Here is a 455,212-nt window from a genome sequence, read left to right as displayed (position 1 = left end):
ACCACCTGTGGTGGCCGCCATGTCTGCCTGGATGCATGGGCCGAGTCGGCCAGAATCGGCCTGCCCTGACCACCGCCTGGATCCGGAAGGATGAGAGCACAGATGAGCCTCCGTAGAACAACCTGCAACCTGATCGCCACGACCCTCATGGTCGGAGCCCTGGCCCTGATGGCCGCCTGTGGAGGCGGGGGAGGAGGCGCCGCCGCCGGGGGTGGAACGGGCATGCCCGTGGTCCAGGCGGCCACGCCTGTGATCGTTTCCCAGCCCACCGCGCAGACGGCACTGGAAGGGACGAGGGCCAGCTTCAGCGTCACGGCCACGGGGAACGGCACGCTCACCTACCAGTGGAAGAAGAACGGAGGGGACCTCGCCGGCCAGACGGCCAGCAGCCTGGTTCTCGACCCGGTGACCCTGGCGGATGCCGGCAGCTACGCGGTGATGGTGACCAACACCCTGAACGGCACCGCGGCGACCGCCACCAGTGCCGCCGCCAGCCTCACCGTGAATCCGGTGGCCACTCAGCCGGTCATCACAGGCCAGCCCGCCGCGCAGACCGTGCTGGAAGGGGCCAAGGCGGTCTTCAGCGTCACGGCCACGGGGAACGGCGCGCTCAGCTACCAGTGGAGGAAGAACGGAGGGGATCTCGCGGGCCAGACGGCCAGCAGCCTGATTCTCGATCCGGTGGCCCTGGCGGATGCCGGCAGCTTCGCGGTATTGGTGACCAACACCCTGAACGGCACCGCGGCGACCGCCACCAGTGCCGCCGCGGCCCTCACCGTGAATCCGGTGGCCACGCAGCCGGTCATCACCGGTCAGCCCGCCGCGCAGACCGTGCTGGAAGGAACCAGGGCGACCTTCAGCGTCACGGCCACGGGGAACGGCACGCTCACCTACCAGTGGAAGAAGAACGGAGGGGACCTCGCGGGCCAGATGGCCAGCAGCCTGATTCTCGACCCGGTGGCCCTGGCGGATGCCGGCGGCTACGCGGTGGTGGTGACCAACACCCTGAACGGCACCGCGGCGACCGCCACCAGTGCCGCCGCCAACCTCACCGTGAATCCGGTGGCCACGCAGCCGGTCATCACCGGTCAGCCCGCCGCGCAGACCGTGCTGGAGGGAGGCAGGGCGACCTTCAGCGTTACGGCTACGGGGAACGGAACGCTCAGCTACCAGTGGAAGAAGAACGGAGCGGATCTCGCGGGCCAGACGGCCAGCACCCTGGTCTTCGACCCGGTGGCTCTGACGGACGCCGGCAGCTACGCCGTGGTGGTGACCAACGCCCTGAACGGCACCAGCGCCAGCACGACGAGCGCCGCAGCGGCACTCACGGTGAATCCGGCCGACAGCAATGTCCCGGTGATCACCACCCAGCCGCAGAGCCTCACCGCCATCGCGCCCGATGGAGGCACCTTCACCGTCTCGGCCACCGGAACAGGCACCCTCCGCTATCAGTGGCGGAAGAACGGTGTGGACATCTCCGGAGCCACCCAGGCGAGCTACGTGGTCACCGGCACGGACCTCCAGGAGATCAGTGCCCAGTTCAGCGTGGTGGTCACGGATGACGTCGGCAGCACGACCAGCCAGAACGCCACCCTCACGGTCATGGCGCCGGAGCCCACCTACGCCGGGGACCCTATGACCGTTCCCGCCCGGCCGCTCACGGTTCTTCCTTCCTACAACGTGGGCACTGCCTTCCCCCATGGGGCTTTCCGCCTGGGTTATGACGAAACCTTGAAGAATCCCGCCTGGACGGCCTACGCCAACTTCAAGTTCATGACCGCCTTTGCGAATGGGACCCGCACCTTCCTGGCCGATGACCGCTTGGCCGCGCCCCAGGTGACGGATGCGGACTACTCCGGCAGCGGGTGGACCCGAGGCCACCAGGTGATGATGTCCGACCTGGCCTACCGTTACGGGTCCCAGGCCGGCACGGATTCCTGCCGCCTGTCCAACGTGGCGCCCCAGGATACCGACCACAACAACAACTTCTGGAACAACCTCGAGCAGGTCGTGGGCGGCAGCTTCACTGGCAGTGGCGGCGCCTGGGTGCCGGGTTTGGCCGATGCCAGCGGGCGCATCTGGATCTACACCGGGCCTGTCTTCGACGCGAGTCCGGCCTTGCTGCCGGGCGCCGTGGCTCCCGTCCGCATCCCCAGTGGATTCTGGAAAGTCGTCGTCCGGGAAACGGCTCCAGGCCAGCCCAAGGTCGTGGCTGTCCTCACGCCCAACCGATCAGGGCTGGCCGCCTCGGATGCGGGGATCCAGCAGTACACCACGTCCGTCGCCCGCATTGAGGCGCTCACAGGACTCGACCTCTTCCCGAGCCCTGCCACGCCCCTGCCGGCGACCTTCAAGACGGACGTGGATGTGCGTGGCTGGGGCAGCCACTTCGAGGTCACCGGGGCCCCGAATGTCCACATGGTCGAACCCAGCTGGGACGGCACCGCCACCGTCGGCACGAGCTACACCTTCCAGGGGCAGGCGACCAGTTCCAACAGCACCGTGGCCTCGGTGCGCTGGGACTTCGGGGACAGCACCACCGCCACCACACCCAACGCCACGCACACCTACACGGCGAACGGCACCTACAACGTGACCTTCTCGGCCACCGACGCTCTGGGCGCCAGCCGGTCGATCATCCGCGTGCTCACAGTGACTGGGGGTAACCAGGCGCCGACCGTCTCGGGCGTTCCAACGTCCGCCTCCATGGCCGTAGACACCGTCCTGGACCTTCCCTTCACGGTGAGCGACGACGTCAGCCCGCTGAATGTCACCTTCTCGGCCACGTCCAGCGATGAAGCCGTGGTGCCCAACAGCGGCCTGACCTTCACGGGGACGATGGCCGACCAGATCCTGCACATTGTTCCTGCCGCCGGGGCCACCGGCACGGTCACCCTCACCCTCAAGGTCACCGACGGCGATTCGGCGAGCGTGACCAAGACGCTGACGCTCTATGTGGGGACGACGCCGCCCCCGGCGGGCATGGCCGAGCATTTCACCTGGCCTGGAACGAGCACTGTGTACGCCACGGGAGACTACACTCTCTCCACCGGCTCCTGGCATTTCGTCACGACCATGAGCTATGCCGGAGATGCCAATGATGCCAAGAACGATGGCCAGGGCCTGCGCATGAAGGCCGTGGCCGGGAGCGCCGTCTGGATGAACTTCGATTACGGCGACGCCGCCACGCCCGTCTCTTCGGTCAGCGTGGCCTACGGCGTCTACAAGACCGACGCCACGAACGCCAAGACCGCCACCTTCTCGCTCTACGCATCGAACGACCAGGGCGCCACCTGGACGAAGATCGGGAACTCCGTGACCGCCAGCTCCAACACGCTCAGCACCGCGACTTTCAGCGGCCTGACCCTCACGGGGCCGGTCCGCTTCAAGCTGGCGGTGGAGGGGACGCCTGCGGCGCGGCTGAACCTGGATGATTTTGTCGTCCAGTAATCCATCCCACGCCTCCTTCGGCCGGCCCGTGAGTTCCCACGGGCCGGTCGGGGAGTGGTTTCGTCAGGCAATCTAAGCGAGAGGATCGATGGCCAGCGGCTTCGGCCGCGTGGGCCACGGCTGGCCCAGGATGAAGCCCTGGCCCCAGGGCACGTCCGCGTCCATGACGGCTTCCAACTCCTCCATCGTCTCGATGCCTTCGGCGATGAAGCCGATGCACATGTGCCGGGCGAAGTGGGAGAGCGCGTTGAGGAGGGCGGCCTGGTAGGGGCGGCGGTGGACCTGCTCCACGAGGCTCCGGTCGGCCTTGATGTAATCCGGCGCCAGCCGCGCCATCTGCGTGAGGCTCGCCACGCCGGCCCCGAGGTCATCCACGGCCACGCGCAGACCGACGTCGCGCAGCCGCTTGGCGTAGGTCTGGAGCGCCTCGAGGTCGTGCATGCCCTGGGATTCGGTGAACTCCATCACCACGCATTCCACGGGAAAGGACAGAGCTTCCAGCCAGCGGGGCAGGCGCGCCCAGAACCCCGGCGCTTCCAGGCTCACGGGCTCGAGGTTCACGAAGTGGAGGTGGCTGCCGGTTCCGCGCTGAGCCAGGGCCGCGAACGTGGCGTCGAGAAAGCGCAGGTCCAGGGTCAGCCGATCCTCCGGCGGGAGGGTGGGGTTCTGCAGGATCGGGCCGACGGGATGGGTGATGCCTGCCTTGTCCAGGTGGCGGGCCAGGTACTCCTGGGCCACCATGCGATTGTCCTGCAGCCGGTACATGGGCTGGACGTGAGGCACGATCGTGCCCTCTCCACTCAACAGACTTTCCAGGATGCCCTTGGGCATGGCCGCTCCGCATTCGTGCAAGGGTCCTGCGTCCAGTGTAGCGCTCTATGTGTCCGCATGCAGGAAGGTCCGTCGCGGGTTACGCTGGAACCGGGGGGCGACATGCGCACCGTGGTCATGGGAGCGGGACGTTCGGGCTTGGCGGCGGCCCGTTTCCTCGCGTCGCAAGGGCGGTCCGTGGTGCTGACGGACAGCCGGCCCGGGCCAGATCCCGCCTTGGAGCTTGAGCTGGCACGAGCGGGCATCCCCGGAGTGTGGGGCAGCCATCCTGAATCGCTCCTGGAGCATTGCGGTGAACTTGTCATCAGCCCCGGCATTCCTCCCAGCGCGCCCTTTGTCGCAGCTGCCATTTCCAGGGGAATCCCTGTCATCGGCGAAGTGGAGTTGGCCCACCGCGCCCTCCGAGACCGGCACGACGGGAGCCGCGTGCTGGCCGTGACCGGCACCAACGGCAAGAGCACCACCACGGATCTGGTGGCCCACTTGCTCAAGGCGGCAGACCTGCCTGCGGTGGCCTGCGGCAACCTGGGCACTCCCGTCATCGAGGCCGTGACCGCGGGCGTCCGAGGGGCGGTCTACGTGGTGGAGCTGAGCAGCTATCAACTCGAGACAGTGGCGGCCTTCCATGCCGAGGGCGCGGCATTCCTGAACCTGACGCCAGACCATCTGGCTCGCCACGGCAACCTGGAGGCCTACCGCCGGGCCAAATTGCGGATTTTCGAACGGCAGACCTCCGATGATCTCCGGGTCGTCCCCGTGGCTCATCCCGAGTGGTGGCAGGATGCGCCGGGCGGCGGGCGGACCGCGCGCTTTGGCTGGACCGAGTGCGAGGCCTGGTGCGATGCGGGTGGCCACCTGCGCCTGCATGGCGAGGTGCTCCTCCACCGCGATGGCCTGCGCATTCCCGGCGACCACAACGTGGAGAACGCCCTGGCGGCGGCCCTCCTGGCCCGCCACGGCGGCGCGGATGTCGAGGCCATCCGCCAAGGGCTGCGGACCTATCCGGGGCTGGCCCATCGCATCGCCTTCTGCGGCGAGAAGGCCGGCGTGCGCGCCTACAACGATTCCAAGGGCACGAATGTCGATGCCACCGTCACGGCCATCCGGGCCCTGCCGGGCCCGCTGGTGCTGCTGCTGGGGGGCACGGACAAGGGCGCCAGCTACGAGCCGCTGCGCCAGGCCCTGGATGGCAAGCTGCGGCGTCTGGTGTTCCTGGGTGACGCGATCCCACAGCTCACCCGCGACCTCGGCGATCTGCCCCATGACGTGGTGCCGGTCTTCGACGAAGCTGTGCGGACAGCCCTGGCCCTCGCGCGGCCCGGCGACCAGGTGCTCCTCAGCCCGGCCTGCGCCAGCTTCGATCAGTTCGACAACTTCGAGCAGCGCGGGGAGCGCTTCGAGAGCCTGGTGAAGGCCTGGCTCCAGTAGAATCGGTTATGCACGATGCCGTCCGAGCCGCCGCCGATCTCCGCGCCATACTGGGCGCCGATGCCATCTTGACAGAGGCCAACGACCTGGCCCGCTATGAGGACGGCTGGCGCTACGGGAAGGGCAGGGCCCTGCTGGCGGTGCGCCCCGGGACCACGGAGCAGGTGTCCGAAGTCATGGCCTACTGCCACGAGCGCGGCATCCGGGTGATGCCCCAGGGCGCCAACACGGGCCTGGTGGGCGCCTCGAACCCGGACGCCAGCGGCGAGATGCTCGTGCTCAGCCTGGAGCGCCTGAACAAGCGCTTGGAGATCGACCCCGTCAACCGCACCGCGGTGGTGGATGGCGGGGTGCTGCTCAGCGCGCTGAACGCGGCGCTGGCGGAGCACGGCCTCATGTTTCCCATCGATTTGGGGGCGGATCCCAGCCTCGGCGGGATGATCGCCACCAACACCGGCGGGACCCGGCTCCTGAAGTACGGCGACGTGCGCCACAACCTCCAGGGTCTCGAGGCGGTGCTGGCGGACGGCACGGTGGTGGAGGTCATGAACCACCTCCGGAAGAACAACACGGGTTTGGACTTCAAGCAGCTCTTCGTGGGCACCAGCGGCGTGTACGGCGTGGTCACCGGGGCGGTGCTCCAGGTGGTGCCCGTGCCCCGGCAGCACGCCACGGCCCTGGTGGGCTGCGCCTCCGGCGAGGCGGTGCTGGCTCTCCTGCAGGCGCTGGAGCGGGAGATGGCCGATGTGTTCACGGCCTATGAGGTCATCAGCGCCAACGCCCTGGGCCCCGTGTTCAAGCACCACGAGGACATCCGCAACCCCTACGGCGCCGCCAGGCCCCCTGCGTACACCGCCCTGGTGGAGCTGTCCTCCACGCTTCCGGAAGCGGCGCTGAACCTGGCCGAGGTGCTGGAAGAACGTCTCGGAGCGTTCCTGGAAGGCGAGCGCGGTGAGGGCATCACGGACGTCTTCATGGGCAAGCCCGAGGACTTCTGGGCCATCCGCCACCACATCAGCGAGAGCCTGCGGAACGAGGGCAAGGTGCTGGCCTTCGACATCAGCGTGCCACGGAGCCGCATGGCGAGCTTCACGGACGACGCGGTGGCGTTGCTGGCTCAGGATTATCCCTTTGTCCGCTGCTGCGACTTCGGCCACTGGGGCGACGGCGGGACCCACCTCAACCTCGTGTGGAACGAGGCGGAGGCCCCGAAGCCCACGGCCCAGATCGTCGAGGAGCTTCAGTCACGGATCTACGAACTGGCGGTTCGAGGCTTCGATGGTTCCTACAGCGCCGAGCATGGGGTCGGCCCGCACAACCAGCGCTTCTACGACGCCTACACCCCGGAGCCCGTGAAGGCCGCGAACCAAGCCCTCAAGCGGCACCTGGACCCCAAGGGCCTCCTGGGCACCACCAGGCTGGGCTGAACCGGGTCCGTCCAGCGATGGCCGCCGGCCGCCTCCGAGGGTAGATTCGAAGGATCCCCGGAGGCTCCATGCGCCCATCCATCCTCGCCCTGTCCCTGGCGGCGCCCCTGCTGGCGCAGGCGCCCGCGCCCAAGGCGGATCTCTTCGAGCCCGCGCGGTTCCTCGCCGGGGATTGGGTGGGGGAATCGGATGGGAAGCCCGGTTCCCCCAGCGGCGCGGCCTCCTTCCGGTTCGAGTTGGAGGGGAGGGCCCTGGTGCGGCGCAGCCATGCCGACTACCCCGCCGCCAATGGCCGTCCGGCCGCCCATCACGAGGACCAGATGACGATCTTCGTCGAGGGCGGCCAGCTCAAGGCCTTCTACGTCGACAACGAGGGCCACGTCATCCGCTACGTGGCCACCGCCATTCCCCAGGGCGTGGCCTTCACCAGCGAACCGGCGCCGGGCCCGCGCTTCCGCCTGACCTACCTCCGCGGGGCCGCCGACACCGTCACCGTCCGCTTCGAGATCGCCCCGCCCAACGCTCCCGAGGCCTTCAAAACTTACGTTGAAGGCGTCACCCGCAGGGTGAAGTGACCTCTCCTTAGCCGTTCCCCGCTGCAAAACGGGCTCCCGATCGGGAGCCCGTTTTGCAGAGATGAAAATGACTTCAAGCCTTGTGGTGGGGCTTCTGCTCCCAGAAGCGCGGCGGCGCGTAGCAGATGGCCATGAAGACCAGCTGGCTCAGGCCGAAGCCCATGAGGGCGTAGAAGGCCTGGTCCATGAAACCGTAGGAGTGCAGGCCGACGCCGAGCATGTTCACGCCGAACCAGGAGCAGGCGGTGATGATGTTGCCGAAGATGGCCATCACCATGGTGCCGCGTTCGCGGACATAGCCGGCCCAGCGGGCGTGGAGGATGATGGCGTTCCACAGCACGATCAGCAGGGCGCCGTTCTCCTTGGGATCCCAGCCCCAGAAGCGGCCCCAGGACTGGTCGGCCCAGATGCCGCCCAGCACGGTGCCCACGAAGCTGAAGAAGAGCGCGAAGCAGATGATGCCGTAGGCCATGTCCACCAGGGCCTTGTCCGTCTCCACGTCCACCTTGCTGACGATGTGCTTCCGGATGGCGTAGGCGATGGCGATGGCGCCGGCCAGGAATGTGCCGGAGTAGCCGATGGTGATGGTCACCACGTGGGTGGCCAGCCAGAAGTTGGAGTCCAGCACGGCCCGCATCATCTCCATGGTGTCGCCCTCGGTGCCCAGGTTCTGGGCGACGATCAGGGAGGCGAACCCGGCCACAGCGGCCACGGCGGTGCCGAAGCCCTTGCGGTACATCCGCTCCACGATGAGGCCCAGGATCACGGCGCCCCAGCCCACGAAGATGGCCGAGGAGTAGAGGTTCGTCACCGGCGGGCGGCCCTGGAGGATGATGCGCGCGGCCAGGCCCAGGGTGTGGACGATGGCGCCCGCGAAGAGCAGCGAGTAGGCGGTGGGGCGCAGCAGCTCCGGCTTCCAGATCCAGGAGATGCACAGGACGATGAACGCCACGAAGTAGATCGACAGGCCCACGAAGAAGGGCTGGGCGCGGTTGAAGACGACCTCGTTGCTCGCGTGGCTGAGGGCCCCGGGCTTGAGGGTGGAGACCACCCCGTTCATGTCGGCCAGGGCCTGGTTGAAGCTGGCCGGGTCGTTGGCGACGTAGGCGGCATTGAGCCGCGCGAGGGGGACCAGGGCCGGGTGGACGCCCTGGCCGGCGGCCATGGCGCGGAGGCCCTCGCCCACGTTCTTCCAGGCATCGGGACTGCCGCCGGGGAGGGGCGGCAGGATGCGGAACTGGGACAGCTGCATCAGGTCCTGGTGGCGGGCGGAAGCCTCGGCATCGCTGATGGACTGGAGCTCCCAGCCGAGACCGGGCGAGCCGGCCAGCTGCAGGGTGTTCCGCAGCTTGTAGTAGAGGTAGACGCGATCGAACAGGTTGACGATGGCGCTCTGGAAGCGGGTCCGCTTCTGGGGCGCGATGGGTTGCGCCGTCTGGGCCTGCTTCTGGATCTCTTCCAGGTGGGAGGACAGGTCGACGAAGCTGAAGTAGTTCCGGTTCTTCGTCTGCTTGGCGCCGATGAGGCCGATGACGTCGGGATCATCGATGACGAAGATGGGCTGCTGATCCGCCACCTGGGGGCGGAACATCACATCCAGGATCCACTCGTCGGGCCCGATCGTGCGGCCGTCATAGCGGAAGCCCTGGCGGCTGTGGATGACCAGCAGGGAATTGCGGGCCACGGAATCCAGCGGCTTGACGCGCCCGCCTTCGAGGATGGGGATGTTGCCGAAGCCTGCCACGTCGAAGCCGCGGACCTTGCCGCCAGGGAGGGCGAAGACCAGGGCGATCAGGAGGGCGAGGGCCCCGGCGGCCCAGGAGAGGTATTTCTGCACGAAGGTCATGTCAGCCCTCCTTCTTGTCCTGGCGCCGCTTCAGGGAGCGCCGCAGGACGATGGCGAAGTGCACGAGCAGGCCCAGGGAGACCAGCACGCAGGACACATAGGGGAGAAGCCAGCCGGGATTTTCGACCACGGAAAGGACGGACAGGGTGTCGTTCTTGCCAAAGCTCGCCTGGTAGAAGGTCTTGCCCTCGTACCGCAGCGGCTGGTTCATGTAGATGAGCACCTCGCGGGATTCCTTCTGGGAGGGGTTCACCACCTGGACCAGGCTGGAGAAGTTCTTGGGGATTTCGGTGCCGGGGTAGACGTCGTGCCGGAACTGCTTCAGCGTGAAGGCGTAGGGCAGATACTGGCGGCGCAGGCGCATGGTGAGCAGGTAGGTGTGTCCTTCGTGGGTGAAGGACTGGGGCGCCCCGAGGGCCATGGAAGCCAGCCAGACGCCGTAGCTGCGGCCGCCGGCCACGGGCTCCACGAACACGGACCCCGTGTTCAGCTCGTTGTCGTTGGTGACTGTGGGACGCTCCACGACGGAGATGCCGGGGCCGATGCCCGCGGTCGCCAGGGACGGCGGCGCGCCAGGAGGCAGGTTGGACAGCTCCGAATTGGGGTAGTAGCGCTTCACGTTCAGGGTGAGGGGCGTGTCGGGGATGGCGATGGACCCGCCCTTGGCCAGCAGGGTGTCGGGCACCGAGTAGACCTCGTCCCAGGCGGGATCGGTGGTATCGATGACGGCCAGCTCCATGTTCTTGTAGCTCTGGACGTAGTTGACGGTCTGGCCCACCTCGATGGACATGTTGGTGTCCACCTGCATCATGCCGGCCACGAACTCGCCCGCGAACAGGATGACCAGGCCCGCGTGGACCAGCCACATGCCAGCCTTGGTCCAGCTGCGCTGGATGTCGAGCGTCTTGGCGATGAGGTTGAGGGTGAGGAGGAGGCCCACCAGGCCGCCGCCCGGGAACACGGGCAGGGGGAAGGGCAGGAAGCTGACCTGCCGCTTCACGAAGAAGCTGCGCATGTAGGCGTTCACGGCGCCCTGGGTGCCCATCTCCACCTGGGCCAGGGTGCAGAGCACCACGAGCGCCATCAGGCAGGCGAGCAGGACGATGGTGAGTTGGAAGGACTTGAAGAACTTCCAGATGCGGGAGGCGAGTGTCTTAATCAAGGCGGAGGCTCTCCAGGATGCGCATGAAATCAGGCTTGGCCTTGGCCACGGGATCGGCGTCCCCCGTCAGCTTCAGGAACCAGGTGTTGCCGTCCGGGGTGGAGATCAGGCCGGCCACCATGCGGCTCTTGGTCTGACCCTCGCTGGTGAAGTCGTAGACGTTGAGCGCCCCGGCCTTGGTCTTCACTACCTTCCGCGCGGCCGCCAGGGCCGCCTCGTCGATGGGGCCCAGGCCGATCTGCCCGCGCCAGCGGTTCACGTTGGCCAGCTCGCCGCCTGCGGCTCCGGGCAGCACCACCACCGTGGCTTCGTTCTTGCCCGCCACCGGCGATTTGAAGGTGGCGAAGCGCATTCCCTCGCCAGGAACCTCGCTCCAGCCCTGGGGCAGGGACCACTTGAGGGAACCCTGGCCCGAAGGTCGGGGGGGCGCGGGCATCCCCCCGTCGGCGGGTGGCATCCCCATCGGCCCGGAGGGGGCCTCCTGGCCCGTGCCGTCCAGCCGCCCGGCGGCGGACTCCTTGGGCACCCGGTAGTGACTCACCTGGTCCCGGTTGCATCCGAGGGCGGCCAGGGTCAGGAGCCCGGCGCCGGCCAGCAGAGAAGCCTTCGAAATGAAGGACATGGGTCGGTGGGGGAGCGTCAATGTTTTCAACAAAGGGTTCCTCTGGGACATTTCAGAATACCGGACCTTCCAGGGGGAAGACAGGCAAGGATGGGGGCGGGCTTACAGGTCGAGCCGCAGGACGGCTTCATCGATGAGTCGGGCCAATTGGTGGTCCTTTTCCGTGATGCCTCCTGCGTCGTGGGTGGTCAGGGTGATCCGCACACGGCCCCAACCAAAGAGGATATCTGGGTGATGATTCATCTCCTCGGCAGGTTCCACGACGCTGGTCACAATCCGGAAAGCGGTCATGAAATCCGGGGTCCGGAACTCCCGCACCAGGCATCCGTCCTGTTCGATCCAGCTCACGACCGCGCCTCCTGGGCCAGGGTGGCCTCCAGTTCTCTCAATTCCGTCTGCAGTAACCATTCCTCCGGATAGGCCCGGGCCCGTTCCAGCAGGGCCCGGAGTCGTCCGGCATCTCCGGCCTCCCGCAGGACCCGGGCTTCCTGGTATAGGCCGGCGAGGTCAGGGGAAAGAGAGGAGGCCTTGCGGGCCCGGGCCTGGGCTTCGGCTTCGCCCTCCGCGAAGGTCCCCTGGGCGCCGTACCAGCGGTCCCAGGCGCCCGGATCCGCGGGGCCCCCAGCGACGGAGGGCAGGCTGGAGCTCAGGAAGAGCAGGGCCCAGCTGGGCAGGTCCAGGGGGCGGCCGTCCTGATGGCCCCGCAGGTTGATGACCTCGTGCTCGCCCACCCGGAAACCCGTCAGGAAGAGCCCCGAGGGCAGGTCCAGGCTGAAGGGGCCGCGGGGGGGCAGGATTCCGCGCCCGAAGGCCACCAGGGCCGTGCCGGGCCAGGGCGCGCCCTCCGCCAGGCCGCCCCGGGACAGCATCACGGGACCCTCCACCCGCGCCAGGGCCGTGGCCAGGCCCGGGGCCAGCTCGCCGCGGGCGGGGATCCGGGCCACCACCTTGCCGGTGAGTTCCAGGCCGCCCTCCAGGCCCAGGTGGTTCACCGTGCGGGCCCGCAGGGCCTCCTCCAGGCCGTGGTCGCCGCCGCGCCGCCAGCCCAGGGTGGCCTCGAAGGCCTCCAGCACCTCGAACAGGTGGTCGAAGTCCCGGGCCACGAAGAGCTGGGGCTGCATGCGGGTGATGTCGTATTCGGTGTCCGCGCAGGCGAGGCTGAGGGGCACCTTGGCCACGGCGGCCGTGAGGCAGTGGGCGGCCTCGCCCAGGCTGCTGAGGAGGCCGGCGCCATAGAGCTTGGGATCCGCCAGGTCGCCCACCAGGCCGTACTCGGCGGTCCACCAGTAGAGGCGGCTGGCCTTGGTGCTCTCGCTCACGTAGCGGCGGCTGGCGGTGGCGGCCCGCAGGCGCTCTTCGGCCAGGTGGACTTCGGCCTCCGAGGCCTCGGGATCCTCCTTGACCACGCTGAGGTTGCGGATGGCCTCGTAGACGGCCTGGTCCTCCACGGAGGCGATGGCCCGGAAGCCCGCCTCGCCGCAGCGCTTCAGGTAGTCCGCGTAGCGGCCGTCCGCCAGGATGGGCGCGTGCCCGGCGCTCTCATGGACGATGTCGGGCGCCGGGGTGTACTCGATGTGCTCGTGGCTGCGGATGTCGGCGGCGATGGCCAGCACGCCCAGGGACTGCAGCTCCGTGAACACCGCCGGCGGGATGAAGCCCCGCACGCCCACGGCGGACCAGCCCAGGCCCTCGAGCTTGAGGTTCATCTCGTCCAGGCTGGGGATGCGCTCCAGACCGATGCCCGTGGCCGCCAGGCCTGACAGGTAGCTGGCGTGGGCCGTGTCTTTCAGGCGTCCCGCGAGGCGATGCATGATGTGCCGCCAGACCGCGTGGTCCCGGGGGGTATAGGCCCCGTAGTCCTGGCCCGCCACGTAGCGCCGCAGGTGGGCCGGAAGCCGGTCGATGGCGCGCTGGGTGGGGCTGGAAGATGTGGAAGTGGAGGCCATCATTGAATTCTAATCCGAAATCAATGGCCCGTCCCAGGTTCCCGGCGGTCTGCCGGCCCTATGCTGATCCCATGGCCTTCGACCCCTGGGAACCCTATCGCGACCTGCGCTTCGCCGGCACCCGGGAGCACCCGGTGCATGGTCCCTGCTTCATCGCGGAGGGCCGGATCCTCGTGGAGGATCTGCTCGCGGCGGGCCGGGCGGGACGCCTGCAGGTCGTGTCCGTCGCCGCGACCACCACTGCCGCCGAAGCCACGCGGGCCCTGCTCCCGGAGGGGACGGAGCTGCTGGTGGCCGAGCCGGAGGCTCTGTCGGAGCTGGCAGGCTTCTCCTTCCATCGCGGCCTCATGGCCCTGGCGAAGGTGCCGCCGCCCCCCCCCGTGTCGGCACTGCTCTCGGCCCGGCGCCTGCTGGTGCTGCCGAGGCTCTACGACGGCGAGAACCTGGGCCTGCTGCTGCGCAGCGCGGCCGCGCTGGGGCTGGACGGCGTGCTGGCGGGTCCGGGGCCGGGCCTCTGGAGCCGCCGCACCGTGCGGGTCTCCATGGGCGCCGTCTGGCGCATCCCCGTGTGGCGGGTGGAGGATCCCTGGAGCCTTCTGGCGGATTGGAGGCTGGCGGAAGCGGGCTCGGAGGTCGTGGCGGCGGCGCTCACGCCCACAGCAGAAGACGCCCGCCGCTGGCAGCCCCCCTCGCGCAGCGCCCTGGTGATGGGACCGGAGGACACGGGACTGGACCCGGACCAGTTGGCCCGCTGCAACCGCGCCGTGGCCATCCCCATGGCCTCCGGCATGGACAGCCTCAACGTGGCCGCGGCCGGAGCCATCCTGATGTTCCGGATGGTGGAGGGAGGCTAGGGCTTGCGGCTGCTGGCGATGTCCACCAGACGCATCAGCTCTGCCACGACCTCGTGGCGGGCGGTGTCCTGCTCATAGAGAGCCGACACCTTCCTCCGCGCGGCGGCCACGTCGCCGCAGGCCTTGCCCCGGGCGATGAGTTCTTTGCATCGCTCGGGCATGGGGCCCCAGTTCCCGCACTCCACGAAGCGGTCGCTGAGGAAGATGAACTTGGGAATGGCCTCGCCCCCGTTGGTGAGAAAGCGGGCGAACACCTCCGGGTGCTGCATTCGGCTGATGTAGCGAACCTCCAGCTTCGGACCCGCCTCGGCCATGCGCTGGAGCACGGGCGCGTGGCGCACCACGTCGCCACACCAGTCCTCTGCGATGGCCACTACGTGGACAGGCCGGGGCAGGGTGGCCAGGATGCCCACCGTCGGTGGGTCCAGGGTCAGGGCGCGATGCTGGGTCTCGATCTTGTCCCGCTGCTCGGGGGATTCCGCCGCCGCCAGCCACGCGAGGTAGGTGAGGCCGGAATCGAAAACCGCCTGCCAGTCCACGGTCGGCAAGATGGCGGGACGGGGCATGAAACCTCCAGCGAACCTCTGATGCTGCCATGCCCGGACCCGTGACCGGACGTACCTTTGGAGTGGCGCGGACCGCAGCCCGCGGGAAAGGGGGGCGCCATGAGAGCCATGTGGAATGCCACCAAGCCACCCCTCGAATGGGTGGATCCCATGGTGAGGGTGCCGAAGTACGAGCTCCATGCCGGCGACGAGGTGCTGGCGCGCCTGTCCCTGGAGCCGCTCTGCCGGACCTTCGCCACGGTGGAGACGGCGGAGGGGCATTGGACCTTCAAGCAGACGGGCATCCTCGCCACGCTCGTCCACATCCGCGAAGCCGGCGCCGACCAGGATCTGGCTGTCTTCCATCCGGGCTTCCTGGGGCGGGGACTGCTCCGGTTCGGCGACGGCGAGACTTTCCAGTGGCGGCGGGCCCATCACAACGGGGGCTGGTCGTTCCGGGACAAGGACGGCCGCGTGGTGCTCACCCTCCGGCTGGAGCCCTCGCCACCTGGAGAGCCCTGGCCCCGGAGGACCCGAGCTGAAGTCGACATCACGGCGGAGGGGCGTCCCAACCCGCGGACGCCCCTGCTGACGGCCGTCGGCTGGTTCCTGATGCTGCTCCATCCGCTGTAGCCGAACGGCATCCCGGACCTCGTGGTCCAGAGGCCACGCACCGGGAAGTGCCTTCTTCACCTCGAGGCTCCGTGGTCTAGAGTGGAGGTCCGGTCTTTCCAGGAGTTCCCATGGCCACCGCCAAAGCCTATGCCGCTGCCTCTGCCACGTCTGCCCTCGCACCCTTCCAGATCGAGCGCCGGGCCGTGGGGCCGCACGATGTGCAGATTGAGATCGCCTACTGCGGCATCTGCCACTCCGACCTGCACCAGGTGCGCGACGAGTGGGGCGGCTCCAAGTACCCGATGGTCCCCGGCCACGAGATCGTCGGGAAGATCACGGCCGTGGGCGCCCATGTGAAGGCCTTCAAGGTCGGCGACCTGGCCGGCGTGGGCTGCATGGTGGACAGCTGCCGCACCTGCCCCAGCTGCCAGCGGAAGCTCGAGCAGTTCTGCGAGAAGGGCGTGGCCTGGAGCTACAACAGCACCGAAATGGACCGCGTGACGCCCACCTACGGCGGCTATTCCTCCAGCATCGTGGTGGACGAGGCCTTCACGCTGAAGGTCTCGCCCAAGCTAGACCTCGCCGCCGCGGCGCCGCTGCTCTGCGCGGGCATCACCACCTACTCGCCCCTGCGCCACTGGAACACCAAGAAGGGCGACAAGGTGGGCGTGGTGGGCCTGGGCGGCCTGGGCCACATGGCCGTGAAGATCGCCGCGGCCATGGGTGCCGAGGTGACCATGCTCAGCACCTCGAAGTCCAAGGAGGCCGACGCCCGCAAGCTCGGCGCGCACCACTTCGGCCTCACGTCAGAGGACGCCACCTTCAAGCGGCTGGCGGGCCAGTTCGATCTCATCATCGACACCATCTCCGCGCCCCACGACTACAACAAGTACCTGGGTCTGCTCCGGATCGAGGGGGCTATGGTGCTTCTCGGTGTCCCGCCCGAGCCCACGCCCGTGGCGGCCCACGCCCTCATCGGCGGCAGGAAGATCCTCACGGGCTCGCTCATCGGCGGCATCCAGGAGACCCAGGAGATGCTCGACTTCTGCGCCGAGCATGGCATCGTCTCCGAGATCGAACTCATCCCGGTGCAGCAAGTCAACGAGGCCTACGAACGGATGCTGAAGAACGACGTCCGCTACCGGTTCGTCCTGGACATGAAGACGTTGTGATTGAATCCAGATAAACACAGGCTGCCACAAGGAAAAAAGCGGTTGGCAGTGTAAATCTGAAGATGTAACCTTCCGGGGCTCCCCCCTCTCCTCCAGCAGGCGGAGGCCCCATGCCATCCCTTGTCTCCGGCTCTCCCCTCGGTGCCTACGAGATCGTGGGCACCCTCGGGGCCGGTGGCATGGGAGAGGTCTTCCGGGCCCGGGACACGAAGCTGGGCCGGGACGTGGCGATCAAAGTCCTGGCGGAATCCTTCGCTTCGGATCCGGCCGGATTGCGGCGGTTCCAGCAGGAAACGCGGGCGATGGCAGCCCTGTCGCATCCCAACGTCGTGCAGGTCTTCGACGCCGGCGAGCACCGCGGGCTCCCCTATCTCGTGATGGAGCTGGTGGAGGGCGAGACCCTCCGGAAACGGATGGCCGCCGGGCCCATGCCCTGGCGCCAGGCGGCGGAACTTGCGGCGGCGGTGGCGGACGGTCTCGCCGCAGCCCACGCCAAGGGCATCATCCATCGGGATCTCAAGCCCGAGAACCTGATGCTGACCCCGGATGGCCATGTGAAGATCCTCGATTTCGGGCTGGCCAAGCTGCGGAAGGAACAGTCCAGTCCGCATGCGCCCAGGCCGACGCCGGGGACGCTCCAGCTGGCCGGGAGGCTCACGGAGACAGGCCTGGTCATGGGAACCGCCGACTACATGAGCCCCGAACAGGTTCGCGGCCGGGCCCTGGAGGCCCAGAGCGACCTCTTCAGTCTGGGAGTGATCCTGTGGGAGCTGGTGACGGGCGGCCACCCCTTCCGGCGGAGCACGCCCGGGGAGACCATGCGGGCCATCCTGATGAACCGGCCGGAACTCCCCGGCACGAAGGAACGCCTGCCCTCGCCCTTGGGAGGCATCCTGCGGGTCTGCCTGGCGAAGGACCCCGCCGAGCGGTTCAAGACGGCCCGGGCCATGGCGGAGGCCCTGCGTTTCTCCGCCCGTTCGGATCTGGAACCGCGTCCGATCCTGGGGCGCTCAGGCTATCCCTCGCCGGCGCGCGGCCTCCAGTTCCTGGGCGCCGGGCTGGCCCTGGCCCTCCTGGGCTCTGGCGCGGGCATCTACGCCTGGCTGCGGAGCCATCAAGCCGCCCCTGCGCCGGCGACCAAGGCGAGGGACCTGCCCAGCGTCCTGGCCCTACCCGCGCGGGTGTACGGCGCCGAGGATTCGGCCTTCCTCACGGACGCCGTTCCCAACACGCTGTCCACCCTGCTCTCGAAGGTGGAAGGCCTGGACACGAAGGCACCGCCCTCCAGCTTCCAGATGGAGAAGTGGAAGGGAGACCTGGCCCGGGTCACGGAGGCCTACCACGCGGACCACCTGGTGGTCACGACCATCACGAAGAACGCCAAGCACCTGATCCTCAACGTGCAGCTGGTCGATACGCGGACCTGGAAGGTGCGGTGGGGACATCAGTACGAAGGCACCCAGGCGGACTACAACACCCTGGTTCGCGACGCGGCGGAGGCCGTGGCCCGGACCCTGACCCGGGAGGAAGGGCTCGGCCCGGTCATCGCCCGGCCCACCACCGGCTCCGAGGGGGAGCTCGCCTTTGGCGAAGGGCGGCACTTCCAGTACCGGTACCGGACGCTGGGACGGCGCCAGGACTTCGATCAAGCCGTGGCCGCCTTCGAGAAGGCCTTCCGCCTGGATCCGCGCAACAGCGAAGCCGCGGTGCAGCTGGCCTGCCTGCACGGATGGCGCGCCTACCAGGCGGGCACGGCCCAAGCGGGCGAAGCCGAGCGGCAGCTCGAGGCCACGTGGGCGCGGCGGGCCCTGGAGATCGATTCCCGTTGCGGGCTGGCCTGGAGCCTCCTGGGGGCCGTGGAGGTGCAGGGACGGCGGGGGAATCCGGATCTGGCCGTGGAATACGCGGTGAAGGGCGTGTGCCTGGCCCCGAACCAGGCCCAGGTCCACATCACCATGGCCACCATCCTGTCCGGCCCAGGGTCGGTGGGGCTCTTCATCGCGGGCGGCCGGCGGTCCATGGAACTGGACCCCATGGATCTCACGGGACCCGCCTTCGTGGCGTTGGGCCTGGCCTGGATGGGCCGGGCAGAGGAGGCCCTGGTCATCGCGGATCGGGCCCTCCTGCGGGAACCGGAGCATGTGCTGCTCAACCACACGGTCCGGCCCTACGCCCTGGCCCGGCTGGGCCGGCTGGACGAGGTGGAGGCGCACGTCACGCGTCTCGGAAAGCCCGTTGGCGCGACGATCCGGTTCTGGTGCGCGACGGACCGCGGGCAGGAGGCGGAGGCCCGGACCCTCGCGAAGGGCCTGCTGGCGCACTGGCTGGGCCCGGAGGAGCGGGCCATCGACCTCGGGAACGCAGCGATGTTCAACGCGCCCTACCTCGTCAAGGTGGGGCTGAACGACGACGCCCTCCGGCTTCTCCTGCGCAGCGTGGAGGTGGGCAGTCCCCCCTGTCTGGATTGGCTCCTGACCAACCCGGAGATGCAGCGACTGCGCCCTGATCCCCGGTTCGCGAGGATTCTCCAGGCCTCCCGGAACGGTGCGGCGATGGTGGCGAGGCAGCTCGGCCGGGCCCAGATCCGGGGGGACCTCCCGGAGTACCTGTATGGCCCCCTTGAGGACCTGCACCGTCACGTGGCGATGGCTTCATCGCCGGGGCCATGAGACGCGCCCCGCGAGGCGGGGCGCTTCAAGGCCGGGACCGGCGCCTACCGGTACTGGAACACCAGGTCCAGGGTGGCGGGGCCGCCCTTGGTGCCGTTCTGCCAGGGAGTGATCGTGATGTCCTCGATGACGCCCTTCTGCAGATCGAGGTTCAGCAGCTTGGGATTGAACAGCAGCTCCCAGTTGGTGGCCTGGCCCATGGCCATGACGCACCCATTCTTCAGCGCCTCAGGACGGGTGCCGAAGGCGGGGATGGTGCCGTTGACCTGATGCACCAGCGCCGTAGCCCAGGGCGACCCATCGCGGATCAGGGGATCGTTGGGCAGGAGCGCCAGCAGCTGGACGCCACGCTGGACGATCGTCGACCCGGCGGGTCCCACCTGCATGGGATGCCGCGCGTCGACCACCGTGAGGGTGGTTCCTTCGGGCAGGGCCCTCTGGAGGTCGGCCAGCTGGTCTCGGCTGCGGCCATAGTCGCAGACGACGCCGAAGTGGGTTTTCCCCTGGTAGATGATGCCCGCCGCCTTCACCACGGGGCCGAAGTCCTCGGCGGCGAGTGAGGCAGTGAGGGCAGCCAGGGCGAGCACTGTGGTGGGTCGGAACATGGAACACCTCCATGAATGGAACCCGGACCGATCCGGGTGGCGCCGAGCCATCGCTGCGGCGGAAGAAAATCTGGGAAAGACCACCTCTCCCCGCCATAACCGATGGCTTACGATGTAATTGCACGAAAATATAGAATTGTTGTGATCGATTCAATGCGGGGCAGACTTGATCTCTTCTGGGATTGGGGTCGGTTAGATCCGGGTGAGATCGGCTGTTGATGAGGGGCCGACCGGTCCCATACTTGCCACGCCTCCCAGGAGCGTCGGATGACCCGGCTGGCCTTTGGCGGATTCGAGCTGGACCCCCACACTGGCGAACTATGGAAGGGCGAGGATTGCGTCCGGATCCAGGACCAGCCCCTCAAGCTGCTGCTCTGCCTGCTCGAGAGGCCCGGCCAGATCGTGGGGCGCGAGGAGCTCCAGAAGCGGGTCTGGTCCGGGGACATCCACGTGGGCTTCGAGGATGGTCTCAATGCGGCCGCCTGGCGCCTCCGCCAGGTGCTCGGGGACTCCGCGGAAGCGCCCGCCTTCATCGAGACGATCCCCCGCAAGGGCTACCGCTTCGTAGGGAAGGTGGTCCCCCTCCCGGGCAAGTCCCCTCCGCCCTCCGGATCCTTCCCGATGCCGGTCTTCAGGCCTCCCTCGAGCTCCGGGATGGACGCGTTCACCCCCACTCGAGTCCGTCGGCCGTGGCGGTCGTGGCGCCCCTGGGCACTGTGGTTCGGAGCCATCCTCGGGCTGGTCCTCTTGGGCGCTGGCGTGATGCTCTGGGGGTTCATGAGGGTCCGCCCCGTGACCCTGGCCGTTACCCCGATGTCCAACGTGACGGGCGACCCTGCTGTGGACTACTTCGCCTCCGCCCTGTCCCGACAGGTCATCCAGGACCTTTTGAACACTCCGAACCTCGAGGTCCAGTCCGCTGAAACAACCGTTTCAGACAGGTCTCTGCCGAAGGCCGCGCTGACCCTCACCTGGGCTCTGGATCGGGAGGCCCGGGGCTACCGCATCCACGTGAGCCTGAGAGATGCCCAGGGGCGAAGCCATGGGGATCGCACCTTCCCCGTTCCGCCGGAGGAATTGCACCGGGTCCACCGGACCATCGCCGATTACATCGCCCAGCAGGTGGCAGGACAGGCGACGGGAGACGGTGTGGCGGCTGCGGCGGCGCCACACATGGGTGTGGGGGCCGAGGTCAGGCTGGCGGGATGGGCAGGCCGTGCTGGCGGAGGAAGCTGAGCTTGTCCCAGTAGCCGCGCTGGAAGGCGATCCTCCCGTCCACCACGCGGAAGAAGCCGCAGCCGCGCAAGCCCAGGGGATCGCGCCACTCGAGGATCGCCCACTCGCCATCCTCGAAGAGGTTCTCCACCAGGCACACCATCTCCGCCGCCGCGAACTCCCGCGCGAACATGGCCCGGATCGCCTCCCGGCCGGCCACCGGAGCCTCGGCCACCTGATGGTTCACCGCGTCCTCGTGGTACATCGCGGCCAGCACCTCGGCATCGCCGCGGTTGAAGGCCTCGACCCAGGCTGAGACCAGGTTTCCAGGGGTGAGTGGCACGGGAACTCCGGGGCGTGGGCGTCATGCCTGGGATTGGTCCTTCATCTTGGCCGAGTTGTAGGCCACGCTTCCACCCCTGGCGACGCTGAGCGACTGCCATGAGCCGAGCGCTAGGTGCTTCGCGAGGAAGACCATCTGGCCCGCATGGTAGGGGTAGTGGGCGAGCTGGCGGTTGATGGCCTCGAGCACGGTGTGGGGCTCGTGCCGGATGGTCACGGTCCGGTCGAGGTCAGTGGCGGTGAGGCTTTCCAGGGCATCGAAGAGGCAGGCCCATCCCCGTTCCCAGCGGTCGCGCAGGGCCTCGGGGTCGAAAGTCTCGGGATCCTCGAACTCGGTGTCGCGGTGGCGGTCCGGCTTCTCGCCATCGGTGGTCAGGAAGTCGGTCCAGCGGGAGAGCATGTTGCCCGAGAGGTGCAGCATCAGCGTGGCCAGGCTGTTGGATTCCGGGTCCAGCCGGTGGGTCCAGCGTTCCACGGGCACCTGCGCGAGGGCGCGGTCGCACTGGGCGCGCGCCTCGCGGAAGCGCTTGAGGGCATCGGCCAGATAGAGGTCGCCGTTCAATGGAGGCTCCTGGGAAGGGATGGCAAATGGGGTCGAGGCCGGGGGCCTCAGGACAGGGCGCCCGTGGGAAGTGCATAGGCCTTCGACATCCGCCGGAACTCGATCCGGATGTCCTCGAAGTCATGGAATTCCACACCTGTTTCCGCGTAGCCCAGGCCCCGGTAGAAGCGGATGGCGCGGTCGTTGCCTTTGTAGACCACCAGCCACGCGGATGGGGCGTTCCGGGCCCTCATCGCGGCCTCGCCCGCCTGCATGAGCCGCTGCCCGATCCCGCTCTGGATCAGGTCCGGGTCCACGTAGAGCTTCTGGACCTGCCAGGCCTCCGGGCCCCCCGCCTTCAGTTTCAGGAAGCCCTGGAGGCGGCCCTCCGCCTCGGCCACGAAGTAGAGGTTGGCCGCCTTGGCCAGGCTGCCGGCGATCTTTTCGGCGGAGTAGGTCCCGTCCAGATAGCGGGCCAGCACATCTTCCCGGAACAGCGCCCCGAAGGCCCAGGAGAAGCTCTCCCGGCCCAGGGCGGCGATGGCTTCGGCATCTCCCGCGATCGCACCGCGCACCGTCGTGTTCATCTCGGGCACCTCGAACAGGGGGCCGCAGGGATTGAGAACGATTCTCGATCACCTGGACCTTGGTTCGAGGATGCCGCTCTGCCCGGGCTTGGGCCACCCGACTCTTGCGGCGTTTGACGATCAGACAACTTTCGCGCTGGCGGGCCGGGCGAGTCCCGATCGGATCCGCCGCACCAGCATCGGCACGACCAGCATGGCGCCGAGGACGATCCACATGGTGGTGTCCGGATTCTTGATGACCGTGTTCAAGCGCAGGGTCGTGAGGGCGATGACGCCGTAGTAGAGCATGTCGCCCGCGATGGCGAAGGCCCAGCCCGCCAGGAAGCCGTGGCCCGCGGCCAGGGCCGCGCTCCGGCCGGTCATGGGGTCCACGCCGAAGGCGATCATGACGAGGGAGATGGGCCCGGCGCCGGGGCCGCCGACATGCGCGGCGCTGCGGGCCATGGCCTCACGCATCGCCGCGCCGAACCTGGCGAGGAAGGCCACCCGCCGTCCCAGCGCCACGAACAGCCGCAGCACGGGCTCGAAAGCGAGGGCCAGCAGCACGTCCGACACGAAATACAGCCCCGCCGTCAGCGGCCAGTGCAGGCCTTTCGATTGGGCCAGCAGCACCCCGGCCGGGATCCCGCCCCCGACGGGGATCAGGAAGAGGAGGAGGACCGCAAGCATGGATCCATCCTACCCGGGCCGGAGTGCGCGCCCGGGGGCCGCTCGGGTGATCAGGCTTCAACCCTTGATGCGCCGGGGATCCATGGACCTCGGATAGGTCCGCTCCTCTTGGATCTGGCCGTCCTCCTTGTGGATCTTCACGGAACCTTCATGGCCGTGCATGTAGGCCCGCATCTGCCCCATGGCCTCCGCCTTGGTCGCCGCGTGGATCACGGGCCGGCTGCCCCCTTCAGGCTTGAGGTTCCAGGCGTTTCCTTCCTTGGCGAGGTGATAGTTTTTCATATCGCCCTCCTCGTGTGGCTGTCGCCGGTGCCGAACATAGGCCTTTTCCAGGGCCCGGCCAATCAAGTCGCGGAAGGCGGGATGGCCCGGCCCACCTCGATCGGTGTGCTTGGATATGCCTCCAGGCCGCGGGACCTGGACGGGGTGCCGGGAAGGACCGGCTAGCCCCAGACCCGCTTCCCGCCCACCCAGGTGCCGACCACCTTCCCCGGCAGGCTCCAGCCCTTGAAGGGGGTGTTGTAGGACTTGGACTGGATGAAGGCGCGGTCCACTTGGACCTGGGCGCTGGGATCGAAGAGGACGAAGTCGGCGGGGGCGCCGGGCTGGAGGCTGCCGAGGCCGCGGCGGTCCAGATGGAAGGCCTGGGCGGGCTTCCAGGAGAGCAGGGCGATGGCCTTCGCCAGGCTGAGGATCTTGCGGTTCACCAGCAGCTCCAGCGTGAGGGGTAGGGCGGTCTCCAGGCCGATGACGCCAAAGGCGGCGATGGGCAGCTCCACTTCCTTGTCGTCCCAGCCGTGGGGCGCGTGATCCGTGGCGATGGCGTCCACCGTGCCGTCCGCGAGAGCCTCCAGCACCGCTTGGATGTCGGCCTCGGTGCGGAGGGGCGGGTTCATCTTGTAGTCGCTGTCGAACTTCATCAGTTCCTTGTCCGACAGCGCGAAGTGGTGGGGCGTCACCTCGCAGGTGACATTCAGTCCGCGGGCCTTGGCCTCGCGCACCATGCGCAGGGAGCCCTTCGTGCTGAGGTGGGCCAGGTGCAGGTGCCCGCCGGTGTGTTCGGCCAAGACGATGTCCCGGGCCACCATGGCCTCCTCCGCCGCCGCGGGGATGCCCAGGCAGCCGAGCGAGGCGCTCACGGCGCCCTCGTGCATGTAGCCCTTGCCGGCCAGGTCGCGATCCTCCTCGTGGGCCACCACGGGGACCTCCAGCCAGCGCGTGTACTCCAGCGCCCGGCGCATCAAGGCCGAGTTGCTGATGGGAAGGCCATCATCGGAGAAGGCCACGCAGCCCGCGGCCTTCAAGGTGCCCATGTCCGCCAGCTCCTCGCCCTTCATCTCGCGGCTGACGGTCCCGATGGGGAAGTAGCGGCACAAGTCGGCCTTCGCGGCGCGGGTCAGCATCATTTCCGTGATGGCCACGCTGTCGTTCACGGGCTTGGTGTTGGCCATGGCGCACACGGAAGTGAACCCGCCCGCCACCGCGGCACGGCTGCCCGTCTCGATGCTCTCCTTGCGGGTCTGTCCCGGCTCGCGGAAATGAACATGCAGGTCCACGAAGCCCGGGGCCAGCACCAGGCCCCCGCCGTCCAGCACCTCGGCCCCGGCCGCGAGGAGGTCGTGCTCGGCCTCCGCCCCGATGGCCGCCACCGCGCCCTCCACCACCAGCAGTGACCCCAGCCCGTCCAGGTTCTGCGCGGGATCCACAAGGCGGACGTTCTTCACGAGGAGGGACATGGGGGCTCCGAGGCTGGCTTCCGGTCTAGTTTGGGCTGTCAGCTGCCGGCTGTCAGCTATCAGTGGCCGACAGCTGATAGCCGGCAGCTGATAGCGTCCCTACTCCATCCGGTAGTTCGGGGCTTCCTTGGTGATCATGACGTCGTGGGCGTGGCTCTCGCGGAGGCCGGCGCCGCTGATCTCGACGAGGGTGGCCTTCTGCTGGAAGTCGGCGACGGAGGCGCCGCCGCTGAGGCCCATGCCGGCGCGGAGGCCGCCCATGAGCTGGGTGACCAGGTCGGCCATGCGCCCCTTGTAGGGCACCTGGCCTTCGATGCCCTCGGGCACGAGCTTGGTGTCGTCCTTGCCTTCCTGGAAGTAGCGGTCCTTGCTGCCCTGCTTCATGGCGCCCAGGCTACCCATGCCGCGGTAGGACTTGAAGGTCCGGCCGGCGTAGAAGATGGTTTCGCCGGGGGCTTCGTCGGTCCCCGCGAAGAGGCTGCCGATCATGACCGCATCGGCGCCCGCCGCGATGGCCTTGGCCACGTCGCCGCTGAACTTGATGCCGCCGTCGGCGATGCAGCTGACGCCGGCCTCGCGGCAGGCCCGGCTGGCTTCCGCCACGGCCGTGATCTGGGGCATGCCCGCGCCGGTGACGATGCGGGTGGTGCAGATGGAGCCGGGCCCGATGCCGACCTTCACCGCATCGGCGCCGGCGGCGGCCAGGTCCTTCGCGCCCTGGTAGGTGGCCACGTTGCCGGCGATGAGGGCCACGCCGGGATGCGCCTTCTTGAGGGCCTTCACGGCGTCGATGATGCCCTTGCTGTGGCCGTGGGAGCTGTCCAGGCAGAGTACGTCCACCTTGGCTTCCACTAGGGCCGCAGCGCGGTCCAGCAGCTCCTTGCCCACGCCCACGGCGGCGCCCACGCGCAGGCGCCCGTGGGTGTCCTTGCAGGCGTTGGGGTACTCGATGGACTTCTCGATGTCCTTGACGGTGATGAGGCCCTTGAGCTGGCCCTGGCCGTCCACCACCAGCAGCTTCTCGATCCGGTGCTTCTGCAGGATGCCCTTGGCCTCCTGCAGGGTGGTGCCCACCGGCACGGTGATGAGATTCTCCTTGGTCATGGCTTCGCGCACCGGGAGCTCCCAGCGGGTCTCGAAGCGCAGATCGCGGTTGGTGAGAATGCCCACCAGCCGGTGGCCCTCCACCACGGGCACGCCGCTGATGCGGAACTTGGCCATGAGGGCCTCGGCGTCCCGGATGGGCGCGTCAGGCCCGATGGTGATGGGGTCCGTGATCATGCCCGATTCGGACCGCTTCACCTTGTCCACCTCCTCTGCCTGGCGCTCGGGGCTGAGGTTCTTGTGGATGATGCCGATGCCGCCCAGCTGCGCGAGGGCGATGGCCATGCGGCTTTCCGTCACCGTGTCCATGGCGGCGGACAGGAGGGGGATGCGCAGCCCGATGTCCTTCGTGAGCCGGGTGCCCAGGTCCACCTGGTTCGGGTGGATCTCCGAGTAGCCGGGGACGAGCAGGACGTCGTCGAAGGTGAGGGCGCGCATCAGGGGCAAGGTCAGCATGGGGAGCCTTTTTCCGGACCCGCAGCCTGCGGGACCTTGCATCCCATGGTCTCACGGCTGGGGCGCGGCTTCCAGCGGACGCTCGCAACGCAGGCCGTCCCGGGAACTTCCGCGCCAGGGGCCCCAGGTGCCGCAAGTCCTGGCAGGGTCGGGGCATCGGGGCTGGAAGGGGCAGCCCGGCGGGCGGTCCTGGGGCGCCGGGAGGAAGCCGGCATCCCGGGAGGGCTGTCTCCGGGCGCCCGCCAGAAGGCGCACAGTGTAGGGATGACGCGGGGTTTCAAGGAGGCGGGCGGCGGGTCCGGTCTCCACGGGCTCGCCGCCATACAGCACCAGAAGGCGGTCGCAGGCCCGCGCCGCGAGGCCCAGGTCGTGGGTGATCCACAGGAAGCCCAGGTTCTGCTCCCGCTGGAGGTCGAGCACAACCTCCAGGAAGGCCTGTTGCGCCGCTGGATCCAGGGCCGTGGTGGGCTCGTCGAGCACCAGCAGCTCCGGATCGCAGGAAAGGGCGATGGCCAGCGCCAGCCGCTGCCTCTGGCCGCCGCTGACCTGATGGGGGAAGCGGGCCAGGAAGGCCGGAGTGGTGGGCAGGCGCAGCCGCTTGAGCAGCGGGGCGAGGCGGACCAGGGCCGCGCCAGGCGATTCCCTCCGATGGACACCCGGCAGCAGGGTCAGGTGCTGGGCCAGGGTCAGCAGGGGGTTCATGACCTGCCGGGGGTCCTGGGGCACCCAGGCCATCCGGACGCCCCGGATGCGGTCCCGTTCCCGCCCCGGGTGGAGCATGGGGACGCCGAAAGCCGTGAACCTTCCCCCCGCCGCCCGCACTCCAGGAGGCAGGACACCGAACAGGGCCTGCGCCAGCAGGCTCTTGCCCGACCCGCTCTCTCCTACCAGACCCAGGCGGTCGCCGGGGGCCAGGTGGAGGTCCAGCGGCCCGAGCAGGCGGACCCCGTCCACCCGTTCCAGGAGCAGCGCGTCGATGGCCAGGGACATGGCCCGAGAATGGCATGGAAGTGATGGAAGTCAACGGGTTCCATAGAGCCCCCGATTGCCCCTTGACGCCTTCCAGGGGGGTCCTACCCTTGGGCCACCTGATCACCCTGCGGGCCCGGCAGAGGCCCGCCCAGGCAAGGAGGATTCATGGATTTCCTGCGCCCAGATCTCCAGGAGCGCCTGATGAAGGAGCACTTCGAATTCCGCAAGCTCATGGAAGAACACAGAGCCGCCGACACGCGCCTCTGTGACCTCCAGAGGAAACCCACCCTCTCCGCCAAGGAATCCCTCGAAGAGGTGGAGCTCAAGAAGACCAAACTCCGCGCCAAGGAACGCATCTACTCCATCGTGCAGGAGGCCTCAAGGCACGCCGAACAGTAGGCCTTCCGCACTCGCAGGAGAAGCCCCGGGAATCGGCCCGGGGCTTCGTTTTTGTGGCTGGGGCATGGAGAAAGAACAAGGATTTCCACGAAGGACACGAATAAAAGCCTCAAGGACACGAATGGATTTCTTTCGTGCTCTTGCCTTTCCCTTCGTGTCCTTCGTGGAGATCTTTCTGCGTCAGGCTGGAAGGAACCTCGGCCGGTAGGGCTCTCCGACCCAGTAGATCAGCTCCAGCATGTCGTCCACGTCCCAGAGAAGCACCTCAGCCCGGGCGCCGGGGTGGAGGTGGCCGAGGTCGCCGCGGCGCAGGCTGCGGGCGGGGTGCAGGGTGAGGGCGGTGAAGGCCTCTTCGAAGGTCATGCGGAGCTGGAGGCAGCCCAGGCGCATGATGGTGAGCGGATCCAGGCAGGGGCAGGAGCCGGGGTTGAAGTCCGTGGCCAGGGCCACGCGGCAGCCGGCTTCGATCATCTTCCGGGCCGGGGCCCAGTCGCGCATGCCGAGAAACAGCGTGGTGCCCGGGAGCAGCACGGGGGTGACGTCGGCGGCGGCCATGGCCTTCATGCCCGCCTCGCTGCAGAACATGAGGTGGTCGGCGCTGGCGGCCCCCAGCTCCGCCGCCAGCTCGGCGCCGCCGGTCCAGGAGAGTTCATCGGCATGGACGCGGGGGATGAGCCCCAGGCGCTTCCCGGCCTCGAGGATGCGGCGGCCCTGGTCGGCGGTGTACACGCCCGTCTCCACGAACACATCGCAGAAGCGCGCCACGCCGGGGTGGCGGCGCACCAGCTCCGGCAGCCACTCGTCCGCCACAGCGCGGGCATTGGCCTCGGCATCGCCGTTGAACTCCGGCGCCAGGTCGTGGGCCGGGAGCAGGGTCACGTCCAGGCTCCATCCGCACGCCTTGAGCTGGGCGTAGGCGGCCGTGAGGCGGGATTCCGTTTCCAGCTCCAGGCCGTAGCCGGTCTTGCATTCGAGGTGGACGACGCCGCGCTCGCGGAAGGCCTTCAGTCGCGCCTCACCGGAGGCCACCAGCTCATCGACCGTGGCGCCCCGTGTGGCGCGGACAGTCTCCCGGATGCCGCCGCCCTCCGCCGCGATCTGCTGGTAGCTGACGCCGTGGAGGCGCCGGTTGAACTCGCCGGAGCGGTTGCCACCGAAGAGCAGGTGGGTGTGCGGGTCCACGAAGCCCGGCGTGGCCCAGGCGCCGCCGCCATCCACCTCGGGCGCGCCCTGCCATTCCGCCGGGAGATCCGCCGCCCGGCCCAGCCAGGCCACCCGGCCGCCGTCCAAGGCCAGCGCCGCGTCAGGAATGCGATCCACCGCCCAGGCCCGGGCGGGATCGGGGGTCAGCAGGCCCCGGAGGTTCACAAGCACGCGGCGGTCCGACATGGGTCCAGTCTGCCAGCAAAAAATTCCCAAGAGGTCCCTTGCGCCGGGTCCCCGGCTTGATAGCATCGCTCGACACCGGAGGTTCCAGTGCGGGGCAGGGGGCGTGGCATGAGGCGACTCGCGCAGAGTCTGTGTGTGCTTGGAGCGGTCCTGGCTCCCGTGGCGGCCCAGGAAAGCGTGCCGGCCTGGGCCAGGGAGTACGCCGCGCACTGGTCCACCTACCGCGCGGATGCCCGTGGCCAGCGGAACTGGCAGGCCGTTCCCTTCGCCCAGATGACCCAGGGCGAGCAGTGGGAGCAGTTCATGGAGCACCTCAAGCAGGGCGGGAGGGCCCAGCGCGCGGCGCTGGCCTTCCTCAGCCAGCGGACGCCCTCGGTCTGGGCCTCGGAGGGGCTGAAGACCGGGGATCCGGAGGTCACCCTCGCCCTGCATCGCCTCGGCTTCCGTCAATCCGGGGCCGATCCCTTCGCCTACCTCGGGGCGCCGGATCGGGTGGACCGCCCTTGGACCCATGGGCTGGGCCTGCACCTTGACAAGGCAGGATGGCGGTTCCAGTGGATCCCCAGCCCGGCGCTCTTCACCCAGGGCGGGAGCGCGGCGCTGCCGAAGGGACTGGGCCAGGCCGCCCAGCCCGGTGTGCTCATCCACCTGAAGGCGTTGCGCCCCGGGCTCGAGAAGCTGGTGGCCCTGAGCGGCGGAGCGGGCCCAGACGCGCAGGGCATCCTGCCAGCGCTCGGTCAGGGCAGCCGGCTGGGCTTCACAGCGCGCCACCTGGAGCCCTGGCTGAAGAAGGCCTCGCCGGCCCTGGAACCTCTGGCGAACCGCGAGGCCTGGGTGCTGCACTACGGTACCGCGCGCCCCGGTGCGGACGAGATCCAGGGCACGCTGGTGTTCATCCCCGGGGACCTGCCGGCGCGCACCCAGCTGACGATGGCCCTGCTGCGCCTGAATCCCTCCAGCTCCGGCGCGCGATCCCGCGTGGTGACATGGACAGGCCCTGGCGCGTCCACGGAAGTCCAGCAGCTGCGCGGTTCCGGCGGCGTCTTCCACCTGATCCAGATGGCCGAGGGTACCTGGATCAGCGACCGCGAGGCTCCCCTCCGCGCCCTGCTGTTCCCCGGCCCCGTGCCCACCCTGGGGGAACGCCCGGAATGGGCCCGCGTGGCCCTGTCGGCCATGACGCCGGACACGGAGCTCTCCTTCTGGCTGGCGCCGCGCATCGGCGCGGATGCGGCCTTCGAGGTCCAGGCCCTCCGTCGCCGGCAGGCGAACGCCCAGCAGGGCACCTGGCCCAACCCCTTCATTGCCAAGGCCGCGCCCCGCACCGGCGCCCTGGCGGTCTCCCTGGGCGCCGGGCCCACCGAGAAGCTGGTGGAGGCGATCCTCCGCGTGGACGATGCCACGGAATTCCGGATGCCGCAGATGCCCGCGTTCGCGGACGGCGGCCGGGCTCTGAGCCCGGAACAGATGAAGGCCTACCAGGAGGCGCTCGCGGCCGCGCAGGAGCGCCAGCGCCAGCGGACGGCCCTGCGCCAGGACGCCCAGGCCCTCCAGGCCTGCCTCGATCTCCGGGGCGCGGCGTTCTTCTGGAACGGCTGGGTGACGGCGCCGTCGCTGACAGGCACGGAAAAGGCGGCCCTGACCGAGCTGGCCAAGCTGCGGCGCGAGGACCCCTGGCGGGCCATGCGGCTCCAGCAGGAGGGGAAGGTGACCGCCTTCGGGGGCTTCGGCGAGCCCGGCATGGCCCCGAGCGTGGCCCTGGCCCTCCCCGTGCAGCCCGCCCGGCGGACGCAGGCCGAGAACCTCCTCAAGAAGGTGCTGCCGCGGCTCTTCAAGGGTCAGAACCAGAAACAGGCCCTCGGTTCGGCGGAGTTGCACCGCATCCTCACGGCCCAGGCCTTCCGGCCCGCCTGGACCCTGGTGGCCGACACGCTGGTGCTGGGCACGGACGAGGGCGCGGTGAAGGCCGTCGCCGCTGGCCTCCAGGGCCAGGCGCCCACCCTGGCGGACCGCGACTCTCGGGCCTGGGCTCGCATGGAAGTGGATGGCGCCCGAGCCTCCTCCGAGCTGGAGAATCTGCTGCTGGCCTTCCTCCGCAGTCGTAGCGGCGGGGGGTGGTGGATCGGCGAAGCGTCGAGCCAGGACGATGCGACGGCAGAGCTGGCGGCCAGCCTCGGCCCTTTCCTTGGCGCCCTGAAGGCCCTGGGGCCGGTGCGCATCGAGTGGGACTGGACCGCGGCGGGCCTGGAGGGGCGCCCGCGATGACGTCGATCCGTCTCCTGTCCGCGGCCATGGCCGCGGGGGCCGCGGCCTTCCTGGCCCTGGTCCCGGTGCGCCATCGGGCGTTCCTGGAGATGGATCCGTCCAACCCCGTCGCGAGGATCCGCCTGGACAGCCGCTCCCTGCTGGGCCTGCGCCGACCGGCCTGGGGCGCGCGGGTGGACGGGGCGGCGGCCTGGGGCGATAGCCGGGGCGGCTTCTTCCTCCGCGCGACGGCTCCTGCCCAGGCCGTCATCCACGCCTGGCCGGGATTCCGACAGTCTCTGTCCATTCCAAGGGCCGATGACGGTTCCATCGCTCTCCTGGATGAAGGTGATCTTGAAGCCTTCCGGGACTGGTTCGTGGCGCTCCTGGAACAGCAGGTGGAGGCGCCCAGCCCCGCCTGGGAGCCGGCCCAGCGGGACTGCGCCGGCCTGCTGCGGTTCGCCTTCCGGGAGGCCCTGACTCCCCACACCGCGGAATGGCGGGCGCGGGTGGCCTTCACGGACGGCGCCCCGGGGCAGGATCCCTCGCCGGCCTTCGCGGGGGCCTGGCGCCAGGGGTTCCCCACGCCGGGAGGGCCCCGTCCCTTCGCCAAGGGCGCCTTCCTCCGGCAGCTGTCCTGCGTGCCGCTGGGTCGCGACCTGGCCCAAGCGAAGCCGGGGGACCTGCTCTTCTTCGCCCGGGGCGGGGCCCACGCCCAGCCCGACCACGCCATGGCCTTCGTGCGGCCCGATGTGGATGGCACGCCCATGCTGCTCTACCACACGGGCCCCGAAGGCAGCGGCGCCTCCCGGCAGCCCGGCGAGGTCCGCCGGGCGCGCCTCGACGACCTGATGCACCATCCCGATCCCGACTTCCGTCCCCTGCCCGAGAACCCCGCGTTCCTGGGCCTCTTCCGCTGGCGGGTGCTGGCGGAGGCGGCCTCCGAACCTCTCCCTCCCAGGTCCTGACATGCGCTGGTTCCGTCCGCTCCTCACCCTGCTGCTGCCCGCGATTCTGCTGCTGCCCACCACGGGCACGGCCCAGAAGCGCGGCGCCGAGGCCCCCTGGCGGGAGGCCGGGTGGACCGGCGCCTTCGCGAACCTGAGGCCCACGCTGCCTGGGAAGCCGGGCCAGCTGGAGGCGGCCGGGCCCATCCCGGCCGAGGCGCGCATCCGCATCTACCGCGTGGAGGATCCCGAATCCCTGCTGAAGAAGGTGCTGGCGGATCGGGGCCGCGCCGTGGCCGAAGGCGGCCGGGGCGTCCAGGATCCCCTCGATCTGCTGCGCGAGGCTGTCCTGTGGGGCGGGCGGCGCGCCTTCGTCACCGTCCACCGGACGGCCACCCAGGCCCTGCGGGACGCCGCCAAGCAGACGGATCGCCTGCGCTCGGCCCGCACCTCGCCGGATCGGATCCGCGAAGGCGCCGCTCTGCCCATCGAAGGCCAGCCCGGGATCACCTTCGTCACCGAGCTCGTGCCCCGCATCAGCGAGGACGTCGCCGGGAAGAAGGGGCACCCGGACGACGAATCCGGGGACGACGGCTTCCTCAGCCGGGTGGATCTGCCGGCCCAAGCCGCCGGCCTGTATCTGGTGGAAGTGCTGCGCGGCAGCGACGCGGCCTACGTGCCGTGGCTCGTCACGGACCTGGCTCTGCTGTCGGAGCAGGACGGCTCCCGAATCCGCGTGCAGGCGGTGGACGCGCGGGACGGCTCGGGCAAGGCCGGCGTGTCGGGCCAGATCCTCGAGGGTCCCAAGGCCCAGCCCCTGGCCTTCGATGGCTCGGGAACGGCCGAGGCCGCGGCCACGCCCGGCGTGCGCCGGGTGGTGGTGGCCCGCAGCGGCGCGAGCTTCGCCCTGCTGGCCAGCGAGGGGCAGGGCTCCGCGGCCGTGCGCCAGCGCCTCTACGCCTTCACCGAGCGGCCCCTCTACCGGCCGGGTCAGGAGGTCTACGCCAAGGCCATCCTCCGCCGGGTGGAGGACGGCGAGAACCGCGTGGCGGGCGGCGCCGCGGACCTCCCCTTCACGGTGCTCGATCCCGAGGACACCAAGGTGACGGAGGGCCGCGCCAGGTTGCTGAGCGCGGAGACCGGCACCTATGCCGCCCAGTTCACCTTGCCGGGCGCCGGCCGCCTGGGCCTCTACCGCCTCGTCTTCCAGGGGCCGCAGGGGCCGGGCCAGGCCGAGTTCAAGGTGGAGCAGTTCGTGAAGCCCGCCTTCGAGGTCAAGGTCACGGCCGAGAAGGCGAAGGTGGGCCTGGGCGACACGCTGGCGTTCCACGCCAACGCCCGCTATTTCTACGGCGCCGCCGTGCGCGGGGCCAAGGCGGACTGGTTCCTCTACAAGGTGGTGCCGCCGAAGTCCAGCTGGATCTGGGACGACGAGGACGCCGGCCCGGCCCCCGAGCTCATGGAGAGCGGACAGCTGGAGCTGGACGAGGAGGGCCAGGCGGACCTGCCCGCCTTCAAGGCCGAGAGCGACGGCCTCTGGCGCATGGTGGTGAAAGTGGCCGACGCCTCGGGCCAGCGGAACAGTGGGCAGGCCCAGGTGCGGGCCGCCGCCGGCGACCTGGTGCTGATGATCGCCTCGGACCGCCAGGTGGCCCTGCCCGGCAAGCCCTTCCAGGTCACGGCCCGGGCGCTGGACATGGATGGCAAGGAGGTGCCGGGCGTGGCCATCTCCCTGCGCGCCACCCGCATCGTGGCGCAGAAGGACACCGCGTACTGGTGGTCCCGTCCCAATGCCCTGAAGCCTGGCGAGACCGTGGCCTCCGCGCAGGGCCCCCAGGCCATGCTGAGCATCCCGGAAGGCGGCGCCTTTCTGCTGGTGGCCGAGGCCCGCGATTCGAAGGGCCGCCCCGTCACCGCCCAGCGCCAGATCACCGTGGCGGCCGAGGGCACGCCGCTGCCCGCGGTGCCGGATCTCCGCGCGGCGGCGGACAAGCCCGAGTACCAGCCCGGCGACACGGCCCGGGTCCTCGTGCAGCTGCCGAGGCCCCGACTGACCCTGCACTGGGCGCTGGAGCACGAGGATCTCGGCCGGCACCAGAGCCGGATCGTCCAGGGCACCACCGCCCTGATCGAGATCCCCGTCACCGCCGCCATGCAGCCCAACGTCTGGGCCGTCTTCGAGATCGTGAGCGAGGGCCGCCGCCAGATGGTGGAAGTGCCGCTCCGCGTGCCGAAGCGGGATCGCCGCCTCCAGGTGGCCGTCACCACCGACAGGGAGCGCTACCAGCCCGGCCAGCCCATGAAGGTGTCCGTGGAAGTGAAAGACTTCGCCGGGAAGCCCTCCGCCGCGGACCTCAGCGTCGGCGTGGTGGACGAGGCCATCTACGCCCTGAGCCAGGAGCTGAATCCCGATCCGGTGCGCTTCTTCCATCCCACGCGCCGCCACGGCGTGCTGCGGTCGGGCTCCACCGATTGGAGCTTCCATGACCTCCTGCGCCGGCAGCGGCCTGTGTGGAGCCTCAAGCAGACGAAGCGCGGCGACTTCAAGGCCGATGACGACGAGAAGGTGCGCCAGAACTTCAAGGACACCGCCCACTGGGCGCCCTTCGTGGCTGCCGGGCGGGACGGGAAGGCCAGCGTGGACCTGGTGCTGCCGGACAACCTCACGGCCTGGCGGGCTACGGCCACGGCCATCACCGCCGACACCAAGGTCGGCGTGGGCCGGGCCTCCAAGCCCGCCTCCAAGCCCCTGCAGGTGGCCCTCACGCTGCCGCGGACGCTGAGCGTGGGCGAGGAGGCTCGGGCCATCGCCTTGGTGCGGAACCTCTCGGGTCAGCCCATCCAGGGCCGGATCCGCATGGAGGTGCAGAACGGCCGCTTCTCGGGAACGCCCGAAGGCACCTTCACCCTCCAGGACCAGGGCGAGTACCGCTTCGCCCTGCCGCTGTTCTCGGACAAGACCGGCTCGCTGACGGTCACGGCCCGCGTGGAGGGCGGCGGCCTGAAGGACGCTGAGCGGCAGAAGGTCACGGTGCTGGACCAGCTGGTGCCGGCCTCCCTCTCAGGTTCCATCCTGCTGGATGGCAGCAGCCAGACGGTCACCATCCCCGCCCCCCCCTCCGCGAAGGGGGAAGCCGCCCTGGTGCTCACGCCCGTGGGCAACCTGGAGCATCTGGCGGCGCCCTCGCTGCCCTACCTCATCGGCTACCCCTACGGCTGCGTGGAGCAGACGCTGTCCAGCTTCGTGCCCAACCTGCTGGTGGCCGACCTGGTGAAGCAGGGCGCCATGCCGGACCTGGACTGGAAGCAGCTCACGAACCTGGACCGCAACATCCGGGACGGCGTGTTCAAGGTGTACGGCTACCAGCAGCCCAACGGCGGCTGGGGCTGGTACGCGCCCAACGACTTCGGCCTGGATGCCAACCCCCACACCACCGGCTACGCCATCCAGAGCTTCGCCACCATGAAGCGCCTCGGCTATGCCGTGGACGAGGGCGTCTACCGCCGGGGCCGCATGGCCGCCATGGCCCTCTTCCAGCAGGTGGCACGGCAGGCGGATCAGGCCACGGCTGCCCAGCGCCAGCGGAACAGCCACGGACAGACCGCCGATCCCCAGGCCGATGCGGCCTTCCTGCTGGCCTCCCTGGCCCAGACGGGCGAGCCCATCGCCGGGCTCGTGGACAGCGCGGCCGACAAGGTGCTCCAAGGCCGATGGTCCGGCGATCACGTGCTGGCCCTGGTGGCGCTGGCCGCCGCGCAGGCGAAGCATCCCAAGGCGGGGCCTCTGGCCGAGCGCCTGGAGCAGCGCGCGGTGGTGAAGGGCGGCCTGGCCCGCTGGGAGGGCCGGCGCGACGTCTGGTGGGGCTACGCCTCCGGTGACGTGGTGCCCACGGTGATGGCGCTGAAGGCCCTCTGCCTGGTGCGTCCGCAATCGCCGCTGATCCGCCAGGGTGAGACGTTCCTGGCCTCGGAGTACCGCGGCTACGGCTGGTATTCCACCTGGAGCACGGGTCAGATCGTGGACCTGCTGCCCTACCTGCTGAAGACCCGCAAGCTGGACTGGGGAGCGCTCGCGATCCAGGCCTCGGTGCAGGGGGGCCCCACCTGGGACTTCAAGGAGCGGCCGCAGGCCCGTCGCTGGAATGCCCGGGAAGCCCGGGCCGGCACCTTCGCCATGGCCGAGCCGAAGCCCGTCACGGTCAGCGCCAGCGGCCGGGGGCTGCTCGTGTGGACCTACGCCTACCAAGTCCCCGGGAGCGCCGCGGGGGTGCCCAAGGGCGACGCGTCCACGGCGCTGCGCATGTCCGTGACCCGCGACCTCTGGCGCCTGAGGACGCCCCAGGAGACCGGCAACGCCAGCCAGGGCTGGATCCGCCAGCCCTGGACCGGGACGATGAAGGCCGGCGAGGAGGCCTGGATGCAGGTGTCCTTCCGCACGGACCGCGACGCGGACTACGTGATGCTGGAGGTGCCCACCCCCGGCGGCCTCAACCCCACCGTGAAGCTCGAGGGCTTCGTGCTCGAAGGGAAGCCCTTCACGGAGGAAGGGGCCTCGGACCGCTGGGTGAAGCCGCGGATCGAGGTGCATTCCGACAAGGTGACCTTCCTGTTCCCCCACATCTGGAGCTGGGATACGCAGACCGTCCGGATCCTTCTGCGGGCAGGCATGGCGGGCCACTACCGGCTCAGGCCCGCCAAGCTGAGCCTCATGTCGAACGAAGGGCAGTGGGTCACCAGCGACGGGCTGGACCTGAAGGTGGTGGATGGAGGTGCGCGATGAAGGCCGGGCTGATCCTCTTCCTGCTGCTGTCGACCGCCTTCCTCGGGGCGCAGAAACCACGCCCGGCCAAGGCTCCCGCCGCGGCCTACGTGCCGGATCTGAAGCTCTGGCGCATGGACGTGTCGCCCGCTCTGGGCGGCTGGTCCGGCGACCGCACCGTGGCGCTGAAGGTGAAGCTGGTGGACCCCAAGGATCCGAACCCGCCCAAGGACGAGCCCCAGCCGCGCTTCTTCGAGGAAGAGGACGAGGGCGGCTACGAGCCGCCGGCCGAGGACACGCGCACCGCCGATCAGCTGCGCAAAGAGCGGCTGGCGCGGGAGGCGGAAGCCGCCCGCAACGCCTGGCGGTCGCGCACCCTGCTGGTGTGGTTCAATGGCGCCTCGATGCGCTGGCAGGCCAGCGTGGGCGCCACTCTGAACATGGAACTCACCGCCCAGAACGGCGAGAATCGGCTGGAGATCCTGGAGCCGGATTCGGGCCTGAAGGTGGTCCGGAGCTGGTGGGTGTCCACCACCCGCACGCGGCTCCGCGTGGTGAGCCTCCAGGTCAACGACGAGTACGCCAGCGGCAGCCTCCAGGTGCAGGAACCGGACGGGGCCCTGGCGCAGGGCGGGCGCCGTACGCCCTCGGGTGGCATGCTGCGCTGGTCCGGCGAGTACACCCACGACACGCCACCGCCGGGCACCTACGCGCTGAAGTGGACCGGGGGCTGGCGGGGCGGCAAGCCCGCCCGCATCCACGTGGAGGCGGTGCTCGATGGCGGCACGGACCAGGAGCGCCGCTGGACCTGGGAACGCCTGATCCTGCCGGGTTCCGGCCCGGTCATGCTGGGGACCTTCGATGTGGAACCTTAGGTTCATCGCGCTCCTTCTGACCTCCATCCTGTTGGCCGCTCAGCCGGCGCCGGAGGCCGGTCCCACGCCCGCGGTGGTGGCCGCGGCCCGGGCACCCATCCTCCGGCCCGGCGAAGGCTTTGCCATCACCCTGGGGGATGGCGAGGTGCATGCCTATGGCGAGGCGCGCAGGGAAGCGCCCATGGGCAGCCTGGCCAAGCTGATCTGGATGAAGCTGGAAGGGAGCGAGTGGTCCGCGTCCGGCGTCCAGTACCGCTGCAAGGGTGCCGATGGGCCCTTCGTCTGCTGGAACCGCGAGGGCCATGGCCGCGTGGACCTGGCCCGCGCCCTCCAGGAGAGCTGCAACCTCGCCTTCCTGGCCTGGATCGCGGGTTCCCGCGAACGCTGGGTGGAGGACTATGGCCCGGATGCCGCCCGGGCCCGGCTCGAGGAGGCCTTCGAGCCCTTCCTCGGGCGTCGGATGCCCCCGGGCGAGGGGCTCCCGCCGCTGACGGCGGCCTGGGTGGGTGACGGTGACCTGCTGCGCACCAGCCCCGAGGCCTTCCTGCGCTGGCTCATGGATCCAAGCCAGGCGGAGGTCGTCACCTTCGGCAAGCGCTACCTGGCGGGCTTCTGGGTGGAGGTGAAGGACCTGTTCGGCAAAGAGGACTGGTGGTTCAAGACCGGCACGGGCCCGGTGCCCGGCGATCCGTCCGCCACCAGCGCCTGGGTGGCGGGTGGCCGGCGATCGGTCCTGGTGGTGCTCCACCTGCCGCGGGGACGCGGCAAGCAGGAGGGCATGACGCGCATCCGGGAGATCCTGGGGCTGAAGCCTTGATTCTGCTGGTCGCCCCGGCGCCCGAGCCGCCGTTCACACCACCGGCGATCGAAGGGGATGATGTCAATCAGGGCGCGCTGGAGGACTCGCTGCGGACGGCCTTCGCGTCCACGGTGGGGTTCGGCCCCTGGCCACTTGGACCCTGGCGGGTCCGCCTCCACCCGGATGCGGCCGCCTTCGAGAAGGCCACGGGCGCGCCTCCGGGGCGCAGTGGTCAGTGGCTGGGAGACACCCTTCACCTGCGCCCCTGGGAGCAGCTGCGGCGCCGGGACCTCGGGGCCATCCTGCGCCACGAGCTGACCCACCGGCGCCTTCGGGACGCGCGCCTCCGGGCCTGGGCGGAAGAGGCGAGATGCCTGTGGGCGGAGGGCCACGCCAAGCCGCCGCAGACCTGGCCCGCCGGGCCGCCGGCGGGTGTCCAGGGGCGCCTGGACCGGGCTCTGGCGGGAGGTGCCACCCGCGAGCAGGCCTGGGCCTACCGATGGCTGCGGGCCTGGCTGCGCGGCGGCCCCCTGCCGCCCCCGCCAGGCCGGACCGGTGCGGCCGCGGAACGCTGGGTCAAGGAAGCCCCCATCCTGGCCGAGACCGTCACGGTGGTTTGGCCCGCGGAGCGCCTGCGGGGGCCCATGGTCGTGAATGGACATCGTCTGTCGCATCGCCTGGGGAGGACTTGGCGCTTCCAGGGGACCGTTCGCTTCCAGGCGGGTTTCCCGGTGGGACCGCTCCGGGGCACGGTGCAGGTCCGGGCCGAGCGCCACGGCTGGCGCCTGGCGTGGACAGCCCCCCGGGCCGCCTGGATCGCCGCAGCCACCGAGGGGGAACTCGGCGCCGACTCGCCCTTCGAGGCCCGGCGCGCCCTGGCGGCGGTGCTGAGCCGCTGGCTGGACGGCCATCCCCGGCAGCACCAGGGCGGCGTCCTCTGCCCGCTGACCCATTGCGCGGTGGTGCGGGGCGCAGCCGTGCCGGCCACGATGCAGGCCGTAGAGTCGGCTCCGGTCCTGGACCTGGATTTCCGCTGGGCCTTCTTCACGGGGTCCGCCGGCGGGCATCCGCTGAGCCCCCGGGAAGTATGGGGTGATGGACCGGCCAAGGCCGGTGTCGCCACGGAAGTGCCGGGGGATCGCTGGCTGGCCTGGGAGCGCAGGCTGGATGCCACGCAGGTCGCGGCCCTGAAGCGGGATGTGGCCGTCGGCCTGAGGCCGGGGCAGCTCGGGATGAAGCTGGGCGCCTCCGGTCCCTACGCGGTGGAGGCGCTGCGCCTCGCCGCGGGACGGCGGTACGGCTGGACTGCGTGGCCCAGCAATGCCTGCGAGGCGGAGCTGCTGGCCGACGGCTCCCTCCGCCTGAAGGGGCGGGGCTGGGGCCACAATGTGGGCCTCTGCCTCAGTGCCGCGCGGTTCCGGGCGACTCAGGGCGCCACGGCGGAACAGATCCTCGCCGAGGCCTTTCCGCCTTCGTGGCGGACGCCATGACCTGGTGGGTGTACCTGCTCCGGTGTGGCGACGGCACCCTCTACTGCGGCATCGCCCTCGATGTGGCGGCGCGGCTGAAGCAGCACCAGGAGGGCCGCGGGGCCAAGTACACCCGCGGCCGGGGGCCCCTGGAGCTGGCCTACCGTGAGGCTAGCGCCTCGAAGGCCGAAGCGCTCAGGCGGGAGCGTGCTCTCAAACGACTGAAGCGCTCGGCCAAGGAGGCGCTGATCGCTAGAGGAAGACCGTGATCGCGAGGCGGATTCCCGGATAGCGGGGATTGACCAGGTAGTAGCCGTCGCCGTAGTAGTCGATGTACACCCGGTCGGCCATGTACCAGTCGTCCACCCAGAACTCCGGCCAGGGATCCACGATGAGGAACCAGTAGCCCCCGCAGCGGAACCGGGGATAGCCCTGGTAGATCACCGGCCGGCTGCCGATGAAGAAGGGATGGTTCCCCCCGAACCGGGAGACGAACTGCGGCTCGGGGATGCGATAGCCGCCATAGCCCCCGCGCTGGGCCCAGGTTCGATGATCACGGTCCCAGTGCTGGGCGCGATGCTCACGCCACCTGGACCGGGCCGGCCAGGCGTCGCGGCGCCAGGTGTCCCGGGACTGCCAGGCGCGGGCGGTCTCGGCGGCGCGCGGAGAGGGGCGCACGTCCCGGCCCTGGGGGCGGGAGGGCTCCCGGCGGTCGGTGGGGGGCCTCATGGCACCGGGGGCCTCACGCCGGTCCATACGTCCTTCGGGGCGTCCTTCTGAGCGCCCCTCGGGCCGGGAGAAGCGTTCCGGCCGCTCCTGCCGCTCGGGCCGGGCCTGGCGTTCGGGCCCAGGCATGGGGCGGGCCCGCTCCATGTCTCGTGAGGGGCGGGGCGCCTGGGGCGCGGCCCGCATGGGGGAGGGCTGCTCCCGACCTCGATCGGGGCCTCGCTCAGGGCCTCGTTCGGGGGCGCGGCCCTCGCGCGGGCGATCAGGCCGCGGGCCTTCCTCCCGGCGGTCGTGTTGGGCCGAGGCCGGCATGGCCAGGACTGCCAGAAGCGATAGAACCAAGGTGCTGGACGTTCGATGGCGCGTCATGGGCTCCTCCTTTCCACGTCCTCGATGGAGGCACTGGATAAGATGCTGGAAAAGCAGGATCAGTGCCAGCCCATGCTGCCCCAACCTCCGACCGGGGGTGTTCCGGTCCTTTGGAGAGCGGTTTTCGCAGGATCGGAATCAGTGCTGCAGCAGGTTCCGCAGCTCGTCCATCTGGGCTTTCGACGCCAGCGGACGGGCGGGCTGAGAACCATCGATGGGCACCGCGAGCACCTCCGCCGATTCGGCCTTCCGCGCATCACTCCGGGTCTCTACCACCAGGTAGACCGTTCGGCGGAGGCTGTCGTACTGCCAATTGGCGCACGTGGTTCCCGCGGCGGTGACCGCGCGCAGATTCCGGCCGGACGCGTCGCAGAGCCAGATCCGAGCCTCGTCGCCTTCGTCGAGGCGGCCATTCCCGTTCGTGTCCGAATCGACGATGCTCACCAGAAGGCCGTCCACTCGGGCGCTCCTGGCCTCTTCACCGTCCTCGAGGGTGTCGTAACGGAGGATGAGGCTCTTCCGGGCGAGCAGGGGCCGGGAGGCCAGCGTCTTCGCATCCACGAAGAGGAGGTTGAAGAGCGGGACGTTGGGGGCGCCCTTGCTGTAGCTCCCGATGCCCCGGGGCTCCTCGGATTCCTGCGGGAGTCCCTCCACGGGAACGAGCAGGGTGTCCGTGCCCTTCAGGGGCTTCGGGAGGCCCAGACGCAGGATGGCGGCCCGGGAGGGAGCGTCCGCGGTGGTCGCCGGGACGCCGGCCGGAAGGCTCTGCCCCCGGTCGCGGGAGGGCCAGAGCGCAGTGAGGCCCGTGACCAGCAGAACGATCAGGCCCGCCAGCAGGAGCGTTCCGTTCACGGCCCAGAGGAGGCGGTTGTAGCGCTGGAGGTCGAGCCTCATGCCAGCCGCCCGGTGGCCATTTCGCGCAGCAGACCCGCCACGGCGGCCTTCGGATCCTCAGCCTTGAACACGGCGTTGCCGGCCACCAGGCAATCGGCTCCGGCGCGGATGAGGCCCGCGGCGTTCTTCAGGCCCACGCCCCCATCCACCTGGATGAAGAAGGGGACGCCGCGCTCGGTCCGGAGGGCATCCAGGCGCCTCACTTTGTCGAGCACGCGGGGGATGAAGCTCTGGCCGCCGAAGCCTGGGTTCACGCTCATGAGCAGCACGAAGTCGAAGTCGCCCACCAGGTCGACGAGCGTCTCCACGGGCGTACCTGGATTCAGCACCACGCCGGCCTGGCCGCCCGCCTGCCGGATGGCGGCCAGGGTGCGGTGCAGGTGGGGATCGGCCTCCTGGTGGATGCTCACCCAGCCGGCGCCCGCCTTCACGAAATCGGGGGCGTAGCGCAGGGGCTCCACGATCATCAGGTGGCAGTCCAGGGGCAGGGCCGTGGCCTTCCTCAGGCTCTCCACCACGGGCAAGCCGATGGTGATGTTGGGCACGAAGCGGCCGTCCATGACGTCCACATGCACCACCTGGGCGCCCGCGGCGGCGATCATCCCCAGCTCCTCGCCCAGCCGCGTGAAGTCCGCGGAGAGCAGGGACGGGGCCAGCAGGGGGGACGCGGGGCGGAGGCTCATGGTTCCAGTATTCCAGAGGCGGTCTTCATCGAGGTTAAAGACCTCCACGAAGGACACAAAGGGAAAAACAAGAGCACGAAGAACCATCCATTCGTGCCCTTCGTGCCTTGCTTCGTGTCCTTCGTGGAGATCCTTGTTTCAGTGCCCGAGCGGCACTTCCACCCCGTTCACCCACAGCCGCGCGGGCTTCACTTTGCGGAGCGCCTCGGGCGTGAGGGAGCCCAGGGGCACCTGGACCCACAGCAGGTCGGCCACGGCGCCCTTCTGGAGCGTGCCCAGGTCCTTGGCATGGCCCAGGGCGGCGGCATTGCCGCTGGTGTAGGCGCGAAGTGCTTCGGCGCGCGTGAGGCGCTGCGCGGGCAGGAAACCACCAGGCGGATCGCCGGCCGGGTCCTGGCGCGTCTCCGCAGCCGCGAGACTCACGAAGGGGTTGGGGTCCTCCACCGGGGCATCGCTGCCGAAAGCCAGCAGGGCCCCGCCGTTCGCAAGGGTCCGCCAGGGGAAGGCCTCGCTCACGCGGTCGGGGCCCAGACGGGCAGGAGTCCAGCTGTGGTCCGAGGTGCAGTGGACGGGCTGGACGCTGGCCACGACGCCGAGCTTCCCGAAGCGGGCCGCGTCCTCGGTGGTGACGATCTGGGCATGCTCGATGCGCGGAGGCAGAGCGCCTCTTCCCTTCTTCATGGCCTGGGCGATCAGGTCCAGGGCGGCCCGGTTCGCGGCGTCGCCGATGGCGTGGATGGCCGGCTGGAACCCGGCGCGCAGGGTGATCGAGACGTCCAGCGCGACCTTGGCGGGATCCGTGACCCAGAGCCCGCGGGTCGTGGGCTCGTCCGCGTAGGGCGCCAGCAGGCGCGCCCCGCGGCTGCCCAGGGCGCCGTCCAGGTAGAACTTCACGCCCTGGACCTGGAAGAAGGACAGGCTCTTGGCCCGGCCCTGCCGGAGTTCCCGCAGCATCAGGGCGTGGTCGTGGTTCATGTACGCGAACACACGGATGGGCAGGGCCCCCGCGGCGGCCAGGCGCCGGTAGGCGGCCAGCTCGCGAGCCCCCACGCCCATGTCGGCCACGGCCGTGAAGCCGTCGGCGCGCAGGGCGGTGAGGCCCGCCTTGAGCCGCGCCTCCAGCTCGGCGGGGCCGGGCTCGGGAATGAGCTTCTCCACGAGCTGCACGGCCCCGTCCAGGAGAATGCCCGTGGGCTGTCCGCTGGCGTCCTTCAGGATGCGCCCACCCTCGGGGTCCGGCGTCTTGGGGCCGATGCCCGCCAGGGCCAGCGCGGCGCTGTTCACCCAGGCGGCGTGGCCATCCACCCGCTGGAGGAAGGCTGGCCGGGAACCCGCGATGGCGTCCAGGTCGGCGGCCCTGGGGAAGGCCTTGCCCGGCCACCGGTTCTGATCCCAGCCCCGTCCCAGCAGCCAGCCCTTGGGATGGGCAGCGGCCCAGGTCCGGATGCGCTCCAGCGTTCCTGGCAGGTCCGCCGGCCCCGTGAGGTCCGCCTTCCGGCTCAAGGCACCCAGCCCGCCCACGTGGGCATGGCCTTCGATGAACCCGGGCAGGAGGGTGCCACCCGGGAGTTCGACCCGCTGCGCCTGGGGATGGGCCTTGGCAAGCACCTCCACGGGACCGACCGCCAGGATCCTCCCCTTCCGGATGACCACGGCCTGGCCGTGCTGCTGGCCCTGGTCGGTCCACAGATCGGCGCCCTGGATCAGGCGGTAGGAAACGGGGGGGGTGGAGGGTGGCATCGGCATGGGTGGGTCCCTCGGGGTTTCTGGAAGCATAGCTTCGCGACGATTCGCCCCGGAAGGGCGCGGAGGAAGGCGTGCCGGAAGGGGGGCGGGAGGGGCGGGTGGCCCAGGCGTGAATTGGTATAAAAATGCGATAATTGACGTATAAAAATTTATATTACACGTATTTAGGTGTATTGGCCGGGTGACGGCCATCACTGACGGTCTCTCCGGGATCGTAGACAGTTGACCATTGGGTAATGAATAAGGAGGCCCGTGCCCCCCTGGACTGAAACCGCAGATTGGCTGAAGACCGACTCGGGCGCCTTCCTGGCGGCGGGGCGGATGCCCCTCGGGACCACCCCATGGACCGACCAGGAAGCCCGCGCGAGGCTGGTGGCCACGGCCCGCTGGATCCTGCTGGCCATCATCGGCGCCTATGGGCTTTTTGCAGGCGGCGTCTTCTCCGTCAGCGCCTACGGGTTCTTCCTCACCCGCGCCCAGCTGGCTTTCCTGACGGGCGCGGTGGCTTCCGTGGCCGCCTACAGCCTGATCCTCCAACAAGGCTGGTTCGGTGTGAGAGCCTTCCGGTACTCGGATCATGCCCAGATCCTGCTGGACCTCCTCTTCATCACGGTCCTGATCCACTTCAGCGGGGGGCCTTCCAGCTGGTTCTGGCCGGCTTACCTGATCGCCACCATGGAGGCGGCCTTCCTGCTGCCCCGTCCGCGGGAGGTCTGGGCTGTCGGCGCCATCGGCGGGGCCATGCACGGCCTCATGCTGGCGGGGCACTATTTCCGCCTGCTGCCACCGGTGGCCATGCCTTTCGCCCCGGAAGGCCTCGGCGCCAATCCGCTCTACTTGTGCTTGGCCTGGTCCTGGGCTGCGATCCTGAATGCGTCGGTGGCCTTCATCACGGCCCGCCTCATGGGGGTCATCCGGTGGGAGCACCGGGCCCTGAAGGCCCGGGAGGCCCAGCTGCAGCAGTTCGTGGACACGGCGAACGACCTGATCGTCTGCCTCACCCCCGAAGGCCGGTTCCTGTACGCAAACCCCCTCTGGACGAGGACCCTCGGGTACGGCCTCCAGGATCTGGAGACCACCACCTTCTTCGATCTCATCGACCTGGACCACCGGGCCCGCCTGCTGAAGGAATTCGGACGGGCCATGAAGGAGGCGCGGGGGACCATCATGGAAGCCGACGTCCTGGCCAGGAGCGGGGCCCGCATCTCCGTCGAGGGGAACCTCGCCCCGACCCTCAAGGACGGGCGCCCGAGAATGGTCTGGTGCATCTGTCGCGACGTGACCGCGCGGCGGCAGGCCGAGCAGCAGCTCTTCCGGATGGCCCACTTCGACGGCCTGACGGGCCTGCCGAACCGGGCCTCCCTGCTGGAGAAGCTGAACGGGGCCCAGGAGGCGGCCCGGAGATCTGGCCGGAGCCTGGCGGTGCTGTTCGTGGATCTGGACCGCTTCAAGCTGATCAACGACACCCTGGGCCACGCGGTGGGCGACGAGCTCCTGCGCCAGGCCGCGCAACGGATGAAGGCCGCGATCCGCGAAAGCGACACGGTCAGCCGCATCGGCGGCGACGAGTTCATCGTGACCCTGAACGATGTGGAGGGTTCCAAGGAGGCCTCGGCCCTGGCCGGAAGGCTCCTCAGGCCGCTGGCGCGGCCTTTCCACATCAGCGGCCAGGAGATCTTCGTGACGGCCAGCGTCGGCATCAGCCTCTTCCCGGAGGATGGCGAGGGCGGCGAAGCCCTGGTGAAGAAGGCCGACAGCGCGATGTATCACGCCAAGAGCCGGGGCAGGAACAACTACCAGTTCTACCACCCCGGGATGGACCAGGACGTCGAGCGGAGGCTCGTGCTGTCCACCGGGCTCCGCCACGCCCTGGAGGCCGGCGAGTTCCGCGTGCTCTACCAGCCGAAGGTCGAGGTGGACACGGGCCGGATGACCGCCATCGAGGCCTTGGTTCGCTGGGAGCATCCCGACCTGGGTCTTCTCTCCCCCTCCGAGTTCATTCCGCTGGCCGAGGAGACCGGGCTCATCCTCCCCATCGGCGAGTGGGTGCTGCGCGAGGTGTGCAGCCAGGGCGCCCGGTGGCAGGCGCAGGGCCTGCGCCCCATGCGCATCGGCGTGAACCTCTCCGGCTACCAGCTCCAACAGGCCGGCATGGCGGCGGCGGTGAGGCGGATCCTGGAGGAGACGGAGCTGGATCCCCAGTGGCTGGAACTGGAGATCACGGAGACGGTGGTCATGCAGAATCCGGCGCTGGCCGTGGCCGTGCTGGACGAGGTGAAGGCCCTGGGCATCCACGTCTCCATCGACGATTTCGGGACCGGCTACTCTTCCCTCGCACAGCTCAAGCGCTTCTCCGTCAGCACCCTCAAGATCGACAAGTCGTTCATCCGCGATCTGGAGCACGACCCCACCGACGCCGCCATCGCCACGGCCATCATCGCCATGGGTGCGAGCCTGAACCTGCAGGTGGTCGCCGAGGGCGTGGAGACCGAGGGGCAGCTCGCCTTCCTCCGGGAGCGCCAGTGCCACGGCGCCCAGGGGTTCCTGTTCGGCCAGGCGGTGCCGGCGGAGGAGATCGCGAGCCTGCTGGAAGGGGATCCGGCCCCCGAGCTTGTCATGGTGACCTAGCGGAGATCCGCCGGGGCGCGCATTCCGGGTGCTATCGTGGATTCCACGGAGGCCCCATGTATCAGAAGGATTTCCTGGACCAGGTGCGCGCGCAGCTCACGGTGGTGGAAGATCCCGCGAAGCTCCGCGAACGGGCCTTCGAGACCAGCTCGGGCATCCCGCTGAAGAACAGCTACACGCCGGCGGACCTCGCGGGCCATGATCCATTGCGCGACCTGGGCGCGCCCGGGAAGTTCCCCTTCACGCGGCATGTGCAGCCCACGGGGTACCGGGGCCGCCTCTGGACGATGCGCCAGTACGCCGGCTTCGCCACCGCCGAGGAGAGCAACGCCCGCTACCGCTACCTGCTGGAGCAGGGCACCACGGGGCTTTCCGTGGCCTTCGACCTGCCCACGCAGATCGGCATGGACCCCGACCATCCCATGGCCCTGGGCGAGGTGGGCAAGGTGGGCGTGAGCATCAGCTCCATCCACGACATGCGGACGCTGTTCCGGGACATCCCGCTGGACAAGGTCAGCACGAGCATGACCATCAACGCCCCGGCCTCGGTGCTGCTGGCCCTCTACCTGGCCGTGGCGGACGAGCAGGGGGTTCCCTGGGACAAGGTGAGCGGCACCATCCAGAACGACATTCTCAAGGAGTACATGGCCCGCGGCACCTACATCTTCCCGCCGCGCCACAGCCTGCGCCTCATCACGGACATCTTCGCCTTCTGCGCGGACCAGGTCCCCAACTGGAACACCATCTCCATTTCCGGCTACCACATCCGCGAGGCGGGCTGCACCGCGGCCCAGGAAATCGCGTTCACGCTGGGTGACGGCATCGCCTATGTGCAGGCGGCCCTGGACGCTGGCCTGAAGCTGGAAGCCTTCGCGCCGCGCCTCAGCTTCTTCTTCAACGCCCACAACCAGTTCTTCGAGGAGGTGGCCAAGTTCCGCGCCGCCCGCCGACTCTGGGCGCGGATCATGAAGGAACGTTTCAAGACGACCGATGCAAAAAGCCAGATGTTGCGTTTTCACACGCAGACGGCGGGCAGCACGCTGACGGCCCAGCAGCCGGACAACAACATCGTGCGCACCACCGTGCAGGCCATGGCCGCGGTCTGCGGCGGCACCCAGAGCCTGCACACCAACAGCCGGGACGAGGCCCTGGCCCTGCCCACGGAGCAGAGCGCCATGATCGCCCTGCGCACGCAGCAGATCCTGGCCCATGAGTCCCGCGTGGCGGACGTGGTGGACCCCTTCGCGGGCAGCTATCTCATCGAATCCCTGACGGATGAGCTGGAAGCCCGGGCCTCGGCGCTGCTGGCCAAGGTGGACGAGCTGGGCGGCATGGTCGCCGCCATCGAGAAGGGCCTGCCCCAGCGGGAGATCCAGAACGCCGCCTATGCCTACCAGAAGGCCGTGGAGAAGGGCGCCCAGGTCGTGGTCGGCGTGAACCGCTTCGCCATCAGCGGCGAGGCCGCTCCGGACCTCCTGCGGGTGGACGAGGCCCTGGGCGAGACCCGGCGCCGCCAGGTGGCGGCGGTACGGGGGCGCCGGGACCAGGCCGCCGCGTCGGCCCGGCTGGCGGAGCTGTCCGCCGCGGCCAAAGGCACGGAGAATCTCATGCCGCGCATCCTGGCCGCCGTGAAGGCCGAGGCGACGGTGGGAGAAATCTGCGACGCGCTCCGGGCCGTCTTCGGGGAGCACCAGGAGCATCTGGTGCTCTAGATCACATCAGAAGGCCGGAATGTCGCTTGAAAGGGTGGTCCAGGCATCCGAATTGCAATATCGTGACCAACCCGTCCCGCTCCTGCGGGACCCCATCCCGGAGGCATCATGCGTATCGCCATCCTCACCGCCGCTGCGGCGCTGCTCCTCGCCCTTCCCGCCCAGGCCAAGATGCCCTTCGTCAAGAAGGCCCAGGAGCTGGGTTTCACCGACGTCAAGGACTGCAAGGCCTGCCACGTGGGCGCCCCCAAGAAGGGTGGCGAGATGACCGCGCGCGGCAAGTTCCTCGAAGAGACCAAGGCCAAGAAGAAGGCCGCCGAGGTCGACCTGAACTGGCTCAAGGACTACAAGGGCAAGTGAGCCGCTGACGCGGGCTCGCGATCTCGCCGGGCGGGTCTCCCGCCCGGTTTTTTCTGTACTCCGGAGGTGTCCTGTCAATGAATTCCGACATCTGTAGCGACATGTAACTCGGAACATACAAGAACTTCGGACCTGGACCGGTCCGTGATCTAAATCACCATCAGGTATCTTATTGGGAGGTAACCGCGCTAGGGTGATAGCCGACATGTGAGGTAGCTATGCGTCTGCTGCTCGCTGGATTGCTCTCCGCCTTCCTCGCCGCCGCTCCCCCTTCAGCCAATGACTGTGTCGCCTGCCATGACATCGATCTGGCGAAATTCGCGACCACCAAGCACGGAAGCATGGGCTGCACGGATTGCCACAGCAGCATCACCAGGCTACCCCACGCCGACAAGCCCGCGCCGGTGAACTGCGCGGACTGCCACGCGGACCAGGTCAAGGCCTACAAGAAGAGCGTCCACGGCGTCGCCAAGCAGAACGGGATGACCGACGCGGCCACGTGCGCTTCCTGCCACGGCCCGGCCCACGCCATTCTCGGCGCGAGCGATCCCGCCTCGAAGGTGGCCAAGAAGAACCTCGCCGACACCTGCGGCAGCTGCCACTCCAACCCGGATTTCCTCTCCAAGCACCAGATTCCCTTCGTCAAGCCGGTGGAGGCCTACCGCCTCAGCGTGCACGGGCGCGAGGTGGCCAAGGGGAATGCCGCCGCGGCTTCCTGCTCCGACTGCCACGGCAGCCACGACATCCTGGCCTCGCGGGATCCCCAGGCGAAGGTGAACCGGGCCAACGTCGCCGACACCTGCGGCGTCTGCCACAGCGACATCCAGGCCATCTACGCCGACAGCGTCCACGGGCTGGCCCTGAAGCGCGGCTCCAAGGACTCCCCCACCTGCACGGGATGCCACGGTGAGCATGAGATCCTGGCGCCTTCGGAGCCCGGCTCTCTGGTGAACTCTGCGCGCGTGTCCACCAGCACCTGCGGCCGTTGCCACGGCGACGAGCGGCTGAACACCCGCTACGGGTTCGGCGACAAGGTGCCCGCCTACCAGGACAGCTTCCATGGCCTTTCCGTCCGCGGCGGCGGGAAGTCCGCCGCCAACTGCGCGTCCTGCCACGGGGTGCACAACATCCTGCCTTCGGCGGATTCCAGGTCCACCGTGAATCCGGCCAACCTGGCCCAGACCTGCGGGAAGTGCCATCCGGGCGCCGGGGCGAAGCTTGCCGCGGCCCCCATCCACGTGCGCACAGCCACCATGACGGAGCATGTCTCCGTGCGCTGGATCCGGCTGGCCTACCTGGCCCTCATCCCCCTGACCATCGGATTCATGCTGCTGCACAACTTCCTCGACTGGCTGGCCAAGCTGCGGCGCGGACCGCACCACGGCGCCACCCACGAGGGCTTCCCGCGCATGAACCTGACGTTCCGGATCACCCACGGCATGGTGATCGTGAGCTTCATCTCCCTCGTCGTCACGGGCTTTGCCCTGAAGTTCCCGGAATCGGCCTGGGTGAAGCTCTTCCAGTCCTTCGATCCGACTTCCAGCCTCCGCGGCGTGGTCCATCGCATCGCGGCCGTGGTGATGATGGCGGGAACAGTGTTCCACTTTGTCCACCTCGCCCTGTCGAAGCGGGACCGCATCATCCTCGTGGAGCTGCTCCCCTCCTGGCAGGACGCCAAGGACATCTTCAACATGCTCCGGTTCAACCTGGGCCTGATCAAGGAGCGTCCCACCTTCGGCATGTTCGGTTACCCGGAGAAGATGGAGTACTGGGCCTTCATGTGGGGCACCGTGGTGATGGCCGTGACGGGCATCCTGCTGTGGGCCGAGAACTGGAGCCTGCGCCACTTCCCGAAGTGGGTCCTGGACGCGGCCACGGCGGCCCATTGGTACGAGGCCATCCTGGCCACCCTCTCCATCCTCGTCTGGCACTGGTACCTGGTGATCTTCGATCCCGATGTCTACCCCATGGACCTGGCTTGGCTGAACGGCAAGGCCTCCGCGGACCACATGCGCGAGACCCGGCCTGAGTACTACCGGAGGACGATCGAGAAGCACGGAACCGAACACCACGACGCTTGATGCCACCCCCTTTAGCGCATCACTGACCCCTCCCCACCCCATAGGAACCAACCCCATGACCTGGACTTCTACCGATACTCAGGCTCCCGCCGCCGCCAGGCGGCGCGGCGGAAGCCTGCTGCTGGCCCTGATCACCGGCCTCCTCCTCGCCTCGGCGCCCCTGCAGGGCGCCCCTGCCAAGGCGGCCGCCAAGGAAAGCTGCTTCGACTGCCACAGCGACAAGGACCTCACCAAGGAAGGACCGAACGGCACCACCGTGCCGCTCTTCGTGGATGCGGCACGGTTCGGCGGGTCGGTGCACGCCTCGCTCTCCTGTAAGACCTGCCATGCCGAGCTCCACAAGGACCACCCGGGCGATGGCAACCCGGTGCCGAAGGTGAAGTGCGGTACCTGCCACACCGAGGAGGACAAGGTCTACCAGGGCAGCATCCATGGCATGAGCAAGGCCATGGGCGCCTCGGCGGCGGCCAGCTGCGTGGACTGCCACGGGAACCACTACATCGTTCCCGTGAAGCAGACGGACTCGCCGGTCTACAAGATGAACCTGTCGACAACCTGCGCGAAGTGCCACGCCAACAAGAACCTCACCGATGAATACAAGATGAAGTATCCGGCGGTGGCCTCCCAGTACCAGGAGAGCATCCACGGGAAGGCGCTGCTGGTGAAGGGGCTCATCGTGGCGCCCAGCTGCAACGACTGCCACGGCGTCCACGACATAAAGCGGAGCGTGGACCGCAGCTCGCCCATCAACCATGCCAACGTCGCCAAGACCTGCGGCAAGTGCCACGTCACCGTGGAGGAGATCTACAACAAGAGCGTCCATGGCCAGCTGCTGGCGAAGGGCGATCCCCGCGGGCCGGTCTGCATCCAGTGCCACTCCGCCCACCAGATCGAGACGCCGGTGAGCGGCCACTTCAAGGCTGGCAGCGACATGGTCTGCGGCAAGTGCCACGCCGACCGGCTCGAGCACTACCGCGACACCTACCACGGCAAGGCCATGGCCCTGGGCAAGGCCAACACCGCCAGCGCGGTGGCCGCCTGCTATGACTGCCACGGCCACCATGATGTCCTGCGGGCCGCGGATCCCAACTCCCGCCTCTCGCCCGCGAACATCGTCAACACCTGTAAGCAGTGCCATGCCAACGCCTCGGTCAGCTTCGCGAAGTACGCGCCCCATGCGAACCCCATGGACCGCAAAAACTACCCAGTTCTGCACTACGTCTTCCTGATCATGACGACGCTGCTGGTGTGCACCTTCTCCCTGTTCGGCGCGCACACCCTCCTCTGGCTGTTCCGCTCCATCTGGCTCTACCGCCACGACTCCAAGCAGTTCCGCGAGGCCAAGATCAAGATCCAGGAGGACGACGAGCAGTTCACCCGCTTCCAGCCCTTCGAGCGGTTCCTCCACATTCTGGTGGTGACGAGCTTCCTGCTGCTGACGGTCACCGGCATGCCGCTGAAGTTCTACTACACCGACTGGGCGAAGGCCATCTTCCGCTTCTTCGGCGGGGCCGACGTCGCCCGCACGCTCCACCACTTCGGCGCGGTGATCACCTTCGTCTACTTCGCCCTCCACGTGAGCACCACCCTGGCCCACCTCTGGCAGAGGCGCGGCTTCCTGAAGGACCCCGAGACGGGCTCCATCCGGCTGAGCCGCATCTTCACGGCCATGGCCCTTCCTGATTCCATGATCCCCACCAAGCAGGACCTGAAGGACTTCGTGGCCCACAACCGCTGGTTCTTCGGGAAGGGGGCCCGCCCCGAGTTCGATCGCTGGACCTACTTCGAGAAGTTCGACTACCTGGCCGTGTTCTGGGGCGTCTTCGCCATCGGCGTCTCGGGCCTGATCATGTGGTTCCCCGAGTTCTTCAGCAAGTTCATGCCCGGCTGGATGATCAACGTCTCGCTGATCGTGCACTCCGACGAGGCCCTGCTGGCGGCCGGCTTCATCTTCACGGTCCACTTCTTCAACACGCACTTCCGCCTGGAGAAGTTCCCCATGGATACGGTCATCTTCTCGGGCCGCATCTCGAAGTCCGAAATGCTCCATGAGCGGAAGCGCTGGTATGACCGGCTGGTGGCCGAGGGCCGCCTGGACAGCTTCCGCGTCAAGGACGAGTGGGAAGCCTGGAAGGGCATCGCCCGCAGCGCCGGCTACATCTTCTTCGGCGTGGGCCTCGTGCTGCTCTTCCTGATCATCTACGCCATGACTTCGCGCCTTGCGCACTGAGCCCGCTCAGCGCCGAACCCATACGCTCTTTGGCACACCATCACGCAGATCCGCGCCCCACCCACCCGGGTGGGGCCGGGTGGTGGCGGCCGGGACTCCGGTCGTCCATCTGCCCTCCCCTCACTCCGATCCCACGCGGATCGGATCTTCACCCCTATGAAGGAGCCGAAATGCGCCGCATCACCCTCCTCACCACCGCCCTCATCCTTGCCGCCGCCCCCGCGGCCATGGCCAAGATGACCACCGTGAAAGGCGCGAAGTGCACCGCCTGCCACGAGGGCGCGCCCAAGGACAAGAAGTTCAACGCCGCGACCACCAAGATGCTCGCCAAGTACAAAGAAGCCCAGTGCAAGGACTGCCACGGCTGGGCCGAGGGCAAGCTGACCACCTTCAAGAAGAAGTAGTTCTCCTGCTCCAGAAAAAGGGCGGCGCCGAACCCGGCGCCGCCCTTTTTCTGGAGGTGATCAAAGGCCGAGCAGGGAGCGGGCCTCCGCTTCCAGGCGGTCCAGCTGGGCGGCCTCGCCGCGTCCCTGGAGATAGACCTTGAGCTTCGGCTCGGTGCCGCTGGGACGGAAGGCGGCGAAAGCGCCGCTCTCCAGGCGGAACTTGAGGACGTTGCTGCGCGGGATGGCCAGGGCACGGTCGCGCTGGTCAGGACGGTCGAGGATGGGCTCCGTGCGCCCGTCGCCGTGCCAGAGGCAGCTCTGGAAATCCTCCCAGCTGACGACCTTCTCGCCGCCGAGCGAAGCCAGCCCCGCGGCGCGGATGCGTCCCATGGCCTCGGCGAACCGCTTGGCGCCGCCGGGCCGGGGGTCTTCGAGGTTCACCAGGCGGTTGTGGAAGGTGCCCACCCGGGCCATGAGGGCTTCCACGGCCTCGAACAGGGTCTGTCCCTTGGCCTTGTAGTGCCCGGCCATCTCGGCCACCACGAGGGCCGCGGTGACGCCGTCCTTGTCCCGGAGATCCGGCGGCAGCAGCATGCCGTAGCTTTCCTCCGCGCCGAAGGCGTAGGGCTCGCCAAGCTCCAGCAGGCGGTCCATGCACACGGCGATGTTCTTGAAGCCTGTGAGGGTCCACACGACGGGCAGCCCGTGATGGCGCGCCACCTCGGCCATGAAGTCGGAGGTGACCACCGTGCTCACCACGGCGCCCTTCCGGCCCTTCTGGGTGCAGAGGTAGTCCAGCGTGAGGGCCGCCAGGTCATTGCCGGACATGAGCTCCCAGGCGCCGTCGCGCTTGGCCACCACGCCGATGCGGTCCGCGTCGGGGTCGTTGGCGAGGACCACCTCGGCGCCCATGGCCCCGGCCTCCTTCAGGGGCGCGGCGTAGGCGGCGAGCTCCTCGGGGTTGGGGCGCGGGGCGGTGGGGAAGGTGCCGTCCTGGATGCCCTGGCTGGGGCTGAGGGTGAGCGGCAGGCCGGCCCGTTCGAAGAGGGCGGGCACGAAGGCCACCCCGGTGCCGTGGAAGGGCGTGTAGAGGATGCGGGCGGGCTCGAAGGCCTGAGGATGTTGGAGCAGATCCTGGCCCATGGCGAGGTAGGCCTCCTCGACCTCGGCGGGAATGGGCTGGATGCGGCCAGCCGGCGCGACCGGTGGTTCGGGCACCAGAGGCAAGGTGGCCATGTGGGCCTCCACCTCCGTGTCCCAGGGCTCCACCACCTGGCCGCCCAGGTCGTTGTAGGCCTTGAAGCCGTTGTACTCCTTGGGATTGTGGCTGGCGGTGAGGATCACGCCGCAGGCCGAGCCCAGGCGGCGCATGGCGAAGCAGAGGAAGGGCGTGGGCAGGGGGCGGGTGCCGAGGAACACCTGGTAGCCCGCAGCCGCCAGCACGGCGGCGCTCTCAGCGGCGAAGACATCGGAGTTGATCCGAGTGTCGTAGCCCACCACGGCCACCTTCTTCCCGGGGGCCCGTCGCTGGGTCACGGCGGCCAGGGCCAGGGTGGCCCGGCGCACGTTGGGACGGTTCATGCGCCGCAGGCCCGCGGCCATGAAGCCCCGCAGGCCGCCGGTGCCGAAGGCGAGGGGCTCGGAGAACCGGTCCTCCAGCTCCGCGACGGCCTTGGCATCCCCGGCCTCGGCGGCCTTGAGCATGGGCTCCAGCTCCGCCCGGAGCTCCGGCTCCAGGTGGGGGAAGGCAAGGTAGGCGCGGGCGGAATCCAGGCTCATGGAAGGTCCTTAGGCAACATTTCAGGATTGCAGATCAGATCCGGAAGGTCACGCGGCGGTCTTGCGGGCCACCACCTGCACCACGGCTCCGAGGCCCTGATGATGGGCGCCTTCGCGGATGTCCCGCAGCAGCTCCCGGCCCACTTCCAGCTCCAGGCCGGACAGGAGACTCCGCAGCTCGTCGAGGGTTCCGAGCAGATCCGGTTCCTTCGGTCCGCCGGTGTCGTATTCCAGCTGGCGGGGTGTGTAGCCTTCCAGGATGAAGACTCCGCCGGGGGCGAGGGCCCCGGCGCAGCGTGGATACAGATCGCGCCGCAGGGCGGAGGGCAGGTGGCAGAAGATGGAGATGATGCCGCTCCAGGGGCCTTTCCAGGGGGCGGCCCCGAAGTCGAAGTCCGCGAGGTCGGCGACCACGGTGGAGAGGGTCACGCCCCGGCGCGCGGCCAGTTCCCGAGCCCGGGCCAGGCCGACCTCCGACTGGTCCACAGCCGTGACCGCATGGCCCAGCGTGGCCAGATGCACGGCGTTGCGGCCCTGGCCCTCGCCCAGCCCCAGCACGGGGCCTGGCGGGATGCGCGGCGCCATCTCCCTCAGGAAATCGTTGGGTTCGGCGCCGTAGGTCAGCTCGGCTTCCGAATAGCGCGTGTCCCAGAACTCGCGGCCCATCAGGCGCCTCCCAGGGCGATGTCCTCCAGCAGGAGGCTCAGTCCCGCGCTGCCGCCGTACCAGCGGAGGTCGCTGCCCAGGGCCACGATGCGGGTGAGGAAATCGCGGAGGTTGCCGGCGAAGGTGAGCTTGTCCACGGGCTCGGCGAGCACGCCGTCGCGGATGCGGAGGCCCGAGGCGCCCACGCTGAGGTCTCCGCTGACCGGGTCCACCGTGTGCAGGCCCATGATCTCGGTGATGAGCACGCCGTTGCCGGCCATGCGGTACAGGGCCTCGGGGGTCGTGTCCCCGGCCAAGGGGAAGAGGTTGAAGGTGGTGGCGCCGGGCTGGCTGCCGAAGCCGCGCCCGGCGCTGGCCGTGGGCGCCTGACCCAGCTCGGCGGCGGTCTTGAGCGTGTGGAGGTAGGTCCTCAGGGTGCCGCTCTCGATGAGGATGTTGCGCCGCGTGGGCAGCCCTTCGGCGTCCCAGGGTTCCGTGCCGAGGGCAGGGCGGCCAGGAGCTTCGGCCAGCCTGCCGTCGTCCACCAGGGTGAGGAGAGGCGAGGCGATGGGTTCGCCCAGCTTGCCGGCGAAGAGGCTGCGGCCCTTGATCACGGACTCGGCGTCGAGCATGCCCGCGACGATGCCGAGCAGGTCCACGGCCACCTCCGGGTGGAGCACCACGGGGTACTTCCCGGCGGGCAGCCGCTGGGGATGGAGCTTCCGTTCGCCCTTGAGGGCCGCTTCGGCGCCGATGGCGGAGAGGTCAAGGCCCGGCCGGCGGGCCACATCCCAGTGCCAGGCCGCCTGCCGCTCGTCGCCATCGGCCACGGCCAGCTCGATGGCCGCGGAGCAGCTGGACCAGGCATCCGGTGTCCGCACGCCCTTCTGCGTGAGCAGCAGGCTGGCGCCGGAGCCGTCGCTCCAGGCCGATTCGCGCACGGCGGCCACCTTCGATGAGGCCTTCCGGGCTTCGGCCTCCAGCTCCATCGCCCAGGCGATGCGCTGCTCGGGCGTGAGGGCTTCCACGGTGCCATCGAAGCGGCTGGGGAGATCATCGGTGCCTTCGGGATTGGCCTGCCGCAGCCAGGGATCCTCGTCGCCCAGGGCGCTCAGCTCCCAGGCCTGGGCGAAGAGCTGCCGGAAGTCCGCCGCGGCGAGGTCGGTGGTGGTGGCCAGGCCGGTGCGGAAGCCCTGGCCGCCGGCCCGGATCACGCGCACGCCCAGGCCCCCGCGCTTGCTGGTGGTGAGGTCCTCGAGCGCGCCATTCTGCACCTTGGCCTTGCGGCCGCGGGACACGGAGACGAAGGCCTCGGCCCCCTCGGCGCCCAGCTTCAGGGCGTGCCGGATGCCGTCCTGGAGGCGCGCTTCGAGGGACTCGGGAATGAAGGTGCGGAACGGATCGGTCATGTCAGGCTTCCTTCTCGAGGGCGGACTGCAGGATCGCCAGCGCTGGGCCATCGAAGGCCACGAGGGTGATGGTCTGTGGGAGGTCATGGGCCGCCAGCCAGGCCCGGCAGGTGGCCACGGCGATGCCAGCGGCGCGGCCGGCGGGGAAGCCATAGATGCCGGTGCTGATGGCGGGGAAGGCCACGGTGCGGCAGGCGTGGGCCTCGGCCAGGCGGAGGCTCTCGCGGTAGCAGGAAGCGAGCAGGTCGTCCTCGCCGGAGTCCCCGTCTTGCCAGACGGGTCCTACCGTGTGGATCACGAACTTCGCGGGCAGACGGTGACCGGCTGTGATGACGGCCCGTCCCGTCTTGCACCCACCCTGGCGATTCCGGATGGCCTGGCACTCCTCCAGCAGCCCCGGTCCCGCGGCGCGGTGGATGGCCCCGTCCACGCCGCCGCCGCCCAGGAGGCTGCTGTTCGCGGCGTTCACGATGGCGTCCGCGGCGAGGGTGGTGATGTCGGCCTGCACCACCCGCAGGCGCGCTTCCGTCAAATCACGCTCGGGAGAGGCTCGGCGGTGCCGCCGACCACGAGAGAGGGGCAGAGGATGGTGGGCAGCGCGTCGCTCACGGGCACGCCCTGGCCGTCCTTGCCGCAGGTGCCGATGTCGAAGTGGTGGAGGTCGCTGCCGATGCGCGTGAGCTGCTTCAGCACCTCGGGGCCGCAGCCGCTGAGGGTGGCGTTCTTCACGGGATACTTCGGCTCGCCGTTCTCCACCCAGTAGCCTTCGGTCACCTGGAACACGAAGTTGCCGGTCACGGTATCCACCTGGCCGCCGCCCATGTGCTTCACCAGCAGGCCGCGGTCCAGGTCGCGCAGGATGGCTTCGGGCGCCTCGCTTCCGGCGGCCAGGAAGGTGTTGCGCATGCGGGGGATGGGCAGGTGGCGGTAGCTCTCCCGGCGGCCGTTGCCCGTGGGCTCCGTGGTCATCTTCCGCGAGGTCTTGCGGGACTGGAGGTAGGCCTTCAGCACGCCGTTCTCGATGAGGACCACGCGGCTGACGGGGTTGCCCTCGTCGTCGATGGCCTGGCTGCCGCGCTTGTGGGGCAGGGTGCCGTCGTCGATGATCGTCACGCCGTCGGCGGCCACCTTCTGGCCCAGCTTTCCGGCGAAGGCCGACATGCCCGCCAGCGCGAGATCCGCCTCCAGGCCGTGCCCGCAGGCTTCGTGGATCATGGTGCCCCCGGCGCTGCTGCTGAGCACCACGGGGAAGGTGCCGGCGGGCGCGGGCTGGGCGTACAGGGCCTGGATGGCCAGGCGCACGGCCTCCTTCACGGTGCGGGCCACGGCCTCGTCCGTGAACAGCTCGAAGCCGCGTGTCTCGCCGAGGGCCTGGTAGCCGGTCTGGAGCTGGCTGCCGTCGCCGGCGGTGACATTGGTCCGCAGGACGCCCTGGGTGCGGTGGTCTTCGGTGAGACGGCCGGTCCAGACGCCGTCATTGCGCTCTGCCGCGGCGATCCACACCCGCTGGGTGTTGTCGCCGTAGCCCACGGAGACCTGCTTGAGGGCGCCGGGGCGCAAGGCCTCGGCCTCCTTGCGCGCCAGGGCCTCGGCGCGGCGCACCAAGGCCACTTTCTCGTCGAGGGGCACCGTGTCGGGATCCCGCTCCACGGGGCTGGGGGTGGGATGGATCTGCACCGCCAGGGCGGGGACGTCCGCGGACGAGCCGGTGCCCGGTGCCGCCAAGGTCCGGGCGGCCTCCACCAGCTCCTCGAAGGCCGGGGCGATGAGGTCCGCGAAGCGGGTGGTCTCGCCATCCATCAGGCGCAGGCTGGCGCCGAAGGTCTCGGAGGAGAGCACGTCCTCCATGCGGCCGTCGTCCATGCCCAAGGCATGGGCCCGGCGCCGTTCCACGAAGACCTCAGCGTAGTCGCCGCCCTTGTGGAGCAGAGCGGAGAGGACCTCGCGGAGCTGGTCGGCGGTGAAGGGTGCGGGCATCGGCGATCTCCAGGTCCGCGCGCGGCGGATCTTCCAGTTTGACAGAAGGGAGGCCTCGGCTCCTGTGAGGATCTCCGCGAGATCCCTGCCGTCGTTGGGGATCACCAGGTCCGCATGGAGGGCACGCTCCGGGGCCGAGGCCTGGGCCCGAAGCCGGGCCAGGGCGGCCTCCCGGGGCATGCCATCCCGGGCCAGGAGGCGCGCCAGCCGCAGGTCCTCTGGAGCGTCCACGGTCCAGAAGGCGTCGAAGTGGTGGGCCCGGCCCCGCTCCACCCACAGCGCCGCGTCCAGCACCGCGCCGCGGGTGCCGGGAGAGAGCGCCAGGAGGCGTTCCGCCAGGAGGGCCTCGATGCGGGGATGGAGGATGGCGTTCAGCCGGGCCCGCGCCCCGCCGTCCGCGAACACATGGACGGCCATCCAGGCCCGGTCCAGTGTGCCGTCCGCCTGAAGGCAGCCGGGCCCGAAGGCCGCCACGACGGCCGCCAGCCCGTCGCTTCCGGGCCGCACCGCCTCCCGGGCGAGCGCGTCCGCATCGATCACGGCCCAGCCCCGATCCGCCATTTGCCTTGCCACGAAGCTCTTGCCCGCCGCGATGCCGCCGGTGAGGCCAAGGAGGGGAAAGGGTGAAGTCAGCATGGCGGCTCCCCCCTGATTCTGCGCTCAACCGCCCCGGAACGGCACGGAGCCTGAATCCGGAGTCTCGGCTACACTGGTTCGTTCCTCTTCTTGACCCGAGGTCACATGAAAGACGCGACACCCGAACAGGCCATGGATCTCTCGCAGCTGGAAAAGCCGGTGCTCGAGCTGGAGGCCCAGATTCGGGCCATGGAGATGGACCCCTCCCAGTCGAAAGAACGGGAAAAGCTGCAGAAGAAGCTGGACAAGCTGAAGGCCGAGCTGTTCACGAACCTCACGGACTGGCAGCGGGCCCAGCTCGCCCGCCACCCAAAGCGCCCCTACACGCTCGACTACCTGGAGCGCATCTGCGAGCGCTTCGAAGAATTGCACGGCGACCGGCGCTTCGGCGACGACGCCGCCATCGTGGGTGGCATGGGCTGGATCGAGGGCAATCCCGTCATGATCATCGGCCAGCAGAAGGGCCGGGACACCAAGCAGAAGATCCTTCGCAACTTCGGCATGCCCAAGCCCGAGGGCTACCGCAAGGCCCTTCGCCTCATGAAGCTGGCCGAGAAGTTCCAGCGGCCGGTCCTCTGCCTCATCGACACGCCGGGCGCCTATCCGGGCGTCGACGCAGAGGAGCGCGGCCAGGCCGAGGCCATCGCGCGGAACCTGCTGGAGATGGCCAAGCTCGAAGTGCCCGTGGTGGCCGTCGTCCTGGGCGAAGGCGGTAGCGGCGGGGCTCTGGCCCTGGGCGTGGCGGACCGCGTGCTCATGATGGAGAACGCCATCTATTCGGTGATCTCGCCCGAGGGCTGCGCTTCCATCCTGTGGAAGGATGCGAGCCAGGCTTTCAAGGCTGCCGAGGCCCTCAAGCTCACGGCCCCGCATCTGCTGGAGCTGGGCGTCATCGACGGCATCGTGAAGGAGCCCCTGGGCGGCGCGCACTCGGATTTCGACGCCGCGGCCGCTGCCCTCAAGGAGGCGGTCATCGAGGCCTTCTCCGAGCTGTCCGAGCTGTCCGCCGAGCAGCTGGTGGAGGAGCGGTACCAGAAGTTCGCCCGCATGGGCAGCGTGGGCTGAGATGGATGCCAAGATCTGGGCTCTCCGGCGGGAGATCCCGGCGGGGCCGTCGCCCTGGAAGGCCCTGGCCGCGGCCTGGAACCTGGAGCCGCGCCTGGCGCGGCTGGCCTGGCTGCGGGGCGTGGACCGGCCCGAGGATCTGGGCTGGCGGCTGGATCCTTCCTGGTCCCGGAGCACGGACCCGCACCTGCTGCCGGGCGTGGATGCGGCCGTGGCGCGCATCCGTCGCGCCGTGGAAGCCCGTGAGCGCATCGTGGTCTACGGCGACTACGACGTGGACGGCGTCACGGCCACGGCCCTGCTGGTGCGGGCCCTGGAGCGGATCGGGGCCGAGGTCTCCTTCTTCATCCCCAACCGGTTCTCGGATGGCTACGGCCTGCACCTGGACTGCATCCGGGAGCTGAAGGAGGCCCGGGACCCCGGGCTCATCGTCTCCGTGGATTGCGGCGTGCGCAGCGTGGCGGAGGTGGCCGCCAGCACGGAGCTGGGCCTGGACTGGGTGATCACGGACCACCATGCGCTGGGCCCGGAGCTGCCGCCGGCCTGCGCCGTGGTGCATCCCCACCTCGACGGCTATGCCAACCCCTTCCTGGCGGGCGTGGGCGTGGCCTTCAAGTTGGCCCAGGCCCTGCTCGGCGCCGTGCCCCATCCCACGGGCGCCGACGCGGCCTTCCTGGACGGGATGCTCAAGCTGGTGGCCACCGGCACCGTGGCGGATGTGATGCCGCTGCGGGACGAGAACGCCCTGCTGGTCCGTCGGGGACTCGATTCCCTGGGCGGGAAGAACGGCCCCGGCCTGGCGGCCCTGCTGCGGGCCGCGAAGAAGGAAGGTGCCCTGGGCGGGCAGGACATCGCTTTCGGTTTGGCGCCGCGGCTGAATGCCGTGGGTCGCATGGGCGGGGCCGAAGATGCCGTGCGCCTCCTGCTCACGCGGGACGCTGCCGAGGCCGAGGTGCTGATGGCCCGGGTGGAGGCCCTCAACCAGGAGCGCCGCGCCATCCAGGAGGAGCTGGCGGCCCGCCTGCCGCGCCCGGGCGGCGCGGCCTTCGACCTGGCGCTGGATCCCACCGCCCACAAGGGCGTCATCGGCATCGTGGCGGGCCACCGCATGCGCGCCACGGGCCGGCCCGCGGGCGTCTGCACGGTGATCGACGGCGTGGCGCACTGCAGCCTGCGGGCTCCGGAAGGCTATGACCTCGGCGAGTTGCTGGCCCTGGCCCAGCCCTTCATCTTGGGCGGCGGCGGCCATCGCGCGGCCGCAGGCCTCAGCTTCGAGGCCTCGCGGCTGGCCTTCGTCCGCCAGGCCCTGGAGCGGGGCGCCCAGGCCCAGGCCACGCAGGCCCAGGCCGGGGGACGAGCGATCCCGCCGCTCCTGGTGGATGGCGCGCCCGGGGACCTCCCGGACGATGCGGATCTGGCCCGCCTGGAGCCCTTCGGCCAGGGGTTCGCACCGCCCCTGGTGAGGCTGGAGGGTCCGGTGGCCTCCTCGTCCTCGTTCGGGGCCGATCACTGGAAGCTGCGCCTGGCGGGCCTGGCGGATCCCGTCACCTGGTTCGCCGGCCACGCGCGCCCTGCGCAGCCGCGAGTGGGAGATCGGCTCTGCGTGTCCGCCACGCCCCAGGGCAGCGCCCGCTGGGGCCGCTCCTGGCTGGTGGACGCCCCGCTCGGGGAGATGGCGCCATGAAGGTCCGGGCTCTGCTCCAGGATCTCCCCCCTGCGCGGCACCCCCTCTGGCGGGGCCTCGGCTGGGCCCTGGCGGCGGGAACCCTGGGCTTCACCCTGCGTTTCCTGGTGGTGGGCAACGAAGGCATGCCCGGACGGACCGCGAGCGGCGATCCCCTCTTCGGCGCGGGCACCAAGGGCACCCTGGGGACGCTCACGGAGCAGCTGGGGCCCAACCGCATGGTGCTGACCTACCGGACCATCGAAGGCTCGGAAGAGGACCTGCACCTGGAGACGGTGACCGGCCGCCTGGATGAGCAGACCGGACAGTGGCGCATGTTGTCGCCTAAGGCTCACCGCCAGGCGGGAGTGTGGACGCTCGAGGGTCCACTGGACCTGGAAGTGGCCGACCCGGGCACCAAAGCGCTCCTGGGCAAGGGCCGCGTAGAGAACGCCGGCCCCGCCCTGCGCTGGGTCGGGGGGGAATGGGAGGGCCTGGCGCCCCTGCGCTGGGAGGCCCTGGAGGGCTCCGCCCGGGGCGTCTGGAACCTGCCCGCCGGGTGGCGGCGCGAGGCGGACGGCCGCTTCCGCGTAGACCAGGGCCCCGTGCGCTGGCAGGCCCCTCCGGCCGGGGCCGGGCCGGCCACCCTCCAGGCCATGGAGGCCGAGCGGCTCTGGGCCATGCCCGGCTTCCAGACGGGCCATCTGGAGGGCGTGAAGGCCCGCCTGACCGAAGGATCGCTCCAGGCCTCGGTGGCGGACCTGACCCCGGACATGGTCACCTGGCCGGGTCCCCTGTCCTTCGAACGCTCCGATGGCTGGCACGGCGACGCCAAGGGCGGCGTGGCACCGCGGCCCGCGCCGGGGGCGACCTTCCAGCAGGTGGAGTTCCGCGCCTTCCGGGCCCGACGCGCGGGGCCCGAGGGCGAGGAACTCCTCTCCACCGAGGGCGCCCGGTGGACACCCGCCGGGCTGCGTCTGGAAGGCAACGTGGTGTGGGACCAGCCCATGGATGGCCAGCGCCTCGTGCTGCGGGCCCCGCGGGTGCTCATGCGGGAAAAGCCGGGCGGCGACCTCCCCGAGTCCCTGCCCGTGGGTCATGCCGTGGCGGAGGGGCATCCGATCCTCACCTGGGGGCGGCGGAACCTGTCCTCCCCCCGCATCTCCGTGGAGCGGGCCACTAGGCGCTGGAAGCTCCAGGCGCCGGTGCTGGGCCGCGGCGAGGACGGGACCTTCAGTGGCGGGGCGGGGCAGGGCGATCCCCGCTCCTGGACCATCGAAGGGCCGGTGCAGGTGAACCTGTTCTCCGGAGGCAATCTGCGGGGGGCCCGGCTTGTCTGGGAAGACACGCTCTGGACGCTCACGGGCAGGCCCGCGGGCTGGAGCCGCCTGCGGGAGCGCCTGTCCGGCCCGCGCATCCTCAGGAAGGGCGAGACGGTGACCTTCCCGGAAGGCCTGAACGGCACCCTGGCCGCGGCGGACGGGGACCTGTACCTGCGGGCTGAACAGGGACAGAGCGAAGGCCAGAAGATCCTGCTCAGCGGCGGCGTGGAGTGCCAGGGTCAGGGTTGGCGTCTGGCGGCGGACAGGGTGACGGTCATCGTGGGGCCGGACCGCACGGCGAAGCTGATCCAGGCCCAGGGCGCCGTCACGCTCAAGGGCCGCCTCGGCGAAGGGCAGGGCGAGGCCCTCGATCTCGAGCCCGGAACCCAGACGGCCAAATGGCAGGGCCGCGTGCGCGGCAAGGGCGCGGGACCCGGGTGGTGAATCCCCGGCCGGTCTCGGGCATGATGGATTAGACATCGTATTAGGAGGCACCATGAACCGGTTCCGGTCCCTGCCATCCCTGGCCCTTCTTCTGGCGGTCGTGCCGGTGCTGGCTGCCCCGCCGTCCAAGGCCGCGCAGGCCCGGAAGGACTCGCCCCTGGTGGACATGCCCCTCCGGAATCTGGGGCCGGCGGTCACGTCGGGACGGGTGTCGGACATCGCCGTCGATCCCCACAGGCCGGACACCTGGTACGTGGCCGTGGCCTCCGGCGGGGTCTGGAAGACCGTGAACGCCGGCGCCACCTGGACGCCCCTCTTCGACAAAGAAGGTTCTTTCTCCATCGGGTGCGTGACCGTGGACCCCCATGACCCGAACACGGTGTGGGTGGGCACCGGCGAGAACAACTCCCAGCGCTCGGTGGCCTATGGCGACGGCGTGTACCGCAGCCTTGACGGCGGGAAGCACTGGGAGAACATGGGGCTCAAGACCAGCGAGCACATCGCGAAGATCCTCGTGGATCCGCGCAACAGCCAGGTGGTCTTCGTGGCTGCGCAGGGGCCCCTCTGGAACGACGGCGGGGAGCGCGGGCTCTACAAGACCACCGACGGCGGCAAGACCTGGAAGGTTGTGCTGACGGTCGACGCGCACACGGGCGTCACCGACGTGGTGATGGATCCGCGGCATCCCGACGTCCTCTACGCGGCCACCTACCAGCGTCGGCGCCACGTCTGGGGCATGATCGACGGCGGCCCGGGCAGCGGCATCCACAAGAGCCTGGATGGCGGCCAGACCTGGACCCGGCTCAAGGATGGCCTGCCTAAGGAGGACATGGGCCGCATCGGCCTGGCGGTTCCCGAAGGCGAGCCGGACACGGTCTACGCCACCATCGAGGCCGCCAACAAGGCCGGCGGCTTCTTCCGGAGCAAGGATGGAGGCCGCACCTGGGAGCGCCGCAACGAGCAGGTCTCCGGCAGCGCGCAGTACTACCAGGAACTCTTCTGCGACCCGAAGGATCCCCAGCGCGTGTATTCCATGGACACCTGGATGCAGGTGACCGAGGACGGCGGCAAGACCTGGCGCCGCGTGGGGGAGAAGCACAAGCATGTGGACAACCACGCGCTGTGGATCGACCCCGCGAACAGCGAGCACCTGCTCTCCGGATGCGACGGAGGCCTGTACGAGAGCCGGGACCGGGGCGCCACCTGGATCTTCACCGCCAACCTGCCGGTCATCCAGTACTACCGGGTGGCCGTCGACAACGCGAAGCCCTTCTACACCATCTACGGCGGCACCCAGGACAACTTCTCCATGGGCGGTCCCAGCCGCACGCGGAACCTGCACGGCTCCACCAACCAGGACTGGTTCGTGACCCAGGGCGGGGACGGGTTCTACAGCCAGGTGGATCCGGACGATCCGAACACCGTGTACTCCGAAAGCCAGTACGGCGGCCTGGCCCGCTTCGATCGCCGCACGGGCGAGCGGGTGGAACTCCAACCCCAGCCCGCGCCCGGCGAGGAGCCCTTCCGCTGGAACTGGGACGCGCCGCTGCTGATCAGTCCCCACAGCGGGAAGCGCCTCTACTTTGCCGCCCAGAAGCTCTTCCGCAGCGATGACCGCGGCGACAATTGGGCCGCCGTGAGCCCGGACCTGACGCGGAAGATCGACCGCAGCCGCCTGAAGATCATGGACAAGGTGTGGGGCGTGGATGCCGTGGCCCGCAACACCTCCACCAGCTTCTTCGGCAACATCGTTTCGCTGGCGGAGAGTCCCAAAGCGGAGGGCCTGCTCTATGTGGGCACGGACGATGGCCTGCTCCAGGTCAGCGAAGACGGCGGCAAGGCCTGGCTCAAGACGGACCGCTTCCCCGGCGTGCCCGACCTGACCTACGTCTCCTGCCTGTCGGCGAGCCCCCACCAGGCCGGCACCGTGTACGCGGCCTTCGACAACCACAAGACGGGCGACTTCCGGCCCTACCTGCTGCGCTCCCGGGACCGTGGGCGCACTTGGGAATCCATCGCCGCCGGGCTCCCCGAGCGGGGCAGTGTCTACACTGTGCGCGAGGACCCGGCCCGGGAGGGCCTGCTCTACTGCGGCACGGAGTTCGGCCTCTTCTTCAGCCTCGACGCCGGCAAGTCCTGGTCGAAGTTCTCCAAGCTGCCGAACATCGCCGTGAAGGACCTGGCCATCCAAGAGCGGGAGGGCGATCTGGTGGTGGCCACGTTCGGGCGCGGCTTCTTCATCCTCGACGACCTGACCGCCCTGCGCGAGGCCAAGCCGGAGGACTTTGCGACCGAAGCGCACCTCTACGGCTTGAGGCCCGCCCAGGCCTACATCCCCGCCGTCCCGTTCGGCGGGCCCGGGAAATCCTTCCAGGGCGACTCGCTATTCCTCTCGCCCAATCCGCCCTTCGGCGCGGTCTTCACCTACCACGTGAAGGAGGAACTGAAGACGCTGAAGGGCCAGCGCCACGAGAAGGAGAAGGAAGCCACCAAGGCCGGCCAGGATCCCGCCATTCCAGCCTGGGACGCGCTCCGCGCCGAGGACCGGGAGATCCCGCCCGCGGTGGTGCTGACCATCGCCGCGGGAGACGGGCAGGTCGTCCGGCGCCTCGCCGCGAAGCCCGAGAAGGGGCTTCACCGCCTGGCGTGGGACCTCCGCCTCCAGGACCCGTCTCCCATCCGCCTGAAGGCCGCGGGCGACCGGGATCCCTGGGACTACGGCGATCATGGCGCCCTGGCGGCGCCGGGGCGCTACCAGGCCACCCTCTCCTTCCAGGTGGATGGCGTGCTGAAGCCCGTGGCGGGTCCCGTCGCGTTCGACGTGAAACCCCTCGACGCCGACCGCCTCACCGCAGCCCAGTGGACTGAGTACAGTGCCTTTTGCGCCCGCATGGGCGAGGCCCAGCGCCGAGCCATGGGCGCTTCCGAGCGGCTGAGCGAGGCCCAGACCCGCCTCGATTTCGTTCGCAAGGCGCTGCTGGAGACGCCTGCCGCCGATGCGACGCGGCTGGAGCAGGCGAGGAAGCTCCATCGGGAGCTGAAGGACCTGCGCACCCTCCTGAGCGGAGACGCCACCGTGGCCAGGTACCAGGAGCCCACGGCCCCGGGCATCGTGGGTCGCATCCGAGAGGTGACCGGCAGTGTGTGGGCCACCACGCAGCTTCCCACCGGCACCCAGCGCCAGAACCTGGCCTGGGCCGAGGAGGGCCTTAAGGCCTTCCAGGGACGGTTCGAGACGGCTTCGGGAGCCCTCAAGGCCCTGGAGGACGCCCTGGATGCCGCCAAGGCCCCATACACCCCGGGCCGCGCCCTCCCCTGAAGCTTTCTCCTTCCGCGCGCTGGCCACGGCGCGCGCCCTCGGCGCCATCAGGCGGGCCAGTATGTTCTGATAGAACCATGACAGAGCCCACCCCCTGCCTCGAGGCCGTGAACCTCCAGAAGCGATATGGTGACCGCACCGTGGTGCGGGACGTGAGCCTCTGTGTGGGCATGGGCGAAGTGGTGGGGCTGCTGGGGCCGAACGGCGCGGGCAAGACGACGACCTTCTACATGGTGGTGGGCGTGGAGGCGCCGGACCGCGGCGGCATCCGCTGGCTGGGCCAGGATGTGACGGCCCTGCCCATGCACCGGCGGGCGCGGCTGGGCATCGGCTACCTGGCTCAGGAATCCAGCGTGTTCAGGGGTTTGACGGTGTGGGAAAATCTCATGGCGCTGGCGGAATTGCAGCCCATCCCGAAGGCGGAGCAGAAGGACCGCTGTGAACGGCTTCTGGCCGATTTTCACCTGGGCAAGGTGCGCGACACGCTGGGCATGAGCCTCTCCGGCGGCGAGCGGCGGCGTTGCGAGCTGGCGCGCGCCCTCGTGACCGAACCTCGGATCATGCTCCTGGACGAGCCCTTCGCCGGCGTGGATCCCAAGTCCGTGCTGGAGATCCAGGGCCTCATCGATGACCTCAAGGCGCGAGGCATTGGCGTTCTCATCACGGATCACAATGTCCGCGAGACCTTGCAGATCGCCGACAGGGCCTATATCTTGGCGGACGGGATGATCATGAAACACGGCTTGCCCAGCGAGATCGCAGAGGATCCGGACATCCGCCGGGTCTACCTGGGCGACCGGTTCAGGTTGGACTGATGGCGGCGGGCCCCTACCTCTCCCAGCGGCTGGCCCAGAGCCAGACCCTTGCGCTGACACCCGCCATGCAGCTGAAGCTCAAGCTGTGGCAGATGAACCTGCAGGAGCTGTCGCAGACCATCGAGCGCGAGCTCGAGGACAACCCGCTGCTGGAGTTGGCCGACGACAGCGACGAGGTGCCGACCCTCGAGGCCATCGAGGAAGGGCGCGATTCGGATGTGACGGAAGCCACCTCCGACCAGGCCGCCGAGGGCGTGGAACTGCCCGAAGGGGTGGACACCATGGATCTGGGACCGATCCTGGATGCGGCGGGTGAGATGAACCCCGAGAGCGACCTGGAGAAGTTCACTGAAGAGGGCGTGGCCCAGGTCCAGGAGACCGAGCTGGGCGCGGAGAACAGCTGGGACCAGGACCTCCCCCGCACCAGCAACCTGCCGGAGGAGGATCGCCTCTCCTGGGAGGACCGCCTCAGCGCCAATGAATCGCTCCAGGACCACCTGGTGGGTCAGCTCTACGAAACTCTGGAGCATGAGGATCCCCGCGCTGCCCTGGTGGAGCGCCTGATCGACCGTCTGGACCCCAAAGGTTTCCTGCGCCTGGATCCGGATCAGCCCTCCGTGGAGACCACGCCCGCCGCGCTGGCGGCGGACATGGGCGTCACGGAAGAGGCCCTGCGCGGAGCCCTCGACGTGCTCCAGGAGTTCGATCCCTCGGGCATTGGCTGTTTTACCGTGCAGGAGAGCCTGCTGCTCCAGCTCCGTCACGCCGGCGCTGAGCCCGACGACCTGGCGGTGCGCATCATCCACGACCACTCCGCCCTGCTGGCCCAGCGGGACAGCGCCAAGCTGCGCCGCGCCCTGGGTTGCACGGACGCGGAGTTGTGCGTGGCCATGGATCAGCTCAAGCACCTCAACCCTTCGCCGGGACGGGCCTTCGACCCCGAGGGCGAGCGGGTGGTGAAGCCCGACGTGGTGGTGCTCAAGGGTGAGGACGGGAACTGGAAGATCTACCTCAACGACGAGGGCCTCCCCCGCCTGCGTGTGAACGGCGACTACCAGCGGTTCCTGGCCTCCAGCGAGGCCAAGTCCGACAAGGATTTCATCCGTGAGCGCTTCCGCAGCGCGCGGGACTTCATCCGGGGTGTGGAGGACCGCAACCGCACCGTGCTGCGGGTCTCCGCGCAGATCGTGGAACTCCAGAAGGAATTCCTCGAGCACGGCATCGAGAGCCTGCGCCCCATGGTGCTGCGCGACGTGGCCGAGGCCACGGGCTTCCACGAGAGCACCATCAGCCGGGTGGTGAAGGCGAAGACCATCCACACGCCCCAGGGCCTCTACGACCTGAACTACTTCTTCTCGGCGCGCCCGAAGGATTCGGACATCTCCGCCACCGTGGTCAAACATCGCATCAAGGCGTTCGTGCAGGCCGAGGACCCTGCCAAGCCGCTGTCCGACGAGGCCATCGCCGGCCTGCTCGAGCGGGACGGCATCAAGGTGGCCCGCCGCACGGTGAACAAGTACCGCGAGGAACTCAAGATTCCTCCGGCCTCCCAGCGTCGACGCCGGTAGCGGGCCGAGGCCCCTCCTGCGCCGGTTCCATGATTCCCGGGCCGCCCGGCCCCTTTCAGGAGTGTCCCATGAAGGTCCACTACACCGGCCGTCACGTGGAGCTCACCGAGCCCCTCAAGCAGTTCACCAAAGAGCGGCTGGACAAGATGGCCACCTATCTGGACGACATCATCGACGTCCATGTGATCCTGGGTGTGGAGAAGCACCGTCATGAGGCGGAGATCACGCTGAAGACCCGCGCCAACGCCTTCGTGGCCTCGGCCACCACCGCGGACATGTATGCCAGCATCACCCAGGCCATCGAGAAGCTGGATGTGCAGGCCCACAAGCACCAGGGCAAGCGCAACGACCGGCCCCACGAAAGCGCCAAGGCCGGCGCCATCGAAGAGTAGCCATTCCCGTGTTTCCGAATCAAAGGCGGTCCTCCGGGACCGCCTTTGATATCCTGGAGGTTCCGGAGTCCGCCATGCCCGATCCCACCCATCTCTACGCCCCGAAGACCACCACCGAGCCCACCCAGATCTGCGAGAAGTGCCGCAATCCCTACACGCTGGAGCACTTCCAGCACGGCATCCCGGGTCAGGAGTGCGTCTGCCGCCGGTGCCTCCAGGTCATGGGGTACCAGGTCTAGGCATGCTGAAGGCCCTCGATACCCCCGAGGCGATCCTGGAGGGCGTCCTCCAGGGCCGTCGCGTGTCCGCTGCGGAAGCCCTGGTGCTCATGGAGCGGGCGGAACTGCCCGACCTGGCCGTGGCCGCCACCGCCGCCCGGGATCGCCACAATGATCCTCGTCGCGTGAGCTATGTCATCGACCGCAACGTGAACTACACGGACGTCTGCAACGTCTACTGCACGTTCTGCGCGTTCTACCACAAGCCCGGGGACAGCCGCGGCTACGTGCTCACGAAGGAACAGCTAATGCAGAAGGCCGAGGAGACCCAGGCCATCGGCGGCACCGGCTTCCTGCTGCAGGGCGGCGTGAACCCCGACCTGCCCTGGGACTACTACCTGGATCTGGTGCGCTACCTCCACCACGACCTGGGCATCTGGGTCCACGGCTTCTCGCCGGTGGAGATTCAGATGATGGCCAAGCTCAGCGGCCAGACCCTGGGCAAGACCATCGCGGATCTGCGCGAGGCGGGCCTCGGCTCCATCCCCGGTGGCGGCGCGGAGATCCTGGTGGACCGCATCCGCAAGAAGATCGCGCCCCTCAAGGGCGGCCGCGAGAAGTGGCTGGAAGTGATGGAGGCGGCCCACGAGGAGGGCGTGAAGACCACGGGCACCATGATGTTCGGCATCACGGAGACGATGGCTGAGCGCATCGAGCACCTGGAGGCCCTGCGGGACCAGCAGGATCGCGCCCTGGCGCGGAACAACGGCGGCGGCTACACGGCCTTCGCCGCCTGGCCCTTCCAGAGCGGCCACACGCCCTGGGAAGGCAAGGTGCCCAAGCCCACGGACGTGGAGTACCTCCGCACCATCGCCGTGGCGCGGATCTTCCTCGACAACTTCGCGCACATCCAGAGCAGCTGGGTCACCATGGGCCGCAAGACCGGCCAGGTGGCCCTGCACTATGGCTGCGACGACATGGGCAGCCTCATGCTCGAGGAGAACGTCGTCAGCGCGGCGGGCACCTGCTACAGCGTGAACAAGGACGAGATGACCCGCATGATCCGCGCCGCCGGCTACGAGCCCTGGCAGCGGGACAACATCTACGGCGAAGTCCGGGGCTGAGCCCGCCCCCGTGATCAGCTCCGGGGGGCGGGAGCCAGGTCCTCCACGGCGTCCAGGCGTTCCACGTCCATCTCGGTCATGCCGTCCGGCCCGATGAAGGCCATGGGCTTGAACCGGGCCCCCCAGCGGACTTCGCCGGCCGTGTAGGACGTCCGGGCGTAGATGGTCTGCGAGAAGGTGTCGTCGAAGGCCTTGATGAGGACGATGAATTCCGCCTTCGCATGGCGGAGGTCCGCTTCCGTCAGGCCGAACAGGGGGCTGGTCTCATCGATGGGGTGCACGACCGTCCAGCTGGAGGGGAACAGGTGGATTTTCGGACGCTCCAGGGGCAGCAGCATGAAGCGCCGGGTGGTCGAGGCCGGATCCTGGAGGGACAGGCTCACCGTGGCCTCCACCTCGATGAGCTCGTTGCTGCGCATGTTCACGAGGCGGAACATGAAGCCGGCGAAGTCCTGGTAGGGAGCCATCACGGCCAGGCTGCTGAACCGCAGGCACGCTTGGGGCCGGGAGAACCGCCCGTAGAGAAGGCCGGTGGCCAGGGCGAAGCTTAGGAGGCCCAGGAGGGATTCCAGCGCGGCGGCCGCGTTGGCGAGGAACCCGTGGGGGCTGATGTGGCCGTAACCCACCGTGGTGAGGGTCTGGGCGCTGAAGAAGAACGCGTCCTGCAGCCGCTCCCGGAATGCCGGGCCTCCTTGGCGGGTGAACTGTTCCATGCCGATGCCCAGGTAGATCAAGGCGAAGATGGCATTGGTGACGAGGAAGGCCAGGAACAGCAGCCCCAGGAAACGCCCCCAGCCCATGGTGATGAGGTGGTGGTAGAGGTCGTAGGGGCGGAAGCGTGGCAGGCCCATGCGGCGGACGTTGAAGGAACCGTCCTTGTTGACCCCGCGTTCGCGGCCGGCCTGGAGACCCAGGCCCAGGTCGTCATCGATGGGCGTTCGGCGGAGGTGGGAGTCCATGGTGTCCTGAATGGGAAATCCCTGAGTGTAGCCTCCAGGATCGGTTCTGGGCCTCCGGGGCTTGATCTGGTCCGGCCGCAGGACTCACCATGGGCTGCGGCCTTCCAGGGACGCACCCCTGGATGCCACCCAACTGATTTCAGAGCGACACGGTGAATCGAGCCTTCATCAAGGATCCGGATGACACGGGGCGCCCCGAGGTCCTGCCCGACCGGCCCCAGAGCCCCCACACGAACTACGTGACGCCCGCCGGGCTGCGGCAGTTGCAGGACCTGAAGGAAGACCTGGAGGCCCGCCAGAGCCGGCTGCTGGCGGAGGGCAAGCTGGCCAACCCCCAGGAGCTGGCCATCGTCCAGCGCGACCTGCGCTACTACCAGGAGCGCCTGAACCGTGCCGTCCTGGTGGCCTCCGACGGGAAGCCGAAGGATCGCGTGCATTTCGGGGCCGCCGTGGAGGTCTGCGACGAAGCCGGCGTCGTCACGACGTACACCCTCGTCGGCGAGGACGAAGCCGATCCCTCCCGGGGCAAGGTCAGCTGGGTCTCGCCGCTGGGCGAGGCTCTGCTGAACGCGGAATCCGGCGATGAGGTCGTGTGGCGGCGACCTGCCGGGACGATGCGCCTGGAGATCCTCAGCGTCCGCCCGGGCCCATCCGGGTGATCCGGACCCAAGACAAAGCGGGGACAGGATTAACAGGATTGAAGGCAGGATGAACAGGATTAAGGACGGGAAGAACTGCAGAAATGCTTTTGCATCCTGTTAATCCATCTTTTCATCCTGTTAACCCTGTCTAAGCCTTTGCTTTTAACGCTCCGAGCAGGGTTTCCGCCAGGGGACGGATGCGGCCGGGCTCGCTGAGATAGGCGCCGCGGGCGGCCACGAGGCGGGCGGAGGAGCGGCCGAGGATGGCGGTCTCCACCAGGCCGTGGGCCTTGAGGGTGCCGCCGGTCTGCACCAGGTCCACGATGGCGTCCGCCAGGCCCAGCAGGGGCGCCAGTTCCGCGCTGCTGCTCAGGGGCACCAACTCGGCTGTGAGGTCCTCGCGGGCCAGCCAGGCCTCGGTGGCCTTCGGGAACTTGGTGGCTAGGCGCAAGTGCGGCTTGGCCCGCAGGTCCTCCAGGCTGACGCCCGCCTTGGCGCAGAGCGACAGGCGGCAGGCGCCGAAGCCGAGATCAGCCAACTCCAGCAGGTCCATGTCCATCTCGTCCAGGGTGTCCGAGCCCACGATGCCCAGCGAAGCGACGCCAGCGGCCACGTAGCGCGGCAGGTCCGCGCCCTTGAGCAGCAGGGCCGCCACGCCGGGGGTGGCGGTGGGGATGCGCAGGACGCGGGATTTAAGGGCCGCCGCGTCGAGGGCCAGGGGCGTGCCCGCCAGCAGGGGCACCAGCTCGTCGCCGAGCCGGCCCTTGGGGAAGGCGATGAGCAGGGTCTGGTTCATCGGGGTTCCTCGAAGAGGTCGGGGCGGGTGGCGGCCAGGTCGAGCAGGCGCGACAGACGAACACAGAAGCCCGCGGCCTGCCAGGGGCGGCCCAGGCCCGGGAAGAGGCGGTCGTAGCGGCCGCCCGCGGCCAGCTCCTGCTGGGCGCCGGGGGCCCACAGGCGCAGGGTGGGGCCCGTGTAGAAGCCGAGTCCGGCCACGTCCGCCAAGTCCACGCGCAGCTCCAGGTTGGGCGGAAGGATGGGCAGCAGGGCCTGGAGGGCCCGATCCATGTGGCTCCGCTCCTCCTCAAGCAGGGCCGCATAGGGGCTGGCGGCCAGGGCGCCCAGGGTGCCGGGGCCGTCGAACTCGGAGAGCAGCGCCTCGGCGTGGGTCGTGAGCCGCGCGGCGGAGGGATGCCCGTCCAGGGCCTCGCGCACGCGGTGGGGCGCCCGGCGCGAGAGGGCCGCCACCACGGCGTCCGCCAGCTCGCCGAACAGGCCCTCGGCCTCCAGGGGGCGGCGCACCAGGGCTGCGTTGCCCAGGTGGAGGATGGCGCTCTTCAGACCCAGGAGGCCGGGCACGGCCATCAGCAGTCGGGCCAGCTCCACATCCGCCTCCGCGGCGGGCTCGCCCTCGGGCTGGATGCGCTCGCAGCCCACCTCGAAACGCTCCACCGCTTCCCAAGGTTGCACGGGCCGCCGGAACACGGCGCCGGCATAAGCCACGCGGTCCGGCGGCGCGGGGAAAGTGCGGGTGAGGAGGCCCGCCAGGGCCACGGTGAAGTCCCAGCGCAGGGCCACCAGCTCGTCGCCGTCGAAGAATCGCAGCGCGCCTTCCGGCGGGGGTTCCCGCAGGACGAGCGAGGGATGCAACTCGCGGTAGCCATGATCCGCCAGCAGGCCCATAAGGGCGCCCTCCCAGCGGCGCAGCCGGGCGGCTGAGTTGAAGAGCAGATCGGGGAAGTGGGGCGTGCGGACGGCCATCAGGCGGGCCCTCCCGTGCGGTCGGCGTGGCGGCGATGGAGCACATCCACCACGTCCAGCAGGCTGGCGCCACGCTCCAGCAGCAGCATGTCGAGGTGGAACAGCAGGTCCGCGGCCTCTCCGAGGAACTCTTCGCGGTTGTCGTTCTTGGCGGCGATGACCACCTCGCCCGCCTCCTCCACCACCTTCTTGGCGATGCGGTCCACGCCCTGGGCGAAGAGCTTCTGGGTGTAGCTGCCTTCCACATCCGCCAGCGCCTTTCGGGATTTCAGGAGGGTCTCCAGACGGCCTAGCCAGGGCAGGGTGGCGGGCCAGGGGGCGGTCGCCTGGTCTTCTCCGGGGGCGGCGTCGAAACAGCTTTCCGTGCCGCGATGGCAGCTCGGGCCTTCGGGCTCCGCGAGGATGAGCAGGGCGTCCGAATCGCAGTCCGGGCGGATCTGGATCACCTGGAGCCGGTTCCCGCTGCTCTCGCCCTTCACCCAGAGGGCCTGGCGCGAGCGGCTCCAGAAGGTGACGAAGCCCGTGTCGAGGGTGAGCTGGAGGGATTCCCGGTTGAGCCAGGCCACCATGCGCACCGCGCCGGCGCGGTCCTGCACGATGCCGGGGATGAGGCCGGCGGAATCGAAGGTGAGGGTGTCGAGGTCCATGTCAGATCCGTACGGAGAGGTCGTTCTGGGCAAGGTAGGCCTTGAGACGGGGGATGGGCAGGATGCCCTCGTGGAAGAGGGTGGCGGCGAGCACGGCATCGGCGCCGTGCTGGAGGGCCTCCAGGAAGTGGACCTCCCGGCCCGCGCCGCCGGAGGCGATGAGGGGGATGGGCAGCTCCGAGGCCAGGTCCAGCAGGGGCAGGTCGAAGCCATCGCCGGTGCCGTCGCGATCCATGGAGGTGAGCAGGATCTCGCCCGCGCCCAGGTCGTTGAGCTCCCAGAGCCAGTCCACGGCGGACCGCTCCGTGGGCGCGGTGCCGCCCTTGAGGTAGACACGCCAGCCCAGGTCGGGATCGCGCTTCACGTCCACGGCCGCCACGACGCACTGGCTCCCGAAGGCGTCCGCCAGATCGCAGACCAGGTCCGGCCGCAGGGATGCGGCGGTGTTCACGGCCACCTTGTCGGCCCCGGCGCGCAGCAGGCTGCGGGCGTCCTCGATGCTGGAGACGCCTCCGCCCACGGTGAAGGGGATGGTGAGCTCCCGGGCCACGTCGCGGACCCAGGCCTCTCGCGTGCCGCGGTTCTCCTGGGAAGCGGCGATGTCGAGGAAGACCAGTTCGTCCGCGCCCTCCTGGTCGTAGCGGCGGGCCAGCTCCGCGGGGTGGCCCAGGTCGCGGAGCTGCTTGAACTGGATGCCCTTCACGACGCGGCCGTTCTTCACGTCGAGGCAGGGGATGACGCGTTTGGCGGGCATCAGGCGCCTCCTTGGAGGGCCGCGCGGGTGCGGGGATCCTCCAGGGGGATGTGGCCCTCCATGAGGGCCTTGCCGCTGATGGCGCCAACGACGCCGGGCAGCGCGGCCAACGTGGGCAGATCCGAGAGGCCCTTCACGCCGCCGGAGGCCTGCACGCGGAAGCCCTCCCGGGCCACCCAGGCCGCGGCTTCGAGGCCCGGCCCCTCCAGCGTGCCGTCGCGGCTCACGTCCGTGACCAGGGCCCGATCGAAGCCCAGGGTGAGCAGGGCCTCGAAGACATCCGTGGACTCGCAGGCACTGTCGGCCTGCCAGCCGCGGGTGACGATGCGCTGGCCCTTGAGGTCCAGGGCGGCCACGATGCGCTCGCCGGGGAGGCCCCGCAGGGCGGAGGGCTGCTCCACGGCCAGCGTGCCCACCACGGCGTCGAAGCCAAGGGCCAGCACCTCCTCGATGGCGGCGCGGTCGCGCAGGCCGCCCCCCAGCTGGAAGCGAACCTGGGGGTAGCGGGCGGGGAAGGCGGTGAAGGCGCCCTGGCGCGGCTCGCCGAAGGCTCCGTCCAGGTCCACCAGGTGGATGCGGCGGGCGCCGGCGGCGATCAGCCGCTCCACCCACGCTTCCGGCGTGAAGTCATAGAAGGTGGCCTGCTTCCGGTCTCCATGCCGCAGCCGCACCAGGCGGCCCTGCATCAGGTCCATGCTCGGGATCAGTTGCATGGCGCCTCCTGAGCGGCTGCGCCCATCCAGGCGAGCGCAGCGCGGAGCAGCCGCAGGCCGTCGGGCCCGGACTTCTCGGGGTGGGGCTGGAAGCCCATCACCCTGCCCCGGGCCTCGGCCGCCGTGAAGGGGCGGCCGTGCTCGGCGACGAGCAGGGTGTCGTCCGTGGGTTCCAAGGCGTAGCTGTGCACGAAGTAGAGCCAAGCCCCATCGGGATCCGGGAGGGCCGGGTGAGGGCGAGCCTGATGCACCTGGCTCCAGCCCATGTGGGGGACCTTCACGCCGGGACCCAGCCGCCGGACGAGGCCGGGGATGAGGCCCAGTCCGGGGATGCCGGGGGCTTCTTCGCTGCCTTCGGCCAACAGCTGGAGCCCCAGGCAGATGCCCAGCAGGGGCCGGCCGTCGGCCACCAGTCCCGGTAGCGCGGACCACCAGCCCCGATCCCGGAGGGAGCGTTGGGCGGCCTCGAAGTGCCCCACGCCAGGCAGGACGATGGGACCTGCCTCTGCGGCCTGGTCCGGCGACGCGGCGCGGACGAAGGGAAAGCCCAGGCGCTCCAACGCGCCCTCCAGGGACGCGAGGTTTCCCGCCTCATAGTCGATGAGGGTGATGGTGCCGGCGCTCATGCGGACAGAGTCCCCTTGGTGGAGGGCACGCCGCCGCCCTCGGCGCGGGTGGCCTGGGACAGGGCCTTGGCCAGGGCCTTGAAGAGGGCCTCGACCTTGTGGTGGGTGTTCACGCCGCGGATGAGGTCCGCGTGGATGGCCAGGCCACCGCGCATGGCCAGGGCGATGAAGAACTCCCGGACCATCTCAACCTGGAAGCCGTCGCCGAGGATGACCGGCGGCAGCTCCGCGTGGAACTCGCACCAGGGACGACCGGAGAGGTCCACCACCACCCGGGCAAGGGCCTCGTCAAGGGGTACGTAGGCGTGGGCGAAGCGGGCGATGCCGGCCCGGTTGCCCAGGGCCGTCTTCAGGGCGTCGCCCAGGCAGAGGCCCACGTCCTCCACCAGATGGTGGCTGTCCACGGGCAGGTCGCCGGAGGCCTCCACCTCGAGGCCGAAGCCCCCGTGCTTCGCGAGCTGCATCAGCATGTGGTCGAAGTAGCCCAGGCCCGTGCGGATGCGGGCTTCGCCTCCATCCAGAGAGAGGCTGAGCTTCACCTGGGTCTCGGCGGTGGCGCGGGTCAGGGTCGCGGTTCTCATGGCTGCTCCTGGGTCAGCGTGGGCAGAAGGCCGCGCAGGGTCTCGGACTCGGCATCCCCGGCCGCGGCGAAGCGGGAGCGGTCGGGGCCCAGGGCCGCGAAGCGCCAGGCCACCTCGGGTTTCAGCTCGGCGGCGGCTCGCAGGCAGCGCGCGTCATCGACGGTATCCCCGGCGAAGACGACCTCCTCGGCCCGGTAGGCGTCCGCCAGCTGCAACAGGCCCGCGGGCTCGGGCTTCCGCAGGTGGGGCGCGGCGTCGCAGACCGCGGGCAGCGAGAAGCCCAACACCTTCCAGGCCAGGTCCAGTTCTTCGGGCGGCCGCCCGGTGAGCACCGCCAGCTCCCAGCCCGTGGCCTTCAGCTCGGCCAAGTCCACCAGGGGGCGCTCCAGGCGGATGGTGTCCGCGTAGTGCTTCTGCACGACGACCTGCGCCGCGGGCTCCAGGGCCTCCATCCGCACGTCGAGCTCCGGGAAGCCGCGGCTGTCTGCCGCTTCGATCACGGGCTGGAGGTCCACGTCACCGTGCACCTCGGCCAGGGCCAAGGCGCCGGCGGCGAGGCGGAAGTCGTTGTTGTAGCCGCCCAGGCGCTTGAAGGCGCGGTAGGCGCCATCGGACCAGGGCAGGGCAGGCCGCAGCTCAGCCAGGGCCCGGGCCACGGCCTCCAGGAAGCTGCGGTCGGCATCAATGAGCACGCCGTCGATGTCCAGGACCAGCAGGCGGCGACGCGGCTGTGGCGCGGGCTCCGGCAGCGGCGTGCCCAGGATCGCGGCCACGCGGGCCGTGTCCGGTTCCGTGCCGATGGTGAGCCGCGCGGCACCGGTGCCGGGCAGGCGGCGCACCTTGATGCCCTCAGCTTCCAGAATGTCTGAGGGGTCCGGTGTCACGTGGATGAAGTTGCCGGCGCTGGGGGCGACGCGGTGCGCGGGCAGGGTGGTCGCCAGGGACGTCGCCAGGCGATCGCGCCGCTCCGGCAGGGCGCGCACGGCGGGCTCGAAGGTCGGCGCGAAGTCCAGGGCCACGTCCAGGGCCTCCAGGCTGGCGGCGGGGATGGAGTAGGGCAGCTGCAGCGTGGCCAGCTTGGACACCAGGGCAGGGTCGCCCAGGAGGTAGCCCAGGCGCCAGGAGGCGGAGGCCAGCGCCTTGCTGAAGGTGCGCAACAGCACCACGTTCGGATAGCGGTCCACCGCCAGGCGGTGGGTGGCCGGCGCGAACTCCGCGTAGGCCTCGTCCATCACCACCAGGGGCGGCTTGGGGCGGGCAGCCGCCGCGGCCAGGAGAGGCTCCAGTTCCGCCGGGGATACCCAGGCGCCCGTGGGGTTGTTGGGCAGGGTCAGCCAGATCTGGCGGCAGTCGAGCGCTTCGAACCAGGGCTCCAGTGGAAAGCCCGTGCCCTGGGGCACCTTGCGCACCTGGCCACCGTTCCGGCGCACCAGCATGGGATAGAGGCTGAAACCCGGATCCGGGATGGCCACCGTGTCCCCGAAGCTCAGGCCTGCCATGGCTACGTGGTCGAGCAGGGCGCCGCTGGAGGGGCCCAGCAGCAGGCCACCTTCGGGCGCGCCCACGCGCTTCCGCAGGCGCTCGGTGAGTTCCTCCTGGCGCTCGGGGTAGAGGTTGAAGGGCAGGGTGCGAAGCCGCGCCAGCAGCGCCTCGCGGGCCTCGGCCGGCCAATCGGACCCGGCCTCGTTCATGTGCAGGCGGAGGCCCGTGGGCGGCTCGGGAGGCCGCCGGTAGGCGGGCAGGTCGGCGAGATCAGGTCGGAGGAAGGACATGGGTGACTCGGGATGAGGGTAGGAGGAAACCAGGCTTCCAGGTGAGAAGAAGCAGAACGGAGCGCTCGGCGAGGAGGCGCTCCCTAGGGGTGGTGATGGCCGCGCAGGCCGGCGCTGCGGCCGTGGTGGGTGAGGCCCTCGGCCTCGGCGAGCTTCTCGACCCAAGGGGCCATGGCGGCCGCGTCGGTTGCGGAGAGCCGCAGCAGGCTCTGGCGCTTGAGGAAGGTGGCCACGCCCAGGGGGCTGGTGTAGCGGGCGCTGCGGTCCGTGGGCAGCACGTGGTTGGGGCCTGCGCCGTAGTCGCCGAAGGCCTCGGCGCTGGCGCTGCCGATGAAGACGGCTCCTGCGGTGGTCAGCGAGGGCAGCCACGCTTCCGGATCGCGGACGCAGAGCTCGAGGTGCTCGGGCGCCCAGGCCTGGGCCAGGGCGATGGCCAGGTCGCGCTCGGCGCAGACCAGCCGTCCATGGGCGCCCAGGCTCTGCTCGAGGATGGCGCGGCGGGGCGAGGCGGCCACGCGGGTCTGAAGCTCGGCCTCCACGGCTTTGAGCAGGGCGCGGTCGGCGCTCACCAGCACGGCGGCGGCGTCGGGATCGTGCTCGGCCTGGGCCATGAGGTCCTCGGCCAGCCAGGCGGGATCAGCGCTGCCATCGGCCAGCACCAGCAGCTCCGTGGGGCCCGCCAGGGCGTCGATGCCGCAGGTGCCGATGAGCTGGCGCTTGGCCTCGGCCACGAACCGATTGCCCGGACCGGCGACGAGATCAACCGCCGGCTCCCCGAAGGCCAGCCAGGCCAGGGCCTGGGCGCCGCCGAAGGGGTAGAGCTCGGTGAGGCCCAGTTCGGCCGCGCAGGCCAGCACCAGGGAATCCACGCCCCAGGCGCCCGGGAGGGTCGGCTGTGGCTTCGGGGGTGTCACGCCCACGATGCGGCCCACGCCGGCCACCTGGGCGGGGATGACGGTCATGGCGAGGGTGGACGGATAGAAGGCCCGCCCGCCGGGGATGTAGACGCCCGCGGTCTTCAAAGGGCACCAGCGCTCGCCCACGGTGCCGCCCCCGGGCAGGGGCAGCTCCAGGTCGCGCAGGCAGCCGCGCTGGCCCTCCGCGAACCGGCGGACATTGGCGATCATTTCCCGCAGGGCGGCCATAAGGTCCGGCTGGCGGCGGTCCAGGTCCGCGCGGGCGGTCTGGAGGGCCGCTTCGGGAATGCGCAGAGCCGCGGGATCGAGGGCCACGCCATCCAGGCGCAAGGTCCAGTCGAGTAAGGCCTTCAGGCCATCCCGGCGCACGTCCGCCAGGATGGCCTTGACGGCCTCCCGCGTGTCCTCTTCCATCTCCCCGTTCCGCGCCAGCGCGGCCACCCAGTCGCTCACCTGCCCGGGCGCGTCTGCCCGGTTCGTCAGGTCACTGAAGGAGATGAAGTAACACCTATGCACCTCTCGGGTGAAGGGAACAGGCTGACAGGTCCCTGTCGTGGGCCGCAACCGGAAATCGGTTCAGGCAGGCTGCGCCGCGGCGGTGAGTCCTGCGGGTTGGAAGAAGAAGCGCACGTTGGCGGGTTCGGCTTCCTCGGTCCACTCCCAGGAGCCGGGTGCCGCGAGGATGGCCTGGGCCAGGGCGACATGCAGGGCGTGGCCGGCGGCATGGGCTTCCACCAAGCCCAGCAGGGGCGCGCCGAGCAGCGCCAGGTCGCCCACGAGATCGAGCATCTTGTGGCGGACGGCTTCGTCCTCGTAGCGCAGGGACTCGTTCAGGGGCCCGTCGGCGCCGAAGACCACGGCGTTGTCCAGGCTGCCGCCCAGGGCCAGGCCGCGGGCGCGCATCATGTCGATCTCCTGGGCCAAGCAGAAGGTGCGGGCGGCGCCCAGCTCCCGGCGGTACTTGTCGGGGGTGAGGCTCAGCTCGCGGCTCTGGCGGCCCAGGGCGGGGATGGGGAAGTCGATGACGTAGCGAAGCCGGAGCCCATCGTAGGGGAGAGCCCGGATCCAGCGGTCGCCGTTTCGGACTTCGATGGGCTGGGTGATCTTCATGAACCGCCGGCGGCCTGCCAGGCCCTTCACGCCCACCTGCAGGATGGCCTCCACCCAGGGGGCGGCGCTGCCATCGAGAATGGGAAGTTCCTCGGCGTCCACCTCGATGCGGATGTGCTCCACTTCCAGGCCCATGAGCGCCGACAGCAGGTGCTCGATGGTCTGGAGGCGCACGCCATCCTTCACCAGGGTGGTGGCCAGCACCAGATCGCCGGCCAGATCCGCCTTGGCGGGGATCACGGTGCCGGTGGGCGTGTGGACGAACACGATGCCCGTGGGTTCGGCCACGGGGACCAGGCGCACGGAACAGGGGCGGTTGCCATGCAGGCCATGGCCCGAGATGGTGATCTCGCGGCTCAGGGTCTGGGGCGTGGTGCTGCGGGGCATGGTTCGTCCTCGCAGACTGATAAGCCATTTCTGTGCCGTTATGCTAGCCAAATCATTTCACGATTTGCCTGGTGATGAAAAGGGAGTGGATGTGGGTTCATCCACTACACACCGTGGTTTGGTCAGCCTGGCCGGGTGCGCTCCCAGTCTTCGGGGGTGGTGAGCTTCAGGTTGGAGCTGGGGCTGGGGATCAGCTTCACCGCCAGGCCCAGGCGCTCCAGCAGGGCGACGTCATCCGTGGCGTTGAAGCCCGAGGCGTCGGCGGCGCGGAAGGCGTTGAGCCAGGTGCCCAGGCGCGCGATCTGGGGGGTCTGGGCCCGGAAGAAGGCCTCCCGGGGTTCCGTGCCGAGCACCCGGCCGTTCTCGTCCACCCGCTTGAGGGTGTCGGTGGAAGGTTCGCCGAGCAGGACGCCGTCGAACTGGTTCAGGGCGTCCAGGGCTTCCCACAGGGGGGCCACTGGAGGGAAGGGCCGGACGGCGTCGTGGATCATCACCGGAGCCAGCGGCTGGTCCGGCAGGGCCCGGAGGGCGGCCCACACAGAGGCCTGCCGGGTGTCGCCGCCCGGCACCACCCAGCAGGGCGCGCTGAAGGACCAGGAGCGGGTTTCCTCCAGGTGGCTTTCAGGCACAGCCAGGGCGATACCTGCAAGGTGAGGCATGCCGGGGGCCAGGAACGCCTCCACCGTGGCCTGGAGCAGGGGGCGGCCGCCCCAATCGCGGAACTGCTTGGGCAGGCCACCGCCCATGCGCAGACCCCGCCCTCCGGCAGGAATGACCAAGTAGGGGCGCAGGGGATCAGACGTGGTGAGCGGGCTTGGCTCGGGTACCACGTGGAGGGTCCCGGGGGGGACATCGCGAGCGGAGCGAGCAGGCGGTCCCCCCAGGACCATGTCAGCGCTGACGGGTGATGAAGGGTTCGACACCGCGGTCCTTCATGAGCTTGGCGAGTCGCTCGGCCGCCTGCTCGGCGTCCTGGCGGCTGGTGTAGCTGCCCACCCGGACCCGCTTCACGGCCACGCCGCCGCGGGTGGTGGCGCTCTGGAGCGTCACGACGCCGAAGGTGTTTTCAAGTTCGCGTGTAAGTGATTCGATGTTCTTGGGATCCGAAAGAGCAGCCACCTGCACCACAAAGGGGTCCGCATGGTCGACGGCCGGATCCAGCGCGGTGGGAAGGCCCATGGCATCCACGGAGCGCAGGCGGATGCGGGCGGTCCCATGGCCCAGGAATCCCAGGTCCTTGGCTCCCTGCTTGGAGAGGTCCAGCACCCTTCCCTTGACGAAGGGGCCACGATCATTCACCCGGAAGACCGCGCGCTTCCGGTTCTCGAGGTTCTCGACTTCCACGAAGCTGCCCAGGGGAAGGGTCCGGTGGGCGCAGGTGTACTGCTCCGGATCGAATATTTCCCCGCTGGCCGTCTGCCGGCCTGCGAATCCATCGTCATCTCCGCCATACCAGCTGGCCACACCCTCCTCCACGTAGGCCTGGCCATCCGCGGGCTGGGCGCCATTGCGGGAGCCGGCGGAGGGGGAGGCATAGGTCGCCGGGGGACGGGTGCAGTGGAGGGTGAAGCTGAGGGCGACCAGGGTGGCCACCCGAGGGGTGCTCCAGCGCATGACTCTGAGAAACCCGCCTTTGCCTGGGTCCACCGGCGTCGGAGGGTCGAAGGCGACGTGGATCTCGTGGATCCAGAGCGCACAGGCCTTGCTCCAATTGGTGGGATGGAAGGGTGACAGCATCGGGCTCCACAAACAAAGATCAACGGGTCACGTTTAATGGACCAGTTCGTATACATATAAAGTATGGCGAAGCCTAGCCCTTTTGTAAAGGACTGCAAATTGGAATAGGAATATGTGCAGCGAAACCGCTGCTTATGCCTATTGCCGACTGGGGATCTGGTCCACCTTGAAGGGCTTTGGACGGTTCCCCTCGGTCAGGAAGGGGGGCGGAAGGCGACGGGCAGCCGCCAGAGCCGCGGCCTCTGATTCGTAGGTACCGAGGAAGATCTGGTGGCAGATGCGTCCGTTCCGCATGGTCATGGGCAGGAGGAAGAGGTCCGGAGTCTGACCTTTCAGGAGGCTGGCCGCGCGCTGGACCGTATCGCCCTGGCACGCGATCTCCAGACGCAGGGACCACTTGCCCTGGCTGGCGGCGCACAGGGCCAAGCCCTGGCTGTGGGCCAGCTTCCAGTTGCCCGCCTGGATGGCCTTCAGGCGCTCGGCCTGGGAGGAAACCGAGGATCTGGGAGCGGGCTTCGGCTGGGCCGGAGGAACCACCTTGGGCGCCCGGGCCGGTTCGGAGACCGGTTTCGCGTCGGGTTTGGGGGCGGCTTGGGCCTCAGGCTTGGGCTCTGATTTCGCCTCGGGCTCGGAGCTGGCCTCGGGGAGGGGTTGCTCCGGCTTTGTTGCCGGCGCGGAAGGGTTCAGCGGAGAAGGCTGGGCAAGTTTCGGAAGAATGATGGGGTTCCGTTGGTACCACCGCAGACCGCCCCACAGGCCCGCGACCACCAGGAGGATCCCAAGCAGGACGAGGGGCCGGCGGGAGGTGCCTTTGGGCTCAAGGGATTGGAAATCAGGAGGTTCCGTGCTTCCGGCGGCGGTCTGGTGGATGGGGAGGGGCCGTTCCGGCGAGAGCGGAGGCTGGAGGCCACCCTGGCCGGGTTCCTCCCATTCGTCCTCGGCGCCCAGCTGGTCCAGGGCTTCGGAAAGGTGCTCCAGGTTCGTGGTGGGGACCTGGCTGGCTTCGATGGCCTGGATCAGGGAGGGGACGGCCGGAGAAGGCGGCGGAACCGGCAACGTCACAGGGGACGTCACGGGCGTCACGGGCGGCGCGATCAGGATCGGCTCCGGTTCCGGGGGCCGGGGAGCTTCCGGGGACGACGGCGCCATCTGGAGGCGAGCCCAGCCCATCTCCCGCAGATACAGCACGAAGGCGCCCAGGCGGAAGGGCTCGACCCCGGCCTCGCGGCCCAAGTCCAGGAGGGTCCGCTGGCCGCCCAGGAGGCCGGGGAGGCGGACCAGGTCGGGGGGGAGGTTGAGCTCGGGAAGGCGCGGAACCTCCAGGGCCACCACCTGGTCCAGGGGACCCAGCTCCGCCAGCAGGGGCTCGCGGTCCTGGAGGTTCAGTACGCCCGCCAGCAGCATGCCTGGGGTATCGAAGGGGAGACGGACCGTGGAGGCATCGAGGGCCTTGGCCTCGAAGGCCGGACGTTCCATGGTTTCCGCCATGGCCGCCCAGACCACCCGCTCCACCTGGGCCCGGGCCACGTCCAGCAGGTCCCGCTGGGTGATGAACCCCATTTCAATGAGGTTCCGCCCGATGGACATGGTCGGATTGAGGTTCGCCATGGCGTAGTCGAGCTGGACCTGGGTGAGCTTGCCGCGTTCCACCAGCAGGTGGGTCAGACGGTCCTGGGGATGGCTGCTGGCGGCGAACACCACGTTCCCGCCTTCGAAGTAGACGACCCGGTTGGGTTCCTGGCCCAGTCGCCACAGGCCGGTGGCTCCTGTCCGATGCCGGGCGAAGAGGTCCTTGAGGGCCGGAAGGCTCATGAGATCATCCAGCGCTCGAGCTTGAGCTTGCCCACCTTGACCAGGAGGGACTGGCCGGAACTCAGCGCCAGCCGCAGGGCTGGATCCCCGGCCTTCTGGCCATCCAGGCTGACGGCGCCCTGGCCAATGAGGCGCTCAGCTTCCTTACGGCTGGCGGCCAGACCGCGGTCCACCAGCAGGCGGCTGAGGGGGACCTCGCCATCCGTGGGGGCCATGGCGACCTCGGGAGCCTCTTCCTGGCTGCGCTCCGAGAACCGGCGCACCCAGCGCTCCTCGGCCTCGCGGCCGGCGGCGGCGCCGTGGAAGTCCGACACGATCTGCCGGGCCAGGGCCTTCTTGGCATCCATCGGGTGGCCCTGCCTGAGGAGCTCGATTTCCGCGGGGAGCTTGTCCGTCAGCAGCAGGTACCAGTCCCACATGAGGGCGTCGCTGGCGCTCATGGCCTTGCCGAACTGGGTGTCCGGGTCCTCCATGAAGCCGATGTAGTTGCCAAGGGACTTCGACATCTTCTCCACGCCGTCCAGGCCCAGCAGAAGGGGGACCGTGAGCACTACCTGGGGCTTCTGGCCGGACGCCTCCTGGAGGATGCGGCCTTGCATGAGGTTGAAGAGCTGATCGTTGCCGCCCAGCTCCACATCCGCCTGGAGGGCCACGGAATCGTAGGCCTGGGTGAGGGGGTAGAGCAGCTCGTGCAGGGAGATGGGCTCGCGAGCCTCCATGCGCTTGGCGAAATCGTTGCGCTCCAACATCTGCGCCACGGTGAAGCGCGAGGCCAGGCGGATCCACTGCTCGCCGTGCAGGGGGCCAAGCCACTCGCTGTTGAAGCGCACCTTGGTCTTTTCGGGATCGAGGATCTTGAAGACCTGGGCCTTGTAGGTCTCCGCGTTAGCCAGCACCTCCTCGCGGGACAGAGGCGGGCGCGTGGCCTTCTTGCCCGTGGGATCGCCGATGAGGCCGGTGAAGTCCCCGATGAGGAATGTCACTTCGTGGCCCAGCTTCTGGAACTGGGCCATCTTGCGGATGAGCACGCCGTGGCCCAGATGCAGGTCAGGCGCCGTGGGATCGAAGCCCGCCTTGATCCGCAGGGGCCGCCCTTCCTTCAGCTTGGCCTCAAGCTGTTCCACCTTGTGGCAGGTCACGGTGCCCTTCATGAGCAGGGCGAGGGCGTCAGATACGGATCCGAAAGCGGCGGTCATGCTTGAATCTTGGCGGAAAACCTGCTGATCCTCAATCCGGAACGGTCAGAGGGTTTCCGCGGATCCGATCAGCGGACATCCACTTCGAGCACGCGCCGAGGCCCCTTGTCCCCGGGATTCCTCGCGCTTTCAAAGGTGATGTAGACGGCCCGCCCGGATTTCGGGCTCCAACCCACTTCCACCTTGCCGCCCAGATCCCGGTGGATGCGGAGGCCCTGGTGCTCCATCAGGTCCGGCGTGAGGTCCGGGACCGGGGCAAGATCCTTCTGCCACTTGGCCGCGGATTGGAGAAAGTCGGATTCGGTGGGCCAGGTCTTCGCCAGGCTGGGGCTGGCCGCATAGAGGGCCCGGCAGCCCTCGGGCGTGCGGAGCTGATCCACCACGACACGGAAGTCCTCCCAATCAGGGCGGATCTTGTCGAGCGCGAAGCCCATGACCTTGTTCTTGAAGCCTTCGGGATCCTTCTTGGCCTTGTTGGCCACATAGGCCACGCCGCCCACGCAGGTCACGAGGGCCACCAGGAAGGCGATGCCGCAGCCCATGGCGACCTTCGCCCAGAGGGGCAGGCCGGGTTTGAGGGGGACGCCGTGTCCGCCGTTGTCCCAGGAGGAATCTGCCATATGGGGCTCCTAGAGCAGGTTGCTCGCCAATTCTGCCAGCTTGCTGCGCTCACCCTTCATCAGGGTGACGTGGCCGGATACATCGAGGTGCTTGAAATGGTCCGCGAGGAAGCTGAGGCCGTTGGTGCTGGAATCCACGTAGGGATTGTCGATCTGATACGGATCGCCCGTGAAGATCACCTTGGTGCCTTCCCCCGCGCGCGTGAGGATGGTCTTCACTTCGTGCGGCGTGAGGTTCTGGGCCTCGTCGACCACGAGGTACTGCTTGGGAATGCTGCGGCCCCGGATGTAGGTGAGGGGTTCCACGCTGAGGTAGCCCGCCTCCTCCAGCTGGCCGGCGGTCATGGTGCTGCGGCGCCGGGCCTCGGTGTTGGCGGCCACGATGAACTCGAGGTTGTCGTAGATGGGCTGCATGTAGGGCCGCAGCTTCTCGCCCACGTCCCCGGGCAGGTAGCCCAGGTCGCGTCCCATGGGCATGACGGGCCGGCTGACCAGGATCTTGTCGTAGGCCTCGTCATCCACCACCTGCTGCAGGCCCGCGGCGATGGCCAGCAGGGTCTTGCCGGTGCCGGCCTTGCCCACCAGGGTGACCACCTGGACCGTGGGATCCAGCAGGAGCTCCATGGCGAACTGCTGCTCGCGGTTTCGGGGCTTGATCCCCCAGGGATAGGCCTCGACGCGGCGCATGGGCCGGAGAAGGGCTTCGCCGGCCATGAAGCGGGCCAGCGCGGTGTGGCTGGGGTTGGAGTGGTCCACCAGGGTGACGAACTGGTTGGGCTGGAGGTGCAACTCCGGGTCAGGCGGGAGGCCGCCGTCGTAGAGGAGATCCACCTGGGCCGGATCCACCTCCCAGCTCTTGTGGCCTGAGTAGAGCTCATCCATCTCCACCCGGTCCGTGGTGTAGTCCTCGGCCAGGATGCCGATGGCATCGGCCTTGATGCGGAGGTTGGTGTCCTTGGTGACGAGGACCACCTTCTCCTTGGACGTGCCGAGGAGCTGCTTGGCGCAGGCCAGGATCTGGTTGTCGGCCTTGTGCTTGTCCTCGCGGAGGATGCCGAGGTCCAGGGGGTGGCTCTCCACATCCACCTTCAGGGAGCCACCGTCGCCCAGGGGCACGCCGCGGCTGAGGCTGCCGCTGGCCCTGAGCTTGTCCAGCATGCGGGAGATCGTCCGGGCATTCCGGCCGATCTCGGTCTGGTCCTTCTTGAAGTGGTCGATCTCCTCAATGACGACGATGGGCAGCACCACATCGTGTTCCTGGAAGTGGAGGATCGAGTTCGGATCGTGCAGGAGGACGTTCGTATCCAGGACGAAGACTTTCTTGCTGGATGGTGGGACCAAAGAGACCTCCAGGGCTGGCCGGAGCCTACCACCAAGCGGCCGGCCATGCACGGCTGGGAATGGGCCTTTCGTTGGTGGGAGAATGTCAGCCCGTTTGGAGACCACCGCATGAGGATCCTTCCCATGGCCCTCGCCATCACCACCGCCCTATCCGCCCAGACTCCCCTGACTTATCCGCTCACCCGGAAAGGCGACGTGGTGGATGATTTCTTCGGCACCAAGGTGGCCGATCCCTACCGCTGGCTGGAGGACGACAGTAGCGCCGAGACCAAGGCCTGGGTGGAAGCCCAGAACAAGGTCACCTTCGCCTACCTCGCCCAGATTCCCCAGCGGGCGACGATCCGGGAGCGCATGACCCGTCTCTGGGACTTCGAGAAGTTCACTGCGCCCTTCAAGCGGGGCGGTCGCTATTTCTACTCCTACAACACCGGCCTCCAGAACCAGTCGGTCCTGTACGTGACGGAAGACCCCAAGGCGAAGGGAAGGGTGCTCCTCGATCCCAATACCCTGAGCAAGGACGGTACCGTGGCCCTCAGCGGCGCGAGCTTCACCGAGGATGGGGGCCTCATGGCCTATTCCGTCTCCGTGGCCGGCTCGGATTGGCAGACCTGGAAGGTGCGGGACGTGGCCACCGGGAAGGACCTCTCCGACGAGATCCGCTGGTCCAAGGCCAGCGGCGCCTCCTGGCTGAAGGATGGCAGCGGCTTCTTCTACAGCCGATACGAGGCCCCGAAGGAAGGCGGAGCGCTCACGGGCGTGAACAACAACCACCTGCTGTACTTTCACAAGCTGGGCACGCCCCAGTCCGAGGACGCGCTCATCTATCAGCGCCCGGACCAGCCCGAGTGGTACCTCGGTGGCACGGTCACGGATGACGGCCGCTGGCTCGTCATCACCGGGAACAAGGGCACCAACCCCGAGACCAGCCTGTTCCTCAAGGACCTCACGAAGCCCGGCAGCCCCGTGGAGCCCTTCCTGGACCGCATGGATGCCACCTATAGCGTGGTCGACAACGAAGGAGACCGCTTCTTCGTCGTCACCAACCAGGGCGCGCCCCGCAACCGCCTGGTGGCCATCCGGAAGGGCCAGACCGAACCCGCCAACTGGACCGAGATCATCCCCCAGGCTAAGGGCCGGGATGTGCTGGAATCCGTCTCCCTCGTGGGGAACCGCTTCGTGGCCACCTGGATGCGCGATGCCCATTCCGCCGTGGAGTTCTATGATATGAAGGGGAAGAAAGCCGGCGCGCTGACCCTGCCCACCCTGGGAACGGTCACCGGCTTCGGCGGGCGGCGCGAGGACACCGAGACCTTCTACACCTTCGGCAGCTTCGCCTACCCCGGAACCATCTACCGCCTGGACCTGAAGACCACCAAGAGCACTGTCTTCCGCGCGCCGAAGGTGGCCTTCAAGCCCGCGGATTACGAGGTGGAGCAGGTCTTCTACCCCAGCAAGGACGGCACGAAGATCCCCATGTTCCTGGTGCACAAGAAGGGGATCAAGCTCGACGGCCAGAACCCGACCCTGCTGTACGGCTACGGCGGCTTCAACGTGTCACTGACACCCGCCTTCTCCGTCTCGCGGATGGTCTGGCTGGAAATGGGTGGCGTCTACGCCATGCCGAACCTCCGCGGCGGCGGGGAGTACGGCCTCGAGTGGTACGACGCGGGCCGCAAGGACAAGAAGCAGAACGTCTTCGACGACTTTATCGCCGCCGCCGAGTGGCTCATCGCCCACAAGGTCACCTCCACGCCGAAGCTCGCCATCAACGGCGGCAGCAACGGCGGCCTGCTGGTGGGCGCCTGCCTCACGCAGCGGCCTGACCTCTTCGGCGCCGCGGTGCCGGAGGTGGGCGTCATGGACATGCTGCGCTTCCACAAGTTCACCCTGGGCTGGGGCTGGAAGAGCGACTACGGCAGCAGCGAGACGAAGGAGGGCTTCGAGACCCTCATGAAGTACTCGCCCCTGCACACCATCAAGCCCGGCGTGAAATACCCGCCCACGCTCATCACCACCGGTGATCACGACGACCGCGTGGTGCCTGCCCACAGCCACAAGTTCACGGCCACGCTCCAGGTGGCCCAGGCGGGTCCCGCGCCCATCCTCACGCGCATCGAGACCAGCGCGGGTCATGGCGCAGGCAAGCCCACGGCCAAGGTCATCGAAGAGCGGGCCGATGTGCTGGCCTTCCTCGTGAAGAACCTGCGCATGAAGACCCCCTGATCCGCCCTTCCCGATGCGTTTTCCAGTTCAAACATAGTGATGCGAGGTATGCTGGGGACCTCCCCATGTTCCCGGAGGTTCCCAGATGACCTGCATCCGATCCCGCGCGTGCGCGCTGGCCCTGGCGGCGACCGCCCTCATGGCCCAGGCGCCGCTGCAATACCCCGCCACCCGCAAGGCGGACGTGGTGGACGACTACTTCGGCACCAAGGTGACCGACCCCTACCGCTGGCTGGAGGATGACCACTCGGCCGAGACCGCGGCCTGGGTGGAGGCCGAGAACAAGGTCACGCGGGCCTACCTGGCGCAGATCCCCGAGCGCAAGGCCATCGAGGCCCGGATGACCCGCCTCTGGAACTACGAGAAGTACGGCGCACCCAGCAAGCACGGGAAGTACTACGTCTACTCCTACAACTCCGGCCTCCAGAACCAGGCGGTGGTCTACCTCACGGAGCGCCTGGAGGAGAAGGGCCGCGTGCTCTTCGATCCCAACGCCCTGAGCCAGGATGGCACCGTGGCCCTGGGTGGCCTGCGCTTCAGCGAGGACGGGACCTTCGTGGCCTACAGCTTGTCCAAGGGCGGCTCCGACGTGAGCACCTGGAAGGTTCGTAACGTGGCCACCGGCGCGGATCTTCCTGACGCCTTCCCGGCCGGGCGCATGGCCGTCAACGACTGGGCGAAGGATGGCAGCGGGTTCTACTACACGGACTATCCCAAGGTGGCAGCCGGCAAGGCCCTGACCGCCGTCTACAAGAACCAGAAGCTGTTCTTCCACAAGCTGGGCGATCCCGTCGAGAAGGACGCGGTGGTCTATGAGCGTCCCGATCAGCCGGACTGGGGCTTCGGCGCCCAGGTTACCGACGACGGCCACTGGCTGGTCATCTCCCAGCGCCAGGGCACCGAGCGGAAGAATCGCGTCTTCCTGAAGGACCTCCGCAAGGCCGGCAGTCCCGTGGCGCCGCTCTTCGACAAGTACGACGGATCCTATTCCATCCTCGGCAATGACGGCGACACCTTCTATGTGCACACCGACGCCGGTGCGCCGCGCCATCGCATCGTGGCCGTGGAGCTGAAGGACCCGGGCCCGAAGGCCTGGCGGGACATCGTGCCCGAAGGGAAGGGGCGGGACGTCCTGGCGGGAGCTGATCTGTTCGGCGACACCCTGGCCATCACCTGGAAGGTGGATGCCCTCAATGTCGTGAAGCTCTATGATCTGAAGGGCCGCTTCCTCAAGGAGATCAAGCCCGAGGGCCTGGGCAACCTCAGCGGCTTCAACGGCCGCCGCCAGGACACCGAAACCTTTTACACATTCACCTCCTACAACCAGCCGCCCACCCTCTACCGCTACGACCTGAAGACCGGCAAGAGCACCGTGTTCCGCCAGCCGAAGGTGGACATCAAGCCCGCCGAGTACGAGGTGAAGGAGGTCTTCTATCCCAGCAAGGACGGGACGAAGGTGCCGATGTTCCTCGCCTACAAGAAGGGGCTGAAGCTGGACGGCACCAACCCCACGCTCCTCTATGCCTACGGCGGCTTCAACATCGCCCAGTCCCCCGGCTACTCGCCCATTTCCCAGGTCTGGATGGAGATGGGAGGCGTCTACGCCGTGGCCTGCCTGCGGGGAGGCAGCGAGTACGGCAAGGAGTGGTGGGAGGCCGGCAAGCGGGAGAAGAAGCAGAACGTCTTCGACGACTTCATCGCCGCCGCCGAGTGGCTCATCAAGGAGAAGTACACCAGCACCCCCCGGCTGGCCATCCAGGGCGGCTCCAACGGCGGCCTGCTGGTGGGCGCCTGCATGACCCAGCGCCCGGACCTCTTCGGCGCCGCCCTGCCCGCCGTGGGCGTCATGGACATGCTGCGCTACCACACGTTCACCATCGGATGGATGTGGAAGAGCGACTACATGTCCAGCGACACGTCGGAAGGCTTCGCCAATCTCATCAAGTACTCGCCGCTTCACAACCTGAAGCCCGGCGTGAAGTACCCCCCGACGCTGGTGACCACCGGGGACCACGACGACCGCGTGGTGCCCGCCCACAGCCACAAGTTCATCGCCACCCTCCAGGCCGACCAGGCCGGCTCCGCCCCCGTCCTCACCCGCATCGAGACCAACGCGGGCCACGGCGCCGGCAAGCCCACCGCCAAGCTCATCGCCGAACGCGCCGATCTTTGGGCCTTCCTCGTCAGGAACCTCCACATGAAGCTGCCCGTCAGCTTCGCCCAGTAGTTGATTCCAACGGCCTCCCAGGGCAAACTGGGAGGCCAGCGCCAACTTAGCTCAGCTGGTAGAGCAGCTGATTCGTAATCAGCAGGTCGCAGGTTCGAATCCTGTAGTTGGCTCCAACGAAAAGGCCCCTGCGCGCAGGGGCCTTTTCGTTGGAGTGAATCCCTGCGGGATTCGAACCTGCGAGTGGACTTCGAGGCGCGACTAGATGTCGCGCCGCAGAAGGCCGGCACCCGGCGAAGCCGGGTGCGGTTCGAATCCCGCGAGAGTGGGTTCGTCGCCTCTTCTCAAACCCGAAGCGAGACTAACGTCTGGCAAAGCCGGGCGCAGTTCGAATCCCGCCCGAGTGGGTCGGCGCCCTCTCGAGCCCGGCCTGGCCGACGACCCGGCAAATCCGGCGTGATGGAACCGATTTAAGGCGGCCCCTGTCGTCTTGCCCTATATTTCTACCCAGGAGGGGACCCGAAGATGAATCGACGGACCAGTCAGAGCCCCTTGAATTACGATCGCGAAGCCGGGACCGAGCGGCGCGCCTTGCGTTCTCGAGGCGACCGCCGTCGATACAGCCCCGCGCTTCGGATCTTCTTCATCCCCCTGGGCATGCTGGTGCACAAGCTGCGCACTCGCACCCTGGTTGTCTTCTGAACGGCGGGTCCTAGGACTTCACGACCCCGTCGACGTACACCCAGCGGCCGTTCTCCCGGGCGAAGGTGCTGGTCTCGATGTGGAGGGTGCGGCGGCCGTTGGCTTGGAGGCTGGCGTGGAAGGTGACCACGCCGGTGTCATCGCCCTTGGCACCCTTCTCCCTGCTGATGATCTTGAGTCCCACGCAGCTCACGGACTTGCAGTACTGCGCCAGCTCGTCGCGGTTCTCTTCGGCCCGCTTGGCCTCGGGCCGGGTCGCGATGAGGTAGTCCACCTTGCCCAGGGCGTAGGCGGAAAAGCGGGAGCGCATCAGGGCCTCCGCCGTCTCCGGCGCGGACGTCCCCGCATGGAAGGGGCCGCAGCAGCGGTCATAGGGCTTCTTGGAGGTGCAGGGGCAGGGACGGGACATGGTCAGCCCTTCATGGGGATGTGCAGGCCGATGGCATCGGCATGGTCGCGGGCGCTCTCGTAGCCGGCGTCGGCATGGCGAAAGACGCCCAGGGCGGGATCGTTCCAGAGGACGCGGCTGATGCAGCGGTCGGCGCGCTCGGTGCCGTCGGCCACGATGACCACGCCGCTGTGCTGGCTGTAGCCCATGCCCACGCCGCCGCCGTGGTGGAAGCTCACCCAGGAGGCGCCGCCGCCCACGGCCGTCATGGCGTTCAGCAGCGGCCAGTCGCTGACGGCATCGGAGCCGTCCTTCATGGCTTCGGTCTCGCGGTTGGGGCTGGCCACGGAGCCGCTGTCCAGGTGATCGCGGCCGATGACGATGGGCGCCTTCACCTTGCCGGTGCGGACCAGCTCGTTGAACTTGAGGCCCGCCAGGTGGCGCTCGCCGGCGCCGATCCAGCAGATGCGCGCGGGCAGGCCCTGGAAGGCGATCTTCTCCTTGGCGGCCTTGAGCCAGCGGATCATGCCCTCGTTCTGGGGGAACAACTCCATCATGGCGGCGTCGGTGACCGCGATGTCCTCGGGATCGCCCGAGAGCGCCGCCCAGCGGAAGGGGCCGATGCCCTTGCAGAAGAGGGGACGGATGAAGGCCGGCACGAAGCCAGGGAAGGCGAAGGCGTTCTCGCAGCCCGCACGCTGGGCCTGGGCGCGGATGTTGTTGCCGTAGTCGAAGGTTACCGAACCGCGGCGCTGGAACTCGATCATGGCTTCGACGTGGGTGCGCATGGACTGGAGCGCCCGCTGGACGTAGGCCTCCGGCTGGTCCTTCCGCATCGCGGTGGCCTGATCGAGGCTGAGACCTGCGGGGATGTAGCCGTTGTACTCGTCGTGGGCGCTGGTCTGGTCCGTGACGAGGTCTGGCTGGAAGCCGCGCTTGAGGATCTCGGGCAGCACTTCGGCGGCGTTGCCCAGCAGGCCGATGCTGCGGGCCTCGTGGACGTCCACGTACTGCTGGACCAGGGCCAGCGCGGTGTCGAGGTTGTCCGTCCATTCGTCCAGGTAGCGGGTGTCCAGGCGCTTCTGGATGCGCGTCTGGTCCACTTCGACGCAGAGGGCCACGCCGCCGTTCATGGTGACGGCCAGGGGCTGGGCGCCGCCCATCCCGCCCAGGCCGGCGGTCAGCGTCCAGGTGCCGGCGAGGGTGCCGTTGAAGTGCTGGCGGGCGGCCTCGGCGAAGGTCTCGTAGGTGCCCTGGACGATGCCCTGGCTGCCGATGTAGATCCAGCTGCCGGCGGTCATCTGGCCGTACATCATCAGGCCCTTCTGATCCAGCTCGCGGAAGTGCTCCCAGGTGGCCCACTTGGGCACCAGGTTGGAATTCGCGATGAGCACGCGGGGCGCGTCGGGGTGGGTCTTCACCACGCCCACGGGCTTGCCGCTCTGCACCAGCAGCGTCTCGTCGTCGTTCAGGTGCTTCAGTTCCTTCACGATGGCGTGGAAGCAATCCCAGTTGCGGGCCGCCTTGCCCAGGCCGCCGTAGACCACCAGGTCCTCGGGGCGCTCGGCCACCTCCGGATCCAGGTTGTTCATGAGCATGCGCAGGGCCGCCTCCTGCACCCAGCCCTTGCAGTGGAGGTGGGAGCCGCGGGGCGCGGAGAGGACGGGGGCATCGGATGCGGTGGTCATGGGAGACTCCGGCGGAGGGCCCCTAGTGTCCCACGGCGCGCCCGGGACGGCGATCAAGAGCGTCGGAGGAGACCCAGGGCCCGTCGCAGGTCCGCCCTCATGGCCGCGGGGGAATCCGCGTGGTGGATGCTTCCGTGTCCCGGCAGCACCCAGGCGAAATCGAAGGCGAGCAGCCTTTCCAAACTGTCAAGCTGCCGCGCCCAGCTGTGCCAGTTGTAGGTGCGGGAGGCGGAGAGGCGCCCCTGGACCGGATTCCACCACAGGTGGTCGCCGGTGAAGAGGACGTCCCGGTACAGCAGGCAGACGCTCCCGGCCGTGTGGCCCGGCGTGGGGATGAGGAGCAGGTCCTCCGCCAGCGGGATGGGCTCGTCGCCTTCCACCGGGCGCTCCAGCCCGGTGAAGCCGTCCGCCACGTGCATGATCCGTTCGCACTGGAACCGGGCGTGGTAGGCCGCATGGTCGGCCACATCGTCCTTGTGGCTGAGGACCATCGTTGCGACGCCACCCAGGGTCTCCAGGTTCTTCATGAGCGGCTCGGAGGCCCGGGGGGAGTCCACCAGCACATTGCCCCCGGGCCGCCGGATCAGGTAGCTCCAGGCGCCGAAGCTCTTCTCGCTGGTGTAGCCGCAGAAATAGACATCTTCCGCCACGGGATGCGGGAAGGCCTTCGTCGCGGCGGGAACGTCGGTCCGGTCGTCGGTCCCGATGGATCCCACCGGGCAGGCCACCAGGGCCATGGCGGCCCGCAGGCGCGCCTGCGCATCGCCGGGCTGTGCATGCACCCGCGCGCGGTCCTCGCCGCCCTCGAAGGTCTCTGGGGCGAACTGGTAGCAGGTGCCGCAGTCGATGCAGGTGCGGTCCACGAAAAAGGGGCCTGGGACATTGTCAGCTGGGACATCCGTACGGCGGGCCATGGCGCCTCCCGTGTCCTTGGATGCTAGCGGCCCACCAGACGCATCATCGATTCGGGGTAGCGGGCTCCTGCGGCGGCGCCTGGCGGGAAGAGGCCGCCGAGTTCCACGAGCTCGCCGGGGCAGAGCACGTGGTCCAGGGCTCCCAGGTTCTCGTCCAGGCGATCCCGTCGCTTGGTGCCGGGGATGGGCACGACATCGCCCCCCTGGCCCAGCACCCAGGCCAGCGCCAGCTGAGAGGCAGTGCAGCCCCGGGCGGCGGCCATGTCCTGGAGGCGGGCCACCAGGTCCAGGTTCTTCTGGAAGTTCTCGCCCTGGAAGCGGGGCGAGTTCCGGCGGTAATCGTCCGGCTCGAAGTCCTCGAAGCGCTTGATCTGGCCCGTGAGAAAGCCGCGGCCCAAGGGGCTGTAGGGCACGAGACCCACGCCCAGCTCCCGGCAAGCCTGGAGCAGCCCGCCTTCGGGATCGCGGGTCCACAGGGAATACTCGGATTGCACGGCGCTGATGGGGTGCACCGCGTGCGCCCGCCGCAGGGTGGCGGGGCTCACCTCGGACAGGCCCAGGAAGCGGACCTTCCCGGCCGTCACGAGCTCCGCCATGGCGCCGATGGTGTCCTCAACGGGAACCTCGGGATCCTGCCGGTGCTGGTAGTAGAGGTCGATGACCTCCACGCCCAGGCGCTTCAGGCTGGCGTCGCAGGAGCTGCGGACGTAGTCGGGGCGCCCGCAGACGCCCCGCTTGGCTGGGTCGGCCGGATCGCGCACGATGCCGAACTTGGTGGCGATGACCACCTTGTCCCGCACCGGAGCCAGGGCCTTCCCCACCAGGACCTCGTTGGTGTGGGGGCCGTATACGTCGGCCGTATCGAAGAGGGTGATACCCCGGTCGACGGCGTGGCGGAGGGTGGCCGTGGATTCGGCATCATCGCGGTGGCCGTAGAAGTCCGACATGCCCATGCAGCCGAGGCCGAGGGCCGACACCGTGAGTCCCTGGGTTCCGAGAGTGCGGGTCAGCATGAGGACCTCCTTCACGCTTGAGGTGCAGGGGGAAGGCATACCACCAAGACACCAAGGCACCAAGAACTGCACAAGCAGGCGTGCCTGCTTTTCTTGGTGTCTTTGCGCCTTGGTGGTGAAAGGTATTCCGCCGGGAAATACTGGATGGATCGATTCAGCGGTGCTCGATGACGTCCTTGGCTTCGAACCGCACCTTGGGGATGGCGGCGTACTTGTCGTCCGCCGCGCGGTAGCCCAGGGGGCAGGCGCTGATGGTGGTGTAGCCGGTGCCCTTGAGGCCCAGGATCTCGTCGTACTTGGCGGGCTCGATGCCCTCGAAGGGGCAGGCGTCCACGCCCAGCAGGGCGGCGGAGGTCAGCAGGTTGCCCATGGCGATGTAGGTCTGGCGGGCGGCCCATTCCTGGATGACGGCGTGGCGGGGGCCCTTCACCAGGTCGCCCACCATGTAGCCCTTGTAGCCGGCCAGGCTCTCGGTGGAAACGCCACGCACCTCGGCGATGCGAGCCACGAAGCGGTCCACATCAGCTTCGGTGATGTCCTGCTTCGCGGTGAGCACCACCAGATGGCTGCAATCCTCGACCTGGGACTGGTTCCAGGAGGCGGGGCGCAGCTTGGCCTTGAGGGCTGGGTCGGTGACCACGATGAACTTCCAGGGCTGGAGGCCGTAGCTGGAAGGCGTGAGGATCAATGCTTCCTCGAGGCTCGCCCAGTCTGCGGGAGAGATCTTCCTGGCAGGGTCGAACTTCTTGGTGGCGTACCGCCAGTTCAGCTGTTGGAGCAGGCTGTCGCCTGGAATGATGCTCACGGTTACCTCGGATTCAGATGTGGGAATGAGCTTCAGATGGACCGCTGGATGCGGGTCCGCAGCTGGTCGATGGGCATGGAGCCTACGATCCGGTCGATCGGTTCGCCATCCTTGAAGATCACCAGGGTCGGCATGCTGAGGACGTCGTACTGCTCGGAGAGGGGGGTGAAATCGTCCACGTTCAGTTTGGCGAAACGGACCTTGCCCGCGAGCTCCGCGGCCAGAGTCTCGGTGAGGGGAGCCAGCTCGCGGCAGGGCGCGCACCAGGGGGCCCAGAAGTCCACCACCGTGTAGCCATGGGCGACGCCCTCGGTGAAGGTCTGGTCGGTCAGGTGCTGGATGAGATCGGACATTCGGAGGCTCCTGCGGGACCCCTCCAGGTTAACGGATCTGGAGGGGTTCCCGGTCATGACAATCGCTTCGGCCTCGCCGTGGCCTTCGTCAGGCGCCCTTGGCCCAGCGCACGGAGGCTTCGGCCAGGCGCTGACCCAGGCGCATCGCGCTCCTGCGGTCCGCCTCGTTGGGCTCGACCTCAGGGGCCACCTGGCCGGCCTGGGCCATCAGGCCGCTGAAGCTGCCCAGGCGGTTGATGCCCTCCTCGCTGCCGGGCAGGTCCGCCGTGCCGATCCACACCATGCCGTGTTGCATGGCGAAGATCATCAGCGACTGGAGGGTGTTCAGCTTGTCGCCGCTGGGGCTGCCGCTGATGGTGAATCCGGCCGCCAGCTTGTCCTTCCACTTGCGCTCGTACCAGGGCTTGGAGCTGGCGTCCATGAAGGTCTTGAAAGGGCCGCTCACGTTGCCCATGTAGGTGGGGCTGCCGAAGACGATGGCATCCGCCGCCTCCAGGTCCCCCCAGTGCGCCTCGATTTCCTCGACGGGGATGAGCGTGGCCTTGGCGCCAGGCACGGTCTCGGCGCCGGCCTTGACCTGCTCGGCCAGCACCTTGGTGTGGCCGTAGCCGCTGTGGAACACGATGGAGATCTGGGTCATCTTTGGCTCCTATCTGGACGATTGCATTCAATCCGCCCGTGACCCAAACTTAGGAAGCTTACATTCCAAAAGAAAGTAGGCACTATTTCGGAAGGTAGGAACCCCATGGTTCGTAAAGCCTGCTCCCTCGAACCCAATGTCCTCAGCGCCCAGTGCCCCACGCGTCAGGCTCTGGACCTCATCGCGGACAAGTGGACCACTCTGCTCATCTACCTGCTCGCGAAGGGGAAGCAGCGCTACGGTGACCTGCACCGCCAGGTGGGCGGCATCAGCCAGAAGATGCTGACGCAGACCTTGCGAAAGCTCGAGCGGGACGGACTCGTGTCGCGGCATGTCTATCCGGAGGTTCCGCCTCGCACGGAGTACGAGCTGACGAAGCTGGGCCACACGCTGATCGGACCCCTGGGCGCCCTGTGCGAGTGGGCCGGCACACACCTGTCCGAGCTGGAGCAGGCCCGCAAGCGCTACGACCACCTGCAGAAGAAGCCCTCGCTCAGCGCCTGACGCTGTCCGGGGGAAGGTCCTCCGGGGAGTCCAGGTCGCGGGCGCCTTCGGAGAAGGGGAGGCCCTGCGTGGCTTCGCGCAGGAGGATGGCCTTGGCGCCGCGATCTCCGCGCAGAGCCAGCAATTCCGGGAAGCAGCGCCGGGGCAGTACCGCCGGGATGCCGAGGGTGCCCGCGTAGGCGCAGGCCGCGGGGCGGTCAGGACCGGTGGCGGCCAGGGCCAGGAGGCGGCGCAGATGGGAGGCGTCCACGGCGGGCTGGTCCACCGTGAGGAGAAGGACGGCCGGAGCCTCCGGCGGCAGGACGGCGATGCCCGCCCGGATGGAGCTGGCCATGCCTTCCGCGGCCTCGGGGTTGATGACGGGCAGCACGGCGAGGCCCTCGAGTCTCGGATCCCAGTCCCCCACCACGGCGATCACCGGGCTGCATCCGGCTTCCAGGGCCGTCCGCGCGGCGCGACGCAGGAGGGTCTCGCCCTCGAAGGGCAACAGGGCCTTGGGGCCGCCCATGCGACGGCCCGCGCCCGCGGCGAGGATGATGGCGGCGGTCACTGGGCCGACACGGTGGTGCGCGTCGCGCGCAAGGAGCCGCCGGTGCGGCCCTGGAAGGAGGCCTGGATCTCTGCCAGCACCGCCAGGGCGATGGTTTCTGGATCCTCCGCACCCAGGTCCAGGCCCACGGGACTGTGCAGGCGCTCGCCGGGGAAGATGCCTTCCGCGGCGAGCTCCTCGCGGATCTTCGCGCTGCGGGCGCGGCTGCCCATGAGGCCGAGGTAGCCGGCTCCGGAGGCCGCCAGCGCGCGCAGGGCCTCCAGATCTTTCAGGTAGTTGTGGGTCATGAGGACCACGGCGCTGCGCACGTCCAGCCCCAGCCCAGGGATCCGCTGAGCCGGGTGTCCCGACAGGACCGCGTCCGCCTCGGGGAAGCGCTCGGGCCGGGCGAAGGCTGGGCGGTGGTCCAGAAGGCTCACGCTCCAACCCAGCTCCTTGGCCATCCGAACCAGGGGCCGGCTGTCGTCGCTGGCGCCCAGGATCCAGAGGGAGATAACCGGGTTGAAGGTCTCGGCGAAGCCGGACGCTGGCGCGTCCGGCTGGGGGGGGATGCTGCGCATCCCCAAGCGATCAGGGGTCAGATCGGTGTGGAGCGTGAGGGAGGTTCGCGAACGTTGAGCTTGCTCGACCCAGGTCAGCCACTCGGGCGGTGCGGCGGGATCGAGGCGCTCCACCAGGATGTCCAGCAGGCCTTCGCAGCCGCTGCCGCTGCCCCAGACGAGGTCGGTGTCGCCCCGCAGATCGTAGCGGAGTAGGCGGGGCTGGCCGTCGGCGAGGGCCTCCCGGGCCCGGGCCATGACTTCGCCTTCCAGGCAGCCGCCGCTGAGGGAGCCGCGCAGCACCTCCTGCCCGTCCGTCAGCAGCCGGGAGCCGGGGCGGCGGTAGCTGGAGCCTTCGACGCGGACCAGCGTGGCCAGGGCCACGGGAGTTCCGCGGCCCCGGACAATGACCAGGATGTCCTGGAGTTCTTTGTGCATGGATGGATTATGCCCCGCGATCAGGCCTTGCGCAGCGCCGGGGGGAGGAGCGGCAGGCTGCGCAGGCGCTTGCCGGTGGCCGCGAACACCGCATTGACCACGGCGGGCGCCAGGGGCGGCAGGCCCGGCTCGCCCACGCCGCCGGGCGGCAACTCGCTGGGCACGATATGGACCTCCACCTTGGGCATGGACGGGAGCAGCAGGATGGGGTGCTCCGCGAAGCTGGAGGCGGTCACCCGGCCATCCTTGAGGGTGATCTCGTCGTGGAGGGCCGCGCTGAGACCAAAGGCGATGCCGCCCTCCATCTGGGCCTTCACGTTCCCGGGGTTCAGCGCCATGCCGCAGTCCACGGCGCAGACCATGCGGTGGACGCGGATGCCGCCGCCCGCCTTGGCTTCCACCTCTGCGACCTGGGCCACGTAGGTGCCGCACTCCAGGTAGGCGTGAGCCGCGATGCCGTGGCCCCAGCCCTTGGGCAGCTTGCGGGTGTGCCACCCGGCCTTGGCCGCGGCCAGCTCCAGCACGGCGCGGTAGCGAGCGGGATCGAAGGTGTGCTGGCCCAGCTTCTGGGGCGCCTTCGGGAGGTGCGCCAGCCGGAAGGCCAGGGGATCCTTGCCGGCGGCATGGGCCAGCTCGTCCAGGAAGGATTCGGTGACGAAGGGATTGAAGCTCGCGGGCACGGCCCGCCAGAACCAGATGGGCACCGGCGTGTCGCTCTGGCCCCATTCCACATGCAGGTTCGGGATGTCGTAGGGCAGATCCGCGGCGCCCGACAGCTCCACGGCTTCAGGGGGCCAGGGGAAGTGGTTGGAGGCGGCGATGGAGGGACCCACGAACCGGTGCGCCCAGGCCACGGGGCGGCCCTGGGTGTCCAGACCCGCCTCCAGTTCGTGCAGGGTGGCGGGACGGTAGCCGTCGTGCTGGAAATCGTCGGGGCGCGTCCACTGAGCCTTCACGGGGGCGCCGACGGCCTTGGAGCAGGCCACGGCGTCGAGGATGAAGTCGGCCATGGCCCGGCGCCCGAAGCCGCCGCCCGCCAGGGTGACCTGGACCTCGATGTGGTCCGCTTTCAGGCCCGTGAGTTTTTCCACGAGGGGAAGGATCCAGCCTGGGGCCTGGGTGGGGGCCCAGATCATGCAGCGGTCAGGCTTCACATCCGCCACGGCCACCATGGGCTCCATGGTCGCGTGGGCCAGGAACGGCGCGTCGTAGGTGGCCTTGATGCGCTTGGCGGCCTTCGGCAGGGCTTGGGCGGCATCGCCAACCTGACGCACCACCTTGCCGGGCGTCTTCAGCCGCTCCTCGTACTGCTTCCGGATGGAGGCGCTGTCCATCTTGGCGGCCGGCCCCTCGTCCCACTGGACCTTCAGCGCCTCACGGCCCGAGAAGGCGGCCCAGGTGTCCTCGCCGAAGACCGCCACACCGCTGGGCACCTCCAGCACCTGCTTCACGCCGGGCACCTTCAGGGTGGCGGAGGCGTCGAAGGACTTCACCTTCCCGCCGAACACCGGGCAGCGCTCGATGCTGGCCACGAGCATGCCCGGAATGTGTATGTCCGTGGCGAACTGGGCCCTGCCGGTCACGATGTCAGGGCCATCCAGGCGCCGCGCGTCCTTGCCGAGGATCCGGAAGTCCTTGGGCGCCTTCAGCGGCGGCTCCGGCGGCGGCGAGAGCTTGCCAGCCCGGGCCACCAGGTCGCCATAGGCCAGGCTCCGCTTCGTGGACGGGTGCTGGATTCGGCCGTCCCGGGCGAGGCACTCGGAGGTGGCTACGCCCCAGGTGTCTGCGGCGGCCTGGAGGAGCATCTCCCGGGCCTGGGCGCCCACCTTCCGCAGGGCCATCGTCGTGGACAGGGTGGTCTGGCTGCCGCCGGTGACGCCGAGATCGCCGAATCTCGGCGCGGTGGAGGCCTGGAGGATCTTCACGCGGGACCAGTCCGCCTCGAGTTCTTCGGCGATGGCCATGGCCATGCTGGTGCGGACGCCCTGGCCCATTTCCGTGCGCGTGGCCCAGATGGTGACGGAGCCGTCCGGGTCGATGCGGAGCATGCCACTGGGCTGGAAGGCGGATTCCGGGGCCTGGGCCGTCGCGCCCTTCAGCCGCACCGGCAGGGCGAAGGCCAGGGTCAGGGCGCCGGTGGTCTTGAGGAAGTCACGGCGGGTGGTGCTCATGGGGCCACCTCCTTTCGCTGGCCCGCGGCCCGGTGGATGGCCTCGCGGATGCGCAGGTAGGTGCCGCAGCGGCAGACGTTCTCGCCCATGGCCTGGTCGATGTCGCGGTCCGTGGGCTTGGGATGCTTGGCCAGCAGGGCCGCGGCGGTCATGATCTGGCCCGTCTGGCAGTAGCCGCACTGGGCGACGTCCACCTCGATCCAGGCCTTCTGCAGTGGATGGGTGCCATGGGGGTCCAGGCCTTCGATGGTGGTGATGCGCTTCGTGCCGACGTCGCTCACCGGCGTCACGCAGGACCGCACGGCCTCCCCGCCCAGGTGGACGGTGCAGGCGCCGCAGAGGCCCTGCCCGCATCCGAACTTGGTGCCTGTGAGCTTGATGCGGTCGCGGAGCACCCACAGCAGGGGCATGTCCGGGGATGCTTCGACCGTATAGGACTGGCCGTTGACCGAGAGCGTGTACTCCGCCATGGGCACCTCCATCTGGGATGGCGGCCCCCATGCTACGCCTTTTCTCTGGCGAGGGTGCGATATGAAAAATTAGATCAATCCATCCTCAATGGGAACTTTCCGGATCCGCTTCTCCGTGGCCGCGAAGACCGCGTTCAGCACCGCCGGAATGGCCACCGGCACCGGGGGCTCGCCCATGCCGGAGGGGGCCTCGGCGCTGGGGATCACATGGGTCTCGACCACAGGCATGTCCGCCAGGCGGAGCACGGGGAAGTCGTGGTAGCCCGTCTGGACCGTGCGGCCCTTCTCCCATGTGATCTGGGAGAACAAGGCGGAGAGGCCGAAGGCGATGCCGCCCTCCACCTGGGCCTCCAGCCCCGCGGGGTTCACCGCCAGGCCGCAGTCCACGGCGCAGGTCACCTTGTGGACCTTGAGCCGACCCTTCACCACGGAAACCTCAGCCACCTCGGCGGCGTAGGTGCGGCCGTCGTAGGCGTGGCAGGCGAGGCCCAGGCCGTGGCCCGCAGGCAGCTTGCGGCCCCAGCCGGCCTTGGTGGCAGCCACCTCCAGCACCTTCTTCAGGCGCCGGATGTCGGCCTCGTCCCGGCCGAACTTGACGATGCCGCGGTCACCCAGCAGGTCCAGGCGGAAGCGGAGCGGGTCCTTGCCGAGCGCGTGGGCCACTTCGTCCAGGAAGCACTCCCGGGCGAAGACGTTCGGCACGATCTGGATGCCGCGCCACCATCCCAGGGGCGTGGGCGCCTCCACCTCCGCGAAATCCACCGCGACGGCGGGGATGGCGTAGGGGATGTCGTAGGCACCGTTGGTCTCCGTGGCGGCCTGCGAGGGCGCCTTCTGGCCCCCGGTCCAGGAGCGCAGCACGGCGGGACCGGCGATGCGATGGGTCCAGGCCGCGAGGGCACCCGCACCGTCGATCCCAGCCTTGAGGCGATGGAGCGTCGCGGGGTGGTGGAGGTCGTGGCGCAGATCGTCCTCCCGGTCCCACACCACTTGGATGGGCCCGCCCCCGGCGGCCTGCGCCACCTGGGCGGCCTCGGTGCTGAAGTCCGTGCCGAGCCGGCGCCCGAAGCCGCCGCCGATGAGGGCGACGTTCAACTTCAGCTGCTCCGGCTTGAGGCCCAGGGCGGTGGCGGCCCGCTCCTGGGCCCGGTTCGGTGACTGGCTGCCCATCCACATCTCTGCCGCGCCCTCGCTCAGGGCGGTCGTGGCGTTCATGGGCTCCACAGTGGCGTGGGCCTGGTAGGGGAAGCTGTACTCCGCCTCCAGCACCTTGGCCGCGGCGGCCAGGGCCTTGGCGGGATCGCCTTCACGGCGGGCGTCGTCGGCGGGCCCCGTGAGGGCCGCTCGCATCTTGGCCTCGAGCGCAGGGGAACTGAAGTCCCGCGCGGCGCCCTCTTCCCAGGTGGTCGTGGCGGCCAGCGCGTCCCGGCCCTTGAAGGCGGCCCAGGTGCTGTCCGCGATGACGGCGAGGCCCGTGGGCACCTTCACCACGGCCTTCACGCCCTGCACAGCCTTGGCCTTGGCTTCATCCCAGGCCTTCGGTTGCCCTCCGATCACGGCGCAGCGCAGCACGGCGGCGAATCGCTGGCCCGGGCGGCGCACGTCGAGGCCGAAGATCGCCTTGCCGGTGACGATGGCGGGGCCGTCGAAACGGGGCGTGCGCTTGCCGACCAGGCGGTAGTCCGCGGCCTTCTTCAAGGGGGCGTCCTTCGGCACAGGCAGCTTCGCCGCGGCTTCGGCGAGGTCGCCATAGCCGAGCTTCTTCCCGTCAGGTCCCAGTACGAACCCTTTCTCTGTACGGCACTGGGCGGCTTCCACCTTCCACCGGGCGGCAGCGGCAGCCTTGAGCATCTCGCGGGCGGCCGCTCCGGCTTTGCGCAGGGGCGTCCAGGTGGTGCTCACGCTGGTGCTCCCGCCAGTCTGCATGGACTTGAAATCCGGGCCGGGCTGGCCGGTGACGACCTCGACCTTGGACCAGTCGAGGTCCAGTTCCTCGGCCACGGCCAGGGGCAGGGCCGTGCGCACGCCTTGGCCCATCTCCGTCTTGGGCACGGTGACCTGCGCCGTGCCATCGGGGCGGATGGCCAGGAAGGCGTTGGGATGGAAGACGGTCTTGGCGGTCTCTCCGGGCCGGGGCTTGGCTTCGAGGTGGAATCCGAGCACGAGCCCCGCGCCGGCGCCGGCCACCTTCAGGAAGTCGCGGCGGCTGGTCATTTCACACCTCCGGCGGCGCGCTTGACGGCTTTCCGGATGCGGGGATAGGTGCCGCAGCGGCAGACGTGGTCGGCGAAGGCCTCGTCGATGTCGTGGTCCGAGGGATGGGCCTTGCGCTTGAGCAGGGCAGCCGCGCTCATGATCATGCCTGGCTGGCAGTAGCCGCACTGGGCCACGTCCTCGGCGATCCAGGCCTTCTGCACGGGATGGGAGCCATCCTTCGACAGGCCCTCCACGGTGACGACCGCGTGTCCGGTGGCCTCCTTCAGGCTCGTCTGGCAGGACTTCACGGCCTTGCCGTCCAGGTGGACGGTGCAGGCGCCGCAGACGCCCTGGCCGCACCCGAACTTGGTGCCGGTGAGGCCGAGGGTGTCCCGGAGGACCCAGAGAAGCGGCGTGTCAGCGTCGGCGTCCACGGTGCGGGCGCGGCCGTTCACGGTGAGCTGGTAGGCGGGCATGGCAGCTCCCTCAAATATCGTGTGGCGAGGCTTCCACCCTACGCCGCCGGAGACCTGGCTGCAACGGTGGGCCTGTCACCTGGCGCACCAGGGGTGGGGTGACGCTATGCTGGGGAACCCCCCCTGGAGACCCTCCGATGCGACCCTTGATCGCCGCCCTCCTGTCCTTCGCCGCCTTGGCCCTGAGCGCGGGCCCCAAGCCCCAGGTGAAGCTCACCACGTCCATGGGCGTGATCGTCATGGAGCTGGAGCCGGAGGCCGCGCCCCGGACCGTGGAGAACTTCCTGAAGTACGTGAAGAAGGGCCAGTACAACGGCACCATCTTCCACCGCGTCATTCCCGGGTTCATGATCCAGGGCGGCGGCTACGTGGACTACCTCGGGAAGAAGCGCACCGATGCCTCCATTCCCAACGAGGCTGACCGTGCCCTGGCGGCGGGGCTCAAGAACAAGCGGGGCACCGTGGCCATGGCGCGGACCCCGGATCCCCACAGCGCCGCCGCGGAGTTCTTCATCAACGTGGTGGACAATCCTTCCCTGGACTTCAAGGGCAAGGCCAACGACAAGACATGGGGCTACTGCGTCTTCGGAAGGGTCGTGAAGGGCATGGACGTGGTGGACCGCATCAAGGCCGTGAAGACCAGCAACAAGCGCAGCGACTTCCTGAACCTGCCGGTGAAGCCGGTGCTCATCAAGGAAGCGGTGCAGATCCAATGACGGCCAGGGCTTCCGCAGGAGCGGCCAGCTTCCGCAGGCTGCGTTCGAGCCGTCGGCGGTAGCGGGGCCGCAGGTCGGTGCCCGAGGGCTCGAACTGGGCCCGATCCCAATCGAGAACCAGGGCACCGCCGCCGGGAGGCAGGAGGATGTTGGTGGCGTTCAGATCAGGTGACCACAGGCCCCACTCGCCAAGCGCGGCGATGGCGCGCCGGATGTCCCCGGCCCGCTCGAGGCTCAGGTCCCACCGACGCGGCCAGGCTTCGCCTTCGGCCAGCCGCGTGAAGAGCACGCCTTCCACTCCGAGCCCGCTGGGGCGCCACGCATAGCCGAGCGGCTCCACGGTGGGGAAGCCGGCCTCCCAGAGACCGCGATGGACCGCGTGCTCCGCGGCGAACCGGAGGTGGGTGCGGTAGGTCCGTTCGTTCAGGTGGCGCAGGAGGCCGCCGCGGCGGTAGGGGCGCATCACCAGGTTGCCGACGCGCAGGATCCCCCCTCGGCCGAAGGCGCCTTCCAGGGGGACGGCCTCGCCGGTGATGAGCTGTCCACCCGGCGTACAGATGCGCCAGCCGCCGCCCAGACCGGGCAGGTCGAGGTTGATGCGGCAGCCCAGCGGCTTGAGCGGCTTGCCGGGTTCGTACGGCCAGGAGGCCGGCAGGGGAGGGACGATGTAAGGGTCATGGATCATGTGGATTCCAGCTTGGCGGGTCCGCAGGTGGAAGGCAAAGGATGTGTCTTGATGACAGTGGGAACGAGCCCGGCGACAGCTGTCAACTGCCGCTGCATACGGGAACCTGCCACCAAAAATCAGCACGGACCCAAGTGGCTTGAGATGGAAGGAATTCTCCTGGATTGCAGTCGCGCTTCCCACAAAGGATGTGGAAATCCCATCACCTCTTCCCGGTAACCCGGTGAATTCTTTCTCGATTTCTGCACGCCCATCCAGATGGGGTTTCATCGGCGCATCCGGGTCGGCGTCACTATTCTGGAGTCGTGGACGCGCGCACTCACCATCCCTCCATCCCCGCCGAGGCCCTGGCCCGGCAGGCCCGGCTCTCGGCGCTTCTGGCCGCCATGGAGCAGGGATCGGCAAGCCGCGAGCCATCCGCTCTCCGGGCCCTTCAGGATGCCTTGCGTGGAGCGCACGCCGATCCGGCAGCCCTCGTCCAATCTCTGGTGGAAGACGATCTGATCGAAGAAGGGGCGTGCCTGGTTCGCGCCGATCGGCAGCGTTCAAACCCGCAACACCTCCAGCAGATCTCCGCGCTCCTGACGCCCCTGGCGGCCAGGGCCCAGAAGCGCCGCGAAGCGACATGGCAACTCGACACCCGGCGTGCCTGCGTGCGCGTGGGCTATGCGAAAGAGGGTGAGGCCATCGACTTCGATGAGGGCGAGGTGCATGCGATCCTCCTCCAGGCCTTCCGCCTGGAGGGAATCCGGCTGGCGCTGGACCTCGGCAAGCGACCCCGCCCCGCGCTGCATCTCGAATTGCCGGTTCCATCCGGCGCGGGCGGCCTCTGCGAGTGGGCCGAGGTGGTCTTCCGGGTGGAACCCGCGGAGCCACCCGAGGCTCTGATGTCAGCCCTGAACGACCGCCTTCCGGAAGGCCTGCGGATCCACCGCTGGGAGTCCCATCCCCCGTACGCCTCGTCGCTGGCCGATCTCGCCGAGGCTTCCCATTGGCGTTGGACCTGCCCGGCGGACCGGGCGGACGACGCCAGGAAGCGGACCGGGGCCTTCCTGTCCGCGACGGAATGGCTCTGGGAGAAAGAGGGGCGGATCGAGGGGCGCAAGCAGGTCAAGCCGTTGGATCTGCGGCCGCTGGTGATGGAACTGCGGTGGGAGGGGGACGTCCTCATCAGCACGACTCGCACCAGGAGTTCCGAACCAGGCAACCCCCTGAAGATCCATGCGGCCATTCTGGGGCTCGAACCCGCGGCCCTTCGGGGTCTCATGCGTCAGGTCCTGGACCTGAAGCCCGACCCGCGCCTGGCCCAGGCAGACCGTTTCGAGCCCAAGCTCAAGAACATGTACGAGGACGCGGTGCTGCTCGGCGGCGGCTCCAACATCACCCTGGTGGACGAGGATGATGACGAGCCGATCCAGCTAGGCTGAACCGGCCTCCTTGCTGATGGCCAGCAGCAGCCCCAGGCAGACCAGGCTGGCGATGAGGCTGTTGGGGCCGAAGGAGATGAAGGGGAGGGGGATGCCCTTGTTGGGGGCGAGGGACAGCACCACGCTCATGTTCATCAGGGCCTGCACCACCAGCAGCAGCACGAAGCCCATGGCGCACAACTTCAGGAACGGGTCGTTCACGCGCCGGGCGATGCGATGGCCACGCCAAAGGATCGCGAGGAAGAGCGTGAGGATCGCCACGGTGCCGATCAGGCCGGCCTCCTCGGCGATCACTGCGTAGATGAAGTCCGTGTGCGCCTCGGGCAGGAAGAAGAGCTTCTGCTTGCCGCCGCCGAGCCCCACACCCATGAAGCCGCCGTTGCCGACAGCCACGAGGCTCTGGAGCGCCTGGTGCCCCTTGCCGAGAGGATCCGCCGATGGATTGAGGAAGCTCGTCACCCGGGCGAGACGGTAGGGCGACAGCACCACGAAGGCGGTCCCCAGCGCGCCCAGGATGGGGATGGCCACGGCGAAGATCCACTTGGGGGCACCACCGAGGAACACCACCATCAACGTCACGAAGACGATGAGGAACGATGTCCCGAAGTCAGGCTCGCGCAGGATGAGGGCCAAGGGGACCAGCATGATGCCGGCCAGGCCCAGGAGCTTGGGCAGGGCGTCGCGATGGTTCGACCAGGCCTCGCGGTGGCGCACCATCCATCCGGCGGCGAGAAGCACGGACAGTGGCTTGAACAGCTCCGAGGGCTGGAGGCTCATGGCCCCCAGCCGGATCCAGCGGTGGGCGCCGTTGACCTTGGGGCCGAAGAAGAGCACCGCCACCAGCAGGAGCACCAGGATTCCATAGACGATCTGGAGCGGGCGGGAATGGTCCTGGAGCGGCGCCAGGTCCACCTGGGAGAGCGCCAGCATGAAGGCGATGCCGATGACGCCGCCCATGAGCTGCCGGGTCAGGAAGGCGGTGGCCGCCGCGTGGTTCTGGGAAGCCTTGATGGCGGAGGCGGAGTAGATCCACACCATGCCGACCGCCACCAGCGCGAGCGCGAACAGCACCAGCCAGCGGTCGACGGGGCGGCGGACATCCGGGGCCATGTCCGGTCCTAGGCCAGAGCCAGGTCGCGGCGGGCGGCGGTCTCGAGTTCGTGGAGGGCCTGATCCACCCAGGCGGCCTCCTGGGCTTCCACCATGAGGCGAAGCTTGGGCTCCGTCCCGGACCAGCGCACCACCTGGCGCACGCCCTCGCCCCAGCGGGCATCGATGGCGGCCATGGCGGCGACCAGGTCCGTGCAGGCCGCCACATCGCGACGGTCTCTGGCGACCACATTCACCAGGCGCTGGGGCCAGGGGCGGAAGGCCCAGGCCCAGCGGCGATCCGCGGGCCGATGCAGGAGCGCCCGGAGGATGCCGAGGGCGGCGGCCATGCCGTCACCGCTGGGGCCCACGCGCTTCTGGATGAGGTGCCCCGAAGCTTCCGCGGCCAGATCCCAGCCGCGCCGGGCCATCTCCCTCAGCAGGAATTTGTCACCCACCGGCGTGCGGACGAAGGGGATGTCCGCGCCGGCCAGGGCCTGGGCCAGCCCGCCATTGGTCATCACGGTGCCCACGACGCCTGGCGGCGCGTCCCCGCTGGCCTTGCGGTCCTGGGCGAGCAGCCAGACCATCTGGTCGCCGTCCACCAGGTCGCCCCGGCCATCCACCAGCAGGCAGCGGTCTCCGTCCCCGTCGAAGGCGATGCCCAACTGGGCGCCCCGGGCCACCACGGCCGCGGACAGGGCATTGAGATGCGTGGACCCTACGCCCACGTTGATGGAGGGGCCATCGGCGGGCACGCCGATCCAGTGGATGGCAGGGCCGCGGAAGAGCTCCTGGGCCGCCTCCGCCGTGGCTCCATGGGCGCAGTCGATGACCACGCCGAAATTCCGGGGCAGGTCGATGCCGCCCAGGTGCCTCAGGTAGGGGCCGAGGTCCAGATGTTCCGGGGGGATCGAAATGGTGGTTGGCTCGGGGATGGCCTCGAAGGCGGCCTCGATGGCCTGTTCCTGATCCTCCTCCAGCTTCTCGCCCAGTTCGTTGAAGCCCTTGAGGCCATTGTCCTCGGGGGGGTTGTGGCTGGCGGAGATCATGAGACCCCAGGTCTTGGGGCCCTCCGCGCTCAGCTGGGCCACGGTCCAGGCCACAGCCGGCGTCGGAACCATGCCGAGGACCAGAACTTTCAGACCCATCCCGAGGCCCAGGATGAAAGCCTCGGACATCGGGCCGGAGCTGGACCTGGGATCCCAGCCGATCGCCATCCGTTTCACGCCGGCTTCCCGGGCCACCTGGGCCCAGGCGGCGCCCCAGCGGGAGACCTCTTCCAGGGTGAGGGGGGAGCGCAGGGCGACCCCGCGGATGCCGTCGGTTCCGAAGTAGCAGAGACTCATGCCGGAAGTTTACCTGATGGCGTGCGTCCTGAAGACCCTGTATCCCCACCCGGTGGCCTCGGCATGGGCGGCGGCCGTGAGACCGTCCCGCTGGTCCGGGGCGAGGGACATGCCGGCGCGGGCCGCCAGGAACCGCTTGCGGGAGATGCCGATGCAGATCCGCTCGGCGGGCCAGGCCAGCGCCTCCGGCAACCGGGACAGGGCGTTCCAGATGGCTAGGTCCTCGGCGAAGGTGGTGCCGAAGCCGAAGCCCGGATCCAGCAGCACGCGCTGATCCGCGATGCCGGCCGCCCGCAGGCGGTCGCGCACCTCGATCAATTCCGTGATGGCCACGGATGCGTCCCTCGGGGCGGGATCGTCGTAGGGGGGCATGAGGAACCCCTCGCCCTCGCGCCGGCTGCGCATGGCGATGAGGCCGCAGGCGGAGCCGGCGGCCAGCTCCAGCATGGCCGGATCGGCCAGGCCGGACACGTCGTTGATGATGGCGATTCCCGCGTCCAGGCCTTTCGCGGCCACGGTGGCGTGCCGGGTGTCCAGGCTGAGGGGGATGCCTGGCAGCGCCTCCTGCAGCGCCGCCAGCGCAGGTTCCAGGCGGCCCCATTCCGTGGCGGCATCCACCACCGCCGATCCGGGGCGGGTGCTTTCGGCGCCCAGGTCCAGCATGCGGGCCCCGGCGGCCACGAGGTGCTTGGCCTGGGCCAGGGCCGCCGAGGGATTCAGGTAGCGTCCCCCGTCGCTGAAGGAGTCCGGCGTTAAATTGAGGATGCCAAGGAAAAGGGGACCACCCTCCAGGAGTGGTCCCCATTGAAACGGTTCGGGCCTCACGCGGGCTTAAGGGCGGGGTTCAGGCCGGGATCGGTCTTGGGCCCTTCCACGGTGGCCGGCGCAGACGGCGTGCCGCCGCTCTTGGGCGGGGGCAGCGTGCCGCCCTTCATGAGGATGTCGATGTCGTCGCCGTCGAGAGTCTCGCGCACCAGAAGGGCCTCGGCGATGGCCACCAGCTGGTCGCGGTGGGCCTCGATGGCGGCCTTGGCGCGGCGGTAGTTGCGCAGCACGAACTCCTGCACCTCTACGTCGATGAGGCGGGCGGTGTCTTCGGAGATCTCCCGGTGCTGGGCGAAATCGCGGCCCAGGAAGACCTCGTGCTGGCCGCCGCCGAAGTTCAGCGGGCCCAGCTTGTCGCTCATGCCGTACTCCGTGACCATCGACCGGGCCATCTCGGTGGCCTGCTGGATGTCATTGGCGGCGCCGGTGCTCAGTTGGTTGAAGAAGATCTCCTCGGCGATGCGGCCGCCCATGGCGATGGCGATGCGGCTCTCCATGTAGTCCCGCGTGGTGTTGTACCGGTCCGTCACGGGCAGCTGCCAGGTGACGCCCAGGGCCCGGCCGCGGGGGATGATGGTGACCTTGTGGAGCGGGTCACTGTCGGGCACCACATGGGCCACGACCGTGTGGCCAGCCTCGTGGTAGGCGGTGATGCGCTTGTCGGCCTCCGTCATCACGAGGCTGCGTCGCTCGGCGCCCATATAGACCTTGTCCTTGGCGTTCTCGAAGTCGGCCATCTCGACCCACTTCTTGCTGCCGCGGGCGGCGGTGAGGGCGGCCTCGTTGCAGAGGTTGGCCAGGTCGGCGCCGGCGAAGCCGGGCGTGCCGCGGGCGATGACTTCCAGATCCACGTCGGGGCTGAGGGGGATCTTGTCGGTGGTGTGCACCTTCAGGATCTCGTGGCGGCCCTTCACGTCGGGGCGGTCCACCACCACGCGGCGGTCGAAGCGGCCGGGGCGGAGCAGAGCGGGATCCAGCACGTCGGGGCGGTTGGTGGCGGCGATGAGGATGACGCCCTCATTGCCCTCGAATCCGTCCATCTCGACCAGCAGCTGGTTCAGGGTCTGCTCCCGCTCATCGTGGCCGCCGCCCAGGCCGGCGCCGCGATGGCGGCCCACGGCGTCGATCTCATCGATGAACACGATGCAGGGGGCGCTCTTCTTGGCCTGCTCGAAGAGGTCGCGCACGCGGCTGGCGCCCACGCCCACGAACATCTCCACGAAGTCGGAGCCGGAGATGGAGAAGAACTGCACTTTGGCCTCGCCGGCGATGGCGCGGGCCAGCAGGGTCTTGCCAGTCCCCGGAGGGCCCATGAGCAGCACGCCCTTGGGGATCTTGCCGCCCAGCTTCACGAACTTGGCGGGATCCTTCAGGAATTCGACGATCTCCTTCAGCTCCTCCTTGGCCTCGTCGCAGCCGGCCACGTCGGCGAAGGTGACGCGCTTGGCGCTGCTGGACAGGCCCTTGGCCCGGGCCTTGCCGAAGCTAAGAGCCTTGTTGCCGCCCATCTGGGCCTGGCGCATGAAGACGAACCAGAGGACCACGAAGACAAGCAGGGGCGCCCAGAACATCAGCACATAGGCGAAGTTGTTCTCGCTGGGCTTGGCGGCCTTGAACTCATCGAGCTGACCCTCGGTCTTCCAGCTGAGGATGACCTTGCCCAGATCCTGCATGGGCGGGGCCACGGTGCGGAACTTCTCGATGACTTCGCCGGTCTTGGGATTCTTGTCGGGTTGCTTGTAGGTGCCTTCGACATCGAAGCCGGAGAGGGTCACCGACTTGTACTTGCCGCCGACACCCTCGGTGTAGAAGGTCGAGAAGGGGATCTCGATCTGGCGGCTGTTCTGGGGGATCTGGCGGAAGGCCAGCACCAAGAGGGCGATGATGCCCAACCAGACCAGCACGCTTTTCATCATGGAATTCAAAGGGTCACTCCTTCGGGCCTTCGCCCAAGTGTCCTTCCAGTGTACTAGGCCCCGGAAGGCGGCTGAACCTAAGATGCACGTACTCGCCCTCTGGTTCGGGATCCAGATGGAAATTCCCCCAGGAGGAAGGCTTGCGGCCCTTCTCGAGGCGCGCGGCAAGCCAGGGCGCGAGGCCCCTCAGCAGGGCCGCCTCCCTCGGCCAGTCGAGACGGCGGAAGGCGCTTTCCAGCGTCCAGCGCAGTTCCGGTTCGGCCCACGCGCCTCGCCGGAAGGTGATTCCTTGATCGGCAATGGACCAGCGGGTGCCCTCCCAGCCGGCGATGAGCAGACCCACCAGGTGCCTGGCCTCCTCGGCCTGGAGATGGGTCTCGAACAGGTGGCGGTCCAGGTCGGGTGCCTCCCGCCGCACGGCCTCGAGGAGGGGCCGCCAGCGGTTTCGCGCCGTGAAGGGCTCGGCGTTGCTGGCGTCTTCCCGCCAGGGGATGCCCCGGGTCGCCAGGTAGGACCTCAGATCGGCGCGGCGGATCTCCGCCAGGGGCGACCAGCGGAGGCCCTGGCGTGGCGCCAGAGGCTGCAGGCAGCCCAGGCCGCCGCCCCGGGCCAGGCGCAGGAAGACAGTCTCCGTGTGGTCGTCCAGGGTGTGGCCCGTGGCCACGGCTGTCGCGCCGCCTTGCCTGGCCTCCTGGCGGAACCAATCCCACCGGAGGGCCCGGGCGGCCATCTCGAGGCCGAGCCGGTGGGCATCCGCGTGAGCCCTGACGCCGAGGGTGGCCTCCGCGAGATCCAGGTTGAGGGCGCGGCAGAGCTGGCGCACGAAGTCCGCATCCTCCCCCGACTCGGCCCGCAGGCCGTGGTCCGCGTGGAGCACGGCCAGATCCAGATCCAGGCTCTTCCGGAGCGTCCACAGGAGCACGAGGAGCGCGGTCGAATCCCCGCCGCCCGAGCAGGCCACCAGCACGCGGCCATTGACGCCATCCCCCCGGCGCTGGATCTGGGCGAGCAGGTCGGATTCGAACCGGTTCATGCCTCCAGGCTATCGCAGGAAACGGGGCCGCAGTGCCTTGACGGAACGGGCCCTGGACCTCCAGGCTGGGGCCAAGAGGTCTGACATGGCGTGCTCGACGCGGATCATCCAGGGGGCGGTCTGTCTGGCCTGGATGCTCTTCCCTGGTGGGATGTCGGCGCAGACAAGTGCCTGGGCCAGCTTCGTGGAGGAATGGCGGCGGACGCCCCGACCCCCCTTGAGCCTGCTGGCTTCGAAGGGGCTCGTCACTGCGACCTACCGGGCCTCCGACGAACAGCTCGTCCGACTGGTCGCCACGTACGACTTGGCCGCCGCGGACCTGGAGGGTCCCTCACTGGACCGCGTCCGGGCTGCGCGGAACTGGGACCTGGGGCCCCATTGGATCCTGCTGGACCGGGAGGGGAAGGTCCTCGACGAAGGGAGCGTCCTTCCCTCCGGCACGAAACTTCGTGACCATCTCGTGGCCGCGGGTGGGACACCGTCCTGGGAGGCCCTGAACCGTTTCCTGGAACAGCATCCGGACCACGGCGAGGCGCTCCAGCAGCGCATGGCATTCGCCTGCGCCATGACGAGGTATCGGTTCCGCGCCCTCCGGGAACGAGGACAGGCCGACGGCGTCCAGATCTCTGATGACTTCCGGTGGCCTGTCCTCATCCCGGCCAGGGCCAAAGATCCGACTGCCACCGCAGGGCTGGCCCGGGAAGTGGGGGAGACCCTGCGAGGCCTGAACCAGCTTCCGGATGCCTGGCGGGGGAATTGGGTGTGGCTTACGTCGTGGTTGGATCTCCTGGGCTCCCTTGATCCCGACAGCATCCGATCAGAACTCGGTGCCTTCCAGGATGGGATCTTCGAAGCCTGGCGCAGCAATCCCCACTCCGGGAGCTCCTTCCAACTCAGCGACGAGACGGGAACGCTGGGCCTGGCCGATGTCTGGATGGCTTGCGACGACCTGGGGAATGCCCGCTCCCACCTCGCCGACGCCTGCAGCCTTTCCCCAACGCCAGGGCGAGTATGGCCCTCATCCGATCTGCTCCATCGAATCTCCGCACGTGCACTGCAGAGGGGGCAAGCCCGGGATCTCCTGGCCGTGCTGGGAGGGTTGGAGGCCGATCCCTCGCAGGGGGTCAATCAACGGGAATGGACGGTCTTTCGTGGGGCGGCCCTCTACTGGCGCACGGTGGCCCTGGCGCAGTTGGGTCGCTGGCCCGAGGCTTCGTCATCCGTGCAGGAGTGCCGCCAGGAGATGGGAACCTTCTGGGGTGCCGTGACTGGAAACCTCAGCCACCATTTCGGACCTCCTGCCGGTGACCGGAGCGCCGAACCCATCAAGCCCGGCCAGGCGCCCCAGTCCTTCCTGGACCTGCTGACCCTGCCGCCCCTGGACCCGCCGCCGGTGCCTGCATCGAAGCCGCTCCGATTCCTGGTGTGGGGCTCTCCGGCCTGGAAGGAACGCTGGAGGGAACTCCGGCAGGCTCAACCCCTCGGCGACTGGGGCCCGGACGAGCTGAGAGAGGAAGCGCCGACCGAGGCGGATACGGCCTATCTCCAGAGGCTGGGATTCCCGGCGGTGGGATGGGCGGTGTTCCGTGGGACGGCGGAGCTCGTCAGCCGGGGGGACGGGCTGCCGGATCCGCCTGCCCTCGCCCTCCACCTCGCATCGGTGGCGCCATCCCGCCTCCAGGTGCTGGACACCTTCCTCCGTTGGCACCCGGAACACCTCGACGCCCGGCGGGAGCGGTTCGACCTGCTGCGGCCCCGGACGCCCAGCGTGGCGTTCGAGGAACGACTGATCGAGGATGCGGCGCTGGCAGGAGTCCCCCTGGACTTCGGGCCGGAGGCGCCCTGGATCCGGAACGTGGCGGGTTGGCAGCGTCGTGCGCGACGCCTACTACCGGAACTCGAAGCAGCGCTCCATCGCTGGCCGGGGAATGCCGCTCTCTGGCGCCAGTGGGTGGACTGGGCCGCCTTCCTCCCTGCACCTCCTTCGACGATTGCCTTGGCGGAAAGCCTTCCCGTTTTCGGAAGCCACTCCGCCTGGAAGGCCGGCCTTCCGGCAGCAGCGCATAAGGCCATCGCCACGGAATTCCTGCGGGGACGACGCTACGAGGAGATGGCTGACTGGTTCCTGGAAGCCTGGAGAGGCGTCCTGGAGCGGACCCTCGAATCCAGGACCAGCCCGCCGCCCAAGGCTCAATCCCAGGACGCGGCCATCTATGAGTCCCTGTGCGCCGCCCTGAAACCCCTGGGCCGCGCAGGGGACCTGAAAGCTGTCGATCAAGCTTGGATCAAGGTCCGGAGGAAGGCGGGAGAGAAGAGTCCCTAATGGGCCTCCAGCTTCATCAGAACCTCCAGCAGCGCCTTCGGCACGGGCATGTCGCACCAGAGCGCCTCGGCCCATTCGCACATCCGCAGGGAGCCCCAGTGCATGGCCCGGCCCACCACGCCACGGCGGAATGCGGGGTGGGCGATCCGCGTGACGGGCTGGGAGGGGTCCTGGTTGAACTGGCTCCCGAAGGCATCGAAGGCGGCCATACGGCGGTCCCACACGGCGCTCACGTCCACCAGCAGGTTCGGCTGGGCCGGGTTCTCGCCACCGGCCCAGGCCACCGCCTCCGGCCGCCAGGGCGCCCCGGGGCAGGGATAGTTCTTCAGGCCCGCGTAGTAGGCGGCTTCCCGGGCCAGGCGATGAGCCCGGCGGTGATCGGGGTGGCGATCGTCCGGGGCGGGGAGGAGCAGCACCCGGGGCCGCATCCGGCGGATCTCCGCCATGAGGCGGATCCGGAAGACCTCCTCCTCCGTGAACCGCCCGTCGGGGAAATCGAGGACCGTGCGGGTCACGCCGAGGATCCGTGCCGCTTCCTGCGCCTCGGCGCGGCGGGTCTCCGCGGTGCCGCGGGTGCCGAGGTCGCCGCTGGTGAGATCCAGGATGCCCGCCTTCATCCCCCGATCCGAGGCCAGGGCCAGGATTCCGCCCACGTGGACTTCCACGTCGTCGGGATGGGCGCCCAGGGCAAGCAGATCCAGATCATGGCTCATGGTTCCTCCACCAAGATCACGGGGGCGCCGTCCATGCGCGCCAGGACGGCTTCCAGCAGGGCTTCGTTCCTCAGCCAGGTGAGGCCGGGGATGACCCGCTCCTGAGGGGCGCCATAGGGGAAGAGGGCCTGGCGCAGCCGCTCGGGGTCACCGCCCAACATGGTCGCAGCCGCTTCTCGGTGCAGGCGCCGGTCCAGCTTCGCCAGTCGCTGTCGCGTCCGCTCCTGCTCCAGCCGGAACCGGGCCTGGAGGGAGGCCGGCCAGCTTTCGTCCGCCTCCGTGGTCCGGAACCGGGAACTCGGGAGCTCGCCCGGCCAGGCGGCGAGGCGGTCCCAGGCGCCCAGCCGCAGGGCCTCCAGGTGGCCCGGTGTGCCATGGAACCCCTTCGGCACCACGTAGACGCTGGGGCGCGGAAGGATCTTCGGCGCCGGGAGATCCACGCGTTCCCAGAGAGGCTCGCAGAGCCGCCAGTAGGCACGCTCGGAAGGCCCCAGGACCACGGCGGTCACGGGCATCAGCAGGGACTGCATCAGGGGACGGATGGCCGCCCCGGGGCTGAGCCAGCGGCCCGGGGGCAGGGGCTGGCCGGGGTCCAAGCGCTCGCGGAGTCCCGTGCGGGGATCCAGCGAGAACCAGGCGGCCTGCACCCGGGGATCCAGCGGCAGGGGCGCGCCCTCCGCCTCCAGGCGCCCTGCCTGCCGGATCAGGTCGGCTTCCAAGCCCAAGGCCCGCCAGCGCTCCAGTTCCACCTGGATGGGCTGGCGCACGGCGGGGTCCGTGGGGGAGAAGGGACGGAGGCCGCGATTCCAGAGGGCCCGGCCCAGGGCCAGGACGTGGCCGCGGAGGGTGGGCTCATCGGGCTCCGGCACGGGGCCCCAGAGGGCCTCCGCCTCGGCCTGGTGGACGGGGGTCCAGGGCAGCCAGCCGGTGGCGGTGCCGAGCCTCGCGTTGAAGCGGAAGCGGTGGCGCGCGAGGCGGCCCCCGGACACGCCGACGACGGACGCCACCTCGGCCCGGTCGTGGTCTTCGTCGGCCAGCCAGTAGACCGCCTCGGCCCCGGTCCGGCGGGCTTCGGCCAGGGCGGCGAGGGCCTTGGCCACAGACAGGGCGGGGCTCCAGCCGGCCCCGATCTGCTGGCCGGTGGCGATGACGGGCCTGGGATTCACGACCTTCCCCCTCTGTTCATCTCGGGTCTTCTCAATCGGCGCGTCGTACCCATGGGCCCAGCCTAACCGATCTGCCATGCTCGACGGCATGTGGAGCGTGGAACCCTGGATCCCCCCCGCCTCGCCGGATCTCGGGGCACTCGCCATGGAGGCGGCGGACGCGGCCGGCGTGGCTTCCTTGAGGGCCTGGCCGGAGATCCGGAAAGGTGGCATCGGGTTCGGCGATCTTCCTCCCTTTCTGTGCTGGCACGGGGAAGCGGAGGGCCGGTGGCACCTGGTGCTGGTCCAGGCCCGGGAGGTCGGCGCACGGGTGCCGGGCGCCCGCATCGAGCCGCTGCCGGAGGACTGGCTGGAGGAGTTGGATCTAGAATCCCTGGCCCGCCCTCTCAGCCTGCATCCGGATTTCCCGGGTGGTGCCGCGGTCCATGTGGTCCACCTCCCCGGCGCCGACCAGTTCCGGGTCCGAAGCCTCGGTCCGGGCGCTCCCGGCCTGGTCTCCGAAGTCCTGAAACGCATCAGTTATATCCAAACCTGGCATCCCGCCGATTAGAGACCATCGGGAGTGCACCATGCTGACCCTCGACTTCTCCACCCTGAAGGAAGCCATCATGGCCGCCGCCCTGGGGCTGATGATGGGGCTGGAGCGGGAGAGCAGCGGCTTCGAGCGGAGCCGTGAGAGCCACGAGGCGCTGAACCGCCGCGAGACCGACCGCATCGAGGGCCTTCAGGGCGCCCTGGGGGCGCGCACCTTCGCCCTGCTGACCCTTCTGGGCTGGATTTCGGTGAAGGTGGGGGGCGGAAGCCTGGCCATGCCCATCGCCGTCCAGGCCTTCGCGGCGGTGCTGATCGGCCTCTTCTATTTCCGGACCAGTTCGCCGGACCGCGGGCTGACCACGGAGGTCGCCGCCCTGGCCGCGCCGCTGCTGGGCATGCTCCTCACCCGGGACGCGCTGCTGGCGGTGGCGCTGGCCGTGATCATGACCCTGCTCCTGCTGTCCAAGCCCTGGATCCGCGCCTGGATCCCCCGGCTCCATCGCGAAGACCTGATCGCGGCGATGCAGCTGCTCCTCGTCTTCGCCATCCTTCTGCCTCTGCTGCCCTCCCGGGTGCTGGATCCGTGGGGCGTGCTCTCGCCGCAGAAGGTGGGGTGGATGGTGGCTCTGGTGGCGTCCGTGGATTTCCTCGGGTACGCCCTCAGCCGCGTGCTGGGATCCAGACGGGGAGCCGCGCTGACGGGCCTGGTGGGCGGGATGGTCAGTTCGACGGTAGTCGCCGTCACGATGTCCAGGCAGGCCCGGGAGCACCCCTCGATGCGGAGTGCCGGCCAGGTGGCCGTGATGCTGGCATGCGCCACCATGGCGGTTCGTGTGGCCTTTCTCGCGGGAGTCGTCGGCGGGGGGAGCCTCCTCCGTCCGCTCCTGTTGCCCATGGCCGCCATGGTGGTGACCCTGCTGGCTGCGACCTGGTGGATGTACCGGTCCGGCGAGGGCCTCGGCGTCGGTACGGATGACATGCCCCTGCGCAACCCTTTCCACCTGAAGCGCGCCCTGGGTTGGGGTCTGGCCCTGGCTACGGTCCTGCTGATATCGGCCGCGGCCCGCGCATGGTTCGGGGATCGGGGATTGCTGGTGACGGCCGGGATTTCAGGGCTGGCGGACGTGACGCCCATCACCCTGGCCGTGAGCAGCCAGGTCCACTCGATCGGCCTGGATTCCCGGACAGCCGTCCTGGCCATCGTGTTGGCCATCGGCGCGAACACCCTCGCCAAGGCTGGATTCGCGTGGATCTCCGGCGGCCGTGCCTTCGGCATGCGCCTGACGGCCATGCTGGCCGCCTCGCTGGTGGCGGCTCTGGCGATGGTGGTGCTCTGAAGCCTGCGCCCGCCGGCGCTATTTCCCGCGGTTGCTCATGCGCGTGTGGGCGACGCTGCTCTTGCCCTGGGGGCGGGCGGAGGCTTTGGCCACGGGCTTGGGGTGGGCATCGGCCTTCGGCTTTCCGGCGCTGGCCACCTGAACCGGCTTGTCCGCGGCCTGGACCTGCTTGAGGAGATCGGCGGGGACGAGTGGCTTGGTCATGGGAGTGCTCCTGTCCCGATTCTAGCGCAGCCTGCCAAGGCCCCGCTGGCACGGATGTGACCGCCCTCAAATCGCCGGGCCCCCGGCCGGGGGTAATCTGGAGCGCGACGGGGCGCGGCTTGGGCCTTTCCTGGAGGATCGACCATGGTGACAGCGGCGGGGGATCGCTTGGTGGAAGCTGCCCTGGGTTCCTTCGAGGCGTGGCGGGAAACCACGCGCCTGGAGCGGAGGCGGCTCATCGACGCCTGGCTCGACGAGCTGAGTCGCAGGCGGGAGGACCTCGCGCGTCTCCTCACGCAGGAGACCGGCAAGCCCATCACCCTGGCGCGGGGCGAGGTGGGTCGGGCCGAGGCGACCCTGCGGGCCACCGCCGAGGCGGTCGGAACCTTCGGGGAGGAGACGGTGCCCTACGACCTGATGGCTGGCGCCGACGGCTGCCGGGCGGTCCTCCGCCGCTTTCCTTTGGGCCCCGTCCTGGCGATCACGCCCTTCAACTTCCCCGTGAACCTGGCGATCCACAAGCTCGGACCGGCCCTGGCCGCGGGCTGCAGTGCCATCTGGAAGCCGTGCCCCCAGGCGCCTCTCACCTCGAAGCTGCTCTGGGACACGTTCGAGGCGGCCCGCCGGGATATCGGAGCGCCCGACGATCTGCTTCAGTTGGCGCCCCCGGATCCGGCCGCGGCCGAGGCCCTGGCGAAGGACCCGCGCATCGCGGCGGTGAGCTTCACCGGCTCCGAGCGGGTGGGGCGGCACCTGGAGCAGATGCTGGCCGGCAAGCGGCTGCTGCTGGAACTGGGCGGCAACGGCGCCGTGGTGGTAGATGAAGGCGTGGACGCGGCGGCCGTGGCCCGTGCGCTGGCGCCCGCCGCCGTGGCCGGGGCAGGGCAGAGCTGTTCCAAGGCCCAGCGGATCTATGTGCACCGGAATCTCTGGGAGGCTTTCGCTCCGGCCTTCGTGGCGGCCGTGACGGCCCTGCCCGTGGGCGATCCCATGGATCCCGCCACGGTGGTCGGCCCCCTCATCGACGAGGCCACGGCCCGTCGCATGGACGAGGGCCTCGACCGGGCGGTGGCCGCGGGCGCCGAGGTGCTTCTGCGCGGATCCCGGCAGGGGGCGCTGTTACCGCCCGCCATCCTCGCGGGCCTGCCCGAGGACGACCCCTTCCAATGCGAGGAGGCTTTCTCCCCCATCACGGTGCTCACGCCCGTGGACAGCTTCGAGGAGGGCCTCGATCGGGCAGCCGCCACGCGCTATGGTCTGCGGGCCAGCGCCTACAGCCGGGACCAGCGGCACCTCCGCCTGGCGGAGGCGAGGCTGCGGGCCGGCGGCGTCCTGCTGAACCTGCCGCCCACCTTCCGCCTGGACGCGGCCCCGTTCGGCGGGGTGCGGGCCAGCGGCAACGGATTCGAAGGTCCCCGGTGGGCGATGGAGGGCTTCACCGAAGGCCGCCTCATCGTCGAAGGTCCGGCCCTGTAAGAATCGACCTGGAGCCGACCCATGCCTCTGTCCATGCCCTTCCGTTCTGGCGATCTCGTGGTGGTGGTGCTGCATTCCCCGCGGGAGCGGGTGTGGGGCAGGCTCCTGGGGCTCGAGGCCGCGGGCATCGCCATCCGGGGCGTCGACCTCGCGCCCTGGGCGGAGGTCCTCACCCTGGTCCGCACGGGCCAGACCGACCAGGTGGCCCTCAGCACCCGCTTCCTGCCCATGCACCGCGTCGAAACCGTGTACCTCGACGAGCCAAGCTCTGGCGCACCCAGCCTGGCGGACACGTTTTGCGACCGGACGGGCCAGGACCCGCATCTCTTCCTGGCGGACCCGCCCTCACCCAAACCCTCCACCCGACACCGGAGACTCCCATGAGCCACGCCAATCACGCCCGCTGGATGGCGCGCTTCCGCGATCGCGCCAAGGTCCTCAAGCGCCACATCGTCCTGCCCGAGGGCCGGGATGACCGGACCCTCCAGGCCGCCCAGCTGCTGCTCGATCAGGGGCTCTGCCGCATCACCCTGCTGGGGGATCCAGCCGACATGGCGAAGCGGGGCGGAGCCCAGGGGCTCTCACTGAAGGGGGCGACGATGGTGGATCCCCTCGCCAGCCCCCTGCTGCCCGAGCTGGCCGGGGCCTACTTCGAGCGCCGGAAGTCCAAGGGCATCACGGAGGCCCAGGCGCTGGAGGCCGTGAAGAACCCGCTCTGGTTCGGCGCCATGATGGTGCAGGCGGGCTCCTGCAACGGCATGGTGGCGGGCGCGCTGAACACCACCGCGGAAACGGTGCGGGCCTGCCTCCAAGCCATCGGCGCCGCGCCCGGCATCAAGACCGTCTCCAGCTTCTTCCTGATGATCCATCCCGATACCGCCTTCGGTGAGCAGGGCGCCATGATCTTCGCGGATTGCGCCGTGGTGCCGGATCCGACGCCCGAGCAGCTGGCGGACATCGCCCTGGCTTCCGCGGAGAATGCCCGCCGGGTGCTGGACGTGGAGCCCCGCGTGGCCCTGCTGAGCTTCTCCACCCGCGGCTCCGCCGAGCATGCCCGGGTGGACAAGGTACGCGCCGCCCTGGCCCTCATCAAGGAGCGGGCGCCGAACCTGGCCGTGGATGGCGAGCTGCAGGCAGACGCCGCGCTCCTGGCCTCCGTGGGCCAGCGGAAGGCGCCGGGCTCCCCGGTGGCGGGCCGGGCCAACGTCCTGGTGTTCCCCGATCTGGACGCCGGGAACATCTCCTACAAGCTCACCGAGCGCCTGGGCGGCGCCGTGGCCCTGGGCCCGCTGCTCCAGGGGCTGGCCCGCCCGGCCAACGACCTCAGCCGCGGCTGCAGCCCCCAGGACATCGCGGACGTGGCCGTGCTGACGGCCCTCCAGTGAAGCGGATCGCGCTCTTCATCTCCGGCACCGGCGGCAACGCCCTGAACCTGCTCAGGGCCTGCCAGGAGGGCCGTGTGCCTGCCGTTCCAGTCCTGGGCCTCGCCTCCACCGCCAAGGCCGGGGGCATCCCCCGGCTCGAGGCGGAGGGGTTGCCCACGGTCTCAGTCGTCCGGAAGGACTTCGACTCGGACGAGGCCTTCTCGGAGGCCTGCTACCGGGAGGCGGAAAGGGCCGGCGCGGAGGTCATCTGCCTCTGCGGCTGGCTGAAGAAGCTGATGGTGCCCCGGCGCTGGGAGGGGCGGATCCTCAACATCCACCCGGGCCTGCTGCCCCGGTTCGGCGGGCCCGGCATGTACGGCATGCATGTCCACCGGGCCGTCCTGGAAGCCGGCGAAGCCGAGTCCGGAGCTACCGTGCACCTGGTGGATGCCGAGTACGACCACGGCCGGATTCTGGACCAGATGCGGGTCCCCGTCCTTTCTGGCGACACCCCCGAGGATCTCCAGAGGCGGGTCTATGCGGCGGAGATGGAACTCTATCCGAAGGCACTCCGGGCATATCTGGCTGAAGAGCCTTAGACTGCTCCCATGATCCCCCTCCTCACCGCCGACGACATGCGGGCCGCGGAGCGCCAGGCCATCGAAGGCTGGGGCATCCCGTCCCTGGTGCTCCAGGAACATGCCGCCCTCGGGGCCCTGGCCCTGATCCCCGCAGGCGAATCCGTGCATGTGCTGGCGGGCCCGGGCAACAACGGCGGCGACGCCCTGGCCCTGGCCCGCCTCGCGCGCCTGGAGGGCCGGGAGGTGTCCGTGTGGTCCCCCTCGGCGCAGCCGGGGTGGCGCGGCGACGCGGCCCACCAGGCTCGCCTCTGGAAGGGGCTCGGGGGCGAGATCCGCACCTCGGCGGCTCCCATGGAAGCCATGCAGCTCTGGCGGGGATGGGTGGTGGATGGGCTCTTTGGCCTGGGCACCACACGGCCCCTGGAAGGGGCGGCCCTGGCCTGGGCGCGCGCCCTGAACGCTTCCGGCCTCCCGGTGCTCGCCCTGGACCTGCCCTCCGGCCTGGACCCAAGCTCTGCGGAGATCCCGGGCGAAGCCATTCGCGCGACACGGACGGCCTGCTTCGGGCACCGCAAGGTCTGCCATGGCCTGATGCCCGCGCGGGAGGCCTGCGGCCACATCACCGTGGTGCCCATCCCCCTCGGCCGGACGCCCAAGACCGCCCTGCACCTTCTGGAACGCCCCGCGCTCCCCCCGCGCGCCTGGGACGCCCACAAGGGTAGCTTCGGGCACGTGGCCATCCGTGCGGGCAGCCTGGGCATGAGCGGCGCCGCGGTGCTCTCGGCCCTGGGAGCCCTGCGCGTAGGCGCGGGCCTCGTGACCGTGTTGACGGACCCTGAGGTTCGCGCCGAGGTGGCCGCTCAGGTGCCCGAGGCCATGGTGCGACCCTGGCAGGGGAGCGTGCCGCCCGAGGCCGATGTCCTCCTCGCCGGTCCGGGCGGCATCTCCCAGGTGCCCGACTGGGACGGGCCCCTGGTGCTGGACGCGTCCGCCCTGAAAGAAGGTGAAGGAGGGCGCTGGATGGAACGGCCGGGGACCGCCATCACGCCCCACCCCGGCGAGTTCGCGCGCCTGTTCCGGCTGCCCCGGCCGTTGCTGATGGATGAGCGCCTGGCCCAGGCCCGGCAGGTGGCCGCCGGCAAGCCCGGCGTCCTGCTGCTCAAGGGCGCCCAGAGCGTGCTGGCCGGTGGCGCCAGCGAGGATCTGTGGATCAATCCCACGGGCCATCCGGGTCTGGCCACCGGGGGCAGCGGCGACCTGCTGGCAGGCATGGTGGCGGGCTTCCGCGCCCAGGGGCTGCCCATGCGGGAGGCCGTGGCCGCCGCGGCCTGGTTCCATGGCGCCGCCGCCGATCTCCTTCCGGGGGCGGGCCTGCTGCCGCGGGATCTGGCGGACCAGTTGCCGGAGCTGCTGCGTGGCTGAGCGGTACCTCGCCGACGATGCCGCCACCGAGGCCCTGGGCGAGGCCTTGGCCCAGGTGACGCCGCCGGGCGGAACCTGGCTGCTGCGGGGTGAGCTTGGCGCGGGCAAGACCACCTGGACCCGGGGCTTCCTGCGGGGGTTGGGCGGCGATCCGGACGAGGTGGCCTCGCCCACCTACGCCGTGCTCCACCGCTACGGCCTGCCGGCAGGACGCCTCTTCCACCTGGATCTCTACCGGCCGGGCCCCGAAGGCGCCTGGTCCCTGGGGCTCGAGGAGACCATCGGGCCCGAGGATCGGCTGGTGGTCGAGTGGGCGGGTCAGGGCGGCCCCTGGCCCACGGATTGGGTGGCCGAGCTGTTGCTGGTCCCCGAAGGTGAAGGCCGCCGGGCCGAATGGACACTCCCTGGCGGATCCATCGGACGATGATGGGGCATGAGCCTTCCCCTCGCCCTCTCCCTCCTCGCGTGTCTGGCTGCCCTCTTCGCCGCGTGGTCGGCCATGCGCCGGGCACCCGCGGATCCTGCCCCCTTCGAAGCCCTGCGGCGCCACGCCGAGGAGCTGGCTTCCAGGGACCGGGCCGAATCGCACCAGGCGCTCGCGGCCCAGATCCGGCCCCTCCTGGCGGAGCTCGGAGAACTCCGGGCGGCTCAGGCCGAAAAGTTGGCGGAAGGGTTCCGTCAGCTTTCGGCCACGATCCAGGAGGCCCTGCGGTCCTCCCGCGCTGAACAGGGGGCCCAGCTTGGGCAGGTCCAGCAGCAGGTCCAAGAGCGCCTCGACGCCATCCAGGCGGCCAATGAGGCGAAGCTCGAGCAGATGCGCCGCACCGTGGACGAGAAGCTCCACGAGGCCCTGGAGAAGCGCCTGGGCGAGAGCTTCAACCTGGTGGCCCAGCGGCTGGAGCAGGTGCAGCGCGGCTTGGGCGAGATGCAAGGACTGGCCCAGGACGTGGGCGGGCTCAAGCGGGCCCTGACCAATGTGAAGGCCAGAGGCGTCCTGGGCGAGGCGCAGCTGGGGGCCCTGCTCGAACAGTTCCTCTCCCCGGGGCAGTACCAGGCCAACGTCCACATCCGGCCAAGGTCACCGGAGGTGGTCGAGTTCGCGGTGAAGCTGCCCGGACCTGACGAAAACGGCCCGGTCTGGCTACCCATCGATGCCAAGTTTCCCCTGGAGGACTACCAGCGCCTCATGGAGGCCTACGAGGCGGGCGACCTGGTGTCGGTGGAAGCCGCCGGGAGGGCCCTGGAGACCCGGCTGCTCTCCCAGGCCCGCGACATCCGCGACAAGTACATCGCGCCGCCGAGCAGCACGGACTTCGGGCTGCTCTTCCTTCCCTTCGAGGGGCTCTACGCCGAGGTGCTCCGCCGTCCGGGCCTCTTCGAGCGGTTGCAGCGCGAATGCAAGGTCATCCTGGTGGGTCCCACGACCCTCACGGCCTTCCTCAACAGCCTCCAAGTGGGCTTCAAGACCCTGGCCATCAGCCGGCAGACCAGCGAGATCTGGAAGGTGCTCGGCCAGGTGAAGGCGGAGTTCGGGCGGTTCGGCGCGGCGCTGGCGGCGGTCCAGAGGAAGCTGGAGGAGGCCAGCGGCAAGCTGGGGGATGTTGCGGCCCGGCGGGACCAGATGGAAAAGAAGCTTGCCAGCGTGGAGGCGGTCCCGGAGGTCGGTCCTGCGGGCCTGTCCCTGAATCTCCAGGGCTCATCCATGCCTGATTTATCCAACCAATCAGAATAATTCACTTCACAAATCGGAGGAATGCCTTAGGATACGGCCCAATCCGGGGGTGTGATGCTGAAGGGCCGGGAACGTCACGGGGCAGGTGAGGTGATTGCCGTCGACCGGAACTATGTCCCGATGCAGGAAGTGAGCCGGAGGCGCGCCCTCTGCGCCGTGGTGGCGGGCCGCGCCCACGTGCTCAACCCAGCCACCTTCGAGCGACACCGGAGCCTGGAGGGGAGTCTCGAACTCATCATCTTTCCGAACGTGCAGGCCTGCAGCGATTCCAAGCTCCTCATCGGGCGGCTGGAGCGGCGCGTCCTGCGCCGGGATCACTACCTCTGTCAGTACGAAGGTTGCCAGCGGAAAGCCACGACCGTGGATCACGTCGTCCCCCTGTGCCAGGGCGGTTCCACCACTTGGCAGAACCTGGTGGGGTGCTGTCTCATCTGCAACCAGAACAAGGGGGGACGCACCCCGGATCAGGCGGGCATGGTCCTCAAGCGCCAGCCCAAGGGCCCCCGGGCCCACCTCTTCGAGCGCTTCGAAGAGCTGCTGAAGCGGGCCAGCGCCGCCTGAGGCGAGTTTTCCCTTCGTCCTGAAAAGCCTCCACGAAGGGCACGAAGAGCCCTGCGGGCATTCGAAGGACACGAATGGGATGGGAATCCCCGGGTCACCGGCCGGGTTTCTGCATGGCGAGCCGGCATGAACTCCATTCGTGCCCTTGAGTCCTTTTCTTCGTGTCCTTCGTGGAGGTCTTTCCCCTTTTCGGAGCTGGCACCCCGCTCACCCCGTCAGCGCCCGCGTCTTGAGGAACAGCTCCGCCCACTCGCGGGCCGGATCACTGCGCCGGGTGATGCCTCCTCCAGCCCAGTAGGTGAGGGCGTCGCCGCGGATCTGGGCGGTCCGGATGGGCAGGGCGAGGTCGAGGTCGCCGATGGAGGCGATCCACCCGAGGGCCCCGCAGTAGAACCCCCGGGGCCCCGCCTCGGCCTGGGCCAGATGCGCACAGACGGCCCGCTTGGGAGCCCCCGTAACGCTGCCGCCCGGGAGGACCGACCGGAGCAGGTCGGCCAGGCCCAACCCTGGACGGGCTTCGGCCTCCACCGTGCTCACCAGGTGCTGGACGGTGGGGTAGCGCTCCACGTGCATGGCCCGGCTCACGGTGACGGTGCCGGTCCGCGCCACGCGGCCCAGGTCGTTGCGCACCAGGTCCACGATCATCGTGTGCTCGGCCCGCTCCTTGGGATCCGCCGCCAGGGCCTCCGCGGCGAGCTGGTCCTGCGCCGCATCGCCTGTCAGGGGAACGCTGCCTTTGATGGGCTGGGACCAGATCCGCTCCCCACGGCGGGACAGAAGCCCCTCCATGCTCAGGGAGAGGAGCCGGAGGCCGTCCAGGTCCAGCAGGGCGCCGAAGGGCGGGAGGGCCCGCCTGAAGGTCCCCAGGGCCAGGTCCACCGGGTCTCCCGGATAGATGGAATCGAAGGGAACACAGAGGTTGGCCACATAGAAACCACCTTCGAGAATGCGCTCTCGGATCGTTTCCACGGCGGCCCGGTGCTCGGCCTCGGTCCAGCGGGCCTGGAGAGTCAGGGACGGGGCCTGGGGAGGGGCTCCCGGGCGGAGAAGGGACGTCCAGGTCTCCGGATCCGGGGGCACCTCACCCCAGGACCACAGCTCGGCCTCGCCGTCCTGGACGTGCAGCGCCTGTTGGATGCCCCGCCAATGCTGACCCAGGGTGCCGGGGGCGCAACCCTGGCGGGGCAGCGAAGCCTCGTCGCAGGCCAGCTCGAAGGAAGCCGCGCCGATCCATGGCCCGGGGTGCTCCGGAAGCGCTGCTTCCATGGCCTCCCATGGGGATCCCGGCCAGGGCCTGCCCTCCAGGTGGCTGATCCAGGCGGCGCCCGACCACCGGGAGGCCAGGATTGGCCCCCCCGGCAGGCCGAGGAGTCCGTCACCGGTGCTGCCGGTATGGAGCCAGGCGGCTCCGCGCTCCAGCAGGCCCCGCACGCAGTCGGGCCAGGGCCCGGGGAGAGGGAAGGGCCGGCGGTGCCAGGGGGTGAGGTCCATGGAGGACATCATCCCACTTGAAGCTGGAATTGCTTCTAATGGCTAGTGTTGAAAAAGTTGCAGCTAATAAATCGGAAGCTCGAGACAAATAATGATGAAAAACAGGCTTTTCTTTTTTTCGGTCAGGACCTAGGCTCTTGGGCCAGGAGGAACCTCCATGCCTTCAGTGGATATCAGCTCTCAGACGGGTAAGGACTTTGCGGGAGACGCGTTGATCGTCCCCGTGTTCTCCGGACGCGAACGCCATCGCCTGCCACTTGCCATCAGCAAGGTCGCGCGTCAGGTGATGGACGAAGAGGATTTCAAGGCGGACTATCTCGAAGTTGTGCCGCTTCATCATCCCAATGGCGTCAAGGAGAGCCGCTGGATGGTGCTTGTCGGCCTCGGCGATGAAGAGAAGGTCACGCTCAACAAGATCCGCAAGGCGGTGGGAACCGCGGGCCGCTTCTGCCTCAAGAAGAAGTGGAAGAAGATCGGCGTGCTCTCGCCATCCACCTCCACGCTGGACCACGACGCCGTGCAGGCTGCGGTGGCCGAAGGCACGCTGCTCGCGAACTACGACCTCGTGACTTTCAAGGGCGGGAAACAGGACCCGAAGCAGTTCTCGTCCATCGAGATCTTCACCAACGGGGACGATACCCGGAAGGCCCGCCGCAAGCTCCCCGCCATCGAAGCCGGCGTGGCCGCCTGCCATCGCGTCCGGGACCTGGCCAACACCCCCGCAGGCGATCTCTATCCTGAAGTGTTCGCCGAAATGGCTGTGAAATTGGCCAAGCAGCACAAGCTCCATTGCGAGGTGCTGGATGTCCCCGCCCTGGAAAAGGGTGGCTTCCGTTCGGTGCTGGCGGTCGGACAGGGGAGCCCGCGCGCCCCGCGAGTGGTGAAACTCGAGTACAAGCCCAAGGAGAAGCCCAAGAAGCACGTGGTGCTGGTGGGCAAGGGCGTCTGCTTCGATTCCGGCGGCCTGTCCCTCAAGGACGCCTCGGGCATGGAGACCATGAAGGACGACATGACCGGCGCGGCCATCGTGCTCGCGACCATGGCCGCCTGCGCCCAGCTGGAGATCCCCGTCCAGGTGACTGGGCTCATGGGCCTGGTGGAGAACATGCCCTCGGGTACCAGCTACAAGCCCGGCGATGTTCTCCGCAGCCGCAGCGGCAAGACCATCGAGGTTCTCAACACAGATGCTGAGGGCCGGCTCGTCCTGGCGGACCTGCTCCATTACGCCGGAGAACTGGGCGCGGACCACGTGGTGGATCTGGCCACCCTCACCGGGGCGGCCCTGGTGGCCATGGGCGATGGCGTCTCCGCGGTCATGGGCACGGACCAGAAGCTGGTGGACCGCCTGCTGGATGCCGGCAGCGCCGCGGGTGAGCATCTCTGGCAGCTGCCGCTGGTGGAGGAGTACGCCGAGCTGCTGAAGAGCCCGCTGGCCGACCTGAAGAACATCACCGGCATCCGGTGGGGCGGCACCATCACCGCTGGTCTCTTCCTCCGGGAATTCGTGGGCGACGCCTCCTGGGCCCACGTGGATCTCGCCGGCAGCTGGTCGGGCAAGGAACGGGACTACCGGACCCACGGCGCCAGCGGCGAGGGCCCCCGGTTCCTCCTCGAATGGCTCATGGACTGATCGGCCGGATGCCTTGGCCAAAGGGGGGCATCGCCCCCCTTTTTTTCAAATGGGTGAAGATATCCCTCTTGACCGGAAGGCATGGATGGGGATTTATTGAGGACTGCCTTCAAGCCACCTGAGCCCTCACCCCCTTTGGAGTTCCCATGGAAGCGATGGAGACCCTCACCAAAGCTGACCTCTCCCGGCACCTGATGGAGCGGCTCGAACTGGGAAAGAAGGATGCGGATCTCCTGGTGAACACGTTCCTGGAGAGCATCATCGAGTCCCTCCGGACCGGCGAAGGGGTGGAACTCCGCGGGTTCGGCAGCTTCCGCCTGAGGGACCGGCGGGCCCGGCAGGGCCGGAACCCCCGTAGCGGCGAGAGCATCCAGGTGCCGCCCAAGCGCGTGGTCTATTTCAAGCTCGGCAAGGAGCTTCGCAGCAAGCTGATCGACGAGTAGCCAACTACCCCCCACCCTCGGAGTCCCCATGCGTTTCCGCAAGCTGCTCCTGGCCTTGTTGGCCACCCTGGCTGTCGCCACGCCGGCCCTCGCCCAGAAGAAACTCTCCAAGGAGGAGAAGGCCAAGCTGCCCCGCATCGCCATTCTCGAGTTCAAGGCCGCGCCGGATGCCTGGCACGGCTGGCGTTTCGGCGGCTGGGGCAACCAGATGGGTACCATCTCCAATCAGCTCCGCGACCTCTTCACCACGGAGATCATGGAGAAGGGCCGGGGCAAGATCCGCGTCATCGAGCGCGAGCGGCTCTCCGAGATCCGCGAGGAGCTGAACTTCCAGCAGAGCGGCGAGGTGGACACGAGCACGGTCCAGAAGATCGGCAAGCTGCTGGGCGTGAAGTACGTGATGACCGGCAAGGTCACCCGCTTCGCCTACAAGGAGGGCGGCTTCGGAACCGGCTGGGGCGTGGGAGCCCTGGTGGGCAAGCTCACGGGCGACAGCACTGCCGGCGCGGTGGCCGGCAGCGTGAACGTGAAGAAGGCCTCGTTCTCGGGCCGTCTGGACATCCGCCTTATCGAAGTGGAGACCGGTGAGATCCTGGGCGCCTGGAAGGACGAGGACAAGGTCAACGACACCAGCGTGAAGGTGGCGGGGACCGGTGCCGAGGTCCAGTACGACGAGGAGCTGGTGAACAAGGTCTTCGAGCCCATCGTCCAGCGCATCACGCCCAAGCTGCTGCGGGCCACGGTCGCGGCCCACGAGGAAGACTAGCCCGTCCATCCGCGACGATCTGGAAGGGGGCCCTCAGCGGCCCCCTTCCTCGTTCCGGAACCAGACGTCCGTGGCCTCGCGGATGGCTCCGGCATACCGGGGGCCCAGCACCTCGGAGCAGTGGAGGTGCCAGGTGGGGACCTCGATCACCTGGCTGGTGATGAAGCGGGCGGCCATGGCCCGCTGCACCTCGGGAGGGGCCAGGCGGTCCTGGGTGGCGAGAAAGCAGAGGCTGGGCGTGGCGAAGCGGAGGCCCGCGGTCCGGCGCAACAGGTCCGTGTCGGCAGGATCGTAGCCGCCCATGCGGCCAGCGGCTCGGCTGGCCATGGCCCCGATGGGGGGAGCCAGGAGGTGCCACCACCGGTCCGCGGGCCCACGCACCAGGCGCTCCGCGAAGCTGCGGCTGCTGGCGGGGGCGCCTTCCCACACCAGTCCGGCGAGGGGCCCGCGGCCCTCCCGCTCCAGGTCCGCCAAGGCCAGCAGGCCCACGGAAGCGCCCAGGCTCCGGCCCATGAGGAGGATTCTCCGGCGGGGGATGCCTGAGGCCTCCAGGTGGTGGACCATGCGGACCACGTCCTGCGATTCCGTCACGCCGAAGGTCACGGCGGGGGCTGCACTGCCGCTCCGCAGGGCATCGTCCCGCCGCCGGTAGGTGAAGATCGCCGCATCGAGTTCCGGGAACCACTTCAGGGCCGGGCTCGTGCCCCAGCGGTCATCGCCGAATCCGTGGAGGAGCAGCACGGTGCCGGGGGTGGGCGCATGCCGATGGAGGCGCCAGAGCTGGAGGCCATCCACCTCCTCGGAGGACCACACGCCACCGGGGTCTCCATCGCCGGCCGCGGCGAGTTCCTGGTAGGTGGCCTCCACCCGCGACAGGGGCTGGGGATGATAGAAGGGCGGGTCCACCAGCTCCCTGGCGACGGCCCTTGATTTCCACGCCATGAATCCCCCCACGGCCAGGAGGGGCAGGACGCCCAGGGAGAACCAGGCCCCGCGCTTCACCAGTAGCCCGTCGTGGCCAGGACATCGGCGGCCGGATCCGTGACCTGGCATTGGCAGCTGAGCCGCTGGTCTGGTCCGGCTTCGTTGCGCGCCAGCGTCTGGGATTCATGGGGGCGGGGCGGCGTCAGGTGGGCGGCACCGGCCAGGATCGTGACCACGCACCGGGCGCAGGCCCCCCGGCCTGAGCAGGCCGAAGCCACGGGCAGGCCCGCGGCCAGGAATCGGCCCATCAGGGTTCCCCGCCCTCCGATGATGAGGTCTGTGGTGAGGTTCGCCCGACGGGTGCGGGCCACCAGCGCCATCGCTACTTGGCGAGGGCTGCGGTCACGCCGGGGAGCCCTTCGGCGGTGGGCAGGGGGTCCGGCTTGCCGTAGAGGACGGCATCCAGCTTCTGGACCAGTGTGATCTGGTAGAGGCCCTTGTCTCCGGCCATGTCCAGCTCGCCGAGATCGGGGCTGAAGGTCTCGCGCTGGCTGGTGAGGAAGAACCGGTGCTTGCCGGCGGCGAGGCCCTTCACGATGAGGCTGGTGGCTCCCTTGGGCAGCTGCTGGATCGGAATGCGCGCTCCGTCGAGGCTCAGCTCCACCGGACCCTGCACCTTCCGGGTGAAGCGGAACACGACCGTTCCCGCGGGGATGGGCGTCTTGGGCGTCAGGGGCATCTTGCGGCACCCGAGGAAGGAGACGGATCCCAGCAGCACGAGGGCGGGAACGAGGGGATGGAGCTTCATGAAACCTCCGGAACCTTTGATGATATGCGATCAACGGTCCCGAGGTCTCAGGGCAGCTCGGCCCAGAGGGAGCCGCGCCAGGTGGCATTCCTGGGCTTCCGGCCGATGACGCCGGTGAGAGGACCCGAGCAGGCCAGCTCCAGCCGCCCCCCACTGCGGTCTTCCAGCCGCGTGAACCGCACCCGGGTCTTTCCCGTGGCGGCCCAGGAATCGGGGTAACCGCCGGACTTCTGACGCACCACGCGCAGCATGTAGAGGGTGCCGTTCTTGAGGACGCTCAGCTCCAGGTCGAAGGCACGGGCGGCTTCCTCGGGGACCAGGCGGCCTGTCAGGCGGACCAGGGGCGGCAGGCCCGACCGGGCCGGGATGGAGGCCACGGAGGCCAGCTCCAGGCGATAGGGGATCCCATCGAGGGTGAGATCCCCGCCGCCACGGACCACGGCCTCGAGCCCCGGGGCCTGGGCCTGGAGGCCGAAGGCCAGGAAGAGGCAGGGCAGGGCGCGCAGGAAGTTCATGCTGACTCCGGGGGATCCGCCTTCTATTCTGATGGTTTGACGCAGAGAGGTGAACCATGACCCGTGTGCTGTTCCAGACCGACAAGGGCGACATCAACCTTGAGCTCTTCCCCAAGGAGGCCCCCGGCACCGTGGCCAACTTCGTGAAGCTCATCGAGTCGGGCTTCTACGATGGCCTGGCCTTCCATCGCGTCATCCCTGACTTCGTCATCCAGGGCGGCTGCCCCAACACCCGCGCCGGCGCCACGGGCATGCCCGGCACCGGCGGGCCCGGCTGGAAGATCAAGTGCGAGACCGCCGGCAACCCCCACCAGCACAAGCTGGGTGCCCTCTCCATGGCCCACGCCGGCAAGGACACCGGTGGCAGCCAGTTCTTCGTGGTGAACGGCGACCGTCGCAATGTCCAGCACCTCGATGGCGTGCACACGGTCTTCGGCCAGTGCGCCTCCGACGCCGACATCAAGGTCGTGCAGGCCATCCGCGCCAATGACCGCATCATCAAGGCGACGGTGGTGGAGGCTTAAGCTTTCTTGTGTTCATGCGAAAAACAGGGCGGCGCTGCCGCCCTGTTTTTCGTCGAGGAGGGACAGACACATGGACGGGAAGATTCGCTGCGGCTGGTGCGGGACGGATCCGCTCTACGTGTCCTACCACGACGAGGAGTGGGGCGTCCCCCAGCACGATGACCGGCGTTTCTTCGAGAAGCTGGTGCTGGAGGGGGCCCAGGCGGGGCTGAGCTGGATCACGGTCCTCCGCAAGCGGGAGGCCTACCGGAGGTTGTTCCATGGCTTCGATCCGGTGAAAGTCGCGGCCATGACCGATGCCGAGCTGGAGGCCGTCCTCCAGGACCCGGGCATCGTCCGGAACCGCCTCAAGGTCTTCTCGGCCCGGAAGAACGCCCGGGCCTTCCTGGCGGTGCAGGCGGAATTCGGCAGTTTCGACGCCTTCCTGTGGGCCTTCGTGGGCGGGAAGACGAAGGTGAACCACCCGAAGACCCTGGCAGAGGTGCCCGCCGTGAGCCCCGAGGCCGAGGCTCTGTCCAAGGCCCTCAAGAAGCGGGGCTTCACGTTCGTGGGGCCCACGATCATGTACGCCTATCTGCAGTCCATGGGCCTGGTGGACGACCACCTCACCATCTGCTGGCGCAAGCCAGCCTAACTCTTTTCGCGAACGCGAAAAGAGCCGGAAAACGATAGACTGAAGGATCCGGAGCCCCCGTGTCCAAGCCCTTTTACATCACCACGCCCATCTACTACGTGAATGACCGGCCCCACATCGGCCACACCTACACCACGGTGCTGGCGGACGTGATCGCGCGGTTCCACCGCATGCGTGGCGAGGAGGTGTACTTCCTCACGGGCACGGACGAGCACGGCCAGAAGGTGGAGAAGGCCGCCGCCGCCCGGGGCATCACGCCCAAGCAGCTGGCGGACGAGGTGGTGGCCAACTACACGGACCTCTGGCAGCGCATGGGCATGACTCACTTCCGCTTCATCCGCACCACGGATGAGGACCACAAGGCCCAGGTGCAGCGCCTCTTCAAGCGCCTGCTGGACAAGGGCGACATCTACAAGGCCACCTACAAGGGGCTCTATTCGGTCAGCGACGAGGCCTACGTCACCGAGACCCAGGCCAAGGAACTGCAGGCCCAGGGCCTCGCCCACCAGCTGGTGGAGCTGGAGGAGGAGACCTACTTCTTCCGCCTCAGCGCCTACCAGGACCGTCTCCTGAAGCTGTACGAGGAGCGCCCGGATTTCGTGCAGCCGGACTTCCGTTTCAACGAGGTGAAGCGATTCGTGGAGGGCGGCCTGCAGGACCTCTCCATCAGCCGCACAAGCATCACCTGGGGCATCCCCGTGCCCGGCGACGAGAAGCATGTCATCTACGTGTGGTTCGACGCGCTGCTCAACTACCTCACGGGCTGCCCGGCCAACACCTGGCCGCCAGACCTCCAACTCGTGGGCAAGGACATCCTCCGCTTCCACGCCGTGTACTGGCCCGCCTTCCTCATGGCCGCGGGCATGTTCCAGCCCACCACCATCCTGGCCCACGGTTGGTGGCTCATGGGCGAGGACAAGATGTCCAAGAGCAAGGGCAACGTCGTCCGGCCCGACACCCTCCTGCGCTTCGGCAACGACGCCCTGCGCTTCTACTTCATGCGCGACATGCAGGTGGGCCACGACCGGGGCTTCAGCTACGAGGGCTTCATGGACCGCCTCAACGCGGACCTGGCCAACGGTCTGGGCAACCTGGCCTCCCGCACCCTCAGCATGATCCAGCGCTACCGGGGCGGCGTGGTGCCCATGCCCACCGCGATGGACGACCTTGACCGGGACGTGGCCCAGCAGCTCCTCGCGGTCTTCCCTGAGTATCTGGAGCAGGCGCGGGCGAACAACTTCCACGGCGCCCTGGACGCGCTATGGACCTACCTCCGGGCCCTGGACGGCTACATCGTGAAGGCCGAACCCTGGAAGCTGGCCAAGGATCCCGCCAACGATCCCAAGTTGGACGCAGTGCTGGCGAACCTCTACCGGGCCCTGCGCGCCACGGCCCTGCTGGTGGCGCCGGTCATGCCCGACATGGCCCAGAGCCTCTGGGAATCCCTGGGCCACGCGGACCAGGTGGGCCAGCGTACCTTCCACGGCTTCGCCCTGGACGGGCCGGCCATCGGCCCCATCGGCGAGCCCAAGCCCCTGTTCCAGCGCATCGATAAGGAGAAGGAAATGAGCGACCTCGAGGTCTCCACGGCCCCCGCCGAAACCAAGCCTACCCTGGACGTGCCGGAGATCCGCGAGACGGTGGACGCCGACACCTTCTTCAAGGTGGACCTCCGCGTGGGGAAGGTCCTCGAGGCCGAGCGGGTGCCCAAGAGCGACAAGCTCATCAAGATGAAGGTGGACATCGGCCTGGAGCAGCGCACCATCGTGGGCGGCATCGGTAAGGCCTACGAGCCCACGGACCTGCTCAACCGGCTGGTGGTGGTGGTGGCGAACCTGGCCCCCCGCAAGCTCATGGGCATCGAGAGCCACGGGATGCTGCTGGCCGCCAGCGACAGCGCCAGCAAGCCCTACCTGGTGGCGCCGCCCGCGGACGCTCTGCCCGGATTCCTGGTGAAGTGAAGCATCCCGTCTTCCGCTTCGAGGCGGAGCTCCTCACGGACGCGCCCTTCGACCTGGTGGCCGGGAGGCTCCGGGATCCGGGGCCCGCGGCCTTCCGGAGCCTCCGGTCTCTGCGCCATTGGCAGGCTCCTTCGGTCGAGGCGGACCGTCTGGTACTGCGCTGGTCCCGGATCCTGGCGGGCAGCGAGGAATCCGGCGCCCTGATCCTCTCTCCGGATCCGAAAGGGGCCCACCTCCGCTTGGAAGGCCGCCTGAGGGGCTGGTCCGGCTTCGTGCTGCTGGGCTGGCTGCGCTGGCGGACGGACCGGCTGCTGGACCGCTTCGTGGGGGAACTGTGAAGACTGGAGTTTCCGTGAAGCCGGTCCTCTGGATGAAGTCGAGCTGCACCACCTGCCGGAACGCCAAGGCGAAGCTGGCGGAGCTGGGCATCGAGGTGGAGATCCGCGACTATTTCAAGAAACCCCTGGAGGCTGCGGAATTGGAAGGCCTGCTTCCGGCGGACCCCGCGCCCATGCTTGGCACGAAGAGCCCGAAGTACAAGGAGCTTGGATTGAAAGACTGGAAGCTTTCCAAGGCAGAGGCCATCGAGCTGATGGTGCAGGACAACAACCTGCTCAAGCGGCCCATCCTGGTGCACCCCAAGGCCACGGTCATTGGTTTCGATCCGGAAGCTTATGCCAGACTGGTCCCCTGAGGGAGGACCCATGCGCTTCTACAGCTGGAACGTGAACGGCTTTCGGTCGGTCCTGAAGAAGGGATTCATGGACTGGCTGGAGGAGGCGGAACCGGATGTCCTCTCCCTCCAGGAGATCCGCTGCGAGTGGGAGGAGGCGGACCTGGGCGTGCGCCGCCAGATCGAGAGCGCCTACGACGTCTGCTGGTTCCCCGCCACGAGCAAGAAGGGTTATGCCGGCTCGGCGACCTTTTCGAAGAAGGACCTGGGATTCACCCACGCCAAGGGGTTGGGCATCGACGGGTACGATGCGGAAGGGCGCATGATCGTCTCCCGGAAGGACAAGCTCGTCTTCATCGGCGGCTACTTCCCCAACGCCTCCCAGGGCCTGGTGCGCCTCCCCTTCAAGCGCCAGTTCGCTCGGGACCTCGCCGCCATCGTGGCAAAGCACCACCAGGCCGGGGACCAGATCATCCTCACCGGCGACATGAACGTGGCGCCCGAAGAGATCGACCTCGCCCGGCCCAAAGACAACGTCAAGAATCCCGGGTTCACCCCCGAGGAACGGGAGGACTTCAAGCTCTACCTGGGCGCGGGGCTGGCGGATGTGTTGCGCGAGCGGAACCCGGCCACGCCGGGACTCTACACCTGGTGGACCGCCCGGGGCGGGGCGCGGGAGCGGAACGTGGGCTGGAGGATCGACCTCTTCCTTGCCAGCCGCACCCTGCTGGATCGCGTGAAGGACGCCCGCATCCACGCCGACGTGATGGGTTCCGACCACTGCCCCATCAGCCTGGAATTGCTTTGATTTTTCCCGGTCTCCAAAAAGCGGGGGCCCCGGTCGGGGCCCCCGCTTTTTGGAGCACGATGACTACTTGATCTTCTTCAGCGAGGGATCCTTGAGCATCTCCCGGGCCGTGGCGGCGTTCTTGCCGGCGGGAGCGAGCTCGATGTACTTCTCGAGGTGCGTCTTGGTGCCACGCAGGTTGTTCTCGCCGAATTCGACCATGGCCAACAGGTAGTGGGCTTCGGCGTACTTGGGGTCCACTTCCAGGGCCTTCAGCAGGTGGGCCTTCGCCTCCTTGGTCTTGCCCGCGTTGAAGGCTTCGACGCCCTTGTTGTAGATCACGTCCGGATTGGGCCCCTGGATGGCTTCCAGCATGGCCGTGTACTTCTGCTCGGCAGCCTTGTCGGACTTGGCCTTGCTGGTCTCGATGAGGCCGGCGATCACACGCTCGTCCTTCGGGTTCCGCTCCAGGGCCTTCAGGAGGTAAGGTTCGGCCGCCTCCTTCTTCTCGCCCGCCTGGGCCATGCAGATGCCCAGCACACGCTCGATCTTCAGGATCTCGGGCGCCAGTTCGGTCTTGGCCGTCTCGTCCTTCAGCTTGCCCATGGCATCGGTCAGGGTCTTGTAAGCCTTGTCCACATGGGGCAGGGCTTCGGCGTAGTTGCCTTCGTTGTAGAGCGGGATGGCGGCGTTGAACGCATCCCGGCCCTCAGCGTCCAGGGCGGCTCCGGGATCCTCCGGAGCGGCCTGAGTGCCGCCCGCGGCGGGGGCCATGGTGCGGGATTCGGTCGGCGTGTACAGCGTGATGTCCTTGACCAGCACATCGGCCAGGGGAATCCGGATCATCTCCTTGTGCTCGACATAGCCTTCAGCCTTGACGGTGAACTCGAACTCCTTCGGGTCCAGGCCCACCTGGAGGAAGCTGCCCTTCTTGTCGGACGTCAGTTCCTTGGTCCAGGCACGGTCGAGGCGCTTCAGGATGATCTTGGCTCCGGCGACGGGCTTGCCGTCCTTGGTCACCACCTTGCCGCTGATGCGACCGGTGGTCTCGGCGTACAGGGACAGGCAGGCGGCCGGGATGAGGAGCGCTGAGATGAGGCGTCGCATGGGGTTTCCTCCAAACCCATCCATCGTTCCACAGCGCTGCTCCCGCGCCGAGTGCTTTTCGTCAAAAAAGCGCTTCCCCGGTCTCCCGTGCCGCTCGACCCGGGGCATTTCGCGTCAGATGCGGGAAAAGGAGGGCTGTGGTAGGCTTCCCGGCAGACAAGTCCTGAAAGTGTTTGAGGTAGCCCATGAATCCTGCGGTGCCGGAAGCGTCCTTGACCGCCCTGATGCATCTCCTGGCGGAGCAGGCACTTCTGGCCCTCGGCGTGCCCCATCCGATGATGAAGGACGTCCCTCCCGCGAACCCGGCGGTGGCCCGCTTCTACGTGGACCTGCTCGGTGTGCTCAAGGACAAGACCGAAGCCTCCCGGGATGATGCGGAAACGCGCCAGCTCGAGGACCTCCTGTACGGACTGCGCATGCGGCTGATGGACCTGAAGCCGGCGGCCGGCGTCCCCGGGGATCCCAAGCCATGAACCTCGAAAGGAAGACCATGGGACTCGCCCGAATCTTCCGCGCGCTGGTTCTCGCGGCTTGCGCGGGCGTTGGCGTCCTGCAGGCCGCTACTGCGCCCGCGTCCACCGGTCCGACCGCGGCGCCTGCGACGACGGCCACTGAATCGGCCATCGCCCTCAGCCATCGCGCGAACCATCTGTTCGAGGCCCTGTCGAAGGGGGATCCGGAAGCGGTGAGGGCCGCCCAGCTCGAAGTCGAGATGCTCCGTCGCACCTATTCCACGATGGATGTCACCCCGCTGGTGGAAGCCGCAGCCTTCTGGGCCCGCCAGAAGGGCCTGGCCGGTCGGCCGGAGCTCGGGCTGGAGGCGCTCCAGGCCGTGGAGCGGTGGGCGCCCGACCATCCCACCCTGCTCGGGACCAGGATCGCGCTGATGCGCCAGCAGGGTCCGCGGGGATGGCTCTGGAGCTTCCCGGATCTCCTCCGCCTCACCCGCCAGCGCCTCGAGCAGCCTGCCCACCGCTGGCTTTGGCTGCTGCAGCACCTGGGGATCCTTCGCCTGAGCGCCACGCTGCTGCTCTGGGGCTGGGCCCTCACCATGGGATTGCGCTATCGCCACGTGCTCCGGCACATCTGGGAGGAGCCGCTCCAGCACAAGGGGATCAGCCCGGCCCTGGCCGCATTGATCGGAGCCATCATCCTCGCGGGGCCAGTGCTTCTGGGCCTGGATCCCCTCGTGGCCGCCCTGGTCTGGCTCTTCCTGCTGGCCCCCTTCCTGCTGCCCATCGAGGTGAAGGTCACCGTCTTCATCATGCTGTTCCAGCTGGTCCATCCCGTACTAGCCGTCATGGAACCTCTCGCGGCCCGCGATCCGGCGCCCAGCATCGAGACCCTCCAGCTGCAGCCCCATGTCCAGCCAATCCCGGCGGAGTCCTTGAAGCTGCTGCCTCCCACCGACCAGGTATTCCTCAGTGGGTGGGAACAGCTCCAGAACCAGCAATGGAAGGAAGCCGAAGGAACCTTCCAGGACCTGGTGGGCCGCCATCCGGACCAGGCGGAAGTGCTGAACAACCTCGGCGTCGCCCGGTACCAGCTGGGGGACACCGCGGGCGCGGAGAAGACCTTCCAGGAGGCGCAGCGCGCCGGCACCCGGATGGAGATCCTCCTCAACCAGAGCGTCCTCGCCTTCAACCGGCTCGATACCGCGCTGGGAGCTTCCAAGCAGGATGAGGCCAGGGCGGCGGACCCCGAGGCCTATGCCAGTCTCATCGCCCTGAATGACGCCCGGAAGGATGTGCGCGCGTACCCCATCCCCATGCCCGACACGGCCGCCCGGTCCGAGGCGCTCGCGGAAGCCGCCGGGACCCACAGCAAGGCGGGTCGGTTGCCCCTCTCCGAGCCGGCCTTCCTGGCGGCCTTCCTGCTGCCCCTCCTCGGCATCTCGGCCTTCCTCCTGCGGGTCCGGAGGAGCGTCCGGCTGGCCCATCCGGGGCAGTGCATCCGCTGCGGGGAGCCCTACCACACCACGGACAGCCCCGATCCCGACGTCTGCTCGAAGTGCCACCACCTCTTCGTCCTGCGGGACGGCCTCCACACGGAAAGCCGGCGGAAGAAGCTCGACGAGGTGGCGGAGCACCAGCGGAACACGCGATGGATCCACAAGACCCTGATCGTCCTGCTGCCGGGTTGCGATCTGGCCTTCCTGGGGGAGACGCGGGAGGCCCTGATGGAGTTCATCCCCCTGTGTCTCGCCGCGGGCATGGTCCTCGCCACCGGGCGTTCTGTGCGGTATCCGGGAGAGGCCATCCCCGACCCCACCTCCACGTGGATGGCCGTCGGAGCGGTCCTCGTCGCCGTGTTCTACCTCCGCTCCTGGCTGAAACTGTTCCTGAGGAGGGCCTGAAATGGCGCTGGAAGGATCCCTCCGGGACTTCGACCTCTTCTCCTTGTTCAACATGATCAAGATCCAGGGGAAGAACGGCACCCTGGTGCTGTCCCAGGGGCAGGAGTTCGTCAAAGTCTTCTTCGAGAACGGCGAGATCGTCGGTTGTGACTCGAACCAGGTCCGCATGGAGGACCGCCTGGGCACCATGCTCGTGCGCCTGGGCCGGCTCACCGGCGAGGAGCTCCTGGCCATGGTCCAGGTCCAGCGGCAGACGCTCAAGCGCATGGGCACCCTGCTGCTGGAGAGCGGCAAGGTCACCCCCACGGACCTGCAGGACGCGCTCTTCAACCAGGCCACCGCCATCCTCCACCGCACCTTCCGCTGGGTGGAGGGCGACTACCGCTTCGATTCCTTCCTGCCGACGGACCTGGATCGGGAGCACTTCGTGCCGATCCCCGTGGACACCGTATTGATGGAGGCTGCCCGCATCCAGGACGAGTGGCCCGAGGTGGAGCGCCGCCTGCCGGGGCTCGACACGCCTCTCGGGAAATCCCCCAGGGCCCAGGCCCTCCACCTCGACATCGACCGCGAAGTCTCGTCGGTGCTGGATGGGAAGGGGCAGGTGCACGGATCCTCGGGGCTCACCCATGAGCAGGAGATGGTCCTCTCCTATTTCGACCACCCCCAGAGCGCCCGGGAGATCACCCAGATCAGCCGCTACGAGGAGCTGGATACCTGCAAGGCCGTCGCGGACCTCCTGGAGGCGGGCCTCCTGGAGACCAAGTCGGGCGACGCCGCGGTCAAGGTGATCCGCCCGTGGGTGGAAGGCCACCCCGACCTGGCGCCCGAGGCCTGGGAGCCCAGCCCGCTCTTGTGGCCCCTGGTCGTGCTGGGATTCGCCGTTCCCCTGGCGATGTACGTGCCCAACCAGCGTGGCTCCGTGAACCTGGGGCTGGCCAGCCTCCAGCCGGTGGATGTCCGGGTCGTGCCGGAAGGGCCCACCCGCCTCCGGCATGAATGGGCGCTCCGCATGGCCGCTCCGAAGGATGGCGGCTCGGCGCTGGCGAAGCTGCTGGGGAGCTCCGTGGACGGGAAGAATCCCGTTCCCGACCTGACCAGCCTCCCCGACCCCATGGCCCCGGCCAAGGATCCCGACCCCGCCCCACGGCCCAAGCGATAAGGATTTCCGATGTTCGTGCACCAGCGCCAGGGTTGCCTGGAGGTGATCTGCGGCCCCATGTTCTCGGGCAAGTCCGAGGAGCTGATCCGGCGCATCAAACGGGCCATCATCGCCCGGCAGAAGGTCCAGGTCTTCAAGCCGGCCCTGGATGACCGCTACGACGTCTCAGCCATCGCCAGCCACAGCCAGCGCAAGCACGACGCCATCCCGGTGAAGGACAGCGTGGAGCTGGCGCGCCACCTGGATCCGGAAGCCGAGGTGGTGGCCCTGGACGAGGTGCAGTTCATGGACGAGGGCCTCATCCCCATCATCGAGGATCTCGCTGACCGCGGCGTGCGTGTCATCGTCGGGGGACTGGACCAGGACTCCAACGGCGAGCCCTTCGGCATCATGCCCATCCTGCTGGCCAAGGCCGAATACGTCACCAAGCTCCAGGCCATCTGCATGGTGTGCGGCGCGCTGGCCGGCCGCACCCAGCGCATGGTGCAGACCGGCGGCCAGGTGCTGGTGGGCGCCGCCGAAGCCTACGAGGCCCGCTGCCGCCACTGCCACGAGACCCCGCACGCCACCGGCGAACGGATGCTCGAAGGGGAATGACTGTCCCTGGAGTATTGACAATCCGTCAAAGCGATTCCTGCCGCGACAGGAAGCTGGGGTGTGGGGGCCTGTGCTCTGCTGCCTGGGTTTCAGGGGAGCGCTAGACTGGCCCCGGCGCGCTGCTGCAGCGTCGTTTTCCCACTCCCCGCCCGAGGCTTCAGGGCAATCCAGGAGGTTTCCATGGCCGGCGCCTACGCCACGTTCACCCACATCACTGACTACATGGGCTTCGAGGGCCTGCTCACCGAGGAAGAGCGGATGATCCGCGAGACCGCGCGGAAATTCGTCAACGCCGAAGTGCTGCCCATCATCGAGAAGCACGCCCAGGAGCAGACCTTCCCCAAGCACCTCATTCCCAAGATGGGCGAGCTGGGCTTCTTCGGACCCGCGCTGCCCGAGGAATACGGCTGCATGGGCGTGTCCAACGTGGCCTACGGCATTCTCATGTACGAGCTGGAGCGGGGCGATTCGGGCCTGCGCTCCTTCGCCTCCGTGCAGGGCAGCCTCGTCATGTGGCCCATCTACGCCTATGGCAGTGAGGAGCAGAAGCGGTACTGGCTGCCCAAGCTGGCCACGGGCGAGAAGATCGGCTGCTTCGGCCTCACCGAGCCCGATTTCGGCTCCAACCCCGGCGGCATGCTCACGAAGGCCGTGCGCGAGCCCGGGGGCAAGTGGCGCATCAACGGCACCAAGATGTGGATCACCAACGGCACCGTGGCCGACGTGGCCGTGGTGTGGGCCCAAACCGAGGACGGCATCCGCGGCTTTCTGGTGGAGAAGGGCACCCCCGGCTTCAGCGCCCCCGAGATGAAGGGCAAGTGGAGCCTGCGCGCCTCCACCACCTCCGAGCTGGTGCTGGAGGACGTGATCGTGGACGAGGCCAAGTCGCTGCTCCCCAACGTGAAGGGCCTGAAGGGTCCCCTGGGCTGCCTCACCCAGGCCCGCTACGGCATCGCCTGGGGCGCCCTCGGCGCCGCGGACGCCTGCTACCAGTGCGCCTTGGACTACGCCAAGACCCGCATCCAGTTCGACAAGCCCATCGCCAGCTACCAGCTCCAGCAGGAGAAGCTGGCCTGGATGGTCACCGAGATCACCAAGGGCCAGCTGCTGGTGCATCAGCTCGGCCGCCTGAAGGACGCCAAGACGTTCACGCCCGCCCAGGTCTCCATGGCCAAGATGAACAACGTGAACATCGCCCTGGAAGTTTGCCGCAAGGCCCGCACCATCCTCGGCGCCAACGGCATCCTCGACGAGTACCCCGTCATGCGGCACATGGCGAACCTCGAGAGCGTCTACACCTACGAGGGCACGCACGATATGCACACGCTGATCATCGGCCAGGAAGTGACTGGGATTCCCGCTTACCGCTGAAAGCCATTCCCACCACAGAAAAACGGGCCGCATGGCCCGTTTTTCTGTGCATAAAATGCCGGATGCCCAAACCTTTCCGCGTCCTCTCCATCGACGGCGGCGGCATCCGCGGCCTCATCCCCGCCCTGGTGCTGGCGGAGCTGGAGCGACGGACCGGTCGGGCGGTGGCCGACTGCTTCGACCTTATCGCCGGCACCAGCACGGGCGGCATCCTGGCCCTGGGGTTCGCGGTGCCTGGGCAGGATGGGCGTCCCCGCTACTCGGCCCAGGACCTGGCCGGCCTCTACCTGAAGGAGGGTGCCCGGATCTTCGACGAGAGCCTCTGGCGGCGCCTCACGAACCCCATGGGCTTGCGGGCGGCGAAGTACCCGTCGGACGGCCTGGAGGGCGTGCTGGCGCAGTACTTCGGGGAGACCCGCCTCAAGGACGCCTTGGTGGAGGTCCTGGTGACGGCCTACGACCTCGAGAAGCGGGATGCCTTCTTCTACCGCCGCCGACGGGCCCGCGCGGACGCTCGCTACGACGTGCCCATGCGTGTGGCGGCCCGCGGCACCAGCGCAGCGCCCACCTACTTCGAGCCGCTGCTGGTGTCCTGGCCCAGGGATCGGGACGTGCTGGTGGACGGCGGCGTCTTCGCCAACAACCCGGCCATGTGCGCCTATGCGGAGGCCCGGCAGGGACTGGGCGGGAGCGCCGAGGACATCCTGCTGGTATCCCTGGGCACGGGCATCCACGCCACGCCCTACCGCTACGAGGAGGCGAAGGGCTGGGGCGTGGCGGGCTGGGCCCGGCCCATCCTGGACGTCATCTTCGATGGCGTGGCGGACACCGTGGACTACCAGCTGCGCCAGCTCATGCCTGCCGGTGCGGACGGCAGGCCGCGCTACCTCCGCTTCCAGACGGATCTCGACGCGGGTCTGAGCGAGATGGATGACGCCAGCCCCGGGCATCTCGAAGGCCTGCAACGCGCGGCGGACGCCATTCTCCACCGCCAGGCCCCGGCCTTCGAGGCGCTGATGGCGTCGCTCTGAGCTACCGCGCCTTCTCGGTGCGCACCACCAGCACGTCGCAGGGCGCCAGCCTCACCACCCGGGCCGCGGTGCTGCCGAACAGCAGCCGCTCCAGGGTGGAGTGGCCCACCTGAGCCACCACCAGCAGGGTCGTCGGGTCTGCCGCGGACACCAGTTCCTCCGCGGGTCCGCCCCACTTCACGATGACCTCGGTGCCGCCAAAGGGCTTGACCCAGGATTCAAGCTGCTCCCGGGCATGGTCTTCCATGCTCTTCAGCCAGGCGGGGTCGGGAAGGGCGATCTGGGCTTCGGGCAGCATGGGGGCGGGAGGCTGGAGCACGTGCATGGCCACCAGGGGCACGCCGCAACGGGATGCCCAGTTCCCGGCACGCTCCAGCGCCTGCTTCGAGGCTTCGGAGAAGTCCACACCCACCAGCACCCGCGTGATCACGGCGGCCTCCGTCGGATGCCCCAAAGATACGTCCAGGTCATCCATCGGTGCCGATTTTTTTCAGGAGGGGGTTGAAATACGAGTTTAAACACGTAACATGGATCCAGGAGGCGCCATGATCACGCTGCGACCTGCCGGAGCCAGGGGCCACTTCGATTTCGGATGGCTCGACACCCGCCATACCTTCTCCTTCGGGGAATACTTCGATCCCGAGCACACCCAGTTCCACGCCCTGCGCGTGCTGAACGAGGACCGCGTCCAGCCCGGCAAGGGGTTCGGCACCCATGGCCACCGGGACATGGAGATCCTCACCTGGGTGCTCTCCGGGGCCCTGGAGCACCGCGACAGCCTGGGGACGCACGGCGTCATCCGGCCGGGCGAAGCCCAGGTCATGAGCGCCGGCACCGGCATCCGCCACAGCGAGTTCAACGCTTCGGCCTCAGAGGCGGTGCACTTTCTCCAGATTTGGATCGTGCCCGAGCGCCAGGGCCTTGCCCCCCGCTACGACCAGGTGGCCTTCCCCGGCCCCGAGTTGGAGAACCGCCTTCGGCTCATCGCCAGCCCGGACGGGGCGGAGGGGTCCGTGAAGCTCTTCCAGGATGTGAAGGTCTTCGCGGCGCGTCTCGATCCCGGCCGCGAGGTCAAGGCCGCGGTGCCAGCCGGACGCGCCGGCTTCCTCCATGTGGCCAAGGGGACCGTGACGCTCAACGGCACGGCCATGAACGCCGGAGACGCGGCCCGCATCGAAGGGGAACCCTCCCTCACCGTGGCGGCCGGATCGCCCGCCGAAGTCCTGTTCTTCGATCTCGCCTGAGGTATCGCCATGACCATCAAACCTGTCGCCACGCTCGTGCCCGGTCTCCCCACGGAGGACGGCAACCGTGTTCCCTTGACCCGTCTGGTGCCCGGTCAGGGACACCGGGGGGCCGACGCCTTCCGCGCCATGGATCCCTTCCTGCTCATGGACCACTTCGGTCCCATGGTGCTGCCTCCGGGCACGGATGCGGGCTTCCCGCCCCATCCCCACAAGGGCTTCCAGACCCTCACCTACCTCATCCAGGGCGCCTTCCGGCACCGGGACAGCACGGGTGGGTCCGGTCTGCTGCGGCCCGGCGGGGCCCAGCTCATGAACGCGGGCTCGGGCATCGTCCACGAGGAGATGCCGGTGCCGGAGCACCTCGAGACCGGAGGCCCCATCGAAGGCGTGCAGCTCTGGATCAACCTGCCCAAGGCGGCCAAGGGATCCGCGCCCGGCTACACGGACCTCCAGCCGGAAGCCATGCCCTGGCAGGCCCTTCCCGGAGGCCGCCTCCGCGTGCTGGCGGGCACCTGGGCCGGCGTGACGGGCCCCGCGCAGACCCCGGCGCGGATCGGCTACGCCCATCTGGAGCTGGAGGCCGGCGCCCGTTTCCAGCAGGCGATTCCCGAGGGATGGATCGCCGCCGTGGTGCCCCTGAGCGGAAAGGTCCGCGTGGAGGGCACGGACGTGCCCGCCGACACGGTGGCGCTGCTGGGTGAGGGGGACACGCTGGCCCTGGAAGTTGTGACGTCCGCCAGTCTCATGCTGCTGGCGGGGGAACCCCTCCGGGAGCCCATCGCCCACTACGGTCCCTTCGTGATGAACACCTACGATGAGATCGAGCAGGCCATCCGGGACTACCAGGAGGGGCGCCTGGGGCACCTCGACTGATCAGATCGGCTTCGCTTCCAGCTTCCGGCCCAGGGTGAACCTGCCCTGGGCCAGTTTGTGGATGGCCCGGGCCAGGCCTTCGCGGCTGCAGGCCAGCTCGGTGCTCCAGGTGTCCAGGGGCAGCTCGCCGCCTTCGGGATGGGCCTCCACCCAGGCTTCCCAGAGGGTCGAGAGGGCCGCTGCATCGGGCTCCTGGCGGTCGCGCCAGCTGCGTTCCTGGGGGCGTTTCGGTTCGTAAAACGATTGGCCGCGCAGCTTGTCGGGCAGAAAGATCTGCTCCCGGTCGTAGTCGTCGTGGGAGTAGTGGTAGCCCGCGCCGCGGCCGGCCTTCCGGGCCGTGGCGGTATGGGCGTCGCGGATGGCCTCCGGGATGGGCGCGTCGTCGGCGGCCAGGGCCGTGTCGATGGCCATCACCGTGGCGTTGCTCTTGGCGGCGTTGGCCACGTAGATCACCGCCTGCGCCAGGGGGATGCGAGCCTCGGGCCAGCCGATCTGCTCCACGGCCCGGCTGGCGGCCTCGCAGAGGATGAAGGCCTGGGGATCGGCGTTGCCCACGTCCTCGGCGGCGCAGACCATGAGGCGCCGGGCGATGAAGCGGGGATCCTCGCCGCCGCGGATCATGCGGCTCAGGTAGTAGAGGGCGGCGTCGGCATCGGAACCCCGCAGGCTTTTCTGGAAGGCGCTGGCCAGGTCGTAGTGGCCGTCGGCGCGGTCGAACATCATGCGGCCGCCCAAGGCGCCCTGGAGGGACTCCAGATCGGGATCCGGCATCTCCATCCACGTCTCCAGCCCCGAGAGGGCCGAGCGCAGATCGCCGCCGGCCCAGTGGGAGAGCCACTCGAAGACTTCGGCTGGCTCCGGCTGTCCGGGCCGTTCCTTGGCCCAGGCCCGCTTCAGCACTTGCTGGATGTGGACGGGCTCCAGGGCCTTGAGGGCGATGAGCTGACAGCGGCTGCGGAGCGCCGGGTTCAGGTAGAAAGCCGGATTCTCCGTGGTGGCGCCGATGAGGATGGCCTCGCCGCGCTCCAGGAAGGGCAGGAGGATGTCCTGCTGGGCCCGGTTGAAGCGGTGGATCTCATCGAGGAACACCACGGGCGGCACCGTGCGGAACAGGGGCATCTCCCGGCTCTCCTGGAGGAACTTCTTCAGCTCCGCGGCGCTGCCGCTCACGCCTGAGAACTCCATGAAGCCATGCCCCGTGGCCTCCGCCAGGATGCGGGCCAGGGTGGTCTTGCCCGTGCCCGGCGGCCCCCACATCACCATGGAGGGCAGCCGGCCCCCAGCCGTGAGCCGCAGCAGCGCGCCCTTGGGTCCCAGCAGGTGCGCCTGGCCCACCACCTCGTCCAGCGTCGAAGGTCGCATGCGTTCGGGAAGCGGGGTGGTATGGCTCACAGTCCTTCCAGCCTAGCGCGTCCTGCCTGCGCGTAGGATTAGGGGCGGCCCGGCCCGAGTCACTCCGGGGTAGGCTGGTCCCATGGACACGATCCCCGCCTACGAACGCGATCCCTACGCCACCACCCTGGAGACCCGCGTGCTCCGAACGGGGGAGGAGCAGGGCCGTCCCTTCGCGATCCTCGAAGACACGATCCTCTACCCCGAGGGAGGCGGTCAGCCCGCGGACCGGGGAATGCTGGGCGGCGTGGCGGTCGTGGATGTCCAAAAACGGGAGGGCGAGATCCGCCACTACCTGGCTTCGCCTTTGGCGGAAGGCCCGGCCTCGCTGGAACTGGACTGGGCCCGCCGCTTCGACCATATGCAGCAGCACACGGGCCAGCACCTGCTCACGGCGGTGGCCCAGGACCGCTTCGGTTGGGGCACCACGGCCTTCCACCTGGGAGCAACAGTCTGCGACATCGAGGTGACTGCGACCGCCATGTCGCTGCGCGACATGGCGGTATTGGAAGAGACCGTAGCGTCCGAGATCCGGGCGCACCGCGAGATCTCGGCCCGGCGGGTGAGCCCGGAGACCTACAAGCTGGAAGCAGTGAGATCCCGGGGCCTGCCGGAGGGCCACACGGGTGACATCCGCCTGGTTCAGATCGCTGGCGTGGATCTGAACACCTGCGGGGGCACGCACCTGCGCCACACGGGCGAGATCGAGGCCCTCAAGCTGCTGGGAACCGAGGCCATCCGGGGAGGTACACGCCTCTTCTATGTGGCCGGAAGACGCGCCAGGCTGCGCCTGGACGCGCATGAAACACGCAACGCGGCCCTGCGGGCCCTGCTGGGCGCGCCGGATGAGGACCTGGTGCCCGCCCTCCAAACCAAGCTGGACCAGCTCCAGGCCTCCGACCGCCGCGTCCGCAAGCTGGAGGAGGACCTGGCCGAGATCCAGGCGGCGGCTCTGGCCGCACGGCCGGAGGGGCTGGTGGAGGCCCACGCCGAGGGTCGCGACATGGCCTTCCTTCAGAAACTGGCGCGCCAGGTGCTCGCGGCGGATCCCGCCAAGGCTGTGTTCCTCACGGCCGAGTCGGGTGGACAGGGGCTCTTCCTGCTGAGCGCGGGGGAGGTCTCCGCCTTGGACGTGCCCACCCTCGGCAAGGCCGTGGCGGCACTCCTCGGCGCCAAGGGGGGCGGCTCGGGAAAGAGCTTCCAGGGCAAAGCGCCGGACCTGGCGGCACGGGCCGAGGCCCTGGCCCACCTCCGGGCGAGCGGGGGCTGAGCCTTGGTCCGATCCTGGCCCCTCTGGATCGTCAGCTTCCTCAAGCTGGTGGGTTGGGGTCTCGGGCTCTATGCGGTCCTCTGCCTCCTGGCCTTCCTGACCCAGCGGCGGATGATGTACTTCCCCGATCGCGAGCCGGAGCCGGAGGCCGTTCAGCGGGCCGTGGGCGCGCGTTTGGTGCCCTGGCGGGACGCGAAGGGGGGCGTGCTTGGCTGGCGGCGGGCCGCGAGGTCGGGAGCCCCCCGGATTCTCGTGCTGCACGGGAACGCGGGGGATGCCCTGGGCCGCTTGGACTACCTTCCGGTGTTCGAGGCCGCGGGCTTTGAGGGCGTGCTGCTGGAATACCCGGGCTACGGTCCCCGGGAGGGCGAGCGGTCGGAGGCCTCCCTGGTGGCCGATGCCCGGGCGGCACTGCAGCAGCTGAAGGCGGAATCCAGCGCGCCGGTGATCCTGCTGGGGGAGAGCCTCGGGTCCGGCGTGGCGGCGCAGGTGGCCGCCGCCGAGCCCAAGCTGGTGGCGGGGCTCCTCCTGGCCACGCCCTTCGCCCGGATGACCGAGGTGGCCGCTCACCACTATCCGTACCTGCCCATGAAGCTGATCATGCGGGACCGCTGGGACAGCCTTGGGGCCATCCGCGGCTACCGCGGACCCGTGGCCATGGTGATCGCCGGCCAGGACGAGGTGGTGGGCGCAGAGCAGGGGCGGCGTCTGGCCCAGGGGTGCCCCGGGGCCGTCCGGATCTGGGAGGTCCCCCGGGCCACCCACAACGATCTGCCCCTGGCCCCCGGCCGTCCGCCCTGGTCTGAGGCCCTGGTCTTTCTCCAGGGGCGCGCCGGGATGAAACAATAGGGCCCATGGACTTGATCTACCTCGACCACAACGCCACCACCGCCCTCGACCCCGAGGCCTTCGAGGCCATGCGGCCCTGGTTCATGGAGCGCTTCGGCAATGCCAGCGCGGCCTATGCCCTCGGGCACCTGTCGGATGGCGCCGTGGTGGCCGCTCGGGAGCAGGCGGCGGCCCTGGTGGGCTGCGCGCCCGCGGAGATCGCCTTCACCAGCGGCGGCACGGAGAGCCTGAACCACGCCTTCCGCGGCGTGTGGGAGGCCTTTCCGACGAAGCGGCACCTGGTCGCGACCGCCGTGGAGCACCCCGCCGTGCGGGCCCTGGTGGCCTGGTGGAAAGCCCAGGGCGGCGAAACCAGGGACGTGGGCGTGGACGGGGAGGGCCGGCTCGACCTGGCGGCTCTGGAAGCCGCCGTGCGCCCGGACACGGCCCTGGTGGCCGTCATGGCCGCCAACAACGAATCTGGCGTGCTGTTCCCGGTGGCCGAGGCGGGGCAAGTCGCGAAGGCGAAGGGGGCCCTCTTCCTGGTGGACGCCACCCAGGCCATGGGCAAGATCCCGGTGGATGCCACAGCCTGGGGCGCGGATCTGCTCTGTCTCAGCGGCCACAAGTTCCACGGGCCCAAGGGCACCGGCCTGCTCATGATTCGCCGGGGCGTGCGGCTGAAGCCCCTCATGCTGGGCGGCTCCCAGGAGCGGGGCCGCCGTGGGGGCACGGAGAACGTCCCCGGTATCGTGGGCCTGGGCAAAGCCGCGGAACGGGCCCTGGCGCGGCTGCCGGAGATGGACCGGGTGCGGGGGCTCCGCGACGCCCTGGAGGCCCGCATCCTCGCGGAGATCCCGGAGGTTCGCATCCACGGTGCGGGAACGGATCGCCTGCCCAACACGAGCCTGGTGGGTTTCGCGGGTCTTGAGGGCGAAGCGCTGCAGTTGAAACTGGCAGAACAGGGCATCTGCGTGTCCACCGGCAGCGCCTGCAGCACGGGCATGCGGGAGCCCAGCCATGTGTTGCGCGCCATGCGCGTGCCCGAGGCCCACGCGCGAGGCACCGTCCGGTTCAGCTTGGGGCTGGGCACCACCGACGCGCAAATCCAGGTGGTGGCTGACCTGCTTCCGGACCTCGTGGAGGCATTGCGGCAGGGAGGGCAAGGAATTGGATCTCATCGATAAATTCCATGCCAAAACTTTGTGACATAAGCCTCTGTTGACACGGCCATCGTGACATGGTGAGGTGGGCGGAACCCACAATCCCCTCCCGCCTTGCATGGGAGCGCCCCATGTCCCTGGACCTTCTCAAGCGCCTGACTCAGGGATTCCGCCCCGCCCCGGAAGCATTGCGCACCCAGAAATGGTCGACGCCGGCTCCCCTGGACCGGGGGGATCTGGGCGATGCCAGGTTGGCCGTGGATCACCGTGGGCAGGGGATCGCCCTCTGGGAGAACCATGGGACCTTGTGGACCCTGCCCGTGGGGGCTGCCGCGGCGCCGGCGTTCATGCGCGCCCCCTTCAGCGCCGGAACCACGCCCCGTCTGGCGATCAATCCTGAGGGCCGGGGTCTGGCCGTCTGGTTGTGCGACCTCGGAGAGGAACGGCAGATCCTCGGGAAGGTCCTTGGAACCTGTGAGGGCTCGGAACAAGTGGTATTCCGGACGCCTGGGGGGATCCGCAAGCTCCAGATCGCGGTGGACCGCAGGGGCAACGCACTGGTGGTCTGGCTCCACGAGAAGGTGGGAAGGATCGAGGTGATGGCCCACTCCTTCGATACGCGGGGCGAGGCCTGGGAGAAAGGGCCGACGATCCTCGGACTGGCTTCGGATCCTGTGGCCTCGCCGCAGCTCGCGGCCAACCACAGCGAGCACGCCATGGTGCTCTGGGAGGCTCAGGACAGCCTCTTCGATGGGCTGCTGGCCAGCCATCACTGGCCCACGGACCGGATCTGGTCCGATCGTCCGGTGCCCGTGGTGGCGCATGCCGCCCGCCACCACCAGGTGGCCATGGACGATCACGGGAATGCGGTGGCGCTCTGGGTTCATGCGCCCTATGGCCAGCGGAGCACCCTCGAAGCCTGTTTCTTCGATGTCGTGGCGGGAGAGTGGCGGGAGCCCACTACGCTGGCGAGGGCCCAGGAGATCTCCCTGCCACGCTTGGTCATGAACGGATCCGGAGAGGCCCTGGCCGCCTGGTGCCAGCGCGAGAGTGGGGAAGGCTCGCACTTGCTGGCCCGGGCCTTCCAGGATGGGGGTTGGGAGCCGGGCGCGGAATGTCTCGACCGCAGCCGGGGCCGGAGCCATGACTACGCCATCGCCCTGGGTGGCGATAGCCATGCAGGGGCCCTGGTGGTCAAGCATGGGGAGGATGGGGACCAGGTCGTGCTCCGCACCCGCCTCGGAGTCTGGTCCAAGCCGAAGGTGGTGGCTGAATGCCGGGAAGGCGCCTGCGCCTCGCCTCGGATCGCCGTCTCCCCCCAGGGCATGTCCCTCCTCTGGATGCAGGGGACGGGATCCGAGAAGACGCTGATGGCGGCGAGCTCCCATTGATCCGGAGCGGAGCCTTCAGGCCTGGAGCAATGCCTTGGCGTAGTGCTCCACCGCGTAGGGCAGCCAGCGGTGGCCAGGAAGGTCACGGCTGAGGTAGCCCATGTGGCCGCCGTGCGGCTCCAGGTGGAGATGGACGGCAGGTGAGGGTTTGGCTTCGGCCGCGTGCTGCCAGGGGATGAAGGGGTCGTCCTTGGCCAGGAGGACCACCGTCGGCACGGTGATCTTGGACAGGTGGTGCCGTGCGGAGCACCGGGCGTAGTAGTCCTCGGCGTCCTTGAAGCCCGCCGCCTTCGTGGTGTAGGCATCGTCGAACTCGCGCAGGCTCATGAAGGGGCCTGTCCGGTAGATGTCCGGGATGAGTCCGTCCTCCACCCGCTGGCGGATGGCCTTGCGGCAGCGCTTGATGAAGCGCAGCTCGTAGAGTCGGCTGAGCCCCGTATGGATGGCCAGTGAGCAGGCGCCCAGATCGACCGGTGGGTTCACGGCGATCGCGCAATCGGGTCGGGCCGCTGGCCTCGGCAGGCCGTCGCCCAGGTTCAGCAGGAGGGCGTTCGCGGAGAGGGAGTAGCCGATGGCCAGCTGGCGGAGGCCCGGATGCCGTTCCCGCGCGGCAGTGAAGGCTGCGCCCAGGTCGTCGCCGGAACCGCTGTGGTACGGATGTTTCGCCAGGCCCCGGCCCTCGCCGCAACCCCTGTGGTTCACGGTCCAGACGTGGTGGCCCAGCTTGCGCGCGAGGGCGACCGTGCGGCGCACGTAGTGGGCCTGATCGTCGCCTCCCAGGCCATGGAAGACCAGCACCAGCGCGTCCGTCTCGCCGGGGTAGTGGCGGCCGGTGAGCTGGTCGCCATCGGGCAGCAGGATGCGGAAGGGCTCGGAGGGATGGCGGGAGGGTTCCCCGGGCAGGTAATTACCGAGGATGGTCTGCAGGTGGCCCGAGGGGGCCCACCACGGGGGCCGGCAGGGCAGGGGCGGCGGGGCGAGCTTGCGCATCCGCCTAGTGTGCCCGAGCGGGCTCAGTCGTTCCGCTTGAAGACCAGCTTGTACGAGAAGGGATTGTCCAGCTTGGGGTGGGTGTAGGTCACCTGGAGGGCCAGCGAGCTGCCGTCCTTCCGCATGGAGTAGACGTACTTCAGCGTGTAGCCGTCGCCGGCGATGGTCTGGACCATGGTGGGGCCGTCCTTGGTGAGGGTGGCCTTGAACACCTTGTCGTCGCTGCGCTTCCAGTCGCTCTCGGTACCGTCCGCCGGAGTGTCGATGGAGCGTTCCTTCCCCATGGTCACCGAGAAGGTCTCGCCGGCCAGGATGTCGAGCTTGTTGAACTCCCGGCACGCCCCCTGCAGCTTCTTCTTCCAGAGGAGCTTCATGGCGAAGTTCAGGTCCTTGACGTGCTCGTCGATGCGCTCCTCGACCTTGTCACTTTGTGAAGCGGAGAGGGTCCACTCCCCGTCCCAATCCACCTTGTCTTCCTTGGCTGGCAAGGCGGTTTTGGCCGGCGTCTTGGCCTTCTGAGCAGCCATGGGAAGAACCAGCAGGCAGGGCAGGAGGAAGGGCAGCACGCGCATGGGGACTCCGGGTGGGGATCGTCGGATCGTACTCCGGCGGGGCGCATCGCGAAAGCATCTCTTGTGATCCGTGCAACAAAGGCGTGGATTGATGACCTTGCAGGCAGGATCGCGCAACACGAGGTGTAAGCTTGGTGGCATTCAGCCCAACATGAGGGCACTCAATTCAAGGAGTGTGGCCATGAAACGCAAGCAGGAAGCCCTCGATTACCATTCGCAGGGACGGAAAGGCAAGATCGAGGTCATCGCCACGAAACCCTGCTCCACCGCGCGGGATCTGGCCAATGCCTATTCCCCTGGCGTGGCGGAGCCCTGCCTGGAAATCGAGAAGAATCCCGAGGATGCCTACAAGTACACCGCCAAGGGGAACCTGGTGGCTGTGATCTCCAACGGCACCGCCGTGCTGGGTCTGGGCAATATCGGCGCCCTCGCCGGCAAGCCCGTGATGGAAGGCAAGGGCGTGCTGTTCAAGCGGTTCGCGGACATCGACGTGTTCGACATCGAAGTGAATGAGCTGGACATCGACCGCTTCTGCCAGGTGGTGAGGGCCCTGGAGCCCACCTTCGGCGGCGTGAACCTCGAGGACATCAAGGCCCCCGAGTGCTTCGAGATCGAGACCCGGCTGAAGAAGGAGATGAACATCCCCGTCTTCCACGACGACCAGCACGGCACGGCCATCATCAGCACCGCGGCGCTGATGAACGCCTCCGAGATCGTCAGGAAGAAGCTCGGGGACATGAAGGTGGTGTTCAGCGGCGCCGGCGCCTCCGCCATTGCCTGCGCCAACATGATGATCCGCGCCGGCGTCAAGCTCGAGAACCTGTGGCTCTGCGACACCAAGGGACTGGTCTACACCGGGCGCAAGGACGGCATGAACCAGTACAAGGACAAGTTCGCCAAGCCGAGCGACTGGCGCACTCTGGCGGACACCATCAAGGACGCCGATGTGTTCGTGGGCTGCTCCAGCAAGGGCGCCCTGACGCCTGAGATGCTCCTGAGCATGGCCAAGAACCCCATCGTCTTCGCCCTGGCCAACCCCGACCCCGAGATCGACTACCCCACCGCCAAGGCCACCCGCGACGACATCATCCTGGCCACGGGCCGCAGCGACTACCCCAACCAGGTGAACAACGTCCTGGGCTTCCCCTTCATCTTCCGCGGCGCCCTGGACGTGCGCGCATCTGAGATCAACGAGGAGATGAAGCTGGCCGCCGCCAAGGCCCTGGCCGCGCTGGCCAAGGAGGAGGTGCCTGATTCCGTGGTGAAGGCCTACTCCGGCCAGAAGTTCACCTTCGGCCCCGAGTACATCATCCCCAAGCCCTTCGATCCCCGCGTGCTCCTGTGGGTGGCTCCGGCCGTCGCCAAGGCAGCCATGGAGACCGGCGTGGCCAAGCAGCCCATCGCGGACATGCGGGCCTACAAGGAGCGCCTCGAGGGCCTCCAGGGCCGCAGCAAGGACGTGATCCGCAGCGTCATCCACCGCGCCAAGGCCAATCCCAAGCGCGTGGTCTTCCCTGAAGGCACGCATCCCCTGATCCTCCAGGCCGTGTCCCAGATGGTGGACGAGGGCATCTGCGTGCCGATCCTGGTGGGCGATCCCGCCAAGGTGAAGGCCGTGGCCGCCGATCACGGCATTTCGCTAGACGGCATCGAGATCCAGGATCCGGGCACCGTGGCCTGGCGTAAAGAGGCCGAGGACGCCTACCTGGAGCTGCGGAAGCGGCGCGGCGTCACCCGCGACGAGGCGAGCCGCAAGGTGATGGAGCCGATCTACTTCGGCGCCCTGATGTGTCGCCTGGGCAAGGCGGATGGCCTCATCGCGGGCCTGACGATGTACTATCCCGACACCATCCGGCCCTGCCTGGAGGTAATCGGCACCCGCAAGGGCGTCAAGCGCGTGTGCGGCGTCTACACCATGGTGCTCAAGAACCGCGTGCTGTTCTTCTCCGACACCACCATGAACATCGAGCCCAGCAGCGAGGAGCTGGCGGAGATCGCCCTGCTCACCGCCGACCTGGCCAAGGACCGGTTCAACATGGAGCCCAAGGTGGCCATGCTGTCCTTCTCCGACTTCGGCAGCGTGGACCACCCCCTGGTCCGCAAGGTCCAGAAGGCGGTGGAGATCGTGAAGTTCCAGCGCCCCGACCTCAAGTGCGACGGCGAGATGCAGGCGGACACGGCCCTCGGCGAGGGCATCCTGGCCGAGAGCTACCCCTGGGTGGACCTCCCGGGCGGCCCGAACGTGCTGATCTTCCCCGACCTCACCAGCGGCAACATCGGCTACAAGCTGGTTCAGCGGCTGGCGGGCGCCGAGGTCATCGGCCCCATCACCTGCGGCATGGCCGCCCCGGTCCACGTGCTCCAGCGGCACAGCGATATGAACGACATCATCCACCTCACGGCGCTCACCGTCGTGGAGGCGCAGCAGAAGTAGCTGTCAGCGGTCAGCTGTCAGCTTTCAGTGTTAAATGCGGGGGCCGGTCGGCCCCCGCATTCTGTATGATGGCGTGCACGTGATCGACAGGAGGCGGAGATGTACTACATCGTCGAATCCGACAAACCCTTCGAGGAGGCCTCGGCCGACCTGGAGGCTGCGGTGCAGGCGGGCGGCTTCGGTGTGCTCCACATCCATGACCTGGGGAACACGCTACGCAGCAAGGGCTTTCCATTCACGGAGGCCTGCCGGGTCTTCGAGGTGTGCAACCCGGGCCAGGCGTCCAAGGTCCTTGGCCTCGACCTGCGCCTGAACATGGCGCTGCCCTGCCGCATCTCCGTCTACACGGACCAGGGGCGAACCCGGATCGGCCTCATTCCACCCTCGGATCTGCTCGAGGGCCTGTCGAAGGATCCCGCGCTGCTTCCCATCGCCCGTGAAGTGGAGACGGCCTTGATCCAGATGGTGGATAAGGCCCGGTGACCCATGTCATCGATCGCGGGTGGCGAGAGGCGCGGCGCGGGCCGGCCTGCGGTCCGCCCTGATCGACATTCCATGAGCCGGGGTTGCGATGGGTGATGTGCTGTGCGCGTGGTGCGGAGCCTTGATCGGTCAGAGCGGGGTCGACCATTCCCATGGCATCTGCCGCTCCTGCTACCGGGAACTGCTTCGCATTCCGGATCTGTCCGAGGAGGCGTTGGACGGCTTGCCGTTCGGCGTGATCGTCCTGGCCAGGGATGGGACCATCCTCGCCTATAACCCGGCGGAAGGCGCGCTCGCGGGCCGTGAGCCCAGCGCTGTGATCGGTCGCCATTTCTTCACCGAGATCGCTCCCTGCACCTCGGTCCAGGAGTTCCAGGGTGTCTTCCGCGAGTTCTGCGAGCGGGATGATGCTTCCAGGACGTTCCAGTTCACCTTTCATTTTCCGGGTGGTCCGGTCCAGGTGCAGATCGTCTTCCTCCACCGAGGCGCGGACGTAGCCGTCGCCATCCGCAAACGGGTCGATCCGGTCGCCTGAGGGCGATCTAGCTGGAGGACTCCAGCTGCTGGAGCCAGGCCCGGATCTCGGGATCGGGGTCCGGGCTGAGGCGCAGGGCCTCGCGGAGGTCGGCGAGGGCGGGGGCGGGCTCGTCCCGCTGGAGGTGCACGAAAGCGCGCTCCTTGTGGGTCCGGGCGTCCCCCGGGTCCAGCAGGATCAGGTGGGTGGCCGTCCACAGGGCCTCCTCCCAGTCCTCGGCGTGCATGAACCGCAGGTGCAGGTTGCGCACGAGGCGGATGAGGATCTGCCGATCCGTCGCGGGCTTCAGCATGTCAGGGTGGAAGGCGATCCGGCCGGCGCTGGCGGCCTTCACCAGGGCGGCGCCCCCCTCCTCGCCCACGGCGCGTCCGCGGTTGAAGGGATCGAAGCACAGCAGGCCCGACGGCGAGCGCAGGGCGGCGATGAAGTGGCCAGGCAGGCCCACGCCCACGGCATCGAAGCCCATGCGGCGGGCCAGGTCGATCCACAGGATGGAGAGGGAGATGGGCAGCCCCTTTCGCCGGGCCACCACGGCGGGCAGCAGGGCGTTCAGGGGATCGTCGTAGGTCTCGCGATCCCCATCGAAGCCGAGTTCCTCGAAGAGCAGGTGGTTGAGCGCCTCAAGGGCCCGGTCGGTGTCCCAGGGCAGGGGCATGCGCCCCGCGAGGGTGAAGGCCCATTCGTTGAGCTGCATCACCACTGAGGCGGGATCGGGGTCTTCCAGGGCCGGCGCCACGGCTTGGACGGCCCCTTCGGCCAGGTTCCGGCATTCCGGATCCAGGCGGAGGTATTCGAGCAGGGACATCAGCCTCTCCGGCGAATCACCGCGCGGACCACGAGGGCCGCCGCGACCAGGCCCATGGCGCCCCAGGCCCAGTTCATCCAGGAGCTGGTGGCGGCCTGGACCTTCTTGGCCTCTTCGGCCTTCCTGGCGTTCTCTTCGATGGAGATCTTGGACTGCGCCTCGCGGGCGTCCTTCACGGCCTTCTGGCCGGATTCACGGGAGGCCTGGAGTTCCTTGGCCGCCGCTTCCTGTTCCTCCTGGATGCCCAGCACCGCGACATGCCTCTGGGGCTGGACCTTGGGTCCGGTGCTGGCGGGAACCACATCGGTCTCGTCGCTGTCGGAAACGGGGCCCTGGCTGGAATCCAGGGATTCGGTGAGGGCCTGGATGTCCTCCCGCAGGCCCTGGAGCACCTGATTCTGGCGGTGGAGCTGAGCGCCCTGCAGCCAGAGCATGAGCAGCTGGAGCACCAGGAGGGCAGGGATGGTCCATTGGAGTGGGCGGCGGGTCATGAATGCTCCCTTCCCAGGATAAACAGAGTCCGGTCATCCCGGTTCTGAGTATCGAATGACGCTACATCCCGGAAGATCGCCTCGCAGGCCGCCCGGGGGCTGCCCGTGCCCCAGAGGCGGCGGAGCTGGCCGCAGAGGCGGGCCACGCCGTAGAGCTCGCCTTCCCGGTTCATCGCCTCGGACAGGCCGTCGCTGTACAGCACCACCCAGCCCTTGGGGGGAAGGACGCCTTCGACCACCTCCCAGTTCCCCGGCGCCGCCGGGCGGAGGCCGAGGCCACGGCCCTGGGGCGTCATTTCGGTCGAACAGTCCTCCACGACCCCCTGGAGCAGGAGGGCGCCCGGGTGGCCGGCACGGGCCAGCCGGTAGTTCCCGTGCTGATCCCACTCCAGCAGCACGAGGGTGAGGAAACCCCTCTGGCCCAGCAGCTGGCGGAGGGTGTGATCCATGGACTGCAGCATCTCCTCCAGTCCCTGGTCCTCTCGCTGGGCCGCCTGCTCGAGCAGGGCGGTCGCCTGGGCCATGTAGAGGGCCGCCGCGAGGCCCTTGCCGCAGACATCGCCCACCGCCGCCAGCCACTTCCCGCTGGGCCTCCGCTTCACGAAGAGCAGGTCGCCACCGGTCTCCAGTGCGGGTTCCAGGCGCAGGGCCACCTGGAACCCGGGGATGGGCGGCAGGTGGGAGGTGATGAGGCCCTCCTGGATGCGCCTGGCGGTCTCCAGCTCCTGGCTCAGGCGTTCCTGGGCCAGCAGACGCTGGTGCATCACTGCCGTCTCCAGCACCTGGCCGGCCGCCAGGGCCACCTCGCGCAGCAGCTCGCGGTCCTCGCGGCCGTAGTTCAGCTCCGCGTACTTGCCCCCCAGGAGCACGGCGCTGTGCGGGTGGTCTCCGGCCAGGATCAGCAGCAGAAGCTGGGCTTCCAGGGCGTCCACATGGGCCCGGAGGCCCTCGCCCTGCTCGCGGATCCAGTCGGCCTCCTCGCTGCCCAGTCCCAGCACCAGCTCGCGGTTCTCCCGGGCCAGCCGGAGGAGCCCGGGCGGGATCCGGAGGGGCTGAGGCGGGAAGTGCCTGCGCCGATCCTCCCGATCCATGGATTCGGCTGCGGGCAGGAGGATATGCCGCGACTCGATGGGCAGCACCTCGAGGAACTGCGGCCGGAAGGCCTCGTCGAGGGCCTTCCGCAGGGACTTCAGCAGGGCCTCTTCGCTGAAGCGTTTCCGGGGCTCGCGCACGGCGCTGAGGGCGATCTCGCGGGTGCTGGCGAAGTCCCGCCGGAAGCGGCGGCGGATGCCCTTCAGCAGGCGACGCAGGGCCCAGCCCAGGGGCAGGGCCAGCAGGCCGATGAGGGCGCCGGCCCAGCCCGGCGGGATGGAGGAGAGGTGGGAGAAGGCCCAGGCGAGCCCGCCCAGGTAGCCTGCCACCGTGAGCGCCAGGATGGCCATGTAGCTCACCCACCGCAGCAGCACCTTCCGCACTTCGAAGAGGCCGTGCCGGAAGATGGCGAAGGCGAAGCTCAGCGGAAGCAGGGGCACCGGCAGCATGAAGATGAAGACCTGGCGGCGGAAGAGGAGGCTGTTGCCGTACCGCGCCCGGAGCACGGTCCAGGCCAGGAGATCCAGGCAGAGCACCGCCGCCACGATGAGGGAGGGCAGCAGGGCTCGGCGCAGCCGCTCGTGGGTCCGGAACGTGCCCACCAGGAAGAATCCCAGGCCAGCCAGCGCCGCGCCGGCGTAGAGCGGGATGGGGTAGCCCGTCAGGAGGTTCTTGAGGGAGCCTCCCAGGGGGGCGCCTGCGGGGGTGTGCAGCGTGCCGTCGCTGAGGATGGCCCAGAGGTTCACCAGGAACTGCACCAGGGCCATGAGGGCGTAGGTGCCGTAGATGGCCTGGAGGAAGCGGCGGTTCTTCCTCAGATGGAAGGGGTGGGGGAAACGCAGGAAGAAGTGGATCCACAGGGGAGGAAGCAGGGCCGCCGTGACGGAGGCCATGAGACTCACTGCGATCCGCAGGGGGGCCGGCGCGTTGAGTCCCACCGTGGCGCCCGACATCAGCAGGGCCGTGGCCGCCAGGTAGAAGAAGTGCCGCGCCGTTTTGCGTTCGGGCGCGGACAGGACCACCAGGAGGGAGATGGCCCAGGCGAGGATGCCGTTCAGGAGCAGGGCCACCTGCTCCAGATCCAGCGGCTTCACCAGCCGGATGGGGAGCAGGATCGCCCGCCCCTGGCGCTTCACGGTGTAGATCAGGATGGTGCCCTGGGATTTGGCGTTGATGAACCGCTGGGCCTTGAGGGTCCCCTCGACCGTGGGTTCGAAGGCGCGTCCCTGGATCTTCAGGAGCTCATCGCCCTCGAGCAGGCCCGCCTCCTCCGCCACCCCGTCCGGGAGGATCTCGCGGATGACGATCTTGCCGTTCTCCACGATCCAGGAACACTGGTCGTCCGAGGGGGCGTACACCCACTGGTTCAGGCCGAACGACCCCAGAGCCAGCACGAGGCAGGCGAAGCTGATCCACAGCAGGCGCCAACGGATGCGTTTGAGGTAGGGGTTCATGGGACCTTTGTGGAAGAATGCCCCGATGGAGCGGATCTCGCGGAACGGCAGGCCCTGCTGGGTGCTGGTGGGAGGACGGCGGCGCCTGGGGCGGGCCCTGGCTGAGGATCTGGCCGGGGACCATGATCTGGTGCTGACCAGCTCGGAACCCTGGGATGGGGAAACGTGGGTGGAGGACCTTTCGAAGCGGGCAGGGATCCGGACGATTGTATGGAATGCCGAGAACCCGGATGTGAGCTCCAGAATGATGGCAGATCTCCAGTCCTTGAAGGCGGCTGGTGGACTGATTTCGGGCGCCGTGCTGCTGGCTGGGACCTTCCCTGAGCAGCCGCTCGGAACCTGGACGCCCGAGCGGCTCGACGCCACCTGGCGCGTGAACCTCAGCTTCCCCTTCCTCTGCGCCCAGGCCCTGGCGCCGCACCTGTGCGAGGGCGCCTGCCTCCAGATCCTCCTGGACACGTCCATCCACCACCCTTGGCTGAAGCGCCTGCCCTACAGCGCGGCCAAGGCTGGGCTCGCGGCCCTGGTGCCCGGGCTCGCGCAGCTCCTGGGGCCCAGGGTGCGCGTGGTGGGCCACGCCCTGGGGGCGATCCTGCCCGCGGAAGGCAGCGATGAGGCGTTCCTGGCCGACCGGACCTTGGTGAAGCGCCTGGGCGACCCTGCGGACCTCGCCCGAGCGGTGCGCTACGCCGCCGACAGCCCCTTCCTCACGGGGGACATCCTCACCCTGGACGGGGGGCGGCGCTGGGTGGATCGGTAGGGCGAAGTTCTTCCCGGCATCGAGGCTGGCGCGCTCGCGGCGCGAGCGCGGACGGGCGCGCCAAGCGCGCCCGGGAGGAGAACGGGCACAATAAGAAGTCAGGTGGCAGATGAAGTTCAAGGTCAACGAGGTGTTCCACAGCATCCAGGGGGAGGGCGCCCGCATTGGCCGGCCCTGCCTGTTCATCCGCCTGACGGGGTGCCCGCTGCGCTGCACCTACTGCGACACCGAGTACGCCTTCTACGACGGCACCATGCGAAGTCTGGAAGAGCTCCTCACCGAGACCCGGCAGCGCCTCGGCCCCCCGCGGAAGGGTCCCAGCGCCCCCTTCGTGGAGCTCACGGGCGGCGAGCCCCTGGCCCATCCCCACGCCCCCGACCTGCTGCGGGCCCTGCTGGGCCTGGGCTACGAAGTGGCCCTGGAGACCGCCGGCAGCCACGATCTGGCGCCGGTGCCTCGGGAGGTCATCAAGATCGTGGATCGCAAGACCCCCGGCAGCGGGGAAGTCCACCGCTGGCTGGAAACGAACCTCGACCACATGGTGCCCGGGCAGGACGAGCTGAAGTTCGTGCTCTGCGACCAGGCGGACTACGAATGGGCCCGAGCCTGGTGCGCCGAACGGCGGGTCTGGGATCGCCTGGAGGTGCTCTTCAGCCCCGTCTGGGGCAGCCTCGACCCCGCCTGGCTCGCCGAGCAGGTCGTCGCTGATGGCCTTCCCGTGCGGGTCCAGATGCAGCTGCACAAGGTCATCTGGGGAGCGGAGAAGAAGGGGGTCTGAGCCCTACTTTCTCTGGGTGAAGTAATGACCCGCCTCGGGAATGAACCAGCAGAAAACCAAGGGCTCTGGCTGTGAGCCAAAACCCTAGGCTATTTCTTAACTGATGGCAAACATCCACTAGGGGAGCGTTCCAGAGGCTGCAACGCGGAACGCGCCGATTCTGGGATCGTTGCACGTGAAATGGAACCAGCCCTCGTGGGGACCCGAGAGCGGGTTGAACCCGTAGGTCATGGAATGTAGATCAATCCGGAGGGTCTTGGCCTCGCCAGGGGCGATCCTGATCGTGGCGGCCATACCGTATTGATCCACCTGATGCATCATGTCCACGCCGCCCATTGCGGAGTTCCATCGTCCGCCGTTCCCCCGGTCGAGAAGGGACGTGGTGGAGAAGTCAGGGAGAAGGTTGCCGTGGAGGATGAGGTCCGCATTCCCGGTATTGGCCACCACTACCTCTCCGTAGAGACCCATACCGCTGTTCTTGTCCAGGACCAAGGGAAGGGTAAATTCCTGCCCATATGCCCTACCGGCGATGACCATGCGGGGTTGGGGTGCCGATAGGTCGGGGTGGCGCATGGCGATGGTGGGATCGCCGCAGAAATGCTCCCATTCAAGTACATTTGTATACGGGAATAAGAAAGCGTACCTCCTCCCCACCCCCATTGCGAATTCGAAGCTATTCGCCTCGAGAATGTCCCTGTAGATGGCGGTGGCAGCGATGTAGGGTGCCGCGCGTACCAACAAGGTGTCACCACTCAAAGCGGTTCGCATACCGGTGTTGCCCCAGTAGGAAAAATCTCCTGCATAGCAGTCGTGGTAGGACACAAACCGGGAATGAATGGAGTCGTCGATGAACTCGGCGGTATCGGCCACATTGATGACATCGGTGGGATCTGCCCCTTCGAACCTCATCGATGTTTGAAGGGTGTGCGCCAGAACCTTCACATACTCGATGCTACGGAGGGCATCAATCAGGGCCTGCTTGGCGTTCACTGCGGGCTGCCCGTGGATGAACGTGAAGACTCCAGGTTCCACAAGGGGATGGCCAGCGGTGGCAGCAGCGATTTCAGGCAGGTTGTAGGGGTATGGAACGCCGTTGGCCAGGAATGCCTCCACAGAGGTGATACCGGGCGTATAGGCGAAGTCCATGTTGCGCAATCGGAGGTTCTTCTCCAGGTATTTCCGAATGTCCGCGAGTTGGGTTGCTTCCGAGAGTCCCATAATTCGCGATACCGCCAGGGTTGGCGCGAAGTTGATGGATTGAGTGAGGAACCAGTAATCCCCGATGACGCCGGGGATGATGTATCTCCCATCTCCGCCAGGAATGGGGGTTTGGAAGTCGTAGTTTAGGGCGCGGTAGTAATGGTCAGACACATCGTAGGCCCCCTGCGCCGCTTCATCGTCGGTGGCTCGGCGCACGACCGGGACTTGGCCAATCAAGAAGGCGAACTTGAGGTCGCTTCCCTGGGCCTTCAAGAAAGTTCGGATCGAAAGCGGGTCGGTAAACGTCGTGAAAAGTACGCTTGTGCAACCGGTGTCCAGGGCAACAGCATCCATGAATTGTTGGAGGAGAGGCTGCATATCAGCCTGGACGGTGGGGTCGACGATGAAGGCGATCCTGCCGGTGACCACCGGTATTTCCTGGGGCGGCTTTGCCACAGAACTGGATGTAAATGTGACGTCGCTCCCCAATGGTCCGACCGTGCAGAGTCCATCGGTGTAGGTCACTGGTGTGACGCCGTCTGAGGCTATGACCCGAGTTGTGAGCGGGTCATAGCCCTCCAGGGTGGTCAACGCCACAGTAACCGTCTGGCCTCCATTCACCCATAGGCTCGTCGAAGCGAAAGAGGTCCCTGGACCACTAGTGAAAGTGGCCATATGCCCCATCGGGGGGATCGCAGAGGCGTAGATCGTGACATCGGACGTGACGGGTCCAGTTGTATAAGTCGTGCCGTTCAGCGTCCCGCCCCCGCCCGAGACCGTCAGGCTCGTGTATCCGGTCAGCATGCCAACGGTGAAGGAGGCCGTCTGACCGGACTCCACCGTGATCGAAGTGGGCGTGATGGTCGTGCCCGGCCAGGCCACTGCCGTCACCGTGTAGGTGGCGGGATTGGGCGTGGCCGAGGTCGTCACGGTCGTATTCGAGGTGATGGGACCAGTAGTGTAGGTGGAGCCGTTGAGCGTGCCGCCGCCGCCCGTGACCACGAGGTTCGAATAGCCCGAGAGCAGGCCCACGGTGAAGCTGGCCGTCTGGCCGGACTGGACGGTGATCGTGGCTGGGCTGAGGGTGGTGCCGACCCCCGCCACGGCGGTCACCGTGTAGGTGGCGGGATTGGGTGTGGCCGAGGCGGTCACCGTTGTGTTCGCGGTGATGGGTCCGGTGGTGTAGGTGGAACCGCTGAGGGTGCCGCCGCCGCCCGTGACCACGAGGTTCGAATAGCCCGAGAGCAGGCCCACCGTGAAGCTGGCCGTCTGCCCGGACTGGACGGTGATGGTGGCTGGGGAGATAGTGGTGCCGGCTCCCGCCACGGCGGTGACGGTGTAGGTGGCGGGAGTGGGTGTGGCAGAGGCCGTCACCGTCGTATTCGAGGTGATGGGGCCAGTGGTGTAGGTGGAGCCGCTGAGTGTGCCGCCGCCGCCCGTGACCACGAGGTTCGAATAGCCCGAAAGCAGGCCCACGGTGAAGCTGGCTGTCTGGCCGGACTGAACCGTGATCGTGGCTGGGGAGATGGTGGTGCCCGTGCCCGCCGCGGCGGTGACGGTGCAGGTGGCGGGAATGGGCGTGGCGGAGGCCGTCACCGTCGTGTTTGCGGTGATGGGGCCGGTCGTGTAGGTGGAACCGTTTAGCGTGCCGCCCCCGCCCGTGACCACGAGGTTCGAATAACCTGAGAGCAGGCCCACGGTGAAGCTGGCTGTCTGGCCGGACTGAACCGTGATCGTGGCTGGGGAGATGGTGGTGCCGGCTCCCGCCACGGCGGTAATGGTGTAGGTGGCGGGAATGGGCGTGGCGGAGGCCGTCACCGTTGTGTTCGCGGTGATGGGGCCGGTGGTGTAGGTGTAACCGTTGGGGGTGACACTAAGTGTGCCGCCGCCCGTGACGACGAGGTTCGAATAGCCCGAGAGCAGGCCGACGGTGAAGCTGGCTGACTGGCCGGACTGAACCGTGATCGTGGCTGGGGTGATGGTCGTGCCGGTCCCCGCCACGGCGGTGACGGTGTAGGTGGCGGGAATGGGCGTGGCGGAGGCCGTCACCGTCGTATTCGCAGTGATGGGGCCGGTGGTGTAGGTGGAGCCGCTGAGGGTGCCGCCGCCGCCCGTGACCACGAGGTTCGAATAGCCCGAAAGCAGGCCCACGGTGAAGCTGGCCGTCTGGCCGGACTGGACGGTGATGGTGGCTGGGGAGATGGTGGTGCCGGCTCCCGCCACGGCGGTGACGGTGTAGGTGGCGGGAGTGGGTGTGGCAGAGGCCGTCACCGTCGTATTCGAGGTGATGGGGCCAGTGGTGTAGGTGGAGCCGCTGAGGGTGCCGCCGCCGCCCGTGACGACGAGGTTCGAATAGCCCGAGAGCAGGCCCACGGTGAAGCTGGCCGTCTGGCCAGACTGAACGGTGATGGTGGCTGGGGTGATGGTGGTGCCGGCGCTCGCCACGGCGGTCACGGTGTAGGTGGTCGGGTTCGACGGCGGGGTCGAGCTGGATCCGCCTCCTCCGCCGCCACCACCACAGGCCGCCAGTCCTACGACCAGGCCCAATGTGGCCAAACGAGTAAAAAACCGGAGCAGGAAACGGCTATTCATGACTTGGTTCACCATGAAGGGTGGATATGGAACGACTTGAAAAGGGTTCGACTCACCCTAGCCAAATTCCAAACACACACCAACCGGTGACTTAGAGATAAAAGTCACAAATAAGTCCGACGATTGAATTTCACTTATGAAGTCAGGGCAGGGCCAATGAATGGCGGAGATCCTCGCCTCGGCTGAGTATGGGGGCTACTTCCCGGCCTTCCAGGCCGCCAGATCCTTCTCCAGGTTTTCTGTGTATTCCTTCGGGGCCTTGCCCTTGGAGAGGTCGATGGCCTTCTGGAGCTGGGCGAGGGCGTCGGGCATGCGCTTGGCGTCCTTGTAGATCCGGGCGGCCGTCTCGTGATTCCAGAAGCTGTCGCCGGCCTTGAGGCTCTTCTCGATCCAGGCCTGGGCCTTCTGGGGCTCGATGCCCTGGGCCTGGCAGTAGGCGGCGGCCTGGTACCAGGGCACCCAGTCCGTGTCCGGCGCCTTCTTCAGTGTGTCCTCCAGGTGGGCCCAGTAGATGGCCTTGGTGTCGAACACCACGGGGAAGCTCACGCGGAGGTTCTCCCAGCCCAGTTCCACCGTGGCGCTGCCGGTGCCCGTGGGGACCACCCGGTAGTCCAGGTACTCGAGGAAGGGGCCCGCCTGGGGAACGGCCTCCCAGCGCAGCAGGTCTTCCGCCTGTTTGTACTCGTAGGCGCCCCACTGCTTGGCCTTCTTGTTGAGGATGAGCGTCCAGGCCTTCTCGCCGGGGATGGCGAAGAACCCGTAGGTGCCTGCGGGCACGGTCTTCCCGGCCACCTGCGCCGCGTGGCTGAGGGTGATCGTGGTGGCGTTGTTGGCACCGGTCCGCCACACCTGACCGTAGGGCACCAGGCCGCCCCAGATCTGCCGGCCCTTCACGGCGGGCCGCGCGAAGGCGAGCTCGATCCTACTGATGCCGATGTCCTGGGACACGGTGCAGGCGGGACTCACGCGCAAGGGCGTCAGGCGCACGGGGGCGGGCTTGTCCTGGGCGGCGGACGGGAGGGCGGTGGAAGCGAGTAGCAGGACGGGGAGGAGGAAGCTACGCATGGGAATCTCCGGGGAGGCGGCTGTCGAGGGTAGCATCCCGGCGCGGCGGGAGGAGGAATCGTCCCGGATTCCGGTTGAAGGCCCTGAGGATGTCCCACCAGAGGCGACGGCTCGCCCGGCCGCTGAGGTCGCGGGCGCGCAAGGCCGTCCACAGCGCGAGGGCGAAGGACACGGCGAAGTTCATCACCCCGATGAGGCCGATGCCCAGCAGGCTCCAGAGAACATCCGTCCAGGCCAGGGATCCATGGAGCCAGAGCATGGCGGAGCCCAGGGCCAGCGAGGCCGCCTGCAGCGTGACGTGGCGGACCTCGACATGGATCCCGGCGAAGGCGAAGGCCATGGGCACGAAGACCAGCAGGGCGCCGAGCGCGGTGTAGCCCGCGAATCCCGCCAGGTGCTTCTGGATGAACTGGCCAAGGGCGTCGGCCCTTTCATCCCCCAGCCAGGAGCGGATGCGGTGATTCTGGGCCAGGGCTTCGGGAAGGCAGCGGTAGGCGCTCCAGTTGGCGGTCCACCCGGCCGCGAGGCTGGAGAGCCAGAGCAGCACGCCCGTGAGGGCCGCATAGACCAGGGTCCAGCCGTGGAAGGGGTGGGTGCCACGCAGGCCGTGGAGGGCTGATTCCTGGTCCAGGGGCGGGTGGCCCGTCAGCCAGACCCACGCCGCCACGAGTCCCACGGCCACAGGCATGGTGGTCAGCACGTTGCCCAGGGTGGCGATGGCCTGAGTGCGGGTGATGGAAGCCACCAGCTCGATCTCCCGCGCCTGGCCGTCGTCGATCTCCAGGGCCCGGGCCAGGGCCGAGGCCGTCATGGCCGGCTGCTTCGACGCCAGGCTGAAGCCCAGGAGCTGCATGGCGCAGAAGCTCACCGCGTAGTTGGCGGTCAAAGTGAGGCCGGAGAGCAGGGGCGCCATGGCCAGGGCGGAAAGGCCGATCTTGAACAGGGCGGTGCCCGCGGTGAGGAGGCCACCGCCGGCCGCCGATCGCCCCATGGCCCACCACTCGGACCGGTTCCGGGCGATGTAGTGCTCCCCGGTCTCGCCCGTGTGCTCCACGACCTTGCGGGCCAGGCGCTTGACGGTGGTGCGCAGGAGGGACAGCAGCCCATGCTGCGCGGCGCTGCCCCGCACCAGCTCGGCCGCGAAAGCCGCGCCATCCCCTCGGCCCGCCGCGAAATCGAGGATCTGGCCGATCCGCGTCAGCTGGGCCTCCAGCAGCTCCAGCCGGAACACCAGGTCCGTGGAGACGCCGCGCTCGTCGAGCTGGGCATGGGCCTCGGCCAGGGTGGCGAGGCAGGCGCTCCAGCAGGCCTCCCAGGCGGCCCTGGCGGCGGGATCACGGGGCTGCTCCCCGGCATCGTGGACCACCCGCGTGAGGCGGAAGAAGGGGGAATCGGCGTCGCTGCCCTCGGGGTCCAGGGCCAGCAGATCGCGGGAGAGGCCCACGGCCGCCGCCCGGTGGGCCAGCAGGCGGGCCGCATGGGCCCAGATGTCTGGTGGGGGCGTCAGCAAGGGCGCCCACAGGCTCTTGAGATCCGCGGGCAGGCTCTCCACCCAGGCGGCGTCCTCTTCATCCAGGTCCAGGCGGTCCATCAGCGCGTAGAGGTCGCCCTCGGGATCGAGGCGGGGGATGATCCGGTCCACGATCCGCAGGAAGCCCTCGCCCATGAGGGTGGTGCGATCCGGCAGGCCCGTCTCGGCGAGGAGACGGATGGCCGACGCGTGATTCCAGGCGTCGGAAAGCGGGCCCGTGAGCCCCCGGAAGACCAGGCCCCCGTGGAGCCGCCGCAGCCGCGTCGTGCGCCGGGGCTCCCCGTCCACCGAGCTCACCGGCGAAGCTTCCAACAGCCACCGCAGCAGCTGCTCCAGGTTCGGTGCGCCGCCGGTCAGGAGTTGGTCCAGCCTGGGGTCGGACAGGGGCATCAGGACTCCGAGGAGCCCCCAGGGTGGCACACCCCTAGAATCCGGGCTTCGTCCGATTGGATGAGGCGCGACTAGTCTGGTTCAGGAACTGCTGCACTGCTTTGGGATCCACCGTCGCGGGCGTGCCGGACCAGGGCTGGGATGGGTGCAGCATGAGCAGCATGTCCTCGGGGCAGCCCACCTGTTCGTAGATGCGCTCCACCTTGGCCGCCAGCTGCGAGGCGGTGCATTCCCCCGCCAGGGCCTCGCGCAGGAGGGCCTCCCGCCAGCGATCCTGGGCGTGGGACCAGCCCGTGCTCCCGGGCCGGGGCGTCCTGCCCACCGCCTCGACACAGGCCGCCCAGAGGTGGGCCTCGAACGTCCGGAGGGCTTCCCCTCCCAGCAGACGCAGGCGACTGGCCGCGGGGCCATCGCCGGCCACCCAGGCCTGGATCTCCGCGGCTTCGAGGAGTCCGAAGTCGTGGCCGCTGACGATGTCATCCCAGCCGGGCTCGCCGTGGCAGGTGCGGAAGGCGTCGAAGGCGCTCATGGGAACCTCAGGCGAGCAGGTGAAGGGCGAGGTGGGCGGCGATCCGGGCGCTGGCCTCGGCGCCGTCCAGCATGGGGGCCAGTTCCATAAGGTCCGCGCCCACCCACGGCTCGCCCCAAAGGCGGCTGGCCTGGATGAGACGCACGGTCTCCTCGAAGCTGAGGCCGCCGGGGACTGGCTCTGCCACCGCGGGCGCGAGGACGGGATCAAGGGCGTCCAGGTCCAGGCTCAGGTAGGCGGGGCCCCTGCCCACGGCGGCGATATCGGCGGCCAGGCGCGAGGCTAGGCGCGGATCCCGCAGGTCCGCGGGCGTCCACATCCGTACCCCGGCAGCCTGGAGATAGGCCAGCTCGCCGTCGTCGAACCGGGGCGCGCGCAGGCCTGCCTGCACCACCCGCCCTGGATCGAGCAGGCCTTCCTCGAGGGCCTGCCGGACCCAGGTGCCGTGATGGAGGTCCGTGCCCCAGGCGGCGCCATCCGCAGCGTCCGGGTGGGCGTCCAGGTGCAGGAGGCCCAGGGGACCGTGCTGGAGCGTCAGGGCCCGCAGGGCGCCGAGCGTGAGGCTGTGGTCGCCGCCCAACATCAACGTGCGGCAGCCGGTCATGGCCCAGGCGCCCACGGTGGCCTGGACGGTCCGGATGGCCTCGGCCAGGGAGAAGGGCAGGGTGGGGATGTTGCCGCCATCCAGCCACCCGTGGGCGGCGCCGGAGCCCAGAAGGGGCCGCCCCTCGCGGAGATGGTCGGGCATGGGGTGGGTCCCGAGGCCCATGGAGGCTGCCCGCAGGGCCCAGGGGCCCAGGCGGGCGCCCGGGCGGTTGATCACGCCGGCGTCGCAGGGAACCCCCAGCACTACGCCTGTGGCTGGCCGCGGGTCGAGGACGAGGGGCAGGCCCAGGAAGGGCGTGAGCCCCGTGCGGAGGCCCTGCATGAGGACGTCAGTGGACATGGCGGCTCCGAGGTTCGAGGGCCGTGCGGAAGGCGTCGATCCACTGGTCCGGATCCTTGAACCCGGCCGGATGCAGGGGCGGCTCTGCCACCACGGTGAGGGACGTGCGCGTGGTGAAGAGGGTGCGGAGGTGCGGCAGGAGGGTCTCGTCGCCAGTCCATGGGTAATGGGGGGCCGGGCTGCTGAGGCGGAAGGGCTGGGCGGGCAGGCCCAGTTCAAAAACCGCCCGCAGGCCACCCTCGTAAAAGGGCGCCAGACGCTCGCCCCGGGTCGTGGTGCCCTCCGGGAAGAGCAGCATGTCCCGGCCTTCCCGCAGGGAGGCGGCGAAGCGGGTCAGGGCTGCCGCCCGGCTGGTGGCGTCGTCGCGATCCACGAAGTGGATGCCGGATTGTCGCGCCCAGCGGCCGATGACGGGGTAGCCGGTGACCTCGCCCTTGGCGATGGTGCCCATGGGGCGCAGGCTCATGAGGGCCACGGGGTCCACCCAGCTGAGGTGGTTGGCCACCCAGAGGGGGATGTCCTTCCTGGGATATCCCGCCACCTCGAGGTCTACGCCCAGGGCCGGAAGGAGGCGGCGCGCCCAGCGATGCATGCTGGGCTGCGGCTCCGCCCCGGCCGCCAGCCGGGGCAGCAGGGCGAAAGTCGGCCAGAGGACGCCGGCCCAGCTCACTAGCTCACCAGCTTCAGGCGGGTGTAGCGGGCCCGCACGCGCTCCAGGTCGTCCCGGGTGATGGCGGACCAGAGCCGGGTGTCGCCGGGGCCGTAGTAGTCGTGGACTTCCGCCACCACGCGGGCGCCCAGGGCATGGTGCACACTGCGGGCATCATCGTTGCCGGGTTCCACCAGGAACCGGCACTCCTCCACGTTCTCCTGGAGCAGCTTGGCCACCATGGCGCGGATGAGCAGGTAGTTCACCCGGCCCTTCTGGAAGTCGGGATGCACGGCCAGCGTGGCGCAGTAGACCGTGGTCCCCTTCACGAAGTTGAGAACGTAGCCCACGGGCCGGCCGCCGTCCATGGCCAGGAAGCACCAGTCGCCGTAGAGCTCGGTGCAGAGTCGCAGGTAGTGTGGGCACAGCTGGCCGGCCCCGTCCCCGGACCAGATTTCGGACTCGAGGCGCTGGAGGTGGGCGAAGTCGGCGCTGCCGAGCGGCCGGACGGTGTAGCGGGCGCCTTCAGGATGAGGGCTGAGGGTCGCGATGGTCATGGCGGGCCTCCCTGGTGTTTGGACCAGGATCGGAGGCGGCCATGACGGGCCTGCGAAGGCGCGGCGATTTTGCCGCGACATTCCTGCGGATCAGAAGAACGGCGCCAGCAGCTTGAGGAAGCCCGCGGCGAGCAGGGCGCTGATGGGGATGGTGAGCACCCAGGCCACGACGATGTTCCCGGCCACGCCCCAGCGCACGGCGGAGACGTTCATGCTGGCGCCCACGCCCATGATGGCGCCGCTGATCACGTGGGTGGTGCTGACCGGAATGCCCATGTGGGCCGTGGCGAAGAGGACGATGGCCGAGGCCGTCTCCGCAGCGAACCCATGGATGGGCCTCAGCTTGACGATCTTGGCGCCCATGGTGCGGATGATCTTCCACCCGCCGGACATGGTGCCGAGGCCCATGGCCGTGGCGCAGGCCAGCTTGACCCAGATGGGGACGTCGACCTTCACGCCATGGGTGTGGAGTTTCCCGTAGGTGATGAGGGCCAGGGCGATGATGCCCATGGCCTTCTGCGCGTCGTTGGTGCCGTGGGTGAAGGCCATGGCGCCGGCGGAGACCAGCTGGAGCTTCCGGAACGCCAGGTTGACGCGGTGCCCGGCCGTATGACGCACGATCCACAGGATGACGATGATGAGGAGCATGGCGATGAAGAAGCCGACCACGGGGCTCACGATGAGGAAGGTCCCGACTTCTTCGAGCTTGGCGGTGTGGAGGGCGCCGCGTCCCGCTTGGGCGACCACGGCGCCGGCGAGACCGCCGACGAGCGCATGGCTGGAACTGGAAGGGATGCCGAAATACCAGGTGATGAGGTTCCAGACGATGGCGGACAGCAGGGCCGCCACGATGACGGCGGGTACCACGAACTGGCTGTCCGCGATGCCCTTGGCGATGGTGGTGGCCACCTGGGTGCCCAGGAGGGCGCCGCCGAAGTTCAGGATGCCCGCCATGAGGATGGCGTTCCGGGCGCTGAGCACGCCGGTGGAAACGACCGTTGCGATGGCGTTCGCGGTGTCGTGGAAGCCGTTGATGTAATCAAATACGAGCGCGAGGCCGACGATCAGCACCAGGGCCGGGATGATGCCTTCGAGCATGAGTGGCTCCGGCCTACGCGTTCTTCATGACGGTGGAGCCGATGACCTTGGCCACCAGCTCGATCTTGTCGGTGGCGTCCTCGATCTTTTCGAGCATCTCCTTCCACTTCACGAGCTCGATGGGATCCTTGGGATCCTGGAAGATCTGGGCCAGGCCCGCGTGGTAGATGGAGTCGGCCTTGTTCTCCAGGGCGTGGACCCGGCGGATGCGATCCCCGATCTCCTTCTGGTTGGACATGTTGCGCAGGGACCGGGTGAGGTGGAGGATCTCGCCGGCGCCTTCCACGATGATGGAGCTGATCTCCGTGACGGCGGGCATCACGTGGCTGATGCGGTAGAGGATCAGGCGCTCGCAGACCGAATGGATGCGGTCGATCACGTCGTCGATGGAGTGCGCCAGGGCCAGGATGTCCTCCCGGTCGATGGGCGTGACGAAGGTGTGGTTCAGGCGGTCGATGATCTCGTGGGTGATGTCGTCGCCGGCGTGCTCCAGGTCCTTCATCTGCCGGCGCAGCTCCGCGAACCGGTCCGGGTCGCCGCTGCGGATCTCCCGATCGAAGAGCTGCGCTGCTTGGTAGACGTTGCCCGAAGCGGATTCCAGGAGATCGAAGAAAACCATCTCCCGGGGCTTGAGCCAGCGCATCACGGCATTCAAGGACATGACCACTCCCACAGATCCGTCCTCCACTGTACCGGTTCCGGGAGTGTAAACGGAGCGTAAATTGGCCGCTGGCCGGTGGGTTGTGACCCCGTAGACGGTGTATGGTCAGAAGGCATGGCGGAACACAGCTCACATCGCGAGGCGGGGCCCGGCGTGAGGGCCTTCCTCGAGCGCGCCCTCGTCTGCCTGGGAGCCGTGCTGTTCCTGGGCCTGGGACTGGGCATGACGGTCCAGAAGGGAGTGTCCGCGCCCTGGATCCTGGGGCTCGTGGCCACGGTGGTCCTGGTGGTCATCCTCATGGCCCGCTGGCAGGTGCGCCTGGTGGCGGAACCTCTGGGGCGCCTCCTGGGCGGGTCGCGACCCAGCGCCATCGCGGATCTTCCCCAGGCCTGGTCGGCGCTGGAGCAGGAGAACCTGGACCTGCGGGAGCGCGCGGCCCGCGAAGATCGCCTGCTCCCCGGCATCATGGCCCGGCTCGAGGAGGGCGTGCTGCTCTTCGGACCCACGGGCGGCCTGGAGCAGTTCAACCCGGCGGCCCAGCGGCACCTTGGCTTGGGGGCGCCGCTGGACAAGGGGATGGCCGTGGCCGAGGTGTTCCGGGATCCCGACAGCCCTTCGGCGGTGCAGCGGGCCTACCAGGGCGTCCCTTCCGAATGGCGGCTGGCGCGGGCGGGCCGCACGCTCCGGGTGCGGGCCATCCCCTTCGCGCCGGTGGGCAGCATCTCCGGCGTGCTGCTGACCGTCGACGATGTGACGAGCCAGGAGGCCCTGGAGACGACCCGGCAGAAGTTCATCTCCAACGTGAGCCACGAGCTGAAGACGCCGGTGACGGCCATCCGGATCGCGGCGGAAAACCTGCAGGAGGAGGAGCTGCCGGAGGCGGCCCTGGGCGGGACGCGCTCCATCCTCCGTTCCGTGGACCGGCTGGCCATGCTGCTGGGAGATCTGTCGGAACTGAGCCGCATCGAAAGTGGGGCCATGCATCTGGAGCCGGTCCGGCTCGACCTTGCCGCCTTCATCGCCACGGTGGTGAAGGATCAGCAGGCCCGGCTGGCGGAAGCCTCTGTCCAGTTGGACGTGGATGTCGAGGCCCCGGACGGTGCCACCCTCCTGGCGGACCCCCTCCGCCTGAGCCAGGTGCTTGAGAACCTTCTTTCGAACGCCATCAAGTTCAGTCCGCCCGGAGGTCGCGTGCGGCTCGGCGTCCGCCTCTCGGCCCAGGGGCAGATCTGGGAAGTGAGCGACGAGGGGCCAGGTGTCCCGGAGGCGGAGCAAGGGCGCATCTTCGAGCGGTTCTACCGGGCCCAGGCCGCGAAGGCCAAGCCCGGCACGGGCCTGGGGCTGGCCATCGTGAAGCACCTCTGCCGTCTGATGGGAGGCGAGGTCGCCCTCGAGAGCCGGCCGGGGGAAGGGGCCACCTTCCGGGTGATCCTGCCGCCCCAGCCCGGGGAGCGCGACCAGGTCTAGCGGACCGGACGGATCCCAGGTGCGCCGCCGTCACACCCTTCCTGGGGTCCTCAAGCCTCGCTAGGCCCGCCCAGGCGGTAGCCGACTCCCACCACTGTTTCGATCTGCTCCGCCGCCACGGGGCCGATCTTGGCACGGACCCGGCGGACGTGGGCGTCGATGGTGCGGCTCTCGCCAAGGTATTCCAGTCCCCAGACCTGCTGCAGGATCTTCTCGCGGGTGAGGACCCGGCGGGGGTTGGCGAGGAAGTACACCAGGAGCTCGAACTCACGGCGCGTGAGGTCTACGAGCTGGCCGTCCACTCGGGCCGTGTGCATGTCCAGATCCACCGTGATGGGGCCGAAGGTGAGCAGGCGGGGGCGTTCGGAGGGTTCCGCCGGCGTGGACCGGCGGAGGATGGCCCGGAGCCTGGCCGCCAGTTCCCGGGTGGAGAAGGGCTTGGAAATGTAGTCGTCCGCACCCAGCTCCAGGCCGAGGACCCGGTCGATCTCCTCGCTCCGCGCCGTCACGAGGAGGACGGGAAGGCTCCGGTGCGCGCTGTGGCCACGGATGGCCCGGAGCACATCGAGTCCGTCCATGTCTGGCAGGCTCAGGTCGAGGAGGGCCGCGTCCAGACGGGATCCGGAGGCGCCGAGCGCCTGGAGGGCCTCGCGGCCGGTGCCCACGCTGGTCAGGCTGAAGCCCTCGCGGCGCAGATGCTGTTCCAGGCCGAGACGGATCTCGGTGTCGTCTTCCAGGAGGAGGATGTGGGGCATGGGATCCTTCTTCCCTATTCTACGGAGTCGCCGCGGAGGTAGGGGTGCTTGGCGCTGCGGCCCTCGAGGATGAAAAGCACTTCCTCCGCGATGTTGGTGGCCTGGTCCGCGATGCGCTCCCAGTTCTTGATGACGAGGATCAGGTGGCTGGCCCGTTCGATGCAGAGGGGATCCGCCAGCATGCTGCGCAGCAAGTCGCGATAGAGCTTTCCGTAGAGGGCGTCCACGCTGTCGTCGCTCAGGATGACGGCATGGGCCAGAGCGGCGTCGTTGCCCACGAAGGCGTCCACGGCCCGGCGGACCATGCTCCGGGTCTCCGTGCCCAGGCGCTCCAGGTCGTTCCCGGCCAGGATGGGCGGATGGACCATGCCCACGCGGCGGGCGATGTTGCAGCAGTGGTCGCCGATGCGCTCCAACTCGGGGATGATCTTCAGGCTCGAGGCGATGCGGCGCAGGTCCGAGGCCGCGGGATTCCGGAGGGCTAGGAGGTCGATGCACTGCTGATCGAGCTTCAGCTCCCACTCGTCCATGCGGCGGTCCAGGTGGTTCACCTGGTCGGCCTTGGCCTGGGATGGCTCCGCCAGGGCCTGGATGGTGAGCTCGAGCATCTCCTCCGCCACCCCGGCCATGGCCATGATGCCTTCCCGGAGTTCCTTCAGTTCCGTGTCGAACTGCCGCATCAGCCGAACCTCCCCGTGATGTAGTCTTCCGTCATTTGCACCTTCGGCGTGGTGAAGATCCGCTCCGTCAGGTCCATCTCCACCAGCCTGCCCAGCCAGAAGAAGGCCGTGTAGTCGCTGACCCGGGCCGCCTGCTGCATGTTGTGGGTGACGATGACGATGGTGAGGCTCTCCTTCAGCTCGCTGATGAGGTCCTCGATCTTCGAGGTGGCGATGGGATCCAGGGCTGAGCAGGGTTCATCCATCAGGAGCACTTCAGGATTCACCGCCAGGGCCCGGGCGATGCAGAGCCGCTGCTGCTGGCCGCCGCTCATGCCGCTGGCGCTCTCCTTGAGCCGGTCCTTCACCTCATCCCAGAGGGCGGCCTTGCGCAGCGCGTCCTCCACGATGCCGTCCAGGGTCTCGCGATCCTTGACTCCGAAGAGGCGCGGCCCGAAGGCGACGTTCTCGTAGATGGATTTGGGGAAGGGGTTCGGCTTCTGGAAGACCATGCCCACGCGGCGCCGGAGGTCCACCACGTCGATGCCGCCGCGGTAGATGTCCACGCCGTCGATCTGGATGTCGCCGCTGACGTCGACGTCCGCGGCGACCTCGTGGATGCGGTTGAAGCACTTGAGGAAGGTGCTCTTGCCGCACCCGCTGGGGCCGATGATGGCCGTGACGCGCTCGGCGTGGATGTCCATGGAGAGGCCATCGAGGATCTTCTTCGGGCCGTAGCTGAAGGCCATGTCGCGGACAGACAGCTTGATGGGCTTGGTTTCGGGGAGAGTGGGGGTGAGCATCAACGGGTCCGTCGACGGATGGCGCGGTCCACCAGGCGGACCAGCAGGTTCAGGGTGAGGAGGACCAGGATCATCACGGCCGCGGTGCCCGCCGCGATTTCCCGGGCGTCGGGCAGGGTGCCGTCCGACGTGACGTACCAGAGGTGCACGGAGAGGGTCTCACCGGGCACCGTGAGGCGGAAGTCCGGGAAATGGGCGCTGGCGTTGGTGCCCGCGGTGAAGACCAGGATGGCGCTCTCGCCGAAGGCCCGGCCCGCCGTGAGCACCAGGCCCGTGAGGATGCCCGTGGCGGCGTAGGGCAGGGCCACCTTGAGGATGGTCTGCAGCTTGGTGGCCCCCAGGCCGTAGCTGGCTTCCTTCAGCTCCCGGGGGACGGCCAGCAGGCTCACTTCGGTGACGCGGGTGATCACGGGGATGTTCAGCAGAGCCAGGGTGAGGGCGCCGGAGCGGATGGAGAAGCTCCAGCCCATGGCCTGCACGAAGACGATCATGCCGAAGAGGGCCAGCACGATGGAGGGCGTGGCGGCGAGGGTCTCGATGCAGAGCCGGAGGAAGCGCAGGGCCCGGCCCTGGCCCGCATAGGCCGCCATGTAGATGCCGGCGCCCAGGCCCACGGGCAGGGAGATGCCCAGGGAGAGGATCACCAGGTAGATCGAGTTGAAGATCTGCGGCTTGATGCCGCCTCCGGCGTCGAGGGTCTCGGGCATCTTGGTGAGGAAGCCCAGGTTCAGGACCGGCCAGCCCTGCTTGAGGATGGCCCCCACGAAGAGGATCAGCACGGCCACGAAGGTCAGCGCGATGGCCCAGAGGACGCCGCGCATGAGGCGGTCCACGATCTTGGAGGTCCGGGAGCGGCGGAAGACGGGGGCGGCGGCGTTCATCAGGCCTCCTTCCCGCGACCCAGGCGCCGGGTGGCCAGGATCAGGACCATGGTCAGCAGGTAGAGCAGCAGGCCCATGGCGAAGAGCACGTTGTTCCAGGTGGAGCCGGCCGCCGTGTTGGGGAGTTCCTGCACCAGCTCGGTGGTGAGGGTCGCGGCAGGCGTGAAGAGGGCCCGCAGGAAGGGCGCCCGGTCCGTGGATTCCCGCATGAGGGCCATCCATTGGGGATTGTTGCCGATGACCATCTGCACGGCCATGGCCTCGCCGATGGCCCGGCCCAGGCCCAGCACCGTGGCGGTGAGCAGGCGGGGGCGGGCGGCGGGGATGAGCACGCGCCAGATGGCCTGCCAGCGGCTGGAGCCCAGGGCCTGGGCGCCCTCGTCCAGGGCGGCGGGCAGGGACTCGAAGGCGTCCGTGGACAGGCTGACGATGGTGGGCACGATCATGACCGCCAGGATCAGGGCGGACACGGCGAAGCCCGAGGCCGGGGCGTCCGCGAGCCAGGTCCGGCTCACCAGGGGCAGCACCACGGTGAGGCCGAAGATGCCGTACACCACCGACGGGATGCCCACGAGCAGATCCATGACCTGGCGCATGAGGTTGCGCATCCAGGCCGGGGCCATCTTGGCGATGAACACGCCCGTGAGGACGCCGGCCGGGGCGGCGATGAGGAGGGCCAGCCCGGTGACGCCCAGGGAGCCCGCGATGAAGGGCAGGATGCCGAAGCGATCCGAGGAGGGGGCCCAATCCGCGGACAGGAAGACTTCGGAGAAGCTCAGGGCCCTTCCGGTGTTGCCGGCCAGGGGCAGGAAGGCGGCCAGCCCGCGGGTGGCCAGGAAGTAGAGGATGCCTCCGATGAGGACCACCACGAGGAGGCTGCAGATTAGGAAGCCGAGGTGGGCCCAGCGGTCCGCCAGTCGCTGGAGCCGGCTGTGCTTGAAGGTGGGCGCGCTGGCGGCAGCAGGGCGGAGCCCCTCCTCGAGCACGGGATAGCCGCCTTCAGGGGCGGCCGCGATGGAGACTTCAGGTGCCTGGGGCATGGGCTCGGCTTTCCGCAAACCACCCGGCGGCAGGGCCGCCGGGTGGGCAAGGGTGGTTCCGATGGATCTCAAAGCTTGGTCTTGAGGGACTTCACGTAGTCCACCGGCAGGTAGCCGGCCTTGAGGACGTTCTGCTGGAATGCCGGGCTCAGGATGTAGGCCAGGAAATCCTCCACGGCCTGCTTCACCTTGGGATCGCCCAGCTTGGCGGGGTTCGTGTAGGCATGGCCGAAGGAGAAGACGGGGTACTTGCCGGACTTCACGGACTCGTTGGAGCAGGCCACGCCGTTGTAGGCGATGCCGGCGATCCGGTTCTTGTTCTTCTCGAGGTGCTCCAGCTCCACGAAGGAGACGGCTCCGGGCGTGGTGGCCACGGCCGTGACCACGGCGCCGGTGGAGTCCTGGATCAGCACGTCCTTGGCGAACTCCTGGTCGTGCAGGATGGTCTTCTTCTGGACGGCGCGGGTGCCGGATGACTCGGGACGGATCACGCGGACGATCTTCCGGTTCTGCCCGCCGACTTCCTGCCAGTTGCCGACCTTGCCGGTGAAGATCTGCTCAGCCTGCTGGGCCGAGAGGTTCTTCACGCCGACGCCCGGATGGGCGATGAGGGTGAAGGGCTGGACCACGATGTTGTGGTTCTTGATGCCCGCCTTCTCCTGGTCGGGAGTTGCGAACACGTCGGAGATGCCGATATGGCAGCCGCCGCTGGTCACTTGGTTCAGGCCGGTCATGGAGCCGCCGCCGCTCACGGCGATCTGGACGCCGGGGTGGGACTTCATGTAGTCCTCGGCCGCCTTCTTGACGATCGGACCCAGGGCGGTGGAGCCCATGACGGTCACGGTCTGGGCTTGGGCGGCCCCGGCCACGAACAGGCCGGCCAGGATGGCCTGGGCCATGAATCGGATCTTCATCGTTGCCTCCTTCAATGACCTCGACTCTGAGGGGCATGGGTGAAGGCCTGTGACCATGGGTGTGACATCCCTGTAACTTCCGCCAGGCCGCTCGCAGACTTCCGTGGGGTTCTAGGCTTGCCCCCGCGGGAATAAGTGGATTTAATGATTGAAGATCCAGCGGGCAGATCGAGGCCACGCCCTTTGCCCCCGGGGATCGCGACCATCCCTTTTTTCCATTCCGGGTGGCCGAAGCCAGGGCAGGGCCCCCTTCGGTTTCCCGACCTCCCATCCCGATATCCAGCCCCAAGGAAGGCCGCCGCGCTTGCCATGCGCCAGCCGTAGCCTGGGAACCCACAGGAGAATCCTTGAACCCCAAGAAAACCATGATGATCAATGCCACCGATCCGGAAGAGATCCGGGTGGCCAGCCTGATCGACGGCGTGCTGTTCGACTACGACGTCGAGTTCCTCCACAACGAGAAGATCAAAGGCAACCTCTACAAGGCCAAGGTCGTCCGGGTGGACACCAGCCTCCAGGCCGCGTTCGTGCACTTCGGCGGCCAGAAGAACGGCTTCCTGCCCCTCGGGGAGCTGCCCCGGGACATGAGCGAAGGCCGCCGGGGGCGGATCCAGGAGATCCTCCAGCGGGACCAGGAGATCCTCGTCCAGGCCGTCCGCGAGGAGCTGGGCACCAAGGGCGCCATGATGACCGGCCAGATCAGCCTCGCGGGCCGGTACCTGGTGATCACGCCCGGAAACCCCGTCAACGGCATCAGCCGCAAGATCGAGGGCACCGAGGAGCGGCGCCACTTCAAGCAGCTGGTCGACACCCTGGATATCCCCGAGGATATTGGCGTGATCGTCCGCACCGCCAGCCTGGGCGTCACGAAGGAGGACTTCCAGCGCGATCTGGAGTACCTGCTGGACACCTACAAGGAAGTCCTGAACCGCTACAAGCACCGCCACGGTCCCGGCCTGGTCTGGCAGGAGGATGACGTCGTCACCCGCACCCTGCGCGACACCTTCAGCGCCGACGTGGAGGAAGTCCAGATCGACGATCTGGACACGTTCCATGCGGCCCAGTCCTTCTTCAAGCGCACCATGCCCCAGCACCTGGACGTGCTGAAGCACTACACGGGCAAGAAGCCCCTCTTCTCCCGCTTCCAGCTGGAGGAGCAGATCGATCGCATCTACGGCCGGAAGGTGCCCTTGCCCAGCGGCGGCGCCCTGGCCCTGGATCAGACCGAAGCCATGGTGGCCATCGACGTGAACAGCGGCAAGACCTCCGGCGACGGCGTGGAGGACATGGCATTCAAGACGAACATGGAGGCCGCCGAGGAGGTGGCCCGGCAGCTGCGCCTGCGCGACCTGGCGGGCCTGGTCGCCATCGATTTCATCGACATGAAGCGTGATTCCCACATCCGCGCCGTGCAGGACCGCCTGGTGGAGTGCCTCAAGGCCGACAAGGCACGCATGGAGGTGGGGAAGATCAACCGCTTCGGCGTGCTCGTCATGACCCGCCAGCGCATCCGGCCCAGCCTCCAGCACGTGAACCACGAAGCCTGCCCCACCTGCGCCGGCACGGGCAAGGTGAAGACCCTGGAAGCCCTGGTGCTGTCCGTGGTGCGCCGCCTGCAGGGCATCCTGGCCAAGGGTGGCATCGGCGAGATCCGCGTGAAGCTGGCCCCGGCCATCGCCGCGGCGGTCCAGAACCAGAAGCGCCGGGACCTGGCCCAGCTGGAGGAGCAGAGCGACGCCAGGATCCTCATCCAGGCGGATTGGTCCATGTCCTACGGCGAGATGGCCGCCGAGATCGAGCGGGCGGAGGAAGCCCCGGTCGAGAAGGCCGCACCCAAGCCGCACCGTGAAAAGGGCGCTCCGGAGGACGAGACCGTGGTCCTGGGCGGCGACAGCCCGATCTCCTTCGAGAAGGCCCTGGGCACTCCGGGTGAGCCCGCCAAGGAGCCCAAGAAGGAAGCCTTCAAGTACGACCGGCGCGACCTCCAGCGGGCCGCCCTGGATGAGCGGGAGCGGCTGCGCGCCCTCTTCGAGAGCGCCAAGCCCGAGGACGAGGAAGAAGAGGAAGGGACCGACGCCGAAGGCGGGGAACCCAAGGGCGAAGGCGCCAAGCGCAAGCGCCGCCGCCGTCGCCGGAAGGGTGGCGCCGAGCGGAATGGCGAGGGGGCGGTGATGCCCGCCGCCGATTCCACCGAGCCGGCTTCCCGCCCTGAGCCTTCGTATGAGGCCCAGCCCGAGCCGCCGAAAGCCACGGCGGACCTCGTGGCCAGCCTCCTGACTCCCAGCCCGCGGCCGAAGATCGGCGGCGCCGCGCCCGCGGCCCACGAGCCCGAGGCGGCCCCGGTCAAGCCCAAGCGCACGCCCCGGGCCAAGGTGGCCGCCCTGGCGGAACCCGCGGCGGCCGCGGCGCCAGCGCCCGAGCCGGTCCAGGCCGCTGAACCCGTGGCTGAAGCCCCGGCCAAGAAGAAAGCCGCGCCGAAGGCCAAGGCGGCTGCCAAGACAGCTACCAAGGCCGCCCCGAAAGCCGCGGCCAAGGCCGAGGAGACCACCGCCAAGACCGAGGAAGCCCCCGCCAAGGCCAAGGTCACGCGCGCCAAGAAACCCAAGGCCGAGTAGTCGTCCATGTCGATCTACTGGCTGGCCCCTCTCGCGTCCCTGGCCACCCTTCTGGGCGGCTGGGGCGTGGTGCGGTTCCTCCAGGGACGGGCGCAGTTCATGCGCCTGCTCTCCGGGGTGGCGGCGGGTTACCTGCTGTCCGTCACCGTGGTCCGCATCATCCCGGAATGCATGGAGGCCAAGGGCGGCGAGGGCAATGCCTTCTGGGTCCTGGCCGGCTACCTCCTGGTCCACATCATGGAGCACGGCATCACGCTCCACTTCCACTACGGCGAGGAGACCCACAAGGACGGGACGCCCCTGAGCGGCGTCCTCGCCCTGGTGGGGCTCTCCCTGCACAGCCTCATGGACGGCGTGGCCATCGCCGCCGCGCTAGCCACCCACAGCAACCTGGGTCCCCTGGTGGTGCTGGGCATCCTCTTCCACCGCATCCCCGAGGGCGGCACCATCGCGTCGATCTTCCTGGTGCGGGGCTTCGGGAACCGGGGCGCCATCCTGGCCGCGGCGACCCTGGCCCTGGCGGCCCTGGTGGGGGCGGCGGGACAGTCCATGCTGGGCCTTCCCACGGGCCCGGTGCTGGGGCTCACGGCTGGATTGGCGCTCTACGTGTCCAGCTCTGACCTCCTGCCGGAAGTGCAGAAGGTCTCCGGCTTCCGCAGCACAGTGGCGCTCCTGGCCGGGGTGGGCATCTTCCTCGTCAGCTCGCGGCTGCTGCCGCACCATCACTGATCGCCCATGGCCATCCCCGGGAGGACCCGAGGCCTGCTGCTGGGTGCCGTGCCGGCCCTGCTGGCTGCCCAGGGCCTGCCCGACCTTCCGCAGCCCCTTCCGCTGGATGCGCCCACGCCCGCGGAGCTGCTGCCCCTCCGCCCCTTCCGCGTGGACCGGGGGCCGGGCCTGGCCAGGGTGCCCTTCGATTACCGCGGAGAAGGGGTCTTCGAGGAGGCCGATGTCTGGACGCTGGAGCAGGGCGCCATCCAATCCGAGGGATTGCTGCTGCTGGCGGACCGCATCCGGTACCACATCCCGGACGGCCGCCTGGTGGCGGAAGGACACATCCGACTGGAAGGCCCGGGCCTGCGGCTCCGGGGCGAGCGCCTGGAGATGGACTGGGAGCGACGATCGGGCCAGGCCTGGGCGCTGCAGATGGACCTGCCTCCAAGCTGGACCCTGCGCTCCAGCCACGTGGCCTTCACCACGCTGCGCACCTGGGCCTTCGATGCCGTGGAACTGAGCCCCTGCCCGGAGGAGAAGCCCGGCTGGAAGGCCCGTCTCTCCTCCCTGAAGATCGACCTGGATGGCTTCGCCAGCATGTGGAACGCCCGGGTGCTCCTGGGGGCCGTCCCGATCTACTACGTCCCCTACGCCCTGTATCCGGCGCAGGCGGAGCGGACCTCGGGCCTGCTCCCCCCGAAGATCGGGATGTCCAGCGTCTTCGGCACCACCCTGGGGCTTTCCTACTACCAGGTCATGGGGGATTCGGTGGACGCCACCCTGTCGCCGGAGTACTTCACGAAGGAGGGTGTCCTCTGGGGCGGAGAAGCGCGCTGGCGGCCCGACCTGACCCACCAGGGCAGCTTCTCCGGCCAGACCATCCACCAGAAGAGCCTCGATGAGCGCCGCTACCGCTACTCGCTGAAGGAGGTGTGGCAGCGTGAGGATGGCTGGCAGCTCACGGCGGACGTGAACCAGGCTTCGGACAACCTCGTTGATGCGGATTTCGGGAAGGGCCTCGGCTACCTCGGGGCCACCACCTTCGATTCGGCGATCTACCTGGGGCGCACCTACACCTTCGGAAACCTCAACCTCTCGGCCGCCGAGCAACGCAGCTTCTTCTACACCAAGGACCAGGGGGATCCCTTCTACAGCCCGGATTTTCCGGCCTCCCTGCGGCGGCAGACGCTGCCCCAGGCGGAATTCCGCTTCTTCCCTGTCTCCCTGCTCGGCCCCCTGTACCTCGATGGCGGCGTGCGGGTGGGTCGCTTCGCCTACCGCATCGAAGGCAGCGCCACGGCCCCCGCGGATACCTACGCCTGGGACCGCCAGGATGCGAACGCCCGCATCCACGGCCGCCTGGGGCAGTGGGGACCCTTCCGCGCGGACTTCGAGGCCATGGGGCGCGCGACCCACTACAGCGCCAGCCTGGGCTCTTCCGTCTTCGATCCGGAAGGCGGGGCCACCGACACCGTGGTGAATCCCGCCACCAGCCCCTTCCAGGTGGATGGGGCGGCGGCGACGCGGTTCCTGGGCTCGGGGCATCTGCGGCTGTCGGGACCGCAGGTGGGGCGGACCTTCAAGGATGTCTCGATCCTCGGCTACAAAGGCGAACTCAAGCACGTCGCCGAGCCCTACTTCGGCTGGACGCAGACGAGCCTGTACGGCGAAGCGGGCAGGCTGCCCCGGTTCGATTCGGTGGACGCCTTCCCGGGCGTCAACGAAAGTGCCTCCGGCGAGCGGAGCTTCGAAGTGGGGCTCAAGCAGCACATCTTCGGCCGCTCCGGGCCTGGCACCGGGTTCGCGGATCTGGCGCGTCTCCGCATCGCCACCCGCTACCATGCCTCACCCATCATCCTCAGCGACGGCCGCTACAAGAAGGGCTGGTCCAGCGTGGACACGGACTTGGACGTGGAACCTCACGAGCGCTTGCGGATCAGCCTCCGCCGTTCCTCGGATCTGGGCGCCGGCGGCTCGGACAATGCCCTGAGCATGGACTTCAAGGTCAAGGACGGCAGCCAGTTCAACCTGGCCTACTTCTCCACGGGCATCAACCGCTTCCTGGTGCGCCAGAAGGGCCTGCAGGCGGGCGGCGTCCAACGTTTCTGGGACGACCGGCTCCGCCTGGAATTCAGCGCCAACTACGATTTCCACATGAGCGCCTTCGCCTCAAGCCAGGTGGCCCTGGCCTACGTGGAGCCCTGCGTGGCCTACGTGCTGAAGTACACCCACGTGGCCCTGAACACCAACCTCGTGTCCGGCGGGCGGGAGGATCGCATCGACCTGACCCTCACCCTCCGCGGGCTGGGGGACCTCTTCAGCTTCCGGCGTTGAGGGCCGTTCCTACGGCAGGAAACGGCGGGTGATCCTGCGGTGGAGCGCGCAGCTCAGTTCGTAGGGGATGGTGCCGAGGAGCTGGGCCAGGCGTTCGAGGCTGTGCGCCGCCGCGGGATCCCCGCTGTACAGGGTCATGGGGTCCCCAGGCGTCACGGGCACGTCCAGGGGCAGGGCCACCGTGAGGTAGTCCATGGAGATCCGGCCCACCACGGGGAAGGTCCGGCCGCGGAAGCCCACGACGGCCCGGTTCCCCAGGTCGCGGCGGTAGCCGTCCGCATAGCCGCAGGCCAGGGTGGCGATCTGCAGGGGATGGGGTGCGACGAAGGTGCGGCCATAGCCCACCGTCGTGCCCGCGGGCATGGCCTTCACCCGGGCCACTTCGGCCACCAGCTCCAGGGCCGGCTCCAGGCCTAGCGCACGGCCTTCGGCGACCATGGCCAGGCCGTACAAGGCCAGGCCTGGGCGCACGTGGGTGTCCTGGTCCAGCAGGCCCCGGAGGCAGGCGTCGCTGTTCCCGTGATGGCGCTGGGCTGGATGGACGCCTCCGTCCGCCAGTTGCGACAGGCAGGCGTCGAAGACCCGCCGCTGGCGCTGGGCGAAACCAGGATCCGGATCGTCCGCCGTGGCGAAGTGCCCCATGGCGCCTTCGATCCATGGGGAGAGCCGGCGCAGGGCCGGAAGGCAGTCCCCCAGCTCCGAGGGCAGGAGGCCGAAGCGCCCCATGCCCGTGTCCAGCTTCAGGTGGAGCCGCACGGGGTGCTGGGGCAGCAGGCGGGCATAGTCCTCCAGATATTCCGGCCCCACCACCGAGATGGTGAGGTTCTCCGCGCTGGCGGCTGGCAGGGCCTCGGGGCGGAGGCCTCCCAGGACGAGGATCGGGCACCTGATGCTTCCCCGGCGCAGCTCAAGGCCTTCCTCCAGGCTGGAGATAGCGAGCCCGTAGGCCCCGGCGGACTCCAGGGCCCGGCCCACGGGCACGGCCCCATGCCCGTAAGCGTTGGCTTTCACCACGCCCCAGATCTGCCGCCCGCCCACAAGGGTGCGGACGCGGTCGAGGTTGCGCGCGATGCGGCCCAGGTCCACTTCCGCCCGGAGGGCCCGGCCCTCCGGATGCGGCTTCAGGGGTTCGAGGTGCTGCTCATTCACGCCCGGCGACCTTCATTCCGCCAGGCCCTGGTCCACCAGCCAGCGCTCCGCATCGATGGCGGCCATGCAGCCGCTGCCGGCGGCGGTGATGGCCTGCCGGTACACGTGGTCCTGCACGTCGCCGCAGGCGAAGACGCCGGAAATGGCCGTGCGCGTGGAGCCCTTCTCCACCTGGAGGTAGCCGGTCTCGTCCATGGGCAGCTGACCCTTGAACAGGCCCGTATTGGGCTGGTGGCCGATGGCCACGAAGAGCCCCTCGACAGGCAGCTCGGACTCGGAGCCGTCCACGGTGTCCTTGAGCTTGAGGGCGCGGATCTTCTCCACCTTCTCGCCCATGGGCGTCTCGTGGGTGGCGGTCAGCACGTCGAGCACGACCTTGTTCCACACGGGCTGGATCTTCTCGTTCTTGAGGGCCCGATCCTGCATGGCCTTGGAGGCGCGGAGCTTGTCCCGGCGGTGGATGAGGTGGACCTTGGTGGCGAACTTCGTGAGGAAGGTGGCCTCCTCGATGGCCGTGTCGCCGCCGCCCACCACGGCGATCTCCTTGCCGCGGAAGAAGAAGCCGTCGCAGGTGGCGCAGGCGCTCACGCCCCCGCCGGTGCGGGAGAGCTGCTCGTCCTTGTGGATGCCCAGCCACTTGGCGGAGGCGCCCGTGGCGATGATCACGGCGTCCGCGGTGTACTCGCCCTTGTCGGTGGTGAGCTTGAAGGGGCGGGCCTGGAGGTCGGCCTTGAGGACGGTCTCGGACTTGATGGTGGTGCCGAAGCGGAGCACCTGCTCCCGCATCTCGTCCATGAGGGCCGGGCCCGCGACGCCCTGGCGGAAGCCGGGGAAGTTCTCCACTTCCGTGGTGATGGTGAGCTGCCCGCCGGGCTGGGCGCCTTCGAACACCAGGGGCGCCAGGTTGGCCCGGGAGGCATACAGGGCCGCGGTATAGCCCGCGGGGCCGGTGCCGATGACGACGACTTTGTGGTGGCTCACAAGATTCTCCTGGCAAGGAACAGGCTTCAGCCGTCCTTCGAGTCTAGCGCGCCTGGACCGGCGGCGCCTAGCGGGCCAGCCCCCGCTCCCGCAGCAGGGCTTCGGCGGCGGGCACGTCCGCGGGCACGTCCACGCCCAGGCTCAGGAAGGGCGTGTCCGCCACGCCGATGGGTATGCCCGCCGCCAGGGCGCGGAGTTGTTCCAGCATCTCCAGCTGCTCCAGGGGGTGGGGCGCCAGCCGGGTGAAGGCTTTGAGGGTATCCGGCCGGTAGGCGTAGAGCCCCAGGTGGCGCTTGAAGTGAGAGAGCTGCTCCGGCTTCATCCAGGGCCGGAAGTCCGGCTCGAAGATGGCGCTGTTGCGCAGGTAGGGGATGGGGCTGCGGCTGAAGTAGAGGGCCCGCCGGTGGTCGTCCACCACCACCTTCACGGCGTTGGGGTTGAACAGCTCATCGGCATGGGCGAAGGGGCAGGCGGCCGTGCCCATGGGCAGGTCCGGCTGGTCGCGCATGAGGGCCACCACCGCGGCCACGGTGTCGGGGTGCATGGCGGGCTCATCCCCCTGGATGTTGAGCACGCAGTCGAAGGATTCGCCCAGTGCTTCCAGAGCGGCCGCCGTGCGGTCCGTGCCGGAGGGCAGGGCAGGGTCCGTCATCACGGCTTCGCCTCCGAAGCCCTTCACGGTGTCGGCGATGCGGCCATCATCCGTGGCCACCACCACCCGGTCCACGCCCTGGGCCCGCTTGGCCGCATCGAAGACCCACTGGATCATGGGTTTCCCGGCGATGAGGGCCAGGGGCTTGCCCGGAAAGCGGGAGGCCTGGAAGCGGGAGGGGAGAACGGCGAGGGTGCGCATGGGAGCAGTTTAGACGGGATGAGGCCTGAGGACTGAACCCTCCGGACTCCAGTCTCTGGACGCTCCTGCCGATGCCACCTCATCGGGAGTTCCATGGATCCCTCCTTTGACGATGTCTGGGCTGAATGCGAGGACCTGTTCGTGCAGGCCCGGCAGAGGCTGGCGGCGCTGAAATCGCCTCAGCCGCCGCACGTGGTGCAAGCCTCCGTGAACGCCCTGTTCCGCACGACCCATACGCTGAAGGGCATGGCGGGGATGCTCGGCTTCCCCCGGTTCAGCCAGGCCGCCCACCGCATGGAGGACATCTTCGACCTGATGCGCCAGGGGCGGCTCCGGTCCACGGATTCATTGATCGAAACGCTCGAAGCCGGCATCCAGGCCCTGGAGTCCGGACTGACCGAGCTCCGGCGGGGGCGGCCGGAGCCGGAGGACTACCTGCACGCCATCCGGCGCCAGCTTGGTGAGCTGGAGGCGCTGGCCAGGCCGTCCGAAGGCGCGGTCCTTGACCTCACCGCGCTCCTGGACCTCCCGCCGGACATGCTGAAGGCTCTGTCCGAGTACGAGCGGACGCGGGTGACCGCGGTGCTCCTGGCGGGCATTCCCATCCAAGGCGTCAGCGTCCGGCTGGACCTGGCGACCTTCGACGACCGCCTCCGAAGCATCAGCGAGGCGGCGGGCGCCCAGGGCGAGCTGATCTCCACCCTGCCGCTCGAGATGCACGACGACCGCGACGGCCTGTTTTTCCTCCTGCTGGTGGCCGCGCCGGCTCTGGAGACCGACGGCCTGGACGTCCTTCCGGAGGAGAATCTGGAAATCATGGAACTGGCTGACCCGGACCGGGTGCCGGCCAGCTTGAAGGCGGATCCCGGCCCCCTGGTCGCGCCGCCAGCGCCGGGACCCGCACCAGTGGCCTCCCATTCCCCGGCGGCCTTGCCTCTGGATGCCGAGGTTCTGAGGTTGCCGGCCCAGCGGGTGGATGCCCTGGAGGCCAGGCTCATGACCGTCGCGCAGGTGCGGGACTCTGCGAGCCTGGCCCTCCGGGAGACCCAGGATCCCGGCCTGGCCCGGCCCATGGCCATGATGGGGGAGATCGAGGCCGGCCTGCTGGAGGTCCAGAAGGCCCTCCTTCAGATGCGCATGGTGAAGGTCGAGAGCCTGTTCCAGAGGATCGAGCCCATGGTGAGGGCCCTCAGCCGGGACATGGGGAAGCCGGTCCGGCTCACCTTCCAGGGCGGGGATCTGGAGCTCGAAAGAAGCCTGCTCGGGCGGCTCACGGAGCCGTTCCTCCACCTTGTGAGGAACGCCCTCGACCACGGGCTCGAGAGCCCCGAGGAACGCTCGGCCCAGGGCAAGGCGGAAACGGGTTCCCTGAAGATCTCGGCCTCCCAGCGGGGCCGGAACCTCCGCTTCGACCTCCGGGACGACGGGCGCGGCTTCGACCTGGCCCGCATCGAGGCGCGCGGCCTCGCCATGGGGCTGCTCAAGGATGGGCAGATCCACTCCGTCGAAGACCTCCATCGGCTGGCCCTGGAGCCCGGCTTCTCCACCAAGGAGCGGGCCTCGCAGATTTCGGGCCGGGGCGTGGGCATGGACGTGGTGCGGGCCGAGGTGGAAGGGATGGGTGGCGACATCCAGATCTCCAGTGAACCCCGCCGGGGCAGCCTGGTCCGGCTGAGCCTGCCCCTGTCCAGGGCCGTGATCGCCTGTCTGAAGGTCCGCTGCGGTCAGCAGACCTTCGGGGTGCCGCTGAACCACGTGCTCCGGGTCCAGTCGAGCCTCGCTCCCGTTCACGGGGGTGGGCGCATCGAGGTCCTGGGCCGCGACCTGCCCATGGAATCGCTCCAGGCCTGCCTGGGATTGTCCGAGCCATCCGGAGGCCAGCAGTTCTTCGTGGTGCTCCGCCAGCAGGGCGCTGCCGCTGAGTCTGGGCTGGATCTCGCGTTGGGGGTGGACGAAGTCGCGGGCCGTGTCGAGCTCCTGCTCCGGAGCCTGCCCGAGCTGGCCCACGCCCCGGGCATCATGGGTGGCAGCCTCCAGGAGGACGGCGTCCTCTGGGTGCTGGATCCGGAAGCGGTCATGGGTTTGGCCATGGATTCCCTCATGAAGCGGGTGGCCGATGTCTGAATCACGCCTCCTCCTCCACGCCAGGGCTGCCGGGCGGGCGTTCCTGCTGCCGGTGTCCGAACTCCGGGAGGTGGTGCCGGGCTCCCCGGTGACGCCCATTCCCAGCGGACCCCCGGGCATCCAGGGGGTGGTGCTTCATCACGGGGAATTCCTTCCGGTGCTGGACTGGGGCGTGGTCGTGGGAGATCCGGACCACGCGGCGCCCCCCGCCGTGCTGGCGGTCCTCCGACCCCGGCTGGGCCTGCCCCTGGAAGGGCTGGCCGGCACCGTGGAGGCTCCGGAGGGGGGCTTGAACGACCCTCCGGCCGAGGATGCCTGGGGGCCCATCCTGGCGGGGCTGTGCCGGCTGGGGAACCAGGATCTGCCGGTGCTGGATCCCGATCGGCTCCTGGCGCTCCTGCACCGCCTCCGCAAGGCCCGCTGACTGCCTGGGCCGTCCATGCGATGATGGGGGTTTCGTGCCCGGAGGCCCCCTTGAACCGTCGCCTTGCCGCCCCCGTCGGAATCACCGCAACTGGGCAATGTTTTCCTCCCAACGTGGTCACCAATGACGATCTCTCCAAGATCATGGAGACCAACGACGAGTGGATCCGCACCCGCACCGGCATCCGCGAGCGCCGCTGGGTCGAGCCCGGCACCGGCGCCTCCCAGCTGGGCGCCCCGGCCCTTCAGATGGCGCTGGATAACCGTGGCATCAAGGCTTCCGAGCTGGATCTGATCCTGGTCACCACCGTAACCCCCGACACCCTGTTCCCGGCCACGGCCTGCCGCATCCAGGACATGGTGGGCGCTACCAACGCCTTCGGGTTCGACTTGAATGCCGCCTGCTCGGGCTTCCTCTATGCCCTGACCACGGCTTCCAGCCTGGTGGCCGCCGGCGGCGTGCGTCGGGTCGCCGTGGTGGGCGTGGACATCATGTCCACCATCATCAACAAGGAGGACCGCGCCACCGCCGTCCTGTTCGGGGATGGCGCCGGCGCCGTGATCGTGGAACGGGTGGACGATGGTCTCGGCATCCTCGACTTCGAGCACAAGGTGGACGGCTCCGGCGGCTGCTTCCTGTTCATGCCCGCGGGCGGTTCGTTGAAGCCCGCCACCGCGGAGACCGTGGCGGCCAAGGAGCACTACATCCACCAGGCCGGCAGCGAGGTGTTCAAGAACGCCGTGCGCGAGATGGCCGACAACAGCAAGCTGCTTCTGGACCGCAACGGCTTCCGGGGCAGCGACTTGAAGCTGTTCGTGCCCCATCAGGCCAACATCCGCATCATGGATGCCGCCGCCAAGCGGCTGGAGCTCGATCCTTCCCGCATGATGGTGAACATCGACCGCTACGCCAACACCACCACGGCCACCATCCCCACCGCCCTGCATCAAGCCGTGGAGGCGAAGCGCATGGCCAAGGGCGACCTGGTGGTGCTGTCCGCCTTCGGCGCGGGCTTCACCTGGGGCTCCACGCTCCTGCGCTGGGCCTACTGAGATTCCGGCACCATGCGGATCATCGCCGGGAGCCTGAAGGGGCGCCGCCTGACGGCCCCCCCGGCCGGCGATCTGCGGGTCAGGCCAACCTCCGACCGGGCCCGCGAGGCGCTTTTCTCCATCCTCCAGCGATGGCCTTCGGGCCCTTTCCTCGACCTGTGCGCCGGAACGGGCGCGGTGGGGCTCGAGGCGCATTCCCGGGGGTACGGGCCGGTCACGTGCGTGGAAGTCGCCGAGCCCGGGTGGTCCTGCCTGCTCAGGAACGCCCACGCGACTGAGGTCAGAACGATGCGCGCGGATTTCCGTCGCCTGCCCGAAGATGCCTTCCGCGACCAGGCGGTGGTGTTCCTGGACCCCCCCTACGACCAGGCCGAGACCCTCTGGGGCCGGATGGCCGCCCGGCTGAGGCCCTGGATGGCGGAGGGCGGCGTCCTCGTGTTCGAGACGGACCGGGGCATCCGGCTGGAATTACAGGACGGCTGGGCTCTGGCCGAAATACGCGAGTATGGTGCAGCCCGATTCCATTTCTGGACCCCAGCTTGATTTCAAGGCTGAGGCTCCCGCCAGGGTGGATCCGTCCGTCCTGGCCATGGTGCTCGCCCGGCTGAAGCGGAGCACTGGGCTCGTCTGGCTCTCGGCCTTCCTGGTGGGTTTCCTGCTGTTCGTGCTCACGGCGCCTCCGGAATTCCGGCTGACCCTCCCGGGGCTGGCTGCCATGGCGTGCCTGCTGGCGCTTGCGGTGGGGGCCTCGATGCTCCAGATCCGCCGCCTGGACGGGCTCCTGGCGGAAGGAGTCCTCAAGGCGGACCTCTACCGCTCCCTGACCCGGTTCCCGCAGACTTCTTCGCTGCTGTTCCTCTACCTTGGGGCCTGCCTGAGCGCCGGGACCTACCTGTGGGTGAAGCTGCGCCTGGGCCAGAGCATCCTGGTGAGCTCGGTCATGGCGGCCATATTCCTGGTTGTGGTGGCGCTGGCGGCCATCAGCCAGTACTTCCTGACCAAGCAGAACCTGATGAAGATCTACCGGCTCCTGGCCGGACAACCAGGGTTCACCGAGTCTGAAGCGCGTTTCGCCACCAGCCTGCGAGCCAAGTTCGGCTTCGGCATCCTGGCCATGACTGGGGGCGTGCTCATGCTCTCCCTCCTGGTGTCGGGGCTCACGCTCCAGTCCTCCATCCGCACCAAAGTCACGAGCTACGCCAGGAACGAACTGGCCAACCTCGAGGACTCCGTGGCCTTCGTGCAGGAGATGAACACCACTCCGGAAGACCTGGATGCCTTCATGGGCACGCTGAGGCTCGGCACTGGCGGCGGCATTTCGCTCCAGCTCCCCGCTAGCAAGGGGGGAAACCTGCTCGGCTCCCGCCTCCAGCCTGGGGGAGGCGGGGATATCGTCGTGATCCAGCCCCTCCCGGACGGCTCGAAGCTCCGGGCGGTGATCCCCGAGTCCGAATACGCGGACGCCATCTGGAAGGCGTTCCGGCCCAGCCTGGCCATCCTGCTTCTGGCCGGGATCTTCCTGATCTACTTCATCCAGCTGATCCTCCGCGATGTGCAGCAGCCGCTGCTGCTGCTCAGCCGCAATGCCAAGCGGGTGGGGGAGGGGCGCATCGATACCCTCGAGGCCGTCTACAGCGATGACGAAGTGGCCACCCTCGCCGAAGGCTTCGGCCGCATGGTGGGGAGCCTGCGGGGCATGGTGGTCCAGATCCGTTCGGCCAGCCGCGACCTGGCCAGGGCCTCCAGCGCGATCCGGGAGTCCGCGGACGGGGTCCGCCAGTCCAGTCACGGCCAGCGCGAACTCATCGAATCGTTCCACGAGGAGATCAACGAGCTGACGGACACCTCCATCAGCATCAGCGCCAGCTCCATGGAGCTGAGCCTGGCCTCCGAGAACACCAACTCGACCATCGTCCAGATGGCCGCCAGCGTGCAGCAGATCAACCGGAGCATGGATGAGCTGCTGCTGGTGGTCGAGGGGATCACCTCCGCCATCCGCGACTTCGACATCTCCATCAAGAACGTGGGCAAGAACGTCGACCACCTCGCCGGCCACGCCGAGCACACGCGGGAGTTCGCGGAGAATCTCGAGCAGAGCGCCTCCGCCATCGACGACAACGTGAAGATCGCCCGGCGCTACGCCAAGAACGTGATCCACACCGTGGCCCGCGGCATGGAGCTGGTGGCCAGGAACCGGGACAAGATCCATGTGATCGACCGGGTCGTCCAGGACTTCCAGAGCACCACGCGCACCCTCCTGCAGCAGGGAACCGACATCGCGAAGATCCTGGACTACATCGGGAGCCACGCGCAGCAGACCAACCTGCTCGCCCTGAACGCCGCCATCATCGCCTCCCAGAGCGGCGTGGCGGGGGAGGGGCAGGCCAAGGGGTTCTCCGTGGTGGCTGACGAGATCAAGGAGCTCGCCGAGCAGACCGGACGTTCCACCCAGGAGATCCAGCAGATCATCGGCACCCTGCAGGCGGAGATCCGGAAGGCCTACCAGCAGGTGGAGCTGGGGATCGATGCCGTCCGGGACGGGGCCGAATCCGTGGTCCAGAGCGAAGAGGCCCTCCAGGCCATCCTCGAATCCGTCGGGGGCATGGACCGGGTGGTGGAGAGCATCCTCAGCGAGACCCTCCAGCAGGGCGGCCAGGCGAGCCTCATCCACGAGGCCAACCGGAACATCCACCACCAGGTGGAGACGATCCGCTCGGTCATGGAAGAGCAGCAGCAGACCAGCAACCACATCCTGTCCCTGGCCATGAACGTCCAGCAGGCCACGAGCGTGGTGCGGGACTCGACCCGGGAGCAGAGCGCGGGCAGCGATGAAATCGCGAAGGCCACGGAGCAGGTCCGGACCCTGGCCAGCAGCCTCCACGAGATCCTGGCCCGCCAGGAGAACCATGTGCTGTCCCTGAAGGAGACCATGAACCGGGTGCTGGGCAAGGCCCTGGAGAGCGAACGGGCCATCGAGGACTCCAGCGGAGCCGTGGAACAGCTGGGGGTCCAGGTCCACATGCTCAACCGAGAGGTGAACCTCTTCAAGTTGTAGCGCTACTGTTAGGCTGGAAGCCGCTTCCCCGGGCCCCCTGCATGTACCGCCTGTCCATCAAGACCAAGCTGAGCGCTGTCATCAGCATCCTGGTCCTCTCGTTCATCGCCTTCAACCTGCTCTACTACCCGCGGTGGGTGGAACAGCAGATCCGCGCCCAGGCTGAACTGAGCGCCCGACAGGTGGCCGAGACGGCCAGCTATGCCCTGGGCCCGGCGGTGAGCAAGGGGAACACCCGGGACATCGCCAAGGTCCTTCAGGGCGTACAGAACATCCCCTCCTTCCGGTTCAGCGCCGTCTACGGCTCGGACGGCGAAGCCCTGGACAGCACGCCGACCACGCCCGAGTGGGCCACAGGCCAGGTGCTGCGGGACGGCATCTCCCACACGTACACCCGCCGGGAGAGCAACATGCTGGTGGCCGTGGCGCCGGTCTTCTACGAGGAGCCAAGGGCCGACCAGGTGGGTACCCTCGTGCTCGGCTTCACCACGGAGGGGACCCAGCGGGCCGTCCGCGAGAACATCCGCGCGAGCCTGGCGGTGGGCCTGGTGACCTTGGTGCTGGGCATCGGGGCGGCGATCTTCCTCTCGAACCGCTACCTCCGGCCGGTGATCCAGCTGACCGAGGCCGCCCAGAAAGTGGCCCAGGGCCACCTGGAGACGGTCTCCGTGAAGGTCTCCACACGGGACGAAATCCAGGATCTGAGCCAGTCCTTCGAGGTGATGACCGACAAGCTGCGCGTCTCCCGGGACGAGATCGAGCGCCAGAACCGCCTGCTGGAATACCGCGTCCAGGAACGCACCCGTCAGCTTATGGAAACCATCTGGGAACTGGAGGAGATCCGCGCCAACCTCGAGCAGCTCGTCCAGGAGCGCACCCGCGGACTGGAGCAGAGCCGGATGGAGCTCAAGGCCTGGGCCAGCACCCTGGAGGAGAAGGTCCAGGAGAAGACCCGGGAGCTACGGGATCTCAATGACAGCCTGCTCACCAGCTACCAGAAGCTGAAGGAGGTGGACCGGCTGAAGGACGAATTCCTGGCGAACGTGAGCCACGAACTGCGGACTCCCCTGAACTCCATCATCGGATTCTCGGGCATGCTCATGCAGGACCCTGGCGGGCGGCTGGGAGAGGAGGTAAAAGAGGATCTTCAGATCATCTACCAGAACGGGCGGTCCCTTCTGGGTTTGATCGACTCGATTCTCGACCTCTCCAAGATCGAAGCGGGCAAGATGGCCCTGGACCTCGAGGAGGTGGATCCCGTGGCATTGCTGGACGAAGTGAAAGCCATGGCGGCGGGTCTGGTCCAGGATCGCCCCATCACCCTGGAGTACCAGCGTCCCGACGGCCCATTCCGCGTCATGGGGGATCGGGACCGCCTCCGGCAGGTCTTCACGAATCTCGTGGGCAACGCGGTCAAGTTCACGGAGAGCGGGTCCGTGCGGATCACGGCCGAGGCCGTTGGAGATCGCTTCTTCGTCCGCATCGAGGACACGGGCATCGGCATGACGGAAGAGGACCTGGGCCGCCTGTTCAAACCGTTCCAGCAGGTGGATGGGAGCATCTCGCGGCGCTTCGGCGGGACGGGCCTCGGCCTGGCCATCAGCCAGCGGTTCATGGGACTCATGAACGGCCGCATCCGGGCCTCCAGCCGCAAGGGCGAGGGCAGCGTCTTCGAAGTGGAGATGCCCCTGGTCACCGGGGTGGCGGCATGAGCAGCAACCTCCGGAAGATCCTCTGCATCGAGGACAACGCCATGAACTGGCGGCTGGTCCACCGCCTGCTCTCCCAGGCGGGGTTCGAGCCGCACTGGGCGGACGATGGCCTGAAGGGATACGAGATGGCCGTGCAGCTCAAGCCGGCCCTGATCCTGCTGGACATCAACCTGCCCGGCCTTTCGGGGTTCGAGGTGGCCACCAAGCTGCGTCAGAACCCGTCCATGAATGGTGTCCTGATCGTCGCCCTCACCGCCAAGACCATGCGCAGCGACCGGGAGACCGCGCTGGTGACAGGCTGCGATGGGTTCATCTCCAAGCCCATCGATCCCTTCCTGTTCGTGGGGCAGGTCGAGGCCTACCTCGGCGGGCAGCGGGACCGCCTCGAGCAGGGGCGGGAAGGCGCGGCCCTCCGGCAGTTCACCCACCAGGTGGTCGAGCATCTGGAGGCCCAGCTCCGCGAGGCGCAGGAGGGCAACCGGAAGCTCCTGGAGGTCCAGGCCGCGCTGGAGCAGCGCAGCCACCACCTCTCCAGACTGCTGGCCCTCGGCAGGGAGACCATTCCCCTCAGGGACGTGGATGAGATCTGCTCTCGGATCCTGGGCCAGATGCGGGAAGAACTGGGCCTTGAGCACCTGACCACCTACCACCTGCACTCGAGTGGGGCCTATTTCCAAGGCTGGACCTGGGGTTCCAACGGGATGGTGGAGACGCCCGTGCTGCCCAGGGAGCAGCCCCTGGCCAATGGCGTGGAGGCGCTTCCGGCCGGCCTGGTCCTCATGAACACGGAGCTCCGCCAGACAGCGGCCTGGGAGCAGGGGATCGACCTGGGATTGTGGGATCCGCGGGCCCAGGCGATGCTGCTGCCCCTGCGCAGCCGCTCCGGCGAGGACCGCCTCTGGGGGTTCCTCGCGGCGGATCGCTCTGGCGCGGCTTTCCAGGCCTTCGAGATGGAGCTGGCCGCCCTCTATGCCGGCAGCCTCCAGGTCACGGTGGAGAACGCCGAGCTCATCGGCCACCTGGACGAGACCAGCCAGGCCCTCAGCACCAGCTACGAAGGGCTCGAATCCACCTATGTGGCGCTCAAGAACGCCCAGCGCGCCCTGGTGGCCCAGGACCGGAAGACTGCTCTCGGCGCCCTTTTCCTTCAGATGGCCCAGCGCCTCCAGACGCCGGTGCGGACCCTGAAGGAGGAGAGCCACATCCTGTCCGTCCACATGGAGCGGGCCGATATCCCGCCCCCCGAGGAGCGGGAGGCCTGCCAGCGTTCCATGGAATCGATCCGCCGCGCCATCGCCCAGGTGGACGACCTGGTCCGGGTCCTGCTCCGCCGGACGGGTCAGGTCGAAGCCAGCGCCCCGGAGTGGATCCACCTGCACGACCTGATCCACCAGGAACTGGAGATCCTGCACGTGGACGGGACGCTCCCACCGGAATTCCCGCTGGAGCTCAACCTGCAGGCCCCCAGGGACCTGATCTTCGGGGTCTCCACCGATTTCTCGGACCTGCTGGGGCACCTCGTGGCCCATGCGCTGGGGGGCGCCGCGAGCCGGATCCAGTTGCGCTCCTGGGGAGGGAAGCGGCACTTCCGCCTGGAACTGGAGGACGACGGTGGCCCCATCGCTCCGGAACTCCTGGAGCGGGCCTTCGAACCCTTGTCCGGGCTGCGGCCTGAGGCTCCGGCCCCAGAGCCGGGGCGGCGCCCCGGGGCTGGATTGCCGTCCTGCGCCCAGCTCATGACCGCCTACGGGGGCACCGTCGAACTTCTGGCCGCCCCTCGTGGAACCATCGTCCGGCTCAGCCTCCGGATGGACTGACGCGCGTCACCACCTTCTCGATCCGCTTCTCGTAGGCCGTTCCCAGCACGAGCTGGTGGACGAAGATGCCGGGGGTGTGGATGGCGTCGGGATCCAGCTCGCCCACCTCGACGATCTCCTCCACTTCCGCGATGCAGACCTTGCCGCAGGTGGCGGCCATGGGGTTGAAGTTGCGGGCGGTCTTTCGGTAGACGAGGTTGCCCAGCCGGTCCGCCTTCCAGGCCTTCACCAGGGCGAAGTCCGCGAAGATGCCCTGCTCGAGCACGCATTCGCGACCGTTAAACCGCCGTGTCTCCTTGCCCTCGGCCACCTTGGTGCCGGCGCCCGTGGGGGTGAAGAAGGCCGGAATGCCGGCGCCGCCGGCCCGCATGCGCTCCGCCAGGGTGCCCTGGGGCACCAGTTCCACCTCCAGCTCGCCGCTGAGGAACTGGCGGGCGAACTCGGCGTTCTCGCCCACATAGCTGCTGACCATCTTGTGGATCTGGCGGTTCCGCAGGAGGATGCCCAGGCCGAAATCGTCCACGCCGGCGTTGTTGGAATAGCAGGTCAGGCCCTTGATGCCGGTCTGGGCCAGGGCCGCGATGAGGTGCTCGGGAATGCCGCAGAGGCCGAAGCCGCCCACGGCGAGGTGGGCCCCGTCGGGGATGTCCTTCACGGCTTCCAGGGCGGTGCTGATGCGCTTGTCGATCATGGGGTGAACCTCGGAACGGCCCAACAGTGTGCCATCTCTGGCATCCTGCTCCAGTCCCTGTTTGAACCGGGAGGAGGCCCCGTGAAGCCCGCAGTGTTCCTGGATCGTGATGGCACCCTCAACGAGGAGGTGGATTACCTCAGCGAACCGGACCGCCTGGCGATGATTCCGGGCTCTGCGGCGGCCGTGGCCCGCCTCAATGCCAGGGGCATCCCGGTAGTGGTGGTCACGAACCAGAGCGGGATCGGGCGAGGGAAATACGGGTGGCAGGATTTCGCCGCCGTCATGAGCCGCATGGGGACGCTGTTGGCCCTGGAGAACGCCTGGATCGACGCCGTGTACGCCGCCCCCCACCACGAGAAGGGGCAGGGGGAGTATGCCGTGGCGGATCACCCGGACCGCAAGCCGAACCCGGGCATGCTGCTGAAAGCGGCGGAAGAGCATGATCTCGACCTGGCAGGGTCCTGGATGGTCGGAGACAAGGCCATCGACCTGGAGGCCGGCCGCCGGGCGGGGTGCCGGGTGGCCCTGGTCCGCACGGGTTATGGGGTGGAGGTGGACGGGTCCATGGCAGATTTGGTGGCCGCGGATCTGTCGGAAGCCGTGGAACGCATCCTGGCCCAGTGGCCATGATCCTGATCGAGAAGACCGGCCTCGTGCCGGGCACACTGATCACGCGCTACAAGCGGTTCCTGGTGGATGTGAGGCTGGGGGACGGCTCCATCGTCACCGGTCACACCACCAACACGGGTTCCATGAAGACATGCTGGGAGGCCGGGGATCGGGTGCTGCTGGAACCCGCGACCAACCCCAATCGCAAGCTGAAGTTCACCTGGCTGGCGGTGGAGCGGGCCGGCGGCTGGGTGGGCGTGGAAACCGGCATGCCGAACCGGGTGGTGGCCGAGGCCGCCCGGCGGGATGCGCTGCCCGGACTGCCTGGCTTGCGCGGCGTGCGCACGGAGGTGAAATACGGCGCCGAGAACAGCCGCATCGATGTGCTGGCCGAGGATGGGGAGGGCCGTCAGGTGTTCATCGAGGTGAAGAACGCCACCTTGAAGGATGGGCCCTGGGCCTTGTTCCCGGATGCCGTGACCGAACGTGGAACCAAGCACCTGCGTGAGCTCCAGGCCATGGTCCGCCAAGGTCACCGCGCCGCCATCGCCCTGTTCGTGCACCGCACGGACGTGGACCGGTTCGATGCGGCCCGCGAGATCGATCCGGCCTATGCGGCGGAGCTTGATCGCGCGGCGGATACCGGAGTGGTGGTCCTGCCGCTGGCTGTGCGCCTGGTCACAAGGCAGGAGGAGAGCGGTCTGTGGAGGCTCGGATGGGAATTACCGGGCCTTCTGCCTTGGGTGCCCCGGCGATAGACTGGGGCTTCCCAACCGGAGTTCCCCATGTCCACTTCTGTGTCCGAACTGATGAAGACGCCTCTGAACGCCGCCCACCGCGCCCTGAGCGCCAAGATGGTGGACTTCGGCGGATGGGACATGCCCGTGCAGTACCCGACGGGGATCATCGCGGAACATGAGGCGGTCAGGACCAAGGCGGGCCTCTTCGATGTGAGCCACATGGGGGAGTTCCGCGTGAAGGGCCCCGGGGCCCTGGCCCTGGTGGAGCACCTCACCCCGAACGCCGTCTCCAAGCTGGCTCTGGGCCAGGTGCACTACACCGCCTTCCTCTACGAGAACGGCACCTTCGTGGATGACCTGCTGGTCTACCGCGAGGGCGAGCAGGAATTCCTCCTGGTGGTGAACGCCGGCAACATCGACAAGGACTTCGCCTGGGTGCAGAAGCACGCCGCGGCGTTCGACTGCACGGTGGTGAACGAGAGCCCGGCCACGGGCCAGATCGCCCTCCAGGGCCCGCTGGCGGTGGGCATGCTCCAGCCCCTCACGAAGACCCCGCTCGATCCCATCGGATACTACTTCTTCACGCACGGCGAGGTGGCGGGGATCAGGTGCCTCATCAGCCGCACAGGCTATACCGGCGAGGACGGCTTCGAGCTCTACTGCGCCGCCGCCGACACCGAGAAGCTCTGGAACGCCGTCCTGGCCGCCGGCAAGCCGGCCGGCCTGGTCCCTGCGGGCCTGGGCTGCCGCAACACCCTGCGCCTGGAATGCAAGATGGCGCTCTACGGCCACGAGATCGACGACAGCATCCACGCCCTGGAGGCGGGCCTCGGCTGGATCGTGAAGCTGGACAAGGGCGGTTTCATCGGCCGGGATGCCCTGCTGGCCGCGAAGGCCGCTCCCGCGCCCCGGAAACTGGTGGGCTTCAAGACCCTCGAGAAGCGGGACATCGCCCGCGACCACATGCCCGTGGTGCAGGCCGGCAAGCAGATCGGCTTCGTCACCAGCGCCGCGCCCTCGCCCACCTGCGGCTTCAATCTGGGCCTCGCCTACGTCCCCACCGAGCTGGCCAAGGTCGGCGGGCGGATCCAGATCGAGATCCGCGGCCGGGCCGTGGATGCGGAGATCATCCCCACGCCGTTCTACAAGCGGCAGAAGTAGCTCTCAGCTATCAGCCGTCAGCTATCAGTTTTCATAGACCAACCTGGAGGATTCATGTTCCCTGCCGATCTGAAGTACACCAAGGACCACGAGTGGGTGAAGCCCGCGGGCGACGGCACTGCGCTGGTGGGCATCACGCACTACGCGCAGGACGCTTTGGGCGACGTGGTGTTCGTGGACCTGCCGGAGGCCGGCGCCTCCTTCGGAGCTGGCGAGGAGTTCGGCACGGTGGAGTCCGTGAAGACGGTGTCCGAGCTGAACATGCCCTCCGCCGGCGAAGTCCTCGAAGTGAACGCGGCCCTTGCCGACCATCCGGAAGCCGTGAATGAGGACCCCTACGGCAAGGGCTGGATGGTCAAGATCAAGCTGTCCGGCGCCCTGTCCGGCGAGCTGCTGGACGCCGCCGCCTACGAAGCCCTGGTGAGCGCGGAAAGCCACTAGGCTCATGCCGTTTCCGCTTCTGACAGCCCTGCTCTGGGGGACGGTGCCGGTCCCGGGACCGTTGCCGTCCGCCCAGCCCCCGGGAGTGCCCCAGGCGGTGGTCGCCCCCGCCCGGGCGCCCGAATCCGATGCGACGCGAATCGCGCGGTTGCGCGCCCTGGTCGAGGCCGCCGAGAAGGCTCTGGAGGCGGACGATGAGGACACGGCCGGAACCCGCTCGGATGAGGCCGATGTCCTCACGGCCGATTGGCCTCCCGAGCTGCTCCGCAGGCCGGAGGTGCAGGAGCTGATCCAGCGCCTGAAGGAAGTGCAGGACCAGTTGGCCGCCGAAGAGCCCGAGGCCCCGGGAGAGGCGGAACCCGGGCTCAAGGCCGCTGAGGAGGTGATCTCCATCAGCGGTGAGGAGCTCAAGAGCGAGCTGGAGAAGGTGCGTGCGGCCGAGCAGGGGGCGACCTACGACTTCCCCATCGACCTGAATGACAAGGTGCTCACCTGGGTGAGCGTCTTCACCACCACCAAGCGCGGCTTCATGGAGAACGCCCTGGGCCGTGCATCGGTGTACATGCCCATGATCCGGCAGGTCTTCGCCGAGGAGGGTGTCCCCTCGGACCTGGCCTACCTCGCGGTCATCGAATCGGGCTTCCGCAACGAGGCCAAGAGTCGGGCCAAGGCCGTGGGCATGTGGCAGTTCATCCGCTCCACCGGGCGGATCTACGGACTGACCGCCAATGCCTGGGTCGAAGAACGGCGCGATCCGGTCAAGTCCGCACGGGCCGCGGCCCGCTACCTGAAGCGCCTCTACGAGATCTCCGGGGACTGGTACCTGGCGGCCTCCGGCTACAACGCGGGCCCTCTGACGCTGGAGCGCGCCATCCAGAATGTGGGCACGCGCAACTTCTGGGATCTGGCCCGCTCCCGCTGGCTGCGCACCGAGACCAAGAACTACGTGCCGGAGCTCTGCGCGGCGATCCTGGTGGGACGCAATCCGGTCCGGTACGGCCTGGCCATCGCCCCTCTCGCGCCCTACGTCTACGAGACCGTCACGGTCCCCACCCAGACCAGCCTCGCGGTGCTGGCCCGGTGCGCAGGGACGGACGCGTCGACGCTGAAGGCCCTGAATCCCGAACTTCTGCGGGGCTCCACGCCCCCGGGCAGCTACACCCTCCGCGTGCCTCCCGGCAAGGCTCTGGAGTGTATGCGGCAGCTCGCCCGCATGCCGGCCGGCCGGCGGCTGAACTTCCAGCACTACACGGTCCGGCGGGGCGACACCCTCGTGAAGGTCGCGAAACGGTTCAAGCTGACGCCCGATGACCTGCTCGATGCCAATGACATCACCGCCCGGCAGTTCAAGCCTGGAAAGCGCCTGCTGATTCCTCCCGCGCCCAGCTTGCTTCTGGACGCGCGGGATCTCGCGCCCAGGATCGAGCGCGTGAAGCTGCTGGGCGACCGGCCCCTGGATCCTCTCCCGGCCGTTCCCGTGGTGTCCGCTCCTCCTGCGGAAGGCGCCCCGGCCCCGGCGGTCGAAGCGGGCAGCGGCGCCGCCCCGGCGGTCGCTCAAGTTCCCGCCCAGTCTGAGGCTCCTGCTCCGGCATCCGCGGGCGCGCCTAGTTCTGCGGCCAACGCCGATCGGACCGACGCCACCTCCTCTGAACCCGCATCCACCGGCGCCACCTACCGGGCCAAACCCGGAGACACCCTCGCCAAGATCGCCCGGGCCCGGAAGATCCCACTGGGCGAGCTCATGCGGCTCAACCCGGAGGCTGTGAAGGCTCTGCACCCCGGAGATAGCGTGCTGCTGCCTGGTTCCAAGGGGCCCGGCGCCTCTGCAAGGACGGAGGCCGCGCCCCGCATCCACGTCGTCCGTCGCGGCGAGACCCTCGCCGCCATCGGCCGGAAGTACGGTCTGGATCCCATGGATCTCAAGGCCTGGAACCGGATGAAGGGTGACCGCGTCAAGACGGGCCAGAAGCTCCGCCTGACACCCCGATGATCTGTGCTTGCGGAAGCCGCAAAGGAGTGTGATACTGGGTCTTCCCCATTGGGGCCATAGCTCAGCTGGGAGAGCGCTTGCATGGCATGCAAGAGGTCGTCGGTTCGATCCCGATTGGCTCCACCAAACAGAAGGCCACCGCAAGGTGGCCTTCTTGCTGTCAGCCTTCAGCTATCAGCTGTCAGCCACCCTCGCACCGATAGCTGATAGCTGATAGCCGAAAGCTGAAACCCCATGCTCGCTTCCCTCAACCATGTCGATCTCCGCTTCGGCCCCCAGGAGGTGCTGAAGGATGTGACCTGGGCCATCCAGGAGGGCGAGTGCTGGGGCGTCATCGGCCGCAACGGCGCGGGCAAGAGCACCGTCTTCAAGCTCCTGCTGGGCCAGCTGGAAGCCGACAGCGGCACGGTGGTGAAGCCCACGAAGGAGCGCGGCATCCGCATGGGCCACTACGCCCAGGACCTGGTGCCCGAGACAAAGGGCAGCGTGCTGGAGGAGGCGCTGGCGGCCTTTGGCGACGTGGAGAAGCTTCAGCACGAGATGCGCGAGCTGGAGCATCGCATGGGTGAGACGGGCTCCGACCTCGATGAGGTGATGGCCCGCTACCAGAAGGTGACGGAAGCCTTCGAGCATCTCGACGGCTTCACCATCCGCGCCCGCGCCGAGAGCATCCTCCAGGCGCTGGGATTCAGCGCCGCCGACTTCGAGCGCCCGGTGGAGACGCTGTCCGGCGGCCAGAAGAGCCGCGTGATGCTCGCCAAGGCCATCCTCCAAGGCCAGGACCTGCTGCTGCTGGACGAGCCCACCAACCACCTGGACCTGCCCAGCCTGCGCTGGCTCGAGTCGTTCATCCAGGACACGGACGCCACCGTGGCGGTCATCAGCCACGACCGCTACTTCCTGGACAAGATCGCCACCGAGATCCTGGAGCTGGAGCTGGGCCGCTCCCGGGCCTACGACGGCAACTACTCCGAGTTCATGGAGAAGAAGGAGCAGGAGCTGGAGCTGCTGGAGCGCCACTACGAGCAGCAGCAGGCCTACATCAAGAACCAGGAAGAGTACATCCGCCGCAACATCGCGGGCCAGAACACCAAGCAGGCCCGGGGTCGCCGGACCCATCTCGCCAAGCTGGACCGCATCCAAAAACCCCTGCGGGACCGCCGCAAGGTGAAGTTCAGCTTCCCCGAGACCCAGCGCAGCGGCGATGTGGCCCTGGTGCTGGAGAATGCCAGCGTGGGTTGGGGCGGGAAGGCCCTCTACGCGCCACTGGAACAGCTCCAGATCAAGCGTGGCCAGAAGATGGGCATCGTGGGCCTCAATGGCACCGGCAAGTCCACGCTGCTGAAGGCCATCTCCGAGGAGATCCCCTTCATCACGGGCCGGGCCCGCCTGGGCAGCCAGGTGAAGCTGGGCTACTTCGACCAGCACCACAAGAACCTGGACCCGCGCAACACCGTGTTCCAGCAGATCCACGCCGTGAACCCCCAGGCCCTGAAGCAGGACGTGCTCGGCTTCCTGGCCAAGTTCCAGTTCCGCGGCGACGACGTGGACAAGCCTGTGACGGCCCTCTCCGGCGGCGAGCGCGCCCGGCTCAGCATCGCCACCCTCATCCGCCACGGCGTGAACCTGCTGCTGCTGGACGAGCCCACCAACCACATGGACATCCCCAGCATGGAAGCCATGGAGGACACCATCCTCAGCTTCACCGGCGCGGCCATCGTGGTCACCCACGACCGCTACCTGCTGGGCCGTGTGGCCGATTCGCTGCTGCGCATCCACGAGGGCCGGGCCGAATTCCGCGAGGGCGGCTACGAGGACCACCAGGCCTGGGTGGACCTGGACCTGAGCGCCGAGGAGGGGAGCGGAAGTACCGACCCCGAGCCCCCCAAGAAGTCTGCCTCGCCGCAGGCGAAGCCAAGCCCGGCGGCGAAGCCGCAGGGCCCTGCCAAGCCCCAGCTTCCATCTCCCAAACCCATCGACAAAGACAAGCAGCGGGCGATCAAGCGCTTCGAGAAGCACGTGGCCGAGGCCGAGGCCAAGGTGGCGGAGCTGGAAGCGAAGCTGGCGGGCCTCCAGAAGGAGATGGCCGCCATGGACCCCGCCGACTGGCAGGCCTTCAGCGCCAAGCTGGACGCTCAGAAGACGCTGGAAGCGGATCTGGCCTATGCCATGAGCGACTGGGAAGCGGCCCAGGGCGCCCTGGAGGAAGCCCAGCGCTAAGAGCCGAGCTCGGAGCCTGCTAGGATCCTGGAAACCCCCGAGGCTTCCATGACTTCCTTCCGAGGCGCCCACGTCCTCATCACCGGTGCGGCCAGCGGCCTGGGCCGGCTCATGGCCCTGGAGGCCGCTGCCCGTGGCGCCCGCGTGAGCCTGCTAGACCGGGACGCGAAGGGCCTGGATGCGCTCTGCGAGGCGATCTTGGCCAAGGGCGGGGAGGCCAGGGGCTTCGCGGTCGACCTCTCCGACCGGGCCGCCGTCCAGGCCACCTGCGCGGAGATCCGGCAGCCGCGCGGCGGCGTCGACATCCTCATCAACAACGCGGGCATCGTGTCAGGAAAGACGCTCCTGGAATGCAGCGACGAAGGCATCGAGCGCACCTTCCAGGTGAACGTTCTGGCGAACTTCTGGACCGTGCGGGCCTTCCTGCCGGACATGCTGATGGCGGGGAAGGGGCACATCGTCACGGTGGCCTCCGCCGCGGGCCTGGCGGGGACCTCGCGCCTGGTGGACTACTCCGCCTCGAAGTTCGCCGCCGTGGGCTTCGACGAGTCCCTGCGCATGGAGCTGAAGCGGCTGGGCAGTCCTGTGCGCACGACGGTGGTCTGCCCCTTCTTCATCGATACGGGCATGTTCGAAGGCGTGAAGACCCGCTTCGCGTGGCTGCTGCCCATCCTCAAGCCGGACTACGTGGTGCGCCGCATCGTGGGCGCCATTGAAGGGAACCGCTCGCGCCTGATCATGCCCCGCTTCGTGATGACCGTGCCGGTCATCCGCGTGCTCCCGCCCTTCCTCTTCGACGCCGTGCTCGGCTTCTTCGGCGTGAACCGCAGCATGGACGAGTTCGTGGGACGGCATTAGCGGAACGGGCGCCGTGGCTCTGGACGGTGGGCACCTTCAGTCCCATTCCCGGGCCACCAGATAGGCCACGGCGGTGGCCACCAGGGCCGGCACCACCAGGGCGGCCTGGGCCGTGGTCTCCGCCAGGAACACGACCGGAACCAGCATCGTCTCGTTGAAGGCCCCCGCGAAGGCCGTGGCTCCGAGCATCGTGAGCAGCCCCGGATAGCCCGGCAGGAACCAGGCATCGAAGGCGGAGCCGAGACAGGCGCCCATGGCCACGGCCGGCAGCCAGGTGCCCCCGATGCCGCCGGACCCGAGCGTCAGGGCGGTGGCCAGGATCTTCACGGCCAGGAAGATGAGGGCCATGCGCAGGTCGGGCGGGGTCGCCAGGAGGTGGTTCACGAGCTCCACGCCCCCGCCGCGCGCCACGGGGATGCCGGGCAGCAGGAGGTGTCCCGGCAGCATGAGCACCACCAGTCCCACACCGCCCGCCAGGCCGCGCAGGGGAAGGGGGATCCAGGCGAGCCGCCTGCGGAAGGTGGCCTGGGCCGCGCTGAAGAAGCTGGAGCCCAGGCCGCAGGCCAGACCGAGCGGAAGGGCCATCCAGATCTCGCGCCAGGCCAGGGTGTAGGGCCGGGTGAGGGTGAGCAGGGGCTGGTGCCCCATCATCGCGGCGAAGACCAGGTAGCCGGAGGCGGCGGCCACCAGGGTGGGCACCAGGTTGAGTGAGCGCAGGGTGCCGTCGTGCTCGGCCGCGAACAGGGCCGCGCTCAGCGGCGCACGGAAGACCGAGGCCAGGGCTCCCGCCGCGCCACAGGCCACCATGGTGTGCGCGTCCATCAGGAGTCTGCGGAAGAACTGGAGCCGGCGGGAGAGGGACCGGACCAGCCGGTGGCACTGGAGTCCGACGGCGGCGCCGAACCACTTTCCAGGTCCCTCCAGGCCCGCGCTTCCCCCGAGGAAGATGGTGGCGAAGCAGGCCAGCACCTTGATGAACGACTCCCGGAAAGGGAAGGCCCGGTAGGGGTCCTTATGGGAGATCTCGATGTCCTCGGCCAGGGTCACGTCGCCGACGCCGCCCAGGGCCAGGATCGTGGTGGCGAGGGGCAGGCCGATCAAGGGAAGGAGGAGGACGAGGTGGTTCCGGGTCATGCTCTCCCGGAACCACTCGAAGAGGGCGAGGTAGGCGGCCACGGCCAGGCCCATCATCCACCCGGTGAAGGCGCCCAGGGGGAGCATGAGGAAGATGATGCGGCGGCCGTGCGCCAGGACCCTGAGGTTCCTGCGCTTGGCCCGCGACTGGAGGAGGTGGCTGAGTTGCATGGAATGTCTCTAAGGGCCCTCGGGCCTCACGGAAAGAATGGTGCCCGAGTCAGTTCAGAAGTGCTTTAGCGTCAAGTCGATCATACGCCGCACGAAACCGGTGTAGGGCGGGTACATGAGCTGGACGGCCGAGAAGCGCGTGGGCTGGCGCAGGATGCCCCGGGCATTGGAGAAGGCCTCGAAGCCGTGGCGGCCGTGGGCCTTGCCGAAGCCCGAGGTGTTCACGCCACCCGTGGGCAGGCCGGTGTGGGCGAAGTGCAGCACCGTGTCGTTGATGCAACCGCCCCCGGCCGTGGTGCGGGCCAGGAGGGCCCCGGCGGATCGGCCGCTGCCGCTGAACACGTAGAGGGCCAGGGGCTTGGGCCGGGCGTTCACGAAGGCCACGGCCTCGTCCATGTCCTCCACCCGCAGCACGGGCAGCAGGGGGCCGAAGATCTCCTCCTGCATGATGGGCGCGGTGGGGGCGACGTCGGTGAGCACTGTCGGACCGATGTAGCGCGTGGCGGCGTCCGTCTCGCCGCCGAAGGCGACCTGGGCTGCGGACCCGCTCAGAAGGGCCTGGATCCTCGTGAAATGCCGGTCGTTGATGATCCGGGCCAGGTCCGGGCTGGCCCTGCGGGCTTCAGGCGAGGCGCCGTAGAAGGCCTCGAAGGCGCCCTTCAGCTCATTCACGAAGGCGTCATGCACGCGGGTGTGGACCAGCACGTAGTCCGGCGCCACACAGGTCTGGCCCGCATTGAGCCCCTTGCCCCAGGCGACCTTGCGAGCGGCTTCGCGCAGGTTGGCGTCCGCGTCCACCAGCACGGGGGACTTGCCGCCCAGCTCCAGCGTCACGGAGGCCAAGTGCTCGGCGGCGGCCTTCATGACCGATCTCCCCACGGCAGGACTACCCGTGAAGAAGATGTGGTCGAAGGGCAGGGCCAGCAGGGCCTGGGCTGCGTCGGCCTCGCCCTCCACCAGGGCCACTTCCTCCTCCGGGAAGAGACCGGTCAGCAGCTTCCGGAGGAAGGCATTGGTGCGGGGGGTGAATTCCGAGGGCTTGAGCACGGCGCAGTTGCCCGCGGCGAGGGCGGATACCAGGGGGCCGAGCGTCAGGTAGATGGGGTAGTTCCAGGGGCTGATGATAAGGACCACGCCCCGGGGCTCGTGGATGACGGTGCCTACGCTGCCGAGGAGGCCGATGGGGGTGGGCACCCGGCGTGGCTTCATCCAGCGCGGCAGATGGCGCAGGGCGTCCCGGATCTCAGAGATGACGGGGTAGAGCTCCGTGAGGTCCACCTCCTCCGGCGCCTTCCGAAAGTCCGCCGCCAGGGCCGCCTGGGCCTCAGCCCGGTGGGCCATGAGGGCATCCAGCAAGGCCCGGAGCTTTGCCCGGCGCTGGTCGGCGGACGTGGCCGCCACCCGCCAGCGGGCAGCTCGCTGGCGGGCGAAGAGGGCTTCCACCTCAGAGGTCACGGGCGCTCCAGAATGGATGAGTTACGCCCATGCTATCGAAGAATCGCCGCGACCGCGCGGGAGACTCCTGGATCCTACGCCCAGGCCATCTCGGCCGTGAAGTGCCGCAGGTACTTGCTCTGCTTGACGATCTTCACGCCGCGGATCTCCTTGGCCTTGGCCTTCACCTCGGCGATGACCTCGGCGGCGAAGTCGAAGTGGCTCTGGGTGTACATGCGGCGGGGGAAGGCCAGGCGCACCAGCTCCATGCTGTGGTAGGTCTCGGTGTCGTCGTCCAGGTGCTTGCCGAACATGACGGAGCCGATCTCCACGCCGCGGATGCCGCCTTCCAGGTAGAGGGCGTTGCAGAGGGCCCAGGCCGGGTACTGCGCCACCGGCATGTCCGGCAGCACGGTCTTGGCGTCGAGGTAGACCGCGTGGCCACCGGTGGGTTTCACGAAGCCCACGCCCGCGGCCTCCAGTTTCTCGCCCAGGTATTCGGCCGTGCGCAGCCGGTAGCGCAGGTAGGACTCCTCCATGCCTTCCTCCAGGCCCACGGCCAGGGCTTCCAGATCGCGACCGGCCAAGCCGCCATAGGTGGGGAAGCCCTCGGTGAGGATCAGCATGTTGCGGACGGGATCCAGCCACTCGTCGCTGCGGAGCATGATGAACCCGCCGATGTTCACCATGCCGTCCTTCTTGGCGCTCATGGTGCAGCCGTCGGCGTAGCTGAACATCTCCTGGCAGATGGCCTTGATGGGGGTGTCCTGGTAGCCGTCTTCGCGCAGCTTGATGAACATGGCGTTCTCGGCGAAGCGGCAGACATCCATGATGAGGGGCTTGCCGTACTTCTTCAGGAGCTGGGCGTAGGCCCGGAGGTTCGCCATGGACACCGGCTGGCCGCCGCCGGTGTTGTTGGTCACCGTGATCATGCCGAAGGGAATGCGGTGGCCGTCCTTCTTCAGCGTCTCCTCCACGCGCTCCAGGTCGATGTTGCCCTTGAAGGGGTGGATGCGGCTCGGCTGGAGGCCCTCGGGGATCACCAGATCCACCGCCTCGACGCCGTTGTACTCGAGGTTGGCCCGGGTGGTGTCGAAGTGGCAGTTGTTGGGCACCAGATCGCCCTTCTTGCACACGGCCGTGAAGAGCACCTTTTCGGCGGCGCGCCCCTGGTGGGTGGGGACGAAGTGGGCCATGCCCGTGATGTCCTGGAGCACGGCCTCGAGCCGGAAGAAGCTGCGGGCCCCGGCGTAGCTCTCGTCGCCCACCATGATGGCGCCCCACTGGGCGGAGCTCATGGCGCCCGTGCCGGAGTCCGTCAGCCAGTCCAGCAGCACGTCTTCGGCCCGCAGCTTGAACACGTTCAGCTTGGCGGCCTCCAGGAGCTCCAGCCGCTCCTGGGGGGTCGTCATGCGGATGGGCTCCACGGACTTGATGCGGAAGGGTTCGATCAGGGTGCGGGGCATGGCGGCTCCAGGCGGAACCACCAGGGTACTGGAGGGGCCGGGAATCGGCATCACAAGGGGGTGGCGGGCGCGCCCCCGTCAGGCGATCCTAAGTGGCTCGGAGCGCGCATGAGTCTTCTGTTGGCCGTCGATGTGGGCAACACCAACGTGGTGTTGGGGATCTACGATCTGTCAAAGGGGCCTGACTCTCCGCTGGTCTGCTCCTGGCGTCTGGCCACGAGCCGCGAGCGCACGGTGGACGAGTACGGCGTGTCCGCCCTGGCCCTCATGCGCCACCAGGGCATCGAGGCCCGCCAGATCAAGCACGTGGCCATCTCCTGCGTGGTGCCGCCCCTGCACCCCATCCTCATGAGCCTGTCCTCGGTTTACTTCGGGGTGGACGCCTTCTACGTGGAGCCGGGGGTGAAGACCGGCGTGAAGGTCCTCATCGACAACCCCGCGGAGCTGGGCGCCGACCGGCTGGTGAACGCAGTGGCGGCCATCGAGGCCTACGGGGCGCCGGTCATCGTCGTGGACTTTGGCACCGCCACCACCTTCGATGTGGTGAACGCCAAGCGGGAATACCTGGGCGGCCTCATCTGCCCCGGCCTGAAGATCAGCGCCGACGCGCTCTTCCAGCGGGCCAGCCGCCTGCCCCGGGTGGAGGTGGCCGAGCCCGACCGGCTGGTGGGCCGAAACACCGTCCAGGCCATGCAGGCCGGCATCTTCTACGGCTACGTGGGCATGGTGGATGGCATCCTGGACCGTCTGCTGGCCGAGTGCCCGGAGGCCAAGGTGGTGTCCACGGGCGGGCTGGCGAAGGTGATCGGGCCCCATACCCAGCACATCCGCCTGGAGGCGCCCGACCTCACCCTGGATGGCCTGCGCATCCTCTGGCTCCGCAACCAGGGCAGCCGGAAGTAGCGTGGACCTGCCCCTGATCCACCTGGCCTCGGTGGATTCCACCCAGGCCTTTCTCCGGCGGCACCCCCACCTGGGTTTCTGCGCCGTGCTGGCGGACCGCCAGACCGAAGGCCGGGGTCGCCAGGGCAACCGCTGGGAAAGCGCCGCGGGAGCCGGGCTCTGGCTGTCCGCGGCCCTGCCCGCGTGCGTCGGTGTAGCCCCGGGCGTGGTGCTCCAGCGGGCCATGACCGCTGCCGCGGGTGTGCTGGATCCTGAGGGGCGGATCCTGGGCCTGAAGTGGCCCAACGATCTCGTGGCCTGGAAAGCGGGTCGCCTGGTGAAGGTGGGTGGCATCCTGGGCGAGCAGATCGGCGGCCGCCTGATCCTGGGCCTGGGTGTGAACCTGACCGCGGCTCCGGAGATTCCCGGTCGGGCCTTCCCCCCCGCCTGCCTGCGCGACCTGGGCCTGGACCTTCCGCCCGCGCATGTATTGGCGGTTCATATCACCAAATTGTGGAATAATTTGGCGCATGATTCTCAACCACCTTTCCGCTGGCCTGAGGCCGGCATCCCCATTCGCTGGGAGGACGGGCAGGGCACATGTCTGGGCTGGGAGCCGGACGGCCGCCTGAAGGTGGCCACGGCGGAAGGCATCCGGCGCCTCAGCGCGGGTGAGGTCACGGGGCTGGGGCAGGGCGGTTGATCGGGGAAAGAGGCCAGGAAAAAAGGCAGGCACCTGGTTTCGAACTCCTGTGTCCGAATTCTGCTTGAGCATTGTGTCGTTCTAGCGCACTGTTTGATGGGTTTTTCCGAATCCACCAAGGAGATGCGCGCGATGAGCGGTTCCCATCAGGATTCCACCCCCCTTTCCCCCCGCTGGCGCCAGGCCGTCATCCTCGTGATGATCTTCGGTTTCAGCCTGCTGATCTGGGTCACGGCCAAGACCTATGCCGGCGCGCCGCCGATTCCCGCGCGCGTCGTGGGTGAGGCGGGCCAGGTCCTCTTCACGGGGGAGGACATCAAGGACGGCCAGGAGGTCTTCCTGAAGTACGGTCTCATGGAGCACGGCACCCTCTGGGGCCATGGCGCCTACCTGGGCCCCGACTACACGGCGGAATACCTGCACCGCCAGGCAGAGATCGGTCGGGACGTCCTGGCCCAGGCCCGGTACGGCAAGGCCTTCAAGGACCTGGATCCGGCCCAGGCCCTGGAGGTTGGAGGCCTGCTGGCCGCGCAGACCAAGGAGAACCGCTACGACCCGGCCACGGACACCCTCCGGTTCACCGATCTGGAGGCGGCGGCCTATCGCACCCAGGTCGCGGAGTGGAAGATCTACTTTGCCGGCGACAAACCCGCGGTGGGCCTGCCCGCGAAGTTCATCCAGGACGAGGGGGAGCTGCGGAACCTGACGGCCTACTTCGCCTGGGCCACCTGGGCCACTGTGGCGCCGCGTCCGGGGAAGGACTATTCCTACACCAACAACTGGCCCTACGAGCCCCTGGTGGGCAACACACCCACGGCGTCGACCTACCTCTGGAGCGCCATGAGCCTCATCGCGCTGCTGGGCGGCCTGGGCCTCATCCTCTTCATCTTCGGAAAGTTCGACTACCTGGGCTGGGGTGGCGAGGCCGGCTGGAAGCACGCGGAGGAGGGCCGGCTCCACGCCTGGACTCTCACGCCCAGCCAGAAGGCCGTGGGCCTCTTCTTCGCCGTGGTGGCCCTGCTGTTCCTGGGCCAGGCGGCCCTGGGCGGGGCGCTGGCGCACTACCGCGTCGAACCCGGGGGCTTCTACGGCTTCGACCTGACCCGCATCCTGCCCTACAACCTGGCCCGGACCTGGCACCTGCAGCTGGCCATCTTCTGGATCGCCACGGCCTGGGTCGGCGGCGGGCTCTTCCTGGCGCCCCTCGTGGGCGGAGCGGAGCCCAAGGGCCAGAAGGCCGGCGCGCTCCTGCTCCTCGGGGCCCTCGCCATCGTGGTCTTCGGCAGCCTCTTCGGCGAGTTCGCGGGCATCAACGGGTACCTGGGCAGCCTGTGGTTCTGGCTGGGCCATCAGGGGAGCGAGTACCTCGACTTGGGCCGCTTCTGGCAGCTGCTGCTGGCCGTGGGGCTCATCTTCTGGCTCTTCCTGATGTTCCGGGCCCTGCGGCCGGCCATGAAGGACGGGAGCCAGGGGGAACTGCCCTCGCTGTTCCTCTACGCGGCCATCGCCATTCCGCTCTTCTACGTGCCGGCCCTGTTCTACGGGCCCCGCACCAACTTCGCCGTCATCGACAACTGGCGCTTCTGGATCATCCACCTGTGGGTGGAGGGCTTCTTCGAGCTCTTCGCCACGGTGCTGGTGGCGGTGATGTTCTACCAGCTGGGCCTCGTCACCTCGAAGTCCGCCACGCGGCTCGTCTACCTCGACGCCATCCTCTACCTGGCCGGCGGCATCATGGGCATCGGCCACCACTGGTACTTCACGGGGCAGGGGACCCTGAACATGGGCCTGGCGGCCAGCTTCTCCGCCCTGGAGGTGGTGCCGCTCACGCTGCTGACGCTGGATGCCTGGGACTTCATCCGCCTGCAGGACAAGAACTGCGAGGACTGCGGCAAGCCCCTGGCGGCGCGGCAGCGCTGGGCCATCAAGTTCCTCATCGCGGTGGGCGTGTGGAACTTCGTGGGGGCGGGCGTCTTCGGCTTCCTCATCAACCTGCCCATCGTGTCCTACTTCGAGATCGGCACGACGCTCACCGCCAACCACGGACACGCGGCCATGTTCGGGGTCTTCGGGATGCTGGCCCTGGCCGTGCTGGTGTTCTGCCTGCGGGAACTCAAGGGGGACCGGGCCTGGGAACGGGCGGAGAAGGGCATCCGCTTCGGCTTCTGGGGACTCAACATCGGTCTGGGCCTGATGCTGCTCCTGGACCTGTTCCCCGGTGGCGTCATCCAGCTTTGGGATGTGCTCTCCCACGGCTACTGGCATGCCCGCCGTCTGGACTACCTCATGGGCGGCGCCTTCCACACCCTGGAATGGATCCGCATCGTGGCCGACACGGTCTTCCTGCTCGCGGGCGCGTTGCCCATCGCCTACGCCACCCTGCGGCTGGTCTTCTCCCCTGAACCGAAAGATGCGGCCTGAATCGGCCGCGGCGAAAGGATCCCCATGCCCATCACGAACCTGCAGGAAGCGCTGCCCATGCCCGAATCCCAGCGGGCCAACCTGCCGCTCATCGACGTGGATCACGGCGTCAAAGTGGTTCTCGTCGCCCTGCCCGGAGGGGTGAAGATCGCCCCGCACAAGGCTCCCTACGTCGCCACCGCCCAGCTCCTGACCGGGCGCATCGAGGTGCTCAAGGGCGAGACCTGGATTCCCATGGCACCTGGCGACCGGGTGGTCTTCGACAAGGATCAGCCCCACGCCCTCACGGGAATCGAGTCCTCCTACGTCCTCGTGACGCACATGCGGAACTGAAGGCCGGTGGCGGATCAGGGGGTCGACCGGCCCACGGTCCTCATCGTCGGCGGTGGGTTCGGGGGGCTGCGGGCCGCCCGGGCCCTCGCCAGCGCGGCGGTCCGCATCGTGCTGGTGGACCGCCAGAACCACCACCTGTTCCAACCCCTCCTCTACCAGGTGGCCTCGGCCACTCTTTCGCCGGCGGACATCGCCGCCCCTATCCGCCACATCCTCCGGGAGCAGGGCAACGCCGAGGTGGTGCTCGGGGAGGTCGTTTCCGTGGAACTGGACGCCCGGCGGGTCCTCCTGGCGGACGGGAGGGGCCTGTCCTATGACTTCCTCGTCCTCGCGGCGGGATCTCGCAGTTCGTATTTCGGACGGGATGCCTGGGCAGGCCTGGCCCCGGGCCTCAAGACCCTGGAGGACGCCCTGGAGATCCGCCGGCGCTTCCTGCTCAGCTTCGAGCAGGCGGAGCAGGAGGAGGATCCGGAGCTCCGCCGCGAGTGGCTGACCTTCGTCGTCGTTGGAGGCGGCCCCACGGGCGTGGAACTGGCGGGCACACTGAAGGAGATGGCCCGGCTGACCCTGCCACGGGAGTTCCGGCGGATCCGCACGGATCGCGCCCGGGTCATTCTGGTGGAGGCGGGGCCGGCCATCCTGGCCAACCTCGGTTCCGGGCTGTCCGAGAAAGCCGTGGAGAGCCTGGAGCGCATCGGCGTCGAGGTGCGCCTGGGTCAGCCCATCACGGGCATCGATGATCGGGCCGTCCAGCTGGGTGGGGAGCGCATCCCCACGCGGACGGTGCTCTGGGCGGCGGGGGTGGCCGCGGTGCCCCTGGGCGCCGGCCTCGGCGTTCCCGTGGATCGTCTCGGACGGGTGATCGTGGAGCCGGACCTGAGCCTCCCGGGCCATCCCGAGGTCTTCGCAGTCGGCGACCTGGCGGCCTTCGCCCACGGTACCGGGGGCCCGCTGCCCGGCGTGGCGCCCGTGGCCATCCAGCAAGGGGAATGGGCCGCGGCCAACCTTCTGGCCACCCTGGCGGGCCAGCCCCGGCGGCCCTTCCGGTACCGCGACAAGGGCAGCATGGCGACCCTGGGCCGCGGCCGCGCCGTCGCCCGCGTGGGCGGTCTGAGCTTCACGGGCTACCCGGCGTGGCTGGCCTGGCTCTTCATCCACCTCATGCTGCTCGTGGATTTCCGCAGCCGCGTGTTCGTGTTCTTCGAGTGGCTGTGGGCCTACCTGACCACCCAGCCCCGGGCCCGGCTCATCGTCGGAAGGAGGGCCCCTACAGTACCGCCCGGATCTCCCCCTCGCTGAGGATCCGCGGGCTGTTCTTGGCGGCCTGGAGGATGCGCTCCACCCGGTCGGGGCTGGGGTCGTAGCCATTGAGTTCCAGCCAGTAGACCACGTTGCTGTGGCCGGCCATGGGGCCGATCTCGATCTCCTGGCGGCGGCCCACCAGGGCGGCGGGGACGCCGGAATAGACCGTGTCCGCGAGCTCCACGTCGCCCCGGTGGAGGGCCTTCACGATGGCCGCCGCGTGCACCCCCGTGCCCGTGCGGAAGGCATCGCGGCCCAGCACGGGATAGTTGGTCGGGATCTCCACGTCGCACAGCTCTGCCACGCGCTCCGCCAGGGCCGGCAGGTCCGAGAGATCCCCCTTGGGGAAACCCATGAGGTGGAGGTTGATCATGAGCTGGTCCAGGGCAACGTTGCCGCAGCGTTCGCCGATGCCCAGGATCGTGCCGTGCAGGCGATCCGCGCCGGCCTCGAAGGCGGCAATGGCGTTGGCGACGCCCAGGCCGCGGTCGTTGTGGCCGTGCCAGTCGATGCGCACGGAGCGGTCCTTGACGACCTCGTCCTTGATGAAGCGCACCAGGTGCCGGGCGCCATCGGGTGTGGCATGGCCGCAGGTGTCCGACAGGCAGATGGATTGCGCGCCCTCCTCCAGGGCAGCGCCATAAATGGCCTTCAGGACGTCTGGCCGGGCCCGGGTGCTGTCCTCGGTCACCATCATCAGGGGTACCTCGTGGCGGCGGCAGAAGGCGGCGGCCTTCCGTGCCATGTCCACGAGGAAGGCCAGGTCCCAGCCTTCCACGTCCATGCGGATGGGGCTGGAGCCCAGGAAGGCGCCGGCCTCCAGCGCGGTGCCCACGCGCTGCTGGATCTCGGCCACCTGGGCAAGGTCCGCTTCCATGGTCCGCACCGCCACCTGGGGGTGGAGGGGAAGGCGGTGGTCGCGGATCTCCACCATGAGGGCCCGCACCGCCGCCAGGGCCTTGGGGCCGGCTCCGGGCATGCCCAGGTCCACCGCGTCCACGCCCAGGCGTGCCAGGCGATGGATGAGGTCGCGCTTGGCGGCGATATCGGGATCGCGCACCGAGGGGCTCTGGAGTCCGTCGCGCAGGGTCTCGTCCAGCAGGACCGGAACGCGGCCTCCCGCCAGCGGTCCGTTCCAGTCGTTGATCAGCTCGTCGAGGGTCATGGAGGAATCAGCCTACGGTGACTTCGATCCTGCGGTCCAGCAGGGTGGCTAGGAGAGCGGATTTCTCCCGGAAGGCCTCCATCTCGGGATCTGCGTCACCGGTGGCGTCCAGCCGCACCTTCAGGGACTCGTCATCGATGACCACGGAAAGATCCCGCACCGCCTGCCGGCGGCGGCGGTCAAGGGCGTCGGCTCCTCGCAGAATGGCCGCCAGCTTGCGCACGACCTGGCGACGCCAGGGCGGCAGGGCGCGGAAGGCCTCGTGCCTGGCATGGTGGGGCGGCTTGCCCCGGTGGAAGCGCACCACCTGGGCCATCAGGTCGATCTCCTCAGGCCAGAAGCCAGGGAGGGTGGCGTTCCGCACCAGGTATTCGCCGTGTTTGTGGTGGTTCTTCTCAGAGAGGGAGAAACCGATGTCGTGGAGGCGCGCCGCGAAAGCCAGCCACTGGCGTTCGGTGTCGCCCAGCTCGAATTGCGGCTGGAGGGCCAGGAAGAGCTGGTCCGCCAGCCGGACCACCTGGCGGCTGTGGCCCGGGTCGGGGTCCAGCCGCGCCGCCAGGTGCTCGATGGAGGCCCGCCGCCGGTCCGCCAGGGGCGGGATGGCCGCGCCGCCGTGCTGGAGGGCCTCCCAGATCATGCCTTCCCGCAGGCCCACGGCGAGGTGGCGCAGGGGGGGCGTGCCCAGCCACTCCATCAGGGACAGGGCCCAGATGGCGCCCACGTGCAGCACCTCGGCCCGTTTGGGATCCACGCCCAGGCGGTCGATGCGCTGCTGCGCGTCCGCCCGCCAGAGCTTCAGGGCGTAGGCGCGCAGTTGCTCCGCCGTAAAGCCCAGGCCGTCGTCCGAGCCCCGGGCGAGGTCCTCCAGCGTGCCGGAGGTGCCGAGGAGGAGGGTGGGCTCGGGCAGCTCGGTGGGCAGGTCCTTGCGGGCCTTCTTCAGGATGCGGCGGATCATCTTCCGGAGCTGCTTGAGGTCGTGGGCAGACGGAGGATCCGAGGTCCGGGCCGCATCCGCCAGCCGTTGGAGCCCCCAGGGCAGGGAGATGCTGGCCGCCACGCGCCCCGCCTGCACCCAGGTGAGCTCCGTGCTGCCCCCGCCGATGTCCACCAGGGTGACGGGCTCCAGGGGGAAGGGGATGGCGTGGGAGACCGCCTGGTGGATGAGCCGGGCCTCCTCCTCGCCGGAGATCACCTGAATGGAGATGCCCAGCTTCTCCGCCTCCAAGACGAAGGCCGGGGCGTTCTTCGCGTCGCGCAGAGCCGCCGTGCCGCAGGCCATGACGGTCTCGCACTCGAAGCCGCGGATGGTCTTGGTCATCTGGGTCAGGGCGTCGAGGCCCGCCTGGAAGGCCTCAGGCCCGATCTCGCCGGAGGTCGCTTCGCCCCGGGCCAGCCGCACCATGGCCTTCTCCCGGGCCAGGATCTGCTGCCCGCCCATGGGATCTGCCTCCACCACCACCAGGTGGATGGAGTTCGACCCGACGTCCACGGCCGCGATCCGCATGGAACGATTGTGGTCCGTGCCGCCATCACGACCAAAAAGATTCTTGGAGACGGGACGCATCCTCAGCCGGTTCGCGGGCCTTCGCCGCCGTGATCTAATGAAGATCCATCCATCCCCAAATCAGGAGCCTCATATGTTCCACCGTTGGTGCCTCGGATTGACCCTTGGAGCGGCGCTGGTCGCAGGTCAGCCTGTCCCGGCCAGGACGCAGGCCTGGGTGCTGGCTCTCGACGAGCGTGGGGGCGTGGTGACCGACCTCAAGGCCGAGGATTTCAAGGTGCGGGTCGACGGCAAGGCCAGGCCCGTCGTCCAGGTGAAGACCCCAGCCCAGACAGCGGAGGCCCCCCAATCCTGGATCCTCGTGTTCGAGCCCATCAGGGATACGGGGCACCGGACCACGGCCTTCCTGGCTGCGGCGGATTTCCTGACGAAGGTCCCGCTCGGGGACCGCGTCCTGATCGTGGCCCGGGGCAAGGACTCGCTGGAATCTCTCATGCCGGGCCTCTCGGTCAACCGGGCTCGCTGGGCCGAGGCCATGGCCAAGGTTCCGGACCTGCTGCCAGAAAGCCTGGTCGGCACTCCGAAGGAAACCCTCCAGGGGGCGGGATTCAAGGCGGACTTCACGGATGTGCCGGATGGCGATGCCGGCCAGGAGGCCCTGAATGCGATGCTGGCCCGGTTCCGGGGCGGAGCGCCGGGGTGGGCCCGCGGAACGGTGGACCAGCGCGGAGTCAACGTCCTCGACCGGCTCAACCTCAACAACCCGTCCTTCGTGACCGGCATGCTGGCGACCATCGGCAGGGAATCCAAGGCCCTTGAGTCGATCCTCGACCTTGCGGCGGCGGTGCCGGGTCAGAAGCATCTGGTCGTATTCTCGCGCTGCGAGATGGATGACATGACCCACCCCATGGTGAAGCGTGCCATGACCCAGTCCTTCCGGCGCGAGCGGGGAGACGCAGGCGGACCCGCGGAATCCGCGACCCTCGCCACGAGGGACATGACCCTCCTCCAGGCGTCGCTGAAGGCCAAGGCAGCGTCCACGGGGGTGACGGTCTATTCCGTCGCGGGCGCGGGCCAGAATGTCATGGGGCACGTGGGGTCCGTCGCACCGGCCACGGGAGGCTATGCCTTCCCCCTGAGCGACGGCGTGGAAGCCCGCTTCGGACAGGGCATCCAGATGTTCGGATCCAGGTACCTGCTGCAATGGACCGAAGACTCGGTTCCGGAAAAGGCGCTACCCCTGGACATCGACATCACCCGGAAGGGCGTGAAGCTCCTGGTGCAGACCCTCCGGTAGGACCTCCAAAAAAAGTACGAACCGATTCGTTGACATCCTACGAATCGGTTCGTATGTTGTCTCCAGACCCCTCTGGAGACAACATGTCCATCGTGCCCATCCGCCCTTCCGATGGTGAGCTCGCCATCCTCAGGGTCCTGTGGTCGCGGGGACCTTCGACGGTTCGGGATGTGCACACCGAGTTGTCGAAGGACCGGGACATGGGCTACACCACCGTGCTGAAGCTCATGCAGATCATGGTGGAGAAGGGCCTGGTGGCCCGGGACGAACGCGCGCGCTCCCACACCTACCAGGCCCTCCAGGGGGAAGCCGAAACCCAGCGCTGCCTGTTGAAGGAACTTCTGCAGAAGGCCTTCGCAGGCAGCCGTCGGGAGCTCGTCCTCCAGGCCCTCGAAGCCGAGCCCGCCTCGGCCGAGGAACTGGAGGACATCCGCAAGCTGTTGAATGACGTGAAGGGGAGGGTCCGATGATCGATCTTTCATCCTCCCCCTTGCTGCAGGCCATGGGCTGGACATTGCTCCACAGCCTCTGGCAGGGCGCCCTGCTCGCCCTGCTGGCGGAGGCAGCACTCTGGCTGGGACGGCGAGGCTCCGCGGAACTCCGCTACGCCATCGCATTCGCGACCCTCGGCCTGCTGGTTCTCGCCTTCGCGGGAACCTTGGTCTGGATCTTGATCGGCGGCGATTCCCTGCCCACGATCGATCCTGTCTTGATCGCTCCCATGGGCGAGGGAGGCCGCTTCGGGGGCTGGATGTTCCGGCTGCATGGCATTTTCGGTCTCTGGATCCCTTGGCTGTTTCTGGCCTGGTTCTTGGGATTCAGCCTCCGCCTCGTGCAGGTGGGACAAGCCGTGACTTGGCTCTACGGGCCCTGTCTTGGCAGCCTCCAGCCGCCACCCGCCGAGTGGCTGGTGCGGTTCGAGGTCCTGAAGGTTCGCGCCCATGTGCGGATCCCGGCCAGTCTTGGGTTGTCCGACCGGGTGGACTCGCTGGTGGTGCTGGGCTGGCTGAAACCCGTGGTGCTTGTTCCGGCTGCGGCCCTGCTGGCTCTGCCTCCCGAAGCTCTGGAAGCCCTCTTGGCCCACGAACTGGCCCATGTTCGACGGGGTGATTTCCTCGCGAACCTCGTCCAGACCCTCGCGGAAGCGCTGCTGTTCTATCACCCCGCCGTCTGGTGGCTCTCCAGGCGCATTCGCCAGGAGCGCGAGCACTGCTGCGACGATGCGGCCGTGCGTACTTGCGGCGATCCGATCCTCTACGCCTCTGCCCTTCTCGGGCTGGAGGAACTCCGATCCCATTCGAACCTGATTCCCGATCTGGCTCCCGCGGCCAGTGGAGGCAAGCTCATGTCCCGCATTCAGCGCATCCTGCGCCCCCGCTTCACATCCACCCCGATCCCACCCCTGGTGGCGCTCCTGCCCGCCCTGCTGTTGGCGACCGGGCTGGGTCTCAGCACACTATCCGCCACCGACACCCCGAAGGCCTCGCCAGCCTCCCCGGTGGAGATGGAATGGAAGCAGATCAAGGTCAAACATCAGCCCGAAGCTCCCGCCTATCCGCCCGAAGCCAAGGCCCAGCGCATCCAGGGCACCGTCGTGGTGGTCGTAACCATCGATGCCCGGGGCAAGGTTCAGGACGCCAAGGCCATCTCGGGCCCGTCCGAGCTGCATGCCTGCGCCGTGGGCTATGCCAGGACCTGGGAATTCGAACCCGCCAAGGTGAAGGGCAAACCCGTACCCGCAAGGTTCAAGCTCACCATGCCGTTCCGTCTGAAGTGAAGCTCGCCAGGACGCAAAGGGGGCCATCCGGCCCCTTCTGCGTCGCGAGGAAAGTCATGGCGGAGCTTGACCTCTGGTAACCGTTGCATGAAGTTCAAGGCCCCGGCCATGCTCGATCCCACATTCCGAGGTGATCAAATGGCTTTGACGGTGGATGGCATCTTTGCGCTCATGCCTGAACTCTTCCTGCCCGAGAAGGCTCAGGGGCTCACAGTCTCCGTCTACTACCAAGTGACGGGCGAGGGCGGTGGCGATTACACCTGCCGCATCGACAACGGCGTGTTCTCCCTGGCCCGCGAGGCCAAGCCGGACGCCACCTCCGTGGTGGTGATCGGCGCCGAGGACTGGATCGCCCTGAACGAAGGCAAGCTCGATCCCATGCAGGCCTTCATGACCGGCAAGCTCAAGGGCACCGGCGACCTGGGCCTGCTCCAGAAATTCCCGAAGTTCTTCAAGAAGCCCCAGAAGGAAAGCGGGCCGGTGAAGCCCCTGAGGGATCTTGTGCCGGCGCGGCTGGCGCTGGCCGGGGCCGGGATCAAGGTGACCGTGGGCGGTGATACCTGGGGCGACGGCGCCGAGGTGGCCGGCGACGAAGCGGCCGTGCGTGCCCTGGTCTGCGGCATTTCGGATCCCGGACCGGCCCTGCTGGGCGGCCAGCTCCGCTTCTCCGGCGACATGGCCCTCCTTCGCAAGGCCTGGAAGACCTGGTCCCAGGAACCCGAGATCACCTTCCCGGACACGCCCGGCGGCAAGGCCCTGGCCACGCTGCGCAAGCGCTACAAGGGCGGCGCCACCGGCACCATGGAGGTAAAGGTGGACGGCGTACCCTATCGCCTGGACTTCAGCCCCGAGGGGCTCTCCGTGCGGCCGGGCGAAGTGGAGGGTGGTGCAGCCCTGGGCATCTCCGACGCGGACTTCGCAGCCCTCAATGTCGGCAAGCTGAACCTGGTGGCGGCCCTTCTCGGAGGCGCCATCACGGTGAAGGGGGACGTGAGTCAGGTGGCGTCCTACACGGCCCACTTCGAGGCCGCCGTGAACCCGGCGGAGGCGCTCCTGGAGTCCATGCCTGAGCGTTTCAACGCCGAAAAAGCCGGAGATCTTGAAGCGGCCGTGGGTTATCAGATTGATGACCTGGGCTACACGCTGTTCATCCGGAATGGCGCCTGCATGGTGTTCCCCCGGCTGATGAAGCCCTGTGATACGCTCCTGAAAGCCAAGGCCGACGACTTCATTGCCATGAGCACCGGAACGCTGAACGCCCAGGAGGCCTTCATGACCGGCAAGATCCAGATCGAGGGCGACCCTCTGCTCATGCAGAAGGTCGCGAAGAGCTTCAAACGTCCGGAAGCCTGAGCCTTCCATGACCCCCGCCGCCCCTTCCCGCAAGAAGTCCCCGGCCCCCAGGCCCGGGAAGGCGGCTGCGGAGACCATCCGCGTGGCCAAGTGCATCGTGCCGATGCCGGTTCCCAAGCCCACGGTGAAAAGTGCGATCCATCCGGAGGAGGATCTGGCGCCGGGGCTGCCTTGCGAAGGGCGCTGCGGGCACTGCCATCACCATCCCTGCCGCCTGCACGGCGCGGTGTGAGGGACTGGCGCTTCAGGCCCCTTCCCATAGAGTCCGCAGCCGCTGGTAGCCCGCGCGGCTGATGGGGAGGGTCGTTCCGTCACGGAGGACCGCGTCCCGGTGCTCCTTGCTGTCCTGCTCGACCCGCACGAGGCGGTCGAGGTTCAGGATGTAGCTGCGGTGGATGCGGATGAACCGGTTCGGATCGAGTTGGGATTCGAGGCTGGCCAGGGTCTGCTGCTTGAGCAGGCTCCGGCCCTCGGTGCGGAGGAGCACGTAGTCGTCCTGGGCCTGGATCCAATCCAGGCGGTCGAGGTGGACCACCGTCACCTTCGGGCCGTCCTTCACCACGATGCGCTCCAGGGGCTTTCCCTGGCGCGCCGCCGCGGCGAGGTCCGTCGCGGACGGGGCGGGAGCCGCAGGCTGGGCCGCTTGCAAGGCCCGGGCCTTGGCCAGGGCCGCGTCGAAGCGCTCCTTCGAGAAGGGCTTCAGCAGGTAGTCCACCGCATGGGATTCGAAGGCGCGCATGGCGTGCTGGTCGTAGGCGGTGACGAAGACCACGGCGGGACGCTTTCCTTCCGCTTCCAGGAGCTCCAGCACTTCGAATCCGTCCAGCTTGGGCATCTGGATGTCGAGGAAGACGAGGTCGGGGTGATGCTCGGCCGCGGCCTTCAGGGCCTCGAAGCCGTTGGCGCATTCACCCACCACCTCCACGTCGGGGTGGGCGGCCAGATGCTCGCGCACGACGGAACGCGCGAGATCCTCATCGTCGATGATTAGGGCTTTCATGGCTCCATCTCCAAAGGAAAGACCAGCGTGACGCGGTGGAGGCCGTCCTGGGCCGTGGCTTCGAACCGAGCCCGGTTCCCGAAGCGGCCCAGCAGGCGCTGACGGACCTGGCGCAACCCGAGCCCCAGCCCCTGGGGGACCGGGGCGTCGGCATCCAGCGGATTATCCACCCTCAGCAGGACGTGCCCTTCCACCACCTCCGCGGCCACGGCCAGGGTGCCGCCCTCGGGCAGGGCCGCGATGCCGTGCTTGATGGCGTTCTCCACCAGCGGCTGCAGCAGCAGGGTGGGCAGGAGGGCGGGCTCGGTGGCGGGATCGATGCGCCAGTCGAGCTTCAGGCGGGTGCCGAAGCGGATCTGCTCGATGGCCAGGTAGGCCCGCGCCAAGTCGAGCTCCTCCCGCAGAGCCACCTGGCGGCGCTCTCCCAGGCCCAGGCTGCGGCGGAGGAAATCCGAAAGCAGCACGCACATCTCCCGCGCCCGGGCGGGATCCACGGCGGTCAGCGCCGACAGGGAATTCAGGCTGTTGAACAGGAAGTGGGGATTGAGCTGGGCCCGCAGGGCCTTCAGCTCCGACTCCTGGGCGAGGATCTGGAGCTCGGCGCCTTTCCGTTCAGCTTCCAGGGCGCGTTCCTGGGCCAGCATGAGGTAGCTGAGGGCCACGGAGGCCAGGTAGAGCAGGATGCCCAGGCCCGTGAGCACGGGCAGGGCGATGTCCACGTGGCGGGGCAGGGCGCCAAGGCCGGGGATCCAGGCCAGGACGCGAGCCAGCAGCCAGGCCAGCCCCGCCCAGATGCTGCCCATGAGCACGGCCGCCAGACCCCAGGCCGCCCCGTGGGAGCCCAGCGTCTCCACCCGCTGGCCGAGCGGGAGCGCCCGGCAGAGAAACCAGGCGGACAGGAAGAGGAAGGCCGCGATCAGGCAGAGGGGCAGGGCCAGGGCGGCGCCCTCCGCCCAGCTCCAGTTCTGGGTCCGGGCGATCCCCATCAGCAGCAGGGCGATGGGGGCCCACCCCAGGAGGTAGGCCCCCAGACGCGCCCGGTTGGCCAGGAGGGGATGCATCAGCTCTTGACCTCGGTCCCGCCGAAGAGGATCAATCCCGTGATCACCAGCCGGGGGCGGCCTTCCACGGGAGCGGGTCCGTGATGGGTGCCGTCGTTGAGGGCGCCGGCGATGGCTGTGGCGCGATGGACCACCTCCCACCCTTCCGGCACACGGATCTCCCCCCCGCCGAAGAGCACGAAGACATCGATGCGGGCCTGGCCGTTCTCGATGGCGGCCTGGCGGAGATCCACCTCGTAGCCACCGAAGATGGCCGTCAGCTCGCCCCCCTTGAAGGCCTGGGTGGCCACGCGCCGCTTGAAGCCGCCGAAGATGGCCGTGCCCTGGAGGAAGTCGTCGGAACGGGCCAGCTCGGGCGGGATGCCCCGGCTCTGCTTGAGGGCCTTGGTGACGATGAGGATGCCGAGGGCCACCACCAGCATGGGGCCAAGCGCATCCGCCAGGTGGCCGTGGCCGAAGGTGAAGAGCAGCAGGAAGGCGCCGCCCAGCACGAGGAACCATCCGCCCGTGCTGCTGCCCTGCCGGTCCTGGCGGATCTTGGCGATGCCCACGGCCACCAGCGCCAGCGGCCAGAGCTTGAAGAGGGTGTGGGCCTGGACGAGGCCCAGGTTGTCCAGGGTGAGCACGAGGCCCGCCACGATGATGGCGACGCCCAGCACCAGCTTGGGGCTGAACGGACTCGGCGTCCGGGTGTCGTCGGGGGCGTTCATGGGTTCACCTGCGTGGATCCGGAATCAGGATCACAGGAATCGGGCTCGGATGGCGACGGCCGGCGGCGCTTGCTGCGGGGCGGCGGGCTCCATTGGGGAAACAGGGCGCGGAGCGTGACGATGAGGCCGCCCCACACCAGGAAGACCGGCCACCAGCGCTCCAGGAGCCCCCAGGGGCCGAACTGGGAGATGAAACCCGCGACGGCGAAGCCCAGCCAGATGTGGCCGCGGAGGCTGAGGGGGCCATCCTGGGCCAGACGGGCGAGACCCACGGCGGCCACCGCCAGCGGCCACCAGGCCAGCAGGTGCCAGGCGTCGAACCAGTGGAGGCTGTCCACCAGGAGGATCACACCTGTCGCGATGACCACCAGGCCGAGGACCAATTTCACGGAAAAGACAGGGGGGCGTTCCTGGACGTTCATGGGTGGCGCTCCTTTCGGCCGGAACCCGCGGAAAAGCTGAAGGCGAGCGTGGGCAGCCACAGGGCCAACCACCACCAGGGGCTGTCGATGAACCATCCCAGCTGGATCATGGGCGCCTCCTTCCGCACGACCAAGCTACGGGCGTCCCGACAGGAAACCGGGCCGGGATCGGCGAACGGCGGGTGGGGATCGGCGAGTGGTCAAGCCCAGGCGATCGCCCCGCCCCGGCTGCGCTCCCGCCAGGCGTGGTCGAGGGCGGGACAGAGGTCCGGCGGGCACTCGAAGCGGAGGATGGCCGCGTCTCCCTCGAAGGTCTGGCCGGTCACGGAAGCGGCGGGGAAGGCTCCTAGCAGGGCGAAGGGTAGGTGGGCCTGGGCCGCGGGGACACGGATCTCTCCCTGGCGGAGGATCCGGACCTCCTCCCAGAGGCCCTGGGCCTCGGCTTCGGCCAAGGCGCCCTGGACGCCCTCTGTATAGGCCCGCACCAGACCGCCAGTGCCGAGCTTGGTCCCCCCGTACCAGCGGATGCAGACCGCGATGAGGTCGGTGGCCTCGGCTCCCTCCAGCACCGCCAGCATGGGTTTCCCGGCCGTGCCGGAAGGTTCGCCGTCATCATCGGCCCCGAAAGCTGCGACCGGGACGCCCTCCCGCCAGGCGCTGCAGTGATGCGTGGCGTCGAAGTCCCGCTTGCGAAGCGAAGCCAGCACGGCGGCCCGGGCTTCAGCATCCAAGGCGGGATGCAGCTCCGTGAGGAAGACCGAAGCATTCTCCCTGAAGCGATGGGTGGCGACCCCGGTCAGACGACGCATGGATCCAGCATGCGTGCGGCTGTGATGCGAATCAACAAAGGCGGCTCAATAACGACCATTCAGTCGTTTTTTACTTATAGTTGGAGTGGATCTTTTCGAGGAGACGGCATGACCACCGTCACGCGGCCCTTCACGCCCACGGTCCTGCAGCGCAGAACCCCCGTGCCCTCAGATCTGGACATCGCCCAGGCGGCGACCCTCAAGCCCATCAGCCAAGTGGCCGCGGAGCTGGGCCTCGAGGCGGACGAGCTGGAGCTCTACGGCCCCACCAAGGCCAAGGTGCGGCTGGAGGTGCTGGACCGCCTGCAGGGCCGTCCGGACGGCAAGTACATCGATGTCACCGCCATCACCCCGACGCCGCTGGGGGAAGGCAAGACCACGGTCACGGTGGGACTCAGCCAGGCTCTGGGGGCGCACCTGGGCCAGCGCGTGGTGACCTGCATCCGCCAGCCCAGCCAGGGCCCGACCTTCGGCATCAAGGGCGGAGCCGCCGGCGGCGGCTACAGCCAGGTGATCCCCATGGAGGACTTCAACCTCCACCTCACCGGGGACATCCACGCCATCACCGCGGCCCACAACCTGTGCGCCGCGGCCATCGACGCCCGCATCCTCCATGAGGCCGGCGCTTCGGACGAGCAGCTGTTCGAGCGGATCTTCCCGAAAGGAAAATCCGGAAGGAAGTTCCCGCGGTCGCTGCAGCTGCGCTGCGCGAGGCTGGGCATCACCAAGGGGAATCCCGACGATTTCACGCCGGAGGAGCGCTGTCGCGTCTGCCGGCTGGATCTGGACCCCGCCGCCATCACCTGGCGCCGCATCCTGGACACCAGCGACCGGTTCCTTCGGGGCGTGACCGTGGGGCGGGGCGAGGAGGAGCAGGGCTTCGCCCGGGAGACGGGCTTCGACATCTCCGTGGCCAGCGAGATCATGGCCGTCCTGGCCCTCACCACGGGCCTCCAGGACATGCGGCGCAGGCTGGGAAGCATGGTGGTGGGCCTTGATCGCCATGGGCTCGCGGTGACCACGGAGGATCTGGGCGTGGCCGGCGCCATGACCGTGCTCATGAAGGACGCGCTGAAGCCGAACCTCATGCAGACGCTGGAGGGCACGCCCGTGTTCGTGCATGCGGGCCCCTTTGCCAATATCGCCCACGGAAACAGCTCCATCCTGGCCGACCAGATCGCCCTCAAGCTGGCGGACTACGTGGTCACCGAATCGGGCTTCGGCTCTGACATGGGCATGGAGAAGTTCTTCGACATCAAGTGTCGCGTTTCCGGGTTGAAGCCTGACGCCGTGGTGCTGGTGGCCACCGTGCGCGCCCTCAAGATGCACGGCGGCGGGCCCAAGGTGGTGGCGGGGAAGCCCCTGGATCCGGTCTATGTGGATGAGAACCTGGACCTGCTCCGCCAGGGCCTGCCCAACCTGCTGCATCACATCCGCATCGCCCGGAAGTTCGGTGTGCCCGTGGTGGTGGCGGTGAACGGCTTCGCCACGGACAGCCCCGCGGAACTGGAACTGGTGCGCCGGGCCTCCCTGGAGAGCGGCGCGGAGGACGCGGTGGTCTGCCGGAACTGGGCCCTGGGCGGGGAAGGGGCCCTGGATCTAGGCCGGGCCGTCATGCGCGTCTGCGAGCGCCCCTCGGAGTTCCGTTTCCTCTACGGCGTGGACGAGCCCATCAAGCAGAAGATCGAAACCATCGCCACGGAGGTCTACGGCGCCGACGGCGTGGACTACGCACCGGAGGCCGAAGCGAAGATCGAGGCCTACACGCGGCTTGGCTACGACCGCCTGCCCATCTGCATGGCCAAGACCCACCTGAGCCTGAGCCATGATCCGGCCCTGAAGGGCGTCCCCACGGGCTTCCGCATCCCGGTGAGGGATGTCCGCCTCAGCGCCGGGGCCGGCTTCCTCTACCCATTGCTTGGCAAGATGGCCACCATGCCCGGCCTCCCCACGAGACCCGGCTTCTACGATGTGGACATCGATCCGGATACGGGCCGCGTCGTGGGGCTGTTCTGACCTTGCGCGTGGCCGGGAACGAAAACGGCTGCTGGTCGCATGAATCCTTCCTCCGGTACCGACCTCGGACCAGCTGATGGTCAGGTCGGCAAAGGAAGCCGGCAATAGCCTGTCGTGTCGTAAAATATTTATTAATATGTTTAATAACATCATTTGCTATGGGTATGGTCCCGAGGCTACCGGCCTCGATTGACTCAATCTTTTTTTTAATCGGGGGTGTTATCGCGGCCTTCCGCAGGGTCGAAAAGAAGGTTGACCACTTGCGAGGAGCGCCCGATGGGCCGCCTTGGAGCCTTCCGATCGACTTGCCGCCTGGGGCTCCTGCTGGCCCTGGCCGGTGGCTCGGAAGCCGTGGCCATGGCCCAGAGCACGAGCAGCGCCACCTGCACCGTCCGGATCCGTCCCCGCGAAGCGGCGGATTATGACCTTTCGACGGAAGTGACCATCCAGGGTGTGGTCGAAGGCTGGGAGGGCCGGTCGATCCGGATCCGCCTGGCGGCCGGAGTCCTGCGGGTGGACACCGGTGCGTGGAACACGTCAGGCCTGTTCGAAGCGGGAACGCCTCTCGAGGTCCTCGCCTCCAGGGGCGTGGTCGGGGGCCGTCAGCGGTTCCTCGCCCGTGAGATCCGCCATGCGGGGGGCGTCCTGATGATCCGGGACGCCCTCGGGGCGCCAATCCAGGCCGGGTCTCTCTAGATCAGTTGTAGGCCACGGTCACGCTGAAGGTTCCGGTGTAGTCGCCGTCGGGTTGATTGGCGGGCACGTTCAGCGTGCCGCCCACGCTCAGCGTCTGCCGTCCGGTGGGGTCCAGGCGGCCCGTCGGGCCCGGAGAGCTCGTGAAGCCCGTCACTGTGAGAGTCCCATCCGGAGAGCTGAGGACGACACTGCCCGGGAGGGTGATGGCGTAGGTGGCGTTGGCGGCTCCGGTCACGGAGAAGGTGGCGGGTCCGGCCGGCAACTGGGAACCCAGGCTCACGCCACCCGTCGTGCTGAGCGTGCCGGCGGGACTGAGCACCACGGTTCCCGGAGCCGGGCTGGTGAAGACCGCCCCGAACCGCAGCCCCGTGAGCTCCGTGAGGCTGATGACCGGCGCGACCTGGATCTGCACCGAGAAGGTCATGGGGGTGACGGCTCCCTTGAAGGGGTCCATCACATTCAGGGTGTAGCTGCCGGTGTAGGTTCCCGCCGGCGTGGTGGCGCTCGAGCCGACCGTGACGGTAGCCCCCAGGTAGTAGTAGCCCGTGGTGCCCGTGGAAGGGAAGGTGCCGCTGGTGGCGGGCTGGCAGTCCACGGCCGTGACGACCACCGTTGCCCCGCCCGGTCCCACAAGGGGGAAGGGCACCGGACTGCCCGCCGAGGCGAACCAGCTGTCGCCCACCTTGCCGGACAGGGTGAAGCTGCCCAGGCTGACGCCAGCGGAGGACCCCAGGGCGGCGCCGCCCGAGGCGCTCCGGTTCCCGGATGGCGAGGCAAGCACCACCGTCCCCCCGAAGGCGCTGGGGACGACATAGCCCAGCGAGATGTCCGAGTACTTGTTGATGACCGGCACCCAGGCCTGGCCGAGGGCGGGGAGCGTAGCGATGGCCAGGGCCGCGAGGAAGAATCGTCGGGAGAGCGCCGAGAGGGCGGAGAAGCTCATGGTTGATCTTCTTTCCGGCCGTCCTGCCCCGGAAGGAGCGGGTTGGAGCGGTCTGGGGTGAGCAGGAGATCGAGGCCGTCCACAACCGTGCCCTCGGAGGTCACGACCACGGGGATGGGCGGCAGTTTCGAGAGCCCGAGACGCCGGATCTCGGCGTCAGGCACCCGGAGCTGGTAGGTTCCGGGCGGGACGTCGGACAGGGTGTAGAAACCGTCGAAGGCCGTCCGGGTGGTCTTGATGGATTCGCCCTGGCTGTCCACGAGCTCCAGGAGCAGGCCGGGAAGCTCTCCGGAGGCGCCATCACGCTTCAGGTAGGCCGTCCCCGTGACCTCGCCGAACAGCACCACGGGGACCTCGAGCTGCGCCACATGGCCCTGGCGCGGGGTGACGCGCAGGCCCTGGCCTTGGGGCCGCATGAACGGGTCCTCGAGGGTGGTGGAGTTGGCGGACAGGTTGGCGTCGAGATCGCCGGAGAGATTGGTGAGGAAGGCTACGCCCTTCGTGTCCGTGTTGCCTGGCTGCGAGGCGCCGTTCGCCAGGAATCCGACGCCCTGGAGGGGCTTCTCGTCGCCATCCATCACGCCGTTTCCGTTGGCATCCAGGAAGGCGCGGGCGGAAACAGCGCCATGGCCGGCGATGCTCTGCGCCTGCGTATGGATCCGGCCGTTCCGGGGCTCCCGGGCCAGGCCCACGCGGAAGGTGAGGTCCAGGGACAGGCGGCTGCGGGTGGAGTAGCCCAGTTCCACGCTGAGGGCATAGGCGCCCTGGGTCTTGTAGGCCCCGAGCTGCACCAGGGTGTCGTTGGAGGCCACCGAATGCGTGAGCCCGCCCCGGAGGTTGAAGGGGATGAAGACCGGCGTTTCCACGAAGGTGGACAGGGCGTTCAGGCGCCGGGCGCCGCCGCTCAGTTGATAGTTCGCCTGCGCCCGCAGCGAGAAGGTCCGGAAGAACTTGCTGGCCAGAAAGTCCCCGATGGTGGTGGCGGGGAAGGGCGTCACCGTGTCCAGGCCCCTGGTAAGGGTGATCTCGTTGGAGAGGAAGTACCCCTGGAAGGAGGTGGAGACGCGGTTGTAGAGGCGATCGATGCTGCCGCCCGCCACGAGCCGGTCCCGGGCGGCGCCGAGGTCGAGCGTGACGAGGCTGCGCTCCAGGCTGGGCAGCAGGGAGGACGTCTCCAGGCCGCTGCGGCTCCGGATCGGGCCGTAGATGGGCCGGAACACTTCGCTGGAGAAGCCATCCTGGAGCTCCGCATGCTTGACCGTGAGGCTGGTGGAGCCCAGGCGGCTCCGAAGGCCCAGCTGGGCGACGCTGCCTCCAAGCTGGTCGCTGACGGCGCTGAAGGACGCCGACAGAGGCTTCCAGAAGCCTTGGAGATCGATCCCGCGGTAGGCGTGATGGCGCCCGTCCAGATCCAGACCGGACAAGGAGAACCCGGCCGTGAACTGCCGGGAGATCCCGTAGCGCCCTTCGACCTGCCCGCGCTTTCCAGCCTGGCGGGGATCCACGCCCACCAGCCGGTACTGGAACTCACCTTCCGGGGTCTGGTTCTCGCTCACATCGAAGCGCACGACTTCCTCACGGCGCTGGCCCTGGGGGCCATAGAACACCAGGCGGAAATCGTTCCAGCCGAAGTAGAGCGGCACGTTCAGGAATTCATAGCGGCCATCGGGGCGGGAGGCCTGGAAACCCAGGAGAGCCTGGTTCCGGTAGAGCTCCACCTGCCAGCCCGGCGACAGGTTCCCCTGGAAGGAATGACGGTCGAAGGCGTTTTCCCGCTGGAGCGGATAGTTGGTGAGCAGGGCTCCCGTGCCGGCCATGGGCAGGGTGAGCAGGTTCAGGCCCGGATCGAGCACCTCCCCGAAGGCGAACTCCGTCGCCCTGAGCGGGCCGAGTAGGCCCGCGTGGGGGTCGCGGCGGCCCATGGCCATCCGGAACTCCGAGAGGCCGCTCACCGTATCGAGAATCGCGTAGAGGTTCGAAGACAGCCCAAGGAAGTCCCCCGCGGCGAACGTGGTGCTCTGGGCCCGGACGTGCCGATCCGCATCGGGCGACGTCTGGGCGGTCAGGCGCAGGGTCTCGTCCACCATCGGAATTTCGAGGACGCGATAGGGGTCCGGCGATCGCGGAAAGACCTTCGGGCCTTCCGAGGGACGGAACCGGCCGACCATGCGCTCCCGCTTCCAGCGCTCCTGGATGGGGAGGGGCTCGCGAGGCGACACGGTGATGGATGAGCTGCGGAGGACGACCTGGAAATCCAGGGGCAGCCACGTGGCGAGGAGACGCGTATCCACGTAGATGTCATCCGCGTGGAGTTCTATCAAGGACCGATTGAGCGGCAGGCTGCGGCCCGCCACCACCACCGTTCCCGCCACGACGTCGAGACTGAAGCGGCGCTTCTCGTCGATGAAGAAGCCCGAGGCCCGTCCGCGGTTGGGGTCGACCTCGATGGCCAGGTCCAGCAGGCGACACAGCTCCCCCAGGGGCACCAGCACGCCGTCCTTCACGGGAAATCCAGGGAAGGTGCTGCTGACCGTCGCCTGGTCCAGGCGCAGGGCGAAGAGGAAGACCTCCTCCTCGGAGCGGTTCACGAGCATCCCCGGCAGGGCGGAGGCGTCCGCGGGAGCCAGACCTCCGGCATGCAGCAGCGCCGCCACTCCCATGAGGGCCGGGCCCAGGAGGGCCTTGCGGACGGCGAAGCGGCCCATTCAGGGGGTCGTCATGACGGTTTCCGCGAACAGGCGGCCGCCATCCAGAATGGGCTGGGAGTAGGTGATGCGGATCCGGCTGCCGGCAGGTACGAATCGCCCGCCGCGGATGGGCAGGGCGACGGTCCGCCCGGAATTCGGGGTGTACACAGCCAAGCCCGAGGCCTCCGCCAGGACTTCCGGGGCTCCGATGGCTGGGAGAAGCGTGGCCTTGAGGTCGCCGTAGACCGATTGGTTGCCGTCGCGGTTCAAGCGGAAGCTCAGCACGCCCCTCTTGGCATCGCAGGCGGGCGCGGTGATGGAGACGCTGGCGGACGTCTTGCCGTGCCGCACGATGAGGGGAATGGCGATTCCGTAGACCGGCGTGAGCTTGATGGCGATTCCCTTGGGCGCCTCCGCCCCGGACTGGGGCGCAGGCGCGTCGGGGGGCACCGCGCGGAAAGTCATGTGCAGTCGGTATTCGCCCTCGGGCAACTGGGCCGGCTTGCGCACCTGGATCCGCACGGTCTGGGATTCCCTGGGGTCCAGGGTCACCTGCCGGGGGGAGAAGCGGAAGAGCGACCGGAGGTTCTCGGTGCCCGGGTCGAACGGCAGCTCCTTGATGCCGCCCGTCTCGTCCATCTCCATGCGCACGAGGGAGATCCGGAAGGTGGCTCGGGACTGCCCGATGTTCGAGAGGTTCAGCTCGGCGCTCCGCTTGCGCTCCTCGAACACCACCCGGGTCGGGGCGACCAGGAGATCACCGATGCCCCCGTCGGCGGGAGGCGGGGGCGCCTGGGCCGGAAGGCCGAGCGCGAGCAGACCGAGGAGCAGGCAGGCGATGGCCTGGGAGCGGAGACGGAGCATGAGACCTCAAGTACGGAGAAAACCCAGGGCGCGGGTACGCCCTGGGTGGACCAGTGGATCAGCGGGCCTCAGTTATAGGCGACCGTGACATTGAAGGTGCCGGTGTAGTCGCCATCCATCTGGTTGGCGCCGAGGGTCAGGGTGGCGCCCACCGTGAAGGTCTGCGTGGCGCCCGCAGTGTTGGGGATCAGACCCGTGGGCGTGGCGGTGGGGGTGCCGTTGTTGACCGAAGCGGTGAACTTGCTCACGAGCATGGCGGCACCGGGGCCCGACAGCGTCACGGTGCCGTCGGCGGGAAGAGTGATGGCATAGGAGGCGTTGCGCTTGCCGCCCACGGTGAAGGCTGCGGGACTGACGGTGCCGGTGGTGGCCAGGGCCGGCCCCCCCGTGGTCCGGGTGGTGCTCTTGGGGTCCAGCGTCACAGTCCCGCCGGTAGGATCCGCGAAGATGTCGCCGAAGCTGAGATCAGTGTTCTTGTTTAGAGTGATGGGCACGTAGATCCGGGCCGTAGCGGTTGCGGTGGCGTTGTCGAGCGCGAAAGCGGCCGGCGCGGCCAGAAGAAGGGCGCCCGCGAGGATACGGGAGAACGTGTGCATAGGTGGCTCCTTGAGGTGTTTGGAAGGGCGGACGTGAACGAGGATGCCCCGTGGCTTCCTCATCTCAGACCCGAGGCATTTCTGTTAGGGTTGCATAAATAAATCGTGAATATTCATGGGAAATTTATACTGAGTGCGGTAATTGCCCAAGAGACTCGATGCCCGGCAAATTCCTTCCTGGGCGGCCGCACGAATGGGCTATGCGTGCCTGCCAGCATCCGAGCCAGTGGGATTCAGACGATGGATCCACCTGGAGTGCCGGGGGCGGCGCCACGCGCGGCACCACGCGCGAACCTAGGCGTAGTGCGCCATCGAGAGGGAGGGCGCGGGGTTGGCTCGGGGGTGGGCGAACACGTCATATCCGGCTTGACGGCCGGCTGTGCCCCCCACCTGAGTTTTGGTCGAAAGCCAACGGGTGCCGGGACACCAGGTATCCCGACACCCGCGAGGTGTCTTCGGTCGTTCCGGAATGGATCAGGCCATGGCGCCGATGATGGCGTTCAAGGTAGCGCTGGGCCGCATGGCGGCGGAGGTCTTGGCGTGGTCGGGGTGGTAGTAGCCGCCCATGTCCACCGGCTTCCCCTGGGCCGCGATCAACTCCTCATTGATCTTGGCCTCGCTATCCCCGAGCTGCTTCGCCACCTTGGCGAAGCGGGCCTGGAGCTCGGCATCCTTTGTCTGGGCGGCCAGGGCCTGGGCCCAGTAGAGGGCCAGGTAGAAGTGGCTGCCGCGGTTGTCGATCTGACCCACCTTGCGGGCAGGGGACTTGTCGTTGTCGAGGAACTTGGCGATGGCCTGATCCAGCGTTTCCGCCAGTACGCCGGCCTTGGCGTTCTTGAATGCGTTGGCCACGTGCTCCAGGGAGGCGCAGAAGGCCGAGAACTCGCCCAGGGAATCCCAGCGGAGGTAGCCCTCCTTCTGGAACTGCTGGACGTGCTTGGGCGCGGAGCCACCCGCGCCGGTCTCGAAGAGGCCGCCACCGCCCAGCAGGGGCACGATGGAGAGCATCTTGGCGCTGGTGCCCAACTCGATGATGGGGAAGAGATCCGTGAGGTAGTCGCGCAGGACGTTGCCGGTGACACTGATGGTGTCGAGGCCCTTGCGGATGCGCTCGCAGGAGACCTTCATGGCCTCGTCCGGGGACAGGATGCGGATGTCCAGGCCCTTGGTGTCGTGGTTCTTGAGGTAGGTCTCCACCTTGGCGATCATCTGGGCGTCGTGGGCGCGGGCCTTGTCCAGCCAGAAGATGGCGGGCGCGCCGGTGAGGCGGGCGCGGGTGACCGCCAGCTTGACCCAGTCCTGGATGGGGGCGTCCTTGGCCTGACAGCCGCGGAAGATGTCGCCTTCCTCGACCTTCTGGGAGAGCAGGGTGGCGCCGGACTCGTCCACGATGCGGATGGTCCCGGCGGCCGGGGCGAAGAAGGTCTTGTCGTGGGAACCGTACTCCTCGGCCTTCTGCGCCATGAGGCCCACGTTGGGCACGCTGCCGATGGTGGCGGGATCGAAGGCGCCGTGCTTCTGGCAGTCCTCAATGATGGTCTTGTACATCGTGGCGTAGCAGCGGTCCGGGATCATGGCCAGGGTGTCGTGGAGCTTGCCGTCGGCGCCCCACATCTTGCCGGCGTCGCGCACCACCACGGGCATGGAGGCGTCCACGATGACGTCGTTGGGCACGTGCAGGTTCGTGATGCCCTTGTCCGAGTCCACCATTGCCAGGGCCGGGTGGGTGGCGTAGACCGCCTGGATGTCTGCCTCGATGGCCGCGCGCTGGGCCTCGGGCAGGGCCTGGATCTTGGCGTAGACATCACCCAGCCCATTGGCGGTGTTCACGCCGAGTTCGCGCAGGGTCGCGTTGTGCTTCTCGAAGACCGGCTGGTAGAAGACGGACACGGCGTGGCCGAACATGACGGGATCCGAGATCTTCATCATGGTGGCCTTCAGGTGCAGGGAGAGCAGGAGGCCGTCCCGCTTGGCCGCGTCGATCTGCTCGGCATAGAAGGCGCGGAGGGCCTTCACGTTCATGACGGAGGCGTCGAGGACCTCGCCGGCCTGGAGGGGCAGCTTGTCCTTGAGGACTTTCACGGCCCCATCCGCGCCCACGAACTCGATGCGGGCGGTCGTGGCCTTGGCGAGGGTGGTGGAGGTTTCGCTGCCGAAGAAGTCGCCGCTGGCCATGTGGGCCACGCGGGCCTTGGAGTCCGGCGCCCACGGGGCCATCTTGTGCGGGTGCTTCTTGGCGTAGTTCTTCACGGACAGCGGAGCCCGGCGATCGGAGTTGCCCTCGCGGAGCACGGGATTCACGGCGCTGCCCAGCACCTTGGCGTAGCGGGCCTGGATGGCCTTCTCCACTTCCTCGGTGGGCTGTTCCGGGTAGTCCGGCACGTTGAAGCCCTGGGACTGGAGCTCCTTGATGGCGGCCTTGAGCTGCGGGATGGAGGCGCTGATGTTGGGGAGCTTGATGATGTTGGCTTCGGGCTTCAGGGCCAGGGCGCCGAGGGCGGCCAGGTTGTCGGGGACGCGCTGGGCCGGGGTCAGGTTCTCGGGGAAGTTGGCCAGGATGCGGCCCGCCAGGGAGATGTCGGAGGTCTCGACGGAGATCCCGGTGCCCTTGGTGAAGGCCTGGATGATCGGCAGCAGGGAATAGGTCGCCAGAGCGGGCGCCTCGTCGATCTCCGTCCAGATGATCTTCTGCGTGGTCATGGGCTCTCCTTATGGGCGTTTACGGCAGCGCCGGGGCCTGGACCCCCGCTGTTCCGGCTCAGGGCATTCAAGGCAGGCTCCCACGGGGAATGCCCGCCATCAAGCGGGTTTCCCTGTGGGAACGGGGATTTGGGACTTCCGTCACTCCGGTCCTGGGCAGGCCCCTCAGCCCACCACCGGCATGGCAGCTCCGGAGGCCGCCTTCACGCCGCCCGGCGTGAAGGCGAAGTCCATGCGGCCGAGGTTCACGCCGCCGAAGCCGACCTGGAACACGAGGGTCTCTCCCTGGGCCTGCTTCACCTTCACCGGCGCTTCCAGGAAGGTGTGGCTGTGGCCGCCGATGATGGCGTCGATGCCCGCCACCTGGCCGGGCAGGCGCAGGTCGTCATGGGCGGCGTCCTTCACGTCGTAGCCCAGGTGGGAGAGGACCACCACCAGATCCACCTTCTCGACTTCCCGGAGCCGCTTCACCACCGGCTTCAGGCTCTCGTAGGGATCCCTCCAGACGACGCCCTCGTGGTTCTTCGGGGCCACGAGGCCCGCAAAGGCCACGCCCACGCCCGTGATGCCTACCTTCACGCCCGGGAACTGCCGGACCATGTAGGGACGGATCCGCTTGGCCAGCTCGGGGGCGCCCTGGCAGTCGAAGTTGCAGTTCAGGAAGGCGAAGGGCGGGTTCTTGTGTTGGAGCTTCTCCATGGATGCCATGGCCTCCACCAGCATTCCCACGCCGTTGTCGAAGTCGTGGTTGCCCAGGGTGGTGGCGTCGTACCCGATCATCCGCATGAGCTGGTAGTCGAGCCGGCCCTTGTAGCGGTTGAAGTAGGGCGTGCCCTGGAAGGTGTCGCCGGCGTCCAGCAGCAGGACCGGCCCCAGCTGGGCCCGGAGCTGCTTCACGAGGGTGGCGCGGCGGGCCATGCCGCCCTTGCCGCTGATGGCGCCATTGCCGGGGCCGAAGGGCTCGATGCGCGAGTGGGTGTCGTTGGTGTGCAGCAGGGTGATGCGACCCGCAATCGGAGCTTCCGTGGCCTTCAGGGGCACCCGGGAGGCGACGGCGGCGGCACCGAGGGAGGCGATGAAATGGCGGCGGTCCATGGGCATTCCTAGAGCTTGAACGTCTTGTCGCGGATGGCTTCCAGGATCGGCACGGGCACGGTGTAGCGCCCCGGAGCGGGCGGCAGCAGGTCTTTGCCCGCCTTGCCCAGGGCGGCGCACTGGTCCAGGAGCATCTGCCGCAGGGTGACGCCCGTGGTGAACGGCTTCCGGCCCTTCTTCAGGGTGGGGATGGAGTCGCCGCCCCCGTAGAGGTAGTCCGTGGTGGCGACCTTCACCACAGCCGCGGGATCGATGGGGCTGCCGTCCTCCCAGGTGACGACGAGGGTGGCCTGCTGGGGCGTGCCCTCGACCTTCACCTTCACGCCGGAGCAGGGCTCGCCACCGCGGCGGAGCAGGCCCTCCTTCACCACCTGGATGACTTCGGCGCCAGTGAGCTCGATGACGATCAGCTCGTTCTCGAAGGGCATCAGCTCGAAGATGTCCCCGACCTTGAGCTGGCCGGGACGCAGGTTGGCCCGCAGCCCGCCCGCGTTGGTGATGGCGAAGCGCACCGGAGTGCCCACCAGGGGCTGGGCCGCCTGGCGCATGACGTCGGAGACCCAGTAGCCCAGCAGGTTCTCCTCGCCCCGCCTTCCGCGGAACACGCCCTGGGGTGCCTGCACCAGCGGCTGGCCGAAGCTGGCCCGGATCTCCTCCGCCAGGGGCGCGATGACCTTCTGGATCTCGGGGTCATCCGGGATTGCTTCAGTGACGGGGATGACTTCGGCCTTGGCGCTCGGCGGCTGGGCCGCCAGGGGAGCGGCAAGCAGGAGGGCGACCAGGGCGCTAGCTGGCGATGGCTTCACGGGACAGGTCCTTCAGGGCGGCGCGGTCGGTGCGCACGGCGGCATCATGGGCCCAGAACAGGGCGGTGGCGCGCAGCAGCCAGCCCATCAGCCAGCCGTTGAGCAGGGTGACGGCCAGCTGCAGGGCGAGGAACAGGCCGACGCGGAAGGGGGTTCCGCCTCCCATCCGCCAGGCCAGGATCAGCACCAGGAAGGGCAGCAGCGACCTCAGGGCCGCGCCGCCAAGGGAGAGGAGGCTCCACTGGACGGGGTGCGTCCAGAGCCGCAGGAAAGAGTCGCTCAGGTGGGCGCGGTAGCCGCGGGTCGGGCCGGCCGCGCGCCCCAGGCGGCAGAACCACCACTGGAGGTTCAGGGCCGCCACCGCCGTCATCCAGAGCAGGGGGCGGCCGAAGAAGGTGATCCAGCCCAGACCGTCGATTCCGAGGCCTCCGAGCCAGGTCAGGACGACATCCCCGAGCCAAGTCAGGAGGCCCACCGGAAGGAACCCGATGAGGACCGTGTCCAGCGCGCCCAGCAGCCAGGAGCCCAGGCGGGCCTTCAACCCCACCCGCTCCGCCTGCATGCGCCAGCCGCACCACAGAACGATCACGAGTCCCAGGCCGAAGAGGTGCACTGTCGGGGAATTCGCCAGGCGATGCTGAAGTCCGCCGTTCTCCCACAGCTCCCAGACGTCGCGGGCGCTGATGCGCTCGCCCCAGTGGCTGGGCAGGGCGCTCCAGCCCGCGGCCCGGCGCAGGTGGCCGGCCCAGCCCAGCACGGGACCCAGGAGCACCAGCAGCCACCCGATCATGAGGCCCCAGCCCCAGCGGCTGAAGCCGCCGCGCAGGGCGGGGCGGAGGAAGCGCCAGGGATCCCTGGGCGCAAGCGCATCCTCGGTGTGGATGGTGGTGGGGCGATCCTCGGTCATGGCCGTCCGCAAGCAATCCTTCATCAAACCACACTTGACAGGGCCCGCGTGGATGGGGTTACATCGGTTCCATGACGCTGTCCTCCCTGTCCCTTCGCCAGGGCTCCCTTCACGGGGCCTGGTGGTGGCGTGCGGGCTCGGACGGCTCCCTGTGCGAGGCCTAGCGGCCCACGCCAACCCGGACCTTCCGAGCCCGACCTTCCGGTCGGGCTTTTTCTTTGATGTTCTCCGGTGGTTCCGCGCTTCGCGCACACCCCCGGGCCCCCACACCCCATCCCGGCAAAGCCGGTCTGTGGTTTTCCAAGGTCTTCCCCATGCACCTGATCCGCCACCCGCTTCCCGCGGACCTGCTCACGCCCCTCGCTGCCTACCTGACCCTGCGCCCGGCGGGCGCCAGCCTGCTGCTGGAATCCTGCGACCAGGGCGAGCGGGTGGGCCGCCACAGCTTCGTGCTGCTGGAGGGTTCCGCCGAGTGCCGCCTGGATCCGCCAGCCCCGGGCTGGATCGAGTCTCTGCGGGCCCTGGTGGGGCCGCCGCCCGCGGGCACCGTCCATGATCCCGCCGCGGAGCTGCCAGCTTTCAAGGTACCCCTCCCCATCGGCGTGGGCTGCGCGGGCTACCTCGGCTTCGAGGCCGTGGGGGCTATGGAGCCCACACTGCCCCAACCCGCCCGGGACAGCCTCGGCCTTCCCGGCCTCTGGGTGCGCCGCTTCGACACGGCCCTCGTCTTCGACCACCTGCACCAGGTGGCGGAACTCCAGACCCTGGACGCGGACCCGGAGGCCGGATTCCACCGCCTCCGCGGCCTCCGGGAGCAGCTCCTGGCGGGCGCCCGCGATCCGGGTTCCGCCGCGTCGGCTCCACGGGCGGCCGCCCAGGTGACCCGTGAGACCTACGAAAGCATGGTCCGCGCCGCCCAGGAGCGGATCCTGGATGGTGACGTCTACCAGCTCGTGCCCAGCCAGCGGTTCCGCATCGAGGACCCGCCACCGCCCCTGGAGGCCTACCGTCGCCTGCGCCGCCTGAATCCGAGCCCTTATGGCTTCCTGTTGGAGTGGGGGGGATTCTCCCTGGTCGGCGCCTCGCCGGAGATGCTGGTGCGGGTGCAGGACGGCGAGGCCGAGACCCTCCCCATTGCCGGCACCGTGCCCCGCGGCGAGAGCGCCGAGGAGGATGCGGAGCGGTTCGAGGCCCTGAAGCGTGACCCCAAGGAGCTGGCCGAGCACCAGATGCTGGTGGACCTGGCCCGCAACGATCTGGGCCGCGTGGCCGTTCCCGGCGGCGTCCGGGTGGAGAAGCCCCTCGCCCTCCAGCGCACGAGCCACGTGCTGCACCTCACCACCACCGTGAAGGCCAAGCTTCGGGAGGGCGTGGACGCCCTGGACGTGCTGGCCGCCGCCTTTCCGGCAGGCACCGTGAGCGGCGCCCCCAAGCTGCGCGCCTGTCAGCGCATCGCCGAGCTGGAAGGGGAGATGCGCGGGCCCTACGGCGGCGTACTGCTGCGCCTGGGGACGGATGGCGCCCTGGACACGGCCCTCATCCTCCGCACGGCGGTCTATGCGGGAGGCGTCGCCCACATCCAGGCCGGGGCCGGCGTGGTGCGGGCCTCCAAGCCCGAGTCCGAATACTTCGAAACCCTGCACAAGCTGGGCGCCATCGCCCAGGCCCTTGGCGTCCAGCTGCCCGGAGCCTCCCGATGATCCTCTTGATCGATGTCCCGACTCTGCGCGAGCAGGGCGCAGCCCAAGCGCGCAGGAGCGGCGCGGAGGAGCGCCGCGATAGGAGGGAGAGGGCATCGGCTCCCGAGCGGAGGCTGGCATGATCCTCCTCATTGATGCCCTGGATTCCTTCACCTACAACCTGGTGCAGGCCTTCGAGACCCTGGGCGCTCCAGTGAAGGTCGTCCGCCACGACGCCATCACCCTCGACGAGGCCAGGGCCCTCCGGCCCGAAGCCGTGGTGCTGTCACCGGGCCCCGGCCACCCCACGGAGAGCCCCGCCCACATGGCCCTGGCGGGTTCGGATTGGGACATTCCCATGCTCGGCGTCTGCCTGGGCCACCAGGCCCTGGCGGCGGCCAGCGGCGGCCGGGTGGTTCGCGCGGTCGAACCTCTGCATGGCGAGGCGACGGCGCTGGAGCACGAAGGCGACGGTCTCTTCCGGGGGCTGCCCCAAGGCCTCCCCGTGGGCCGGTACCACAGCCTGATCGCGGATCCCGCCACGCTGCCCGGCTGCTGGCGCGTCACAGGCCGCAGCCCCGGCGGGGAAATCATGGCCATGACCCACCGGCATTTGCCCCGCTGGGGTGTGCAGTTCCACCCCGAAAGCATCCTCACGCCGGACGGGCCGGCCATGCTCGACAACTTCCTCCGCCTTGCCCAGGACCTCCGCCGATGACCCTGCTCACCACCCACAACCCCATCCGCCCGCTGCCCGAAGCCACGGCCTCGGAGCTCATGCACATCTTCATCGACCAGGACACGGACGCGCTGCTGGTGGGCGCCTGCCTGGCCCTGCTGGCCCAGCGGGTGCCCGAAGCTCACGAGCTGGCGGCCTTCGCCGAGGCCCTCGCCGAGGTGGCGGTGCCCTTCCCGCAGGTGCCCGACGGCGCCATCGATGTGGTGGGCACGGGCGGCGATGGCGCCTCCACCGCCAACCTCAGCACCCTCACGGCGCTGTTCCTCCCGGCCCTCGGCGTGCCCGTGGTGAAGCACGGAAACCGCGCCGCCACTGGTGTCTGCGGCAGCGCCGACCTGATGGAGGCCCTGGGCTACGACCTGGCCCGCGCCAGCGCCGACCTTTCCCAGGACCTGCAGGCCCACCGCTTCGCCTTCCTCTTCGCCCCGGCCTACCACCCGCTCATGGGCCGCCTGCGGGAGATCCGCCGTCGCCTGGGCATCCCCACGATCTTCAATCTGCTGGGCCCGCTCATCAATCCGGCGAACCCGCCATTGCAGCTGCTGGGTGTGGCCCGGGAGGACCTTCTGGCGCCCATGGCCGGCGCCCTGGCCCGGCGGCCGACGCTGCGGCGGGCCTTCGTGATCCACGGCAAGGACGCGGAAGGGAAGGGCCTCGACGAAGCCTCCATCGAAGGCCCCACGACGATCCTGGCGGTCGCCGACGGCCGGGTTCAGGCGCCCCAGGTGCTGGTGCCACGGGAGCTGGGCATCGTCCAGCCGGCCCGGCACGCCCTGCGCGTGGCGGACCGGGCCGAAGCCCTGACCGTGGCCCGGGGGATCTTCGCTGGAGCTCGGCACCCAGACTTCCGGCCCGCCGTGGCGGATGCCGTGGCCCTTCAGGCGGCCCTGGGGCTGGCCCTGCACCGCGACGGTTCCCTTGAGGGCGTGGATGCCAGCTTCCGCGAGATGCGGAGCACCCTCGACGGCGGCTTCGTCCCGCCCTTTCCCGGGGCGGGGGTGAACCCATGAGCGCCCTGCCGGATCCCGCTTCCCTGGTGCACGGCACCGGCCTGCCGAAGAGTTCGCACCTCCAGCGGGTGCTGGTGTCGGAACTGGCGCGCCTGTCCTCGGCCGGGTCCGCGGCGGCAGCCCTCCGTGCTCCCCTGGACGGTCCCGGCCCCTTCGAATCCGCCCTGCGCTGGGATGCGGCGACCCGGGGCGGCGCCGTCATCGCCGAATACAAGCAGGCCTCGCCTTCGCTCGGCCCCTTCGCCGCCGGCACGCCCCTCCAGGCCCAGCTCCAGGCCTACCGGGAAGGCGGCGCGTCGGCCTTTTCCATCCTGGCGGAGCCGACCTACTTCCGCGGGGCGGCCGCCCACCTGACCGCCGCGGCGGCCTTCGGCATGCCGCGGCTCTACAAAGGCTTCGTCATCTCCGAAGCCCAGCTCGCGGAGGCCGAAGCCTGCGGCGCGGAGGCGGTGCTGCTCATCGTCCGGGTGCTGAAGGGCCACACGGCCGCCTTCCTGCAAGCGGCCCGCCAGCGCGGGCTGGAGGCCCTCGTGGAGCTGCACGACCTCACGGAGGTGCCCTTCGCCCAGGAGGCCGGGGCCCGCATGGTGGGCATCAACGCCCGGGATCTCTCAACCTTCACCTTGGGTGAGCCCACCGCCGCGCCCCTGCGCAAGGCCTTCCCGGAGGCGGTGCTGGTGCGCGAATCGGGTCTCGCCACACCCGAGGACGCTCAGGTCTCCCTGCGGGCGGGCTTCGACGCCGTGCTCATCGGCGAGGCGCTCATGCGCAGCCCGGATCCCAAGGGCTTCCTGGAACGCGTCTTCGCGGACCTGCGCCAGGAGACCCCATGAGCCTCCTGGCCAAGGTCTGCGGCCTCGTCCGGGCCGAGGACGCGGCTTTTGCCGCGGGGCAGGGCGCGGACCTGCTGGGCTTCGTGTGCCATCCGCCCAGCCCACGCCACTGCACGGACCTGTCCGTGGCCGGGCCATACCTGGACCGGGCGGTGCTCGTGATGGTCGAGGATCATGCGGAGGCCATGCTCGAGGTGGCCCGCCGCCACGGTTTCCGGCGGGTCCAGCCCTACCTGCCGACGTCCGTGCGGGAGCGGGGCGTCGCAGTGCTGCGCGAGGCCGGCCTCGTCGTCCTGCTGCCCTGGGCCGATGAGCCAGGTCAGGCGCTGATACCCGCGGATCTCTATCTGTGGGAACCCGGCGCCATGCAGACGGGTGTGGTGGGAGGCTCGGGGCAGGGCCATGCCATGACCTTCCCGCCACCGGGGCCCTACCTGTTGGCGGGGGGGCTGGATGGCCTCAACCTGGCTGGCCGGGCCGCTGCACTCCCGCCCATGTCCCTAGCTGGTCTGAGGGGTTTCGACGCCGCGAGCCGGCTGGAAGCCGCACCCGGGCGGAAGGATCCAGTGAAAGTGGCCGCCTTCGTGACGGCCGTGAGACAGGAATCACGGGCAGGAAAGGGAACCCATGACTGATGCGTTCGCGCTTCCCACGCGCTTCGGCGCCGAGTCCCTCGGGGGTTGCTACGCCCCGGAGACGCTCATGCAGCCTCTGCTGGACCTGGAGGCCGCCTTCCGTTCGGCCCTCGCCGATCCGGCGTTCCAGGCGGAGCTGAAGGCCGAGCTGCGCCACTTCGTGGGCCGCCCCACACCCCTGACGGCCGCCCCGCGCCTGGCGGCAGAGTTGGGGTTCAAGGCCCTCTACCTCAAGCGGGAGGACCTCACCCACACCGGCGCCCACAAGATCAACAATGCCTTGGCCCAGGCCCTGCTGGCCCGCCGCATGGGCAAGACGGAGATCATCGCGGAGACCGGCGCGGGCCAGCACGGCGTGGCCACGGCCGCGGCCTGCGCGAGGCTGGGCCTGGCCTGCACGGTGTACATGGGCGTCACGGACATGGCCCGGCAGGCGCCCAATGTGGCCCGCATGCGCCTCTTCGGCACCAAGGTCGTGCCCGTGGAGGCGGGGCAGGGCACCCTCAAGGAGGCCGTGAACGAGGCCCTGCGGGCCTGGGCGGGCCGCTGCGACCACGCCCACTACATCCTGGGCTCCGCCCTGGGGCCGCATCCCTTCCCCACGCTGGTGCGAACATTCCAGACGGTCATTGGCGAAGAGGCCCGCGCCCAGGTGCTGGAGCAGGCCGGGGCGCTTCCCGAAGCCGTGATCGCCTGCGCCGGCGGCGGCAGCAACGGCCTGGGCCTGCTGGTGCCCTTCCTGGGCGACCCCCTGCGGCGCCTCGCCGTAGAGGCGGGCGGCCACGGCCGCGCCCTGGGCGAGCACGCCGCCCGCCTTGATGGCGGCCGCGCAGGAGTGCTGCACGGCTGCAAGACCCTGCTGCTCCAGGATGAACACGGCCACACGGCCGAGACCGCCAGCATCAGCGCGGGCCTGGACTATCCGGCCCTGGGTCCCGAGCTGGCCGCCCTCGCGCTGGACGGGAAGTTGGAGGTGCGCCGCGCGTCCGACGATGAGGCTCTCGCCGGGGCCCGCCTGCTCTGCGAGCGCGAGGGCATCCTGCCTGCCCTGGAGAGCAGCCACGCCCTGGCCGCGTTGCCCGCCCTCGCCGCTGAAGGTGCCGCCACGGTGCTGCTGGGCCTCAGCGGCCGCGGCGACAAGGACCTGTCCACCTACCAGTCGCGCATGGAGATCTGACATGAACCCTCTCCTCCCGTTCCTGATGGCCGGTGATCCCAGCCTCGAAGCTCTGCCAGTCCAGCTCTCCGAGGCCAGATCCCTCGGCATCGAAGCCCTGGAACTGGGCCTGCCCCATTCGGATCCCATCGCCGACGGCCCCGTGCTCCAGGCGGCGGCGCATCGTGCCATCGGACGCGGGGCCACGCCGGTTCGCGTGCTGCAGACCTTGGCCGGCCTCAAGGACAGCCCCGATCTCATCCTGTTCACCTACCTGAACCCGCTGCTCCAGATCGGCGCGGAACGCCTGAAGACGCTCCTCGCCCCCACACCGGTGAAAGCCCTGCTGGTGGTGGATCTGCCCTTCGGGGAAGAGCCGGCCTTCGAAGCGGACCTGCGCGCCGCGGGCTATCCCATGGTGCCGCTGCTGGCGCCCACCACCACGCTGGATCGGGCCCGGCAGGTGCTGGCGGAGCGCCCGGATCCCGGACCGGCCGCGCCCTTCGCGCAGCGCTTCGCCTACGTGGTGGCCCGCCTGGGCGTCACCGGCACGGCGCAAAGCACGGACCTGGCCCCCGTGCGCGAGCGCGTGACCCAGCTGCGGGACATCTCGAGCCGGCCCCTGGCCGTGGGGTTCGGGCTCTCGGATGCCGCCAGCCTGGCGGCGGTGCGCGCGATGGGAGCCACCCCGGTTGTCGGGTCCGCCCTGGTGAGGGAGCTGGCCGAGGGGAAGAGCATGGCCGCGTGTCTCTCTCCGCTCATGGATGGTGACCTATAGGTCGCGATCCTTCCTTAGGGTAGGCTCTCGGGAGTGATTGCAGGTCTGCATCGATTTGGTATTGTGGTCCATCTTCCACCTTCGGAATCGGCTGCCAACAGCCACCACCCCCACCCGGGATTAGGAGCCATGCGCCCATGACCCACCGTTCACGCCTCACCCTCACGGCCTTGACCCTCATCGCCGCCGGCGCCTTCGCTCCCCAGGCCCAGGCCTCCGGCTTCCAGCTCCGCGAGCAGAGCCCGAGCTCCCAGGGCAATGCCTATGCGGGCGTCAGCGCGGGGGGCAACGACATCAGCGCCCTGTTCTTCAATCCCGCGGTGATGACCCAGTACGATGGCTGGCAGTTCTCCCTCGGCGGCACCTACGTGGGCCTGGATGTGAAGCTCGATGGCATGACCGCCACCCGCACCCCCGCGCTCACCGGGCTCGGCTTCAACGTGTACCCCAACACCACGACCAGCCTGATGCCGGTCTCCGGCCCCTCCAGCCACGGGAACTCCGGGCAGTCCGCCATCCTCCCCGAGTTCAACATCATGTACAGCGCGAGCAAGGACCTGAAGCTGGGTCTCTCCGTGAACGTGCCCTTCGGCCTCACCACCGAGTACGACGCCAACTGGATCGGCCGGTACCACGGCCTGAAGTCCGATCTGAAGGTCATCGACATCACGCCCAGCCTGGCCTACCGGGTGAACGACCAGTTCTCCTTCGGCGTGGCCTTCATCGCCCGCTATGCCGATGCCGAGCTGACCAACGGCGTGGACTACGGCACCGCGCTGGCCCTGAAGGTGGGCTCCGGGCTGGCCGCCGCCGGCATGTCCCCCGTGGCGCCGAGCCCCACCCAGAACAGCCCTGTGGCCACCGTCGCCATGGGGGCCCCCAACGCCACCTTCGGCACGCCCGGCTACGCCATCCCCGGGGCCTGGGACGGCAAGGCCGGCCTGAAGGGCAATGGCTGGGACTATGGCTGGAAGGCGGGCTTCACCTGGCAGCCCACCAAGGACTTCCGCCTGGGCGCCGCCTACTCCGCGGCCGTGACCATGACCTTGAAGGGCGATGCCACCTTCGAATACCCCGCGAGCATGCCCTCCACGGACCTGGCCGCCCTCCAGGGCGCCGGCCTCCGCAACGGCAAGGGCCAGGCCGACCTCGCTCTCCCCGCCACGGCCTCCCTGGGCTTTGACTGGCAGGTGGATCCCGCCTTCTCCTTCCAGGGTGAAGTGGCCCGGAGCACCTGGTCCCGGTTCAAGGAACTCCGCGTGAAGTTCGATACGGGCCTCGCGGATTCCGTCACGGACGAGAGCTGGCGCGACACCTGGTTCTACTCCCTGGGCGGCACCTGGAAGATGGACTCGACCTGGACCTTCCGGGCCGGCGTGGGCTTCGACCAGGGCGCCGTGGACGACAACCACCGCACGCCCCGCATCCCCGACAACGACCGCAAGTGGCTCTCCGTGGGCTTGAGCTATGCCTTCTCCAAGAAGATGTCCATGGATGTGGGCTACACCCACCTGTTCATCAGCGACGCCAAGATCAATCTGACCTCTGCGGGCGACAACCTCACCCGGGGCAGCCTCAACGCCACCATGAAGGCCAGCATCGAGATCCTGGGCGCGCAGCTGCGATACAGCTTCTAGCCTGCCCGTTCCGTGGAGGAGGGCCCGGTCCGCCGGGCCCTCTTTCTGTCTAAGTATCTGTCATGGCCGGCAGTTCTCCGGATCCGATGGCCGCCTTGAACCGCGTGTGGTCCCGGGTCGCCTGGTCGGCGTAGGCCCGGGCGAATCCGGCCAGGGCCTCGTCCAGCTTCCCGGCATTGCCCAGGTAACCCGCCAGCATGGCGGCATCTCCCGTGCGCGCATGGGCCTTGGCGAGGATGCCTCCGCAGAGGGCCGAATAATCGGCCAGGGCGGTCCCCTTCAGGGCAGAGACATCCACGGCGGCCTTGTGATCGGACCATTGCCGCACCAGAAAATCCTGATCCCCGAAGTGCGTCCAGCCCAGGAACGGATCCACCCAAGTCTGGGCGCGATGCTGGCCCAGTGCGGCCCGCCGTCCCTGGTGAGGGGCCGGCTCCGCTGCGGGAAGGTAGGGAGCCCACACGGAGGGTTCCTCGGACTTCAGCTGGAGGAAGAGGGGATCTGCCAGGTCGCGGCCCAGGCAGAGCAGCAGCAGGCACGTCGTTCCGATGCTGCCCGTGCCGCTGGCCTTGAAGGCCGCATCCACGGGCACATAGCCTTCCAGCACCTGCCGGCGCCCGGGCACAACGGACTCGCGATAGCCCGGGAGGCCCGATCGCAGATCCTCCTGCTCTTCCGGAGCCAGGGCACGGACCAGGGGAGGATGGACCTGGAACCGCCGGCCGCCCTGGCCATCCTCCTCGGTGGCCTTGACCAGAAGCTTGTCCGGGGTGTCGCGCGTGGCCTTGGCCAGCACACCCTCCAGCGCAGCGCCGCCGTCCCGGGGCGTCACCTCGAAGCGGACCAGGTCCAAGCCCTTCATCTCGGCGAACCGCGCCAGGTTCTCGCGGTAGGCCCGCACCAGCTCCTGGACCGCCGCGCGGCAGTCCCTCTCCGACTGGCCCGCCTCCCGGCCGCCCAGCACCACGCTGGCGCAAAGCCGCTTCAGGTCCCATTCCCAGGGACCCGGCATGGATTCGTCGAAGTCGTTGAGGTCGAAGACCAGGTGGCCATCCGGCGCCGCATAGGCGCCCAGATTCAGCAGGTGGGCGTCCCCGCACATCTGGACCGTCAGGCCGGTGACCGCCCCGGCGGCGATGTCCCCGGCCATGAGGGCCGCGGAGCCCCGGAAGAAGGCGAAGGGACTGGCCGCCATCCGCCCCCACTTGAGGGGCAGCAGGTCCGGCAGGCGCCGGGCATTGGCTTCCTTCAGGCGGGCCACCAGGTCGGGGCGGTCCCCGGGGGGCGTCCAGTCTCCCTGGCTGGTGCGGGGGAGGCGATCCCGCAGGGCCTTGCCCGCGGCACGACGTTCGGCCAGGGAGAGACGGGGCGGCAGCAGGGGCATGGGTGGCACCTCAGCGTAGACCGACTGTGCCACAGATGCAGGTGGTGTCTAGACGCGCTCCACGGCCATGGCGATGGCGTTCCCGCCGCCGAGGCAGAGGGCGGCCACGCCGCGCTGCTTGCCGTGGCGTTCCAAGGCGTGGAGGAGGGTTGCCATGACCCGGGCGCCGCTGGCGCCGATGGGGTGGCCCAGCGCCACGGCGCCGCCGTGGACGTTGATGCGGTCGGCCGACAGCTTCAGCTCGTTCATGGTGGCCACCAGCTGCACGGCGAAGGCCTCATTGATCTCCCAGAGGTCCACGTCCGCCACACTCCAGCCCACCTGGGCCAGGAGCTTGCGGATGGCCTCCACGGGCGCCATGAGCACCCACTCGGGGTCCAGACCGGCCGTGGCGGCACCAAGGATGCGCGCCTGGATGGGCAGGCCGTGGGCCTTGGCGTAGCTTTCGGTCGTCACCAGAGCGGCCGCCGCGCCGTCGTTCACGCTGGGGGCATTGCCGGCGGTGACCGTGCCGTCCTTCTTGAAGGCGGGGCGCAGCTTGGACAGGGTCTCGGGCGTGGTGTCCGCGCGCGGACCCTCGTCCTCGGCCACGATCATGTCGCCTTTCTTGCCCGGCACGGCGATGGGCACAATCTCGGCCTTGAAGGCGCCGGACTGGATCGCCGCCACGGCTTTGCGGTGGCTTTCGGCGGCCCAGGCATCCTGCGCCTCCCGGCCCACGCCGTACTTGGACGCCACCAGCTCGCCCGTGTGGCCCATGTGCTGGTCCGTCATGGCGCACCACAGGCCGTCCAGGATCATGGCGTCCTTGGCTTCCGTGTGGCCCATGCGGGCTCCGACTCGGAGCTTGGGCATGAGATAGGGCGCGTTGGACATGGACTCCATGCCACCGGCGAGCACCACGTCGTGGTCGCCGAGGCGCACCGCATTGGCGGCGAGTTGGATGGCCTTGAGGCCACTGCCGCAGACCTTGTTGATGGTGAGGGCCGAGATGCTGGAGGGCAGGCCGCCGCGCAGGGCCGCCTGACGGGCCGGAGCCTGGCCCACGCCGGCGCTCACCACATTCCCGAAAATCGCCTCGGTGGGCTCCGCGCCCGGCGCGGCCGCCAGGACCGCTTTCACCACCTGGGCGGCCAGATCCGGGGCCGCAAGGGGGGCCAGTGCACCCTGGAACTTTCCGATGGGGCTGCGAAGGGCTTTGAGAATGACCGCGTGGGACATGCGAACTCCGGGGGGGTGTCAGCTGTCAGCTATCAGCTGTCGGCTATCGGCTGAGGGCTAATTTGTGGTCTTGGGGCGCCGGATGGGCGGAATGGCGGGCTCGTCGAGGGAGCTGAGATCCAGCCCCTCGAGCTTCAGGGTGGGCGGGGGGGCGAGGTAGATGTCCGGCGCCTCGTCCTGGATGTGCCGGCGGGTCCGCTCCATGAGCGTCTCCACCTCCCGGACGAACCGGGTGCGCTCCATCTTCAGGTTGCGGATCTGAACCTCGAGCTCCACCACATGCTGCTGGGCCTCCCGGATGACCTCATCGGCCTTGAACTGGGCTTCCCGCAGGATGAGTTCCTTCTCGCGGTTGGCGCCGTCCAGCACGTCCTCGCGGGTGCGCTGGGCCTGGAGCAGGGTCTCCCGGAAGATGCGGTCCTGCTCCTGGTACTGGCGCAGGCGCTCCCGGTTGTCGATGATCTCTTCCTTGAGCTTCTGGTTCTCAGCCAGCAGCTCCTCCCATTCCGCGGCCACCTCGTGGAGGAAGGCCCGGACTTCGGATTCCTCAATGCCGCGGAAGGCCTTCTCGAATTCCCGACGCTGGATGTCGAGGGGCGTGTACTTCATGGTTCACCTCATGAGACCAAGGCCCGCAGGAAGACCCGCTGGATGAGTCCCAGCAGGATCACGGCGATCAGGATGTCGAAGCTGAACCCTCCGATGGATGGGACAAGGGCCCGGATGGGGTGCAGGATCGGGTCGGTGAGGGTGTGGAGCAGTCGGATCCACCGGTTCCGGGGATCGATGGGGAACCAGGACAGGATGGCCACCGCCAGAAGGAGGTAGATCATCACGTCAAGGGCGTAATAGGCGATGGAGAACAGAAGAGGCATGGGCAGGATTCCCGGGACCCGTTCATCATAGCGGGTAGTGAGGGTCCCACATGCGCATCGGCATCTCCTGCTACAGCACCTTCGGCGGCTCCGGCGTCGTGGCCACGGAAGTGGGCAAGGCCCTTGCCGCCCGGGGGCACGAGGTGCACATCCTCAGCCCCAGCGTTCCGCCGCGCCTCCTGGGTTTCGAAGACCGCATCAGCTTCCATGAGGTCCGGGCCACCACCTACCCCCTCTTCGAGGACGCCCCCTATTCCATCGCCCTGGGCTCCAAGATGGCGGACGTGGCCGAGCACCATGGCCTGCAGATCATCCACGCCCACTACGCCATTCCGCACGCCATGGCGGCCCTCCTCGCGCGGATGGCCATCCCGGGCCTGAAGGTCGTGACCACCCTCCACGGCACGGACATCACGGTGGTCGGCAGCGATCCCAGCTACCTGCCCATGGTCCGCATGGCCATCCGGGAAAGCGACGGCGTGACGGCCGTCTCCGAATACCTCCGGGACGAGACCTACCGCACCTTCGGTGTGGAGCGGGAGATCGACGTCATCGGGAACTTCGTCGAGCCCCCGGGCCAGGAACGCCCGGATTGCCGGGCCTGGCTGGCGCCGAAGGCCACCTCGGTGCTGACCCACATCTCCAATTTCCGCGCCGTGAAGCGCGTGATGGACGTGCTCAAGGTTTTCGAGCGCGTCCGTCGGGAGATCCCGGCCCGCCTGGTGATGGTGGGGGACGGGCCCGACCGCGTGGAAGCCGAGGCCTACTGCCGGGATCGCGGCTTTGCCGCCGAGGTGCGGTTCACGGGCAAGCAGCTCGACATCGGCACCGTCCTGGCCTGCTCGGATCTATTCCTGCTGCCCAGCGCCACGGAGAGCTTCGGCCTGGCCGCCCTGGAGGCCATGGGGCATCGCGTGCCGGTGATCGCCAGCCGCGTGGGGGGGCTGCCCGAAGTGGTGCGCCACGGCGTGGACGGCTTCCTGGAACCGGTCGGGGACGTGGAGGCCATGGCCGCCGACGCGCTGAAGCTTCTGCGCGATGAGAACCTCCGCCGAAAGATGGGGGACGCCGCCCGCGAGCGCGCGCTTGGCACTTTCGCGGAGGGGCCCATCGTGGACCGGTACGAGGCCCTCTACCGGCGGGTGCTGGGCCAGGTCTGAGCCTGAATCCTGGAATCAGGTCCGGAGTGGAGGATGCCGTTCAGTCGGATGGCAATGGGAGTGGACATGGCGTGGTTGCGGATCCTGCTGGTGGTGGCCCTGGGGGCGCTCCACCTGTCCGCGGACGGCTGGCGCCTCCCCTTCGCGGTGCTCGGCCCCGACCAGGGCCTGCCCTCCGGCGCCATCACCTGCCTGACCCAGGATTCGGACGGGTTCCTCTGGGTCGGGACGGAGAGCGCTCTCCTCCGCTACGAGGGGGGGCACTGCCGCCGGTGGGGACGGGAGGACGGCCTGCCCTCCGGCTTCATCCACCGGGTGCTCCCCGCCTCGGGCGGCGGGGTCTGGGTGGCCACGCTCCGGGGCCTCGTGAGGATCAGGGGAGGCCGCATCGAGACCATCACCCTCAACGGGGCCGCCCAGCCCCCGGTCGCGGACGCCTTGGCTCTGGGACAGGGCGGCCGCCTTTGGGTCCTGACCCGGCAGGGGCTCTTCGTCGAACAGGAAGGCCTCCGGTTCCACCAGCGGACCGGGCGCCCGGAGGGACGGGTCTTCACCCTCGGCGGCGGGCCCAGCGGCGCCGTGTACCTGGGGACAGAGGCCGGCCTCAAGGCCTTCCTGCCCGATGGGTCGGAGCGCGAGTGGGGGCCGGATCACGGCCTCCCCGCCACAGGCGTCGCCATGGTGGTGGAGGACGGGGCGGGCCGCATCTGGGCAGGGTCGGGCCGGTCCCTGGCCATGAAGGCGCCCGAGGGCCTCTGGTTCACCGACGAGTCCCGGCGCCTGGGGGCGAGCCTCTCTCCCAACAGCATTCCTTTTCTCGATCCAGACGGATCGGTATGGCTGCCGACCCAGGGCGGCGCCCTCCACGTGTCGGGGACGGAGACCACGCAGCTGGATGCCACAGGAGGACTGCCGTTCCGGTGGGTCCGCACCGTCTTCCGCGATCGGGAGGGCACGCTGTGGATTCTCGGAACGGCGCTGGCCCGGCTGCAGGGCGGGGGACGGGTCTGGAACCACAGCCTGGGAACGGGGATCTCCGGCGAGGTGGTCTGGTCCATCGCGCGGGACGTCCGGGGTGTCCTGCTGGCGGCCACGGACAACGGGGCCTTGCGGGTTGGGACCGCGGGCCTGGCCCGGATCCCCGGCACGGAGGGCCACCGCATCAAGAGCCTGGCCATGGACCGCGCAGGCACCCTCTGGATGGTCAGCACCATCGGCCCCACCCTCTGGCTCCATCCCGGCAGCCGCCAGGCGGAGACCGCGCCTCTGGGCGATTTCGGATTCGCCGTGAACACCGTGATGACCGACTCCCAGGGAAGGACCTGGCTGGGGCATGCCCGGCAGGGCGTGCTCCGCTGGGATCCTGCGGCGCGACGGCTCGTCCAGGAAGTCGCCCCGCGTGGAACCACCCCGCTCGGGGTCTTCCGCATCCGCGAGGACGGCCAGGGCCGCCTTTGGGCCGCCTCCACGGCGGGCCTCTACCTCCGCGATCCCTCCGGAACCTGGAAGCTCTTCACCGAGGCCGACGGGTTGAAGCCCTTCGGGCTCTATGGCCTGGCCTTCCTTCCGGACGGCAGCGCCTGGGTGCACTACCAGGAGCCCCAGGGCCTCACGCGGATCCGCATCGACCAGGGGCGCTTGACGGTGCTGGAGCAGCGGGTCAAGGGGCAGGGGCTCCACTCCAACCTCCTCTACGCCGTGGAGGTGGATGCGCAGGGCCGGACCTGGGCCACCTCCGACCAGGGACTGGACCGGGTGGATCCGCCCCTGCACATCGGCCGGCAGGAGGGCATGGTCAGCGAGGATTGCGCCATCCAGGCCCTCCTGGCCGAAGGCGGGCGCATCTGGGTGGGGACCGCCGCCGGCCTGGTGCGCTACGACGTCGGGCCGGATCAGCCGGTGGTGCCGCCCACGGCGCACATCGTCCAGATCACCCATGGAGCCCGGCAGGCCGAGCCGCCCTTCGCCGGGCTCACCCCATTCCCCCGGAGCGAGGCCACGGTGGCTTTCCGCGTGGCGGCGCCCACCTATCTCGATGAATCCCAGGTCCGGTTCCAGGTGCGCCTCCAGGGGCTGGAGGACGCCTGGCGGGAGGTGGATGGCACCCGCGTTCGGTACCCCGCTCTGCCGGGTGGCCAGTATCGCTTCGAAGTCCGGGCCGCCCAGGGGGATGGGGCCTTCGGGCCCGTCGTGGGCGTCGACTTCCGTGTCCGGCCGCCCTGGTGGCGCACTTGGTGGGCCATGGGGCTGGGAGGATTGGCTTTCCTGGGGCTCGGCGTCCTCATCCTCCGCCTGCGCGTGGCCTCCCTGGCCCGGGGCAAGGCCGAGCTGGAGGCCCTGGTGGCCAAGCGGACCATCGAGCTCCAGGCCCGGAACGCCGACTTGTCCACGGCGCTGGGCCAGGTGAAGCAGCTCTCGGGACTGCTTCCCATCTGTGCGAGCTGCAAGAAGATCCGCGATGACACGGGCTACTGGAACCAGCTGGAACATTACATCAGCGCCCACTCCGACGCCGATTTCACGCACGGCATCTGCCCCGATTGCGCCGATGCCCTGTACCCGGAGCGCCGCCAGGCAAAACGGCATGCGGGGGACAGGCCCTCAGCGGGATAAGCGGGTCTCACGGCTCGAGCGCATCGAACAGGCCCGGCGTGGCCGGACGGTCCGGTTCCGGAATGAGGGGCTGGCCAGGCTTGACCAGCGCGCCGGCGCGGATGCCCAGCAGCCTCAGCCGGCGGTCCAGGGTCACGCGCCGGAGATTGCCCCGGGCGGCTTCCAGCAGGGCGGCCGCATCGGCCACGGGATGCGGCAAGGCGTGATCGCGGGTGACGGTCGTGAAGTCCTCGAAGCGCAGCTTGATGCCCACGTTCTGGGCCAGGTAGCCCTTGCGGCCCAGATCCCCCGCGAGCCGCTCGCAGAGGTCGCACAGGATGCGGGAGAGCGCTTCGCGGTCCAGCCTGGGATGGAGGTCCCGCTCGAAGGTGGTCTCCCGGCTGATGGACTTGGGCTCCCGCAGGATCACCAGGGGGCGGTCATCCCGGCCGTTCGCGGCCTCGTGGAGCCAGGTCCCGTAGCTCCGCCCGAAGTGCTCCACCAACCATGCGGGTTCGGCCTTCGCGAGGTCCCCGATGGTGCGGATGCCGAGGCCCTCCAGCTTCGCGGTGGCCTTGGGGCCGATGCCGTTGACAGCTGCGCAGGGCAGGGGCCAGATGCGCGTGGGGATGTCGTCGTACCCGAGGAGGGTGATGCCATCAGGCTTCTGGAATTCGGAGGCCAGCTTGGACAGCAGCTTGTTCGGCGTGATCCCGATGGAGCAGGTGAGGCTGGTGGCCTGCCGGACGGCCGCCTTGAGGCGCTGGGCCAGCTCGAGCGGGTCGCCGGGAACTTCCGTGAGGTCGATGTAGATCTCATCGATCCCGCGGTCCTCGATGAGGGGCGCCACCTCCGCCACGGCGGCCTTGAAGGCCCGCGAGGCCCGGGCATAGGCCTCGAAGTGCGCGGGCAGGAGGATCGCCTCCGGCGCCAGCGCGGCCGCCTTCATGAGCCCCATGCCGCTTCGCACTCCGAAGGCCCGGGCTTCGTAGGTGGCGGTGGTGACCACGCCCCGGCCCGCGTACTCCTTCAGCCTGGGGAAACGACCCTCCGCGTCGGCCACGGATCGCCTGCCACCCACCACCACGGGAAGGCCTCTCAGCTCAGGATGCTCCAGCAGCTCCACCGAGGCGAAGAAGGCGTCCATGTCCAGGTGGGCGATGCGTCTGGCGACGGGAAGCCGGGTCTCAGCCATGCGATCCAGTGTGGCGGGATCGGCTCTGTTGACCAAGACGACCCGTCAGCGTCTGGGCGCGGCCCCGCTCCGCCATTCCCAGAGCACGTTCGCGATGGCCCAGCCTTCATGATGGGCCGCCAGGTGGATGAAGGCGGTCCACGGGCCCAGCTCCATCCGGGCACTCCCGCTGCGGCCCTGGATGTCCAGGATCTTCACGTCGCCTTCAGAAAAATGGCCCCTGACCGCCCTTCCGAGCAGTGATTGGATACCGATGAGCCGCTGGAGAGCCTCCCGGCTGGAGGCAGGCTCCATCCCCAGGATGTGCTTGGCCAGCGAGGGATGAAGGCAGGCGAACATCGCCTCCGTGTTCCCCTCGAGCCAAGCCGTGGCCCACTGCTGGACCACGGAAGCGATGCCATCCGTCCGCGGGGCGGGCCGGACCGAAACCGCGGCGGGCAGGGAGGTCGATTCCTCGGGGGCCTCGGTCATGCCCAAGGTCCCGACGAGCAGCAGTGAGGATTTCAACGCGCCCCGTGGCATGGTGCCCTCCGGTTGACGGAACAGACCCGCATCACAACGATGAGGTTGAGTCCCATTTGGTTCCCGAAAGCGATCCGGGGTCAGCCGTTCACATGGGCCATGGTGGCTTCCGGGTAGCGCGGCCCGGCGGCCGCTCCCTTGGGCGCCACCGCCTCGATCTGGGCCAGTTCCGCGGTCGAGAGGGTGATCTCCAGGGCCGCCAGGTTCTCATCCAGGTGGCTGCGCCGGGTGGTGCCCGGGATGGGCACGATGTCCCTCCCCTGGGCCAGCACCCAGGCCAGGGCCAGCTGCGAGGCCTTCACACCCTTCTGGTGCGCGAGCCCCTCGATCTTCGCCACCAGATCCAGGTTCTTCTGGAAGTTCTCACCCTGGAATCGTGGTGCGTTGCGGCGGTAGTCGCCTTCCGGAAGATCCTCCAGCGTGCGGAAGCGGGCCGTGAGGAAGCCCCGGCCCAGCGGGCTGTAGGCCACGAAGGAGATGCCCAGGTCGCGGACCGTGGGAAGGATCTCGTCCTCGGGATCCCGGCTCCAGAGCGAGTATTCCGTCTGGAGGGCCGTGATGGGATGGACAGCGTGGGCGCGGCGGATGGTGGCTGGGGCGGCCTCAGACAGGCCGAGGAACCGCACCTTGCCGGCCTTCACAAGGTCGGCCATGGCCCCGACGGTCTCCTCGATGGGCACGGTGCGGTCCACCCGGTGCTGGTAGTAGAGGTCGATGTGGTCCACGCCCAGGCGCTTGAGGGAGGCGTCGCAGCAGGCGCGGACGTAGTCGGGCCGGCCGCTCACGCCCCGGAAGCTGCCGTCCTCGCCCCGCACGTTGCCGAACTTGGTGGCCAGCACCACCTGCTGCCGCCGATCCTTGATGGCCCGGCTCACCAACTCCTCGTTCTTGAAGGGGCCGTACATGTCGGCGGTGTCGAGAAAGTTGAGGCCGCAGTCCAGAGCGTGGTGGATGGTGGCCACGGATTCCGTCTCCGTGGCGCCCTTGTAGAACTCGCTCATGCCCATGCAGCCGAGGCCGAGGGAGGAGACGGTCAGGTTGGAGTGGCCGAGGGTTCGGGTCTTCATGGGGGCCTCCGGGATGAGTGCGCGAAGCCTTCGTGGCCATTATCCGCCTGTGGGAAAGAGTGGAGGCGACCCATCGGGCAGGCTCGAACTGGCGCGTGGCTGGCCACGCCCATGTACGCTGCGCAGGCCCCACTGGGGCCTTGCTCGCCATGGGCTACCTGGCCACCACTGCTTCTCGGCAGCCCGAGTCTGCTTCCCTGCCGGGCGTACAGAAGAAGATCGGAGCCCTGGCTCCGATCTTCTTGGTGGTGGCTGGAGGCAGACTCGAACTGCCGACCTAGGGATTATGAGACCCTCGCTCTAACCACCTGAGCTACCCAGCCATGAAGGAGCAGTGTAGCGCGAGGGTGGGCTTGCGTCTACGCCAGATCGTCCACGAGCACCACGATGAGGCGCTTGGGGCCGTGGACGCCGTAGGCGAGGGTCTGCTCGATGTCGGCGGTCTTGCTGGGACCGGAGATCATCAGGGCGTTGGGGGGCAGAGACCGGCCCCAACCCAAGGCCTTCACGGCGGACCAGAAGGTGTCGTGGATGGTGGAGGCGCGCAGCAGGGCGATGTGGATGGGCGGCACCAGGGACATGAGCCGCGGTTCCGCGGGTCCGGGCATCAGCAGGAGGCCGCCTGTTTCGGCCACGCCGCCCACGGTGCCGGTGAAGCCGGCATCCACGCCGTTGAACAGTTCCTCCTTGAAGGCCTCCACGGGGCGGTCGTAGGGCTTCAGCGCCGGCCCGCCGACGGGCCAGGCGGCGGCCAGGGCGGCGCCTGCCTCGCTGGCGGGGCCATATAGAAGGTTCTTCAGACCTTCGCGCTCGCAGAAGGCGCGGACGACGGCTGGCCAGTCCGCGGGGGTGGCTTCCAGGAACTCCGTATGGACCGCTTCCATGCCCTTGCGGAGCTGGGCGGGGCGCTGGGCTGCGGGCCACTGCCGGCGCTCGAGGACGGCGGTGTCCAGGTCGGGCAGGGGGCCTGAATCGCCGGAGGCGCGGAGGCGGCCGAGGATGGCGGTGCGGGGATCACTCATGGGGGACTCCCTCGGCGCGCATGCGCTCGCTCAGCGAACGGCGGGCCGGAACGGGTTTGGTGCGGGACTGGGTCCAGTTCCTGATCAGGGGCGCGTTGGCGGGCAGGGCCTTCCCGAAGCGCGTGGCGAACCAGGTGGCGACCCGGTACAGACCCGGGCGCTTGATCACGCCGGCCCACAGGCGCCAGGCCCAGTCCTCGGTGGCCGTGCGACCCGTCCCCTTGCCAGCCACCTTCGAGCCCAGGTCCTCGTGGGTCGCTTCCCGGCGCAGGCGCACCAGGATCTCGGGGATGGGGATCTCCACCGGGCAGACCTCGCCGCAGGCGCCGCAGAGGCTGGAGCCGTGGATGAGGTCGTGGCGCACGCCCACGCCTTCCATCTGTGGTGTGAGGATCTTGCCGATGGGACCGGGGTAGATGGCCTCGTAGGCGTGGCCGCCCACGCGGGTGTAGACGGGGCAGTGGTTCATGCAGGCGCCGCAGCGGATGCAGCGCAGCGTGGCCCGCAGCTGGGGATCCGCGTAGATCCGCGACCGGCCGTTGTCCAGGATGACCAGGTGGACTTCCTGGGGGCCGTCCTTCTCCTCCGCGCCGCGGGGGCCGGTGATGAGGTTGAAGTAGGTGCTCACGGCCTGGCCCGTGGCCGACCGGGTGAGGATCGAATAGAGCGGGGCCACGTCCTCGAGCCGCGCCACCACCTTCTCCAGGCCCATGACGGCGATGTGGATGGGGGGCACGTGGGTGCTCATGCGGCCGTTGCCCTCGTTCTCCACCAGGCACAGTGTCCCCGTCTCCGCCACGGCGAAGTTCACGCCGGAGAGGCCGGCGTCGGCGTTCAGGAACTTCTCGCGCAGCACCTTCCGGGCCATGGCTGTGAGCTCGTCCACATCCTCGGTGTACTTCGCGTCTTTGATCTTCTGGCTGAACTGCCGGGCGATCTGGTCTTTGTTCTTGTGGATGGCCGGCATGATGATGTGGCTGGGCGTTTCGCCGTCGAGCTGGATGATGTACTCGCCCAGGTCGGACTCCAGCGCCTCGATGCCGTGCTTCTCCAGGAATGCGTTGAGGTGCATCTCCTCGGAGACCATGCTCTTGCCCTTGACCATGGTCTTGGCGCCGCGGGCCTGGAGCAGGCCGAGGATCAGCTCGTTGGCCTGCTCGCAGGTCTCGGCCCAGTGCACCTTGATGCCGTTCTTGGAGCAGCTGGCCTCCAGCTGCTCCAGCAGCTCCGGCAGACAGAGGAGGCTGCGGGAGCGGATGGCCGTGCTGAGGTCGCGCAGGTCCTGCAGGTCCCGCGGGTCGGGGAACTGGGCCTTGCGCTTGGTGATGAGGCCGTCCATGGCGCGACGGAAGTTGGCCCGGAGCTGGGGGTCCTGCAGGGCCTTGGCGGCGGCATCCCTGAAATGGATTTCGTTCTCAGCGTGCACGGGTGCGCTCCCACAGGAATTCGGCGATGTGCTGGACCTTGAGCTTGCTGCTCTTGGCCTCCAGCGCGCCGTTCACGTTCATCAGGCAGCCGCCGTCCGTGGATAGGACGACGGAGGCTCCGGTGGCGGTGGCATCGGCGATCTTGTCCGCGACCATGGCCCCGGAGACTTCCGGATGGCGCACGGAGAAGGTGCCGCCGAAGCCGCAGCACTCGTATTCCCGGGCGAGGGGCGCCAGCTCCACGTTCGCGAGCTGGCCGATGAGGGCCTGGGGCTCGCCCTTCAGGCCCAGGTCGCGCACGGCATGACAGGAGCTGTGCCAGGTGACCTTCACGGGCTCGCCCAGGTCCTGCAGCTTCACGTCCAGCACGTCCACCAGGAACTGGGTCAGCTCGTAGACCCGGGCGCTGAAGGCGCGGACCTTGGCCTCGTCGGGCTGGCCGTGGAACAGCTCGGGGTAGTGGACCTTCATCATGCCCGCGCAACTGCCGGAGGGCAGGATGACGGGCAGGTCCTCGGGGAAGAGGGCCACCTGGGTGCGGGCCACCTCCCGGGCCTCCTCGAAGTAGCCGCAGTTGAAGGCAGGCTGGCCACAGCAGGTCTGGCCGTCGGGGAAGACGACCTCCACACCGGCCCGGCGCAGGAGCTGGATGCCGGCCATGCCCGCGTCGGGGAAGAACAGGTCCACGAGGCAGGTGCCGTAGAAGTAGACCCTCTTAGGCTTGGTACCGTTCACTTGGAGGCCTCCGGTCGGGTGGCGGATTCGAGAAGGTACAGGAAGCTACGATACACCTGGCCCGTGGATCGGGTCATGCCCACCTCGCAGGTGCGGCTACTGGCGTAGTAGCCGTCGAAGGCCTGCGCCTTGACCTCCCGCGCCTCGTGCTTGGTGGCCGAGGCCGTCAGCTCCGCATGGGTGAAGCCGCGGTCCCCGGCGAAGCCACAGCAGCCGGCATCGCGCGGCACCAGCACGTTATCCGCGCAGGCCTTGGCGACCCCCTCCAGCTTGGGCAGGAGATTCATCTTGGTGATGGAGCACACCGGGTGGAGGACCACCGAGTCGACCTTCTTCGTCACCCGCAAGCGGGGCAGCAGCACGTCATTGGCGAAGGAGGGGCTGTCGAGGATCTTCAGCTTGTCGAACTTCGCCTGGTTCTCGGGCGTGAGGTAGCCGCGGCTGGTGAGCACGCCATAGGTGCAGGGGCTGGTGTCCATGACGATGGCCAGGCGGCCCTGCTGGCTCCACTCCCAGAACTTCTCGATGGTGCGGTTGATCGTGTAGCGGTGGGCCTCGTCATAGCCCTTGGAGGAGAACGGCACGCCGCAGCAGGTCCCTTCCACGTCGAAGGGGATGTGGACCGGATAACCGGCCCGCTGGGACACCTTCACCAGGGCTTCCACCAGGCTCATCTCCTCGGGCTCGCCGGGCAGGTGGCCCATCATGCGGGAGAGGCAGGCGGGGAAGTAGATGGCCTGCGCCCCTTCCAGGGAGGTGGAGGGCAGGGGTGCTTTGGCCGGCTTGGGCATCTCCGGGCTCCACTGGTGGGAGGCACCGAAGGCTTTCATGATCCGGGTGATGAAGGGCATAGCCTTGGGGCCGAAGATGCTCTGCACCAGGTGGCCCGACCGGAGCGCCAGGCGCATGGCCGGCTCCACGGTGGCGAAATTGCGGGCCACGGACAGGGCGATCTTCTGGGCCCGGCGGCTGTGGCTGGCGCGGCGGAAGCGCTTGGTGAGCTGGCCGGTGTCGATGCCCACGGGGCAAGCCGTGGCGCAGAGACCGTCCGTGGCGCAGGTTTCCAGCGCCATGTAGGGGAAGGCCTCCTGGAGCGAGGAGAGCAGGGCGGGGTTCTCGCGGTTGCCCTCGAGGCGGGCCATCTCGCGGCGCACCACGATGCGCTGCCGGGGCGTGAGGGTCAGCTCGCGGCTGGGGCACTTGGGCTCGCAGTAGCCGCACTCGATGCACTTGTCGACTTCCTCCTCTACGCCGGGCATGGGCTTGAGGTTGGACAGGTGGCAGTGGGGATCGGCGTTGAGGATGACTCCGGGGTTCAAGAGCCGGGCTGGATCCACCAGGTCCTTCAGGCGCTCCATGACGCCCTTGGCCTCGGGACCCCACTCGGCCTCCACGAAGGGCGCCATGTTGCGGCCCGTGCCGTGCTCGGCCTTGAGGGCGCCGTCGTATTTCTTGACCACCAGCTCCACCACGTCGTCGATGAGGGCGGAATAGCGGTCCACGGCGGCCTGGTCGTTGAAAGACTGGGTGATGACGAAGTGCAGGTTCCCGTCCTTGGCGTGGCCGAAGAGGATGGCCTCGTCATAGCGGTGCTTGGCGAAGAGCTTCGTGAGGTCCACGGCGGCGTCCGCCAGCTTCTCGATGGGGAAGGCCACGTCCTCGATGAGCACCGTGGTGCCGCGCTGGCGCACAGCGCCTACGGAGGGGAAGGTGCCCGAGCGGATCTTCCACATGAGGGCCTGCTCCACGGGGTCGTGGGTGAAGCGGGCGGGCTCCAGCAGCGTCAGGTTGGCGGCGGCGTCCAGGGCCAGACGCTCCAGCTCAGCCCGGGCGGACTCGTCCTTGCCCTGGAACTCCACCAGCAGCGCGGCAGCGCCCTCGGGCAGGGTCTGGATGGTGGGGGGCACGCCGGCCTGGTTCTCCACGGAGCGCAGCGAGGCGCGGTCCAGCAGCTCCAGGGCCGCGGCGCCGGCGTCGCGCAGGGGCACGATGGCCGCGCAGGCCGCATGCAGGTCGGGGAAGATGAGGAAGCCCGTCACCTTGACCGGGAGATCGGGGACGGTGTTCAGCACGGCCTCGGCGATGAAAGCCAGGGTGCCCTCGGAGCCCACGAGCACGTTCCGGAAGATGTCCACGGGGCGGTCGAAGTCGATGAAGGCGTTCAGCGAGTAGCCGGTGGTGTTCTTCATCCGGTACTTGGCCCGGATGCGCTCGGCCAGGGGGCGGTTCGCCTCGATCTCGGCCTTCAGCTTCAGCAGACCCTCGGCCAGGGCCGGTTCGGCCTCGCGGAAGCGCTGGTCGGCATCGGGCGCGGCCGTGTCGATCACCGTGCCGGAAGGAAGCACGAAGGTCAGGGACTCCAGCGTGTGGTAGGCGTTCTGCACCACGCCACAGCACATGCCGCTGGAGTTGTTGTTGAGGATGCCGCCCACGGTGCAGGTGTTGATGGAGGCGGGATCGGGGCCCATCTTCGCGCGGAACATCCGCAGGGCGTGGTTGACGTGAGCGCCGATGACGCCGGGCTGCACCTTCACCTTGGCGCCGCCTTCCAACACCTGGATGCCGCGCCAGTTGCGGGCCACTTCCACCAGGATGCCGTCGGAGACGGACTGGCCGGAGAGGCTGGTGCCCGCCGCCCGGAACGTCATGGGGGTGCGGGTTTCGTGGCTGACGCGGAACAGGGACTTGACCTCTTCCACATCGGCCGCGAAGACCACCGCCTTGGGGATGAGACGGTAGAAGCTCGCGTCGGCGGCGAAGGCGATCAGGTCCACGGGGCGGTCGAGCACGCGGTCCGGCCCGACGATGGAGACGAGGGAATCCCTCAGGGAAGTGGCGGTGGCGGTACTCATGAGAAACATCCTCTGGGTCGGGGTATCGCGGAAAAAGGTCCCGCCGGCCTGCTGGGCGCGGCGGGACCCGGGTCTTACGTCAAGATGCCGCCCGGCCTACTTGGCAGGGGCGGGGGCGGGCAGGGTGGCCGGAGCGGCCGGGGCCGCCGGAGCAGGCGCGGTCACGGCGGCAGGGGCCGGAGGCAGCTGGGGCATCCAGTTGGCGGGCAGCACCTTCGCGTAGAGGAAGATCACGACGCCGACCATGGCCGCCAGGGCCAGGCTGTGGAAGAACACGTAGCGGAGGATGGTGCCTTCCTCGCCCTGCTGGTTGGTGGCGACGGAGGCCACCACGAGGCTCTGGGCGTCGATCATCTTGCCCATGACGCCGCCGGTGGTGTTGGCCGCGGCGGTGAGGATGGGATTCAGGCCCAGCTGCTGGGCGGTGATCTTCTGGAGGCCGCCGAACAGCACGTTGGATGAGGTGTCGCTGCCCGTCAGGGCCACGCCCAGCCAGCCCAGCATGGCGCTGAAGAAGGGGAAGAGGACGCCGGTGCTGGCGAATGCCAAGCCCATGGTGGCGTCCAGGCCCGCCGCCTTGGAGGTGAAGCCCAGGGCCAGCATGGCCGCGATGGTGAGCAGGGAGATCTTCACGCGGGCGACCGTCTTGCCGAAGATCTTGAGCAGTTCCACGGGGCCGAACCCGGCCAGCAGGCCGCTGCAGATGCCGGCGAGGAGGAGGCTGGTGCCCGTGAGGGAGAGCCAGTTGAAGGTCCAGACGGCGGGCTCCTTGGAGACCTTGGCCACGACGGGGGGAGCCTTCTGGACGTTGTTGTGGAGCAGGGGGATCTCGATGTTCTTGACGGTGTAGCCGTAGAGGAAGTTCGGCTTGTCCTTGGTGCCGCCGTTGAGGAAGGTCTTCACGTGGGGGGTGCCCCAGGCGAACACGAACAGGGACAGGAACACCCAGGGCATCCAGGCCTTCACGACCTTCCCGGTGCTGTGGCTCGGGCCGGACTCGTGGGCCTCCTCGCGCTCGTGCTCATAGCGCCAGATGGTCTTGGGCTGCCAGACCTTGAGGAACAGGACCAGGGCGACCATGGATACGATGGCGCCGATGATGTCCACCAGCCAGGGGCCGTGGAAGTTGCTCACCAGGAACTGGGTGATGGCGAAGCTGCCGCCGGCCACGAGGCAGGCCGGCCAGACTTCCAGCATCGCCTTGCGCCCGGCCATGGTCCAGATGATCCAGAAGGGCACGATCAGCGAGAAGAAGGGCAGGATGCGGCCCGCGGCGGCGCTCAGCATCTCGAGCGGCAGGCCGGTCACGCCGGCGAGGGCGAGGAGCGGGCTGCCCAGGGCGCCGTAGGCCACGGGGGCCGTGTTGCCGATGAGGGCGATGCCGGCGGCCTGGAGGGGACGGAAGCCCAGGCCGATCAGCATGGCCGCGGATATCGCCACGGGCGTTCCGAAGCCGGCCGCACCCTCGATGAAGGCGCCGAAGCTGAAGGCGATCAGCAGGGCCTGGATTCGCCGGTCGGCCGCCAGGCCGGCGATGGAGTGCTTCACCACTTCGAAATCGCCGGATTTCACCGTGATGTCATAGATGAAGATGGCGTTGAGCACGATCCAGCCGATGGGGAGCAGGCCGTAGAGGGCGCCGTGCACCGCGGCCATGCCCGCCATGCTCGCAGGCATGCGGTAGACGAGGACGGCCACCACGTAACAGGTGAGGAGGCCCAGGATGGCCGAATAATGGGCCTTCACGTGCTTGGCCAGAAAGCCCAGCAGGACGAAGACCGGCAACGCGGCCACCAGTGCGGAGAGAAAGATATTCCCCGCTACCGGGGAATAGACTTGGGTCCAGGGGGTCATGCTGCCTCCAGGGATGGGGGTAGGAGATGAAAAGGTAGAGTTTTGGAAAAGAGCCTGGCAGAAGCCTACAATGGGTCTAGTGGTCAGACCATACGCAAGAACCCGGTTTTTGATCACATTTCGCATCTCATTCGCTTTTCGTCACTTAGGATGTTAAGAGTATGGAACTTACCCCGATCAAGACCAAACGCCTCTACGAAGAGATCGTGGACCAGATCAAGCACCTCATCGCCGAGGGGAAGCTGAAGCCTGGCGACAAGCTGCTCGCCGAGCGGGACCTCGCCGACCGGTTCCAGGTCAGCCGGGCCTCCGTGCGCGAGGCCATCCGGACGCTGGAGATGCTCGGCATCATCGACATCCGGCCTGGCGAGGGCACCTTCGTCCGGGGCACCGAGACCGACGACATCATCCGTCCTCTGGCCATGTTCCTGGCGGTGGAGCGCAACTCGCTCCTCGACATGTTCGAGATGCGCCGGATCTTCGAGACCGCCACGGCCAGCCTGGCCGCCCAGCGGGCCACCTTCGAAGAGCTCGATCAGATCGAGTCCATGCTGGCGAACATGCGGGAGCGGCTCAACCTCCAGGATTCGGAGAAGGGCGAGGAGTTCGACGCCGCCTTCCACTACGCGGTGGCAGAGGCCACTCACAACAGCCTCCTGACCAAGCTCTTCAAGACGGTGTCGGAGGAGTTCGCCAAGGCCAACTCCGTGGCGCGTCGCCAGCTGTACCAGGACAACGTCCAGAACGCGCAAAGGATCATCGACCAGCACTCGGAGATCCTGCAGGCCATCCGTTCCGGCTCGCCCCAGAAGGCCTCCGAAGCCATGCTGGCGCACTTGAACTTCGCGGAAGGCGAACTGCGGAAGTGGATCGTCTGAGCCCGGCGGCGCCTGCGCGAGCCGCGAGGGCGGCGCGCGCAGATGGTGGCCCCGGTGGGGTTCGAACCCACGACCAAGCGGTTATGAGCCGCCAGCTCTGACCGCTGAGCTACAGGGCCGGGGCCAGTGTAGCAAACGTGGAGACAAGCCACCGGCGGCGCGGACCGAGAAGGGAAAGGGCACGGGCCAGGGCGGGGGATGAGGATGGAGAATGGGCTGGTAGCATGAACCCTTTGTTCACCACGCCATCGGAGCCGGAACCGTGAAGGACCAGAATCACGCCACAGGGGCCCTGGAAGCCGGACAGGCGGTGCTTGAGGCCGCTCAGGCCGCCCTCAAGGAACTGCGGGATACTTGGGATCCAGCCCAGGTGGATGACTGGTGCGGCAGCGTGTTGTCCCGCTCTGGCCGGGTGGTGCTCACCGGCATGGGCAAGTCTGGGCTCGTCGCCCAGAAGGTGGCCGCCACCCTGGCCTCCACGGGATGCCCGAGCCTGTTCCTGCATCCAGCCGAAGCCCTGCACGGAGATCTCGGGATGGTGACCCGAGAGGATTCCGTGCTGGCCCTGTCCAACAGCGGAGAGAGCGAGGAGCTCGTCCGGTTGCTGCCGAGCCTCGTCCGCCTGGGCACCCCGCTGGCGGCCATCACCGCCCGTCCCGAAAGCAGCCTGGGGCAGGCGGCCCATTGGACCTTCAGCTACCGGCTCCCTCAGGGCGAGGGCTGCCCCCTCGACTTGGCCCCCATGGCCAGCACGACCCTCCAGCTGATCTGGGGAGACCTCCTGGCCGCCAGCCTCATGTCCCGCCGGGGATTCACCCGGGACAGCTTCGCCTTGAATCATCCCGCTGGAAGTCTGGGAGCGAAGCTCATGAAAGTGAAGGCCTTGATGCACACAACCTGGCCCATGGTCCCGGCCTCGTCCGGATTGACCGAGGTGCTGCGGGCCATGACGGGAGGACGGCTGGGAATGACCAGCGTGATGGAGGGCCCGAAGCTCTTGGGCGTCATCACCGATGGGGATATCCGACGCGCCCTGGAAGGTGCGGAACGCGAAGGAAGGAATCCGCTCGACCTCCAGGCCCAGCAGATGATGACCCAAACTCCCGCGATGATCGGGGAGGACGCCCTGGCCCTGGAAGCCGCCAGTGACATGGAGGCCCGGAAGATCACCTTCCTCATGGTGGGGAAGCCGGATCGCCCCGTCGGCCTCATCCACATCCATGACCTTCTGGCAGCAAAGGTCTTGTGAGTGCCAGCTCCGGTTTTCAGTTTGGTTTAAGGTTACATAATATACATTATCGAAAGTTAAATCTGGACCTCGAGTGCCCTCCGTTCTGACCCGATACATCCTCCGCCGCTGGACGACCCCTTTCTTGGGGGCGCTCTTCTTCTACGGGTTCCTCCTGGTCTCGTGGGAGATGATCGCCATCTCGCGGGAGATCTTTTCCCAGGGTGCCCCCCTGCGGTGGATGTTCCCCCTTCTCCTTCTGTCCCTTCCGGAAACCTTTTCCATGGTCCTCCCCATGGCGGCCGTGCTCGGAGGCCTGCTGGGAACGCAGCAGATGATGGAGGGATCTGAACTGGTCGCGGCTCAAGGGCTCGGCGCGGGACGCCGGACCTGGTCCTTCCCCTGGCTGATCATGGCCTGCGGCCTTCTGTTTCTGGCCTCCTTCAATGCCCACTTCCTGGTGCCGGCATCGGCGGGCCTCCAGCAGACCCTGCGCCAAAAGATGTCCGAGGAGGCCAAAGCCAGATTCCTTCGCCCCGGGAGTCCGCCGTGGCATCCCCCGGGTTCCCCGGACACCGCCTTTTGGGTCGCTGAGAACGGCCAGATCCATCTGATGGAATCAACGCCCCAGGGCACCCAGCACATGACCGCCTCCCGGATGACCTACGCGCTGGAGAACACCCTGTCGGGAAATTCGGAGATCCGACTCCATCTGTCGGATCTCCAGGGCGTGCTGTTCCAGTCGTCCGGGGATGGCAGCGTCATCCATCTGAGGCAGGAACAGCAGATCCTCCGGTTCGCCATACCCTCAGGCCCCCGCCTTCTCGCTCCGGTCCCACTGAGGTACGAGTCCTCCCGGGCCCTGATGCAGATCTACCGGGACCCGGCGGTTCCGGACGCCCAGCGCCAGCAATCGGCCCTGGAGCTCAGCCGTAGGCTCACCCTCCCGGTGGCCGGCATCGCCCTGCTGCTCATGGGCATCGCCTTGGGCTTCAGCCATCCGAGGTTCTACCGCGGCGGGGCCGTCATCAAGAGCCTGGGTGTGATCCTCGCCTACTACTTGTTGATGAAATATTTTGAAAACACGATTTTGAGCGGAAAAGTTAAATCGATATATCCAACCCTTTTGCTTCCCATCCTCTTTCTTGGAGCCGGCTGGCTGATCCTCACCCATCGGCTTTCACCTCACCGGACCCGTCGGGGCACCCTCTCTCGTTGGCTTCGTCCATTGGCTCGCGCCCTGCACCTGACCCCCTTGCATTCGCATTGGTCGGCCACCAAGGCTTCGGTTCTCTGCTGGATCCATGGTCAGGGGACGCGGCGCGGCATTTTCCGGCACTGGTCCACCCTGGCCTGGTGGCGCAATTGGGGCATGACCCTGGGCAGCCTCCTGGCGCTGGACCTCCTCATCGAGTTCTCCAACCTCGCGGGAGACCTGTCGAAGAACAACATCCATCTGTTTGTTTTCATTAAATACTGGATCTGGAATCTTCCGCCATTCCTGGAGGTCGCGTTCCCGATCTCTTTCCTCCTGGGCAGCATGCTCGCCCTCTCTGAAGCCGCCCTCAACCGGGAATGGCTGGCCATCCGTGCGGGCGGGGTCAGCCTGCTCCAGTGGATCTGGGCCAGTCGTTTCGCCTGGGGCGCGGTGGTCCTCGCCACCTTCCTCCTCCAAGCGGGCCTGGCCCCGCTGGCCAGGACCCAGGCCCGAGCCCTGTATCAGCGGATCCTGCAGCGGCCCAGTGGATCGTCCTCATCCACGCCGTGGATGTACCTCGGCTCCACGGGAGTCCTGTGGCACCTGGCCCCGGAGGCCCGGTGGGGATTCCCCTTGAAGGCTCCGGGAGAAGCTCCCATCCTCCTCCGCTGGCAGCCCGGCGCCGAACGGTCGGAGGCGCTGGCCTGGGGAGGATCCCATCTGGTGGCCGGTCCAGCCACCCAGGACCTCTTCCCGGATCGGGCCCTCCGGACGGCCCCCTCCGCGGCTGAAGCCTCGACCCTCGACCTGATCCAATGGCAGCGGTGGGCGCCGGATCCCGAGCGCTCCTATCTGCTGTGGGGCCGTCTCCTGGGCTGGCTGGCTGGGCCGCTGCTCGTCCTGGCCATGCTCTCCTATACCTTCCCGGGCCCCCGTGGAGGACGCGGCCAGGCCATCGGAGCCGGGCTGGTCAGCGGGCTCGTCTTCTTCGGCCTCCAGACGTTGTTCGGCGGTGCGGCCAGAGCCTCCGAAATGCCAGCCTATTGGGGGCTCCTGGCTCCCTACCTTCTCCTGGGCGCCGGCGCCCTGCTCCGCGTGTCGAAGCTGCGGACCTGAGGTCCTTGAGAGCTGGTCTCATGGACGGAGTACCGCTGGGGATGAGAGAATGGGAAAATGCATTCCGCGCTTTTCCAAGCGGAGTGCTTGTTTTCTGCCGCTGAATTCGAAAGGAAGCTTCTTGGGAATTCAATTGACCGCTGACCGACTGACGCCCCCTTCCCCCGACAACAGCTTGGCCACCAGGTATCGTCCGCTGTTCCTCTTGGCCTCCTGGTACCTCGGCCTCGGATCGCTCCTCCGGGTGGCCCTGTGGTTGACGTCGGGTCGCGAGGCGCAGGTGCCCGTCGCCTCCTTGCTCTGGGTCCTGCCGGCAGGACTGGTCTCCGATGCCGTCCAGGCTCTCTACGTGCTCCTCCCGCTGGCCCTGTACCTGTGGCTCAAGGCTCCGGCCGACTCCGGCCGCAAGGGAGCGCCCATCGCTTCCACCGCGGCCACCTTCCTGTACGTCCTGGGCGGGCTCTTCCTCGCGGCCTGCGAGTTCTTCTTCTTCGAAGAGTTCAACTCGAGGTTCAACCTGGTCTCGGTGAACTACCTGATGTACCCGACGGAAGTGGCCGGGGACATCTGGTCGGAATACCCGGTCGTCAAGATCCTCCTCGCGTGCGCCGTGTTGGCCGCCATCGCCACCTGGCGGCTGCGGAGCCACTGGGCGAAGGCCCTGTCCGCGCCCATGAACCTCAAGAAGCGCAGCTACGCCATGGCCCTCTATGGCGCCGCGCTGGCGGTCGCCATCGCCTGGATTCCCGCTACCCTGGTCGCCGCCTCCCAGAACCGGGTGGCCAACGAGCTGGCGGAGAACGGCCTGTCCACCTTCTTCCGGGCGCTCCGGACCAGCGAGATCGACTATCACGCCTACTACGCCACCCGACCCCGCGCCGAGAACCTGAAGCAGCTCGCCACCCAGTTGTCCTTGGGGGGTGGGACCTTCACCCGGCTGTCTGAAGGCCGCCTGGATCGCCAGTTTCCGGCCCGCTCCGACGGCCTGGAAAAGCTGAACGTCGTCCTCGTATCGAGCGAATCCTTCGGAGCCGAGTTCAGCCGCCTGTACGGCTCGTCCCGGGACTGGACGCCCGAGTTCGACCGTTTCGCCCAGAAGGGGCTCTGGTTCAGCCACGTGTACGCCACGGGAACCCGGACGGTCCGCGGCCTGGAGGCCCTTTCCACCTCCCTGCCCCCGGTTCCCACCGAATCCATCCTCCGGCGGCCCGGTAACGAAGGCATGGCCACCCTCGGATCCGTCCTCCGGGCCCAGGGCTATCAGACCGCCTTCCTGTATGGCGGCTACGGCTACTTCGACAACATGAATGCGTTCTTCCAGAGCAACGGCTACGACGTCCTCGACCGGACCAGCCTGAAGACTAAACCCCGATTCGAGAACATCTGGGGGGTCTCGGACGAGGACCTGTTCGATATGGCCCTGTCCTACGCGGACCAACAGTCGGCCAAGGGCGGTCCATTCTTCATCCACATCATGAATACCTCCAACCACAAGCCCTTCACCTTCCGTCCCGGCCTGGAAGCCATCGGCGTGAAGGCCTCGGGAGGAGGCCGGGAGTCCGGCGTGCGCTACGCCGACTTCGCCCAGGGGCAGTTCCTCCGAGAAGCGGAAAAGCACTCGTGGTTCAAGGACACGCTCTTCATCGTGGTGGCCGATCACGGCGCCAGGGTCTACGGCCGTCAGGAGATCCCGCTCCGGACCTACGAGATCCCGCTGATGTTCTACTCGCCGGCCCATCTATCCCCCAAGCGCTCGGATGGCCTCATGTCCCAGATCGACCTGGCCCCCACCCTGATGGGCCTGCTCGGCCTGCCCTACACGGCGCCCTGGTTCGGCCAGGATGTGCTGAACACGCCCGAGTCGGGCCGGGTCCTGCTGTTCAATCACAACGACCACGTGGCCCTGATGAAGGACGGTCTCCTCACCGTCCTCGGCCTGCATGGCAGCAGGGTGTCTAAGGTCTATGACTTCGAGAAGGACAAGTACCTCCCCGCACCTCCGGAGAAGGGCCACGACGACCTCACCGTGGCCTACTACCAGACCGCCTACGAACTCTTCAAATCCAAGAATTACAATTGATTACGATCTCCATGCCAGCCCCGGGACCTGAATCGTGAGCTCACTGCTTTCACGCGCTCAAGCCGCCCTCAGAGAACACCCCTCGCTCAGGCCTGGGGACAGGGTTCTTGCGGCCATGTCCGGGGGGGTCGACAGCTCGGTCATGGCCGCCCTGCTCCATCGGAGCGGCTACGAGGTCATCGGCATTTCCATGCAACTCTTCGACAAGAAGACCGCTCAAAGTTCAGATGGGAAATGCTGTACGCTCGACGACTTCCAGGATGCGCGCCGAGTGGCCTTCGAAATGGGATTCGCCCACTACGTGATGGATTTCGAGGCCCGGTTCAGGGATACGGTTATCGAAGGCTTCATCCAGAGCTATCTGGATGGGGAAACACCCAGCCCTTGCATTCGTTGCAATCAATACCTCAAGTTCTCTGCGCTGATGGAGCGAGCCGATTCGCTGGGCGCTCCGTTCGTCGCCACAGGGCACTACGGGACCATCCGGCTTGAGGATGGCCGCTGGCACCTGCGGAAGGCTTCCGACCCGGCCAAGGATCAAAGTTACTTCCTCTTCAATCACACCCAGGGCACCCTCGCGCGGACCTTGTTCCCCTTGGCCCACCTGACCAAGCCTGAAGTTCGGAGCCTAGGTGCTGAAATGGGTCTACATCTGGCGGAGAAGGCTGAGAGCCAGGAGATCTGTTTCGTCACCCAGGATCGCTACGATGCCTTCCTGGAAGCTGAGGGGCGTGACCCGGGCCTGGGAGATGGGGATATCCGCCACCTCGACGGCCGGGTCCTTGGCCGGCATCACGGGTACTGGCGGCATACGGTGGGTCAGCGACGGGGTCTGGGGATCGCCTTCGCCGAGCCCCTGTACGTGGTCCGGGTGGAGCCCGCCACGAACACCGTCTGGGTGGGCGGCGAGTCCGAGCTCTTCAGCCCGGCGTTGGTGGCCCATGAGCTGAGCTGGGTGGATGCCCCGCCCCGAGGCCCCCTGGTCTGCCAGGCGCGCATCCGCAGCCGGGCTCCCGAGGCTGATGCGCTTGTGATCCCCCTGCCGGATGGCCGGATGAAGGTCGTGTTCGACGAGCCCCAGAGGGCCATCGCGCCGGGCCAGGCCGTGGTCTTCTACCGGGACGGGGACGTGCTGGGCGGTGGCTGGATCAGCGCCCAGCCGGAGTGAGGCGGAAGGGTCACCGTCCGCCCAGGGTATAGGCCACACCCGGGTAGCTCACGAAGTGGTAGAGGTTGGCTTCCGCGGTCGCCCCCAAGCCCAGGTCCCGGACCTGGATCTGCGGAAAGCTGATGGAGGTGCCGAAAGCCGCGGGATGCCCGACCGGGGCGGGCCGCCCCAGGCCCCTGGCGGTTTCATCCAGGAGCATAAGGCCGAAGGGGATGGAGAACCGGCCGCACCAGGGCATGCGGTACTGGTCGGGATCCTGCGGGTTGACCACCGCCTCGTAGAAGGCCCGGGCCTTCGCCGACGTGACCGACCCGGCCAGGGGTCCCTTAAGCAGCTGACGGTCGCGCTCCACGGCCTCGATGTAGGCCTGCACGCCGCCGGTGCCATGGGGTGTGTACTTGAAGTCCTCGCCGTAATGGATGCCGTCGGACGAGATGACGATGGCCAGATCCCGGCCGAGCGCCCAGCCGCGTGTCCGCATGCTTTCCGCCAGGGCCCTGCCGAGGTGCGAGGCCAGCTCGTGGAGCCGCTCGAAGGAGGCCGAAGGCAGGAGGATGGGCAGGATCTCGACGCCCGGGTCCTGGTGCTTCAGCCAGTAGGCGATGGCTTCGACCGAGTGCTCGCTGTCCTGCATGGCCGCGTCCTGGATGACGTCCGTGGCGGGGATCCGCTTCAGCAGGTCCTCACGCAGGCCTGAGACAGGGATCTCGCCATCCGGAGAGCGCCAGGCACGGTAGGGATCGAACACCAGGGCGTTCTTGGCGCCGAAGCGACGGTATTTATGGAAGACCCCCACCAGGACGATGGTTCTGGCCTTCACCAGCGGGACCAGCCGGCGGTACACGCGGCCTGCATAGAGGTAGTCGTCGTGGGGGCAGATGAGGCCGGCCACGCCCGGGGAAGGCATGGGGCCGAGTGTCTCCGGTGCCGGCGGGAGGGCAGACCGTTCCCACACCTTGGCCATCTGCGTCGATGTCGAGGCGAACCCCACAGCGTCCTGTTGTCCCCGGAGATCTCCCTGGGAGGGAATGCCCATGGCCTTCCTCACCTCTTCCACCGTGGGCCGCGGAAGGGGGGCGGGAAGCGTGGAGAGCGAAGCCTGGGCGAGGCCCGGCAGGCATGCGAGGAGACAGGCGCAGAAGAGGGCCGCGACGCGTTTCATGGGTGGAATCTCCGGAACCACCGTAGCAGGCGATGCCGCGCCATCCGCGACTTCGATTCCGGCCGGCGCATGAAAAAGCCCCCTTACGGGGGCTGGTTGGAGGCGCCGATCGGAATCCGGTTCCCGCCGCGCGGCTGGCTGCGCACAGCCCTGATCGCCGGGAACGCCACATCAAGTGGCGCCCCCGGCGGGGCCTACCTGCGCGCCATCCGCGACTTCGATTCCGACCGGCGCGAAAAAGCCCCCTTGCGGGGGCTAACTGGAGGCGCCGATCGGAATCGAACCGATGAATACAGGATTTGCAGTCCCGGGCCTTACCACTTGGCTACGGCGCCTTGCGTTTGGTGCGATGAAGCTTCTGACATGATCCGGGCCGCTTGCGCGGCCCGGGTGGAGTGGAGCGGGTGATGGGATTTGAACCCACGACTTCAACCTTGGCAAGGTTGCACTCTACCACTGAGTTACACCCGCGTGAGACATCAAGACTAGCAATGGCGCGCGATACGGTCAACGGTCTTTTTCGGACCGGCAGGTGGGGCAGAGTCCGAACAGCATCAGCTGATGCCGGGTGATGCGGAATCCCGACAGGGTCTCGAGCTCGATCAGCGATTCGTCGAGACCGCACGCATCCACTTCCACCGTGCGGCCGCATCGCTCGCATTGAAGGTGGTGGTGGTGCCGACGTGAGTCGCAGCGGACGAAGCGCATCACCTGGTCCGGACCCATGATGCTCTCCGCCCAGCCCTCCTGAACGAAGCGCTCGAGGTTGCGGTACACCGTGGGCAGGCCCGAGCGGCGCTCCGGCATGCGCTCCCAGATCTCTTCCACCGTGAGCGGGCGATCCGAATTCCGGAGGACCTGGAGGATTCCCTCGCGCTGAGGCGTCTGCCGCATGCCGGCGGCGCGCAGGGAGGGCGAGGGAACGGGGGCAGGGTCGGGCATGGTCCTAGGATGCCAGATTCGGGCATGCTGGACCCTATGCTCCAGCGCACATTGGGCCGGCTGGGCGCCCCGGACGCCAGCCAGCCGTTCCTTCCCCTCGCCTTCCGGCTCTACGCCAGCTTCGGCTTGCTCGTGCTGCATCTCGCCCTGCCCGCCGAGGGGCGCGTCGTGGGCGCGGGCGAGGATCTGTACCTGACCTGCCTGGCGCTGCTGCTGCTCGAGTCGATATGGGAGGCCAGCCTCGGCCTCCGCGCGCGGGACCAGATCTTCCCAACGCCCGCCCTGCCCTGGATCTGGTGGAACCTGGTGCTGGACTTGGCCCTGGTCACCCTGGTCATCGCGTACCAGGGGGTCGCCCATGAGCGGTTCTCCACCCTCTACATCTTTCCCGTGCTGGCCTCCGCCTTCTACCTCGGAACCACGGAGATCGTCTGGGTGGGTGTTGTTTCCTCCATCACCCACATCCTCCTGGTGCTGGGCTTCACCTTCGGCCTGCTCCCGGCGTTCGGGCTGTCGAGCGAAACCACGGATCCCGATGGAACGCACCTGCCCTTCCTGCTCGGCATCGCCTCCTTGCAGATCTTCGCCACCACCCTGGTGGTGGTGCTCATCCGCCGCAACCTCGACCGCCTGCGCACAGACCTCAGCGCCAGCGAAGCCACAGTGGACGAGCTGTCGGCCCTGCACTTCCGAGTCGTGGAGTCCATGTCCTCCGGTCTCATCACGCTGGATCTGGATGGACGGATCACGTCGGCGAATCCCGCCGCGACCGCCATCCTGGGCCATCCCGTGCCCCTGGGCCTCCCCATCCACGAGGTGCTTCCCCTGGCGCCACCCCTCCCAGCTCAGCACCGCTTCGAGGTGGCGCTTCCGGTGGCAGGTCGTCCTCCCCAGATCCTGGGTGGACATCTGACCTCCCTCCGGGCCCCCAACGGCCAGGAAACGGGCCAACTGCTGCTGTTCCAGGACCTGACGGAAATCAAGGCCCTCGAGGAACGCACGCGGATCAGCGAGCGGCTGGCATCCATCGGGCAGCTGGCGGCCGGCCTCGCCCACGAGCTCCGGAACCCGCTGGCCTCCATCAGCGGGTGCGTTCAGCTCCTGCGGCGGCCGGAGGCTCCGGAGGACGTCAGATCCCGCGTGCTGGGCATCCTGGACCGGGAATCCCAGCGGGTGGGCGCCATCGTCTCGGGCTTCCTCGATCTCGCCCGGCCCGAATCCGGCCCAGGCCAGGTGCTCCCCCTCGGCCGGATACTTGAAGAAGCCCGCGCGAGCTGGGAGATGGATCCCCGGACCGAAGGGCTCCCCCTGGACATGCCGGAGCCGGTGCCGACGTTCATCCTGGCGGACCCGGTCGGGGTGCACCGGTTGCTCATGAACCTTCTGAGCAACGCCCGCAAGGCGGTCAGAGGCGTCCCACAGCCCCAGGTCCGGCTCGTCTCCAGTGTTTCCGGAGGGCAGGTCCAGCTGGAGGTGGAAGACAACGGCTGCGGCATGGCCCCTGAGCAGCTGGATCACCTGTTCGTGCCTTTCTCCGGCAGCTTCGAGGAGGGGTCGGGACTGGGCATGAGCCTGGTCTACAAGTTCACTGAGGCCATGGGATGGCGCATCGAAGTCCAGAGCCGCCCCGGCATGGGCACCCGGGTCCGGATTTTCCTACCCGAGTGTCACCAAGGAGAGCCATTGGCACAGCACGAGGATCCGGCGTAAACTTCCGGCAGCTTTCCGTCATCTAAATCAAGACACACCCTTGCAGGGTCCACTTGGCACCTGCCAAAGTGGTTCATCCCCTCTACGGCTTTTGGATCCTGCCTTCGCGCAGGCGCCGCCCAGGCTTGAGAGGGAATGGCCACACGCCAATGCCTTTGACATCCCCCCGCACCGCCCACCGGGCCAGGATCTGCCATGAATCGGAAGCTCATCCGACCGAACCTCACCGAACTCAAGGATAAATTGGGCATCCCCGCCAAGGGGGGAGGTGGGGAGGTCATGACGCCGGTCCCGCCTCCCATCACTGCGGGCGGAGAGCCGAATCCGGCCGTCAATCCGGCGGCGGCCACCGCGCCCCAGGGGCTGGGGAGTCCCCGGCGCAAGATCGCGCCCCCCGAACAGACCAACGCCGAGAGCTTCTACTACCTCAAGCAGATGCAGTCCAAGACGCCGATGGTGATCGTGCTCCAGGACGACGAGAAGGTGCGTGGCGTCATCGAGTGGTACGACAAGCACTGCCTGAAGATCAACCGGGTGAAGGAACCCAATGTCCTGGTGCCCAAGCACAACATCAAGTACATCTACAAGCAGGAGGAGGAACCCCGGATCCGCCGCAGCCGCCCGACCAAGAAGGAGGAGCTGCTGAACGCGGAGGTGGAGATCCCCGCCTACGACTAAGGATGGGAGCGCCCGACGGGGACCACCATGAGCCGCCCACCGCACATCGCCATCACGTTGGGGGATCCCTGCGGCATCGGGCCCGAGCTGCTGTTGAGGTCGCTGCCGACCCTGCGCTCCTGGGGCGACGTGACGGTGGTGGGCTCCCGTGCCGGTGTGGACCTGCTCCAGGGCACCGAAGGCAGGCGCGCCTTCTGGCAGTGGACGGACGCCCCCGCCCCCGCTCCGGAAGGTTTCCTGGGAACGGCCTGCGGCCTCGAAGTGGGCGATCCGAGCGGGTCGGCCACCGCCCTCTGGCTGGATCCCACCCCTGAAATCCGTGCGGATCGCCTGGAGCTGGGCCGCGGCTCCGCCGCCTCCGGCCGGGCCACTGTGGAAGCCATCCGGTGGGCTGCGGGCATGGCCCTGTCCGGCCGCGTGGATGCCCTGACGACCCTGCCCATGGCCAAGTCCGCCGCGCACCTCGCCGGATACCCCATCCCCGGCCACACCGAGTTCCTGCAGACGTTGGCCGGCGCACCCATCGTCCGCATGGCCTTCGTCAGCCCGCGTCTGTCTGTCGTGCTGCACACGGTTCATCAGAGCCTGCGCTCCGTGGTGGAGGACCTGGACGCAGAAGCGGTGGCTGAGACCTTGGCCTTTTCGGCCGGGCAGTTCATCCGCCTCACGGGCAATCCGGACCTCCGAGTGGCCCTCTGCGCCCTCAACCCGCATGCGGGTGAGGCTGGCGCTTTCGGGGATGAGGAAGGCCTCCTGGCCGAAGCCCGCGACCGGGCCGAGACCGTGTTCCGCGAGGCGGGTCCCGCGGGGCCCTTCGCCAACCTTCCGTGCCCGTTCCCGAGGGATCCCGCCGCCGCTTCCGCACCGCGGTTTTCCGGTCCCCTGCCTTCGGACAGCCTGTTCCACCGCGCCGTGTCGGGCGAGTTCGATCTCGTGGTGGCCCTGTACCACGATCAGGGGCTCATCCCCATCAAGCTGCTGGAGCCCGCCCGGGCCGTGAATCTCACCTTGGGACTGCCCTACATCCGGACGAGCCCCGACCACGGCACCGCCTTCGACAAGGCGGGAAAGTGGATGGCGGATCCCAGGAACTTCCTCGAAGCCGCCGCGCTGGGCGTGCGGCTCGCCGGGCGGGCCCGCCAGGAGCCCTGGGCCGCCCAGGTGGTCGGCTCTTGAGCCCGGCCCTCCGAGCCGAATTCGGGCCGGGCGCCACGCTGTCTGGCGTGGACGTACATGCCGGCGCGGTCCCCCGCACCGCCCTACCCGTGCGCCACGGATCGCCCCTGCACCTGGACGCCCATATGGACCGCCTGCAGGCCGGGGCTGGCGCCCTGGGCCGATCTCCCGCGTGGCTGGATGATGCCGCCGGGGAGCTCCGCCGCTGGCTGGAGCGCCATGCCGCTCCCGAGGCGGCGCTGCGGCTGGAACTCCACCTGGACCTCAACCTCCTGGATGCGCGGCTGGAGCCTCTGCCCCAGGCCGCGGCGCCATACCGGCTCGCGCCCATGCCGCATCCCATGGGGGACCTCCGGCCCGATCCCCTGGCGCTCCACAAAGGGCTCTCCGGCCCCTGGCGGCCCCAGGTGCTTTCCGAAGCCTGGCGGCAGGGCGCGGAGGATGCGCTGCTGCTGTGGCCGGACGGCACCCTGGCCGAAAGCGCCATTGCCACCGTCGCCTTGGAGCGAGGGGAATCTTTGATTCTGCCGCCGGTCGAAGGTCGCGTGGCCAGCGTGGCGGAGCGCATGGACCTCCCGCGCTGGACGGGGGAGCGGGGCTGGCGTGTGCAGCGCGCGCCCATCACCCTCGAAGATTGCGCTGGAGGGCAGCTCTGGTGCCTGAACGCCCTCCGCGGTCTCTGGCCCGCTACGCTCCTCTGATGCACGCCATGGATTTCGCGGACCTGATTTCCGCCCTCCTGCTGCCCCTTCCGCCCTGGCTGGGGTTCTGGATCTTCCGCCGCAGGGGACGCGTGGGGCTCAGCTACGGCTACTTCCTGGGCGGGATCCTCGCGGTGCTGGCCCAGCCTTGGGCCTTCCTCACGGGCCTGCCCCTGCCGGCGGCCCAGCTCGGCGCCGCCCTGTTCGGATTCACCCTCTTCCTGCAGGCCCAGCGGGAGGGCGTCCAGGGGGTGAGGCGCCTGGCCGTGGGAGTCGGCGGAGCGAGCCTCTTCCTCGCCCTGTTCCTTGCAAGGCTCCACCTGCCCTGGCAGGAGGTCGTGCGCTTCTGGATCGGCGCGGCCTTCGAGGCCCTGCTCTGGCTGGTTCTTTCAGACCTGGCCTACCGGTGGACCCACGGACGCCAGCTGGAGCTGCGGATGCCCCTGGTGGGGGCCGCCACCCTGGGCGCGGGGGCGCTGGCCCAGCTCCTGCTGCCGCCGGGCGCGCCGCGGTTCTCCTGGCCATCGGCGATCCTCGCGGGGCTGCTTCTCGGCCTGGTCGCCCTCCAGCAGCTGAAGTGGCTGCGGGAGCAGGGAGCCTGGGTGGAAGGACGGGGCCAGGGGCTCCGCATGGCGCTGGCCCTGATCGAAAAATCGGGCCCTGCGGAACTCCCCGGATTGGCCCTGGGACTGGATCCCCGGCAGCCCATGTGGCTGGTGGACGACCAGGGCCGCGTCCTCGAATCCAATGGCCCTTTCAGCCAGTTGGTGGGGCTGCCCCGCAATCAGCTGCGCGGCTACGTCATGGACTCGCTCTTCCAGGGCGGCGACCAGCCCGTCTGGCAGGCCATCCGGGACCAGCTCCTCCAATTCGGGAGCGCCTCCGTGGTGGCCACCCAGGTCAGCGAGGACGGAACCTTCAGCGAAGTCCTGCTGGAAGCCACGGCCTTCGATCGCGGCATGGGCCTGGTGTGGATCGCCCATTCCGCCGCGGGGGCGTTGACCTTGCAGGCCGGCGGCGCGCTCCGCGCCAGCGGCGACGAGGATCGCCGCAGGCTCGGCGCGAACGCCCTGCTGGCTCTCTCCGCAGCCTCGGACCGCCTGTTGGCCGACGCTCCCGACGGCGTTCTCCGCGAAGCCGCCGGACGGGTGAAGGAGGCTGCCGGCCGGCTGTACCCACCTCCGTCCGCCCGCGGTCAGGTGGAAGGCCGGCCAGCGCTGGAAAGCCTGCTTCCCGGCCTCCGGAAGGTCCTGCCTCCGGGCCGGAGCCTGGATCTCCGCGCCGCGCCCCTCTCGCTGGCCGTGGCGCCGGAATCCCTGAAGCGCATCGCGACCCAGCTGCTGCTCCATGCCCGCGACCGCACGGGCCGGGAGGATTTGGTCCTGATGCTGGATGCCGCGGACCTGGGTGGCCACGACTTCGGGTTGCTCCATGCGGAAACCGTGGGGGGAGCCGGAGGCTGGTCTCGCGAGCTGTTCGGCCTGGGCTGGCTGCGGGAATCCGTGCTGGAGGCCGGGGGAATGCTGGAGCTGGAGCGGGAGCGGGACCATCAGGCGGGAGTCCGCCCGAGGGTGTACCTTCCCGCCGTCACGCCGGCACGCCCGCTGAATGGCCCCATGCTGGCCGGACAGATGCTCTGGATCGTGGACAGCGACCCCCTGGCCCGGAGCGCGCTGGCCGATCTCGTCCACCTTCTGGGAGGGCGATCGGAGAGCTTCGAGGACCTGCCGCACCTTCTGAGGGGAAGCCGGGGGCAGCCTCAGCCCGACGCGCTGATCCTGGAGCGCACCCCGAAGCTTGAACGCTTCCACCGGGCCCTCCGCGCCTTCCAGAAGCAGCCCATTCCGAGTCTGGTGATTGGCATGGGCCAGCCGCTGCCCATGGATCCCGGCTCCCTGGGTCTGCGTCGGATCGCCTTCCTGGAGAAGCCCTTCGAATCCGCGGCCTTCGCCAAGTCCGTGCTGGCGCTGCTGCGAGCCCCGACCGAGTGAACCTGACGGCTGTTGTAGGCTGGAGACTGGAGGCAGCATGTCGACGGTGGCGGTGATCCTGGCGGCGGGGCTTGGAACCCGCATGAAATCACGGTTTCCCAAGGTCCTGCATCCGATCCTGGGCGACCCTTCCCTCCTCTGGGCCCTGCGAACACTGCCTCCCGACCTGGGCGGGGCGATCGTGGTGGTCCACCACGGGAAGGACCTGGTCCTGGGCGCGCTCGAAGCCTGGCGGAAGGCCGGCCTGCTGACCTGCCCCGTCACGGCCGTGGACCAGGGCGAACCTCTGGGCACCGGCCATGCCCTGCAGGTCTGCATCCCCGATCTCGACCGGCTCGGCGCCTCCAAGGTGGTCATCCTGTGCGGCGATGTCCCCCTCACGTCTCCTGCCACGGTGATGCGGCTCTGCTCCGCGGAGGCCCTGCTGCTGGCCATGGACATGCAGACTCCGGGCTCGTACGGCCGGGTGATCCAGCATCCGGACGGCCGCCTGGCGGCCATGGTGGAGGCCAAGGACGCCACGCCGGAGCAGCTGGCGGTGCAGCGTGTGAACGGGGGCGCCTACGCCCTCCCCTGGCCCGCCCTGAGGAAGGCCCTCCAGGGTCTGACCAACCACAACGCCCAGAAGGAGTACTACCTCACGGACGCCGTGGCGGCCGTGGCCCGGGAGCTCCCCGTGGCCGTGGAGGTCTGCGATCCCGAGGAGCTGGCGGGCATGAACTCGCGGCAGGATCAGGCCACGCTTCAGGCCGCGGCCCAGCGGCGCATCCAGCGGCACTGGATGGCCGAGGGCGTGACCTTCCTCCATCCCGACAGCACGCTGGTGGGTCCGCGGGTGGTCCTTTCGCGCGACGTCCTGCTGGAACCCGGCGTCCGCATGGAAGGGACCGTGCGTGTCGGCGAAGGCTGCCGCATCGGGCAAGGGACCGTGATCCTGGATTCCGTGCTGGGCGAAGGCGTGGAGGTCCGGCCCTACTGCGTCATCGAGCAGGCCCTGGTGGGCGCCGGGGCGAAGCTGGGGCCCTTCGCCCGTCTGCGCGAGGGCACGGACCTGGCTGAGAACGTCCACGTCGGGAATTTCGTGGAGACCAAGAAGGCGAAGCTGCATCGCGGGGCCAAGGCCAACCACCTCGCCTACCTCGGCGATACGGAGATCGGCGAGGGCACCAACATCGGCGCGGGAGTCATCACCTGCAACTACGATGGGGTGAACAAGCACCGGACCGTCATCGGTGATCGCGTGTTCGTGGGATCGGACACCCAGCTGGTGGCTCCCGTGACCATCGGCGATGGCGCCCTCATCGGCGCGGGCAGCACCATCACCCGCGACGTGCCGGCGGATGCCCTGGCCCTGAGCCGGACGGCGCAGACGGAAAAAGAAGGCGGCGCGTCGAAACTCCGTGCCCGGCAGAAGAAGGGCTGACTCGGGTAAGCTGGTTCTTTGCCCCCGGAGCCCCATGGTTCTGACCTTCATCGATAAGACCGGTGCCAGCGTCCTCAGCGCGCTCGATACCGCCGGGGACTTCGCCACGCTGGCGGGCCGCACCTTCGTGGCCATCTTCAAGCGGCCCTTCGACGGCAAGAACCTGCTGAACCAGTTCCAGGCCGTGGGCGTCCACTCCCTGCCGGTCGTGATCCTCACGAGCGTCGCCGTGAGCATGGTGTTCGCGGTGCAGCTGGCCTTCGGCTTCCGCCAGTTCCAGGCCGAGGGCCTGGCCGCGCAGGTGGAGGGCCTGGCCATTGTCCGCGAGCTGGGTCCGGTCATCACCGGCCTCATGCTCTCGGGCCGCATCGGCTCGGCCATGGCCGCAGAGCTGGGCACCATGCAGGTGACGGAGCAGATCGACGCGCTGGAGTGCCTGGCGACAGATCCCATCCACTACCTCTTCGTGCCGCGGTTCCTGGCCTCCATCGTGGTGGTCCCCCTCCTGACGGTGATCTCCATCTACGTCGGATTCTGGGGCGGCTACATGATCCTGGTGGGCGTGGAAGGCCAGAGCGCCTTCGTCTACAGTCACGAGTTCTACAAGCTGCTGGCGTTCCGGGACGTCCGCATCGCGCTCTACAAGGCCCTGGTGTTCGGCATGATCATCGCCCTCGTCGGGTGCTGGAGGGGCTATCGCACCCAGGGCGGCGCCGAGGGCGTGGGCAATGCGCCCACCAGCAGCGTGGTGACCAGCTCGCTGTGGATCCTGATCTCCGACTTTTTCCTCACCAAGCTTTTGCTGGTGTGACGGCATGGCTCTGATCGACGTCGTCAACCTGTCCAAGGCTTTCGGTCCGAAGGTCGTGCTGTCCAACGTGAACCTCCAGGTCCAGGAGGGTGAGAGCCTCGTGGTGCTGGGCGGCTCCGGCACGGGAAAGACCGTGCTGCTCCGCAACATCATGGGCCTGCTCACGCCGGACGCCGGGCACGTGGCCATCGAGGGCAAGATCATCGCCCAGCTCAAGCGGGAAGAGCTCTTCAAGGTCCGCCAGAGCATCGGCATGTGCTTCCAGATGGCCGCCCTCTTCGATTCCATGACCGTCTTCGAGAACGTGGCCTTCGGGCTCCGCCGGCACCTCCGCATCAGCGAGGAGGAGGTCCGGTCCCGCGTGGATGAATGCCTCTCCATGGTGGGCATGAAGGGCACCGACAAGCTGAAGCCCGCGGAGCTCTCCGGCGGCATGAAGCGGCGCGTGGGCTTCGCCCGGGCCATCGCCCTCAAGCCCAAGATCCTCCTCTTCGACGAGCCGACCACAGGCCTGGATCCCGTGATGACCGACGTCATCGGCCGCGTGATCCTCGACCTCAAGCACGAGCTGGGCGTCACCACCATCACCATCACCCACGACCTCAAGTCCGCCTTCGAGATCGCCGACCGCATCGCCCTGCTCTTCCGGGGCGAGTGCATCGCCTGCGAGCCGCCGGACGCCTTCAAGGCGAACCCGCATCCCGTCATCCAGCAGTTCCTGCGGGGGGACGCGGATGGCCCATTCCTTCAAGACCCGCCCCCGCCAAAAAGAAAAACCAAGGAGGCCCAAGCATGAAGCCCGAAACCAAGGTCGGCCTCTTCTTCACGGGTGCCATCCTTCTCCTGGCCGTGCTGGTCTTCCGCTCCGAAAAGCTGGAGATCGGCGGCAAGAAGAACCAGTCCGAGCGGTTCACCTACTTCGACTCGGTGGCGGGCCTGAACGTCCAGAGCGCCGTGCGCATCGCCGGCGTGAAGGTGGGCGATGTCCGCACCATCGCCCTCGAGAACGGCAAGGCCCGCGTGGTGGTGGGCCTGGATCCTTCCGTGCCGGTCTATGCGGACGCCTTTGTGTCGCTGGGCTCCATCGGCATCCTGGGCGAGAAGTTCATCGATCTGGATGCGGGCCACAGCGCCAAGGGCCCCTTCCCCCAGGACCAGCCCCTGCCCAGCAAGGCGGGCGTCAGCCTCGACAACCTCATGGAGACCCTCTCCGAGATCGGCAAGAACGTGAAGGGCGTCACCCAGGCCCTGAACGAGTCCATCGGCGGCGAGCAGGGCCGGGAGAAGATCGACGAGATCGTGGACAACATCCGCGTGCTGACCGCCGAGTTCCGGTCCATGGCCCAGGAGAACCACAGCGCCATCAACAACACCATGGGCAATGTCGAGGCCATCACCGCCGACCTGCGGGACAAGCTGCCGAAGCTGGCCCAGCAGTTCGAGACCGTGGGCAAGAACCTCAACGCCATCCTCGAGGAGAACCGGCCCGAGCTGAAGGGCGTGATGACGGATGTCCGCAAGCTGGCCCAGAGCTTCCAGGGCACCGCGGACAACCTGAAGGTGCTCACCGACCGGATCAACAACGGCCAGGGCACCATCGGCAAGCTGCTCAACGACGAGACCACCATCAAGAAGATCAACGAGGCGGTGGACAACGTGAACGGCCTGCTGGGCGGCTTCAACAAGATGGAGTTCCGCCTCGACATGGACGCGGCCCAGTGGGACAAGCGCAACGACAGCCGCGTGGCCCTCGGCCTCGAGATCGCGCCCAAGCCGGACTACTGGTACGCGCTGGGCTTCGCCTCCACGCCCGACGGGAAGCTGAGTGAAAGCACCCGCACGGTGACCCAGCTCGACCCCGTCACCGGCCTGCCCGTCACCGTCCTGGAGAAGACCAGGTCCGTCACCACGGATCAGAGCTTCACCGTATCCGCGCAGTTCGCCAAGCGTCTGGGCGCGGCCGTCTTCTCCGCCGGCATCGTGGAAGGCAAGGGTGGCGGCGGCGTCGAGTTCCGCACCCTGGACAACGATCGCCTGCGGCTCGGCGTCCTGGCCTACGACTTCACCAAGCGCCCTGAGAAGCCGAACCCGCGCTACCGCTTCACCACCAGCTACCAGTTCTGGAAGGGCGCCTACGTCCAGGCCGGCGTCCAGGACATCGGCAACAAGGACCTTCGCACGGTCTTCTTTGGCGGCGGCCTCCGCTGGAAGGACGATGACCTGAAGAAGATCATCGGCCTGGCCGGAGCCTCCAAGTGAAGGAAACCCGCGCCCTGCCTCAGCCCGGCACTCTGCCGGACGAACGGGGCGCGCTCTTCCTCTGGGTCCGCAGGGGCCTGCCCACAGCCGTCTCGGCCGTGGCGTTCGCGGGGGCGGCGCTCCATTCCGCCGGCCGCGGGTGGTGGCTGCTGGCGGGTGTGGCCGCCCTCGCCGCGGCCTGGCCCAGCTTCCTGCGAGGCGAAGCCCTCCTCCGGAACGGGGCGGCGATCCGCCGGCAGGACAGCATCTGGGCCCACGCCTTCAGGCCCATCGCCCGCTGGCTCGGGCAGGAGGACGCCTGGATCCTCTCCTACTGCGGCTACAACAATCAGCAGGTCCGTGAGGCCTTCAGCAGCCATCGGGCCAGGCGGGCCCTCATCCTCCTCCCCCACTGCATCCAGATGGCCCGCTGCAAGGCCGGCATCCTCGATGATCTCGAGGCCTGCTACGACTGCGGCCTGTGCCCCGTGGGCGACTACATGAACCTGGTGCTGACGAACCGCTGGGAAGGCCGCATCACCAACCGCAGCCACAAGGCCTACCGCGAAGCGCGGGAATACCGGCCTGATCTGGTGGTGGCGGTTAGCTGCTCGGACCGGCTGCTCAAGGGCCTCACGAAAATGCCCGAGATCCCCTGCTATGTGATCTCCCTGTCCCTGCCCCATGGCATGTGCGTGGACACCGATTTCAGCGTGCCCCACCTGCTGGCCGCCATGGAGACTCTGGTGGAGCCCCGGCGTCCCTCCGGCGAAGTCCAGGCCCTGCGGCGCGAAGGCATCGCGTGACGGAAGGAGCCCGCGGCTTCCCCATCCGGGCTTTCTTCCTGCGCCTCCTGGGGCCCAGGACCATGGCCTATGTGCTGCATCTGCGGCCCCTGGAATGGCCCATCATGACGGCCCACTTCCTGCTGGGCACACTGCTGGCCACTGGCTGGGCCCTGAAAGCCGCGCCCACGCTGCTGGGATGGCTCGTCTTCGTGGCCCTGCTCAACGGCGGCACCCTGGCCATCAACAGCGCCTTCGACAAGGATGAAGGCGACATCGGCTACCTGAAGGCGCCGCCGAAGCCCCCCGAGCACCTCCTGGCCTTCTCGTCCGCCCTGCTGGCCGCCTCCGCCCTCCTGGGATTCCTGCTGCCCCGGCCCTTCGCCCTGATCAACCTCGCCTGCGTGGTCATGAGCGTGCTGTATTCCGTGCCCCCGATCCGCCTGAAGGCCCGGGCCGGCTGGGACCTGCTCATCAACTGCATCGGGTTCGGCCTGTTCACGCCCCTGGCGGGCTGGGCCCTCACGGGGCGGCCCTTCGATGCGGCCATCCTGCGGGTCTCCTGGGGCTTCGCCTTCCTCTTCGCCACCCTGTACCCCATGACCCAGATCTATCAAGTGGCGGAGGACACCCGCCGGGGCGACCGCACCCTTGTGATCCGGGTGGGCGTGGGGCGGAGCCTCGCCCTGGCCCTGGTCGCGGCCCTGGTGGCCCACCTGCTCTTCGGCGCCGCGGTCATGGCCCTGGGACGTCACCTCTGGCCCCTCGGGATCTCCCTGGCCGCCTGGCTGGCCGTGCTCCTGCCCTGGCTGGCGGGCTGGCGCGCCTGGAGCGACCACCGGCACGAAACTGGCATGTACTGGGGCCTGGGTGCCTGGGCGGTGACCGACCTCAGCCTTTTGATCCTGCTCTGGCCCTGACCATTTTCACTGAAGGAATCGACCATTCGATCCAGTAAACTAGGAACGAGTGACGACAATCGTTATCTTCATGGAGCAGGCATGGGGTTCAAACGGGGAATCCAGAGGCTGGGAATCTTGTGCTTCGTGGGCCTCGCCGCCCTGCAAGCGGCCTCCCGCCCCCAGACCAAGCTGTCGCTCAAGTCTGCCTCGGCGCTGGTGCTGGACCAGACCACGGGCCAGGCGCTGATCGAGAAGCAGGCGGGGGCCATCCAGCCCATCGCCTCGCTCACCAAGCTCATGACGGCCATGGTCCTGCTGGACGCCCGCCTGGACCCCCAGGAGATGCTCACCATCACCCGGGACGACATGGACATGCTGCGCCACAGCAAGTCGCGCCTGCCCGTGGGCACCCACCTGCCCCGGGAGCAGGCCCTGCTTCTGGCCCTGCTGGCCTCCGAGAACCGCGCCGCCCATGCCCTCGGCCGCACCTTCCCCGGCGGCCTCTCCGCCTTCGTGGAGGCCATGAACGCCAAGGCCAAGGCCCTTGGCCTGGAAGCCGCCCGCTTCGAGGATCCGACGGGCCTCTCCGCCGGCAACGTGGCGACCGCCCACGATCTGGCCCGCATCATGGAAGCGGCCTACCGCTATCCCGAGATCCGCGACTTCACCACCCGGCCCGAGACCTCCATCCAGTCGGGCCGCCGCAGCATCCAGTTCCCCAACACCAACGCCCTGGTACGCAGCCCCCGCTGGACCATCGGCCTCTCCAAGACCGGCTACATCGAGGAGGCCGGCCGCTGCCTGGTCATGCAGGCCATGCTGGCCAACCGTCCGGTGCTCATCGTGCTGCTGGATTCCTGGGGCAAGTACTCGCGGCTGGGCGACGCCAACCGCATCAAGTCATGGCTGGAAACCAAGCTCGCCTCCAAGGGCTGAGGCCTTGCTCATCCCATCCGTCCGGCCCCCCTTCCCGCTGAGCTGGGGATTCTCCACCCGCCTTGATCCCCCCGAGGCCCTGCCCTCCCGGCGCCTGAACCAGGTGCATCGCTGCGGCATCGTGGAAGCCACGGATGCGATCGTGGAGGGCGATGGCCTCTGGACCACCACGCCCGGCGTCCGCATCGGCGTGCGCGTGGCCGACTGCGTGCCCGTGCTGCTGGCCGGCCCGTTGGCGGACGGAACGCCGTGGGCGGCCGCCCTGCACGCGGGCTGGCGGGGCGCCACGGGCCATGGGGATCCAGGGTCCGGCGGCGGCATCCTGCGCCGCGGCACGGCACGCTACCGCGCCCTGGGAGGGCACCCGGATGATCTCGTCTGGGCCTTTGGTCCCGCCATCCTGGCTTGCCACTTCGAAGTGGGCGATGAAGTCGTCGAAGCCGCCCGGCAGGACGCCGCCTGGCACGAGGCCCTGCGCAGCGAGGGCCCTTCCGGCAAGGCCCACCTCGACCTGCACGGGTTCCTGCGCGCCCAGGCCCTGGACCTTGGGTTGGATCCCGGAAAGGAAGGCAGCGTGGCCCTCTGCACCATGTGCCGCCCTGACCTGCTCTATTCCTACCGCCGCGGCGAGACCACTGGTCGCCAGTGGGGCTGGGTCGAGATCGGCTAACCTGGAGATCGGCTCCGCCCCTGAGGACGGCGGCCGAGGACCGGGGACCGCCATGCTCAACATCACCGATATCCGCATCACCAAGGTGGAAGGCGACGACAAGCTTCGGGCCTTCGCGGCCCTGGTCATCGACGACTGTTTCCTGGTGGGCGACCTGCGGGTGGTGGAGGGCGAGGACGGCTACTTCGTGGCCATGCCCAGCCGCCGCAAGCGGGACGGCAGCTTCAAGGACATCGCCTATCCTCTGAACAACCCTCTCCGCGAGCAGATCGAGGAGAAGGTGCTGCTGGCCTATGAGGCCGCCACCGGCCACCGCGCCCTCAGCCGCCTCGAGCGCGGCGAAGCCGCCCAGGTGCGCCCCGACCTGCTGAGCGTCGAGGAGTTCGGTTTCACCCCCAAGACCAACTCCTGAGGCCGCGCTCCGGGCCTGAGGGCTTGGGCGGGACGCGAACCCGCGCTATGCTTGCCTTTCCGCCTGGGGAGTAGCCAAGTGGTAAGGCAGCAGGTTTTGATCCTGCGTACCGAGGGTTCGAATCCTTCCTCCCCAACCAATGCTGTCCGGGGGCTCCCTCCGCAACGCATGCGTTGCGGAGGTCTAGTGGCGCGCTTCGCGCATACCCCCGGGCCCCTGCGTGAAAGCCCGGCAGAGCCGGGCTTTCACTTGCACCCCTGCCGAGGTCACAGCCAGCCCTGCGGCCGGAGCGTCACCCGCAGGGTGACGCGGAGGGAATCCTTCCTCCCCTAGGCTGCGTCGTGAGGTCCGACCGGAGGCTGGAAGGACCGCGAATCGGTCCAGGCTTTGATGAGGTGGGGCTTGGCGTGCTGGTACCAGTAGCGGATCAGGTCGATCCGCCGGCGGTCGGATTCACCGGCCAGGAAGGCCCCGTCGGCCATGGCGAAGGAGGCATCGACGCCCGGGCCCAGGACATGGAAGCGGGAAGCCCCGCGTTCATCCAGCCCGATCACGATCCGCAGGCCGCTCACGGCGCCCGCGGTGCCCTGCCCGGCCAGCAGCAGAGGCTCCGCCCCGTCGAAGAACACGCACACGCCGCTGTTCAGCACGGAGGCAAGGTGCTCCTCGAACGCCTCGAAGCTGGAGAGCTCCGGCAGCCGATCCAACCGGAGAACCTGGCGGGCGTGGTCTGCCGCGGCCCCTACCAGGGGGACCTGCCACCCCGCCCGCTTCGGCCTGAGCCACGGGGCGTAGGCCGCCACGCGCGCGGGCGCCGGATGCGGCTGGAGGTCACTGGAAAGGAATGGCACGGGGTGGGCTCCTCGCGGGACTCACCCATGAAACCGGACCCGATGTCGCTCAGCAGCAGAAACCGCCGAACGGTCGTTTCTGGGGGCCGAATGGTTGGAACGGCCCTAATCGTGCCGAAGGTTCAGGAACGCACCCCATGCCGACGCAGGGCCTCGACGCCCACGGAATGCCCAAACCGCCTCCCTTCCTCGAGCGGCGTCGCGTAGTGATCAATGTGGGTGCGGGCGGAAGCATCCGCACCTTGGGAAAGCAGGAGCGTCACCGCGTCCCCATCGTCGTTTGAGACGGCAAAATGCAAGGGGGTGTAATCGTTCACCCCCCGCTGCTGGATATCTGCGCCGAAATCGAGAAGCAGCTGGATTCGACCGCATCGATCCTGGTGGTTGGACGTGAGCGCGGCGAACAAGGATGGAAACCCCGAGCCCGGATAATTCGGGTCAGCCCCGAGTTGCAAGAGCTCTCTCACCAGAGATATCGGCGAATGATAGAGCGCATAATCAAGGCAGTAATCGCCGCATTGCCCCCAGGTTGAATTCGGGAAGTCGGCAGGATCCCCAAGTTCGCTGCGAATCGCCCTCAGGTCGCCTTCCAGGAACGCGGAATGAATGCGGTCGTAGTTCATGTCTGGGTGATGGTGGGTGCTTGACGAAGAGGGCTCACTGGGTCGCTCGCATCAAGGCGCTGAGCTGAGCCGCGGAATGGGGACTGACAGAGCGAGATGCAATGCAGGCGGGGTCCGGATTGAGCGAGGGGTTAGACACCTGGGCCGAGACATCATTGGAGGGCCTTTGAAAGCTCGACAGCTTCTTTTCGCAGAAGAATGGCTGTTTCGCCAACTGAGCGCCAGAAATGAAGGGTATCAAAGCCACCATATTTCAGATCTACATGTGAATAGGTACGTCCCTTTTTAGACTCTGGGTACTTCAATGCATCGTACCAATCATCAATTGAAACTCCATTTGTTTCGAGAAACATGGCAAGCGGTGACCATGGGACCAATTCTTTCGTGTATTTACGAATGAGTAGTGCCAATCGGGTACCTGGATACTCCATTTCAAATTCATCTAGAATTTGAGTAAGCCTGTGATTTTTTTTAAATGGCTTGGCCTTCAGGGCGAGAAATCCTTTAAGTAAAACTTCCATGCCGTGGAAAAAATTAAATAAGATTGCAATTCCAATACTATGATCTGACCATTTTGTGGCGTCTAAATAGTCTTCCCAATCAGCGGATCCAATATATGCAAGACCTGGCTCATTCTGGCTTTTGACCAATTCCTCGCATGAAGCCTCCGTAAGCCGGAGGTATTGAATCCCAATGAGCCAGTATTTGATTGGTTCACTCATCTGGATTGGCCCTCTGGAAGGTGCCTAACTATAAATTGGATGGCAGTATCATCCAATCCTGAAACCACCTCAATTTAATTTACAAATATACATAAATGCCGAAATAACTACAATACCGATAAATAAGTAGGTGACGTGGACAGACTAAATGAGCTGAATGGGTGTGAACGACTACAGATAGGAAATAGCAATGACGATTGAAAGAATCCCAGAAGGCCCGAGGCCCATCTTCCTTCCCTCAGCTCACAGCGGGAACCTCAACCCCTTGTCCCCCCGCACCTCCACGGTCTCGCTCTTGGTGCCTTTGGGGCCCCGGACGGTGATGGTGTGGCGGCCTTCGGCGAGCTTGACGCCGCTGCCGTCGCTCTCGATGCCGGTGTCCTGGCCGTCCACGAGGACTTTGCCGGTGCCGGGGAAGGTCTCGACGGTGAGGGTGGCGAGGGCGGGCAGGTTCAGGGGCAGGGTCTGGCCGGCGGTGACGCTGAGGTTCCGACTGTCCCTGAAGTAGTGCCGGGCGCTGGTAAGCTCCACCTTGTGGGCGCCGGGAGGCAGGGGCAGTTTGGCCCCGGGGGCCAGGTCGCCCATGTCTTTGCCATCCACCTTCACGCGCACGCCAAAGGCGCCCGCCAGCTTGAGGGTTCCGGGGGCGTTGGGGTCCAGGGCCGGCTCCTGGCGGGTGTCGGCGGTGGTGGCCTCCTTCAATTCGAAGGCACGGCCGGCCGGAACCTCGCCGGGGGCGAAGTCCGAGGCGAAGCCCAGCTGCTCCTTGGTGAGGGTCAGGCGGTGGGGCTGGCCCTGGTTCCAGCGCACCTTGAGGGGCGTCAGGCCCTCCTGGGCCTTCTCATCCAGCACCACCGTGGCCCCGGGCGGCACGGAATCGATGACCTCCTCACTGATGATGGGCTCCAGGGGGAAGACGGGCGGGGCCTCGCCGGGCTTGAAGGCATAGGTCAGGGGCCGGAAACCCTTGAGCTCGAGCCGCAGGGTGTCGCCCGCCTGGAGGGGCTGATTCATGGGCGTGGCGCCCACGGCCAGATCGTTCACGAAGACCTTGGCGCCTGTGGGCTGGGAATTGATCTGGAGGCGGGCGGCCTTCTGGCCCCGGAACGCGAACCAGCCACCCACGGCCAGGAGCGCCACGGCGGCCGCCGCGATCCAGATCCGGCCGGCGCCGTGGGGCTCGGGACGGGCCACCACCATGGTCTCGTCGTAGGCGGTAGAGCGGATCGCGGGGATGGGCGCCTCGCCGTTCATCTTGAGGACGCCCAGAAGCTCGCGGCGGTCCTCCTTGGCGATGTCGGTCACGGCGTCCAGCAGGTCGCGCACGAAGGCCGTGCAGGTGGGGTGGCGGTCCTCGGGGCGTTTGGACAGCACCTTGTCGAAGACCCGGTGCCAGCCGTCGGGCAGGACGCCCAGCACCGGTGGCTGCACCTCCACGGGCGGCTCGTTGACGATGCGGTAGAGGATGGTGTTGATGGAGGTGCCGGGGAACGGGGACTGGCCGCTCATCAGCTCGAAGACCAGCACGCCGAAGCTGAAGATGTCCGAGCGGCTGTCCACCTTGCCTTCGCGGATCTGCTCAGGGCTGGCGTAGCTGGGCGTGCCGAGGAAGGTGCCCGTCTGGGTAAGGCTGGCGTCCTCGCGCTTGGCGATGCCGAAGTCCATGAGCTTGGTGCGCCCGTCCTCGCCCACCATGACGTTGCCGGGCTTCACGTCCCGGTGGACGATGCCCTTGGCATGGGCGTGGTCCAGCGCTTCGGCGATACCCGCGGCGATGCGGAGCTTCTCCTTGTTCGGCAGCGGGCCGCCTTCCTTCATCAGCCCGTCCAGGGGCTTACCGGGCACGTACTCCATGGCCAGGAAGGGGCCATGGCCCTCTTCTTCGCCCACGTCGTAGATGGCCACGATGCCAGGGTGGTTCAGCAGGCCGGACACCTCGGCCTCACGCTGGAAGCGCATCAGGTGCTCGTGCTGGTCGGCCTCAGTCCGCACCGCATCCAGCTTCATGAGCTTGATGGCCACCTTCCGCTTGATGCGGGGATCCTCGGCGAGCACCACGCTGCCCATGGCCCCCGAGCCCAGGAGGCGGAGGACCTGGTAGCGACCGATGGTCCTGGGGAGGTTCAAGTTGTCGAGGTCGGCCATGCCAGCATCCTACCGGACGCATCGGGATGAAGTGGTAGATTGTCATGTTTTTCGTGGTTTTTCCGACTCCCCATGGCACAATAACGGCAGGTCCGCTGGCCCGGACCGTGGGAGGTTTATTCCGTGATGGAAGTCGTCAAGACCATCGTGCTCGGCACCTACTTCACGCTGCTCACCATCCTGAGTATCTATGGGGCGCACCGCCTCTGGATGCTGCTGCTCTACTACCGCCACAAGAAGGACGTGCCGCAGCCCGTGGGCGACGCGACCTACCTGCCGGTGGTCACCGTGCAGCTGGCGGTGTTCAACGAGATGAACGTCATCGAGCGCCTCATGGACCACGTCGTGAAGATGGACTGGCCCAAGGAGAAGCTCGAGATCCAGGTGCTGGACGACTCCACGGACGAGACCGTCAAGGTGGCCAGCGCCGTGGTGGACCGCTACAAGGCCCTGGGCTTCGACATCCACTACCTGCACCGCACGGACCGCACGGGCTTCAAGGCCGGCGCCCTCTCGGAAGGCCTCAAGGTCGCCAAGGGCGAGCTGGTGGCCATGTTCGACGCGGACTTCCTGCCCACCGAGGACTTCCTCCGCAAGGCCGTGCCCCACTTCGCCGATGGCAAGGTGGCCTTCGTCCAGGGCTGCTGGGCCCACCTGAACCGCGAGTTCTCCCTCCTGACCCAGGTGCAGGCCATCCTGCTCGACGGGCACTTCGTCTTCGAGCACACGGCCCGCCACCGCTCCCATGCCTTCTTCAACTTCAGCGGCACCGCTGGCATGTGGCGCGTCTCCGCCATCGCCGACGCGGGCGGCTGGGAGCACGACACCATCACCGAGGACGCGGACCTGTCCTACCGCGCCCAGCTCAAGGGCTGGAAGGGCGTCTACCTCAAGGACCTCGTCGTCCCCGCCGAGCTGCCCGTGGAGGTCAACGCCTTCAAGAGCCAGCAGCACCGCTGGGCCAAGGGCAATGCCCAGGTCATCCGCAAGCTCATGAAGACCATCTGGAAGTCCGACGAGAGCCTGCACACCAAGCTGGAGTGCTGGTTCCACCTGACCGCCAACTGCAACTACATCCTGATGGTGATCCTCAGCATCATCATGGTGCCGAGCATGGTCTTCCGGGCCGGGACGCCCATGCACGTCCTGCTGCTCACGGACGGCCCCTTCTTCCTGCTGAACGCGGTGAGCGTGGGTCTCTACTTCGGCCTCTCCCAGAAGGAACTCACCGACAACACCGGCTGGAAGACCCGCCTGAAGTACATCCCCGGCCTCATGGGCCTGGGCATCGGCCTCGCCCTGAACCAGGCCAAGGCCGTGATGGAAGGCTTCTTCACGGACGACAAGGAATTCAAGCGCACCCCCAAGTACGGCGTGGACGCCAATGGCAAGTCCGTCACCAAGCGGGCCTACAAGGTGCCCAAGAGCCTGCTGACCTTCCTGGAGCTGGGCTTCGCGATCTACTACTTCGCCGCCCTCTTCGTGGCCATCTACATCCGCAAGTGGGCCTCCGTGCCCTTCCTCTGGCTCTTCTTCAGCGGCTTCTCCTACATGAGCATCCTGTCCCTGGCCGACGTGAAGCTGTTCCGCCGCCTGGCCATGGATGAGCCCGTGGACGACGCCCAGAGCGCCTCAAACTTCGTCCAGTAGCGCGAGCTTTCGAGCTGGGGCCCTGCCCCGCCCCGGGTCCTCGTTCCGGTCCGTGCCGGAGGCGTCCCCGGGGCGAGCCCATCCACAATTGGTACCCCATTGATCGATCTCCACTGCCATACCCTCCACTCGGACGGCACTGATACACCGGAGCGCCTGGCGCTGCTTGGCGAGGAAGCCGGGTTGACGGCCCTCTGTCTCACGGACCACGACACCCTGGGCGGCATCCCGGAGTTCCTGGCCATGCAGCCGAAAGTGAAGGTGCGCCTCCTGGTGGGCACCGAGCTGAGCTGCCGCTTCCTGGGCCGCTCCCTGCACGTGCTGGGCCTCCTGGTGGATCCCGCCGACGCCCGGTTCCAGGGCCGCCTGGACGAGCTGCGGTCGCGCCGGGATGACCGCAACCGCCGCATGCTCGCCCGCCTGGCCGAGCTGGGCTGCCCCATCACCTACGAAGATGTCCGGGCCCAGGCCGAGACCCCTCTCATCTCCCGGGTCCATTTCGCCAAGGCCCTCGCGGCCCGGGGTTTCGTCAAGCGGGCGCCGGAGGCCTTCGAGCGCCTCATCGGAGACGACTGCCCGGGCTTCGTGCCGCGGGAGGAGCTGAGCCCCGCGGAGGCGACTCGCTGGATCCGCGAGGCCGGCGGCGTCCCCGTCGTGGCTCATCCGGGACGCTTCGCGGGCGGTTCCTTCCGCTGGGACGAGGCCATGAAGGATCTCCAGCGCGAAGGCATGGAGGGCCTGGAGGGCTACTACGGCGAATACCGGGCGGCGGAGCAGAAGCACTTCGTGGCCCTGGCGGCGCGCCTCGGCATGGTGGTCACCGGCGGCAGCGACTACCACGGCGCCAACAAACCGGGTCTGCGCCTGGGCGCGGGCCGGGGCGGGCTCAAGGTGCCGGACAGCCTCCTGGACGACCTGGAAAGACAGCAAAAAGAGGGAACTTACCGCTGATTGCCGATAGGCTGGAGAAAACGAGGCAGCCATGGCAGAGCGCATCCTCCTGGTGGAGGACGACCCGATCAACATCAAGTTCATCCAGACCGTGCTGATCAAGAAGGGCGGTTACGAGGTGCTGGTGTCGGAGGAGGTCGATGAGATCCTCCGGCTCGCCCGGGAGGCCGACCTGAAGGCCATCATCATGGACGTGAGCCTCTCCCGCTCGAGCTACCAGGGCCAGAAGGTGGACGGGATCTTCATCACCAAGCTGCTCAAGGGGGATGAAGCCACCCGTCGGATCCCCGTGCTGCTGGCCACCGCCCACGCCATGTTCGGAGACCGGGAAAAGTACCTGGAGCTGACGGGCGCGGAAGGCTACATCTCGAAGCCGATCCACGATCCCGCGGCCCTCATCGAGGCGGTGAAATCCGTCGCCGGAGACTGAAGGTGGCTGCGAAACCCGTTCCCTACACCGCATTCCGCCTGCTGGTGGAATACGACGGCAGCCGCTTCCACGGCTGGCAGAAGCAAGGCCCCAAGCAGACCCGCGAAGGCGTCCGCACCGTGGCGGGCAGCCTGGAGCACGCCATCCACGAAGCGGGCCTGCGGCTCGTCTACCTGGGCGGCGCCGGGCGCACGGACGCCGGCGTGCACGCCCTGGGGCAGGTCGCCCACCTGCATCTGGAGACCAAAGGCGCGCCGCGACCCGGCGAGTTGCGAAGGATCTTCGACGCCACCCTGCCCCAGGACATCGCCATCCGTGACGTCCGGTCCTGCGCGCCGCGCTTCCACGCCAGGTTCGACGCCGTCGACCGCACCTACCTCTACCAGATCAGCCGGCGGCGCAGCGCCTTCGGCAAGCCATGGATCTGGTGGGTGAAGCGCAGCCTGGACCTGGACCGGCTGCGGAAGACCTGGACCGCCTTCGAAGGCGACCAGGACCTGGGCTCCTTCGCGGACCTGGACGCCGAGGAGGATGGGCTGAGCCGGATCCTCCGCTGCGAGGTCGCCGAATCGGGGTCCCTCGTGTTGCTGCGGGTCCGCGCCACCCACTTCTTCCGCCGTCAGGTGCGGCGCATGGTCGGCGCCTCTGTGGCCTGCGCCCTGGGCGAAGAGGAACCTCGCCGGGTGCTGGAGGATCTCCATGCGCCCACCGAGGCGGCGAACCTGTACTGGGCGGCCAAGGCGGCCCCGGCCTCCGGCTTGTTCCTGGAATCCGTGCGCTATCCCGGGGATCCCGAACCCGCGCCGCTCAGCCCGGCCATCCCCATCTACTGAGGCCCGTGATGCTCACCCGCGATGAAGCCTGGACCCTGCTCTGCCAGTGGACGCCCTCCGAGAAGCTGCGGACCCATGCCCGGGCCGTGGAACTGGTGATGCGCGACCTGGCCGAGAAGCTGGGAGAGGACGCCGGGCGCTTCGGCCTGGCGGGCCTGCTGCACGACGCGGACTACGACAGCTGGCCAGAGGAGCATCCCAAGCGCATCGTCGCCTGGCTCCGCGAGCGGGGCGAGACGGAGCTGGCCCACGCCATCAGCGCCCACTACACCCGCTGGAACGTCCCCTACGACCACCTGCTGGACAAGGCCCTGCTGGCCTCGGACGAGATCACGGGTTTCGTCATGGCCTGCGCCCTGGTGCGCCCCACCCGCACCGAGGGCCTGGAGCCGAAGAGCGTGAAGAAGAAGCTCAAGGACAAGGCCTTCGCCGCGGGCGTGGACCGCTTCGAGGTGGCCGAGGGCTTCCGCATGCTCCAGGAGGCCGTCGGAGGCACTGAGGAGGAGCACCTGGCCCGCATCATCGCCGTGCTGCATCAGAACCGCGGGGAACTCGGCCTGGCCTAGCGGACGAAGGCTTCGCCCAGGGTCTCGGCGATGCGCCGGCGCCGGAGGATGAGCGTCCGGAGGTATTCCTGCTTCTCCAGCAGTGCTGCCCGGCGGGCCTGGGCCCCGGGGCCCTCCTGAGGCATCGAGAGGGCCTCCACTTCGGCGCGTGCCCGGGCTTCGGCCGCGGCCACCCGGATGACCCGAATCTCCCGCTTCGCGGCGGGGGCTCCCCAGTTGTTCTCGGTCCACAGAGGCTCGAAGGAGGCCTCCGACAGGGCCACATGCGTCCGCCCATCCACGTCCCGGCGCTGCTCGAAGATGGCCTGGAGCGCCGCGCCGTCGCGGCTATCGCCCCCCGCCACCGGGAACAGGTCGGCCCGGTACATGCGGTCCTGGTTGCTGATGAAGTTGCCCAGGGAATAGGCCACCAGGGCCTTGCGGCCACCCGCCTCCATGATTTCCGCGGGCTGCAGGACGTGAGGATGGTGGCCCAGCACCACGTCGCAGCCGGCCTCCACCAGCCGCCTGGCGATATCCCGCTGGCGCTTGGTGGGCTGGCGCTGGTACTCGTTGCCCCAGTGGACGCTCACCACCACCAGGTCGGCCCGGGAGCGCGCCTCCCGCACGGCGGCCACGGCGGGCTCCAGGTCCAGGGGACGCACCCAAGGTTCCGTGGCCTTACGGTCGAGGTTCACGTTGAAGATGTCCGTGAACCCCAGGAAGGCCACCTTCAGCCCCTGCCGTTCGACGATCTGGAGCGCCTCCGCCCTGGGCCGGTCCTCCCCGCTGCCCACCGCGAGCAACTGCTCGGCCCGCAGGCGGTCCAGGGTCTCGCGAACGCCCTTCATCCCCTGGTCGAAAGCATGGTTGTTGGCCGTGGAGAGCACGGTGAATCCGCTTGCCCGAAGGGCCCCCGGCAGGGTCGCCGGGGCATTGAACTGGAAGGGCACGCCGGGACGGCCGGTGGCCGGCGCCACGGGCGTCTCCAGGTTGCCGAAGGCCAGGTCCGCGCCGCGGAAGAGGGGCACGAGATCCGCCCAGAGCGCCGGAAAGCCCTGCGGCGCATGCTCTGCGGAGGCCTTGACGTCCTGGTGCATGAGGATGTCCCCCACGGCCACCAGGCGGAGGCGCGGCGGAGGTGGCGGCGGTGGGGGCACGCGGCGGGAACGACAGCCCACCAGGGTGCCCAGCCCCGCCGCCAGGATCGCGGCGGCGAAAGACCCTCGGGAGCGCATCAGCCCCAGGCCTCCGGCCCGTAGTAGACCTCGATCGGCAGGCTGGGCAGCCGGGCGCCCACCTGCGCCGCGAGGTCATCCATCTCCTGCCGGGACAGGGGGCGGGCCTCGGCTTCCGGCGTGGGCCGCGCCACCGTGTAGAGCTGGATGGCCCGGAGCCGGCCGCCCTGGGCCAGGATGGCCTCCAGCCGGTCGCAGTAGGCCGCCACCTCGTCGGCGGAGGGCCCCTGCCCCTTCCAGCTGAGGAAGAGGGTCTGGATGAGGATGGGCCAGCGCCGGGCCGTGGCCAGGAGGTTGTCGAGGATCTTCTGGAAGGGCACCTGGCTGCGGCAGATCTCGCGGTAGAAGGCCTCGGTGCCTGCGTCGAGCTTGGCCCAGATCTCGCCCTGGTTCGCCATGAGCGTCTCCAGGCCCTTCACCACCTCGGGGGCCTGCAGGCGGCTGGAATCCGTGATGAGAACGAGCTTAACCAGGTCGAGGCCGCGCTGCTTCTTGAGGCTGGCGACCCTCGCCACCACCTCGGCGAACTCGCGGGCCGTGGTGGGCTCGCCGTCGCCGCTGAAGGCGATGTCGTTGAGCCGCCGCTGCTCGGGACGGGCCGAATCGAAGGGCGGGATACCATAGATCTCGCCGCTGGTGGCCAGGTCCAGCAGCAGGCCCAGCTCCTTGTCCAGCAGGTCCAGATCCAGATCCTTCCGCTTGGCGGGCGTGAGCCGGTCCACCTCGCAATAGACGCAATCGAAGTTGCAGACCTTGTCCGGGTTCAGGTTCACGCCCAGGCTCACCCCGCGGCTCCGCCGTGAGATCACGGGGTAGCAATAGTCGAAATCCCGCCAGACGCGGCGGTGATCCAGATGGGCCTTGATGAGATCCGTCATGCCACCAGGATACGCCCTTCAGGCCTGGCCGCTCCGGGCCCGGTGGGCCTCCGCGGCGGCCTGGACCGCCTCGGGTTTCCACAGGATGGGCTCGGGATGCTGCCCTTCGTCCACGGCCACCATGACGAATTCGCCGCTGGTGACGGCCCGCCTCGCATCGGTCACCGGCTGGTAGACCTGCACCTCCATCTGGAAGGTCATGCTGGTGCGCCCCTGCCGGGTCATGCCCACATAGAACTCGATGATCTCCCCCGCCCTCACGGGGCTGTGGAAGACCAGCTCGGAGACCTTGAGCGTGAGGAACCGGCGGTTCCGGGACATGAGCGAAGCGGTGATCCCCGCCACCTTGTCCATGCGGGACATCATGTCGCCGCCGAACAGCGTGGCGTTGAGGCCGATGTCCTGGTCCAGGACCATCTCTCTGGATATCAGCATGTGCCCTCCGTCCCCAGCATAGCGGCGCTACCAGGCCCTGGAGGCGACGAGGATGGCCGTGACCAGACCACCCAGGGCCAGGATGGCGGACAGGAGGCGCGGGCCAGCCAGCCGGGTCCAGAGCAGCGTCCCACTCAGGGCAAGGAAGACCAGGGCTCCCGCGAAGCAGTCCGTGAGCAGGATCCAACCGGTCTGTCCGGCCTCGGCCTTGTGCAGGCGCTGGAGGGTCTCGACGACGTTCGCATCGCTCCGCTCCACCTCCACCGTCCGGTTGCCCGGCAGGTAGATGGCGCGGGAGAAGTGGGCATGGCCTCCCACCTGGATCAACCACTGGGCGGAGGCTTTCACGTCCTGGCCGCCGAACCGCGCGGATTTGGGAGGCAGCACCCGCGACCGGATGCGGCTCATGGGAACCCCGAACCGGGTGGCGAGGATGCCCGCCAGGTCCTCGATGGTCGCCGGCGGCTGGTCCAGCTCCAGCTGCACCTTGTGAGCCTCCACCTGTCCCGCCTCGATCTTCATGACGGCGCGGTGGTTCTGGAGGAACCCCGTCAATCCGAACAGCAGGCCGAAGGCTGCTCCGCTCAGGCCCACCCAGGCATGGAAGCGCCGAAGATGGCGCAGGAATGCGCTCCGGCGGGATTCGGATCGGGAACCAGAATTTGGCGTCATGACAGTCATCATGCAGCCTCCGAGCCTGCTCCGTGAAGGCGCAAAACGAAGGCGGCCCCGAGGGGCCGCCTTGTTCCGGTCAGGATCGAAGGGCTACTTCAACCGCTCGGCCAGGGCCTTGCCCATGTCGGCGGGGCTCTGCACCACGGTGATGCCCGCGGCGGTGAGGGCCTTCATCTTCTCGGCGGCGGTGCCCTTGCCCCCGGAAATGATGGCGCCCGCGTGGCCCATGCGGCGCCCCGGAGGGGCCGTCTGGCCGGCGATGAAGGCCACCACGGGCTTCTTCATGTTGGCCTTCACCCAGGCGGCGGCGTCTTCCTCGGCGCTGCCGCCGATCTCGCCGATCATGATGACGGCGTGGGTGTCGGGGTCGTTGTTGAACATCTCCAGCGCGTCGATGTGGCTGGTGCCGCTGACCGGGTCGCCGCCGATGCCGATGCAGGTGCTCTGGCCGATGCCAAGGGCGGTGAGCTGGCCCACGGCCTCATAGGTCAGGGTGCCGGAGCGGCTGACCACGCCCACGTTCCCCTGCTTGTGGATGCGGCCGGGCATGATGCCGATCTTGGCCAGGCCGGGGCTGATGATGCCGGGGCAGTTGGGGCCGATGAGCCGGCTCTTGGGGTAGTTGGGAAGCACCCGCTTGACCTTGACCATGTCGAGGACGGGAATGCCCTCGGTGATGCAGACGACCAGCTCGATGCCCGCGTCGAGGGCTTCGAGGATGGCGTCCGCCGCGGCCACGGGGGGCACGAAGATCATGGTGGCGTTGGCGCCGGTCTTGGCGACGGCATCCTTGACGGTGTTGAAGACGGGGAAGCCTTCGATCTCCGTGCCGCCCTTGCCGGGAGTCACGCCACCGACCACGTTCGTGCCGTAGTCGCGGCAGCCCTTGGCATGGAAGAGGCCTTCGCGGCCCGTGATGCCCTGGACGATGAGTTTGGTGTGGTTGCCCACGAGAACAGCCATGTCATACCTCTCGAAAATGTGATTCCAGGTTCCGTGGATGGACCTACTTGATGGAGGCGACCACCTTCTCGGCGGCATCCTTCAGGTCGGCTCCGACGATGAGGTTCAGGCCGCTTTCCGCGAGGATCTTCTTGCCCTCCTCGACGTTGGTGCCTTCGAGGCGGACGACCACCGGCACCTTGATGCCGATCTCCTTGGCCGCGTTCACGATGCCCGAGGCCACGATGTCGCAGCGCATGATGCCGCCGAAGATGTTCACCAGCACGGCCTTCACGGACTTGTCCTGGAGGATGATGCGGAAGGCGTTCTTCACCGCGTCCTCGGTGGCGCTGCCGCCCACGTCCAGGAAGTTGGCCGGGGAGCTGCCGCAGTACTTGATGATGTCCATGGTGGCCATGGCCAGGCCCGCGCCGTTCACCATGCAGCCGATGCTGCCATCGAGCTTGATGAAGTTCAGGTTGTACTTGCTGGCTTCCACTTCCTCTTCCGCTTCCTCGTTGAGGTCGCGGTAGGCCAGGACATCCGGGTGGCGGACGAGGCCGTTGTCATCGAAACCGATCTTGGCGTCGAGCGCGGTCACGTCGCCCTGCTTGGTGACGACCAGCGGGTTGATCTCCACCATGGAGCAGTCCTTCTCCACGAAGAGGCGGTACAGGTTCTGCAGGAAGACCACGCCCTTCTTGAAGGCGTCGCCCTCGAGGCCGAGGGCGAAGGCCACCTGGCGGGCCTGGAAGCCGCTGAGGCCCAGGGCCGGATCGATGGCGACCTTGACGATCTTCTCGGGGGTCTTCTCGGCCACTTCCTCGATCTCCACGCCGCCTTCGGTGGAGGCCAGGATGGTGACCCGGCTGGTGACGCGGTCCACCAGGAAGCTCAGGTAGAGCTCGCGCTCGATATCGATGGGCTTGGAGATGAACACCGTGCGGACCTTGCGGCCCTCGGCGCCAGTCTGCTTGGTGACAAGCTGCATGCCGATCATGGCCTTGAACAGCTCGGCGGCCTTGTCGGGATCCGTCGCGAACTTCACGCCACCGCCCTTGCCACGGCCGCCGGCGTGGATCTGCGCCTTGACGACGCTGGCTCCGCCGAACTCCTTGGTGATCATGCGGGCCTCTTCAGCGTCCTGGGCGACCTTCCCGTCGGGCGTGGCCACCTTGTACTGCCGCAGCAGCTCTTTGGCTTGGTATTCGTGGATATTCATGCTCACTCCCGAAAAGGTCGCCTTCCAGTCTACCGCCCGGGCCGGCGCGGCCGAACCCTGAAGGCTGTGACTCGTGGCATCCTTTTAAGCAGGAGCTGTCCATGCCCCAGATCGACCGGCTGCTGTCCCACGTCATCGCTCGCGGAGGCCGCCGCCTCCACCTGGTGGCCGACCAGAAACCCCGCCTCGAGCTCAAGACCGGCGAGGCCATGGACCTCCTGCCCAACCCCCTCCCCGCGCTGATGGTGGAGGTCCTGGCCAGCGAAGTGGTTCCCGGAGACCTCAAAGCCTCCTGGCAGATGGAAGGAAAGGCCCAGTTCCAGCACGAGCTGGACGGGCAGACCTTCGGAATCCGGCTGGATCGGGAAGGTGGGATCCCCGTCCTCATCGCGGAATGGCTGGGTCCGGTACCTCCCCGTCCGGCCGCCCCCCCGCCCGCTCCGGCGGCCTCACCCCTGCGGTCCGAGCGGAGCCAGGGCCATCCTCTGGCGGAGCGCCTGTTCTCGGCGCTTCTCTCGAAGCAGGGCTCCGACCTCCACTGCACGTCCATGGAACCCCCCCTGGTCCGCGTCCACGGGGACATGAAGGAAATGGAGGGTTTCGACCGCCTGGAACCCGCCACCCTGCTGGAGATGATGGAGGCCCTGGCGACTCCGGCGGCCTGGCATCACTTCCAGGAACACCACGACGCGGACTTCGCGTACGCCTACGAGGCGGGCGGCTGCCGCCTGCGCGTGAATTACTTCATGGATCGCGTCGGCCCCGGCCTGGTCTGCCGCGTGATCCCGAACCAGCTCCCCGACCCCGACAAGCTGGGCCTCCCCGATCCCATCCGGCGTCTCTGCGACCTCTCCAAGGGCCTGGTGCTGGTGACCGGTCCCACGGGCAGCGGCAAGTCCACCACCCTGGCGGCCATCATCGACCTGGCCAACCAGAAGCGCCACGACCACATCCTCACCATCGAGGACCCCATCGAGTTCGTGCACCCCCGCAAAGGGTGCCTGGTGAACCAGCGCGAGGTGGGAACCCATACGGACGGGTTCAAGAACGGCCTCCGCGCGGCCCTGCGCGAGGACCCCGACATCATCCTCGTGGGCGAGATGCGCGACCTGGAAACCATCGCCATCGCCCTGGAGACCGCCATCACGGGCCACCTGGTCTTCGGCACCCTGCACACCAGCAGCGCCATCGGCACCATCGACCGAATCGTGGACCAGTTCCCCGCGGACCGGCAGCAGCAGATCCGCGTGATGCTGGCGGACGCGCTCAAGTGCGTGGTGAGCCAGACCCTGCTCAAGAAGATCGGCGGTGGCCGCATCGCCGCCCTGGAGACCCTCTTCATCAGCCCCGCCATCGCCAACCTCATCCGCGAGGGCAAGAACTTCCAGATCCCCAGCGCCATGCAGACGGGCCGGAGCTACGGCCAGAGGCTCATGAACGATGCCCTGGTGGAGCTCATCAAGGACAAGAAGGTGGAGCCCATGGAGGCCTACCTCAAGTGCCCCGACAAGGAGAGCTTCATCGCGGCCTGCAAACGGGCCGGGATCCCGTTCGATCTGCGGCTGGGGGAAGTCGAGAGCTAGAGCCCTCCCCTTGCGCGGCTGAACCTGCATCCCATGCTGGGTACCACCTGCGGGTGAGGGCGCGTGTGTCCATCCACCCCGGCCTCCGGTTTCCGGTCCCGCCGATGGAGACACGCCAAAAGTCTCCTTGATTCATAATGATGTATCCAGCACGCCTGGATCCGCACGCCATGACATCTGTCCTGGAGGTGGAACATGACCCAGCACCTGGGCAAGTCCCCCCGGTCATATGGATCGGCCGCCACGAAGGGGCCCCTGCTCCATCCGAAAGCGCGGAGAGGGGTGGCGGTGGTCGCGGTCCTTCCCTTCTTGAATCCACGGCCAGACGGCGTCGACGACCACCTCGGCGAGGGCACCGCCGATGAGGTGCTTCAGGGTCTCAACCGGATCGAAGGTCTCCAGGTCATGTCCAGGACCACCTCCTTCCGGTATGGAGACTCACCCTTCTCGCCCGCGGAGGTCGGCCGGCGGCTGCGCGCCACCGCCATCCTGGCGGGCACGCTCATGCAGGAGGGGACCCTCCTGACCCTGAACACGACCCTGGTGGATGTGAAATCGGGCAAGGTGACCTGGGCCAAGCCCTATGTCTTCAGCCGCCAGGAGCTCTTCGCCACCCTCGACGATGTCATCCGCTGCGTGGCCTCGGCCCTGCATGTGCCCGCCCCTGGGCATACCCGGCACGCGGTGGGACTGGACGCCTACGACTACTACCTGAGGGGCCGCCAGTACTACTTCCGCTTCAGCCGCCAGGGCATGGGCTTCGCCGCCCAGATGTTCCGGCATTCCCTGGACCTGGACCCGGCCTTCCCTTCCGCCTGGGCAGGCCTGGCCAACTGCGCGGCCTACAGCTACATCTACCTCGATCGCGCCGAGACGCAGAGGGAGCTGGCAGAGTCCTGCAGCCGGAAGGCCCTGGAACTGGATCCCGGCCTGGCGGAGGCCCACGCCTCCCGGGGGGTGGCCCTCTCCGCGGCCGGCCTTGCCGACGAGGCGGAGGAGGCCTTCGAGACGGCCCTCCGGCTGGACCCCAACCTCTACGAGGCCGCCTATTTCTACGCGCGCCACTGCTTCGCCACCGGCAAGCCGGAGCGGGCCATCGAGTTCTTCGAATGGGCGGCGGCCCTCCGTCCGGAAGACTTCCAGGCGATCCTGCTCGTGGCGCAGGTCTACCACAGCCTGGGCCTGGAGGATGAGGCGGAACGCGCCCGCAGATCCGGTCTCGCCCTGGTGGAGGAGCGCCTGGAGCGGGTGCCCGACGATGTGCGGGCCCGTTACCTGGGGGCCAACGCCCTGGTGGCGCTGGGCGATCGGGAGAAGGGCCTGACCTGGGCCCGGATGGCCCGGAGCCTGGACCCCGACGACCCCATGCTCCTCTACAACCTGGGCTGCATCCACGCCCTGGCTGACGCCCCGGAGGAGAGTCTGGATTGCCTTGAACGCGCGGTGGCCGGCGGCCTGACCCAGAAGGGCTGGTTCCTCCACGACGGCGACCTGGATTCCGTGCGGTCGCACCCGCGGTTCCAGGATCTGATGGTCCGCCTCGGGGACTGAGCGGGGGACCTCACATGCTCCGCGATAGCAGGGCCTCGGGGATCTCCCGCAGCAGGCCCCCGGTGGCGTCGTCCCCCTTCACGGCCGACACCTGGACGACGGCGTTCCGGGAGGCCTTGAGCGCCAGCTCCCTCGTTTCGGAGAGCGCGTCATGCCGCGTGATGAGATCCCGGAGCCGGGCCTCTTCGTCGGGCGGGATGGGCACTTCCTCGCCCCGATCCCAGATGGTCCGGACCAGGGACCGGGCCTCGTCCGGGGCCTTCTCCAGCAGGGTGAGCATGGGCAGGGTGAGCTTGCCCTCGCGCAGGTCGCTGAAGGCCGGCTTGCCCAGCTGCTCGCTGGTGGCGGTGTAGTCCAGGAGGTCGTCCACCAGCTGGAAGGCCCGGCCCACTTCGAGGCCATACTGGCGCATGGCGACGCATTCCTCCTCGCTCCGGCCCGTGAGGACGGCGCCCGTCTCCGTGCAGCCGCTGAACAGCAGCGCCGTCTTCCGCTCCTGGATATCGAAGTAGTCCTTGCGGCTGGTATCGAGCTTGAAGAGCACATCGTTCTGGATCAGCTCACCCTCGATCATGCGGGTGGTGACCTCCGCGAAGATCTCCATCATCCGCCAGCTGCGTCCGGCGATGGCCTCGTTCATGGCCACAAGGTAGAGCAGATCGCCGAACAATACCGTCAGCGTGTTGCCCCACAACCGGTTGAGGGTGGGCATGCCCCGACGGAGCTGGGCATGGTCGATGACATCGTCATGCACCAGGGTGGCCGTGTGGATCAGCTCGAAGACGGCGCCGAAGCGCACATCCTCATCGTTGGGCACGCCGCAGAACCGCGACGCCAGCATCACCAGGGCCGGCCGCAGGCGCTTCCCCTGCCCGCCCCGGACATGGTCGGCCAGCTTCTGGACCACCTCCACGTCACTCTGGAGGATGCGCTGGAGCTCCGCCTCCACACCCGCCAGCTTGGGGGCGATGGGGAGGAAGTAGCGGGAGAGGTCGAGTCGGCTCAACGAAGAACTCCTAGCCCCGGTAGTTGGTGAACTGCAGGTCCAATCCCTGATCGTCCTTCTTGAAGAGGGCGATGACTTCCTGCAGATCATCCCGGCTCTTCCCGCTCACCCGGAGCTGGTCGCCCTGGATGCTGGCCTGGACCTTGATCTTCGAATCCTTCAGCGCCTTGATGAGCCCCTTGGCCTTCTCCACGGGAATGCCCTGCTGGATGGTGACCTCCTGGCGGACGCTGCCCTTCGCGGCGGGCTCGATCTTGCCGTAGGTCATGCTGCGGATGCTCACGCCCCGCTTGTGGAGCTTGGTCTGGAGGACGTCGATGACGGCCTTGAGCTTCACCTCGTCATCGCTGCTGAGCACCAGCACCTTGTCATCCTTCAGCTCGATCTTCGACACTGAGCCCTTGAAGTCGTAGCGCTGGCCGATCTCCTTCATGGCCTGGGACACGGCGTTCTTCACCTCGTCCAGGTCCACCTTGCACACCACATCAAAAGAGCATTCGCTGGCCATGGGCACTCCTCACAGGGATACACCTTTCAGACTAGCGCCTCGGCCGAACCCAGGAAAAGGCGGAGACAGGATTAACAGGATGAAAAGCCGGATTAACAGGATGAGTGCGGTGTTTACTTCGTTTGAATCCCGTTGATCCTTCCAATCCCGTTAATCCTGTCCGCGCTTTTCGGCCGGGGCCTCCAGCACCCCGAGCAGCGCGGGCCAGCCTTCCCAGAGGGTCAGGAGCTGGAAGGCCGCCAGTACCAGGGCATGGTGGATCTCCCCATGGGCCATGCGGGCGCGCCACTCCGGCCAGGCGCAGGCCCAGACCTGCAGTTCCTCGGCCGGATCCAGCGCCAGGGCTCCCTCTGGGTCGCAGTCCAGGGCCAGGAAGGTGTGGCAGCGATTGTTCTGGGTGGCCGGGTTCGGAGTGCACGAGCCCAGGGATACCCAGTGGTCGGATCGGAATCCCGTCTCTTCCCGCAGCTCCCGACGGGCCGCCGCCTCCGGGGCCTCTCCCGCATCGCAGCCCCCGCCGGGGATCTCCAACGTCGGGGCATCGATGCCATGCCGGAACTGCTCCACCACCAGCAGGTCGCCCTCCCGCGTGAAGGCCACCACATTCACCCAATCCGGGCCCTGCAGGCGGTAGAAGGCGTGCTGCCGCCCGGTGTGGGGACTGCGCCGCTGAGCCACGATCTGCCGGAAGAGCCGGGAATCCTGACGCACGCTCTCGGACTCCTGCGTCCAGGCCGCGTTCGGATCGAATCCCTCCGGGTGACGGTGCAGCAGCCGCATCAGTACCTCGGCACGGAAGGATCCATGAGGCTGTAGGCGTCGATGCCTCCTGCCAGGTGCGCGATGTCCGTGAAGCCCGCTCCATGCAGGAACCGGAGCGCGTGGAGGCTGCGGGCGCCGTGGTGGCAGTAGGCGGCCACGGGGCGGGACGGATCCAGCTCGCCCACGCGGCTCGCCAGTTCGCCAAGCGGGATGAGGATGGCGCCCGGAACGTGGGCCAGGTCGTATTCCCACCGCTCGCGCACATCCAGGCGCTGCACGGCCTCGGGGAGGTCCCGGTAGGTCTCGGGGGAAAGGTGGATGCCGTGCTCAAACACGATGATGGTCTCCCTGGTCCAGCACGCGGCTGAAGATGTGGTGGGTGATGACGTCCAGCGCCGTGCGGTTCTCCACCCCCGTCGGGACGATGAGGTCCGCCCAGCGCTTGCTCGGTTCCACGAACTCCAGGTGCATGGGGCGCACGCTCTGTTCGTACTGGTCCATGACGCTCTCGAGGCTGCGGCCCCGCTCCTTCGTGTCCCGCCGGATGCGGCGGAGGATGCGGATGTCGGCGTCCGTGTCCACGAACACCTTCATGTCGAGCTGGTCGCGCAGTTCCGGCAGGGCGAAGAGCAGCAGGCCTTCCAGGATGACCACCTGCCCCGGCGGAAGCGGGTCGCCCCAGCCGGTCCGGTCGGAGATGGTGAAGTCGTAGGTCGGCTTGCGGATGCTCTCCCCGCGGCGCAAGGCGGCCAGGTGCGCGGCCATGAGCTCCAGGTCGAAGGCATGGGGGTGGTCCCAATTCACGGGCAGGCCGTCGAAGCGGGATTTCACCAGTTCCAGCGGAGCGTAGTAGGCGTCCATGTCCAGCAGGAGGGTAACTACTGACCGGCGCTTCAACCGCTTCACCAGCTCCGCCGCCACGGACGTCTTCCCGCTGCCCGAGCCTCCCACGATGCCCACCAGCATCGGCCTGTCGATCATGTGCCCCCCATATCCTTCCATCCTACCGTCCCGTGCCTCTGCTAAGGTTCATGCCATGAACCGCGCGCGTTTCGCCCCTGCCCTGGCTCTTCTCGCCCTGCTTGCCGGATGCAGCTCCGAGGACCCCAGGCTCCCCGGAAACCTCTACGAAGAAGCCCGGAAGCTGAACCTGGAAGGCCGGAGTCTCGAAGCCCGGGCCATGATGAAGCAGCTGGTGGATCGCTACCCGGATTCGGATGCCGCCCACCAGGCCACCAAGGATCTCTTCCTCATCGAGGCCTTCGTGAGCCGCGACCTGGCCGACCGCCAGAAGCAGGTCCGCGCCGCCCTCAAGCGCATCACGGATGCCCTGATCCGCTACAAGGCCAAGACTGGGGAGTATCCCGAGACCCTGCAGGGCCTCGTGCCCGAATACCTCGACCAGGTTCCCGAAGCCCCCTGGGGCCATCCGTTCCTCTACCGGCCCTATGTCGCCCGACCCATCGAGGACGTCCAGGTGAAGCGGGGCCCTGCGCGGCAGAAGTTCAACACCAAGCTGGACGGCTACTACCTGGCCTGCCTCGGCACCGATGGCCTGCCTGGCGGCGAGGGGCTTGCGGGCGACATCCTCATCAAGGACGGCGCCCCCTGGACCGACGGCCCCTACCCGCCCATCCCCCAGCCCCAGCCGGTGCGCTGAGGTTCCAACCAATGTCTTGGCCAACTGCGCACTGCGTGCGCAGCAAGCAAAATGCGGCCGAATGGCCGCATTTTGCGAGTGCCTCGGGGCAAGGAGCTACTTCACACCCCAATCCAGGATCACCTTGCCGCTCTGCCCGCTCCGCATGGCGTCGAAACCCTTCTGGAAGTCATCAATGCTGAAGCGGTGCGTGATGACGGGGGTGATGTCCAGGCCGCTCTGCACCATGGCGGCCATCTTGTACCAGGTCTCGAACATCTCGCGGCCGTAGATCCCCTTCAGAATCAGCCCCTTGAAGATCACCTGGCTCCAGTCGATGGCGCAGTCGCCGGGGAGGATGCCCAGGAGGGCCGCCCGGCCGCCGTGATGCATGGCTTCCAGCAGGGACTCGAAGGCGTTGCGATTGCCGCTCATCTCCAGGCCCACATCGAAACCCTCGGTCATTCCCAGATCCTTCATGACCTCGGGCAGGCCCTTCTTCATGGGGTTCACGGCCACGGTGGCGCCCATCTTCCGGGCCAGGTCGAGGCGGTACTCGTTCACGTCGGTGATGACCACGTGCCGGGCGCCCACGTGCCGGGCGATGGCCACGGCCATGATGCCGATGGGGCCGGCGCCGGTGATCAGCACATCCTCGCCCACCATGTCGAAGCTGAGAGCCGTGTGCGTGGCGTTGCCGTAGGGATCGAAGATGGAGGCCACCTCGTCCGGCACGTTGTCCGGCACCTTGAACACGTTGAAGGCCGGAATGGAGAGGTACTCGGCGAAGGAGCCCGTACGGTTCACGCCCACGCCCACCGTGTTCCGGCACAGATGGCGCTTGCCGGCGCGGCAGTTCCGGCAGTGCCCGCAGGTGATGTGGCCCTCGCCGCTCACGCGGTCGCCCGGCTTGTAGCCCTCGACCTCGGCGCCCACCTTCTCGATGACGCCGTAGTACTCGTGGCCCACCACCATGGGCACGGGAATGGTCTTCTGGGCCCAGTCGTCCCAGTTGTAGATGTGCACGTCGGTGCCGCAGATGGCGCTCTTGTGGACCCTGATGAGCACATCGTTGGGGCCCATCTCCGGCATGGGCACCTCGCCCATCCAGATGCCTTCCTCCCGCTTGGTCTTCAACAGGGCTTTCATTTAGAGCTCCTAACAGAACCCCACGTCGCCGCGCGGAGTGTGCCGGGCGAGCGAGGCGAGGAACGCGAGTCAAAGCGTAGCAGGTACTACGCGCGACGAGCGTGACGCGGCATCGCGACGCCCGCCACACCCCGCCCGGAGGGATGGAACCAGCCGGGCGCTCCGCGGCGTCAGGTCCCTTGAACAACGAACCACGTTGCCCTGCGGGCCCTTCCTTGCGGTGCATCCCGGCTGGCTCCATCGCGGCATCGTCGGGTTTTGCTAGGAGCTCTCAAGCCTCCAACCGCACCATTATCATCATCAACGGCAAGGCCGGCCACCTCCGCATCCGTGCTTGACGGTTCGTGAAGCCTCCCGATATGGTTCTTTCAGGCGGCCCATGACCTTCCCCTCTCTGCGGACCAACCGCAACTTCAATAATCCGCTCCCTCGCGCGAATCGCGCGTGGGCCGGAGAGGGTCTCACCTAGACACCTGAATTCCCGGACCACCCCCGATTCGCGACAGCGGATCGGGGGTTTTTCTTTATCCCCCCTTGGAGCTCCCATGTGCGGCATCCTCACCATCCTCGACATCGATCCCTCGCGCTCGAACGCGGCGGAGCTGCGACGGCAGGCCCTGGCCATGGCCCGGAAGATCCGCCACCGCGGCCCGGACTGGAGCGGCATCTACAGCGATGATCGGGCCATCCTCGTCCACGAGCGCCTCTCCATCGTGGACGTGGAGCACGGCGCCCAGCCCCTCGTCGACACCCTCCAGGGCACCGTGCTGGCCGTCAACGGCGAGATCTACAACCACAAGGAGCTGAGGCGGGGCCTGCGGGAGACCCACGACTTCCAGACCCTCTCGGACTGCGAGGTGATCCTCTACCTGTACGACGAGCTGTCGCCCAGGGACTTCCTCAACCGCATGAACGGGATCTTCGCGTTCGTGCTCTACGACCCCAAGCGGGAGACCTACCTCCTCGCCCGGGATCCCATCGGGGTCATCCCTCTCTACCTGGGCTGGGACCGGGAGGAGCGACTCTACGTGGCCTCGGAGATGAAGGCCCTCGTGGGCCACTGCGAGCGGATCCGCGAGGTTCCCCCGGGCCACTACTACCTGGCCCATGAGGCGGACAAGGGCTTCCAGCGCTACTACGAGCCCGACTGGGCCCAGCCCGGCTATGTCCCCCAGGAGCCCTACGAGCCGGCGAAACTCCGCGGGGCCCTGGAGGCCGCGGTGCGGCGGCAGCTCATGTGCGACGTGCCCTACGGCGTCCTGATCTCCGGGGGCGTGGATTCCTCATTGGTGGCGGCCATCGCCGCCCAGTACCGGGACGGCCGCGTGGAGGAAGGCGGCACCACGCCCGCCTGGTGGCCCCGGATCCACAGCTTCGCCGTGGGCCTGAAGGGCGCGCCAGACCTGGCTCCCGCCCGCCTGGTGGCGGATCACATCGGCGCCATCCACCACGAGATCCACTTCACGGTCCAGGAGGGGCTGGATGCCCTCTCGGACGTCATCCACCACCTGGAGACCTTCGACATCACCACGATCCGGGCCTCGACGCCCATGTACCTCATGATGCGGAAGATCCGGGCCATGGGCATCAAGATGGTGCTCTCCGGGGAAGGCGCCGACGAGATCTTCGGCGGCTACCTCTACTTCCACAAGGCGCCGGATGGTCCGGAGCTGCATGCGGAGACCGTCCGCAAGCTCCAGAAGCTGCACCTCTACGACTGCGCCCGGGCGAACAAGTCCAGCGCGGCCTGGGGCGTCGAGGCCCGCGTGCCGTTCCTCGACCGGGAGTTCCTGGACGTGGCCATGCGGCTGGATCCCGCCGTGAAGCTGCCCCGGAACGCGCCCCGTCCCAGGCCCATCGAGAAGTACCCGCTGCGCCAGGCCTTCGACGGCCTCATCCCGGACGAGGTGCTCTGGCGGCAGAAGGAGCAGTTCTCGGATGGCGTGGGCTACGGGTGGATCGACAGCCTCAAGGCCACGGCGGAGCGCGAGATCAGCGACGCCATGATGCGCGGCGCCGCGGAGCGCTTCCCGGTCAAGACCCCGGAGACCAAGGAGGCCTACTTCTACCGCCAGATCTTCGAGCACCACTTCCCCAGCGCCACGGCCGTGAACTGCGTGCCCTTCGAGCGCAGCGTGGCCTGCAGCACGGAAACCGCCCTGCGGTGGGACGCTTCCTTCGCGAACCAGGCCGACCCTTCCGGGCGGGCCGTGACCGATGTCCACCTTCAAGGCCATGTCTCCGCGCTATCATCACCGGGCCAGCCGAACCCGGAAGCCCATTGATGAGCGCGACTCCCGACCAGCGACAATACCCCCGCGTTCCCATCGCGTATCGCGTGAAGGTGGTGACCCCCGAACGCATCATCGCGTTTCCGTCGGCCATCAACATCAGCATGGGCGGCATCCTGATCGGCGGCCCGGATCGGCTTCCCGTGGGCACGGCCTGCGGCGTGGCCATCCTGCTCGAGGAGGCGGAGGCCGGCAGGCGGGTGGTGACACGGGGTACCGTGGTCCGCTCTGATCCCAATGGGATGGCCATCCAGTTCTCGCGGGAGCTCGAGCCGAATGGCGTCGACGCGCTGAGGGCCCTGATCCGGTCCGTCTCCCCCGAGGCCGACCAGGCCTTCGAGGCCCGGAACCATCTCGGCGGATAGTCGTTCCTTCACGAGCCGCCGCCTGTCCGAACCGATCGCCCGGAGCCCGCATGTCGACACCCGAAGCCGCGCTGGCGCGCCTGCTGGAGTACATCAAGCCAGGATCCGCCGCCAGGGGCGGCGATGGCGAGACCTGGGAGCCGCCCGCCTTCGAGCACTACGAAGACATCCGGGAGTGGCTGAAAGAGTCCGTCCTGAGCGCCACGATGTACGAACGCTACCCGGACGGGCGCTGGACTATCCAGCTCCTGCTGAAGGAGCAGGAGCTGGGGATCTATCGCTACATCGTGCTGTAGGTCAGGCAATCACCTTCAGCTCGCGCCCCACCTTGGTGAAGGCGGCGATGGCGTGGTCCAGATCGGCCTTCGTGTGGGCAGCGCTCATCTGGGTGCGGATACGGGCTTGGCCCTTGGGCACCACGGGGAAGAAGAAGCCGATGACGTAGACGCCCTCGTCCAGCAGGCGCTTGGCGAACTCCTGGGCCAGGGGGGCATCGTAGAGCATGACGGGCACGATGGGATGCTCACCCGGCAGCAGCTTGAAGCCGGCCTTCTCCATGCCGGCGCGGAAGTAGCGGGCATTCTCGTGGACCTGCTTGATGAGACCCTGGCTGTTCTTCAGGAGGTCGAGCACCTTCAGCGTGGCGGCCACGATGGCAGGGGCCACGGAGTTGGAGAACAGGTAGGGACGGGCCTTCTGCCGCAGCCAATCGATGGCGATCTGCTTCCCGGCGATGTACCCGCCGGAAGCACCGCCCAGGGCCTTGCCGAAGGTGCCGGTCATGAAGTCCACGCGGCCCATGACACCGCAGTGCTCGTGGGTGCCACGCCCATTGGCGCCCATGAAGCCCACGGCGTGGCTGTCGTCCACCATGACCATGGCGCCGTGCTTCTCCGCCAGATCGCAGATCTCCGCGAGCTTGGCGATGTAGCCGTCCATGCTGAAGACGCCATCGGTCACCACCAGCTTGAACCGCGCCCCGGCGGCGTCCGCGGCTTTGAGCTGGGCCTCCAGGTCGGCCATGTCGGAGTTGGCGTAGCGGAAGCGCTGGGCCTTGCAGAGCCGGATGCCGTCAATGATGGAGGCGTGGTTCAACGCGTCGCTGATGATCGCGTCCTCCTCGCCCAGCAGCCCCTCGAAGATGGCGCCGTTGGCGTCGAAGCAGGAGGAATAGAGCTGGGTGTCCTCGAAGCCCAGGAAGGCCGCCAGCTTCTGCTCCAGCTCCCGGTGGATGTCCTGGGTGCCGCAGATGAAGCGCACCGAGGCCATGCCGAAGCCGTGGCCGTCCATCACGGCCTTCCCGGCCGCAATCACTTCGGGATGGTTCGCCAGGCCGAGGTAGTTGTTGGCGCAGAGGCAGACCACATCCTTGCCGTTCGCCTTCATTTGGGGCTGCTGGGGCGAGGTGATGACGCGCTCGGTCTTGTAGAGCCCGGCCTCCTTCAGCTGCTCAATCTCACGGGTCAGATGGGCCAGGTAGGCAGGGTTCACGGCGGTCTCCTCAGCATTCAGAGCCCCATAGGATACTGCGAGGTTGCGTGACGGGCGCCCGGTTGTGTCACCATCCTTGCGAACTGGAAAGGATCCCTCCATGCGCCCTGCCCTGCTCCTGCCCGTCCTCCTCCTGACGCTGGCCTGCAGCTCCAAGCTGGAACGGGCGAAGGCCGAAGACCTGATCCGCAAGGACTACCCCGTGGTGGTGCCTGTCACCGTGCCCGAAAAGGCTTCCGCCGAGAAGGGTAGCCCCGAGCACCTACGCCTGGCGACGCTGAAGGAGAATCTGGACAAGAGCGGCTGGTTCGACAGCGCCGTCCAGGCCGAGGGTGGCCGTGAGACCTTCACCTTCCGCCTGAAACCGTCCGCTCCGAAGGACATCAAGGCGGCGCCCAAGGGCTTTTCCATGCCCGCGGCCGAGGCGGTCTTCGTGCGCGCGCTTCGCATGGAGCCCACCCGCGAAGGCGCCCGCGTGACCTACGAGATCCGACTGGACAAGCCCACCGCTCAGTTCCCGATCTTCCAGTCCCTGCACCCCGACGCCCCGATCGGCCAGGCGAAGCAGCGCCACGCCACCTTCGAGCGGCGCCGGGGAGGCTGGGAGCTGACGGGCACGGACGAGGCCTTCCGAAAGGCAGAGTGATCCCCGTTACATCCTCGTTGCTTGGGTCCTGGGGAGCCCTCCACTACCCTTGAAGGCATCGAGGTTCCCTTGGATCACAGTCCCGCCTTCCGCTTCCGCCGGTTCCTGAACTGGTTCCCCCTGGGACTGACCTACGCGGCCATGTACATGGGCCGCTACAACTTCAACATCGTGAAGAACGACATCGGCGCCTGGTACCACCTGGACAAGGCGCAGATGGGCCTCATCGCCTCGGCCGGCTTCTGGACCTACGGCCTGGCCGTGGCCTTCAATGGCCCGCTGGCCGACCGCATCGGCGGACGCAAGGCCATCCTGGTCGGCGCCATCGGCGCGGCACTCCTGAATCTGATGATCGGGTTCATGTTCCTGAACAACCATGTCACGCAGATCCTGCTGAGCATGAGCCTGCTCTGGAGCCTGAACATGTACTTCCAGAGCTTCGGTGCCCTCTCCGTGGTCAAGGTGAACAGCACCTGGTTCCACGTGAGCGAGCGCGGGGTCTTCGGCGGCATCTTCGGCATCATGATCAGCTCGGGCTACTTCCTGGCCACGACCATCGGCGCCTGGCTGCTGGCCAGCTTCCGCAGCTGGACGGTCATCTGGTTCGTGCCCGCCGCCGCGATGGCCTTCATGTTCTGCGTGGACTGGTTCCTCGTCAGGAACCGCCCCAGCCATGCCGGCCACGCGGACTTCGACACCGGCGACGGCTCCAATGCCGCCTCCGCCGACGAGACGCCCCTACCCCTCGGGGACCTCATGCGGAAGGTCTTCCACAACCCCATCGTCGTCTCCCTCATCTTCGCGGAGTTCTGCACGGGCTTCGTGCGCCAGGGCGTGATGCTCTACTTCACGGAATACCTGCAGGAGGTCTACCACCTCGGGAAAAAGGATCACCTCTTCTGGTGGACGGGCATCGCCTTCATGGGTGGCGGCATCCTGGGCGGCCTGCTCTGCGGCTGGATGAGCGACAAGCTGTTCCAGTCGCGCCGCCCGCCGGTGGCCTTCCTCTTCTACCTAGTGCAAGTGGTGATGCTGGGGCTGCTGGGCATGGCCCTGGGTCAGGGCACCTGGGGTGGCCAGGTCTGGGCGGTGGTGCTGCTGGGCCTCACGGCCATGTTCATCTTCGGCGTCCACGGCATGCTCAGCGGCACGGCCAGCATGGACTTCGGCGGGCGCAAGGCCGCCGCCTCGGTGGCCGGCGCCCTGGACGGCATCCAGTACATCGGCTCGGGCCTCACGGGCTTCGGCCTCGGCTGGATCCTCAAGACCTACGGCTGGGACGGCGTCGCCGCCGCCGGCCACCAGCCCGGCCACGCCTGGGTGTGGGTCGGCTCCATCATCCCCTTCAGTCTCATCGGCGCCTTCATCATGACCCGCATCTGGCACGCCAAGGCGGGAGTCGGAGCGCACTGAAAGAGAAGCTGGTCCACAGATTCCACAGATTCAAGGACAAAGGAAATCTGTGTGAATCTGTGAAATCTGTGGATGAAGGCTTTTACTTCGCCAGTTGGTCGAAGGCGGCCTTGAGGCCACTGTGGATGGCCTGGACGTCGGCGGGCTTCCAGAGCTTCTGGTCCTCGCGGACGAAGGTGGTCAGGTCGCTCCGATTGTCGAAGCGGGCCACGGGCAGGTGGTAGACCTTGGTCTCGTGGCGATCACCGGCCGGGATGATGCGCTCCACACGGATGGTGCCGGGGCGGTCGCTCTGCTCCATGAGCCAGGCCATGTCGTCCGTGCCGTACTGGCCCAGCATGACCTCCATGGGAACGCTGTGGTGCAGGATGCTGCCCTGGCCGTTCGGCCGGCCACGCTCGATGTTCTTGCGGCGGCTCTCGGCAGGATCCACCCAGACGTAGAGCACGGCGGCCTTCTCGAGAATGGCGGGATCCAGGGTCTGGAAGGCGGTCTCGTAGCCGTGGGGCGGGCACAGGGGGAAGGCCGAGCCATGGGCTCCGCCCCGGGCGGCCTCGATCACCAGGGTGCGGCCGGCCTTGTCCTGGGCGTTCTGGCGATTGAGGACGTCCAGCTCGGCGCGGCACTCGGCCTCCAGCGTCTCGGCCATGCGCACCCGGATGCGGTGAGGGAGGTCGCCCAGGTACTCGGGCAGGCCCACCTTGGCGTGGGCGGCGTCCAGCCGGTTGAAGAGGTGCTGGGCCGCGCTGGCCGCTTCGATCTGGAGGCTGGCCATGAGGTTCGCGTGGTCCTCGTTCAGCAGCTCGATGAGGACGGCCCAGGTCCAGTTGTCCCGGAAGGGGCGGTTGGGCCCGTGGTAGTAGGCGTAGCCCAGGCCATTCGCCTTCAGCTCGTCGTCGATCCGGTGCATCAGGTGGACGTAAGGGTAGTCGTCCAGTTGCAGGGTGGGGCCCATGTGGAAGTCGTCCTGGCACTGGTCCGGCGTCAGGCTGGCCAGGTAGCGGCGCACCTCCGACTTGCCTGAGGCTGGCAGGCTGAAGAGGAGGATCGTGTCGAGAAGCTGGCTCATGGGATTCACCGTACGAATCCTCAAATATGCCACGCCTCTACGCGCGGTGCCCGTGATATGCCTGGAGCATGCGTGATCGCGAGATCGTCGAGCGCGTCCGGGACGCGACGGACCTGCTGGCCCTGGTGGGCCAGGCGGTGAAGCTGCGCAAGCAGGGCTCCGCCTTCGTGGGCCTCTGCCCCTTCCACGCCGAGCGCAGCCCCAGCTTCCAGGTGGTGCCGAACCGGGGCTTCTACCACTGCTTCGGCTGCGGCAAGCATGGCGATGCCTTCGCGTGGCTCATGGAACGCGAGGGCATGACCTTCCCCGAGGCCCTGGAGCAGCTGGCCCGGGCGGCCGGCATCGACCTGCCCCAGCGCCGGGAGCGCCCCGCGGCCGAGGTGGACCTGGAAACCCGGCTTCGGGCCGCCCTGGAAGCCGCCCAGGCCTTCTATGAGCGGCAGCTGGAGCGCCATGAGGCGGCCCGGGCCTACCTGCGCCAGCGGGGCTACGAAGGCCCCTTCGTGGCGGAGGCCGGCTTCGGGATGGCGCCGGACGGTTGGGATCCCCTGGTGACCCACCTGCGCGGCCTGAACTTCTCCGGCGAGCTGCTGGAGCAGGCGGGCCTGGCCAGCCGCAGCGAGCGAGGCACCCAGATCGACTTCCTCCGCAACCGCCTGACCATTCCCATCCACGATGCCCGCGGCCGCCTGGTGGCCTTCGGGGGGCGGATCATGGGCGAGGGCCAGCCCAAGTATCTCAACACCCGGGACACGGTCCTGTTCCACAAGGGCGAGACTCTCTTCGGTTTTCACCGGGCGAAGGGCGCCATGAAGGACGGGGCCCTGGTGGTGGAGGGCTACTTCGACGTGCTGCAGCTCCACCAGCACGGCATCCACCAGGCTGTGGCGCCCCTGGGCACGGCCCTCACCGAGGAGCACCTCAAGGCCCTGGGCCGCTTCACCCGGCGGGTCATCCTCTGCTTCGACGGCGACGCCGCCGGCCGCCGGGCCATGGAGAAGAGCCTCCGCCTGGCCCTGCCCCTGGGCTTCGAGGTGCGCCTCCTGGAGCTGCCCCAAGGCGAGGATCCGGATACATGGTGCCTCAAGCTGGGCGGCGAGGCCTTCCAGGACCTGCTGCGGACCGCGCCGGACTGGACGGCCTTCATGATCGACCGGGCCATGGAGGGCAAGGACCTGCGCCGGATCTCGGACCGCATGGGGGCCTTCAAGGACCTGCTGGACTTCCTGCCCTACCTGCCACGCACCACCGAAAGCCGCGACCTCTTCGCCAGCCTGGCCCACCAGCTCCAGGTGCCCCTGCAGGAGCTGGACCGGGCGGTGCGTGGCCGGCAGGCTCCGGCGGGGGAAGCGGAGCAGGCCCCCGCTGGCGCCGGACCCGCGCCCGTGATGGACGACCTGATTCGCAGCCTGCTGCTCCTGAGCACCGCCGGCCACTTCCGCCGGGTGCAGGAGTTGCCGCCCGCCTGGTGGGAGGGGCTGGACGGGGCCCCCCTGCTTCAGGCCCTGCTGGATGTCGATGGAGACCCGGCCCGCCTTCCCGAGGGGGCGCTGGCGGCGATCCGGCGGCTGGAGGCCCTGGCCAGCCGCCAGGATGAGGCGGGCCGGGACGCCGAGGCGCTCGTTGTGAAGCTCGAGGCGCGCTACGTCGACCGGGAGCTCCAGGCCAACAACCGGCTGCTGCAGGATCCGCGCACCCTCGTGGATGCCGCCCTGACGAACCGGATCATGGCCCGCCAGAACGAGCTGCTGGCCCGCCAGAAGGATCTCTCGCGCCGTCGGCGAGGGCCGGCGGGGGGACAGGCCTGAAGATCCGGGCCTTGCCTGGAAGTACAGATCTCCTATACTGAAAAGTTCCGGACTCGGCCCGGTACATTGGCCGTGTTCTGTTTTCCCCTCGGCCCCGGGTTCCCCCGCCCCACTGGCCCGATGCATGCAGCGCTCTTTGAGGTCCGAATGGTTCCGACGCCGCCACGCGATGCCTACTACGCCCTGACCAAAGCCCTGATCTCCATCGGAAGGAAAAACGGATTCCTGCTGGTAGACCAGCTCAATGACTTCCTCCCCGATACCGCTTCCAGCCCCACGGACCTGGAACAGGTCATGGGTCTGTTCGCCCGTCTGGGCGTCGGCATCGGCGCCACGGAAGAGGAGGCCCAGGCCGCCCGCGAGGCCATCGAGCCCGAATTCGTCATGGTCGAGGGCGGCAAGGGTGACAAGGATCTCGAGATCGAGATCGACAGCCCCGACAGCGACAAGTTCAACGACCCGGTCCGCATGTACCTCAAGGAGATGGGCACGGTGCCCCTCCTCAAGCGCGAGGACGAGGTCGAGATCGCCAAGCGCATCGAAGTGGGCGTCCGCAGCGTCATGCGCGCCCTCTCCCGCAGCCGCCTGGCCGCCAGCCTGCTGATCGACATCGGCAAGATGCTGAAGGAGAACCCCGGCAAGATCCGCGAAGTGGTGGGCCTCTCCGACGAGGTGGATGACGACGAGGATGCCGAGAGCACCTCCGCCACCCAGCACGTGCACCACCAGTTCGAGAAGCTGCTGGTCTACGACCAGGCCCTCCAGGACCTGCTGGAAGTGAAGCTCCAGGTGGACGCCGGGACCAAGACCCTGCCCAAGAAGCGCAAGCTGGACCGGGAGATCCTCCAGGCCCGCGGCCGCCTGTCCCGCCAGATCCGCAAGCTGGGGCTCAACAGCCTGGCCGTCACGCGGCTCATCGACAAGATCACCCACCAGCACAGCCAGGTGATGGCCGGCGAGCGGAAGTGCCGCGAGCTGCGGGACCGCCTCAAGAACCCCGCCTTCGCCAAGCTCAAGGACCGCTACAAGGATGAGCTGGCCCACATCGAGAAGACGCTGGAGGACTTCTTCGCCAAGTACGAGACCACCAGCGACAACTTCCACAAGGACTTCAACGGGCTCAAGGCCGCCGAGAGCATCAGCCGCGCCGCCAAGGCCGAGCTCATCGAAGCCAACCTGCGCCTCGTGGTCAGCATCGCGAAGCGGTACACCAACCGCGGCCTGCAGTTCCTGGACCTCATCCAAGAAGGCAACATCGGCCTCATGAAGGCCGTGGACAAGTTCGAGTACAGCCGCGGCTTCAAGTTCTCGACCTACGCCACCTGGTGGATCCGGCAGGCCATCACCCGCGCCATCGCGGACCAGGCCCGCACCATCCGCATCCCCGTCCACATGATCGAGACCATCAACAAGCTGATCCGCACCCAGCGCGAGCTGGTGCAGAAGCTGGGCCGCGAACCCTCCAGCGAGGAGATCGCCCACGCCATGGACATGCCCGTGGGCAAGGTCCGGAAGGTCATGAAGATCGCGCAGGAGCCTATCTCTCTCGAGACCCCCATCGGCGAGGAGGAGGATTCCCACCTGGGCGACTTCATCGAGGACAAGACCGTGGTCTCCCCGGTGGAGCAGGTGGTCCAGCAGCGCCTCAAGGAGACCGTCCGCAACGTGCTGAACACCCTCAGCGAGCGCGAGGAGCGCGTGCTGCGCATGCGCTTCGGCGTGGGCGACGATGGCTCGGAGCACACGCTGGAGGAGGTCGGCAGCGAGTTCGCCGTGACCCGCGAGCGCATCCGCCAGATCGAGTCCAAGGCCCTGCGGAAAATTCGCCATCCGCGCTATTCCAAGACGCTCAAGGCGTTCCTGGGCTGATCCTGCCCGTGTCATCCAAGGGCCCTCCGGGGCCCTTTCCTTTCCACCCGCCCATCTCCCGGACCCCCGTGACCGACGCCAAGAGCCCCTTCGCCCCGCTCCGAAGCCGCATTTTCTTCGCGATCTGGATCGCGGCCATGGCCTCGAACGTGGGCACCTGGGTGCAGAGCGTCGGCGAGAAGTGGCTCATGGGCGAGATCACGCGGTCTCCGCTGCTCATGAGTCTCATCGAAACGGGCGCCACCCTGCCCATGCTGGTGCTCTCCATGCCGGGCGGCGCCATCGCCGACATCGTGGACCGGCGCCGGATGCTCCTGGCCACCCAGGCCTGGATGCTGCTGGCCGCGGCTGCCATGGCGGTCCTTTCAGCCCTCCACCTGGTCACGCCCGGTGTGCTCATCAGCATGTCGCTGCTGCTCGGGGTGGGAGCGGCCCTCAACTCGCCCGCCTGGCAGGCCTCGGTGCCCGACCTGGTGCCCAAGGACCAGATCGCCGCGGGCGTGGTGCTCAACAGCGCGGGCTTCAACGTGAGCCGGGCCGTGGGTCCGGCCTTGGGGGGTCTCGTGGTGGGTGCGCTGGGCCCCACCTGGGCCTTCACGCTCAACGCCGTCTCCTTCGTGGGTGTCCTGGTGGTGCTCCAGCGCTGGAAGCGCCAGCCCGTCACCACGGACCTGCCGGCGGAGCGGTTCAGCGCCGCCATGAAGGTCGGACTCCGCTACGCCTGGCACAGCAAGCCTCTGCAGGTGATCCTCATGCGCGGCGGCGGCTTCGTGTTTTTCGGCGGCCCCATCTTCTCCCTGCTGCCCACCCTGGCCATCCACAAGCTTCACCTGGGCTCCACGGCCTTCGGCCTCCTGCTGGGCTGCATCGGCGCGGGAGCGGTGGGCGCCACCCTCTTCCTGCCCTCGCTCCGGCGCCGGTTCTCGCCCAACGCCATCATGGCCATGGCCACGATCACCTTCGCCGGCGGGCTGCTGGTACTGGCCTTCGTGGCGCACACGCTCTCCGTCGGCCTGGCCCTGCTGGTCTGCGGTGCGGGTTGGCTCACGGTCCTGAGCACCTGCAACACCGGCGTCCAGCTGTCGGTGCCTTCCTGGGTCCGCGCCCGGGCCCTGGGGGTCTATATCACCGTCTGGGGTGGCAGCATGGCTGCCGGGGCCGCCTTCTGGGGCGTGGTGGGCGAGCGCTGGGGCATCCATGCGGCCTACGCCGGGGCGGGGCTCGGGATGTTGCTGCTGCTGGCCGTCACAGGGCGCGTGAGGATCCAAGCGCTCCACCAGCCCCTGGACCTGAGCCCCCACCACCTCCAGCCCCACTCTCCCGGCCCCGTGAATCCGGGCGAGGGCCCGATCCTCACGGTGCTGGAGTACCGGGTGGCCGAGGATCGCAAGGCCGCGTTCCAGGAGGCCATGCGAGAGGTCCGGCGCATCCGCATCCGGGATGGCGCCGTGCGGTGGTCCCTCTTCCAGGACCTGGTGCCGCCCGATCCAGGTCAATTCCGGTTCGTGGAGAGCTTCCTCAGCTCCAGCTGGGGGGAACACCTGCGCCAGCACCACCGGGCCACCGTGGAGGACCGGGCCTTCTTACGGAAGGCCTACGAGCTGTGCCTGGAGCCCCGGCCGCGGATACGCCACTTGGCGGCCGCCTGGGAAGATCGGACCTCCCTCCTGGACCTGATCCTGGAATAGGATTCGCCGCCCGTTTCGGTCATGCTGGTTCCATCGCTTCGGAGCCCGCGCCCGTGCTTTCCAAGGACCAGACCCTGGGGAAATACCAGATCCTGGACCGCCTCGGCTCGGGCGGTTTCGGGGCCGTCTATCTGGCCATGGACACCTGGGTGAACCGCAAGGTGGCCCTGAAGGTGCCCCACCAGCAGCAGGACGAGATCGTGGACCTGCTGAAGGAGCCCCGCATCATGGCGGGCCTGAAGCATCCGAACATCGTCGAGCTCATCACCGTGGAGCGGAAGAACGGGATCTTCTTCATGGTGCTGGAATACGTCGAAGGCGAGAGCCTCGACCGCATGATCCGGCGGGAACGCACGCTCCCGCCCACGCGGGCCCTGGAGATCGGCCTGGATGTCTGCAGCGCCATCGCCTTCGCCCACGGCCACCAGATCCTGCACCGGGACCTCCGCCCCGCCAACATCCTGGTGAACCGCGAGGGCGTGGCCAAGGTCACCGACTTCGGCACCTCCCGCGTGCTGGAGCTGCAGCACGTGCCCTACGCGCCCACACGCATCGGCTCGCCCCCCTACATGGCGCCCGAGCACTTCCGGGGCCGGGCCGTGTTCCAATCCGACCTCTGGTCCCTGGGCATCACCCTCTACGAGATGCTCACCGGCACCGTCCCCTTCTACGACGCGGATCCCCTCAAGATTGCCCAGGCCTTCACCAGCCAGCAGATCGTGGCACCCCACCTGCGCAACCCCGTCGTCCCCAAGGCCTTCTCCGAAGTCGTCATGAAGGCCCTGGCCGTGAACCTCGGCGAGCGCTACCTGTCGGCCCAGGCCTTCCTGGAGGCTCTGCGGCGGCTCCGGGACAGCGTGGCCAGAGAGACCCGGCCCCTGGGCACCGCCGTGCTCTCCACGAACAGCTCCGGCCCCCACCCGACTCTCCGCGCCACCACCCAGGCCCAGCTCTGTCCCTACTGCTTCCGCCAGCTGCCCCGCATGGCCAAGAGCTGCCCCAGCTGTCGCGAAAAGATTGAACGCTGATGGTCTGGCATCCCACCAAGGAAGCCGTGCAGCGACTCTGGGGTCGCCGCTGGGTACGGAGGATCTCCTACGTCCTGGTGGCCGGCGTCGCCACCGTAACCATCGTCCCCTGGGTGGCCACCCGGCCCGTGGTGCTGCGCTGGGCCATCTCGAAGCTGGATGGGCTGGTGCGGGAGGAAACCGGACTCTCCCTGGAGGTCGGCCAGCTGGAGCTGCATCCGCTCTTCGGATCCGCCTCCATGCGAGACGTGCGGCTGGGTGGGGACCTCCTGACGGTCCAGAGGGTGGAGGTCCAGACGAACCTCACCTCCCTCCTCGCCCCCACGCACCGCATCTTCTCGATCCGGGTGGAGCATCCCCACCTGCGCCTGACGGAAGCCGGGCTGGTCGCCATCCACCTCAAGGAGCACCCACCCCGCAAAGGCCCACTGCCCCAGGTGCGCCTGGACCTGCTCAGCATCACCGGGGGCGAGATCGACATCCCTGAACCGCTCCGGGGCCTGCCGCCCATGCAGTACCGGTTCGAGGTGAAGGCCACCGGGACGGCTCCCAACCAGCTCCGCGTGGACGTGGCGGGTCCGCAGTGGATGGTCAAGGGGCCGAACGGATGGGAGAAGGGGCGCCTGGATCTGAACGGCGAAGTCACCGAACAGTTCGTGGTCCTGAAGGAGGGCTACTTCCGCCTCGGAGAAAGCCAGATCCGGCTGCACGGCCGCTTCGACGCGAAGAAGCCGGGTTCGCCCGAGCGCCTGGACGCCCGGGTGACGGGCGTCCTGACCCTGGCCCAGGCGGCCCACTGGGGCGGCATGAAGCGCTCCCCGCTCACCGGCGACCTCGACCTGAACGCCTCTGCCCGCGGGACCTTCTCGGACCTTCGCTGGACCGTGAGCGCCGACGGCGCGGGGCTGCGGCCCTCGGAGGGCGCCTTGGCCCCGGGCAGCCTCGACCTCCGCGGCAGCGGAAACCTTGAGGGATTCCAGCTGAGCCACCTCCGCTGGCAGTCCTCCCAGGGCGAACTCTCCCTGGAAGGCGGATGGTCCCGGAAAAGTCCGGCCAAGGGCACTCTCACGGGACAGGGCCTGGATCTGGAGGTTCTGGGCCGGTTCCTCCGGCTGCCGGAGCTCCAGGGGCTCCGCGGCAACCTCAAGGCCCAGGTGGAGGGGCCTGCGGATCCCGAAGCACTGCGACGGCCGGATCGCTGGCAGGGAACGGTCCAGCTCGGCCTGGCCCAGCACGGCCTCGAGGCCGGAAACCTGCACGCCACCCTCCGGAATGGCCAGGCCACCTTGGACCAGCTCCACTTGGACCTGGAAGCCCTCAAGGCCGATGGCGCTGGATGGGCGCAGCTCGGGCCCCGTGGCCTGATCCAGCTGGAGGCCGATGGCACGGTGGAGGTCGGGGCGGGCCAGGTGGCCCAGGCCCTCCGCGCCTGGAAGGTGGTGGACCTCGACATGGAAGGCCAGACCCGGGCCAAGGCCAAGGTGCGTTGGAGCCGCGGCACCGGACTGGAGCTGGACGGTTCCGGGGAGGTCACCCATCCGCGCTGGCACGGGGCCCGGGCCGACAGCGTCGAGGCGAAGGTCCAGATCCGGGACACGGAGCTGCGCGTCACGGACATCGACCTGAAGAAGGATGAAGGCAGCGGAGGTGGCGACCTATGGCTCACCTGGGCCCGGACCGCCCCGGGTCAGAAGCAGATGGACATGTGCTACACGGCCTTCCGCCTCCCCGTGGCCGAAGGGCTCCGGGCGGCGGATGTGAAGGACGCCGACGGCCGGGAGCTGCCCATCACGGGGCTCGGCGGGGGGTGGGTCCGTCTCCAGGGGCCGTTCGATCACATCCTCATGAACGGATCCGTTCAAGTCGAGTTTGGTGAAGTTTATGGAATCAAAGTTCCAGCGGCTTCCTCGGACTTCTCCATGGACATCGACCGCCTCCGGCTGCGACTCGACGATGTGCGCATCGGCGAACGGCTGGACCTGCTGGGCGGGCCCAGCGCCGAACCCGAGGGAGCCCTGGCCCTGGCGGGCAAGGCCGACATGGACTTCAAGCGCTGGACCTGGTGGGTGGACCTCGCCGGGCGCCTGGATTCCCAGCTCCTGAATCTGCCCGGACCCCGGGTGCAGGCCCAGGTGGAGTCCCGCCTGCTGGGACCCATCACCAGCCCCTTCGGATCCCTGGATCTGCCCGAGGGCCGGGCCACGTTGAGCCGGGGCCGCATGTTCTTCGGCGGCCGCAGCCTGGAGGGACTTGAGGCCTCCGTGAAGCTGGAGCGGGGCCACCTGGAGGGACGGCTCGGCATCGAAGGCATGGCTCGTCCCGTGGCGGAAGCTCAGGTCCGGCGGGACGGCTCGGACCTGGTGGGCCACCTCGCCCTGGCCATCGCGCCGGACAGCGCCCACACGGACACCCTGGCGCGGAGCCTCACAGAGGATCTGCTGGAGGACCTGAACCTCGAGGCCACTGCCGATGGACGCTGGGATGGGCGCGCCCTGGCGTGGACGGGCACCCTGAACCGCCTGGCGGCCCAGTTCAACGCCTTCGAGCTGCATCAGGCGCAGCCTTCAGCCCTTCATGGCGACGCGACCGGGGCGGCGGTGGACATCAGCCTGGAGGGCGGCGCGCGGAAGCCCGCGGACGCCTCCCAGGCCCAGGCCGCGGGACTGCGCCTGTCGGGCACTCTGCCCTTCTCCATGGCCACGCCCCTCGGCCTCCGGGTCCAGGGCGGGGCGAACCTGGCCCACCTCAAGACCATCTTCGATCGCGTCATGGAGGTCGATGAATACAGCCTGCTTTCCGAAGTCCGGATCCAGGGGACGAGCCGCTTCGACCTCCTGGTCCACGGGACCTATGGCGATCCCCTGCTGGATGGCCGCCTCGCCCTGGAGAAGGGCCGGCTCAACCTGCGCGGCTACCAGGGGGTGGAGGACCTCCAGGCCGAGGTGATGTTCAAGGACCACACCATCTCCCTCCCGGCCGAGAAGCCCCTGCAGGGCACCCTCGCCCATGGCGACCTGAAGGTTTCCGGCGGGGTCACCTGGAAGCTGGGCGGCCTGGACACCTATGCCCTGAAGGCCTCCCTGGCCAATTTCCAACTCCGCGACGTGCCCGAGGGCCTGGAGATCCAAGGCACGCTGCGCGCCACCCTGGATGGCAACGAGGACGGGGGCGTGCTCAAGGGCCGGCTGCGCGCGGACCGGCTGAACTACCAGACCGAAGTGAAGCTGGCGGACCTCATCCTCCGCAGCGCTCTCAGCGACAGCGGCGGCCTGACGGGCCTGGACCTGGACGACCCCCTGGACCGCATCCGCCTGGACCTGGACCTGGACCTCAGGAATCCATGGAGCTTCAACACCAACCTCCTGAAGCTCGATGGCCGGACCGAGGGCCCCTTCCAGGTGGTGGGCACCCTGGCGCACCCCATCCCCAAGGGCATCCTGGTCTTCCAGCCCGGCGGCCGGGTCACCAACATCTTCCCCGCCGGCGACATGGTGGTGGACCGGGGCTCGCTGACCTTCTCCGAGCTGCGCCCGCTGGACCCCGTCATCAGCCTCCAGGGCAGCGTGACCTCCATTCCCGGCTACACGGTGAACCTGGACATCCACGGCACCCTCAGCAACCTGGCCATCGTGCCCAGCTCCACGCCGAGCCTGCGCCAGGACGAGATCGTGGCCATCCTCATCAACCCCGGCAACGCCGCGAACGTGGGCACCGCAAGCGCCTCGTCCGGCGCCACCCAGGGCGCCATCACCTCGGGCCTGGCCAGCGCGGGCTCGGGCCTCATCTCCACCCTGGCCTTCGCGCCCTTCCAGGAGCAGCTGCGCCGCACCCTGGGCCTGGATCGCGTCAACGTGGCCGTGCGCACCACCAGCGTCGGTACCACGGAGACCGAGGTCACCATGGGCAAGAGCATCAATCTGTTCGGCCAGCGCAGCGCCTTCGTGGTCTCCCACAAGAAGAGCGGAAACCTGAGCATCACCTCGGGCCAGGTGGAGTGGCGCTTCGGCAACTTCATCCTCCAGCTGGGCGCCAGCAAAGGCGGCGGCGCCGGCCTGACCCCCTCGGGCGAGATCCGGCATTCCTGGAGCCCGAACTAGCTGGAGGCGGACGGCGGGAGGCGCTAGCGTGGAGGTGGAGGCTCCATGATCACGGTGAAGTGCTTCGCCCGGTACCGCGCCCTGCTGGGCTTCGCCGACCTCGGCCTGCCCGCGGCGCCCACACTGGGCGATCTGCTGGCGGATCCGCGCTTCGCGGCCCTGCCCAAGGATGCCCTCCTGGCCGTGAACCAGAGCTTCGCGGACCGGAGCACCCCCCTGGCGGACGGCGACGAGGTGGCTCTCATGCCTCCTGTGTCAGGCGGCTGATCACCCCTCGCGTCGGATCTCCAGCACTTCGCCCCCACTGAGGCGCAGCAGGTCCTGGAAGCCCGGCTCACGCCGCAGCCGGTCCTCGGGCCGCTCGGGCTGGGCTTCCGCCGGTTCCTCGTCGAAGCGGATCTCCAGCTCCCGCAGCCCCGGAAGCACGGCCGCCAGCGCGGCGAGCACATGGGGATTCGCCCGTTCCCGCTCCAGGTCCTGGAGGGTCTGCCGCACGTTGCCGGGGAAGCGGAAGCGCAGCACCGGCGGTTCCCAGCGCAGGTCCGTGGCCATCTGCGGGGCGGTGCCGAGGGAGCGCAGCCCGGGCAGCCCCCGCAGCGCCTCGCTGCAGGCCGTGCGCAGCTGCGGCGGGGCGGACGGGCCCGAAGACTGGCTTGGGGGCGCGGCGTGAACGCGCGCCGAAACAGGAGTCTGCGGGGCGACCGGCGTGGGCCTGCGGGGCCCCTCAGGCGCCGGCGCGGCCTGGGGACCCTTGGAAGGGACCGGCGGCGGCCCGGCCGCTGGGGTTGAAGGGCGGGCCGGAGCGCCCGACACGAGGGCATCGAGGGGCGCCAGGTGGGGCAGCTGGGCCGCGGTCACCAGGGCCAGCTCCACCACCACCCGCGGCAGGCTGCTGTCCCGCAGGTCCCGCTCCCGGCTCAGCAGCAGCTGGAGCATCCGCGCCCAGCGCAGCAGGTCCTGGGGCCCCCGGGCGGCCCGGGCCTCCTGCTCCAGCCGGTCCCGGAAGGCCAGCACCAACTCGCGCCAGAACGTGGCCCAGTCCGCACCCTGTTCGTTCAGCTCGCGGCAGGCCTCCACCAGGGCCGCCGTGTCGCCGATGGCCAGGGCGGACATCACGCCCTGCACCAGGTGGGCGCTGACGATGCCCAGCTGCTCGCGGACAGACTCCTCCAGCACCTTTCCGTCCCCGGCGGCGATGACGCGGTCGAGGATGGTGAGCGCATCGCGCATGGAGCCCTGCCCCGCCTCGGCCACCAGGCGCAGGCTGTTCCCCTCGGCCTCGACGCCCTCCTGCTCGCAGACGTGCTTGAGGCGGCCTTCGATGAGCCCCACGGGGATCAGCCGGAAGGGGAAGATCTGGACCCGGCTCTTGATGGTGTCCGGAACGTCCTGCAGCTCCGTTGTGGCCAGCACGAAGATGGCGTGGGGCGGCGGCTCCTCGATGACCTTCAGCAGCGCGTTGAAGGCCTCCGTGCTGAGCATGTGCACTTCGTCGATGATGTAGACCCGGTAGCGGCAGAAGGCGGGGCGGGTCTGAACCTGTTCTCGCAGCGCCCGGGCATCGGCCACCGAAGCCCGGCTGGCGGCGTCGATCTCGACGATGTCCAGGTTCTGGTCCGGCTGCTCCGCCGCCCGGCAGGGATCGCAGACACCGCAGGGCGTGGCGGTGGGGCCCTCCACGCAGTTCAGGGCCCGGGCCAGGATGCGGGCCGTGCTGGTCTTGCCCGTGCCCCGAACCCCGGCGAACAGGTATGCCTGGTGGATGCGCCCGCTCTCCTTCGCCCGCTTGAGGGCGTTGGCGAGCGCCTTCACGCTCCCCTCCTGCCCCACCAGGTCGGAGAGCAGGCGCGGGCGGTACTTGAGGGCGAGGGTGGTCATTGGACGTCCAGTCTCCCACAAGGTCCAGGGGACCGTCAGGGGCTATAAGCGCGCCTGATAACTCCATACGGCGTTTCAAAGGCACAGGCGTTCTGATTCTCGTTAGGATGGCTTGATCCCGAAAGGAAAAGACGATGCTTGAGGGATCGCGATCCGAGCACAGCGCATGCGGGGTTGGCTTCATCGCCAGCCGGACTGGCACGGCCAGCCGCGACATCCTGGAGGACGCCCTCCACGCGCTGAAGTGCGTGGAGCATCGCGGCGGCTGCGCGGCGGACCAGGTCAGCAGCGACGGGGCCGGTGTCATGGCCGACATCCCCTTCGAGATGCTGGGCTACCAGCCCGGCGACATCGCTGTGGCCAGCCTCTTCATGCCCCAGGATCCGGATCGCCTGTGCCGGTCCATGGAAATCTTTGAATCCACGCTCGCCTTCTTCGACCTGGATGTCCTGGCCTATCGCGAAGTCCCCGTGGATCCTTCCGTCCTCGGCGAGGAGGCCCGACGCTCCCTGCCCTCCATGCGCCAGGCCGTCCTCCGCCGCCCGGTGCAGTGCCGGACGGACGCCTCCTTCGACAAGCTGCTCTACTCGGCCAAGCAGGTGCTCCGGACCAAGCTGGTGGAGCAGGGCATCCAGAACGAGTTCTTCTTCGCCTCCCTGTCGGCGCGCACCATCGTCTACAAGGCCCTGACCCGGGCCGCGGACCTGGGCCGCTTCTACCTCGACCTGCAGGACCCCCGGTTCGTCACGCGGTTCGCCATGATCCACCGGCGCTTCAGCACGAACACCCGGACGTCCTGGGACAAGGCCCAGCCCTTCCGCCTCATCGCCCACAACGGCGAGATCAACACCATCGCGGGCAACCGGTCCCGGGCCATCTCCCGCGAGATGTCCATCGGCCTCAAGGCCGATCAGCTCGTGACCCACGGCTCCATCAGCGATTCCGGCAGCCTGAACGAGATCGCCGAGGCCCTGCACTACCGCAGCAGCATCCCGCACATGGAGGACATCCTCGCGATCATGATGCCCCCCGCCGAGGGGCAGAGTGCCTTCTACACGTTCTGGAGCCGCGCCATGGAGCCCTGGGACGGCCCGGCCTTCCTGGTCTTCTCCGACGGCAGCAGCGTGGGGGCGCGGCTGGACCGCAACGGCTTCCGCCCGGCCCGCTGGGCCATGACCGATGACCGCTTCTACCTGGCCTCCGAGGCCGGCTCCTTCCCCGTGGACGAAGCCGCCATCCGCCGCAAAGGCATCCTCTACGCGGGCACCGGCGTGTCGCTCGACCTGGCCAGCGGCAGGGTCCACTTCCGCGACCCGGGCCGCTCCCGCGAGCACCGGGACGCCACCTTCGACGCCCGCACCCGGCCCATCGGGTCGCTCCCGGGAACCGATGGGCCCGGCCCTGTCAGCGCCTTCAAGAAGACCCTGTTCACCTGCTCCCGCGAGGAGCTGGAGAAGATCCTCTATCCCATGGCCGTCACCGGCAAGGAGGCCATCGGCTCCATGGGCGACACCGCCCGGCCCAACGTGTTCTCCTCCGAGCCCCGCCCCTTCTTCGACTACTTCTACCAGCACTTCGCGCAGGTCACGAACCCGCCCCTGGACTACATCCGGGAAGGCAACATCACCGACCTCCGGGTGTTCCTCGGCCGGGCGCCGAACATCTTCTTCCCCAAGGACCTGGTGCCCCTGAACGAGGCGCTGGAACTGCCGCGGCCCATCCTCGACCTGGGGCAGATGCGCTTCCTGGAGCGGATGCAGAGCCTGCGCCCCTCCGAATCGCACATCATCCCCCGCACCTTCCCCATGGTCTTCCGCCGCGAGGACGGCGTGGCCGGGTTCCATGAGGCCGTCGAGCAGCTGGCCGCCGACGTGCGGAAGGCCGTCGAGCAGGGCACCAGCGTCATCATCCTCAGCGACCGGGAAGCCAGCGTCGAGCGGCCGCCCATCCCGGGCCTCATCGCCCTGCGAGCCGTCGTGCACACCCTGAACGAATCGGGGCTGCGCCTCAACGCCGCCATCGTGATGCACACCGGCGAGGCCCGCACCTCCCACCACCTGGCCGCCCTCATCAGCTTCGGCGCCTCGGCGGTCTGCCCCTACCTGGCCTTGGAGATCGCCCGCCAGGACCAGCACCCCAGCTTCGGGACCCTGACGCCGGACCAGCGCGAGAAGCATTTCGTCGGAGCCCTGGAATCGGGCCTCCTGAAGATCATGGCCAAGAGCGGGATCTCGGTGGTGCAGAGCTACATGAGCGCCAAGCTCTTCACCGCCATCGGCCTGGGGCCCGAGCTGATGGAGACCTTCTTCCCCGGCCACGCGAGCCCGCTGGGTGGCATCGGCTACGAGGAGCTGGCTGGCGACGTGCTTCGGAAGACCAGCCTGGCGGCCCAGGCCGGCTTCATGGACCGCCTGCTCCACACCCACCAGTTCCGGGAATCGCCACGGCCCGGCGAGGGCGAGCACCACGGGCTCACCTCCGCGCGCGCAAGGCTCCTCCATCGCCTGGTGGAGCTCGACCCCGCGACGGACGAAGCCAGGAAGCTCTACAGCGAGTACCTCGCCTCCCTGAAGGCCGACGAACCCATCAACCCGAGGCACCTGCTGGCTTTCCGGACCGCCGCGACGCCCCTGCCCCTGGAGGCCGTGGAGGACGCGTCGGCCATCCTGCACCGCTTCGGCGCCGGCGCCATGTCCTTCGGGGCCGTGAGCGCCGAGAGCCAGCGCGACCTGATCCTGGCCATGGAGGCCGTCGGCGGGCGCAGCAACAGCGGCGAAGGCGGCGAGAACCCCTTCTACTGGACCGACGGCATCACCGCCTCCACCAAGCAGGTGGCCTCGGCCCGCTTCGGCGTCACGGCGGAGTACCTCGTCTCCGGCGAGGAGATCCAGATCAAGGTGGCCCAGGGCGCCAAGCCCGGCGAGGGCGGCCAGCTCATGCGCGTGAAGGTGGACGCCACCATCGCCAAGGCCCGGTTCTCGCTGCCCGACGTGGACCTGATCTCCCCGCCTCCGTTGCACGACATCTACAGCATCGAGGACCTGAAGGAGCTCATCCACGAGCTGCGGCAGGTCCATCCCGGCGCGAAGATCAGCGTAAAACTGGTGTCCGGCACGGGCATTGGCACCATCGCGGTGGGCGTCGCCAAGGCCGGGGCGGACATCATCTACATCGCCGGCGGTGACGGCGGCACGGGCGCCGCCACGCTGGGCTCCATGAAGCATGCGGGCCTCCCCTGGGAGTTCGGCCTCATCGAGGCCCACCAGGCCCTGCGGGAGAACCAGCTCCGCGGCCAGGTGGAGCTGCGCGTGGACGGCGGCCTCCTCACGGGCAAGGACCTGGTGACCGCGGCCATTCTGGGCGCCGAGGGGTTCGAGTTCGGCAAGCTCCTGCTGGTGGCCGAAGGCTGCATGATGGCCCGCATCTGCGAGAAGAACACCTGCCCCGCGGGCATCGCCACCCATGACCCGAAGTTCAAGGCCCGCTACACGGGAAGTCCCGAGGCGGTCCAGCGCATGCTCGTCCACCTGGCGGAGGATGCGCGCCGCCACCTCGCCTCCCTGGGCGTCCGCTCCCTTTCCGAGCTTCAGGACCACGTGGAGCTGTTCCAGGTGGCCCCCGAGCACGCGACCTTCGTCAGGGATCGCAAGCTGGACCTGTCGGGCTTCCTGGAGCCCCGCTCCGCGGCGAACGGAGCCTCCCCGATCCCATTCAACCAGGAGGGGGTCGCCCCTCTGAACCAGCAGATCCTGGCGGACGCGGAGCCCTTTCTCGCGGGAGGGGGCGCCCATCACCACAGCTACGCCATCACCACCGGCGATCGGGGCATCCTGGCCACCCTGGCCGGGGCCATCGCCCGCCAGGTGCGTGAGCGGCGCCGGCGGGGCGAGGATCCGACGGTTCCCGGCCAGCTGCGGCTCGACTTCACCGGCAGCGCAGGCCAGGGGTTCGGCGCCTTCCTCACCGAGGGGCTCGACATCCGCCTGCAGGGCGAGGCCAACGATTCCGTCTGCAAGTCCATGTCCGGCGGCCGGGTCATCCTCGTGCCTCATCCGGAAGCCTCCTATACCCCCGAGACCAACGCCATCGTGGGCAACGGCGCCCTGTATGGCGCCACGGGCGGAACGCTGCTGGTGCTCGGCCTGGCCGGCGACCGCTTCGCGGTCCGCAACAGCGGCGCCTCGGCCGTGGTCGAAGGCGCGGGCCACCACGCCTGCGAGTACATGACCCGCGGGGCCGTGGCCATCCTCGGCCCCGTCCTCACCAACGCCGGGGCCGGCATGACCGGCGGCTGCCTGTTCCTGCGGCGGGAGCGCGGCGACCAGGTGAACCGCGACTACCTCGCCCCCATCGTCTGGCGGCCCGAAGAGGAAGCCCTCTTCCGCGACCTCCTCGAAGCCCACGCCGCCGGGACAGGGAGTCGTACCGCCACGGCCCTGCTGGAAGACTGGCCCGCGGCCCTGACCGCCTTCGCGCCCTTCGTGCCCGTAGCCGTGGCGAAGGCCGCCAGTCCCCAGGCCCAGGTTCTCTAGAGCATCTCCTTGGAGCGGAGGTCCCCCCCCGCCCGCCCCCAACACCGCCCTAGCCCACCCGGTCGAACAGGCCGGGCTGGCGGATGGGCGGCGGTGGAGGTGGCGCAGGCTTCACGGGCCGCTCCCGAACGCGCCGCCGCGCCGGGAACGCAACCCCGAACGCCTCCCGGATGCCCTCCGCATAGGTGGGATCCAGCACTTTCAGCCAGCCATGGTCCGCCAGCACCTTGTAGAAAGGATCCTGCTTCAGGAGCCGGAGGCCGCCCACCCAGGCGCCGGAGGCCCCGCTGGCCTTGGCCCGCCGGGCGAAGGCCTGGGCATCATGCACGGCCATGAGGGGGGTCACGGCCACGGTCACCCTGATGCCGGCGGCGGCCAGGCGCTCGACGGCAGCCCATCGGCTCGGGATGGCGGGCGCATGGGGCTCCACAGCCTGACGCACGGTGTCGTCATCCGTGGGGATGGACAGGCCCACGGACAGCCGGTCGCCGAAGGCTCGCAGCAAGTCGAGATCCTGGAGCACCAGGGGCGACCGGGTGTGGACGATCACGTCGGTGGTGGGGCAGAGCAGCAGCACCTCCAGGCACCGGCGGCTGAGGCGGTACTGCCGTTCCAGCGGCTGATAGGGATCCGTGGCCGAGGCCATGAAGACCCGCTCGCCATGCAGCCGGTGCCGCTGGGACCAGAGCAGCTCCGGCGCGTTCAGCTTGGGCGTCACCCAGTTGCCCCAGTCCTCGGGCCGGTGCAGGGCATTGGGGTATTCGCGGACGTAGCAGTAGCGGCATCCGTGGCTGCAGCCGCGATAGGGGCTGAGGGCGAAGCCGAAACCGTAGCGCTCGTCCTTCTGGGGCCGCAGGATGGAGCGCGCTTCCTCAGGCTCCACCAGCAGGCCCTGGAAGAGGGGGGGCGGTTCTGAAGGCAGCGGCAGCGGCGTCATGCCTTCAGTTTTCGCTTTTTATTCGTCGAGTCAAGGGGTGGCTGGCGATTTGGGAATCACATTGATGCGGCCGTTGGTCTCAAGGATGGCCACCCGCACATCCGCGAGATCCGCCACGCCCGCCTGCCGGACCGCCGCCATGAGCTCATGGTGCGTGATCCGCTCAGCGGCGAGCATGGCCTCGTCCGGGACGCCATGATGCACGAGGATCTGGGGCCTCCCTTCCAGGAAGATCTCCGCCCGCTTGCTGCGCCACGTGAGCCAGGCCATCAGGGCGTTCAGCACCAGGAGGGTGCCCACCAGGATGAAGCCCGCGGACACCGTGTTGTCGCCGGCGTTCATGCTGTTCTGGACGGCGTTGCTCAGGACCAGCAGCATCACGAAGTCGAAGGGGGCCAGCTGGCCCACCTGGCGCTTGCCCGTGAGGCGCAGCATCACCATCAAGAACCCGTAGACCAACAGGGCCCGGAGGACGAACTCCCACCAAGGCTGCGCGAGGCGCCACATGGAAGAGCCCACGGGCAGGGCGTCGATGAGCGCGGCGATGGGCATGGGCCCTCCCACACGAAGGGGCGGTGCCGGTCACGGCACCGCCCTCGTCGGACATCAGGATCGAGGCTGGCTTCCTACTGGATCTCGACGGTGAAATCCGCCTTGCCCAGTTCCGCCCCGTCCGCGCTCAGCACCTTCACCGTCCAATCGCCTGCATCGCCGGCCCGGAACGTGCGATAGGCGTTGGTGCGATAGGGCGAGCGGGGCACCTTCAGTTCCTGCTTCGAGGTGCGCTCGCCCTTGCTGAACACCACCGTGACCGTGCTCTCGGCGGCGCCCGCGACCTTCGTCCAGGCATAGATCTTCGTGCCGGCGGGCACCTTGAACGAGGCGGACTCGCCCTGGATCTCCATCTTCTCCACGCCGGTGCCGACCTTGACCTCGGCGCTGGCCTTGGCTTCGGCCTTCGGTGCGGGGGCCTGGGCGACCAGGGCCGCGCAGGCAAGCAGGGGGAGGAGGACCTTGCGCATGGGAAAGCTCCTTGGAAGGGAAAGACGCCCCATTCTGCTCCCGGCCGCCGCCGATGTCATCAGAAGGTGATGACCAGGGAAGTGGTGAACACGGTGTCGGTCTTCTTCAACTGGAAGGGAGCCTCGCCCAGGATCACCGGCGGCGTGGACACCGGTGTCTGGACCACGGGCACCCCGACGAAAGCTGGCTTGTTCTTGTAGGTCACGTCATAGCCCACCTTCAGGGCCAGCTTCGTGGAGAGGCTGGTGGTCAGGGCGTTCCGCCACACGCCCAGGTAGTTCTGCGAGTCCTTGAAGCTGTCGGAGATGTTCAGCTCCGAGGTGAACACCGAGGTGTCGAAGAGTTTCTTCTCGAACTTCGCCCCCACCCGGAACGTGGCGAAGCGGTCATCGGTGCCGGCCGGGCGGAACACCAGGTTCTCCTTGGTGTAGCCCACGCCCGCGTCCGTGAAGAACTTCATCCGGTCCGCCTTGATCCACCAGTAGCCGAGTCCGCCCAGCCCGGTCATGCGGGCCTCCAGCCCGGCGGGGATGTTCCGTTCCCAGCCCGCCGCTCCGAACCACTGAAGCCGGTCCGTGATGTTGTGATCGTAGCGGAGGTTCGCGTAGTAGGTCTCCGTGCTGGTCTTGGTGGTGCGGGTCTCCACGACCGTGGCGGCGTCGAGGCTGGGACCCGAGGCCGTGCGGTCGATGGTGGTGGTGGACACGCGGACGCCTCCCGCGTTGAAGGCGAAGGTCGCGTCGGCCCAGAGATACTTGTACTCGTTCGAGAACCCCAGGCTCTGACTGGAGGCATTGCCGCCCACGGCCACGTAGCTCAGGGCCGCCTTATCGGACCAGGGCCGCTTGGGGGCCGCCGCCTCCTGGGCCCAGGAGGGGATGAGAATGCTCGACGCCAGAAATACCGGAAGACAGGCATGACGCATACTTCCTCCTGGAAATAAGCGACCATACCACCCTTCTGGATCCCTCAGCCGATCCAGGCCTCCAGCCCCTCCAGGATGTCGCGCACCCCGGGCCCGAAGCGGGCGTTGCTCAGCCAGTCCACGCCTGCAGGCAGCCCCTCCAGGGCCGTCCGGACCCGGGCGCGGTGACCCAGTTCGGGACGCGGGATGGCCCGCTCGGCGCGCTCGTGGCGCACGGCCGCAGGGTCGCTGAGCGAGGGGACCCAGTGCTTGAGGCGGGCGTACACGCCCTCCCAGGCCTCCAGGTCCGCCGGCTTGCCGAAGGCCCCGCCGATGAAGCTGCGGAGCTGCATGGCGCCCTCCGGCGCGCTCTGGGGATCCATCCAGGAGGGCACCAGGGAACCCAGGTAGCCGCGCCCTTCGGGGGGATGGATGAGGAAGCCGAAGCTGTCCTTCAGGGCGGGCAGCGGGGTATGGCGGCTGTGCCAGAGGTCCACGGAGGTGTAAGGGATGGCCGCCAGGGCCTCGGCACTCTTCGGCGCCACGGGCCCGAGGAGGGCCGCAGCCTCGTAGGCGGGCAGCGCCAGCACCACGCGATCCGCCTCGCGCACCTCGCCTCCGCCGCTCACGCGCCAGCGGCCGTCCGGCAGGGCCTCCAGGCGCTCGGCCCGCAGGCCGGCGCGCACGGCGGCGAGCTTCGAAGCCAGGCGGATGGGCAGCTGCCCCATGCCGCCCTCGGGCACCACCATATGGCTCACGCCGCCCTTGCGGATGCCGTTCACCAGGCTGCCGGTGGCCTCCCACTGGCGCAGCTTTGGGATGGCGTCCACGGAGAGGATCTCCGCGGGCGCGGCCAGAACGCCCGCGATCATGGACGGCAGCAGCTCCGTGGCCACGCCCTTGCCCAGGCGGCGCTCGATGAAGGCCGACAGCCCTTCCTCGGGCTCACCCTGGCGCACAGGCTGGAAGGGTTCCAGCATCATCCGCAGCTTGGCGCCGATGGACATCAGCGGCGAGGTCATCAGGCCCACGGGTGAAGCAGGAACAGGAATGAGGCGCCCGCCCTTCCCCACCCAGCGGGCGCCGGTGCCGGGCGACTTGAAGGGCAGCTCGATAGCGCTGAAGAGACGGTCCACCGCGGTCCCCTTCTGCCAGAGGACGCCCTGGGGGCCCGTCTCGAAGTGGCCGCCTTCCCAGGGCAGGGTCTTCATCCAGCCACCCACGGAGGCCGCGGCTTCCCACACTTCGACGGGTTCGCCCTTCCGCTGCAGGTGCCAGGCCGCCGCCAGGCCCGTCACGCCGCCGCCGAGAATGAGGGTGCTCATGGGAGGATCTCCAGGACGCGCCGCGTCAGGCAGCGGATGTAGGCCGGATCGGTGCCGGGGGTGGGCACGCGGCGGTAGGTCCGGATGCCCGCCTGGTCGGCCACGTGGCGGTATTCGATGTCGAGCTCGTGCAGGGTCTCGATGTGCTCGCTCACGAAGCTCATGGGCACGACGATCACGTCCTTGCCACCCATGGACTCCAGCACCGACTTCAGGGGCGGCTCCAGCCAGCGCACGGGGCCCGTGCGGCTCTGGTAGGCCTGGAGGTAGCCGCCGGGAACGGGCCCGATGCGCGCGATCAGCGCCTCGCGGGTGGCCGCGATCTCCTTCTCGTAGGGATCCCCGGCCTCGATCTGGCGCACGGGAAGGCTGTGGGCGCTGAAGATCACCGTGGCCTCGGGCAGGTCCTTCAGCGCCGCGCGCAGGGGCCGTTCCAGAGCGTCCAGGTAGTCGGGGTCCGTGGCGTAGTGCTCAATCCCCGGCAAGATCTCGATCCCCGCCTTCGCGGCTTCCACGACCAGCTCGCGCAGGCTGGAACCCGTGGTGGCGCGACAGTCGTGGGGATACAGGGTCACGGGCACCAGCTTGCGGACACCGTCGCGCTTCAGGGCCTTCAGCAGGCCCTCAGCCCGCGGGGCGGCATAGCGGAAGCATAGCTTCACCAGCTCGGGACGGCCGGCGGCGCGAAGGGCGGCCCGCAACTCCGCGGCCTGGAGGGCGCTCTCCCGGAGCAGCGGAGAGCCGCCTCCGATCTGCCCGTAGCGGACCTTCGCGCCGGGAGCCCGGAGCCGGGCGATGAGCCGCGACAAAGGGCCCTGGAGCCAGGCGGGCCCGGGCAGCCGGATCAGGTCCCGGTCGCCGAACAGGGCCGCGAGGAAAGGTTCAACCTGGTCCAGGTTCACTGGACCGCCGAGGTTCAGGAGCAGGATCGCCGTATCTCGCATCACCTTCCACCTTACGCGAGACATGGCGGAACTTTCGTCACGGAAACCCGGACTCGGCATGACGCCGGAATGACCGGCATCCCATAAACTGTTCTGACACTGGAGTCCGCCATGGCCATCCCCGCCTCCCTGTCCGCCTTCGCCGAGCTACCCGACGAGGCCCGGCTCTGGCTCGTGGCCTTCGACCGGCCGGTGGACGCGGCGCTCCTGGCCCCGGACCTAGACGCGCTCATGGGCCGCTGGCGCCACAAGGGCGTCCAGTACCAGGGAACCTGGACCCTGCTGGAGGATCGCATCCTGGCCATCGCGGAGCCCACCCTGGCTTCGAACCCCTCGGGTTGCGCCATCGACGGCATGCTCCGGAGCGTGGGACAGGCGGCCGGGCGCCTGGGGCTCGTCCTCCTCGATCCGCAGGTGGTGGTGGCCCGCCTGTCTGGGACCCTGCGGACCTTCACCCGCCCGGAACTCGAGTCCCGCCTTGCGGATGGCACGCTGGGCGCCACCACACCGATCCTGGACCTGGCCCTGCTGACCCTCGGGGACCTGCGGCACGGCCGGTTCGAGCGTCCCCTCTCCACCACGTGGATCGGCCGGAAATTTCTTCGGACCGCGCCCTTGGCTTGAGGCTGCGGGGTTTCGCCCCGCATGACGAAAACGAGGCGGCAGAGCCGCCTCGTTTTCGCATGAATGGATTGAGGCTAGAAGATCGACTCGCCCGGCTTGCGGCGCCAGGCTTCGGAGCGCTTCTGGCCCTCGGCCTTGGGCTTGGCATCCTTGGCGGCAGCCAGGGTCTGCAGCAGGGAGCCGCCCACCTTGGAAGCCACGCTCTTGGCCAGGGCCGGAGCCGCGGGCACCAGCGGGGCGCTGACGGGACCGGAAGCGGCGCTCTCGGGGGTGGCCGCCTTGGCCGTGACCTCCTTCAGGCGCTTCTCGTACCAGACCTTCCGCTTGGGATCGATGGTCCGGGTATTCCCGGCCTTCTCACCCTTCTTGAGAACCTTGGGCTTGGGCTTCTCGCGGTCTTCACGCAATACGGAATCGGGCTTTGCTGCTTCTTCCAGGATCTTCGCCAGGTTTCCAAGGCCACGCAGGGTCATCATGTGCGGTTGCTTCTCCCAATGGGGCCACGGGCCACCGCTCATCAGCATAACGGCAACGCATTTGCTTACATAGTGATTTCAGACACGAGGTGCGGTTTTTTGCCGCCGGCGCCCGCCTGCTGGGACACTGGACAGGATGGGAACCCCGCGCTCCACCCTGAAAGCCCGCCTGGACGGTCTGTGCGACCGATACGACACGGCCGGGGCCCTGGCCAAGGATCCCCTCTCCGTGGCTTTGGCCTACGATGCGCCGCTGGACCGGGAGGTGGCTGCGTTCGTGGCGGCCCATCTCGCCTACGGCCGGGTCGATCCCATGATCCGGGCCGTGCAGGCCGCGTTGGCGCCCCTTGGCCACGCGCCGGCCGCCTGGCTCCGCGAGCGGAATGAGGCGGAGCTCAGGCGGAGCCTGACCCGCACGCTGGCCGGTTGGGCCTGGCGGTTCCACACCGCCGACGACCTCGCAGCCTGGCTGCTGGCATGGAAACGGCTGGACGCGCAGAGCGGGAGCGGCCTGGAGGCCCACCTCCAGCCCCGGCCCACCGAAGATCCCGACATCGCGCTCTCCCGGCTGGTGCAGCGCCTCCGTACCGAACTGCCGGATTCCTACGGGTCCCGGTTCTCCCTGCCCGACCCCCTGGAAGGCGCTGCCTGCAAGCGCTGGCGCATGTTCCTGCGCTGGATGGTCCGCCCGGGCTGGCCCGACCTCGGCCTCTGGACCCGCTATCCGGCCCATCTGCTGGTCATTCCCCTGGATACCCACGTGGCCCGCGTGTCGCGGTTCATCGGCCTCACCCGCCGCGCCACCCCTGACGGCAAGATGGCGCGGGAGATCACCGAGGCCCTGCGCCGCCTCGATCCCGTCGATCCCCTCCGCTACGACTTCGCCCTCAGCCACCTCGGCATCCTGGGGGATTGCCCCGGGGTGCGCCACCGGAGCACGTGTGCGGAGTGCCCTCTGTATTCCGTCTGCCGTGCCGGCTCGGAATCCGCTGCGCGGATTCCGAGATAGAAAGGACAAAGCTTAAGCAGTCTTATTTCAACATTTTTTTCGATCGTCGGAACCAGAGGCCGGGCTGGCCATGTGGGCGACCGCCGGGTGGCAGAGCAGGCTCCGGTGGAGCCTGCGGCGCCGGGCCCCCGGCGAGGAGCCCATGCCAGTGCCGATTCGCGAAGGCGCAGCCTGAGCGATGGCAAACCCGGCCCTTTTGCGCAGGCGCAAAAGGGCCGGGCTTGCCACGGCACTCGGGGGAACGACTTAGGGCTGCTTCTTCCGACCTGACCCGGTTCATCGCACCCCGATGCATGGGGCCCGGCTTGGGTACAGGGTAGTCCGGAAGGGGTAGGTCGCGCCAGGGAAAGGGGTCGTCGCGGAGGCGCACAGGCTCTCGAAGTGACGGATTTCATGGGCTTTTTTAAATGCTGGAAAAATCCGGTGGGGTGCCCTTGACACCCCCACATGTTGGGGCCATCCTTTTCTCCCGGCACAACCCATAGAGGTCACCCCCAAAGCGCCCCGGAACAGGGGATGGCTTTGCGCGCCTCCGGGAAAGCCTTCTCCTCGAACCTCCCCCCCACCCCGACCCCCACCGACCCCCAGGACCGACCATGAAGATCTCCCGCCATTTCACCAAGGCTGGCCACGACCCCCTGGAAGGCTTCCGCTTCGTCCCCCGGACCAGCCGGATCTCCAAGCTCGACGGCACCGTGGTCTTCGAGGCCAAGGATGTGATGGTGCCGGAGGCCTGGTCCCAGGTGGCCGTGGACATCCTGGCCCAGAAGTACTTCCGCCGGAAGGGCATCGACGCCCAGAACGGCGGGGAGAAGGACGCGCGCCAGGTCTTCCACCGGCTGGCGGGCTGCTGGCGCCATTGGGGCGAGACCCACGGCTACTTCGACTCCGCCGATGACGCCCAGGCCTTCTACGACGAGCTCACCTACATGCTCGCCGACCAGATGTGCGCCCCCAACTCCCCGCAGTGGTTCAACACGGGCCTGCACTTCGCCTACGGCATCTCGGGCCCGGCCCAGGGCCACAGCTACGTGGACCCGCGGACCGGCGAGATGGCCCGCTCCACCTCGGCCTATGAGCGCCCCCAGCCCCATGCCTGCTTCATCCAGAGCGTGGCCGACGACCTCGTGAACGAGGGCGGCATCATGGACCTGTGGACCCGCGAGGCCCGGATCTTCAAGTACGGGTCCGGAACGGGCACCAACTTCTCCAAGGTGCGCGGCTCCGAGGAGCCCCTCTCCGGCGGCGGCCGCAGCTCGGGCCTCATGAGCTTCCTAGCCGTGGGCGACCGCGCCGCCGGCGCCATCAAGAGCGGGGGCACCACCCGCCGCGCCGCCAAGATGGTCTGCCTCGACCTGGACCACCCCGACATCGAGGCCTTCATCGACTGGAAGGTGACCGAGGAGCGCAAGGTTGCCATGCTGGCCGCCGGCAGCGCCGTCGTGCGCCGCCACTGGGACGCCCTCTGCCAGTCCGTGGAAGGCTCCACCAGCAAGGATGCCGATCCTAAGACCAACGAGGCCCTGCGCAAGGCCCTGGCCCGCGCCAAGCGCGAGGGCGTGCCGGCGGCCTTCCTCACCCAGTGCCTGGGTCGCCTGGCCGAGGGCGACTTCGACCGCGACCTCAAGGGCTATGACACCTCCTGGGACGGCGACGCCTACTACACCGTGGGCGGCATGAACTCCAACAACTCCGTCCGCGTGCCCGACGCCTTCATGCGCGCCATGGAGATCGACGGCGACTGGGACCTGAAGCGCCGCATCGACGGCAAGACCAGCAAGAAGCTCCGGGCCCGCGACCTCTGGGAGAAGGTAAACAAGGCCGCCTGGGCCTGCGCCGACCCCGGCATCCAGTTCAACACCACCATCAACGACTGGCACACCTGCCCCGAGGACGGGCCCATCAACGCGAGCAACCCCTGCTCCGAGTACATGTTCCTGGACGACACCGCCTGCAACCTGGCCTCCCTGAACCTGTGCACCTTCCTCACGGACGACGGCGGCTTCGACCTGGCGGGCTACCGCCACGCCATCCGCCTCTGGACCGTGGTGCTCGAGATCAGCGTGCTCATGGCCCAGTTCCCCAGCGAGGCCATCGCGCAGCGCAGCTACGACTTCCGCACCCTGGGCCTCGGCTACGCCAACCTGGGCGCCATGCTCATGCGCATGGGCATCCCCTACGACAGCGCCGAGGGCACCCAGTGGTGCGCGGCCCTGACGGCCATCCTCACGGGCGACGCCTACGCGGCCAGCGCGGAGATGTCCCGGGAGCTGGGCCCCTTCCCCAGCTACCAGAAGAACGCCCAGCACATGCTGCGCGTCATCCGCAACCACCGCCGCGCCGCCTACAACGCCCCGGCCTCGGAGTACGAGCAGCTCTCCATCCGACCCCAGGGCCTCACCGGCGCCGGCGTGCCCAAGAGCCTCGTCGAGGCCGCCCGCGAGAGCTGGGACACCGCCCTCGCCTACGGCGAGCAGTGGGGCTACCGCAACGCCCAGGTGACGGTGCTGGCGCCCACGGGCACCATCGGCCTCCTCATGGACTGTGACACCACCGGGGTCGAACCCGACTTCGCCCTGGTGAAGTTCAAGAAGCTGGCGGGTGGCGGCTACTTCAAGCTGGTAAACCGCGCCATCCCCGAGGCCCTGGCCCGCCTGGGCTACGCGCCCGCGCAGATCCAGGAGATCGAGCGCCACGTGGTGGGCTGGCTCCAGATCACCGACGAGACCCCTGGCATCACCCGCTCCATGCTGAAGGGCGCCGGCTGGGCGGAGGAGGAGATCGCCGCCGTGGAGCAGAAGCTCCCCACGGCCTTCGATCCCGCCTACGCCATCGATGTCGAACGCCTGAAGAAGGACTTCAGCGCCGAGCAGGTGGAGACCTTCCTGCTGGCCCTGGCCGGCACCATGACCGTGGAGGGCGCGCCCCACCTCAAGGACGAGCACCTGCCCATCTTCGACTGCGCCAACCGCTGCGGCCGCACGGGCCGGCGCTACATCGCGCCCATGGGCCACCTTCGGATGATGGGCGCCGCCCAGCCCTTCCTCAGCGGCGCCATCAGCAAGACCATCAACCTGCCCGCTGAGGCCTCCGTGGCCGAGATCGGGAAGATCTACGAAGCCAGCTGGCAGCTCATGCTCAAGGCCGTGGCGCTCTACCGCGACGGCTCCAAGATGAGCCAGGCCATGGCCACCAACCTCGACCTGCTGGACGGCGCCGACACGCTGCTGGACGAGTCCGCCACCGCCACGGAGAAGGCCCCCGCCGTCGCCCAGGCGCTCACGCAGCAGCTGGTGCGCACCTACCGGCGCCGCATGCCCAACCGCCGGGGCGGCTACACCCAGGCGGCCACCGTGGGCGGCACCAAGCTCTACCTCCGCACCGGTGAATACGAGGACGGCAGCCTCGGCGAGATCTTCCTCGACATCCACAAGGAGGGCGCCGCCTTCCGCGCCGTGCTCAACTGCTTCGCCATCGCCGTGAGCATGGGCCTCCAGCACGGCGTGCCCCTGGAAGAGTTCTGCGACGCCTTCCTGTTCACCCGCTTCGAGCCCGGCGGCATGGTCATGGGCAGCGACACGATCAAGATGAGCACCAGCATCATCGACTTCGTGTTCCGCGAGCTGGCCATCAGCTACCTGGGCCGCTACGACCTGGCCCACGTGGAGCCCGAGCAGATCGTGAACGCCGCCACGGGCCTGCGCCCCGGCAGCCAGGCGCCTGGCCTGGCCGGCGCCCTGCCCAGCCTGCCCACGGGCACGCCCCTGCCCTTCCCCGAGGCCGAGGCCACGGGCGCGGCGCCAGCAACCGCCCCTGCCCCCGTGCAGCCCACCCTCCAGCCCGTCCTGGTGGGCGCCCGCGCCGCCGTGAGCGCGGCCCAGGCCGCCCGAGAGAAGGGCTATACCGGCGACCCCTGCCCCGAGTGCGGCCACCTCACCCTCGTCCGCAACGGCGCCTGCATGAAGTGCCAGACCTGCGGCGCCACGACGGGGTGCAGCTAGAAGACGCCAGCCGCGGAGAGCGCAGAGAAAGACGGAAGGGCGGGAGCGATCCCACCCTTTGTTTTCATCCGTGTGTATCCGTGTTCATCCGTGGTTCATCCGTCTTTCCCGCCACGGCCGCATCCAGCATCCACCTCGCGATGCTGAGGGGAGCTGGCAGGTCGGGGAGGGCGTCGAGGCGGAACCAGCGGGCGTCCTCCAGTTCGGCGGGATCGGGCCGCAGCTCGCCATCGAGGTGGTCGGCCAGGAAGGCCACCATGAGGCCGTTGGGGAAGGGCCAGGGCTGGCTGCCGAAGTAGCGCAGGTGGTGGACGCGGATGCCCAGCTCCTCGGCCACCTCGCGGTGGACGGCCTGTTCCAGGGATTCGCCGGGCTCGGTGAAGCCGGCGATGGCGCTGTACACGCCGGGCTTGAAGTGGGGCGAGCGCGCCAGGGCCAGCTCCCGCTCCGCCCCTGCCCCGCGCTGGATGAGCACGATGATGGCCGTGGCGTTGGAGGGGAACACCGTCCGCCCGCAGGCCGGGCAGCGGCGGCCATGCCCTTCACAAGGCTCCAGGGCCGTGGCGCAGCTCCCGCAGAAGCGGTGCCCGGCCGCCCACTCCAGCCACTGGCTGGCGCGGCCCGCGCGGGCCCATGCCTCCGGGTCCATGCGGGGGAAGGCATCGCGCAGGCCCACCGCCTCCACGCCCTCGGGCACCGGATGATCCTCGGCCACCCTCAGCGCCAGGTGCCCCTCAGGCAGGCGCAGCCGAAGCTCCGCCTCCACCTCAGGTAAGGACGCCTCCGGCGCGAGCCAGAGGCGGTTTCCCTGGAAGATGATCCGCCGTTCGCTCATGCCGCCTCGCCCAGGGGCCGGATCCTAGTGCCGGTCATGCCCCTTGCGCTCCCGGCCCTCGCGCTCCCGCCCTTCGCGCTTCTCGTGGCCCTTGTGCTTGCCGTGGTCCCGCTCCCGGCTGGGCCTCCGCTCGGCACGGCGGCCGTCCCGGCTCGGCGCGGGGCTCTTGGAGAGGCCCAGGGGATCCGGCAGGCCCAGGGGGTTGGGGAGCTGCGCCATCAGCAGGGTGCTGCCGAACATCAGGGCGGCGAGGGTGCGGGCCATTCGGGTCACGGATTCTCCAGGAAGCGGCGGGCAGAGGGTCCGCCACACCGGTAGTCCATGGTACCCGGCCGCTACACGAACAGCACCGCATGCACCGGCGGCAGGTGCTCCGCGAGGGTGATCCAATCGTCGCCGGCGTTCTCGCTGATCCACACGGAACCGGTGGTGGAGCCGAAGGCCAGGCGCTCGCCGCTGTCGTCGAGATCCAGGCCGTGGCGGTAGACCAGATCGTAGGCCCAGGACTCGGGCAGGCCGCGACCCAGCGTCTCGAAGGTGCGCCCGCCGTCGCGGGTGCGGTTCACCACCACGCGGCCCTCCACGGGGATGCGGCGCTCGTCCTTGATGGCGGGCACGAACCAGGCCGTGTCGGGATCCTTCGGATGCACTACCACAGGGAAACCGAAGACCGAGGGCTTCACGTGCTTGATCTCGGTCCAGGTCATGGCGTCGTCCGTGCTGCGGAAGATGCCGTTGTGGTGCTGAACCCACCAGACGTCCGGCGCGCCGGGGCACTGCACCATGCGGTGCGGGTCCTGGGATTCCGGCGCCTCCACCAGCTCCGGCGGCGCGTAGTCGGCGCGCATGCCCTTGGTGTGGGCGGTCCAGGTCTTCCCCAGGTCCTTCGTGTGCCACACGCCGCCGCTGGAGACGGCCACCACCACGCGGTTCCCGTCCCGGGGGTCCACGCAGATGGAGTGGATGCCGGGCGAGTCGGCGCCCCCGCCGGCCCACTTGCGGCGCTCCGGCATGTGCCAGAGCGATTCCACCAGATGCCAGGTGGCGCCAAAATCCTCGCTCCAGAAGAGGCCGCCCGGCAGCGTGCCCGCCCAGAGCAGCCCCGGTTGCGAGGTCAGCCCCGGCGTGAGGCACCAGAAGCGGATGAGGCGCCAGGGGATCTCCCGGCCCAGGAAGTCCTTCTCCACGTGGCCCTCGGGAGGCGTGGGATAGGCTGGAACGCCGAGTTCCTCCCAGGTGGCGCCGCGATCCTTCGAGCGGTGCAGCTTGGCCCCGAAGTGGCCGTGGTCCAGGGCCGCGTACCAGGCGCCGTCACGGGGATCCTGCATGGCCAGGGAGACGTTGTCGCCCAGGAAGGACACGGACTCCAGGTCCCAGACACCCCGCTGGGTGCGGCGCGCGGAGAAGAGCCCCTTGCGGGTGGAAATCAGCAGCTGGTCCATCTCAGCCTCCGGAAAGGGCCTGCATGACGTAGATCTCGCTGGCCGCGGACACGGGATCGCTGAGCCCCCGGCGATCCGCGATGGGCACGCCGTCCACGAAGACGGCCATGTGGAATCTCAGGGCGCCGTGCTCATCCAGCACGTAGCCCCGCAGCTTCGGGTACAGGGTGAAGGCCGACTCCAGGCTCTCCCGCACCGTGCCGCCCGCCACCGCGCAGGGCGGGCAGGCCACGTGGCGCTGGAGGTTGCGGGTGAAGGCGACGTGGGCCATGGGCATCCTGGAAGCCCGGCCACTGTCCTCCAGGGACTTCTACCTGTCAAGACACGAAAGATCTAGTCGAACCAGTCCGGATCATCCTTCGGTTCGCCTTTCCTGGCGGCCTTTCTCCTGGCCGCCTCGAGTTCGGCTTGGGCGGCCACGAATTCCTCGTCCTCCAGCCGCGTGGGATCCGGCAGGGGATGTCCGGCCAGATCGTGCAGCGGCGCCGCCCGCCGCTCCACTCCGACGATCCGGCTCCAGGGCTTCTTGCGCCGTTCGACCTGTTCGATCATGGTCCACCTCCGGCTCAAACCAAGCATAGGTTCCAGGCCCCGATCCGCCATTGTAAAAAAGCGCAGGGGGTCGCTCCCCCTGCGCTTCCACTTGGTTTTCCCGCTGATGGGGATTCCTACTTGACCAGGCCCAGGTCCTTCACGGCCTGGCGCTCTTCTTCGAGCTCCTTGGCGGTGGCGTCCATCTTGGCGCGGCTGAAGGCGTTGATCTCCAGGCCCTTCACGATCTCCACCTGGCCGTTCTTCACGGTGACGGGGTAGCCGTAGACCAGGCCCTGGGGCACGCCGTAGCTGCCGTCGGAGGGGAAGGCCATGCTGGTCCAGTCGCCCTCGGGGGTGCCCAGCGCCCAGGAGCGCATGTGGGCGATGGCGGCGCTGGCGGCGCTGGCGGCGCTGCTGAGGCCGCGGGCCTCGATGATGGCGGCGCCGCGCTTGGCGACGGTGGGGATGAAGGTCTTCTCGTACCACTCGTGGTCATTGACCAGCTCGTAGGCGTTCTTGCCGTCGACGGTGGCGTGGTAGAGGTCGGGGAACTGGGTGGTGCTGTGGTTGCCCCAGATGGTCATCTTCTGGATGGCGGTGACGGGCTTGCCGGTCTTCTCGGCGAGCTGGGAGATGGCGCGGTTGTGGTCCAGGCGCACCATGGCGTGGAACTGGCTGGACTTCAGCTTGGGCGCGTTGGAGAGCGCGATCAGGGCGTTGGTGTTGGCGGGATTGCCCACCACCAGAACCTTCACGTTGCGGCTCGCCACTTCGCTCAGGGCCTCGCCCTGGGGCTTGAAGATGCCGCCGTTGGCGTTCAGCAGGTCGCTACGCTCCATGCCGGCCTTGCGCGGCAGGGCGCCCACAAGCAGCGCGTAGTCCGCATCCTTGAAGGCGACCTTGGGATCATCGGAGGTGACGACGCCCGCCAGCAGGGGGAAGGCGCAATCCTTGAGTTCCATGACCACGCCATTCAGCGCCTTCAGGGCCGGCGTGATCTCCAGAAGCTGCAGGATCACCGGCTGGTCCTCGCCCAGCATTGCGCCACTGGCGATGCGGAAGAGAATGCTGTATCCGATCTGGCCGGCTGCGCCGGTGACGGCCACGCGAACGGGGGGCTTCATGGTGATCCTCCTGAGGGATGGAACATTCTATACCTCGCCCCGGCTCTGAAAACCGGCAGGTCGGGAATCCGTGATCTTGATCCTCCCACTGGTCAGTCCCGTGGAAAGATTCGACCATCCCATCAATAGGAAAGATCCGGCGTCCATCATCCGATAGGATGGAATCTGACCGGTCCATGCGCCTCCTCCTCCACCTCGCCCGCCTCCTCCTGCTCGCCAGCCTCGCGCTGGGCGCCGCGGCTGCAGGCCTTCCCGTCTCCGGGCGCATGGTCTTCCGCAGCTACGGCCCCGCGGAGGGCCTGGAGCACACGAGCCTCAGCACCATCGCCCAGGACGCGGAAGGCTTCCTGTGGGTGGGGACCGAAGGCGGCGCCTACCGCTTCGATGGCGCGGGCTTCCGCTTGTGGAGCCTCCCCGAGGGTCTGCCCTCGGCCTGGGTCCGCGCGTTCGGCCCCAACGAGGACGGCAGCCTCTGGATCGGCACTCGCGCCGGCCTCTGCCTGCTGCGCCAGGACAAGATCCAGGTCCTCGATGCCGCGGATCCCCTGGCCAGGGCGCAGATCCACCAGATCCTGCGCGACACCCAGGGCAGCGTCTGGGTCGCCGCGGAGTCGGGTCTGTTCGAGAGCGAAGATGGCGGGCCCCACTTCAAGCCGGCCGCGGGCTGGCCGGGCGGCCCGGCCTATTCGCTGGGCCTGGACGGCGAAATTCTCTGGGTGGGCGGGTCATCCGTCCTCCACCAGCGCGGCGGAGATGGTGCCTGGCAGACCTGGGCGGCCCGCGAAGGGGTGCCCGCCGAGCCGGTGAAGGCCCTGCTGAAGACCCGCTCGGGCACCCTCTGGGTTCGGACTCCCAGCCAGCTGCGCGTGCTCGCCCCCAAGGGCGCGCGCCTGACCCTTCCAGCCCTGGGCCTCCCGCCCCTGGGCGTGAGCTTCTACGAGGAGTCCCTCTGCCCCGACGGCGACGGCGGCGTGTTCGTCCCCACCGCCAAGGGCCTGCTCCACTTCAGCGACCGCTCCTGGAGAATCCTGGACGAAACCCGTGGGCTGCCCTCGGGCTGGGCCAACCAGGCCTTCGTCGACTCCGCCGGCAACCTCTGGGTGGCCAGCCTGGGCCTACACCGTCTCCTCGGCCGCGGCGCCTGGGAGAACTTCACGCGGCTGGACGGCCTGCCGGCGGACAACATCTGGGGCCTGCTGCGGGACCGCTCCGGCGTGCTCTGGATCGACACCAGCGGCGGCCTCGCCCGCATGGAGGCCAAGGGCCCGGCGCCCTTCCCCGCCGCGGCAGGGCTGGTGCTCTACGCGCTCAGGGAAAGCTCGGACGGGTCCATCTGGGGGGCGGGAGAGCATCCCTTCCTGGTCCGCATCAGCCCGGACCGGTCGCAGCTGACGCGGATCCCGCTGCCTCCCTCGAAGGCCCTAGCGCTCCCCGTGGCGCTGGCTTTCGATCGGCACGGCGACCTGTGGGTGGGGACCACCCATGACGGCCTGTGGCGCGTCTCGGATCCCGCCGGGCATCCCGAGTTCCACCGGGCGGAAATCCCTGGAACCACCGCCGAGGACGCCATCACCGCCCTTCACGAGGACGCCCAGGGCCGCCTCTGGGTGGCCACGGGACAAGGGCTGGCCCGTCAGGACGGCGACACCTGGCGGACCTGGGGGCAGGACATCGGCCTCCGACCAGCCCCCCTCGCGGCCCTGGCGCCCCTGCCCGACGGAACCGCCTGGGTGGCCTACCGGGAACCCATGGGGCTCACGCTCGTGGACCTCCGGGGCGAGGCGCCCAGGGTGGTGCGGCACTGGACCCGCAAGGAGGGCCTCGCCAGCGATTCGGTCTACAGCCTGGCGACGGATGCCGCAGGCCGCCTGTGGGTGGGCGGTCCCCGGGGCGTCCAGTGGGTGGATGGGACGGAGCACCGCCTGTTCAGGCGGGAGGACGGCCTGACGAGCACGGACTGCAATCCGTTCTCCACCTGGGTGGACGCGGATGGAGGCGTCTGGTTCGGCTCCACGGCGGGACTCCTCCACCACAGCCCCGAGCGGCGGTTCCAGGCCCAGAATCCGCCTTCGACCCTCTTCGTCTCCTTCCGGCTGGGGGACCGCCAATGGAGCCACCCTTTCGCGGGCCCCGTGGACCTGGGACCCGTGCCCTACGGGAACCGCACGCTGGCCGCCCACTTCACCTCCCTGACCTTCGAACACGAAGGGCGGATCCGCTTCCAGTCCCGCCTGACCGGCCTCGACGAGGGCTGGGTGGACATCCCCACCCAGGACCTCCGCTACCAGGCCCTGCCGCCCGGTCCCTACCGGCTGGAGGTCCGGGCCCTGCTGGATGACGGCACGGCCGGCCCGGTGGCCGCCGTGACCTTCCTGGTGCTCCACCCCTGGTGGCTGCGCTGGTGGGCGTGGCCCGTCTGGGGCGGCCTGGCCGTGTGCGCCGGGTTGATGGCCTTCCGCTGGCGGCTGCGCCTCCTGGAGAAGCGCAACGAGGAGCTGAAGGTCCTGGTCTACCAGCGCACGGAAGCCCTGGAGCTGAGCAACCTGGCCCTGGCCACCATCTCCACGACGGATCCCCTCACGGGCCTGCGCAACCGGCGCTACCTGGAGGAGGAGCTGCCCCCGGTCATCGCCCTCGTCCTGCGCGCCCAGCGCGACCACCTGGCCGCGGATCACCACCCGGCCGAGACCTGTCTCGTCTTCGCCATGATCGACCTCGATCACTTCAAGCGCGTGAACGACACCTGGAGCCATGCCGCGGGCGACCTGGCCCTGAAGCAGGTGGCGGACGTCCTCCGCCACGAGGCCCGCGAGTCCGACTTCCTCATCCGGTGGGGCGGCGAGGAGATCCTCTTCGTGGGCCACACCGCCGATCTCGACGGCGCCGCCACGGTGGTGGCACGCCTCCACCAGGCCATCCGGGAGCACGCCTTCAACCTGGGCCTGCCGCAGCCGATCCAGATCACCTGCTCCATCGGCTTCTCGCTCTTCCCCTTCCAGTCGGACCACCTCGAGGCCGCGTCCTGGGAGGACCAGGTGCGCGTGGCCGACCGCTGCCTCTACGCCGCCAAGCGCTCCGGCCGGGACGGCTGGGTGGGCGTCGCGGCGCATCCCGGCCTGCCGGAGGGCCTGGCCCAGCGCTTCGATCAGGGCCCCGCCCTCTGCGCCCAGGCCGGCGCCGTCGAGCTGCGCCACAGCCCCCGCGAGGGGGATCTGGTCTGGCACTGAGGGCAGTCGGACATCCCGACCCAACCAGGAAAAGCTCTCCACGAAGGACACGAATACGCCCTGCGGGCGCGAGACAGGCCACGAATGAATTTCGATCGGATGGGCGAAGGGCCTCTCGTACAGGCTCCGGTCCCACCTTCGTGCCCATTCATCCTTTCCTTCGTGCCCTTCGTGGAGGTCTTTTCTTTCCTCCGGCCGGGACCACCTACAGCTTCGCCTCCATCTCCTTCACCATCTGCTCGCCGCCCAGTTGGCGCATCTGGTTCAGGATCCACGCCTGGCGGCCCCGGATGTAGTCGCTGGGGGCGTTCGCGCGGAACTTGCGGGGGTTCGGCAGCACGGCCGCCAGCAGGGCCGCCTCGCCGGGCGTGAGGCGCTTGGCGGGCTTCCCGAAGTAGGTGCGGGCGGCAGCCTCGGCGCCATAGACGCCATCCCCGAACTCCACGATGTTCAGGTAGACCTCCAGGATCCGCTTCTTCGACCAGCCCAGCTCGATCATCAGCGTGAACCAGGCCTCCGCCCCCTTCCGCGCCCAGGAACGGCTGTTCCAGAGGAAGAGGTTCTTGGCCGTCTGCTGGGACACCGTGGAGGCGCCGCGCTTCTTGCGGCTGTGCTCGTTGTGCTGGATGGCCTTCTCGATGGCATCCCAGTCGAAGCCGAAGTGGTCCGGGAAGTTCTGGTCCTCGGCGGCGATCACCGCCGCGCCCAGACTGGGCGAGATGTCCTCCAGAGGCACCCAGCGATGATGGGAGGCATAGGGCTTGTCACTGGACCAGGATTCCATCCGGCGCTGCACCATGAGGGCCGACACGGGCACCGGCACGAAGCGGAACACCGCCACCAGCACCACGCTGATCCCCACGAACAGGCCCAGCATCCAGCCCAGGACCACCAGGATCCGTCCGCCCCACCCGCGCTTCTTCTTCGCCATCCCTCCAGGATGCCAGCCCGGCCGCCCTGTGGCATCCTCGCAGGCGGAGGAAGGCATGAGCGAAGCCCTGACGGGACCGGAACTGGTGGCGCTGGTGCGGCGGGTGTTCCAGCCCCGGCCTGGCGAGAAGGCCCTGGCCATCCTGGTGGACCTGCCGGACCTGCAGGTGCCGGACGACGCCGGCTGGGTGGAGCGCCGCGCCATCGCCCAGGCCTGGGCTGACACGCTGAACGCCCACCGCGACGAGCTGGGGCTCGAGACCCGCCTGGTGGTCTACCCCAACGTCCACACCAACAACGGCGACCTGCCGGTGCGCGCCTGGATCCATGCCGGCGGCCCCCTGCCCTCCGCCGATTCGCTGGATCCCGCGGCCTCCGTGAGCTTCGCCGACCTCTATGCCGGCCACCCCATCCTCATCGCCCTCACGAAGTTCTCCGCCACCGCCCCCCTCAAGCTGGCCGCGAAGACCCACCCCATCCGCGCCGCCACCATGCCCGGCTTCCGGTCGGACATGATCCCCGCCCTGCGCCTGGACTACACGGAGGTGAACCGCCGCGTGAACCTCCTGAAGGATCTGCTGGACCGGGCCGAGGGCGCCGCCTTCCGCTTCCGCACCCCCGACGGCCCCTGCGAGCTCTTCGTGGACCTGCGCCACCGCACGGGCCACGCCTCCGGCGGCCTGCTGCCCGCGCCCGGCGTGGCGGGCAACCTGCCCTCGGGCGAGGCCTACATCGTGCCCTACGAGGGCGAGCGCGCCGGCGACCCCAGCCGCACGGCGGGCGTGATGCCCGTGCAGTTCGGCTCTGAAGTGGTGCGCTACCGCATCGAAGGCAACAAGGCCCTGGAGGTGGTCAGCGAAGGCCCCAGGTCCCGGGAAGAAGCCGCCCACCTCGCGAAGGAACCCGCCTACGGCAACCTGGCGGAGCTGGGCCTGGGCGTGCTCGCGGCCTTCGGCGTGAAGCCCATCGGCGAGATCCTCCTGGACGAGAAGCTGGGCCTCCACCTCGCCTTCGGCCGCAGCGACCACTTCGGCGGCCAGGTGGGACCGAAGGATTTCAGCGGCCCCGAGGCCGTCATCCACATCGACCGCGTCTACGTCCCCGAGACTCAGCCCGACATGAAGGTGGAGGCCGTGGACCTCGCGATGGCCGACGGCAGCGCCGTTCCTCTCATGCGGGATGGAGCCTACGCCGTCGGATTCTGAGCCCATGCCGCAGGGAGTTTTGCCACGGATGAACCCAGCTAGACACGGATGAAAGCCATCGCGCCTTATCGGTGTTCATCTGTGTTCATCCGTGGCTGATCTCTTTGCCTGGCGGCGCCTCGGCGCAGCGGGGGCAGAGGCAGACCATGTTCCGGAGGTGGTCGGGAACCAGGGCCAGCGAGGCCGGGTTGAAGGTGACGGTGGTGCACCAGCAGGGCACGTCCAGACGGCCACAGGCGGCGGGGGCACACCCGTTCGGCCCGCCGCAGAGGGGGCAGGTCTGTCTCTGGGCGGCGGTCAGGCTGTGGTAGTCGAGGGGCATGGTCGGAACTCGGAACGGCGGCTCAGGGACGCAGGGTGGCGATGGTGGCCTGCATGAGGGCCACCACCTTTTATTGGCGCAAGATCTTGTCAATGGATTTGCCCTTCGCGAGCTCATCGATGAGCTTGTCGAGATACCGGATCTTCTGCGTGATGGGGTCCTGGATGTCCTCGACCCGAACGCCGCACACGACCCCCTTGATGTGAGAACTGTTCGGGTGGATCGCCGGGGCCTGGTCGAAGAAATGCTGGAAATCAATATTGACCGCGGCGTGGTGGCGGAGCTGCTCGCGGCTGTAGCCCGTCAGCCAGCAGATGATGGTGTCTACCTCCTCCTTCGTCCGGTTCTTGCGTTCGGCCTTCTGCACGTACAGCGGATAGACCGTCGTGAAGAGCAGCTTGGAGATTTCGCGTGGGGGCATGGTGGCGTCTCTTGGTTTGATCGATTCAGGGATGCCTAGCAAAAGAAGCTAATTGGCCTCGCCTATACCGAGGCGGTGAACGGAGCCGAGGAAGCGGGATGTAAAGAGAGGGAGAGAGAGCGGAAGACAGCGCAGGAAGGGTCTGAGTCGAACAGGAGGTTAGACGATTTATGCGCGCGGCAACGATGTTCTAGGATTAGAGACGAAGATCGTCCTCAACAAGATTAATCATCATGGGGAGAGTGAGGCCTCGATTTGAATTTCTCTTTTTGTGATGCTCTTCATGTTTTACTGCAGCAGCCAGATAAATCAAAGCACTTCTTGTAAGTTTTAATAAATTGATTGTTTGTGCTACAAATTGAGAGGACGATATTGGGTAAGAGCGCTCATTGGGGTGGATATCTGGATTATCATTTGGATAGAAAAAAAACTGATCGTGGACTTTTAGATATTTGTGCGCGATATGGTTACGAATATCATGCAAGATCTTTGCATCAGGATTTATTGATCGCGTGGGTGATGATTGATAGTAAAGATCTTTACTCAGCCAATATAAGCCGCGTAGAGGCCAATTAGTGGAAGAAGAAAATGGTTCTGCTAATTCGGCCTTTCCTTTGATATTCCATATCTTGTAAAAATCTATCCGCTTGGGTGGTAAATGGAGCTGCCAATATTCATTTATTAAATATGCGATTTTATCGAATATGGCATGTGCGCCAAGAAATGCCATTTTAAGCTTCTCAACCCAGAAACGGTACAATCTATAGTCAAGTGCGTCGAATAGGACTACACCTCGGTCAGAGAAATGGACATCATGCTTATTATCCTGAATAGCTTCAAAAATTAAATATCTGGCTGACACATATTCTTGTTTGAGTTGATTGAAAATTGAATAAGGACTAGGCAATAGTGGAGATGAGTTTTCAAGAGGCAGCGTTATAGCTGGTAGAACAAGATCATCGTAGAATCCCTGTTTTGCCCATGAAATGTCATTGGATGAATTTAGAGTTAGCCTATTAAGCGAGCACCATTTGCGATATTCGACTTCAAGATCACTCTCGGTTGTTTTAATAATAGATAAAGATGGATGGATATTGTCCCATATGGCTATATCACTTAATTTATTAACCCACTGAATCATGCTTGCCCGAGCATGATCCTCGACTCCGATCTTAAGGGCTTTTTTAAAATCTTGAAAACTGGCTTTTAACATATAATTTCTTAATTCGGTGCTGTCTATATAACGCGCATAATAAAAATATGCCTGTGCACGATTCCCAATTGCCATTGCAAATTTAGGATTTTGTTTGATCGTAAAGTCCCAAAGTTCTATTGCTTCAACAAATCGACCAACATAATTTAGGGCATTAGCCAAATTGGTTGAAATTCTAAATGAGAGATCTGTTTGAATATTTTTAATTGGTTCATTTATAATCAATTTGTGAGCTACTCGGAGATGATAGATTTCTTCTTCAAGATTAATTTGATTCCAACCCCAGCTCAAGTGTTCATTTTTAATGTAACGCTTAGCGTAATGGATGTTCGCGATAAAATAATTTAGTGTTGCTTCTTGTACTTTTGAAAGATTTTCAACATTGATAGATTTGGCTTGTGCAAGGCAGTTATTGAGAGCATCGAGATTTCCCTCAGATGTAGCCGAGTCAATGCTTTCACCAAGTTTGCTAAGCGCTTGATTCATGTTGGTGTAATCGCCTAATTACGTTTGAACGATAATGATGAAGAGGACGGTGATGGGTCTACTCTCCCACCACCGTCCCTCCTCGTCCATTACCAGCTTGGTTTGTCTTTTCTTGGTGCCTTGGTGTCCTCTCGGCATCAGCTGCGCTGATACGCGAGACATACAGATATCTGGTGGTGAATTCTATTTCAATGCGAACGGCTCACCGCTTCGGATAAGCCGGCACCGCCGGGAAGCTCGGCGTCGGGTTCTCCTTGAGCTGCTTGAGCAGGGTCTCGATGCCCACTTCGAGCTGGCGATCGTGGCCCTGCAGGAGGCTGGCGGGGTCGTTCTCCACGGTGAGGTCGGGGTCGGCGCCGTGGTTCTCCACCCACCACTTTCCTTCCTTGCCGTAGAAGCCGTTGTTGCTCTGCTCGACGCGGCCGCCGTCCAGGGTGAACTGGGTGTTGATGATGCCCACCAGGCCGCCCCAGCTGGGCACGCCCACGATGGTGCCGAGCTTCCGCGCCTTCACATGCTCGAGGAAGGCCTCGCCGTCGCTGCCGTTCTGCTCATTCGTGAGGAAGACGTAGCGGCCGTCGCTGGCGGTGCCGGGGTAGCGGAAGGGCCCCATGCCGCGCAGCACGTTGAAGCCCACCTGCTTGCGCTCCAGCTTGTCGATCATGAAGAACTCGGTCCAGCCGCCGCCGTTGCCGCGCACGTCCACCACGATGCCCTTCTTGTAGCGGAAGGCACGCCAGTACTTGTCGAACTGGCCGATGTTCTGGTCGCCCATGGCGGTGATGTGCATGTAGCCCAGCTGGCCGTTGGAGGCCTTGTCCACGGCGGCGATGTTGCCGGCCACCCAGTGCTCGTAGCGCAGGGACCCGTCATTGGGGAAGGGTTCGACCTCGATGGTGCGGGCGCCGTCCAGGGTGGGTTTCGCGTTCACCGTCAGCGTGACCTTCTGGCCCTTGATGACCTGGAGGCGCGACTCGATGGCTTCAGGCGCCTTGAGGGGCTTGCCGTCGATGGCCAGCAGGTAGTCGCCCTCCTTCACCTTGGGCGCGGGGTCGGCCAGGGGCGCCTTGAGGTCGCGGGCGTAGGCCGTGGGGCCATACACCTTGGCGAAGCGGTAGAGGCCGTTCTCGGCCTTGAAGTCGGCGCCGAGGAAGCCCGGATAGACCGGGCTCGGAGCCAGCTTGGCCGGCCCCAGGTCGCCACCGGACACATAGGTGTGGCTCACGCACAGCTCGCCCACCATCTGGCTCAGCAGCCAGTTCAGCTCCTGCCGGGAGTTCAGCTCCGGCAGCCAGGCGCGGTACTTGGCGCCGATGGCGGCCCAGTCGTTGCCGTTCATGGCCGTGTCGTAGAAGAAGTCCCGGTACCAGCGCCAGGTGTCCTCGAAGATCTGCTTCCACTCGGCCCGGGGATCGGCGGTCATGATCATCCGCTCCAGGTCCAGCTTCTCGGGCAGGGCCTTGGAGGTGAACACGGCCGCGGCCTCGCCCACGTGGAAGTTCGGTCCCTTGCGGAGGAGCAGGCGCTTGCCCTCGGCATCGAAGGTCCAGTCGCTGATGGCGTCGGTCAGCATCACCTCCTTGTCCTTCTTGGCGGAGGGGTCGTAGAGGTGCAGCTTCCACTTGTCGGCGCCGCGGGGCGCGTAGAACTCCTCCACCACGTTGTCGTCCCAGCCCTCGACCTCGTCCCAGCCGACGATCCCCCTGCCCGCCTTGAGGTGGAAGAGGTTGCCCGGCTTCACCGGCAGAGGTGCGATGCGGTCGGAGAGGCCCGCCACATCGATGCGGAAGGCGCCGGACGCGGAGGAAGAGGAGCCGGCCTTCTCCTCGCCGGCCCGCAGCTTCACCGCCATGACCTGCACGGGCGTGGACTGGATGTGGTTGTCCTGGCTGGGGTCGAGCCTCGTGTGGAAGTTGCTGTAGCTGAGGAAGTAGAGGGTGCTGCCATCGTGGTCGAAGGTGGGGTTCACGCAGTCGTAGAAACCGTCCGTGAGGGCCACCTTCTGTTTCGTGGTGAGGTTGAACAGGGTGATGCGGCCGTTGCGGCTGGGCTCCACCACGGAATAGGCCACCCACTGGGAGTCCGGCGCCCAGGCGTAGTCGCTCACCTCCCAGGTGAACTGGTCGTTCTTCAGGTCGTGGAACTCGTCCACCTTGGTGAGCTTCTTCGTAGCCACGTCCATGACGTAGATGGCGAAGCTCTTGTCGCCGAAGAGGACCTTCGTGCCGTCCGGGCTCCACTCCAGGTGGTAGAGGGCGGTCTTGAGGCCCGTGGGGATGCGCTCGGCGGCGCTACCGTCCGCGGGCTGCACGTAGAGGTCGTAGTCGCCGCTGGCGTCGCTGAAGTAGGCCACGCGCTTGCCGTCCGGCGACAGGCGCGGGAAGCGCTCGCGCACGCCGGGCGTCTGCGTGAGGTTCTTCGCAGGCTTCGCCGCGTCCGTGGGCAGGAGGAAGACTTCTCCCCGGGCCTCGAAGACGGCGGTCTGGCCCGTCAGGCTCATGGCCTGGATCCACTCCTTGGGGTTCACCGGGTGGGGCGCCACCTTCCAGCTGTCGCTGGCGGTGGTCACGGGCACGGGGCGAACAGTCTTCGTGGCCAGGTCCAGGGCCTGGAGGTGGCCGCCCTGCACGAAGACCACCGTGCGGCCGTCCGTGCTGGGCTGCTGCACGTCGAAGTCCTTCAGGTCGGTGAGCTGCTCCACGGCCTTGGTGGCGGGATCGACCGCATAGAGGTTGGTGATGCCGCTGGCGCCGCGGTCGGACTCGAAGAGCACCTTGCCGTTCGCCCAGATGGGGGCGCCGTTGCGGCCCACGTAGTCCGTCAGCTTCGTGAAGCCGCCGGTCTTCAGGTCCGCCAGCCAGAGGTCCTGGTGCAGACCACCCTTGTAGCGCTTCCAGTAGTATTCGACATGTCCCTTGGAGCTGTAGGCCAAGCGCTGGCCATCCGGCGACAGGGTGCCCTGGACCGCCCGCGGAACCGCGAGGGCGGCGGGTTCGTGGCCTTCCAGATCCACGGTGAAGAGTCGCTCGATGGGGCGGCGGTCGTACCCGCCGAGGGCCTTGACCACCACCTGGAGGCTGTCCGGCGTCCAGCCCTGCACGGAGGCGTACCCGCTCCAGGTGAGGCGCTTCGGCATGCCGCCTTCGGCGGGCATGACGTAGGCCTCGGTGGCCCCGTCGTACTGGGCGGTGAAGGCGATCCACTTGCCATCGGGGCTGAAGCGGGCCGCAGTCTCCAGGCCTGGATGCGACGTCAGGCGACGGGCCATGCCGCCCTTGAGGGAGCCCAGCCAGAGGTCACTTTCCCAGGTGAACACCACGCGATCGCCATGCACATCCGGCGAGCTAACGAAGCGGGGAGCACGATCCTGTGCCACGAGGGCGCAGGCCACGAGAAGCACGGCGGAAGCACGGAAGCGCGGCATCAAAGACTCCGGTGACGGGTGGACCACTATACATCGCTTAACGATGAAGGAGCGAGCTTCGTGTGCAGGAACACGCGAATCGCCTTGTGGCACCTGGAAATCGGTGCTAGTTTGACTTTCCAACAGGCTTTCCATGTCCCACACCGGTTCCGCCATCATTAGCGCCGCCATCGCGATCATTCCGTCGCGCGAGGGGGCATAGGCCGGATCCGATCCACGATTCCAAGCCCCCCGCACCGCAAGGTCGGGGGGCTTTGTTATGACCTCTTTGCCCGGAGCACCCATGAGCCCAGACACGGTCCAGCCTCCCCAGGATCTCCTCGAGCGCATCCTCACGGCCCTCGTCTACGACGTGGCCATCGAGTCGCCCCTGGAGGCGGCGCCGCGCCTGTCGGGCCGGGTGGGCTGCCCCGTGTGGCTGAAGCGCGAGGACCTCCAGCCCGTGTTCTCTTTCAAGCTCCGGGGCGCCTACAACAAGATCGCCCGGCTCGAGCCCTCGGAGCGCGCCAAGGGCGTCATCGCCGCCTCCGCGGGCAACCACGCACAAGGGGTGGCCCTGTCCGCCCGGAAGCTGGGCTGCGACGCGGTGATCGTCATGCCCGTGACCACGCCCCGCATCAAGGTGGACGCCGTGCGCCGCCTGGGTGCGGAGGTCGTCCTCCACGGGGACTCCTTCGACGAGGCCTACGCCCACTCCCAGGCCCTCATGGCCGTCGGGGGCAAGGTCTACATCCACCCCTACGACGATCCTGATGTGATCGCGGGCCAGGGCACCATCGGCCTGGAGCTGCTGCGCCAGATGCCCCGGGGCCTGCGGGCGGTCTTCGTGCCCGTGGGCGGCGGAGGCCTCATCGCGGGCATCGCCGCCTACCTGAAACGGCTCCGGCCGGAGATCCGGATCGTCGGCGTGGAGCCCGCAGACGCGGACGCCATGACTCGCTCCCTGGCGGTGGGCCACCGGGTGCGGCTGGAGCGGGTGGGCCTCTTCGCGGACGGCGTGGCCGTCAGCCAGGTGGGCGCCCTGCCCTTCGAGCTCTGCCGGCAGTACGTGGACGAGATGGTGCGGGTGGACACGGATGAGATCTGCGCCGCCATCAAGGATGTCTTCGAGGAGCACCGCTCCATCCTGGAGCCCTCCGGAGCCCTGGCCCTGGCGGGGCTCAAGGCCTGGGCGGCCCGCCAAGGCGTGGACCCGGCCGGAGGGAACCTGGTGGCAATCCTCTCCGGCGCCAACGCCAACTTCGACCTCCTCCGCTTCGTGGCGGAGCAGGCCGAGCTGGGCGAGAAGCGCGAGGCCATCCTCGCCGTCACCATCCCCGAGCGGCCCGGCAGCTTCAAGGCTTTCTGCGAGCTCATCGGCGCCCGCGCCATCACCGAGTTCAACTACCGCCTGGCGGACCCGGAGCGGGCCCACATCTTCGTGGGGCTCCAGATGGCGGATCGTTCGGAACTCGAACCGCTGTTGGCCCGCCTGAGGGCCGAATGCTTGGAGGCCCAGGACCTGAGCGACAACGAGATGGCCAAGCTCCACGTCCGTCACCTGGTGGGCGGCCGGGCCCCCGCGGCCACCCACGAGCGGCTCTACCGCTTCGAGTTCCCCGAGCGCCCCGGCGCCCTGCTCCGCTTCCTGGAGCGCATGAGCCGCGGCTGGAACATCTCCCTCTTCCACTACCGCAACCACGGCGCCGACTACGGTCGCGTCCTGGCCGGCATCCAGGTCCCCCCCGAGGACCAGACCGCCTTCCAGGCCTTCCTGGACGGCCTGGGCTATCGGTTCGTGGATGAAGGAGACAACCCGGCGTACCGGCTGTTCCTGGGCTGAGTCATCGCTGGAGCAGGAACAGCTCTCCACGAAGGGCACGAAGAAAAGCCTCAAGGACACGAATGGATTCCCTTCGTGCTCTTGTCCTTCCATTCGTGTCCTTCGTGGAGGTCCTTTCCCACCCCCGAAGGTAATCAAAACGTCAAAACAGCCTCCCCACCAGCGCCGCCAGGGCTGTCTCGGTGCGGAGGATGCGGGGGCCGAGGTCGAGGGGCTTCAGGCCGGCCTTGAGGAGGCTCTGCACTTCGGCCTCCACCCAGCCGCCCTCGGGACCGATGGCGAGGGTGACGGGAGCGGCCAGAACCTTCGGCACTGCGGCGCCGGTGCCGGGGTGGGCCATGAGGCCCGTGCCGCCCGCCAGCAGGCCGGGCAGCTCGTCCTCCACGAAGGGCCGGAAGAGTCGCGCCAGGCGAAGGTCCGGCAGCACCGTGTCCTTGGCCTGCTCCAGGCCCAGGATCACCTGCTCGCGCAGGTTCTCGGGCTTCATCCTCGGGCTGGCCCAGTAGGCCTTCTCCACTTTCCAGGCGTTCAGCAGGACGATTCGGGCCGCGCCCAGGCTGGCGGCCGCGGCCACCACGCGGTTCAGGACCTTGGGCCGCGGCACGGCGATCAGCAGCGTCAGCGGCAGCTTGGGCGGCGGCGCCTGGTCCAGCGTCAGCTCCAGCTCCAGGGCCTCGTCGTCCAGGCGCAGCACCCGGCCCCGGCCCATGTTCCCGCCCAGGAGGCCCACGGCCAGCTCGTCGCCCACCGCGGCGCGATGGACCTCACGGACATGGGCCAGGCGCCGGCCCGTGAGACGGGCCCGGGCCGGGGCCGTCAGGTCCTCAGGCAGCAGCAGCACCAGGTTCAAGACAGGTCCCGGCCCAGGTCCAGGGCCAGGAGCAGGTCGCGGTCCACCTGGTCCCCGATCTGGAAGACGTGGTCGCCTACTTCGCGGAAACCGGTCCGGGCGTAGAAAGCCAGGGCCTTCAGGTTGTTCTCCCACACACCCAGCCAGAGCACGTCCGCGCCCCAGGCCCGCGCCATCTCCACCGCCTCCGCCATCAGGGCCGCGCCTCGGCCGCCGCCCTGGACCGCACGCAACACGTAGATGCGCTGCAGCTCGACCGGGCGCTCGCCGGGGACGCCGGGCTCCCGGTGGCCCAGGCGCAGCTGGAGGAAGCCCACCGGCATCCCATCGGCCTCCAGGATCCGCGCGGGCCGGGAGGGATCCGCCAGCTCGGCGCGCTGGATGGCCTCGCCATAGGCGGTCGCCAGGAAAGCCTCCAGGTCCGGACCGGAGATGTACGGCTCGAAGGTCTCGCGGAAGGTGCGGGCGCCAAGGTCCGCGAGGATGGCGGCATCTTCGGAGGTGGCGGGTCGGATGGCAATGGCGGGCATGGGCGCTACTTTCGCTTGGGGTTGGAGCGGGGCTTCGTCTTGGCGCGGGCGGCCACGGCGATGGCCTTGGCCATCCAGACCGCGAGCAGGTCCGGGTCCTCCAGCACCTCCACGGGCAGTTCGTAGTACTGCATGGGCCGTGCGGGATCACCGAAGGGCATGAAGGGCCCCATGCCGGCGGCCTCGAAGTCGGGGCGGTTCGTGTCGTCCGCCTTGAAGTAGAGCGTGTCCTCCGCGGCCAGGGCGAAGGCGCGGCCGTCGGCAAAGAAGCAGAGACCGCCGAACATCCGCCGGGAGTCCACGGGGCGGATCTGCCCCATCTGCTCCAGGAGGTATGTGCGGTAGCTCACGGAAACGGCCATGGCGCCATGGTACTCTCCTCGCGGCACCGCCGGGACGCCCGGCGTTTTCACAGGATCCCCCATGCGGATCAACACCCTCGACGACCTGCTCCGCGCCGTGAAGGACCGCCCCCGCAAGCGCCTGGTGGTGGCCTGGGCCAACGACGCCCACACCCTGCAGGCCGTGAACGCCGCCGTGGAGGCGGGCCTGGTGGAGGCCATCCTCGTGGGCGACGAACCCGTGATGGTGAAGGTCTGTGGCGAACAGGGCATGGCGAAGGAGCGCTTCCGCATGGTCCACGCCGCCACGGACACGGAGGCCGCGGACAAGGCCGTGGCCATGGTGCGCTTCGGCGAGGCGGACCTGCTGATGAAGGGCCTGCTCAGCACCGAGAAGTACATGAAGGCCATCCTGAACAAGGACCAGGGCCTGTTGGACCCCGGCGCCATCCTCAGCCACGTGACGGTGATGGAGCACCCGGGCCATCCCAAGCTGCTCATCGCGGGCGACGTGGCCGTGATTCCCGAACCGGAGTTCAAGGAGAAGGTGGCCATCCTCGGCTACCTGGTGCGGACCGCGAAGGCCCTGGGCATCGAGACCCCCAAGGTGGCCGTGCTGGCCGCCTCCGAGCAGGTACAGCCGAAGATGCGCGCCAGCGCCGAGGCGGCCCTACTCTCCAAGATGGCGGACCGGGGCCAGATCAAGGGCGCCCTGGTGGATGGCCCCATGGCCCTGGACGGCGCCATCGATCCCGACTCCGCCCGCATCAAGGGCATGACCGGCCCCGTGGCGGGCGATGCCGACTGCCTGCTCTTCCCCAACCTGGAGGCCGGCAACACCTTCTACAAGGCCGGTACCAAGCTGGGCGGGGCCGAGATCGCCGCCGTGGTGGCCGGCGCCAGGGTCCCCTGCGTGCTCAGCAGCCGGGGCGACACCGCCAAGACCAAGCTCAGCTCCATCGCCCTGGCGGCCCTGCTCGCTTAGCGCTTACTTCTTCTCCAGGGTCATCCCGGAAAAGGTCATCAGGATCTGCTGCCTGGCCCCTTCCCCCATCCAGACGCTGAGGTCGAGGGCCACGGGAAGCGGAAGGTCCTGGATGGCCTTGTTCTTGATCTGGACCTTCAGCCGCAGGGAGGATGCCGTGGACAGGTACTCGGCGTCGTAACCAGCGAGCACCAGCCCACCCGGCTGACGCTCGAAGGCGGGCCGGATGGTGGAGTCGAAGGCCGGGCTCTTCACCTTCATCTCGGTGATGGTGAAGGTCCGGTCCATCTGGAGGTGGACCTTGACGTCCCCCGTCTCCTCCCAGTCCACCAGGTAGTGGGAGCCTGCGTCTGCCAGCCGGGCGGAGGTGCCCGCGGGCGGGAACGGGGTGTTCACCATGAAGGGGGCCCAGGTCTGGAAGAAGCCCGTGAGGGTCTGCTCCATGCCGCTGTAGACCTGGTTCAGCCCGGCCGTGGTCTGGGGGTTCGGACTGTCCACGGTGTTGTGCGAGACCTGGGCGTCGCCCTGGGGGCCCACCAGCACGTCGAACCGGACCTTCGCGAAGAGGTCCAGGGCCGCCCGGTATCCCTCCGGATTCGTCTTCGCCTGCTCCGCCAGCATGGCGGCCCAATCCGGCGTCGCGACAAAGCGGTAGCGGTTGAAGCCCTTCCCGGCCAGGTTCACATAGGCCGCACGGGCCTTCTGGAGCACTCTTTCGGGATCGGCCACGACCTTGGGTGCCGTTGCCTTGGGTGCTGCCTTGGGAGGCGCCGCCAAGAGTGCGGGTCCCCAGGCCGCCGGGCCGAGCCCGGCCAAGGCGAGGAGGAGAATCGGGGCAAGACGGCGGCGGTGGCTCAAGGGGCCCTCCGGAAGGTCAGGTTTCGACGATGGATGGCCCCAGTCTAAGGGCGTTCTCAGGCCGGTGGGTAATCCTTGGCCGTTTCCCGGCCGGAGAGGACGCGCAGGGCGCCCTTGGCGAGGGCAGCCATCTCGTTCTCGCCGGGGTAGACCTTCACGGGGCAGCCGAGGGCGGCGGTCAGGCGGGTCAGCTCCGCCACCAGCTTCGGGGAGCGGGCCATGCCTCCCGTGAGGAGGATGGCGTCGATGGAGGCGCCTTCGAAAGCGGGCGCCAGCGCCGTGATGGCCTTGGCGATCTGGTAGATCATGGCGTCATAGACCAGCGTGGCTTCGGCGTCCCCGGCCTCCACGCGGCGCTCCACCTCGCGCATGTCCGAGGTGCCCAGCAGGTCGATCATGCCGCCCCGGCCCTTGTTCTTGAGCTTCAACTCGGCCTTGGTGTACTTGCCGGAGAAGCAGAGGTCGATGAGCTGGCCTGCGGGCAGGGTGCCCGTGCGCTGGGGTGAGAAGGGCCCTTCCCCATCCAGGCCGTTGTTCACGTCGATGTAGCGGCCCTTGCGGTGGGCGCCCACGGTGATGCCGCCGCCCATGTGGGCCACGATGACATTCACGCGCTCGTAGAAGGTCTCGTGTTCCTCGGCGTAGCGGCGGGCCGTCGCGATCTGGTTCAGGGCATGGCTGATCACGCGGCGGGGCAACTCTTTCAGGCCGGATACCTTCACCTTCGGATCGGCCTCGTCCACCACCACCGGGTCCACGATGTAGGCCGGGGTGCCCGTGCCGGCCACCAGCTCGGCCGCGATGAGGGCCCCCAGGTTCGAGGCGTGCTCGCCGCGGGACCCTCGTTTCAGGTCCTCCAGCATGGGAGGCCCCACCCGCCAGGTGCCGTGGGGGATGGGCCGCAGCAGGCCTCCCCGCCCGGCTACGGCGTCGAGGTCCGCAGGGGTGAGGCCCCGGTCCCGCAGGAAGCACAGGACCGCATCCTTGCGGAAGGCAAACTGCTCGGTGATGGGGTGGCCCTCGAAGGGCTTCAGCTCTTCGGCGGAGTGCTGGAGCTCCTCCGTGAACCGCTCCTCGTCGCCTTCAAAGATCGAGGTCTTGGTGGACGTCGATCCGGGGTTCAACACCAGCACGCGATGGCGCCGGAAGAAGGTGTCCTTGGGTGTCCGCTTCCACTCGCCGTAGGCGTGGAGGCGCATGATGGAGGCCTTGATGGCCAGGCGGATGTCCTCGGGCGTACAGTCCATGGGCAGGTCCACGCCCTGGAACCAGAGGCCGAACATGACGGGGAACTTCTTCGCCTCCGGGAACCGCGTGGCGTAGAGGTGGTACAGCAGGTTCCCCATGTCCAGATTGGGGCACACGATCACGTTGGGGACGCCTTCCCAGGGCAGGCCGTCCGCGTGGTACAGGTCCGCCGAGCGGCGCGAGAGGGCCACGCTGACCTTCACCTCGCCGCGGATGTGGATGCTGGCGTAGCGCGTGTGGTGGGCGATGCGTTCCGCGAGGATCTCCGGCACCAGCTCGGCGGCCTGCCGCACCAGCTCCGGCGAGGGCCCTTCGTCACTGCCGCGGTTGGAGTACGACACCATGGCGCAGCGGATCTCCGGCAGCACCTCCTCGGGGATGAGGTCGCGGGCCACCGCGCAGGTGCCCACAGCCACTTCCGCCAGCGTGCGCGGCGTCATTGTCGCGTTCACGCCCACGTCGCCGAAGACCACGATGTTGCGGGGGTAGACCTCCTCGGGATGCTCGTCCGGCAGCACGAACACGCCCGCCTCGCAGGCGACGCTGCGCTGGGACAGGATGTCCACCATCGGGCGGAAGAAGGCCTTGGGCTCGTGGATGGCACCGCCCACCACCAGGTCGGCATGCCCCAGCTTCACCGCCCAGATGCCGAAGCGGCCAGGCTCCCGGACCAGGTCCCGGGCCTCCGCGATCCCGATGGGCCGCTGGTGGGTTCTTCCGAACTCCACGCAGGCCGCGGCGAAGGACTCCACCAGGTCCGGCCGGGAAGCGGGATCCACGAAGGCGCTCTCGGATAGGGTGTAGGCCACCCGGTCCGCGCCCAGGTGCGCCAGCCGCTGGGCGGCCACGGCCCGGACCTCGGCCTCGGGCGCGAGGAAGACGGGGCGGATGAAGCGCCCGAGGAAACAGGCGGCTTCGAGGGTGCGGGGGTCCAGGGCCTCCGGGAACATCACCGTGGGGCGGTTCCGGGGCACGGCCAGGAGACGACTGTCGAGGGACGCTTCGATGTCAAACATGGGGCTCCGCATCGCTTGAAAAGCCTTGCAGCGCAGAGTCTAGCAGGCAGTGGATTCTATTTTGCCGATCCCATGGTCACATATCCGGCGACCGGTCTGCGACCTGGGCCGACTCCACCCAGATCACCTCGCAGGAACCGTCCCCGGTATCCGTCCGGCTCAGGCTGCTCACCCAGTGCCAGCCGTCCTTCCCGTCCGCCCGCACGAGCTGGCCCTTCAGGTGGACCAGCTGTCCCACCCGGGCCGCCTTCAGGCGACGGGCGACGCCCCCGTCCGCGGGGATCATGTGCATGTTGGCGCTGTGGCTGACGACCTGGGTTGCCGGTATGGGCATGCGCGCCGATCGCCAGAAGTACCAGCGGTCCCGCTGGTCGATGGTGAAGGCCTCCAGGACGCGCGAATCGGACATGGGACCCCATCCCAGGGCCAGGTCCACGGGCGACAGCTCCGCCGCCCGATCGAAGCGGTAGCGCTCCTTGCCCAGGATTCGCGCATGGATGTCGAAGGCGGCGAGTGGGGTGAGGGTGTGGTTCTTGAAGGTCCACGTGGCCGTCGATTCCGGGGGCTCCTGGACCGGTTCCTCCGGTGCGAGGGCGCCTGCGGGCTGGGATACGGCCCGCTGGTCCCACCACAGGAACGCGGCGATGAGGACCAGGCTCGCCATGACCAGGCTTGCCCGGCGCTCACGCCATCCCTCGAGCCATTCATCCATGGCCCAAGGCTACCCTGACCGGAGGCCCGGGCTCCGGATCAGAACTTCACGACATCCGAGATGACGAACTGGTGGTGCTCCGTGCCCGGCTCCCGAACCAGCGGGTAGGCGATGGTCAACAGGAACACGCGCCCGACCGAACTCTTCAGGTTGCCCAGGCGCAGGCCACCCCCCACGTCCACGTAGGTACGGCTCCATCGCCCGGTATCGGTCCGGTGGATGGCGCCGGCGTCCGCGTAGGCCACGAATCCGAGCCGCAGGATGCCGAGCCAGTCGTAGGAGGTGTTGACGCGCTCCTCGAGGGAGGCCATCCACCGGCGATCACCCAGCAGCAGGTGGTTCCCGTACCCCCGCATCCCGTCCATCCCGCCCAGGTAGAGGTAGGACTCGGGCTCCGGCCGGCGGACTGCGTCCAGCTGCACGTAGGCCGCCTGGGTCTGCGCCCGGAAACCCTGGTAGTAGGTGGTCAGGCTGAGGGTCGCGAAGGCATCCCGCCAGCCGTCGGGCTCATGCCGGGCCGCCCCCTTGGTTCGGAGCAGGATGAGGGAACTGTCCCCTGGCGCCCATCCCTTGGAGGCGCTGACCCGGACGAAGGGCGAGTCGAGGTCACTCCCCAGGCGCTTCAGATAGGAGCCCACGCTGACGCTCGCCGCCCAGCCGAGGTTGTAGTCCTCGGAGTGGGTCATGCCCGCGAGATCCCGGAACGTCCGGAACTGGTCGTCGTACAGGCTCCACGAGACGTGGAGGCCTCGCAGCCGGCGATCCGTCAACGAGGGGACGGGAAGGTTCCCGGCATCCAGGGTCTGGATCGGGCCGTACTCGGATCGGCTCAGGTCCAGCCCCCCGCCCAGCCGCACGGCCCGCCCCTCCATCACCGCGGTGGCCGTGGAGCCTTCGGCCAGGAGGGCCTCCTGCCGGGAGGCGAAGGCGTAGGCGGTACGCTCCTGGTTGTAGACCGACTGGATGGCGTCCGAGGAGGAGGCCCTGAACGTCATGGACCAGGGCGTTTCCAGCCCCCGATACGGTTTCGAGAGTTCGAGGTAGCGCGTCTTCCCGTCCGAGAGCACCTGGTAGCGCGAATCCAGCGTCCATTGGGTGCCCAGGATCTGCCGGTCCAGGTACTGCATCGTCTCGATGGAGCGCTCGGGCGTGCGCTCGTGGGACAGGATCAGGTCTTTCCCGTAGCCCAGGAAGTTGGCTTCGTGGAGGGAGAACCCGAAATCCCGCTGCCCACCCACCTGGGTGAAGCCCGCGCTGCCCTTCAAGGTCCAGGCATCCCGGGTGCGGACCACCGCCCTGACCTCCCCCGTCTCGTCCACCTGGGGATCGATCTGGGCATCCTTGAAGAACCGGAAGGTCCGCAGGTTCCGCTCGGCCTCGTGGATCAGCCGGGCGTTCACCGGATCCCCCGGCTTGAAGGGGATCTCCCGGCGAACCACCTGATCCCGCGTCTGGATGTGCAGGAAGTTCGCGGTGCGCCCGATCCAGTGGTTCTCGTTGGGAAGGGAGAGATCGAAGACATCACCAACAAGGATGTCGATGCCTGCGATGCGGGCCTGCCGGGCCTCCAGCTCCTCCCAGGTGGGCGGCGCCTGGGCGCCGAGCGTGGCGCCGACCAGGAACACCGCCAGGACAGCCCTCCGGCAGAAGCGATCCGGACGTCGGCTCCTTTCCTGCGCGATGGACATGCCCAAGCCTAGGCGAAATGGTGACGGCCGTCACGGCGGATAGGTGGGATGGGCCTATGATTCGTGCCTTCGTATGGTTCTTTCCGCGCAGGATCCCAGTCATCCGCTCCCTCCGGAGCCGGGATGCAGGACCGCGGAAAGCTCCCCGAATCCACGCGGGACGGCGCGCTGGACCGGTACACTCACAGAAACCCGTCCCCTGGAGTCCTCATGGACCTCACCTGGCTTTCCGCCAACCCCGGCTTCACCCTGCTGGCCCTGCTCGCCATCACCTTCGCGGTGGTGCTTCTCAGCAAGTGGATCCGCTACATCCCCAACAACCGCGTGGGCATCGTCGAGAAGCTCATCAGCCGGAAGGGCTCGGTCAAGACCGGCCTCATCGCCCTCAGCGGCGAGGCCGGCTACCAGCCCCAGCTCCTGCGCGGCGGCTGGCACCTGCTCACGCCCTTCCAGTACCGCATCCACAAGATGCCTCTGGTGACCATCCCCCAGGGCAAGATCGGCTACATCTTCGCCCGGGACGGCCATGACCTGCCGCCCTCCCAGGCCCTGGCCAGCAACACGCACGGTGCCGACTTCCAGGATGTGGTGGCCTTCATCCAGGGCGGTGGCGAGAAGGGCCCCCAGCGCCAGATCCTGCGCGAGGGCATCTACGCCATCAACCTGGTGCAGTTCGTGGTGCTCACCGAGGACCGGCTCTTCTACCTGCCCCTGGATCCCGGCGAGCTGGACACCTTCCAGAAGATGAGCGCCATCATCACCGAGCGCGCCGGCTGGCGGCCCGTGATCATCAAGGGCACGGACGACGCCGTGGGCATCGTGACCGTGCATGACGGCCCCAGCCTGGCCAGCGGCGAGATCATCGCGCCCACCGTGGGCGAGGATCCCCATCAGGCTTCGACGTACCACAACAACTTCCAGGACGCCGACAAGTTCCTGGTGGCGGGCGGCCAGCGCGGGCGCCAGTACCAGGTGCTGGTGGAAGGCACCTACTACATCAACCGCCTCTTCGCCACCGTGGAGCTGATCCCGAAGACCGTGGTGGAAGTGGGCACCGTGGGCGTGGTGGTGAGCTATACCGGCGAAGTGGGCACCGACATCAGCGGCCAGGAATACCGCCACGGCGAGCTGGTGGCCAAGGGCACCCGCGGCGTGTGGAGCGAGCCCCTGCTGCCCGGCAAGTACGCCTTCAACACCTACGCCGGCAAGGTGCTCATGGTGCCGACCACGAACTTCATCCTGAAGTGGACGAAGGGCGAGGTGGGCAGCCACAAGTTCGACGAGAACCTGACCGAGGTGAGCCTCATCACCAAGGATGCCTTCGAGCCCAGCCTGCCGCTATCAGTGGTCGTCCACATCGACTACCGCAAGGCGCCCCTGGTCATCCAGCGCTTCGGCGACATCAAGAAGCTGGTGGAGCAGACCCTCGACCCCATGGTCAGCGCCTACTTCAAAAACGTCGGCCAGACGCGCACCCTCATCCAGCTCATCCAGGACCGCAGCGCCATCCAGGAGCAGAGCGGCGTCCAGATGAAGGAGAAGTTCACCCAATACAACCTGGAACTCCAGGAAGTGCTCATCGGCACACCCACCAGCGGCGCCCCCGGCGGGCAGATCGAGCAGATCCTCGTCCAGCTGCGCAGCCGCCAGATCGCCGACGAGCAGGTGGAGACCTACGGCCGCCAGCAGAGCGCCGCGGTGAAGGAACGCGAACTCCGCGAAGCCGAGGCCCGGGCCAAGCAGCAGACCCTGCTCACGGAATCCGCCATCGGCATCGAGGTGCAGAGCAACCAGGGCAAGGCCGAGTACGCCAAGGCCCAGCAGCAGGCGGCGCAGATTCAGACGCTCGCCGGCGCCGAGGCCGAGAAGGTGCGCCTCATGGGCGAAGGCGAGGCCAAGCGCATCAAGGTCATGGCCGAGGCCCAGGCCGAACAGGCCGCCCGCGTGGGCATCGCCCAGGCCATGGCCATCGAGGAGCAGGTCCGCGCCTACGGCGGCCCCCAGTTCCAGCTCGTGCAGCAGGTCATGAGCCGCTTCGCCGAGGCCATCGAGAAGTCCCAGGTGGACGTCGTGCCCAAGATCCACATGGGCGGCGGCGACAAGGGCGGCGGCAGCCTCATCGAGAGCCTGCTGGGCCTCCTCCTCAGCGAGAAGGCCGGCCAGCTGGCGGGCGTGGTGCCCACCGCGGCCAATCCCGAGGCCGAAGCCCTGAAGGCGGTCCTGAGGCAGAACCTCACGAAGTGACCCCTCCCAGGTTTCCAGGAAAGGGGCGGCTCTGCCGCCCCTTTCGCTGGTAAGTTTTGGGGATCATCTTCCACCTTTCCCGGACGCCCATGCTCCCGCTGCTCCTGCTGTTCCCCTTCGCTCAGGTCCAGACCCAGGGACTCGCTCTGCCCATGCCCGCTCCGGCGGAGGCCCTCTACAAGGCTGGCGACTGGGCCGGCCTCGCAGACTGGTTCGAGACCGTGCCGCCCGCCACCCGGGGAGCCCACTACGAGACGTGGATCCGGGCCCTCCAACGGAGCCGGCGCTGGGAGCGCCTCGTGACGGTCTGCGAGGCGCTCCAGCCGCAGCTGGAGGCCAAGTCCGGCCCCCACCTGGGCACCTACCGCCTCTACCGGGCCCAGGCCCTGAGCCAGCTGGGCCGCCACGCCGAGGCCGCAGCCGCCCATGCCGAGAACGGCCGCCTGGGCTACCCCGACGGTTTCCCGAACGCCTGCGCCGAAGCCCGGCTGGCCCAGGACTGGGGTGCACTCCAGGCCTACGCTGAGGCCCTGCTCGGGACGCGCCCCGGAGATGCCATGGCCCTGGCCTGGAAGGGCGAGGCCCTGGCGCGACAGGACCACCTGGCGGAGGCAGAGCCGATCCTGCGCGAGGCCCTGGCGAAGGACCCGAAGATCGCCTACGCCTGGAACAACCTGGGGCGCTGCCTCAATGAGCGGAAGGCATGGGGCGAGGCCTGTGAAGCCCTGGACCGGGCCCTGGCTTTGGATCCCGGCCAGCTGGAGGCCCTCTTCAACCGTGGCCGTGCCCGCTTCGAGCTGAAGCTCTACAAGGAGAGCCGGGACGACTTCCGTGCTGCCTTGGCCCTGCGCCCGGACGATCCCATCATCGCCGAGAACCTGCGCCAAGCCGAGCGCTACGCCTCCCTGCCCGCACCCAAGCGACGTTAGGCTGGGTCATTCCGAGGCATTGCCATGGCCCTCCCCTGCCTCCCCGCCCGTGACTTGTCCCGACCTGCCAGGATGAGCCCATGAAAAAGACAGACGCGAATCAAGGCCGGTCAGCCTCGGAACTCATCTCGGAGCGGTTCGCCGAGCTCGGTGACTGGCGGGGGGAAGCCCTCGACAGGATGCGCAAGCTCATACAGGAGGCCGACCCGGACGTCGTCGAGGAGTGGAAATGGATGGGCACGCCCGTCTGGTCCCACGACGGCATCATTTGCACAGGCGAATCGTACAAGAAGGCCGTGAAGCTCACCTTCATCAAGGGCGCGTCCCTGGAAGACCCGGACCATCTCTTCAACTCGAGCCTCGACGGGAACGCCCGCCGAGCCGTCGACATCCACGAGGGAGACGAGATCGACGCGTCCGCCTTCAAGGCGCTCATTCGCCAAGCGGTCGCCCTCAACATCGCCGGCAAGTCGAAATCTTCGAAAAAAGCGAAGCCATAGGGGACCGCAGGCCAATTCCCGTCCTTCCTCAGGCGATAATCCCGTCATGGACGCCAACGGCCCACTCCACGACCTCCTCGACGGCTGCCGCCGACTCCATGCGGGCGGTCTTCTGGCGGCCTCGGACGGCAACCTCTCGGTGCGCCTGCCCAACGGCCTCATCGCCATGACGCCCAGCGGCGTCCCCAAGGCCAAGGTGCGCCTGGAGGATCTGGCCCACCTCACGCTGAAGGGCGAGATCCTCTCCGGCCGTCCCAGCAGCGAGCGGGCCATGCACCTGGCCGTCTACCGGGCGGTGCCGGAAGCGAAAGCGGTGGTCCACGCCCACCCGCCCACGGCCATCGCCTGGAGCCTCGCCCGGCCTGAGCTGGCGGAGCTCCCCTCGGACGGCCTGCCCGAGGTGATCCTCGCCGCGGGCCGCATCCCCATCGTGCCCATGGCCATCCCCGGCACCGAAGCCATGGGGACGAACCTCCTGCCGTTCCTGCCCGCCCACCGCCTCCTGATCCTGGCCCGCCACGGCGGCCTCTGCTGGGGCGAGCACCTGGACGAGGCCGTGGGCGGCCTGGAGCGCCTGGAGCAGGTGGCCCAGATCCTTTGGAAGGCCGAGGCCCTGGGCGGAGCCAAGCCGCTGGCTCCTTCCGAACTCGAAGCGCTCCGAGCCCTGCGCGCGAAGCTCGGGCCGAGGATCATTTGAACTCGATTGAAAAGACAAACGCCAACCGCAGAGAACGCGGAGAACGCAGAGCAATGCCCTTATGTCTTCCTCTGGGTTCTCTGCGTTCTCTGCGGTGAATCCACCTTTCATGCCCCTCCCCGCCGGATTGAGAATTGCCCATGAACCCTTTTGAATCCCTTGGACTGAAACACGATGGCCGCACGCTCTGGGTGCTGGACCAGACGCAGCTTCCGGACGCGGAGATCTGGCTGGACGGCAGCGATCCGGCGGTCATGGTGGGTCTCATCAAGCGCCTGGCGGTGCGCGGCGCGCCGCTCATCGGCGTGGCGGCCGCGGCGAGCCTAGCCACCTTCGCGCACCGGGGCGCCTCCGCTTCCGAGTATGCGACCGCCTGCACGTCCCTGCGCGCCGCCCGGCCCACGGCCGTGAACCTCATGTGGGCCATGGACCGCATGAAGGATGCGGCTGATCCCGTGGCCGAAGCCCAGGCCATCTTCGAGGAAGATGTGCGCCTCTGCGAAGGCATGGCCCAGCACGGCGCGGCACTCATCCAGGACGGCGAAGGCATCCTCACCCACTGCAACACCGGCGGCCTCGCCACCGCGGGCATCGGCACGGCCCTGGGCGTCATCCGCCGGGCCCACGAACAGGGCAAGCGCATCCATGTCTACGCGGATGAGACCCGGCCCCTGCTCCAGGGCGGCCGCCTCACGGCCTGGGAGCTGCGCAAGCTGGGCATCCCCTCGACGCTCATCACCGACAGCATGGCGGCCCTGCTCCTGCGCGACGGGAAGGTGCAGCGCGTGCTGGTGGGCTCGGACCGCGTGGCCGCCAACGGCGACTTCGCCAACAAGGTGGGCACCTACGGCGTGGCCGTGCAGGCCCGACACCACGGCGTGCCCTTCCATCCTGTGGCCCCTTCCAGCACCGTGGACCTCGCCTGCCCCAACGGCGCCGCCATCCCCATCGAGCTTCGGGACGAGGCCGAAGTGCGCGGGTACGGGGCCTGGCGCTGGGCCCCGGAAGGCATGCCCACCTGGAACCCCAGCTTCGACGTCACCCCCTTGGGCCTCGTCACCAGCCTCGTCCTCGACCGCGGCGTCTACACCCAGGACGAGCTCCAACGCGGGGCGCTGACCCGGGTGTGCAGGTGAAGTAAGAGCGATCTCACCACAGAGAACGCGGAGAACGCAGAGAAAGCCTGGTTTCCCTCTGCGTTCTCCGCGTTCTCTGCGGTTGGCGTTTCTTCTTTGGCCTCTACCTCGCCACCGGCGCGTTGGTCTTGGCTCCGAACCCTTGGGGCGGGTAGATGTAGTCCAGGTCGAAGCAGGCGGTGCAGAACTCTTGTCGGCGACCCGGCAGCAGGCCCTCGAAGTCGGCCACGTCCAGCCAGCGCAGGCTGTCGGCGCCCAGGTATTCACAGATCTCCGCCTCGGACATGCGGTTGGCGATGAGCTCTTCGCGGGTGGGGGTGTCGATGCCATAGAAGCAGGGGCCGATGACCTTGGGGGAGCCGATGCGGACGTGGATCTCCTTCGCGCCGGCGGACCTCACCATCCGCACGATCTTGCGCAGGCTGGTGCCCCGGACGATGGAGTCGTCGATGAGCACCACCCGCTTGCCCGGAAAGAAATCCGGCAGCGGGTTGAACTTCTGCTTCACACCCTCGTCCCGGCTGGCCTGAGTGGGCTTGATGAAGGTGCGGCCCACATAGTGGTTCCGCAGCAGCCCCATGCCGAACTCGGCCTTCTTGGTTCTGGCGTACCCCAGGGCGATGAAGTTGGAGGAGTCCGGGACGGGCATCACCACCAGATCCTCGCCGTTGGCCAGGGCGCCATCCTTGGCGGCCATGCAGGCTCCGATGCGCTCCCGGGCCTGGTAGACCGATTTCCCGAAGATGGTGCTGTCGGGGCGGGAGAAGTAGATGAGCTCGAAGACGCAGTGGCGGGCCCGGAGCGGGGCGGAGGCCACCGACACCACGGGCCGGCCCTTCTCCAGGCGCAGGATCTCGCCGGGCTTCACCTCCCGCAAGCGGCGGGCTCCGATGATGCCGAAGCCGCAGCACTCCGATGCGAAGACGGTGCCCTCGCTGGCGGGCTCGCCCTCCCCATCGTGCCCCAGGTGGCCCATGACGAAGGGGCGAAAGCCATGGGGATCGCGGAAGGCGTAGAGGCGGTCTTTGTACATCAGCACCGTGGAGAACGCGCCCTTCAGCTCGCCCTGGACCCGAGCGATGGCCTGCTCGATGCTCATTCCGTCGCGCACGTGGTAGAGGGCGATGAGCCGGCCGATCAGCTCGGCGTCGTTGTCGCTCTTGAAGACCACGCCGTCCCGCTCCATGCGCGCCCGCAGCTCTCCGTAGTTGATGAGGTCGCCATTGGAGGCGATGGCCATGACCGGCCCCTCCGCGAGTTCGATGGCGTGGGGCTGGGCGTTCGCCACGTCGCTGCAGCCCGCGGTGGGATACCGGACATGCCCGATGGCCGTCGCGCCTGAGAGGCGGGCCTGGGCCTCCTCGTCGAGCACCTGCTTCACGAGCCCCATGCCCTTGTGGGCCACGATGCGGCCTGCGGCGTCCCGGGCGGCGGCTCCGCAGCTCTCCTGCCCCCGGTGCTGGATGGCGAAGAGGATGGAGGAGACGATCGACGTGGCTCCCTCGGCTTCAAACACACCTGCGATGCCACACACGCTCAGCCTCCCGGAACAGATCCTCCAGGATACCAAGCGGCCCGCGGCCTCCGGGGACCACTACACTCTGGTCGGAGACCGCTACGCTCGAGTCGGAGACCGCAGCGCTTAATGTCCCCGGCCGCTCAGGGCCTGGAGGCCCACGCCGACGACGATGATCGTGAGGGCCACCCAGCGCATGGGCGTCATGGCCTCGCCGAGGAAAGTCCGGGCCATGAGCGCGTTGGCGACGAACCCGAGCGCCAGGAAGGGATAGGCGTAGTTCACCTGCACCATGGACAGGGCGCCAAGCCACACGACCACGCTCACGGCGTAGCAGGCGAGGCCGGCCAGCACCCAGGGTTCGAGCATCAGCCTGAACAGAGGGCCCACGGCCAGCTGCATGCCGCCGGCGGCCTGGAGGCCCTTCTTCAGGCAGATCTGCGCCGCCGCATTCAGCAGCACGCCCAGCACGATCAGGGGAATGGCCTTCACATTGGGGCTCACGGGGTCTCCGGGACAGGGGCGGCGAGGTAGGCTTCCAGGGCGTCCCAGATGATGCCGGCGGGCACCTGGGTCATGCAGGGGTGGTCCGGCAGCGGGCAGTGCCACTTCTGGCACTCGAGGCAGGCGAGGTCCTCCTTGCGCACCACGGTCACCTTCGGCCCCCGGGGGGCCGTGTGCCGCGGGATGGTGGGCCCGAACACCACGACCACCGGGGTGCCGACGACCGCCGCCAGGTGGGCCAGCCCGGAATCGTTGGCGAGCACCGCCTGGGCGCCCGCCAGCCACGCGGCGCTCTGGGACCAGGGGATCCGCGCCGTCAGGTCCAGCGCCTCGGGCACGCGCTGGCGGAAGGCCTCGGCCCGGGTCACGTCGTCCCCGGGGCCGCCCAGCACCACGATGCGCAGGCCCGCCGCCAGGGTGCGATGGGCGAGATCCACCAGGAGGTCCAGGCCCAGCCGCTTGGCCCCCGCCGCCGCGCCCATCGCGAAGGCCACGTAAGGATCCCGATCGAGGCCGTGGTCCCGACGGGCCGCCTCCACGCAGGCGAGGCTCTCCTCCCTGGGGCGGAACGGGAGGAAGGCCGGGGAGCCCAGCTCGGGATAGCCGAGGCACACGATGTCGCGGTAGCGGTCGAGGGAATGGTCATCCCGCTTCCAGTACTTGAGGCTGGACGTGAGCAGCATGGAGGCCCCTCCGTCTCCGCAGCCCACCCGCCGCGGCACCCTCGCCACGAAGGCGGCGGCCGGGGCGCGCAGGCTCTTGGCCAGGGCCAGCAGGGAGGCCGGCTGGTGGTTCCGCAGCAACCGGGCTCCTTCCAGCAGGCCGGCCTTCTTCGGGGGATCGGCCACGACGCCGACGTAGCCTGGGGATCCTTCGAACAGCTCCACCGTGGCCGCCGGCCCCCAGGCCACCAGGGGCTGGCCCGCGGCCAGAAGGGGCGCGGCGGCCTGGTGCATCAGGATGGCGTCGCCCACGAAGCGGGGCATGCGGATCCAGTGGGCGCCGGCGGGAATCACGGGCGCCTCCGCAGCAGCAGGATCTCGCCGCCGCCCGTGGGCACGGCCAGCAGCACCTCGAACCGGCCGCGCAGGGCCGGGGTCATGCCCCAGGCGTCCTGCTCCCACTCGCTGCGCTGGGCCACCAGCCGGGCCTCCGGGTCGAGAGCCTCCAGGGCTTCGGCCCGCCGCAGCTCGGGCATGAGGTGGTCCGTGTAGACCATGACCCCGCTGCGGATGGTCTGCCAGTAGAAGACCTGACGCCCGGCGATCAGGGGCTGGACAGCCACGGTCCAGCGGCGGTAGCTCTTCTGCGGATCCAGCAGCCGGAAGCCCCAAGTGCCGCCCACCAGGTAGAGCAGCCCCAGGCTCAGGGCCGCCGCGGGAACGAGGCGCCTGGACCGTCGCCTCCAGGCCAGGACCGCCACGGCCACTGTTCCCGCCCCCAAGGCCAGGGCCATGAGGCGGATCAGCCCCCGGAAGGCCACCAGCTGGGCCTGCACCTTCGCTCCGCCCGCCCCCGCCGCCGCTGCGGCCAGGGCGAAGGCCGGCAGCAGGAGCACCCAGGGGAAGAAGTCGCCCAGAAGATACTCGAAGTACCTCCACCAGGGCTGGATGTGGTCCCAGGCATGCGTGGCGCGCTGGAAGTTCTGGAAGATGATCAGCTCATAGGCATAGTGGGCTCCGCCCTTGAGGCCCGCGGCCACGTACCAGGGCGCCACCAGCAGCAGGGTGAGGCAGAGGCCCGCGACGATGCCGGCGCGGCGCAGCACCGCGAGGTCCTTCTGCCAGGTCAGGAAGGCCGCCAGCACCAGGACGGACAGCACCGGCGCCAGCGGCCCCTTGGCCAGGAAGGCCAGGGCCAGCCAGAAATAGGCCTTGAGGAACCAGCGGCGGTGCTCGCCGGGGGTGGCTTCCGCGCTGTGGCCGCGCAGGAGGAGGTAGCCCCCCAGCCAAGCCAGCCAGCTCCAGGCCAGCAAGGCGGAAAAGAGCATGTCGATCTGGATGAACTGGGCCTGCCAGAACCAGAGGGGCGTGGTGGCGAGAACCAAGGCCGCCGGCTCCGCCGTCCCCGGTTCCAGGAAGCGGACGGCCCAGCGCCTGAAGGCGGACAGGAAGGCCACCGCGGCGATCACGGAGGGCAGGCGGAGGGCCCAGGCGGCCACGCCCTGCGCGAAGCCCAGCCCGCCGGTGAGCGCGTCCAGCAGCACCGAGGATCCCTTCATCACCCAGTAGTAGAGGATGGGCTTCTCGCTGTAGGGAACCCCGTTCAGGTAGGGCAGCAGCCAGTCGCCACGGAGGCGCATCTCCTTCACGCACTGGGCGAAGTCCGGTTCGTCCGGAGCCCAGAGATCGCGCATGGGCAGCACCGCCAGCAGCAGCAAGGCGAAGAGCAGCTCAGGCGCGTGGGCCCGCAGCCACTCCGCGAGGCGGCCCCTGGAGGGCGAGGCGTTCGGATGTCCGTCCATCCCTCCATCTTCCCCCATCGTGGGGAGATCCCCAAAGGGCTTACAATGAAGGCATGGCGCCCGCCCTCCTCAGCCTCCTGCTCCTGGCCGCCCCCGTTCCCGCGGATGGCGTGAAGGAGGACATCAAGCAGGCCGCCAGGCAGATCGGCCAGGGCTTCAAGAAGGGCGGCAAGGCGGTGGGCCATGCGGCCAAGGAAGGCGGCAAGGCCGTCGGCCGCGGCGCCAAGACCGCCGGCAAGGGCGTGGCCAAAGGCGCCAAGGAAGCCGGACACGGCGTCAAAGAGGCCGTGAAGTAGGCGCTCTTCCCGCCAGAGCCGGAGTGAGAAGCAACCGACCCGCGAGGGGGCGGTGAAGGTGCGGACTTAGAGGTCGTAACAAAACCCCACGGCGCTGCGCGAGGGGCGCCGGGCGAGCGAGGCCAGGAAGGCGAGGTGAGCGTAGCGGGGACTACGCGATCCGAGCCTGACGCCGCATCGCGACGCCCGCCGCCCCTCGCTCGAAGGGATGAAGCCAGGCGGGGTTTTGTTACGACCTCTTAGCGCCGCCTGGCCACCACCGCGGCCTGGCTCTGGCCCACCACCTCCCAGCGCGCCCTTTCCTCCGGGGAGAGTTCCTTCCAGTTGGCGGCCTTGGCCATGACGAACACGGGGCGCTCCGGCGCCTCGGCCCTCAGGAGGTCCGCCATGGCGCCCAGGGCATCAGGGTTTTCGTTGAACCAGCGGGGCGCCGCCGAGCCCAGGTGGTCGCGGCCATAGGCCAGCTCACCGGTGCCCGCCACCACCACCGCCCGGGTGCGGGCATAGAAGGGGAGACCCTGGAAATAGTTGCCGTAGCTGATCCACTGGGCTCCCTGCGGGGCCGAGCGGGCCAGATCGGCCACGGACTTGCCGGGACCGACGGCCACCTGAGCGGCCGCCGTCAGCAGCCACAGGGCGGTCCCCATGGAGACCATGAGGCGCGGTCCGGTGAGGACCTTGAGGTGGCGGGCCCAGAGGCCCAGCCCGATGAAGGCCAGACCGGGCAGCACCAACCACCAGGATCCATGCATGCCAGTGCGGAGGGCCACGGCAGCCAGGAGGAAGAGGACGCCGAACCCCATCAGTTCCCAGCCCATGCGACGCAGGGCCGTGGGAGCTTCGCTCTCGTGCTCGAAGGCGCAGGCCAGGGCGGCCAGGGGAACGAGGACGGGCAGGATGTAGGGCGGCAGCTTCGACCCGGACAGGCTGAAGAAGGCCAGAGGCCAGGCGAACCCCATGAAGGTGGCGCCGACGATCCACCGGGCCAGAGGGTCCTGGCCCTGCGGCCCCCTGCCCTTCAGGAAGGTCCAGGCGCGCTTGAGGCCGACCATCGAGATCGACAGCCAGGGCAGCAACCCCACCGCGAGGATCCCGATGAAATAGAGCTTGTCCAGCAGCCAGTTGTTCGAGCCCTGGCGGGCATGTTCATGGGTCAGGAAGCGGGTGAAGTGTTCGTGGATGAAGAAGAATTGCGCGTGACCGGGATTGGCGCGGTCCACGAACCAGAACCAGGGCGACACCAGCACCAGGTAGAGCAGCCATCCCAGGGGATCGAAGGTCGTTCGCAGGATGGCCCGTCGGAGGGCGGCGTCCTTCCAGCCGAAGGGCAGCGAGAACACCAGGATGCCCCCCACGAGGATCACCTGGGCCAGCCCCTTGGTGAGCATGGCCCCGGCCATGAGCGTGAAGGCCGCCAGCGTCCAGCCCAGGCCGCCCTTCCCCTCCCGGCGCTGGGCCACGGCCTCGACCAGGGCCGCCAGGGCCGCCACCAGGAAGGCGCTGAACAGGGCATCCAGCGTGAGGAGCTGCCCCACGAGGAACGCCAGCAGTCCAGTCGCGGCCATGAAGGGCGCCCAGCGGGCATCCCGGGCGCCGAGACGCCTGGCCAGCCGCCAGGCCGCCCAGATCATGAGGCCCGAGGCCAGGGCCAGGGGCAGCCGGGCGGCGGCGCCGTTCTGCCCGAAGAGCTTCATGCCAAGGGCGGACAGCCAATACTGCAGCGGCGGCTTCTCGAAGTAGAGCACCCCGTTGAGGCGCGGCGTCAGCCAGTCGCCCGTGGCCAGCATCTCGCGCGGGATCTCCGCGTAGCGGCCCTCGTCCGGCTCCCAGAGCGGACGCACCAGCAGCGGCAGCAGCCCCAGGAAGAACCAGAGGGCGAGGAGGGTGTTCCGTTCGCGGCGCGTCATGGCCTCTAGGCTAGCTGGAACCGGGGACGGAACCGCATGCCAAACCCGTCGGATGCGCGGGGTCCCGGTCCGTGAGGAGCCCTGCCCTCAAGGATGATGGGGGAATGACCCTGCGCAGGCGCCGACGAACGAAACGACCAGCGGCGCCAGCCGGCCCTTCAGCGCGGCGCGTTCCGGCTGGAACAGCGTGGCGACGAAAAACGGGTGGCCCTCCAATTCAAGGGCCCGGATCTCGCCCGTCGCATCCTCGGCGCCGGTCCGGAGGGGACCGGTGACAAGGGCGGCCTGGAACTCGGGATTCAGGCCGTACCGGCACCGATAGCCTTCCGTCGCCTCATCCGTTCCATAGGCCGCGGCGATGCGGGTGCCGGGGAGCAACCGGACGGACCCCGTGGCCTCGACCAGGGCGCAGGCCTGGGGCGCGATCACGGGGCGGGCGGAAGCGGAGGCGGTTTCAGCATGATCGGCATCGGCCCACCCGAGCACATTCCGGGCGTATTCGACGACCGCGTGCTGGAACCCTCCGCACGTCCCGAGGAAGGGGACAGCCGATTCGCGGGCATGGCGGATGGCGAGCAGGGCCCCTTCCATGCTGCGATAGGGGCTCGCAGGCACGCACCAGAGGCCATCGAACCCGGAAAGCCGCGAGGCGGAATGGATCTCATCCGTGGGAATCCATTCGAATCCGGCCTCGACCTGCAGCACGTCCGCGGCCTGTTTCAGGGCCAGCGGAATGGCCTGGTGCGCCGGCACCGACGGATCATGATCGCCCACAAGGCCAATCCTAATCACCTTGTTCATGGACCCCATCCTCCCAACGCAAGTCATACAATGCGCATCCCAGAAAGACGCAAGCCTTCCCCATCCCAGCGCGGCTCCGCACCCATCGAATGGGTCGAGGCCAGTCGCCGCGTTGAGCTGACCGGAACCTAGTTCTCGGTCTCGACGATCTTCTCCAGCGCCTTGTGCTCTTCCACGAAGAAGTCGATGGCCTTCTTCAGGGAGTCCTTCATGGAGACCTTGGGCTGGAAGCCGAAGGTCTGCTGCATGCGCTTGATGCTGGGGGTGCGGCGGGCCACGTCTTGATAGCCCTTGCCGTAGAACTCGCCGCTTCCGGTCTCCACCATCGTCCCTTCTGGGATGCCACGCTCGATGCGGAAGGGGTGGTCCTTCCAGATGGCGATCATCATCTCGGCGATCTCGCGCACGCTGTAGTCGTTGGCGGGGTTGCCGATGTTGAAGATCTGCCCGTCGGCCTTGCCGTCTTCGTTACGCAGCACGGCCATGAGGCCGTCCAGGGCGTCGGCCACGTCGATGAAGCAGCGGCGCGCCGTGCCGCCATCCACCAGCTGCAGGGGCTCGCCGTTGAACAGGTTCCAGCTGAACTGCGTCACCAGGCGGCTGCTGCCCTCCTTGGCGGTGTTCAGGCTGTCGAGCTTGGGTCCCATCCAGTTGAAGGGGCGGAAGAGCGTGAATTTCAGACCCTGCTGGAAGCCGTAGGCCCAGATGACGCGGTCCAGCAGCTGCTTGCTGGTGCTGTAGATCCAGCGGTTCATGGGGATGGGGCCCGTCACCAGGGGCGACTCGTGCTCGTCGAACTCCGCGTCGGGGCACATGCCGTAGACCTCGGAGGTGCTGGGGAACACCACGCGCTTCTTGTACTTCACGCACTGGCGGACCACCCGGAGGTTCTCCTCGAAGTCCAGCTCGAAGACGCGCAGCGGGTCGGTCACGTAGACCTTGGGCGTGGCAATGGCCACCAGGGGCAGCACCACGTCGCACTTCTTGATGTGGTACTCGATCCACTCCTTGGAGATGGTGACGTCGCCCTCCACGAAGTGGAAGCGGGGGTTGGCCAGGTGGTCGGACACCTTGTGCGTGCCCAGATCCAGGCCGTACACCTCCCAGTCTGTGTCCTGCATGATTCGGTCCACCAGATGGGATCCGATGAATCCGTTGACACCGAGGATGAGGACCTTCACGGGAGCTCCTTGCGCAAACGTTTCAGTCTAGCCGCTCGCCCGGACCTGCGCAGCAGGCGCCTATTTCAGCCAGCCCCTCCGGCGGAACCAGGTCCAGATGGCCAAGGCGGTGAGGAGCATGGCGCCGATGACCAGGGGGTACCCGAAGCGGTGCTCCAGCTCGGGCATCCGCTTGAAGTTCATCCCATAGACCCCCGCGATGAACGTGAGGGGCAGGAAAAAGGCGCTGAAGACCGTGAGCACCCGCATGACCTCGTTCGTCCGCTGGCTGGCCAGGCTGATCTCCAGGTTCATGAGGTGGGTGGCGCTCTCCAGCAGCTCGTCGGCCCAGGTGTGCAGGCGGTCGGCCTCCTCCACCACGTCCGCCAGCAGGCCCTGGTCGTCCCGGGCCTGCTCCTTGAGCGGGCCCAGGGCCGTAGTGATGCGCCCGAGGGTCCGCTTGATGACCGCGCAGCGGCGTTTGAGCCCGTAGACCTGCCGGACGCCCTGGTGGGGGATCTTGCGGTTGAAGAGGGCGGCCTCGATCTGGTCCAGCTTCTCCTCGCTCTCGCGCAGGGGCTCGTCGAAGGAGGCCACAGCCTTGGCGCAGAGGGCCAGCACCAGCTGCTCCGGACGGAGGGGCTGCCCTGCGGCCGCGCGCTCCGCCGCTTGGGCGAAGAAGGGCTGCTCCCGGCGGTGGACGGTGATGATCGCGCCCTCCATCATCAGCACCACCAGGCGGCGGGTCATGGCCTGGATGGTGTCGCCCCGCTTGGCCACTTCGTCATAGGCCCGCAGGATGAGCAATTGCTGCCCGGGGAGCCGCTCGAACTTGGGCAGGTGGGGCTGGTTGAGCAGGTCCCGCACCGCCGCGGGGTGAAGCCCGTAGCGTCCGGCCACCTCGGCCATTTCAGCGGCCGTGGGGTCCACCAGATCCACCCAGGTGAAGGTCGAGCCTTCCGGAAGCGGCAGGTTCCTCAGCATCAGGGCACCCGGCACACCACCTTGCCGAAGCCCTGGCCGGCCTCGAGGTGGCGCTGGGCCTCGGGGTACTCCGCCAGGTCGAAGGCGCGGTCGATGACGGGCCGGAAGGGCGGGTTGGTGGGGTTCTTCTTCAGCAGGGACAACAGGGTCCACAGGTGCTCGCGCCGGCCCATGTACGAGCCGCGGATCTGGATCTGCTTGGCGAAGAGGGCCCGCAGGTCGAAGGAGGTCTCGCGCCCGGTGGTGGCCCCGCAGGTGACGATGCGGCCCCCGCGCGCGCAGACGCTGAGGCTGGTGGCCCACGTGGCGGCCCCGGTGTGCTCGAACACCACGTCCACCCCGCGCTTGCCGGTCAGGTCGCGCACCTTGGAAGCCAGGGCCTTCAGGTCACCCCGGACGAGAACATGCTCGGCACCCAGGTCCCAGCACTTCATGGCCTTGGCCTCGCTGCCCACCACGGCGATGGCTGTGCCGCCCAGGGCCTTCACCAGCTGGATGGCCGCGCTGCCCACCCCGCTGCCCCCGCCCCACACGAGAGCGGTCTCCCCGGGCCGGAAATCGACTTTGTGGACGAGCATCTCCCAGGTCGTGAGGAAGACCAGGGGAAAGGCCGCGGCCTGGTCGAAGTCCCAGTTCGGGGGAATGGGCAGCAGGTTGGCGGCGGGCACCAGCACATGGGTGGCGGCGGTGCCGTCGCAGACATGGCCCAGCACGCCGTAGGAAGGACAGAGCATGTCGTCGCCCCGCAGGCAGGCGGGGCACACGCCGCAGCTCAGGCCCGGCGCGATCATGGCGCTGCCACCCACCTCCACGCCCGGGGGCAGGACCGTCCCGTCGCCGGCGGCCGCCACCACGCCCGCACCGTCGCAGCCCGGGGTGAGGGGAAGCGGCAGGGGGAACCCCGGCAGGCCGAACGTGGTCCAGAGATCCAGGTGGTTGAGCGCCATGGCCTTCAATTCCAGGCGGACCCAGCCCGGCTTCGGCTCCGCGGGGGTGAAGGCTTCACGGACGGGCGAGCCCGCGGGACCGTGCTGGAGGATGCGGAAACGGAACGGATCGGCCATGGGAGGCCTCCTATTCGGACTTCAACGACCTCGTCATCAACCGCCGCACGGCCTCCTCGGGGCGCTCGCCGTTGAGGAGACGGTGGACCTCGGCGGCGATGGGCAGGTCCAGGCCGTGCTCCTTGGCCAGGGCCAGGGCCGCGTCCGTGGTGAACATGCCTTCGATGACCTGGCCGCCCAGGGCGTCCCGGGCCGCTTCCACGCTGTTCCCCTTCCCCACCAGCTCGCCGAAGGTGCGGTTGCGGCTCTGGGGGCCCGTGGCCGTGAGCAGCAGGTCGCCCATGCCGGCCAGGCCCATCACCGTGGACGGCTGGCCGCCCAGCACCTCCACCAGCCGGGCCATCTCGGCCAGGCCCCGGGTGATGAGGGCCGCCCGGGCGTTGTAGCCCAGCTTGAGGCCGTCCACCAGGCCCGCCGCGATGGCGAGGACGTTCTTGAGTGCGCCGCAGAGCTCCGTGCCGACCACGTCCCGGCTGAGGTAGATGCGCAGTTTCTCGGAGGAGAGCTGGGCCTGGAGCGCCATGGCCCGCGCGTCACTCACGGTGGGCGGCAGGGCCATCACGATGGCCGAAGGGACCCCCCGGCTGACCTCGTCGGCGAAGGTGGGGCCGGAGAGAACGCCCACGGGCATGTCCAGCACTCCCGTCAGCGCCTGGGACAGGGTCTGGTGGGTGCTCTGGAGGATGCCCTTGCTGACGTGGATCACGAGCTCGGCCGCCTGCGGCGCCTTCGGACGCAGCATCCTCCAGGCATCCGGCGTCACCTGGGTCGGCATGGCCGAGATCCACAGCGGGGCGCGGAAGGCTTCGGTCGGATCGTCCGACGTCTGAAGGTTCTCGGGGAAGGTCACGTCCTTCAGGCGGAGGTGCCTGCGCGTGGCGGCCATCTGGGCCATCTCGTCAGGGAAATTGCCCCAGAGCGCCACCTTCGCGCCCGCATGGGCCCAGGTGATGGCCAGGGCCGTGCCCCAGGCGCCGGAGCCGAAGACGCCGATGTCAGCCCTGGACATTCGCGTCCTCCTTCTTCGCGCCCCACAGCTTGGATTCCGTGCCCGCCTGCAGGCGCAAGATGTTCTCGCGGTGCTTCCAGATCACCAGGATGGCCAGGGCGGCCCAGGGAAGGACCGGCGCCGGCCCCTGGCCGAGCAGCTCCGCCACGGGGCGGTGTGGGCCCCGGGTCAGGAAGAGCTGCACCGGCACCATGGCCGCGGCCAGGATGCTGCCGAGGCTCACATGGCGGGTGAGCCACAGGGCGAAGATGAACATCCCCATCGGCAGGAGGACCATGGCGGCGTCCGCGGCCAGGATCACACCCAGGGCCGTGGCCACGCCCTTCCCGCCCTGGAACTTCAGCCAGGGGGTGAACACGTGGCCCAGCACGGCCGCCAGGGCCATGAGGGCCAGCAGGTCGATGCCCACGCCCGCCTTCTTCGCCAGGAACACGGGCAGGAAACCCTTGGCGATATCCAGCAACAACGTGACGACGCCCAATGCCTTGCCGCCAACCCGGCTCACGTTGGTGGCGCCGATGTTGCCGCTGCCATGGGCCCGCACATCCCCCTTCCCGGCCAGCTTCACCAGCAGGAGGCCGAAGGGGATGCTGCCGCATAGGAAGGCGGCGAGGCACCAGAGGATCGGGGAAGGCACGAGTGGCGATGGCATGGACGCAGTGTATCAGCCGATCCGCGAGACCCGCCTCAGCAGGTCCAAAGCCCAAGCCGTGCCCCGCAGCTGCACGTCCACCCGGTCACCAGGGATGGTCAGGGCTTTCGCGACCGTTCCCTCTGGTCCCGCCAAGGCGATGAACAGGGCCCCCACGGGCGCGCCTCCTTCGGCACTCGGGCCGGCATTGCCGGTGATCCCCAGACCCCAGGTGGCGCCCAGCCGGGCCCGGACCTTCTCGGCCAGCTCGCGGCTGGTGGCTTCGGACACGGTGCCGTCCTGGGCCAGTTGCGCCGCATTCAGCCCCAGCAGGGCCACCTTGGCTTTGGCCGAATAGACCGTGGCGCCCCCCAGGAACACGTCGCTCGCCCCGGGAATTGCCGTGAGGCGTGAGGCCAGCAGACCGCCCGTCACGCTCTCGGCCACGGCCAACGTCTCGCCCCGGGCCTTCAGGCCCGCCAACACCGCATCTTCGAGGTTGCCCTCCCCCACGCCCACCAGGTCCTCACCCAGCACGGGCTGGAAGTCGGCCCGGGCGGCCTCCAGGGCCGCGGGATCGAAGCCGCGGGCCAGCAGTTCGACCTGGGTGAGGCTGGCGAGGATGGTCCAGTCCAGGTGGCCGTGCCGCTCCCGGACCGGGCGGATGCGCTCGTCCAGGGCGCTCTCAGGCACCCCCGCCACCACCATGCGCAGCGTGTGCGTGGAAGCCCCCGCCAGGGCGCGCAGGCGGGGCTCCACCTGGTCCTCCCACATGCGCTTCATCTCGCGGGGCACCCCCGGCATCATCACGATGCGCACACCGGGATGCCCCTTCGGGCCCTCCCACCACACGCCGGGAGCCGTGCCCACAGGGTTGCGCAGCGCCTCCGCCCCTTCCGGCAGCAGGGCCTGCTTGAAGTTCGATTCGGGCGGGACGCGCTTCCGGGCGGCGTAGAAGGCCAGCATGTCCTCGCGGCTCTGCGCGTCCTCGCGCAGCTCCGCGCCCAGGACTTCCGCGAAGCACTCCTTCGTGAAGTCGTCGAAGGTGGGTCCCAGGCCGCCCGTGGTGAGGATGAGGTCCGAGCGCGTCAGAGCCTCCCGGAAGAGCGCGGCCAAGTCCTCATGGCTGTCCCCCACGGCGGTCTTGCGGTGGAAGGCCAGGCCCAGGGAGGCCAGGCGCTCCCCCAGCCACACGGAATTCGTATCCAGGCGGCGCGTGGTGAGCAGCTCGGTGCCGATGGCGATGCATTCGATGCGCATCGTAGAATCATGCCCGATAAGGAGCGGCCATGATCATCCCGGATCTCGACGACCTGGTGCTGGAATCCGACGAGGAGTCCGGCATCCAGGAGCTGAGCCGCCGCTTTCTGGCCCGGGGGCCCTGGACCACGGTGGCGTTTCTCGTGAAGACGAAGACCGATCCCGAAGGCGACTGGGAGGGCCCTTCCCTCTGGCTGCACCGGTACCAGAAGGTGGCCCAGGGCTGGAAGCTGGTGAGCCGCTTCCGCACCACGGAGCCCGCCCAGCTGGAGAAGCTGGCGGATGCGCTGGATGAGTGGAAAGGCTACTTCAGCACGGGCAGGTAGCGCTCGCGGATCACTGTCAGGTGGTGGGCCGCATGGCCCAGAACCATGTAGGGGATGCAGCGGGCCGTGATGGGGCGGTTGTTGGTGGTGCCCTGGTTCCCCCAGGCTGCGTCCGGCAGGCTGCGGAAGAGGGTAAGGCTGGCCGTGCGCACGGCGCGCCAGTCCTCCAGCAGGTCGGCCATGGTGCGCGAGTCCGCCTGGGCGGCGGTGGCATAGGGATCTTCGTCGAAGCCCGCCAGGGGGGTGGTGTCCCCCCGGCCGATGCGCAGGCAGCGGTAGGCGAAGATGCGCTCGGTGTCGCTGAGGTGCAGGAGCAGGTCCTTCAGGCTCCACTTGCCGGGGGCGTAGCGGAACCCGCCCTGGGCGTCGGACAGTCCCCCGAACAGGGCCACGACCTCCTCCTGTTGCGCCTGGAGGAGGGCCAGCACATCGCCCTCGCCGGCCTCGGCGATGTAGGTGGCGTAGCCTTCGGCGTATTCACCGGGGAGCGGACGGGTGAGGCTCATGAGCTCTCCTTCAGAAGGTCATCACCTTCATGGTGTTCGTGCTGCCGGTCTTCCACAAGGGCAGGCCCATGGTCATGACGACGCGGTCGAGGGGCCCCAGTTCGTGCTTGGCCACCAGCAGCTCGCGCACCACGGACACCATCTCGTCCGTGCTGCTCACCCGGGGGATGAGCAGGGCCGTGACGCCCCGCAGGAGGCCCATGCGCCGGGCGGTGACCTCATCCACCGTGGCTCCCAGCACCGGCGTGCGACCCGCCAGGCGGCTCACCATGCGGGCCGTGCCGCCGCCCTCGGTGAATGCCACGATCCAGCGGGCGTTGATCTCGTCCGCGGTGCGGCAGGCGGCGAAGGCCACGGAGATGTCCGTGCGGGAAAGCACCTTCTCGGCCAGCTCGTCGGGCAGCGTGGGGGTGCGCTGCTTCACGTTGCTGTCCGCCTCGGCGGCGATGCGGGCCAGCCACTGGACGGCTTCCACGGGATGGGCCCCCGTGGCGCTCTCGGCGCTGAGCATGACGGCGTCCGTGCCGTCCCAGATGGCGTTGGCCACGTCGCTGGCCTCAGCGCGGGTGGGCTGCGCGTGCTCGATCATGCTCTCCAGCATCTGGGTGGCGGTGATCACCGGCTTCAGGGCCTTGCGGGCGGCCCGGATGATCTCCTTCTGCAGGCCGGGGACCCGCTCCACGCCGAGTTCCACGCCCAGGTCGCCGCGGGCCACCATCACGCCCCAGGAGACGTCGAGGATCTCGCCCAGGTGGGCCAGGGCCGTGGGGTGCTCGATCTTGGCGATGATGGGCTGGGTTCCGCCCAGGTGCTGGATGATGGCCTGGAGCTGCTGCACGTCGGAGGCCCGGCGGACGAAGCTCTGGGCGAAGAGATCCACCTCGTGCTCCACGCCCCACCGGATGTCGGCGTGATCCTTCTCGGTCAGCGGATCCACATTGATGTCCATGCCGATGGGATGGACGCCCTTCCGCGCCTTGAGGGGGCCGCCGATGACCACCTGGGCCTTCAGCAGGTCCGCGCTCTTCGCGAGGATCCTCACCGTGATGGCGCCGTCGTCCAGGAGCCAGAGCTGGCCCGGCTCGGCCCCCTCGAAGAGCTCGGGATGCGGCAGGGGCGCGGCCCAGGCCACGCCGGCGGGAACGGTGGCGCCGGGCGCGTGGAAGACCCCCTCGCTGCCCTCGGCCAGGTCCACGGGCGCCTCCAGCAGGCCCACCCGCCACTTCGGACCCTGGAGGTCCAGGAACACGGGAATGGAGCGACCGAGTTCCGCGGCCAGGGTCCGGACCTTCTGGAGGGCCTCCAGGCGCGTCGCGGGGTCCCCATGGCTGGCATTCAGCCGGACCGCATCCGCCTCGCGAAGGGATTCCCGCAACCGGTCGCCTTGCATCAGGGCAGGTCCCAAGGTCATCACGAGTTTGGTCTTGCGCACATCAGCTCCCATTTCATGCACAGGCATTCCACACACTTTTCCACAGTCTGCGCCTGCGTTTTGAGGTTGTCACGGGGCTTTCACTCTTTTCATCGCGGTGCTACCTTCTTGATCCCGATACGGATGATGGAGAAGACGGAATGCGCGAGAAGCTGCGTATCCTCGTGGCGGAGATGGTGCGTGGCGGTGTGCCTCTGGAGCTGGCGCGCCGCGAGTTCGAGCGGGTGTACCTGGAGGAGGTGCTGGCGACCCACGAGGGGAACCACAGCGCCGCGGCCCGCGAACTGGGCATCCATCGAAACACGCTCGCCAAGAAGCTGGAGGCTCCGACGAGCCGGCTCAAGCGCGTCAGCCTCGCCAGCTGACCTCTGCTCCACCTGCGGACGAAAACCCGGCTTCGCCGGGTTTTTCATTTTGCATACCGCACCCCCTTTTCTTTCGACAGGACCGCCCCGGATCGGTACAACTGGGAATCGGAGGGCGCCATGAAGAAGGTGGCCATCAACGGGTTGGGACGGATCGGGAGGCTGGTGCTGAGGCACCTCATGAAGGTGCCCCATGTCCGCGTGGTGGCGGTGAACGACCTCACGGACGCCGCCACCCTGGCCCACCTCATGAAGTACGACTCCGTGCATGGCCCCGCGGACTTCCCGGTGGCCTCCGACGGGAACTACCTGGTGCTGGACGGGCGCCGCATCCGGGTCTACGCGGAGAAGGACCCCCAGCTCATCCCCTTCGGCGCCCAGGGAGCCCAGGTGGTCCTGGAATGCACCGGGAAGTTCACCAAGCGGGCCCAGGCCGCCGTCCATCTCCAGGGCAGCGTCAGCCACGTGATCATCAGCGCGCCCTCCGGCGACGCGGACCGCACCATCGTCATGGGCGTGAACGAAGCGACGCTGGATCCCGCGAACGAGCACGTGATCTCCAACGCGAGCTGCACGACCAACTGCCTCGGCCCCCTGGTGAAGGTGATGGACGAGGCCTTCGGCATCGACTACGGCTTCATGACCACGGTGCATAGCTACACCAACGACCAGCGGGTCCTCGACCTCCCCCACAAGGATCTCCGCCGGGCGCGGGCCGCGGCCCTCAGCATGATCCCCACCAGCACGGGCGCGGCCAAGGCCATCGGCCTGGTGCTGCCCCACCTCAAGGGCCGCATGGACGGCCTGGCGGTGCGCGTCCCCACCCCCGATGTGAGCATCGTCGACCTCACCGCCACCCTCAAGTCCGACGCCACCCTGGAAGCCGTGCAGGAGGCCTACCGCCAGGCCGCCGAGACCGGCCCCCTGGCGCCCTACCTGGAGGTGCTCGACGCGGAGCTGGTGAGCGCGGACCTGCGGGGACGGACCGCCAGCACCCTGTACGACCCCTACCTCACGAAGGTGCTGGGACCTCGACTGGTCAAGGTCTTCGCCTGGTACGACAACGAGTTCGGCTACGCCGCCCGCCTGAAGGACCTCTGTGTCCACCTGCTGGAGCGCCTCTAGCCGATGACCGCCCTAGCCCTGAATGGCCTCGGCCGCATCGGCCGTTTGCTGGTGCGTCGCCTGACGGCGACCCAGCCCGGCGCCCTGGGCGCCGTGAACGACCCCGCCCCCATGGACCAGCTGGTCCACCTGCTCCGCTACGACTCCGTCCACGGCCCCAGCCGCGAGCCCATCGAAGGCCTCACGGAGGGCGGGCAGGATTTCCTGCTGTTGGGCGGGCGCCGGGTGCCCCTCTTCCACGCCGCGGATCCGGCCCTGATCCCCTTCCCCGCCGGCACCCGCCTCGTGGTGGAGGCCAGCGGCCGCTTCACCCGGAAAGTCGACGCCACCCGGCATCTCAAAAATGGCGTGTCGCACGTCGTGATCAGCGCCCCCAGCCCCGACGCGGACTACACCGTCATCGCCCCCGTGAACGGCTCCGGGCTCGACCTGGCCCGCCACCGGGTGATCTCCAACGCGAGCTGCACCGCCCACGCCACGGCCCCCATGCTGAAGATCCTGGACGACGCCTTCGGCCTCGACCACGCGGGCATGAGCACTGTCCACGTGGTCACCAACGATCAGCGCCTCCTGGACCTGCCCCACAAGGACCTGCGCCGCGCCCGGGCGGCCTTCCTGAGCATCATCCCCACCACCTCGAGCGCCTTCGGAGCCCTGCACCGGGTCATGCCGGATCTGCCGCCCGCCTTCGACGGCGTGGCCCTCCGGGTTCCCACCCTGAACGTCAACCTGGTGGACGTGGTGGCCACCCTCCACCGCGAGGCCGATGCCGCCGCCCTGAACGCGGCCTACGCCTCCGCCGTGGCTGGTTCGTGGAAGGGCCTCGTGGACCTGGCCCCGCCCCACGCGGTCAGCAGCGACATCACCGGCCGGGCGGAAAGCGTGCTGATGGATCTGGATCTCACCATGACCCTCGGCCCGCGGTTCGTGAAGGTCTTCGGCTGGCACGACAACGAGACGGGCTATGCGGCCCGGCTCTGCGAGCTGGTCCTGGATCTGGCCAAACAGGTCTAGATCGTCCCCGCCGCGTACCCGGTGCTGAACGCAGCCTGGAGGTTGTAGCCGCCCACGGGACCGTCGAGGTCCAGCAGCTCGCCGCAGACCCGCAGGTTCTCCCAACCGCGCAGCGCCATGGTGCGCGGGTCCACGGCGACCAGGTCCACCCCCCCCGCCGCCACCTCGCCCCGGGCCAGGGGGACGGGCTGGGGCGCGCCCAGCGGCAGGGCCGTGACGAGGCCCACCAGCGTCCGCCGCCCGACCTTGGAGAGATCCTTGAGCATGAGGTCGCGGCCGACCCCAGCCTCCGGCAGCAGATCCTCCACCAGCCGTTCCGGCAGGCGCCGCTGCAGCCACGTGGCCGCCCGCAGGCGCGGGTTGGCGCGTGCCTCCGCCTGGAGCGCGGCGTCCACCGCCTCCGGCGCCTCCAGGAGGCTTGCATGCGTCAGCCAGGCCGCGCCGTCGCGGCGGGCGCGCTCCACGGCCTGGCTCAGTTCCAGGGCGGCGGGGCCGCTGATGCCGGTCCTGGTGAAGAGGACATCCCCCGCGAAGGCGGCCAGCCGGCGCCCGGCGGGCCCCGCGCTCAGCCGAAGCTCACCGTTCCTCAGGGCCACGCCCTCCCAGGCGGGGCGTGGTCGCGCCAGAGGGATGGGCGCCAGCGCCGGGAACCAGGGCTTCACAGGGACGCCCAGCTCCCTCAGCCACCCCAGCACCTCCCCCCGCGTGCCGGTCTCGGGATAGCTCGCCCCGCCGGTGGCGAGGATGACGTGGTCCGCCTCCATCCTTGTCTCGCCCAGGCGCAGGGCCGCCAGGCGTGGCGCGCCGCCTTCCTGCCCGGCCATGCGGCCCTCCAGCGCCGTCACGCGGGCCCCTGTGTGCACGTCCACGCCCACCCGGCGCACGAGGGTCTCGAAGGCGGCCACCACGGCCGCGGCGCTGCCGGGGCGGTCCTGGGGGAACACCCGGCCGTTCTCCCGGGTGTAGGTCTCCACGCCCTCCCGGCGCAACAGGTCCAGCACGGCCCCATTGCCGAAGGCATGCAGGGAGGGGCGAAGGAAGCGGGCCTGGTCCTTGGAAAAGGCCGCCAGCAGAGCCTTCGGTGGGCCGTCGTGGGTGATGTTGCACTTGCCGCCACCGCTGATGCGGAGCTTCACGCCCAGGCGGCCGTTCGCCTCCAGCAGCGTCACGGCGTGCCCCTGCGACGCGGCCCGCCAGGCCGCCACCAGCCCCGCCGCACCGCCGCCCACCACGATCACGCTCGCCATGGGTCCATCATGACGGAGCGCGCCTACTGGAAGATCCCCTTGAAGAACTTCCGGATCTTTCCGTCACCGGCGCCCTTCTTCCCCCGGTGCTTCTGGAGCTGGATGGAATCCGGCAGGGACCGGTGCCGCTCAGGGACCGCCATCCAGGGCTGGTAGCCCTCCAGTTCGAGCCGAAGCTGATGGCTGCCTTCTCCGGGAATCTCGATGGCGGCAGGGGTCTTCCCCTTGGGTTCTCCATCCAGCAGGATCGCGGCGCCCGCCGGCTCGGTGGTCACCTGGACCTGGAAAGGCGCCGGCTGAAGCCGGAGGGCCAGGTCCTTGTCCTCCGCCTTCAGGTGATAGGCCAAGGGCAGATAGTCCGCCTTCTCCAGGCGCAGCAGGTCCGCCTTCCCCTTCACCACCACCTGGCGCAGCGGCGTCCGCCCCAGGGACGTCCCGTCGAGGAACACCTCGGCGCCTCCGGGCTTCGATTCGATGGACAGCACGCGGCTGGGCTCGGGCCGAAGCACCAGGAACCCGAGCGCGAGCGCCGCCAGGAGGGCGCCCCCAGCCCAGAGCCATCGGCGCTGTGGAGATGCGGCGGCCGGGTGCTCGAGCCTCAGCGTGCCCGTGGCCTTCACCGGAGCCGTGGAGGCCAGCTGGGCCAAGTGGGCCGCGCGGCGCTCCGGAGACATGGGCAGCGCCTCGATGAGGGCCGCCAGGAAGGAGGAGAGGTCCGGGTACCGCTTCTCGGGGTTCTTGTCCAGGGCCTTCCCGAAGACTTCGGCCAGGTCGGAAGGGAAATCCGGCGGCCAGACCGGAGCCTCATGCACGATCCGGTAGAGGGTCGCCCCTACACTGTCTCCCGCGAACGGAAGCGTGCCCGTCAGCATCTCGAAGGCCGTGAGCGTCAGGGCCCAGCGGTCGGCGGCCGGGGTGGCCCTCTCGCCGTTCAGCACCTCCGGAGCGGCGTAGGCAGGCGTGCCCAGGAAGGTCGATGTCGTGGTCAGCCGTCCCGTCTGGTCGCCTCGGGCGATGCCGAAGTCCATGAGTTTCAGGCGTCCGTCCCTGGCCACCATGAAGTTCTCGGGCTTGATGTCCCGGTGGAGGATCCCCAGGGCATGCACGGCGACCAGGGCATCCGCGGCCTGGATCAGCAGACCCGCCGTTTCGTCGGGATCCAGCGGGCCGCGCCGGATCCGGTCCGACAGCGATTCTCCCTCCACGTACTCCATGACGAGATAGGGTCCGAGGTCCTGCGCCTCCCCTACGTCGTAGACCGTGATGGCGTTGGGATGGTTCAGCCGGGCCGAGATCTCCGCCTCGCGCTTGAAGCGGAGCAGCACCTCCGCGTCGCCGGTGCCTTCCCGGACCACCTTGATGGCCAGGGCCCGCTTGAGCAGGGGGTCTTCCGCCAGATACACCGTTCCCATCGCGCCAGAACCAAGCGTGCCGAGGACCTTGAAGCGGCCAATGGTGGAAGGATCCAGACTCATCCTTCCAACGATCATGCCAGAGGCGGGGCCGGCCCGTCGCCCCGGCTACACTCGAGGCATGTCCGAAGTCGGCTTCTCCAATCCCCGTCCCGCCCAGCTCCGCCGTTTCGGACGGGTCTTCTACCCCGCGGGCCTCCGCATGCAGAAGGCCCTGGCCGCTCATGTGAGCCAGCCGGGAAATCCCGACCAGCTCGTGCTCCTGGAACACGATCCCGTCTTCACGCTGGGCAGGAACGCCACGCCCGCCGACATCCACATGAGCGACGATTTCCTGGCCGCCCAGGGCGTGAGCGTCCACCGCACCGATCGGGGCGGCGAGGTCACCTACCACGGCCCGGGCCAGATCGTGGCCTACCCCATCTGCAACCTCCGGGGCGGCCGCGAGGACGTGGGCCGCCTGGTGCGCGGGCTGGAAGAGGCCATGATCCGCACCGCGGCGGACTTCGGCGTGGCAGCGGACCGGCTCCAGGGCGCTCCCGGCATCTGGGTCGAGACCCCGCGGGGCCTCGAGAAGCTGGGCGCCATCGGCCTCCACCTGAGCCGCTGGATCACCACCCACGGCATCGCCTTCAACGTGCGCCCCAACCTGGACCACTTCCGCTGGATCACGCCCTGCGGCTTCACCGACAAGGGCGTCTGCAGCCTCCAATCGCTGCTGGGCGAGAACGCGCCCGCGTGGGAAGTCGCGGCGGACCACCTCCAGGCCCACCTGGTCACCTGCCTCGCCATGGACCTGCGACCGGTCCGCGAACCCAGCCGCAGCGTCTCCGCCATGACCTGGCGGCGCGGCGCGGCGGGCCCCGAGATCCTGATGATGCTCCGCGTCCCCGCCCACGGGCTCTGGTGGCAGAGTGTCACGGGCATGATGGAGCCCGGCGAGACGCCCGAGCAGACCGCCCACCGGGAGCTGATGGAGGAGACGGGTCTCACCGGCACGCTGCGCCCCCTGGGCCTCTCCCACAGCTTCTGGGTGGACCCCGCCATCGTGCGCTTTCCGGATGCGGAGCCCAGGTTCAACACGGAGACCTGCTTCTCCATGGAGGTGTCCGCCGAGACCCCCGTCCGCCTGGAGCCCCTGGAGCACAGCGAGTTCAAGTGGTGCGCGCCCGAGGAGGCCCTGGAGCTCATGAAGTGGGAGGGCTCCAAGGCTGCGCTGGGGCTGCTGAGGAAAGCCCTCGGCTGCTGAACGCATCCCCCTCCCGGAAAGCTGGAGGTTCCCCGAGCCCGGGCATCGGCGGTCTGTGATTCCGGGGCCAGCAGAGGGCGGCGCCAAGGTCGCCCGTTCCCGCCTTGCTAACCTGGGATGTCCAACCGGAGCCGCCCATGTTCCCCCAGTTCACCGAGGACCAGACCGCCATCCGCGACGCCGCGCGGGACTTCGCGATGTCCGAGATCGAACCCGGAGCTTCGGCCCGGGATGCCAGCGGCGAGTTCCCCAGTGACATCGTGAAGCAGCTCGGGGAGATGGGCTTCATGGGCATGGTCGTGCCGGAAGCCTACGGCGGTGCCGGCGTGGACTTCCTCAGCTACATCCTGGCCCTGGAGCAGGTGGCCTACGCCGACGCCTCCGTGGCCGTGACCATGAGCGTGAACAACTCCGTGGCCTGCGGGCCGATCCTGGCCTTCGGCACCGAGGCCCAGAAGCAGAAGTACCTCAAGCCCATGGCGAACGGCGAGATGATCGGCGGCTTCATGCTCACGGAGCCCGACGCGGGTTCCGACGCCGCGGCCCTCAAGACCCGAGCCACCCGGGTGGACGGCGGCTGGAAGCTGAACGGCGCGAAGGCCTGGATCACCAACGGCGGCGTGGGCCGCTACTTCGTCACCATGGCGCGCACCGACCCGGACAAGGGCAAGAAGGGCATCAGTGCCTTCATCCTCGACGCGGATCAGCCGGGCGTGGTCATGGGCCGGCCCGAGGCCAAGATGGGCCTCCGCTCCAGCAAGACCGTGATGGTGGCCCTGGAGGACGCCTTCGTGCCCGAGGACGCCATGCTGGGCAAGCCCGGCGATGGACTGAAGGTGGCCTTCGGCGGCCTCGACGGCGGGCGCGTGGGCATCGCGGCCCAGGCCCTGGGCATCGCCCAGCGGGCCATGGACGAGAGCGTGGCCTACGCCAGGGCGCGCATGTCCTTCGGGAAGCCCATCGGCGAGCACCAGATGATCCAGACCTACCTGGCCGAGATGGAAGCGCGCCTCCAGGCCGCCCGCCTGCTGGTCTACCGGGCCGCCGCCCTCAAGGGGGCCGGCAAGCCCTGCACCGTGGAGGCCGCCACGGCCAAGCTCTTCACCACGGAAAGCGCGGTCTGGATCTGCGACCGGGCCGTCCAGATCCATGGCGGCTACGGGTACTCCCGGGAATACACCGTCGAGCGGCTCTACCGGGATGTCCGCGTGACCACCATCTACGAAGGCACCAGCGAGATCCAGCGCATGGTCATCGCCCGGGAACTCTTGAAGTAGAAATATTCAACACCCGATGAAATAGGACTTGCCCTCACGTTGCGAGGGAGTCATCCTTTCAAGTCCAGGAAGGGTCTAACCCTCTGGCGGGTGCCGTTCGTAGGCAGCCTGATCCCACGGTGGCTCTTTTCGATCTCCAAGGAGTGGTGATGACGCGTCCCCTGTTCCTTCCGGCCCTGCTGGTGGCCTTCTCCCTGGTGGCCCAGGAGGCTCCCAAGGCCGATGCCACCGCACCCTCCGCCGCCGCCAAGCTGACGCTCCAGCAGGCCATCGAGACCTCCCTGAAGAACAACCTGCAGGTGCAGATCGCCGTCGAGACGCGCGACTTCACGCGGGCCGGCCTCACCATCGAGGAGGGCGCCTTCGACTGGAACCTCACCAGCGGCCTGAGCGTGAGCAAGACGCAGGACGGCTTCCGCTATCCCAACGGCGACGGCACCTTCGGAACCCTGGAGGGCACGGCGTTCAACCGGAGCCTGACCGTGGGTTCCACCAAGGCCTTCGGCTGGGGCGGCAACCTGAGTCTCAGCTACGCGCCCCTGTACAGCTTCCACACCGGCAGCCTCTACACGGGCACCACGACCAATCCCTACGACGGCAGCTTCTCGGCCACCTACTCCCAGAGCCTGCTCCGCAACTTCGGGCGCGCGGCCACCGAGAGCCGCCTGATCGTGGCGCGCAAGAGCGCCCAGGCCGCGGACCTCAATTTCCAGCTCTCCATCATCGGCCTGGTGGCCAGCACCGAGTCCCTCTACTGGGATGTGGTCTTCGCCCAGCGCAACCTGGAGAACAAGCAGCAGGCCCTGGCCCTGGCCCAGAAGCAGCTCAACGAAAACCAGATCCGCGTGCAGGTGGGCACCCTGGCCCCCATCGAGGTGACCTCCTCCGAAGCCTCGGTCGCCCAGGCCCAGCAGGACATCATTTCGGCCGAAGCCCAGCTCCTGAATGCCAAGGACGCCTTGATCCGCGCGCTCTATCCCTCCTCCGAGCGCCCCCTGAACCTGGAACCGGCCGATGCCCCCAGCATCAAGCCCCTGGAGCTGAATGAGGCCACGGCCGAGAAGCAGGCCCTGGCCAACCGCATCGAACTCCGGACGGCCCGTCTCGACCTGGAATCCAAGCAGGCCCTCGAGACCGCGGCCAACAACCGCATCCTGCCCCAGTTGGACGCCTTCGCCACCTACACCGGCAACGCGGCCTCCCAGATCCCGTCCGAAGGCCTTGCCGCGGTCAACAAGGACCTCACGAAGGGCACCTACCCCGGCTACACGGTGGGCCTCCAGTTCTCCATGCCCATCCAGAACCGGGCGGCCCGGGGCAACCAGGCCCAGGCCCGCGCCAACCGGCGCCAGAGCGAGCTGACCCTCCGCGACCTGGAGCTGGGCATCACGCTTGAAGTGCGCCAAGCCTTCCGCAACCTGGACGCCTCCGGCAAGGGCGTGGTCGCCGCCGAGAAGACGCGCATCTTCCGCGAAAAGGATCTCGAGGCCGAGCAGAAGAAGTTCGAGAACGGCATGAGCACCAACTTCCTCGTGCTCTCCAAGCTCAACGACCTGAACACCGCCAAGGGCAACGAGCTGCAGGCCCAGATCACCTACGCCAAGGCCGTGACCGCCCTGGAGAAGGCCCTGGGGCACCTGCTGGAAGCCAGGAAGCTGGAAGTCAAATAAGGTCCGTTCCCGGCTGCAAAACGGGCCCCATCCGGGGCCCGTTTTGCAGATGACACCGCCGCCAAGTGGCGGAGTCGAAACATGGGTCAGTCCATCCGGAGGCTGAGGTCCACGGCCGGGGCGCTGTGGGTGAGGGCGCCGACGCTGAGGAAGTCCACGCCGGTCTCAGCCACGGCCCGGGCCCGCTCCAGGGTGATGTTGCCGCTGGCCTCCAGGAAGAGGCGCCGGCCGCTGCGGTCCCGCAGGGCCACCGCTTCGCGCATCTGGTCCAGGGACATGTGGTCCAGCAGCACGCCGTCCACGTCCGGAAGGTCCAGGCAGGCCTTGAGCTGGCCCAGGGTCTCCACCTCCACCTCGATCTTCACGAGGTTGGGCGCCACCCGGCGGGCGGCTTCCACCGCGGCCCGCACCCCCCCGGCCGCGGCCAGGTGGTTCTCCTTGAGCAGCACGCCATCGCCCAGGGTCAGCCGGTGGTTCACGGCGCCGCCGCAGCGCACGGCGTACTTCTCCAGCAGCTTGAGGCCGGGCGTGGTCTTGCGGGTGTCGAGGATGCGCGCGCCGGTGCCTTCCACCGCGTCCACGAACTTCCGGGTGAGGGTGGCCGTCCCCGAGAGCCGCTGGAGGAGGTTCAGCACGACCCGCTCGGCCAGCAGGATGCCATGGCTGGAACCCCGCAGGCGCATCACTTCCGTCTGCGCGGAGACGCGCTGCCCGTCGTGCCGGGCCAGGTCCGCATTGAGGTTCGGGCAGGTGATCCGGAGGACCTCCACGGCCACGGGCAGCCCCGCCAGTACCAGGTCTTCCTTCGCCACCACCTTGGCTGTCATGGGGCGGTCCGGCACCGAGGCCGTGGTCCAGTCCTGGGTGCCCCAGTCCTCCCGCAGGAAGGCGCGCAGCTGGTCGCGGTAGGTCTCGGGGTGCGGGGGATGGAACATCGGTCACTCCGGCCCCAGCGTACAATGTTCGACACCGATCCCAAACCAGGAGCCTCCCAATGTCCTTCGTCCTCGTCGAGAAAGCCGACCGCATCGCCTGGGTCACCCTCAACCGGCCCGAGAAGCTCAATGCCCTCAACAACGAGGTGCTGAAAGGGCTGGATCTGGCCTTCGCAGACCTGGAGCAGGACGCCGAGGTGGGCGTCGTGGTGGTCACGGGCACCGGGGAGAAGGCCTTCGTGGCCGGCGCTGATATCTCCGAGCTGAAGTCCCTCGACACCGCCAGCGCCCGGGTGCAGGCCTTGCGCGGCCAGGCCGTGTTCCAGCGCATCGAGTCCATGCCCAAGCCCGTCATCGCCGCCGTGAACGGCTTCGCCCTGGGCGGCGGCTGCGAGCTGGCCCTGGCCTGCCATATCCGCATCGCCAGTGAGAATGCCAAATTCGGCCTGCCCGAGGTGAGCCTGGGCATCATCCCCGGCTACGGCGGCACCCAGCGCCTGCCCCGCCTCGTGGGCAAGGGCGTGGCCCTCGACATGATCCTCAGCGCCGAGATGACCGCCGCCGCCGACGCCCTGCGCATGGGCCTCGTGAGCCGCGTGGTCGCGCTGGCGGATCTCAAGGCCACCGCGGAGAAGCTGGCCAAGACCATCCTCTCCCGGGGCCCCCTGGCCCTTCGCAGCGCCCTGGCCGCCGTGAACGAAGGCATCGAGATGCCCCAGGACCAGGGTCTCCAGTACGAGGCCGCCCTCTTCGGCCTTCTCGCCGCCTCCCAGGACATGCAGGAGGGCATGGGCGCCTTCCTGGAGAAGCGCCAGGCGCAGTTCAAGGGCCTGTAGTCTTTTTACTTCCGCAGAAAAACGGGGCCGAATGGCCCCGCTTTTCTGCGGAGGGAATGGCTAACGCTTGGCGCCCACCGCGCCAAGCGTGACCGCGGCTGCCTGCTCATTGTTGTTCTGGTCCCCGACCTTCACGAGGACGCGGTCGCCGCGGACGGCATCGCGGGGCACGACCACATCGAAACGCTCGTCCTTCTGATCGAAGACCCGATCCTCCGGCACGATCTGGAGCCAGTGCTCCCCATCGGCGCTGACGGCGGCCTCCTTCAGGGTGGAGGTCTCATCCCGGGCCACGAAGCGGATCCGGACGCCCTCGCCCTCGGGCGTGGCGCTCAGCTCGGAGATGGTGGGCGGCGTGTGGTCGATGATGAAGGGGGCGGTCCGCCAGAGGCTGGTGAGGGCGACGTTGAAGGCCGCCGTGGGGGCGTCCGAAGCGGTCACTTCGAGGCGGTACCGGCCATCGGGCACGGGCAGGGTGTCGAAGCTGAAGAATTTCTCTTTCCAGGCCTTTTCCAGGAGGATCGGCGCGCCCCGCTCGGGCACGAGCCGGATGGCGAACTGGAGGGTGTCGGCGTTGGGGTCGTTCACGCGGAACACGAAGCTCTGGGCGCCCCGGCGGAAGCTGCGCTTCTCGGCGCCCATGTAGCCCATGGCCGGGATGAGCTTCTGCGTCTCCAGGGGCACCCGTTCGATGCCGATGTCATCCGGGGGCGCCGTGCGCGTGATGACCAGGCCCGGCGGCATGGTATCCACGCCCTCCCAGATCGGGGCCAGGTTGCGATGGGCCCAGTGGACGGTCACGGTCTCCACCACGGGCGTGGCGCCGCCCCGGGTGCTGCTGAGGCGCAGGCGGAACTGGGCGAACCGCGAGGACGGCAGGGCCGGACGCTCGCCGCTGCGCAGGGGGGGCGTCCAGGGGCTCCAGGTGGCATCCGGCGTCTCCGTGCTCCCCGTGCGGAACTGGAATTCCACGTTGGTGCCCGATGGCGTGTCGGCGTCAAGGTAGGCCCGGCCCCAGTCCGCCAGGGGCGCACCCTTGAGGATCCGGGATTCGACGGTGCCCTCGGTGGCCTGGGCTTCGGACAGCAGGTGCAGCTCGGCAGGATTCGAGCCCACCACGAGTAGATCCCCGCCGGAGGGCAGGAAGGCCGTGGCCTGCGCCGTGCCCAGCTCCTGCACCACGGCGAAGGGATCCGTATCGTGGGCCTTGCCGAGGGGCAGCGAGAAAAGGCGAGAACGGTTGCCCGTGCCCACCAGCAGCTGGCCCTTCCACGGGGTCAGGGCGTAGACCTGGCTCTGGGCGCTCTGCCACAGGGTCTCGGGCACCCGATCGCGGTCCAGGCGGATGACAGCCGACCGAGTGGCCGCTGCGGTATCCGCCTGGAGATAGCCTTCGCGCCGTTCCAGCTGGCCGGTGCTGAACTTCGGCGTGAGCCCGTTGTCCGCGCCGACATAGAGCAGCCCATCGGCCACGGCCAGGGCGCGCACCTCTTCAAAGGGCGTATCCATCAGCGTCTCGAGACGATCGCCTTGGCGGCTGTAGCGGAGCACCAGGCCCCGGCCATGGCTGCCGAGGTACCAGCCCCCCTGCCCGTCCGGCGTCAGGGCCGTGAACGCCGTCTCGTCTGCCAGCTCCGCCAGGCGGCGGCTCGATCCGCTCCGGGCCTGGACCAGCACGGCGCCCTTCTCCGAACCACCGGCGGCGATGACCGCATCCCCATCCACCGCCAGGGCCCAAACGATGCGGGCTTCGATGTCCGCGAAAGGCTTCACGTCGCCGGCAGGGGACACGCGGAAGAGCTTCCCCTCTCCCGTGGGCGCCACGATCAGATCCTGGCCCAGGCGCGCCAGAGCAAACACGATGCCCCCCTTCACCTGGCCCAGGGGTTTCACCTGGCCACCGGTGTAGTGGAAGATCTTGCCGTCCGTGCCGGCGGACAGGTAGGCGCCCCCGGAGCCATCCGGAACGGCCGCCCAGATCACGCCTTCTGGCAGCTGGCCCACACGACGCAAGTTCGGCGCCAGGCGCAGCCGGCCGTCAGCCCCGATGCGGACACCGTGGGTCTCGGACCCTAGCCAGTCGTTGAACCCGGAGAAGGTGGCCACGGGCTGATCCGCCAGGGCCGCCACGCCCACGACCGCGGAGAGAAGAAACGTCATCCAGCGCATAGAGCCCTTTCGATTCATGTCCATCACTCGATTTCCACGTCCAGCTGGCTCAGCCCCCGCACCTCGCGGTCGAGCGGCAGGACGGCCCGGCCCACGATCCGCCGCTGGAGCTTGTTGTCGCTGCTGGCCCCGTCCCCGCTGACCAGGGTCGCCACCGTGGGCGGGATGCCTTCGATGCGGCTGCCGCGAAGCCCGGCGCCGGGCTGGCTCTGCACCAGCAGCGCGTAGGCGTGGTTGTTCCGGAGGGCCCCGTTCAGGAGTCGGACCACATCCCCCAGGTTGGCCACCTCGATCATGCGCTCATCCGGATCGGCCGCCATGAGGCTGAACCCATCGCCCACCATGAGGGTCGCCTTGCCCTTGGCCGCTGAGGAGGGCACCTGGATGTTGAAGGTGGCGGTCTCGCGCACGCCCTGGATGTTCTGGAGGGTGACCAGCACCGGAAGGATCTCCCCCCGCTTGGCCCGGGCCTTGAGGAGGCGGACGCCCGCGATGGCCGAGAGATCCAGCCGCTCCTCCGCCTTGATGGTGAGGGAGATGCCTTCGAACACGGGCTTCTCGAAGGGATTGAGCGTGATGGCCTGGAGCATGGCGCCGACGTACTGGGAGATGCGCGAGGGGTTCAGGTCCGCGATAACGTTCTCGATCAGGATGGCCGGATGCCCGGCCAGCTTGATGTTGCCCTGCATGGACAGGCTCTGGAGCCCGAGGCCACGGGTGTGGGCGTCCAGGGTCTGGGCCACGGCCGTGGCCACCAGGGCCGGAGTGGCCACGGGGTGGTCCATCAACTCGAACCGGAAATTCAGGGTGCGCTTCCCCCCCAGGTTCAGGCCGATCCGCAGGGGGACCATGCGCGCTTCGGCCCCCAGCAGCCCCGCGACGCCGGAGCTGCGATCCAGCCGCAAGGCGCCGATGGGCGCCACGGGCATGGCCATCTTGAAGGAGCTCTGGTAGCTGGCCACGGTGCTCGCCACCGTGGCGGACCAGAGGGGCAGGTCCACGGATCCGAGGTTGAACAGCTGGTGCCCGAACAGCAGCACCCGCTTGCCCGAGACGTAGGTGATGGTGCCCGCGGCGGCAAGATCCAGGTCTCCCTGCATGAGGGTGACGGCCGCCATGCCGCCGGGTTCGAGAGGACTGGCCTCCTCCCGCGCGCCCCCGGATAGGACCGGCGCGGCGGCGAAGGCGACCGGAAATCCGGCCCAGAGACGACGGGCTTCAGGTCCAAGCGCGCTGCCGACGATGGACATCGGCATGGCCTGGGGGTCCGGCTCGCCCATGAGCGTCCGGAAATCCAGCATCTGCCCCGAGAGGGCCGCCTTGAGGACCTTGGGCGGCTCCAGCTTGGGCAGGATCAGGGGGGTGCGGCTGGGCGGGGTTTCCGGGATGTCCCGGAGCTGGTCCAGCATCTCGGCGATGGGGGTGATGCCGCCAATGGCCTCCTTCTCGAAGAGAAGGCCTGTGCTCAGCGCCCCGATGAGCTTCCCATCGATGAAGCAGGGGCTGCCGCTCATGCCGGCCAGGATTCCCGTATCCGCCAGGGGCCCCCCGGAGGCCCTGACCATGATGCGGCTTTTGCCTGGGGCCGCGTTCCGTTGCACCCCCAGCACTTCGAAGTCGAAGCGCTCGATTTTGCCGCCCTGGAACACCGTCCGGCCATACCCCTTCATGCCCGCCCGGATCTCCGTGACCGGGAGGGTGGCGGGCCCCTGGCCTGCCAGAGGAACCAGAGAAAAGAGGGCGAAGGCGAGGGCGACCAGTTTCATTGATATCTCAAGGAATGTATGAAGCCTAGCAGGACAGTCCCGGTGACCGGGACGGCCGCCGGCCGGGCGCCCCTGTGAATTTCAGATGCTGCATGTGACTTTTTCGTTCCTTGACCAACAGATCCCTTTTATTGCGATGCCCCCCCTGGCTATTCTTTGAAGAACACGGAGGAACTTCTCATGCGATCAAGGCATTTCGCCGGCTCATCCCTTGTGGCCCTGCTCGTGGCGGCGGCCCCCATCATGGCCCAGGGTGTCTCCACCCAGCTGGGCGGTCGCGTGCTCGACAACCAGGGCGCCGGCGTCGCCGGAGCCACGGTGGTCATCCGGAACACCGAGACCGGCCTCACCCGCACCCTGCAGACCAGCGCCGAAGGTCGCTACCTGGCCACCCTTCTGCCGGTGGGTCCCTACACCGTCACCGTCACCAAGGCCGGCTTCCAGACCGCGAGCAACGTCAAGGTGAACCTGAACCTCGGCGATGCCGCCCCCCTGACCATCAAGCTCGCCCCCGAGACCGGCGCCGTGGTCGAAGTGATCGCCGCCTCCGCCCAGGTGGACACCGAGCGCGCCAGCGCCGCTGCCATCATCTCCCCCGACAACCTCACCAATCTGCCCGTCTTCAACCGCAACTTCACGAACCTCGCCACCCTGGCCCCCCAGGTCGTGGTGGACAGCAGCCGTGGCAACCTCGCCATCGCTGGCCAGCGCGGCGTGAACACCTCCATCAACATCGACGGCGGCGACAACAACGAGCCCTTCTTCGGCGGCGCCACTGGCGCAGCCGAGGGCAAGACTCCCTTCACCATCTCCATCGAGGCCATCCGCGAGTACCAGGTGATCACCGACGGCGCCAGCGCCGAGTTCGGTCGCATGGGCGGCGGCTATGTGAACGCCATCACCAAGAACGGAACCAACGACCTGAGCGGCAGCCTCTTCTACTACCAGCGCCCCCGGGGCTGGGTGGAGGCTGGCCCGACCCTCCGTCAGCCCAACGGCACCACCACCACGAATCCAGTCGGAGACTTCCAGCAGGAGCAGTTCGGCTTCAGCGTGGGCGGCCCCATCCTCAAGGACAAGCTGTTCTACTTCGTGGCCTACGACGCCCAGCGCCGGAAGGACCCCGTCCATCAGGTGTGGGGCGGCAGCCGGCCCGTGGCCTTGGACCCCGCCACCTACCCCAATGATGCGGTGCTCCTGGCCAAGGCCGGCGACTACTCCGCCAAGGCGGATTCCGACGTCTACTTCCTGCGCTTCGACTGGAACCCCACCGTCGACCACAGCATCCAGTTCCGGATCAACCACTCCAAGTTCAACGGCGTCACCGGCGCCAGCACCATGGCCGCCTCCGAAAACCTGGCCTCGGATGACGTGACCACCGACGCTTACGTGCTGCAGTGGAACTGGGTGATCAGCGGGAACTGGATGAACGAGTTCCGCGTCAGCCATACCAAGGACGACATGCCCCGCTCGACCTACTCGCACCTCCCCGAGGTCAGCATCAGCAACGTGGGCTACTACGGCGCCTATCCCTTCGACCGGACCTACAACACCAAGCGCACCCAAATCCAGGAGAACATCAGCTACGTGACGCCCACGTTCCAGGTGAAGGCGGGCGTGGACTACAACGACATCAACGTGTCGGAGTTCTTCGCCGGCAACTGGCAGGGGGTCTACCAGTTCAACTCTCTTGCTGATTTTCGTAATGGCCTCTGGAGCTATTACCGCCAGAACTTCGGCCTGAACAGCCCCGTCCAGCAGGCTGGCCTCTTCGACACCAGCTACAAGCAGATGGCCGCCTTCATCCAGGCCGAATGGCGCCTCACCGACACCTTCAAGCTCGGGGCCGGCATCCGCTGGGACCGCCAGGAGAACCCGAACTATCCGATCCTGAACATGGGTGACCCGCTCGCGAACCCCATGCCCATCACGGCCAAGATCCCCTCGGACAGCCAGTTCTCGCCCCGCGTATCCTTCACCTGGACCCCCGCCTTCGACCAGGGCAAGACCGTGATCCGCGGCAGCGTCGGCCGCTACGTCAGCACCACGCCAGCCGTGTTCTTCTACCAGGCTTACGCTGCCAACGGCGTCCGCACAGGATCGAAGGATTTCCAGCCGGGTGATGCCGCCACCTATGGCATCCCCATCGGGGCCTCCTTCAACGCGGCGAACCCCTATTGGATTTCCTCCCTGCCGGCGGGCGTGACCTTCACGGGATTCAACATCTGGACCTTCAACCCGGACTTCAAGAACCCCTACACCGACCGCGTGAACATCGGCGCCGAGCGCCCCTTCTTCAACGACTTGGTGCTCGGCCTATCCGCCACCTACGCCAGGGGCAAGCAACTGGAGCGAACCGCAGATCTTAATCTCGGTACACCTACCCCCAATGCCTATGGTCGCCTGATGTACCCTTCCACTCTCACGACTACAACGGTCGGGGGACGGACCACCATCTCCTGGACGCCAATCCGGCCAAATGCCAACTACGGCACCATGGGAATGTATTTCTCGGATGCCACCAGCCTCTACCACGCCTACACGGCCAGTCTGAAGTACCACAAGGATGGCAGCGCTTTTGACGCCCAGTTGTACTACACCTACGCCATCAACAAGGATAGCGATTCCAACGAGCGCAACTACTCGGGCATCAGCATCCAGGATGCAGGCCTTCTGGGGAACCAGTGGGGCTATGCCGACACGGATCGTCGCCAGGTGTTGACCGGCTACTTCAGCTTCCTCGACAAGCAGGTTACCGGAATCCTCGCGTCCATTTCTGTGCGCTACCAGACCGGGACCCCCTATACCCTGACGTACGGTGCCGACGTGAACGGTGACGGGAATACCTCAAACGATCGTTACTTCCAGAATGGCGTCGACACGGGCCGTAATACCCAGCGAGCCGGATCAACCTTGACTTTCGACCTTGGGCTTCGTAGAGACATCGAATTTACCAAGCGGATCAAATTGACTCTATCGGCCGACGTATTCAACCTGTTCAACCGCCAGGACACCTACCTGTCAAACAGGACTCCCTCGGTGCCCAATACCACGACCTCGAACGTCTCCACGGTTGACGCACAGCAGCTTGCACTCAACCCGCAGCAGAACTGGATCGGCTCCGCCCGCCAGATCCAGCTCGGCGCGCGGTTCGCGTTCTAGTTGTCGTTGCCAATGATGTTGTTCGGCCTTGTGCCCGGGGGCTGACCACCGAGGGCGGAATGAGGTCTGTGGTGATTTTAGTAACGGAACCAGGCGCCGAGCGCCTGGTTCCGTTCGTCTGAACCGCCGCCCATGCGGCCGAACTCGGTGCTGGCGCCGTCGGTGATCCTCTGCCAGATGGGACCGTAGGCCCACTCTCGGAGGGCGGTCTGGATCAGCCGCTCGGCCTTGCCGTTGGTTCTCGGGCGGTAGGGCCGGGTGCGACTGTGCTTGAGGCCGCAGGCTTCGCGCATGGCCTTGAACTCCTTGGATCGGTAAGACGAGCCGTTGTCCGCCAGCAGCTTCCGAACCTGGACGCCCTGGGCCTGGAAATGCAAAAGCGCCCTCTGGTGGAAGGTCGCGGTGGTGCCCTTCTTCTCATCCGGCAACACCTCCATGTAGCTAGCCCGGGAGTGGTCGTCGTTGCAGACATGCAGCACCTGGTAACCCGCCTTGCGGTTTTTGTGGTGGCGAATGCCCGTGCCGCGGTGGCCTACTTCGTGGAAGTTGGCGCGCTTCTTCGTATCGAGGTGAAGCAAGTCGCCCGGTGCTTCGTGCTCATCGCGATTGGGCGGTTCCTTCTCCTGGAGGGCCGAGGCCCTGGAGATCCCGGCCTTCCGCAGCCAGAAACCCACAGTGGAGCGGGGAAGGCCAGCTCGGCGGCGATCCGGACAGCCGCTTGGCCCCGCCGTCTTCAACCTACGGCCTCGACGACAAGGCCAAGTCCATGGCTTCGCGCCAGGCGACGGGGCTGGCTGATGCGGTCCTGGAGGCCCGGTTCCCCTCCAGCCGGAAGCGCTTGAGCCACTTGTGGCCTGTCCGCTCACTGAACTCGGCCAACTCTGAGGCCTGGATGACACTCATCCCTGAAAGAACCCTCTGAACAAATAGGGCTCGACTGAAAGGGCAGGATCGCGCTCGACTATGGATGTTCACCCGAGTCTCCCGGAAAGCTGTTGGTTGGCACTTTCAGCTTCCCAGAATTCGAGTGAACAACCTGATTGGCACTTAAACCTAGCAACACTACAGTGTTAATCCTTAACCTCATAGGTCGACTGCAAATCCCCACTGTGACTGTCCATTCCACAGTAAGCGCCTCTTCTGGAGGAGGTGCAGCACCCAAATCACGAGGTGGTCGAGGGAGACCTTCAGCTTCGCGGCAGGCCCGTCACCAGCGATGACTGAAAGTTCTCTGGCCATCGGCGCACCCTGCGATCGAGTGGTTCTTCTACCGTTCGGCCTACGAATCACTACCGTTCAGGGTTATCACTCCAGAGTCTTCAAAAAATTTGCCATCATCACCCATTGGGTCAGTAGCCCAGGTGCACGGTCAGTGTTTTGCCAGTGCCTAACAGGCTTCTACTTCGCTCTTTGTATGGGTCGGGAGGTACAACCACCAGGGGTTCACAAGTGTCCTAGGTGGGTTGCCTAACCGATTGTCCGACCGGGCCCGATCGCAGGTGGTCGGGTTCAGCCCCGTGGTTTCGGCTACGGCCAAGCCACTTAACCTAATTTTATTTCCATAAGGCGGCAATCTATACCTCACAGGCCAAAGGAGGGCCTAGATTATGAAAAGAATATTGCGTATAAGCTCGCTAATTATATTAGTAAGCTGCGGGGCTATTGCCCAAACGACAGTCCAGCAGATTCAGAGGAACTCCGCACAATCAGCATTTGTGATGCTATTGCCCGGAGACCCGAATCTCGACCCCAATTGGGACTGGACCACTGATAGCCTTAGTGGCCACACCATGTACTATTCTTTAAACGGAACCACGCCTATACGCTTAGATAATGTTCAACTTCCATTTTTTTCACCTAATGATCCTTTGAATCTCCCAGGCACACTAAAAGACATGTACAAACAAGATGGGTGGACTCTTGCGTACAGAGATTTTGGCACTGCTACGGATGCTCCACCCCTTCCATTTCTAGCTCTTTACAATAAATACCGCGGTCTACTACGCTTTATGTTTTATAACGCTCCAGCAGACTCCCATACCGCATATAAAGCTGAAATCAAATTTCGTAATGGCGCTACCACGATTTCTCCTAGCACCCCCGATCATTACTCATCGGCACTTTTCACCTTTTCAGCTGATCAGGCTAAAAGCTTTATTACCAACTACGATGGCTCTACAAGTCAATTTCAGCTCTCCCCGATGAATGCCTATAGGGGCTGGGCAACCTTTGATATTGTTGCGGCTGGCTATGATCCCGATCTAGCTACATCAAATAAGTATGATCCCGTCCTAACCGTAAATGTTACTCCAATTGATGAAAGCAAAATAACACTGGTAGGTGCTGGAACCATGTCTCTTAATCAAGTCATGGGGAATTATAAACCAACCGGAGTTGGTTCCACCAGCGATCTTCAAAGGGCCTTTAATGCCATTAATGCTGGTTATTCTGATTATCAGAGCGCAACCAAAGCACTAAATGGTATTCAAAATTTCGCTAATGAAAATCAGAATGCCCAGGGTTGGATAGGATATGCGGCTGCTGCAGCCGCCACGATCGCCACTGACGGAACCCTTGCTCCATATGCGATTGGACTTGCCGGGGCAATAAATTCATTTATAGGTGGTGCCAATAAGGGCACTCAGCAAGCAGTCCCACTTAATTTTGCTGGAAAATTTCAATTCACATTGAGTGGTAACATTGAAGCTCAAAATGCAATTAGCTGGTCCGGAAATTACTATTTAAACCCTGGTCCACAAATGGCTGATGGTTATCGGCCAGTGCAAACGGTTAACTGGGGAGTTGTCAATATTGATCAATCACCATCTATTGTTATGGATACTCTTGTTGACGAAATCTGGGTTCTAAATGTTGGTGATGATTGGGAGCACGTTGGTACATACTATTTCAAAACTTTACATGCTAGCACAACTTCTCCAACAGTATACATTAATCCCAACTGTGGAATGCAACTCGAATCAGAGCAAGTTATTGTGAGTTTTGGAACATCAATGGCACCAGTGTTGAGCACAAAAAATGAAACCCCGGTAACTTCCCCTCACTCGTTTCCAAATCCAGGTTCCTATCTTGCAGATTATGATGGAACCTCGGCAAATCAACCTAATATTACATATGTGTTCAAATTTAAAATCAATGATCCAAATGTCGTCAATTCAGATAAAGAACTTGTCTTCACTAAAACATACACTCCCACGATCATACCAGGCACCACAGAATATATTGGTGGTCCTTACCGATAGATTTACTTCTACTTCTTAAAGTCATCCTCTTACTTAGGGCGGCGCGCCAGCGCCGCCCTTTTTCCATTAGGCTTGAGGCATGAGCATGCAGCAGGAGTGGAGTGCCACATTGGCGAAGCCGAAGCCCGCCGGGTGCGGAACCGGGGGTGCCGCATGAGGATTCTCTGCTTGGGCGATGTGGTGGGGGAACCGGGGCGGAGGCTGGTGGAGGCCTTCGTGCCCGAGCTACGCCGGGAGACGGGCGCTGATCTCGTGGTCGTGAACGGTGAGAACGCCGCCCACGGCCACGGCATCACGGACACCATCGCCCGGGAATGGTTCGATCGCTTCGGGGTGGACGTCATCACCACGGGCAACCATGCCTTCGACGTGAAGGGGATCGAGAGCTACTTCCGTCTGGAACCCCGCCTGCTGCGGCCCGCCAACCACCCCCCCGACACACCGGGGAACGGGTGGGTGAAGCTGCACACGCCCTCGGGGGCCGAGGTCCTCGTCATCAACCTCATGGGGCGGGTGCACATGCCCGCCTGCGACTGCCCCTTCCGGGGCGTGGACACCATCCTCCAGAAGGAGCGGTCGGATCTCGTCATCGTGGACATGCATACCGAGGCCACCAGCGAGGCCCAGGCCATGGGCTTCCACCTGGAGGGCCGGGCGGCGGCCGTCTTGGGCACCCACACCCACGTGCCCACGCTGGATGCCAAGGTGCTGCCCGGCGGCACGGCCTACGTCACTGACATCGGCATGACGGGCCCCTACGACGGCGTCATCGGCATGAAGAAGGAGGCCAGCATCGGCCGCTTCCTCAGAGTCCAGCGCCCCAAGTACGAGGTGGCCGAGGGCGACCTCCAACTCCACGCCGTGCTGGTCACCACCGAGGGCCGGAAGGCGACCAGCATCGAGCGGATTCTGAGGAAGCTGTAAGGACCTTCGAGGGGCTCAGTCCTCGAGCTTGGGGAAGAGCCAGCCGGCAATCGCGGCGCCGAGGAGGGGCGCCACCCAGAAAAGCCAGAGCTGACCGAGAGCCCAGCCACCCACGAAGAGGGCCGGTCCCGTGCTGCGGGCGGGATTCACGGAGGTGTTCGTCACCGGGATGCTGATGAGGTGGATGAGGGTGAGGCAGAGGCCGATGGCGATGGGGGCGAAGCCCGGAGCCGCCTTCTTGGCGGTGCTGCCCAGGATCACCATGAGGAAGAAGAAGGTCATCACGACCTCGGTCAGGAAGGCCGCGCCCAGCCCGTACTTGCCCGGAGAGTGGTCCGCATAGCCGTTGGCCGCGAAACCGCCGATGGCGGACCCGTTGCCCGTGGCGATGACATAGAGGATGGCCGAGGCGGCCACGGCTCCCAGCACCTGGGCCAGCCAATAGCCGGCCACATCCTTGTAGGGGAAGCGCCCGCCCACAGCCAGGCCCAGGGTCACAGCCGGATTCAGGTGGCAGCCTGAGATGGGGCCGATGGCGAAGGCCATGGTCAGCACTGTGAGACCAAAGGCCACGGCCACGCCATGGAGGCCAATGCCGACGCCCGGAAAGGCCGCGGCCAGCACCGCGCTGCCGCACCCGCCCAGCACCAGCCATAGGGTCCCGAAGAATTCCGCCGCAAGCCGCTTGTTCACACATCCTCCATGGAAGAAAAAAGCGTGATGGCTGGAAAGCTGGGGTCAGTCTATCCATCCGCCGGGAGGATGCCTACTCTTTCGGCCCTCAAAAGCCAAAGAGCACCACCAAGACACCAAGGGAAGCCAAACCTGGTGATCGACTTGCCTCCGCCTGGAATGATCGAATCGCGAATGACACGGATCGCTCTGCGGGCGCGTGAATGGCGAACGATCCTGCTTCCGCCACGTTTTGCGCCCTTTCGCGTCATTCGCGGTTGCTTGCTTTTACGGCTGAGTCAGGCCAGCTGGGCCCATCCCTCCAGGTAGAGGTTGAAGGCCGGGTCCGCCTCGGCCTTCTGCTGGACCAGGGCGCGGATCTGGGCCTCCTCGGCCTCCATCTGCTCAGGCGTCAGGTGGCCCGAGAGCGTCATGGCCCGCAGCCACACCAGGAAAGTGGTGAGGGCGTCGAACTGGTTGTAGCGGACGATGCCGGCGATGTCCCCCGCCCGCCAGAGATCGATGACGCTCTTGCCGTCGGTGCCCAGCTTGCCCGGAATGCCACAGGCCGTGGCCAGCTCGTGCAGGGTGGACGAGGCTTTCCCCCAGGCGCCGGTGATCTCGCGGAGGTCGATGTGCTGGTTCCCGTAGCGGTCGAAGAAGTCGCCCGCCGCCCACTTCTCCGCGCTGCGTCCCAGGCCCGGGATGGAGAGCCGGTGCACCATGGCCCGCTGAACCAGAATGGGCAGGTCCGCGTCCCGCGAGTTGAAGCCCACCAGCTGGGGCTTCTTGTCCCCAAGCGCCACCAGGAAGCGGCGCAGCAGGTCGTCCTCGGCCAGGGCTTCCGGTCCCTCCGGCAGGGCGAAGAGCTTGTGCTGGACGTCACCGTTCCGCACCGTGCGGATCACCGCGGCGATGGACACCACACGGCAGAGGATCGTCTTCAGGTAGGGCCGGGGCTCCGCCTCCGTAGCCCCGCCGTAGGCCCAGAGGCGCTCGGTCACCTCCTCGTCCGGCATCTCCTTCGGGAGGTCCAGCACCCGCCTCCCCGTGGCGGGATCCGGCACCCACTCGGCGTCGAAGGCGAAGATCTGGTGGTGCGGGGGACGCAGCATGGGAACGCTCCTGGGATGCCTTCAAGTCTAGGTAATGCTCAAAAGCCTCCACGAAGGGCACGAAGAGAAAAGCCAGATCACGAAGGCGAATTCGTGGTCTTTAGGTTCACCTGAAGGGCTTCTTCGTGTCCTTCGTGGAGATCCTTTAACGGCCGGGTTACTTCTCCAAAGCCCACTTGCCCCCGCCGCCCACGGCGCAGGCCAGGCCTACGAGCAAGCGGAAGAGGGCGGGCAGGTTCGACAGGGGCCCGGCGCCGTGCATCCAGCCGTGCACCAGCGGCCAGCCCAGGACGGCCACGAGGATCCCGCCGGCCAGGGCCACCCACACGCCGAGGAGGATCAGGGCACCGCAGACCAGCTCACCCAGGGCAAAGCCCCAGGTCGAGGCCTGGGCGAAGGTGATGGCCCCGTGGGCGCGGCGGAGGATCTCGAAGCCGTGCATCACCGCCATGCCGCCCACCGCGAGGCGCAGGAGGAAGAGGGCCCAGTCGGTGCGGGTCTTGGAAGCGGCCATAAATACCTCGGGAAACATCCATTGTAGGCTGGGGATTCTCCACGGAAACCGCCATGCGCCCCACGCTCGCCTTCGACGCCGACGACACCCTCTGGCACAACGAGACCCTCTACGCCGAGACCCAGGAGGCCTTCCGGGCCCTCCTGCGCCCCTTCCACGACGACGCCTGGATCGACGCCCGCCTCCACGAGACGGAGATGCGGAACCTCCGCCGCTACGGCTATGGCATCAAGGGCTTCACCCTCTCCATGATCGAGACGGCCCTGGAGCTGACCGAGAACCGCCTCGACGGCGCTGGCGTCCGGAAGGTGCTGGAACTGGGCCAGGCCATGCTCGACAAGCCCGTGGAGCCCCTGCCCGGGGTGGCGGAGGTCCTGGCGAAGCTGGCCGGAGCTTTCGACCTGATGCTCATCACCAAGGGCGACCTCTTCGACCAGGAGACCAAGCTGGCCAAGTCCGGCCTCGGGCACCACTTCTCACGGGTGGAGATCGTCTCCGAGAAGGACGAGGCGACCTACGCGGCCCTCCTCGGGCGCCACGGCCTCCAACCCGGAGCCTTCACCATGGTGGGCAACTCGGTGAAGTCCGACATCCTGCCGGTCCTGGCCCTGGGCGCCCGGGCGATCCACATCCCCTACCACCTGACCTGGGCCCATGAAGTGGTCGCCACCCCGGTGGAATCCCCCTTCCCCGTGCTCGATTCCATCCGCGACCTGCCGGCCCTGCTCGCGGGCTGGTGACCCCATCCTCCGCTATGCTGGGGAGACGGAGGGTTTCCATATGAGCAGCATCCAGAACATCGGCGTCATCGGTGCGGGCCAGATGGGCAACGGCATCGCCCATGTCTTCGCCCAGGCGGGCTTCAGCGTGCTGATGCAGGACATCAGCGACGCCTTCGCCGCCAAGGGCGTGGCCACCATCGACAAGAACCTCCAGCGCGGCGTGGACAAGGGCAAGATGACCGCCGAGGAAAAGGCCGCCGTCCTGGGCCGCATCCGCACCACCACCAAGCTCGAGGATCTCGCCGGCTGCGACATCGTCATCGAGGCCGCCACCGAGAAGTGGGAGGTCAAGAAGCAGATCTTCGAGACCCTCGACAAGGTCTGCAGGCCCGGCGCCGTCCTGGCCTCCAACACCAGCAGCATCTCGATCACCAAGCTGGCCGCCGTCACCAAGCGCCCCGAGACCTTCATCGGCATGCACTTCATGAACCCCGTGCCCGTGATGCAGCTCATCGAGGTCATCCGCGGCCTGGCCACCAGCGATGCCACGTTCGATGCGGTCATGGAGCTCTCGAAGAAGCTCGGCAAGACGCCCATCCACTGCAACGACTTCCCCGGCTTTGTCAGCAACCGGGTGCTGCTGCCCATGATCAACGAGGCCATCTATGCGCTATATGAAGGCGTGGCGTCTGTGGAGAGCATCGACGGCATCATGAAGCTCGGCATGAACCATCCCATGGGTCCCCTCACCCTGGCGGACTTCATCGGCCTGGACACCTGCCTCTTCATCCTCAACGTGCTGCACGAGGGCCTGGGCGATCCCAAGTACCGCCCCTGCCCCCTGCTCATCAAGTACGTGGACGCCGGCTGGCTGGGCAAGAAGAGCGGCCGCGGCTTCTACGACTACAGCAAGGCCTGATCCCCGCGGGCCATGCAACGCCGCGCGGCGCTCGCCTTCGTGGCCTTCCTGGGACTGGCCGCGGAGGAGCCCCTCCACGAGATGGGCCCCTTCCCCACCCGGGAGATGTTCCCCCTCTACCTGCCCACCATGGCCTACCAGCCGGTGGACCCCGTTCCCCTCGGGCGGGGCCGCTGGCGGTGGGCCCTGCACTGGATCGAGGCCAACACCTTCCAGTTCTCGGACATCTTCGAGCAGTATGCTCCGCGGGACGCCTCCGGCCGCGTGGCCGTGACCGAGGCGGTATTCGCCTCAGCCGCCGCCGCTTTTCCCGATCTCCCGACCCTGTACTACTTCGACGAAGAGATCGCCCGGTTCGAGCTGGAGGGAAGGTATGGACTGTCCGACACGACCGACCTGTGGTTCCGGCTGCCGGTCCAGAACCACACGGGGGGCTTCCTCGATCCTCTGATCGAGGGCTTTCACAGGATCGGATTCGAGCAGCCCGGACGGGACCGCGTCCTGCAGAACCAGGTGACTCTGGCGGTGGCCCAGAACGGCAAGGTCGCCTTCTACAACGATGAACGCATCCTCGGGAAGACCCAGGATCCGGTCCTGGGGCTCACCCACCGCCTGCTGGCGTCGCCCGCATGGACGCTCTCCGCCGCGGTCAGCCTCAAGCCCCCCCTCACCCATACCTACGACGCCTTCCGGTCCGGCTGGGATCAGACCTACGGGATCACAGGCGCCTGGAGGCCGGGGGGGCGGCATGTGTTCTATTTCGGCGGGGCCTTCGTCCGCCGCCCCCACGGAAGCCCGGAGTACACGGACATCGGGTTCCGGAACGGGGCCGGCGCCCATGCCACCTGGGAATACCGCCGTTGGCGGCGGGTCCAGCCCTTCCTCCAGCTCTACTGGCAGAGCGGCTACCTGCCGCGACGGCCCTCCCAGCACTTCGACCAGCCCAGCCTCCAGCACGATGTGGGAGTGCACTGGCACTGGACGCCCCACACCACCCTGACCTTCCGCTACCTGAACAACATCTCCCACCGGGGGAACACCGCGGACATGGGCCTTGGCGCGAGCCTGACGGCGCATTTCTAGGTAGAATGGGCGTTTGAATCCATGCGAGGTGCCCCATGGCCACGGCCAAAGTCCGCGAGATCCTGTCCTGGTACAGCTCTGAAAACCCCGGCGTGAAAGCCAACCTGGCCCGGATGATGAACACGGGCCGCCTGGCCGGCACCGGCAAGTTCGTGATCCTGCCCGTGGACCAGGGCTTCGAGCACGGCCCCGCCCGCAGCTTCGCGCCCAACCCGGCCGGCTACGATCCCCGCTACCACGTGGAGCTGGCCATCGAGGCCGGCTGCAATGCCTACGCCGCGCCCCTGGGCTTCATCGAACACGTGGCCTCCGACTACGCCGGCGACATCCCGCTCATCCTCAAGCTCAACAACAGCGACATCCTTAGCAAGGGCCACGAACCCTGCAGCGCCATCACGGGCAGCGTGGAAGACGCCCTGCGCCTGGGCTGCGCCGCCATCGGCTACACCATCTACCCCGGCAGCGGTGACCGCAACATCCAGTACGAGAGCCTGCGCGAGCTGATCCTCGAGGCCAAGGCGGTGGGCCTGCCCACCGTCGTCTGGTCCTATCCCCGGGGCGCGGGCCTGACCAAGGAGGGCGAGACCGCCGTGGACGTGGCCGGCTACGCCGCCCAGATCGCCGCCCAGCTCGGCGCCCACATCATCAAGGTGAAGCCCCCCAAGCAGCACCTCGAGGTGAAGGAAGCCGCCGCGGCCTTCGAGAAAGCCCAGATCCCCACCGAGACCATGGCCGACCGGGTGAAGGAAGTGGTCCGCAGCGCCTTCAACGGCCGCCGCATCATCATCTTCAGCGGCGGCGAGGCCAAGGGCACTGAGGCGGTACTCCAGGAAGTGGCCGAGCTCGCCAAGGGCGGGGCCTTCGGCAGCATCATGGGCCGCAATGCCTTCCAGCGGCCCAAGGCCGAGGCCATCCAGCTGCTGCACGCGGTGATGGACATCTTCGCGAAGGCTTAGCATTCGCTCGGAACGCTGCGCGTTCCGCGTATGAAGAGCGGCGCATTCGCGCCGCTCTTCCGTTTGGCTGTCATGTGCTGGATCAGCGACCTACGGTCGCGACGATCTCCCGGAAGAACGCATTGACCTGGCGGGCCACCTTCAGGTCGCCGTAGGCGCCGGCGGTGATGACCACGCAAAGGTCCAGGTCGGGCGCGACGAAGATGCGCTGGCCGCCATTCCCGAAGGCCGCGGCCCAGGGCACGGCCCGGTCATGCCAGGCCGCGGAGCCGGTCCACCAGAGATACCCGTAGCCTGTGTCGTCGAAGCCGGTGCGGAGCCGTGGTGTCAGTGAGGCGTCGATCCAGGCCGAGGGCACGATCTGGCGGCCCTGCCATTGGCCTCGGTTCAGGACCAGGCGGCCGAGCTTCGCCATGTCCCTGGGCCGCATCCGCAGCCCCGTGTAGGCCATAGGCCTCCCGAGGAAATCTCCCACCCACTCCACATCCCTGATCCCCAGGGGCTCGAACAAGGCCGTCCGCGCGTACTCCGTCCACGGCATGCCCGTGGCACGCGCAAGGATGTCCGCCAACAGCAGGGCGCCCCCGCTGTTGTAGTTGAAGACCGTGCCCGGCGCCACCGCCACGGGACGGCTCAGTGGATGGTAGACCGGGGTCCACTTCCACATCAGCTTGTGCTCATCGTCGGGCCCGTCGCCGCCCTCATGCCAGGCCAGACCGCTGCTCATCCCGAGGAGGTGCTCGAGCGTGATGGCCCGTCGCTCCGGCGAGGCCAGCTCGGGGAATTCCGGGTAGAACTCGAGCACCGGGGTGTCCACGCGCTTCAGCCGCCCCTGGGCCAGCGCCACCCCCACCAGCAGGCCGATGACGCTCTTGCCCACGGACCGCGCGTCGTGCCGCACCTCGGGACCGAAGGCCCGCGTGTGGGCGAAGAGGCTGTTCACGGTGCGGTCCCTGCCCGTCCGGTAGGCCTCTGCGACCAGCCGGCCGTGCCGTTCGACAACCACGCCATGGAGATTGGCCCGGCCGTCCATCATCTCCAGAAGAAGGGCGTGAAGGCGGGCGGGATCGAAGCCGGCCTCGGCGGGACTCAGCCGCTGCCAGCCGTCCCCCGCGAGGGCCGGCGTTTCGAGGGGCGCGACTGGCGATGCGGCCTGGGCATGGGCCAGCGCATGCAGCAGCAGGAGGACCCACCCAAGGAACCAACTTGGACACCGCCCTGCCACATGGATCGCACCGAACCCCCTGGATGGCGTCATGGCAGGCCCCTCTCCTCTCCACCGGCGGGTGGGAACAGGATGGTATCTGTCACGTGTGCCGCCCGGACGACGGCGTGGTGACAGATCAAGATCTTTCCTTCGGTGGGTGCTCCAGGAACACGAGGCCCGGCGACTTTTCCGCCGTGGTGCGCCGCTGCCAGTCGTTCTCGAAGAGGATGGCGGGGTTGCCCTCCGCGTCCTCCACCAGCTCGCCCCAGAAGCGGCTGGGCTCAGGCCAGCCGCCCTGGATCCAGCGGGCCATCTGGAAGCCACGGGTTTCCAGCAGCACGGGGCAGGCGTACTCGTCCTTGAGGCGGTGCTGGAGCACCTCGAACTGAAGGCGGCCGATGGCGCCGAGGATGGGCAGGGGCGCGCCGCCCTTGGGCCAGAAGACCTGCACCACGCCTTCTTCCGCGATCTGGTTCAGGCCCTTCAGGAAACCCTTGCGGGCGCCGGGATCCGCCAAGCGGACGGAGGAGAACTGCTCGGGCGAGAAGCGGGGCACGGCATGGAACTCGATGGGACCGGCGGCGCTCAGCACGTCACCGATGCGGAAGAGGCCCGGGTTGATGAGGCCCAGGATGTCGCCGGGGTAGGCCTCGTCGACGATCTGCCGCTCACGGCCGAAGAACATGTGGGGGTAGTTCAGCTTGATGGACTTCTTCTCGCGCACGTGCAGGGCGTCCATGCCCCGGTCGAACTTCCCGGACACGATGCGGGCGAAGGCCACGCGGTCCCGGTGGGCCTTGTTCATGTTGGCCTGCACCTTGAACACGAAGGCTGTGAAGGGCTGATCCGGCGCCACCTCGCCACCGTCCATCAGGGGCCTCGGGCCCGGCGCGGGCGCCAGTTCCAGGAACTCCTCCAGGAACTCCGCCACGCCGAAGTTGTTCACCGCGGAACCGAAGAACATCGGAGACTGCTCGCCGCGCAGGAAGGCCTCCCGGTCGAAGGACGGCAGCACGTGGTCCATGAGGTCCACGTCATCCTTGAGCTGCTGGAGCTCGGCGGGTGTCAGCAGGGCGGCGATCTCGGGATCGTCCAGTCCCCCCTGCCCGGCGACGCGGGCTTTCCGGCCCGCTTTCGCCCGCTCGAAGACCTGGATCTGACCCGTGGCGCGCACGTAGACGCCCTTGAAGTCCGTGCCGGAGCCGATGGGCCAAGTCATGGGCACGGCATGGAGGCCGAAGAGCTCCTCCACCTCGTCGATGAGCTCCACGGGTTCGCGGCCCGGTCGGTCCAGCTTGTTCACGAAGGTGAAGATGGGGAGCTTGCGCTCGTTGGCCACCCGGAAGAGCTTCTTGGTCTGTTCTTCCACGCCCTTGGCGCAGTCCAGGAGCATCACCACGGCGTCGGCGGCCGTGAGCGCCCGGTAGGTGTCCTCGCTGAAGTCCTGGTGGCCCGGCGTATCCAGCAGGTTAATGGCCCGGCCCTGGTACTCGAACTGCATGGCCGCGGAGGTGACGCTGATGCCGCGCTCCTGCTCGATGCTCATCCAATCCGAGTGGGCCGCCGCCCCGCCCTCGCGGGCCTTCACGCTGCCCGCCCGGTCGATGGCGCCGCCGTAGAGCAACAGCTTCTCGGTCAGCGTGGTCTTGCCGGCGTCGGGGTGGCTGATGATGGCGAAAGTTCGCCGCCGCTGGATCTCTTCGGAGAGGGACATGGGGTTCCGGAGCAAAGAAAGGCGCGGCGGATGCCGCGCCTTTCCATTGTCCCGCGACGGGAGGGGAGACTCAACCCCGGGCCGCCATCCGGCGCTGGACCTCGGCCTCGTCCACATCCTCGATGTGGGTGGCGATCCACCACTGATTGCCCCACGGGTCCTGCACGCCGGCATTCCGGTCTCCGTAGAACTGGTCCGAGGGCTCCATGAGCGAAACCCCGCCAGCCGCCAGGGCGGCCTGGTACAGCGCATCGGTGTCGGGGACATAGAGGTAGAACCCCGTGGGCATGGGCTTCCAGGGCTCCCGGGCCTGGGCCAGCATCACCATGGAGTCGCCGATGCGGACTTCCGCATTGGCGATGGCCCCGTCCGGGCGTACCGCCCGGCTGCGTTCCTCCGCCTGGAAAGCGGCCCGAAGAAAGGCGATGAAGCCCTCTCCGTCCGGCACGATCACGTAGGGCGTGACCGTGTGGTACCCCATCGGAACCGGCTGGACCATGGCGTCCTCCTTCTTTTCGTTCTCCAGAAGGGCGAGGATGCGCCCTTTCTGGAGCATCGAGCGGCTATTTGGTGATGCCGACCTGCTGGAGCAGCCACGCCGTCTCGAAGGCCTTGTCCTTCAGGGCGTCGTAGCGGCCCGAGGCGCCGCCGTGGCCGGCGGGGTCCATCTTGATCTTCAGCAGCAGCGGGTTGGCGTCGGTCTTGAGGGTGCGGAGCTTGGCGACGTACTTGGCGGGTTCCCAGTACATCACCTGGCTGTCGTTGAAGCTGGTGGTGACGAGGATGGCCGGGTAGGCCTTCTTCGCCAGGTTGTCGTAGGGGCTGTAGGCCCGCATGTAGTCGAAGGCGGCCTTCTCGTTGGGATTGCCCCACTCCAGGTACTCGCCCACGGTCAGGGGCAGGCTGGCATCCATCATGGTGTTCATTACGTCCACGAAGGGCACGGCGCTGTGGACGGCCTTGAAGAGGTCGGGCCGCAGGTTGGTGACGGCGCCCATGAGCAGGCCGCCGGCGCTACCGCCTTCGATCACCAGACGATCCTTGCTCGTCCATTTCTCCTTCACCAGGTGGTCGGCGGCATCGATGAAGTCGGTGAAGGTGTTCATCTTCTTCATGAGCATGCCATCGTCGTGCCATGCCTCGCCCATCTCGTTCCCGCCCCGGATGTGGGCGATGACGTAGACCATGCCCCGATCCAGCAGGCTGAGGCGGGGGATGGAGAAGGTGGCGGACATGCCGAAGCCGTAGGACCCATAGGCATACAGGAAGAGCGGCGCCGACCCGTCGAGCTTCACGCCCTTCTTGTAGACCACGGACAGGGGCACCTTCGCGCCGTCACGAGCCGTGGCCCAGAGGCGTTCCGTGGCGTACTGGGACCTGTCGTAGCCGCCCAGTACCTCGGTCTCCTTCAGGAGGGTCTGCTTTCCCGAAGCCATGTCGCAGTCGTAGATGCTCTGGGGCGTGATCATGGACTGGTAGGCGAAACGGAAGGCCTTGGCAGTGTATTCGGGCGTCCCACCGGGGAAGGCCGCGTACACCCGCTCGGGGAACGCCACATCCTTCCAGGCGCCGGTCTTGACGTCCTGGATCCTGAAGCGGTCCAGGCCTTCGTGCTTTTCGGCCACCACCAGGAAGTCGCGGAAAGGCTCGAGGCCTTCGATCAGCACATCCGCGCGATGGGGGATGAAGGTCTTCCAGTGCTTGGGATCCGGCGTCGCCACCGGGGCCGTGACCACACGGAAGTTCTTCGCGCCCTTGTTGGTGCGGATGTAGAAGGTCCCCTCCCGGTGTTCCACATCGTACTTGTGGCCCTTCTCCCGGGGCAGGAGAACCTTGAAGGCGCCCGTGGGCTTGGATGCGGCCAGGTACCGGGTTTCCCAGGTATCCGTCGACTGGCTTTCCATCAAGAGGAACTTCCGGTCCTTCGTCCGCCCCACTCCGATGCGGTACAGCTCGTCCTTCTCCTCGTAGATCAGTTCAGGCTTGCCACCCTTGAGATCCAGCCGCCAGAGCTGATTGGAGCGCTTGGTGACATCGTCCTCCGTGACGAAGAAGAGGTGCCGGGAATCCGCCGCCCAGGTGAAGGAGGTCACCCGCTCGGCGAGCGGACTGCTGACCTTGCCCGAGACCAGATCCTTCGTGAAGAGCTTGTACTGGCGGAAGCCCGTGGCATCGGTGCTGTACAGCAGGGTGCGGTCATCGTCGCTCACGGACATGCCGCCCAGGCCCAGGAACTTCAGCCCCTTCGCCAACTCGTTCTGATCCAGCAGGACCTCTTCGGCGGCCTTCTCGTCGTAGACTCCATCCTTTCCGGCCTTCCGGCGGCACTGGATGGGGTACTGCTTCCCCTCCTCGGTGCGGGCGTAGTAGTAGAAGACGCCGCGGCGGACAGGGACGCTGAGATCCGTCTGCTTGATGCGGCCCAGCATCTCCTTGTAGAGCGCCTCGGAGAACGGCTGGAGGTCCTTGGTCATGGCCTCGGTGTAGGTATTCTCGGCATTCAGGTAGGCCACTACCTCGGGATTGGCCTTCTCTCGCAGCCAGAACCAGGGATCGTTCACCGTCTCCCCGTGCCAGAGGCTTGTGTGGGCCTTCTGGGGCGCGACGGGGGGCTTGGGGGCAGGATCGGCAGCCATGAGCAATCCACAGGCGAGCAGGGTAGCTGGAATATGAAATAATCGGTGCATGGAAATACCCTCACGACACAAGGTATCACACAAGAAGGGGCCCCGCAGGGCCCCTTCTTGTGTTTGTCCACCTCGGCGGCGGAGGTCCTACTTCGCGTCCACGACGGGGATGCGCATGCCGTAGAAGGATCGCCACACGAACACGGCCGAGATCAGGAAGAAGATCAGGGCGGCGACATGGGCCGTGGCGGGGTTGAGGGTGATGGCCAGTTCCACGGCCAGGAGGCCGAAGAGGGTCGTGAACTTGATGACCGGGTTCATGGCCACCGAGGAGGTGTCCTTGAAGGGATCGCCCACGGTGTCACCCACGACGCAGGCATCGTGGAGCTCGGTGCCCTTGGCCTTCAGCTCGGTCTCCACGAGCTTCTTCGCGTTGTCCCAGGCGCCGCCGGCGTTGGCCATGAAGATGGCCTGGTAGAGGCCGAAGACCGCGATGGAGATCAGGTAGCCGATGAAGAAGTAGTGGTTCACGCAGGCGAAGGCCAGCGTGGAGAAGAACACGGCCAGGAAGATGTTGAACATGCCCTTCTGGGCGTACTGGGTGCAGATCTCCACGACCTTCTTGGAGTCCTCCACCGAGGCCTTCTCGGCGCCGGCGTCCAGGTTGATGTTCTGCTTGATGAACTCCACCGCGCGGTAGGCGCCCGTGGCCACGGCCTGGCAGGCCGCGCCGGAGAACCAGAAGATGACCGCGCCGCCGGTGACGATGCCCAGCAGGAAGAGGGGGTTCAGCAGGGACAGGCCCTCCTGCACCGCCATCTGGCCCGGCAGGGTCGGCAGGACGGAGCCGTACTTCGCGGACAGCACCTGGATGATCGAGAAGATCAGGGTGGTGGCGCCCACGACGGCGGTGCCGATGAGCACGGGCTTGGCAGTGGCCTTGAAGGTGTTGCCGGCGCCGTCGTTCTCCTCGAGGAACATCTTGGCTTCCTCGAAGTCGGGCTTGAAGCCGAAGTCCTTCTGGATCTCCGCCTCGATGCCGGGGAGGGTCTCGATGGTGGAGAGCTCATAGACGGACTGGGCGTTGTCGGTGACGGGGCCGTAGGAGTCCACGGCGATGGTCACGGGGCCCATGCCCAGGAAGCCGAAGGCCACGAGGCCGAAGGCGAAGATGGCGGGGGCGGCCATGAAGGCGCCCAGGCCGAAGGTGGACACGTAGTAGGCGGCGCCCATGAGGACGACGATGGTGAGGCCCATCCAGTAGGCGGAGAAGTAGCCCGCCACCAGACCGCCGATGATGTTGAGCGACGCGCCACCTTCCTTGGAGGCCGTGACGACCTCCCGCACGTGGCCGGAGTTGGTGGAGGTGAAGGCCTTCACGAGCTCGGGGATCAGCGCGCCAGCCAGGGTGCCGCAGGTGATGATGGTGGAGAGCTTCCACCAGAGGCCGCCGGGCAGGTCGCTGATGAGGACCTTCGAGAGGGCGTAGGTCATCACGATGGAGACGATGGAGGTCAGCCACACCAGGGAGGTGAGGGGCACTTCGAAGTCGAACTTCTTGGCGCTGGCGAACTTGGCCTTGGCCCACAGGTTGTTGATCCAGTAGGAGACGGCGGAGGTCACGATCATGCCCACGCGCATGACGAAGATCCACACCAGCAGCGCCACCTGGATGGCCTGGTAGTTGGGCCCGGCGGTGGTGGGGTTGACGGCGAGCAGGATGAAGGTGATGAGCGCGACGCCGGTGACACCGTAGGTCTCGAAGCCATCCGCCGTCGGGCCGACGGAATCGCCCGCGTTGTCGCCGGTGCAGTCGGCGATGACGCCGGGGTTGCGCGCGTCGTCTTCCTTGATCTTGAAGACGATCTTCATGAGGTCGGAGCCGATGTCGGCGATCTTGGTGAAGATGCCGCCCGCGATGCGGAGGGCGGCGGCGCCCAGGGACTCGCCGATGGCGAAGCCGATGAAGCAGGGGCCGGCGGCGTCACCGGGGATGAAGAGCAGGATGGCCAGCATGAGGACCAGTTCCACCGAGATGAGCAGCATGCCGATGGACATGCCGGCCTTGAGCGGAATGGCCATGGTGGGGAAGGGCTTGCCGCCCAGGCTGGCGAAGGCCGTGCGGGAATTGGCGAAGGTGTTGATGCGGATGCCGAACCAGGCCACCGCCACGGAGCCGAGGATGCCGACGATCGAGAACAGGAGGACCACGATCACCTGCGGCCAGCTCATGGCCGGGTGGGCCAGGAACCTGAAGTAGGCCACCATGATCACCGCGATGAAGGACCAGAGGATCGCGATGAACTTGATCTGGGTCATCAGGTAGGTCTTGCAGGTCTCATAGATCAGCTCGGAGATCTCGAGCATGGACTTGTGGACCGGGAGGTTGCGGATCTGGGAGTACTGCACCAGGCCGAACCCGATGCCGAGCAGGCAGATGAAGAGGCCGATGAGCAGCAGGTTGTGGCCCGTCATGCCCATGAAGCTGCCCTGCAGCGCGGGGATCTTCAGTTCCGCCTCGCCACCCGCGAAGGCCGGGGTGGAGAGCAGAAGGGCGAAGAGCGCCGTCATCCCCCCCTTGAAGAGTCTGGTCGATGCCAGAGAGTCAAGGAGACGTTTCATCGTCGCCATGGTTGTTCCTCCAGTTGGGTTAAGGAGAGGGAGAATGGAAAGCTGGATCGGCCGGATGCGGGTCGGAACATGGTGGCCTGTGCGGAAGCTGCACGAGCCCCACGCGGGGGCGTTCCACCAAAGATCATGTCTAGATCGGGCTTGATTTTAGCGGACCGCTGCTTGCAAACGCAAGACTTCAGGCCAGCCTCCAAATCAAGGTCCCATCGGGGTGGGACTGGACGATGCCCATTGTCACAGCTTGCCTTGCTCCAGCATTAGCGCTTGGGAATCGAGGATCGTCCGAAGATAATCGGGTCAGATATGGCCCCGCCATTGAAAGAGGGCCCCGCCGCCAAACGCGGGCGCTCCGACCCACCTCCCCGTTTTTCAAAGGAGTCACCCTATGTCCGTTGCTGAACAGAGCATCGCGGGCGCGGAAGCACGCGGCCACGGCTTCCTGGCCTCGTCGGTCGGCCGCAAGGTCGTCATGGCGGCCACCGGCGTCATCCTCTTCGGATTCGTCACGGTCCACATGCTGGGCAATCTGACGTCCTACATGGGTGCCGAGGCGATGAACCACTACGCCGAGTTCCTGCACACCATGATCCATGGCATGGGCATCTGGGTGTTCCGGGCGGTGCTGCTCACCGCGGTCGGCCTCCACATCTGGGCCGCCACGACCCTCACGCTGGACAACATGGCCGCCCGTCCCGTCGGCTACCGGAACCAGAAGAACGTCGCCTCCACCTGGGCTTCCCGCACCATGCGCTGGAGCGGCGTCATCCTCGCCGCGTTCATCGTCTACCACCTCCTGCACCTCACCACCGGCACCGTCCATCCCAACTTCGACCGCGCGAACCCCTACGCCAACTTCGTGAACGGCTTCAAGGTTCCCGCCGCGGCGGCCTTCTACATCGTGGCCCAGCTCTGCCTGGGCCTGCACATGTGGCACGGCGTGTGGAGCTGCACCCAGAGCTTCGGCCTGGCCCATCCCCGCTACGACAGCCTGCGGCGCAACTTCGCCACCGGCCTGACCGTCCTCGTGGTGGGCGTGAACATCTCCTATCCCATCGCCGTCCTGACCGGCTTCATCCACTGATCCCAGGGAGCGCTCCATGGAACTCAATGCCCGAATCCCAGACGGCCCGATCGACAAGAAATGGGAAAAGCACAAGTTTGATCTCAAGCTCGTGAACCCGGCCAACAAGCGCAAGTACAAGGTGCTCGTGGTCGGCTCCGGCTTGGCCGGTGGCGCCGCGGCGGCCTCCCTGGCCGAGCTCGGCTACGAGGTCGAGTGCTTCTGCTACCAGGACAGCCCCCGCCGGGCCCACTCCATCGCGGCCCAGGGCGGCATCAACGCCGCCAAGAACTACCAGAACGATGGCGACAGCGTGTACCGCCTGTTCTATGACACGGTGAAGGGCGGCGACTTCCGCGCCCGCGAGGCCAACGTGCATCGCCTGGCCGAGGTCAGCAACAACATCATCGACCAGTGCGTGGCCCAGGGCGTGCCTTTCGCCCGGGAATACGGCGGCCTGCTGGACAACCGCTCCTTCGGCGGCGCCCAGGTGAGCCGCACCTTCTACGCCCGCGGGCAAACCGGCCAGCAGCTGCTCATCGGCGCCTACCAGGCCCTGGAGCGCCAGATCGGCCTTGGCAAGGTGAAGATGTTCCCCCGCCACGAGATGCTGGAAGTGATCGTGGCCGACGGCGTGGCCAAGGGCATCGTCGTGCGCGACATGGTGACCGGCGAGGTCACCTCCCACGTCGCGGATGCGGTCTGCCTCGCGACGGGCGGCTACGGCAACGTGTTCTACCTGTCCACCAACGCCAAGGGCTGCAACGGCACGGCCGTATGGCGCGCCTACAAGAAGGGCGCTGCCTTCGCGAACCCCTGCTACACGCAGATCCACCCCACCTGTATCCCGGTCACCGGCGACCACCAGAGCAAGCTCACGCTCATGTCCGAGTCGCTGCGCAACGACGGCCGCATCTGGGTACCCAAGCGCAAGGAGGACTGCGGCAAGCCCGCCGACCAGATCCCCGAAGAGGATCGCGACTACTACCTGGAGCGCAAGTACCCCTCCTACGGCAACCTGGCCCCCCGCGATGTCTCCAGCCGCGCGGCCAAGCAGGTCTGTGACGAGGGCCGCGGCGTCGGGCCCACCCGCCTGGGTGTCTACCTCGACTTCAGTGATGCCATCAACCGTCTGGGCGCCAACAAGATCGAAGAGAAGTACGGCAACCTCTTCGAGATGTATGAGCGCATCACCGACGAGAACCCCTACAAGACCCCCATGCGCATCTTCCCGGCCAGCCACTACACCATGGGCGGCCTTTGGGTGGACTACAACCTCATGAGCACCATCCCCGGCCTCTTCGTGCTGGGCGAGGCTAACTTCTCCGACCACGGCGCGAACCGCCTGGGCGCCTCGGCGCTCATGCAGGGCCTGGCCGACGGCTACTTCGTGATCCCCTACACCATCGGCGGCTACCTGGCCGGCATCAAGCCCGGCACCCGCATCAAGGTCGACGATCCCGCGGTGAAGGCCGCGGAGCAGGCGGTCACTGATCGGACGAACCAGCTCATGTCCATCGGCGGCAAGGAGACCCCCACCCACTTCCACCGCGAACTGGGCAAGGTCATGTGGGAGATGTGCGGCATGGGCCGCAATGAGGCCGGACTCAAGAAGGCCCTGGAACTCATTCCGCAGATCCGCGAGGAGTTCTGGAAGAACCTCCGCATTCCCGGAACCGGGAACGACGTGAACCAGTCCCTCGAAGCCGCAGGCCGCGTGGCCGACTTCCTGGAAATCGGCGAGCTGATGTGCCTGGACGCCCTCGAGCGCCGCGAGTCCTGCGGCGGCCACTTCCGCGAAGAGTGGCAGACCGAGGAAGGGGAGGCCCTCCGCGACGACGAGAACTTCGCCCATGTGGCCGCCTGGGAGTACAAGGGCGAAGGCCAGGCTCCGGTGCGCCACACCGAGCAGCTCGCCTTCGAGAACGTCCACCTCGCGACCCGCAGCTACAAGTGAGGAACTGAGCCATGTCCAAGCACCTCAATCTCACCCTTCACGTGTGGCGGCAGAAGAACGCCAAGTGCGACGGCAAGTTCGTCGAGTACCCCGCCGAGAACATCAGCCCCGACATGTCCTTCCTGGAGATGCTCGACGTCGTGAATGAAGGCCTCATCCGCAAGGGTGAGGAACCCATCACCTTCGACCACGACTGCCGCGAGGGCATCTGCGGCACCTGCAGCATGGTGATCAACGGGCGCCCCCACGGCCCCCGCGAGCGCACCACCACCTGCCAGCTGCACATGCGCAGCTTCAAGGACGGGGACAGCATCACCCTCGAACCCTGGCGCGCCGAGGCCTTCCCGGTCATCAAAGACCTGATGGTGGACCGCGGCGCCTTCGACCGCATCATCGCGGCCGGCGGTTTCATCAGCGTGCCCACCGGCTCGCCCCAGGATGCCAACGCCCTGCCCATCCCCAAGCAGAGCGCCGACCTCTCCATGGATGCGGCCGCCTGCATCGGCTGCGGCGCCTGCGTGGCCGCCTGCCCCAACGCCAGCGCCATGCTCTTCGTGTCCGCGAAGATCAGCCACCTGGGCCACCTGCCCCAGGGCCAGCCCGAGCGCCACCTCCGCGTCCGCGACATGATCGCCCAGATGGACGCCGAGGAGTTCGGCACCTGCACCAACCACGGCGAGTGTGAAGCCGCCTGCCCCAAGGGCATCAAGATGGAGAACATCGCGCGCATGAACCGCGACTTCATCAAGGCCAGCCTCACCTACCGGCCCGCCACCAGCGGCGGCGGCGTGGGCTGAACCAGCCCTGCACCAAAGGAAACGCCCGGCGACTGCCGGGCGTTTCCTTATTTAGAAATCCTCGCCGGATTGGAACGGGGGGAAGTTGCATCGTGCCGAGCCGGAACCTGTCTGGATACCCGGCAGACTCATCCTTGCTTGACCGCATGTCCACCGAATTCCTGGCGCATCGCCGCCACCAGCCGGTCCGAGAACGACTCGGCATCGCGCGAGCGCAGCCGTTGGATCAGCGCCTGGGTGATCACGGGTGCCGGAACGTCCAGATCGATCGCTTCGTCCACGGCCCATCGGCCCTCCCCCGAATCCGCGACGTAGGGGGCGATGCCGGCCAAGCCACCCGGCTTCGCCAGTGCGCTGGCGGTCAGGTCCAGCAGCCAGGAGCGCACCACGCTCCCGTGCCGCCAGATCTCGGCCACCTGGCTCACATCCAATTCGAATTCCTCTTTGTGCCGGAGGATTGAGAAGCCTTCCGCGTACGCCTGCATCAGCCCGTATTCGATGCCGTTGTGAACCATCTTGGCGAAGTGGCCCGCGCCGCACGGGCCGACCCGACCCCAGCCACCGCCTTCTATGGGGGCCAGGCTCCCGAAGACCAGCCGTAGGCGCTCGATCACCGCCGGATCGCCCCCCACCATCAGGCAGTAGCCCTCGGTGAGTCCCCAGACGCCCCCGCTCGTCCCGCAGTCCAGGTAGTAGACCCGCCTTTCCGCCACCGTCGCCGCCCGACGCAGCGTGTCCTTGTAATGGGAATTGCCCCCGTCGACGATCACGTCCTCCGCTGACAGCAGCGGCAGCAGGGCGTCGATCGTCTGGTCCACCTTCTCCCCGGCGGGCACCATCAGCCAGAGGACCCGCGGCCCCGGCAGGCCGCCCGCCAGCGCCTCCAGCGACCCGGCGACGTCGAGCCCGTGGCCTTGCAGGCGTCCGCGGGCCCCGTCATCCGGGTCGAAGCCCACCACGCGGTGGCCGGCTCCAGCCAGGCGCCGGGCCATGCCCGCGCCCATCCTGCCCAATCCGATCATGCCGATGTCCATGGTGACGCTCCTTGGGTTCGATTCCGGCTCCATGAATGGTGTGCCCATATGCAACGGTGTTGCCACAATGTCTCCACGTGGGCTATCCTCCAATTGTATGGGATCCCAATCAAAAATACCTCCAGGCAGCGATCCGACCACCCGGCGGGTCTTCCAGGCCTTGCGCGCCATCGTCAGGGATCTGCGCCTGGCCTCCACCTCATGTGAGAAACAATTCGGCCTGAGCGCCGCCCAGCTGTTCGTCCTCCAGGCCCTCCGCGACCAGCCGGGCATGAGCCTGGGCGAGGTGGCGGCCCGAACGGTCACGGACCAGAGCTCCGTATCGGTCGTGGTCCGGAAGCTCCAGGAGAAGGGCCTGGTCCAGAAGCATGTCTCAGCCGAGGATGGGCGCCGGCTGGAGCTGTCCCTGACGGCAGCCGGGCAGCGCCTTTCCGGGCTGACCCCTCCGACGGTGCAGGACCTGCTGATCCGGCGCATCGCCGGCCTGGAGGGCGGGAACCGGGCCCGGCTCGCCGATCTGCTCGAACACCTGGTTCCCCCGAGCCTGGAGGCCCGGCCAATGTTCTTCGAGGATTCACCACGCCCTGCGCGCGGAAGGAGGAAGCCATGACGGGCGCAAGGTCACCGTTCCAGCAGTCCGGAGAGGGCCTCCCTGTGGCCCCGAGCCTCGCACCGGCCCTGGAGAACGCCCGGATTCCCATCGAGCGCGCCATCGTCGATGGCCGGGTCGCCCTCATCAGCCTGCTCGCCCTCGCGCTGGGCGTGGCCGCAGGGTACCTCGCCGAACTGCTCGTCCGGCTCATCGGGCTCGTCACCAACCTCGCCTACCACCATCGATTCTCCACTGAGTTCGCCTCGCCGGCCGGGCACCACCTCGGCTGGCCGGCCATCTTCATCCCGGTCGCGGGAGGGATCCTTGTCGGCCTGATGGCCCGGTACGGATCCCGCGCCATCCGCGGGCATGGCATCCCCGAGGCGATGGAACAGGTCCTGCTCAACGAGAGCCGCATCCCGGCCCGCATCACCTTCCTCAAGCCCCTCTCCGCCGCCATCGCCATCGGCACCGGCGGCCCCTTCGGTGCGGAGGGCCCCATCATCGCCACCGGTGGCGCCCTCGGTTCCCTCCTCGGGCAGGTCCTCTCGACCACGGCCCTGGAGCGCAAGACACTGCTGGCGGCGGGCGCGGCGGCCGGCATGGCGGCCACCTTCGGGTCTCCGGTTTCCGCGGTGCTCCTCGCGGTGGAGCTGCTGCTCTTCGAGATGCGCCCGCGCTCCATCATCCCCGTGGCCCTGGCCAGCGCGGCCGCCACCGGCGTCCGTTTCTCGCTCGTCGGCATCCGGCCGGTCTTCCCCATGCCCACGCTCGCCACCCCCGGCGGCTCCGCCTTGGCCGTCTACATCGCCCTCGGCGCCCTGGTCGGCCTGGCCTCGGTCTACGTGACCCGGGCCATCTACTGGATCGAGGACGGCTTCGAGCATCTGCCCATCCACTGGATGTGGTGGCCCGCCCTGGGCGGACTCGCCGTCGGCGTCATCGGCTACTTCGTCCCCCACACCATGGGCGTGGGCTACGACAACATCCAGGCCATCCTCTCGGCGAACCTCATTGGGACCGGCCTCCTGGTCCTGTGCCTGGCCAAGTTCCTCTCCTGGTCCATCGCCCTGGGCAGCGGCACGTCCGGCGGAACGCTGGCCCCCCTCTTCACCCTGGGCGGCGCGCTGGGCGCCCTCCTGGGCGGCTTGGTCGCCGCCGCCTTCCCGGGGGCGGGCGTGGACCCCCGGATTTGCGCGCTGGTCGGCATGGCCGCCATCTTCGCGGGCGCCTCCCGGGCCATGCTGGCCTCCGCCGTGTTCGCTTTCGAGACGACCCTGCAGCCGCTGGGCCTGCTGCCTCTGCTGGGCGGATGCTCCGCCGCCTACCTGATCTCGGCCCTGATGATGCGGAACAGCATCATGACGGAGAAGCTCGCCCGGCGCGGCATCCGGGTCCCGGAGGAGTACTCCGCGGATTTCCTGGATCAGGTCCTGGTCCAGGATGCGGCCTCGAGCCCCGTGGTGACCCTGGAGGCGGACCAGTCGCTCAGTTCGGCGCGGCGCTGGATCGAAGCTGGAGCGAATGGCGCCTCCCATCACGGGTTCCCCGTCGTCGAAGGTGATGGATCCGTGATTGGCGTGCTCACGCGGCGGGACCTGCTGGAGGCCTCCCATCCCCCGGAGGCGTCCATCCGGAACCTGATCCACCGGGATCTGGCCGTGGCCTTCGGGGGCAACTCGCTCCGCCAGGCGGCCGATCACATGGTCCGCGAGGCCGTGGGACGCCTTCCTGTCCTGGACGCGGACTCCAGGCTGATCGGCATCCTCACGCGGAGCGACCTGCTGGAGGCGCATACGGCCAGGCTGACCTCCTCGGAGGTTCCGAAGCGCACCTTCCGGGTTGGATAATCACTCCATCAGCGGTTCCAGGTGATAGGGAATGGAGATGACGATGGTCTTGGGCTTCGACAGCAATGTGCCCTTGATGCGCCAGGCCGTCTGGTTATGGAGCAGGTTCGCCCACCAGTGGCCGGTCACGAACTCGGGGAGGATGACGGTGATTGTGTACTCCGGTTCCGCCTGCCGCATGCGATCCAGCTCGTTCACGATGGGTTCGACGATCTTCCGGTAGGGGCTGCGGATGGACCGGAGCGGAATCCCCTCGCAATACCGCGGCCAGTCGGAGCGCAGCTTCTCCAGGGCCGCGCTGTCCCGGCCGTGCTCGTCGGGAAAGTCGATGGTCAGGGCCTCCACCTCGCCATGTCCGGCGATGACCTTCGCGTAGTTCAGGGCCTGCACCACGCCGGCATGGATCCCCGACACCAGGACCACCACGCGGTTCCGGCGGGGCCCGATGAAGTCCACACGGCTGGCCGCGAGGATGGACTTCACCCGGATGTAGTGCCGGTGGATGTTGAAGAACGTGGTGACCATCACCGGCACGAGCACGATCACGATCCACGCCCCGTGGGTGAACCGCGTCACGGCGATAACCAGCATCACGATCAGGGTGGTCACCGCGCCCAGGCCATTGACCAGCGCCTTGAGCCGCCAGTGGGGGCCCCTCAGCCGGAACCACCGGCGCACCATGCCCGTCTGGCTGATGGTGAAGCCCAGGAAGACGCCCACCGCGTAGAGCGGTAGCAGGTGGTCTTCCTTTGCACCGAAGAGCAGGACCAGGAACCCAGCCGCCAGGGACAGGATGAAGATCCCGTTGGAGAAGACCAGGCGATCCCCCTGGCTGGTGAACTGGCGGGGCAGGAAGCCGTCCCGGGCATGGAGCGCGGCCAGGCGGGGGAAGTCCGCATAGGCCGTGTTCGCCGCCAGGGCCAGGATGGCCATGGTGAAGCCTGTGGTGGTGAGGTAGACGAGCTTCGGAAACCCGTGTTCCGCGCCGCCCAGGATGATCCGGGTGAGCTGGGACAGAAGGGTCTCGGGCGAGTCCGGATGGTAGGTCAGCCCGTAGTGGTTCGTCAGGTAGGTGATGCCCAGGAACATGCCCCCCAGGATCACCACCATCCAGGTCATGGTCTTCGACGCATTGCGCGACACCGGGTCTTTGAAGGCCGTGACGCCATTGCTGATGGCCTCCACGCCCGTCAGCGCAGTGCAGCCGGCGCTGTAGGCTCGGGCCAGAAGCCAGACGGCGGCCAGCCGGGAGGTCCCTTCGAGATGGGCCGCGGCCACGTGAGCGGCGGCCGCCCCATGCCCCGTGGCCACGTTCCAGAAGCCCTTGAGCAGCAGGCCCACGATGCAGACCACGAAGCCATAGGTCGGCAGGGAGAAGACCAGGCCGCTCTCCTTCACCCCGCGAAGGTTCATCAGGGCGATGAAGGCGATAATTCCCTCGGCCAGCAGCACCCGGTGGGCCTCCAGCCCGGGGAAGGCGGAAACGATGGCCGAGACGCCCGCGGATACCGATACGGCCACGGTGAGGATGTAGTCGATCAGCAGCGAAGCGCCCGCCGTCTGGGCCGCGGCCTCGCCGAGGTTGTCCTTAGCCACCAGGTAGGCGCCGCCGCCGCTGGGATAGGCGTGGATGGTCTGGCGGTAGCTCACGTTGAGGATCAGCAGCAGGCCCACGATGCCGAGAGCCACCCACCAAGACCACCCGAGCACCCCTGCCCCGAACACCGCGATGGCCGCCGTGAGCGGCGCCATGATCTCCTGGGTGCCGTAGGCCACGGACGACAGCGCGTCCGAACTGAACACCGCCAGGGCGATGGGATTGCTGATCCGGGTCTCGTGGCTTTCCTCGCTGGCCAGACGCCGGCCCAGGAGAAGGGTTCTGTAATTGGGCATGACCGGGGTTCCTGGGATGGCGGGTCCAGACGGGATGACGATGGGACCGGCCCGGTCCACCTGCTCCGGGGCCGGGCCAACCGACAAGAATGGCCAGGAACGGCGTTAAGAATGCGTTAGGAATCCAGCCTAGAACGCCTGCCCCGACGACACCTCGATCGGTCCGCCTCAACTCCTAACAGCGTCTTAACGGGGCTCGAACCATGCTGTCGGATCGGGTGCCCCCTCACGGACCAGGTCGCCCGCAGGAGTCTCTGTGCACCTTGTGATGCCATGGTTCTTCCCATTCGCCGCGTTGGCAGCCTGGCTGGGCCTCCGGGCCGCGCGCGCGCTCTGGAACGAGGGTGAGGGCGGACGCACCAGCGGCTGGTGGATGCTGATCCTGATGCTTCTTCCCTTCTTCTTCTGGTTGATCGCCCAGATCCAACCCCGGGAAGGAATGCTCCGATGAACCTCACCCTCCTTCTGGCCTCTCTCCTGGCCCTGGGCCTTCTGGGCTACCTCACCTTCGCTCTGCTGAAGCCGGAGACGTTCCAATGACCCATGCCTGGTCCCAGAACCTGCTGTACCTGGCCCTGCTCCTGAGCCTGGCCTACCCCCTGGGAACCCACATGGCCAAGGTCCTTGAGGGCGGGCGCACCCTCCTCCACCCGATCCTGCGCCCCCTCGAACGAGGCCTCTATCGCCTCATGGGCATCCACGAGGACGATGAGATGGGCTGGAAGGCCTACGCCTGGTCCATCACCCTCATCAAGCTCCTCGGCCTGGCGGCGGTGTTCCTCCTGATGAAGACCCAAGCGGCCCTGCCCCTGAACCCCGAGCGCCAGGCCAACGTCGCCTCCGGCCTCTCCTTCAACACGGCCGTCAGTTTCATCACCAACACCAACTGGCAGGCCTACAGCGGTGAAACCACGCTGAGCTACCTCACCCAGATGCTGGGCCTCACGGTGCAGAACTTCATCTCCGCCGCGACCGGCATCGCGGTGCTGGCCGCGCTCGTCAGGGGCATCACGCGCCGCAGCGCCGCGGGCCTCGGGAATGCCTGGGTAGACCTGGTGCGCAGCACCCTCTATATCCTCCTACCCCTGTCCTTCGCCCTCGCCCTTTTCCTGGTCTCCCAGGGCGTCATCCAGAACCTGTCCGCCTACCTCCACACCGCCGGCGGACAGGTGCTCGCCATGGGCCCCGCGGCATCCCAGGTCGCGATCAAGATGCTCGGCACCAACGGCGGCGGGTTCTTCGGCGCCAACGCCGCCCATCCCTTCGAGAACAGCTCGCCCCTCTCGAATTTCGCCCAGATGCTGAGCATCCTCCTCATCCCCGCGGCCCTCTGCGTGACCTTCGGGCACATGGTGAAGGACCGCCGCCAGGGTTGGGCGTTGCTGGCGGCCATGACCGTGATGTTCGTCGGGGCCCTGGCCGTCTGCACGCAGGCCGAGGTGAAGGGCAACCCCGCCCTGGACGGCCTGGGGGTGACCCAGGTGGCCAGCCTCGATCAGCCGGGCGGGAACATGGAGGGCAAGGAGCTGCGGTTCGGCCCCGGCGGCTCTGCCCTCTGGGCCACAGCCACCACGGCTGCCTCCAATGGCTCCGTGAACGCCATGCACGACTCCTTCACGCCCCTGGGCGGCCTGGTCCCCCTATGGCTCATGCAACTGGGCGAAGTGGTCTTCGGCGGCGTCGGATCGGGGCTCTACGGCATGCTCATGTTCGCCCTGGTCGCCGTCTTCATTGGCGGCCTCATGGTGGGCCGCACCCCCGAATACCTAGGCAAGAAGGTGGAGGCCTTCGAGATGAAGATGGCCTCCATCGCCATCCTCCTGCCTTGCGCCGCTGTGCTGATCGGGACGGCCATCTCCGTGCTCGTTCCGGCGGCCGTGGCCTCCGTGAGCAATCCCGGACCCCACGGCTTCAGCCAGATCCTCTACGCCTGGAGCAGCGCCTCCAACAACAACGGCAGTGCCTTCGCCGGACTCAACGCCAACACGCCCTTCTACAACGACGGTCTAGCCGTCGCCATGCTCCTGGGTCGCTTCGGCGTGATCTGGCCCGTGCTGGCCCTCGCCGGCTCCCTGGTGAAGAAGAAGCACACGCCCGAGGGTCTGGGCACCTTGCCCACGCATACGCCCCTTTTTGTCGGCGTGCTCGTCGGAGTCGTGCTCCTGGTGGGCGCACTCACGTTCATCCCCGCCTTGGCCCTCGGCCCCGTCGCCGAGCACCTGACCCTGAGGAGCATCCGATGACCTCCCACTCGCGGCAGGACAGGCCTCTCTTCGAATCCGCCATCGTGCGACGCGCCGTGCTGGACTCCGTCCGGAAGCTGAACCCCCTTCACCAGATCCGGAATCCCGTGATGTTCACCGTCTGGATCTGCAGTGCCTTCACCACGGGCCTCTGGATCCAGGCCCTGACGGGCCGCGGGGAGGGACGCCCCGGCTTCATCCTGGCCATCTCTCTCTGGCTCTGGTTCACCCTCCTCTTCGCGAATTTCGCCGAAGCCATGGCAGAGGGCCGGGGCAAGGCCCAGGCGGATTCCCTGCGCCGGTCCAGGCGCGGCGTGAAGGCCAGACGGCTGCTCGGGGCCGACAGGATGGGGCCGCACGAGGTGGTCGATGCACCGGTCCTGCGCGTCAATGACCTCGTGCTGGTGGAAGCCGGCGAGACCATCCCCGGTGACGGAGAGGTGGTCGAGGGCGTGGCCTCGGTGAACGAAAGCGCCATCACCGGCGAGAGCGCCCCGGTCATCCGGGAGAGCGGCGGCGACCGCTCCGCCGTCACCGGGGGAACCTTGGTGCTTTCCGACTGGCTGTTGATCCGCATCTCGTCCAATCCCGGTGAGAGTTTCCTGGACCGCATGATCGCCATGGTGGAGGGCGCCAAGCGCCAGAAGACGCCTAACGAAATCGCCCTCGACATCCTCCTGGCCGGGCTCACCATCGTCTTCCTGTTGGCTACGGCCACCCTGTTGCCTTACTCCGTCTTCTCCACCAAGGCCGCCGGACAGGGGCATCCCGTGACGCTGACCGTGCTGGTCTCACTGCTCGTCTGCCTCATTCCCACCACCATCGGCGGCCTGCTCAGCGCCATCGGCATCGCGGGTATGGATCGCATGATCCAGGCCAATGTCATTGCCACATCCGGCCGGGCCGTGGAGGCAGCGGGCGACGTGGACGTGCTGCTGCTGGACAAGACCGGCACCATCACCCTGGGCAACCGGCAGGCCGTGGCCTTCCTGCCCGCCGATGGTCTGGACTTGAAGCATCTGGCGGATGCGGCCCAGCTCTCCTCCCTGGCAGATGAAACACCCGAGGGACGCAGCATCGTGGTGCTGGCCAAGGAACAGCACGGCCTCCGCGAGCGGGACCTCCACGCCCTGGACGCCCACTTCGTGCCCTTCACCGCACAAACCCGCATGAGTGGCGTGAACCTCGGCGCCCGCCAAATCCGCAAGGGTGCCGCCTCGGCCATCGAGGCCTACGTCCAGTCTCATGGCGGGTCGTTTCCGGAGGACTTGCGCCGGACCGTGGACCAGATCTCCATGACGGGCGGCACCCCGCTCGTGGTGGCCGAAGGATCACGTGCCCTCGGTGTCATCCAGCTCAAGGACATCGTGAAGGGCGGCATCAAGGAGCGCTTCGCGGAGCTGCGGGGCATGGGCATCAAGACCGTGATGATCACCGGCGACAACCCCCTCACCGCCGCCGCCATCGCCGCCGAGGCCGGCGTGGACGACTTCCTGGCCCAGGCCACGCCGGAAGCCAAGCTCAAGCTCATCCGTGAGTACCAGGCCGGCGGGCGTCTGGTGGCCATGACAGGAGACGGAACCAACGACGCGCCGGCCCTGGCCCAGGCCGATGTCGCCGTGGCCATGAACAGCGGCACCCAGGCCGCGAAGGAGGCGGGGAACATGGTGGATCTGGACTCCAATCCCACCAAGCTCATCGAGATCGTGGAGATCGGCAAGCAGATGCTCATGACCCGCGGTTCGTTGACCACCTTCAGCATCGCCAACGACGTGGCCAAGTACTTCGCCATCCTGCCCGCGGCCTTCGTGGCCACCTACCCGGCCCTGGGCGCACTCAACGTCATGCGGCTCCACAGCCCCGAGAGCGCCATCCTCTCGGCCGTGATCTTCAACGCCCTCATCATCGTCGCCCTCATCCCCCTGGCCCTGCGGGGCGTCGCGTACCGGCCGGTGGGGGCGGCGCAACTGCTGCAGCGGAACCTGCTGCTCTACGGGGCCGGCGGCCTGGTGGTGCCTTTCATCGGTATCAAGGCCATCGACTGGCTGCTCGCCGCGCTCCACCTCGTCGCCTAGAGGAGTTCTCATGGACTCGCAATTCCGCCCCGCCCTCGTCCTCTTCATCGCGCTGTCCGCCCTCACGGGTCTGGCCTACCCCCTCGGGGTCACCGGGCTGGCCCAGGCGGTCTTCCCCCATCAGGCCGAAGGCAGCCTGATCCGCAGAGACGGCCAGATCATCGGTTCCGAGTGGATCGGGCAGTCCTTCACGGCGCCCCGCGACTTCTGGGGTCGTCCCTCCGCCACCGTCGACGCCCAAGGCAAGCCCCTGCCCTACAACGGCGCCAACAGTGGCGGTTCCAACCTGGCTCCCAGCAGTCCGGATCTCCGCAGAGCGGTCCAGGACCGGGTCGCCGCCCTCCGGACCGCGGACCCGGAGGCCACCGGCCCGGTTCCTGTCGACCTCGTTACCGCGTCGGGCAGTGGCCTGGATCCACACATCAGCCCGGCTTCCGCGCTCTTCCAGGCTCACCGGGTGGCCTTGGCGAGAGGGCTGGACGAGACCACTGTGCGCGACCTCGTGACCACCCATGTCGAAGGCCCGCAATGGGGCATCCTCGGCGAACCCCGGGTGAACGTCCTGAAACTCAACTTGGCCCTCGACGACCCGTTTGGGGCAAAGAGCCACAAATCCAGATAGCGTAAGGGCATGGCCTTCCAACGCCCTGATCCTGATGCCCTGCTCCGCAAGGTCCAGGCAGAAGAAGCCCGGGAGAGTCGGGCGAAACTCAAGGTCTTCTTCGGCGCCGCACCGGGCGTTGGCAAGACCTACGCCATGCTTTCCGAGGCGCGGGAGCGGAGCGTGGAGGGGGTCGACCTCGTCGTCGGCGTCGTCGAGACCCACGGCCGGAGTGAGACGGCCGCCCTTACAGAGGGGCTGGAGATCCTGCCCCGAAAGGAGCTGGCCTACGCCGGTCAGTTCCTTCCTGAGTTCGACCTCGAAGCCGCCCTGGCCCGCCGGCCGGCGCTGATTCTCGTGGACGAGCTGGCCCACACCAACGTGATGGGCTCCCGGCACGCCAAGCGCTGGCAGGACGTCATGGAGCTGCTGGACGCCGGCATCGATGTCTACACCACGATGAACGTCCAGCACCTGGAAAGCCTCAAGGACGTCATCGCCCAGATCACCGGCGTCACGGTTCGAGAGAATGTCCCGGACACCGTCATGGAACGAGCGGACGAAGTCGAGCTGGTGGACCTGGCCCCGGAGGATCTGCTCGTCCGGCTCAAGGAGGGCAAGGTCTACCTTCCGGAGCAGGCCAGTCATGCCCGCGAACACTTCTTCCGCAAAGGCAACCTTCTCGCCCTTCGCGAGCTGGCCCTGCGCCACACGGCGGAAAACGTCGATGCCCAGATGCGGCGGTACATGGAGTCCGAGGGTATCCGGAAGACCTGGGCAGCCGGTGACCGGCTCCTGGTCTGTGTCGGTCCGGACGGGCTCTCCGAGCGGCTCATCCGCGCCACACGCCGCATGGCGGGGTCCCTGGCGGCCTCATGGGTGGCCCTCTACATCGAATCCCCCCGGCACTTCAAATTCAGCGAGGAAGAGCGGACCCGCGTCGAGGAGAATCTCCGGCTGGCCGAGAAGCTGGGTGGGGAAACGGTCGTCATCGAAGGCGGCGGCCGGACGGACGAGGACATCCTCGCATTCGCCCAGGATCGAAACATCACCAAGATCGTGGTGGGCAAGCCTTCGCGCCCAAGATGGCTCGACGCCTTCGCGGGTTCGCCGGTAGATGACCTCATCCGCCACAGCGGGAACATCGACATCTACGTCATCACGGGCGAAACGGCGAAACAGGCGCACCCGTCGGCCCTCCGGCCCCGCATCACGAGCCCCCCGCGGAACTACCTGCTCAGCCTCATCACGGTGGCCCTCGCGACGGCCGTCGCCGGCCTGGTATTCCGACGCACGGAACTAGCGGACATCGTGATGGTCTACCTGCTGGGGATCCTGGTGGTCGCCACCCGCTTCGGCCGCGGCCCCTCGCTCCTGGCTTCGATCCTGAGCGTGGCGGCCTTCGATTTCATCTTCGTGCCCCCCTATTTCACCTTCGTGGTATCCGACTTCCGCCACGTAGGCACCTTCTCGGTGATGCTTCTGGTGGGGGTGGTCATCGGCAATCTCACCGAGCGGATCCGGGCCCAGGCCCGCCTGGCCCGCGGCCGGGAACAACGGACACAGGCCCTCTTCCGCCTGGGGCAGGGATTGGCCCGCAGCGCGGGGTCCACAGCGCTGGTGGCCGCCGCGATCCAGAACGTCGCGGCCCAGTTCCAGAGTCATGCGGTGGTGCTGCTTCCAGACGGTTCCGGACACCTGGAGGCGCCGGCCCATCACTTCGCCTTCCCGCTGAACGACCAGGAACGGGGGGTGGCCCAGTGGGTCCTCGAGCATGACGAGCCTGCCGGACTGGGCACGGTCACCCTGCCCGGGGCCCGTGCCACCTACCTGCCCCTCAAGGGGTCCAAGGGCCCGCTGGGTGTGATGGGTGTGCTTCCGGAGGGCGCCCCCCGGTGGGTGGAACCGGACCAGCGTCAGCTGCTGGAGGCCTTCGCCACCCAGACCGCCCTGGCCCTGGAGCGAACCCTCCTGGCCGAGCAGAGCGCCGCGGATCGCCAGCGGGCCGAGGAGGAGCGCCTGCGGAATGCGCTGCTCAGCTCGGTATCG

Annotated in this window: 397 protein-coding genes, 7 tRNA genes, 1 other RNA gene and 1 pseudogene (1 of these 406 only partly in view); 196 read left to right on the top strand and 210 right to left on the bottom strand. The window is 68.1% G+C overall.

Translation table 11 applies throughout. The features are described from left to right. Positions 1-102: 102 nt before the first annotated feature. Positions 103-3,450, top strand: a complete 3,348-nt coding sequence (locus tag MLE64_RS03880; RefSeq protein ID WP_243316225.1) for an immunoglobulin domain-containing protein — start codon at positions 103-105, stop codon at positions 3,448-3,450. A gap of 72 nt (positions 3,451-3,522) precedes the next feature. Here MLE64_RS03880 and MLE64_RS03875 read toward each other — a convergent pair whose 3' ends face one another. Then, the gene (locus tag MLE64_RS03875) at positions 3,523-4,281 is read right to left on the bottom strand and encodes an EAL domain-containing protein (protein WP_243316223.1); all 759 of its coding nucleotides are present in this window, start codon (positions 4,279-4,281) and stop codon (positions 3,523-3,525) included. Between the two features lie 57 nt (positions 4,282-4,338). Here MLE64_RS03875 and murD point away from each other — a divergent pair, with 57 nt between their 5' ends. The 3 genes from murD (at position 4,339) to MLE64_RS03860 (ending at position 7,711) form a co-directional block, all read left to right on the top strand. Next, complete coding sequence (gene murD / locus MLE64_RS03870; protein WP_341482254.1) at positions 4,339-5,709, top strand: UDP-N-acetylmuramoyl-L-alanine--D-glutamate ligase; 1,371 nt, start codon at positions 4,339-4,341, stop codon at positions 5,707-5,709. A gap of 8 nt (positions 5,710-5,717) precedes the next feature. After that, a complete protein-coding gene (locus tag MLE64_RS03865; protein WP_243316221.1) occupies positions 5,718-7,136 on the top strand; it encodes an FAD-binding oxidoreductase in 1,419 nt (472 codons plus the stop codon). 68 nt (positions 7,137-7,204) lie between these two features. Continuing rightward, complete coding sequence (locus MLE64_RS03860; RefSeq protein WP_243316220.1) at positions 7,205-7,711, top strand: hypothetical protein; 507 nt, start codon at positions 7,205-7,207, stop codon at positions 7,709-7,711. A gap of 73 nt (positions 7,712-7,784) precedes the next feature. On the opposite strand, the gene MLE64_RS03855 is transcribed toward MLE64_RS03860, so the two are convergent. From MLE64_RS03855 to MLE64_RS03835, 5 genes are all read right to left on the bottom strand, one after another. Next, a complete protein-coding gene (locus MLE64_RS03855) occupies positions 7,785-9,557 on the bottom strand; it encodes a cytochrome c biogenesis protein (protein WP_243316217.1) in 1,773 nt (590 codons plus the stop codon). A 1-nt stretch (position 9,558) separates the two neighbouring features. Next, positions 9,559-10,719 carry a cytochrome c biogenesis ResB family protein gene (locus MLE64_RS03850; RefSeq protein ID WP_243316207.1) on the bottom strand — a complete coding sequence of 387 codons (1,161 nt, stop codon included), beginning with the start codon at positions 10,717-10,719 and terminating at the stop codon, positions 9,559-9,561. Then, on the bottom strand, positions 10,712-11,341 hold the full coding sequence (locus MLE64_RS03845; protein ID WP_243316199.1) for a hypothetical protein: 630 nt from the start codon (positions 11,339-11,341) through the stop codon (positions 10,712-10,714). Before MLE64_RS03845 ends, MLE64_RS03850 begins: the two co-directional genes overlap by 8 nt. Before the next feature lie 102 nt (positions 11,342-11,443). After that, entirely contained in the window at positions 11,444-11,689 is a 246-nt protein-coding gene (locus tag MLE64_RS03840; RefSeq protein WP_243316197.1) for a 4a-hydroxytetrahydrobiopterin dehydratase, read from the bottom strand. After that, positions 11,686-13,287, bottom strand: coding sequence for an aromatic amino acid hydroxylase (locus tag MLE64_RS03835; protein ID WP_243316195.1), 1,602 nt, complete (start codon positions 13,285-13,287; stop codon positions 11,686-11,688). Before MLE64_RS03835 ends, MLE64_RS03840 begins: the two co-directional genes overlap by 4 nt. A 71-nt stretch (positions 13,288-13,358) precedes the next feature. Between MLE64_RS03835 and MLE64_RS03830 the strand changes: the two genes are divergently transcribed. Beyond that, positions 13,359-14,141 (top strand): TrmH family RNA methyltransferase, encoded by a 783-nt coding sequence (locus MLE64_RS03830; protein WP_243316193.1) that lies wholly within the window; start codon positions 13,359-13,361, stop codon positions 14,139-14,141. Here the strand turns inward: MLE64_RS03830 and MLE64_RS03825 are convergent. Continuing rightward, a complete protein-coding gene (locus MLE64_RS03825; protein ID WP_243316192.1) occupies positions 14,138-14,707 on the bottom strand; it encodes a thioredoxin family protein in 570 nt (189 codons plus the stop codon). The two genes, MLE64_RS03830 and MLE64_RS03825, sit on opposite strands and share 4 nt — an antisense overlap. A gap of 99 nt (positions 14,708-14,806) precedes the next feature. On the opposite strand from MLE64_RS03825, the gene MLE64_RS03820 reads away from it, so the two are divergent. The 3 genes from MLE64_RS03820 (at position 14,807) to MLE64_RS03810 (ending at position 19,142) form a co-directional block, all read left to right on the top strand. Beyond that, positions 14,807-15,319 (top strand): disks large-associated family protein, encoded by a 513-nt coding sequence (locus MLE64_RS03820; RefSeq protein WP_243316189.1) that lies wholly within the window; start codon positions 14,807-14,809, stop codon positions 15,317-15,319. 110 nt (positions 15,320-15,429) lie between these two features. Next, positions 15,430-16,473, top strand: coding sequence for an NAD(P)-dependent alcohol dehydrogenase (locus tag MLE64_RS03815; RefSeq protein WP_243316181.1), 1,044 nt, complete (start codon positions 15,430-15,432; stop codon positions 16,471-16,473). A 110-nt stretch (positions 16,474-16,583) separates the two neighbouring features. Then, entirely contained in the window at positions 16,584-19,142 is a 2,559-nt protein-coding gene (locus MLE64_RS03810) for a protein kinase domain-containing protein (RefSeq protein ID WP_243316179.1), read from the top strand. A gap of 44 nt (positions 19,143-19,186) precedes the next feature. Here MLE64_RS03810 and MLE64_RS03805 read toward each other — a convergent pair whose 3' ends face one another. After that, complete coding sequence (locus MLE64_RS03805; RefSeq protein ID WP_243316177.1) at positions 19,187-19,747, bottom strand: type 1 periplasmic-binding domain-containing protein; 561 nt, start codon at positions 19,745-19,747, stop codon at positions 19,187-19,189. Positions 19,748-20,014: 267 nt separating this feature from the next. Between MLE64_RS03805 and MLE64_RS03800 the strand changes: the two genes are divergently transcribed. Continuing rightward, complete coding sequence (locus tag MLE64_RS03800) at positions 20,015-20,983, top strand: transcriptional regulator (RefSeq protein ID WP_243316175.1); 969 nt, start codon at positions 20,015-20,017, stop codon at positions 20,981-20,983. On the opposite strand, the gene MLE64_RS03795 is transcribed toward MLE64_RS03800, so the two are convergent. The 8 genes from MLE64_RS03795 to MLE64_RS03760 all read right to left on the bottom strand — a co-directional run bounded on the left by MLE64_RS03795 (position 20,940) and on the right by MLE64_RS03760 (position 27,387). After that, complete coding sequence (locus tag MLE64_RS03795) at positions 20,940-21,305, bottom strand: nuclear transport factor 2 family protein (RefSeq protein ID WP_243316174.1); 366 nt, start codon at positions 21,303-21,305, stop codon at positions 20,940-20,942. The two genes, MLE64_RS03800 and MLE64_RS03795, sit on opposite strands and share 44 nt — an antisense overlap. Positions 21,306-21,326: 21 nt before the next feature. Continuing rightward, positions 21,327-21,866, bottom strand: a complete 540-nt coding sequence (locus MLE64_RS03790) for a DUF1572 family protein (RefSeq protein ID WP_243316172.1) — start codon at positions 21,864-21,866, stop codon at positions 21,327-21,329. Between the two features lie 47 nt (positions 21,867-21,913). Then, on the bottom strand, positions 21,914-22,432 hold the full coding sequence (locus tag MLE64_RS03785) for a GNAT family N-acetyltransferase (RefSeq protein ID WP_243316170.1): 519 nt from the start codon (positions 22,430-22,432) through the stop codon (positions 21,914-21,916). 120 nt (positions 22,433-22,552) lie between these two features. Continuing rightward, complete coding sequence (locus MLE64_RS03780; RefSeq protein WP_243316168.1) at positions 22,553-23,101, bottom strand: hypothetical protein; 549 nt, start codon at positions 23,099-23,101, stop codon at positions 22,553-22,555. A 57-nt stretch (positions 23,102-23,158) separates the two neighbouring features. Continuing rightward, positions 23,159-23,383 carry a DUF2188 domain-containing protein gene (locus MLE64_RS03775; RefSeq protein ID WP_243316166.1) on the bottom strand — a complete coding sequence of 75 codons (225 nt, stop codon included), beginning with the start codon at positions 23,381-23,383 and terminating at the stop codon, positions 23,159-23,161. Positions 23,384-23,544: 161 nt separating this feature from the next. Continuing rightward, entirely contained in the window at positions 23,545-24,837 is a 1,293-nt protein-coding gene (locus MLE64_RS03770) for a dihydroorotase (protein ID WP_243316164.1), read from the bottom strand. Positions 24,838-24,936: 99 nt separating this feature from the next. Continuing rightward, entirely contained in the window at positions 24,937-26,397 is a 1,461-nt protein-coding gene (guaB, locus tag MLE64_RS03765) for an IMP dehydrogenase (RefSeq protein ID WP_243285979.1), read from the bottom strand. Between the two features lie 51 nt (positions 26,398-26,448). Next, positions 26,449-27,387 carry an ABC transporter ATP-binding protein gene (locus MLE64_RS03760; protein ID WP_243316162.1) on the bottom strand — a complete coding sequence of 313 codons (939 nt, stop codon included), beginning with the start codon at positions 27,385-27,387 and terminating at the stop codon, positions 26,449-26,451. Positions 27,388-27,534: 147 nt separating this feature from the next. Here MLE64_RS03760 and MLE64_RS03755 point away from each other — a divergent pair, with 147 nt between their 5' ends. Then, positions 27,535-27,768 (top strand): HP1242/YdcH family protein, encoded by a 234-nt coding sequence (locus MLE64_RS03755; RefSeq protein WP_243293868.1) that lies wholly within the window; start codon positions 27,535-27,537, stop codon positions 27,766-27,768. Positions 27,769-27,948: 180 nt separating this feature from the next. Here MLE64_RS03755 and hutI read toward each other — a convergent pair whose 3' ends face one another. Next, entirely contained in the window at positions 27,949-29,157 is a 1,209-nt protein-coding gene (hutI, locus tag MLE64_RS03750) for an imidazolonepropionase (RefSeq protein ID WP_243316160.1), read from the bottom strand. A gap of 108 nt (positions 29,158-29,265) precedes the next feature. On the opposite strand from hutI, the gene MLE64_RS03745 reads away from it, so the two are divergent. The 7 genes from MLE64_RS03745 to MLE64_RS03715 are packed head-to-tail and all read left to right on the top strand — an operon-like array spanning position 29,266 to position 40,519. Continuing rightward, the gene (locus MLE64_RS03745) at positions 29,266-31,422 is read left to right on the top strand and encodes a hypothetical protein (protein ID WP_243316157.1); all 2,157 of its coding nucleotides are present in this window, start codon (positions 29,266-29,268) and stop codon (positions 31,420-31,422) included. Further along, the gene (locus tag MLE64_RS03740; protein WP_243316155.1) at positions 31,419-32,369 is read left to right on the top strand and encodes a DUF1175 family protein; all 951 of its coding nucleotides are present in this window, start codon (positions 31,419-31,421) and stop codon (positions 32,367-32,369) included. The genes MLE64_RS03745 and MLE64_RS03740 overlap by 4 nt, the downstream gene beginning before the upstream one ends. A 1-nt stretch (position 32,370) precedes the next feature. Next, positions 32,371-37,128, top strand: a complete 4,758-nt coding sequence (locus tag MLE64_RS03735; RefSeq protein ID WP_243316147.1) for an alpha-2-macroglobulin family protein — start codon at positions 32,371-32,373, stop codon at positions 37,126-37,128. After that, a complete protein-coding gene (locus MLE64_RS03730; protein WP_243316137.1) occupies positions 37,125-37,982 on the top strand; it encodes a hypothetical protein in 858 nt (285 codons plus the stop codon). The genes MLE64_RS03735 and MLE64_RS03730 overlap by 4 nt, the downstream gene beginning before the upstream one ends. Beyond that, the gene (locus MLE64_RS03725) at positions 37,969-38,799 is read left to right on the top strand and encodes a hypothetical protein (RefSeq protein WP_243316135.1); all 831 of its coding nucleotides are present in this window, start codon (positions 37,969-37,971) and stop codon (positions 38,797-38,799) included. The genes MLE64_RS03730 and MLE64_RS03725 overlap by 14 nt, the downstream gene beginning before the upstream one ends. Continuing rightward, positions 38,796-40,271 (top strand): hypothetical protein, encoded by a 1,476-nt coding sequence (locus tag MLE64_RS03720; protein ID WP_243316133.1) that lies wholly within the window; start codon positions 38,796-38,798, stop codon positions 40,269-40,271. The genes MLE64_RS03725 and MLE64_RS03720 overlap by 4 nt, the downstream gene beginning before the upstream one ends. Next, complete coding sequence (locus tag MLE64_RS03715; RefSeq protein WP_243316132.1) at positions 40,268-40,519, top strand: GIY-YIG nuclease family protein; 252 nt, start codon at positions 40,268-40,270, stop codon at positions 40,517-40,519. The genes MLE64_RS03720 and MLE64_RS03715 overlap by 4 nt, the downstream gene beginning before the upstream one ends. On the opposite strand, the gene MLE64_RS03710 is transcribed toward MLE64_RS03715, so the two are convergent. From MLE64_RS03710 to MLE64_RS03695, 4 genes are all read right to left on the bottom strand, one after another. Further along, positions 40,503-40,979 (bottom strand): hypothetical protein, encoded by a 477-nt coding sequence (locus MLE64_RS03710; protein WP_243316795.1) that lies wholly within the window; start codon positions 40,977-40,979, stop codon positions 40,503-40,505. The two genes, MLE64_RS03715 and MLE64_RS03710, sit on opposite strands and share 17 nt — an antisense overlap. 504 nt (positions 40,980-41,483) lie before the next feature. Then, positions 41,484-42,239, bottom strand: a complete 756-nt coding sequence (locus tag MLE64_RS03705; protein WP_243316131.1) for a hypothetical protein — start codon at positions 42,237-42,239, stop codon at positions 41,484-41,486. Further along, positions 42,236-42,922, bottom strand: a complete 687-nt coding sequence (gene rpe, locus MLE64_RS03700; protein ID WP_243316129.1) for a ribulose-phosphate 3-epimerase — start codon at positions 42,920-42,922, stop codon at positions 42,236-42,238. Before rpe ends, MLE64_RS03705 begins: the two co-directional genes overlap by 4 nt. Before the next feature lie 138 nt (positions 42,923-43,060). Further along, complete coding sequence (locus tag MLE64_RS03695; RefSeq protein WP_243316121.1) at positions 43,061-44,668, bottom strand: amidohydrolase; 1,608 nt, start codon at positions 44,666-44,668, stop codon at positions 43,061-43,063. A 252-nt stretch (positions 44,669-44,920) separates the two neighbouring features. Here MLE64_RS03695 and MLE64_RS03690 point away from each other — a divergent pair, with 252 nt between their 5' ends. The 6 genes from MLE64_RS03690 to MLE64_RS03665 all read left to right on the top strand — a co-directional run bounded on the left by MLE64_RS03690 (position 44,921) and on the right by MLE64_RS03665 (position 54,083). Next, positions 44,921-47,296 (top strand): putative bifunctional diguanylate cyclase/phosphodiesterase, encoded by a 2,376-nt coding sequence (locus MLE64_RS03690; protein WP_243316119.1) that lies wholly within the window; start codon positions 44,921-44,923, stop codon positions 47,294-47,296. 56 nt (positions 47,297-47,352) lie between these two features. Next, positions 47,353-49,008, top strand: coding sequence for an acyl-CoA mutase large subunit family protein (locus MLE64_RS03685; protein WP_243316117.1), 1,656 nt, complete (start codon positions 47,353-47,355; stop codon positions 49,006-49,008). A gap of 108 nt (positions 49,009-49,116) precedes the next feature. Then, positions 49,117-49,368, top strand: coding sequence for a hypothetical protein (locus MLE64_RS03680; RefSeq protein ID WP_243285995.1), 252 nt, complete (start codon positions 49,117-49,119; stop codon positions 49,366-49,368). 218 nt (positions 49,369-49,586) lie between these two features. Then, positions 49,587-51,449 carry a cytochrome c3 family protein gene (locus tag MLE64_RS03675; protein WP_243316116.1) on the top strand — a complete coding sequence of 621 codons (1,863 nt, stop codon included), beginning with the start codon at positions 49,587-49,589 and terminating at the stop codon, positions 51,447-51,449. A 55-nt stretch (positions 51,450-51,504) separates the two neighbouring features. Further along, entirely contained in the window at positions 51,505-53,679 is a 2,175-nt protein-coding gene (locus MLE64_RS03670) for a cytochrome b/b6 domain-containing protein (RefSeq protein ID WP_243316113.1), read from the top strand. Between the two features lie 170 nt (positions 53,680-53,849). Beyond that, complete coding sequence (locus MLE64_RS03665) at positions 53,850-54,083, top strand: cytochrome c3 family protein (protein ID WP_243285998.1); 234 nt, start codon at positions 53,850-53,852, stop codon at positions 54,081-54,083. Positions 54,084-54,143: 60 nt separating this feature from the next. On the opposite strand, the gene MLE64_RS03660 is transcribed toward MLE64_RS03665, so the two are convergent. From MLE64_RS03660 to coaE, 5 genes are read right to left on the bottom strand one after another with little or no spacing between them, the layout of a single operon-like run. Further along, a complete protein-coding gene (locus tag MLE64_RS03660) occupies positions 54,144-55,844 on the bottom strand; it encodes a phospho-sugar mutase (RefSeq protein WP_243316111.1) in 1,701 nt (566 codons plus the stop codon). A 48-nt stretch (positions 55,845-55,892) separates the two neighbouring features. Beyond that, on the bottom strand, positions 55,893-56,510 hold the full coding sequence (locus MLE64_RS03655; RefSeq protein ID WP_243316109.1) for an SAM-dependent methyltransferase: 618 nt from the start codon (positions 56,508-56,510) through the stop codon (positions 55,893-55,895). After that, positions 56,510-57,898 carry a TldD/PmbA family protein gene (locus MLE64_RS03650; RefSeq protein WP_243316107.1) on the bottom strand — a complete coding sequence of 463 codons (1,389 nt, stop codon included), beginning with the start codon at positions 57,896-57,898 and terminating at the stop codon, positions 56,510-56,512. The genes MLE64_RS03655 and MLE64_RS03650 overlap by 1 nt, the downstream gene beginning before the upstream one ends. 1 nt (position 57,899) lies before the next feature. Further along, positions 57,900-58,430, bottom strand: a complete 531-nt coding sequence (locus tag MLE64_RS03645) for an O-acetyl-ADP-ribose deacetylase (RefSeq protein WP_243316106.1) — start codon at positions 58,428-58,430, stop codon at positions 57,900-57,902. Beyond that, positions 58,427-60,511 carry a dephospho-CoA kinase gene (coaE, locus tag MLE64_RS03640; RefSeq protein WP_243316104.1) on the bottom strand — a complete coding sequence of 695 codons (2,085 nt, stop codon included), beginning with the start codon at positions 60,509-60,511 and terminating at the stop codon, positions 58,427-58,429. Before coaE ends, MLE64_RS03645 begins: the two co-directional genes overlap by 4 nt. A 105-nt stretch (positions 60,512-60,616) precedes the next feature. Between coaE and MLE64_RS03635 the strand changes: the two genes are divergently transcribed. The 9 genes from MLE64_RS03635 to MLE64_RS03595 all read left to right on the top strand — a co-directional run bounded on the left by MLE64_RS03635 (position 60,617) and on the right by MLE64_RS03595 (position 72,441). Then, entirely contained in the window at positions 60,617-61,576 is a 960-nt protein-coding gene (locus MLE64_RS03635) for an acetyl-CoA carboxylase carboxyltransferase subunit alpha (RefSeq protein WP_243316102.1), read from the top strand. Between the two features lies 1 nt (position 61,577). Next, positions 61,578-63,260, top strand: coding sequence for a single-stranded-DNA-specific exonuclease RecJ (locus MLE64_RS03630; protein WP_243316100.1), 1,683 nt, complete (start codon positions 61,578-61,580; stop codon positions 63,258-63,260). Then, positions 63,257-65,005: a hypothetical protein gene (locus MLE64_RS03625; RefSeq protein ID WP_243316099.1), complete on the top strand. Its 1,749-nt coding sequence runs from the start codon at positions 63,257-63,259 to the stop codon at positions 65,003-65,005. Before MLE64_RS03630 ends, MLE64_RS03625 begins: the two co-directional genes overlap by 4 nt. A gap of 52 nt (positions 65,006-65,057) precedes the next feature. Then, positions 65,058-68,324 carry an exo-alpha-sialidase gene (locus MLE64_RS03620; RefSeq protein WP_243316097.1) on the top strand — a complete coding sequence of 1,089 codons (3,267 nt, stop codon included), beginning with the start codon at positions 65,058-65,060 and terminating at the stop codon, positions 68,322-68,324. 77 nt (positions 68,325-68,401) lie between these two features. After that, positions 68,402-69,139: an LPS export ABC transporter ATP-binding protein gene (gene lptB, locus MLE64_RS03615; protein WP_243316095.1), complete on the top strand. Its 738-nt coding sequence runs from the start codon at positions 68,402-68,404 to the stop codon at positions 69,137-69,139. After that, positions 69,139-70,707, top strand: coding sequence for an RNA polymerase factor sigma-54 (rpoN, locus tag MLE64_RS03610; RefSeq protein WP_243316069.1), 1,569 nt, complete (start codon positions 69,139-69,141; stop codon positions 70,705-70,707). The genes lptB and rpoN overlap by 1 nt, the downstream gene beginning before the upstream one ends. Positions 70,708-70,775: 68 nt before the next feature. Next, positions 70,776-71,099, top strand: a complete 324-nt coding sequence (hpf, locus tag MLE64_RS03605) for a ribosome hibernation-promoting factor, HPF/YfiA family (protein WP_243316059.1) — start codon at positions 70,776-70,778, stop codon at positions 71,097-71,099. Between the two features lie 74 nt (positions 71,100-71,173). After that, positions 71,174-71,338 carry a hypothetical protein gene (locus MLE64_RS03600; RefSeq protein ID WP_243286011.1) on the top strand — a complete coding sequence of 55 codons (165 nt, stop codon included), beginning with the start codon at positions 71,174-71,176 and terminating at the stop codon, positions 71,336-71,338. Positions 71,339-71,340: 2 nt separating this feature from the next. Further along, entirely contained in the window at positions 71,341-72,441 is a 1,101-nt protein-coding gene (locus MLE64_RS03595) for a CofH family radical SAM protein (protein ID WP_243316057.1), read from the top strand. A 14-nt stretch (positions 72,442-72,455) separates the two neighbouring features. On the opposite strand, the gene MLE64_RS03590 is transcribed toward MLE64_RS03595, so the two are convergent. Further along, positions 72,456-73,400 (bottom strand): ion channel, encoded by a 945-nt coding sequence (locus tag MLE64_RS03590; RefSeq protein WP_243316055.1) that lies wholly within the window; start codon positions 73,398-73,400, stop codon positions 72,456-72,458. 152 nt (positions 73,401-73,552) lie between these two features. Here MLE64_RS03590 and MLE64_RS03585 point away from each other — a divergent pair, with 152 nt between their 5' ends. Beyond that, complete coding sequence (locus MLE64_RS03585; RefSeq protein ID WP_243316053.1) at positions 73,553-74,059, top strand: GreA/GreB family elongation factor; 507 nt, start codon at positions 73,553-73,555, stop codon at positions 74,057-74,059. Between the two features lie 130 nt (positions 74,060-74,189). Here the strand turns inward: MLE64_RS03585 and hisG are convergent, their stop codons facing one another. The 16 genes from hisG to MLE64_RS03505 form a co-directional block, all read right to left on the bottom strand. Then, a complete protein-coding gene (hisG, locus tag MLE64_RS03580) occupies positions 74,190-74,837 on the bottom strand; it encodes an ATP phosphoribosyltransferase (protein WP_243316050.1) in 648 nt (215 codons plus the stop codon). Next, positions 74,834-75,802 carry an ATP phosphoribosyltransferase regulatory subunit gene (locus tag MLE64_RS03575; protein WP_243316048.1) on the bottom strand — a complete coding sequence of 323 codons (969 nt, stop codon included), beginning with the start codon at positions 75,800-75,802 and terminating at the stop codon, positions 74,834-74,836. Before MLE64_RS03575 ends, hisG begins: the two co-directional genes overlap by 4 nt. Next, positions 75,802-76,449, bottom strand: coding sequence for a bifunctional phosphoribosyl-AMP cyclohydrolase/phosphoribosyl-ATP diphosphatase HisIE (gene hisIE / locus MLE64_RS03570; RefSeq protein ID WP_243316045.1), 648 nt, complete (start codon positions 76,447-76,449; stop codon positions 75,802-75,804). The genes MLE64_RS03575 and hisIE overlap by 1 nt, the downstream gene beginning before the upstream one ends. A gap of 1 nt (position 76,450) precedes the next feature. Continuing rightward, positions 76,451-77,203, bottom strand: a complete 753-nt coding sequence (gene hisF, locus MLE64_RS03565) for an imidazole glycerol phosphate synthase subunit HisF (protein WP_243316042.1) — start codon at positions 77,201-77,203, stop codon at positions 76,451-76,453. After that, entirely contained in the window at positions 77,203-77,916 is a 714-nt protein-coding gene (locus MLE64_RS03560) for a 1-(5-phosphoribosyl)-5-[(5-phosphoribosylamino)methylideneamino] imidazole-4-carboxamide isomerase (protein ID WP_243316041.1), read from the bottom strand. The genes hisF and MLE64_RS03560 overlap by 1 nt, the downstream gene beginning before the upstream one ends. After that, positions 77,907-78,542, bottom strand: a complete 636-nt coding sequence (gene hisH, locus MLE64_RS03555) for an imidazole glycerol phosphate synthase subunit HisH (protein ID WP_243316030.1) — start codon at positions 78,540-78,542, stop codon at positions 77,907-77,909. The genes MLE64_RS03560 and hisH overlap by 10 nt, the downstream gene beginning before the upstream one ends. Further along, positions 78,539-79,123, bottom strand: a complete 585-nt coding sequence (gene hisB, locus MLE64_RS03550) for an imidazoleglycerol-phosphate dehydratase HisB (protein ID WP_243316028.1) — start codon at positions 79,121-79,123, stop codon at positions 78,539-78,541. The genes hisH and hisB overlap by 4 nt, the downstream gene beginning before the upstream one ends. Further along, positions 79,120-80,895, bottom strand: a complete 1,776-nt coding sequence (locus MLE64_RS03545; RefSeq protein WP_243316020.1) for an aminotransferase class I/II-fold pyridoxal phosphate-dependent enzyme — start codon at positions 80,893-80,895, stop codon at positions 79,120-79,122. The genes hisB and MLE64_RS03545 overlap by 4 nt, the downstream gene beginning before the upstream one ends. 83 nt (positions 80,896-80,978) lie before the next feature. After that, on the bottom strand, positions 80,979-82,328 hold the full coding sequence (hisD, locus tag MLE64_RS03540) for a histidinol dehydrogenase (protein WP_243316001.1): 1,350 nt from the start codon (positions 82,326-82,328) through the stop codon (positions 80,979-80,981). A 60-nt stretch (positions 82,329-82,388) separates the two neighbouring features. Beyond that, the gene (gene lpxC, locus MLE64_RS03535) at positions 82,389-83,309 is read right to left on the bottom strand and encodes a UDP-3-O-acyl-N-acetylglucosamine deacetylase (RefSeq protein ID WP_243315998.1); all 921 of its coding nucleotides are present in this window, start codon (positions 83,307-83,309) and stop codon (positions 82,389-82,391) included. A gap of 122 nt (positions 83,310-83,431) precedes the next feature. After that, a complete protein-coding gene (locus MLE64_RS03530; protein WP_279342863.1) occupies positions 83,432-84,199 on the bottom strand; it encodes an IspD/TarI family cytidylyltransferase in 768 nt (255 codons plus the stop codon). Position 84,200: 1 nt separating this feature from the next. Continuing rightward, a complete protein-coding gene (locus MLE64_RS03525; protein ID WP_243315994.1) occupies positions 84,201-85,046 on the bottom strand; it encodes a septal ring lytic transglycosylase RlpA family protein in 846 nt (281 codons plus the stop codon). A 138-nt stretch (positions 85,047-85,184) separates the two neighbouring features. Then, positions 85,185-86,858, bottom strand: coding sequence for a DUF4388 domain-containing protein (locus MLE64_RS03520; protein ID WP_243315992.1), 1,674 nt, complete (start codon positions 86,856-86,858; stop codon positions 85,185-85,187). Then, positions 86,855-88,054 (bottom strand): tyrosine--tRNA ligase, encoded by a 1,200-nt coding sequence (gene tyrS / locus MLE64_RS03515; protein WP_243315990.1) that lies wholly within the window; start codon positions 88,052-88,054, stop codon positions 86,855-86,857. Before tyrS ends, MLE64_RS03520 begins: the two co-directional genes overlap by 4 nt. 68 nt (positions 88,055-88,122) lie before the next feature. Beyond that, on the bottom strand, positions 88,123-88,674 hold the full coding sequence (locus MLE64_RS03510) for a hypothetical protein (RefSeq protein ID WP_243315988.1): 552 nt from the start codon (positions 88,672-88,674) through the stop codon (positions 88,123-88,125). A gap of 9 nt (positions 88,675-88,683) precedes the next feature. After that, positions 88,684-90,015, bottom strand: coding sequence for a PhoH family protein (locus MLE64_RS03505; protein WP_243315986.1), 1,332 nt, complete (start codon positions 90,013-90,015; stop codon positions 88,684-88,686). Positions 90,016-90,123: 108 nt separating this feature from the next. On the opposite strand from MLE64_RS03505, the gene MLE64_RS03500 reads away from it, so the two are divergent. The 4 genes from MLE64_RS03500 to MLE64_RS03485 all read left to right on the top strand — a co-directional run bounded on the left by MLE64_RS03500 (position 90,124) and on the right by MLE64_RS03485 (position 95,107). Then, entirely contained in the window at positions 90,124-92,238 is a 2,115-nt protein-coding gene (locus MLE64_RS03500; protein ID WP_243315983.1) for a prolyl oligopeptidase family serine peptidase, read from the top strand. An 85-nt stretch (positions 92,239-92,323) separates the two neighbouring features. After that, positions 92,324-94,465 carry a prolyl oligopeptidase family serine peptidase gene (locus MLE64_RS03495; RefSeq protein ID WP_243315981.1) on the top strand — a complete coding sequence of 714 codons (2,142 nt, stop codon included), beginning with the start codon at positions 92,324-92,326 and terminating at the stop codon, positions 94,463-94,465. Between the two features lie 40 nt (positions 94,466-94,505). Beyond that, a tRNA-Thr gene (locus MLE64_RS03490) sits at positions 94,506-94,581 on the top strand. A 349-nt stretch (positions 94,582-94,930) separates the two neighbouring features. Beyond that, positions 94,931-95,107 carry a hypothetical protein gene (locus MLE64_RS03485; protein WP_243315980.1) on the top strand — a complete coding sequence of 59 codons (177 nt, stop codon included), beginning with the start codon at positions 94,931-94,933 and terminating at the stop codon, positions 95,105-95,107. A gap of 10 nt (positions 95,108-95,117) precedes the next feature. Here MLE64_RS03485 and MLE64_RS03480 read toward each other — a convergent pair whose 3' ends face one another. The 7 genes from MLE64_RS03480 to MLE64_RS03450 form a co-directional block, all read right to left on the bottom strand. Beyond that, positions 95,118-95,516: a YchJ family protein gene (locus MLE64_RS03480; RefSeq protein ID WP_243315978.1), complete on the bottom strand. Its 399-nt coding sequence runs from the start codon at positions 95,514-95,516 to the stop codon at positions 95,118-95,120. A gap of 2 nt (positions 95,517-95,518) precedes the next feature. Then, positions 95,519-97,183, bottom strand: a complete 1,665-nt coding sequence (hutU, locus tag MLE64_RS03475) for a urocanate hydratase (RefSeq protein WP_243315975.1) — start codon at positions 97,181-97,183, stop codon at positions 95,519-95,521. A gap of 53 nt (positions 97,184-97,236) precedes the next feature. Further along, entirely contained in the window at positions 97,237-98,097 is an 861-nt protein-coding gene (locus MLE64_RS03470) for an MBL fold metallo-hydrolase (protein WP_243315973.1), read from the bottom strand. Positions 98,098-98,120: 23 nt separating this feature from the next. After that, positions 98,121-99,110 carry an aldo/keto reductase gene (locus MLE64_RS03465; RefSeq protein ID WP_243315969.1) on the bottom strand — a complete coding sequence of 330 codons (990 nt, stop codon included), beginning with the start codon at positions 99,108-99,110 and terminating at the stop codon, positions 98,121-98,123. Between the two features lie 154 nt (positions 99,111-99,264). Further along, positions 99,265-99,915, bottom strand: coding sequence for an NAD(P)H-dependent oxidoreductase (locus tag MLE64_RS03460; protein ID WP_243315967.1), 651 nt, complete (start codon positions 99,913-99,915; stop codon positions 99,265-99,267). A 32-nt stretch (positions 99,916-99,947) separates the two neighbouring features. Then, positions 99,948-100,268 carry a thioredoxin gene (gene trxA, locus MLE64_RS03455; RefSeq protein WP_243286053.1) on the bottom strand — a complete coding sequence of 107 codons (321 nt, stop codon included), beginning with the start codon at positions 100,266-100,268 and terminating at the stop codon, positions 99,948-99,950. Between the two features lie 88 nt (positions 100,269-100,356). Next, entirely contained in the window at positions 100,357-100,908 is a 552-nt protein-coding gene (locus tag MLE64_RS03450; protein WP_243315965.1) for a flavodoxin family protein, read from the bottom strand. A gap of 105 nt (positions 100,909-101,013) precedes the next feature. On the opposite strand from MLE64_RS03450, the gene MLE64_RS03445 reads away from it, so the two are divergent. Beyond that, entirely contained in the window at positions 101,014-101,412 is a 399-nt protein-coding gene (locus MLE64_RS03445) for a winged helix-turn-helix transcriptional regulator (RefSeq protein ID WP_243315963.1), read from the top strand. Here MLE64_RS03445 and MLE64_RS03440 read toward each other — a convergent pair. The 6 genes from MLE64_RS03440 to MLE64_RS03415 all read right to left on the bottom strand — a co-directional run bounded on the left by MLE64_RS03440 (position 101,402) and on the right by MLE64_RS03415 (position 108,252). Continuing rightward, positions 101,402-101,962, bottom strand: coding sequence for a nucleotidyltransferase family protein (locus MLE64_RS03440; RefSeq protein ID WP_243315961.1), 561 nt, complete (start codon positions 101,960-101,962; stop codon positions 101,402-101,404). The two genes, MLE64_RS03445 and MLE64_RS03440, sit on opposite strands and share 11 nt — an antisense overlap. Then, positions 101,959-102,939 (bottom strand): XdhC family protein, encoded by a 981-nt coding sequence (locus tag MLE64_RS03435; RefSeq protein WP_243315959.1) that lies wholly within the window; start codon positions 102,937-102,939, stop codon positions 101,959-101,961. Before MLE64_RS03435 ends, MLE64_RS03440 begins: the two co-directional genes overlap by 4 nt. A gap of 20 nt (positions 102,940-102,959) precedes the next feature. Then, positions 102,960-105,110 carry a xanthine dehydrogenase family protein molybdopterin-binding subunit gene (locus MLE64_RS03430; protein ID WP_243315957.1) on the bottom strand — a complete coding sequence of 717 codons (2,151 nt, stop codon included), beginning with the start codon at positions 105,108-105,110 and terminating at the stop codon, positions 102,960-102,962. Next, positions 105,107-105,580 (bottom strand): (2Fe-2S)-binding protein, encoded by a 474-nt coding sequence (locus MLE64_RS03425; protein ID WP_243315955.1) that lies wholly within the window; start codon positions 105,578-105,580, stop codon positions 105,107-105,109. Before MLE64_RS03425 ends, MLE64_RS03430 begins: the two co-directional genes overlap by 4 nt. Positions 105,581-105,649: 69 nt before the next feature. Next, positions 105,650-107,794 (bottom strand): xanthine dehydrogenase family protein molybdopterin-binding subunit, encoded by a 2,145-nt coding sequence (locus MLE64_RS03420; protein ID WP_243315953.1) that lies wholly within the window; start codon positions 107,792-107,794, stop codon positions 105,650-105,652. Then, positions 107,791-108,252 carry a (2Fe-2S)-binding protein gene (locus MLE64_RS03415; RefSeq protein ID WP_243315951.1) on the bottom strand — a complete coding sequence of 154 codons (462 nt, stop codon included), beginning with the start codon at positions 108,250-108,252 and terminating at the stop codon, positions 107,791-107,793. Before MLE64_RS03415 ends, MLE64_RS03420 begins: the two co-directional genes overlap by 4 nt. Positions 108,253-108,389: 137 nt before the next feature. On the opposite strand from MLE64_RS03415, the gene MLE64_RS03410 reads away from it, so the two are divergent. Further along, positions 108,390-108,968: a peptidylprolyl isomerase gene (locus tag MLE64_RS03410; RefSeq protein ID WP_341482253.1), complete on the top strand. Its 579-nt coding sequence runs from the start codon at positions 108,390-108,392 to the stop codon at positions 108,966-108,968. Here MLE64_RS03410 and MLE64_RS03405 read toward each other — a convergent pair. Further along, entirely contained in the window at positions 108,943-109,653 is a 711-nt protein-coding gene (locus MLE64_RS03405; RefSeq protein WP_243315948.1) for a lipopolysaccharide kinase InaA family protein, read from the bottom strand. The genes MLE64_RS03410 and MLE64_RS03405 overlap by 26 nt on opposite strands. Before the next feature lie 305 nt (positions 109,654-109,958). Here MLE64_RS03405 and MLE64_RS03400 point away from each other — a divergent pair, with 305 nt between their 5' ends. Beyond that, positions 109,959-111,080, top strand: a complete 1,122-nt coding sequence (locus MLE64_RS03400; RefSeq protein WP_243315945.1) for a TIGR03936 family radical SAM-associated protein — start codon at positions 109,959-109,961, stop codon at positions 111,078-111,080. Here the strand turns inward: MLE64_RS03400 and ftsW are convergent. From ftsW to tilS, 5 genes are read right to left on the bottom strand one after another with little or no spacing between them, the layout of a single operon-like run. Next, complete coding sequence (ftsW, locus tag MLE64_RS03395) at positions 111,072-112,190, bottom strand: putative lipid II flippase FtsW (protein ID WP_243315943.1); 1,119 nt, start codon at positions 112,188-112,190, stop codon at positions 111,072-111,074. The two genes, MLE64_RS03400 and ftsW, sit on opposite strands and share 9 nt — an antisense overlap. Before the next feature lie 8 nt (positions 112,191-112,198). Beyond that, the gene (locus tag MLE64_RS03390; RefSeq protein ID WP_243315931.1) at positions 112,199-113,518 is read right to left on the bottom strand and encodes a phosphohexomutase domain-containing protein; all 1,320 of its coding nucleotides are present in this window, start codon (positions 113,516-113,518) and stop codon (positions 112,199-112,201) included. A gap of 9 nt (positions 113,519-113,527) precedes the next feature. Beyond that, the gene (folP, locus tag MLE64_RS03385; RefSeq protein ID WP_243315921.1) at positions 113,528-114,343 is read right to left on the bottom strand and encodes a dihydropteroate synthase; all 816 of its coding nucleotides are present in this window, start codon (positions 114,341-114,343) and stop codon (positions 113,528-113,530) included. Continuing rightward, positions 114,340-116,256, bottom strand: a complete 1,917-nt coding sequence (gene ftsH, locus MLE64_RS03380; RefSeq protein WP_243315911.1) for an ATP-dependent zinc metalloprotease FtsH — start codon at positions 116,254-116,256, stop codon at positions 114,340-114,342. Before ftsH ends, folP begins: the two co-directional genes overlap by 4 nt. A 16-nt stretch (positions 116,257-116,272) precedes the next feature. After that, complete coding sequence (gene tilS / locus MLE64_RS03375) at positions 116,273-117,292, bottom strand: tRNA lysidine(34) synthetase TilS (RefSeq protein ID WP_243315909.1); 1,020 nt, start codon at positions 117,290-117,292, stop codon at positions 116,273-116,275. An 85-nt stretch (positions 117,293-117,377) separates the two neighbouring features. On the opposite strand from tilS, the gene MLE64_RS03370 reads away from it, so the two are divergent. Continuing rightward, positions 117,378-119,615, top strand: coding sequence for a hypothetical protein (locus MLE64_RS03370; protein ID WP_243315907.1), 2,238 nt, complete (start codon positions 117,378-117,380; stop codon positions 119,613-119,615). Here the strand turns inward: MLE64_RS03370 and bshB1 are convergent. After that, positions 119,612-120,328, bottom strand: coding sequence for a bacillithiol biosynthesis deacetylase BshB1 (gene bshB1 / locus MLE64_RS03365; RefSeq protein WP_243315905.1), 717 nt, complete (start codon positions 120,326-120,328; stop codon positions 119,612-119,614). The two genes, MLE64_RS03370 and bshB1, sit on opposite strands and share 4 nt — an antisense overlap. Continuing rightward, complete coding sequence (gene bshC / locus MLE64_RS03360) at positions 120,325-121,494, bottom strand: bacillithiol biosynthesis protein BshC (RefSeq protein WP_243315903.1); 1,170 nt, start codon at positions 121,492-121,494, stop codon at positions 120,325-120,327. Before bshC ends, bshB1 begins: the two co-directional genes overlap by 4 nt. Positions 121,495-121,570: 76 nt before the next feature. Between bshC and MLE64_RS03355 the strand changes: the two genes are divergently transcribed. Both MLE64_RS03355 and MLE64_RS03350 read left to right on the top strand, forming a co-directional pair. Continuing rightward, positions 121,571-122,044 carry a hypothetical protein gene (locus MLE64_RS03355; RefSeq protein WP_243315901.1) on the top strand — a complete coding sequence of 158 codons (474 nt, stop codon included), beginning with the start codon at positions 121,571-121,573 and terminating at the stop codon, positions 122,042-122,044. A 19-nt stretch (positions 122,045-122,063) separates the two neighbouring features. Next, positions 122,064-123,365 carry an MgtC/SapB family protein gene (locus tag MLE64_RS03350; protein ID WP_243315899.1) on the top strand — a complete coding sequence of 434 codons (1,302 nt, stop codon included), beginning with the start codon at positions 122,064-122,066 and terminating at the stop codon, positions 123,363-123,365. Between the two features lie 18 nt (positions 123,366-123,383). Here the strand turns inward: MLE64_RS03350 and MLE64_RS03345 are convergent, their stop codons facing one another. Further along, a complete protein-coding gene (locus tag MLE64_RS03345; protein WP_243315898.1) occupies positions 123,384-123,569 on the bottom strand; it encodes a hypothetical protein in 186 nt (61 codons plus the stop codon). A 171-nt stretch (positions 123,570-123,740) separates the two neighbouring features. Here MLE64_RS03345 and MLE64_RS03340 point away from each other — a divergent pair, with 171 nt between their 5' ends. The 8 genes from MLE64_RS03340 (at position 123,741) to MLE64_RS03305 (ending at position 130,705) form a co-directional block, all read left to right on the top strand. Beyond that, positions 123,741-125,045, top strand: coding sequence for an aldehyde dehydrogenase family protein (locus MLE64_RS03340; protein ID WP_243315896.1), 1,305 nt, complete (start codon positions 123,741-123,743; stop codon positions 125,043-125,045). 21 nt (positions 125,046-125,066) lie between these two features. Continuing rightward, the gene (locus MLE64_RS03335; RefSeq protein ID WP_243315894.1) at positions 125,067-125,429 is read left to right on the top strand and encodes a hypothetical protein; all 363 of its coding nucleotides are present in this window, start codon (positions 125,067-125,069) and stop codon (positions 125,427-125,429) included. Then, positions 125,426-126,430, top strand: coding sequence for a phosphate acetyltransferase (gene pta / locus MLE64_RS03330; RefSeq protein WP_243315893.1), 1,005 nt, complete (start codon positions 125,426-125,428; stop codon positions 126,428-126,430). The genes MLE64_RS03335 and pta overlap by 4 nt, the downstream gene beginning before the upstream one ends. Further along, positions 126,427-127,008, top strand: coding sequence for a phosphoribosylglycinamide formyltransferase (purN, locus tag MLE64_RS03325; RefSeq protein WP_243315889.1), 582 nt, complete (start codon positions 126,427-126,429; stop codon positions 127,006-127,008). Before pta ends, purN begins: the two co-directional genes overlap by 4 nt. Before the next feature lie 9 nt (positions 127,009-127,017). After that, positions 127,018-128,412: an NAD(P)H-hydrate dehydratase gene (locus MLE64_RS03320; RefSeq protein WP_243315880.1), complete on the top strand. Its 1,395-nt coding sequence runs from the start codon at positions 127,018-127,020 to the stop codon at positions 128,410-128,412. Continuing rightward, positions 128,405-128,839, top strand: coding sequence for a tRNA (adenosine(37)-N6)-threonylcarbamoyltransferase complex ATPase subunit type 1 TsaE (tsaE, locus tag MLE64_RS03315; protein WP_243315877.1), 435 nt, complete (start codon positions 128,405-128,407; stop codon positions 128,837-128,839). Before MLE64_RS03320 ends, tsaE begins: the two co-directional genes overlap by 8 nt. A gap of 6 nt (positions 128,840-128,845) precedes the next feature. Then, entirely contained in the window at positions 128,846-130,144 is a 1,299-nt protein-coding gene (locus tag MLE64_RS03310; RefSeq protein ID WP_243315870.1) for a DNA recombination protein RmuC, read from the top strand. Positions 130,145-130,273: 129 nt separating this feature from the next. Next, entirely contained in the window at positions 130,274-130,705 is a 432-nt protein-coding gene (locus MLE64_RS03305; protein WP_243293786.1) for an HNH endonuclease, read from the top strand. Between the two features lie 207 nt (positions 130,706-130,912). Here MLE64_RS03305 and MLE64_RS03300 read toward each other — a convergent pair whose 3' ends face one another. Next, positions 130,913-132,196 (bottom strand): chorismate-binding protein, encoded by a 1,284-nt coding sequence (locus tag MLE64_RS03300; RefSeq protein ID WP_243315868.1) that lies wholly within the window; start codon positions 132,194-132,196, stop codon positions 130,913-130,915. 157 nt (positions 132,197-132,353) lie between these two features. On the opposite strand from MLE64_RS03300, the gene MLE64_RS03295 reads away from it, so the two are divergent. The 3 genes from MLE64_RS03295 to MLE64_RS03285 all read left to right on the top strand — a co-directional run bounded on the left by MLE64_RS03295 (position 132,354) and on the right by MLE64_RS03285 (position 135,035). Continuing rightward, positions 132,354-133,826, top strand: a complete 1,473-nt coding sequence (locus MLE64_RS03295; RefSeq protein ID WP_243293784.1) for a leucyl aminopeptidase — start codon at positions 132,354-132,356, stop codon at positions 133,824-133,826. 146 nt (positions 133,827-133,972) lie between these two features. Continuing rightward, positions 133,973-134,269, top strand: coding sequence for an HU family DNA-binding protein (locus tag MLE64_RS03290; protein WP_279341050.1), 297 nt, complete (start codon positions 133,973-133,975; stop codon positions 134,267-134,269). 28 nt (positions 134,270-134,297) lie between these two features. Then, a complete protein-coding gene (locus tag MLE64_RS03285; RefSeq protein ID WP_243315857.1) occupies positions 134,298-135,035 on the top strand; it encodes a CsgG/HfaB family protein in 738 nt (245 codons plus the stop codon). A 33-nt stretch (positions 135,036-135,068) separates the two neighbouring features. Here MLE64_RS03285 and MLE64_RS03280 read toward each other — a convergent pair whose 3' ends face one another. The 4 genes from MLE64_RS03280 to MLE64_RS03265 are packed head-to-tail and all read right to left on the bottom strand — an operon-like array spanning position 135,069 to position 137,282. Beyond that, positions 135,069-136,037 (bottom strand): alpha/beta hydrolase, encoded by a 969-nt coding sequence (locus tag MLE64_RS03280; protein ID WP_243315854.1) that lies wholly within the window; start codon positions 136,035-136,037, stop codon positions 135,069-135,071. After that, positions 136,034-136,330: a 2Fe-2S iron-sulfur cluster-binding protein gene (locus MLE64_RS03275; protein ID WP_243315852.1), complete on the bottom strand. Its 297-nt coding sequence runs from the start codon at positions 136,328-136,330 to the stop codon at positions 136,034-136,036. Before MLE64_RS03275 ends, MLE64_RS03280 begins: the two co-directional genes overlap by 4 nt. Before the next feature lie 11 nt (positions 136,331-136,341). Further along, the gene (locus tag MLE64_RS03270; RefSeq protein WP_243315850.1) at positions 136,342-136,767 is read right to left on the bottom strand and encodes a hypothetical protein; all 426 of its coding nucleotides are present in this window, start codon (positions 136,765-136,767) and stop codon (positions 136,342-136,344) included. Positions 136,768-136,814: 47 nt separating this feature from the next. Beyond that, on the bottom strand, positions 136,815-137,282 hold the full coding sequence (locus tag MLE64_RS03265; RefSeq protein ID WP_243315848.1) for a hypothetical protein: 468 nt from the start codon (positions 137,280-137,282) through the stop codon (positions 136,815-136,817). Between the two features lie 56 nt (positions 137,283-137,338). On the opposite strand from MLE64_RS03265, the gene MLE64_RS03260 reads away from it, so the two are divergent. The 6 genes from MLE64_RS03260 (at position 137,339) to MLE64_RS03235 (ending at position 141,882) form a co-directional block, all read left to right on the top strand. Beyond that, positions 137,339-137,806, top strand: a complete 468-nt coding sequence (locus MLE64_RS03260; protein ID WP_243293778.1) for a peptidylprolyl isomerase — start codon at positions 137,339-137,341, stop codon at positions 137,804-137,806. A gap of 70 nt (positions 137,807-137,876) precedes the next feature. After that, positions 137,877-138,440: a DNA-3-methyladenine glycosylase I gene (locus MLE64_RS03255; RefSeq protein WP_243315846.1), complete on the top strand. Its 564-nt coding sequence runs from the start codon at positions 137,877-137,879 to the stop codon at positions 138,438-138,440. A gap of 59 nt (positions 138,441-138,499) precedes the next feature. Beyond that, positions 138,500-140,401, top strand: a complete 1,902-nt coding sequence (gene metG / locus MLE64_RS03250) for a methionine--tRNA ligase (RefSeq protein ID WP_243315843.1) — start codon at positions 138,500-138,502, stop codon at positions 140,399-140,401. Further along, the gene (locus MLE64_RS03245) at positions 140,398-140,739 is read left to right on the top strand and encodes a hypothetical protein (RefSeq protein ID WP_243315832.1); all 342 of its coding nucleotides are present in this window, start codon (positions 140,398-140,400) and stop codon (positions 140,737-140,739) included. Before metG ends, MLE64_RS03245 begins: the two co-directional genes overlap by 4 nt. A gap of 14 nt (positions 140,740-140,753) precedes the next feature. After that, the gene (locus tag MLE64_RS03240) at positions 140,754-141,095 is read left to right on the top strand and encodes an arsenate reductase family protein (RefSeq protein ID WP_243315830.1); all 342 of its coding nucleotides are present in this window, start codon (positions 140,754-140,756) and stop codon (positions 141,093-141,095) included. Positions 141,096-141,105: 10 nt separating this feature from the next. Beyond that, positions 141,106-141,882, top strand: coding sequence for an exodeoxyribonuclease III (locus MLE64_RS03235; RefSeq protein WP_243315819.1), 777 nt, complete (start codon positions 141,106-141,108; stop codon positions 141,880-141,882). Positions 141,883-141,945: 63 nt separating this feature from the next. Here MLE64_RS03235 and MLE64_RS03230 read toward each other — a convergent pair whose 3' ends face one another. Beyond that, entirely contained in the window at positions 141,946-142,968 is a 1,023-nt protein-coding gene (locus MLE64_RS03230; protein WP_243315806.1) for a carboxypeptidase-like regulatory domain-containing protein, read from the bottom strand. A gap of 212 nt (positions 142,969-143,180) precedes the next feature. Between MLE64_RS03230 and MLE64_RS03225 the strand changes: the two genes are divergently transcribed. From MLE64_RS03225 to MLE64_RS03195, 6 genes are all read left to right on the top strand, one after another. Beyond that, the gene (locus tag MLE64_RS03225; protein ID WP_243286095.1) at positions 143,181-143,441 is read left to right on the top strand and encodes a DUF1844 domain-containing protein; all 261 of its coding nucleotides are present in this window, start codon (positions 143,181-143,183) and stop codon (positions 143,439-143,441) included. A 17-nt stretch (positions 143,442-143,458) separates the two neighbouring features. Further along, a complete protein-coding gene (locus tag MLE64_RS03220) occupies positions 143,459-145,324 on the top strand; it encodes a tetratricopeptide repeat protein (RefSeq protein WP_243315804.1) in 1,866 nt (621 codons plus the stop codon). Between the two features lies 1 nt (position 145,325). Next, positions 145,326-146,486, top strand: a complete 1,161-nt coding sequence (locus MLE64_RS15695) for a DUF4388 domain-containing protein (RefSeq protein ID WP_279342859.1) — start codon at positions 145,326-145,328, stop codon at positions 146,484-146,486. Between the two features lie 9 nt (positions 146,487-146,495). Further along, positions 146,496-147,083 (top strand): thymidine kinase, encoded by a 588-nt coding sequence (locus MLE64_RS03205; RefSeq protein WP_243315799.1) that lies wholly within the window; start codon positions 146,496-146,498, stop codon positions 147,081-147,083. A gap of 180 nt (positions 147,084-147,263) precedes the next feature. Next, the gene (locus tag MLE64_RS03200) at positions 147,264-148,454 is read left to right on the top strand and encodes an acyl-CoA dehydrogenase family protein (RefSeq protein ID WP_243315797.1); all 1,191 of its coding nucleotides are present in this window, start codon (positions 147,264-147,266) and stop codon (positions 148,452-148,454) included. A gap of 62 nt (positions 148,455-148,516) precedes the next feature. Next, positions 148,517-149,485, top strand: coding sequence for a patatin-like phospholipase family protein (locus MLE64_RS03195; RefSeq protein ID WP_243315795.1), 969 nt, complete (start codon positions 148,517-148,519; stop codon positions 149,483-149,485). A gap of 1 nt (position 149,486) precedes the next feature. Here the strand turns inward: MLE64_RS03195 and MLE64_RS03190 are convergent, their stop codons facing one another. Next, a complete protein-coding gene (locus MLE64_RS03190; protein WP_243315793.1) occupies positions 149,487-149,915 on the bottom strand; it encodes a universal stress protein in 429 nt (142 codons plus the stop codon). 115 nt (positions 149,916-150,030) lie between these two features. Between MLE64_RS03190 and MLE64_RS03185 the strand changes: the two genes are divergently transcribed. Together MLE64_RS03185 and MLE64_RS03180 are read left to right on the top strand one after the other, a co-directional pair. Further along, complete coding sequence (locus tag MLE64_RS03185) at positions 150,031-150,729, top strand: pirin family protein (RefSeq protein WP_243315790.1); 699 nt, start codon at positions 150,031-150,033, stop codon at positions 150,727-150,729. Between the two features lie 9 nt (positions 150,730-150,738). Next, a complete protein-coding gene (locus tag MLE64_RS03180) occupies positions 150,739-151,605 on the top strand; it encodes a pirin family protein (protein WP_243315788.1) in 867 nt (288 codons plus the stop codon). Here MLE64_RS03180 and MLE64_RS03175 read toward each other — a convergent pair whose 3' ends face one another. Further along, the gene (locus tag MLE64_RS03175; protein ID WP_243315786.1) at positions 151,606-152,967 is read right to left on the bottom strand and encodes a replication-associated recombination protein A; all 1,362 of its coding nucleotides are present in this window, start codon (positions 152,965-152,967) and stop codon (positions 151,606-151,608) included. 112 nt (positions 152,968-153,079) lie between these two features. On the opposite strand from MLE64_RS03175, the gene MLE64_RS03170 reads away from it, so the two are divergent. The 4 genes from MLE64_RS03170 to MLE64_RS03155 all read left to right on the top strand — a co-directional run bounded on the left by MLE64_RS03170 (position 153,080) and on the right by MLE64_RS03155 (position 157,649). Beyond that, complete coding sequence (locus tag MLE64_RS03170) at positions 153,080-154,267, top strand: alanyl-tRNA editing protein (RefSeq protein ID WP_243315783.1); 1,188 nt, start codon at positions 153,080-153,082, stop codon at positions 154,265-154,267. A gap of 3 nt (positions 154,268-154,270) precedes the next feature. Continuing rightward, positions 154,271-155,116 (top strand): alpha/beta hydrolase, encoded by an 846-nt coding sequence (locus tag MLE64_RS03165; RefSeq protein ID WP_243315781.1) that lies wholly within the window; start codon positions 154,271-154,273, stop codon positions 155,114-155,116. A 5-nt stretch (positions 155,117-155,121) separates the two neighbouring features. Further along, positions 155,122-156,282 carry a cysteine desulfurase family protein gene (locus MLE64_RS03160; protein ID WP_243315778.1) on the top strand — a complete coding sequence of 387 codons (1,161 nt, stop codon included), beginning with the start codon at positions 155,122-155,124 and terminating at the stop codon, positions 156,280-156,282. Between the two features lie 107 nt (positions 156,283-156,389). After that, positions 156,390-157,649, top strand: a complete 1,260-nt coding sequence (locus tag MLE64_RS03155) for a hypothetical protein (protein WP_243315776.1) — start codon at positions 156,390-156,392, stop codon at positions 157,647-157,649. Positions 157,650-157,664: 15 nt separating this feature from the next. Here the strand turns inward: MLE64_RS03155 and MLE64_RS03150 are convergent, their stop codons facing one another. After that, positions 157,665-158,639, bottom strand: coding sequence for a YheT family hydrolase (locus tag MLE64_RS03150; RefSeq protein WP_243315774.1), 975 nt, complete (start codon positions 158,637-158,639; stop codon positions 157,665-157,667). Between the two features lie 23 nt (positions 158,640-158,662). Beyond that, positions 158,663-159,211 carry a hypothetical protein gene (locus MLE64_RS03145; RefSeq protein ID WP_243315772.1) on the bottom strand — a complete coding sequence of 183 codons (549 nt, stop codon included), beginning with the start codon at positions 159,209-159,211 and terminating at the stop codon, positions 158,663-158,665. A 181-nt stretch (positions 159,212-159,392) separates the two neighbouring features. Here MLE64_RS03145 and MLE64_RS03140 point away from each other — a divergent pair, with 181 nt between their 5' ends. From MLE64_RS03140 to MLE64_RS03130, 3 genes are all read left to right on the top strand, one after another. Next, the gene (locus tag MLE64_RS03140) at positions 159,393-161,645 is read left to right on the top strand and encodes an NADP-dependent malic enzyme (RefSeq protein ID WP_243315770.1); all 2,253 of its coding nucleotides are present in this window, start codon (positions 159,393-159,395) and stop codon (positions 161,643-161,645) included. A gap of 99 nt (positions 161,646-161,744) precedes the next feature. After that, positions 161,745-162,128, top strand: coding sequence for a DUF302 domain-containing protein (locus MLE64_RS03135; RefSeq protein ID WP_243315768.1), 384 nt, complete (start codon positions 161,745-161,747; stop codon positions 162,126-162,128). 88 nt (positions 162,129-162,216) lie between these two features. Beyond that, on the top strand, positions 162,217-162,663 hold the full coding sequence (locus MLE64_RS03130; protein ID WP_243315766.1) for a PAS domain-containing protein: 447 nt from the start codon (positions 162,217-162,219) through the stop codon (positions 162,661-162,663). A 7-nt stretch (positions 162,664-162,670) separates the two neighbouring features. On the opposite strand, the gene MLE64_RS03125 is transcribed toward MLE64_RS03130, so the two are convergent. Genes MLE64_RS03125 through MLE64_RS03115 form a run of 3 tightly spaced genes read right to left on the bottom strand, consistent with a single transcriptional unit; the run spans position 162,671 to position 166,505 of the window. Further along, positions 162,671-163,468: a SirB1 family protein gene (locus tag MLE64_RS03125; protein WP_243315764.1), complete on the bottom strand. Its 798-nt coding sequence runs from the start codon at positions 163,466-163,468 to the stop codon at positions 162,671-162,673. Further along, complete coding sequence (locus MLE64_RS03120) at positions 163,468-163,959, bottom strand: hypothetical protein (RefSeq protein ID WP_243315762.1); 492 nt, start codon at positions 163,957-163,959, stop codon at positions 163,468-163,470. Before MLE64_RS03120 ends, MLE64_RS03125 begins: the two co-directional genes overlap by 1 nt. Then, the gene (locus tag MLE64_RS03115) at positions 163,956-166,505 is read right to left on the bottom strand and encodes a SpoIIE family protein phosphatase (protein ID WP_243315760.1); all 2,550 of its coding nucleotides are present in this window, start codon (positions 166,503-166,505) and stop codon (positions 163,956-163,958) included. Before MLE64_RS03115 ends, MLE64_RS03120 begins: the two co-directional genes overlap by 4 nt. 25 nt (positions 166,506-166,530) lie before the next feature. Here MLE64_RS03115 and MLE64_RS03110 point away from each other — a divergent pair, with 25 nt between their 5' ends. Both MLE64_RS03110 and MLE64_RS03105 read left to right on the top strand, forming a co-directional pair. Then, positions 166,531-167,265 (top strand): SDR family NAD(P)-dependent oxidoreductase, encoded by a 735-nt coding sequence (locus MLE64_RS03110; protein ID WP_243315758.1) that lies wholly within the window; start codon positions 166,531-166,533, stop codon positions 167,263-167,265. Between the two features lie 109 nt (positions 167,266-167,374). After that, positions 167,375-168,043, top strand: a complete 669-nt coding sequence (locus MLE64_RS03105; RefSeq protein WP_243315749.1) for a radical SAM protein — start codon at positions 167,375-167,377, stop codon at positions 168,041-168,043. A 117-nt stretch (positions 168,044-168,160) separates the two neighbouring features. On the opposite strand, the gene MLE64_RS15690 is transcribed toward MLE64_RS03105, so the two are convergent. The 9 genes from MLE64_RS15690 to MLE64_RS03060 form a co-directional block, all read right to left on the bottom strand. Beyond that, positions 168,161-171,835 carry a beta strand repeat-containing protein gene (locus MLE64_RS15690; RefSeq protein WP_279342856.1) on the bottom strand — a complete coding sequence of 1,225 codons (3,675 nt, stop codon included), beginning with the start codon at positions 171,833-171,835 and terminating at the stop codon, positions 168,161-168,163. 195 nt (positions 171,836-172,030) lie between these two features. Beyond that, entirely contained in the window at positions 172,031-172,900 is an 870-nt protein-coding gene (locus MLE64_RS03095) for a DUF2911 domain-containing protein (protein ID WP_243315747.1), read from the bottom strand. Beyond that, complete coding sequence (locus MLE64_RS03090) at positions 172,893-174,821, bottom strand: site-specific recombinase (RefSeq protein WP_243315745.1); 1,929 nt, start codon at positions 174,819-174,821, stop codon at positions 172,893-172,895. The genes MLE64_RS03095 and MLE64_RS03090 overlap by 8 nt, the downstream gene beginning before the upstream one ends. A gap of 34 nt (positions 174,822-174,855) precedes the next feature. After that, positions 174,856-175,350 carry a hypothetical protein gene (locus MLE64_RS03085; protein ID WP_243315743.1) on the bottom strand — a complete coding sequence of 165 codons (495 nt, stop codon included), beginning with the start codon at positions 175,348-175,350 and terminating at the stop codon, positions 174,856-174,858. Positions 175,351-175,357: 7 nt separating this feature from the next. Next, positions 175,358-176,296, bottom strand: coding sequence for an arginase family protein (locus MLE64_RS03080; protein ID WP_243315740.1), 939 nt, complete (start codon positions 176,294-176,296; stop codon positions 175,358-175,360). Next, positions 176,286-176,966 carry a lysophospholipid acyltransferase family protein gene (locus tag MLE64_RS03075; protein ID WP_243315738.1) on the bottom strand — a complete coding sequence of 227 codons (681 nt, stop codon included), beginning with the start codon at positions 176,964-176,966 and terminating at the stop codon, positions 176,286-176,288. The genes MLE64_RS03080 and MLE64_RS03075 overlap by 11 nt, the downstream gene beginning before the upstream one ends. Then, complete coding sequence (locus MLE64_RS03070) at positions 176,966-177,502, bottom strand: GNAT family N-acetyltransferase (RefSeq protein WP_243315737.1); 537 nt, start codon at positions 177,500-177,502, stop codon at positions 176,966-176,968. Before MLE64_RS03070 ends, MLE64_RS03075 begins: the two co-directional genes overlap by 1 nt. A gap of 90 nt (positions 177,503-177,592) precedes the next feature. Then, a complete protein-coding gene (locus MLE64_RS03065; RefSeq protein WP_243286125.1) occupies positions 177,593-178,600 on the bottom strand; it encodes an inorganic phosphate transporter in 1,008 nt (335 codons plus the stop codon). Positions 178,601-178,613: 13 nt separating this feature from the next. After that, on the bottom strand, positions 178,614-179,261 hold the full coding sequence (locus MLE64_RS03060; protein ID WP_243286126.1) for a DUF47 domain-containing protein: 648 nt from the start codon (positions 179,259-179,261) through the stop codon (positions 178,614-178,616). Positions 179,262-179,375: 114 nt separating this feature from the next. On the opposite strand from MLE64_RS03060, the gene MLE64_RS03055 reads away from it, so the two are divergent. After that, positions 179,376-180,728, top strand: a complete 1,353-nt coding sequence (locus MLE64_RS03055; RefSeq protein ID WP_243315735.1) for a sensor histidine kinase — start codon at positions 179,376-179,378, stop codon at positions 180,726-180,728. A gap of 50 nt (positions 180,729-180,778) precedes the next feature. Here MLE64_RS03055 and MLE64_RS03050 read toward each other — a convergent pair whose 3' ends face one another. The 6 genes from MLE64_RS03050 to MLE64_RS03025 all read right to left on the bottom strand — a co-directional run bounded on the left by MLE64_RS03050 (position 180,779) and on the right by MLE64_RS03025 (position 185,780). Beyond that, entirely contained in the window at positions 180,779-181,483 is a 705-nt protein-coding gene (locus MLE64_RS03050; protein ID WP_243315732.1) for a response regulator transcription factor, read from the bottom strand. A gap of 14 nt (positions 181,484-181,497) precedes the next feature. Beyond that, positions 181,498-182,163, bottom strand: a complete 666-nt coding sequence (phoU, locus tag MLE64_RS03045; RefSeq protein WP_243315730.1) for a phosphate signaling complex protein PhoU — start codon at positions 182,161-182,163, stop codon at positions 181,498-181,500. Further along, positions 182,163-182,945, bottom strand: coding sequence for a phosphate ABC transporter ATP-binding protein PstB (gene pstB / locus MLE64_RS03040; RefSeq protein ID WP_279342855.1), 783 nt, complete (start codon positions 182,943-182,945; stop codon positions 182,163-182,165). The genes phoU and pstB overlap by 1 nt, the downstream gene beginning before the upstream one ends. Next, positions 182,945-183,826, bottom strand: a complete 882-nt coding sequence (gene pstA, locus MLE64_RS03035) for a phosphate ABC transporter permease PstA (protein ID WP_243315727.1) — start codon at positions 183,824-183,826, stop codon at positions 182,945-182,947. The genes pstB and pstA overlap by 1 nt, the downstream gene beginning before the upstream one ends. Beyond that, positions 183,826-184,866, bottom strand: coding sequence for a phosphate ABC transporter permease subunit PstC (gene pstC / locus MLE64_RS03030; RefSeq protein WP_243315725.1), 1,041 nt, complete (start codon positions 184,864-184,866; stop codon positions 183,826-183,828). The genes pstA and pstC overlap by 1 nt, the downstream gene beginning before the upstream one ends. 68 nt (positions 184,867-184,934) lie before the next feature. Next, complete coding sequence (locus tag MLE64_RS03025; protein WP_243315723.1) at positions 184,935-185,780, bottom strand: phosphate ABC transporter substrate-binding protein; 846 nt, start codon at positions 185,778-185,780, stop codon at positions 184,935-184,937. Between the two features lie 347 nt (positions 185,781-186,127). Between MLE64_RS03025 and MLE64_RS03020 the strand changes: the two genes are divergently transcribed. From MLE64_RS03020 to MLE64_RS03010, 3 genes are read left to right on the top strand one after another with little or no spacing between them, the layout of a single operon-like run. Next, positions 186,128-188,395, top strand: a complete 2,268-nt coding sequence (locus MLE64_RS03020; protein WP_243315721.1) for an Rne/Rng family ribonuclease — start codon at positions 186,128-186,130, stop codon at positions 188,393-188,395. A gap of 6 nt (positions 188,396-188,401) precedes the next feature. Next, positions 188,402-189,124: a ZIP family metal transporter gene (locus MLE64_RS03015; RefSeq protein WP_243293735.1), complete on the top strand. Its 723-nt coding sequence runs from the start codon at positions 188,402-188,404 to the stop codon at positions 189,122-189,124. A 6-nt stretch (positions 189,125-189,130) separates the two neighbouring features. Next, entirely contained in the window at positions 189,131-191,443 is a 2,313-nt protein-coding gene (locus MLE64_RS03010) for an LPS-assembly protein LptD (protein ID WP_243315719.1), read from the top strand. A 9-nt stretch (positions 191,444-191,452) separates the two neighbouring features. Here the strand turns inward: MLE64_RS03010 and alr are convergent, their stop codons facing one another. From alr to kdsB, 3 genes are all read right to left on the bottom strand, one after another. Next, the gene (alr, locus tag MLE64_RS03005) at positions 191,453-192,592 is read right to left on the bottom strand and encodes an alanine racemase (protein ID WP_243315717.1); all 1,140 of its coding nucleotides are present in this window, start codon (positions 192,590-192,592) and stop codon (positions 191,453-191,455) included. 12 nt (positions 192,593-192,604) lie between these two features. Further along, positions 192,605-193,573, bottom strand: a complete 969-nt coding sequence (gene trxB / locus MLE64_RS03000) for a thioredoxin-disulfide reductase (RefSeq protein WP_243315715.1) — start codon at positions 193,571-193,573, stop codon at positions 192,605-192,607. 67 nt (positions 193,574-193,640) lie between these two features. Beyond that, entirely contained in the window at positions 193,641-194,426 is a 786-nt protein-coding gene (gene kdsB, locus MLE64_RS02995; protein ID WP_243315713.1) for a 3-deoxy-manno-octulosonate cytidylyltransferase, read from the bottom strand. Between the two features lie 93 nt (positions 194,427-194,519). Between kdsB and MLE64_RS02990 the strand changes: the two genes are divergently transcribed. The 7 genes from MLE64_RS02990 to MLE64_RS02960 are packed head-to-tail and all read left to right on the top strand — an operon-like array spanning position 194,520 to position 204,610. Next, positions 194,520-196,550: a chemotaxis protein CheA gene (locus MLE64_RS02990; RefSeq protein ID WP_243315704.1), complete on the top strand. Its 2,031-nt coding sequence runs from the start codon at positions 194,520-194,522 to the stop codon at positions 196,548-196,550. Continuing rightward, on the top strand, positions 196,543-196,974 hold the full coding sequence (locus tag MLE64_RS02985) for a chemotaxis protein CheW (RefSeq protein ID WP_243315702.1): 432 nt from the start codon (positions 196,543-196,545) through the stop codon (positions 196,972-196,974). The genes MLE64_RS02990 and MLE64_RS02985 overlap by 8 nt, the downstream gene beginning before the upstream one ends. A gap of 50 nt (positions 196,975-197,024) precedes the next feature. Continuing rightward, entirely contained in the window at positions 197,025-198,026 is a 1,002-nt protein-coding gene (locus MLE64_RS02980) for a beta-ketoacyl-ACP synthase III (RefSeq protein WP_243315698.1), read from the top strand. Positions 198,027-198,038: 12 nt separating this feature from the next. Next, positions 198,039-198,569: an RsmD family RNA methyltransferase gene (locus tag MLE64_RS02975; RefSeq protein ID WP_243315695.1), complete on the top strand. Its 531-nt coding sequence runs from the start codon at positions 198,039-198,041 to the stop codon at positions 198,567-198,569. A gap of 25 nt (positions 198,570-198,594) precedes the next feature. Then, a complete protein-coding gene (locus tag MLE64_RS02970; RefSeq protein ID WP_243315685.1) occupies positions 198,595-201,081 on the top strand; it encodes a methyl-accepting chemotaxis protein in 2,487 nt (828 codons plus the stop codon). Between the two features lie 41 nt (positions 201,082-201,122). Next, positions 201,123-202,793, top strand: a complete 1,671-nt coding sequence (locus MLE64_RS02965; RefSeq protein WP_243293725.1) for a sensor histidine kinase — start codon at positions 201,123-201,125, stop codon at positions 202,791-202,793. Further along, on the top strand, positions 202,790-204,610 hold the full coding sequence (locus MLE64_RS02960; protein ID WP_243315682.1) for a hybrid sensor histidine kinase/response regulator: 1,821 nt from the start codon (positions 202,790-202,792) through the stop codon (positions 204,608-204,610). The genes MLE64_RS02965 and MLE64_RS02960 overlap by 4 nt, the downstream gene beginning before the upstream one ends. Here MLE64_RS02960 and MLE64_RS02955 read toward each other — a convergent pair. Beyond that, the gene (locus MLE64_RS02955) at positions 204,591-205,301 is read right to left on the bottom strand and encodes a CoA transferase subunit A (RefSeq protein WP_243315680.1); all 711 of its coding nucleotides are present in this window, start codon (positions 205,299-205,301) and stop codon (positions 204,591-204,593) included. The two genes, MLE64_RS02960 and MLE64_RS02955, sit on opposite strands and share 20 nt — an antisense overlap. Before the next feature lie 81 nt (positions 205,302-205,382). On the opposite strand from MLE64_RS02955, the gene MLE64_RS02950 reads away from it, so the two are divergent. The 8 genes from MLE64_RS02950 (at position 205,383) to MLE64_RS02915 (ending at position 213,323) form a co-directional block, all read left to right on the top strand. Further along, positions 205,383-205,934 carry a D-glycero-alpha-D-manno-heptose-1,7-bisphosphate 7-phosphatase gene (locus MLE64_RS02950; protein ID WP_243315678.1) on the top strand — a complete coding sequence of 184 codons (552 nt, stop codon included), beginning with the start codon at positions 205,383-205,385 and terminating at the stop codon, positions 205,932-205,934. Beyond that, positions 205,931-206,671 (top strand): DNA/RNA nuclease SfsA, encoded by a 741-nt coding sequence (gene sfsA, locus MLE64_RS02945; protein WP_243315676.1) that lies wholly within the window; start codon positions 205,931-205,933, stop codon positions 206,669-206,671. Before MLE64_RS02950 ends, sfsA begins: the two co-directional genes overlap by 4 nt. Positions 206,672-206,710: 39 nt before the next feature. Continuing rightward, complete coding sequence (gcvT, locus tag MLE64_RS02940; protein ID WP_423748242.1) at positions 206,711-207,814, top strand: glycine cleavage system aminomethyltransferase GcvT; 1,104 nt, start codon at positions 206,711-206,713, stop codon at positions 207,812-207,814. A 54-nt stretch (positions 207,815-207,868) separates the two neighbouring features. Beyond that, entirely contained in the window at positions 207,869-208,255 is a 387-nt protein-coding gene (gene gcvH / locus MLE64_RS02935) for a glycine cleavage system protein GcvH (protein WP_243286149.1), read from the top strand. Between the two features lie 4 nt (positions 208,256-208,259). Beyond that, a complete protein-coding gene (locus MLE64_RS02930) occupies positions 208,260-210,245 on the top strand; it encodes a LysM peptidoglycan-binding domain-containing protein (protein ID WP_243315672.1) in 1,986 nt (661 codons plus the stop codon). A gap of 50 nt (positions 210,246-210,295) precedes the next feature. After that, positions 210,296-210,371: transfer RNA gene (locus MLE64_RS02925), tRNA-Ala, on the top strand. A gap of 108 nt (positions 210,372-210,479) precedes the next feature. Continuing rightward, positions 210,480-212,465: an ABC-F family ATP-binding cassette domain-containing protein gene (locus MLE64_RS02920; RefSeq protein ID WP_243315670.1), complete on the top strand. Its 1,986-nt coding sequence runs from the start codon at positions 210,480-210,482 to the stop codon at positions 212,463-212,465. A gap of 48 nt (positions 212,466-212,513) precedes the next feature. Further along, the gene (locus MLE64_RS02915) at positions 212,514-213,323 is read left to right on the top strand and encodes an SDR family oxidoreductase (protein WP_243315669.1); all 810 of its coding nucleotides are present in this window, start codon (positions 212,514-212,516) and stop codon (positions 213,321-213,323) included. Between the two features lie 36 nt (positions 213,324-213,359). Here MLE64_RS02915 and MLE64_RS02910 read toward each other — a convergent pair whose 3' ends face one another. The 3 genes from MLE64_RS02910 to MLE64_RS02900 all read right to left on the bottom strand — a co-directional run bounded on the left by MLE64_RS02910 (position 213,360) and on the right by MLE64_RS02900 (position 217,528). Further along, positions 213,360-214,628 (bottom strand): chloride channel protein, encoded by a 1,269-nt coding sequence (locus MLE64_RS02910; RefSeq protein ID WP_243286153.1) that lies wholly within the window; start codon positions 214,626-214,628, stop codon positions 213,360-213,362. A gap of 54 nt (positions 214,629-214,682) precedes the next feature. Further along, positions 214,683-216,083, bottom strand: a complete 1,401-nt coding sequence (locus MLE64_RS02905) for an aldehyde dehydrogenase family protein (protein ID WP_243315667.1) — start codon at positions 216,081-216,083, stop codon at positions 214,683-214,685. A 74-nt stretch (positions 216,084-216,157) separates the two neighbouring features. After that, complete coding sequence (locus MLE64_RS02900; RefSeq protein ID WP_243286155.1) at positions 216,158-217,528, bottom strand: tryptophanase; 1,371 nt, start codon at positions 217,526-217,528, stop codon at positions 216,158-216,160. Between the two features lie 108 nt (positions 217,529-217,636). On the opposite strand from MLE64_RS02900, the gene MLE64_RS02895 reads away from it, so the two are divergent. The 5 genes from MLE64_RS02895 (at position 217,637) to MLE64_RS02875 (ending at position 223,166) form a co-directional block, all read left to right on the top strand. Next, positions 217,637-218,431, top strand: a complete 795-nt coding sequence (locus tag MLE64_RS02895) for a type III pantothenate kinase (protein WP_243286156.1) — start codon at positions 217,637-217,639, stop codon at positions 218,429-218,431. A 1-nt stretch (position 218,432) separates the two neighbouring features. Continuing rightward, entirely contained in the window at positions 218,433-219,113 is a 681-nt protein-coding gene (locus tag MLE64_RS02890; protein WP_243315665.1) for a biotin--[acetyl-CoA-carboxylase] ligase, read from the top strand. Between the two features lie 132 nt (positions 219,114-219,245). Beyond that, the gene (locus tag MLE64_RS02885) at positions 219,246-221,534 is read left to right on the top strand and encodes a nitric-oxide reductase large subunit (protein ID WP_243315663.1); all 2,289 of its coding nucleotides are present in this window, start codon (positions 219,246-219,248) and stop codon (positions 221,532-221,534) included. 24 nt (positions 221,535-221,558) lie between these two features. Beyond that, positions 221,559-221,867 carry a cupin domain-containing protein gene (locus tag MLE64_RS02880; RefSeq protein ID WP_243315660.1) on the top strand — a complete coding sequence of 103 codons (309 nt, stop codon included), beginning with the start codon at positions 221,559-221,561 and terminating at the stop codon, positions 221,865-221,867. Between the two features lie 6 nt (positions 221,868-221,873). Continuing rightward, complete coding sequence (locus tag MLE64_RS02875) at positions 221,874-223,166, top strand: NAD(P)/FAD-dependent oxidoreductase (RefSeq protein WP_243315657.1); 1,293 nt, start codon at positions 221,874-221,876, stop codon at positions 223,164-223,166. Here the strand turns inward: MLE64_RS02875 and MLE64_RS02870 are convergent. Together MLE64_RS02870 and MLE64_RS02865 are read right to left on the bottom strand one after the other, a co-directional pair. Further along, on the bottom strand, positions 223,135-224,334 hold the full coding sequence (locus MLE64_RS02870) for a LeuA family protein (RefSeq protein ID WP_243315656.1): 1,200 nt from the start codon (positions 224,332-224,334) through the stop codon (positions 223,135-223,137). The two genes, MLE64_RS02875 and MLE64_RS02870, sit on opposite strands and share 32 nt — an antisense overlap. Before the next feature lie 7 nt (positions 224,335-224,341). Beyond that, the gene (locus tag MLE64_RS02865; protein WP_243315654.1) at positions 224,342-225,838 is read right to left on the bottom strand and encodes a Ppx/GppA phosphatase family protein; all 1,497 of its coding nucleotides are present in this window, start codon (positions 225,836-225,838) and stop codon (positions 224,342-224,344) included. A 133-nt stretch (positions 225,839-225,971) separates the two neighbouring features. On the opposite strand from MLE64_RS02865, the gene MLE64_RS02860 reads away from it, so the two are divergent. The 5 genes from MLE64_RS02860 to MLE64_RS02840 all read left to right on the top strand — a co-directional run bounded on the left by MLE64_RS02860 (position 225,972) and on the right by MLE64_RS02840 (position 230,497). Continuing rightward, the gene (locus MLE64_RS02860) at positions 225,972-227,135 is read left to right on the top strand and encodes a hypothetical protein (RefSeq protein WP_243315652.1); all 1,164 of its coding nucleotides are present in this window, start codon (positions 225,972-225,974) and stop codon (positions 227,133-227,135) included. Between the two features lie 83 nt (positions 227,136-227,218). Next, complete coding sequence (locus MLE64_RS02855; protein ID WP_243315650.1) at positions 227,219-227,605, top strand: BlaI/MecI/CopY family transcriptional regulator; 387 nt, start codon at positions 227,219-227,221, stop codon at positions 227,603-227,605. Continuing rightward, positions 227,602-228,912: a M56 family metallopeptidase gene (locus tag MLE64_RS02850; protein ID WP_243315648.1), complete on the top strand. Its 1,311-nt coding sequence runs from the start codon at positions 227,602-227,604 to the stop codon at positions 228,910-228,912. The genes MLE64_RS02855 and MLE64_RS02850 overlap by 4 nt, the downstream gene beginning before the upstream one ends. Before the next feature lie 171 nt (positions 228,913-229,083). Then, the gene (locus MLE64_RS02845; RefSeq protein ID WP_243315646.1) at positions 229,084-230,265 is read left to right on the top strand and encodes an SCP2 sterol-binding domain-containing protein; all 1,182 of its coding nucleotides are present in this window, start codon (positions 229,084-229,086) and stop codon (positions 230,263-230,265) included. A 7-nt stretch (positions 230,266-230,272) separates the two neighbouring features. Further along, positions 230,273-230,497, top strand: coding sequence for a hypothetical protein (locus tag MLE64_RS02840; RefSeq protein WP_243315644.1), 225 nt, complete (start codon positions 230,273-230,275; stop codon positions 230,495-230,497). 12 nt (positions 230,498-230,509) lie between these two features. On the opposite strand, the gene MLE64_RS02835 is transcribed toward MLE64_RS02840, so the two are convergent. From MLE64_RS02835 to MLE64_RS02815, 5 genes are all read right to left on the bottom strand, one after another. Continuing rightward, positions 230,510-231,265 (bottom strand): LytR/AlgR family response regulator transcription factor, encoded by a 756-nt coding sequence (locus tag MLE64_RS02835; RefSeq protein WP_243315641.1) that lies wholly within the window; start codon positions 231,263-231,265, stop codon positions 230,510-230,512. Then, entirely contained in the window at positions 231,262-232,326 is a 1,065-nt protein-coding gene (locus tag MLE64_RS02830) for a sensor histidine kinase (protein ID WP_243315640.1), read from the bottom strand. Before MLE64_RS02830 ends, MLE64_RS02835 begins: the two co-directional genes overlap by 4 nt. After that, the gene (locus MLE64_RS02825; RefSeq protein ID WP_243315638.1) at positions 232,326-233,036 is read right to left on the bottom strand and encodes a LiaF transmembrane domain-containing protein; all 711 of its coding nucleotides are present in this window, start codon (positions 233,034-233,036) and stop codon (positions 232,326-232,328) included. The genes MLE64_RS02830 and MLE64_RS02825 overlap by 1 nt, the downstream gene beginning before the upstream one ends. Further along, complete coding sequence (locus MLE64_RS02820) at positions 233,033-233,458, bottom strand: LiaI-LiaF-like domain-containing protein (protein ID WP_243315636.1); 426 nt, start codon at positions 233,456-233,458, stop codon at positions 233,033-233,035. The genes MLE64_RS02825 and MLE64_RS02820 overlap by 4 nt, the downstream gene beginning before the upstream one ends. Positions 233,459-233,658: 200 nt before the next feature. After that, positions 233,659-234,267 (bottom strand): YigZ family protein, encoded by a 609-nt coding sequence (locus tag MLE64_RS02815; RefSeq protein ID WP_243315634.1) that lies wholly within the window; start codon positions 234,265-234,267, stop codon positions 233,659-233,661. Positions 234,268-234,375: 108 nt separating this feature from the next. Here MLE64_RS02815 and MLE64_RS02810 point away from each other — a divergent pair, with 108 nt between their 5' ends. Then, positions 234,376-236,283, top strand: coding sequence for a formate--tetrahydrofolate ligase (locus tag MLE64_RS02810; protein WP_243315632.1), 1,908 nt, complete (start codon positions 234,376-234,378; stop codon positions 236,281-236,283). A 276-nt stretch (positions 236,284-236,559) separates the two neighbouring features. Next, positions 236,560-236,979, top strand: a complete 420-nt coding sequence (locus MLE64_RS02805; RefSeq protein WP_243315630.1) for a hypothetical protein — start codon at positions 236,560-236,562, stop codon at positions 236,977-236,979. A gap of 1 nt (position 236,980) precedes the next feature. Here the strand turns inward: MLE64_RS02805 and MLE64_RS02800 are convergent, their stop codons facing one another. The 8 genes from MLE64_RS02800 to MLE64_RS02765 form a co-directional block, all read right to left on the bottom strand. After that, positions 236,981-237,922: a DUF4402 domain-containing protein gene (locus MLE64_RS02800; RefSeq protein WP_243315628.1), complete on the bottom strand. Its 942-nt coding sequence runs from the start codon at positions 237,920-237,922 to the stop codon at positions 236,981-236,983. Continuing rightward, on the bottom strand, positions 237,919-240,627 hold the full coding sequence (locus MLE64_RS02795; protein WP_243315626.1) for a carboxypeptidase-like regulatory domain-containing protein: 2,709 nt from the start codon (positions 240,625-240,627) through the stop codon (positions 237,919-237,921). The genes MLE64_RS02800 and MLE64_RS02795 overlap by 4 nt, the downstream gene beginning before the upstream one ends. After that, a complete protein-coding gene (locus MLE64_RS02790) occupies positions 240,628-241,473 on the bottom strand; it encodes a fimbrial biogenesis chaperone (RefSeq protein WP_243315623.1) in 846 nt (281 codons plus the stop codon). Positions 241,474-241,541: 68 nt separating this feature from the next. Further along, positions 241,542-242,069, bottom strand: a complete 528-nt coding sequence (locus MLE64_RS02785) for a DUF4402 domain-containing protein (protein WP_243315621.1) — start codon at positions 242,067-242,069, stop codon at positions 241,542-241,544. A 474-nt stretch (positions 242,070-242,543) separates the two neighbouring features. Then, the gene (locus MLE64_RS02780) at positions 242,544-244,769 is read right to left on the bottom strand and encodes an NADP-dependent isocitrate dehydrogenase (RefSeq protein ID WP_243315619.1); all 2,226 of its coding nucleotides are present in this window, start codon (positions 244,767-244,769) and stop codon (positions 242,544-242,546) included. A gap of 165 nt (positions 244,770-244,934) precedes the next feature. Further along, a complete protein-coding gene (locus MLE64_RS02775; RefSeq protein ID WP_243315602.1) occupies positions 244,935-245,864 on the bottom strand; it encodes a bifunctional metallophosphatase/5'-nucleotidase in 930 nt (309 codons plus the stop codon). 8 nt (positions 245,865-245,872) lie between these two features. After that, the gene (locus tag MLE64_RS02770) at positions 245,873-246,670 is read right to left on the bottom strand and encodes a 5'-nucleotidase C-terminal domain-containing protein (protein ID WP_243315600.1); all 798 of its coding nucleotides are present in this window, start codon (positions 246,668-246,670) and stop codon (positions 245,873-245,875) included. Then, positions 246,651-247,577, bottom strand: coding sequence for a hypothetical protein (locus tag MLE64_RS02765; protein WP_243315597.1), 927 nt, complete (start codon positions 247,575-247,577; stop codon positions 246,651-246,653). Before MLE64_RS02765 ends, MLE64_RS02770 begins: the two co-directional genes overlap by 20 nt. 314 nt (positions 247,578-247,891) lie before the next feature. Between MLE64_RS02765 and MLE64_RS02760 the strand changes: the two genes are divergently transcribed. From MLE64_RS02760 to MLE64_RS02725, 8 genes are all read left to right on the top strand, one after another. After that, positions 247,892-249,277 (top strand): anthranilate synthase component I family protein, encoded by a 1,386-nt coding sequence (locus MLE64_RS02760; RefSeq protein ID WP_243315596.1) that lies wholly within the window; start codon positions 247,892-247,894, stop codon positions 249,275-249,277. Positions 249,278-249,395: 118 nt separating this feature from the next. Further along, on the top strand, positions 249,396-249,974 hold the full coding sequence (locus MLE64_RS02755) for an anthranilate synthase component II (RefSeq protein WP_243315594.1): 579 nt from the start codon (positions 249,396-249,398) through the stop codon (positions 249,972-249,974). After that, positions 249,971-251,005 (top strand): anthranilate phosphoribosyltransferase, encoded by a 1,035-nt coding sequence (gene trpD / locus MLE64_RS02750; protein ID WP_243315592.1) that lies wholly within the window; start codon positions 249,971-249,973, stop codon positions 251,003-251,005. The genes MLE64_RS02755 and trpD overlap by 4 nt, the downstream gene beginning before the upstream one ends. Beyond that, on the top strand, positions 251,002-251,838 hold the full coding sequence (locus MLE64_RS02745) for an indole-3-glycerol-phosphate synthase (protein ID WP_243315590.1): 837 nt from the start codon (positions 251,002-251,004) through the stop codon (positions 251,836-251,838). Before trpD ends, MLE64_RS02745 begins: the two co-directional genes overlap by 4 nt. Next, positions 251,835-252,473, top strand: coding sequence for a phosphoribosylanthranilate isomerase (locus tag MLE64_RS02740; protein WP_243315588.1), 639 nt, complete (start codon positions 251,835-251,837; stop codon positions 252,471-252,473). The genes MLE64_RS02745 and MLE64_RS02740 overlap by 4 nt, the downstream gene beginning before the upstream one ends. Continuing rightward, positions 252,466-253,650, top strand: a complete 1,185-nt coding sequence (trpB, locus tag MLE64_RS02735; protein ID WP_243315585.1) for a tryptophan synthase subunit beta — start codon at positions 252,466-252,468, stop codon at positions 253,648-253,650. The genes MLE64_RS02740 and trpB overlap by 8 nt, the downstream gene beginning before the upstream one ends. A 1-nt stretch (position 253,651) precedes the next feature. Further along, positions 253,652-254,407, top strand: a complete 756-nt coding sequence (gene trpA, locus MLE64_RS02730; RefSeq protein WP_243315583.1) for a tryptophan synthase subunit alpha — start codon at positions 253,652-253,654, stop codon at positions 254,405-254,407. A gap of 137 nt (positions 254,408-254,544) precedes the next feature. Then, positions 254,545-256,044, top strand: a complete 1,500-nt coding sequence (locus MLE64_RS02725; RefSeq protein ID WP_243315581.1) for an OmpP1/FadL family transporter — start codon at positions 254,545-254,547, stop codon at positions 256,042-256,044. A 49-nt stretch (positions 256,045-256,093) separates the two neighbouring features. On the opposite strand, the gene MLE64_RS02720 is transcribed toward MLE64_RS02725, so the two are convergent. From MLE64_RS02720 to MLE64_RS02705, 4 genes are read right to left on the bottom strand one after another with little or no spacing between them, the layout of a single operon-like run. Continuing rightward, complete coding sequence (locus MLE64_RS02720) at positions 256,094-257,428, bottom strand: DUF2252 domain-containing protein (protein WP_243315579.1); 1,335 nt, start codon at positions 257,426-257,428, stop codon at positions 256,094-256,096. Between the two features lie 48 nt (positions 257,429-257,476). After that, on the bottom strand, positions 257,477-258,649 hold the full coding sequence (locus MLE64_RS02715; protein ID WP_243315577.1) for a thiolase family protein: 1,173 nt from the start codon (positions 258,647-258,649) through the stop codon (positions 257,477-257,479). A 57-nt stretch (positions 258,650-258,706) separates the two neighbouring features. Then, positions 258,707-259,258, bottom strand: a complete 552-nt coding sequence (locus tag MLE64_RS02710) for a DivIVA domain-containing protein (RefSeq protein WP_243315575.1) — start codon at positions 259,256-259,258, stop codon at positions 258,707-258,709. Positions 259,259-259,266: 8 nt separating this feature from the next. Continuing rightward, complete coding sequence (locus tag MLE64_RS02705; RefSeq protein WP_243286192.1) at positions 259,267-259,524, bottom strand: YggT family protein; 258 nt, start codon at positions 259,522-259,524, stop codon at positions 259,267-259,269. Between the two features lie 50 nt (positions 259,525-259,574). Here MLE64_RS02705 and bshA point away from each other — a divergent pair, with 50 nt between their 5' ends. Then, entirely contained in the window at positions 259,575-260,684 is a 1,110-nt protein-coding gene (bshA, locus tag MLE64_RS02700) for an N-acetyl-alpha-D-glucosaminyl L-malate synthase BshA (protein ID WP_243315573.1), read from the top strand. Positions 260,685-260,750: 66 nt separating this feature from the next. After that, a complete protein-coding gene (locus MLE64_RS02695) occupies positions 260,751-263,297 on the top strand; it encodes a ligand-binding sensor domain-containing protein (protein WP_243315572.1) in 2,547 nt (848 codons plus the stop codon). A 7-nt stretch (positions 263,298-263,304) separates the two neighbouring features. On the opposite strand, the gene dinB is transcribed toward MLE64_RS02695, so the two are convergent. The 9 genes from dinB to MLE64_RS02650 all read right to left on the bottom strand — a co-directional run bounded on the left by dinB (position 263,305) and on the right by MLE64_RS02650 (position 273,950). Further along, positions 263,305-264,471 carry a DNA polymerase IV gene (gene dinB / locus MLE64_RS02690; protein WP_243315569.1) on the bottom strand — a complete coding sequence of 389 codons (1,167 nt, stop codon included), beginning with the start codon at positions 264,469-264,471 and terminating at the stop codon, positions 263,305-263,307. A gap of 45 nt (positions 264,472-264,516) precedes the next feature. Next, entirely contained in the window at positions 264,517-264,993 is a 477-nt protein-coding gene (locus tag MLE64_RS02685; protein WP_243315559.1) for a nuclear transport factor 2 family protein, read from the bottom strand. Between the two features lie 80 nt (positions 264,994-265,073). Further along, positions 265,074-266,060, bottom strand: a complete 987-nt coding sequence (locus tag MLE64_RS02680) for an aldo/keto reductase (protein WP_243315557.1) — start codon at positions 266,058-266,060, stop codon at positions 265,074-265,076. 246 nt (positions 266,061-266,306) lie between these two features. Next, a tRNA-Met gene (locus MLE64_RS02675) sits at positions 266,307-266,383 on the bottom strand. A gap of 36 nt (positions 266,384-266,419) precedes the next feature. Further along, a complete protein-coding gene (locus MLE64_RS02670; RefSeq protein ID WP_243315555.1) occupies positions 266,420-267,082 on the bottom strand; it encodes a LutC/YkgG family protein in 663 nt (220 codons plus the stop codon). Then, positions 267,075-268,508 (bottom strand): LutB/LldF family L-lactate oxidation iron-sulfur protein, encoded by a 1,434-nt coding sequence (locus tag MLE64_RS02665; RefSeq protein ID WP_243315553.1) that lies wholly within the window; start codon positions 268,506-268,508, stop codon positions 267,075-267,077. Before MLE64_RS02665 ends, MLE64_RS02670 begins: the two co-directional genes overlap by 8 nt. After that, a complete protein-coding gene (locus MLE64_RS15935) occupies positions 268,498-269,244 on the bottom strand; it encodes a (Fe-S)-binding protein (RefSeq protein ID WP_243315550.1) in 747 nt (248 codons plus the stop codon). Before MLE64_RS15935 ends, MLE64_RS02665 begins: the two co-directional genes overlap by 11 nt. Further along, positions 269,241-272,096 (bottom strand): FAD-binding and (Fe-S)-binding domain-containing protein, encoded by a 2,856-nt coding sequence (locus MLE64_RS02655; protein WP_243315548.1) that lies wholly within the window; start codon positions 272,094-272,096, stop codon positions 269,241-269,243. The genes MLE64_RS15935 and MLE64_RS02655 overlap by 4 nt, the downstream gene beginning before the upstream one ends. Positions 272,097-272,192: 96 nt before the next feature. Next, entirely contained in the window at positions 272,193-273,950 is a 1,758-nt protein-coding gene (locus MLE64_RS02650; protein WP_243315546.1) for an L-lactate permease, read from the bottom strand. 161 nt (positions 273,951-274,111) lie between these two features. Between MLE64_RS02650 and MLE64_RS02645 the strand changes: the two genes are divergently transcribed. Continuing rightward, the gene (locus MLE64_RS02645; RefSeq protein WP_243293666.1) at positions 274,112-274,828 is read left to right on the top strand and encodes a FadR/GntR family transcriptional regulator; all 717 of its coding nucleotides are present in this window, start codon (positions 274,112-274,114) and stop codon (positions 274,826-274,828) included. A gap of 43 nt (positions 274,829-274,871) precedes the next feature. Here MLE64_RS02645 and MLE64_RS02640 read toward each other — a convergent pair. Then, positions 274,872-274,947: transfer RNA gene (locus tag MLE64_RS02640), tRNA-Ile, on the bottom strand. 143 nt (positions 274,948-275,090) lie between these two features. Here MLE64_RS02640 and MLE64_RS02635 point away from each other — a divergent pair. The 4 genes from MLE64_RS02635 to mnmA all read left to right on the top strand — a co-directional run bounded on the left by MLE64_RS02635 (position 275,091) and on the right by mnmA (position 281,618). Beyond that, positions 275,091-276,077, top strand: coding sequence for a KpsF/GutQ family sugar-phosphate isomerase (locus tag MLE64_RS02635; protein WP_243315544.1), 987 nt, complete (start codon positions 275,091-275,093; stop codon positions 276,075-276,077). A 73-nt stretch (positions 276,078-276,150) separates the two neighbouring features. Next, positions 276,151-278,370 carry an LptF/LptG family permease gene (locus tag MLE64_RS02630; RefSeq protein WP_243315542.1) on the top strand — a complete coding sequence of 740 codons (2,220 nt, stop codon included), beginning with the start codon at positions 276,151-276,153 and terminating at the stop codon, positions 278,368-278,370. Positions 278,371-278,503: 133 nt separating this feature from the next. Beyond that, positions 278,504-280,450, top strand: coding sequence for an LTA synthase family protein (locus MLE64_RS02625; protein ID WP_243315541.1), 1,947 nt, complete (start codon positions 278,504-278,506; stop codon positions 280,448-280,450). Between the two features lie 43 nt (positions 280,451-280,493). Beyond that, entirely contained in the window at positions 280,494-281,618 is a 1,125-nt protein-coding gene (mnmA, locus tag MLE64_RS02620) for a tRNA 2-thiouridine(34) synthase MnmA (protein WP_279342906.1), read from the top strand. A gap of 10 nt (positions 281,619-281,628) precedes the next feature. Here the strand turns inward: mnmA and amrB are convergent, their stop codons facing one another. From amrB to MLE64_RS02600, 4 genes are all read right to left on the bottom strand, one after another. Continuing rightward, complete coding sequence (gene amrB / locus MLE64_RS02615) at positions 281,629-282,780, bottom strand: AmmeMemoRadiSam system protein B (protein ID WP_243315537.1); 1,152 nt, start codon at positions 282,778-282,780, stop codon at positions 281,629-281,631. 260 nt (positions 282,781-283,040) lie between these two features. Continuing rightward, positions 283,041-283,115 (bottom strand) — tRNA-Cys (locus MLE64_RS02610). 61 nt (positions 283,116-283,176) lie between these two features. Continuing rightward, positions 283,177-283,251, bottom strand: a tRNA-Gly gene (locus MLE64_RS02605). A 36-nt stretch (positions 283,252-283,287) separates the two neighbouring features. Then, positions 283,288-283,722 carry a Fur family transcriptional regulator gene (locus MLE64_RS02600; RefSeq protein ID WP_243293660.1) on the bottom strand — a complete coding sequence of 145 codons (435 nt, stop codon included), beginning with the start codon at positions 283,720-283,722 and terminating at the stop codon, positions 283,288-283,290. Between the two features lie 24 nt (positions 283,723-283,746). On the opposite strand from MLE64_RS02600, the gene MLE64_RS02595 reads away from it, so the two are divergent. From MLE64_RS02595 to MLE64_RS02525, 15 genes are all read left to right on the top strand, one after another. Further along, positions 283,747-285,432: a two-component system sensor histidine kinase NtrB gene (locus tag MLE64_RS02595; RefSeq protein ID WP_243315528.1), complete on the top strand. Its 1,686-nt coding sequence runs from the start codon at positions 283,747-283,749 to the stop codon at positions 285,430-285,432. A gap of 195 nt (positions 285,433-285,627) precedes the next feature. Further along, positions 285,628-286,110 carry an LSm family protein gene (locus MLE64_RS02590; RefSeq protein ID WP_243315526.1) on the top strand — a complete coding sequence of 161 codons (483 nt, stop codon included), beginning with the start codon at positions 285,628-285,630 and terminating at the stop codon, positions 286,108-286,110. A gap of 27 nt (positions 286,111-286,137) precedes the next feature. Next, the gene (locus MLE64_RS02585) at positions 286,138-287,286 is read left to right on the top strand and encodes a PdxA family dehydrogenase (protein ID WP_243315524.1); all 1,149 of its coding nucleotides are present in this window, start codon (positions 286,138-286,140) and stop codon (positions 287,284-287,286) included. Then, positions 287,283-287,987 carry an aminotransferase class IV gene (locus MLE64_RS02580; RefSeq protein ID WP_243315522.1) on the top strand — a complete coding sequence of 235 codons (705 nt, stop codon included), beginning with the start codon at positions 287,283-287,285 and terminating at the stop codon, positions 287,985-287,987. The genes MLE64_RS02585 and MLE64_RS02580 overlap by 4 nt, the downstream gene beginning before the upstream one ends. Next, positions 287,942-289,978: a PAS domain-containing protein gene (locus tag MLE64_RS02575; protein ID WP_243315520.1), complete on the top strand. Its 2,037-nt coding sequence runs from the start codon at positions 287,942-287,944 to the stop codon at positions 289,976-289,978. The genes MLE64_RS02580 and MLE64_RS02575 overlap by 46 nt, the downstream gene beginning before the upstream one ends. A gap of 37 nt (positions 289,979-290,015) precedes the next feature. After that, positions 290,016-291,401: a bifunctional UDP-N-acetylglucosamine diphosphorylase/glucosamine-1-phosphate N-acetyltransferase GlmU gene (glmU, locus tag MLE64_RS02570; protein WP_243315518.1), complete on the top strand. Its 1,386-nt coding sequence runs from the start codon at positions 290,016-290,018 to the stop codon at positions 291,399-291,401. Between the two features lie 34 nt (positions 291,402-291,435). Next, positions 291,436-292,212 (top strand): MlaE family ABC transporter permease, encoded by a 777-nt coding sequence (locus MLE64_RS02565; protein ID WP_243315517.1) that lies wholly within the window; start codon positions 291,436-291,438, stop codon positions 292,210-292,212. Between the two features lie 4 nt (positions 292,213-292,216). Continuing rightward, on the top strand, positions 292,217-293,008 hold the full coding sequence (locus tag MLE64_RS02560; RefSeq protein ID WP_243315515.1) for an ABC transporter ATP-binding protein: 792 nt from the start codon (positions 292,217-292,219) through the stop codon (positions 293,006-293,008). Further along, positions 293,005-294,471 (top strand): MlaD family protein, encoded by a 1,467-nt coding sequence (locus tag MLE64_RS02555; protein WP_243315512.1) that lies wholly within the window; start codon positions 293,005-293,007, stop codon positions 294,469-294,471. Before MLE64_RS02560 ends, MLE64_RS02555 begins: the two co-directional genes overlap by 4 nt. After that, the gene (locus tag MLE64_RS02550; RefSeq protein WP_243315509.1) at positions 294,468-295,256 is read left to right on the top strand and encodes a DUF116 domain-containing protein; all 789 of its coding nucleotides are present in this window, start codon (positions 294,468-294,470) and stop codon (positions 295,254-295,256) included. Before MLE64_RS02555 ends, MLE64_RS02550 begins: the two co-directional genes overlap by 4 nt. Then, positions 295,253-296,155, top strand: coding sequence for a UbiA family prenyltransferase (locus MLE64_RS02545; RefSeq protein WP_243315507.1), 903 nt, complete (start codon positions 295,253-295,255; stop codon positions 296,153-296,155). Before MLE64_RS02550 ends, MLE64_RS02545 begins: the two co-directional genes overlap by 4 nt. Positions 296,156-296,236: 81 nt before the next feature. Then, positions 296,237-297,073, top strand: coding sequence for a serine hydrolase (locus MLE64_RS02540; protein WP_243315504.1), 837 nt, complete (start codon positions 296,237-296,239; stop codon positions 297,071-297,073). Positions 297,074-297,077: 4 nt separating this feature from the next. Beyond that, positions 297,078-297,743, top strand: a complete 666-nt coding sequence (locus tag MLE64_RS02535) for a purine nucleoside phosphorylase YfiH/LACC1 family protein (protein WP_243315502.1) — start codon at positions 297,078-297,080, stop codon at positions 297,741-297,743. A gap of 52 nt (positions 297,744-297,795) precedes the next feature. Then, positions 297,796-298,155, top strand: coding sequence for a SpoVG family protein (locus MLE64_RS02530; RefSeq protein ID WP_243315499.1), 360 nt, complete (start codon positions 297,796-297,798; stop codon positions 298,153-298,155). 64 nt (positions 298,156-298,219) lie between these two features. Then, positions 298,220-298,294, top strand: a tRNA-Gln gene (locus MLE64_RS02525). A 190-nt stretch (positions 298,295-298,484) separates the two neighbouring features. Here MLE64_RS02525 and MLE64_RS02520 read toward each other — a convergent pair. The 4 genes from MLE64_RS02520 to MLE64_RS02505 form a co-directional block, all read right to left on the bottom strand. Further along, positions 298,485-299,006 carry a hypothetical protein gene (locus MLE64_RS02520; protein WP_243315497.1) on the bottom strand — a complete coding sequence of 174 codons (522 nt, stop codon included), beginning with the start codon at positions 299,004-299,006 and terminating at the stop codon, positions 298,485-298,487. 122 nt (positions 299,007-299,128) lie between these two features. Further along, positions 299,129-299,629, bottom strand: coding sequence for an ankyrin repeat domain-containing protein (locus MLE64_RS02515; protein ID WP_243315495.1), 501 nt, complete (start codon positions 299,627-299,629; stop codon positions 299,129-299,131). A 152-nt stretch (positions 299,630-299,781) separates the two neighbouring features. After that, positions 299,782-300,351: a hypothetical protein gene (locus MLE64_RS02510; protein WP_243315493.1), complete on the bottom strand. Its 570-nt coding sequence runs from the start codon at positions 300,349-300,351 to the stop codon at positions 299,782-299,784. 243 nt (positions 300,352-300,594) lie between these two features. After that, on the bottom strand, positions 300,595-302,496 hold the full coding sequence (locus MLE64_RS02505) for a serine/threonine-protein kinase (RefSeq protein ID WP_243315491.1): 1,902 nt from the start codon (positions 302,494-302,496) through the stop codon (positions 300,595-300,597). A 126-nt stretch (positions 302,497-302,622) separates the two neighbouring features. Here MLE64_RS02505 and MLE64_RS02500 point away from each other — a divergent pair, with 126 nt between their 5' ends. The 5 genes from MLE64_RS02500 (at position 302,623) to MLE64_RS02480 (ending at position 306,926) form a co-directional block, all read left to right on the top strand. Then, positions 302,623-304,146, top strand: coding sequence for a cellulose synthase family protein (locus MLE64_RS02500; RefSeq protein ID WP_243316787.1), 1,524 nt, complete (start codon positions 302,623-302,625; stop codon positions 304,144-304,146). 99 nt (positions 304,147-304,245) lie between these two features. After that, the gene (locus MLE64_RS02495) at positions 304,246-305,097 is read left to right on the top strand and encodes a PHP domain-containing protein (RefSeq protein ID WP_243315465.1); all 852 of its coding nucleotides are present in this window, start codon (positions 304,246-304,248) and stop codon (positions 305,095-305,097) included. Between the two features lie 31 nt (positions 305,098-305,128). Continuing rightward, positions 305,129-305,527, top strand: a complete 399-nt coding sequence (locus MLE64_RS02490) for a response regulator (protein ID WP_243315463.1) — start codon at positions 305,129-305,131, stop codon at positions 305,525-305,527. 2 nt (positions 305,528-305,529) lie between these two features. Further along, on the top strand, positions 305,530-306,360 hold the full coding sequence (locus MLE64_RS02485; RefSeq protein WP_243315461.1) for a tRNA pseudouridine synthase A: 831 nt from the start codon (positions 305,530-305,532) through the stop codon (positions 306,358-306,360). Positions 306,361-306,368: 8 nt separating this feature from the next. Beyond that, positions 306,369-306,926 carry an HD domain-containing protein gene (locus MLE64_RS02480; RefSeq protein ID WP_243315459.1) on the top strand — a complete coding sequence of 186 codons (558 nt, stop codon included), beginning with the start codon at positions 306,369-306,371 and terminating at the stop codon, positions 306,924-306,926. On the opposite strand, the gene MLE64_RS15675 is transcribed toward MLE64_RS02480, so the two are convergent. The 6 genes from MLE64_RS15675 to sucC all read right to left on the bottom strand — a co-directional run bounded on the left by MLE64_RS15675 (position 306,923) and on the right by sucC (position 312,295). Then, positions 306,923-308,143, bottom strand: a complete 1,221-nt coding sequence (locus tag MLE64_RS15675; RefSeq protein ID WP_279342853.1) for a CapA family protein — start codon at positions 308,141-308,143, stop codon at positions 306,923-306,925. The two genes, MLE64_RS02480 and MLE64_RS15675, sit on opposite strands and share 4 nt — an antisense overlap. After that, positions 308,143-309,021 (bottom strand): radical SAM protein, encoded by an 879-nt coding sequence (locus MLE64_RS02470; RefSeq protein ID WP_243315458.1) that lies wholly within the window; start codon positions 309,019-309,021, stop codon positions 308,143-308,145. Before MLE64_RS02470 ends, MLE64_RS15675 begins: the two co-directional genes overlap by 1 nt. A gap of 18 nt (positions 309,022-309,039) precedes the next feature. Continuing rightward, complete coding sequence (locus MLE64_RS02465; RefSeq protein WP_243315456.1) at positions 309,040-309,456, bottom strand: acyl-CoA thioesterase; 417 nt, start codon at positions 309,454-309,456, stop codon at positions 309,040-309,042. 27 nt (positions 309,457-309,483) lie between these two features. Then, a complete protein-coding gene (locus MLE64_RS02460; RefSeq protein WP_243315454.1) occupies positions 309,484-310,140 on the bottom strand; it encodes a PepSY-associated TM helix domain-containing protein in 657 nt (218 codons plus the stop codon). A gap of 81 nt (positions 310,141-310,221) precedes the next feature. Then, positions 310,222-311,094, bottom strand: a complete 873-nt coding sequence (gene sucD / locus MLE64_RS02455) for a succinate--CoA ligase subunit alpha (protein ID WP_243286236.1) — start codon at positions 311,092-311,094, stop codon at positions 310,222-310,224. 43 nt (positions 311,095-311,137) lie between these two features. After that, positions 311,138-312,295, bottom strand: coding sequence for an ADP-forming succinate--CoA ligase subunit beta (gene sucC, locus MLE64_RS02450; protein WP_243293637.1), 1,158 nt, complete (start codon positions 312,293-312,295; stop codon positions 311,138-311,140). Between the two features lie 101 nt (positions 312,296-312,396). Here sucC and MLE64_RS02445 point away from each other — a divergent pair, with 101 nt between their 5' ends. Both MLE64_RS02445 and MLE64_RS02440 read left to right on the top strand, forming a co-directional pair. Next, positions 312,397-313,878 carry a type IV pilus twitching motility protein PilT gene (locus tag MLE64_RS02445; RefSeq protein ID WP_243315452.1) on the top strand — a complete coding sequence of 494 codons (1,482 nt, stop codon included), beginning with the start codon at positions 312,397-312,399 and terminating at the stop codon, positions 313,876-313,878. A gap of 195 nt (positions 313,879-314,073) precedes the next feature. After that, positions 314,074-315,429, top strand: coding sequence for a TPR end-of-group domain-containing protein (locus MLE64_RS02440; protein ID WP_243315450.1), 1,356 nt, complete (start codon positions 314,074-314,076; stop codon positions 315,427-315,429). Positions 315,430-315,439: 10 nt separating this feature from the next. On the opposite strand, the gene MLE64_RS02435 is transcribed toward MLE64_RS02440, so the two are convergent. From MLE64_RS02435 to udk, 5 genes are all read right to left on the bottom strand, one after another. After that, positions 315,440-316,435 (bottom strand): polyprenyl synthetase family protein, encoded by a 996-nt coding sequence (locus tag MLE64_RS02435; RefSeq protein ID WP_243315448.1) that lies wholly within the window; start codon positions 316,433-316,435, stop codon positions 315,440-315,442. 10 nt (positions 316,436-316,445) lie between these two features. Further along, a complete protein-coding gene (locus tag MLE64_RS02430) occupies positions 316,446-316,943 on the bottom strand; it encodes a YajQ family cyclic di-GMP-binding protein (protein WP_243293633.1) in 498 nt (165 codons plus the stop codon). Positions 316,944-317,093: 150 nt separating this feature from the next. Further along, positions 317,094-317,723, bottom strand: a complete 630-nt coding sequence (locus tag MLE64_RS02425) for an NUDIX hydrolase (protein WP_243315445.1) — start codon at positions 317,721-317,723, stop codon at positions 317,094-317,096. Continuing rightward, positions 317,723-318,040, bottom strand: coding sequence for a rhodanese-like domain-containing protein (locus tag MLE64_RS02420; RefSeq protein ID WP_243315442.1), 318 nt, complete (start codon positions 318,038-318,040; stop codon positions 317,723-317,725). Before MLE64_RS02420 ends, MLE64_RS02425 begins: the two co-directional genes overlap by 1 nt. After that, complete coding sequence (gene udk, locus MLE64_RS02415) at positions 318,033-318,686, bottom strand: uridine kinase (protein WP_243293630.1); 654 nt, start codon at positions 318,684-318,686, stop codon at positions 318,033-318,035. The genes MLE64_RS02420 and udk overlap by 8 nt, the downstream gene beginning before the upstream one ends. A 55-nt stretch (positions 318,687-318,741) precedes the next feature. Between udk and MLE64_RS02410 the strand changes: the two genes are divergently transcribed. Then, positions 318,742-319,365 (top strand): type II secretion system protein GspG, encoded by a 624-nt coding sequence (locus MLE64_RS02410; RefSeq protein WP_243315440.1) that lies wholly within the window; start codon positions 318,742-318,744, stop codon positions 319,363-319,365. Between the two features lie 96 nt (positions 319,366-319,461). On the opposite strand, the gene tdh is transcribed toward MLE64_RS02410, so the two are convergent. Further along, entirely contained in the window at positions 319,462-320,493 is a 1,032-nt protein-coding gene (gene tdh, locus MLE64_RS02405; RefSeq protein ID WP_243315431.1) for an L-threonine 3-dehydrogenase, read from the bottom strand. Positions 320,494-321,038: 545 nt separating this feature from the next. Between tdh and asnB the strand changes: the two genes are divergently transcribed. From asnB to MLE64_RS02390, 3 genes are read left to right on the top strand one after another with little or no spacing between them, the layout of a single operon-like run. Beyond that, positions 321,039-322,778, top strand: coding sequence for an asparagine synthase B (asnB, locus tag MLE64_RS02400; RefSeq protein ID WP_243315429.1), 1,740 nt, complete (start codon positions 321,039-321,041; stop codon positions 322,776-322,778). Beyond that, entirely contained in the window at positions 322,778-323,149 is a 372-nt protein-coding gene (locus MLE64_RS02395) for a PilZ domain-containing protein (RefSeq protein WP_243315428.1), read from the top strand. Before asnB ends, MLE64_RS02395 begins: the two co-directional genes overlap by 1 nt. Positions 323,150-323,199: 50 nt before the next feature. Further along, positions 323,200-323,445 (top strand): hypothetical protein, encoded by a 246-nt coding sequence (locus MLE64_RS02390; RefSeq protein WP_243315426.1) that lies wholly within the window; start codon positions 323,200-323,202, stop codon positions 323,443-323,445. 1 nt (position 323,446) lies between these two features. Here the strand turns inward: MLE64_RS02390 and MLE64_RS02385 are convergent, their stop codons facing one another. Next, the gene (locus MLE64_RS02385) at positions 323,447-324,640 is read right to left on the bottom strand and encodes a glycine C-acetyltransferase (protein ID WP_243315424.1); all 1,194 of its coding nucleotides are present in this window, start codon (positions 324,638-324,640) and stop codon (positions 323,447-323,449) included. A gap of 100 nt (positions 324,641-324,740) precedes the next feature. On the opposite strand from MLE64_RS02385, the gene MLE64_RS02380 reads away from it, so the two are divergent. Both MLE64_RS02380 and MLE64_RS02375 read left to right on the top strand, forming a co-directional pair. Next, entirely contained in the window at positions 324,741-325,286 is a 546-nt protein-coding gene (locus MLE64_RS02380; protein ID WP_243315422.1) for a hypothetical protein, read from the top strand. A 69-nt stretch (positions 325,287-325,355) separates the two neighbouring features. Next, positions 325,356-326,699 carry an MFS transporter gene (locus MLE64_RS02375; RefSeq protein ID WP_243315420.1) on the top strand — a complete coding sequence of 448 codons (1,344 nt, stop codon included), beginning with the start codon at positions 325,356-325,358 and terminating at the stop codon, positions 326,697-326,699. An 82-nt stretch (positions 326,700-326,781) separates the two neighbouring features. On the opposite strand, the gene MLE64_RS02370 is transcribed toward MLE64_RS02375, so the two are convergent. Then, positions 326,782-327,768, bottom strand: a complete 987-nt coding sequence (locus tag MLE64_RS02370; protein WP_243315418.1) for a hypothetical protein — start codon at positions 327,766-327,768, stop codon at positions 326,782-326,784. A 68-nt stretch (positions 327,769-327,836) separates the two neighbouring features. On the opposite strand from MLE64_RS02370, the gene dnaG reads away from it, so the two are divergent. From dnaG to MLE64_RS02335, 6 genes are all read left to right on the top strand, one after another. After that, on the top strand, positions 327,837-329,576 hold the full coding sequence (gene dnaG, locus MLE64_RS02365) for a DNA primase (protein ID WP_243315415.1): 1,740 nt from the start codon (positions 327,837-327,839) through the stop codon (positions 329,574-329,576). Positions 329,577-329,723: 147 nt separating this feature from the next. After that, positions 329,724-331,445 carry an RNA polymerase sigma factor RpoD gene (gene rpoD, locus MLE64_RS15930; protein ID WP_338028441.1) on the top strand — a complete coding sequence of 574 codons (1,722 nt, stop codon included), beginning with the start codon at positions 329,724-329,726 and terminating at the stop codon, positions 331,443-331,445. A gap of 68 nt (positions 331,446-331,513) precedes the next feature. Further along, positions 331,514-333,133, top strand: coding sequence for an MFS transporter (locus MLE64_RS02350; protein ID WP_243315413.1), 1,620 nt, complete (start codon positions 331,514-331,516; stop codon positions 333,131-333,133). A 53-nt stretch (positions 333,134-333,186) separates the two neighbouring features. Continuing rightward, entirely contained in the window at positions 333,187-334,161 is a 975-nt protein-coding gene (locus MLE64_RS02345; protein WP_243293616.1) for a serine/threonine protein kinase, read from the top strand. Beyond that, the gene (locus MLE64_RS02340) at positions 334,161-338,258 is read left to right on the top strand and encodes a translocation/assembly module TamB domain-containing protein (protein WP_243315404.1); all 4,098 of its coding nucleotides are present in this window, start codon (positions 334,161-334,163) and stop codon (positions 338,256-338,258) included. Before MLE64_RS02345 ends, MLE64_RS02340 begins: the two co-directional genes overlap by 1 nt. A 45-nt stretch (positions 338,259-338,303) precedes the next feature. Then, positions 338,304-338,525, top strand: coding sequence for a MoaD/ThiS family protein (locus MLE64_RS02335; protein WP_243315401.1), 222 nt, complete (start codon positions 338,304-338,306; stop codon positions 338,523-338,525). Here MLE64_RS02335 and dnaX read toward each other — a convergent pair whose 3' ends face one another. Beyond that, on the bottom strand, positions 338,526-340,136 hold the full coding sequence (gene dnaX / locus MLE64_RS02330) for a DNA polymerase III subunit gamma/tau (protein ID WP_243315399.1): 1,611 nt from the start codon (positions 340,134-340,136) through the stop codon (positions 338,526-338,528). A gap of 134 nt (positions 340,137-340,270) precedes the next feature. Here dnaX and gltB point away from each other — a divergent pair, with 134 nt between their 5' ends. Beyond that, a complete protein-coding gene (gene gltB, locus MLE64_RS02325; protein WP_243315391.1) occupies positions 340,271-344,668 on the top strand; it encodes a glutamate synthase large subunit in 4,398 nt (1,465 codons plus the stop codon). Positions 344,669-344,717: 49 nt separating this feature from the next. Here the strand turns inward: gltB and MLE64_RS02320 are convergent, their stop codons facing one another. From MLE64_RS02320 to hemH, 6 genes are all read right to left on the bottom strand, one after another. Next, complete coding sequence (locus MLE64_RS02320; protein WP_243315389.1) at positions 344,718-345,605, bottom strand: SPL family radical SAM protein; 888 nt, start codon at positions 345,603-345,605, stop codon at positions 344,718-344,720. A gap of 30 nt (positions 345,606-345,635) precedes the next feature. Next, entirely contained in the window at positions 345,636-346,157 is a 522-nt protein-coding gene (locus MLE64_RS02315; protein ID WP_243315387.1) for a DUF421 domain-containing protein, read from the bottom strand. 74 nt (positions 346,158-346,231) lie between these two features. Beyond that, positions 346,232-346,627, bottom strand: a complete 396-nt coding sequence (locus MLE64_RS02310) for a DUF2914 domain-containing protein (RefSeq protein WP_243315386.1) — start codon at positions 346,625-346,627, stop codon at positions 346,232-346,234. A gap of 59 nt (positions 346,628-346,686) precedes the next feature. Next, the gene (locus tag MLE64_RS02305) at positions 346,687-347,553 is read right to left on the bottom strand and encodes a DUF481 domain-containing protein (protein ID WP_243315384.1); all 867 of its coding nucleotides are present in this window, start codon (positions 347,551-347,553) and stop codon (positions 346,687-346,689) included. 44 nt (positions 347,554-347,597) lie between these two features. Then, positions 347,598-348,857, bottom strand: coding sequence for a protoporphyrinogen oxidase (gene hemG / locus MLE64_RS02300; RefSeq protein ID WP_243315382.1), 1,260 nt, complete (start codon positions 348,855-348,857; stop codon positions 347,598-347,600). Continuing rightward, positions 348,854-349,801 carry a ferrochelatase gene (gene hemH / locus MLE64_RS02295; RefSeq protein WP_243315380.1) on the bottom strand — a complete coding sequence of 316 codons (948 nt, stop codon included), beginning with the start codon at positions 349,799-349,801 and terminating at the stop codon, positions 348,854-348,856. The genes hemG and hemH overlap by 4 nt, the downstream gene beginning before the upstream one ends. Before the next feature lie 111 nt (positions 349,802-349,912). Between hemH and MLE64_RS02290 the strand changes: the two genes are divergently transcribed. Continuing rightward, positions 349,913-350,425, top strand: coding sequence for a hypothetical protein (locus MLE64_RS02290; protein WP_243315378.1), 513 nt, complete (start codon positions 349,913-349,915; stop codon positions 350,423-350,425). Positions 350,426-350,499: 74 nt separating this feature from the next. Here the strand turns inward: MLE64_RS02290 and MLE64_RS02285 are convergent, their stop codons facing one another. Further along, positions 350,500-350,901 carry a hypothetical protein gene (locus tag MLE64_RS02285; RefSeq protein WP_243315376.1) on the bottom strand — a complete coding sequence of 134 codons (402 nt, stop codon included), beginning with the start codon at positions 350,899-350,901 and terminating at the stop codon, positions 350,500-350,502. Positions 350,902-351,037: 136 nt separating this feature from the next. Here MLE64_RS02285 and MLE64_RS02280 point away from each other — a divergent pair, with 136 nt between their 5' ends. Further along, the gene (locus MLE64_RS02280; RefSeq protein WP_243315373.1) at positions 351,038-351,910 is read left to right on the top strand and encodes a TIGR02757 family protein; all 873 of its coding nucleotides are present in this window, start codon (positions 351,038-351,040) and stop codon (positions 351,908-351,910) included. Positions 351,911-352,120: 210 nt separating this feature from the next. Here MLE64_RS02280 and ffs read toward each other — a convergent pair. After that, positions 352,121-352,216, bottom strand: an RNA gene (ffs, locus tag MLE64_RS02275) — signal recognition particle sRNA small type. Positions 352,217-352,506: 290 nt separating this feature from the next. Between ffs and MLE64_RS02270 the strand changes: the two genes are divergently transcribed. Then, on the top strand, positions 352,507-355,911 hold the full coding sequence (locus tag MLE64_RS02270) for an adenosylcobalamin-dependent ribonucleoside-diphosphate reductase (protein ID WP_243315371.1): 3,405 nt from the start codon (positions 352,507-352,509) through the stop codon (positions 355,909-355,911). Positions 355,912-355,975: 64 nt separating this feature from the next. On the opposite strand, the gene nudC is transcribed toward MLE64_RS02270, so the two are convergent. The 6 genes from nudC to MLE64_RS02240 all read right to left on the bottom strand — a co-directional run bounded on the left by nudC (position 355,976) and on the right by MLE64_RS02240 (position 359,846). Then, positions 355,976-356,746, bottom strand: a complete 771-nt coding sequence (nudC, locus tag MLE64_RS02265) for an NAD(+) diphosphatase (protein WP_243315368.1) — start codon at positions 356,744-356,746, stop codon at positions 355,976-355,978. A 24-nt stretch (positions 356,747-356,770) separates the two neighbouring features. Further along, positions 356,771-357,019, bottom strand: coding sequence for a hypothetical protein (locus tag MLE64_RS02260; protein WP_243315366.1), 249 nt, complete (start codon positions 357,017-357,019; stop codon positions 356,771-356,773). A 62-nt stretch (positions 357,020-357,081) separates the two neighbouring features. After that, on the bottom strand, positions 357,082-358,188 hold the full coding sequence (locus MLE64_RS02255) for a WD40/YVTN/BNR-like repeat-containing protein (protein ID WP_243315364.1): 1,107 nt from the start codon (positions 358,186-358,188) through the stop codon (positions 357,082-357,084). A 1-nt stretch (position 358,189) separates the two neighbouring features. Further along, a complete protein-coding gene (locus MLE64_RS02250; protein ID WP_243315360.1) occupies positions 358,190-358,459 on the bottom strand; it encodes a MoaD/ThiS family protein in 270 nt (89 codons plus the stop codon). 62 nt (positions 358,460-358,521) lie between these two features. Then, positions 358,522-358,740 (bottom strand): hypothetical protein, encoded by a 219-nt coding sequence (locus MLE64_RS02245; RefSeq protein ID WP_243293597.1) that lies wholly within the window; start codon positions 358,738-358,740, stop codon positions 358,522-358,524. Between the two features lie 116 nt (positions 358,741-358,856). Continuing rightward, positions 358,857-359,846, bottom strand: coding sequence for a malate dehydrogenase (locus tag MLE64_RS02240; RefSeq protein ID WP_243315357.1), 990 nt, complete (start codon positions 359,844-359,846; stop codon positions 358,857-358,859). A gap of 176 nt (positions 359,847-360,022) precedes the next feature. On the opposite strand from MLE64_RS02240, the gene MLE64_RS02235 reads away from it, so the two are divergent. After that, the gene (locus MLE64_RS02235; RefSeq protein WP_243315355.1) at positions 360,023-363,073 is read left to right on the top strand and encodes a ligand-binding sensor domain-containing diguanylate cyclase; all 3,051 of its coding nucleotides are present in this window, start codon (positions 360,023-360,025) and stop codon (positions 363,071-363,073) included. 205 nt (positions 363,074-363,278) lie between these two features. Here the strand turns inward: MLE64_RS02235 and mtgA are convergent, their stop codons facing one another. Continuing rightward, positions 363,279-363,950 (bottom strand): monofunctional biosynthetic peptidoglycan transglycosylase, encoded by a 672-nt coding sequence (gene mtgA / locus MLE64_RS02230; RefSeq protein WP_423748241.1) that lies wholly within the window; start codon positions 363,948-363,950, stop codon positions 363,279-363,281. A 109-nt stretch (positions 363,951-364,059) separates the two neighbouring features. Here mtgA and MLE64_RS02225 point away from each other — a divergent pair, with 109 nt between their 5' ends. Next, positions 364,060-365,208, top strand: a complete 1,149-nt coding sequence (locus MLE64_RS02225) for a M29 family metallopeptidase (protein ID WP_243315351.1) — start codon at positions 364,060-364,062, stop codon at positions 365,206-365,208. Positions 365,209-365,293: 85 nt separating this feature from the next. Here the strand turns inward: MLE64_RS02225 and MLE64_RS02220 are convergent, their stop codons facing one another. From MLE64_RS02220 to MLE64_RS02205, 4 genes are all read right to left on the bottom strand, one after another. Further along, positions 365,294-365,530: a cysteine-rich CWC family protein gene (locus tag MLE64_RS02220; protein WP_243315349.1), complete on the bottom strand. Its 237-nt coding sequence runs from the start codon at positions 365,528-365,530 to the stop codon at positions 365,294-365,296. A 70-nt stretch (positions 365,531-365,600) separates the two neighbouring features. Next, complete coding sequence (locus MLE64_RS02215; RefSeq protein ID WP_243315347.1) at positions 365,601-365,951, bottom strand: DUF2200 domain-containing protein; 351 nt, start codon at positions 365,949-365,951, stop codon at positions 365,601-365,603. A 196-nt stretch (positions 365,952-366,147) separates the two neighbouring features. Next, positions 366,148-367,650, bottom strand: coding sequence for an LA2681 family HEPN domain-containing protein (locus tag MLE64_RS02210; protein ID WP_243315345.1), 1,503 nt, complete (start codon positions 367,648-367,650; stop codon positions 366,148-366,150). Positions 367,651-367,852: 202 nt separating this feature from the next. Next, a complete protein-coding gene (locus tag MLE64_RS02205; protein ID WP_243315343.1) occupies positions 367,853-371,074 on the bottom strand; it encodes a S41 family peptidase in 3,222 nt (1,073 codons plus the stop codon). A 283-nt stretch (positions 371,075-371,357) separates the two neighbouring features. Between MLE64_RS02205 and ilvA the strand changes: the two genes are divergently transcribed. After that, complete coding sequence (gene ilvA / locus MLE64_RS02200; protein WP_243315342.1) at positions 371,358-372,896, top strand: threonine ammonia-lyase, biosynthetic; 1,539 nt, start codon at positions 371,358-371,360, stop codon at positions 372,894-372,896. Between the two features lie 142 nt (positions 372,897-373,038). On the opposite strand, the gene MLE64_RS02195 is transcribed toward ilvA, so the two are convergent. From MLE64_RS02195 to MLE64_RS02185, 3 genes are read right to left on the bottom strand one after another with little or no spacing between them, the layout of a single operon-like run. Further along, a complete protein-coding gene (locus MLE64_RS02195; RefSeq protein WP_279342851.1) occupies positions 373,039-373,746 on the bottom strand; it encodes a 16S rRNA (uracil(1498)-N(3))-methyltransferase in 708 nt (235 codons plus the stop codon). Next, the gene (locus MLE64_RS02190; protein WP_243315339.1) at positions 373,743-374,276 is read right to left on the bottom strand and encodes a GNAT family N-acetyltransferase; all 534 of its coding nucleotides are present in this window, start codon (positions 374,274-374,276) and stop codon (positions 373,743-373,745) included. Before MLE64_RS02190 ends, MLE64_RS02195 begins: the two co-directional genes overlap by 4 nt. A 5-nt stretch (positions 374,277-374,281) precedes the next feature. Further along, positions 374,282-374,638 carry a TfoX/Sxy family protein gene (locus MLE64_RS02185; protein WP_243315337.1) on the bottom strand — a complete coding sequence of 119 codons (357 nt, stop codon included), beginning with the start codon at positions 374,636-374,638 and terminating at the stop codon, positions 374,282-374,284. A 61-nt stretch (positions 374,639-374,699) separates the two neighbouring features. Between MLE64_RS02185 and MLE64_RS02180 the strand changes: the two genes are divergently transcribed. After that, on the top strand, positions 374,700-375,602 hold the full coding sequence (locus MLE64_RS02180; RefSeq protein WP_243315335.1) for a bifunctional enoyl-CoA hydratase/phosphate acetyltransferase: 903 nt from the start codon (positions 374,700-374,702) through the stop codon (positions 375,600-375,602). Positions 375,603-375,605: 3 nt separating this feature from the next. On the opposite strand, the gene MLE64_RS02175 is transcribed toward MLE64_RS02180, so the two are convergent. The 5 genes and pseudogenes from MLE64_RS02175 to MLE64_RS02160 form a co-directional block, all read right to left on the bottom strand. Then, entirely contained in the window at positions 375,606-376,460 is an 855-nt protein-coding gene (locus MLE64_RS02175; RefSeq protein ID WP_243315333.1) for a hypothetical protein, read from the bottom strand. Between the two features lie 56 nt (positions 376,461-376,516). Then, a complete protein-coding gene (buk, locus tag MLE64_RS16015) occupies positions 376,517-377,659 on the bottom strand; it encodes a butyrate kinase (RefSeq protein WP_423748240.1) in 1,143 nt (380 codons plus the stop codon). Positions 377,660-377,695: 36 nt separating this feature from the next. Next, positions 377,696-378,724 (bottom strand): annotated as a pseudogene (locus MLE64_RS16010) (phosphate acyltransferase); the annotation flags it as partial. 76 nt (positions 378,725-378,800) lie between these two features. Further along, positions 378,801-379,436, bottom strand: coding sequence for a hypothetical protein (locus MLE64_RS02165; protein ID WP_243315327.1), 636 nt, complete (start codon positions 379,434-379,436; stop codon positions 378,801-378,803). Positions 379,437-379,474: 38 nt separating this feature from the next. Beyond that, on the bottom strand, positions 379,475-381,061 hold the full coding sequence (locus MLE64_RS02160; RefSeq protein ID WP_243315325.1) for a BamA/TamA family outer membrane protein: 1,587 nt from the start codon (positions 381,059-381,061) through the stop codon (positions 379,475-379,477). Positions 381,062-381,334: 273 nt separating this feature from the next. Here MLE64_RS02160 and MLE64_RS02155 point away from each other — a divergent pair, with 273 nt between their 5' ends. The 5 genes from MLE64_RS02155 to mtnA all read left to right on the top strand — a co-directional run bounded on the left by MLE64_RS02155 (position 381,335) and on the right by mtnA (position 386,630). Continuing rightward, on the top strand, positions 381,335-383,368 hold the full coding sequence (locus MLE64_RS02155; RefSeq protein ID WP_243315322.1) for an SPFH domain-containing protein: 2,034 nt from the start codon (positions 381,335-381,337) through the stop codon (positions 383,366-383,368). An 89-nt stretch (positions 383,369-383,457) separates the two neighbouring features. Beyond that, positions 383,458-384,297, top strand: coding sequence for a tetratricopeptide repeat protein (locus MLE64_RS02150; protein WP_243315319.1), 840 nt, complete (start codon positions 383,458-383,460; stop codon positions 384,295-384,297). Between the two features lie 80 nt (positions 384,298-384,377). Further along, positions 384,378-384,797 carry a DUF1801 domain-containing protein gene (locus MLE64_RS02145; protein ID WP_243315317.1) on the top strand — a complete coding sequence of 140 codons (420 nt, stop codon included), beginning with the start codon at positions 384,378-384,380 and terminating at the stop codon, positions 384,795-384,797. Between the two features lie 46 nt (positions 384,798-384,843). Further along, entirely contained in the window at positions 384,844-385,494 is a 651-nt protein-coding gene (locus MLE64_RS02140) for a class II aldolase/adducin family protein (protein WP_243315315.1), read from the top strand. Positions 385,495-385,634: 140 nt separating this feature from the next. After that, on the top strand, positions 385,635-386,630 hold the full coding sequence (mtnA, locus tag MLE64_RS02135; protein ID WP_243315313.1) for an S-methyl-5-thioribose-1-phosphate isomerase: 996 nt from the start codon (positions 385,635-385,637) through the stop codon (positions 386,628-386,630). 103 nt (positions 386,631-386,733) lie between these two features. On the opposite strand, the gene purF is transcribed toward mtnA, so the two are convergent. The 4 genes from purF to MLE64_RS02115 all read right to left on the bottom strand — a co-directional run bounded on the left by purF (position 386,734) and on the right by MLE64_RS02115 (position 391,114). Continuing rightward, positions 386,734-388,164: an amidophosphoribosyltransferase gene (gene purF, locus MLE64_RS02130; RefSeq protein WP_243315310.1), complete on the bottom strand. Its 1,431-nt coding sequence runs from the start codon at positions 388,162-388,164 to the stop codon at positions 386,734-386,736. 108 nt (positions 388,165-388,272) lie between these two features. After that, positions 388,273-388,650 (bottom strand): DMT family transporter, encoded by a 378-nt coding sequence (locus MLE64_RS02125; RefSeq protein WP_243286304.1) that lies wholly within the window; start codon positions 388,648-388,650, stop codon positions 388,273-388,275. Continuing rightward, positions 388,647-389,666 carry a glycosyltransferase family 9 protein gene (locus MLE64_RS02120; RefSeq protein ID WP_243315308.1) on the bottom strand — a complete coding sequence of 340 codons (1,020 nt, stop codon included), beginning with the start codon at positions 389,664-389,666 and terminating at the stop codon, positions 388,647-388,649. Before MLE64_RS02120 ends, MLE64_RS02125 begins: the two co-directional genes overlap by 4 nt. Next, entirely contained in the window at positions 389,663-391,114 is a 1,452-nt protein-coding gene (locus tag MLE64_RS02115) for an ArnT family glycosyltransferase (RefSeq protein WP_243315306.1), read from the bottom strand. Before MLE64_RS02115 ends, MLE64_RS02120 begins: the two co-directional genes overlap by 4 nt. 53 nt (positions 391,115-391,167) lie before the next feature. Here MLE64_RS02115 and MLE64_RS02110 point away from each other — a divergent pair, with 53 nt between their 5' ends. Continuing rightward, a complete protein-coding gene (locus MLE64_RS02110; RefSeq protein WP_243286307.1) occupies positions 391,168-391,410 on the top strand; it encodes a hypothetical protein in 243 nt (80 codons plus the stop codon). Positions 391,411-391,649: 239 nt separating this feature from the next. Here the strand turns inward: MLE64_RS02110 and MLE64_RS02105 are convergent, their stop codons facing one another. The 8 genes from MLE64_RS02105 to MLE64_RS02070 all read right to left on the bottom strand — a co-directional run bounded on the left by MLE64_RS02105 (position 391,650) and on the right by MLE64_RS02070 (position 400,226). Continuing rightward, positions 391,650-393,317: a glycosyltransferase family 39 protein gene (locus MLE64_RS02105; protein ID WP_243315304.1), complete on the bottom strand. Its 1,668-nt coding sequence runs from the start codon at positions 393,315-393,317 to the stop codon at positions 391,650-391,652. An 87-nt stretch (positions 393,318-393,404) separates the two neighbouring features. Next, positions 393,405-394,118, bottom strand: a complete 714-nt coding sequence (locus MLE64_RS02100; RefSeq protein WP_243315303.1) for a CTP synthase C-terminal region-related (seleno)protein — start codon at positions 394,116-394,118, stop codon at positions 393,405-393,407. Positions 394,119-394,246: 128 nt separating this feature from the next. Next, positions 394,247-395,299, bottom strand: coding sequence for a bifunctional UDP-4-keto-pentose/UDP-xylose synthase (locus tag MLE64_RS02095; protein WP_243315301.1), 1,053 nt, complete (start codon positions 395,297-395,299; stop codon positions 394,247-394,249). Positions 395,300-395,359: 60 nt separating this feature from the next. Continuing rightward, positions 395,360-396,262, bottom strand: a complete 903-nt coding sequence (locus MLE64_RS02090; RefSeq protein ID WP_243315298.1) for a CorA family divalent cation transporter — start codon at positions 396,260-396,262, stop codon at positions 395,360-395,362. Beyond that, positions 396,262-397,326, bottom strand: coding sequence for a zinc-binding dehydrogenase (locus MLE64_RS02085; protein ID WP_243315296.1), 1,065 nt, complete (start codon positions 397,324-397,326; stop codon positions 396,262-396,264). Before MLE64_RS02085 ends, MLE64_RS02090 begins: the two co-directional genes overlap by 1 nt. 10 nt (positions 397,327-397,336) lie before the next feature. Then, complete coding sequence (locus MLE64_RS02080; protein WP_243315293.1) at positions 397,337-398,335, bottom strand: NAD(P)H-dependent glycerol-3-phosphate dehydrogenase; 999 nt, start codon at positions 398,333-398,335, stop codon at positions 397,337-397,339. Beyond that, positions 398,322-398,987 (bottom strand): glycerol-3-phosphate 1-O-acyltransferase PlsY, encoded by a 666-nt coding sequence (gene plsY, locus MLE64_RS02075; protein ID WP_243315291.1) that lies wholly within the window; start codon positions 398,985-398,987, stop codon positions 398,322-398,324. Before plsY ends, MLE64_RS02080 begins: the two co-directional genes overlap by 14 nt. A gap of 12 nt (positions 398,988-398,999) precedes the next feature. Beyond that, the gene (locus tag MLE64_RS02070; RefSeq protein WP_243315281.1) at positions 399,000-400,226 is read right to left on the bottom strand and encodes a CinA family nicotinamide mononucleotide deamidase-related protein; all 1,227 of its coding nucleotides are present in this window, start codon (positions 400,224-400,226) and stop codon (positions 399,000-399,002) included. 29 nt (positions 400,227-400,255) lie between these two features. Here MLE64_RS02070 and MLE64_RS02065 point away from each other — a divergent pair, with 29 nt between their 5' ends. Beyond that, complete coding sequence (locus tag MLE64_RS02065) at positions 400,256-400,552, top strand: hypothetical protein (RefSeq protein ID WP_243315279.1); 297 nt, start codon at positions 400,256-400,258, stop codon at positions 400,550-400,552. Here the strand turns inward: MLE64_RS02065 and MLE64_RS02060 are convergent. Next, positions 400,531-401,058, bottom strand: a complete 528-nt coding sequence (locus tag MLE64_RS02060; RefSeq protein ID WP_243315276.1) for a DinB family protein — start codon at positions 401,056-401,058, stop codon at positions 400,531-400,533. The two genes, MLE64_RS02065 and MLE64_RS02060, sit on opposite strands and share 22 nt — an antisense overlap. Positions 401,059-401,068: 10 nt before the next feature. Beyond that, complete coding sequence (gene pyk / locus MLE64_RS02055) at positions 401,069-402,490, bottom strand: pyruvate kinase (RefSeq protein ID WP_243315274.1); 1,422 nt, start codon at positions 402,488-402,490, stop codon at positions 401,069-401,071. A 140-nt stretch (positions 402,491-402,630) separates the two neighbouring features. Between pyk and MLE64_RS02050 the strand changes: the two genes are divergently transcribed. From MLE64_RS02050 to MLE64_RS02040, 3 genes are all read left to right on the top strand, one after another. Further along, complete coding sequence (locus MLE64_RS02050; protein ID WP_243286319.1) at positions 402,631-402,855, top strand: helix-turn-helix domain-containing protein; 225 nt, start codon at positions 402,631-402,633, stop codon at positions 402,853-402,855. Between the two features lie 120 nt (positions 402,856-402,975). Then, the gene (gene gap / locus MLE64_RS02045; protein ID WP_243293557.1) at positions 402,976-403,980 is read left to right on the top strand and encodes a type I glyceraldehyde-3-phosphate dehydrogenase; all 1,005 of its coding nucleotides are present in this window, start codon (positions 402,976-402,978) and stop codon (positions 403,978-403,980) included. A gap of 3 nt (positions 403,981-403,983) precedes the next feature. Next, on the top strand, positions 403,984-404,994 hold the full coding sequence (locus MLE64_RS02040; RefSeq protein WP_243315272.1) for a type I glyceraldehyde-3-phosphate dehydrogenase: 1,011 nt from the start codon (positions 403,984-403,986) through the stop codon (positions 404,992-404,994). On the opposite strand, the gene MLE64_RS02035 is transcribed toward MLE64_RS02040, so the two are convergent. Both MLE64_RS02035 and MLE64_RS02030 read right to left on the bottom strand, forming a co-directional pair. Beyond that, entirely contained in the window at positions 404,991-406,241 is a 1,251-nt protein-coding gene (locus tag MLE64_RS02035; RefSeq protein WP_243315270.1) for a BaiN/RdsA family NAD(P)/FAD-dependent oxidoreductase, read from the bottom strand. The genes MLE64_RS02040 and MLE64_RS02035 overlap by 4 nt on opposite strands. 23 nt (positions 406,242-406,264) lie before the next feature. Continuing rightward, positions 406,265-407,716: a serine/threonine-protein kinase gene (locus MLE64_RS02030; RefSeq protein WP_243315268.1), complete on the bottom strand. Its 1,452-nt coding sequence runs from the start codon at positions 407,714-407,716 to the stop codon at positions 406,265-406,267. Between the two features lie 58 nt (positions 407,717-407,774). On the opposite strand from MLE64_RS02030, the gene lipB reads away from it, so the two are divergent. The 3 genes from lipB to MLE64_RS02015 all read left to right on the top strand — a co-directional run bounded on the left by lipB (position 407,775) and on the right by MLE64_RS02015 (position 411,849). Next, on the top strand, positions 407,775-408,902 hold the full coding sequence (lipB, locus tag MLE64_RS02025) for a lipoyl(octanoyl) transferase LipB (protein ID WP_243315257.1): 1,128 nt from the start codon (positions 407,775-407,777) through the stop codon (positions 408,900-408,902). 137 nt (positions 408,903-409,039) lie between these two features. Beyond that, the gene (locus tag MLE64_RS02020; protein WP_243315254.1) at positions 409,040-410,179 is read left to right on the top strand and encodes an acyl-CoA dehydrogenase family protein; all 1,140 of its coding nucleotides are present in this window, start codon (positions 409,040-409,042) and stop codon (positions 410,177-410,179) included. 149 nt (positions 410,180-410,328) lie between these two features. Further along, the gene (locus MLE64_RS02015) at positions 410,329-411,849 is read left to right on the top strand and encodes a TolC family protein (RefSeq protein ID WP_243315252.1); all 1,521 of its coding nucleotides are present in this window, start codon (positions 410,329-410,331) and stop codon (positions 411,847-411,849) included. A gap of 86 nt (positions 411,850-411,935) precedes the next feature. On the opposite strand, the gene nadC is transcribed toward MLE64_RS02015, so the two are convergent. Next, positions 411,936-412,784, bottom strand: a complete 849-nt coding sequence (gene nadC / locus MLE64_RS02010; RefSeq protein ID WP_243315249.1) for a carboxylating nicotinate-nucleotide diphosphorylase — start codon at positions 412,782-412,784, stop codon at positions 411,936-411,938. Between the two features lie 59 nt (positions 412,785-412,843). On the opposite strand from nadC, the gene MLE64_RS02005 reads away from it, so the two are divergent. Further along, positions 412,844-413,620 carry an enoyl-CoA hydratase-related protein gene (locus tag MLE64_RS02005; protein ID WP_243315247.1) on the top strand — a complete coding sequence of 259 codons (777 nt, stop codon included), beginning with the start codon at positions 412,844-412,846 and terminating at the stop codon, positions 413,618-413,620. A 60-nt stretch (positions 413,621-413,680) separates the two neighbouring features. Here the strand turns inward: MLE64_RS02005 and MLE64_RS02000 are convergent, their stop codons facing one another. Both MLE64_RS02000 and MLE64_RS01995 read right to left on the bottom strand, forming a co-directional pair. Further along, a complete protein-coding gene (locus tag MLE64_RS02000) occupies positions 413,681-415,813 on the bottom strand; it encodes a hypothetical protein (protein WP_243315244.1) in 2,133 nt (710 codons plus the stop codon). Further along, positions 415,813-417,555: a SpoIVB peptidase S55 domain-containing protein gene (locus MLE64_RS01995; RefSeq protein ID WP_243315243.1), complete on the bottom strand. Its 1,743-nt coding sequence runs from the start codon at positions 417,553-417,555 to the stop codon at positions 415,813-415,815. The genes MLE64_RS02000 and MLE64_RS01995 overlap by 1 nt, the downstream gene beginning before the upstream one ends. 180 nt (positions 417,556-417,735) lie before the next feature. Here MLE64_RS01995 and MLE64_RS01990 point away from each other — a divergent pair, with 180 nt between their 5' ends. Then, a complete protein-coding gene (locus MLE64_RS01990; RefSeq protein WP_243315240.1) occupies positions 417,736-420,717 on the top strand; it encodes a TonB-dependent receptor in 2,982 nt (993 codons plus the stop codon). A 77-nt stretch (positions 420,718-420,794) separates the two neighbouring features. Here MLE64_RS01990 and MLE64_RS01985 read toward each other — a convergent pair whose 3' ends face one another. Beyond that, the gene (locus MLE64_RS01985; protein WP_243315237.1) at positions 420,795-421,295 is read right to left on the bottom strand and encodes a DDE-type integrase/transposase/recombinase; all 501 of its coding nucleotides are present in this window, start codon (positions 421,293-421,295) and stop codon (positions 420,795-420,797) included. 160 nt (positions 421,296-421,455) lie between these two features. Then, positions 421,456-421,692: a leucine zipper domain-containing protein gene (locus MLE64_RS16005; RefSeq protein ID WP_423748237.1), complete on the bottom strand. Its 237-nt coding sequence runs from the start codon at positions 421,690-421,692 to the stop codon at positions 421,456-421,458. 815 nt (positions 421,693-422,507) lie between these two features. Between MLE64_RS16005 and MLE64_RS01980 the strand changes: the two genes are divergently transcribed. Both MLE64_RS01980 and MLE64_RS01975 read left to right on the top strand, forming a co-directional pair. Then, the gene (locus tag MLE64_RS01980) at positions 422,508-423,977 is read left to right on the top strand and encodes a hypothetical protein (protein ID WP_243315235.1); all 1,470 of its coding nucleotides are present in this window, start codon (positions 422,508-422,510) and stop codon (positions 423,975-423,977) included. 153 nt (positions 423,978-424,130) lie between these two features. Continuing rightward, positions 424,131-424,901: a TIGR00282 family metallophosphoesterase gene (locus MLE64_RS01975; protein ID WP_243315233.1), complete on the top strand. Its 771-nt coding sequence runs from the start codon at positions 424,131-424,133 to the stop codon at positions 424,899-424,901. Between the two features lie 15 nt (positions 424,902-424,916). On the opposite strand, the gene aqpZ is transcribed toward MLE64_RS01975, so the two are convergent. From aqpZ to MLE64_RS01960, 3 genes are all read right to left on the bottom strand, one after another. Next, the gene (gene aqpZ / locus MLE64_RS01970) at positions 424,917-425,594 is read right to left on the bottom strand and encodes an aquaporin Z (protein WP_243315230.1); all 678 of its coding nucleotides are present in this window, start codon (positions 425,592-425,594) and stop codon (positions 424,917-424,919) included. Positions 425,595-425,872: 278 nt separating this feature from the next. Continuing rightward, positions 425,873-426,688, bottom strand: coding sequence for a 3'-5' exonuclease (locus tag MLE64_RS01965; protein WP_243315227.1), 816 nt, complete (start codon positions 426,686-426,688; stop codon positions 425,873-425,875). Positions 426,689-426,845: 157 nt separating this feature from the next. Next, positions 426,846-427,202: a hypothetical protein gene (locus tag MLE64_RS01960; RefSeq protein WP_243315224.1), complete on the bottom strand. Its 357-nt coding sequence runs from the start codon at positions 427,200-427,202 to the stop codon at positions 426,846-426,848. 53 nt (positions 427,203-427,255) lie between these two features. Between MLE64_RS01960 and MLE64_RS01955 the strand changes: the two genes are divergently transcribed. Genes MLE64_RS01955 through MLE64_RS01940 form a run of 4 tightly spaced genes read left to right on the top strand, consistent with a single transcriptional unit; the run spans position 427,256 to position 430,882 of the window. Then, the gene (locus tag MLE64_RS01955) at positions 427,256-427,942 is read left to right on the top strand and encodes an HAD family hydrolase (RefSeq protein ID WP_243315222.1); all 687 of its coding nucleotides are present in this window, start codon (positions 427,256-427,258) and stop codon (positions 427,940-427,942) included. A 40-nt stretch (positions 427,943-427,982) separates the two neighbouring features. After that, on the top strand, positions 427,983-428,843 hold the full coding sequence (locus tag MLE64_RS01950; protein ID WP_243315219.1) for a 3-hydroxybutyryl-CoA dehydrogenase: 861 nt from the start codon (positions 427,983-427,985) through the stop codon (positions 428,841-428,843). Between the two features lie 12 nt (positions 428,844-428,855). Beyond that, a complete protein-coding gene (locus MLE64_RS01945; RefSeq protein ID WP_243315214.1) occupies positions 428,856-429,926 on the top strand; it encodes a DUF3187 family protein in 1,071 nt (356 codons plus the stop codon). 35 nt (positions 429,927-429,961) lie between these two features. Beyond that, positions 429,962-430,882 (top strand): class I fructose-bisphosphate aldolase, encoded by a 921-nt coding sequence (locus MLE64_RS01940; RefSeq protein ID WP_243293538.1) that lies wholly within the window; start codon positions 429,962-429,964, stop codon positions 430,880-430,882. An 82-nt stretch (positions 430,883-430,964) separates the two neighbouring features. Here MLE64_RS01940 and MLE64_RS01935 read toward each other — a convergent pair whose 3' ends face one another. The 5 genes from MLE64_RS01935 to MLE64_RS01915 all read right to left on the bottom strand — a co-directional run bounded on the left by MLE64_RS01935 (position 430,965) and on the right by MLE64_RS01915 (position 439,001). Continuing rightward, positions 430,965-432,140 (bottom strand): serine hydrolase domain-containing protein, encoded by a 1,176-nt coding sequence (locus tag MLE64_RS01935; RefSeq protein ID WP_243315211.1) that lies wholly within the window; start codon positions 432,138-432,140, stop codon positions 430,965-430,967. 85 nt (positions 432,141-432,225) lie between these two features. After that, positions 432,226-433,803 (bottom strand): peptide chain release factor 3, encoded by a 1,578-nt coding sequence (locus MLE64_RS01930; protein WP_243315209.1) that lies wholly within the window; start codon positions 433,801-433,803, stop codon positions 432,226-432,228. A gap of 70 nt (positions 433,804-433,873) precedes the next feature. Further along, the gene (locus tag MLE64_RS01925) at positions 433,874-434,302 is read right to left on the bottom strand and encodes a VOC family protein (protein WP_243315206.1); all 429 of its coding nucleotides are present in this window, start codon (positions 434,300-434,302) and stop codon (positions 433,874-433,876) included. A 64-nt stretch (positions 434,303-434,366) separates the two neighbouring features. After that, complete coding sequence (locus tag MLE64_RS01920) at positions 434,367-436,439, bottom strand: S9 family peptidase (RefSeq protein ID WP_243315204.1); 2,073 nt, start codon at positions 436,437-436,439, stop codon at positions 434,367-434,369. A 138-nt stretch (positions 436,440-436,577) separates the two neighbouring features. After that, complete coding sequence (locus tag MLE64_RS01915) at positions 436,578-439,001, bottom strand: sodium-translocating pyrophosphatase (RefSeq protein ID WP_243315203.1); 2,424 nt, start codon at positions 438,999-439,001, stop codon at positions 436,578-436,580. Between the two features lie 445 nt (positions 439,002-439,446). Between MLE64_RS01915 and MLE64_RS01910 the strand changes: the two genes are divergently transcribed. Genes MLE64_RS01910 through MLE64_RS01900 form a run of 3 tightly spaced genes read left to right on the top strand, consistent with a single transcriptional unit; the run spans position 439,447 to position 442,875 of the window. Continuing rightward, positions 439,447-440,142 carry a succinate dehydrogenase cytochrome b subunit gene (locus MLE64_RS01910; protein WP_243315202.1) on the top strand — a complete coding sequence of 232 codons (696 nt, stop codon included), beginning with the start codon at positions 439,447-439,449 and terminating at the stop codon, positions 440,140-440,142. Positions 440,143-440,158: 16 nt separating this feature from the next. Further along, on the top strand, positions 440,159-442,078 hold the full coding sequence (locus MLE64_RS01905; protein ID WP_243315199.1) for a fumarate reductase/succinate dehydrogenase flavoprotein subunit: 1,920 nt from the start codon (positions 440,159-440,161) through the stop codon (positions 442,076-442,078). 11 nt (positions 442,079-442,089) lie between these two features. Next, a complete protein-coding gene (locus tag MLE64_RS01900; RefSeq protein ID WP_243315197.1) occupies positions 442,090-442,875 on the top strand; it encodes a succinate dehydrogenase/fumarate reductase iron-sulfur subunit in 786 nt (261 codons plus the stop codon). Between the two features lie 128 nt (positions 442,876-443,003). Here MLE64_RS01900 and gnd read toward each other — a convergent pair whose 3' ends face one another. Then, complete coding sequence (gene gnd, locus MLE64_RS01895; RefSeq protein ID WP_243315194.1) at positions 443,004-443,909, bottom strand: phosphogluconate dehydrogenase (NAD(+)-dependent, decarboxylating); 906 nt, start codon at positions 443,907-443,909, stop codon at positions 443,004-443,006. Between the two features lie 160 nt (positions 443,910-444,069). Here gnd and MLE64_RS01890 point away from each other — a divergent pair, with 160 nt between their 5' ends. After that, positions 444,070-444,519 (top strand): MarR family winged helix-turn-helix transcriptional regulator, encoded by a 450-nt coding sequence (locus MLE64_RS01890; protein WP_243315192.1) that lies wholly within the window; start codon positions 444,070-444,072, stop codon positions 444,517-444,519. Continuing rightward, positions 444,516-446,351 (top strand): chloride channel protein, encoded by a 1,836-nt coding sequence (locus MLE64_RS01885; protein WP_243315191.1) that lies wholly within the window; start codon positions 444,516-444,518, stop codon positions 446,349-446,351. Before MLE64_RS01890 ends, MLE64_RS01885 begins: the two co-directional genes overlap by 4 nt. Here MLE64_RS01885 and MLE64_RS01880 read toward each other — a convergent pair whose 3' ends face one another. Next, positions 446,352-448,244 (bottom strand): APC family permease, encoded by a 1,893-nt coding sequence (locus MLE64_RS01880; RefSeq protein ID WP_243315189.1) that lies wholly within the window; start codon positions 448,242-448,244, stop codon positions 446,352-446,354. Positions 448,245-448,691: 447 nt separating this feature from the next. On the opposite strand from MLE64_RS01880, the gene kdpF reads away from it, so the two are divergent. The 5 genes in view from kdpF to MLE64_RS01855 are tightly spaced (at most 10 nt apart) and all read left to right on the top strand, a layout consistent with a single transcriptional unit that may run on beyond the window. Then, positions 448,692-448,784, top strand: coding sequence for a K(+)-transporting ATPase subunit F (gene kdpF, locus MLE64_RS01875; protein ID WP_243293527.1), 93 nt, complete (start codon positions 448,692-448,694; stop codon positions 448,782-448,784). Next, a complete protein-coding gene (kdpA, locus tag MLE64_RS01870; RefSeq protein WP_243315188.1) occupies positions 448,781-450,487 on the top strand; it encodes a potassium-transporting ATPase subunit KdpA in 1,707 nt (568 codons plus the stop codon). The genes kdpF and kdpA overlap by 4 nt, the downstream gene beginning before the upstream one ends. Next, complete coding sequence (gene kdpB / locus MLE64_RS01865) at positions 450,484-452,562, top strand: potassium-transporting ATPase subunit KdpB (protein WP_243315185.1); 2,079 nt, start codon at positions 450,484-450,486, stop codon at positions 452,560-452,562. The genes kdpA and kdpB overlap by 4 nt, the downstream gene beginning before the upstream one ends. Before the next feature lie 10 nt (positions 452,563-452,572). After that, positions 452,573-453,184: a potassium-transporting ATPase subunit KdpC gene (kdpC, locus tag MLE64_RS01860; protein ID WP_243315182.1), complete on the top strand. Its 612-nt coding sequence runs from the start codon at positions 452,573-452,575 to the stop codon at positions 453,182-453,184. 9 nt (positions 453,185-453,193) lie between these two features. Next, on the top strand, positions 453,194-455,212 hold the 5' portion of the coding sequence (locus MLE64_RS01855) for a sensor histidine kinase (protein ID WP_243315180.1). The gene runs 666 nt beyond the window's last position; only the first 2,019 of its 2,685 coding nucleotides appear in the window; the start codon lies at positions 453,194-453,196; its stop codon lies beyond the right edge, outside the window.

The sequence above is a fragment of the Geothrix paludis genome, from assembly GCF_022808815.1.
Classification (GTDB): domain Bacteria; phylum Acidobacteriota; class Holophagae; order Holophagales; family Holophagaceae; genus Geothrix; species Geothrix paludis.
Note: the sequence above shows the minus strand (reverse complement) of the source record. Positions and strands in the feature narration are given on the sequence as shown.

What these genes read in the sequence shown, in the direction of transcription:
- MLE64_RS03880 (WP_243316225.1), top strand. Translation starts at nt 103, where the DNA reads ATGAGCCTCCGTAGAACAACCTGCAACCTGATCGCCACGACCCTCATG.
- MLE64_RS03875 (WP_243316223.1), bottom strand. Translation starts at nt 4,281, where the DNA reads ATGCCCAAGGGCATCCTGGAAAGTCTGTTGAGTGGAGAGGGCACGATC.
- murD (WP_341482254.1), top strand. Translation starts at nt 4,339, where the DNA reads ATGCAGGAAGGTCCGTCGCGGGTTACGCTGGAACCGGGGGGCGACATG.
- MLE64_RS03865 (WP_243316221.1), top strand. Translation starts at nt 5,718, where the DNA reads ATGCACGATGCCGTCCGAGCCGCCGCCGATCTCCGCGCCATACTGGGC.
- MLE64_RS03860 (WP_243316220.1), top strand. Translation starts at nt 7,205, where the DNA reads ATGCGCCCATCCATCCTCGCCCTGTCCCTGGCGGCGCCCCTGCTGGCG.
- MLE64_RS03855 (WP_243316217.1), bottom strand. Translation starts at nt 9,557, where the DNA reads ATGACCTTCGTGCAGAAATACCTCTCCTGGGCCGCCGGGGCCCTCGCC.
- MLE64_RS03845 (WP_243316199.1), bottom strand. Translation starts at nt 11,341, where the DNA reads ATGTCCTTCATTTCGAAGGCTTCTCTGCTGGCCGGCGCCGGGCTCCTG.
- MLE64_RS03835 (WP_243316195.1), bottom strand. Translation starts at nt 13,287, where the DNA reads ATGGCCTCCACTTCCACATCTTCCAGCCCCACCCAGCGCGCCATCGAC.
- MLE64_RS03830 (WP_243316193.1), top strand. Translation starts at nt 13,359, where the DNA reads ATGGCCTTCGACCCCTGGGAACCCTATCGCGACCTGCGCTTCGCCGGC.
- MLE64_RS03825 (WP_243316192.1), bottom strand. Translation starts at nt 14,707, where the DNA reads ATGCCCCGTCCCGCCATCTTGCCGACCGTGGACTGGCAGGCGGTTTTC.
- MLE64_RS03820 (WP_243316189.1), top strand. Translation starts at nt 14,807, where the DNA reads ATGAGAGCCATGTGGAATGCCACCAAGCCACCCCTCGAATGGGTGGAT.
- MLE64_RS03815 (WP_243316181.1), top strand. Translation starts at nt 15,430, where the DNA reads ATGGCCACCGCCAAAGCCTATGCCGCTGCCTCTGCCACGTCTGCCCTC.
- MLE64_RS03810 (WP_243316179.1), top strand. Translation starts at nt 16,584, where the DNA reads ATGCCATCCCTTGTCTCCGGCTCTCCCCTCGGTGCCTACGAGATCGTG.
- MLE64_RS03805 (WP_243316177.1), bottom strand. Translation starts at nt 19,747, where the DNA reads ATGTTCCGACCCACCACAGTGCTCGCCCTGGCTGCCCTCACTGCCTCA.
- MLE64_RS03800 (WP_243316175.1), top strand. Translation starts at nt 20,015, where the DNA reads ATGACCCGGCTGGCCTTTGGCGGATTCGAGCTGGACCCCCACACTGGC.
- MLE64_RS03785 (WP_243316170.1), bottom strand. Translation starts at nt 22,432, where the DNA reads ATGAACACGACGGTGCGCGGTGCGATCGCGGGAGATGCCGAAGCCATC.
- MLE64_RS03780 (WP_243316168.1), bottom strand. Translation starts at nt 23,101, where the DNA reads ATGCTTGCGGTCCTCCTCCTCTTCCTGATCCCCGTCGGGGGCGGGATC.
- MLE64_RS03775 (WP_243316166.1), bottom strand. Translation starts at nt 23,383, where the DNA reads ATGAAAAACTATCACCTCGCCAAGGAAGGAAACGCCTGGAACCTCAAG.
- MLE64_RS03770 (WP_243316164.1), bottom strand. Translation starts at nt 24,837, where the DNA reads ATGTCCCTCCTCGTGAAGAACGTCCGCCTTGTGGATCCCGCGCAGAAC.
- guaB (WP_243285979.1), bottom strand. Translation starts at nt 26,397, where the DNA reads ATGCTGACCTTGCCCCTGATGCGCGCCCTCACCTTCGACGACGTCCTG.
- MLE64_RS03760 (WP_243316162.1), bottom strand. Translation starts at nt 27,387, where the DNA reads ATGTCCCTGGCCATCGACGCGCTGCTCCTGGAACGGGTGGACGGGGTC.
- MLE64_RS03755 (WP_243293868.1), top strand. Translation starts at nt 27,535, where the DNA reads ATGGATTTCCTGCGCCCAGATCTCCAGGAGCGCCTGATGAAGGAGCAC.
- hutI (WP_243316160.1), bottom strand. Translation starts at nt 29,157, where the DNA reads ATGTCGGACCGCCGCGTGCTTGTGAACCTCCGGGGCCTGCTGACCCCC.
- MLE64_RS03745 (WP_243316157.1), top strand. Translation starts at nt 29,266, where the DNA reads ATGAGGCGACTCGCGCAGAGTCTGTGTGTGCTTGGAGCGGTCCTGGCT.
- MLE64_RS03740 (WP_243316155.1), top strand. Translation starts at nt 31,419, where the DNA reads ATGACGTCGATCCGTCTCCTGTCCGCGGCCATGGCCGCGGGGGCCGCG.
- MLE64_RS03735 (WP_243316147.1), top strand. Translation starts at nt 32,371, where the DNA reads ATGCGCTGGTTCCGTCCGCTCCTCACCCTGCTGCTGCCCGCGATTCTG.
- MLE64_RS03730 (WP_243316137.1), top strand. Translation starts at nt 37,125, where the DNA reads ATGAAGGCCGGGCTGATCCTCTTCCTGCTGCTGTCGACCGCCTTCCTC.
- MLE64_RS03725 (WP_243316135.1), top strand. Translation starts at nt 37,969, where the DNA reads ATGTGGAACCTTAGGTTCATCGCGCTCCTTCTGACCTCCATCCTGTTG.
- MLE64_RS03715 (WP_243316132.1), top strand. Translation starts at nt 40,268, where the DNA reads ATGACCTGGTGGGTGTACCTGCTCCGGTGTGGCGACGGCACCCTCTAC.
- MLE64_RS03710 (WP_243316795.1), bottom strand. Translation starts at nt 40,979, where the DNA reads ATGAGGCCCCCCACCGACCGCCGGGAGCCCTCCCGCCCCCAGGGCCGG.
- MLE64_RS03705 (WP_243316131.1), bottom strand. Translation starts at nt 42,239, where the DNA reads ATGAGGCTCGACCTCCAGCGCTACAACCGCCTCCTCTGGGCCGTGAAC.
- rpe (WP_243316129.1), bottom strand. Translation starts at nt 42,922, where the DNA reads ATGAGCCTCCGCCCCGCGTCCCCCCTGCTGGCCCCGTCCCTGCTCTCC.
- MLE64_RS03695 (WP_243316121.1), bottom strand. Translation starts at nt 44,668, where the DNA reads ATGCCGATGCCACCCTCCACCCCCCCCGTTTCCTACCGCCTGATCCAG.
- MLE64_RS03685 (WP_243316117.1), top strand. Translation starts at nt 47,353, where the DNA reads ATGTATCAGAAGGATTTCCTGGACCAGGTGCGCGCGCAGCTCACGGTG.
- MLE64_RS03680 (WP_243285995.1), top strand. Translation starts at nt 49,117, where the DNA reads ATGCGTATCGCCATCCTCACCGCCGCTGCGGCGCTGCTCCTCGCCCTT.
- MLE64_RS03675 (WP_243316116.1), top strand. Translation starts at nt 49,587, where the DNA reads ATGCGTCTGCTGCTCGCTGGATTGCTCTCCGCCTTCCTCGCCGCCGCT.
- MLE64_RS03670 (WP_243316113.1), top strand. Translation starts at nt 51,505, where the DNA reads ATGACCTGGACTTCTACCGATACTCAGGCTCCCGCCGCCGCCAGGCGG.
- MLE64_RS03665 (WP_243285998.1), top strand. Translation starts at nt 53,850, where the DNA reads ATGCGCCGCATCACCCTCCTCACCACCGCCCTCATCCTTGCCGCCGCC.
- MLE64_RS03660 (WP_243316111.1), bottom strand. Translation starts at nt 55,844, where the DNA reads ATGAGCCTGGATTCCGCCCGCGCCTACCTTGCCTTCCCCCACCTGGAG.
- MLE64_RS03655 (WP_243316109.1), bottom strand. Translation starts at nt 56,510, where the DNA reads ATGGGCCGCGAGTTCTGGGACACGCGCTATTCGGAAGCCGAGCTGACC.
- MLE64_RS03650 (WP_243316107.1), bottom strand. Translation starts at nt 57,898, where the DNA reads ATGACCGATCCGTTCCGCACCTTCATTCCCGAGTCCCTCGAAGCGCGC.
- coaE (WP_243316104.1), bottom strand. Translation starts at nt 60,511, where the DNA reads ATGCTGACTTCACCCTTTCCCCTCCTTGGCCTCACCGGCGGCATCGCG.
- MLE64_RS03635 (WP_243316102.1), top strand. Translation starts at nt 60,617, where the DNA reads ATGAAAGACGCGACACCCGAACAGGCCATGGATCTCTCGCAGCTGGAA.
- MLE64_RS03630 (WP_243316100.1), top strand. Translation starts at nt 61,578, where the DNA reads ATGGATGCCAAGATCTGGGCTCTCCGGCGGGAGATCCCGGCGGGGCCG.
- MLE64_RS03625 (WP_243316099.1), top strand. Translation starts at nt 63,257, where the DNA reads ATGAAGGTCCGGGCTCTGCTCCAGGATCTCCCCCCTGCGCGGCACCCC.
- MLE64_RS03620 (WP_243316097.1), top strand. Translation starts at nt 65,058, where the DNA reads ATGAACCGGTTCCGGTCCCTGCCATCCCTGGCCCTTCTTCTGGCGGTC.
- lptB (WP_243316095.1), top strand. Translation starts at nt 68,402, where the DNA reads ATGACAGAGCCCACCCCCTGCCTCGAGGCCGTGAACCTCCAGAAGCGA.
- rpoN (WP_243316069.1), top strand. Translation starts at nt 69,139, where the DNA reads ATGGCGGCGGGCCCCTACCTCTCCCAGCGGCTGGCCCAGAGCCAGACC.
- hpf (WP_243316059.1), top strand. Translation starts at nt 70,776, where the DNA reads ATGAAGGTCCACTACACCGGCCGTCACGTGGAGCTCACCGAGCCCCTC.
- MLE64_RS03600 (WP_243286011.1), top strand. Translation starts at nt 71,174, where the DNA reads ATGCCCGATCCCACCCATCTCTACGCCCCGAAGACCACCACCGAGCCC.
- MLE64_RS03595 (WP_243316057.1), top strand. Translation starts at nt 71,341, where the DNA reads ATGCTGAAGGCCCTCGATACCCCCGAGGCGATCCTGGAGGGCGTCCTC.
- MLE64_RS03590 (WP_243316055.1), bottom strand. Translation starts at nt 73,400, where the DNA reads ATGGACTCCCACCTCCGCCGAACGCCCATCGATGACGACCTGGGCCTG.
- hisG (WP_243316050.1), bottom strand. Translation starts at nt 74,837, where the DNA reads ATGAACCAGACCCTGCTCATCGCCTTCCCCAAGGGCCGGCTCGGCGAC.
- MLE64_RS03575 (WP_243316048.1), bottom strand. Translation starts at nt 75,802, where the DNA reads ATGGCCGTCCGCACGCCCCACTTCCCCGATCTGCTCTTCAACTCAGCC.
- hisIE (WP_243316045.1), bottom strand. Translation starts at nt 76,449, where the DNA reads ATGGACCTCGACACCCTCACCTTCGATTCCGCCGGCCTCATCCCCGGC.
- hisF (WP_243316042.1), bottom strand. Translation starts at nt 77,203, where the DNA reads ATGCCCGCCAAACGCGTCATCCCCTGCCTCGACGTGAAGAACGGCCGC.
- MLE64_RS03560 (WP_243316041.1), bottom strand. Translation starts at nt 77,916, where the DNA reads ATGCAACTGATCCCGAGCATGGACCTGATGCAGGGCCGCCTGGTGCGG.
- hisH (WP_243316030.1), bottom strand. Translation starts at nt 78,542, where the DNA reads ATGAGCGCCGGCACCATCACCCTCATCGACTATGAGGCGGGAAACCTC.
- hisB (WP_243316028.1), bottom strand. Translation starts at nt 79,123, where the DNA reads ATGAGAACCGCGACCCTGACCCGCGCCACCGCCGAGACCCAGGTGAAG.
- MLE64_RS03545 (WP_243316020.1), bottom strand. Translation starts at nt 80,895, where the DNA reads ATGTCCTTCCTCCGACCTGATCTCGCCGACCTGCCCGCCTACCGGCGG.
- lpxC (WP_243315998.1), bottom strand. Translation starts at nt 83,309, where the DNA reads ATGCCCCGCAGCACCACGCCCCAGACCCTGAGCCGCGAGATCACCATC.
- MLE64_RS03530 (WP_279342863.1), bottom strand. Translation starts at nt 84,199, where the DNA reads ATGGTCCTGGGGGGACCGCCTGCTCGCTCCGCTCGCGATGTCCCCCCC.
- MLE64_RS03525 (WP_243315994.1), bottom strand. Translation starts at nt 85,046, where the DNA reads ATGCTGTCACCCTTCCATCCCACCAATTGGAGCAAGGCCTGTGCGCTC.
- MLE64_RS03520 (WP_243315992.1), bottom strand. Translation starts at nt 86,858, where the DNA reads ATGAGCCTTCCGGCCCTCAAGGACCTCTTCGCCCGGCATCGGACAGGA.
- tyrS (WP_243315990.1), bottom strand. Translation starts at nt 88,054, where the DNA reads ATGACCGCCGCTTTCGGATCCGTATCTGACGCCCTCGCCCTGCTCATG.
- MLE64_RS03510 (WP_243315988.1), bottom strand. Translation starts at nt 88,674, where the DNA reads ATGGCAGATTCCTCCTGGGACAACGGCGGACACGGCGTCCCCCTCAAA.
- MLE64_RS03500 (WP_243315983.1), top strand. Translation starts at nt 90,124, where the DNA reads ATGAGGATCCTTCCCATGGCCCTCGCCATCACCACCGCCCTATCCGCC.
- MLE64_RS03495 (WP_243315981.1), top strand. Translation starts at nt 92,324, where the DNA reads ATGACCTGCATCCGATCCCGCGCGTGCGCGCTGGCCCTGGCGGCGACC.
- MLE64_RS03485 (WP_243315980.1), top strand. Translation starts at nt 94,931, where the DNA reads ATGAATCGACGGACCAGTCAGAGCCCCTTGAATTACGATCGCGAAGCC.
- MLE64_RS03480 (WP_243315978.1), bottom strand. Translation starts at nt 95,516, where the DNA reads ATGTCCCGTCCCTGCCCCTGCACCTCCAAGAAGCCCTATGACCGCTGC.
- hutU (WP_243315975.1), bottom strand. Translation starts at nt 97,183, where the DNA reads ATGACCACCGCATCCGATGCCCCCGTCCTCTCCGCGCCCCGCGGCTCC.
- MLE64_RS03470 (WP_243315973.1), bottom strand. Translation starts at nt 98,097, where the DNA reads ATGGCCCGCCGTACGGATGTCCCAGCTGACAATGTCCCAGGCCCCTTT.
- MLE64_RS03465 (WP_243315969.1), bottom strand. Translation starts at nt 99,110, where the DNA reads ATGCTGACCCGCACTCTCGGAACCCAGGGACTCACGGTGTCGGCCCTC.
- trxA (WP_243286053.1), bottom strand. Translation starts at nt 100,268, where the DNA reads ATGTCCGATCTCATCCAGCACCTGACCGACCAGACCTTCACCGAGGGC.
- MLE64_RS03450 (WP_243315965.1), bottom strand. Translation starts at nt 100,908, where the DNA reads ATGACCCAGATCTCCATCGTGTTCCACAGCGGCTACGGCCACACCAAG.
- MLE64_RS03445 (WP_243315963.1), top strand. Translation starts at nt 101,014, where the DNA reads ATGGTTCGTAAAGCCTGCTCCCTCGAACCCAATGTCCTCAGCGCCCAG.
- MLE64_RS03435 (WP_243315959.1), bottom strand. Translation starts at nt 102,939, where the DNA reads ATGCACAAAGAACTCCAGGACATCCTGGTCATTGTCCGGGGCCGCGGA.
- MLE64_RS03430 (WP_243315957.1), bottom strand. Translation starts at nt 105,110, where the DNA reads ATGAGCACCACCCGCCGTGACTTCCTCAAGACCACCGGCGCCCTGACC.
- MLE64_RS03425 (WP_243315955.1), bottom strand. Translation starts at nt 105,580, where the DNA reads ATGGCGGAGTACACGCTCTCGGTCAACGGCCAGTCCTATACGGTCGAA.
- MLE64_RS03420 (WP_243315953.1), bottom strand. Translation starts at nt 107,794, where the DNA reads ATGACCAGCCGCCGCGACTTCCTGAAGGTGGCCGGCGCCGGCGCGGGG.
- MLE64_RS03415 (WP_243315951.1), bottom strand. Translation starts at nt 108,252, where the DNA reads ATGCCCGCCTACCAGCTCACCGTGAACGGCCGCGCCCGCACCGTGGAC.
- MLE64_RS03410 (WP_341482253.1), top strand. Translation starts at nt 108,390, where the DNA reads ATGCGACCCTTGATCGCCGCCCTCCTGTCCTTCGCCGCCTTGGCCCTG.
- MLE64_RS03405 (WP_243315948.1), bottom strand. Translation starts at nt 109,653, where the DNA reads ATGATCCATGACCCTTACATCGTCCCTCCCCTGCCGGCCTCCTGGCCG.
- ftsW (WP_243315943.1), bottom strand. Translation starts at nt 112,190, where the DNA reads ATGGCCCCGGATGTCCGCCGCCCCGTCGACCGCTGGCTGGTGCTGTTC.
- MLE64_RS03390 (WP_243315931.1), bottom strand. Translation starts at nt 113,518, where the DNA reads ATGAGTCTCTGCTACTTCGGAACCGACGGCATCCGCGGGGTCGCCCTG.
- ftsH (WP_243315911.1), bottom strand. Translation starts at nt 116,256, where the DNA reads ATGAAAAGCGTGCTGGTCTGGTTGGGCATCATCGCCCTCTTGGTGCTG.
- tilS (WP_243315909.1), bottom strand. Translation starts at nt 117,292, where the DNA reads ATGAACCGGTTCGAATCCGACCTGCTCGCCCAGATCCAGCGCCGGGGG.
- MLE64_RS03370 (WP_243315907.1), top strand. Translation starts at nt 117,378, where the DNA reads ATGGCGTGCTCGACGCGGATCATCCAGGGGGCGGTCTGTCTGGCCTGG.
- bshB1 (WP_243315905.1), bottom strand. Translation starts at nt 120,328, where the DNA reads ATGAGCCATGATCTGGATCTGCTTGCCCTGGGCGCCCATCCCGACGAC.
- MLE64_RS03355 (WP_243315901.1), top strand. Translation starts at nt 121,571, where the DNA reads ATGCTCGACGGCATGTGGAGCGTGGAACCCTGGATCCCCCCCGCCTCG.
- MLE64_RS03350 (WP_243315899.1), top strand. Translation starts at nt 122,064, where the DNA reads ATGCTGACCCTCGACTTCTCCACCCTGAAGGAAGCCATCATGGCCGCC.
- MLE64_RS03345 (WP_243315898.1), bottom strand. Translation starts at nt 123,569, where the DNA reads ATGACCAAGCCACTCGTCCCCGCCGATCTCCTCAAGCAGGTCCAGGCC.
- MLE64_RS03335 (WP_243315894.1), top strand. Translation starts at nt 125,067, where the DNA reads ATGCCTCTGTCCATGCCCTTCCGTTCTGGCGATCTCGTGGTGGTGGTG.
- pta (WP_243315893.1), top strand. Translation starts at nt 125,426, where the DNA reads ATGAGCCACGCCAATCACGCCCGCTGGATGGCGCGCTTCCGCGATCGC.
- MLE64_RS03320 (WP_243315880.1), top strand. Translation starts at nt 127,018, where the DNA reads ATGATCCCCCTCCTCACCGCCGACGACATGCGGGCCGCGGAGCGCCAG.
- MLE64_RS03310 (WP_243315870.1), top strand. Translation starts at nt 128,846, where the DNA reads ATGAGCCTTCCCCTCGCCCTCTCCCTCCTCGCGTGTCTGGCTGCCCTC.
- MLE64_RS03300 (WP_243315868.1), bottom strand. Translation starts at nt 132,196, where the DNA reads ATGGACCTCACCCCCTGGCACCGCCGGCCCTTCCCTCTCCCCGGGCCC.
- MLE64_RS03295 (WP_243293784.1), top strand. Translation starts at nt 132,354, where the DNA reads ATGCCTTCAGTGGATATCAGCTCTCAGACGGGTAAGGACTTTGCGGGA.
- MLE64_RS03290 (WP_279341050.1), top strand. Translation starts at nt 133,973, where the DNA reads ATGGAAGCGATGGAGACCCTCACCAAAGCTGACCTCTCCCGGCACCTG.
- MLE64_RS03285 (WP_243315857.1), top strand. Translation starts at nt 134,298, where the DNA reads ATGCGTTTCCGCAAGCTGCTCCTGGCCTTGTTGGCCACCCTGGCTGTC.
- MLE64_RS03270 (WP_243315850.1), bottom strand. Translation starts at nt 136,767, where the DNA reads ATGAAGCTCCATCCCCTCGTTCCCGCCCTCGTGCTGCTGGGATCCGTC.
- MLE64_RS03265 (WP_243315848.1), bottom strand. Translation starts at nt 137,282, where the DNA reads ATGAACTTCCTGCGCGCCCTGCCCTGCCTCTTCCTGGCCTTCGGCCTC.
- MLE64_RS03260 (WP_243293778.1), top strand. Translation starts at nt 137,339, where the DNA reads ATGACCCGTGTGCTGTTCCAGACCGACAAGGGCGACATCAACCTTGAG.
- MLE64_RS03255 (WP_243315846.1), top strand. Translation starts at nt 137,877, where the DNA reads ATGGACGGGAAGATTCGCTGCGGCTGGTGCGGGACGGATCCGCTCTAC.
- MLE64_RS03235 (WP_243315819.1), top strand. Translation starts at nt 141,106, where the DNA reads ATGCGCTTCTACAGCTGGAACGTGAACGGCTTTCGGTCGGTCCTGAAG.
- MLE64_RS03230 (WP_243315806.1), bottom strand. Translation starts at nt 142,968, where the DNA reads ATGCGACGCCTCATCTCAGCGCTCCTCATCCCGGCCGCCTGCCTGTCC.
- MLE64_RS03220 (WP_243315804.1), top strand. Translation starts at nt 143,459, where the DNA reads ATGGGACTCGCCCGAATCTTCCGCGCGCTGGTTCTCGCGGCTTGCGCG.
- MLE64_RS15695 (WP_279342859.1), top strand. Translation starts at nt 145,326, where the DNA reads ATGGCGCTGGAAGGATCCCTCCGGGACTTCGACCTCTTCTCCTTGTTC.
- MLE64_RS03205 (WP_243315799.1), top strand. Translation starts at nt 146,496, where the DNA reads ATGTTCGTGCACCAGCGCCAGGGTTGCCTGGAGGTGATCTGCGGCCCC.
- MLE64_RS03200 (WP_243315797.1), top strand. Translation starts at nt 147,264, where the DNA reads ATGGCCGGCGCCTACGCCACGTTCACCCACATCACTGACTACATGGGC.
- MLE64_RS03195 (WP_243315795.1), top strand. Translation starts at nt 148,517, where the DNA reads ATGCCCAAACCTTTCCGCGTCCTCTCCATCGACGGCGGCGGCATCCGC.
- MLE64_RS03185 (WP_243315790.1), top strand. Translation starts at nt 150,031, where the DNA reads ATGATCACGCTGCGACCTGCCGGAGCCAGGGGCCACTTCGATTTCGGA.
- MLE64_RS03180 (WP_243315788.1), top strand. Translation starts at nt 150,739, where the DNA reads ATGACCATCAAACCTGTCGCCACGCTCGTGCCCGGTCTCCCCACGGAG.
- MLE64_RS03175 (WP_243315786.1), bottom strand. Translation starts at nt 152,967, where the DNA reads ATGCGACCTTCGACGCTGGACGAGGTGGTGGGCCAGGCGCACCTGCTG.
- MLE64_RS03170 (WP_243315783.1), top strand. Translation starts at nt 153,080, where the DNA reads ATGGACACGATCCCCGCCTACGAACGCGATCCCTACGCCACCACCCTG.
- MLE64_RS03160 (WP_243315778.1), top strand. Translation starts at nt 155,122, where the DNA reads ATGGACTTGATCTACCTCGACCACAACGCCACCACCGCCCTCGACCCC.
- MLE64_RS03155 (WP_243315776.1), top strand. Translation starts at nt 156,390, where the DNA reads ATGTCCCTGGACCTTCTCAAGCGCCTGACTCAGGGATTCCGCCCCGCC.
- MLE64_RS03150 (WP_243315774.1), bottom strand. Translation starts at nt 158,639, where the DNA reads ATGCGCAAGCTCGCCCCGCCGCCCCTGCCCTGCCGGCCCCCGTGGTGG.
- MLE64_RS03145 (WP_243315772.1), bottom strand. Translation starts at nt 159,211, where the DNA reads ATGCGCGTGCTGCCCTTCCTCCTGCCCTGCCTGCTGGTTCTTCCCATG.
- MLE64_RS03140 (WP_243315770.1), top strand. Translation starts at nt 159,393, where the DNA reads ATGAAACGCAAGCAGGAAGCCCTCGATTACCATTCGCAGGGACGGAAA.
- MLE64_RS03135 (WP_243315768.1), top strand. Translation starts at nt 161,745, where the DNA reads ATGTACTACATCGTCGAATCCGACAAACCCTTCGAGGAGGCCTCGGCC.
- MLE64_RS03130 (WP_243315766.1), top strand. Translation starts at nt 162,217, where the DNA reads ATGGGTGATGTGCTGTGCGCGTGGTGCGGAGCCTTGATCGGTCAGAGC.
- MLE64_RS03125 (WP_243315764.1), bottom strand. Translation starts at nt 163,468, where the DNA reads ATGTCCCTGCTCGAATACCTCCGCCTGGATCCGGAATGCCGGAACCTG.
- MLE64_RS03120 (WP_243315762.1), bottom strand. Translation starts at nt 163,959, where the DNA reads ATGACCCGCCGCCCACTCCAATGGACCATCCCTGCCCTCCTGGTGCTC.
- MLE64_RS03115 (WP_243315760.1), bottom strand. Translation starts at nt 166,505, where the DNA reads ATGAACCCCTACCTCAAACGCATCCGTTGGCGCCTGCTGTGGATCAGC.
- MLE64_RS03110 (WP_243315758.1), top strand. Translation starts at nt 166,531, where the DNA reads ATGGAGCGGATCTCGCGGAACGGCAGGCCCTGCTGGGTGCTGGTGGGA.
- MLE64_RS03105 (WP_243315749.1), top strand. Translation starts at nt 167,375, where the DNA reads ATGAAGTTCAAGGTCAACGAGGTGTTCCACAGCATCCAGGGGGAGGGC.
- MLE64_RS15690 (WP_279342856.1), bottom strand. Translation starts at nt 171,835, where the DNA reads ATGAATAGCCGTTTCCTGCTCCGGTTTTTTACTCGTTTGGCCACATTG.
- MLE64_RS03095 (WP_243315747.1), bottom strand. Translation starts at nt 172,900, where the DNA reads ATGCGTAGCTTCCTCCTCCCCGTCCTGCTACTCGCTTCCACCGCCCTC.
- MLE64_RS03090 (WP_243315745.1), bottom strand. Translation starts at nt 174,821, where the DNA reads ATGCCCCTGTCCGACCCCAGGCTGGACCAACTCCTGACCGGCGGCGCA.
- MLE64_RS03085 (WP_243315743.1), bottom strand. Translation starts at nt 175,350, where the DNA reads ATGAGCGCCTTCGACGCCTTCCGCACCTGCCACGGCGAGCCCGGCTGG.
- MLE64_RS03080 (WP_243315740.1), bottom strand. Translation starts at nt 176,296, where the DNA reads ATGTCCACTGACGTCCTCATGCAGGGCCTCCGCACGGGGCTCACGCCC.
- MLE64_RS03070 (WP_243315737.1), bottom strand. Translation starts at nt 177,502, where the DNA reads ATGACCATCGCGACCCTCAGCCCTCATCCTGAAGGCGCCCGCTACACC.
- MLE64_RS03065 (WP_243286125.1), bottom strand. Translation starts at nt 178,600, where the DNA reads ATGCTCGAAGGCATCATCCCGGCCCTGGTGCTGATCGTCGGCCTCGCG.
- MLE64_RS03060 (WP_243286126.1), bottom strand. Translation starts at nt 179,261, where the DNA reads ATGTCCTTGAATGCCGTGATGCGCTGGCTCAAGCCCCGGGAGATGGTT.
- MLE64_RS03055 (WP_243315735.1), top strand. Translation starts at nt 179,376, where the DNA reads ATGGCGGAACACAGCTCACATCGCGAGGCGGGGCCCGGCGTGAGGGCC.
- MLE64_RS03050 (WP_243315732.1), bottom strand. Translation starts at nt 181,483, where the DNA reads ATGCCCCACATCCTCCTCCTGGAAGACGACACCGAGATCCGTCTCGGC.
- phoU (WP_243315730.1), bottom strand. Translation starts at nt 182,163, where the DNA reads ATGCGGCAGTTCGACACGGAACTGAAGGAACTCCGGGAAGGCATCATG.
- pstB (WP_279342855.1), bottom strand. Translation starts at nt 182,945, where the DNA reads ATGCTCACCCCCACTCTCCCCGAAACCAAGCCCATCAAGCTGTCTGTC.
- pstA (WP_243315727.1), bottom strand. Translation starts at nt 183,826, where the DNA reads ATGAACGCCGCCGCCCCCGTCTTCCGCCGCTCCCGGACCTCCAAGATC.
- pstC (WP_243315725.1), bottom strand. Translation starts at nt 184,866, where the DNA reads ATGCCCCAGGCACCTGAAGTCTCCATCGCGGCCGCCCCTGAAGGCGGC.
- MLE64_RS03025 (WP_243315723.1), bottom strand. Translation starts at nt 185,780, where the DNA reads ATGAAGATCCGATTCATGGCCCAGGCCATCCTGGCCGGCCTGTTCGTG.
- MLE64_RS03015 (WP_243293735.1), top strand. Translation starts at nt 188,402, where the DNA reads ATGTCGATCTACTGGCTGGCCCCTCTCGCGTCCCTGGCCACCCTTCTG.
- MLE64_RS03010 (WP_243315719.1), top strand. Translation starts at nt 189,131, where the DNA reads ATGGCCATCCCCGGGAGGACCCGAGGCCTGCTGCTGGGTGCCGTGCCG.
- kdsB (WP_243315713.1), bottom strand. Translation starts at nt 194,426, where the DNA reads ATGCGCACCCTCGCCGTTCTCCCCTCCCGCTTCCAGGCCTCCCGCTTT.
- MLE64_RS02990 (WP_243315704.1), top strand. Translation starts at nt 194,520, where the DNA reads ATGGATCCCTCCTTTGACGATGTCTGGGCTGAATGCGAGGACCTGTTC.
- MLE64_RS02985 (WP_243315702.1), top strand. Translation starts at nt 196,543, where the DNA reads ATGTCTGAATCACGCCTCCTCCTCCACGCCAGGGCTGCCGGGCGGGCG.
- MLE64_RS02975 (WP_243315695.1), top strand. Translation starts at nt 198,039, where the DNA reads ATGCGGATCATCGCCGGGAGCCTGAAGGGGCGCCGCCTGACGGCCCCC.
- MLE64_RS02965 (WP_243293725.1), top strand. Translation starts at nt 201,123, where the DNA reads ATGTACCGCCTGTCCATCAAGACCAAGCTGAGCGCTGTCATCAGCATC.
- MLE64_RS02960 (WP_243315682.1), top strand. Translation starts at nt 202,790, where the DNA reads ATGAGCAGCAACCTCCGGAAGATCCTCTGCATCGAGGACAACGCCATG.
- MLE64_RS02955 (WP_243315680.1), bottom strand. Translation starts at nt 205,301, where the DNA reads ATGATCGACAAGCGCATCAGCACCGCCCTGGAAGCCGTGAAGGACATC.
- sfsA (WP_243315676.1), top strand. Translation starts at nt 205,931, where the DNA reads ATGATCCTGATCGAGAAGACCGGCCTCGTGCCGGGCACACTGATCACG.
- gcvH (WP_243286149.1), top strand. Translation starts at nt 207,869, where the DNA reads ATGTTCCCTGCCGATCTGAAGTACACCAAGGACCACGAGTGGGTGAAG.
- MLE64_RS02930 (WP_243315672.1), top strand. Translation starts at nt 208,260, where the DNA reads ATGCCGTTTCCGCTTCTGACAGCCCTGCTCTGGGGGACGGTGCCGGTC.
- MLE64_RS02920 (WP_243315670.1), top strand. Translation starts at nt 210,480, where the DNA reads ATGCTCGCTTCCCTCAACCATGTCGATCTCCGCTTCGGCCCCCAGGAG.
- MLE64_RS02915 (WP_243315669.1), top strand. Translation starts at nt 212,514, where the DNA reads ATGACTTCCTTCCGAGGCGCCCACGTCCTCATCACCGGTGCGGCCAGC.
- MLE64_RS02910 (WP_243286153.1), bottom strand. Translation starts at nt 214,628, where the DNA reads ATGCAACTCAGCCACCTCCTCCAGTCGCGGGCCAAGCGCAGGAACCTC.
- MLE64_RS02900 (WP_243286155.1), bottom strand. Translation starts at nt 217,528, where the DNA reads ATGCCCCGCACCCTGATCGAACCCTTCCGCATCAAGTCCGTGGAGCCC.
- MLE64_RS02895 (WP_243286156.1), top strand. Translation starts at nt 217,637, where the DNA reads ATGAGTCTTCTGTTGGCCGTCGATGTGGGCAACACCAACGTGGTGTTG.
- MLE64_RS02885 (WP_243315663.1), top strand. Translation starts at nt 219,246, where the DNA reads ATGAGCGGTTCCCATCAGGATTCCACCCCCCTTTCCCCCCGCTGGCGC.
- MLE64_RS02880 (WP_243315660.1), top strand. Translation starts at nt 221,559, where the DNA reads ATGCCCATCACGAACCTGCAGGAAGCGCTGCCCATGCCCGAATCCCAG.
- MLE64_RS02870 (WP_243315656.1), bottom strand. Translation starts at nt 224,334, where the DNA reads ATGACCCTCGACGAGCTGATCAACGACTGGAACGGACCGCTGGCGGGA.
- MLE64_RS02865 (WP_243315654.1), bottom strand. Translation starts at nt 225,838, where the DNA reads ATGCGGATCGCGGCCGTGGACGTCGGGTCGAACTCCATCCACCTGGTG.
- MLE64_RS02860 (WP_243315652.1), top strand. Translation starts at nt 225,972, where the DNA reads ATGTTCCACCGTTGGTGCCTCGGATTGACCCTTGGAGCGGCGCTGGTC.
- MLE64_RS02855 (WP_243315650.1), top strand. Translation starts at nt 227,219, where the DNA reads ATGTCCATCGTGCCCATCCGCCCTTCCGATGGTGAGCTCGCCATCCTC.
- MLE64_RS02850 (WP_243315648.1), top strand. Translation starts at nt 227,602, where the DNA reads ATGATCGATCTTTCATCCTCCCCCTTGCTGCAGGCCATGGGCTGGACA.
- MLE64_RS02845 (WP_243315646.1), top strand. Translation starts at nt 229,084, where the DNA reads ATGCCTGAACTCTTCCTGCCCGAGAAGGCTCAGGGGCTCACAGTCTCC.
- MLE64_RS02840 (WP_243315644.1), top strand. Translation starts at nt 230,273, where the DNA reads ATGACCCCCGCCGCCCCTTCCCGCAAGAAGTCCCCGGCCCCCAGGCCC.
- MLE64_RS02835 (WP_243315641.1), bottom strand. Translation starts at nt 231,265, where the DNA reads ATGAAAGCCCTAATCATCGACGATGAGGATCTCGCGCGTTCCGTCGTG.
- MLE64_RS02830 (WP_243315640.1), bottom strand. Translation starts at nt 232,326, where the DNA reads ATGCATCCCCTCCTGGCCAACCGGGCGCGTCTGGGGGCCTACCTCCTG.
- MLE64_RS02825 (WP_243315638.1), bottom strand. Translation starts at nt 233,036, where the DNA reads ATGAACGCCCCCGACGACACCCGGACGCCGAGTCCGTTCAGCCCCAAG.
- MLE64_RS02820 (WP_243315636.1), bottom strand. Translation starts at nt 233,458, where the DNA reads ATGAACGTCCAGGAACGCCCCCCTGTCTTTTCCGTGAAATTGGTCCTC.
- MLE64_RS02815 (WP_243315634.1), bottom strand. Translation starts at nt 234,267, where the DNA reads ATGCGTCGTCTGACCGGGGTCGCCACCCATCGCTTCAGGGAGAATGCT.
- MLE64_RS02810 (WP_243315632.1), top strand. Translation starts at nt 234,376, where the DNA reads ATGACCACCGTCACGCGGCCCTTCACGCCCACGGTCCTGCAGCGCAGA.
- MLE64_RS02805 (WP_243315630.1), top strand. Translation starts at nt 236,560, where the DNA reads ATGGGCCGCCTTGGAGCCTTCCGATCGACTTGCCGCCTGGGGCTCCTG.
- MLE64_RS02800 (WP_243315628.1), bottom strand. Translation starts at nt 237,922, where the DNA reads ATGAGCTTCTCCGCCCTCTCGGCGCTCTCCCGACGATTCTTCCTCGCG.
- MLE64_RS02795 (WP_243315626.1), bottom strand. Translation starts at nt 240,627, where the DNA reads ATGGGCCGCTTCGCCGTCCGCAAGGCCCTCCTGGGCCCGGCCCTCATG.
- MLE64_RS02790 (WP_243315623.1), bottom strand. Translation starts at nt 241,473, where the DNA reads ATGCTCCGTCTCCGCTCCCAGGCCATCGCCTGCCTGCTCCTCGGTCTG.
- MLE64_RS02785 (WP_243315621.1), bottom strand. Translation starts at nt 242,069, where the DNA reads ATGCACACGTTCTCCCGTATCCTCGCGGGCGCCCTTCTTCTGGCCGCG.
- MLE64_RS02780 (WP_243315619.1), bottom strand. Translation starts at nt 244,769, where the DNA reads ATGACCACGCAGAAGATCATCTGGACGGAGATCGACGAGGCGCCCGCT.
- MLE64_RS02775 (WP_243315602.1), bottom strand. Translation starts at nt 245,864, where the DNA reads ATGGACCGCCGCCATTTCATCGCCTCCCTCGGTGCCGCCGCCGTCGCC.
- MLE64_RS02765 (WP_243315597.1), bottom strand. Translation starts at nt 247,577, where the DNA reads ATGACCGAGGATCGCCCCACCACCATCCACACCGAGGATGCGCTTGCG.
- MLE64_RS02760 (WP_243315596.1), top strand. Translation starts at nt 247,892, where the DNA reads ATGCACCTGATCCGCCACCCGCTTCCCGCGGACCTGCTCACGCCCCTC.
- MLE64_RS02755 (WP_243315594.1), top strand. Translation starts at nt 249,396, where the DNA reads ATGATCCTCCTCATTGATGCCCTGGATTCCTTCACCTACAACCTGGTG.
- trpD (WP_243315592.1), top strand. Translation starts at nt 249,971, where the DNA reads ATGACCCTGCTCACCACCCACAACCCCATCCGCCCGCTGCCCGAAGCC.
- MLE64_RS02745 (WP_243315590.1), top strand. Translation starts at nt 251,002, where the DNA reads ATGAGCGCCCTGCCGGATCCCGCTTCCCTGGTGCACGGCACCGGCCTG.
- MLE64_RS02740 (WP_243315588.1), top strand. Translation starts at nt 251,835, where the DNA reads ATGAGCCTCCTGGCCAAGGTCTGCGGCCTCGTCCGGGCCGAGGACGCG.
- trpB (WP_243315585.1), top strand. Translation starts at nt 252,466, where the DNA reads ATGACTGATGCGTTCGCGCTTCCCACGCGCTTCGGCGCCGAGTCCCTC.
- trpA (WP_243315583.1), top strand. Translation starts at nt 253,652, where the DNA reads ATGAACCCTCTCCTCCCGTTCCTGATGGCCGGTGATCCCAGCCTCGAA.
- MLE64_RS02725 (WP_243315581.1), top strand. Translation starts at nt 254,545, where the DNA reads ATGACCCACCGTTCACGCCTCACCCTCACGGCCTTGACCCTCATCGCC.
- MLE64_RS02720 (WP_243315579.1), bottom strand. Translation starts at nt 257,428, where the DNA reads ATGCCCCTGCTGCCGCCCCGTCTCTCCCTGGCCGAACGTCGTGCCGCG.
- MLE64_RS02715 (WP_243315577.1), bottom strand. Translation starts at nt 258,649, where the DNA reads ATGTCCCACGCGGTCATTCTCAAAGCCCTTCGCAGCCCCATCGGAAAG.
- MLE64_RS02710 (WP_243315575.1), bottom strand. Translation starts at nt 259,258, where the DNA reads ATGAAGTACACGCCCCTCGACATCCAGCGTCGGGAATTCGAGAAGGCC.
- MLE64_RS02705 (WP_243286192.1), bottom strand. Translation starts at nt 259,524, where the DNA reads ATGCCTCTTCTGTTCTCCATCGCCTATTACGCCCTTGACGTGATGATC.
- bshA (WP_243315573.1), top strand. Translation starts at nt 259,575, where the DNA reads ATGCGCATCGGCATCTCCTGCTACAGCACCTTCGGCGGCTCCGGCGTC.
- MLE64_RS02695 (WP_243315572.1), top strand. Translation starts at nt 260,751, where the DNA reads ATGGCGTGGTTGCGGATCCTGCTGGTGGTGGCCCTGGGGGCGCTCCAC.
- dinB (WP_243315569.1), bottom strand. Translation starts at nt 264,471, where the DNA reads ATGGCTGAGACCCGGCTTCCCGTCGCCAGACGCATCGCCCACCTGGAC.
- MLE64_RS02685 (WP_243315559.1), bottom strand. Translation starts at nt 264,993, where the DNA reads ATGCCACGGGGCGCGTTGAAATCCTCACTGCTGCTCGTCGGGACCTTG.
- MLE64_RS02680 (WP_243315557.1), bottom strand. Translation starts at nt 266,060, where the DNA reads ATGAAGACCCGAACCCTCGGCCACTCCAACCTGACCGTCTCCTCCCTC.
- MLE64_RS02670 (WP_243315555.1), bottom strand. Translation starts at nt 267,082, where the DNA reads ATGAGTGATCCCCGCACCGCCATCCTCGGCCGCCTCCGCGCCTCCGGC.
- MLE64_RS02655 (WP_243315548.1), bottom strand. Translation starts at nt 272,096, where the DNA reads ATGAGTACCGCCACCGCCACTTCCCTGAGGGATTCCCTCGTCTCCATC.
- MLE64_RS02650 (WP_243315546.1), bottom strand. Translation starts at nt 273,950, where the DNA reads ATGACCCCCTGGACCCAAGTCTATTCCCCGGTAGCGGGGAATATCTTT.
- MLE64_RS02645 (WP_243293666.1), top strand. Translation starts at nt 274,112, where the DNA reads ATGGAACTTACCCCGATCAAGACCAAACGCCTCTACGAAGAGATCGTG.
- amrB (WP_243315537.1), bottom strand. Translation starts at nt 282,780, where the DNA reads ATGAAACGCGTCGCGGCCCTCTTCTGCGCCTGTCTCCTCGCATGCCTG.
- MLE64_RS02600 (WP_243293660.1), bottom strand. Translation starts at nt 283,722, where the DNA reads ATGCCCGACCCTGCCCCCGTTCCCTCGCCCTCCCTGCGCGCCGCCGGC.
- MLE64_RS02595 (WP_243315528.1), top strand. Translation starts at nt 283,747, where the DNA reads ATGCTGGACCCTATGCTCCAGCGCACATTGGGCCGGCTGGGCGCCCCG.
- MLE64_RS02590 (WP_243315526.1), top strand. Translation starts at nt 285,628, where the DNA reads ATGAATCGGAAGCTCATCCGACCGAACCTCACCGAACTCAAGGATAAA.
- MLE64_RS02585 (WP_243315524.1), top strand. Translation starts at nt 286,138, where the DNA reads ATGAGCCGCCCACCGCACATCGCCATCACGTTGGGGGATCCCTGCGGC.
- glmU (WP_243315518.1), top strand. Translation starts at nt 290,016, where the DNA reads ATGTCGACGGTGGCGGTGATCCTGGCGGCGGGGCTTGGAACCCGCATG.
- MLE64_RS02565 (WP_243315517.1), top strand. Translation starts at nt 291,436, where the DNA reads ATGGTTCTGACCTTCATCGATAAGACCGGTGCCAGCGTCCTCAGCGCG.
- MLE64_RS02560 (WP_243315515.1), top strand. Translation starts at nt 292,217, where the DNA reads ATGGCTCTGATCGACGTCGTCAACCTGTCCAAGGCTTTCGGTCCGAAG.
- MLE64_RS02555 (WP_243315512.1), top strand. Translation starts at nt 293,005, where the DNA reads ATGAAGCCCGAAACCAAGGTCGGCCTCTTCTTCACGGGTGCCATCCTT.
- MLE64_RS02540 (WP_243315504.1), top strand. Translation starts at nt 296,237, where the DNA reads ATGGGGTTCAAACGGGGAATCCAGAGGCTGGGAATCTTGTGCTTCGTG.
- MLE64_RS02530 (WP_243315499.1), top strand. Translation starts at nt 297,796, where the DNA reads ATGCTCAACATCACCGATATCCGCATCACCAAGGTGGAAGGCGACGAC.
- MLE64_RS02515 (WP_243315495.1), bottom strand. Translation starts at nt 299,629, where the DNA reads ATGAACTACGACCGCATTCATTCCGCGTTCCTGGAAGGCGACCTGAGG.
- MLE64_RS02510 (WP_243315493.1), bottom strand. Translation starts at nt 300,351, where the DNA reads ATGAGTGAACCAATCAAATACTGGCTCATTGGGATTCAATACCTCCGG.
- MLE64_RS02505 (WP_243315491.1), bottom strand. Translation starts at nt 302,496, where the DNA reads ATGGCCGACCTCGACAACTTGAACCTCCCCAGGACCATCGGTCGCTAC.
- MLE64_RS02500 (WP_243316787.1), top strand. Translation starts at nt 302,623, where the DNA reads ATGGAAGTCGTCAAGACCATCGTGCTCGGCACCTACTTCACGCTGCTC.
- MLE64_RS02490 (WP_243315463.1), top strand. Translation starts at nt 305,129, where the DNA reads ATGGCAGAGCGCATCCTCCTGGTGGAGGACGACCCGATCAACATCAAG.
- MLE64_RS02480 (WP_243315459.1), top strand. Translation starts at nt 306,369, where the DNA reads ATGCTCACCCGCGATGAAGCCTGGACCCTGCTCTGCCAGTGGACGCCC.
- MLE64_RS15675 (WP_279342853.1), bottom strand. Translation starts at nt 308,143, where the DNA reads ATGCGCTCCCGAGGGTCTTTCGCCGCCGCGATCCTGGCGGCGGGGCTG.
- MLE64_RS02470 (WP_243315458.1), bottom strand. Translation starts at nt 309,021, where the DNA reads ATGACGGATCTCATCAAGGCCCATCTGGATCACCGCCGCGTCTGGCGG.
- MLE64_RS02465 (WP_243315456.1), bottom strand. Translation starts at nt 309,456, where the DNA reads ATGCTGATATCCAGAGAGATGGTCCTGGACCAGGACATCGGCCTCAAC.
- MLE64_RS02460 (WP_243315454.1), bottom strand. Translation starts at nt 310,140, where the DNA reads ATGATGACTGTCATGACGCCAAATTCTGGTTCCCGATCCGAATCCCGC.
- sucD (WP_243286236.1), bottom strand. Translation starts at nt 311,094, where the DNA reads ATGGCTGTTCTCGTGGGCAACCACACCAAACTCATCGTCCAGGGCATC.
- sucC (WP_243293637.1), bottom strand. Translation starts at nt 312,295, where the DNA reads ATGAATATCCACGAATACCAAGCCAAAGAGCTGCTGCGGCAGTACAAG.
- MLE64_RS02445 (WP_243315452.1), top strand. Translation starts at nt 312,397, where the DNA reads ATGCCCCAGATCGACCGGCTGCTGTCCCACGTCATCGCTCGCGGAGGC.
- MLE64_RS02440 (WP_243315450.1), top strand. Translation starts at nt 314,074, where the DNA reads ATGACCCAGCACCTGGGCAAGTCCCCCCGGTCATATGGATCGGCCGCC.
- MLE64_RS02430 (WP_243293633.1), bottom strand. Translation starts at nt 316,943, where the DNA reads ATGGCCAGCGAATGCTCTTTTGATGTGGTGTGCAAGGTGGACCTGGAC.
- MLE64_RS02425 (WP_243315445.1), bottom strand. Translation starts at nt 317,723, where the DNA reads ATGCGGCTGCTGCACCGTCACCCGGAGGGATTCGATCCGAACGCGGCC.
- udk (WP_243293630.1), bottom strand. Translation starts at nt 318,686, where the DNA reads ATGATCGACAGGCCGATGCTGGTGGGCATCGTGGGAGGCTCGGGCAGC.
- MLE64_RS02410 (WP_243315440.1), top strand. Translation starts at nt 318,742, where the DNA reads ATGAACCGCGCGCGTTTCGCCCCTGCCCTGGCTCTTCTCGCCCTGCTT.
- tdh (WP_243315431.1), bottom strand. Translation starts at nt 320,493, where the DNA reads ATGAAAGCCCTGTTGAAGACCAAGCGGGAGGAAGGCATCTGGATGGGC.
- asnB (WP_243315429.1), top strand. Translation starts at nt 321,039, where the DNA reads ATGTGCGGCATCCTCACCATCCTCGACATCGATCCCTCGCGCTCGAAC.
- MLE64_RS02395 (WP_243315428.1), top strand. Translation starts at nt 322,778, where the DNA reads ATGAGCGCGACTCCCGACCAGCGACAATACCCCCGCGTTCCCATCGCG.
- MLE64_RS02390 (WP_243315426.1), top strand. Translation starts at nt 323,200, where the DNA reads ATGTCGACACCCGAAGCCGCGCTGGCGCGCCTGCTGGAGTACATCAAG.
- MLE64_RS02380 (WP_243315422.1), top strand. Translation starts at nt 324,741, where the DNA reads ATGCGCCCTGCCCTGCTCCTGCCCGTCCTCCTCCTGACGCTGGCCTGC.
- MLE64_RS02370 (WP_243315418.1), bottom strand. Translation starts at nt 327,768, where the DNA reads ATGAGCCAGCTTCTCGACACGATCCTCCTCTTCAGCCTGCCAGCCTCA.
- dnaG (WP_243315415.1), top strand. Translation starts at nt 327,837, where the DNA reads ATGCGTGATCGCGAGATCGTCGAGCGCGTCCGGGACGCGACGGACCTG.
- rpoD (WP_338028441.1), top strand. Translation starts at nt 329,724, where the DNA reads ATGGTTCCGACGCCGCCACGCGATGCCTACTACGCCCTGACCAAAGCC.
- MLE64_RS02340 (WP_243315404.1), top strand. Translation starts at nt 334,161, where the DNA reads ATGGTCTGGCATCCCACCAAGGAAGCCGTGCAGCGACTCTGGGGTCGC.
- MLE64_RS02335 (WP_243315401.1), top strand. Translation starts at nt 338,304, where the DNA reads ATGATCACGGTGAAGTGCTTCGCCCGGTACCGCGCCCTGCTGGGCTTC.
- dnaX (WP_243315399.1), bottom strand. Translation starts at nt 340,136, where the DNA reads ATGACCACCCTCGCCCTCAAGTACCGCCCGCGCCTGCTCTCCGACCTG.
- gltB (WP_243315391.1), top strand. Translation starts at nt 340,271, where the DNA reads ATGCTTGAGGGATCGCGATCCGAGCACAGCGCATGCGGGGTTGGCTTC.
- MLE64_RS02320 (WP_243315389.1), bottom strand. Translation starts at nt 345,605, where the DNA reads ATGACGCCGCTGCCGCTGCCTTCAGAACCGCCCCCCCTCTTCCAGGGC.
- MLE64_RS02315 (WP_243315387.1), bottom strand. Translation starts at nt 346,157, where the DNA reads ATGCCCATCGCCGCGCTCATCGACGCCCTGCCCGTGGGCTCTTCCATG.
- MLE64_RS02310 (WP_243315386.1), bottom strand. Translation starts at nt 346,627, where the DNA reads ATGCGCAAGGTCCTCCTCCCCCTGCTTGCCTGCGCGGCCCTGGTCGCC.
- MLE64_RS02305 (WP_243315384.1), bottom strand. Translation starts at nt 347,553, where the DNA reads ATGCGTCATGCCTGTCTTCCGGTATTTCTGGCGTCGAGCATTCTCATC.
- hemG (WP_243315382.1), bottom strand. Translation starts at nt 348,857, where the DNA reads ATGAGCACCCTCATTCTCGGCGGCGGCGTGACGGGCCTGGCGGCGGCC.
- hemH (WP_243315380.1), bottom strand. Translation starts at nt 349,801, where the DNA reads ATGCGAGATACGGCGATCCTGCTCCTGAACCTCGGCGGTCCAGTGAAC.
- MLE64_RS02290 (WP_243315378.1), top strand. Translation starts at nt 349,913, where the DNA reads ATGGCCATCCCCGCCTCCCTGTCCGCCTTCGCCGAGCTACCCGACGAG.
- MLE64_RS02285 (WP_243315376.1), bottom strand. Translation starts at nt 350,901, where the DNA reads ATGATGACCCTGCGTGGCCTTGGAAACCTGGCGAAGATCCTGGAAGAA.
- MLE64_RS02280 (WP_243315373.1), top strand. Translation starts at nt 351,038, where the DNA reads ATGGGAACCCCGCGCTCCACCCTGAAAGCCCGCCTGGACGGTCTGTGC.
- MLE64_RS02270 (WP_243315371.1), top strand. Translation starts at nt 352,507, where the DNA reads ATGAAGATCTCCCGCCATTTCACCAAGGCTGGCCACGACCCCCTGGAA.
- nudC (WP_243315368.1), bottom strand. Translation starts at nt 356,746, where the DNA reads ATGAGCGAACGGCGGATCATCTTCCAGGGAAACCGCCTCTGGCTCGCG.
- MLE64_RS02255 (WP_243315364.1), bottom strand. Translation starts at nt 358,188, where the DNA reads ATGGACCAGCTGCTGATTTCCACCCGCAAGGGGCTCTTCTCCGCGCGC.
- MLE64_RS02250 (WP_243315360.1), bottom strand. Translation starts at nt 358,459, where the DNA reads ATGGCCCACGTCGCCTTCACCCGCAACCTCCAGCGCCACGTGGCCTGC.
- MLE64_RS02245 (WP_243293597.1), bottom strand. Translation starts at nt 358,740, where the DNA reads ATGATCGAACAGGTCGAACGGCGCAAGAAGCCCTGGAGCCGGATCGTC.
- MLE64_RS02240 (WP_243315357.1), bottom strand. Translation starts at nt 359,846, where the DNA reads ATGAAGCCCCCCGTTCGCGTGGCCGTCACCGGCGCAGCCGGCCAGATC.
- MLE64_RS02235 (WP_243315355.1), top strand. Translation starts at nt 360,023, where the DNA reads ATGCGCCTCCTCCTCCACCTCGCCCGCCTCCTCCTGCTCGCCAGCCTC.
- mtgA (WP_423748241.1), bottom strand. Translation starts at nt 363,950, where the DNA reads ATGCTGGGCCTGTTCGTGGGGATCAGCGTGGTGCTGGTGGCGGTGTTC.
- MLE64_RS02225 (WP_243315351.1), top strand. Translation starts at nt 364,060, where the DNA reads ATGAGCGAAGCCCTGACGGGACCGGAACTGGTGGCGCTGGTGCGGCGG.
- MLE64_RS02220 (WP_243315349.1), bottom strand. Translation starts at nt 365,530, where the DNA reads ATGCCCCTCGACTACCACAGCCTGACCGCCGCCCAGAGACAGACCTGC.
- MLE64_RS02215 (WP_243315347.1), bottom strand. Translation starts at nt 365,951, where the DNA reads ATGCCCCCACGCGAAATCTCCAAGCTGCTCTTCACGACGGTCTATCCG.
- MLE64_RS02210 (WP_243315345.1), bottom strand. Translation starts at nt 367,650, where the DNA reads ATGAATCAAGCGCTTAGCAAACTTGGTGAAAGCATTGACTCGGCTACA.
- MLE64_RS02205 (WP_243315343.1), bottom strand. Translation starts at nt 371,074, where the DNA reads ATGCCGCGCTTCCGTGCTTCCGCCGTGCTTCTCGTGGCCTGCGCCCTC.
- ilvA (WP_243315342.1), top strand. Translation starts at nt 371,358, where the DNA reads ATGAGCCCAGACACGGTCCAGCCTCCCCAGGATCTCCTCGAGCGCATC.
- MLE64_RS02190 (WP_243315339.1), bottom strand. Translation starts at nt 374,276, where the DNA reads ATGCCCGCCATTGCCATCCGACCCGCCACCTCCGAAGATGCCGCCATC.
- MLE64_RS02185 (WP_243315337.1), bottom strand. Translation starts at nt 374,638, where the DNA reads ATGGCCGTTTCCGTGAGCTACCGCACATACCTCCTGGAGCAGATGGGG.
- MLE64_RS02180 (WP_243315335.1), top strand. Translation starts at nt 374,700, where the DNA reads ATGCGGATCAACACCCTCGACGACCTGCTCCGCGCCGTGAAGGACCGC.
- buk (WP_423748240.1), bottom strand. Translation starts at nt 377,659, where the DNA reads ATGCGCCTCCACGCCTACGGCGAGTGGAAGCGGACACCCAAGGACACC.
- MLE64_RS02165 (WP_243315327.1), bottom strand. Translation starts at nt 379,436, where the DNA reads ATGGATGAATGGCTCGAGGGATGGCGTGAGCGCCGGGCAAGCCTGGTC.
- MLE64_RS02155 (WP_243315322.1), top strand. Translation starts at nt 381,335, where the DNA reads ATGGACCTCACCTGGCTTTCCGCCAACCCCGGCTTCACCCTGCTGGCC.
- MLE64_RS02150 (WP_243315319.1), top strand. Translation starts at nt 383,458, where the DNA reads ATGCTCCCGCTGCTCCTGCTGTTCCCCTTCGCTCAGGTCCAGACCCAG.
- MLE64_RS02145 (WP_243315317.1), top strand. Translation starts at nt 384,378, where the DNA reads ATGAAAAAGACAGACGCGAATCAAGGCCGGTCAGCCTCGGAACTCATC.
- MLE64_RS02140 (WP_243315315.1), top strand. Translation starts at nt 384,844, where the DNA reads ATGGACGCCAACGGCCCACTCCACGACCTCCTCGACGGCTGCCGCCGA.
- mtnA (WP_243315313.1), top strand. Translation starts at nt 385,635, where the DNA reads ATGAACCCTTTTGAATCCCTTGGACTGAAACACGATGGCCGCACGCTC.
- MLE64_RS02115 (WP_243315306.1), bottom strand. Translation starts at nt 391,114, where the DNA reads ATGGACGGACATCCGAACGCCTCGCCCTCCAGGGGCCGCCTCGCGGAG.
- MLE64_RS02110 (WP_243286307.1), top strand. Translation starts at nt 391,168, where the DNA reads ATGGCGCCCGCCCTCCTCAGCCTCCTGCTCCTGGCCGCCCCCGTTCCC.
- MLE64_RS02105 (WP_243315304.1), bottom strand. Translation starts at nt 393,317, where the DNA reads ATGACGCGCCGCGAACGGAACACCCTCCTCGCCCTCTGGTTCTTCCTG.
- MLE64_RS02100 (WP_243315303.1), bottom strand. Translation starts at nt 394,118, where the DNA reads ATGAACAAGGTGATTAGGATTGGCCTTGTGGGCGATCATGATCCGTCG.
- MLE64_RS02090 (WP_243315298.1), bottom strand. Translation starts at nt 396,262, where the DNA reads ATGCTGAGGAACCTGCCGCTTCCGGAAGGCTCGACCTTCACCTGGGTG.
- MLE64_RS02085 (WP_243315296.1), bottom strand. Translation starts at nt 397,326, where the DNA reads ATGGCCGATCCGTTCCGTTTCCGCATCCTCCAGCACGGTCCCGCGGGC.
- MLE64_RS02080 (WP_243315293.1), bottom strand. Translation starts at nt 398,335, where the DNA reads ATGTCCAGGGCTGACATCGGCGTCTTCGGCTCCGGCGCCTGGGGCACG.
- plsY (WP_243315291.1), bottom strand. Translation starts at nt 398,987, where the DNA reads ATGCCATCGCCACTCGTGCCTTCCCCGATCCTCTGGTGCCTCGCCGCC.
- MLE64_RS02070 (WP_243315281.1), bottom strand. Translation starts at nt 400,226, where the DNA reads ATGCGCATCGAATGCATCGCCATCGGCACCGAGCTGCTCACCACGCGC.
- MLE64_RS02065 (WP_243315279.1), top strand. Translation starts at nt 400,256, where the DNA reads ATGATCATCCCGGATCTCGACGACCTGGTGCTGGAATCCGACGAGGAG.
- MLE64_RS02060 (WP_243315276.1), bottom strand. Translation starts at nt 401,058, where the DNA reads ATGAGCCTCACCCGTCCGCTCCCCGGTGAATACGCCGAAGGCTACGCC.
- MLE64_RS02050 (WP_243286319.1), top strand. Translation starts at nt 402,631, where the DNA reads ATGCGCGAGAAGCTGCGTATCCTCGTGGCGGAGATGGTGCGTGGCGGT.
- gap (WP_243293557.1), top strand. Translation starts at nt 402,976, where the DNA reads ATGAAGAAGGTGGCCATCAACGGGTTGGGACGGATCGGGAGGCTGGTG.
- MLE64_RS02040 (WP_243315272.1), top strand. Translation starts at nt 403,984, where the DNA reads ATGACCGCCCTAGCCCTGAATGGCCTCGGCCGCATCGGCCGTTTGCTG.
- MLE64_RS02035 (WP_243315270.1), bottom strand. Translation starts at nt 406,241, where the DNA reads ATGGCGAGCGTGATCGTGGTGGGCGGCGGTGCGGCGGGGCTGGTGGCG.
- MLE64_RS02030 (WP_243315268.1), bottom strand. Translation starts at nt 407,716, where the DNA reads ATGAGTCTGGATCCTTCCACCATTGGCCGCTTCAAGGTCCTCGGCACG.
- lipB (WP_243315257.1), top strand. Translation starts at nt 407,775, where the DNA reads ATGTCCGAAGTCGGCTTCTCCAATCCCCGTCCCGCCCAGCTCCGCCGT.
- MLE64_RS02020 (WP_243315254.1), top strand. Translation starts at nt 409,040, where the DNA reads ATGTTCCCCCAGTTCACCGAGGACCAGACCGCCATCCGCGACGCCGCG.
- MLE64_RS02015 (WP_243315252.1), top strand. Translation starts at nt 410,329, where the DNA reads ATGACGCGTCCCCTGTTCCTTCCGGCCCTGCTGGTGGCCTTCTCCCTG.
- nadC (WP_243315249.1), bottom strand. Translation starts at nt 412,784, where the DNA reads ATGTTCCATCCCCCGCACCCCGAGACCTACCGCGACCAGCTGCGCGCC.
- MLE64_RS02005 (WP_243315247.1), top strand. Translation starts at nt 412,844, where the DNA reads ATGTCCTTCGTCCTCGTCGAGAAAGCCGACCGCATCGCCTGGGTCACC.
- MLE64_RS02000 (WP_243315244.1), bottom strand. Translation starts at nt 415,813, where the DNA reads ATGGACATGAATCGAAAGGGCTCTATGCGCTGGATGACGTTTCTTCTC.
- MLE64_RS01995 (WP_243315243.1), bottom strand. Translation starts at nt 417,555, where the DNA reads ATGAAACTGGTCGCCCTCGCCTTCGCCCTCTTTTCTCTGGTTCCTCTG.
- MLE64_RS01990 (WP_243315240.1), top strand. Translation starts at nt 417,736, where the DNA reads ATGCGATCAAGGCATTTCGCCGGCTCATCCCTTGTGGCCCTGCTCGTG.
- MLE64_RS01980 (WP_243315235.1), top strand. Translation starts at nt 422,508, where the DNA reads ATGTACTATTCTTTAAACGGAACCACGCCTATACGCTTAGATAATGTT.
- MLE64_RS01975 (WP_243315233.1), top strand. Translation starts at nt 424,131, where the DNA reads ATGAGGATTCTCTGCTTGGGCGATGTGGTGGGGGAACCGGGGCGGAGG.
- MLE64_RS01965 (WP_243315227.1), bottom strand. Translation starts at nt 426,688, where the DNA reads ATGCTGCGTCCCCCGCACCACCAGATCTTCGCCTTCGACGCCGAGTGG.
- MLE64_RS01960 (WP_243315224.1), bottom strand. Translation starts at nt 427,202, where the DNA reads ATGGCCGCTTCCAAGACCCGCACCGACTGGGCCCTCTTCCTCCTGCGC.
- MLE64_RS01955 (WP_243315222.1), top strand. Translation starts at nt 427,256, where the DNA reads ATGCGCCCCACGCTCGCCTTCGACGCCGACGACACCCTCTGGCACAAC.
- MLE64_RS01950 (WP_243315219.1), top strand. Translation starts at nt 427,983, where the DNA reads ATGAGCAGCATCCAGAACATCGGCGTCATCGGTGCGGGCCAGATGGGC.
- MLE64_RS01945 (WP_243315214.1), top strand. Translation starts at nt 428,856, where the DNA reads ATGCAACGCCGCGCGGCGCTCGCCTTCGTGGCCTTCCTGGGACTGGCC.
- MLE64_RS01940 (WP_243293538.1), top strand. Translation starts at nt 429,962, where the DNA reads ATGGCCACGGCCAAAGTCCGCGAGATCCTGTCCTGGTACAGCTCTGAA.
- MLE64_RS01935 (WP_243315211.1), bottom strand. Translation starts at nt 432,140, where the DNA reads ATGACGCCATCCAGGGGGTTCGGTGCGATCCATGTGGCAGGGCGGTGT.
- MLE64_RS01930 (WP_243315209.1), bottom strand. Translation starts at nt 433,803, where the DNA reads ATGTCCCTCTCCGAAGAGATCCAGCGGCGGCGAACTTTCGCCATCATC.
- MLE64_RS01925 (WP_243315206.1), bottom strand. Translation starts at nt 434,302, where the DNA reads ATGGTCCAGCCGGTTCCGATGGGGTACCACACGGTCACGCCCTACGTG.
- MLE64_RS01920 (WP_243315204.1), bottom strand. Translation starts at nt 436,439, where the DNA reads ATGGCTGCCGATCCTGCCCCCAAGCCCCCCGTCGCGCCCCAGAAGGCC.
- MLE64_RS01915 (WP_243315203.1), bottom strand. Translation starts at nt 439,001, where the DNA reads ATGACGGCGCTCTTCGCCCTTCTGCTCTCCACCCCGGCCTTCGCGGGT.
- MLE64_RS01910 (WP_243315202.1), top strand. Translation starts at nt 439,447, where the DNA reads ATGTCCGTTGCTGAACAGAGCATCGCGGGCGCGGAAGCACGCGGCCAC.
- MLE64_RS01905 (WP_243315199.1), top strand. Translation starts at nt 440,159, where the DNA reads ATGGAACTCAATGCCCGAATCCCAGACGGCCCGATCGACAAGAAATGG.
- MLE64_RS01900 (WP_243315197.1), top strand. Translation starts at nt 442,090, where the DNA reads ATGTCCAAGCACCTCAATCTCACCCTTCACGTGTGGCGGCAGAAGAAC.
- gnd (WP_243315194.1), bottom strand. Translation starts at nt 443,909, where the DNA reads ATGGACATCGGCATGATCGGATTGGGCAGGATGGGCGCGGGCATGGCC.
- MLE64_RS01885 (WP_243315191.1), top strand. Translation starts at nt 444,516, where the DNA reads ATGACGGGCGCAAGGTCACCGTTCCAGCAGTCCGGAGAGGGCCTCCCT.
- MLE64_RS01880 (WP_243315189.1), bottom strand. Translation starts at nt 448,244, where the DNA reads ATGCCCAATTACAGAACCCTTCTCCTGGGCCGGCGTCTGGCCAGCGAG.
- kdpF (WP_243293527.1), top strand. Translation starts at nt 448,692, where the DNA reads ATGAACCTCACCCTCCTTCTGGCCTCTCTCCTGGCCCTGGGCCTTCTG.
- kdpA (WP_243315188.1), top strand. Translation starts at nt 448,781, where the DNA reads ATGACCCATGCCTGGTCCCAGAACCTGCTGTACCTGGCCCTGCTCCTG.
- kdpB (WP_243315185.1), top strand. Translation starts at nt 450,484, where the DNA reads ATGACCTCCCACTCGCGGCAGGACAGGCCTCTCTTCGAATCCGCCATC.
- kdpC (WP_243315182.1), top strand. Translation starts at nt 452,573, where the DNA reads ATGGACTCGCAATTCCGCCCCGCCCTCGTCCTCTTCATCGCGCTGTCC.